Here is a 459675-nt window from a genome sequence, read left to right as displayed (position 1 = left end):
GAACGGCCGCGACGGCTCGCGCGAGGAGCGCGGCGACAAGTCCGAGGACGGCGGCCGGGGCGACGGCGGACGCGGGGACCGCAGCCGCCGCGACGACCGCGACGACGAGGGCGGCCGCAACCGTCGCAACCGCCGCAACCGCAACGAGCGCGGCCGCAACCGCCGTGGCCGCGGCGGCCCCGAGGTCGACGAGACCGAGCTGACCGAGGACGACGTCCTGCAGCCCGTGGCCGGCATCCTCGACGTGCTGGACAACTACGCGTTCGTCCGCACCTCCGGCTACCTGCCGGGCCCGAACGACGTCTACGTCTCCCTGGCCATGGTGAAGAAGTACGGTCTGCGCAAGGGCGACGCCGTCGTCGGCGCCATCCGCGCTCCGCGCGACGGCGAGAAGCAGCAGCACCACGGCGGCGGCTCCCACCGTCAGAAGTTCAACGCCCTGGTGAAGATCTCCTCGGTCAACGGTCAGCCCGCCGTCGAGCACCCGCAGCGCGTCGAGTTCGGCAAGCTCGTGCCGCTGTACCCGCAGGAGCGCCTGCGCCTGGAGACCGATCCCAAGCTGATCGGCCCCCGCGTGATCGATCTGGTCAGCCCCATCGGCAAGGGCCAGCGTGGCCTCATCGTCTCTCCGCCCAAGGCCGGCAAGACGATGATCCTGCAGTCGATCGCCAACGCGATCAAGACGAACAACCCCGAGGTCCACCTCATGATGGTGCTCGTCGACGAGCGCCCCGAGGAGGTCACCGACATGCAGCGGTCGGTGGACGGCGAGGTCATCGCCTCCACGTTCGACCGCCCGGCGGACGACCACACCACCCTCGCCGAGCTGGCCATCGAGCGCGCCAAGCGCCTCGTGGAGATGGGCCGCGACGTCGTCGTGCTGCTCGACTCCATGACCCGCCTGGGCCGCGCCTACAACCTGGCCGCCCCGGCCTCGGGCCGCATCCTCTCCGGCGGTGTGGACTCCTCGGCGCTGTACCCGCCGAAGAAGTTCTTCGGCGCCGCCCGCAACATCGAGAACGGCGGCTCGCTGACCATCCTGGCCACCGCGCTGGTCGAGACCGGCTCGCGCATGGACGAGGTGATCTTCGAGGAGTTCAAGGGCACCGGCAACATGGAGCTGCGCCTGTCCCGCCACCTCGCGGAGCGCCGCATCTTCCCGGCGGTGGACGTCAACGCGTCCGGCACCCGCCGCGAGGAGGCCCTGCTCTCGCAGGAGGAGGTCAAGATCATGTGGAAGCTGCGCCGGGTGCTCTCTGGCCTCGAGCAGCAGCAGGCCCTCGACCTGCTCACCAACAAGATCAAGGACACCGCGTCCAACGCCGAGTTCCTCATGCTGGTCTCCAAGACCACGCTGGGGTCCAAGGGCGACGACTGACCGCCCCGTCGCACGGCCCCGTCCCGCCCGGGGGAGCTCGTCTCCGCCGGACGGGGCGGGGCCGTCCGCGTCGGACAGCCCGGCCCGCTGAGGCCGGAGGAGGAGAGGCACGCACGTGTTCGATTCGGAGCAGCGGCGCGAGGCCGTGGATCGGCTCCTGGCGGAGCATCGCGAGCTGACGGCGCGCCTGTCCGACCCGGCGGTGCACCAGGACCCGGCGCTCGCCCGGCGGCTGAACCGGCGGTTCGCCGAGCTCGGCGCCGTGGTGACGGCGCACCGCGCCTGGTCGGCGGCCGCGGAGGAGCTGGCCGACGCGCGGGAGCTGGCCGCGGCCGGCGACGACGACGCGGCGGCCTTCGCGGCCGAGGTGCCCGGTCTGGAGGCGGCCGAGGCCGAGGCCGCCGAACGGCTGCGCCGGCTGCTGATCCCGCGCGACCCCGACGACGCGCGTGACGTGATCCTCGAGATCAAGGGCGGCGAGGGCGGCGAGGAGGCGGCCCTGTTCGCCGGCGACCTGCTGCGCATGTACCTGCGCTACGCCGAGTCCCGGGGCTGGAAGACGGAGGTCCTCTCCGCCACGCACTCCGACCTGGGCGGCTACAAGGACGTCCACGTGGCGGTGCGGGGGAGCGCGGCCGACCCGGCCGACGGCGTCTACGCCCGGCTCAAGTTCGAGGGCGGCGTGCACCGAGTGCAGCGCGTGCCCGTCACCGAGTCCCAGGGCCGCATCCACACCTCCGCCGCCGGCGTGCTCGTGCTGCCCGAGGTGGACGCCCCGGACGAGGTCCACCTCGATCCGAACGACCTCAAAGTGGACGTCTTCCGCTCCTCCGGGCCGGGCGGCCAGTCCGTCAACACGACCGACTCCGCGGTGCGTCTGACGCATCTGCCCACGGGGATCGTCGTCTCCATGCAGAACGAGAAGTCCCAGATCCAGAACCGCGAGGCCGCGCTGCGCGTGCTGCGGTCGCGGCTGCTCGAGCGGCAGCGGGCGGAGCAGGACGCCGAGAACTCCGCGGCGCGCGCCGCGCAGGTGCGCACCATGGACCGCTCGGAACGCATCCGGACCTACAACTTCCCGGAGAACCGGATCGCGGACCACCGCACCGGCTACAAGGCGCACAACCTCGACGCGGTCCTCGACGGCGACCTCGAGGCCGTGATCGCCTCCTGCCTCGCCCTCGACGAGGAGCGGCGGCTCGCCGCGCTGGGCGGGGACGCGTGAGCGCACCGGCCTGGTCCGCGCTGCTGCGCGACGCCGCCGCCCGCCTGACCGCGGTGGGCATCGACTCGCCGCGTGTGGACGCCGAGCTGCTGCTGGCCCACGTGCTCGGCCTCGACCGCGGCGCGCTGCTGGCCCGGGTGTTCGCCGGGGCCGTGGCCGAGCCCGCGCAGGCGGCGGCCTTCGAGGCGCTCGTCGGGCGCCGCGCCGCCCGCGAGCCCGTCCAGCACCTGACCGGCGTCGCGCACTTCCACGGGCTCGACCTGGCGGTCGGCCCAGGCGTCTTCGTCCCGCGGCCGGAGACCGAGCTGCTCGTGGAGACCGTCGTGGCCGACTTGGCCGCGCGGCCCGCGGCGGGCGCCGTGGTGGACCTGTGCACCGGCTCCGGCGCGATCGCCGCGGCCGTCGCGGCGTGGGGCGAGGCGCGGGGCCGCCCGCTCGCCGTCACCGCCGTCGAGCTCGACCCGACGGCGGCCGACTGGGCCCGGCGGAACCTCGCCCCGCGCGGGGTCGACCTGCGACAAGCCGATGCCCTTGTCGCGTGCCCCAACCTCGAGGGCCGCGTGGACGTCGTCGTGAGCAACCCGCCCTACGTGCCCGAGGCCGAGGTGCCCGCCCAGCCCGAGGCCCGACTGGACCCGGCGCGGGCGCTCTACGGCGGGGACGCGCCCGGGCTGCGGATCCCGCGCGCCATCGCGCACCGGGCGGCGGACCTGCTCGTCCCGGGCGGCCTGTTCGCCATGGAGCACCACGAGACGCAGGGCCCGGCCCTCCTGGCCGCCCTCGGCGCGGACCGGCGGTTCACGGGCGTCCGAGTCCACCAGGACCTCACCGGACGAGACCGGTTCCTCACGGCGCGCCGGTCCTGCGACGCCGTGGCGGGCGCGGAGGTGGAAGAATGACCGACGTGAGTGACTTCATCGACGTCTCGGATCCGGCCGCCCTCGAGGATGCCGTGGCCCGCGCCCGCGAGGTCCTCGCGGACCGCGGCTGCGTGGTCCTGCCCACGGACACCGTCTACGGCATCGGAGCGGACGCGTTCTCCCCGCTGGCCGTGGCCGTGCTGCTGGCCGCCAAGGGCCGTGGCCGCACCATGCCGCCGCCCGTGCTCATCGCGGACCGCCGCGTCATGGCCGGCCTCGCGTACGACGTGCCGGAGGAGGCCGAGGCCCTCGCCGGGCGCTTCTGGCCCGGCGCCCTCACGCTCATCCTCAAGTCCCAGCCCACGCTGACCTGGGACCTCGGCGAGACCCGCGGCACCGTCGCCCTGCGCGTGCCCGACGACGCGGTGGCCCGCGAACTGCTCTACGCCGTCGGCCCCATGGCCGTCTCCAGCGCGAACCGCACCGGCATGGACGCCGCCACCACCGCCGACGCCGCCCGCTCGATGCTGGGGGAGTCCGTGGCCCTCTACCTCGACGCCGGCCCCCGCGAGAGCCGGGATCCCTCGACGATCGTGGACTGCACCGTCACCCCGTTCCGCGTGGCCCGGCAGGGCTCCGTGCCCCTGGAGGAGCTGCGCGCGGTGGTGCCGGACCTGCTCGCCGAGGGCGAGGAGCCGCCGGTCGCCGCCGAGCGGATCGCGGCCGCCGACGACGCCGCCGCGGCGCGCCCCGCCGACCGGGAGGCCTGACCGGCCCCCATGCGCGCGTATCTCGTCCTGGTCATGGTCACGGCCGTCGCCTGCGGGGCCCTGACGCCCCTCATGCGCCGGCTGGGGCTGGGCGCGCGCGTGTTCACCCCGCTGCGCCAGCGGGATGTGCACCGGCACCCCGTGCCGAAGCTGGGCGGCGTGGCCATGGCCGCGGCCGTGCTGGTGGGATTCGCCGTCGGGGGAGTCGTGCCGTTCCTCCAGGGGATCTACGCGGACGACGCCGCGATGCGCGGGCTCCTGGTCGCCGTCGCCGTCGTGCTCGTCGTGGGCATCGCCGACGACATGTGGGACCTGCGCTGGTGGGTGAAGATGGCCGGCCAGGTGCTGGCCGGACTCGCGGTGGCCCTGGGCGGGATCCGCATCGAGGCGATGCCGGTGGGCTGGATCCCGGTGGGGAACGAGACCACGCAGGTCATCCTCACGGTGTTCGCCGTGGTGCTGACGATGAACGCGATCAACTTCGTGGACGGTCTGGACGGCCTGGCGGCGGGCGTCGCGCTGATCGGCGGCTCGGCCTTCTTCGTCTACTCGTATCTGCTGACGCGGACCATCAACCAGTTCGACTACGCCAACCTCGCCACCCTGCTCATGGCCCTGCTCGTCGGCGCGTGCGTGGGCTTCCTGCCGTGGAACCTGTCCCCGGCCCGCATCTTCATGGGCGAGGTGGGGGCCATGCTCATCGGCCTGCTGATGGCCGCGGCCGCGGTCGCCGTGACCGCCGACGTCAACGCCCTGGACGGGATGCGCTTCCGCAACGTCCCCGCCTACACGCCGATCCTGCTGCCCGTCGCCGTCCTCGCCCTGCCGCTCGCGGACCTCGCCCTGGCCGTGCTGCGGCGCACGGCCAAGGGCACCAGCCCCTTCTCGGCGGACCGCGGGCACCTGCACCACAAGCTCGTGGACGGCGGCTACACCCAGGCGCAGGCCGTCGCGCTGCTCTGGCTCTGGGCGTTCCTCGTGGCATGGGGCGCGGTGTCCCTGAACTTCGTGGACCACATGATCGTCCTACCCGTGCTCGCCGTGGCCCTGGCCGGAGCCGGCTACCTCACCCTGCATCCGATCGTGGAGCGCCGTCGCGCGGACCGGCACGACGCCGCGGCCCACCCGGACGAGCGGGGGGACGCGTGACCGGGGCGGGCGGCCGCCGACGCCGGCGCCGCTGGGAGAACCGCCGCGGCTGGTGGGGGATCCTCGGGTGGTCCCTGACCGCGGCGGGGGCTGCCCTGGCGATCACGTGCGCCGCGTGGCTGCTCTCCGTCGGCGGGGAGGCGGCCGGGAGCGCCCTGCTGGGCGGCGGCGCGGTGCTCGCGCTCTCGGCGCTCACCGGGGCGACGACGGCACTCGTGTGGGACCGGGCGCGCGAGGCGGCGCTGCCGGTCAGCGTGGGGCTGTTCGTGCTCAAGATCGCGGTGTTCGCGGTGCTGCTGGGGGTCCTGCCCCGCCCCGGCTGGGTCCGGGCGGACGCGGCGGCGATCGCCGCCCTCGTGACGATCCTCGTCTGGCAGGCCGCGGAGGTCCTCGTCTTCGCGCGGACCCGCCGCGGGATCTACACCGACTGACCCGCCCGAGGGGCGAAGACACCGAGCCGGGGGCCATGTCGTGGGCCCCTTCTGCGGTACGGAGCACGGGTCACCGTTTGGTATCGTTGGCGGCGAACACTTCGACGGCGCCCACCTGCCGCCATCCGTGTCTCGCATCGCACCGGTACCCCCGCAATGTCGCGGCGCCCGCCTGTGGTCCGGGGACGAGGCTGCGGTCCCGTCGACTGCATCACTTCGGAGAGGAACCGCGTGCTGACCCTCGTGCTGGCCAACGCATCATTCGTGCCCCCCACCATCTCTGATGGTCACCTCCCGGAGATCTTCCCCTGGGGTGCGGAGTACGGCACCGGCTTCGGCAAGCAGATGCTGCTCGTCCTGCTCTCCGTAGTGCTCATCACCGCCTTCTTCGCGTGGGCCATGCGCCGTCCCCGGCTCGTGCCCGGCAAGGCCCAGTGGCTCGCCGAGTCCGGCTACTCCTTCGTCCGGAACGACATCGCGAAGGACATCCTGGGCGAGAAGAACTTCAAGCAGTGGGTCCCGCTGCTCTTCTCCATCTTCTTCTTCGTGCTGCTGAACAACCTGTTCGGCGCCATCCCGGTGCTGCAGCTGCCGACCTTCTCCCACGCGGGCGCCGCCTACGGCCTGGCCCTCATCGTCTACGCGATCTGGATCGGCGTCGGCATCAAGCGCCACGGCGTGCGCTACCTGAAGCTGGCCGTCGTGCCCTCGGGTGTGCCCGGCTGGATCCTGCCGCTGCTCGTGCCGCTGGAGATCATCTCCAACTTCATCGTGCGCCCGCTGACCCACTCCCTGCGTCTGATGGCCACCATGCTCTCCGGCCACATGATCGTGATGCTCGCCGGCGCCGGCGCCGCCTACCTGATCACGCAGACCGGCAGCCTGGCCCTGCAGGGCACCGGCATCCTGGTCATCCTCGGCTCGGTGGCCCTGTACTTCCTCGAGCTGCTGATCATGTACCTGCAGGCCTTCGTCTTCACGCTGCTGACCGCGATCTACATCCAGGGCGCGATCGACGCGAACGACCACTGATCTTCCGGGGCCGCCTCGGGCACGACCCAGGCGGCTGCGGTACGGCGGGAGAGCCCGCCACCAGTCTTCCCGGCCCTCCGCAGGAGGACCACCCGGGAGGCCGACCCTCCACAACCCGGCCGGACACCTCGGCCTCGTGAAAGGAACACCATGGAACTGCACGGTTCGCTCAACATGATCGGCTACGGCCTCGCCGCCATCGGCTCCGCCATCGGCGTGGGCCTGATCTTCGCCGCCTACATCAACGGCGTCGCCCGTCAGCCGGAGGCCCAGCGCATCCTGCAGCCGATCGCCCTCCTGGGCTTCGCGCTCGCCGAGGCCCTCGCCATCCTGGGCCTCGTCTTCGCCTTCGTCATCGGCGCCTGACGCGCCGCGTCCACGGAGCGCCCGCACGGTGAGACCGTCGGTGCTCCCTCTCCACAGGACTCTTGACCGAAGGATGGTTGAAACATGATCAGCAACGGACTGATCCTCGCGGCGGCTGAGGGGGCCAACCCCCTGATCCCCAACCCGTGGGAGATCCTCGTCGTCGTGGTGGGCTTCGCCCTGCTCATGTTCATCGTCATCAAGTTCATCGTCCCGACCCTCGAGAAGTCCTACCAGGACCGTGTCGAGGCGATCGAGGGCGGTCTGGCCAAGGCTGAGAAGGCCCAGGCCGAGGCGAACGCGATGATGGCGGACTACGAGTCGCAGCTGGCGGACGCCCGCACCGAGGCGAACCGCATCCGCGAGGATGCCCGCACCGAGGCCGCCGAGATCGTGGCCGAGGCGCGCGAGCGCGCGACCGCCGAGGCGACGCGCATCTCCGAGCAGGCGCAGGCGCAGATCGCCGCCGAGCGTCAGCAGGCCGCCGCGCAGCTCAAGGGCGAGGTCGGCTCGCTGGCCACGACCCTGGCCGGCAAGATCGTGGGCGAGTCCCTCGAGGACGACGCCCGCTCGCAGCGCGTGGTCGACCGCTTCCTGGCTGACCTGGACCGTCACCAGAGCGCAGGTGTCGCCGAATGATGACGGGCGCATCGAGGGACTCCCTGGCCGCCTCCCTGGAGGCCGTCGGTCCGGTGCTGGACGAGGGCGGCGTGGCCCTGGCACGCGAGCTGTTCGGCGCGCTGGACGTGGTGGACGAGCACGGCGCCCTGCGCCGCGCCCTGACCGACCCCGCCTGGACCACCGAGCGCCGTCACGGCCTCGTCGACTCGCTGTTCGGCGCCCGGGTGACCCCCGGTGCACTGCAGGTCCTCAAGGACCTGGCCGGCCGCCGCTGGTCGGCGGAGCGCGATCTCGGGGACGCCCTCGAGACGGTGGCCGCGCACGCGGCCGCCGCTGAGGCCGCACGCGGCGGACACGCGGGCCTGGCCGCCCTCTCGGGCGAGCTGCTGGCCTTCAACCGCACGGTGGAGGACTCGCACGAGGTGCAGCGGGCGCTCACCGACCAGCACGCACCCCTCGAGGCACGGGCCGCTCTGGCCGGTCGCCTCCTGGGCGAGTCGGCCAGCCCGGCCGGCCGACTGCTGGTCGAGCGCGCCGTCTCGGCCCCGCGCGGCCTGAAGCCGTCCGCCGCCGTCCGCAAGGCCGCGGACGTCGTCGCCGAGCGGCAGCGCCAGTGGATCGCCGAGGTGACCGTGGCCCGGCCGCTCGAGGCCGAGCAGCAGGAGCGGCTGGCCCTGGGCCTGCGCCGCGCCTTCGGCCGCGATCTCGTCATGGACGTGACGGTGGACCCCCACGTGGTGGGCGGCATCCGCGTCCAGGTCGGCGACGACGTCGTCGACGGGTCCATGGCCGCGCGCCTCCACGACCTCCAGCGGCGGATGGCCGGCTGACGCCGGCTCCGCCCGCATCCGGAACACCCACGAACGTAAGCATCATCGTCACGTCGATGATCACCAAGCACAGAGAGCAGGGACTGCAGATGGCCGAATTGACCATCAACGCTGACGATGTCCGCAATGCCTTGAACGATTTCGCGGCATCGTACGAACCGTCGGGCACCGATCGCACCGAGGTCGGCCGTGTCATCTCCGCGGCGGACGGCATCGCTCGTGTGGAGGGTCTGCCCTCCGTCATGGCGAACGAGCTGCTGCGCTTCGAGAACGGCATCCAGGGCCTGGCCCAGAACCTCGACACCCGTGAGATCGGTGTCGTCGTCCTCGGCGAGTTCCAGGAGATCCGCGAGGGCATGGAGGTGCAGCGCACCGGCGAGATCCTCTCCGTCCCGGTGGGCGACGCCTTCCTGGGCCGTGTGGTGGACCCGCTGGGCCAGCCCATCGACGACCTGGGCCCGATCGAGGCCGAGGGCCGCCGTGCCCTCGAGCTGCAGGCGCCGACCGTGACCGAGCGCAAGTCGGTCCACGAGCCGCTGCAGACCGGCATGAAGGCCATCGACGCCATGATCCCGATCGGCCGTGGCCAGCGTCAGCTGATCATCGGTGACCGCCAGACCGGCAAGACCGCGATCGCCGTCGACACGATCCTCAACCAGAAGGCCAACTGGGAGTCGGGCGACGTCGAGAAGCAGGTCCGCTGCGTCTACGTGGCCGTGGGCCAGAAGGCCTCCACCATCGCCGGCGTCCGCGCCACGCTGGAGGAGCACGGCGCTCTGGAGTACACCACCATCGTGGCCTCCCCGGCGTCCGACCCGGCCGGCTTCAAGTACCTCGCCCCCTACGCCGGCTCGGCCATCGGCCAGCACTGGATGTACGGCGGCAAGCACGTGCTGATCATCTTCGACAACCTGTCGAAGCAGGCCGAGGCCTACCGCGCCGTCTCCCTGCTGCTGCGCCGCCCGCCGGGCCGCGAGGCCTACCCGGGTGACGTCTTCTACCTGCACTCCCGGCTCCTCGAGCGCTGCGCCAAGCTCTCGGACGAGATGGGCGCGGGCTCGATGACCGGCCTGCCGATCATCGAGACCAAGGCGAACGACGTGTCGGCCTACATCCCGACCAACGTCATCTCCATCACCGACGGCCAGATCTTCCTGCAGTCGGACCTGTTCAACGCCAACCAGCGTCCCGCCGTGGACGTGGGCATCTCGGTGTCCCGCGTGGGCGGCGCCGCCCAGGTCAAGGCCATGAAGAAGGTCTCCGGCACGCTGAAGCTGGACCTGGCGCAGTACCGCGACCAGCAGGCGTTCTCCATGTTCGCCTCCGACCTGGACCCGGCCACCCGCCGCCAGCTCGCCCGCGGTGAGCGCCTCATGGAGCTGCTCAAGCAGCCGCAGTACTCGCCCTACCCGGTCGAGGAGCAGGTCGTGTCCATCTGGGCCGGCTCCAAGGGCCACCTCGACGAGGTGCCGGTGCAGGACGTGCTGCGCTTCGAGCGCGAGTTCATCGACCACCTGCGTCGCCACACCTCCGTCCTGACCGACATCGCCTCCACCGGCAAGCTCGAGGACGGCACCGTGTCCGCGCTCGAGTCGGCCGTCGCCGAGTTCTCCAAGGGCTTCCAGTCCTCCGAGGACGGCGGCGTGCAGGCCGGCCACGAGGAGCACCGCGCGATCGAGCAGGACCAGGTCGCGCAGGAGCAGATCACCAAGCAGAAGCGCTGACCGCCGGTCGGTGAGGGAGCGGTCCGGCGTCGGACCCCACGGGGACGACGCCGGGCCGCCCTCCCGCCAGGGAAAGGACCACCATGGGAGCCCAGATCCGGGTCTACCGTCAGAAGATCGCGTCGACGTCGTCGATGAAGAAGATCTTCAAGGCGATGGAGCTGATCGCCACGTCTCGCATCACCAAGGCACGTGAGCGCGTCAGCGCGTCGCTGCCCTACGCGAACGCGATCACCCGCGCCGTCTCGGCCGTGTCGAGCCAGCACGACATCGATCATGTCCTCACCACGGAGCCCGAGAACCCGACCCGGGCGGCCGTGCTCATCATGTCCTCGGACCGCGGCCTCGCCGGCGCGTACTCCGCGAACGTGCTGCGCAAGGCCGAGCAGCTCCTCACCCGCCTCGGCGAGGAGGGCAAGGACGTGGACGTGTACGTCGTCGGCCGCAAGGCGCAGACGTACTTCGACTTCCGCGGCCGCGGCTACAAGAAGCTGTGGACCGGTCAGACGGACGCCCCCGTCGCCGAGCGCGCCGCCGAGATCGGCGAGGTGCTCGTGGATGCGTTCCTCACGGACACGGCGGACGGCGGCGTGGACGAGATCCACGTCGTGTTCACCGAGTTCGTCTCGCTCGTGAAGCAGAACCCCCACGTGGTGCGCCTGCTGCCCCTCGAGGTCGTCGAGGAGGAGGCCGCCACCGCCGAGGACGTGCTGCCTCTCTACGAGTACGAGCCGGACGCGGAGGAGGTCCTCGACGCGCTGCTGCCCAAGTACATCGAGTCGCGCATCTTCAACGCGATGCTGCAGTCGGCGGCCTCGGAGCTCGCCAACCGTCAGCGCGCCATGAAGTCGGCGGGCGACAACGCCACGAGCCTCATCAAGGACTACACCCTCCTGATGAACAACGCCCGTCAGGCCGAGATCACCCAGGAGCTCACCGAGCTCATCGCGGGCGCGGACGCGCTCAACAACTCCTGAGCCCGTTCGGGACTCACCAGACTCGCCATCCACACACGATAGAAGTGAGAGAGATGACTGCCACCATCACTGACCAGGGCACCGGGACCCCCACCGGCGGTGCCACCGGACGCGTGTCCCGCGTCATCGGCCCCGTGATCGACGCCGAGTTCCCGGCCAACGCGATGCCGGAGATCTACAACGCGCTGACCACCGAGATCGACTTCAACGGCCAGCGCCGCACGGTCACCTTCGAGGTCGCCCAGCACCTCGGCGACAACATGGTCCGCGCCATCTCCCTGCAGTCCACCGACGGCCTGGTGCGCGGCACCGACGTCGTGGACACCGGTGCCCCCATCTCGGTGCCGGTCGGCGACGCCGTGAAGGGCCACATCTTCAACGTGCTCGGCGAGACCCTGGACATGCCGACCTCGCAGCTGCAGGCCGAGGACCGCTGGCCGATCCACCGCCCGGCCCCGAACTTCGCGTCCCTCGAGGGCTCCACCGAGATGCTGGAGACCGGCATCAAGGTCATCGACCTGCTGACCCCCTACATCAAGGGCGGCAAGATCGGCCTGTTCGGCGGCGCCGGCGTGGGCAAGACCGTGCTCATCCAGGAGATGATCACCCGTGTGGCCCGCAACTTCGGCGGCACCTCCGTGTTCGCCGGCGTCGGCGAGCGCACCCGTGAGGGCAACAACCTCTGGGTCGAGATGGACGAGGCGGACGTCCTGAAGGACACCGCCCTCGTGTTCGGCCAGATGGACGAGCCGCCGGGCACGCGTCTGCGTGTGGCCCTGTCCGCGCTGACCATGGCGGAGTACTTCCGCGATGTGCAGAACCAGGACGTGCTGCTGTTCATCGACAACATCTTCCGCTTCTCGCAGGCCGGTTCCGAGGTCTCCACGCTGCTGGGCCGCATGCCCTCCGCCGTGGGCTACCAGCCGAACCTGGCGGACGAGATGGGTGTGCTCCAGGAGCGCATCACCTCGACCCGCGGCCACTCCATCACCTCGATGCAGGCCGTGTACGTCCCCGCGGACAACTACACCGACCCGGCCCCGGCCAACGTGTTCGCGCACCTGGACGCGACCACCAACCTGACCCGTGACCTCGCGTCCCGTGGCCTGTACCCGGCCGTGGACCCGCTGGCCTCGACCTCGCGCATCCTCGACCCGCAGTACGTGGGCCAGGACCACTACGACGTGGCCATCCGCGTGAAGCAGATCCTGCAGAAGAACAAGGAGCTGCAGGACATCATCGCGATCCTCGGTGTGGACGAGCTCTCCGAGGAGGACAAGATCACCGTGGGCCGCGCCCGCAAGATCGAGCAGTTCCTCTCGCAGAACACCTACACCGCCAAGCAGTTCACCGGCGTCGAGGGCTCCACCGTGCCGGTCAAGGACACCGTCGAGGGCTTTAAGGCCATCGCCGACGGCGACCTGGACCACGTCGCGGAGCAGGCCTTCTACAACGTGGGCGGCCTGGACGACGTCGAGCGCGAGTGGGCCAAGATCCAGGCCGAGGGCTGATCGATCATGGCTGAGCTCAACGTCGAGATCGTCTCCGAGGAGCGGTCCATCTGGTCGGGCGCCGCGTCGGCCGTGTCGGCGCGCACCGTCAACGGTGAGATCGGCATCCTCCCGGGCCACACCCCGATGCTCGCCGTCCTCGGCGACGGCGAGGTCGTGGTGCGGACCACGGACGGCGGCACCGTCACCGCGCAGGCCCGCGGCGGCTTCTTCTCCGTGGACCACGACCGTGTCGTGATCGCCGCGACGTCCGCCCGGCTGGGCGACGCCGCGGCGGCCTGACGCGGCGCGGCAGGACCTGACGGTGGAGGGCCCGGTGCTCATCGCCTCGGCGACCGTGGTGGCAGTCATCGTGCTGTCGGCACTCGCCCTGGTGGGGCGGCGCCGGGCCCTCGCCCGTGTCACGGCCGCCTTCCCGGCGGTCCTGGAGCGGGAGGGCCCGGGGCGTGAGCGCGTGATCGGCGTCTACGACGAGTCCCGCCTGCGTCTCACCGGGCGCTGGCGCCTCTCCCGGGAGCGCTGGAGCGCGGACCGGAGCCGCCTGCAGATCGACCGCCTCCCGGCGGACGAGGCCGGTCGGACCGTCCTGGAGCTGAGCGCCGGAGCACGTCCGGTGCGCGTCGTCGTCGACCCCGACGACGCCGGCGCCCTGCGCGCCTGGAGCGAGGCGGGGCCGTCCGCGGCGTCGTCCTTCTGGCGTCGCTGAGCCCGCCCGGCGTCTCAGAACAGGCGGGACTCGGCGTCGTCCACGCCGCGCATGGCGTCGTAGTCGAGGGTGACGCAGCGGATGCCGCGGTCCTCGGCGAGGGTGCGGGCCTGGGGCTTGATCTGCTGGGCCGCGAACACGCCGCGCACGGGCGCCAGGAGCGGGTCCCGGTTCATCAGCTCGAGGTAGCGGGTGAGCTGCTCGACCCCGTCGATGTCCCCGCGGCGCTTGAGCTCGACCGCCACGGTGCCGCCGTCGGCGTCGCGGGCCAGGATGTCGACGGGGCCGATCGCCGTCATGTACTCGCGGCGCACGAGGGTGTGGCCGTCGCCGAGCAGGCTGATCTGCTCGGCCAGCAGACGCTGCAGATCCGCCTCCACGCCGTCCTTGACGAGGCCGGGGTCCACGCCGAGCTCGTGGGAGTCGTCCGCCAGGACCTCCTCGATGAGCACGATGAGCCGGTCGTCGGACTTCTTGGCCTGCACGCGCCAGACCTGCGTCACTCCCTGGTCGGCCTGGTCGGGGGAGGGCTCCTCCACGTGCAGGGTCGCGGGCGGCGACATCCAGTTGAGGGGCTTGTAGGAGCCGCCGTCGGAGTGCACCAGCACCGAGCCGTCCGCCTTCACCATGAGCAGGCGGGTGGCGGTGGGCAGGTGGGCGTTCAGGCGGCCCTCATAGGTCACGGAGCAGCGGGCAATGACGAGTCGCACCGGTCCATCCTAGGCGGACCGCGCCCACCGGCTCGTGTGCCAGCATGGAGGCATGCCCCGTTCGAACCGCCCCCGCCGCTCGTCCGCGCCTCGGCGGAGCGAGCGCGGGGCCTCCGGCGCCTCCCGGCGGTCCCGGCCGTCGCCGGGGCGCGCCGACCCGCTCGAGGAGCTCCTCGGCCTGGACGCGGGCTACTCGCGCCAGTCCGGGTCCGACGGCGGCTGGCACGTCCGGCAGATCCCCGCGTGGCGCGCGGTGAAGGACTACACGTGCCCCGGCTGCGGCCGGGTGATCCGGCAGGGCCAGGCGCACCTCGTGGCCTGGCGCGCCGACTGGATCATGGGGGACGAGGACGCGGGAGCGGACCGGCGGCACTGGCACCCGGTGTGCTGGCGCACCCGCCCGAGCCGCTGACCGCGACGGTCCGGGCCGCGCCGCCGTCGTGGGCCTACCGGGCGTCCTGGCGGGGGATGAAGACCTCGCGGACCAGCAGCAGCAGCGCGGCGGCGAGCGGGATCGCCATGAGGGCGCCGAGGACGCCCAGCAGCGCGCCACCGGCGATCACCGCGATCACGGCCACGGCCGCCGGCACGGACACCGCGCGCGCCATGACACGCGGCGAGATGACGTAGGCCTCGATCTGCAGGTAGACGAAGTAGATGGCCGCGAACACGGCGGCGGTCTGCCACGAGGTCAGCAGGCTCACGAGGGTCAGCAGCGTGCCGCCGATCGCGGCGCCCACCAGCGGGATGAACGCCATGAAGGCGGCGATCGCGGCGAGCAGGACGGCGAAGGGGGCGCCGGCGATGGCCAGCGCCGTGAACGCCACCGCGCCGTTGAGGGCGGCCACGAAGGACTGGCCCATCACGTAGTGGCCGACCGAGGAGGTGATCTGCTCGGACAGCGCCTCGATCCGGGGCCGGCGCGAACGCGGTGCGAGCCGGTAGGCCCAGTACTTCATGTGCGGCAGGGAGGAGAGGAAGTACAGCGTCAGCACGACCACCACGAGCACCGAGAAGACGGCGTTCAGCACGGTCTGGCCGAAGCCGAGGAGCCCGCCGAACAGGTCGGTGACGGCGACGCCGTCGGCGGCGAGGCGCTCGGTCTGGGCGCGGACGGCCTCCTCGAGGTGGAACTCCTCGTCGAGCTGCACGAACCACTCGGCGGTCATCACCCCGTCGATGATGGCCGGCAGGTCCTGGACCAGCTGCGTGGACTGCTCGATCACCGTGGGGACCAGGAGGGCGACGAACGCCCCGGCCACGGCGGCCAGGCCGAGCGCGGCCGTGAGCACGCCGACCCAGCGGGGCGCGCCCCAGGCCTCGACCCGGCGCACCAGCGGGTCCAGGCCCAGGGCGATGAACAGGGCGGCGGCGATCCACACGATCAGCTGCCCGTTCGTGCGCAGCACCGAGACGACGCCGATGGCCAGGGCCACGCCGACCGCGAGCAGGAAGCCGGTCAGCACGGGGGACTCGACGACCACGGCCGCGACCGCCGGATCCTCGGCGCCGTCGACGGGGACCGACTCGGGGTCCACCCGGTCCTCCTCGAGAAAGGGACGGCGCCGCCGCAGGACCGAGCCCAGGCGGGGCAGTCGACGACGCCCGGCGGGCGCCGGCCCGTGCGACCGCGGCGCGGCGGCCACCCCGACCGGCTCCACGGGGACGCCGGCCACGGGCGGCTGCTCGGCGCCCTCGGGCTCGGCCGGGGCGCGGACGTCGGCGACGCCGGTGGCATCCGGGCCGGATGCGGTCTCCTTCTCCTCCACGCGCTCAGCGTACGTCAGGGCCCCGGCCTGACCGCGCCGCGCCCGGGAGGCTACCGTGGGGCCCAGTGACAACGCCCCTCGCCCCGGCGACGGGGCGGCCCCGGACCGGAAGGATCGTGACCGACGTGACCGCCCAGCCCCCCTCCGACGCCCCGTCCCACCTGCGCGGCGCCGTCGACCTGTCCTCGCTCGGCACCCCGGCCCCGGCCGGGCGCACCGCGCCGGGGGCCGACGCCGGCGCCGGCGGCGGCTCGTGGGTGATCGCGGACGCCGACCAGGGTCTGCTGCAGCAGCTGGTCCAGCTCTCCGCCCAGGTGCCGGTGCTGCTGCACCTGCACGTGCCCGGGGATGCGGCGAGCGAGGCGCTCTACCGCCAGTTCGCGGACGCGGCCGACGCCCAGGCGGGACGGCTCGTGCTCGCGCGTCTGGACGTGGCGAAGGAGCCCGCCGTGCTGCAGGCGCTCGGCCTGGGGGCCGGCCCCGCGGTCATGGCCGTGGTGGCGGGGCAGCCGGTGCCGCTGGTCAATCAGGAGGTGCCGGAGGAGACGCTGCGCCAGCTCATGGGGGAGATCCTCGAGGTGGCCCGTCAGAACGGCGTCGCCGGCACCGTGCCCCCCGTCGCCCCGGCGCGCCAGGACGCCGACGCCGCGGCTGCGGAGGCTCCGCCCGTGCCGCCGCTGCACCGGGCCGCCCATGAGGCCCTCGCCGCCGATGACCTGCCCGGGGCCGTCTCGGCGTGGGAGGCGGCGCTGGCCGACAGCCCCGCGGATGCCGTGGCCCAGCAGGGCCTGTCGGCGGCCCGCCTCATGCTGCGCACCCGTGACGCCGACGCCGCGGCGGTGCGCGCGGCCGCCGCGGACGGCCCGGACGACGTCGCCGCCCAGCTCGCCGTCGCGGACCTGGACGTGCTCGGCGGCCACGTGGAGGACGCCTTCGCCCGGCTCGTGCGGTTCATCGCCCTCCACCCCGGCGACGACCGGGAGACGGCGCGCGCCCACCTCGTGGACCTCTACACCGTGGTGGGCACGGACGACCCCCGTGTGCAGGCCTCGCGGCGCCGGCTGGCCGCAGCGCTGTTCTGAGGGGCCCACGGTTCATCCTTGAGGGGGTCGCCGTGGCCGCCTGACGGTGGGTAACGTCCCAGGCATGACTCCGCACGAGCCTGAGCCTGCCCCCGCCCACCTCGCGGCCGCCGCCCGTCGGCGCGCGGCGGACGCCCCCGATCCGGACCTCGCCCTCGTCACACGCGGGCTGACCCAGCGGTTCGGGGACAAGCTGGCGCTGGACGCGCTGGACCTGGACGTCCCGGCCGGGTCGTTCTTCGGGGTGGTCGGGCCCAACGGGGCGGGCAAGACCACCGCCCTGTCGATGGCCACCGGTCTGCTGCGCCCGGACCACGGCCGCGCCTGGATCCACGGTGTCGACATGTGGGAGCAGCCCCTCGAGGCCAAGCGACGGGTCGGCGTGCTCGCCGACGGCGTGCGGACCTTCGACCGCCTCACGGGCGCGCAGCTCGTGACCTACGCCGGGCTGCTGCATGGCCTCGACGCGGACACCGTGGCCGAGCGGACCGCGGACCTGCTGCGGGTGATGGACCTGGCGGACGCCGGCCGCAAGCTCGTCGCCGACTACTCCGCCGGCATGACCAAGAAGGTGTCCCTGGCGGCCGCCATGGTCCACGCCCCGGACCTGCTTGTCCTGGACGAGCCGTTCGAGGCCGTGGACCCGGTCTCCGCCGCGAACATCCGGGACATCCTGCACTCGTACGTGGAGCGGGGCGGCACCGTGATCGTCTCGAGCCACGTGATGGACCTCGTCCAGCGCATGTGCACCCACGTCGCCGTGATCGCGGCCGGGACCCTGCGGGCCGCCGGCACGCTCGAGGAGGTCCGGGACGGGCGCGACCTCGAGGACCGCTTCGTGGACCTCGTCGGCGGCCGCCACGGCTCGGAGGGGCTGGCATGGCTCTGACGCTCGTCCGACTGCGCTGGACGCTGACCCTGAACCAGTGGCGCCGGTCCCCGTTCACCCTGGTGATGAGCGTGCTCGGCGCGCTGTACGTGCTCGGCATGGCCGCCGTGGCGGTGACGCTGCTCGTCACGGGCCTGCCCGCCCTGCCGGACGAGGCCCGCGGCGCCACGACCGTGCTGGCCGCCGCCGTCGTGGTGCTCGCCTGGCTCGTCATCCCGCCGTTCGTCACGGGCGTGGACGCCACCCTCGACCCGCACAGCTTCGTGCTCTTCCCCGTCCCGGCCCGCACCCTCATCGCCGGGCTGGTCCTGAGCGCCTTCACGACGCCGGTCGGGCTCGCCACGCTGGCCGTGCTGGTGGGCCTGGGGGCCAGCTGGTGGAACCGGCCGGCCGCGCTGGCGGCGGGCCTGGCCGGGGGCGCGCTGACCGCGGTGACCGCCGTGGCGATCGGCTCCGGCCTCGCCGGCCTCCTGGCCGCCTACGCGAGCCGGCGTCGGGTGCGGGACGTCGTCTCCGTCCTGCTGTTCATCCCGCTCATGCTCGGCGGCGTCGCCCTCTCGCAGGCCATCGCATCGTTCGAGGACTTCCTGGCGATCGCGCCCCAGGTCGCCCGCGGCGCGGCGTGGACCCCGTTCGGGGCGGGCCCCGCCGCGGCGTGGGCGGCCGCCGAGGGCCGCGGCGCCGCCGTCGCGCTCCACCTCGCGGTGGCGGCGGCCTGGTGCCTGGCCGCCCTGGCCCTGTGGCACCTGGCCGTGCGCCGCACCGTGGAGCCGGTGGCCGTGGGCGGCGGTCGGTCCCGCCGCGTCGCCGCGGGAGCGGACCCGATGCCGCTGCGCTGGCTGGGCCGACGGGCCACGGGCCCGCGCACCGCGATCGCGGCCCGCGCCCAGCGCTACTGGCTGGCCGATCCGCGGTACGCGGCCGGGCTCGTCATCATCCCGCTCATGGCCGTCCTGCTGTGGTTCACCGGGGGCATGGCCGGGGAGGGGGGTCCCGGACTGGGCCTGCTGCTGGTCCTCGGGCCGATCACCGCCTGGTCCCTGGCCTACTCGATCTCCGCGGACATCGCCTACGACCACACGGCGTTCCACCTGCACGTCGTCTCGGGCGTGCGGGGCGTGGACAACCGCTGGGGCCGGGTCCTGGGCCTGGCGGGCTGGGGGGTGCCGATGATCCTGCTCGTGACGACGGCGACGGTGGCGGCGGCGGGGGACTGGTCCCTGCTGGCGCCGATGCTGGGCCTGGCCCTCGGCCTGTTCGGGACAACCGCCGGGCTGTCCGCGTTCGTCTCCGCCCGCTTCGTCTACCCGGTTCCGAAGCCGGGGGACAGCCCGTTCGCGACGCCGCAGGGCGCGGCCATGCGCACGATGCTCGTCCAGGGCGCCGCGATGCTGGTCAGCCTGGCGCTCGCGGTGCCGTTCCTGGTGCCCTTCGTGGTCCGGCTCGTCACCGGGGCCGCCGTGTGGGGGTGGGTGACGGTGGCGCTCGGGCTCGCATGGGGCGTCGTCGCGCTGTGGCTGGGCGTGCGCCTGGGGGCGCGCTGGTACGACCGCGCGCAGGCCGAGACCTACCAGGCCGTGGCCGCCTTCTGAGGGGCGCGGCTAGACTGGCCCGCATGAGTGTGACCGGCGAACCCGACCTGAACGACCCCTTCGCGCCCGCCGGCGGCGGCACGTCCGTCCTCGAGCGTGAGGAGCTGCGCCAGGAGATCGAGCCGGGCGACCACGAGCGCTTCGCCCATTACGTCCGCAAGGAGAAGATCACGGAGTCCGCCGTCACCGGCGCCCCCGTGATCGCCCTGTGCGGCAAGGTGTGGGTGCCGGGCCGGGACCCGAACAAGTTCCCCGTGTGCCCCACGTGCAAGGAGATCTACGAGGGCCTGCGCGAGCCGCAGGACGGCGGCGACGGCGACGGCGGCGGCAAGCGCGGTGGCTGGTTCGGAGGCCGCGGCCGTGGCTGACGGCCGCTCCCTGACGAGCGGCACCCCGGACGGCAGCGTCCAGCACGACCTGTTCCACATCGGCGAGGACCTTCCCCCCGCCATGCCCGAGCGCGCGGCGTGGGGGACGGCCCCCAAGCTGCGCCAGTGGCAGCAGGAGGCGCTGGAGCGCTATCTCGAGACCGCGCCGCAGGACTTCCTGACGGTCGCGACCCCCGGCGCGGGCAAGACCACGTTCGCGTTGCGCGTGGCCAAGATCCTGATGGACTCCGGCGTGGTGCAGCGGCTGACCGTCGTCGCGCCCACGGACCACCTCAAGCGCCAGTGGGCGGACAACGCCGCGCGCGTGGGCATCGCGATCGACCCGAACTTCAAGAACGCGGACGGGCGGCACGGCGCCGAGTACCGTGGGGTGGCCCTGACGTACGCCCAGGTGGCGAACAAGCCCGTCCTGCACCGGAACCGCACCGAGGCTGCCAAGACCCTCGTGATCCTCGACGAGATCCACCACGGAGGCGACGCCCTGAGCTGGGGCGAGGGCATCCGCGAGGCGTTCGAGCCGGCCGCGCGGCGTCTGTCCCTGACCGGCACCCCGTTCCGCTCCGACACCGCCTCCATCCCCTTCGTCCGCTACGAGCTCGGCGCGGACGGCATCGCGCGGTCCAAGGCGGACTACACGTACGGCTACGGCCCGGCGCTGCGGGACCACGTGGTGCGTCCCGTGATCTTCATGGCCTACTCCGGGCAGATGCGCTGGAAGACCTCCACCGGCGAGGTCATGGAGGCCCAGCTCGGCGAGGCGGCCACGAAGGACATCACCGCCTCCGCCTGGCGCACCGCACTCGACCCGGCCGGCGAGTGGATCCCGTCCGTGCTGCGCGCGGCCGACCGGCGGCTCAGCGAGGTGCGCCACAACGTGCCCGACGCCGGTGGCCTCGTGATCGCCACGGACCACCAGGACGCGCGCGCGTACGCCGCGCAGCTCGAGGCGCTGACCGGCCAGCGGCCGGCCGTGATCCTCTCGGACGACAAGGGCGCCTCGGACCGCATCGAGGAGTTCGCCGCGTCGGACGAGCGCTGGATGGTGGCGGTGCGCATGGTGTCCGAGGGCGTGGACGTGCCCCGCCTGTGCGTGGGCGTGTACGCCACGTCCACGTCCACGCCCCTGTTCTTCGCCCAGGCCGTGGGCCGCTTCGTGCGCTCTCGGCGGCGTGGGGAGACCGCGTCGGTGTTCCTGCCGTCCGTGCCCGCGCTCATGCTGCTGGCCAACGAGATGGAGCTCGAGCGGGACCACGCGCTGGACCGCAAGGAGGGCGCCGTCGACGTCGAGGACCTCGAGGACGCCCCCGAGGAAGACCTGATCGCGGAGGCCAACCGGGCCGAGAGCGGCTCGGACGCACTGACGCGGGAGAAGTTCGAGGCCCTCGAGTCCCGGGCCAGCTTCGACAAGGTGCTCTTCGACGGCGGCGAGTTCGGCCTCGGCGGCGCCGTCGGCTCGGAGGAGGAGCAGGACTTCCTCGGCATCCCGGGCCTGCTGGACGCCGAGCAGGTCTCCGCCCTGCTGCGGCAGCGGCAGGCCGAGCAGATCCAGCGCCGGCCGCGCGCGCAGGCGGCCGAGCCCGCCGACGTCGTGGACCACCGGCGGATGAAGGAGCTGCGCTCCGAGCTGTCCAAGACGGTGTCCGCCTGGGCGGCCCGTTCCGGCCAGCCGCACGGGGTGATCCACAACCGCCTGCGGGAGATCTCCGGCGGCCCCGCCGTGGCCCAGGCCTCCCGCGAGCAGCTGGAGAAGCGGCTGAGCACCCTGCGCGGGTGGTTCGTCGGCCGGACCTGAGGTCCAGATTCGAGACTCTAGGGGGCGGGTGTGTCAATCGTAATCGGATCTTTAGGGGGAATATTTTTATGGCTAATTTACCAGGCTATTGGCACTAGATGGCCCGAAGTGTATGCGACAGCTCGGGACTCTCTTGATTTAATGCCAAGAGGAAGCTCGGTAAAGTATCTACTTATATACAGGGGAATACCTACATTTTCCGTGACTGTCCTGGCCCTGAACTTGGCCGTGGAGTCCGGAGGGGACCCGTATTGGACGTCAGCATTCGTATTCTGGACCTATTCGACCTTGGCGGAAATTCGGTCTACTTTCAGCCCAAAGGGCGCATTGAGACAATTGTCTACAGTGAATACTGTCTACCTTTCGGCGTCTGTAGTTGTCACAACGATTTATTGCAGTGTCGCAGTGTTGGTATACCCGCACTTCTCTGTCCTGGTTCCGTCGGTCAGGGAGCTTGTGATTGCACTCTGGACAGCCCTGTTCGCTTCCGTTTTGGCGATATCTTTCCAGCGATTCAACACCCGGTCCGGTCCGGATGTGCAAATGGAAATCGATTACTCCATTAAGGACATCGGACAGAAGACGTGGTCTCAGATCGATTCCATATGTATGCGTGAAAATATCGACCCTTGCCTCATTAAGGCCCTTGCTGCTGCCGAAGCGCAGCAGCGGCCTCGGTGGATCCGGCAGGCGGAGCGCGTGGCGGGGCGACTCTTCGGCGGTGGGACTTTTGGTGTCGGCCAATGGCCGTCATCACGGCCAATTGATGATCTAACGTCTATAGAGTTCCGCGCCAAGCAGTTGGCGCCTGTGGGCTTAACTCCACATGAGTGCGACATTGCTGGGGTCTATGATATCCTTGATATTGACTATTTCATCTATTCATGGAACTCGGATGAGTCATTTGCAGATAGTGCGAGGGTTTTTTACTCTGCATTCAGGAGGGCAAAAATGGTTGAACATGTTGCCGAAAGCGATGCGCGACATGCCATCCCGTCAGCGAGGGGCTCCGCCGACTGGGCCTGAAGGCCCGCACGCGGCGGGCTGAGGCTCGTCTCGCCTGGCTCTAATCCAGCGCGCGGACAGGCTGGAATGGGGGCACGTCGTCAGGAGCCGCCATGCCCGTGTCCGCCCCGTCCCCGTCGACCGCCCCGCCGTCGTCGCCCCCCGCTGTCCTCGGCCTCGCCGCGCGGTACCCGTGGGTGCTGGCGACGCTCGGCGTTGTCGCCCTCACCCTTGGCCTGCACGTGGGGGGCGGAGGATCCGGCGCGCTGGATCGCCTCTGCGTATGCCCTGGTGGTGACCGCGTGGACCTCGGTGGGCATGGTCAGGGACCTCCTGCGCGGGCACTGAGGTGTGGACATCCTCGCCGTCACCGCGATCGTCGCCACGGTGCTGGTGGGGGAGTACCTCGCCGCCGTGCTCGTCTGCTTGATGCTCACCGGCGGGGAGGCCCTCGAGGACTACGCGGCCGGCCGCGCCCGGCGGGATCTGTCTGCCCTGCTGGACCGCGCCCCGCAGCGCGCGCATCGCCTGCGTCCGGACGGCTCCGTGGAGGACGTGCCGGTGGAGCAGGTGCGTGCCGGCGACCGGCTCCTGGTGTGTCCCGCCGAGGTGCTTCCCGTGGACGGCATCATGGCCTCCGCCGAGGACGGCGGTGAGGTCGCCGTGGACCTGGACGAGTCCTCCCTGACCGGCGAGCCCCTGCCCGTCACGCACCGCACCGGCTCGGCCGTGATGTCCGACGCGCTCAACGGCACCCGCGCCTTCGTGCTCGAGGCGACCGCCTCCGCGGCCGACTCGCAGTACGCGGCCATCGTCTCCCTCGTGCAGCAGGCGGCCTAGTCCCGCGCCCCCATGGTGCGCCTGGCCGACCGCTACGCCGTGCCGTTCACCGCCGTCGCCTACCTGATCGCCGGCCTGGCCTGGTCGCTGTCCCAGGACCCGGTCCGCTTCGCCGAGGTGCTCGTGGTGGCCACGCCGTGCCCGCTGCTCATCGCCGCTCCGGTGGCCTTCCTCGGCGGCATGTCCCGCGCCGCCACGTCCGGGGTGATCGTGAAGTCCGGCGGGACCACCGAGGCCCTCGGCTCCGTGCAGACCGTGGGCTTCGACAAGACCGGCACCCTCACCGCCGGCCGCCCCGAGCTGGTCGGCGTGCGACCGGCCGCCGGCTTCGCCCAGGACGAGCTGCTGCGCCTGGCCGCCTCCGCCGAGCAGTACTCCGTGCACGTGCTCGCCGACGCCATCCGCACGGCGGCCGAGGAACGCGGGCTGTCCCTGGCGACCGCGCAGGATGCCACGGAGGAGGCCACCCACGGCGTCGTGGCGGTGCTGGAGGGACGCCGCGTCGTCGTCGGCAAGCGCGTCTACGTCACGCAGGCCGCCCCGGACACCGCCACCGCCGACCTCGCCCCCGGCCAGTCCGCCGTCTACGTGGCCGTGGACGGCGCCTCCGCCGGCGTCCTGCTGCTGGCCGACCGCATCCGCCCCGAGTCCGCCGCCACCGTGCAGGCGCTCCACCGCCTCGGCGCACGACAGGTCCTCATGCTCACGGCGATGCCGAGGCCACCGGACGGCACATCGCCGGGGAGGCGGGCATCGACGAGGTCCACGCGGACCTGCTGCCCGCGGACAAGGTCCGCCTGCTCTCCGAGCGCCCGCAGCGCCCGGTGATGATGGTCGGTGACGGCGTCAATGACGCCCTCGTGCTCGCCGCCGCGGACGTGGGCGTGGCCATGGGCGCCCGCGGCACGACCGCCGCCTCCGAGTCCGCCGACGTCGTGGTGCTCGCCGACGACGTCTCCAAGGTCGCCGTCGCGGTGGCCGCCGGCCAGCGCACCCTGCAGGTGGCGACCCAGTCGATCTGGGTCGGCATCGCGCTCTCCCTGGTCCTCATGGTCATCGCCGCAACGGGCGCCATCCCGGCCCTGGTCGGCGCGCTGTTCCAGGAGCTCGTGGACGTCGTGGCCATCGTCACCGCGCTGCGCGCCATGCAGCCCGGCCCGCACGAGGCCGAGCGGCTCGGCGATCTCGCCGCCGCCCCCGCCCGGGGGCAGCGGCGGGCCGTGGCGGCCTGAGCGCCGGATTCAGCCGTCCCGGGACTGGAAACGCACGAAGGCGCGCAGCTCGTCGCCCTCCACGTCACGGGACTCGCGGAATCCATGGGCCTCGTAGAAGGCGCGCTGGCGCTCCTCGGTGTCCGTGAGCAGCACGTGCTGACGCACGTGGCCGAACCGGGCGAAGACGCGGCGCAGCATCTCGGAGGCGATGCCGCGGCGCTGGTGCCCCGGATCCACGAGGATGTCCTGCAGGTAGGCGATGGTGTGGCCGTCGGAGACCACGCGGGCCAGACCGACCAGACGGCCGCCGTCGAAGGCGGTCACCACCGTGGCCGAGCCCTGCAGCCCGCCCATGAGCGTGTCCATGTCCGCCGTGTAGGCGGACCAGCCCACGGCGTCGTAGAGGGCGCGGACGTCGTCGGCGGCCGGGATCGCTCCGGAGAGGTAGCGGATGCCGTCCCGGTCGGCGGCGATGGGGGAGTCGGTCATGGCTGCTCTCCTCGTCTGCGTCGGGCACCGGGTGTCCCGCCATTCTGCCCCATGACGTGATATCCGCCACAGTGTCGGCCGACGCGTGGAGGAGGGCCGGCGGCACGGGTCTCTGCGCCCTCCGCCTCACAGATGCCGCAGATACCGCTCCGGGCCCGCGAGGAAACGGCGCCAGTGGTCCACGGTCTCCAGGTCCTCCCAGCGGGCCTCGCGCAGGCCGTGCTCGCCGGCCTCGAGAATCCGCGCCCCCGGCAGGGCCGCGAGGACCGGGGAGTGCGTGGAGAGCAGGACCTGACAGCCGGCCTCGAGCCGTTCCAGCAGAAAGGCGGTGAGGGCGAGGCAGTTCTCGAAGGAAAGGGCGGACTCGGGCTCGTCCAGGACCCATAGCCCGCGCACCGAGGCCCGCTCGCGGCAGAACGCGAGGAAGGACTCCCCGTGGCTCATGCGGTGCAGGCTCGGTCCCCTGGACACGCCCTCCAGGTAGGTGAACAGCCCGTGCATGGCCTCGGCCCGCAGGAACACGCCGCCGCGCGGCGCGCCGGCGCCGCGGGTCAGCTGCAGGTGCTCGGCCAGCGCGGACTCGGTGACGCGCGTCGAATGGCGGACGTGGTGGGTGCCGCCCTCCGGGTTCAGCCCGGCGGCCTCCGCGATCGCCTCCACGAGCGTGGACTTGCCCGCACCGTTCGCGCCGACCAGGACGGTGGCCGGTCCGAGGTCCAGTCCGTCGTCCAGCAGCTGCCGGACCGCGGGGACCGTGGCCGGCCAGCCGGAGCGGTCCAGGCGCTCGCCGAGCGCGTGCTCCGTCACCCTGCGGACGGGCAGGGCGGGGCCCAGGCCGGTATCGCCGTCGCCGCCGTCGTGGGGCCGGACGGGGCACCGGCCGCGACCGGGCCGCAAGTCGTCCACGGGGCTCAGGAGGTCGCCAGGATGGCCCCGGCGGCCTCCATCTCGTGGAGCGCGGCCTGGGCGGCCGCCTCGTCGACGCCGGCCACCAGGTCGGTCAGCACCGTGACCTCGTAGCCGGCGTCGAGGGCGTCGAGCACGGTGGCGCGCACGCAGTGATCCGTCGCGATGCCCACCACGGTGATCGCGTCCACGCCCTGCTCACGGAGCCACTCGTCGAGGCCGGGGGCGCCGGACTCGACGGCGGCCGCGGCCACGGCGGTGGCCCCGTACGGGCCGACGGTCCCGGAGGGGCGCTCGCCCGCGGCCCCGGTCGGGACGGCGTCGGGCTCGCCGAGGGCGCCGTCGAAGCCGGAGTAGGCGTCCGTGTGCAGGCCCTTGAGGAACTCGGCGTCGAGGTGCTCGGCGTCCAGGTCGGGATGCAGCTCGGCGCCGGCGGTGCCGGCCACACAGTGCACCGGCCAGGTGGTGCGGAAATCCGGCTCGGCGCCGGTGGCCGCGGCGAAGTGCGTGCCCGGGTCGACGTGCCAGTCGCGCGTGGCGGCCACGGCCGCGTAGGCGTCCGCGTGCTCGGCCAGGTGCTCGCTGACCCCGGCCGCGACGGCGGCGCCGCCGGTCACGCCGAGGGCGCCGCCCTCGCAGAAGTCGTTCTGCACGTCCACGATCACCAGGGCGCGGTTCAGGTTCTCCATGGGTCAGTCCTCCAGGAAGATGGTCGGGATGGCGGGGTCGCCCGGCTGCAGGCGGCCCACCGAGGCGGGCAGCTCGCGCAGGGAGGCGGCGTGCCGCTCGGCGGCGCGGGTCACGGCCTCGGGGCCGGTCCAGCCCTCGGCCAGCTCGCCGGCGTGCACGAAACGGTGCAGCAGGGGACGGTCGTCGGCGTCGGGCGCGGCGCTGCGGTTGACGCCGATCACCTCGGCGGTGGCCCGGCCCCGCGGGTCGCGGCGGCGCGCGGCCTCCTTGCGGCCGCCCCGGCTGGCCTTGCCGGAACTGGCCTTGGCCACGTCCACCCACGTGCCGTCGTCGTCCTGGCGGGCCACGAGCTTGTAGACCATGGAGGCGGTGGGCGCGCCGGACCCGGTGACCAGGCGCGTGCCCACGCCGTACGAGCTGACGGGGGCGGAGCGCAGGGCGGCGATCGCGTACTCGTCCAGGTCCGAGGTGACCATGATCCCGGTCTCGGTGTTGCCCAGCTCGTCGAGCAGCTCGCGCACGCGGTGGGCCTGGATCACGAGGTCGCCGGAGTCGACCCGGACGTTCCGCAGGGCCGGGCCGGCCACCTCGACCGCGGTGCGCACGCCCTGCTCCACGTCATACGTGTCCACGAGGAGGGTGGTGTCCGCTCCGAGCGCGGCGACCTGGGCCTCGAAGGCGGCGCGCTCCGAGTCGTGCAGCAGGGTGAAGGAGTGGGCGGCGGTGCCGACGGTCGGGATGCCGTACCGGCGGCCCGCCTCGAGGTTCGAGGTCGCGGTGAAGCCCGCGATGGCCGCGGCGCGGGCGGCGGCCACGGCGGACTCCTCGTGCGTGCGGCGCGAGCCCATCTCGGCGCACGGGCGGCCGTCCGCGACGGCCGTCATGCGGGAGGCGGCGGAGGCCACGGCGGAGTCGTAGTTGTAGATGGAGAGCAGGTAGGTCTCCAGGATGCACGCCTCGGCGAACGTCGACTCCACCTGCAGGAGGGGGGAGTGCGGGAAGTAGGCCTCGCCCTCGGCGTAGCCCACGATGTCGCCCGTGAACTCGTAGTCGGCGAGCCAGGCCAGCGTGGCGTCGTCGAGGGCGGTGGTGTCCGCGAGGAAGTCGAGCTCGGGCGTGTCGAACCGGAAGCGGGACAGGCCCTCCAGCGCGCGGCCCACGCCGGCCACCACGCCGTAGCGGCGGCCGCTGGGCAGGCGTCGGGTGAACAGCTCGAAGCGGGAGCGGCGGTGCGCGGTGCCGGCCTTCAGCGCGGCCTGGAGCATGGTCAGCTCGTAGTGGTCGGTCATCAGCGCCGTGGGGATCTGCCAGTCGTCGGCGGTCCGCGGGGCGCTGGGCACGGGGTTCTGGCTCACGCGCCCACCCTAGTGGACCGTGGCGGGGCCGGTCCTGGCCCGCCCGCCTCGTACACTGGGGCGCATGTCCGTGCTGACCCGCCACGATCCGTCCGCGCCGCGCGCCGTGCGTCCGGCGCCGGGTGAGTCCGTCCCCGCCGGCGCCACCGACACCGCCCTGCTGGAGCGGCCTCACGAGGACACAACCCGGGACCGGCCGTGGAACGTGGTGGTGTGGAACGACCCGGTGAACCTGATGAGCTACGTTGCCTACGTGTTCCGCACTCACTTCGGCTACTCCGCGGCCAAGGCGCAGCGGCTCATGCTCGAGGTCCACGAGCGGGGCCGGTCCGTGGTGGCGACGGGCACCAAGGAGAAGGCCGAGCTGCACGTGGGCGCGATGCACGGCTACGGGCTGTGGGCCACGCTCGAGCAGGCGGAGGACTGAGGAGGGGCATGGCAGAACGGTTCCGCTGGACGCGGCGGGGGTACACGGCGCAGCTGGAGCTGCCGGAGGTGCGCCTGCTGCGCGGGCTGGTCAGGGACGTCGTCGCCCTGCTCGAGGGCCGACGCGCGGACGTGCGCCCCGCCGAGGCGGACCCCGCCGGGGCCCCGGCCGCCGACGACGGCGTCGACACGCCCGAAGATCTCCCGGCGGCGCCGCCGTCCGTGTCCGCCGCGGAGGACGCGGGCCCCGTGGCCGGGCTGGACGCGTCCGACGCCGCGTTCTGGGGGCTGGTCTCCGGGCTGCACCTGAGCCAGGACCCGGAGCCGCAGCGCTCGGCCCCCGCCGACCCGGCCGTCGCACGCCTCCTGCCGGATGCGATGCCCCAGGCCGGCGCCGCCGAACAGGGCGCCCACCGGGCCCTGACCGAGGACGCCCTGTCGGAGGGGAAGCTCGCGGACGCGCGCCTGGCACTCGAGCTGCTGCGCTCGACGCGCGTGGAGGTCCCGCACGACCAGGCGCCGGCCTTCGGCCGCGCGCTCAACGACGTGCGCCTCGTCCTCGCCGCCCGCCTGGGCGTCGAGACCGAGGAGGACGCCGCCCGCGTGCACGCCGTGGACGACTGGCGCAGCGCGGAGGACGTCGAGTCCACCATGGCCCTGCTCTACAACTTCACCTCGTGGCTGCTGGAGACGCTCATGACGGAGATGCTCAGCGAGCTGCCCGAGGGCTCGGACGAGTCCGCGCCCGGCGCCGGGGACGCGGAGGACGAGCAGTGACCGGCCAGCGCGCCGCCGTGGACGCCGCCGCGCCGATCGGCGTGTTCGACTCGGGCGTGGGCGGGCTGACCGTGGCCCGGGCGATCATGGACCAGCTGCCCCACGAGTCCATCCTCTACGTGGGCGACACGGAGCACTCGCCGTACGGCCCGCGGCCCATCGCCGAGGTGCGGGCCCTCGCCCTGGCGATCATGGACGAGCTCGTCGCGCGCGGCGTCAAGGCGCTCGTGATCGCGTGCAACTCCGCGTCGGCCGCCGTGCTGCGCGACGCCCGCGAGCGCTACACGGGAGGCCACGGCATCCCCGTGATCGAGGTGATCCAGCCCGCCGTGCGCCGCGCCGTGGCCGCCACCCGCACGGGCCGGATCGGCGTGATCGGCACCGAGGCGACCGTCGGGTCCCGCGCCTACGAGGACTCGTTCTCGGCCGCCCCGCACCTCGAGATCACCTCGGTCGCGTGCCCGCGGTTCGTGGAGTTCGTGGAGGCCGGCATCACCACCGGCCCCGAACTGCTGGAGACCGCCCGGGAGTACACGGCCCCGCTGCGCGCGGCGGGCGTGGACACCCTCGTGCTGGGATGCACCCACTACCCGCTGCTGACCGGCGCCCTCTCGCTCGTGATGGGGGAGGACGTCACGCTCGTCTCCTCCGCGGAGGAGACCGCCAAGGACCTCTACCGGGAGCTGGTCCGCCTCGGCCTCGAGCACCCCCACTCGGCCGCGGGCTCCGGCCAGGCCACCCGCCACCGCTTCGCCGCCACCGGCGACCCCGACCACTTCCAGGCCCTCGCGCGCCGCTTCCTCGGACCCGAGGTCGAGTCCGTGCGACGCCTGGAGACGATCGGCGCGCCCCGCCCCGCGGCCGCGCCGGTCCCGACGCGCTCGGCGGCCTTCGTGCGGCTGGGCGCCGAGCAGGAGGGTGTGACGTGAAGCTGACCATCATCGGGGCCTCCGGGTCCTTCCCCGGCCCGGGCTCACCCGCCTCGTGCTACCTCCTCACCGCCGAGGGCGTGGCCGCGGACGGCGTCACCCCGCGCACCTGGCGGATCCTGCTCGACCTCGGCAACGGCGCCCTCGGCGTGCTGCAGCGCTACGTCGAGCTCGAGGACCTGGACGGCATCCTGCTCTCCCACCTGCACCCGGACCACTTCATGGACCTGTGCGGGATGCACGTGGCCATCCGCTGGAACCCGGCCGGCTGGGGACGCGGCCGGCTGCCCGTCTACGGACCCGCCGGCACCGCCGACCGCATCGCCGAGGCGTACGGGATGGACCCCGAGCCGGGGATGCACCAGGACTTCGAGTTCCGGTGCTGGGCCGCCGGCCGCCCCGAACGGCTCGGTCCGTTCCGGTTCACCCCGGTCCCCGTACGCCATCCCATCGACGAGGCCTACGCGATCCGGGTCGAGGTGGACCGCGTCGACGACGACGGCGGCGTCACCACCCGCGTGCTCACCTACTCCGGGGACACCGACGCATGTGAGGGGCTCGTCGAGGCCGCGCGGGACGCGGACGTGTTCCTGTGCGAGGCCGCCTTCCACGAGGGCCGGGACGACGGCATCGACGGCGTCCACCTGACCGGCCGACGGGCCGGCGAGACGGCGGCGCAGGCCGGGGCCCGGAAGCTGCTGCTCACACACCTGCCGGTGTGGAACGATCCGCAGCGCGCCGTCCAGGAGGCCCGCGAGGTGTACGACGGCCCGCTGGCCGTCGCCGTCTCGGGGCTGAGCTACGGCGTCTGAGGGCGTGCCTAGACTGGAGGCCATGAGCTCTCCCGCCCCCACCGCCCCCCGCCCGGACGGCCGCGCCGTCGACGAGCTGCGCCCCATCACCATCACCCGGGGCTGGTCCCGGCAGGCGGAGGGCTCGGCCCTGATCGAGTTCGGGAACACCCGCGTGCTGTGCACCGCCTCCTTCACCGAGGGCGTGCCGCGCTGGCTCAAGGGCGAGGGGACCGGCTGGGTCACCGCCGAGTACGCGATGCTCCCGCGGGCCACCAACGAGCGCAGCCAGCGCGAGTCCGTCAAGGGCCGGATCGGCGGGCGCACCCACGAGATCTCCCGCCTGATCGGCCGGTCCCTGCGCGCCGTCATCGACCTGTCCGCCCTGGGGGAGAACACCATCGTCCTGGACTGCGACGTCCTCGACGCCGACGGCGGCACCCGCACCGCCGCCATCACGGGCGCCTACGTCGCCCTCGCCGAGGCGGTGGCCTGGGCGCGGCGCGAGGGGATCCTCGCGAAGGGCGCCGCCGTCCTCAAGGACTCCGTCGCCGCGGTGTCCGTGGGCATCGTGGACGGGGTGCCCGTCCTCGACCTGCCGTACGTGGAGGACGTGAAGGCGGAGACGGACATGAACGTGGTCGTCACCGGGGCCGGGGAGTTCGTGGAGGTGCAGGGGACCGCCGAGGGCGCGCCGTTCACCCGCGCCGAGCTGGACACCCTGCTGGACCTGGCCCTGATCGGCACGGGCGAGCTGGCCCGCATCCAGGCCGAGACCCTGGCCGCCGCCACGGAGGACCGGGCGTGAGCGTGCCCGCCGCCTCGTCGCCGGGCCTGCCGGAGGGCGCCCGCGTCGTGCTCGCCACGCACAACGCGGGCAAGGTGCGCGAGCTGCGCCAGCTGCTCGCCGGTGCCGTGCCCGGCCTCGACGTGGAGACCGCGGTGGTGGACGCGGGCGCCGTGGGCGCCCCGGACGTCGTCGAGGACGGCGTCACGTTCGCCCAGAACGCGCTGAAGAAGGCCCGCGCCGTGGCCGCGCACACCGGGCTGATCGCCGTCGCGGACGACTCCGGTCTGGCCGTGGACGTGTTGCACGGCGCCCCCGGGATCTTCTCGGCCCGCTGGGCCGGGCGTCACGGGGACGACCGTGCCAACCTCGAGCTGCTGCTGGCCCAGCTGGCCGACGTGCCGGACGAGCATCGGGGTGCCCAGTTCGTGTGCGCCGCCGCGCTCGCGGTCCCCAGCGGCCCGGACGCCGCGGGCGCCCGGGCCATCCACGTTGAGCACGTCGAGCACGGCCGCCTGCCCGGCACGCTGCTGCGCGAGCCCGTGGGGGACGGCGGCTTCGGCTACGACCCGATCCTGCGGCCCGAGGGCCGGGACGTGTCCACCGCGCAGCTGAGCCCCGAGGACAAGAACGCGATCAGCCACCGGGGGCACGCCTTCCGCGCCCTGCTGCCCTACCTGGTGGACGCGCTCGACGCGCGCCCGTGAGCGGCGGGCGGGCCCCCGTGCCGGGGCTGGACTTCACCGCGATCGACTTCGAGACCGCCAACGGCTTCCGCGGCTCCCCGTGTGCCGTGGGCGCCGTCCGGGTGCGGGACGGGGTGATGGTGGACCGTGCCGAGTGGCTGATCCGTCCGCCCGTCGGCTTCGACCGGTTCGATCCCCGCAACGTGCGCATCCACGGCATCACCGAGGACCGCGTCCTGGACGCTCCCCGGTTCGCGCAGGTGTACGACGAGCTCGCGGACTTCGTGGGGACGGACGTGCTCGCGGCGCACAACGCGGGCTTCGACGTCGGCGTCATCGAGTCCGGCCTCGAGGTCTCCGGCCGGGACGTGCCGGGCCTGGAGTTCGTGTGCACCCTGGTGCTGGCGCGCCGCGTCTACAACCTGCCCTCGTACGCCCTGCCCTCCGCGGCGCGCGAGGCCGGCTTCACCCCGGGACGCCACCACGACGCACTGGCCGACGCGGAGGCCTGCGCGGCCATCCTCGTGGACATCGCCTGGCGTGTGCTGGGGGAGCAGCCGGCCGACGCGGACGTGCTGCCGGGGCTGACCGATGTGCCAGGCCGGCCGCGGCGTCGACCGCCTGATGCGGGCCCAGGGGCTGAGCGTCAGCGTCCTCGCCCCCCGGGCGGCGGGATCGGGCGCCGAGTCGAAGGCCACCCGCCAGGCCCGGCGCACCGAGGGCGTCTTCGACGCGCGGGTCCCGCTGCGGGACGAACGCGCCATGCCGGACTTCATGCGCTGGCCGGACGAGGGCGTCAACCCGCCCCCGGACCCGACCGCCGACCCGGGCCACCCCCTGTTCGGCCAGACGGTGGTGTTCACGGGCGGCATCGGCATGTCGCGTCAGAGTGCCAAGACGCGCGCGGCCGCGCACGGTGCGCAGACCGCGAACCGGGTGGGCGCGGCCACCACGATGCTCGTCGTCGGGGACGGCTTCGAGGCCGCGGACCTGCACCGCCCGCGCGCCGAGGACGGGGCGCCGCAGGCCGTGACCACGGCGCTGGCGCACCGCAAGACGCGGGACGCCCTGCGCCGGCGGGACCGGGGGCAGGCCATCGCCCTGGTCTCCGAGGGGGAGTTCCTGCAGATGCTCGACGGGAACTGGCCGGACGCCGCGCGCTGAACCGCTCAGGTGGTCGCGGCGCTCCAGCGCCGGGCGGCCTCCAGGACGACCTCTCGCTCGGCGATCCACCCCGGGACGGAGGCCTCGGCCGCGGTGCGGTCCGCGGGGTCATGCGCGCCGAACACCGCGGTGCCGTGCGCCGCGCCGAGCACCTGCCCTGCCAGCGAGGCCGTGGAGTCGGAGTCGCCGTCGTGGTTCACGCCGATCCGCAGCGCCAGGGCGAGCGCCGCCGCCGGATCGGCCGGGTGTGCCGCCTGCGCGGTGAGCGCGGCATAGAGCGCGATCGCCAGGGCCTCCTCCGCGACCCAGCCCTCGCCGAGCGCGGTGGGGAGGGCGCCGGGGGCGCCGGGGTCGGCGTCGACGGTGCCGGCCAGGACCACCGCCGCGGCGACGGCGGCGCGGGTCTCCTCGGCCTCCTCGCCCAGGCCGTCGAGCCACGCGCGGGCGTGCGCGACCGCGGCGGCCAGGTCCAGGCCGCGCAGCAGGGCCGCGACGACGAGGGCGTACGCGCCCGCCGCGACCCACGCGGTGGGGTGGCCGTGCGTGAGGACGGCCCCCTGGCGGGCGAGGGACACGACGTGCGGGTCCTCGAGCCCCGGCACCATCCCGTACGGGGCCGAGCGCATGACCGTCCCGCAGCCCTTCGAGCCCGGGTTGTGCGGGTCGCCCGCCAGGCCCATCCCCGGTTCGGCGAGCCCGCTCAGGCACGCGGTGCCCGGCGCGCGGCGCACCTTCAGCTCCGCGTGCGCGTCGATCCAGCGGGGCGGGGCCGGGGGAGCGCCCTCGGGCAGCGCGCCGTCCTGCGTGGCGAACCAGCGCAGGCACGCGAGCCACACGCACGCCGCGGGATCGGCCGGGACGCCGTCGTTCTGCCACTCGATCCACTCGAGCAGGCCGTCGAGCACGTACAGCGTCAGCTGCGTGTCGTCGGTGATCGGCAGGGCGTGGGCGCCCTCCTGGGCGAGCAGGTCCGCGGCGTCGGTGACGCCGGCGGGGCCGTGCACCGCCGCGATCCCCGACGCGGGGGTGAACTCGACGACGCCGCCCAGCGCGTCCCCGGCGGCACCGGCCGCGAGGAGGGCCATGACCCGGTCGGCGTGCTCGGGGCCGGGCAGGGGCGTGGACGAGGAGGCGGTGGGCTCGGGCGCGGTGGCGGACATGCCGCCATCGTACGAGCTGCACCGCGTCGTGCTTATCCCGTCCGCACCCTCCCTAGAGTGGGCCGCATGATCCTGCTGCACACCTCGGACTGGCATCTGGGCCGGTCGTTCCACGGCACCGGGCTGCTCGAGGCCCAGGAGGAGGTCCTGGACGCCCTCGTCGCGACCGTGACGGAGCGCGGCGTGGACGCCGTCCTGCTGGCCGGGGACGTGTACGACCGCGCGCTGCCGCCGGCGGACGCCGTCCGGCTGCTGGACCGGACGCTCACCCGGCTGCACGCGGCCGGCGCCCAGGTGGTGCTCACGAGCGGCAACCACGACTCGGCGGTGCGCCTCGGCTTCGGCGGCGGACTCCTGGCGGCCGCGGGCGTGCACGTGCGCGCGGACGCGGTGGAGCTGGACCGCCCCGTGCTGCTCACCGAGCCCGGGGTCGACGGCGGCGCGGGCCAGACCGTGGCCGTCTACGGCATCCCCTACCTCGAACCGCGCCACCAGGGACCGGCCTGGGGCGTGGAGCCCCACCACACGGCCGTGCTGACGGAGGCGGTCCGCCGCGTCCACGCCGATCTGGCCGCCCGCCGCGCCGAGACGCCGGAGCCGGTGGCCGCCGTCGTGCTGGCCCACCTGTTCGCGGCCGGGGGCCACGGCTCCGAGTCCGAACGGGACATCGGCGAGGGCGAGCAAGTCGAGCCGGACGCCCCGCCCGAGATGCTGGTGGGCACGCTGGGGCAGGTGCCGGTCTCCGTGTTCGACGGGCTCGACTACGCGGCCCTGGGCCACCTGCACGGCCGCCAGCGGCTGGCAGAGCACGTGCGGTACTCCGGCTCACCGCTGCCGTACTCCTTCTCCGAGGCGGGCCACCGCAAGGGCGGCTGGCTCGTCCACGTCACGGGCGGGGCCGTCACCGACGTCGAGGCCGTGGACTGGGACGCCGGACGGCGCCTGGCGGTGCTGTCCGGGCCGATCGAGGACCTGCTGGAGTCCCCGGAGTTCGCGTGGGCGGAGCAGTGCTGGGTGCAGGTCACCGTCACCGACGACGACCGCCCCGAGCGGGCCCTGGAGCGTCTGAAGACCCGGTTCCCCTCCGTGCTCGTCTTCCGCCACGAACCGGCCGGCGGGAGGCGGGCCCGGGAGCGGACCTACGCCCAGGTCCTGCGGCAGGCGCCCTCGGACCACGCGCTCGCGGTCGGTTTCGTGGACCACGTCCGGCAGCGGCCGGCCAGCGGGGCCGAGCAGGACCTGCTGCGGGACGCCCTCGAGGCCGCTCGCGCGGCGGAGGTGCGCGCATGAGGATCCACCGGATGCGCGTGGAGGGGCTCGGGCCCTACGCCCAGGCGCAGGACGTCGACTTCGACCGGCTCAACGCGTCCGGCCTGTTCCTGCTGGACGGGCCCACCGGCGCGGGCAAGTCCACGGTGCTGGCCGCGCTGTGCTTCGCCCTCTACGGGACCGTGCCGGGCGGACGGTCGGCCGAGTCGCTCGTGACCACGCTGCGCGAGCCCGGCGCGGTGATCCCCGAGGTGCAGGTCGAGTTCACCGTGCAGGGCCGGCGCTTCGAGGTGGTCCGCTCGCCCAAGCACGAGCGGCCCCGCCGGAGACGCAGCGCGGCGGGAGGCGCCACCGTCACCACGCCGGCCACGGTCTCCCTGCGGGAACGCGTGGCCGGGGAATGGACGGCGCCGCTCACCCGGGCGGACGAGGTCGGCCAGCAGATCGCGGCCGTCCTGCACCTGGACGCCGAGCAGTTCATGCAGGTGGTCCTGCTGCCCCAGGGGCAGTTCGCCCAGTTCCTCACCGCGAAGTCGGATGAGCGCCGCGTCCTGCTGCGGCGGCTCTTCGGCACGCAGCGCTTCGACGGCGTCGAGGAGCACCTGCGCGGCGAGACGGCCCGGCTGGACACCGCGGTGGCCGTGGACGCGGACGTGGCCCGGACTGCGCGGGCGCAGCTGGCCGAGGCGCTCCACGAGGCGCTCGGCCCGGACTGGCATGCGCCGGAGCCGTCACCGGACACGGACGAGCGGCTGCTCGCCCTCGCCGCCGAGCGCGCGGGTCGCGCGCACGAGGACGCACGGGCCGGCCTCGCCACGGCCCGCGCCGCGGAGCAGCGGGCCCGGGTGACGGCGCGTGAGCTGGAGACCCGCGGGCGGGACCTGGCCGCGGCCGAGGCGTGGGGGCGCCGTCGACGCGACCACGACGCCGAGGCCGAGACCGCCGCGGCGCGGCGCCGCGCCGTCGACGCCCATGAGCGCGCCGGGCGGGTGCTCGCGGCCGCGCAGCGGGCCACCGCGGCGGCGGACGCCGCCGGCACCGCGTCGGAGGCGGTGACGGAGGCCCTGGCGCACGTCGAGGACGAGCCGACCGCGGCGGCGTGGCTCGCCGCCGCCCGGGCGGACGGGGCCGCCGACGCGCCCGCCTCCCGCCAGGCGCTGGGGGAGGCCGAGCGCGCCGCGGAGGCGGTGGCACGCGCCGTCCAGGACCGTGCCCGGATGGGCGAGCTGGAGCAGGAGGCGGCCGCCGCGGCGGAGCGGCGGGCCGAGATCGGCCGCGACCGCGCCGCCCTGGTCGAGTCCCGCCCCGAGCGTGAGGCGGCCGTCGCGGCACACCGCGCGGCCGTCGAACGCGGCACCGAGCGTCTCGGCGCCCGGGAGTCCGTGGACCGCGCCGTGTCCGAGGCGGCCGCGCGCCGCACGGCCGCCGAGGCCGCGGCCGCCCGCGCCGTCGAGGCAGAGACCGCGGCCCGGGCCCACCGGGAGGCACAGGAGCGGCGACGCGAGGCCGCCGAACGGCACGTCGGTCTGCTGCGTGCCCGGTACGAGCAGGCCGCCTCCGAACTGGCGGAGCGGCTCGTGCCCGGCGAGCCGTGCGCCGTGTGCGGCTCGCCCGAGCACCCGGCTCCGGCCGCCACCGCGGACACCGCTGTGACCGAGGCGGACGTGCGGGACGCCGAGCAGGCCCGGACCGCGGCCGACCGGGCCGCGACCGACGCCGAGACCGCCCTGCGCGCCGCCGAGCAGACCCTCCGCACGGCGCGCGAGGCCGCCGCCGGGCTCGCACCCGAGGCCGCGCGAGAGGCGCTCGAGCGCGCCGAGGCCGAACGGGCCGCGCTGGACCAGGCGGCGAAGGACCTCGCCGCGGACCGCCGGCGGCTGACCGCCGCCGAGAAGACGCTCGCCGGGGCCGACGAGACCGCCGCCGCGCTCGCGGCCGAGGACGGTCGGCTCGCCGAGGCCGCCGCCCACCGTGCCGCCCGGCTGACCGAGCTGCGGGACGCCGTCGAGGCCGCCCGCGGTGACGCCGAGACCCTCGACGCCCGCCGCGACCAGGTCACCGCCGCACGCCGGGTCCTGGCCGCCCTCGCTGCGGCGCAGGACGAGGACGCGCGCGCCCGGGCGGTCGCCGACGAGACCGACCAGGCGCTCACCGCCGCGCTGGCCGAACAGCACTTCGACGACGTCGACGCGGCGCGCGCGGCCCGCCTCGAGGAGACGGAGGTCGCCGCGCGCACGGCCGCCGTGCAGGAGTGGCACGCCGAACGGGCCCGCCTCGCCGAGCTCGAGGCGAGCGAGCCCGTCCGCCGGGGCCGCGCCCTCGCCGAGGCGGGCGTCGAGCCGCCGACCGAGGAGCAGACCCGCGCCGCCGCCGAGGCGCTCGCCGCGGCCGAGGCCGCGAGCTCGTCCCGGGCGACGGCGGTCGGGCGACTCGATTCACTCGTCGCCACGGTGCGTCGCCAGTCATCCGCCCTGACCGAGGTCCTGGAGCGGTCCGCCGGGCTCATCGCCGAGCACACGCGGGTGCGGGGGCTGCTCGACCTCGTCCGCGGCGGCGGGGAGAACCTGCTCAAGATGCCCCTGACGAGCTACGTCCTCGCCGGGCGGCTCGAGGAGGTCGCCGCCGCGGCCACCGAGCGTCTGCTCGCCATGACGGACCAGCGGTATTCGATCGAGTACTCCGACGCCGTGGGCGGGCGCGGGAACAAGGGCCTCGAACTCGTCATCCGGGACCACTACGTGGACGAGACGCGCCACCCGGCCACGCTCTCGGGCGGCGAGACCTTCATGGCTTCCCTCGCCCTCGCCCTGGGGCTCGCGGACACCGTGCAGGCCGAAGCCGGCGGCATCGAACTGGACACGCTCTTCGTGGACGAGGGCTTCGGCTCGCTCGACGCGGACACCCTCGACGACGTCCTGGACGTCGTGGACACCCTGCGGACCGGTGGCCGGACCGTGGGCCTCGTCTCCCACGTCGAACGGATGAGGCAGGAGATCGGCGTGCGCCTCGAGGTGCGCAAGGACCGGCGCGGCTCGAGCCTCGCGGTGCACGACGGCGCCTGAGCGACGGGGGTGCGCCCCGCCGCCCCGGCCCGCGCCACGCGTGAGGTCAGGCCCGGCGCCACCGCCGGCGGAGGCGCTGCCGGAGTCGGCCGAGGCGTCCGGCGTCGAGCTCGGACGGGGCCGCCCAACGCTCCTCAGCCCGGCGCGCCTGCTCGGCCGCGCGCTCGGCCGCGCGCTCGGCCGCGACGCGCTGCGCCTCCCGCTCGGCCGCGACGCGGCGCTCCTCCTGCAGGCGGCGCTCCCCGCGGACCTCGGTGAGCCGGTACAGCACGGGCACGAGCACGAGCGTGAGCAGGGTGGAGGACACCAGGCCGCCCACCACGGCCACCGCGAGGGGCTGGGAGATGAACCCCGCGTGCCCCGTGATGCCCAGGGCCATCGGGGTCATGGCCAGGATGGTGGCCAGGGCCGTCATCACCACCGGGCGCACGCGGTTGAGCGCGCCCACCTCGATCGCCTCGTCCAAGGTCATGCCGCGGTCGCGGCGGTACTGGTTGATCAGGTCGATCAGCACGATCGCGTTCGTCACCACGATGCCCACCAGCATGAGCAGCCCGATCATCGTGGACAGTCCCAGCGGCGTGCCAGTGGCCAGCAGCGCCAGGAACACGCCCGTGGCGGCGAAGGGGATCGACACGAGCAGCACGAGCGGCTGGCGCAGCGAGTTGAACGTCGCCACCATCACGACGTACACGGTCGCCACGGCGGCCAGCAGCGCCAGCCCGAGGTCCCGGAACGTCTGCGCCTGCTGCTCCGCCGCGCCGCCCACGGCCGCGGTGACGCCCTCGGACAGGTCCAGCTCCGCCACGGCCTGCGTGACCCGGCGTGAGACGGCCCCGAGGTCCTCGTCGTCCGGGGTCACCGTGACGACGGCGGTCCGCTCGCCGTTCGAGGACGTCACCCGGGCGGGCACCGGCACTCGCGAGACCTCGGCGAGGTCCCCCAGCGGCACGGGCCCCTCGGCCGTCTCCACGGGCACCTGGCGCAGGGCGTCGAGGGACTCGACCGGCTCCGGGTCACCCAGCTGCACCGCGAAGCTCTCGAACCCGAAGCGGACGTCGCCCACGGGCACGGCCTGCAGGGCGGCGGCGGCCTGGCCGGCCACCGCCTCCTCGGTCAGGCCGAGCCGGGCGGCGGCGACGGTGTCCACGTCCACCTGGAACGTCGGGCGCAGGTCCGAAGCCGGCGTCGTCACCTCGCGGGCACCCTCGACGGGCCGCAGCGCCTCGGCGACCTGATCGGCGGCCGCGGTGAGGGCCTGCGGGTCGGGGGCGGAGACGGCCACCTCGATGTCCTGGCCGCCGCTCGGCCCCTGCTGCGTGGAGACGGACACGTCGCCCACGCCGTCGAGACCGGTGAGCTCGGCGCGCACCCCGTCCTGGAGAGCCACCTGGTCCGCATCCGGGTCGGTCACCACCGTGAACCGCGCCCGGTCCGCCGAGGAGCCGCCGAAGGCCCCCATCGGACCGGCGGCGGTGCCGGCCGTCCACTGGACGGTCTCGACGCCGTCGGTGTCCAGCAGCACGCGCTCGATGCGCTCGGCGGCGGCGGCCGTCGTCTCCAGCGACGCCCCCGGCTCCTGCTCCGCCGTGACGACGAACGAGTTCTGTCCCGAGTCGCCCAGGAGGTTCGTGGGGATCAGCGGGACCAGCGCGGCCGTGCCGGCCAGCAGCGCCAGGGCGGCGGCGAGGGTGACCACGGTGTGCCGCTGCGTCCAGCGCAGCACCGGGCGGTAGGCCCGGGTGAGCCATCCGCCGGCCGCCACGGGCCGGTCGCCGGGGACGGCGGGCACGGCCGTGGTCTCGGCCCCGCGCCGTGGGGCGCGCAGGAACCACCAGCACAGCACCGGCACGATCGTCAGGGCGACGACGAGGGAGGCCAGCAGGGCGACCGTGGCGGTCACGGCGAAGGGCCGGAACAGCTCGCCGGCCAGGCCGCCCACGAAGGCGATGGGCAGGAACACGGCCACGGAGACGAGGGTGGAGGCGGTGATCGCGGTGGCGACCTCGCGCGTGCCGTCGAGGATCGCGGTGCGCCGGTCGGCGCCCAGGCCGAGGTGCCGGCGGATGTTCTCCACCACCACGATCGCGTCGTCCACGACCCGGCCGATCGAGATCGTCAGCGCCCCGAGCGTCAGCGTGTTGAGGGAGTAGCCGAAGGCCGCGACCCCGATGAGGGCGGCCAGCAGGGACAGCGGAATGGACACGGCGGTGACGAGGGTGGAGCGCACCGAGAGCAGGAACACGGCGATCACCAGCACGGCGAACGCCAGGCCCAGCAGGCCCTCCTGGAACAGCGTGTCGATGGACTGCTGGATGAACGGGGCCTGGTCGAACACCACGGTCAGGTCCGCGCCGCCGCCGACCAGGGACGCCAGCTCCGGCAGGGCGTCGCGCACGGCCTGAGAGACCGCCACGAGGTCGGCGTCCGGGGTCGCGGTCACGGAGACGGACAGCGTCGGCACCCCGTCGGTGCGGGTCAGCGAGGTGGGGGCCGCGGCCACGAGGGTGACGTCGGCGACCTCGTCCAGGGTGCGCGGTTCGCCGTCGCCGGAGGGAGCGACGACGATCCCGCGCAGGCCCTCGAGGTCCTCGACGGCGGCGCCCGCCTGGACGGGATAGGTGGTCGCGCCCTCGGTGACCTGGCCGACGGGGAAGAGGCCGGCGTTCTCCTCGAGCGCGTCGGTGATGTCGGAGGTGGTCAGCCCGGCGGCGGCGAGCGCGGCCGGGTCCGGGACCACGGAGACGTTCTCGTCCGTGCCGCCGAGCACGTCGGCGCCGCGGACGCCGTCGATCTTCTGCAGCCGCGGGGCCAGGACGTCCTCGGCGCGGCGGCGCAGGGTGTTGAGGTCCTCATCCCCGGACAGGGCGAGGAAGACCACCGGGAAGTCGGAGACGGAGCCCGCGAAGGACGAGGTCTCCGCCTCCTCCGGCAGCTGCGGCCCCAGGTTGGCGACCACCCGGTCCACCTGGGACCGGGCCCGGTTCAGGTCTGTGCCGTAGGCGAACTCCAGCTGGACCGCGTTGAAGCCGGACTGCGACGTGGACCGCGAGGATTCGAGCCCCTCCACGGCCTGCAGGGCCGTCTCGAGGGGCTCTCCCACCTGCGCGTCCACGACCTCGGGGGACGCCCCCGGGTAGAGCGTCGACACGGAGATGACGGGCAGCTCGAGCGGGGGGATCAGCTCCCGTTTGAGCTGCCCGGCGGAGAGGACGCCGAACACCGCGATGAACACGGTGACGAGCGCCACGAGCGCCCGCCGGCCGAGTGAGAACCGTGCGAGCGCTCCCATCACGGCGTCAGGCCAGCTTCAGTGCGGCGTCCGTGGCGGTGCGGACCTCGTCCAGCAGCGCCGGGTTGTCGTTGAGCGTGTGGCCCAGGGACGGGATGAGCTCCTTGAGCGTGCCGTCCCAGCCGGCCATCTTCGCGGGGAAGCAGCGCTCGAGCAGCTTCACCATGATGGGGGCCGCGGTGGAGGCACCGGGCGAGGCGCCGAGCAGGCCGCCGAGCGAGCCGTCCGCGTGGGCGACGACCTCGGTGCCGAACTGCAGGACGCCGCCGAAGCGGCCCTTGCGCTTCATCACCTGCACGCGCTGGCCCGCGGTGATCAGCTCCCACTCGCCGCCGTCGGCCTCCGGGTAGAACTCGTGCAGCGCGTCGATCTTCTTGTCCCGGGACTTCAGCACCTCGGTCACGAGGTACTTGGTCAGGTCCATGTTGTCCTTGGCCACGTCCAGCATCGTGCTGAGGTTGTGCGGGCGCACGGACAGCGGCAGGTCCAGGTAGGAACCGGTCTTGAGGAAGTTCGTGGAGAACCCGGCGTAGGGGCCGAACAGCAGGGAGCGCTTGCCGTTGACGAAGCGGGTGTCCAGGTGGGGCACGGACATCGGAGGGGCGCCGACGGCGGCCTGGCCGTACACCTTGGCCATGTGCTGGTTGACCACGGACTCGTCCGTGCAGCGCAGGAACTGGCCGGAGACCGGGAAGCCGCCGAAGCCCTTGGCCTCGGGGATGCCGGACTTCTGCAGCAGGGGCAGGGCGCCGCCGCCGGCACCGACGAAGACGAAGCGGGCGCGGTCCACGAGCTCGGAGCCGGCGGCCTTGTTCTTGACCTTGACCTCCCAGCGGCCGTCCGTGCCGCGGGTGAGGCCGGTGACCTTGTGACCGAAGCGCACCTCGGCGCCGGCGCTGGCCATGGCCGTGATGAGCTGGCGGGTGAGGGAGCCGAAGTCGACGTCGGTGCCGCCGGTGTTGCGGGACGCCGCCAGGCGCTGGCCCGGCTCACGGCCCTCGATCAGCAGCGGGGCCCAGGCACGGATCTGCTCCGGGTCCTCGCTGTGCTCCATGCCGGCGAACAGCGGCTGGGCGGACATGGCCTCATAGCGGGTGCGGAGGTAGTCCGCGTGGTCGTCACCCCACACGAAGGACATGTGCGGCAGCGGGTTGATGAAGGACTTGGGGTCCTTGAGCGTGCCGTCCGCCACCAGGGAGGACCAGAACTGGCGGGTGGTCCAGAACTGCTCGTTGATGCCCAGCGCCTTGGTGACGTCCACCCGTCCGTTCTTGTCCATGGGCGAGTAGTTCAGCTCGCACAGGGCGGCGTGGCCGGTGCCCGCGTTGTTCCACGGGTCGGAGGACTCCAGGCCGGCCTGATCGAGGCTCTCGTACAGGGCGATGGACCAGGTGGGCTCGAGCTTCTGCAGCAGCACGCCCAGGGTGGCGCTCATGATGCCGCCGCCGATCAGGACGACGTCGTGGGTGGCGGTGGACGAGGTGGTGGGCACGGTCAACTCCTGAAGCAGAACGACGGCGGGTGGGCGCAGTGCGACCAGGCCGAGCAGTGGCGGTCGGGCCGGGCGCCGTGATCTCCCACTGTACTACCGGTGCGTTCAGCCTTCGGTCAGCCTGACGCGCGAGAAGGGCTCGTCCAGCTGCGGCGACGTCGGGTAGGAGGCCACGCGCGGGCCGGTGGCCAGGGCCGAGATCGGATAGACCAGCGGCAGCGCCGGCAGGTCGAGGGCCATGGCCCGGACGACGCGGCGGAACAGGGCGCGGCGCGCGTCGTCGTCGGTCTCGGCCGCGGCCGCGTCCACGTCCTCGACGACGCGCGGGTTGCGGTAGCCGGTCTCGGCGCGGCCCGAGCGCGCGAAGGGCTCGAGGAACGCGTGCGGGTCGCGGTAGTCGCCGGTGCGGCCCATCAGGTGCAGGGCTCGGGTGGGTCGGGAGACGACGGCGTGCAGGTAGTCCTGGTCCTCCGGCACGGGCACGGGCACGATGTGCATCCCCACCGCGCCGAGGTCGCGGGCGACCATCGCGTAGACCCGCTCCGGCTCGGGCAGGGAGGGGCGGGCCGTGCCGGCCGGGTAGAGGAACTCCAACGGCTCCCCGTCGTATCCCGCCAGGCCGAGGAACTCGCGGGCCCGGCCCGGGTTGACGTCGTAGCGCCGCGCCTCCTCGTCGCCGACGCCGAGGGAGGGGGGGACGAGGTCGTGGGCCAGGCGGGTGCCCTCGAGGAAGACGTCGCTGCCGGCGATGCGCGGGCGGTCCACCGCGTACGCGATCGCCTGGCGCAGGTACTGCGAGCGCACGCTCGGGTGGTCCAGGTTCATGCCCACGTAGAGCACGCCCAGGGGGTCCCGGGGCAGCACCTGGGTGCCGGCCTCGACGAGGGGGCGCAGCTGGCCGGGGGCGACGACGTCGATCACGTCCGCCGTGCCGCGCCGCAGCTCCCGCAGGCGCACGGAGGCCCGACCCCACGCCTGCACGGCCACCGGGTACGCCGCCGGATCGGAGCCGCGGTGGCGGGCGCTGGGGACCAGGATCGTCGCGCCCGAGGCGCCCGGGTGGGCGCGCGTGAGCTCGGCGGTCTCCGCGGCGTCGGCCCAGCGGTAGGGGCCGGTGCCGGCGGGGGTGGTGACCTCGGAGCCGTCCACGTCGACCGTGCGGTCCCACGAGGCCGGCGAGGAGATCGCGAAGGCCGGCGAGGCCAGCGCGGCCGCGAGGTGACGGCGGGGGGAGTGCAGGCGCAGCCGCACCTCGAGCTCGCCGCGGGCCTCGACGCCGGCGAAGGCGGAGTCCGCGTCCCCGGCGTATCCGCCGAAGGCCGAGACGAACGAGGAGGGCGGGGCGACGGTCCCGTCCACGGGCGCGGGGGCGGCGGCCCACCGCTCGATGTTCGCGACCACGGCGGCGGCGTCGCACGGCTCGCCGTCGTCGAACACCACCCCGGAGACCAGGTGGAACGTGTGGAGGCGGCCGCCGTCGGACTCCTCGTGCCGCTCGGCGAGGCGGGGCGTGGGGGCGCCGGTGTCCGCGTCCACGCCGAGCAGCGTCTCGAAGACCTGGCGGATCAGACGGAAGGACTCGACGTCCAGCGCGCGGGCCGGATCTCGCGTCAGCGCCCGCGCCGGGGCGCCGACCACGAGCAGTCGGCCCGGGCCCGAGGAGGTCGGGGCGGCGGAGGACGGCGCCGCGGGCGACGTCGTGCAGCCGGCCACGCTCAGGCCGAGCAGGCCCAGGCCCCCGCCGAGGAAGGCGCGGCGAGTGGGCTGCATGGCGACCTCCTCTGGCAGGTGACGTCGGGGTCGGGCGGGCCCGGGGAGTGCGGGCGGGGGGACTCGAACCCCCACGTCCAGGACACTGGAACCTAAATCCAGCGCGTCTACCAGTTCCGCCACGCCCGCGCACACCCCGCGCGGGCGGGGCGAGGCCCGATCCTACCGTGCGGTGCCCGGGCGCGGATCAGGCCTCGTCGAGGCCGAGGGTGCGGCGCAGTCGCGCCACGTGGCCGGTCGCCTTCACGTTGTACTGCGCGTGGGTGACCTTCCCGTCCGGGCCGACGACGATCGTGGAGCGGATCAGACCCTCGAAGGTCCGCCCGTAGTTCTTCTTCTCGCCCCAGGCGCCGTAGGCCTCGGCCACCGCGTGGTCCTCGTCCGAGAGCAGGGGGAACGTCAGGCCCTCCTGCTCGGCGAACCGGATGATCCTGCCGATCGGGTCGGGGGAGATCCCCAGGACGACGTAGCCGGCCGCGGTCAGGGAGGCGAGGCTGTCCCGGAAGTCGCAGGCCTGCGTGGTGCAGCCGGGCGTGGACGCGGCCGGGTAGAAGTAGACGATCGTGTGCTTGCCCGCGCTGTCGCGCAGCGAGACGGGCCGGCCCTCCTGGTCCTGGAGGGTGAACGCGGGCGCCGTGTCGCCGGGCTGGAGGCGGTGCTGGGTCGTGTCGGTCATGGGCCCCAGCCTACGGTGGGCCCGGTCGGGGAGCGGGGACGACGAAGGCCCCGTCTCCGTGGAGACGGGGCCTTCGCTCCGGTGGGTGCACCCCCCGGGACTCGAACCCGGAACCTGCTGATTAAGAGTCAGATGCTCTACCGGTTGAGCTAGAGGTGCAGGTGCCGCACCGCCTCTCGGATCTCTCCGGTGCGCCGTGCAACGAGGTGAAACCCTACCAGGGGTTTCAGACGCCGTGCAAATCGGGGGGCGTGACGTCCGTCGCGTCCGTCTCCGGGGTCGCGTAGAGGCGGTCCAGCTCGTCCATGAAGGCGGTCATGAAGGCGTGGAAGTCGGTGGCGTCCTCGGCCTGGTCGAGCTCCGCGGTGCCGTCCTCCGTGAGGTCACCCACCGGCACCCGCGTGTGCTCCGGGACGTCGAACCACGTCCGGAAGCCCGTGACGGTCTCCACCTGATAGCCGCTGCCCGTGTCCGCCACGGTGGCCACGTTGGCCAGCCCCACCTCGACGACGTCGGCGCGGTCCGCGGAGGCCTCGGTCACCGGGCCGTGCGGATCGTCCTCGGCCACGCCCGGCGCGCGGCGGTCGTGGTCGTCCGGGGTGGAGGTGGGGTCGAACGGGCACAGCAGCATCTCGAGCGGCTGGTGGCGGTAGCCGATCACGAGGGGGGAGGAGGAGCCCGAGGGCTGGCCGTAGACGACGTTGTAGTCGCCGTGGTTGAACACGCGCGCATCGAAGACGCGGCGCAGCCGTCTGTGCAGGGTGGGCGTGTCCATGGGCCCAACGTACGCGGACCCGTCCGCGCGTGTCATGCTGCGGCACCCGTCACACGGGGACGTCGCGTCGGCCCGGTGGCGCCGTGCTCACTAGACTCCGCGGCATGGACTCCGCCGCGTCGACTCCCAGCACCCCGTCCGCCGCCCCCGACATCAAGCCGCGCTCGCGCGACGTCACCGACGGGATGGAGCGCACCGCCGCCCGCGGCATGCTCCGCGCGGTCGGCATGGGGGACGAGGACTTCGGCAAGCCGCAGATCGGCATCGCCTCGTCCTGGAACGAGATCACCCCCTGCAACCTCTCCCTGGACCGCCTCGCCCAGGCCTCGAAGGACGGCGTCCACGCCGCCGGTGGATATCCGCTGGAGTTCGGCACGGTCTCCGTCTCGGACGGCATCTCCATGGGCCACGAGGGCATGCACTTCTCCCTCGTCTCCCGCGAGGTGATCGCCGACTCGGTGGAGACCGTGATGATGGCCGAGCGCCTGGACGGCTCCGTCCTGCTCGCCGGCTGCGACAAGTCGCTGCCGGGCATGCTCATGGCCGCCGCCCGCCTGGACCTGGCGTCCGTGTTCGTCTACGCAGGCTCGATCATGCCGGGCGTGGCCCGCCTGACCGACGGCACCGAGAGGCAGGTGACCATCATCGACGCCTTCGAGGCGGTCGGCGCCTGCGCCCGCGGTCTCATGTCCGAGGAGGACCTGCTCCGCATCGAGAAGTCCATCGCCCCGGGCGAGGGCGCCTGCGGCGGCATGTACACCGCCAACACCATGGCCTCCATCGGCGAGGCCCTCGGCATGTCCCTGCCCGGTTCCGCCGCCGCCCCCTCCGCGGACCGCCGCCGTGACGCCTTCGCGCGCCGCTCCGGCGAGGCCGTGGTGAACATGCTCCGCCAGGGCATCACGGCCCGGGACATCATGACCAAGCCCGCGTTCGAGAACGCGATCGCCGTGACCATGGCGTTCGGCGGCTCCACCAACGCCGTGCTGCACCTGCTCGCCATCGCCCGGGAGGCGGGCGTGGACCTGCAGCTGTCCGACTTCAACCGCATCGCCGACCGCACCCCTCACATCGCCGACCTCAAGCCGTTCGGCCAGTACGTCATGACGGACGTGGACCGCATCGGCGGCGTCCCGGTGGTCATGAAGGCCCTGCTGGACGAGGGCCTGCTGCACGGGGACACCCTCACCGTCACCGGCAAGACGCTCGCCGAGAACCTCGCCGCGCTCGATCCGGACCCGGTGGACGGCAAGGTCATCCGCACCATGGATGACGCGCTGCACCCCAACGGCGGCATCGCGATCCTCCACGGCTCGCTGGCCCCGGAGGGCGCCGTCGTGAAGTCCGCCGGCTTCGATGCGGACGTCTTCGAGGGCACTGCGCGCGTCTTCGACCGGGAGCGCGCCGCCATGGACGCCCTCGAGGACGGGACCATCGCCGCCGGCGACGTGGTGGTCATCCGCTATGAGGGACCGAAGGGCGGTCCGGGCATGCGCGAGATGCTCGCGATCACCGGCGCCATCAAGGGGGCGGGCCTGGGCAAGGACGTCCTGCTGATCACCGACGGGCGCTTCTCCGGCGGCACCACCGGCCTGTGCATCGGCCACATCGCCCCCGAGGCCGCCGAGGGAGGGCCGATCGGGCTGGTGCAGGACGGCGACCGCATCCGCGTGGACATCGCCGGACGCACCATGGACCTGCTCGTGGACGAGGCCGAGCTCGCCGCCCGCCGCGAGTCCTGGGAGCCGGTGGAGCCGAAGTTCACCACGGGCGTGCTGGGCAAGTACGCCAAGCTGGTGCACTCCGCCGCCGAGGGCGCCTACCTGGGCTGAGGCCCGGTCGGCCCGCACGCCGAGACGAGCAGAGGATGAGCATGCACGCGATCGACGCCCGGGCCGGGGGACCCGCGCCGCGTCCCGGGCGGGAGGCGCGCTGATGGAGGTCGTCATCCTGCCCGACGCCGCCGCCCTGGGCCGGCACGGCGCGGACGCGGTGGCCGCCCACGTGGCGGCCCGTCCCGAGGCCGTCCTGGGGCTGGCCACCGGCTCCTCGCCCCTGCCCGTCTACGACGAGCTCGCCCGCCGGGTCCGGGACGGGGAGCTGTCCCTGCGCTCCTGCCGCGCGTTCCTGCTGGACGAGTACGTCGGCCTGCCCGCGGGACACCCCGAGTCCTACCGCACCGTGATCGAGCGGGAGTTCGTCGTGCGCACGGACATCGCCCCGGAGGCCGTGCACGGTCCGGACGGCGGTGCGGCGGACGTCCCGGGCGCCTGCGCCGCCTACGAGGAGGCGCTGCGCGAGGCCGGCGGCGTGGACGTGCAGCTGCTCGGCGTGGGCACGGACGGGCACATCGCGTTCAACGAGCCCGGCTCCTCCCTCGCCTCCCGCACGCGCATCAAGGTGCTCGCCGAGCAGACCCGGCGGGACAACGCCCGCTTCTTCGACGGCGACCTCGACCAGGTCCCGACCCACTGCCTCACCCAGGGCGTGGGCACGATCCTCGACGCCCGACACCTGGTCCTGCTGGCCCGGGGCGAGGGCAAGGCCGAGGCGGTGCGGCAGCTCGTGGAGGGCCCCGTGAGCGCGCGCTGGCCGGTCACGGCCCTGCAGCTGCACCCGCATGTGACCGTCCTCGTGGACGAGGCCGCCGCCGGGCGACTCGAGCTCGCGGGGGAGTACCGCCACATGTGGGAGGCCAAGCCGTCCTGGCAGGGCCTCTGAGCGCCCCTCGTCCATCGACCCGCCCACCCCGGAAGGTGCATCCGTGCCCGCCTCGGTCCCTCACCGGCCGCGCGCCGAGCAGGCGCCGCAGGCCGCCGCGTCCCCGTCGGTGCTGTGCGCGGACCGCGTCCATGACGGTGAGCGCCTCGGCGGCCCCGGCTGGATCGCCCTGGCCGAGGGCCGGGTGGTGGCCGTCGGGACCGGGGACCCGCCGCGCACCCACGGCCCCGTCCACGACCTCGGCGACGCCCTCCTCGCTCCCGGCTGCGTGGACGTGCACTGCCACGGCGGCGGCGGACACGCCGTCGAGTCCGGCGCGGCCGCGGCACGCGCGGCGGCCGCGGCCCACGCCCGCGCGGGCACGACCACGGTCGTGGCCTCCCTCGTCACGGACGAGGTCGACGCGCTCGCGGCGCAGCTGACGGCCCTGACGCCCCTGTGCGCGGAGGGGGTGCTGGCCGGCGTGCACCTCGAGGGTCCCTGGCTCTCACCCCGGCACCGCGGCGCGCACCGGGCCGCGTCGCTGCGGGCGCCGGAGCCCGAGGACGTCGCTCGCCTCGTCGAGGTCGGCGCGGGCCACCTGGCGATGGTCACGCTGGCCCCCGAGCTGCCCGGGGCCCTCGACGCGGTGGGCCGGCTGGCGGAGGCGGGCGTCGTCGTCGCGATCGGCCACACGGACGCCTCCTACGAGACCACGCGCGCGGCGATCGATGCGGGGGCGCGGATGGCCACGCACCTGCACAACGCGTGCCGGCCCACCCACCATCGCGAGCCCGGGCCGGCCGTCGCCCTGCTGGAGGACCCGCGCGTGGGGATCGAGACCATCGTGGACGGCGTCCACCTGCATGCGGCCACGGTGCGGCGGGTCGCCCGGGAGGCGGGGGAGCGGTGGATCCTCGTCTCGGACTCCATGGCCGCCGCCGGCTGCGGCGACGGCGAGTTCCCCCTCGGGCCGCTGCGGGTCCGGGTCCACGACGGCGTCGCGCGGGTGGTCGGCGCGGACGGCGCAGCCGGGGCCATCGCCGGGTCCACGGCCACGGTCACCGGCTCGGTGCGCTCCGCCGTCGTCGCCGGGGTCGACCTCGACGCCGCGCTGCGGGCGGCGACGGCCGCGCCCGCGGACGCCCTGGGGCTCCCCGACGTCGGCCGGCTCCGAGTCGGGAGCCGAGCGGACGCCGTCGTCTTCGGCCCGGAGCTCGAGGTGCGCGGGGTGCTCCGTCACGGAACGTGGGTGAAGGCGGCCGCCACCGCGGCGGCTGACTAGGGTGGGCTCAGGCCCGGGATTCGACGCCGACCGCCCGGTCGTCTCACGATGTGACGCTTTATCTCACATTGCGAGACAGGCGGGTGGTCGATGGCGGACGGGGCGCACGGCTGTCGATACTGAGACCACCCCGAAGGACCCGGCGGCCGTGTCCCCACCTCAGACTCCGCCACGCCGGCCCGATCCGTCATCGACGCGGCCACGGTCCCCGACGCCCGACGGATCCGAACGACGACCGTCCGACGCCCCCGCGACGGACACGCAGCGACGAACGCAGTGAGGTGACCCCATGAGCACGACCCCCCGCGACGCCCGCGCGGCGGTCCCGCAGGTCCCGACGCCGGCCTCCCACCCGACGGAGACCGCCCGGGTCCAGGAGCGCCGTCCGGCCCCTCGGCCCGAGATCGTCGAGCCGCGGGTGCCCGGCGAGGGCTCCCGCGTCGAGCCGACCCGGATGACCGGCTCCGAGGGCATCATCCGCTCCCTGGAGGAGCTGGGGGTCACGGACGTGTTCGGGCTGCCCGGCGGCGCCATCCTGCCGACCTACGACCCGCTCATGGACTCCGATCGGATCCGCCACATCCTGGTGCGCCACGAGCAGGGCGCCGGTCACGCGGCGCAGGGCTACCACCTGGCCACCGGCAAGGTCGGCGTGGCCATCGCCACCTCCGGTCCCGGCGCCACCAACCTGGTGACCGCCATCGCGGACGCCCACATGGACTCCCAGGCGGTCGTGTTCATCACCGGCCAGGTCTCCTCCGCCGCGATCGGCACGGACGCCTTCCAGGAGGCGGACATCGTGGGCATCACGATGCCCATCACCAAGCACTCCCGGCTCGTGACCCGGCCCGAGGACGTCCCCCAGGCCCTCGCCGAGGCGTTCCACATCGCCGCCACGGGCCGGCCCGGGCCCGTGCTCGTGGACGTCACCAAGGACGCCCAGCAGGGCGAGTTCGAGTTCGCGTGGCCGCCCCGGATCGACCTGCCCGGCTACCGCCCCGTCCTGCGCGGCCACCCCCGACAGATCCGCGAGGCCGCCCGGCTGATCCGCGAGGCCCGGCGCCCCGTGCTGTATGCGGGCGGCGGCGTGGCCCGCGGCGAGGCCCACGAGGAGCTGCGCGCCCTCGCCGAGCTCACGGGCGCCCCCGTGGTCACCACGCTCACCGCCCGCGGCGTCTTCCCCGACTCGCACCCCCAGCACCTGGGCATGCCGGGCATGCACGGCGGCGTCCCCGCCGTGGCCGCGCTCCAGCAGGCCGACCTGCTGATCACGCTCGGCGCCCGCTTCGACGACCGCGTGACCGGTCACCTGCCCTCGTTCGCCCCCGGCGCCCGCGTGATCCACGCGGACATCGACCCGGCCGAGATCTCCAAGAACCGCACCGCGGACGTGCCGATCGTCGGCCACGTCAAGGAGATCATCCCGGACCTGGTGGCCGAGCTCGCGACGGACCCCGAGGCGCTGCCCGACCTCGCCGACTGGTGGGCGGTGCTGCGGCGCCTGCAGGACACCTACCCGATGGGCTGGACCGAGACCGAGGACGGCCTCCTCGCGCCCCAGGAGGTGATCTCGCGTCTGTCGGCCCTGTCCGGTCCCGAGGCCACCTACGTGGCCGGCGTCGGTCAGCACCAGATGTGGGCCAGCCAGTTCGTCGCCTACGAGCGTCCGCGCCAGTGGCTCAACTCGGCCGGCCTCGGGACGATGGGCTTCGCCGTCCCCGCCGCGATGGGGGCGCAGGTGGGCGAACCCGACCGCGTGGTCTGGGCCATCGACGGCGACGGCTGCTTCCAGATGACCAACCAGGAGCTCGCCACGTGCGTGATCAACCGCATCCCCATCAAGATCGCGGTGATCAACAACTCCTCGCTGGGCATGGTGCGCCAGTGGCAGACCCTCTTCTACGACGGGCGCTACTCGAACACGGACCTGAACACGGGCCACGACACCGCCCGGGTGCCGGACTTCGTCAAGCTCGCCGACGCCTACGGCGCCGCGGGCCTGCGCTGCGACCGCCGGGAGGACCTGGACGACACCATCCGCCAGGCCCTCGCCATCGACGACCGCCCCGTGATCGTGGACTTCGTGGTCTCCCGTGACGCCATGGTCTGGCCGATGGTCCCCGCGGGGGTCAGCAACGACGCGATCCAGGTGGCCCGGGACATGACGCCCGACTGGGACCAGGAAGACTGAGGAGGGCAACCGATGGAACGCCACACCCTGTCCGTGCTCGTCGAGGACGTGCCCGGCACCCTGACCCGCGTGGCCGGCCTCTTCGCCCGGCGCGCGTTCAACATCCACTCGCTGGCCGTGGGCGTCACGGAGGTCGAGGGCCTGTCCCGGATCACCGTGGTCGTCGACGCCGACACGGACCTGCTCGAGCAGGTCACCAAGCAGCTGAACAAGCTGATCAACGTGATCAAGGTCGTCGAGCTCACGCCCGACTCCTCCGTTCAGCGCGACCACCTGCTCGTGAAGGTGCGCGCCGATGCGGCCACCCGCGGCCAGGTCGTCCAGGCGGCCGACCTGTTCCGCGCCCACGTCGTCGACGTGGCCCCGGAGTCCCTGACCCTCGAGGCCACCGGCACCCGTGACAAGCTCGAGGCCTTCCTCGAGATGATGGAGCCCTACGGTGTGCGCGAGCTCGTCCGCTCGGGCACCCTCGCCCTCGCCCGGGGGCCGCGGTCCATGACCGACCGCGCCCTGGCCCGCTGACCGTCCCGATCCACCCATCCCGTGAGGAGAACAGCATGACCGTGAAGAAGTTCTACGACGACGACGCCGACCTGTCGATCATCCAGGGCCGCACCGTGGCCGTCATCGGCTACGGCTCCCAGGGCCACGCCCACGCCCTGTCGCTGCGCGACTCCGGCGTGGACGTGCGCATCGGCCTCGCCGAGGGCTCCAAGTCCCGCGCCAAGGCCGAGGCCGAGGGCCTGCGCGTCGTCGACGTCGCCACCGCCGCCGCCGAGGCCGACCTGATCATGATCCTCACCCCGGACCAGGTCCAGGCCGACGTGTACGACCAGCACATCGCCGGCAACCTGCAGGAGGGTGACGCCCTCTTCTTCGCGCACGGCTTCAACGTGCGCTTCGGCTACATCCAGGCCCCCGAGGGCGTCGACGTCGCCCTGGTCGCCCCCAAGGGCCCGGGCCACGTGGTGCGCCGCGAGTTCGAGGCCGGCCGCGGCGTGCCCGCGCTGATCGCCGTCGAGAAGGACGCCTCCGGCCAGGCCCACGCCCTCGCCCTGTCCTACGCCAAGGCCGTGGGCGGCACCCGCGCCGGCGTCATCGAGACGACCTTCACCGAGGAGACCGAGACCGACCTGTTCGGCGAGCAGGCCGTGCTCTGCGGCGGCGCCTCCCAGCTCGTGCAGTACGGCTTCGAGACCCTCACCGAGGCCGGCTACCAGCCCGAGATCGCCTACTTCGAGGTGCTGCACGAGCTGAAGCTCATCGTCGACCTCATGGTCGAGGGCGGCATCGCCAAGCAGCGCTGGTCCATCTCCGACACCGCGGAGTACGGCGACTACGTCTCCGGCCCCCGCGTCATCACCCCCGACGTGAAGGAGAACATGAAGGCGGTCCTCGCCGACATCCAGTCCGGCGCCTTCGCGCAGCGCTTCATGGACGACCAGAAGGCCGGTGCGCCCGAGTTCAAGGAGCTGCGCGCCCGGGGCGAGGCCCACCCGATCGAGAAGACCGGCCGCGAGCTGCGCCAGATGTTCTCCTGGCTCAAGGACGCGGACGACGACTACACCGAGGGCACGGCGGCCCGCTGAGCCGCCTGAGCCCCCGACGCCGGCCCCGGGCATCGCGCTCCGGGGCCGGCGTCGCATTCCGGCCACGGCCCGTTCGCGCGTCTAGGCTCGGACCGGAGCGCGGGCCGGCCCGCCTCCCATCCCACCGCACCACACCTCCAGGAGCACCCGTGAGCGCAGCCCAGCCCGTCGTCCTGATCGCCGAGGAACTCTCGCCCGCCACCGTCGAGGCCCTCGGCCCCGACTTCGAGATCCGCCGCACGGACGGCGCCGACCGCGCCCGCCTCCTCGAGGACCTGCGCGACGTCGACGCGGTGCTGATCCGCTCGGCCACCCAGATGGACGCCGAGGCGATCGCCGCCGCGCCGCAGCTGAAGGTCATCGCGCGCGCCGGCGTCGGACTGGACAACGTGGACGTGCCCGCCGCCACCGAGGCCGGCGTCATGGTCGTCAACGCGCCGACGTCGAACATCATCTCCGCCGCCGAGCTCACCTGCGGCCACATCCTGGCCGCCGCCCGCAACATCGCGGCCGCCCACGGCTCGCTCAAGGCGGGGGAGTGGAAGCGGTCGAAGTACACGGGCGTCGAGCTGTACGGCAAGCGGCTGGGCGTGATCGGCCTGGGCCGCATCGGCGCGCTCGTGGCCGAGCGCATGAAGGCGTTCGGCATGGAGATCCTCGCCTACGACCCCTACGTGACCACCGCCCGGGCGCAGCAGCTCGGCGCGAGCCTCGTCGAGCTGGACGAGCTGCTCGAGCGCGCCGACGTGGTCACGATCCACATGCCCAAGACCCCCGAGACGGTCGGCATGATCGGCGATGAGCAGTTCGCCCGCATGAAGGACACCGCGATCATCGTGAACGTGGCCCGCGGCGGCCTCGTGGACGAGGACGCCCTCGCCCGCGCGCTCGAGGCCGGGACCATCGGGGGTGCCGGCATCGACGTCTTCAGCTCCGAGCCGGCCACGGACCTGGCGTTCTTCGCCCACGACTCCGCCGTCGTCACCCCCCACCTGGGCGCCTCGACCGCCGAGGCCCAGGAGAAGGCGGGCGTCGCCGTCGCCGGCTCCGTGCGCCTAGCCCTCTCCGGCGAGCTCGTGCCGGACGCCGTGAACGTGGCCGGCGGCGCGATCCACGAGGACGTGCGCCCCGGCCTGCCGCTGGCCGAGAAGCTGGGCCGCGTGCTCACCGCGCTGGTGGGCGAGCAGTCCATCACGGCCGTCGAGGTGGAGATCGCCGGTGAGATCGCCGAGCACGACGTCTCCGCGATGCGCCTGGCCGCCCTGAAGGGCGTGTTCACGGACATCGTCTCGGACCAGGTCTCCTACGTGAACGCCCCCGTGCTGGCCGAGCAGCGCGGCGTCGAGTGCCGCCTCACCACCACCGCGGTGTCCGAGTCCTACCGCAACACCGTCACGGTGCGCGCCGCGACCGCGCAGGGCTCCCAGACGGCCGTCACCGGCACGCTCACCGGCCCGCGCCAGGTGCAGAAGCTCGTCGGTGTGGACCGGCACGAGCTCGAGGTGCCGCTGGCCGACCACCTGCTCGTGTTCGCCTACCAGGACCGCCCGGGCGTGATCGGCGTCCTGGGCCAGGCCCTCGGGGTGCAGGGCGTGAACATCGCCGGCATGGACGTCTCGCGCGACGACGAGGGCGCCGCCCTGGCCGTGCTGACCCTGGACGGGGCGCTGTCCGGAGACACCGCGGCCACGCTGGCCGCGGCCATCGGCGCCGCCCGTGCGGCCGAGGTGGACCTCTCCGTCTGACCCGTCGACGCCCGGGCGGGCACCGCGGGGCCGGCGCGCGTCGCCCTGTGTTGAGATGGTGTCCATGTCGCGTCCAGCCGAGCCCCGCCCCGCACCCGCCCCGACCGCGCGCGCCGCAGCGGCCCGCCCCGCCACGCCTCCGGGCGTGCAGGGCCGCTGGGCCCGGCGCGCGGCGGGCGGGCTGATCGGCGTCAGTGTCCTGCTCGCCGCCTGGTCGTTCGCCCTCCCCTTCGTGTTCGGGCTGGGCCCGCGGCAGGTGCCGTGGTGGCGCGAGGTCTTCGACGTGAACCACGAGGCCAACCTCACGGCGTGGTGGAGCTCGGGCCTGCTCCTGCTGGGGGCCGCGGGCTTCGCCACGGTGGGTCTCGTGCGCCGCGCGCTGGGGGCGGACCGGCGGCGTAGCCTGCTCGCGTGGCTGACCCCCGCGGCCCTGCTGGCGGCCATGAGCCTGGACGAATCGACGCAGATCCACGAGCAGGCCGGCCAGCTGTGGGAGGCCCTGCCGTTCGCGGGGGAGAACCCGCTGCCCGCGTTCCAGTGGCTGATCCTCGGCGCGCCGGCCGCAGCACCCAGGCCTACCACGTCGCGACGCACGCGGAGGAGCTGACCGAGATGATCGGGGCGTCCGTGCTCGTGGTGGCCCCGTGGGCCCACCTCCACCTGCGGCCTGCGCCGGGCCATCTGCAGGTGACCGCCGACGGCGTCCCGGACGTCGGCGCGGACGACGTCGTCCTCGGCGCGGGCCCCGGCCCCGCCGGTAGACTCGACGACTGTGACTGACGCCCGCGCCCCGTACTACCTGACCACGGCCATCTCCTACCCGAACGGCGAGCCGCACATCGGCCACGCCTACGAGTACATCGCCTCGGACGCGATGGCCCGCTTCCAGCGGCTCGACGGGCGGGACGTGCGCTTCCTGACCGGCACGGACGAGCACGGCCAGAAGATGGAGCAGACGGCGCAGCAGCAGGGCGTGAGCGCCCTCGAGCTGGCCACGCGCAACGCCGCCGTCTTCAAGGAGATGGACGACGACGTCCTGGACATCTCCTACGACCGCTTCATCCGCACCACGGACACGGACCACGCCGAGGCCGTCCGCGAGATCTGGCGGCGCATGGAGGCCAACGGGGACATCTACCTCGGCTCCTACGCCGGCTGGTACTCCGTGCGGGACGAACGCTACTTCGGCGAGGACGAGACCGAGGTGGGTCAGGACGGGGTGCGCCGCGCCGTCGAGACCGGCACCGAGGTGACGTGGACGGAGGAGGAGTCCTACTTCTTCCGCCTGTCCAAGTACCAGCAGCCGCTGCTGGACCACTACCGCGAGCACCCGGACTTCGCCGCCCCCCGGTACCGCTTCAACGAGGTCATCCGCTTCGTGGAGGCCGGGCTCGAGGACCTGTCCATCTCCCGGACCTCCTTCCAGTGGGGCATCGACCTGCCGGCGCCCGCGGACCCCGACGCCGCCGACGCCGACCGGCGCGCCGACCACGTCACCTACGTCTGGGTCGACGCGTTGACGAACTACCTCACCGGCGCGGGCTGGCCCGCCGAGGACCCGGAGGCGTTCGCGCGCTACTGGCCGGCGGACCTGCACGTGATCGGCAAGGACATCTCCCGGTTCCACTGCATCTTCTGGCCCGCGTTCCTCATGTCGGCCGGCCTCGAGCTGCCGCGCCGCGTCATGATCCACGGCTTCCTGAACAACAACGGGGCCAAGATGTCCAAGTCCCTGGGCAACGTGGTGCACCCGCGGGAATGGGTGGCCCGGTACGGCCTGGACGCCATCCGCTTCTTCCTGCTGCGCGAGTTCCCGTTCGGCGCGGACGGCTCCTACAGCCACGAGGCCGTGGTGAGCCGCAAGAACGCGGACCTGGCCAACAACCTCGGCAACCTCGCCCAGCGCTCGCTGTCCATGGTGGCCAAGAACTGCGGCGCCGCCGTGCCCGAGCCGGGCGAGTTCACCGAGGCGGACCGCGCCGTCCTGGCCCAGGTCGACGCCCTGCTGGAGCGCTCCCGGTCCGCGTACGCGGTGCAGGACTTCCACGACGCGCTCGAGGAGACCTGGCGCGTGCTCGGCGAGGTCAACGCCTACTTCGCGGACCAGGCCCCGTGGGTGCTGCGCAAGACGGACGAGCCGCGCATGCGCACGGTGCTGTACGTGACGCTGCAGGCCGTGCGCCGGGTGGCCCTGCTCGCGCAGCCGGTGATGCCCGACTCGGCATCGCGGCTGCTGGACCTGCTCGGCGTCCCCGCCGAGGGCGACGCCGGCCGCACCGGCGCGTCCGGCACCGGCCCGCGGTCCTTCGCCGCGTTCCACGAAGACCTGGTCCCCGGCACCCCGCTGCCCGCCCCGCAGCCGGTCTTCCCGCGGCACGAGGAGCCCGCCGAGGACTGAGCCCGTCCGGAGGGTGAGACCGGGTGTCACACGATGTGGTCCTCACGCGGGCCGCGCGTAGCCTGAGGGCCATGACCGAGACCACACGCAGCTCCGCAGACCCTTTGGACATCGCCGTCATCGGCGGCGACGGCATCGGCCCCGAGGTCACCGACCAGGCCGCCGCCGTCCTGCAGGCGGCGCTGCGTGCCGAGGGGCGTCCGGAGGCCCGGCTCACCCCGTATCCGCTGGGTGCGGAGCACTGGCTCGAGACCGGCGAGGCGCTCACGGACGAGGTCCTCGAGTCCCTGCGCCGCCACGACGCGATCCTGTTCGGGGCCGTCGGCGCCGCGCCCGGGGACGAGCGCATCCCGTCCGGGCTGATCGAGCGCGGCATGCTGCTCAAGCTGCGCTTCGCGCTGGACCACGGCGTGAACCTGCGCCCGGCCACCCTGCTGCCCGGCGCCGTCAGCCCCCTGGCCGCGCCCGGCGAGATCGACTTCACCGTGGTGCGCGAGGGCACGGAGGGGCCGTATGTGGGCAACGGCGGTGCGATCCGCGTGGACACGCCGCACGAGATCGCCACTGAGGTCTCCGTGAACACGGCGTTCGGCGTGCGCCGCGTCGTCGAGGACGCCTTCCGTCGCGCCGACGCGGGCGAGCGCAAGCGCCTCACGCTCGTGCACAAGCACAACGTCCTGGTCCACGCCGGCCACCTGTGGCGCCGCACCGTGGAGTCCGTGGCGGCCGACTTCCCCGCGGTCACCTGGGACTACATGCACGTCGACGCCGCCATGATCTTCCTGGCGACGGACCCGGCCCGCTTCGACGTCATCGTGACGGACAACCTGTTCGGGGACATCATCACGGACCTGGCCGCCGCCGTGACCGGCGGCATCGGGCTCGCGGCCTCCGGCAACATCAACGTCGAGGGCACGGCGCCGTCGATGTTCGAGCCGGTCCACGGCTCCGCTCCGGACATCGCGGGCCAGGGGATCGCCGACCCCGTGGCCGCCATCCTCTCCGCCGCCCTGCTGCTCGAGCACGTGGGCGAGACCGGCGCCGCGGCGCGCGTGCGCACCGCGGTGTGGGCGCACCTGAGGGACCGGGTGGAGGGCGCGCGGGGCACCACCGCCGAGGTGGGCGCCGACGTCGTCGCGCGGGTCTGACGCGCGGGCCCGGCGCGTCGACGCCGGGTCTAGGATGGGGCGACGGCCTGTGGCGTGTGCCACGCCCGGCGCCGTGGCCCCCGCGCGTCGTGCCCGGCACCGGAGCCGTCCCCATCCGCCACCCGTCACGAGGAGTGATCCCACCGTGTCCGAGACCGTGTTCACGCGGCAACCGCATCTGTCCCCGATGTCCGATCAGCAGCGCATCGAGATCCTCCAGGACCCCGGTTTCGGCAACGTCTTCACGGACCACATGGTCTCGATCGACTGGACCTGGGACGAGGACGGCGGCGCGTGGCATGACGCCCGCGTGGAGCCCTACGGACCGCTGTCCCTGGACCCCGCGGCCGCGGTGCTGCACTACGGCCAGGAGATCTTCGAGGGGCTGAAGGCCTACCGGCACGAGGACGGGTCGGTGTGGACGTTCCGTCCCGAGGCCAACGCGGCCCGCCTGAACCGCTCCGCCCGCCGCCTGGCCCTGCCGGAGCTGCCCGAGGAGCTGTTCCTCGGCTCGCTGCGGGCCCAGCTCGAGGCGGACCGGGTCTGGGTGCCCACCGGCCCGGGCCAGTCCCTCTACCTGCGCCCCTTCATGTTCGCCTCCGAGGCGTTCCTCGGCGTCCGCCCGGCCCGGCAGGTGCGGTACATGGTGATCGCCTCCCCGGCCGGCAACTACTTCGGCGGCGAGCTCAAGCCGGTGACCATCTGGGTCTCGCGCGAGTACGCCCGCGCCGGCAAGGGCGGCATGGGCGCGGCCAAGACCGGCGGCAACTACGCCGCCTCGCTGCTGCCCCAGCTGCAGGCCGCGGCGAAGGGCGCCGACCAGGTCGTGTTCCTCGACCAGTACAACGACGACGCGATCGAGGAGCTCGGCGGCATGAACGTGTTCTTCGTGCACGCCGACGGCCGCCTCGTCACCCCGGCACTCACCGGCACGATCCTCGAGGGCGTCACCCGCTCCTCGATCCTCCAGCTCGGCCGGGACATGGGCCTGACCGTCGAGGAGCGTCGCGTCACCCTCGCCGAGTGGGCCGAGGGCGTCCGCTCGGGCGAGATCACCGAGGTCTTCGCGTGCGGCACCGCCGCCGTCGTGACCCCGATCGGGCGTCTGCTCGACGGCGACGACGTGATCGAGTCCGCCGGCGGGACCGACGTGACCCTCAGGATCCGCGCCGAGCTCGAGGGCATCCAGACCGGGCGCGTCGAGGACCGCCACGGCTGGCTGCACCGCCTCGTCTGACCCCACCCCACGAACGGAGACCCCCGTGAGCTCGCACCGCTCCTCCGCGCCCGCCGAGGGCGCCCCACGCCCGGCCACGACGCCGGAAGACCTCCCGCCGACCGAGGCCGCCGGCCGGCCCCGCTGGACGCCCGTGAAGATCGCCGTCTGGGTGGCCGTCGCCCTGCTCGGCGGCGTCGCCTGGACCATGCTCGCCCTGCACCGCGGCGAGACGATCAACGCGATCTGGTTCGTGTTCGCCGCCGTGGCGACGTTCGCGATCGGCTACCGCTTCTACTCGAAGTACGTCGAGCGCATGATCGTCCACCCGGACGACACCCGCGCCACCCCGGCCGAGTACCGGGCCGACGGCCGGGACTACGTGGCCACCGACCGCCGCGTGCTCTACGGCCACCACTTCGCGGCCATCGCCAGCGCCGGCCCGCTCGTGGGCCCCGTGCTCGCCGCGCAGATGGGCTATCTGCCCGGCACCATCTGGATCATCGTCGGCGTGATCCTGGCCGGCGCGGTCCAGGACTACCTCGTCCTGTTCTTCTCGATGCGCCGCGGCGGCCGCTCGCTCGGCCAGATGGCCCGGGACGAGCTGGGCCGCGTCGGGGGCACCGCCGCGATCGTCGCGACCCTGCTGATCATGGTGATCATCACGGCCATCCTGGCCCTCGTGGTGGTCAACGCCCTGGGCGAGTCCCCGTGGGGCGTGTTCTCCGTGGCCATGACCATCCCGATCGCGCTCTTCATGGGCGCGTACCTGCGCTGGATCCGCCCGGGCCGCATCACCGAGATCTCCGTGATCGGGTTCGTCCTGCTCCTGGCGGCCATCATCGGCGGCGGCTGGGTCGCCGGGACCGAGTGGGGCGCGGCCCTGTTCACCCTGGACCGCACCACCATCGCCTGGGCCGTGATCATCTACGGGTTCGTCGCGGCCGTGCTGCCCGTGTGGCTGCTGCTCGCGCCGCGCGACTACCTGTCCACCTTCATGAAGATCGGCGTGATCGCGGGTCTCGCGCTGGCCATCGTCGTCGTGCAGCCGCGCATCGGCACCCCCGCGTTCTCCGAGTTCGCCTCGGGCCAGACCGGCCCGGTGTGGCCCGGTTCGCTGTTCCCGTTCCTGTTCGTCACCATCGCGTGCGGTGCGCTCTCCGGCTTCCACGCGCTGATCGCCTCGGGCACGACGCCCAAGATGGTGGAGAAGGAACGGCAGACCCGCTTCATCGGCTACGGCGGCATGCTCATGGAGGCCTTCGTGGCCATCATGGCGCTCGTGGCCGCCGTCTCGCTCGACCGCGGCATCTACTTCGCCATGAACTCCCCGGCCGCCCTCACCGGCGGCACCCCGGAGACCGCCGTCGACTTCGTCATGGGCCTCGGCCTGGCCGGCGTGAACCTCACCCCCGGGGACCTGACCCACCTGGCCGACCTCGTGGGCGAGGAGACCGTGGTCTCCCGCACCGGCGGCGCCCCCACCCTCGCGGTCGGCCTGGCGCACATCATGGGCCAGCTCGTGGGCGGCGACGCGCTCATGGGCTTCTGGTACCACTTCGCGATCATGTTCGAGGCGCTGTTCATCCTCACCGCCGTCGACGCCGGCACCCGCGTGGCCCGGTTCATGCTCCAGGACTCCCTGGGCAACGTGGTCCCGCGCTTCAAGGACACCTCGTGGCGCGTGGGCGCGTGGGTCTGCACGGCCATCATGGTGGCCGCGTGGGGCGCCGTGCTGATCATGGGCGTCACCGATCCGCTGGGCGGCATCAACACGCTGTTCCCGCTGTTCGGCATCGCCAACCAGCTGCTCGCGGCGATCGCGCTCGCCGTCGTCCTGACGATCGTCGCGCGCCGCCGGGACTTCCGGGGCCTGTGGATCGTGGCGCTGCCGCTGGCGTTCATCACCGTGGTCACCACCGTGGCGTCGTTCCAGAAGATCTTCTCCTCCATCCCGGCGGTGGGCTACTGGGCGCAGCATCGCGCGTTCCAGGACGCGCTGGCGGCGGGGAAGACGAGCTTCGGCGCCGCGAAGTCCGTGCCGGCCATGGAGGCCGTGGTCCGCAACACCTTCATCCAGGGCACGCTCTCCGTCGTCTTCCTGGTGTTGGCGCTGATCGTCATCACGACGTCGGTGCTCGCCACGGTGCGCGCCTTCCGCGGTACCGAGGTCATCGATCACCAGGACCCGTACGTGCCCTCGCAGCGCTTCGCCCCGGCCGGGCTGTTCGCCACGGCCGAGGAGAAGGAGCTGCAGCGGCAGTGGGACGCCCTGCCGGCGGACCGGCAGCCGGTGCGGGGTCACTGACGTGGCCGATCCGCGCGCGACGCCGGCCGGGTCCTCCACCGCGGAGGGCCCGGCCGGCCCGTCTCGGTCCGGGGTGTGGGCCCGGGTGCGCTGGTGGGTCCGCCAGCTCTCCGGAGAGGGGAAGTACGACGCGTACGTGGCCCACCACCGGGCCCACCATCCGGAGCGCGCGCCGATGACCGAGCGGGAGTTCTGGCGGGCCGAGTACGCGCGCCAGGAGGCCAATCCGGGCAGCCGCTGCTGCTGAGCGGTCTCGACCCGCCCCGCACCGCGCCGCGCTGAGCCAGACGAATCCGCCCGCGAGCCAGACGAATCGGTCTCCTCAGGCCGTCCGCCGCGGCCGAATCGTCTGGCTCGCGGCGTCAGCGGGGCTGGCGTCGAGTGGGTGTCCGGCGACGGCGCCCGCCGCTCACCCACTACGCTGACCCCCATGCGCATCGCCCGTTTCGTGGACCAGGCCGAACCGACCTACGGCATCGTGGAGGGCCCGGCCGACGCCGACCCCGCCGAGCTGACCGTCACCGCCCTGCAGGGCGACCCGTTCTTCCACGGGATCCAGCCCACCGGCACCACACACCGTCTCGAGGACGTGCGCCTCGTGGCCCCGATCATCCCGCGCTCGAAGATCGTGGGCGTCGGCCGCAACTGGGCCGACCACGCGAAGGAGCTCGGCAACGAGGTCCCCGCCTCGCCGCAGTTCTTCCTCAAGCCGAACACCGCCGTCGTGGGTCCGAACGAGCCCGTGACCCTGCCGAGCTGGTCGGACGAGGTCTCCTACGAGGCCGAGCTCGCCGTCGTCATCGGCACCATCTGCAAGGACGTGCCGGTGAGCCGCGTGGACGACGTCGTGTTCGGCTACACCGTGGGCAACGACCTCACCGCCCGCGACGCCCAGCGCACCGACCTGCAGTGGGCCCGCGCCAAGGGCTTCGACGGCGCCTGCCCGCTGGGCCCGTGGATCGAGACCGAGCTGGACGTGGAGCCGGCCGGCGGCCTGCGCATCACGTCCCGGCTCGACGGCGAGACCCGCCAGGACGGCACGACGGCGGACATGGTCTTCGGCGTCCGCGAGCTCGTGGCCGCGGCCTCGGAGATGTTCACCCTCCTGCCCGGCGACGTGATCCTGACCGGCACCCCGGGCGGGGTCGGGACGGTCCAGGAGGGCCAGCGCGTCGAGGCCGAGGTCGAGGGCATCGGCGTCCTCGCCACCGTCTTCCGCCGCTGACGCAGGCGCCCGACGACGGCGTCCGGGCCCCCGCGTAGACTCGGGACATCATGACTGACGCCACCGCTCCCGTGTCCGAGAACGCCCCCGCCCCCTTCGCCGACGTCCCCCAGGTGGACGCCGAGACCCCCGTGCGCGTGCGCTTCGCCCCCTCGCCCACCGGCACCCCCCACGTGGGGCTGATCCGCACCGTCCTGTTCAACTGGGGCTGGGCGCGGCACACCGGCGGCACCCTCGTGTTCCGCATCGAGGACACGGACGCCAAGCGCGACTCGGAGGAGTCCTACCAGCAGCTGCTCGAGGCGATGCGCTGGCTCGGGATCGACTGGGACGAGGGCGTCGAGGTCGGCGGCCCGCACGAGCCGTACCGTCAGTCCCAGCGCGGGCAGATCTACGCGGACGTGATCGAGAAGCTCAAGGCCGGCGGATACATCTACCCGTCCTACTCGAGCCCCGAGGAGACCGAGGCCCGTCACCGGGCCGCCGGCCGCGACCCCAAGCTCGGCTACGACGGCCACGACCGCGACCTCACGGACGAGCAGATCGCCGCCTTCGAGGCCGAGGGCCGCGCGCCGGTCTGGCGGCTGCGCATGCCGGACGAGGACATCACCTTCACCGACCTGGTGCGCGGGGAGATCACCTTCAAGGCCGGCTCCGTGCCGGACTTCGTGGTGGTGCGCGCGGACGGCTCGCCGCTGTACACCCTCGTGAACCCGGTGGACGACGCGCTCATGGGCATCACCCACGTGCTGCGCGGTGAGGACCTGCTCTCCTCGACTCCGCGCCAGATCGCGCTCTACCGCGCCCTGCACGCGATCGGCGTCGCCCGGTACATGCCGGTGTTCGGCCACCTGCCCTACGTGATGGGCGAGGGCAACAAGAAGCTGTCCAAGCGCGACCCGCAGGCCAACCTGTTCCTGCACCGGGACAACGGCTTCATCCCGGAGGGCCTGCTGAACTACCTCGGCCTGCTGGGCTGGTCCCTCTCCGCGGACGAGGACATCTTCACCCCGCAGCAGTTCGTGGAGCACTTCGACGTGCACAAGGTGCTGGCCAACCCCGCCCGCTTCGACGAGAAGAAGGCGATCGCGATCAACGGCACGCACGTGCGCATGCTCGACGTGGCCGACTTCCGCGACCGTCTCGTGCCCTACCTGCACGCGGCCGGCCTCGTGGGCGAGCACCTGACGGAGCGGGAGATGCAGATCCTCACCGCCGCGGCCCCGCTCGTGCAGGAGCGCGTGCAGCTGCTCGGCGAGGCCGTCGAGATGCTCGCCTTCCTCTTCACGGCGGACCGGGACGTCCGGACGGCCGAGGGCGCCCTCAAGGGCATGCCGGCGGACCTGGGGGCCGCCGTCGCCGCGGCCCGGGAGGCGCTGGCCGCCCTGCCCGAGGACGAGTTCACCACCGAGCGCATCGAGGCGGCGCTGCGGGCCGCCCTCATCGACGGTCTCGGCCTCAAGCCGCGCCAGGCGTTCGGCCCCGTGCGCGTCGCGGTGACCGGCCGCAAGGTGTCCCCGCCGCTCTTCGAGTCGCTCGAGATCCTGGGCCGCGACTCCGCGCTCGCCCGCCTGGACCGCTTCGCCGCGGAGCAGGGCCTGGACCAGGGCCGGCCCACCGACGCATGAGCCGGGACGCCAGCACGACGCCGGCCGGCGGGTCCGCGGGCGCGCCCGCGCCGCCGGCCTGGGACGCCGTCCTCTTCGACCTGGACGACACGCTGCTGGATCTGCGCTCCGCCCAGCACGCCGCGTTCGACGCGACGGTGCGCCGGCAGTGGGCCGGGGCCGCCGACGTCGACCCGGCGGTGCTGGCCGAGGCCACCGACGCCTTCGCGTCCGACGCCGGCGGCCACTACGGGCGCTACGTGGCCGGGGAGCTGACGTTCGAGGAGCAGCGGCTGGCCCGCGTGGCCGACGCCCTGCGCGCGCTCGGCGTGCCCGAGGACGCGGCGACCCCGCTCGACGGCCTGTGGACCACCGACTACGAAGAGGTCGTGCGCGGGCACTGGGCGCTGTTCCCCGCGACCGCCGACGTCCTCGCCGAGGTGCGGGGAACAGGCCGTGGCGTGGGGATCGTCACGAACAACGTGGAGGCCTACCAGCGCGGCAAGGCCGACGCCCTCGGCCTGGAGTGGGTCGAGGTGCTGATCGGCTCGGACACGGCCGGGGCCCCGAAGCCGGACCCGGCCCCCTTCCTGGCCGGCTGCTCCCGCCTGGGCACGGACCCGGGACGCACCCTCATGGTGGGGGACAGTCTGCGTCACGACGTCGAGGGGGCCCGGTCGGCGGGGCTCGTTCCGGTGTGGATGAGCCCCGACGCCCCCGCCCACGGCGGGGCGGAGGAGCCGCTCTGGGACGAGGAGCACGCGTGCTGGCGGATGCGGGCGATCGGCGGGCTGCGGACCTGGCTGGCGGCCTGACCCGCCGATTTTGCACGCGCCGCCCGGAGGGTGTAGAGTTCTTTCTCGTTGCCGGAGAGATCCGGGAACACCGGGCTCATGAATATGATGCACATCGGCCAGGCATGCTTGACCGACAGTGGGGTATGGTGTAATTGGCAACACAACGGTTTCTGGTACCGTCATTCTAGGTTCGAGTCCTGGTACCCCAGCGAGTCTTCGGACTCAGTGGACGCGCACGGGCGGAGACGCTCGGACGTGGCGCACGGCCCCATCGTATAGCGGCCTAGTACGCCGCCCTCTCACGGCGGTAACGCGGGTTCAAATCCCGCTGGGGTCACGCAGTCGCCGCCCGGTCCTCGGACCGGAACGGCACGGGCGGATGAACGCATCCGCCGCCTGAACAGGAGACGCAGGCGCAGAAGAAGGTCTCCACGGCATCGCTTCCGCACACGCGGACAGCGCGCTCGGCCCCATCGTATAGCGGCCTAGTACGCCGCCCTCTCACGGCGGTAACGCGGGTTCAAATCCCGCTGGGGTCACCCGAGTGACAGGAAGCCCGGTCCCTGCGGACCGGGCTTCCGTCGTCTCCGTCCGCCGGGCCGGCGGGATGGGCGGTCGGCGCGCGCCGTGAGACGATGGCCCACGTGCCACACACGGATCAGAACGCCCCAGACCTCGGTGTCGACACGGCCGTCCGCCGCGTGCGCGAGCACCTCGCCGCGCTCGAGCTGCCGTTCGAGACCGTCACTGCGGGGCAGGACCGCGCCGAGCGCGAGCGCACCCTGCACCAGATCGACGACTACGTGCTGCCCCGCCTCGACTCGCTCGACGCGCCGCTGCTGGCCGTCGTCGGCGGCTCCACCGGTGCGGGCAAGTCCACGCTGGTGAACGCGCTCGTCGGCCATGAGGTCTCCCGCTCCTCCGCCCTGCGGCCCACCACGCGGCAGCCTCTGCTGCTGCACAACCCCGCCGACGCCCACTGGTTCACGGGCCCGCGGGTGCTGCCCGACCTCGCCCGCGTCAGCGTGCACCGCGACGCGGCCGCCGGCCCCGTCGAACCCGACCAGTCCGCGATGGACACGGTCGCGCTCGTGGCCGAGCCCGCACTGCCCTCGGGCATCGCCCTCGTGGACGCCCCGGACATCGACTCCGTGGCGGACCAGAACCGCGCGCTGGCCCGGCAGCTCCTCGAAGCCGCCGACCTGTGGATCTTCACGACGACGGCGCACCGCTACGCCGACGCCGTGCCCTGGCAGCTGCTGGACGAGGCCGCCGCCCGCGACATCACCGTGGCCGTCGTGCTCGGCCGCGTGCCCGAGGGCGCGGCGGAGGACATCACCCCGGACCTGCGGCGCATGCTCACCGAGCGCGGCCTCGCCGACGCCCGGATCCACGTGATCCCCGAGACCCGCTTCGACGAGCGCGGCCTGCTCCCGCAGGAGCACGTCGCGGGCCTGCGCGCGTGGCTCGAGACCCTCGCCGCCGACGCCCAGGCGCGCGGCGCCGTCGCCCGCCGGACCGTGGACGGCGTGCTGGGCCAGCTGGCCGCCCGCGTCGCCGACCTGGCCCGCGCCGAGGAGGAGCAGCGGCATGCCGCGGACCTGCTCGCCCGGATCGTGGGGGACTCCACGGACCAGGCCGTCGGCCGGGTCCGTGAGGCCACCTCGGACGGCACGCTGCTGCGCGGCGAGGTGCTCTCCCGCTGGCAGGACTTCGTCGGCACGGGGGAGTTCTTCCGCGGCGTCGAGACCACGATCGGCCGGCTGCGGGACCGCCTCGGCGCCCTGGTGCGCGGGCGCCCGGCAGCGCCCGAGGAGGTCGAGACCGCACTGGAGACCGGCCTGCACGCCGTGATGGTCGAGGCGGCCGCCGCGGCCGCCGAGCAGATCGAGCGGCGCTGGGCGTCCGAGCCGGCGGGCCGGGCCCTCGTGGCCGGGCGCGACCTGGGTGCCCTGACGCCGGACGCATCGGCGCGGGCGGCCGACGTCGTGCGGGACTGGCAGTCGGACGTGCTGGCGCTGATCCAGGAGGAGGGCGCGGGCAAGCGCACGCGCGCCCGCCTGGCGGCCACCGGCGTGAACGGCGCGGCCGTGGCCCTCATGATCATCTCGTTCGCCTCCACCGGCGGACTCGCGGGCATCGAGGTCGGCATCGCCGGCGGCGCCGCCGTCGTCGGGCAGAAGCTGCTCGAGTCGATCTTCGGCGAGGACGCCGTGCGCCGCATGGCCCGGCGGGCCGATGAGCTGCTCGAGCGCCGTGTGCGGGCCTTCCTCGAGACCGTGCTCGCGGACCGCTTCCTGCCGCTGCTCCACCTCGAGCGCGAGCCGCAGGCCACCGAGGAGCTGCGCGCCCTCGTGCCGGTGCTGCGCCGCGGGGTGGCCGCCGGCGTCGACGGCCCGACCGGGCCCGAGCACGCCCCGTCCGCCGCCGAGGCGGGGGAGGAGCCCCGATGAGCCGCCGCGACACCCCCGCCCTGGCCCCCCGCCTGGACGCCCTCGGCGAGGCCGCCGAGCTGGCCGCGGGCCGCCTGCCCGAGGACGTCGTGGCCGGGGCCGAGGCCGTCGTGCGCGCGGCCGGGGAGCGCCAGGCACTCTCCGCGGAGCACACCGTGGTCGGGTTCTTCGGGGCGACGGGCTCCGGCAAGTCCTCCCTGTTCAACGCGCTCACCGGCCGCGACCTGGCCCGCGTGGCCGCCACCCGGCCCACCACGTCCGAGCCGCTCGCCGCGGTCTGGGGCGTGGGCCGGGGACAGGGGCTGGACCCGGACGCGGAGCACGGCGACGGCACCGGCGAGGGCGGCGGCGCGGCCGCCCTGCTCGACTGGCTCGGCGTGCGCCGCCGCCACCTGCTGGACGAGGCGCCCGTGCTCGACGACGGCCGCCCCGGGTTCCTCGGCTTCGGCCGCCGTGACGGCGCCGACGCCACCGGCCTGATCCTGCTGGACCTGCCGGACATCGACTCGGTCGAGCGGGGCAACCGCGAGATCACCTCCCGGCTGGCCGGCCACGTGGACGTGCTGGTGTGGGTCGTGGACCCGGAGAAGTACGCGGACGCCGTGCTGCACCGCGAGTTCTTGGCGACCATGGGCTCGCACGCGGCCGTGACCCTCGTGCTGCTCAACCAGGTGGACCGGCTCTCGGTGCGTGACCGGGACGTCGTGCTGGCCTCGCTGCGCCGGATGCTCTCGGGGCACGGCCTCGGCGACGTCCGGGTGCTGCCCGTGTCCGCGCGCACGGGGGAGGGCCTCGAGGAGGTCGGCCGGCAGGTCGCGGCGATCGTCGCCCAGCGCGGCGCGGCCGCCGAGCGCCTGGGCGCGGACGTCGCGGCCCGTGCCGCGGACCTCGCCGCCGCCTCGGGCGAGGGCGAGCCGGCCGGCGTCGGGCCCGGGGACGAGCAGCGGCTCGGGCGCGAGCTGGCCGTGGCCGGCGGCGTGCCGGCCGTCGTCCGGGCGGTGGAGGGCTCGTACCGGCTGCGCTCGGCCAAGCGCACCAGCTGGCCCGTGCTGCGCTGGATGCACTCCTTCCGCGCGGACCCCCTGCGGCGCCTGCACCTGATGCCCGAGCGCGCCGCCCCCCGCCGCGACCGGGACGAGGTCGCCCGCGACCCCGCGCTGCACCGCACCTCCCTGCCCGAGCGCTCGGGCACCCAGCGGGCCGTCGTCGACGGCGCGGTCCGCACGCTGGCCGCCGCGGCCGGCGCGGGGGCCTCCGAGCCGTGGGCCGCCGCCATCCGCCACGCGGGCCGGGAGCACGCCGAGGAGCTCCCCGGCGCCGTGGACCAGGCGATCGCCGCCACCGACCTCGGTGCCGGCCGGGGCAGCTGGTGGCACCCCGTGCTCGACGTGCTGCAGTGGCTCGCCCTCCTCACCGCCGTCGTCGGCGCCGGCTGGCTGGGCGTGCTCGCCCTGGCCGGGTACCTGCAGTTCCCCCTGCCGCCCGCGCCCACGGTCGAGGGCTTCCCCCTCCCGACGCTGCTGCTCGTCGGCGGCCTCGCGCTCGGCGTGCTGCTGGCCCTGCTGGCGATCCCCCTGACCCGGTGGACCGCCGCGGCGCGGGGACGCCGCGCGCGCCGCCGCCTCGAGGAGGCGACCACCGACGTCGGCCGGCGGCTCGTCGTCGACCCGGTGCGCTCCGAGGTGGACCGCTTCCACGCCTTCCGCGACGCCCTCGCCCGGGCCTCCGGCGTCCCGGTCCGGCGGGGCCGCCGATGACGGTGCGCGACCCCGCGGCTGCGGCGGGGGCGACCGTCGGCGACCTCACGGAGGCCGAGCTGCTGGAGGTCGTCCTGACCGGGCTCGCCCCCGCCGTCCGGGACGGCCACTGGCCCGCCGGCACCGTCGCCCCGGGCGACGACGCCGCCCTCGTGCCCGCGCCCCGCGGTGGGACGCTCATCTCCACGGACGCGATGGGGGAGGGCACGGACTTCCTGCACCGCTGGCCCGCCGGCCCCCGCACCCGCGGCCACGACGCCGGCTGGAAGGCCGTCGCCCAGAACCTCTCGGACGTCAACGCGATGGGCGGGACCGCCTCGGCGCTCGTCACCGCCCTCACCCTGCCGCCGACGACGCCGGTCGCCTGGGTGCGGTCGTTCGCCGCGGGCATCGTGGGCGCGGTGCGTCACCTCGGCGCGCCGGACTGCCGGGTGGCCGGGGGCGACCTGGGCACCGGCGGACGGGTCCACGCCGCGGTGACGGTGCTCGGGGACCCGCACCCCGGCGGAGTGCTGTGCCGCACACCGGCCGCGGCGGACCGGGACCGCGTGCTCGCCGAGGGCGCCGACCTCGTCCATGCCCAGGCGGTGCCGGACGGTCCCCGGGCCGCCGCGCCTTCGGGGCCGGGGTGGGCCGCCGCCGGGCTCACCCTGCTGCTCACCGACCGCGCGGAGCTGGAGCGACGGGCGGACGCCCTCCCCGCCGCCGACCGGCCGTCACCGCGGGAGCTCGCCCGCGCCGTCCGCGCCCAGCTGCGACCCCGCCCGCCGCTGGCCCTCGGGCCCGCCGCGGTGACGGCCGGCCTGCTCACCCTCATGGACGTCTCCGACGGCCTGGGCAAGGACGCGCACCGCATGGCGGTCGCCACCGGCGGGGCCGGCTCGCGCCGGCACCGTGGCTGGACGAGGCCTGGCTGGCGGAGACCGCCGCACCCCTGCGCCGCGTGGCCGCCCTGGCCGGGACCAGTCCGGAGGCGCTCGTGACCGGCGGGGGCGAGGACTACGGTCTCCTGGGGCTGGCGTGGCCCGAGACCGAGCTGCCCCGGGGGTTCACGCGGATCGGCGGGCTCGTGCCGGCCGGGGCCGGCCGCCGACCGGGCACCGGCCCCTGTCCGAGTCCGGCTGGGACCCGTTCGCCGGCTGAACGCCCGGGACGAGGTCCGCGGGCGGGTCAGGCCGCGCGGAGGAGTCGCTCCGGGTCGAAGCGGTGGCCGAGGCCGATGACGTCCCACCCGTGCTCGCGCCACGCGGCGACGTCCAGGACGTTACGCCCGTCGATCAGCAGGCGGGAGGCCACGCGTGCGCCCACGGCGTCCGGATCCATCTCGCGGAACTGGCGCCACTCGGTCAGCAGCAGGGTCAGCTCGGCGCCGTCCACGGCCGCCTCGAGAGAGTCCACGTAGTCGAGCCGCGGGAAGCGGGCGGACGCGTTGGCGTTGCCCTCGGGGTCGTACACCCGGACGTCGGCGCCGGCCGTGTAGAGACGGTTGGCGACGTCGAGGGCGGGGGAGTCCCGGACGTCGTCGGAGTCCGGCTTGAACGTGACGCCCAGCACGGCGATCCGCGTGCCGTTGAGCATCTGCACGCTCGCGGGGGTGGGGGCGGGCCCGGAGACCTCGGCCCGGCGGATCCGGCCGTCGCGAGCCGCGGAGAGCACCTGCACCGCCAGGTCCACCACGCGGTCACGGCGGCGCAGGTTGATGTCGTCCACCTCCGCCAGGAACCGCATGGTCCGGTCCAGGCCCAGCTCGGAGACGCGGGCCTGGAGCGCGCGGATGTCCTTGGGCAGGCAGCCGCCCCCGAAGCCCACGCCCGCGTTGAGGAACCGGCGTCCGATCCGCGCGTCGTGGCCGATCGCGTCCGCGAGGGTGCCGATGTCCCCGCCCACGTTCTCGGTGATCTCCGAGAACGCGTTGATGAACGAGATCTTCGTGGCCAGGAAGGCGTTGGCGGCCACCTTCACCAGCTCGGCCGTCTCGAGGTCCGTGCTGATCCACGGGGTGTCGGCCGCGAGCTGCCGCGCGTAGACGCGGCGCAGGATGCCCTCGGCGCGGGGCCCGTGCGTGCCGATGACGAGGCGGTCCGGGGTGAGCGTGTCCCTCACGGCGAAGCCCTCCCGGAGGAACTCGGGGTTCCAGGCGAGCTCGACCTCGCCCGGCAGTCCGGCCTCCGCGCGCACGGTGCGCACGAGCTCGGCCAGGCGGCGCGCCGTGCCCACGGGCACGGTCGACTTGCCGACGATCAGCGCGTCGCGGTCGATCGCCGCGGCGAGGGAGGCGACGGCGGCGTCCACGTAGCTCAGGTCCGCCGCGGTCTCGCCCACCTTCTGCGGGGTGCCGACGCCGATGAAGTGGACGTCCGCCCAGCGGGCCGCCTCCGCGACGTCGGTGGTGAAGCGCAGCCGCCCGGAGGCGACGTGGGTGCGCAGCAGCTCGGGCAGGCCGGGTTCGTGGAAGGGCACCTCGCCGCGGGCCAGGCGCTCGATCTTGGCCGGGTCCACGTCCACGCCGAGGACCTCGAAGCCCAGCTCGGCCATGCAGGCGGCGTGCGTGGCGCCCAGATAGCCCGTGCCGATCACGGACAGCCGCGGCGCGGCCTCCTGCTCGGCGGGGGCGGCGGGCGCGGTCGTCTCGGTCACGGCGGACTCCTCGGTGGTGCGGGGGGTGGCGGTCGGGGACCTGGTTGACGCTAGGCCCCGCGGGTGAACGCGGGAAGAACGGGGTGCCTCCGCGGCGCGTCCCGTCGGTGGCGCGGGCGGGCCTCAGGCCTCGCCGGCGCGGATGAGCTCGGTGAGCCGCGTCGCGGCGGAGACGACGGCGTCCGCGTGCAGCCGGCCCGGCTGGCGGGAGAGCCGCTCGAGGGGGCCGGAGATCGAGACCGCCGCGATGACGCGGCCGCTGGGGCCGCGCACCGGTGCGGACACCGAGGCGACCCCGGGCTCACGCTCGGCCAGGGACTGGGCCCAGCCGCGCCGCCGCACCGCCGCGAGGACGGTGGGTGTGAAGACGGCGCCGGCCAGCCCCTCGACGAGCCGCTCGTGGTCCTCCCAGGCCAGGAGCACCTGCGCGGCGGAGCCGGCCTTCATGGACATGCGGGCGCCCACGGGGATGGTGTCGCGCAGGCCCCAGGGCCGCTCCGCGCTGGCCACGCACACGCGGGAGTCCGCCTGCCGACGGAACACCTGGGCACTCTCTCCCGAGGCATCACGCAGCCACAGCAGCACCGGGCCGGAGGCCGTCGTGAGCCGGTCCTCGCCGGCAGCGGAGGCGAGCTCGGCCAGGCGGGTGCCCAGCACGTAGCGGCCCTGCAGGTCCTTGCCCACCATGCGGTGGTGCGTGAGGGCGGCCGCGAGCCGGTGCAGCGTGGGCCGCGCGATCCCGGTGGCGGTGACGAGCTGGGCGAGCGTGGCCGGGCCGGACTCGAGCGCGTCGAGGATCGCCACCGACTTGTCCACCACGCCGACGCCGCTGGGATGCCGGTGGAGCGAGGGGCCGATGAGGTCGTCCTCGGTGGGTGGGCGCATGGGCTCGGTGGTCATGGGGTGATCGTAGTCGTCTCACTGCGCGGACGGCCTTGGGTGTCGGCGCGCGTCGTGTGCGACCGGGCCGGCCGCCGCCGATTCCGGAATATGAGACGAAATCTCACGATATGGAATATCGCGCCCCGTGGTCGAGAACGGCCCCGCCGCGCCCCACAGTGGTCCGTGAGCACCGGCGCCCCGCGCCGGGCGACGACCGACAGGTGCGTGAGCAGGAAGGTGCGGCAGATGACGACGGCGACGACGGGACCCAGGACGCTGGCCGAGAAGGTCTGGGACGAACACGTGGTGGTGCGCGGCGAGGGCGAGGGCGCCTCCCGCACCCCCGACCTGCTCTACATCGACCTGCACCTCGTGCACGAGGTGACGAGCCCGCAGGCCTTCGAGGGGCTGCGTCTGGCCGGCCGTCCGGTGCGTCGGCCCGACCTGACCATCGCCACGGAGGACCACAACACCCCGACGCTGGACATCGACCAGCCGATCGCGGATGCCACCTCGCGCACCCAGATCGAGACCCTGCGGGCCAACTGCGCCGAGTTCGGCGTCCGCCTGCACCCGTTGGGGGACGCCGAGCAGGGCATCGTCCACGTCGTCGGCCCCCAGCTGGGCCTGACCCAGCCCGGCCTCACCGTGGTCTGCGGCGACTCCCACACCTCCACCCACGGCGCGTTCGGCGCCCTGGCGTTCGGCATCGGCACCTCCGAGGTCGAGCACGTCCTGGCCACCCAGACCCTGCCGCTGAAGCCCTTCAAGACCATGGCGGTCACCGTGGACGGCACGCTGCGCCCGGGTGTGACGGCCAAGGACATCATCCTCGCGGTCATCGCGAAGATCGGCACGGGCGGGGGCCAGGGCTTCGTGCTCGAGTACCGCGGTGAGGCCATCCGGAACCTCTCCATGGAGGGCCGGATGACCATCTGCAACATGTCCATCGAGGCCGGCGCCCGCGCCGGCATGGTCGCCCCGGACGAGACCACCTTCGCCTACCTGAAGGGGCGGCCCCATGCCCCCGAGGGCGCCGACTGGGACGCCGCCGTCGAGCACTGGCGCACCCTCGCCACGGATGAGGGCGCGGAGTTCGACGCCGAGGTGGTCATCGACGCGGACACGCTGGAGCCGTTCGTCACGTGGGGCACCAACCCGGGGCAAGGTGTGAGCCTGAACGACACCGTCCCCGCGCCCGAGGACTTCGCCGACCCGGTGGCCCAGGAGGCGGCCCGCAAGGCGCTGTCCTACATGGACCTGGCCCCCGGCACCCCGATGAAGCAGGTCGAGGTCGACACCGTGTTCATGGGCTCGTGCACCAACTCCCGCATCGAGGACCTGCGGGCGTTCGCCGAGGTCGTCCGGGGCCGGCGCAAGGCCGAGGGGCTGCGCGTCATGGTCGTGCCGGGCTCGGCGCGCGTGCGTCTGCAGGCCATGGACGAGGGCCTGGACAGGGTGTTCGAGGACTTCGGGGCCGAGTGGCGGTTCGCCGGATGCTCCATGTGCCTGGGCATGAACCCGGACCAGCTCTCCCCGGGGGAGCGTTGCGCGTCCACCTCCAACCGCAACTTCGAGGGCCGGCAGGGCAAGGGCGGGCGCACCCACCTGGTGTCCCCGGTGGTCGCCGCGGCCACCGCCGTGCTGGGCCGCCTCGCCAGCCCGTCCGACCTGCCCGCCCTCACCCCCCAGGAGGCCTGAGCCATGGAGAAGTTCACCACCCACACCGGCGTCGGCGTGCCGCTGCGCGCCTCGAACGTGGACACGGACCAGATCATCCCGGCCGTGTACCTCAAGCGGATCTCCCGCACGGGCTTCGAGGACGCCCTGTTCGCCGGCTGGCGCCAGGACCCCGACTTCATCCTGAACACCGAGCCGTTCAGCGGGGGCACCGTGCTCGTGGCGGGCTCCGACTTCGGCACCGGCTCCTCGCGCGAACATGCCGTGTGGGCGCTCAAGGACTACGGCTTCCGCGCCGTGATCTCCCCGCGCTTCGCGGACATCTTCCGCGGCAACTCCGCCAAGCAGGGGCTCGTCGCGGCCCAGGTGGAGCAGGAGGACGTCGAGCGCATCTGGAAGGAGCTGGAGAACCGTCCCGGGACCCCGGTCACCGTGGACCTCGTCACACGCACCGTCGAGTGCGGGGATGTGACCGCCCCCTTCCAGATCGACGACGACACCCGTCACCGGCTGCTCGAGGGCCTGGACGACATCGCCGTCACCCTGGGGCACCAGGCCGAGATCGACGCCTACGAGGCGGACCGCCCCGCGTACAAGCCCACCACCCTGCCGGCCCGCACGGCCGGCTGACCGGCCGCCGCCGGGGGCGCACCATTGCCGCGCGTGCCCGGCGACGCCCTATGCTGGGAGGCGATTCCGGGACCGCCCGCCGCACACGGCGGGCGGTCCCGTTCAGAGACCTCCCCGCTCCGGCGGAGTGGCCGAGACCGTGGCCCTGCGGCCGCGCTGAGGAAGGACGCGCATGGCGAAGCTCTTGACCATCCATGGCGGCAAGCCGCTGACCGGTGAGGTGACCGTGCGCGGTGCCAAGAACCTGGTGCCCAAGGCCATGGTGGCCGCCCTGCTCGGCAACTCGCCGTCCGTGCTCCGGAACATCCCCGAGATCAAGGACGTGGACGTCGTCAGCTCCCTCCTCGAGATCCACGGCGTGTCCGTGGAGTGGGACAAGGAGACCGGGCGGATCACGATGGACCCGGCCGGGGTGAAGTCGGCCCTGACCGCCGAGATCGACGCCCACGCCGGCGACTCGCGCATCCCGATCCTCTTCTGCGGCCCGCTCATGCACGCGATCGGCGAGGCCTTCATCCCCGACCTCGGCGGCTGCAAGATCGGCGACCGCCCGATCGACTACCACCTGGCCGTGCTGCGCAACTTCGGCGCCGTCGTGGACAAGCGCCCGGGCGGCATCTCCATCTCCGCCCCCAAGGGCCTGCACGGCGCCAAGCTCGAGCTGCCGTACCCCTCCGTCGGAGCCACCGAGCAGGTGCTGCTGACCGCCGTGAAGGCCGAGGGCATCACCGAGCTCAAGGGCGCCGCCGTCGAGCCGGAGATCCACGACCTCATCGCCGTCCTGCAGAAGATGGGCGCGATCATCACCGTGCAGACGGACCGCACCATCCGCATCGAGGGCGTGAGCGAGATGCGCGGCTACAACCACATCGCGCTGCCCGACCGCAACGAGTCCGCCTCGTGGGCCTCCGCCGCCCTGGCCACCCGCGGGGACATCTACGTCCGCGGCGCCGAGCAGCGCGACCTGACGGCGTTCCTGAACACCTACCGCAAGATCGGCGGCGAGTTCGACGTCGTCGACGACGGCATCCGGTTCTGGCACGCCGGCGGCGACCTCAACCCGCTCGTGCTCGAGACGGACGTGCACCCCGGCTTCATGACCGACTGGCAGCAGCCCCTCGTGGTGGCGCTGACCCAGGCCAAGGGGGTCTCCATCGTGCACGAGACCGTGTACGAGAACCGCTTCGGCTTCACCGACGCCCTCGTGCGGATGGGCGCCTCCATCCAGCTGCACCGCGAGTGCCTCGGCTCCGTGCCGTGCCGCTTCGGTCAGCGCAACTTCCTGCACTCGGCCGTGATCTCCGGCCCGACGCCGCTGCACGGCGTCGAGTTCGACATCCCGGACCTGCGCGGCGGCTTCTCCCACCTGATCGCCGCCCTCACCGCTGAGGGCACCTCCACGGCGACGGGCCTGGAGATCATCAACCGCGGCTACGAGCACTTCATGGCGAAGCTCGAGGGCCTCGGCGCCGACGTCGAGCTGACCGAACGCGACCGGTGAGCGGCGTGGACGCGCAGAGCCCTGCCGCCGCGGGGGGTCGTCCGACGCGTGCCGCGCGGGCCCCCTACGTGATCCCGGGGGTGATCGTGCGACCGGCGATGCGTGCCCTCGTCCGCCAGGTGTGGGAGGGGACCGAGCACCTGCCCGAGACCGGCGCGATCCTCGCCGTCAACCACATCTCGGAGGTGGACCCGCTCTCCGTGGCCCACATGGTCTACAACCAGGGCCTGCTGCCGACCTTCCTCGCCAAGGCCGAGCTCTGGAAGGTGCCCGTGCTCAAGCAGGTCCTCGAGGCCACCCGCATGATCCCGGTCGAGCGCACCCGCGACGGCGGTCGCTCGCTCGCCGCCGCCCGCGAGGCCGTCGCCACGGGCCGGGCGATCATCGTGTACCCGGAGGGCACCGTCACCCGCGATCCCGACGGCTGGCCGATGGCCGCGCGCAACGGGGCCGTGCGCCTGGCCTTGCAGACCGGCGCCCCGCTCATCCCCGTCGGTCAGTGGGGCATCCAGGAGCTGCTGCCGTACGGCGGCCGCTCCCTCCGCGTCCTCCCGCGCAAGACCGCCCGGATCCGGGTCGGCGCGCCCGTCGACCTCGCGGACCTGCGGGACCGCCCCGTGACGGCGGCGACCCTGCGTGAGGGCACCGGCCGCATGATGGCCGCGATCACCGACCTGGTCGCCGAGCTGCGCGGAGAACCGGCCCCGGAGGGCCGCTGGGACCCCACGACCGGAGCGCGGGTGACCGGGGCATGAGCGATCCGCGCACCGTCGCCGTCCTCGGGGCCGGCAGCTGGGGGTCGGCCTTCGCCCGCGTCCTGGGCCTGAGCACCAGCCCCGAGTCTGCCCGCGCGTCCGAGATCGTGATGTGGTCCCGGCGGGCCGAGGTCGCCGAGGCCATCACCGAGCGACACGAGAACCCCGAGTACCTGCCCGGCATCACCCTGCCCACCTGCGTGCGCGCCGTCACCGACGCCGCCGAGGCGGTCCGGGGCGCCGGCGTCGTGGTGGTGGCCGTGCCCGCGCAGCACGTGCGCGAGACCCTGCGCACCGTGCGCGCCGACCTGGCCCCGGACGCCGTCGTGGTCTCCCTCGTCAAGGGCCTCGAGCGCGGCACCGACGCGCGGATGTCGCAGGTCTGCGCGGAGGAGCTGGGCCTCAGCCCGGACCGGTTCGCGGTGGTCTCCGGACCCAACCTCGCCCTCGAGATCGCGCGCGGCGAGCCCACCGCCACGGTGGTCGCCTCGGCCTCGCGCGCGACGGCGGAGCGCATCGCCGCCCTCACGGCCGGCCGCACCTTCCGGCCCTACACGAACACGGACGTCGTGGGCGTGGAGATCGGCGGCGTGGTGAAGAACGTCATCGCGCTCGCCGTGGGCATCTGCGACGGGCAGGGGCTGGGGGACAACTCCAAGGCCTCCGTCATCACCCGGGGCCTGGCCGAGACCACCCGGCTGGCCGTCGCGCTCGGCGGCGACCCGGCCACCATGGCCGGGCTCGCCGGCCTGGGCGACCTCGTGGCCACGTGCGCCTCGCCCCTCTCCCGCAACCGCACGGCCGGCCGCCACATCGGCACCGGCCTCAGCGCGGAGGAGGCGGTGGCCGCCATGAGCCAGACGGCCGAGGGCATCAAGTCCGTCTCCGCCATCGTGCACGCCGCCCGCGCCCACGGTGTGGAGATGCCCATCAGCGAGCTGATGGACCGGGTGGTCGCCGGGGACGTGGCCGTGGACCGCCTCGCCGAGCTGCTGCTCGCCCGTGACCTGAAGTCGGAAGGACGCACCGCATGACCGCCACCCCCGCCCCGGAGGCCGCCGCCGGCGCGCGTCCCCGCGTGCTCCTGCTCTTCGGCGGGCGCTCGAGCGAGCACCCCATCAGCTGCGTGACCGCGGCGGGCGTGCTGCACGCGGCCGACCGTCAGCGCTGGGACGTCGTGCCGGTGGGTGTGGCCCGCTCCGGCCTGTGGTCGCACGACGAGCTGGACGTGGCCTCGTTCCGCCTGGGCGGCGACGCCCTGCCGGAGGTGCCGGAGCCCGAGGCCCCGGTGAGCCTGCGCGCCCTGCCGGACGGCACCGTCGAGCTGACCGCGGCCGACGGCTCCTCGCTGGGCCCGGTGGACGTCGTGTTCCCGCTGCTGCACGGCCCCTGGGGTGAGGACGGCACTCTCCAGGGCATGTTCGAGTCGCTGGGTCTGCCCTACGTGGGCTGCGGCGTGCTCGCCTCCGCGGTCGGCATGGACAAGCACTTCATGAAGGTCGCCTTCCAGGCCGCCGGCCTGGAGGTCGGCCCGTGGGAGACCATCACCGCCCGCGACTGGGCGCGCGATCCGGAGGCGGCCCTCGCCCGCGCCGGGGCGCTCGCCTATCCGCTGTTCGTCAAGCCCGCCCGCGCCGGCTCGTCCTTCGGCATCACCCGCGTCGCCGAGCCCGCGGGCCTGCGTGCCGCCGTCGAGGAGGCCCGTCGCTTCGACCCCAAGGTCGTGGTGGAGGCGGGCATCGTCGGCCGCGAGATCGAGTGCGCCGTCCTCGACGGGCACGGCTCCGCCGCCCCGCGCGCCTCGCTGCCGGGGGAGATCGTCGTGGCCCACGACGAGGGTGAGACGCAGTTCTACGACTTCGAGTCGAAGTACCAGGACACCGGCACCACCCAGCTGTCCTGCCCGGCCGAGCTGCCGGAGGAGGAGATCGAGCGGCTGCGGGCCCTGGCGATCCGCGCCTTCGAGGCCGTGGACGGATCCGGCCTGGGCCGCTGCGACTTCTTCTTCACCCCGGACGGGCGCTGGGTGGTCAACGAGATCAACACCATGCCGGGCTTCACGCCCATCAGCATGTACCCGGCCATGTGGGAGCGGACGGGCCTGTCCTACGACGATCTGATCTCGGAGCTGCTGGACCTCGCCCTCGAGCGGGGCGTCGGCCTGCACTGATGCGGCCCGCGGCCGGCCCGCGCCGGTCTCAGCCGACGGGTGTGGCGTCCTGCACGCTGACGCAGCCGCCGCTGGACTCGATCTGCGCGACCGCCGAGGACAGGCCCACCATCACGGTGTCCGAGCTGGCCTGGTCCTTGCCGAACAGCACCTCCACGGCCGGGTCGCGGCCGTAGGTGGTGATCCGCCAGTTCTCGTCCTCGTCCCGGATGACCCAGTCGATCCCGTCCACGGAGATGCAGCGGTCCGTGGTGGGGCCGGGGACCTCGGCGCCGCAGCGCAGGACGACGGCGGCCGGGTCACCCCACACGGCCGTCGCCTGGCTGTCGGTGGGGCGCAGGTCGAGGTCGCCCAGGGCGTCGGGCATGGCCACCATGGCCGGGGCACACGCCGGGTCAGCGGCGTGGGGCGCGGCCTCCACCGTGGCCACCCGTCCGGTGCAGGCCGTGGCGCCGAGGGCGATCGCGGTCAGGAGGGGCACGAGACGACGCAGACGGCGGGATTCCATCCGCCCAGGATACGTGCGGCGCCGGGACCCGCGGGGGCCCGTGCCCTAGCATGGGCGGGACCGTTCCCGTCCCCGCCTCAGGAGCCCACGTGAGCAGCACCGCGGACCCCCGCCCCCGCCCCCCGCAGGAGGACGTCGCCGTCGGGCGGCGCCGTCGTCGTCGCCGCCCGTGGCTGATCGCCCTGGCGGTGGTGCTCGTGGCGCTGCTGGCCGTGGGCATCGCGGCGGCGGTGTACGTCGGCGGGATCGCCCGGATCATCGACCAGGACACCCAGCGCTTCGACGGCGGCGCGTTCCCCGCCGAGTCGGGCCGCCCGGGCGCCGCGGGGGCGTCCGCCCAGCAGCCCACCGCGCCGCCGCCCGGCATGGACGCGGACCAGGCCGCCGAAGGCGCCCAGGGCCCCGTCGCCCCGGACGCGGACGAGAAGGCGGACGAGCAGGCCCTCGACGTGCTGCTCGTCGGCGAGGACGCGGGCGCGGAGGGCCGTGACTCCGCCGGCCGGTCGGACACCCTCATGTGGGTCCACGTGCCCGGGGACCGCAGCGAGATCCAGGTCATGTCCATCATGCGCGACATGTGGGTGCCGATCCCGGGACACGGGGACCACAAGGTCAACGCCGCCTACCAGTACGGCGGCATCCCGCTGACGGTGGCCACCGCGGAGAACATGTTCCAGGCACGCGTGGACCACGTGATCGCCGTGGACCTCGCCGGCTTCAAGGGCCTCGTGGACGCCCTGGGCGGCGTCAGCGTGGACAACCCCAGCGCCTTCGTCTCGACCGGCGGCATCGACTTCCCCGCGGGCACCGTGCAGATGGACGGGGACAAGGCCCTGGCCTACGCGCGGGAGCGGTACAACCTGCCGCGCAGCGACTTCGACCGTGTGGAGAACCAGCAGCGCCTGGTCAAGGCCATCGTGGCCGCGTTCCTCTCCCGCGACACCCTCTCGGACCCGAGCCGCGTGCAGGCCGCCGTCGAGGAGTTCGCCCCCTTCCTGACCCTCGACGACGAGCTCGACTCCGGCACCCTCGCGAACCTGGCGTGGTCCCTGCGCGATGCGCGCGACGCCCCGATCGTGACCAGCACGGTGCCGTCCGTGGGCGTGGGCTACACGGACACCGGCGAGGACGTCGTGTGGCCGGACTGGGAGGCGATCGCCCGCCTGGGCAAGGGCATCCGCACCGGCACCCTGGGGGAGGCCGTCACGCAGTGAGCACGCCGCCCCGGCCGTCGTTGGTACGGCACTGGCTCGCGCTCGCGGAGGAGCTCGTGGGCCGGGCCGCGCCGCGGCTCGACGCCCTGAACCTCTTCCCGGTCCCGGACGCGGACACGGGCACGAACATGCTCGCCACGCTGACGGCGGCCCGCGCCGCGGCCGACGCCTGCCCCGCACAGGACGACGTCGGCGCCGTGCTCGCGCACGCGGGCGCGGCCGCGCTGGACTCGGCCCGAGGCAACTCGGGCATGCTGCTGGCGGTCAGCCTGGCGGGGATGGCCGAGCCCCTGCGCGGCCGGGAGCGCGTCGACGCGTTCGCCCTGGCGGCGGCATTCGGGGCCGCCGACCGGGCCGCCCGGCAGGCCCTGTCGGATCCGCGCGAGGGGACGATCCTCACGGTGCTCTCCGCGGCCGCCCGCAGCCTTGCGCGCTCGTCCACCCAGGCTCCCGACACGCCCGCGGTGGCCGGGGACGCGGACCCGGCCGTGCGCCTCGGCCCGGCCGTGACCGTCATGCTGGCCGACTGCGTGCAGGCCGTGGAGGAGACCGAGTTGTTGCTCGCCCCGCTGACCCGGGCGCACGTCGTGGACGCCGGCGCCGTCGGGCTGCTCTGGGTGTTCGAGGCGCTGCGCTCCGTCGTGACGGGCACGCCCGTGGACGAGGAGCTGGCCACCGCCCTCCCCGGCTACGTCGAGGGCGCCCAGGCCGCGGAGGGCGAGCACGCCGCCGAGGCGGAGGCGCCGATCGAGGGGGCCGTCGAGGTGATGGGCACCCTGACGCTCACCCCGCTCGCCGTGGCCGGGCTGCGCCGACGGCTGGCCGACGTGGGGGACGCCGTGATCCTGGCCCCCCTCGGCACCGCCCGTGACGGGCAGGGCCGGGTCCCGTGGCGGGTCCACGTGCACGTGCCCCGCGCCGAGGACGCGATCGGCCCCCTGCGGGCCGCCGGCGACGTCGAGGGCCTGACCGTCACCGACCTGGCCGGGCCGTCGCACGGCGACGACGCCGCACCGGACGGGTGCCATGGCCGCTGAGGCCCCCGTCACCGACCTGCCCCTGTCCGAGGTGCTGGGCGGGAAGCTGCCCGCCCGCCTGGAGAAGGAGCTCGGGCTGACCACGGTCGGGGACCTGCTGGACCACGTGCCGCGCCGCTGGATCGAGCGCGGCGAGCTCACCCCCATCGCCGCGCTGCCCTACGACGCCGAGGTGACCGTCGTCGCCGTCGTGGAGTCGGTGACCACGCGGCGCATGCACAGCCGGCCCGGGTTCATCGTGGACGTCACCGTCGCGGACCCGTCCGTGGCCGGCGTGCCGGGGGCGAGCCTGTCCATGGCCTTCTTCAACGGCCACGACGCCCGCCGCCGCCTCGCCCCCGGGATGACCGCCATGTTCCAGGGCCGCACGACCGAGTACCGCGGCCGGATCACGCTGAACAACCCGGACTTCGCCCTCCTGGACGACGACGTCGCCCCGGGGGAGGTCGAAGTGCGACCGGTCCCGCTCTACCGGGCCACGGGGAAGCTGCCGTCGTGGACGGTCCGCTCCGCCGTCGCCCGGGTGCTCGAGACCGTCGACCTGGGACGGATCCCCGAGCTGCTCACCGAGCGGATCCGCGCGGAGGCCGCCGCGGCGCTCGACCTGGACGCGCCGCTGCCGGGCACCGCCCAGGCGTACCGGGACCTGCACGCCCCGCACGACATCGCCGCCACCGGCCCGGCGCGGACCGCGCTCGCCCTGCGTGAGGCGTTGCTCGTCCAGGCTGCGCTCGCCTGGCGCCGGGACCGGGAGCGGGCGGTGCCCGCCGTGCCCCGCCCGCCGCGGCCCGGGGGCCTGCTCGAGGCCCTGGACGCCCGACTGCCGTTCGCGCTCACGCCCGGCCAGGTGGCGGTGGGGGAGCAGCTGTCCGCCGAGCTGGCCCGGGAGGCCCCGATGAGCCGGCTGCTGCAGGGGGACGTGGGCGCGGGCAAGACGCTCGTGGCCCTGCGGGCGATGCTGCAGGTCGTGGACGCCGGCGGCCAGGCCGCCCTGGTGGCGCCCACCGAGGTGCTCGCCGCGCAGCACCACCGTGCCCTGCTGCGCCTGATGGGCCCGCTTGCGGAGGCCGGCACCCTCGGGGCCGGCGACGGCCCGGCCACGAGGGTCGTGCTGGTCACCGGCTCGCTCAAGACCGCCGCGCGCCGGGAGGCGCTGCTGGCCCTGGCCTCCGGCGAGGCCGGGATCGCCGTCGGGACGCACGCGCTGCTCTCCGAGAAGGTGGGCTTCGCCGAGCTAGCCCTGGCCGTCGTCGACGAGCAGCACCGCTTCGGCGTGGACCAGCGCGAGGCCCTGCGGCGGGCCAATCCCGGCACGCACCTGCTCGTCATGTCCGCCACGCCCATCCCGCGCTCCGTGGCGATGACGGTGTTCGGCGACCTGGACCTGTCGGTGCTCGAGGGGCTGCCGTCGGGGCGTCAGCCGGTCACCACGCACGTGGCGCGGATGGCCCACGGCCCGCGCGTGATCGGCCGGGTGTGGGAGCTGATCGCCGAGCACGTGGCGGCCGGCCACCAGGCGTTCGTGGTGTGCCCGCGCATCGACCCCGACGACGCCGACCCGGGTCACGCCAACGTGGAGGAGATGACACCCCGGCTGCGGGGTCTCCCGGCGCTGGCGGGGCTGCGGATCGACGCCGTGCACGGGCGCATGGACCAGGCCGAGCAGGACGCGGCGATGCAGGCCTTCGCGCGCGGGGAGACGGACGTGCTCGTGGCGACCACCGTCGTGGAGGTGGGCGTGGACGTGCCCAACGCGACGGTCATGGCGATCCTCGACGCCGACGACTTCGGCCTGTCCACCCTGCACCAGCTGCGCGGCCGCGTGGGCCGCGGGCCCGGGGCGGCGGTCTGCCTGCTGGCCACGCGCCTGCCGGACGGGCACCCGTCGCTGCGCCGGCTCGAGGTCCTGGCCCAGGAGCAGGACGGCATGCGCATCGCGCAGGAGGACCTCGCCCAGCGCGGCGTCGGCGACGTGCTCGGCGCCGCCCAGTCCGGGCTGGCCTCGGGGCTGCACCACGTGGACGTCATCGCCGACGCCCCGCTGATCGCCGTGGCCGCCGACGCCGTCGCGCAGGTCATGGCGGCCGGCCCCGGGCTCTCCGCCCACCCGGCACTCGCCGCCGAGGTGGCCCGCTGGGAGGCCGAGCACCTCACCGCCGCCGACTACCTCGAGAAGGGCTGAGCCATGTCCCGCATCATCGCCGGCGCGGCCGCCGGGCGTCCCCTGACCGCCGTCCCCGGCACCGGCACGCGCCCCACCACGGACCGCACCAAGGAGGCCCTGTTCTCCTGGCTCGAGGCCCGCGACTGGCTGGACGGGACGGCCGTGCTCGACCTCTACGCCGGCTCCGGCGCCCTGGGGTGCGAGGCCGCCAGCCGCGGAGCGGCATCGGTGTTGCTGGTCGAGCGGGACCGGAAGGCCGTGACCGCGTGCCGCGCGAACGCCGCGCTGGTCAACCGGGCGCGCGGGGCCGACGTCGTGCGCGTGCGCGCCGGGAGCGTGGAGCAGGCGCTCTCGGCGGAGGCCGCGCCCGTGGACCTGATCCTGGCCGACCCGCCGTACCCGGTGGCCGGCCCGCCGCTCGAGGCCGTGGTGGAGGCGGCGGCCGAGCGGCTCGCCCCGGGCGGGCTGCTCGTGCTCGAGCGGGCGGCCCGGGACGCGGCGCCGCGCCGGCCGCGCGGCCTCGAGGAGGTCGAGGTGCGCGTCTACGGCGAGACCGCCCTGTACCTCTGGCAGGACGAGCGCTGACCCCGCCCACCCGCTTTCGTTCGGGAAACGGCGGCGTGTCGGCCCGTTTTCGTTCGGGAAACGGCGGCGTCTCGGCCCGTTCCCACTGGGGAGACGGGAGGGCGGAACGGACTGGGCTCAGCACGGAACCGCGAGCACGGCGGCCGCCGTTTCCCGAACGAAAATGCTCCGGAGACCGCCGTTTCCCGAACGAAAATGCTCTGGGGGCCGCCGTTTCGTCAACGATAGCGTCGGGGGTCAGGCCGCGCGCAGCCGCGGGGCCGCCTCGGCCAGGCGGTGCATCGCCTCGTCGACGGCATCGGGGGACTTGCAGAACGCCAGCCGCAGCCACGACCGCAGGTGGCCCCCGTCCGGGCGGCAGAGCGCGCCCACGGGGATGCCGGTGACGCCGGCCTCACGCGTCCACCGCACCGCGGCCTCGGCTGCGTCCGTCACACCCCACGGGGCGAGGTCCACGACGACGAAGTAGCCCGCCGCCGGGACGACCGGGTCCAGGCCCGCCTCCCGCAGGCCCGCCACGAGCCGATCCCGGGCGTCGCGGTACCGCTCGCGCTGGCCGGCGAGGTGCCGTTCGGCGTCGTCGGTGGGCAGGTAGGCACCCAGCGCGCGCTGGAAGGCGGGGCCGGAGGAGTAGGTGAGGAACTGCTTGACGGCGCGCGCGGCCCCGACGAGCTCGGCCGGGCCGGTCAGCCAGCCGACCTTCCACCCGGTGACGGCGAACGCCTTGCCCGCGCTGGAGACCGTCAGGGCGATGTCCTCGGCGCCCGCGACCGAGCGCAGGCTGACGTGCTCGCCCTCGTAGACGAGGTGGTCGTAGACCTCGTCCGAGAGGATCAGCACGCCCCGGGACCGGCACAGGGCCACGAGCTCCTCGAGCAGCTCCCGCGGATAGACCGCACCCGTGGGGTTGTGCGGCGTGTTCACGATGAGCAGGCGCGTGCGGTCGGTCATCGCCGCGGCCACCCGCGCCGGGTCCGGAAGGAAGTCCGGCGCCTCCACCGGCACGCTCACGTGCCTGCCGCTGGCCAGGGCGATCGTGGCGGCGTGCGAGTTGTAGAACGGCTCGACCGTGACGACCTCGTCGCCCGGGCGCACGAACGCCAGGACCGTCGCGGCGATGCCTTCGGTCGCGCCCGTGGTGATCATGACCTGCGTGGCGGGGTCCTCCGTCACGCCCCAGTGGCGCCGGCGGTGCTCCGCGACGGCCTGCCGCAGCGCGGGGTCGCCCGTGCCGGGGGCGTACTGGTTGGGGCCCGCCAGCACGGCGTCGGCCGCCAGCCGCAGCAGAGCGTCGGGGCCGTCGGCGTCGGGGAAGCCCTGGCCGAGGTTCACGGCCCCGTGCTCGACGGCGAGGCCCGTCATCGTCTCGAACACGGTGGGCACGGGGCCGGCGTCGCCGAGCAGGCCCGCGGCCGCCGCCGTGCGACGCCACGGCGCGTCCACGTCGACGTCGTGCCGTGCTGCTCCGGGGGTGGGCTGGGTTCCGTCCATGGCCGCACTGTACCCATCGCCGCGGACCGCACACGGCGGCGCACGCCGCGCCCGGCAGGACCGCGACGCGCCGGAGCCGGACCGGACGGGCGTCCGTCGCCGCCCGGCGCGGCCCCCGCTAGGCTGGCACCCATGCGTCGTGCCGTCTGCCCTGGTTCGTTCGATCCCCTCCACAAGGGGCACGTCGAGGTGATCGCGCGAGCCGCGAACCTCTTCGAGGAGGTGGTGGTCGCCGTGTCCTCCAACCCGGCCAAGACGTACCGCTTCAGCGTGGACGAGCGCATCGCCATGATCGAGGCGACGGTGTCGTCCCTCGCCGGTGTCGCGGTCCGGCCCATGGGCCCGGGCCTGCTGGCCGAGTTCTGCCGACAGATCGGCGCGGACGCGATCGTCAAGGGGCTGCGCGGCGGCGCCGACCTCGAGTTCGAGGCCCCGATGGCCGCGATGAACCGCCACCTCACCGGGGTCGAGACGGTCTACCTCCCGGCCGACGCCCGGTACACCCACGTGTCCTCCTCGCTCATCAAGGAGGTCCACGGACTCGGCGGCGACGTCGCCGAGTTCGTCCCGGCCGCGGTCCTGCGCGGCCTCGACGGCGGGGCCTGACCCCGCCCGGCCCACCCGCGGGCCACCCCTCCGCTCGTCCCACCGCATCCACCGCAGGAGAACCGCCGATGACCGTCCCGCCCCCCTCCCGCCCCCGCACCCGCAAGGCCGTGATCCCGGCCGCCGGCCTGGGCACCCGCTTCCTGCCGGCCACCAAGGCCATGCCGAAGGAGATGCTGCCGGTGGTGGACCGGCCGGCCATCGAGTACGTGGTGACGGAGGCCCGGCGTGCGGGCCTCGCGGACGTGCTGATGATCACGGGCCGGAACAAGCGGGCCCTCGAGGACCACTTCGACCGCCATCCCGCGCTGGAGGCCGCGTTGGAGCGCAAGGGCGACGCCACGCGGCTCGCGCAGATCCACGAGTCGGACCTGGTGGGGGACATCCACTACGTCCGTCAGGGCGAGGCCCTCGGGCTCGGCCACGCGGTGAACTGCGCACGCCGCCACGTCGGCGAGGAGCCGTTCGCGGTCCTGCTGGGCGATGACATCATCGGCGACGGCGAGGCGCTGCTCGAGCGCATGATCGACGTGCAGCAGCGCCTCGGCGGCTCCGTGATCGCCCTCATGGAGGTCCCGGAGGAGGCCGTCTCGGCCTACGGCGTGGCTGCGGTGGAGGCCGTGCCGGGGGAGGGCGACGACGTCGTCCGCGTCACCGACCTCGTGGAGAAGCCGGCCCGCGAGGACGCCCCCTCCACCCTCGCGATCATCGGCCGCTACGTGCTGGCCCCGCAGGTGTTCGACGTGCTGGACGAGACCCCGCCCGGCCGCGGCGGGGAGATCCAGCTCACCGATGCGCTGCAGAGGCTGGCCACGGAGGACGGCGAGGGCCGCGGCGTGCACGCCGTCGTCTTCGACGGCCGCCGCTACGACACGGGGGACAAGCTCGGCTACCTGCAGGCGGTCATCGAGTTCGGCACCCGGCACGAGGACCTCGGGGCCGACCTGCGCGCCTGGCTCCGGGAGTTCACCGCCGGGCTCTGAGCCGGGCCGGCGACGCGCGGGACGCCGCCGGCTTTGGCCGAGGCGGACCCACCCGGTAGGATGGGCTGTCGGTCCGTCGTGGCTGGACCCGTGTCCAGGCCGCATCGCATCCCCGCAGAGGGCGTGCGGACGGGCCGTGTACCCCCGCCGTCCCACCCGCCGAGAGGAGCGACCATGGACAGCATCCAGCACCACGGCGCCGACTCGCCGTGGGTGATCCCCGTGCGCGATCTGACGCGCGGGGCCGGAGTCCAGCGCGAGCTGACGGCCGAGTGGCCCGCCCCCGCGGGCGTCTCCACGCCGCTGCTGGGGATCCCCGAGGGGGACCCCGTCGAACTGGACCTGCGTCTGGAGTCGGTGCACGAGGGCGTCCTCGTCACCGGCACCGCGGACGCGACCCTGAAGGGCGAGTGCGGCCGTTGCCTGCGCCCGCTGCACGAGGGGATCACCGTGGACCTGCAGGAGCTGTACCTCACCGGCACGTCCGAGGACGACGCCGGCGAGCAGCCGCTCGTGGTGCGCGAGACCGTGGACCTCGAACCCGTGTTCCGGGACGCCGTGGTCATCGCCCTCCCGTTCCAGCCGCTGTGCCGGCCGGACTGCGAGGGCCTGTGCGCCGACTGCGGCATCCGCCTCGAGGACGCGCCCGAGGGGCACGCCCACGAGCGCGTGGACCCGCGCTGGGCCGCCCTGGCCCACCTCGCGGGCACCTCAGAGACCTCCATCACCGAGACAGAAGAGAGATAGTCGTGGCAGTCCCGAAGCGGAAGATGTCCCGTGCCAACACCCGTGCCCGCCGGTCGCAGTGGAAGGCCACCGCGCCCGCCCTGGTGAAGTCCGTCGAGAACGGTCGCGTCTCGTACCGCCTGCCCCACCAGGCCGAGCTGAAGACCGACGCCGCCGGCACCCCCCTGTTCTTCGAGTACAAGGGCCGCAAGGTCGCCGACGCCTGAGATGGCGTCCCCGTCGGCTCGCCGCGGGCCTGAGCCCGCGCCCGAGCCAGAAGAGCTGTTCGAGCGTCTCGGTGTGCACATCACCGCCGGGACGCTCGAACGCGCTCTGACGCACCGCTCGTTCGCCTACGAGCAGGGCGGGCTGCCCACCAACGAGCGCCTCGAGTTCCTCGGGGACTCGGTGCTGGGCTACGTGGTCACCGACCACATCTTCACGGTGTACCCGGACCTGGCCGAGGGCGATCTCGCGCGCCGCCGGGCCGCCGTCGTGTCCACGCGTGCCCTGGCGAAGGTGGCGCGCCGGATCGGCATCGGCCCGTTCGTGCGCCTGGGCACGGGGGAGCGCCGCACCGGCGGGGCGGACAAGGACTCGATCCTCGCCGACACCCTCGAGGCGCTCATCGGTGCCGTCTACGTGGACCACGGGGCCGTGGCCGCGGCCGCACTCGTGCACCGTCACGTGGTGCCGCTGCTGGACGAGCCGGACCTGCTGCGCGAGAGCACCGACTGGAAGACGGTCGTGGCCGAGGCCGCCAGCCGCCACGGTCTCGGCGCCGTCCGCTACGCGATCGAGGGTCAGGGCCCCGCGCACGACCCCCGCTACCGGGCCACCCTCGTCGTCGGCGAGCGCGAGTACGGCTCCGCCGTCGCCAGCTCCAAGAAGCAGGCCGAGCGGGACGCCGCGGCCGCCTCCTGGCCCGCCCTCGAGGCGGGCCTGCCGACCGCGGGGCACTGAGGTCGTGCCCGAGCTGCCCGAGGCCGAGGTCGTCCGGCGCGGCCTGGCCCGGTGGGCCACGGACGCCGTCGCCGCGGAGCTCGAGGTCCTCGACCCCCGCTCGCTGCGTCGCAGCCCCGGCGGCGCGGACGCCCTCCGGGAGCGGCTGCGAGGCGCCCGACTGGCCGAGCCGGCTCGCCGCGGCAAGTTCCTCTGGCTGCCCCTGGCCGAGGGCGACGACGCCGTCGTCGTGCACCTGGGCATGAGCGGGCAGATCCTCGTGGACGAACCGGGGGCCGCCGACCAGCGGCACCTGCGCCTGCGCCTGCCCGTCACCGCGGCGGACGGCTCCGCCCGCGAGCTGCGGTTCGTGGACCAGCGGATCTTCGGCGGCTGGTGGCTCGACGCGCTGCGGCCCGACGACGCCGCCGGCGGCGAGCGGATCCCGACCACCGCCGCCCACATCGCCCTGGACCCGCTGCACCCCCTGTTCGACCCCGCGGCCGTGCACGCGCGCCTGGCGCGGCGCCGCTCCACCCTCAAGCGCGCGCTGCTGGACCAGTCGCTGGTCTCCGGGATCGGCAACATCTACGCGGACGAGGCCCTCTGGGGCGCCCGCCTGCACCCCGAGCGCCCGACCGAGCGCATGCGCCGGGCGGACACGCTGCGCCTCATGGCGGCCGTCCAGGACGTGATGCGCCGGGCCCTGGAGGTGGGGGGCACGAGCTTCGACGCGCTCTACGTCAACGTGGACGGGCGATCGGGCTACTTCGCCCGCTCCTTGGCGGCCTACGGGCGCACCGGGCAGCCGTGTCGCCGCTGCGCCGCCGAGGGGGTCGACTCCCGCATCGTCCGCGAGCCGTTCATGAACCGTGCGAGCCACCTGTGCCCGCGCTGCCAGCCCAGGCCGCGCCGTCGCCGGGCCGCGGCGGCCGACGCCTGACGGGGCGTCCGTAGACTGGGCTGACCCCCGACCTCGAGCAGGAGACACGAGTGAGCCATCCCCCGGCCGCGTCCTGGACGCCCGAGCCCCTGCCGCGTCCCGAGTCCCCGCGCGACGACGCCCCGCCGGTCGCGCGGCGCCGCCGACGCTGGCCGTGGGTCGTCGGCGTGCTCGCCGTTCTGCTCGCCGTTCTGCTCGCGGCACTGCTCGGCCTGGGCGCCTGGTACGCGGGCTCGCTCGGGCGCACCTTCGACGACCACCGGCAGACGGTGGACGTGGGGGCGCTCGAGCAGGCGGCCGGGGACGGCCCGCTGAACGTGCTCGTCCTGGGCTCCGACTCCCGCGAGGGCGAGGGCGAGCAGGACATGGGCCAGCGCTCGGACACCATGATGCTCGTGCACATCCCCGCGGACCGACGCCAGGTCTACGTCATGTCCGTGCTGCGGGATTCGTGGGTGACCGTGCCCGGCCACGGCGAGGCGAAGATCAACTCGGCCTTCGACACGGGCGGCTACGCCCTCGCCGTGGACACGGTGGAGCTGCTGCTGGGAGTGCCGATCCACCACGTCCTCGAGGTCGACTTCCAGGGCTTCCGGGGCGTGACGAACGCGCTGGGCGGCGTCGAGGTCTGCAACCCGCAGGCCTTCTCCTCCGGGCAGGCCAACCCCTCGTACTACCCGCGCGGGGACATCCTGCTGCAGGACACCGCCGCCCTGCGCTACGTGCGCGAGCGGCACGCCTTCGACGACGGCGACGTCACCCGCGTGAAGAACCAGCAGCGTTACCTGGCCGGGGCGATGGACCGCTTCCTTAGCCCGCAGATCCTGGGCAACCCCGCCCGCACCACCGAGGTCGTCGCCACATTCTCCGACCACCTCGGTGTGGACGAGGGGCTCACGTCCGGCGTGATCGCCTCGCTCGCGTGGCAGCTGCGCGACGTGCGCGGCGAGGACGTCGAGATGTTCACGGTGCCCCGCAAGGGCTTCGCCACCGGACCGAACGGCGACGCCATCGTCGAGCTCGACGAGGACAAGCTGGCGGACCTGCGCTCCGCCCTCGCCGACGACGACGTCCAGCGCTATGTCGACGAGCACGAGCCCAAGAAGGACAAGAAGGCCCAGGCCGCCGGCGGGCCGGCCCCCGTGCTGACCCTGCTGACCGGCACCACGCCCGCACCCGCCCTCGGGGAGGACCCCTGTGACAACTGAGCCGCGCCGCCCCCGCCTCCTGCTGGTCTCCCACTCCTACCGGCCCGAGCGCACCCCGCCCGCCCGTCGCTGGGGCGCGGTCGTGGCGGCGCTGCGGTCGGCGGGCTGGGACGTCGACGTCGTCGCGCCCGGGGGTGTGCGCCCCTTCGCCGGGCCCGACGGCGAACACGTCCTGCCCACGCCTCGCCTGCCCCTGGGGGAGGCCGGCCGCAACGGCCGCTTCGCCGAGGCGGTGGTGCACGCGCTGCTCGCCATCCCGCGCGGGATGGCCACCCGACGCCCGGACGTGGTGGTGGCCACCGTGCCCGCCCTGCCCGTGGTGGTGCCCGGCGTCGTGCTCTCCCGCCTCTGGCGCCGTCCGCTCGTGCTGGAGATGCGCGACGCCTGGCCGGATCTCGCCCACGAGGCCGGGGTCCACCAGGGCCTGCTGGGCGTCGCGATGGAGCGTGTCGTGACCGGCGGCCAGCGCGCGGCCCGACTCGTGGTGACCGTCACGGACGGCTTCGCGGAGACGCTGCGCGGGCGCGGCGTGCGGGTGGTCCGCACCCTGGGCAACGGTGTGGACCTGGCCCGCCTGGCCGTGGCGCCGCGGCGGGAGCGGGACGCCGGTGAGCTCCACGTGCTGTACCTGGGCAACATGGGCGAGAGCCAGGGGCTCGAGCGGCTCATCGACGCCGCGGCGACGCTGCGTCGCACCCGGCCGGGGGTGCGCGTCCGACTGGTCGGGGAGGGGACCCGGCGTCCGGCGCTGGAGGCCCGCAACGCCGAGCTCGGCTCGCCGGCCGAGATCCTCGGACCCGTCCGCGGCGCCGCCGTCGCCGAGCAGTACGCGTGGGCGGACACGTTGGTGGTGGCCCTGCGTCCCGACTGGCCGAGCTTCCGGCACACCGTGCCCTCCAAGACCTACGAGGTGCTCGCCGTCGGCCGGCACGTCACGGGCCTGGTGACGGGGGAGGCCGCCCGCACCCTCGAGGCAGCCGGCGGCGCCGAGGTCATCGGCCCGGACGTGGACGACCTGGTACGGCACCTGACGGCGCTCGCGGACGACCCGCACCGCACCGACGTCGGCGCGGGCGGACGCGACTGGGTGCGCCGCCACGCCGACCTGCCGGCCGTGGCCCGCCGCTACGAGCGACTGCTGCGCCGCGTCGCCGGTCGCTGAGCCCGACGTCGGCCCTGGAGCGGAGACGTGCTCGGTCACGGTACTCGCGGCGCCGTGGGTCGAGTCCGGTCCCTATACTCGACAAGGCATTACAGGTGGCCCGACGTGCGTTGCGGTCTTCCTGTGCGACCGTTTCGACGAATGAGGACCACCGCATGACGACGCAGATCAAGGACGTGGCCGTGATCGGCCTGGGCTACATCGGACTGCCGACGGCTGCCATCCTGGCGGAGAACGGCGTGCGCGTGCACGGCGTGGACGTCTCGGACCGCACGGTGGACGCCGTGAATGCGGGCACGGTGCCCTTCGTGGAGCCGGACCTGGCCGGGTTCGTCGCGCGCGGCGTCGAGAAGGGCCTGCTCAGCGCCTCGACGACGACACCGGCGGCGGACGCCTACATCGTCGCCGTGCCGACCCCGTTCAAGGACGGGCACTCCCCGGACCTGGGCTACATCGAGGCCGCCGCCCGTGGCCTGGCCCCGCAGCTGACCGGGGACGAGCTCGTCATCCTCGAGTCCACCTCGCCCCCCGGCGCCACCGAGCACATGGCCGAGGTGATCTTCGCCGAGCGTCCTGAGCTGCGCGAGTCCGAGCTGGACTTCGCCCACTGCCCCGAGCGGGTGCTCCCGGGCCGTGTGATGGTCGAGCTCGTGACCAACGACCGGATCGTCGGCGGCTCGACCCGGCGCGCGGCCGAGCGGGCCCGCGACCTCTACCGCACGTTCTGCGAGGGCGAGATCCTGCTGACGGACACCCGCACCGCGGAGATGGCCAAGCTCGTGGAGAACTCCTTCCGCGACGTCAACATCGCCTTCGCCAACGAGCTGTCCGTGATCTGCGCCGAGCAGGGCATCGACGTGTGGGAGCTCATCGAGCTCGCCAACCACCATCCCCGCGTGAACATCCTGCAGCCGGGCCCCGGCGTGGGCGGCCACTGCATCGCCGTGGACCCGTGGTTCATCGTGGACGCCGCCCCGCAGACCGCCCGGCTGATCCGCGCGGCCCGGGAGATCAACGACGGCAAGCCCCAGTGGGTCATCGATCAGGTCAAGGCTGCGGCCTTCGACGTCCAGCAGGCCACCGGCCGCGCTCCGGTCGTCGCCGCCCTCGGCCTGGCCTTCAAGCCGAACATCGACGACCTGCGTGAATCCCCGGCCCTGAACATCGCGGCCGAGCTGGCGGGCCAGTTCTCCGGGTCCGACGTGCTCGTGGTCGAGCCGCACGTGACGGAGCTGCCGGCCGCGCTGCAGGGCAAGGACAACGTGCGCCTGGTCGCGGCCGACGAGGCCCTGGACGCCGCCGACATCGTGGTGCTGCTGGTGGACCACTCCGCCTTCGCCGACCTCGGCGACCGCGTGGCCGACAAGCGCGTGATCGACACGCGCGGCCAGTGGCGCGCAACGCCGGGGTCCTGATCCGTGGGTTCCGCCTCGGCCGTCCCGTGGCGGTCCAACCTCGGCGTGCTCGCGCAGACCGTGGCCGAGCACGCCGTGGACGACCCGATCCTGCTCACGCTGCAGGGCGCCCGGCGGCTGCCTGAACGTCTGAGGGGCACTGCCGCGCGAGGGCTGACGACGTTGGGGACAGCCGCAGGCGGGGTACCGGCCGCGGTGGGTTTTCACATGTTGGGGGCCGCCGAGGACGCTCAGGAACGACTGGCCGCCGCCGACGGGATCCGCTACGCGCCGGCGCGTGCGGACGTGCTCGTGCACCTGTCCGCGTTCGAGGACGCTGCCGCCGTCCTGGAGGCGGTCCCGCCGGCGTCCCGCGGCGCGGCCTGGCACGCTGCGGCCTCACGTCTGGCCCACCACACCGGTGACCTCGACGCCGCCGTGCGGCACGCCCGTGTCCATCGACGGAACCGGGCCCTGGCGCGCCGCATGGCGGGTGAACGCGAGGCGTTGACGGGCGACTGGCCGACCCTGCCGCGCGAAACCGGGTACACACCGCGCCCGGGGCGGGTGCTCCACGTGCTCACCAACTCCCTGCCCCACACCCGCTCCGGATACGCCCAGCGCAGCCACGCGATCCTTCGGGCCCAGGCCGAGGCAGGTCTGCAGGTCAGTGCCGTGACCCGCCCCGGCTACCCCGTGCAGGTGGGTGTGCCGTGGGCGCGTGCGGTGGACGTGGTGGACGGGATCGAGTACCACCGACTGACGCCGTCGCGCCTGGCCCAAGGCCAGGCCGCGCGGGTGCGTCAGCATGCCGCACTGCTGCTCGAGGTGGTCCGCGCCGAACGCCCGGCACTGCTGCACACCACCACCCACTACGTGAACGCGATGGCTGTCCGCGCCGTGGCCGAGGCCTGCGGGATCCCCTGGGTGTATGAAGTCCGCGGTCGCCTCGCCGACACGTGGGCCGCGACCCGGGGACCCGCGGCGACAGCCTCCCCCCGGTACGCCGCCTTCACGGCCCGTGAGGCCCAGGCCGCCCGCGCTGCGGACGCCGTCGTCACCCTCGGGGAGGGCATGCGGCAGACGCTCGTCACCGAGGGCGTCGATCCCGAGCGGATCGTGCTGGCCCCCAACGCGGTGGACGCCCGCTTCGAGGCGCCGCCGCCCTCTCGTGCGACGGCCCGTCAGCACCTCGGCCTGGATCCGGACGGCCGGTACGTGGGCACTGTCTCCTCGATCGTGGACTACGAGGGGCTGGACCTGCTGGTGCGGGCTGCGGCCCGGCTGGCCCCGGAACACCCCCGCCTCCGTCTACGCATCGTCGGCGACGGGGTCGCCCTGCCCGGCCTGCGCGTGCTCGCTCACCGCCTGGGGATCGCCGACATCTGTGAGTTCCCCGGACGGGTGGCCCGCGAGGACGCAGTGTGGCACCATTCGGCCCTGGACGTGTTCTGCGTCCCGCGCCGGGACCTCCCCGTCACCCGCGCCGTCACGCCCATGAAGTCTGTGGAAGCCTCGGCGCTCGGCCGCCCCGTGGTGGCCTCCGATCTGCCCGCACTCGCGGAGCTGGTCGAGGATGGGGTCACCGGCGAGTTGTTCCGTGCCGAGGACCTGGACGCGTTCGTGGCGGCCCTCGGCCGTCTGCTCTCCAGGCCGGAGGAGGCCGAGCGACTCGGCCGAGCGGGACGGGACTGGGCGCTGGCCACTCGCACCTGGTCGAGCAACGTCACCCGCTACCGAGACCTGTACACAGCCCTGGGAGTCACCGATGCCTGAAAAGCCGTTGTCACGCCGGGTCGTCAGCGCCGGTGGCCGCATTCTGCGGGCCACCCGGCGACGCGTCGAACCCAATCTGAGCCCCGAGATGCGCCGTCGCCTGTCCCGCGCGGTTCGTGCGATGCCCGACCCCATGGCCCAGCGGGTCCGAGGTGCCGCCCGCATCACCCCGCGCTCCGCCGTCGTCGGCGGAGGCCGAGGCCGAGGCCGCGGGCGTGGACGCGGACGTCCTGCGCTTGTCATGGATCCTCTCGATCTGCTGGTCGAGGTCCCCGCCGCCGGCGTGCAGATGGCCGGCCGTGCGGCCGCCGCTGTGCGGGACGACGCCGGTGCCGCCGCCCGCCTCGACAGGGCCCTGCACGGGTCCCACCCCCCGGTCAGCCAGGCCGGGGGCGGCCGCCGTGTGGCCGTGCTCGCCCGTCCGGAGATCGAGGAGGCCCTGATCGATGCCGGCCATGCCGTCGAGCCCCTCGTGCCCGGCACTGCACGCGCCGTGATGGCGCGTGTCGAGGTCGCGGTCCTGGATCTCGAGGGGTTCACCGGTGTGTGGGGCGGCGCCTTGGATGCCGAGGGCGTGGGTTTGGCCCGTGAGGTCATGACCGCCGTCGAGGAGGGTGCCCGTCGGGGTGTGACGACCTGGCTGGCGGCCGGCACCGGGCGACGCAGCCACCTGGGTGCTCCGGCCCTCTTGGCCCATCCCAACATCGAGGCGCTGGACGTGCTGAACCCCGCGCCGCCGATCCACTACACCCAGGACCCCACAGACGCCCCGCGCGGTGTGGCCGATGTGGTTCTTGCGGTCCTGCACGACGCCGAGCCCCACGTCCGCCCCCTTGCCCGAGAGACCCACGCATGAGCACCGACCACCTGACCGCCGTCTCCGAGACCACGGACCGCCCCCGTGTGCCGGTCGTCCTGTTGTACGGGGACGTGGACCTCAACGTCCTGGACGGATCCGCTGTCTGGCTGGGGTCCATGGCCGAGACGTGGGTGGCCGCCGGCGCCGAGGTCCACGTGCAGCTGAAGGCGCTCGAGCGCCGTGACGTCCTGACGTCGGACCTACGGGCTCTCGCTGGTGTGACGTTGCACGAGGCCGACCCGGAGCCGGGCACGGACCAGATGGACCGCCCCCGTGCCGTCGAGGTGCTGGAGGATCTCGCAGAGCGGCTTCACCCGGACATCGTCATGGTGCGCGGCATCCACCTGTGTGCGGAGGTCGCCCGCCGGGGGGCCTTCCCCGGTCGGCTCTGGTCCTACGTGACCGAGTTCGGCTACCCGTCCAGTGGTGCGGCCCCGGCGAAGCTGGACGTCATCCGCTCGATCGCCGCCGCCAGCCGCGTGATGCTCGCCCAGACCGAGGACGCCCGCGCCGTTCTGGAGGCTTACGTTCCCGAGGCCGCGGGCCGCACCCTCGTGCTCACCCCGATGATCCCGGATGCCCTCGTGGCCTCGGCCACCCAAGCACGGGCCCACGGTGAGGCAGCGGCGCACTCCGATGCGGGGCGTCCGCTGGAGCTGGTCTACACGGGCAAGTTCGCCCGGAACTGGCGCACTGACCTGATGCCCGCCCTCGTGTCGGCCCTCGCCGGGCACGGCGTCCCGGCGCGCCTGACGATGGTGGGTGACAAGGTCCATAGGGAGAAGACGGACCCCACGTTCTTCGGCCGCATGACGGAGCTGATGCAGACCCCGGACCCGGCGGTGACCTGGACCGGTGGCGTTCCCCGCAGTGCAGCCCTCGACCATACCGCCCGGGCGGACATGGCCCTGAGCTGGAGGTCGCCTGCCCTGGACGTGAGCCTCGAGTTGTCCACCAAGGTCCTCGAGTCCTGCGCCCTCGGCGTGCCTCCGGTCCTCAACCGGACCGCGGCGCACGAACGGCTGCTCGGGGTGGACTGGCCCCTGTTCGTGGAGCCGCACACGGACTCCGTCGAAGGCGTCGCGCAGCTGTTGGCCACGGCCCGCCCGCATCTGGGGGCGCTGGCCGAGCGTGCCGTGGCGGCCGCGGCCCCGTATCGGGTCTCCGCCCGGGCCGAGGTGCTGCGTGGGTATGTGGAGCGGGTGGTGCCCGGATTCTCCCCGCAGGCTCTGCCGGCGCTGCGGTCTGCCGAGACGACAGACAGGAACCCTGCCTCCCCGGGCCGTCCGCTGCGGGTCGTGGTGGCCGGCCACGACCTGAAGTTCGCGGGCGAGCTGCTGGACATGCTGCGCACCCATCCCGGGGTCGAACTGCGGATCGATAGGTGGGCGGGCCTGCACCGGCACGATGCGTCCGTCTCCCGCGGGCACGTTGAGTGGGCGGACGTGGTGCTGTGCGAATGGGCGGGGCCCAATGCGGTGTGGTACGCCCGCCACAAGCGCCCCGGTCAGAAGCTCGTCGTCCGACTCCACATGTTCGAGCTGCGCGGTGCGTGGCTGAGTGACCTCGACCTGGATGCGGTGGACACACTCATCACCGTCTCGGACCATTACCGGGATCTCACGGTGGAGGCACTCGGTGCGGACCCGGGGCGCGTGCGGGTCATCCCCAACGCCGTGTCCGTGGCGGACCTGGCCCGGGAACCCGTGGCAGGCGCCGAGTTCCGCCTGGGGCTGGTCGGCATCGTTCCGCTGCGCAAGCGTCTGGATCGCGCCCTGGACCTGCTGCGCGTGCTGCGCGCCGCAGACGACCGGTTCACCCTGCACGTGCGTGGTCGCATGCCGTGGGAGTACCGCCACGAGTGGCAGGATCCCCTCCAGCGGGAGGGGTACCTGGATCTCTTCGCGAAGTTGGGCGGGGATCCGCTGCACCGGGCGGTGGCGTTCGAACCGTTCGGCGCGGACATGGGCACGTGGTTGCGGCGCATGGGATGGGTGCTCTCACCCAGCTCGGTGGAGAGCTTCCACCTCGCGCCCGCCGAGGGGATGGCGGCCGGATCGCTCCCGGTGATCTGGGACCGCCCGGGTGCGGACGGCGTCTTCGGCGCCGACCTCGTCCACGCGGACACTGAGGCCGCCGCCCGCTGGATCCTGGAGCTCACACAGGACGAGGCACGACGGCAGGAGTGGTCCGCGCGCATGCGGGAACGCGTGCTCGCGTTCGACGAGCGCACCGTGGCCCGTGCCTGGGCGGAGGCCCTGGGCCTGGACTGAGGGTCAGGGCCGGCGCGGGGCGCGCGTGCCGAGGTTCGGGAGCGGTAGAGTCACATCGGGGCGTCATAGCGTCGTCGACCGTGGACCGCCCGGATACCGGCCCGTCACGGGCCCGCCGCCACATGGAAGGACCCTGGTCCAGGATGAAGATCGCCGTCGTCGCCCTCGGGAAGATCGGCCTGCCGCTCGCCGTGCAGTTCGCGAGCAAGGGACACGAAGTGGTGGGCGTGGATGTCAACGCCGCCGTGGTAGACCTCGTCAACGCCGGCACTGAGCCGTTCCCCGGTGAGGCCCACCTGCAAGAGAGGCTCTCCGAGGCCGTCGACGCCGGTCGGCTACGCGCCACCACCGACTACGGGGAGGCGATCCCCGGTGCGGACGCCGTCGTCCTGGTGGTCCCGCTGTTCGTCGACGAGGAGGCCCGGCCGGACTTCGCGTGGCTGGACGGGGCCACCACCTCGCTGGCCCAGCACCTCACCCCCGGCACCCTGGTGTCCTACGAGACCACCCTGCCCGTGGGCACCACCCGCACCCGGTGGAAGCCGATGATCGAGGAGGGCTCCGGCCTGAAGGAAGGGGAGGACTTCCACCTCGTGTTCTCCCCGGAGCGCGTGCTCACCGGCCGCGTGTTCGAGGACCTGCGCCGCTACCCGAAGCTCATCGGTGCCCTGTCCCAGGCCGGCGCGGACCGCGCCCGCGAGTTCTACGAGGCCGTGCTGGACTTCGACGAGCGCCCGGACCTGCCGCGCGCCAACGGCGTCTGGGACCTGGGCTCGGCGGAGGCCTCCGAGATGGCCAAGCTCGCCGAGACCACCTACCGGGACGTCAACATCGGCTTGGCCAACGAGTTCGCCCGCTACGCCGGAGCCAACGGCATCGACATCTACCAGGTGATCGAGGCCTCGAACTCTCAGCCCTACAGCCACATCCACCGGCCCGGCATCGCCGTGGGCGGTCACTGCATCCCCGTGTACCCGCGGCTGTACCTGTGGAACGACCCGGCCGCAGACATCGTGCGCACGGCCCGCGCGGTCAACGCCGGCATGCCCTCCTACGCCGTCCAGCTGCTGGCCGAATCCCACGGGGACCTCGCCGGCCAGCGGGTGGTGGTCCTCGGCGCCGCCTACCGCGGCGGAGTGAAGGAGACCGCGTTCTCCGGAGTGTTCGCCACGGTGCAAGCGCTGACCGAGGCCGGGGCCGACGTCGCCGTCCACGACCCGATGTACGAGGACGCCGAGCTCGCGTCGTTGGGCTTCTCCCCGTACCACCTGGGCGCCGAGGTCGATGCGGCCGTCATCCAGACCGACCACGCCGAGTACCGCACGCTCTCCCCGGCGGACCTGCCGGGGATGCGGACCCTCGTGGACGGCCGCAACATCACCGACGCCGCCGACTGGAAGGGCGTGACCCGCCGGGTCATCGGCCTGCCGCACGAGTCCACCCAGGCCTGAGGGGAGTGGCGATGACGCAACAGCAGGACGTCTTCCTCGCCCCGGGCGCCGACGTCGCAGACACCGCCCGGATCGGGGCCGGGTCGAAGATCTGGCACCTCGCTCAGGTCCGGGAGGACGCGCAGCTGGGGGAGCGGACCATCGTGGGCCGGTCCGCGTACATCGGCACGGGTGTGCGGATGGGCGATGACTGCAAGGTCCAGAACCTCGCCCTGGTGTATGAACCGGCCACCCTGGGGCGTGGCGTGTTCATCGGCCCGGCCGTGGTGTTGACCAACGACGTCTACCCGCGTGCCGTGAATCCGGATCTGTCCCAGAAGTCCGCCTCGGACTGGGACGCGGTGGGCGTGGAGATCGGGGACGGTGCCGCGATCGGCGCCCGCTCGGTGTGTGTCGCCCCGGTGCGCATCGGCGCGTGGGCGCTGGTGGCCGCCGGGTCCGTCGTGACCCGCGACGTGCCAGACTTCGGCCTCGTGGCCGGGGTGCCCGCGCGTCGGATCGGCTGGGTGGGGCGCACGGGCCGCCGGCTCGAGGAGAAGGACGGCGTCTGGGTCTGCCCGGACACATCGGAGACGTTCGTGGAGGCCGACGGCGTGCTGCGCCCGGCCGAGGACCAGGAGGACAGCCGTGGCTGAGTTCATCCCGGCGGCGAAGCCGCTCATCGGCGACGAGGAGCGCGAAGCGGTGGACCACGTCCTCCGCTCCGGCATGGTGGCGCAGGGCCCCGAGGTCGCGGCCTTCGAGGCGGAGTTCGGTGCCGCGATGGTGGACGGCCGGGCCTGCGTGGCCGTCAACTCCGGCACCTCCGGCCTGCACCTGGGCCTGCTGGCCGCGGGCATCGGCCCCGGCGACGAGGTCATCGTGCCCGCCTTCACCTTCGCGGCGACCGGCAACGCCGTCGCCCTCACGGGTGCGACCCCGGTCTTCGCCGACGTGGACCTCCAGACATACACCCTCGACCCCCAGGACGTGCGCGCCAAGGTGACGGAGCGGACCGCCGCCGTCATGCCGGTGCACCTGTACGGCCACCCGGCCCGCATGGACGAGCTCGAGGTGATCTGCCGCGAGCACGGTCTCCAGCTGTTCGAGGATGCGGCGCAGGCGCACGGCGCCCGCTGGAAGGGGCGCCCCGTGGGCACCTTCGGGGCGTGGGGCATGTTCAGCCTCTACCCGACCAAGAACATGACCTCGGGCGAGGGCGGCATGGTCTCCGTGGGGGAGGAGGATGTCGCTCGTCGCCTGCGCCTGCTGCGCAACCAGGGCATGGAGGTTCAGTACCGCAATGAGCTCGTGGGCTTCAACAACCGCATGACGGACATCCACGCGGCCATCGGCCGGGTGCAGCTGACCAAGGTCGGCGCATGGACCCGGCGCCGGCAGGAGATCGCCGCCCGCTTCGACGCCGAGCTGCGCGGGGTCACCGTGCCGACGGTGCTCGAGGGCGCCGAGCACGTGTACCACCAGTACACGGTCCGCCTGCCCGAGGAGCTGGCCGGGAAGCGGGCGGACATGCTCGCCCGCCTGAAGGACGAGTTCGGGGTCGGCACGGGGGTCTACTACCCGGTGCCCACCAATGAGCTGCCCTCCTTCGGCGTCGAGGCGGACCTGCCGAACACCCGCGTGGCCGCGTCCACCGTGTTCTCCATCCCGGTCCACCCGTCCCTGACGGACGCGGACGTCACGCGCGTCGTCGAGGCCGTCAACACCGTGGTGGCGGAGGCCGGCGCATGAGCGTGCTGCGCACCGGACTGATCGGCCTGGGCATGATGGGACGCCACCACGCCCGCGTGATGCGCTCCATCGAGGGCACCGAGCTGGTCGCCGTCGCCGACGCGATGGGTGATCCGCACGGCGTGGCGGGGGACCTGCCCCTCTACGACTCGGTCCAGGGGCTCATCGACCATGGCGTGGACGCGGTCATGTGCGCGGTCCCGACCGGCCTGCACGAAGAGGTCGGCCTGGCCCTGGCCGAGGCCGGCGTGCACGTGATGGTCGAGAAGCCCATCGCGCACAGCACCGAGGCCGGCACCCGCCTGGTCCGCGCCTTCGACGAGGCCGGCCTCGTCGGCGCCGTGGGCCACATCGAGCGGTTCAACCCCGCCCTCCAGGAGATGCGCCGCCGGATCCAGGCCGGTGAGCTGGGCCGGGTCCTGCAGATCACGACCGTGCGCCAGGGCGGCTTCCCCGCCCGCATCGCCGACGTCGGGGTCGTCAAGGACCTCGGCACGCACGACATCGACCTGACCGCGTGGCTGGCGGACAGCCCGTTCACGCGCGTGGCCGCGGAGACCATGACCCACTCCGGCCGCGAGCACGAGGACATGGTGGTCACCAGCGGCCGCCTCGAGTGCGGGGTCATCACGAGCCACGTCGTGAACTGGCTCTCGCCCGTGAAGATCCGCCAGACCGTCGTCACCGGCGAGCTCGGTGCGTTCGTGGCGGACACCGTGCACGCGGACCTGACCTTCCAGGCCAACGGATCGGTCCGCACCCGCTGGGACGCGGTGTCCGCGTTCCGTGGCGTCTCCGAGGGGGACGTCACCCGCCTGGCGATCGAGAAGCCCGAGCCGCTGCACACCGAGCACGAGGCGTTCCGCGACGCGATCCTCGGCGTCCGGCAGGAGCACGTGTCCATGGCGGAGGGGCTCGACACGCTGCGCGTGGCCGAGGCGATGATCGCGTCGGCCCGCACGGGTGAGAGCGTCACGCTGTGAGCGCGGGGGACTGGCGACGCCGCGCCCGCCGGGCCGTCCGCGCGGTGGCCCGACGGGCGCGAGCCCTGCCCGAGCCCGGGCCTCGCGTGCTGCGCGCCGTGTTCGACACCCTCCCACAGGACTCGGACGCCGTGCGTCGGATCCGGTCGATGGCCGCCCCACCCCGCCGGCGCGGCACGCCCCCGCCCCGCTCCGCCGCGCCCGCCCGCGACACCACCCCGGGCTACCGCGGCTACCTCCACCTCGCCGACGTCGGGGACACCTACACCTCGCAAGAGGCAGCGACACTGCTGCAGCTCGAGAACGCCGTGCTCAAGCGGCGCCTGTTCGCGGAGCCGGCGCCCCCGCTGACCCCCACGGGCCACGAGGAGGAGGACCTGGCCGCCGCGCCGAGGCGGGTCGCCGACCACTTCGCACGGGCGGACGCCGCCGCCCAGCTCGGCGACGACGCGCCGCGACACCTGGTCGTGGTGGGCGTGTACCCCACCCTCGAGAACCCCTACGGCAACGGCTTCGTGCACCGCCGGGTCAAGTACTTCCAGGCCGCCGGCGTCCGCGTCGACGTCGCGGTGATCGATCGGTCCGCCGAACCCCGCTCCTACGAGTACGACGGCGTCCACGTGCTGGTGGGCCGGGGAGCGGAGGCCGCGGAGCTGCTGCGCACGCGGCACTACGAGTCCGTGGCGGCCCACTTCCTCGTCCGCTCCCTCTGGGAGCCGATCCAGGACGCGCTGGCGGGGCACCGCTTCTTCGCGTTCATGCACGGTTTCGAGTCGCGCCGGTGGATCCGGACCATGCGCAACCACCGGACCCAGGGGCAGGTGGACGACGCGATCGTCGACACCCTGGAACGCCAGCGCTTCTGGCGCGAGGTGCTCGACCACCCGCACGGCCCCGAGCGGTTCGTGTTCGTCTCCCGCTGGTGGCGCCGAGCGGCTCAGGAGGACATGGAGCTCGTCTTCCCGGCGCAACGCACGGCGATCGTGCACAACGTGATCGACACGGACCTGTTCTGCTTCGTGCCCAAGGACCCCGAGCAGCGCTTCCGTGTGCTGTGGGTCCGCTCCGCGGCGAACCTCAATTACGGCGCGGACCTCGCCGTGCGGGCCCTCGAGCGCCTGCGGGACACGCCCCTGTGGGACCGCATGCAGGTCACCGTGATCGGCGACGGCAAGCACTTCGGCCTCTTCGAGGAGGCCTTCGCGGACGACGCGAACGTCACGGTGGAGCGCCGCTTCGCCGTCCAGGAGGAGATCGCGGCCCTGCACCGGGAGCACGGCGTGTTCCTGGTGCCCACCCGACTCGACTCCCAGGGGGTCTCGCGGGACGAGGCGATGGCCTCCGGGCTCGTGCCCGTGACCAATGACGCCGGCGCCGTCCGGGAGTTCGTGGACAAGGACTGCGCGATGATCGCCGACGCCGAGGACGTGGCCGGGCTGGCCGACGGCCTGCGACGGCTGATGGAGGACCCGGACCTGTTCCTGCGGATGTCCCGGGCCGCGGCAGCCCGGGTCCGCGCGCAGACTTCGCCGGAGCACACCGTGGACCAGGAAATGGCGCTGATGGGTCTGGCGGCAGGCCCGGGCGGGCGAGGGGAGGAGAACGCATGAGCGCCGTGCTGCTGTTGACGGCCGGCACGGGCCCGGCGGAGGGTCTGCTGCTGCAGGACCTGCGCGATAGCGGCCACGTGGTCGACGTCCTCGACGTCGCCTCGCACGCTTGGCTGCGCCGGCGTCCCGGCCTTGCCCCGGCCCCGCTCTACCCGTGGACCGGCACCCACGCCCTGCGCGCTGCCGGCGCCCAGATCGCGCGCGAGATGCGCCGGGTCACGGCCGCGGGCGCCTACGACGCGATCCTCGCCTCCGGGCTCGGCGCCGCGGGCTTCGCCGCCCGGCATGTAGAGGAGGAGTTCATCCCCCTGCTCCGCCGCGGCGACCTGGACTTCTCGGCGGCCCGCAGGCACGCCGAGGAGGACTTCGCGGCCCTGACGCGGGCGGTCGACCGGCTGTTCCTCGAGGACGAATGGGAGTTCGACAAGGCCCTGTCGAAGGGGTCGTGGAGCGCCCACCTCCGCCATCCACGTCGAGCCCTGCCGCCCGAGTTGTTGCCTCCGCTGGCCGAAGAATTCGAGACGCCGAGCGTCGTCGTCCTCCACCCCGAACACGTCGACGCCGACCGCCTCGCGGCACAGATGGAGGCGCTCCAGACCGCGGTGGACACGGTGCCGGGCGCCTCGCTCCGCAGCCTCTCGGCCTCCGCCCTCTACCGCACCCGCGACCTCGTCGCGGGACGCGCGTTCGACGCGGTCGCGGCGACCCGGCTCGGCGGCGCCACGCACGTGGTCCTCGTGGGCTCGTCGCGCGACCACACGGCCGTCGGCGAACTCCTGGTCGGCGCCGGCGTCGCGGAACGGTTGGTGGTGGAGGACACCATCGGCTCGGGCGCGTGGGCCGCGGGCCATCCGGGCGTGCGGACGGGGCGGGGGCTGCGCCTCGTCACGGAGCTCGCCGCGGCCCTGCGCGGGGGGCCCGAGCCTCACTCCGCCGTCGACACCGTCGACGCCGGCACCACCGACCTGCTCGCCGCCTACCGCACGGCGATGACCGGTCGTGTGGACAGGACGTTCGAGGACCTCGCGGTGCTGCGGCACGACGGCCCGTTGGACGTGTTCTTCTCCACCTCGCCGCTCGAGGACCGCACCGACGGGGCCCGTCCCCAGCGGGTGCGCAACATGAACGACGCCCTCTCCGAGCCCGCCGCGGCGCTGCGGCTCTCCTCCGTCCCGGGCGTGTTCGACCGGCGGCTCCGGGTCCTGGACGATGCGCTCGCCGCCGGCCGTCCCCTCGGACTCCTCTACGGCGAGAACTCGACGTCGCCGATCCCGGTCGGCCGGGTGACCGCCGCCCTCGCGGACGTCATGGCCCGCTTCTCGGCCGGCGGCGGCACGAGCGTCTGGTTCGTTCGTGACCTGCACTGGCTGGACGAGATCGACGGGTACCTCGAGGACGCCGACGCGCGGCGCGACGTCCAGGAGCGTGGGCTCGCCGAGTTCGACGCGATGGCGGCGGCCGCGGATCGGCTGGCGGCTCCGTCTGCGGAGTCCGGGGCGGGCTTCGACGCCCTGCTGGCCCGCCATGGCCGCGGGCCCGTGGACTGGCTGCCGCTGCCGCCTGCCGTGTCTCCGGCGAACACCGTTCCCGCCGACGCCCCGGCGATCGGCGAGGAGGGCGTCACCCTGCTGTACGCCGGAGGCGTGGGCGGGATCTACGGTCTGGGCCAGTATCTCACCGCCGTCGGGACGCTCGACCCGCAGGTGCGACTCGACTTCGTCGTGCGCGCGGGGGAGCGTTCTGTGTTGGAGGACATGCTGGCCGAGCACGGCCTGGCGGACCGACCCGGGCTGCGGATCACCACGGTCCCGCTCGAGTGGTACGTCCCCGCGACGAAGACCGTGGTGGGCGTGGTGCTGCTGGGCGGCGAGTACGCCCGGTTCAGCTTCCCCTACAAGACCATGTCCCTGATCGAGCGCGGCTACCCAGTGCTCTGCTTCGCGGACATGGGGATCGCCGACTTCCTCGAGCGCAACCGCGTGGGGCTCGGTGTCGCGCGCTCCTCGGAGGCGATCCGCGCCGGCATCGACGCGCTCGTGCGGGACGGGGCGCCCGGCATGACCGACGCCCAGCGCACGCAGTCCTGGGCCGCCCGTCTGTCGACGGCGCGCGCGGCCGTCGGTCTGGACGCCTGAGCCGGGCCGGGCCAGGTGCCGTCTCGTCCCGGCCCGCCGGCTCACTCGGCCTGCTCGGGCCGCAACAGCTCCTGCAGCCGGCGGCCCACCGCGGCGGGGGCGTGGACCGCGGCATGGTGCTCCCTGGCCTGAGCCGTGCGCTCACGCCACCGCGCGTCGTCCTCGCCCAGCAGGCCCAGCACGACGTCCGTCAGGCCCGATTCGTCCGTCACGACGACGGGCGTGAGCCCGCCCACCGTGCCCTCGAACAGTGCGGGGCCGCCCACGACGGTTGAGCCGGCCGCCCAGGCGTGCTCCGCCGCGGCGGAGGGACCGCCGAGGTGCAGCAGGTCCACGACGACGTCGGTCGGCCACGCCCCGGGGCCCCGGAGGCGGAACCTCCGGGCGCTGGGGGTCTCGACCGGCACGCCGTGGCCCGTGAGGCGCTCCTGGAGGGCCGCCACGGCCTCGCGCTCGGCCGCCGTGCGATCCCCGGGCACGATCAGCACCGAGCGAGGCCCGGAGGCCGGCCGTGTGGCCGCCTCGGAGACCGGGCGGGGCAGCCACCTCAGATCGGGGCCCAGGGCCGCGTCCACCCGGTCGTGGGTGATCCGGACGGCGCCGGCGGGAAGGGCCTCGGTGAAGGGGCGACGAGCCCGCCGCAGATGCCGCTCGATCTTCGCGAACGCCTCGTCGTCGAGCTCCCGCCACGGGTGATCCGGTACGGCGCGGCGTCGCAGACGGGGGTCGGTCAGCGGGACGTCACCGAGGAGCAGGCCCACACCGCGTCCGCGGGCGAGCAGGGAGGCGGCCTCCGCCGCGAGTGTGCCCTCCGCCCGGCCAGCGGCCGGCCCCTGACCCGTATACAGGACGGCGGCGGCCTCGTCGTCGTCACGCAGCCACTCCGTCAGGACCTCCTCCAGGGCCGCCGGGCCACCGGCTAGCAGGTGGGGGTCCTCCGGGGCGGGCACCGCCGCCCGCACCCGGGCCAGTGCTCCGGCCTCCCTCCACGCCTGTGCCACGGCCGAACCGGCGGAGGAGTCTCCGACGACGGTGAGGACCATCGGGGTGGAACGCTCGAGGGAATCGGGCGAGATCACGGACGGCAGCGGCTCCGCCGAGACCGGGGCCAGACGGGTCCAGACCTGGTGGAGGACGCGCTCGGCCGCCTCCCAGCGGTGGGCGTCCTGCACCTCGGGCCGGGCCACTGTGGCGCGCAGCGACTCCAGCTGCGCGAGCGCGTCCCGCACCGCGCGGGCCAGGTCCGCCGCGTCGTCGGGCGCGTGGACGGTGCCCACGCCCTGCCCGAGCACGAATTCGGCCTGCGCCTGCAGATCGGAGACCACCAGCGGCAGCCCCGCCTGGATGTACTCGCGCAGCTTGGTGGCCAGCGCGCTCTCGTGCGCCGGCGTCGGCAGCAGCGGGCTGAGCCCCAGGGTCGCGGACTCCACGTACCAGGTGACCGACGCGGACGGGACGTAGTCGAGCAGGTGGACGCGGTCCCCGACGCCGAGGTCCTCCGCCTCGGTGCGCAGCGCGGCCCGAGGCCCCTCGTCGGCGCTCACCACGAAGGCGGCGTGCACGCCGGGCAGCAGCGGCAACGCCTGGACCACGGTGCGCACGCCACGCACCTCGGCGATCTTGCCCAGGTAGACGAGGAGGGGGACGTCGTCGGCGAGGCCGCACTCCTGGCGGATGGTCCCCCGCGTCCGCGGGTCCAGCGGGGCGCGGGAGCTCCACGGGGCGTTGACCACCGTGCCCGGCAGCTCCGGCAGGCCGTGGTGGTCCTGCAGCCGCCGGGCGAGGTCGTCGGTGACACTCAGGACGGCGTCCGCGTTGTGGATGAGCTCGGCTTCGGCGGCCTTCCACGCGGTGCGCTGCTGCACGGGACCGGGCAACGCCTGCCCGGGCAGCCATTCATGGGCGTCGTAGATCCACGGCACCGGGGTGAGCCCGCGGGCACGCCGCCACCGGGCGTACGCGTCCGCCGCCGGGAGGGGATGCCGATCGTGCACGTGGATGATGTCCGGCTCCAGCTCGACCAGGGCGCGCAGGAACACGTCCTCATAGTCGGCGATCAGCGGCCACGTCCGCCGCCAGCCCTGGTGCCGTGTGGCCCGGAAGTTCTCCACTCCCCGCCGCAGGCGTCCGGTCACGGCGCGCGGAGCGCCCGGCAGAGGCGGGGCGGGCAGCCGCGCGATGCCGGCCTCCACGTTGCGGGCCGTGGACAGCAGCCGGCCGCGCACGGCGTCCGGCGCCGTGTGGGGGGCGGCGCCGCGCACCAGCGCCTGCGCCAGACCCGGGACCGGGCGGTCGTCGGCTGAGGCGGCCGCCATGTGCTCGGCCTCCTCGGCGGGCAGGGAGGCCGCCCAATCGGTCCCCTCCAGGGCGTCGGGGAAGTGCAGCTGGAGCCAGGCACGGTGGCGGGTGGCGAGCAGGGGCACGCGGAGGATCGGCACCGCCCCGTAGCGCCCGAGCTGGAAGGTGCTCCGGTGGGTGTTGCCGACGATCGTCACCCGGTAGCCTGCGCGCATCGCCGAGACGGCGGCCTTCTCCACTCGGGAGTCGCCCACCACGCGGTTGCCCACGAGCATGGCCATGTGGGGACGGTGGTGGTTCGCGGTCTCTGGCTGCTGCACGGGGCTCCTTTGATTCGATGAAGGGGGGCACGTCAGGGTCAGGGACGCGTGCCGAGCACGACGTCGGCCAGGGCGGGCAGGACGAGCTCGGCGGCGTAGGTCCGTGCCACGAACTCCCGGGCCCGGGCGGCGGCATCCGCCCAGGCCTCGGGGTCGGTGGTGGCCGCCCGCACGGAGGCGGCCAGCGCCGCCGTGTCCGGGGCGAGCCAGTCGGCCGGGTAGAGCACGTCTGCGCCGGCCCACGCCAGTGAGCGCGGCAGCCGGCCGTGGGCGGCGCCGTCGGGCAGGGTGAAGTGGAAGGACTCGAAGGCCGAGGTGGAGAGCACGGTGCCCACCGAGGCGTACCAGGCGGACATGTCCGGGCCGTGCGGGTCCCAGGTGACCGCGCCGGTCAGCGCCGGGTCCTGGGTCAGCCGCCGCCGCTGGGCGGCGAAGTACGCCTGCGCCGCGGGACGACTGCGGACCCAGGCGACCTCTTCGGGACGGTGCCCGCGGATGCGCAGCCGGAACCGCCGGTCCTCGGCCCGCAGCAGGGCGAGCACGTCCAGGGCCCGGTCCAGTCCCTTGCGTTCGGGCAGCACGCCCACCAGGCCCAGGGTGAAGCGCTGTGCCGGGTCTGCGGGATGCGCGGAGGCCCAGTCCGGGTCCGGGAGTCGGACCGCGTTCGGGATCCACCGGGTACGGCCTGGGTCCAGGCGCGCATCGCGGATCACCTGCGCCCGCACATGCTCGGCTACGAACACCCAGGTGTCCACGGCCTCCTGGCGCACTCGCTCGGGGAACTCCGTGGCGGCCTCCTGCAGGTGCGTGCGTGCCGTCAGGCGGACCCCCGGGGGCAGCCGGCGCGAATACCACACCAGATTCCCCAGGGACCACTCACAGTGCACGACATCCGCCCACGCCACCAGCGACCGGCTCGCCTCGGCGTCGTGGCGGGCATGTCCGGTCCAGGAATCGATCCGGACCTCGTGGCCGCGGGCCCGCAGCTCGGTGATCAGCCCGTCCGCGAACTTGAGGTCATGGCCGGCGACGACGACGCGCCGCGCCTCCCGAACCACGTGCACGGTGGGGCGTGGCGGGTCCTCCCGCCAGGCGCCCGGCCCTGAGCCCTGCCGGTGGCTGCGCATCAGCTCCAGACGGGCTGCCCGACCACGGCCGGCAAGATCGGCCACGGTGGCCGCGGCGTCCTCGGGGCCCACGACCGCGCGGCCAGCCGCGGCAGCCGCGCGGGACAGGGCCGGGTCGCAGTGTTCTGGCTCGGGCACCAGGACCGCGTCCACGAGGTTCAGGGCGGCCTGCAGCCGGCCGGCTTCGGGGGAGCCCCCCGCCGTCAGGGAGACCGTGGTGACCAGCACTCCGGGGAGCCGGCGGCCTGCGGTGCGGCGCAGGGCCCGAATGAGGGCGTGCTGGCGGCCGGGTGCGGCGAGCGCGACGGAGTGGGGGAACGACCCGCTCGGCGGGCGGGTCCGCGAAGCCACCATCGCGGCCGCGTCCTCAAGCGGCCAGGATCCCGCCGCCACGTCGCCCACCGGCACAAGGAGCACGCCCGGGGCGTCCGCCCGCCGGGGGCCGAGCGGGTTCCAGGCGTCCAGGCCGGGACGGGGGCGGCCCGTCAGCGCCCGCACCAGGGCGGCGGGGGCCGGCAGCGGCACGCTCCTCCCGGGTGGTGCTTCCGGAACTGTCCCGTGCCCGGCGGCAGCCCACACGACCGCCGGAAGGGTGAGGCCCCCGACGGCGCCGCGTGCCCAGCGCGCCACGTGCCGACGCGCGGCCCCGGCGCGCTGCGCTGCGCGGCGACCGAGGACGTCGGCCCGGGCCCACCAGCGGCGGGCGCCAGGCCCGAGACGGGTCACCGCGCGGCCGAACGGGGTCACAGCGGCGTCGTGCCCGTCGGAGCGGTGCCACCGGCCCAGGCGACCCGGCACCGCACCAATTCTGCCTGTTTCTCGGCGAGCAGCTCGCGGCCCTCGTCCTCGCGGCCGTCGGACATCCGACGCGTGTACCGCTTGTAGGTCCTGGCGACCCGGCCGGGGTCTCCGTCCATCGTGAGCACGCCCCGCTCGAGCCAGATGGCCCGTGAGCACATCTCTTGGATCGTGCTGAGGGAGTGGCTCACCAGGAACACACAGCCGGCCTGCTGCCGCAGCTCGTCGAGCCGGGCACGCGTGCGAGCCCGGAACTGCGCATCACCCGTGTTCAGGGCCTCATCGATCACCAGGATGTCGGGGTCCACGGACGTGGCGATGGCGAACTGGAGACGGGAGGCCATGCCCGAGGAATAAGCCTTCAAGGGCATCTGGAGGGCCCTGTCGTCCAGTCCGGAGAGGGCGGCGACGGCGTCTCGCTTCTCCCGGGCCTGTCGCCGGCTCATGCCCATGGCGAGGCAGCCGAGCATGATGTTGTCCTCCCCGGACACCTGCCGCACCAGGGCGGCGTTGACGCCGAGCATCACGGGCGTGCTCGTGGCGTACACCCGGCCGGTGGTGGGCTGCAGCTGACCGGTGACCAGCTTCATCAGCGTGGACTTGCCGGAGCCGTTCGTGCCGATCACGCCGACTGACTCGCCTCGCTCCACGGCGAAGGACAACGGCTTGAGCGCCTCCACCACCGTGGTCTTCACACCGCTGCCGGTGCGTCGACCACCCTGGACGGCGTCGGCCGAGCGGACGGTGTAGGTCATGGATGCCTCGTCCACCACCACGGCGGGATCCGCCACCTCGATAGTGCCCACGTCGTCAGGATGCCCGGTCATCGTTCGTCTCCATAGGACTCCTCGGCGTCCCAGAACACCACCGTGCCCACCACCAGGAGGAGGGCGGTCCAGGCGAGCAGGACGATCCACCGCATCGGGTCGGCATTGGCGCCGTAGAGCAGCGACTGGCGGGCGATGTCCAGCACGCAGTACATCGGGTTCAGGTGCATGGCGGTCACCAGCGCCGGCACGTGTTCGAACCGCTGCACACTGAAGAACACGGCGGAGAGGTACAGCCAGATGCGGGTGCCGAAGGTGATCAGGTTGGCCACGTCAGCCCACCGGGCTACGACGCGGGCCAGCAGCAGGGAAAGCCCCAGATTGAACAGGGTCTGCAGAGCGAGCAACGGCACGAGCAGCAGCCACCGCCAGGTGATGTGCTCGAACGGGGGGATGACCAGGATGAGGACGATCATCACGGCCAGGGTCGGCAGGAAGAGCAGCAGCTCGCGCAGGTTGGAAGCGATCGGCAGCGTGGCTCGGGGGAAGCGGAATGCCCGCACGATGGACAGGTTCGAGGAGATGGACCGTGACCCGTTGGCGATCGCCTGGGACGTGTACCGGAAGAGGAACACGCCGACGATCAGGTAGGCGATGAAGTTCTCGATGCCCCGGCCGGTCTGCAGCAGGACCCCGAAGACCAGGAAATAGGCGGCCCCGTCCAGGATGGGGTTCAGGATCATCCAGATCCGGCCGAGGGCGTTCGTGGACGCGGCGCCGGCGATGCGCGAGCGCGAGTCGAACACGATGAAGGACCGGTAGCTCCACAGCGAGGCGATGTAGCGTCCCAGTCGCGGCCGAGCGCCCACGCGCCCCAGATCGGAACCGTCCACGTGCAGGGTCGCCGCGGCATGTGCCCCGCGCTGCTCGGCCTCGATGGAGTCGGCCATGCGGATCCACCCTCTCTCCATGGGTCAGGGGAACGTCGGCGGCCGGGTTGGTCGCGCCCCGGGAGTCTAGCAAGCCGGCCGGGCGTGGGCGGCGGGTTCGGAGCGAGTGGGCTGTGCGCCTGCGCTCTGCGTAAAGTGAAGAGGAGCCGGGGTCGACGCCCGGCCGGAACCGCGCCCCGGTTCGGACGCGGACCAGGATGCCGAGAATCCAGGAGAGCCCGTGCCCAAGGTCATGCCCATCTACGGAACCCGCCCGGAGGCGATCAAGGTGGCCCCCATCGTCAAGGCGCTGCAGGCCGACGAGCGGTTCGAGTGCGTGGTGACCGTCACGGGGCAGCACCGCGAGATGCTGGACCAGGTCAACGAGCTGTTCGGCATCGTCCCGGACCACGACCTGAACATCATCCAGCCCCGGCAGACCCTCAACGGCGTGTTCGCCCGCACCCTGGACGGGCTCGACGCCGTCCTGGAGCAGGAGCGGCCGGACGCCGTCGTGGTCCAGGGCGACACCACGACCTCGACGGCGGGCGCCGTCGCCGCCTTCAACCGCGGCATCCCCGTGGTCCACGCCGAGGCGGGCCTGCGCAGCTTCGACATCCTCTCCCCGTTCCCGGAGGAGGCCAACCGCAAGATCACCAGCCAGATCTCGGCGCTGCACCTGCCCCCGACCACCGTGAGCCGGGACAACCTGCTGCGTGAGGCCGTGGCCGCGGAGGATATCTACGTCACGGGCAACACCGTGATCGACGCGCTGCTGGAGGCCGTCAGACACCAGGTGCCGTTCGAGGACGAGCGTCTGGCCGAGCTGGAGGCGTCCGGCCGTCGCGTCGTCCTGGTGACCACCCACCGGCGCGAGAACCAGGGCGACGCGATGCGCGGCGTCGGGCGCGCCCTGGCCCGCCTGGCCGCGGACCACTCCGACGTCACCTTCGTCCTGCCGGCGCACCGCAACCCGGTGGTTCGCGAAGCGATCCTTCCCGAGATCGAGGGCCGCGAGAACGTGCTCGTGACCGAGCCCCTGGCCTACGGCGAGTTCACCCACCTGCTGTCCGTGGCCACCGTGGTCCTCACTGACTCCGGCGGCGTCCAGGAGGAGGCCCCGTCCCTGGGCAAGCCCGTCCTCGTGATGCGCGAGAACACCGAGCGTCCCGAGGCGGTGACCGCCGGCACCGTGCGCCTGATCGGCACGGACGAGGAGGTCGTGGTCACCGAGGTCACCCGCCTGCTGACGGATGAGGCCGCGTACACCGCGATGTCCCAGGCCGTGAACCCCTACGGCGACGGCCGCGCGGCGGAGCGCACGGTCTCGGCGATCGCCGAGCTGCTCGGCGTGGGCGAGCGGCTGCCGGCCTTCGACGGGGGGGATCCGGCGTGACCGAGTTCCTCCTCGCCGTCCCGCGTCGGCCCCGCCGGGGTCTCACCCTCGACCTCACCCGGAGCCGCCTGCGCGCGGTCGCTGACGGTTACGCACCGTTCGTGGGCCCGGCCTACGACCAGGAGCCTGTGATCGTGGAGCCCTCCGTCACGACCGTCGCCCTCGTGTTCCAGCGCACTGGTGGCCCCGCGCTTGCCGCTGCCGAGGCGGACCGGTGGGCCGTCACCGGCGGCCATCCCGTGTGGGATGAGCTGATCCGGAATGTCCGCCGGGTCGGCTCCCGTCTCGGGTACGACCGCCCTGTATGGGGTCAGTACGCGGCCGTGATGGTGGAACGCCACGTGGACCGGGTGACCGCGTGGGCCACCGTGCCCGCTTTCGACGGTCTCTACTGGGCACAGGACTCGGAGCACGTGTACGTCTCCAACCGGCCGTTGCTGCCGGCCCTGGCGCTGGCCGGTGGCCGCCGGGCGGGGGTGCGGCGCGACGAGCGATACCTCGCCCACTACCTCTATTCCGGGTACAGCCTCGAGGAGGTCAGTCCGTTCGCGGGGGTGAGCCGCCTGCCCGTCGATCGGTCGTTGGAGATCGTCCAAGGCCGGGCCCGGCTGGGTGACGTCCCGCCGGGGCTCCGATCGACGCTGACCGAGGACCATACGCCGGAGGAGGGTGCCGAGGCGGCGGCCGAAGCGATGCTGGGGGCGATGGATCGGGTGGAGGCCGTACTCGACGGTCGGCCGGTGCAGCTGCGACTGTCCGGGGGCAAGGACTCTCGCACCCTGTTGGCGCTGCTCAAAGGCAGGGACATTGAGGTTCATGCCGTCACCTTCGGCGAGGAGCACGAGCCGGATCCGCTCGTCGCTCGCATGATGACGGGCCGTTTGGGGATGCCACTGACGGTCACCCAGCCCACCCCCATTGATGCGACCGGCGAACGGGAGCGGATCCTGACCACCCTGTTCCAGGCGGGTGGCCAGCCACTGTCAGAGGCCCACACCGCTCGCTATGTGGGATCGAACCCGCGCACCCCGGGGGAGGGCATCATGTTGGGGCAGTGGCCCCTCCTCAAGGGCGGCATGGCCCAGAGGCTTCGCTACACCACGGCCGATGCCCTGCGCCGGGTGCGCGCGCGGTCCAACCCCGACCTGCTGGTGGAGTCGCGCAGACAACCTCTCGAGGAGGCGTTGACGCGCTGGTTCCACGAGGTGCCGGCCCAGGACCGAGCAGAGAAGTTGTATCTCTACGCCCGGCAGTTCCGCTCAGGAGCGTACCTGCACGCCCACATCGCCCACTACGGCCGGGACGCAACGATCGCCTACCCGCTCGGTGACGCCGAGGTGACAGCGGTGGCTGACGCGCTGACCATGGGGGAAAAGGTGTCCCACCGAGCTCTCTTCGGTGCTCTGGCGCGGATCTGGCCTGAGGTGATGGCCGTGCCGCTGGGCAACAATTCCTGGGGCTTCGAGCAGAAGGGCCCGGATCCCACATGGTCGGGACCCTTCTACGCCGAGCGGACCGCTCCGCTGCCGGATCGCGAGCCGGCCCACGGACCGGACCGGCACGAATCGGTGAGTACTCATCCCGCACTCTGGTGGAGCTCAGCCGGATCCTTGCAGAGAGCCCGAACCAGGAGGTCCTGCAGGATCACCTGCCAGAACCATTGCTCTTCGCAGTGGCTGCCACGGCCCTTTCGGGATCCGTCTCCCTGCCGGACGGCATGGATCGGCGGCGCTATGCCAAGAACGTGTGGCGCGTGACTATGGCTGACCTCTGGTATGGCTGGGACTGGATGCCAGCCTGACCCGTCGACGCCACGAGGCCGCCGTCCCCGCGCGGACGGCGGCCTCGTGCGTGCCTCCGACTTCACCCGTCCTCGCGCGGGGTCACCCGGGCGTCCTCCGGGCGGACCAGCGGCAGGGACCCGGTGCGGGGCCCACCGGGCACGATCGGCAGATTGGTCTCCGGAGCACGCCACCACGCGAGCGCGCCGAGCAGGATGACGCCGCCGGTGAGCACGAACGCCCACCCGTAGCCGGCGGTGTCCACCACGAGGCCGGCCAGCAGCGGGCCGGAGATGGCGCCCAGGTCGGCGGACATCTGGGCGGTGGACATCACAGCGCCGGAGCGCCGTCCCTGGCCCACGACGTCGGCGATGGCCGCCTGCTGCGGGGCGTTGAGGGTGCCCGTGCCGGCGCCGGCCAGCAGGCACGCGAGCAGGAAGAGCGCGGGCGAGCTCATCCAGCCGATCACCCCGGTGGTGACGGCCATGACGAGCAGGCCCGCCAGGATCAGCGGACGGCGTCCATGCCGGTCGGACAGCCGCGAGCTGAACGTCACGGCGGTGACGTTGCCGAGCGCGAACACGGACAGGGCCAGGCCCGCCATCATCGCCCCGTCCACCTGCCAGCCCAGCAGCCCCGTGCCGGCGAACGCGGTGGCCGCGAACAGGGGCATCACCGAGTTGCGCACACCGAACGTCGCCCAGCCGTTGGCGAAGAAGGAGACCAGCGCGGCCCGGTAGGACGGGTTGGCCAGGGCCTCCCGGATCGGCATGGCCGGGCGGACGTCGCGGACGGCGCGGTCCGCGAGCCGGGTGTCCTTGAGCAGGAAGAACACGAGGGCCGCCGCCACCACCAGGGAGCTGCCGTAGATGAGGAACGGGGCCCGGTACCCGAACACGGACAGGGCGGAGCCCACGATCGGACCCACGATGTTGCCGATCAGGAACGCGGACGCGTAGGCGCCCGAGATCCGGCCGCGCATCGTGGGCGGGGACTTGCGGGCCAGGAACGCCATCGCGGACACGGTGAAGAGGGTGGAGCCGACGCCGCCGAGCGCCCGGAAGAGGAGCAGCTGCGGGAAGGTCTGCGCGAAGGCGACCAGGAACATGGACGCGGCCACGATCAGCACGCCCGTCATGTACACGGGCGTCTCGCCGAGCCGGTTCGTCAGCTTGCCGGAGACCGGGGCGAACAGGAGGCGGGTCAGCCCGAACACGGACACGACGGCGGCCACCCCGACGGCGGACGCGTCGAACGTCGCCGCGTACTGCGGCAGCAGCGGGGCGATGATGCCGAAGCCGATCGCGATGATGAACGCGGCGGCGACGAGGACCTTGATCTCACGGGGCAGAGGGACCCGCGAGGAGCGGGCGGACGACGACGGCATGACCGCCATCCTCGCACGGCGCCGGGTGGGCGGCCCGGGGCGACGTCCGCCACGCCTCGTGGGACACTGGTGAGATGGACCACCGGTCTTCCTCCGGCCGTCGTCGCCGGATGTTCCGCGTCTGCGCCGGCCTGCTGGCCGCTGCTGTCGGGTTGGCGGGCTGTGCACCTCACCCTGCCGCGGCGCCCGGCGGCGAGTCCGGGGATCCTCCCCAGACAGCTGGCCACCCCATGACCGCCGTCGAGCGCGCAAGCCTCTCTCCGTGTCGAGCCTATGGGCAGCTCCAGAGATTCAACACGGTGGAGACCAATGCGCGGGACGTCTACGGGTGGCGCCAGTTCGATCCCGTCGCGGTGGGTGACGGATCGGGTGACATCGACTGGGATAGAGATCCTTACCAAGACGAAGGCTGGCGTCTGTGGCTGTCTTCCCTCAGGTGGATCGGGCCCAGTATCGAAGCCGGCCGGGAAGGCGACGAGGAGGCCTTCGGTGTCGCGGAGCGCGTCATACGCGATTGGCGGGCTGACCACGAGGGCGGATGGGGCGGCGACCATGATGATGCGGAAGCCAACCATCATCGCATGGGCGTCCTCCTCTGCTTCCGGGAAGTGGTCGCCGACCGCGCAGCACGTTCTGCTGAACTCGCCGAGGACGGCAGTCTGCCGGAGCAGTACGCCTGGCTGGATGACCTGATCGGCCAGCACGCAGCGCAGAACATGGCGCGCTACTCGAAGCGGCACAATCACGGGTCGATGGAGAATCTGGCTCTTCTGGGCGCCGGGTGCGTTCTGGGCCGACCGGACTGGATGGAGCACGCCATGGAGCGCGCCGAAGGAGATATCCCCTTCCAGGTGGACGACCAGGGCCTCAGTAACGAAGCGGCACCGCATTACGCGCAATTCAACTATGTGCTCTTCCAAGCCATCGATGAGACGGCAGCCCGATGCGGGGTCGAATCCGGCGCCTTCGAGGATGGGGTGGAAAAAATGGGTCAAGCCCTTCCTCATATGGTTGATTCGACGGGCTCATACTGGCAATACGGGGACAGTGCAGAGTTCCCTGTCAGGCCATTCGACGGCATGAGCGATGAGCTGCGCTACGCGGCCACCAACGGGGCGGAGGGCGTCGCGCCTGCCGACCGTGTCCGTGCTTTTGACTCCGGTCCCGTATTCGGCCGGTCATCCTGGGGAACTCCCGGAGGCGGTTTCGCGGACGCCGCCGCATGGATGCTGCGCACGGGCACGGGGCGGGAGACGAAGTCCCACCGCGGTGATCTGATGCAGTTCCTGTACACGGCGCGCGGTCGCCAGATCGTCGAAGACGGGGGACATCCCGGCATCGTCGAGGACAGCTGGCGACCGTGGGGTCTGGGACCGACCGCGCACAACGTGATCCACATTCCGACGCTCGACGAGTACCCGGGCGCGGGTCCTGCCGAGCGGGGTGATGTGTGGGTGTCGTCGGATGGCTCTGCCGACGGTGCGACGGCGCGCCAGAATCTGGACGTCGGCGGGGAGCGGGCCCGTTCTGTCCTCGTGCTCACCGACCCGGACGCCGCCGTCATCGTGGATCGCACTCGCATCCTCGACGGCCGGACGGACCATGTGGTCGAGACGCTGTGGAATCTTCCGGCGGAGTTCTCGGCAGAGAGGGTCTCCGAGGACACCGTCCGGGCGGTGGACGCAGGCTCCGGCGAATCGACGACCCTGGTGCAGGTGCGCCTGGACGGTGAGCCGGTGTCGCGTGGCGGTGTCCACCTCCGACGGGGCGAGACCGACGTCGAGGGCGGCCACGCCCACCACGGATGGCACTACCCCGCAGAGCAGGAACGGGAGGAGGCGACGCAGGTCGCGTTCCGTTCGACCGGAGCCGAGTCCGCGATCGTGAGTGTGCTCGTCCCGGCCGCCGCGGGCGACGCCGTGAGGGTGGACAGTGAGAGCGCCCCCGACGGCTCCGTCATCCTCACGGTCCGGAGCGAGGATGGGCACGCCCGAGTCGCGGTGCAGCAGGACGGCACGCTCTCCCGCCTGACGTGAACCGTGCGGCCCGGGGCGGGCGACGGCCCGTGTGACAGACTGGGCCCGTGGAAATCGTGCTCATAGTCTCAGTCGTGGCCGCCCTGCTGCTGGGCGGCGTGCTCGTCGGCCTGCTGGACCGGCGCCCCGCCCCGCCGAAGGGCTCGTACCAGGGAGTGCGGGACGCGGACGACCCGCGCCCGAGTCCGCGGCACGCGGCCCCGTCGGGCTCCACCGCCGTCCTGGAACGCCCCGAGGTCGACGAGGCGCCGCCCGTCGTCGCCGAGCCGGAGCCCGCCGTCGTCGAGGAGGCGGAGACCGCCCCGGCGAAGCCCGAGTACGAGCGGCCCGAGGCCGCCGGCTCGCGCCTGGCCCGCCTGCGGGCCCGCCTGCTCAAGTCCAACAACGTCTTCGGCAAGGGCCTGCTGGCGCTGCTGTCCCAGGACCGCATCGACGACGACGTGTGGGACGAGATCGAGGAGACGCTGCTGATGGCGGACCTCGGCACCGAGCCCACCCTGGAGCTCGTCGACCGCCTCAAGGCCCGTGTCACGGTCGAGGGCACGCGGGACCCGGAGCAGGTGCGCACCCTGCTGCGCGAGGAGCTCGTGGCGATGGTGGACCCCTCGATGGACCGCCGTCTCGCCGCGACCCGCAAGGGCGACCGCCCCGCCGTGACCATGGTCGTGGGCGTCAACGGCGTCGGCAAGACCACCACCGTGGGCAAGCTCGCCCGTGTGCTCGTGGCGGAGGACCGCACCGTCGTGCTCGGCGCCGCGGACACCTTCCGCGCCGCCGCCGCCGAGCAGCTCGCCACGTGGGGCGCCCGCGTGGGCGTCGAGACCGTCCGCTCCGAGAAGGAGGGCGCCGACCCGGCGTCCGTCGCCTTCGAGGCCGTGGAGCGCGGCATCGCCGAGGGCGTCGACGTCGTGCTCGTGGACACCGCGGGCCGTCTGCAGAACAAGGCCAACCTCATGGACGAGCTCGGCAAGATCAAGCGCGTCATCGCGAAGCAGGCCGAGGTGGACGAGGTCCTGCTCGTCCTCGACGCCACCACCGGCCAGAACGGCCTGACCCAGGCGAAGGTGTTCGCCGAGGTCGTGGACGTCACCGGCATCGTGCTGACCAAGCTGGACGGCACCGCCAAGGGCGGCATCGTGATCGCCATCCAGCGCCAGCTCGGCGTGCCCGTCAAGCTGATCGGCCTCGGCGAGGGCCCCGATGACCTCGCGCCGTTCACCGCCGAGGGCTTCGTGGACGCGCTGCTGGCCGACTGACGTCCCGCACCCGGTCCAGGGCCCCTCCCGACGACGTCGGGAGGGGCCCTGTCCTGTCACGGAGACGTCATCGACGTGTGGCGTGGCCCACTCCTCCGATATTGTCCCTCCATCGGTCCCGATCGGGGCCGGGCAGCGACGCCGCGGGACGGGCGTTCGCCCCCGGCTCGCGGCCCGGACCGAAGGAGACCCCCATGGAGGAGTCGAACGTCCTGGACGCAGGGACAGTGTGGATGGTGACGAGCGCGGCGATGGTCCTGCTCATGACACCCGGACTGGCCATCTTCTACGGCGGCATGACCCGCGCGAAGTCCTCGCTCAACATGATCATGATGTCCTTCGTCTCGATGGGCCTCGTCGGAGTCGTCTGGGTCCTGTGGGTCCACGGGATGACCGGCGGCGACGGGTGGGCCGGGGTGGTGGGGAACCCCGCCGGTGACCTCGGGCTGACCGGCACGATGGCCGAGGGCGGGCTCGTCGCCGCGGCCTACGGCGCCACCTTCGCGATCATCGCGGTCGCCCTCATCTCCGGCGCGGTGGCTGACCGGTTCAAGTTCGTCACGTGGTGCGTCTTCGTGCCCGTCTGGACCACCGTCGTCTACGCCCCGCTGGCCTACATGGTGTGGGGCGGCGGGCTCCTCTCCGCGGACGGCGCCATCGGCGCCCGCCTGGGGGAGGCCCTCGACTTCGCCGGCGGGCTCGTGGTGCACATCAGCGCCGGCGTGGCCGCCCTCGTGCTCGCGCTGCTGCTGGGCAAGCGCCACGGCTTCGGCGTGGACCCCGGCCACCGGCCGCACAACGTCCCGTTCACCATGCTCGGCGCGGCCCTGCTGTGGTTCGGCTGGTTCGGGTTCAACGGGGGCGCGGCGGGCAGTGTCGACGAGCTCGGACTGATCTGGGTGGACACCCTCGCCGCCGGCGCCGCCGGCATGCTCGGCTGGGTGTTCGTGGAGTGGCTGCGCCGCGGTCGGCCGACCTCGATCGGCACCGCCTCCGGGATCGTCTCGGGCCTGGTCGCCATCACGCCCGCGTGCGCCTATGTGAGCCCCCTGGGGGCCGTGGTGATCGGCCTGGTCTCCGGTGCGGCCAGCGCGCTCGCGGTCAACCTCAAGTACCGCCTCGGCTTCGACGATTCGCTCGACGTCGTCGGCGTGCACCTCACCGCCGGCATCCTGGGCACCGTGCTGATCGGCTTCTTCGCCCTGCCGGACGAGGGCCGGGCGGGCCTGTTCTACGGCGGAGACGCCGGTCTCCTGGTGGCCCAGACGGTGGCCGTGCTCGTCGCCGTGGTCTTCACCGCCGTGGTGACCACCGCCATCGCCCTGGTCCTGCGCGGGACCATGGGCCTGCGGGTGAGCAAGGAGGACGAGGAGCGGGGCGTCGATCTGACCCTGCACGACGAGTCGGCCTACGACGTCGGCTTCGGCGGGGTGCCCGTCCCCGCCGAGGCGCGGTGAGCCGCCGCGGACGGGTGAGGCCGGTCGGTTGCTAGGCTTGGCGGGCGCCGCGGTGGATGCCGCGGCGCCCGCGACCGACCGCGTCCGGATCAGTCGACCCCGCTTCGAAGGATCACACCCGCCGTGTTCAACTCCCTGTCCGACCGCCTCACAGCCACCTTCCGCAGCCTCAAGGGCAAGGGGCGGCTGAGCGAGGCGGACATCGACGCCACCGCACGCGAGATCCGCCGCGCCCTCCTGGACGCCGACGTCGCCGTGCCCGTGGTCCGCCAGTTCATCGCGCAGATCAAGGAGCGCGCCCTCGGCGCCGAGGTGGCCCAGGCCCTGAACCCGGGCCAGCAGGTCGTGAAGATCGTCAACGAGGAGCTCGTGGGCATCCTCGGCGGCGAGACCCGGCGCATCCAGCACGCCAAGACGGGCACCACCGTCATCATGCTCGTGGGCCTGCAGGGCGCCGGCAAGACGACCCTCGCCGGCAAGCTCGCCCACCTGCTCAAGTCCCAGGGCCACACCCCGCTGCTCGTGGCCTGCGACCTCCAGCGCCCGAACGCCGTGAAGCAGCTGCAGGTCGGCGGCGAGCGCGCCGGCGTCCCGGTCTACGCGCCGCACCCCGGCGTCTCCTCCGAGTTCGAGGCCGCCACCGGCGACCCGGTGCAGGTGGCCCGCGACGGCGTCGCCGAGGCCAACACGAAGTACCACGACGTGGTCATCATCGACACCGCCGGCCGCCTCGGCGTGGACGCCGAGCTCATGCAGCAGGCCGCAGACATCCGCGCCGCCGTGGACCCGGACGAGGTGCTCTTCGTCATCGACGCGATGATCGGCCAGGACGCCGTGGCCACGGCCCAGGCGTTCAACGAAGGCGTCGGCTTCACCGGCGTCGTGCTCACCAAGCTCGACGGCGACGCGCGCGGCGGCGCCGCGCTGTCCGTCCGCCACGTGACCGGCAAGCCGATCATGTTCGCCTCCACGGGCGAGGGCCTGAAGGACTTCGAGGTCTTCCACCCGGACCGCATGGCCTCGCGCATCCTCGACATGGGCGACGTGCTCTCCCTGATCGAGCAGGCCGAGCAGAACTGGGACCGCACCGAGGCCGAGAAGATGGCCCGCAAGTTCGCGGACCAGGAGGACTTCACCCTCGACGACTTCCTCGCCCAGATGCAGCAGCTCAAGAAGATGGGCTCGCTGAAGAAGATGCTCATGATGATGCCGGGCGCCCAGGGCATGCGGCAGCAGCTCGAGCAGTTCGACGAGTCGTCGATCGGCCGCGTCGAGGCGATCATCCACTCGATGACCCCGCACGAGCGCGTGGCCCCCAAGATCATCAACGGCTCGCGCCGTGCCCGCATCGCCCGCGGCTCGGGCGTGAGCGTGTCCGAGGTCAACGGCCTGCTCGAGCGCTTCGCGGAGGCGCAGAAGATGATGAAGCGCATGGCCGCCGGCGGCGGCATCCCGGGCATGCCCGGGATGCCGGGCGGCGCCTCCCGCAAGGCGAAGGGCAAGGGCAAGAACGCCAAGCGCGATCGCGTGAAGTCCGGCAACCCGGCCAAGGCCGCGGCCGAGCGCAAGGCGATCGAGGAGCGGCGCGCCCGCGCCGCCCAGGCGCAGGCCGGAGCCGTGTTCGGCCGCGACGGCGCGGGGATGGACGGCTTCGACCCGTCCACCCTCAACCTGCCGGCGGGCTTCGAGAAGTACCTCAAGGACCGCTGAGTCGCCCGCTGCCCGGTCTCGGCGCGCCGGGTGTGCACCGGCCCGCCCGATCTGGCAGAATGGCACGGTACTGAGCGTGAGCCCGGACGACCCTCTATCCTCCGCTGCGCTCCGTTCCGTGTGCCAGGTCCTCGACGCCCGCTGCCCCCACGCGGCGTCGTGCCCCGGCCCCCAGATCCACTGAAGGAGAACCACACTCGTGGCTGTCAAGATTCGTCTGAAGCGGTTCGGCAAGATCCGCGCCCCGTTCTACCGCGTCGTCGTCATGGACTCGCGCACCCGCCGCGATGGCCGTGCCATCGAGGAGATCGGCAAGTACCACCCCACCGAGGAGCCCTCGTTCATCGAGATCGACTCGGAGCGCGCCCAGTACTGGCTCTCCGTCGGCGCCCAGCCGACCGAGCAGGTCGCCGCGCTGCTGAAGGTCACCGGTGACTGGCAGAAGTTCAAGGGTGAGTCGGGCGCCGAGGGCACCCTGAAGTCCAAGTCCGAGAAGGAGGCCTTCGTGGCCCCCGAGAAGGGCTCGGTCATCCTGCCGGAGGAGCCGAAGCAGGAGGAGGCCCCGGCCGAGTCCGAGCAGGCCGCCGAGGCCCCGGCCGAGGAGGCCGCTGAGGCGTCGGCCGAGGACGCCGAGAAGTCCGAGTGACCATGCTGACCGAGGCCCTCGAGCACCTGGTGCGCGGCATCGTGGACACGCCCGAGGCGGTCCGCGTGGACGCCCGCTCCCAGCGGCGCGGCGACATGCTGGAGGTCCGCGTGGCCCCCGAGGACCTGGGTCGCGTGATCGGCCGCCAGGGTCGCACCGCCACCGCGCTGCGCACCGTGCTGGACGGCCTGGCCGGCCACCCCGTCCGCGTGGACGTGGTGGAGACCGACCGCCGCTCCTGACGGCCCGTGACGCACGGCCCGCCCGCCCCTCACCGGGCCGGCGGGCCGTCGTCGTCTGCGGCCCCGCCCCCTCCCGCCACCGACCGTCCCACCCAGGAGAGCCCATGAGTCCCGCAGCCCAGGACGACCTCGTCCGCGTCGCCCGCATCGGCAAGCCGCACGGCATCCGCGGCGAGGTGACCGTGCAGGTCTTCACCGACGACCCGGACGCCCGCTTCGCCCCCGGCGAGCGACTCGTGGTGCGCGACGGCGCCCCGGGCCTGCCGGCGGAGCTCACCGTCACCCGGGCCCGGTGGAACAAGCAGATCCTCGTGGTCGGCTTCGCGGAGTCGCCGGACCGCAACGTCGCCGAGACCCTGCGCGGCGCCCAGCTGTTCGCCGTTCCCGCCGCGCCCGAGGAGTCCGACGAGTGGTACGAGGAGGACCTCGTGGACCTCGAGGTGCGGGTCGACGGCGAGCGCGTCGGCGTCGTCACGGCCCTGACCACCGGGGCGGTCCAGGATCTGCTGCACGTCGCCGTGGACGGCGTCGAGGAGGAGGCCCTGGTGCCCTTCGTCGAGGAGATCGTCCCGGAGATCGACCCCGAGGCCGGCGTGCTCGTGCTGACCCCGCCGCCGGGGCTGCTCGAGCTCGCCACCGGCGAGGACGAGGACGCCGCAGACGGGCCCGCCGTGGCGCGCCCCGCCGATGCGGATGCGGAGGACTGAGCGGTGCGCTTCGACGTCGTCACGATCTTCCCCGAGTACCTGGCGGTGCTCGACGTCTCGCTGCTGGGCCGTGCCCGCCGCGAGGGCCTCGTGGACGTGCACGTCCACGATCTGCGCGACTTCACCTTCGACCGGCACCGCACCGTGGACGACACCCCCTACGGCGGCGGCGCCGGCATGGTGATGAAACCCGAGCCGTGGGCGCTCGCGCTCGAGCACGTGGCGGCCCAGGGGCCCGCGGCGCCGGCCCCCGCCGATCCGGCCTCGGTCGAGCCGGGGGACCGCCCCGTGCTGCTCGTGCCGACGCCCTCGGGGGAGCGCTTCACCCAGCGGCTCGCCCGCGAACTGGCGAGCCGGGAGCACGTGGCGATCGCGTGCGGCCGCTACGAGGGCATCGACGAACGCGTCTTCGGCTGGGCCGAGGAGCTCTTCGAGGTGCGGCTGGTCTCACTGGGCGACTACGTGCTCAACGGCGGCGAGGTCGCCGCGCTGGCGATGATCGAGGCCGTCGGCCGCCTCGTGCCGGGCGTCGTGGGCAACCCGGCCTCGCTCGTCGAGGAGTCCCACGAGGACGGCCTGCTGGAGTACCCGGTCTACACCAAGCCCGCGGACTGGCGGGGCCGTGCGGTGCCGCCCGTGCTGCTCTCGGGCGACCACGGCAAGGTCGCGGCCTGGCGTCGGGCCCAGCAGGAGGAGCGCACGCGCGAGCGACGTCCGGACCTGTGGGCGGCGTACGGCTCCGAGGCCTGACCCGTCGCGCCCGACGGGCCGGGGGCGTCGCGACGTCGTTGGCTGTGGCATAATGGATCCTCGTGTCCGCCGGACGCCCGACCTGCCACAGGGGGCGCGCGTCAACGGATCGGACCCCGGGACCGCACCCCACGTGCGGAGCCCGGCCCTCGGCTCGGGACCCGGCCCCCTCGTCATGCGGACGTGGACGGGCCGTGCGCCCGCATACCACGCGGTTGACCTGTGGCATCCGCCAGGAGAGACGACATGCACATTCTCGACTCGTTCGACAAGAAGACGCTGCGCGACGACATCCCGGAGTTCGCCCCCGGCGACACCGTCAAGGTGCACGTGAACATCATCGAGGGCAAGACCGCCCGCGTCCAGGTGTTCCAGGGCTACGTCATGGGCCGTCAGGGCTACGGCGTGCGCGAGACCTTCCGCGTCCGCAAGGTGTCCTTCGGCATCGGCGTGGAGCGCGTGTTCCCGGTGCACTCCCCGGTCATCGACAAGATCGAGGTCGTCACCAAGGGCGACGTGCGCCGCGCGAAGCTGTACTACATGCGCGACCGCCACGGCAAGGCCGCCCGCATCCGCGAGAAGCGCGCCGACGCCAAGTGATCATCCCGGTCGGCCCCGCCGACCGGTGATCGACCCATGCGCACCTCGGAGCCCCGTGACCCCCGCCGGTCACGGGGCTCCGTCGCGTCCGGGGCCGGCTCCTCCTCGGGCCCGACGGCGGCCCCCGCCTCCGGCACGAGCCGCTGGTGGGCGCGGCTCGGCCTGACCGTGGTGGCCGCCGTCGTGGTGGCCGCCGTGCTGCGGGCCCTCACCGGCCCCGTCTACCTCATCCCCTCCGGGTCGATGGAGCCGACCCTGCAGCCCGGCGACCGCGTGCGGGTGGACGCCGCCGCGGCCGGTGGGCAGGGCCTGCAGCACGGCGACGTGGTGGTGTTCGACGGCGCCGGCAGCCTGGCGCCGTACCGTTCGGCCGGATCGCTCGAGCGCGGCCTCGAGGACGTCGCCCGGTGGTGGGGTGTCGGCGCGGCCGAGGACGTGTTCGTCAAGCGCGTGCTGGCCCTGCCGGGGGACCGGCTCGAGTGCTGCGCCCCGGACGGCCGGCTGCTGCGCAACGGCGAGCCGCTGGACGAGCCGTATCTCGGCAGGCCCGTGACCGCGGACGACCCGGCCGCGGCGGGGACCTGGTCCTTCGAGGTGCCCGATGGGCGCATGGTCGTCCTGGGGGACCACCGCGCCGCCTCCCGGGACTCCCGCGCACTGCTGGGCGCCCCCGGCGGCGGGCTGATCCCGCTCGAGCGGGTCGAGGGCCGGGCCGCGGAGATCGTGTGGCCCCTGTCCCGCCGCGGGACCGTGGATGCCCCCTCCGGGGACACGCCGTGACGGGGCGCCGCACCGCGCTGATCGCGGCCGCCGTGACCGTACTCGCCTGCGTGCTGGCGTGGGCCTTCCTGGCGCGCATGTACGCCATCCCGTCCTCGTCCATGGAGCCCGGGCTGCGGGCCGGCGACCGCGTGGTCGCCACGCTGCTCACCCCGGATCCGTTCCCGGTGCGCCGCGGTGACGTGGTGGTGTTCGAAGACACGAAGGGCTGGCTGCCCGGGGGCGGCCACGTGATCAAGCGGGCCGTCGGGCTGCCGGGGGACATCGTCTCCTGGACGCCCGGCGAGGAGACGCTGCGCGTGAACGGGGTGCCCGTGGAGGAGCCGTACCTCGCGCCGGGGGAGACGCCCGCGCAGGAGGCGTTCGAGGTGACCGTGCCTGCGGGGCGACTGTGGGTGCTCGGTGACCATCGCTCGGCGTCGGCGGACTCCCGCGCGCACCGCGCCGGGCCCGGGGGCGGGTTCGTGGCCCTCGACGACGTGGTGGGCCGCGCCCGGTTCGTGGTCTGGCCGCTGGACCGGATCGGCGGCGCCGGCACCGACCCCGACGCGTTCGCCACCGTGCCGGACGCGCCCGCGCCGGAGGCTCGCACGTGACCGCCCGCCGGGGCGGCGGCCGGCCGACGGTGCGCGCCGGCCTGGACGTCGAGGCGGGGCTGGCCGCGCCGGCCCTCGCCGCGCGGGGAGCGGACCGGGTGCTGGTGGCGGGCATGGACGAGGTGGGCCGGGGCGCGCTGGCCGGGCCCGTCGTCGTCGGGGCGTGCGCCGCGTGGCTGCCCGCCGCCGGGCAGATCCCTCCGGTGCGCGACTCCAAGGCGCTCACGGACCAACGCCGGCGCGCCCTGGTCCCGCAGATCGAGGACTGGGCGGCCGGGGTGGCGCTCGGGGAGGCCGGCCCCGCGGAGATCGACGCGCTCGGGATCTCGGCGGCCCTCGGCCTCGCCGGGCGCCGGGCGTGGGCGGCGCTGTGCGCCGCGGTGGGGCAGGAGCCGGTCGCCCTCGTGCTCGACGGCCGGGACGACTGGCTGAGCCGCTCCGATCCCGACGCCGGCCCCGCGCCCGCGCCGCGCCCGCTGCCGCCCGTGCCCACGATGCTGGTGCGGGCCGAGGACCGGTGCGCGACGGTGGCGGCCGCGTCGATCGCCGCGAAGGTGGCCCGCGACGACGTCATGATCGCCCTCGACGCGGCGCACCCGGGGTACGGGTGGGCCGGGAACAAGGGGTACGGCTCGGCCGCGCACCGGGCCGCCTTGGCCGAGCGCGGGGCGAGCGAGCAGCACCGGCGCAGCTGGAACCTCGGGCTGCCGGGCGCGCCCGCGCAGGCGCCACCCACGCTGTTCGACTGAGCCCCCGGGGCCGGGCGAGGCCGCCCGTTCGACGTGCGACCCCCGGACGGGGGAGGATGGAGGCCGTGCGTGCCCGGACTGTCGCGGGTGCGCGGGGAACACTGAGGAGGCATGTCATGAGCGCAGACGACGTCGAGGACTTCGAGGCCGAGGCCGAGCTGCTGCTCTACCGCGAGTACCGGGACGTGGTGGGCCTGTTCCGCTACGTCGTGGAGACCGAGCGGCGCTTCTACCTCGCCAACGACGTGCGGCTGACGCCCCGCCAGGCGGACGGGGACGTGTTTTTCGAGATCCTGCTCGAGGACGCGTGGGTGTGGGACGTGTACCGCACGCAGCGGTTCATCAAGCGCGTGAAGGTGCTGACCTTCAAGGACGTGAACATCGAGGAGCTGCCCACCGAGGACCTGACGGTCCCGCCGGACGGCCAGCTGCCGAGCTGACCCACCCCTGATCGGCCCCGAGGGCGGGGCGCCGACGTCCACTCCTGCACAGGCGTCCGGCCCCGCACAATCCCCGCCGCCGACCACCCGGCGGCGCTGCTCGGGACCACCCTGGTGCCCAGGAGGTGGTCGGGATGACGGGGACCGCGGAACGGATCGGGGCGCAGCCGCCCGGAGACAGGCGCGCCAGCCGCGCGCACACGGCACTGGGCCGGTTCGGTGAGGACGCCGCCGCGCGCTGGCTCGCCGAGCGCGGCTACGTGATCGCCGACCGCAACTGGCGGGGCGAGGCCGGAGAGCTGGACATCGTGGCCCACCACGCCGGCTGGTGGGTGGGCGTCGAGGTGAAGACCCGCTCGGGCCTGGCCTTCGGCGACCCGTTCGAGTCGATCGACCGGCGCAAGCTCACCCGGCTGCACCGCCTCACCGCGGCGTGGGTGCGGGCCCACGCCGCGGACCGCCGGGGGACGCCCTGGCGCGTCGACGCCGTCGCCGTGCTGGTGCCGCGCACGGGAGGGATCCGCTTCGACCTGCTGCAGGACGTGCGGCCGTGAGCGGCATCGGACGCACCCGCTCCATCACGCTGGCGGGTCTGCGCGGGGAGGTCGTGCACGTCGAGGCGGACATCGCCCAGTCCCTGCCCGGGTTCACCCTCCTCGGCCTGCCGGACCAGGCGCTGCAGGAGAGCCGGGACCGCATCCGCTCCGCCGCGCGCAACGCCGGGCTGCCCCTGACCCGGCGGCACCTGACCGTGAACCTGCTGCCGGCGGGGGTGCACAAGCGGGGCGCGTGCCACGACTTGGCGATCGTCCTGGCGGCCTATGCCGCGGACGGGCGGGTGCGGAACGTCGAGGGGCCCGTGTTCCTGGCCGAGCTCGGTCTCGACGGCGCCCTGCACCGCTCGCCGGAGACCGTGGCGATGGTGATGGCCGCGGTCGACGCGGGGTGCTCCGAGGTGGTCGTCGCCGAGGACGCGGAGGCCGAGGCCCGACTGGTCCCCGGCGCCGAGGTCCGCGGCTTCGCCCATCTGCACGACGTCATCCGCGCCTTCGGCGGGGAACCGGACGGAGAGGCGCCCCGCCGCCCGACCCGGCGGCAGGTGCCAGCCCCGGAACCGGAGCCGGCCCGTGCGGTGCCCGACCTGGCCGAGGTCGCCGGACAGGCCGAGGCCCGGTTCGCGCTCGAGGTCGCCGCGGCCGGCGCCCACCACCTGCTGCTCATGGGCGCCCCGGGGGCGGGCAAGACCATGCTCGCCGAGCGCCTGCCCGGGATCCTCCCGCCCCTGGACCGGCGCACCGCGCTCGAGTGCGCCGCCCTGCGCTCCCTTCGCGGTGGCGACGCCCGGGTCCGGCGCAGGGGCGGGACGTCCCAGGGGTTCGACGGCGAGATCGACCGGACCCCGCCGTTCGAGGCACCCCATCACTCGGCGTCCCGCTCGGCCCTCGTGGGCGGCGGCAGCGGCCTCGCCCGGCCGGGAGCGGCCTCCCTCGCCCACGGCGGCGTGCTGTTCCTGGACGAGGCCCCCGAGTTCGAACGGCGCACCCTCGAGGCGCTGCGCCAGCCCCTCGAGTCCGGGGAGGTGCTGCTGCACCGGGCCCTCGGCGCCGTCGTCTACCCGGCCCGGTTCCAGCTGGTGCTGGCCGCCAACCCCTGCCCGTGCGGCAAGGGCGGCGGCACGGGCGTCGAATGCCGGTGCAGCGTGCCCGAACGCCGCCGCTACGCCCAGCGGCTCTCCGGGCCGCTGCTGGACCGCGTCGACCTGCAGGTCACCGTACGGCCCGTCGACGCGCGGCAGCTCACGGGGGCGCCCGCCTCCGAGACCACGTCGCAGGTGGCCGTCCGGGTCGCCGCCGCCGCCGACCGGCAGGCCCGGCGCTGGGCCACCGCCGCCGAGCGTGGGCTCGTCCCGCCTGGGCTGCGCCGCAACGCACACGTCCCCGCCGGGGTGCTGCGGCACGGCCCGTACGCCGTGCCCCGGGCGGCCCGCCGACCCGCGGACGACGCCGTCGACCAGGGCCTGCTGAGCGCGCGCGGCCACGCCCGCGTCCTGCGCCTCGCCTGGACCCTGGCAGACCTGCGCGGCGCCGAACGGCCCGCACCCGAGGACACCGACGTGGCACTCACGCTGCGCCACCAGAACGAGGAGGACGCATGACCACCTACGTCACTCCGGCGGCAGACCACGTCGCCGGGCCGCGCCGGCCGGACGCCGCCCGGCTCGCCCGCGCCGCCCTGACCCGGCTGGTCGAGCCCGGGGACGCGCTCGCGGTGCAGACCGTCACGGCGCTGGGGCCGGAGCGGGCGCTCGCCCTGCTCACGGGCCGGGAGACGATCCAGCCCGCCGAGCGCGATCTGCTCGCCGATCTCGCCGGCGCGCCCGACACGCTGTCCCGGCGCTGGGCCGCGGGGCTGGCTCGCTGGGCGCCCCGGGCCGCCCGGCTGGAGCCGGAGCGTGACCTCGTGACTCTGCACCGGCTCGGGGGAGGCCTGCTGATCCCCGAGGACGACGCCTGGCCCGCCGCCCTGGCGGACCTGGGCGAGGAGGCGCCCCTGGGCCTGTGGTTCCGCGGCTCCGGAACGCTGCCTCCCGCGGACCGGATGCTCGCCGTCGTCGGCAGCCGGGAGGCGACCGCGTACGGACGGACCGTGACCGCCCGCTGCGCCGCCCACGCCGTCCAGCAGGGCGCGTGCGTGATCTCCGGCGGCGCGTACGGCATCGACGGCGCCGCCCACCGGGCCGCGCTGCAGGCGCCCGCCGCACCGGAAGACGCGGCGGATCGCGACGGCGTCCCGCCCACGGTGGCGGTGCTGGCCGGCGGCCTCGACCGGTTCTACCCGGCCGGCCACGAGGACCTGCTTCGCGCGGTGATGGCCGCCGGGCTGCTCGTGTCCGAGATGCCGCCCGGTGCGAGTCCCACGCGGTACCGGTTCCTGCAGCGCAACCGGGTCATCGCCGCGCTCGCGGGGGCCGTGCTGGTGGTCGAGGCGCGCTGGCGGTCGGGAGCGCAGAACACGGCGGGCCACGCGTTCGGCCTCGGCCGCGAGGTGGGCGTGGTCCCCGGCCCCGTGACCTCGCCCAGCTCCGCCGGTTGCCACCGTCTGCTGCAGGAGAGCCCCGCCCGTCTCGTGACCACCGAGCAGGAGGCCCTCGCCCTGCTCGGCCAGGGGCCCGCCCGGAGCGGCGGCGCGGGCGGGAGGACCTCCACCCGGGCAGCTCCCGAGTCCGCCGCGCGGCCCACCGACGGGCTCACGATGGAGGAGGCCCTCGTCCACGAGGCGCTGCCCCTGCGCCAGGCGGTGCCCGTCGACCGGATCACCGTCAGCGCCGGGCTCGCGCTGCCCACCGTCCTGGCGTGCCTGTCCCGGCTGCAGCGGGCGGGCCTGGCCGAACGGGTCGAGGACCGGTGGCGGCGGGGATGACCTCCGGCCGCGTGCTCCCGGGCGGCGCCGCCCTGGGGCGGATGGCAGAGTGGGGGGATGACCCCGTCGTCCTCCGTCCGTCCCGTCCCGGTCCCGCGCGCCCCCTCGCCCCGGGACACGGCCTGGCTCGAGGCGTTCGAGGAGCACCTGCGCCACGAGCGGAACCGCAGCCCCCAGACCGTGCGCGCCTACCTCGCCGATCTGCGCGCCCTCATCGACCACGTCGCCGGCACAGCCGGCACCGCGGCGGCGCCCGCCGCGGACGACGACGCCCCCGCCCGCCACGCGCCCAGCGCACCGGACGTCCTCGCCGAGCTGGACATCGAGGACCTGCGCGGCTGGCTGGCGGCCATGAGCGGGGCCGGCCTCGCCCGCGCGACCCTGGCCCGCCGGGTGGCCGCCGTCCGCACCTTCACGGCCTGGCTGCGCCGGGAGGGCCTGCGCTCGGACGACCCTGCCCTGCGGCTGCGCTCGCCCCGACCCGAGGGGACGCTGCCCCACGTGCTCCAGGAGCAGCAGGCGACCCGGCTCCTCGCGGCTGCCCAGGAGCGTGTGGACGCCGCCGCCGCGGGCGACGACCCTGCCGCCCACGCGCTGGCCCTGCGGGACGCCGCCCTGCTCGAGCTGCTCTACGCCACCGGCGCCCGGGTGGCCGAACTCTCCGCCCTGGACGTGGACAACCTCAAGGCCGGCCGCGGCGTCGTCCGGCTGACCGGCAAGGGAGACCGGCAGCGCACCGTCCCCTACGGCGCACCCGCGGGCCGCGCCCTCCAGGAGTGGCAGCGGCTCGGTCGCCCCCGGCTGGCCCGGCCGGACTCCGGTCCCGCCCTCTTCCTCGGCGCGCGCGGTGGCCGGCTGGGGGTGCGCCAGGCGCGCACCGTCGTCGCCCGGGCACTCGAGGGCCTGGGGGACACCGCGGCGCGCGGGCCGCACGCGCTGCGCCACACGGCCGCGACCCACCTCCTCGACGGCGGCGCCGATCTGCGCAGCGTGCAGGAGCTGCTGGGCCATGCGTCCCTGCGCACCACGCAGGTCTACACGCACGTCTCGATCGATCGCCTCCGCGAGGGCTACCGGCAGGCCCACCCACGCGCCTGACGCCGCCCCGCAGCGCCCCCGATCCCTCCACCGTGCCGCCGCGACACGCGCGGCGGCGCACCGCCTCGTTGCCGGCCCAGCATTCCTGGTGCACAATGGCCTCAGGATCCACCGGAGCCGCGACGTGGTCGTAGGGGAAGACGCACCGCATCGCACCCTCGGAGGCATCCATGACCGGCACCCATACCCGCGGCGTGGTCCACATCCTCTCCGCCCCCACCGCCCTCTGCCCCCACGTGGAGTGGGCGCTGAGCTCCGTGCTCGGCCCCGCGACCTCGGTGGAGTGGGAGGGTCAGCCGGTCGCGCCCGGCCAGCACCGCGCCGAGGTGCACTGGACGGCGCCCGCCGGCACCGGTGCGCGTCTGGCCTCCGCCCTGCGTGGCTGGCCGCACCTTCGTTTCGAGATCACGGAGGAGCCGTCCGCCGGGGTCGACGGCTCGCGCTGGTCCCACACCCCGGACCTCGGCATCTTCCACGCCACCACGGACGTCTCCGGCAACATCATGGTCTCCGAGGACCGCATCCGGTACGCCTATGAGGCCGGCGCGGGTGACCCCAGCGTGCTGATGCACGAACTCTCCCTCGCGCTCGGCGAGGCCTGGGACGATGAGCTCGAGCCGTTCCGGCTGGCCGCCGCCCACGCCAACGTGCGCTGGCTGCACCGCGCCGTCTGACCCCTCGTCCGGTCGGCGGCGCTCCGGCTCAGACGCTGCGGAACACGGCCACCGCGTTGTGGCCGCCGAAGCCGAACGAGTTCTTCACGGCCACGCGCGGCCCCTCGGGCAGGCGGGCGGGGGAGCCGGTGACCACGTTCAGCGGGATCTCCGGGTCCTGGTGGTCCAGGTTGATGGTCACGGGCGCCTGGCCGTGGTGCACGGCGAGCACGGACAGGATCGACTCGATCGCGCCTGAGGCGCCCAGCAGGTGGCCGGTCTGGGACTTCGTGGCCGAGACCTGCACCTGGTCCAGGTGGTCGCCGAACACGGCCCGCATGGCCAGGTACTCCGGGGCGTCGCCCTTGGGCGTGGACGTCGCGTGGGCGTTCACGTGGCACACGTCCTCGGGGGTGATGTCGGCCGACCTCAGAGCGGCGCGCATCGCACGGGTCGCGCCCAGGCCCTCGGGCTCGGGCGCGGTGATGTGGTGGGAGTCGGAGCTGACGCCCGCGCCGGCCAGCTCGGCGTACACGCGGGCGCCGCGGGCCTTCGCGTGCTCCTCCGACTCGATCACCATGACGCCGGCGCCCTCGCCGAGGACGAAGCCGTCGCGGTCCACGTCGTAGGGGCGGGACGCGGCCTGCGGGTCGTCGTTGCGCTTGGACAGCGCCTGCATCGCGGCGAACGCGGCCATCGGCAGCGGGTGCACGGCGGCCTCGGCGGCGCCGCAGATCACGACGTCGGCCTGGCCGGAGCGGATGAGCAGCAGCGCGGTCTCGAGCGCCTCGGTGCCGGCGGCGCACGCGGACACCACCGTGCGGGCGCCGGCGCGGGCGCCGAACTCGAGGGAGAGCGCGCCGGCGGCGCCGTTGGGCATGAGCATCGGGACGGTCATGGGCAGCACGCGGCGCGGGCCGCGCTCGCGCAGGGTGTCCCAGCCGTCCAGGAGGGTCCACACGCCGCCGATGCCGGTGCCGAAGGCCACGGCGAGCCGGTCGCCGTCGACCTCCGCGCCCTCGAGGCCGGCGTCCTTCCAGGCCTCGCGCGCGGCGACGGTCGCCATCTGGGTGGCCGGGTCCTGGCGCTTCTGCTCCACCTTGGAGAGGACCTCGGAGGTGGGCACGGCCAGCTCGGCCGCGAAGGTGACCGGCAGCTCGTACTTCTCCACCCAGTCGTGCTCCATGGTGCGCGCACCGGAGACGCCCTGCAGGGCGTGGGACCAGAAGGTGGGCACGTCGCCGCCGATGGGCGTGGTGGCGCCGAGGCCGGTGATCACTGCGGTGCGGGTCATGGGTCTGCTGCCTCTGGGTCTCGAGTGGGGATCGGGCGGAGGGGGAGTCGTCGGCACGACGCGCGGCGCTCGCCGGGGTGCCGGAAGTCGAGGGTGGCGGGGCCGGGGGCGCTCACGCGCCCCCGGCGCTCACCGAGGGGACGGGACGGGCCGGGCCCGCCGCCGTCGTGGGCCGATCAGGCCTGGGCGCCGTCGATGAAGTCGACGGCGTCCTGGACGGTCTTGAGGTTCTTGACCTCCTCGTCCGGGATCTTCACGCCGAACTTGTCCTCGGCGTTGACCACGATGGTCATCATCGAGATCGAGTCGATGTCCAGATCGTCCGTGAAGGACTTCTCCGGCTGCACCTCGGCGGTGTCGAGGCCGGTCTCCTCGTTCACGATCTCGGCGAGGCCGGCGAGGATCTCTTCCTTGGAAGCCATGGGGCGTCTCCTTCGGTAGGGGTGTGGGGTGTACGTGATCAGTGAATCAGACGGCGCCGCCTCAGGGGAGGCGGACCACCTGGGCGCCGTAGACCAGCCCGGCGCCGAAGCCGATCTGCAGGGCCAGGCCGCCGGTGAGCTCGGGGTTCTCCTCCAGCAGACGGTGCATGGCCAGCGGGATGGACGCGGCCGACGTGTTGCCGGCGTCCGCGATGTCCCGGGCCACGACGACGGACTCCGGCAGCTTCAGCTGCTTGGCGAACTCGTCGATGATCCGCATGTTGGCCTGGTGCGGGATGAACGCGGCGAGGTCTTCGGGCTCCACGCCCGCGGCGTCGAGGGCCTCGCGGGCCACCTTCGCCATCGACCACACGGCCCAGCGGAAGACGGAGGGCCCGTCCTGGCGCAGCGTGGGCCAGAGCATCCCCTCCGCGCCGGTGATCGCCGAGGCGTCGCCCGTGGTGCGGGCGTGCTCCACGGCATCGCGGAGCTCCAGCTGCGAGTGCGTCATGGAGATCGTGGACCAGCGCTCCCCGTCCGAGCCCCACACCGAGGGGGAGATGCCCGGCTCGTCCGAGGCCGACACGATCACGGCGCCCGCGCCGTCGCCCAGGAGGAAGGAGATGGAGCGGTCCGTGGGATCCACGACGTCGGAGAGGCGCTCGACGCCGACCACGAGCACGTGCCGCGCGGTGCCGGAACGCACGAGCGCGTCGGCCTGGGCCACGCCGTAGCAGTAGCCGGCGCACGCGGCGGAGACGTCGTAGGCGGGCGCCGGGGTGGCCCCGATCTCGTGCGCCACGAGGGCCGCGGCCGAGGGGGTGGCGTGCGGGAAGGTGACGGTCGAGACGATCACGGCGTCCAGGTCCGAGCCCTGCAGGCCGGCCCGCTCGAGGGCCTCCCGGGCGGCGCCCACGGCCATGACGGGCACGGTCTCCTCCGCCGTGGCGCGCTGGCGCGTGACGATGCCGGTGCGCTGGCGGATCCACTCGTCCGACGAGTCGATAGGGCCGATGAGGTCCTCGTTGGGGACCAGGTTCGCCGGGCGGTAGGCGCCCACGGCCACGATGCGGCTGGCCGCGGGGCGCTCGTGCTGCTTCAGGGTGACGGTCATGGTGCTTCTCTCTGCCGGGCGGTGCGCGGGGTTCAGGCCGAGTGCTCGGCCAGGAACGCCCGCGCGGCGTCCAGGTCCTCGGGGGTCTTCACGGCGAGCTGCGCGGTGCCCTTGAGACCGCGCTTGGCCAGTCCGGTCAGTGTGCCACCGGGCAGCAGCTCCAGGACGCCCGTGACCTGCCGCGTGGCCATGGTCGCCATGCACAGGTCCCAGCGGACCGGGCGGGTGACCTGGTCCACGATCCGGGCGAGCACGTCCGTGCCGGACTCGACGGCCTCGCCGTCCCGGTTGGACAGCAGGGGCAGGCGCGGGTCCGAGGGGGAGAGGCCGGCGACGTGGGCCGCGAGGTTGTCCACGGCGGGGCGCATGTGCTCCGTGTGGAACGCGCCGGCCACCTTGAGCGGGATCACGCGAGCGCGGGCGGGGGCGGACTCGGCGAGCGCGCCGAGGGCCTCCGCGGTGCCGGCGGCGACGATCTGGCCGGCGCCGTTGACATTGGCGGGCGCCAGGCCCGCCGCGTCGATGGCCGCGAGGACCTCGTCCTGGTCCCCGCCCACGACGGCGGCCATGCCCGTGGGCGTGGCCGCGGCGGCCCGGGCCATGCCGGTGGCGCGCACGCGCACCAGGGAGAGGGCCTCGGCGGGGGACAGCACGCCGGTGACGGCGGCCGCGGTGACCTCGCCCACGGAGTGGCCGGCCACGACGGTCGACTTCGGTGCGGCGGCGTCCGCCTCGAGGGCCGCGGCGGCCACCAGGCCGGCCGCCACGATCAGCGGCTGGGCGACGGCGGTGTCCTTGATGGTCTCCTCGTCCGACTCGGTGCCGTGGCGGATCAGGTCCACGCCCGCGGCGTCGGAGAGGGACGCGAGCAGGTCGCGGGTCCCGTCCAGCTCGAGCCAGGGGGCGAGGAAGCCGGGCGTCTGGGACCCCTGTCCGGGGCACACGATGGCAAGCATTCCTCCATCGTGTCAGGATCGGCCGCCATCCCGGACAGATCGCGCCACGAAGCACGGCGAGTCGGTTTGGAGGGTTTCTACAAGTGGGGGGGCGCCGCCCCGGCTCAGTCCGAGCCTGTCCCGGTTGTCGGCCGCGCCCCCGCGAGCCGGCCCAGGGTGATCGCGGTCTGCAGGACGTACGCGTCGCGGGGGACCAGCGGGTCCCAGCCGGTCACCTCGGCCACCCGCTTGAGGCGGTACCGCACCGTGTTCGCGTGGACGAACAGCTCGCGGGCCGTGCCCTCGAGCGAGTGGCCCAGCGCGCCGTACGCGTCCACGGTCTCCAGCAGGGAGGTGCCGGCGTCGGCCAGGGGCGTGAACACCCCGTCCACGAGGGCTTCCCGGGCCGTGGGGTCGCCCAGCAGCGCCCGCTCGGGCAGCAGGTCCTCCGCCGGGGTGGGCCGGCTCGCCCGGGGGTGGGCGGCCGCCGCGCTGAGCCCGGCGAGGGTGTGCCGCGCCGAGACGTGCACCGAGACCAGCGAGTCCACGACGGGTCCCACGATCACCGGTCCCGGCGCGAACCAGGGCGCGAGCGCCTCGCCCACCGCCCGCGCGTCCCGCACCGAGCCGACCACGAGGACGAGCCGTTCGGACTGCACGCCCACGAGCAGGTCGCAGTCGAGCCTCGCCGCGGCCCGCCGCAGGTCCGGGATGAACGCGGGCTTGTCCTGCCCCGGGGCGAGACCGGCCATGACCATCACGTCGTGGTCCCCACGCCAGCCCAGCGCCGTGGCCCGATGCCGGATCTCGTCCGGGTCCTGCCCGCGCAGCACCGCGTCCAGCAGGACCGACTCGAGCCGCGAGTCCATCGCGCCGCGCATCTCCGCGGCCCGGGCGTACACGTCTGCGAGCGCGAACGCGACCTCGCGCGAGTAGTGGAGGATGTGTTCGCGGACGGGCGCCTGGTCGCGCTCGGCCAGCAGCTCCGGCACCCGCGTCTCGACGACGTCCACCATCGTCCGGATGAGCTGGAGGGCCCGCTGCAGCGAGATCGCCCGGGTGAGATCGGTGGGCGCGGGCCCGAAGACGTCCTGCAGGACGTGGCCCGTGGAGGTGGGCCGCTCGAACCACGTGAGGAAGCCCTGCAGGGCGCGCTGGGCCACGAGCCCGAGGGCGCTGCGCTCGTCCGGGGTGAGTCGGCGGTACCAGGGCAGGGTGGCGTCCAGCCGCTGCAGCACCGCCGTGTTCAGTGCCCCCAGGTGGCTCCGGAGGCGGGCCAGCCCGTCGGTGCTCACGGGGCGAGGGGCGGCGGGGCGGGGCTCGGGCATGCGCTCCATCCTAGGCGCGTGTTGTGGGGTTCCTACAGCGACGACGCCGGCCGCCCGCCTCCGTGGCGGAGGCGGGCGGCCGGCGTCGGGTCGGGAGGACGTCGGCCTCCCCGCGGCGTGCGGGTCAGGCGTCGCCGCCTGCGATGCCGGTGGTGCCGGCGTTGACGTCGTCCAGGCGGTACTTCTCGTGCGCCTTCGCGGCCGTGCCCCGCTCGACCTCGCCCTCCTCCTCGAGGAGCTGCAGCGCGCGGACCACCATCGAGTGGGTGTCGATGAGGAAGTACCGACGGGCGGCGGCGCGGGTGTCCGCGAAGCCGAACTCGTCGGCGCCGAGCGCCGAGAAGCGGTTCGGCACGAACGGGCGGATCTGGTTCGTCCACGAGGTGGAGTAGTCCGAGGTGGCCACGATCGGGCCCTCGGCCCCCTGCAGCGCCTGCGTCACGTAGGGCACGCGCGGGGTGGCGGACGGGTCCTTCAGGGCGTCCTTCTCCGCCGCGACGGCGTCGCGGTACAGCTCGTTGTAGGAGGTCACCGACCACACGGAGGCGTTCACGCCCCACTCCTCGGAGAGGATCCGCTGGGCGTCGAGCGCCCACGGCACGGAGACGCCGGAGCCCAGGAGCTGGACCTTCGGGCCGTCGCCCTGGCCCTCGGAGAGACGGTAGATGCCCTTGAGCAGGCCCTCCACGTCGAGGCCCTCGGGCTCCTCGATGTGGGTGATCGGCTCGTTGTACACCGTGAGGTAGTAGATGACGTTGCGGACGTCGTCCCCGCGGTCGTGGTCGCCGTACATGTCCTCCAGGCCCTGGCGCACGATGTGGGCGATCTCGTACGAGTACGCCGGGTCGTAGTGCTTCACGGCCGGGTTCGTGGACGCCAGGACGGGGGAGTGACCGTCCATGTGCTGGGTGCCCTCGCCGGCGAGGGTGGTGCGCCCGGCGGTGGCGCCGATCATGAAGCCGCGCGCGAGCTGGTCGCCTGCGGCCCAGATGTTGTCCGCGGTCCGCTGGAAGCCGAACATCGAGTAGAAGATGTACACCGGGATCATCGGCTCGCCGTGCGTGGAGTACGCCGTGCCGATCGCGTTGAACGCCGCGGTGGCGCCGTCCTCGTTGATGCCGACGTGGTAGATCTTCCCCTGCGGGGACTCCTTGTAGGACAGGAACAGGTCCCGGTCCACGGACAGGTAGTTCTGCCCCTTGGGGTTGTAGATCTTCGCGGTCGGGAAGAACGAGTCCATGCCGAAGGTGCGGGCCTCGTCCGGGATGATCGGCACGAAGCGCGGTCCCATGTTCTTGTCCCGCATCAGGTCCTTGAGCAGGCGCACGAACGCCATGGTCGTGGCGGCCTGCTGCTTGCCCGATCCCTTGCGGGCCTGCTTGTACGCGGACTCCGGGGGCAGCGGGATCGCGTGGTAGTCGCTGCGCCGCTCCGGCACGAAGCCGCCCAGCTCCTTGCGCCGCTCCATCATGTACCTGATCTCCGGGGCGTCGGCACCCGGGTGGTAGTACGGGATGTTGTACGGGTCCTTCTCGATCTGCTCGTCCGAGATCGGGATGCGGTGGCGGTCCCGGAACACCTTGAGGTCGTCCACCGTCAGCTTCTTCATCTGGTGCGTGGCGTTGCGGCCCTCGAAGGACTTGCCCAGGCCGTAGCCCTTGATGGTGTGGGCCAGGATGACGGTGGGCTGGCCCTTGTGCTCCATGGCGGCCTTGTAGGCGGCGTAGACCTTCTTGTAGTCGTGGCCGCCGCGCTTGAGGCCCCAGATCTCGTCGTCGGTCATGTCCGCCACCATCTCCTTGGTGACGGAGGACCGGCCGAAGAAGTGGTCGCGCACGAAGCCGCCGGACTCGGCCTTGTAGGTCTGGTAGTCGCCGTCGAGCGTCTCGTTCATGATGCGCACGAGCTCGCCCTCGTCGTCGACCTCGAGCAGCGGATCCCACTCGCGGCCCCACAGGACCTTGATGACGTTCCAGCCGGCGCCCCGGAAGTAGGACTCCAGCTCCTGGACAATCTTGCCGTTGCCGCGCACCGGCCCGTCGAGACGCTGCAGGTTGCAGTTGATCACGAAGGTGAGGTTGTCGAGCTTGTCGTTGGCCGCGACGTGCAGCTGACCGCGCGACTCGGGCTCGTCCATCTCGCCGTCGCCGAGGAAGGCCCACACGTGCTGGTCGGAGGTGTCCTTGATGCCGTTGTTGTGCAGGTACCGGTTGGTCTGCGCCTGGAAGATGGCGTTCATCGGCCCCAGGCCCATGGACACGGTGGGGTACTGCCAGAAGTGCGGCATCATCCGCGGGTGCGGGTAGGAGGGCAGGGCGTGGCCCTGGCGGGACTTCTCCTGGCGGAAGCCGTCGAGGTCCTCCTCGGTCAGGCGGCCCTCGAGGAACGCGCGGGCGTAGTTGCCGGGCGAGGAGTGTCCCTGGAAGAAGATGTGGTCGCCGCCGCCCGGGTGGTCCTGACCGCGGAAGAAGTGGTTCAGGCCCACCTCGTAGAGGGTCGCCTGGCCCGCGTAGGAGGAGATGTGGCCGCCGACGCCGACGCCGTCGCGCTGGGCGCGCTGCACGAGGGCCATGGCGTTCCACCGCAGGTAGTTGCGGTAGCGGCGCTCGAGCTCCTCGTCGCCCGGGTACTCCGGCTCCTGGTCCGCCGGGATCGTGTTCACGTAGTCCGTGGTGGTCACGTAGGGCAGGGCGACGGACTGGGCGCTCGCGCGCTGCATGAGGGAGCGCATGATGTACTGCGCCCGCTCCGTGCCGCGCTCCTCGATGAGTCCGTCGAGGGACTCGATCCACTCCGACGTCTCCTGGGGATCCTTGTCCGGGAGCTGGTCGGTCAGACCGCTGCGGATCTGCGAGCTCTCTTCGGCTGCGCTCACGGTGCCTCCTGGTTCTCGTGCGGAGGGGTGCTCCGCGGTGGGCTGCGGGCAGACGATCCGGTCCGGGCCCGCGACGCCGAGCCGGGCGCGTCGCCCGGAGAGTGCGTCTGTTCCTCCCCAGAGTAGACCGGAGCCGCCGCGTCCGCCCGGCCGGAGGCCCCGGAACGGCGGCGTCCACGGCGTATGGTGGTCATCATCACCCGCTCGACGGCGCGGGCCGCAGTGCCCGCCACCATCAAGGAGGACCGGACACTATGCAGGCTGGGTCGACGCCGACCTCGACGGACAGCGCCCTGCTGGCGGAGCTCGCCCTCTCGAGGGGCGACCTGGTGCAGGAGTGGGGGTACGACGACGACGTCGACTTCACCTTCCGTGACGCGCTCGAGGACGCGCTCGGCGAGGAGCTGCTGACCGAGGAGGATCAGGAGCCGGCGGATGCCGTCCTCTTCTGGTGGCGCGCGGACGACGGCGACGTCATGGATCTCGCGGACGCCCTCGTGGACGCCCAGCGCTCCCTCGATGCCGGCCCCGTCTGGATCATGACCCCCCGCAAGGGTCGCGCCGGCCACGTCAGCCCGGCGGACGTCGCCGAGGCCGCCTCCACCGCGGGCCTGCACGCCACCACCGGGGCCGGCGCCTCCGAGGACTGGGCCGCTCAGAAGCTCGTCCAGAAGCGCGGTGGCTGAGGCTCCGTCCGGCGGGACGCGGGGCGCCGACGACGTCCCCGCGCTGCGCGACGACCACGGCCAGACGTGGCCGTGGCCGCCGACGCGCGGGCCCGAGGACGCCGCCGGGCCGCGGGGCACGTGGCTCGTCTTCCTGCCCGGGGCGTTCACGCCGGTGTGCACGGACGAGCTCGGCTGGATCGGGGCGCTCGCCGAGGACGTGGCGGTCGACGATGTGGCTGTCCGCGTGGTCTCGTGTGATGCCGCCCCCGTGCTGCGCCGCGTCCGCGAGGAGCTGGCACTGCCGGAGCCGCTCACCCTGCTCTCCGATTTCTGGCCCCACGGCGCGGCCTGCCGTGCCTTCGACGTCTTCGACGTGGAGACCGGGCGGCCCCGCCGCGTCTCCGTGCTGCTCGACGCGGACGGGGTCGAGGCCGCGCGCGTGGTCGCCGCCCCGGGACAGGCACGCACCCGGAGCGAGCACGAGGCGGCGACGCGCGACCTGCTCGCGGACCGGTAGCCTGGACGGACACCGGCACCTGTAGCTCAGTTGGTCAGAGCATCTCGTTTACACCGAGAGGGTCGGGGGTTCGAGTCCCTCCGGGTGCACCGATCGCGGGGCCATGACACGGCGTGACGCCGCGGCTCCGTCATGCCGACCGCCCGTCAGGCGCCTATGAGAGCATGCTCACCATCATGGGCTCCTCGTCAGCGTCCTCGCGCGCCTCCGCTCCGCCCTCGCGGTGGGCCGAGGTGCGCTCCGGCGTCGCCGTGACGTTGGGCGCCGGCCTCGGCCTGTTCCCGCTGGGCGTGGCCTTCGGGATGCTCGTGGTCCAGGCCGGGCTGCCCGCGTGGGTCGCACCCCTGTTCTCCGTGGTCGTGTTCGCCGGGTCCGTCGAGCTGCTGCTCGTCTCGCTGGTGGTGGCGGGCACGCCGCTGCTCACGATCGCCGTGACGGTGTTCCTGGTGAACTTCCGCCACGTGTTCTATGCGTTCAGCTTCCCGCTGCGCGTGGTCCGGGGGCGCCTCGCGCGGATCTACTCGATGGGTGCCCTGATCGACGAGGCCTACGCCATCGCCGCCGCCCGGCCCCGCGGTTGGACGGCGCCCCGGCTGCTGGCCATGCAGGTCGCTTTGCAGGCGTACTGGGTGCTCGGGGGCCTCGCCGGGGTGGCCGTGGCCTGGCTGCTGCCCGGGCCGGTGGAGGGCCTGGAGTTCGCGCTCGTCGCCCTCTTCATCGTGCTCGCCATGGACGCCGCCCGCACACGCGCCCAGCTGCCCCTCGTGCTGGCGGCCGCGGTCGCCGTCGGGGTGGCCCTGCTGCTGGCACCGGCACAGGTGCTCGTCGTCGCGTTCGCCCTCTACGCCGCGGTACTGATCGCGTTCCACGTGCTCGCCGCGCGCGGGACCGCCCTGCCGCTGCCCGAGCCCGTGCCCGTCACCGGACCGGTGCCCGTCGTCGCCGCGGTGGGGGAGCGGGCCGTCACGGATGCCGAGCCCGACGCCGAGGAGGATCCCCGATGACCGGCGCCGCCTACCTGGTGGCCGCGGCCGTCGTCGCGGGCCTCGTGACCTTCTGCCTGCGCGCGGTGCCGTTCGCCCTGCTGCAGCCGCTGCGGGAATCCGTGCTCGCGGCGCGGCTGGCGGTGTGGATGCCCGCCGGCGTGCTGACCATCCTGGCCCTGGTGATGCTGCTCGACGCCGCGGCGCTGGCCCCCGGAGAGCCCGTGGACGGGACGCGGGTGGCCCACGCACTGATCGCGGCGGCGGTGACGGTTGTCGTGCATCTGCTGGCCGGGCGGCGGACCCTGGTCTCGATCGCCGCCGGCACGCTGGCGTACGTGCTGGTGGTCAACCTGGCCTGACCGGCGGCGGGGCGGATTCGCCCAGGCGTTCGGCCCATGCGCGGGTCGCCGCGGCGAGGCGCCGGCCGTAGGCGGTGACCCCGTCTGACAGCGTCCCGGCGTTGTAGAGCGTCCCCGCCCGGGCGATCCCCTCCGCGGAGAGGTCGCCGCGCAGGTGACCGCGCAGGATCTCCAGCCCGAAGGCCAGGTTGTCCTCCGGCTCCCACAGGTGGAGGCCGTGCTCCGCCGCCTGCGCGAAGTACGGCGGCCACGTGATCTGCGCGGGCCCCACGCCGTTGGACTTCTCACCCTGCGCCACCCGGGCCACGAGCTCCTCGTAGCGTTCCCGGGTCACGGGGACGTCCGTCCCGCGCGGGGCGCTGTGCACACCGCCGGCGTCGTGCCCGAAGACGTTCCGGCCGCCGGACTCGAGCTCGGCCAGGGCCGCCGCCACCGCGAGGGGAACGTCCGCCCGGCGTGCGGCGGCCACGATCGCCGCGGCGTTGTCGAGGTGCCGGCCGAGCGTCGCCGTCGGGTCGGACGAGCGGTCGCGGGCGGAGCGGCGGGTGAGGAGGTCGCGGAGCAGGCCCATCGGTCCACCCTCCCGCAACGCGGGTTGAGTTGTCGCGGGTGACGGGCCCGCGCACCCGCGACAACTCAACCCGGGATGCGGGGCAGGGGCCGGGCGGCGGCGCGTCGTCGGCGTCCGGGGCGCACTAGGGTGGAGCGCATGTCCGCGACCCCCCTCGGCTTCTGGAAGCTGCCCGCCCGTCCCGACGGCGCCGCCCGTCACCTCGCCGTCATCACCGGGGGCGAGGCGCAGCAGACCATGCTCTTCCTCCAGGACGGGCAGTGGTCCATCCTCGCCCTCTTCCAGGACGAGCTGGCCGGCAAGGCCGCCGCCCGCACCCTGGACGCGCTCCTGCAGTCCGTCACCTGTCTGCGCATGGGCGGCCGCGACGTCCTCGACGGCGCCGACACCCCGAGGCCCGGTGTCGAGTGGGCCGGCGACGACCGCGAGTTCGAGGAGGCCGACGTGGCCGAGCAGCGCGACGTCGAGCCGCGCGGCCGGATCTGGATCCTCCCGGCCACGGACGGCGCCTCCGTCGGCCTCAAGCTTCCCGGGCACCGCCGGTACGACGACGCCGTCGCCCAGTTCGCCGACGTCGACGCGGCGCGTGCCGCCGTCGCGGCGATCGACGAGCTCCTGGGCGTCGGCCCGCGCGGCTGAGCCGGCCGGCGTTCGTCGGCCCGGGGTCGTGACCGTTCGCCTCCCAGGGTTCACCTGCTGTTCACCCGGCTGCGCTGCCGGGCCCGGCTTCCTCGTCCGCCGCCCACCCATAATGGTGTGAAGAGCACAGGCCGCGGCCCGCCTCCGTCGTACCGAGGAGGGGACGGGCGGGCACGGTGACGCACCCAGTGAAGGAGACGGTCCATGGAGCTGCTGCAGCCCGACGCCCCCCGCGAGAACCTGCGCGAGTTCATCGACAAGCTGCGCGACGGCGGCTACACCGTCTCGGACGGCCACACCAACGATCCCGACCTGATCGATCCGCAGGGCCGTGCCGTGGAGACGTGGAAAGAGGACTACCCGTACGAGACGCGCATGACGCGCGAGGAGTACGAGCTGGAGAAGTACCGCCTGCAGATCGAACTGCTCAAGCTGCAGTACTGGGGCGAGGACACCGGCCAGCGCCACATCATCGTCTTCGAGGGCCGCGACGCCGCCGGCAAGGGCGGCACCATCAAGCGCTTCACCGAGCACATGAACCCCCGCACCGCCCGCGTCGTGGCCCTCAACAAGCCCTCGGACCGCGAGCTCGGCCAGTGGTACTTCCAGCGCTACATCCAGCACTTCCCCACGGCGGGCGAGATCGTGCTGTTCGACCGCTCGTGGTACAACCGCGCCGGCGTCGAGCGCGTGATGGGCTTCGCCACGGACGAGCAGTACCGCCGCTTCATGAACCAGGTGCCGCTGTTCGAGAAGATGCTCGTGGACGACGGCATCCACCTCACCAAGTTCTGGTTCTCCGTGACACAGACCGAGCAGCGCACGCGCTTCGCGATCCGCCAGATCGACCCGGTCCGCCAGTGGAAGCTCTCGCCCATGGACCTCGAGTCCCTGGACCGCTGGGAGGCGTACACGGAGGCCAAGGAGGCCATGTTCCTCCACACGGACACGGACCACGCCCCGTGGATCTCCATCCGCTCCAACGACAAGAAGCGGGCCCGCCTCAACGCGATGCGCTACTTCCTGTCCCAGTTCGAGTACGAGGGCAAGGACCACGAGGTCGTCGGCACCCCGGACCCGCTGATCGTGCGCCGCGGCCGCGACGCCGTGGGGGACTGACCGCGGTCGACGTAGGCTGGGGGCGGGTCCGTGTCCGGCACGGCCCGTCCCACCGTCCGAGCCACAGGAGGCCCCCGCGATGACCGAGCAGACCACCACCGTCCCCGTCGGCGCCGCCGACATCGGCGTCACGGGCCTGGCGGTGATGGGCGCGAACCTCGCGCGCAACTTCGCCCGCCACGGCTACACGGTGGCCCTGCACAACCGCAGCCGGGCCCGCACGGACCAGCTCGTGGCCGAGCACGGTGACGAGGGCGCGTTCGTGGCGACGGAGACGCTCGCCGAGCTCGTGCAGTCCCTCGCCGTGCCGCGCCGGGTGCTCATCATGGTCAAGGCGGGCGCCCCCGTGGACGCCGTCATCGACCAACTCGTCCCCCTGCTGGACGAGGGCGACATCGTCATCGACGCCGGCAACTCCCATTTCGAGGACACCCGCCGCCGCGAGGCGGCCCTCGCCGAGAAGGGCCTGCACTTCGTGGGCGTCGGTGTCTCCGGCGGCGAGGAGGGTGCCCTGCACGGTCCGGCGATCATGCCCGGCGGTCCGGAGAAGTCCTACGAGGCCCTCGGCCCGATGCTCGAGAAGATCGCCGCGCAGTTTGAGGGGGAGCCGTGCTGCGCCTGGGTCGGCACGGACGGCGCCGGCCACTACGTGAAGATGGTCCACAACGGCATCGAGTACGCGGACATGCAGGTCATCGGCGAGGCCTACGACCTGCTGCGCCGTGTGGGCGGCCTCGAGCCCGCCGAGCAGGCCGAGGTGTTCACGGCGTGGAACCAGACCGACCTGGCCTCCTACCTCATCGAGATCACGGCCGAGGTGCTCGCGCAGGTGGACGCGGCCACGGGCCGCCCGCTCGTGGACGTGATCGTGGACGAGGCCGGGCAGAAGGGCACCGGCCGCTGGACCGCGATCTCGGGTCTCGACGTCGGCTCCCCGGTGGCCGCGATCGCCGAGTCCGTCTTCGCCCGCTCGCTGTCCTCTCAGCGCGCGGTGCGCCAGGTCGCCCGTGAGACCCTCGCGGCCGGCGTCGACGAGGAGGCGCAGCGCGCCCCGCAGGACACGGACACGTTCGTGGAGGACGTGCGCCAGGCGCTGTTCGCCTCCAAGCTCGTGGCCTACGCGCAGGGCATGGACATGCTCGCCGCCGCCGCCGAGGAGTACGGCTGGTCGCTGGACCTGGGCACCATCGCCTCGCTGTGGCGGGACGGCTGCATCATCCGCGCCGACCTGCTCGACGTGATCATGCAGGCCTTCGGCGGCCGCGACACCTCCCGCCACCCGGCGCCGGGCACCCGCGCCCCCGGCCAGCCGCTCAACCTGCTCTTCGCCCCCGAGTTCGCCCAGGCGATCGCCGAGGCCCTGCCGGCCTGGCGCCGCGTGGTCGGCACCGCCGTCGCCGCGGGCGTGCCGGTGCCGGTGTTCTCCTCGGCCCTGGCGTACTACGACGGCCTGCGGGCCGACCGCCTGCCGGCCGCCCTCGTGCAGGGCCAGCGCGACTACTTCGGCGCCCACACCTACCTGCGCGTCGATCGCGAAGGTTCCTTCCACACGCTGTGGTCCGGCGACCGCACCGAGGTGGACGGCGAGGGCGTGCCCGTCGTCATGCCGCAGCCGACCGAGGGCGACCCCACGCAGGACTGACCCGGCGTGGACCCGGCCCTCAGATCCAGAGGGCCGGGTCCACGTACTCCGCGGGGTCCACGAGCGGCTTGCCCTCGGACGGGCCCTTGCGCGGTCGGATGGTGGCCGGCACGCCGGTGGCGATCGCGTCGGCGGGGGTGTCCTTCACGACGACGGCGTTGGCGCCCACCGCCGTTCCCTCCCCGATCTCGACGGGTCCGAGGATCTTGGCGCCGGCCCCCACCACGACGCCGTCGCGCAGCGTGGGGTGCCGCTTCACCTTGGCCAGGGAGCGGCCGCCGAGGGTGACCCCGTGGTACAGCATCACGTCGTCGCCGATCTCCGCGGTCTCGCCGATCACGACGCCCATGCCGTGGTCGATGAAGAACCGACGACCGATCGACGCGCCGGGGTGGATCTCGATGCCCGTGGCCGCCCGCGTGACCTGCGAGAGCACGCGGGCGGGCATCTTCAGCCGGTCATGCCGCCACATCCGGTGCGCGACGCGGTGCGCCCACACGGCGTGCAGACCCGAGTAGACGAGGGCCACCTCGAGGTCACCGCGCGCCGCTGGGTCATGGCTGCGGACGGTCGCGATGTCTTCCTTGATGCGGGAGAACAGTCCCACGGGCGGCCCCTTCGGGTCGGTGCGGTCGGTGAGCGGGCGGCGGTCAGCCGCGGATGTCCTCGAAGAGGGCGGTGGAGATGTAGCGCTCGCCGAAGTCACACACGATGGCGACGATCAGCTTGCCCTCGGACTCGGGCTTGGCGGCCTCCTTGAGGGCGGCCGAGATGATCGCGCCGGTGGAGATGCCGCCCAGGATGCCCTCCTCGGTCCCGAGCCGACGGGCGGTCTCGATGGACTCCTCGAAGGTGGCCGGGTAGACCTCGTCGTAGAGGTCGGTGTCCAGGATCTCCGGCACGAAGTTCGCGCCGATGCCCTGGATCTTGTGCGGGCCGGCCTGGCCGCCGGAGAGGATGGGGGAGTCGGCCGGCTCGACGGCGATGAGCTTCACGTCCGGCTTCTGCTCGCGCAGGTACCGGCCCGCGCCCGTGATGGTGCCGCCGGTGCCGACGCCGGCGATGAACACGTCCACGGCACCCTCGGACGCGTCCCAGATCTCCGGGCCGGTGCCCGTGTAGTGGGCCTGGATGTTGGCCTGGTTCGCGAACTGCTGGGCCCAGATGGAGTTCGGGGTGCTGCGGACGATCTCCTGGGCGCGCTCGAGGGCCCCGCGCATGCCGTCTGCACCGGGGGTCAGCACGATCTCGGCGCCGAACGCCTTGAGCATCACGCGGCGCTCGGTGGACATGGTCTCGGGCATGGTCAGGATCACGCGGTAGCCGCGTGCCGCGCCGACCATGGCCAGGGCGATGCCGGTGTTGCCGGAGGTGCCCTCCACGATGGTGCCGCCGGGGGTCAGCTCGCCGGCCGCCTCCGCGGCGTCGACGATGGCGGTGCCGATGCGGTCCTTCACCGAGTTGGCCGGGTTGTAGAACTCGACCTTCACGGCGACGTCGCCGGGCAGGTCCTTCGCGAGGCGGTTCAGCCGGACCAGGGGCGTGTTGCCGACCGCCTGGGTGATGTCGTCAAGGATGCGGGCCATGGTGATACCTCCGGTGGTGGTGCGCCTCGGGGCGCGGGCGATCTAGTGGGTGTTCCTGCGTCAGGCTATCGAGCCGCGGCGGCGCTCAGGCGTCCACGAGCCACGCGGAGTAGTTCCGGCGCACCTTCGCGAGCTTCGGATCGATGACCACACGGCAGTATCCGTTGGAACGGCGCCGCGCATAGAAGTCCTGGTGGATGTCTTCGGCCGGGTGCCACGCGGACGCCGGCTCGACGCGTGTGACGATGGGGCTGTCATAGTTCGCCTGTGCCCGGGCGATCTCGTCCGCGAAGAACCGGGCCTCGGCCTCGTCGTGGGCGAAGACGGCCGATCGGTACTGGGTGCCGACGTCGGCCCCCTGGCGGTTCAACGACGTGGGGTCGTGGCCGGTGAAGAACAGGTCCATGATCACCTCGGGCGGCACGACGGCGGCGTCGAAGCGCACGCGGACCGCTTCGGCATGGCCGGTGGTCCCGGTGCACACGGACTCGTAGCTCGGGGCGGGGTCGTCGCCTCCGGTGTAGCCGGACTCGACGGCGAGCACGCCCCGCACGCGACGGTAGACGGCGTCGAGGCACCAGAAGCAGCCGCCGGCGAGCGTCAGCTCGCGGACGTCGGCGGGCGCGTCGGAGGCGCCGAGGGGCTCGGTACGGGGGGAGTCGGTCATGGCAGGCACAGCAACGCGGCCCGCGCTTTTCATTCCCGACGACGCCGCCCCGTGGCCTCACCCAGGGCCGCCGGGGCGTGCGCGCCCGGGCCGGGTGGGCCATCATGGCCGGTATGACCGTGTCCCGCCCCGCCGTCCCCGCCTCGCCGGTGCATGCCCTGGCCCCGCCGACGCTCGGGCAGGTCCTCGAGGTCGTCCAGGGGCTGTGGCCGCGGGAGCTGGCGGAGCCGTGGGACGCCGTCGGGCCGGTGGCCGGGCGCCCGGAGTCGCCGGTGCGGACCGTCCTGTGGGCGCTGGATCCCGTGCAGGCCGTGGCCGACGAGGCCGTCGCCCGCGGGGCCGACCTCGTGGTCACCCACCACCCGCTCCTGCTGCGCGGGACCTCGTCCGTCGCCGCCGTCGGACACGCCGCCGCCGCGAAGGGCCGCCTGCTGCACACCCTGATCGAGCACCGCATCGCCCTGCTCGCCGCGCACACCAACGCCGACGCCGTCGTGGACGGCGTCTCGGACGTGCTGGCCCGTGCCGTCGGCGTCACCGGGGCGCTCTCGCCCCTGACGACCTCTGCCGCCGGCACCGGGGCCGAAGGCATCGGCCGGGTGGGCGACCTGCCCGAGGAGACCGACCTGGCCGCCTTCGCCCGGGCCGTGCACGCGGCGTTGCCCGCCACGGCCGGCGGCGTGCGCGTGGCGGGCGATCCCGCCCAGCGCATCCGCCGCGTCGCCGTGTGCGGCGGTGCCGGAGACAGCCTCTTCGACGCGGTCCGCGCGTCCGGCGCGGACGTCTACGTCACCGCCGATCTGCGCCACCACCCGGCCTCGGAGGCCCGGGAGACGGCCGCGCCGGGGGAGGGACGTCCCGCGCTCGTGGACGTCTCGCACTGGGCGAGCGAGTCCCTATGGCTCGAGCACGGCGCCCGCGCCCTGGAGGCCGCCCTGGCGGAGCGGGGACTGGGCGTCACCACCCTGTTCTCAGATCACCGCAGCGACCCCTGGGACTTCCTGGTCGGGGGAGAGCGGGCCGACGAGGGGAGTCACGCATGAGTGAGGTCACCGCACCGCCGGCCGTCCAGGCCCGGCTGCTGGAGCTGCAGGAGCTCGACACGGCCCTGGACCAGGCCCGCGCCGCCGTCCGTCGGCTCAAGGCAGACCCGGAGCACGCCCGGCTGCGCGCCCGCGCGCTGGAACTCGAGGAGGCGTTGCCCGGCCTCGAGGATGCCGCCCGCACCGCCGACCGGGCGGGGGCCGAGGCCACCGAGAAGGCCGCCGCCACCCGCGCCCGTCGGGACCGGACCCGGGAGCGGCTCGAAGCGGGCCAGGGCGGGTCCAAGGAGCTGCAGGCCATGCAGCACGAGGACGACACGCTCACCGCACTGCTCGATGACCACGAGGCCGCGGCGCTCGAGGCCATGGAGGCCGCCGACGCCGCCGAGTCCCGGCTCGCGAAGGGCCACGCCGCTCTGGAGCAGGCACGGGCCGAGGTCGAGGCCCGCGCGGCGGAGGTGCGCCGCGAGGGGCAGGCCGTGACCCAGCGTGGCCGGGACCTCACCCAGCGCCGGGCGGCGTTGGCCGCGGAGTTCCCCGCGTCGTTGCTGGCCCTGTACGAGCAGGCGCGGGAGCGCAACGGCGGCATCGGCGCGGCCCGGCTCGTCGGGAACCGGTCCGCGGCCGCGGGCACGGAGCTGTCACCGGCGGAGGTCGCGCGCATCCGGGCCCTCCCGCCGGCCGCCGTCGCCCGCTGCCCCGAGTCCGGCGCCATCCTCATCCGGGACTGACCCCGGGCCCCGCCCCCGGCGCGGTCAGTAGAGTGGGGGGCCGCGTCGGACGGCGCGACCACGGACACGAGGAGGCGCACGGTGAGCGGACGAGTCCTGCAGGTGGAGGCCGACGGCGGGTCGCGGGGCAACCCCGGCGTCGCCGGCTACGGCGCCCTGGTGCGCGACCCGGCCACAGGCGAGATCCTCCGGACCGACGCCGCTCCGCTGGGGAAGGCGTCCAACAACGTGGCCGAGTACTCCGGGCTCGTGGCCGGGCTGCGGATGGCCCGGGACCTCGACCCGGAGGCCCGGGTGCACGTGCTGATGGACTCCAAGCTCGTGGTGGAGCAGATGTCCGGGCGGTGGAAGATCAAGCACGACGACATGCGGCGCCTCGCGGCCGAGGCCCGGGCCGTGCTGCCCCCCGAGCGCGTCAGCTACGAGTGGATCCCGCGCAACCGGAACAAGGACGCCGACCGCCTCTCCAACGAGGCCATGGACGCCGGCGCGCGGGGCGGCCAATGGGACGCGGGCGCGTCCGAGGTGCCGGTCGCGGCCCCCGCGGCCGCGGGGTCGACCGCCGCGGAGGCGTCCACGACCTCCGCGTCGGCGGTGGCCGGGTCCGGCCTCGAGGCCGACGCGGACGTCCGGGCCGCGGAGGCGGACGGGCCCGACGCCGTCGCCTCGCCGGAGGATGCGACCCCGGTGCCCGCGCCCACGGGACGGCTGCATCACGTGGAGATCTGGGTCGCCGACCTCGCGGCGGCCGAGGCGAGCCTCGGCTGGCTGTTCGGCGAGCTCGGCTACGTGCCCGGCGAGGGGTGGGCCGAGGGCCGGACGTACCAGGGGGCGGGGGAGTACCTCGTGCTCGAGGCCGGGCCCGACGTCGCCGCGGGCGCCCACGAGCGCACCCGCCCGGGACTGAACCACCTGGCCTTCCGGGCCGGATCGCGCACCCGCGTGGACGAGCTCACCGCCGCCGCGCGCGGCCGGGGGTTCCGTCTGCTCTTCGAGGACCGCCACCCGCACGCCGGGGGAGCGGACCACTACGCCGCCTACCTCGAGACCGCGGACGGCTTCGAGGTGGAGCTGGTGGCCGTCGAGGACTGAGGCCGCGTCCGGGCAGACCGCGCCTCGCCCGGGATCATCCCTCGGGCAGGATCACCCGCAGCGCGCCGGGCTTGCCGCCGGACGGCCGGGCCAGCTCGACCTCCCAGCCGGGGCCGTCCCCGGCCCGCGCGACCACGTCCGCGACGCGGTCCAGCGTCGAGGTCTCCCGCGCCCCCGCCTCCAGGAGCGCGCGGGCCACGAGGCCGCGGGTGTGCTTGGCGAAGTGCGAGACGACGGTCCGCTCGCCGTCGCGCAGCTGGAACACGTCGACCGCGAGGGTCCGCTCCGCCGGTGCCCGCCACTGGGCCGCGTAGCCTCCGGAGCGGCAGTCGACGACGGGCCCGCCGTCCCGTGCGGCGAGCGCGTCGAGGGCGGGGGTCAGGACGGGGCGCCAGTGCGCGGCCAGCCCGGGCAGCCCGGGCAGCTTCGCGCTGACGGGCAGCCGGAAGGCGGGGATCCGGTCCGCCAGCGCGGTGGCGCCGAACAGCGCGGAGAAGACCAGCACGGACAAGCGGGCGCGGCGCTTCGCCGCCGCCGACAGCGAGGCGTGGTCGAGCGCGTCGAAGAGCACGCCCGTGAACACCCGGTGACCGGGCGCGGCGGGGGCGACGGCCAGGCGCGTGTTCGCCTCGACCTCGCCGGCGAGCGACGCTCCGACGCCGAGGGTTGTCAGGGCATCCGGGGCGGCCGAGACCGCGGCGAGCCGCGTGAGCAGGTCCGCGCGGGCGCCCGTCACCGCGGCGTCGTCGGCCAGGGCGAGGGAGTCGAGGTCGAGCGGGGCCCCGGAGCAGGGTGCGGTCTTGCCCTCGGAGGGCGGCAGCAGGATCAGCACCGGGCCAGCCTAGCCAGGCGCCCCCGGACCGACGCGCGGACGGGCCGGGCCGACGTCGTCGTCCGGACCTGGCACAGTGGTGGGGTCCGCACAGCCGCCCCGCATCCCAGGAGTCGCCCGATGACCGCCATGAACGTGTTCGGTGTGGTGTACCCGTTCGTCCTGCTCGTGATCGCGGCCGCCGTGTGGCTCGGGGTCCGCTCCAGCGGGCGGGAGCGCACGCACGCCTCCGCTCTGGAGCACCGCCTGCGGGAGCGCACCTTCACGGGGCAGGACCGCGTGACGCTCGAATGGCCCCGGGACCGGCGACGCCCGAGCCTGGCGAAGGTCGTCTCGATCGGCGAGTCGTACGGGTACCGGCTGCTGGACAAGCGGGAGCGCGAGCACGTGGTGGAGCTCGAGTTCGAGCGGATCCTCGACGACGAGGGGTTCTGACCCCAGCCGGGGGCCGTGAGGCGGGACGGACCGGCTGTAAGCCGGGTTCTGTGCCTCGCGCGCGTTGCCCCGCGCGAGGTGACGGCCATCCATCTGGGCCCGCCATCGCTGACGGGCTCGAGCGGCCAACCCGGACGCTGGGGCGAGCAGCCCTCGTGACGCGTCCTGTTCGGCCTTGCACCGGATGGGGTTTACCGAGCCGGCCCCGTCACCGGGGCCGCTGGTGGTCTCTTACACCACCCTTTCACCCTTACCGCCGCGCACACGGCGCGGAGGCGGTCTTCTCTCTGTGGCACTGGCCCGCGGGTCGCCCCGGGTGGATGTTGTCCACCATCCTGCTCTGCGGTGCCCGGACTTTCCTCGCACCCCCGCAGGGGCACGCGGCCGTCCGCCGATCCGTCCCGACCGACCAGTCTACGCCCCGCCGAGGCCGCGGGGCCGCTGCGGACGCGTCCTCGCCTAGAATGGAGGCGCCCGCCGACAACGAGGTCGGGGGATGGGGCCTGCCCAGGACGGCCCCGCCAGGTTTCAAGGAAGGACTCCCGTGGCAGACACCGCCTCGACCCAGACCCCCGAGTGGAACACGCAGCAGAAGCTCGCGGAGAAGATGGTCCCCCTGCTGGGCACCCTGTACCGCGAGCACAACGTGGTCACCTCGATCTACGGGCGCTCCCTCGTGAACCGCGGCGTGATCGACATCATCAAGGCCCACCGCTACGCCCGCCGCGTGCAGCAGGCTCCGCTGAGCGTCGAGTCCACCTACCCGCTGGTCGAGGCCATGGCTGCGATGGACCTGGGCGCCGCCACCATCGACCTGGCCGAGCTGGCCGCCAAGCAGAAGGCCTCGGGCCAGGACGTCCAGGCCTTCCTGGACGCCGAGCTCGCCGAGGTCAAGGGCAAGGCCGGTGAGGGCCTGGGCGAGACCCAGGACGTCGTGCTCTACGGCTTCGGTCGCATCGGCCGCCTGCTGGCCCGCATCCTCCTCGACCACGCCGGCGGTGGCTCCAAGCTGCGCCTGCGTGCCGTCGTCGTGCGCAAGAACTCGGAGGACGACCTGATCAAGCGCGCCTCCCTGCTGCGCCGCGACTCGATCCACGGCCCGTTCGACGGGACGATCGTGGTGGACGAGGACCGCGGCGTGATCACCGCCAACGGCACCGAGATCCAGGTCATCTACTCGAACGACCCGACCACGGTGGACTACACCTCCTACGGCATCAAGGACGCGCTGGTCGTCGACAACACCGGACGCTGGCGCGACGACGAGGGCCTGTCCCAGCACCTGCAGGCCAAGGGCGCCGCGAAGGTCCTGCTCACCGCCCCGGGCAAGGGCGAGATGAAGAACATCGTGTTCGGCGTGAACTCGGACGACATCACGCCCGAGGACACCATCATCTCGGCGGCCTCCTGCACCACCAACGGCATCACCCCGGTGCTCAAGGTCATCCAGGACGACTACGGCATCGACCACGGCCACGTGGAGACCGTGCACGCCTACACCAACGACCAGAACCTCGTGGACAACTTCCACAAGGGCGCCCGTCGTGGCCGTGCCGCCGGCATGAACATGGTGCTCACCGAGACCGGCGCCGCCAAGGCCGTGGCCAAGGCCCTGCCCGAGCTCAAGGGCAAGCTCTCCGGCAACGCCATCCGCGTCCCCACCCCGGACGTGTCCATGGCCATCCTGAACCTGGAACTGACCACGCCCACCTCGGTGGAGGAGCTCAACGCCCGCCTGAAGCAGGAGTCCCTCACCGGCCCCCTGCGCGGCCAGGTCGGCTACGTGGACTCCCCGGAGGTCGTGTCCACCGACTTCGTCGGCTCGGACCGCGCCGGCGTCGTGGACGGCCTGGCGACCCTCGTGAACAACGACGGCAAGAACGCCATTCTCTACGTCTGGTACGACAACGAGTATGGCTACTCGCACCAGGTGATCCGCGTGGTGGAGAAGATGGCGGGCCAGCAGATTCCCGCCTTCCCGCAGGCCTGACCCGCCGATGACCGACGGCCCGTCCCCGCAGAGGGGACGGGCCGTCGTCGTGTGCCGACCGGGCCGGACGTCGGGCCGAGGCTCAGGCCTCGTCGTCCCCGTGCTCGCCGTCAGGGCCGTGTTCGTGGTTGTCGGCGTCGTGGCCGAAGGGGTCCTCGTCCGTGCCGGGCAGCCACGTCACACCGGGCACGTTCAGACGCTCGGCCCGCTGCGCGCGCTTCCAGCGCCGCTGCCACTTGCCCTCGAGCCGGTTGACGTAGAGGGTGCCGTTGAGGTGGTCGTACTCGTGCTGCATGATGCGCGCGAACCAGCCCTCGGCCTCGAACTCGAACATCTCGCCGTCCACGCGCTGGCCGGACAGGCGCACGCGGGTCGGGCGCTGCAGGGGGAAGCCGAGCCCGGGCACCGAGAGGCAGCCCTCGGTGTGCTCGTCCGGGTGAGGCTCCTCCCGCGGCGCCTTGTCCAGGTGCGTCAGCACGGGGTTGATCACGTGGCCCACGTTCGGCGCGTCGCCGGAGTCCGGGAACGTCCACGTGAAGATCCGCAGCCCGACCCCGACCTGCGGGGCGGCCAGGCCCACGCCGTGCGCGGCGTCCTGCGTCACGTACATGTCCTCGATCAGCTCGCGGATCTCGTCGTCGATCACCTCCACCTCGGCCGCGCGCCGGTGCAGCACGGGCTCGCCGTAGACGGTGATGGGACGGATGGAGGCCATGGCACTGCGCTTCCCGGCCCGGGCTGCGGGCCTGCGTGGGTGGGGGGACGGGGGAGTCCCCAGCCTACCGCCGGGGACACCACGACGACGGCCGTCATTCCGCGGCGAGGGCCTCCAGCGCCTCCGGGTCCAGCAGCGCCACCCGCGGGCCCGCCATGGCGATCAGGCCGTCGTCGGCGAGGCGGCGCAGCCCGCGGCTGAACGCCTCGGGGGTGGTGCCCAGCAGCGAGGCGACGTCCTTCTTCGGCGCGGCCAGCACCACGACGAGGTCGGCCTCGTCCCGGAGGGCCGGCAGGCCGAGCAGATGTCCGGCGATCCGTGCGGTGACAGGCTGACGCTCCCGGGCCAGCCGTTGTTCAGCCTCGGCCAGGCGGACGGCCAGCGTCCGCATCACGCGTCCCCCGATGCCCGGATGCTCGGCCAGGAGTCGGGCGACCTCGGCGTGGGAGAAGGTGCACAGGCGGGTCGCGGCCACGGCGCGCGCCCCGTGCCGGGCCGGCTCGCCCGTGAGGAACTCGTGCTCGCCCACGGAGTCCCCGGGCTCGACCATCCGCACCACGCGTTCCCGGCCGGTCGCTGAGCCGAGCGTCAGCGCCAGGCGGCCGCTGTGCACGACGCACAGGCGGTCCGTGCGGTCACCGGCCAGGTGCAGGGCATCGCCGGCCTCGAGCACGAGCGGCCGCGCCAGGGCGGAGACCCGGCGCAGCTGCTCCAGATCCAGCCCGGTGAACAGCGGGACCCGGGCCGCGCACGGCTCTGGTTCATCCACGGGGATGAGGGGCAGGTCGATACGCACGCCATCAGCCTCCCACACGGCGGCTTGACCGCGGTCAAGGCGGGCCCGCCGTCCCCTTCGTAGCGTCAGTGACATCCCCGGAGGCCGGGGATCGGACCGGGCACCCGCCCGTCCGCTCAGCCTCATCGGCGGCCGCGCCGGTGACGACCCACAGGAGTGACCATGACCCCCACCACGCACACCCTGCTCCGCGCCGAGGGCTTCAGCTGCCCCTCGTGCGTCCGGAAGATCGAGAAGGCCCTCGACGCCCTGCCCGGCGTGACCGGCGCGCAGGTCCACTTCGAGACCCAGCGCATCGAGGTCGACCACGACCCGCAGACCACCACTGCCCAGGACCTCGTCGAGGCCGTCGCCAAGGTCGGCTACACCGCCCGGCCGTCGGCCTTCTGACACCGCCCCGCCCCCGACGAACGGAGCCCGCCATGCCCACCCCCGCCGTCACACGTCCGGGCCGCACCCGTGCCCGGCTCACGTTGTCCCGCCGCTGGCGGCGCCCCGTGGTGGCCGGCCTGCTGATCGCCGTCTCACTCGTGCTGGCGCCCGAGCAGCTGGCCCACGGGACCGGACACCTCGTGGCGGCGGGCCTGATGCTCGCCGCCGCCGTCGTGGCCGGCCTGCCGATCGCGCGCGACGCGATCGCCGCCCTGCGGGTGAAGACCGTCGGCATCGACCTGCTCGTCGCCACCGCCGCGATCGGCGCGTCACTGCTCGGCAATTTCTGGGAGGCCGCCGCCGTGACCTTCCTCTTCGCCCTCGGCCACGGCCTCGAGGACGCGACCCTGTCTCAGACTCGCTCGGCGCTCGCGGACCTCGTGTCCACGGCGCCCGAGACCGCCGTCGTCGTGGACGCAGACGGGACGCAGCGCACCGTGCCCGCCCACGAGGTGGCCCCCGGCGCGACCGTCCTCGTCAAGGCCGGCGCCCGGGTGCCGGTGGACGGCGTGGTGCTCACCGGGGTCGGCGCCGTGGACGAGGCATCCATCACGGGCGAGTCCATCCCGGCGGAGAAGACCGACGGCGACGCCGTGTACGCGGGCACCGTGGCCACGGCAGGCCTGCTGCAGGTGGAGGCGCGGGGCGTGGGCGCCGACACCACGCTGGCGCGCATCATCCACCGCGTCGAGGCGGCGCAGGAGGCCCGCGCTCGGACCCAGCGGTTCATGGACCGCTTCTCCCGCTGGTACACCCCGGCGATCATGGTGCTGGCCTTCGCGACCGGTCTGATCACGCGGGACGTCCCCCTGGCCCTGACCCTGCTGGTCATCGGCTGCCCGGGCGCCCTCGTGATCTCCATCCCGGTCGCGATCGTGGCGGGGATCGGCCGCGGCGCCAAGGACGGCGTGCTCATCAAGGGAGGGGAGTTCCTCGAGCGCTCCGCGAAGGTCGACGCCGTCGCCGTCGACAAGACCGGCACACTCACCTCGGGCACCCCCGAGCTGACAGACGTCGTCGCGTTCGAGCCCGGGGCCGAGGACGAGGTGCTGCGCTGGGCCGCACGGCTCGAGGCGGCCTCGGACCACCCGTTGGCCGCGCCGGTCGTCGCGGCGGGCCGGGACCGCGGCCTGCTGGACGGCCCGCTGGCCACCGATGTGGACGTCGTCCTCGGCCGCGGGCTCACCGGAGAGGTGGACGGCCGTGTCGTCGCCGTGGGCAACGTGGCGCTGCTGCGCGAGCGCGGCGTGGATCCGGCCGCGACCGACCGGGTCGAGACCGTCGCGGCCGAGCTCGCGGAGGCGGGCCGGACCCCGGTGGCGGTCGTCGTCGACGGCATCCCGCTCGGCGTCCTCGCCATCGCAGACACCCTCCGGTCCGAGGCCGCGGGCATGATCCGGGCGCTGCACGGGATCGGCGTCCGCGAGGTTGTGATGCTGACCGGCGACCAGCCCGGCGTCGCGCAGGCCGTGGCCCGGCAGGTGGGCGTCGACGACGTACGGGCGGGCCTGCTGCCTCAGGACAAGCTCGAGGCGATCGAGGCCCTGCAGGCCGAGGGCCGCGTCGTCGCGATGGTCGGTGACGGCGTCAACGACGCCCCGGCCCTGGCGACGGCGGACATCGGCGTGGCCATGGGCGCGGCCGGCTCCGGTGTGGCCATCGAGACCGCGGACATCGCCCTGATGGGCGACCGGCTCGAGCGGCTGCCGCAGGCGCTCGATCTGGCCCGGCGCACGGTGCGGGTGATGCGGCAGAACACCGCGATCTCCCTCGTGACCGTCGTGGCCCTGCTGGCCGGCGTCTTCGCCGGCGGCGTCACGATGGCCGTCGGCATGCTCGTGCACGAGGCGTCCGTGCTGCTGGTCATCGTGAACGCGATGCGCCTGCTGCGGCGCCCGGGTCAGCCCAGGTCCACGACCTCGAACTCGAGCAGGTCGGCGCCCGTGGCGACCGGCGCCGGGCGGCCGCCCTGCTCGGCGGCGTGAGCGGCGGGCATGCGCCCGTCCCGCCAGCGCTGGAAGTCCTCCTCCGACGCCCACGTCGTGACCACGAAGTAGCGGTCCTCGCCCGCGGTGGGCCGGAGCAGCTGGAAGCCCTCGAAGCCCGGCTCCTGGTCCACCGCGTGCTTGCGGGCAGCGAACCGCTTCTCGAGTTCCGGGCCGGCGCCCTCGGGGACGCTGATGGCGTTGATCTTCACGACGGACATGGGCAGGCCTCCTCGTCGGTGTGGGTGCGGCGTCGGGTCGACGCCCTCACCGGCCGACTCTACGCCCGGCGGCGGACCGGGGATCCGTCGAACGGTTGACGCCCGGCGGCGTCAGCCCTGTGAAGCTGAGCCGTGGAACCGGCCGCGGGGGACCCCGGGCGGCCCTGCTCGAGGCAGCCTCCTCGCGGCGGGCGCCTCGAGCGGGGGCATGCTGATTGGGGCCCGGGCCGTCCAGGCCGCGGGCGCGTTCCTCTCGGGCGCCGTGGCCCGTCACCTGGCGGCTCGGTTCAGCGCCCCGGGCACCATGCTGATCGGGCGGGGCCTGGAAGTGGCCGGGGTCGTGGTGCTCGCCCTGCTCCTGGGCCCGGACACCTCAGGTTGGCTCGGCCCTGGGCACCGCGTTCGCCGGGGCCACCCTGTCCATCGCCCTCGCCGCCGCGCTCCCCGCGGCCCTGGACGACGCCGGCCTCACCGGTCCGGCGGCCGACTCGCTCGCCTCAGCCACGCGGGGCTCGGCCGGCACCACGATCCCGCAGCTGCGGGCGCAGGGCGAGCGCGGCCCGCTCGAGGAGCACACGGGGCCGCCGTCGACGCGCTCACGGCCGGCTTCGCCGACGCGGCGCGCTGGGCACTGCTCATCGCGGCCGTGTTCCTCGTGCTCGGATTCATCGGCGCGCTGCGGCTGCGGCGGGCGTCCGGGAACCCCTGAGCACACGAAGAAGCCCCCGGAATCCGCATGATTCCGGGGGCTTCGAGTGGGATGAGGGACGAGGATTGAACCCGGCTGGACACGCCCCGGCCTGGCTGAATCATGCGGGACGGTGGGCCACGCGCCCCGGTTTGAACAGGTCGTGTTCGGTGGACGGGGGCTACCAGGGTTGCATTCGGGAGAGGTGACGGGGGTTCCCGCGCGTGGAGCCGGAATCGAAGCCGCCCCACCACCAGGGGAGGTGGCGGGAGCGGGAGCCGCAGCGGTCACGGGATTGGCCGCGGCAGGCGGCGGCCGCACGAAGGGGATGGCGGGCGGCGCCGAGGCCCAGCGTAGCCCGGGCGGGACGGCACGGTTACGGGTAAATCCGCGACACGGAAGGCCAGCTTCTCCCTATGCTGAAGCAGTGCACCTCGCCCTGCTGACTGCGTCCGCAATTTCCTCGCTCCCCATCTGGGCGCAGTGGATTTCCGCCCTCGCGCCCGTGGGAACCGCCACCGCCGTCATCGTTGCCTTCCTCGCCTACCTCCAGAAGAAGCGCTCTGACGACCGTGCGGACTGGTGGGCCCGCGCCGTGAAGGCCATGGAACTGATGACGGCCGAAGAGACCACCTCCGTGAACGCCGGCATGGCCCTGGCCAGCCACATCATCGACAGCGAGACGGCCTCCGACAAAGACCGGGCCATGTTCGCGGAGGTTGTCGACAGGATCGTCGACGACATCATCCAGGACAGCGTGCAGGTGGAGAGACGGGTGGCCAAGGAGAAACGGCTGCACCGCCAATCGCGCAGCGGTGGCTTCCTCAACAACGTGCGCACCGGATGTCCCTGGCTCCGCGGTCACACCCAGTAGCCTCTAGTTGTTACATCCACACCGGCTCTACACTCGTCTTCAACACCCGGAGGTGACCACCATGACTGCCCAGCTCTCGTCGAACGCGCCCCGCCCCCGCGACTCGAGCGCCTACGTGACCGTTCATAGCCGCGGCGGGCAGAAGGTCTTCGTCCGCGACGCCGCTAAGCGAGAGACCCTCCGGCGCGCTGACGCGCTCCTGGTGAAGCTGGCCTCCTCCAAGACTGGCGAGACCACCGAGACACGGCGCGGCCGCCGCTCGGCCTGACCCAGACGCACGAGAGCGCCCCCGCACTCCCTTGAAGGGAGGACGGGGGCGCTTCGTCGTGGGGCCGGTCAGTCGGTGACGCGATGGCGAGGGCTGCGGCCGAGTTCGCGCACGAACGAGCCTTCGGCCACCTAGTCGTTCGGGAGCCAGCGCCGACGTCGGAGCCCTCGCGGATCTCGACGACGTCGCCCACCGGCACGGTCGCGTTCTGGGCCGCCCAGCGAAGGCCAGGCTGGACCATGCCGACGACGGAGAGGCCGACAGCGATGGAGAACGCCGCCCAGTCGGGTAGGTCAGCGAGGATGGCCGCGCCGGCCACCTGTCCGTTCGTGACCACATGGTGCTGCAGCTGTGGGGCCGCGCGTGACCGGGCCGCTGAGCACCTGGTCAGGTTGCGGGGGACGGCGCTGGCGATGTGCGTGGCCACGCTCTCCGAGGACCCCGTGGCGACCGCCGCCTACCCTGTGGTCACGCGGCGTGCGGGGGGCAGACCCGCGGGCGCGCGGTGCGGGCGGCCTCGCGGCGGTAGCCGGCCAGGGTGCCCTCGCTGCAGTGAACGGCGCGGGCCAAGACGTAGCGGTCGAGGCACTGGGCGAGCGTGGGTACGTCCTCGGTGCCGTCGGCGTGGGCCTCGAGCGGGCGACGTCCGGGCCCTGGGCGGGGTCCTCGATGATCGCCTTGATGCGGAGCGCCCCCGTCTCGGAGAGCATGGCTGGCATCTGCCGGAAGCGGCCGCGCTCGTAGTAGCCCACCCGGAAGGTGGTCACGCCCTTCTTCGACGTGCGCGTGCTGATGGTTGCCATGACTCGCTCTCCTCGGTCCCGTCGCTCACGCGGAGGCCGCTCCGGCCCCGCGGGGTGCCGAACACAACCATGGACGCAACCACGAACACGATGAGGGAACGAGAAAGCCCCCGGAACCAGTAAGGATTCCGGGGGCTTCGGGTGGGGTGAGCGACGGGGATTGAACCCGCGACCTTCTGGACCACAACCAGACGCTCTGCCGACTGAGCTACGCCCACCATGCCTGCTTCACACGGACGGATCCGCGCGGCGCAGCGGGGTCCACAGTACACGAGATCCCGCGCAGCGCCGAATCGGGGCACTAGGGCCGGGAGTGCCTGCTCAGGCCTGCGCCCCGGACACCACCTCCGCGATGGCGCGGGCCTCCTCCGTGGTGGGGCCGGGGGCGGGGGCCATGACGGCGGCCCGGTAGTAGCGCAGCTCGGTGATGGAGTCCTTGATGTCCCCGAGGGCGCGGTGGCCGCCGGTCTTGGCGGGGGCCTGGTAGTAGGCGCGCGGGTACCAGCGGCGGGCCAGCTCCTTCACGGTGGACACGTCCACGATCCGGTAGTGCAGGTGGTCGACGACGGCGGGCATGTAGCGGGCGAGGAACAGCTTGTCCTGGCCCACCGTGTTGCCGGCCAGCAGGCCCTTGCCGGCGGGCACGCGGGCGGCGATGTACTCGAGCACGCGCGCGGCGGCGTCGTCGAGCTCGAGGCCCTCCGCCAGCTCCGACAGCAGGCCGGAGGTGGTGTGCATGTCCCGGACGAACGGGTCCATCTGCTCGAGGGCCGCCTCGGAGGGACGGATCACCAGGTCGATGCCCTCGTCCAGGATGTTCAACTCGGCGTCCGTGATGAGCACCGCCACCTCGACGAGCTCGTCGACCTGGGGGTGCAGGCCGGTCATCTCGCAGTCGATCCAGACCAGGGGGGCGCTCTCCGGCGTGGGGGTGCTCGTCTCGCTCATGCCCCCAGGCTACTCGCGTGTCACGATGGTAGATTCGAGCGAGCCGCGCCCTCGCGCGCCCTCGCAGGACCGCACGGAAGGACCCGTCGCATGAGCGTGTCGACCCCGCGTCCGTCCGGGTCCACGGCCCACCGGCCGGAGTACGTCGGCGTCGGCGGCCTCCGCACGGACCCCCAGGTCGCCGGTGCGGACTGGTGGCCCATCCTCGTGGGGACCCTCGGCTCCCTCCTCCTGGTGGCGGGCTCGTACTCCGTCGGCTGGCTGGCCTCGGCCTCCCCGATCAACCGCTGGCAGTGGCTGATTCCGTGGCGCACCCAGGAGACCGGCGTGCTGGCCGGCACGGTGCTCCTCACCCTTGGCTGCTGGGTGATGTTCTGGGCCTGGCTGCGGCTGGGCCAGACGATCCGCCCCTTCGGCCGCGGCGCCCTGCGCACGGTCAACCTCGCCACCGTCCTGTGGTGCCTGCCCCAGGTTGTGGCCCTGCCGATCTTCAGCCGGGACATCTTCGCCTACGTGGGACAGGGCCGTCTCATGGAGGCGGGGCAGGACCCCTACGTGGACACGATCTCCTCGCTGTCCAACTGGTTCCAGCTCGGAGCGGACGCCACCTGGGCGGACTCCGAGACCCCGTACGGTCCGATCTTCCTGTGGATCGAGCAGGCCGTCGTCGCGATCTCGGGGGACATGAACCCGGACCTGGCGATCTTCCTGTTCCGCCTGGTGGCGGTGGCCGGCGTCGCGCTGATCATGGTCTTCGTGCCGCTGCTCGCCCGCAGGATGGGCGTCAACGATGCGTGGGCGCAGTGGATCAGCGTCGCCAACCCGCTCTTCACCATCAGCTTCGTCGCGTCCGGGCACAACGACGCCCTCATGGTCGGCCTCGCCCTGGCCGGCACGTGGTGCGCGCTGCGCGCCGGGCATCCGCTCCGCCCCCAGCGGCCCGGGCAGTCCGTCGCGTGGGGGGTGGCCGGCGTCGTGCTGGTCACCCTATCCCTGGGCATCAAGCCCATCACCCTCGTGCTGCTCCCGTTCATCGGCCTGCTGTGGGCCGGCCCGACGGCCCGATGGCCGCGCCGGTTCGCCTTCTGGGCCCTCACCGCCGGGATCTCCTTCGGCCTCATGGCCCTGGTGGGTGTGCTCAACGGCTTCGGCTTCGGCTGGGTGGCCGTCATGGTCGGCACGGGCACGGGCACCGTGCCGTGGGGGCCGATCGGCATGCTGTCCCTCATCACGGTGGGGGCGAGCGAGCTCCTCGGACAGGGGGCGGACGTGCAGGCCGTCGAGGGCGTGTACAAGACCGCCGGACGCGCGCTCTCGGTGCTCATCGTGCTGGCCCTGATGTTCCTCGGCCGCCAGGACCGCGTGATGACGCGCATGACCTGGGCGTTCACCGCGCTGGTGATCCTCTCGCCGATCATCCAGCCCTGGTACCTGCTGTGGCTGCTGCCGTTCTTCGCCGTGATCGGCATTCGGGACAACTGGCAGATCAAGTGGGTCGTGTTCACGGTCGGCTACTTCCTGGCGTTCGGCGCGTCGGACCAGCTCTTCACCTGGCAGTTCCTGGACATCGCGGACCAGGTCAAGGCCGTGTCCCTGATCGTCTCCGCCGTGTGTCTGCTGTGGATCCTCGTCGTGGACCGCCGCACCAGCCGGTTCGTGAAGGACCACTGGCACGTGCGCCCCGCCGTGCGCGCCGGCCTGGCCCGGCTCCGTGGCGCCCCTCGACCCGTGGAGCCGGGGGAGTGAGGCCCGCCGCCCCCGCGACGACCGACGCCCGACGGCCCCGTCCGAGCCGCGCGGCGGCGCAGCCCGAGCCGGAGGCGGCCGTCCGCCGGGGCACGTGGGCGTCCGTGCTCATCACGGCGGGCTCCTGGGGTGTGGGATGGCTGCCGATGACGCCCGACTCGGTGTTCTCCGGCACCACCCTGCTCAACCCGCTGCGGGTCTACCTGCCCGGCGTGCTGCTCAGCACCGTGCTGCTGGCCGCCGGCTCGCTGCTCCTCGTCCGATCCTGGCTCGAGCTGGGCCGCGCGCTGCGGGGCCGCTGGGAGGAGCACGGCCGGCTGGTGGCCCACGCCGCCTGGTGGTGGTCCGCCCCGCTGATGCTCGCGCTGCCGATCTTCTCCCGCGATGTGTTCTCCTACCTCCAGCAGGGCCGGCTCCTCGCGTCGGGTCTCGACCCGTACTCCCAGGGCGTGTCCGCTCTGCCCGGCTGGTTCATGCAGGGGGCAGACTCCATCTGGGCCGAGTCCCCGTCCCCCTACGGGCCGCTGTTCCTGCTGTTCGCCGAGACGACGTGGCGGGCCACGGGCGGCACCATCGAACTGTCCGTCACGGCGTTCCGCCTCCTCGCCCTGGCGGGCCTGGCACTGTGCCTGTGGGCGGTGCCGCGGCTGGCCGCCGTCGCGGGCCGCTGCGGGCCGTGGGCCACGTGGGTGGCCGTGACGAACCCGTTGTTCCTGCTCTACATGATCGCCGGCGCGCACAACGACGCGCTGATGTCGGGGCTGATGCTCGCGGGCATCCTGCTCATGGTCCGCCCGCCCCGCCGCCGCGTGCATGCGCTGTGGGGGATCGTGCTGATCGCCCTGTCCGTCGCGATCAAGCCCCTGACAGCCCTCGTGCTGCCCTTCGTGGCCCTGCTCCTGCCCACCGGCTGGGCCCGGTTCCGTGCGGCCGATCCGCGCCTGCGCCGGCGGGACCGGCTCGGCCCCTGGTTCACGACGGCGGTGATCTCCCTGGCCGTCCTCACGATCCTCGGCGCCGGCTCCGGCCTCTGGTTCGGCTGGGTGCCGGCCATGCTCACGAGCGGGGACGCGGCGTTCCCGTATGCCCCCGTGGGCCTGCTCGGCCTGCTGCTCGGCGCGATCGTCGAAGCCGTGACGCCCCTGGGGGCGCGCGACGTGGCCGCGGCCTTCTACACCGCGATGACGGTGGCAGCCCTCGGCTTCACGGCCTGGCTGGCCCTGCGCCGCCGGCCCCTGGACCCGGTGTTCAGCGCGGCGGCCGTGCTCGTGGTGGCCGTCGCCACCGCCCCGATCATCCAGCCGTGGTACCTGCTCTGGGTCCTGCCGCTGATGGCGTGCGCCCTCCGCCCGCTGCCGTGGGGCGCAGACCATCCCCGCTGGCTCGGGTGGGTCACCGCGCTCGCGGTGCTGCTGCTCACCGGCGTCGGCGTGGTGGACCAGCTCTCCGTGGCGCAGTGGCTGCCCGTCCTGGCCGTCCGCGTGTTCACCCTCGTCCTGATGCTCGCGGGGATCGGATGGATCATCCACCGCGATCCCGTCACCGCGCCCCTGTTCCCCGGGCGGCGGCGTCCTCCCCTGGAGGTGGTCGAGCCGCGGGCCACGGCGGCATCGCAGACGCCTCCGGAGGCAGGCGTGCCGCCGGACGCACCGCCCGACGGGCCGCCGTCGACCGCCGCGCACCCCGCCTCCTCGTCCACCCGCATCCCCCAGGAGAGACCGTGACCTCCCACCCCCGCAGCCCCGCCCCGACCCGCCCGAGCGCCCGCTGGGTCGGCCTGCTCGTCGCCCTGACCGTGGTGGCCGCCGCCGTCGGCGTGCTGACCAAGCAGTGGTGCCGCGTGAACGGCTGGGCGGCCCCCGGCGTGCACGCGCACATGTGCTATTCGGACTTCGCCCAGCTGTTCCCCACGCGCGGCCTCTCCGACGGCCACTTCCCCTTCTACACGCCGCTGCCGCCCGAGCAGTGGATGGAGTACCCGGCGTTGCTGGCCGTGATCGCGGGCGTGACCATGTGGCTCGTGCCCGCCTCCGGCGACCTGCACGAGCGCACCGTGACCTACTTCGACGTGAACGCGATCGGCGTGGTGCTCTGCTGGATCGTGCTGGTCGTCGCGACCGCGTACACCGCCCGCGGTCGCTCCCGGGACGCCCTGCTCGTGGCCCTGGCCCCGGGGATCATCCTGACCTCGATGCTCAACTGGGACCTGTGGGCCGTGATGCTGGCCGCCCTGGCCCTGTGGGCGTGGACGGCGGGCCGTCCGACACTCGCCGGCCTGCTCATCGGGCTCGGCACCGCCACGAAGCTCTACCCGCTGTTCTTCTTCGGCGCGATCTTCGTGCTGGCGCTGCGCACGGGCCGCTGGGCCGGGTTCGTGAAGGCGGCCCTGGCCGGGGCCGCGGCCTGGCTCGCGGTGAACCTCCCGTTCATGCTGACGGCGTTCGACCAGTGGTCGCGCTTCTACACGTTCTCGGGGGACCGCGCGGTCTCCTTCTCCTCGACCTGGCTGGCGCTAGCCTGGACAGGATGGTCCGGGGAGACGTTCACGACGCTTCAGAACGGCCTGTTCCTGGTGTGCTGCGCGGGGATCGCCTACCTCGCCCTCGCGGCGCGGCACCGTCCGCGCATGGCCCAGCTGTGCTTCCTGATCGTGGCGTCCTTCATCCTGTGGGGGAAGGTGTACTCGCCGCAGTTCGTGATGTGGCTGATCCCGCTCGTGGTCCTCGCGACGCCGCGGTGGCGCGCGTTCTGGGTCTGGCAGGCCGTGGAGGTCTACCACTGGGGCGGGGTGTGGATGGAGTCGGCGCGCATCACCTCCGACGGGGCGTTCGCCGGCGGCGCCTGGTGGATCACCGCCTGGTATGCCTCGGGCATCGTGGCGCACATCGTCGCCCTCGTGTGGCTCATGACCACGGTGGTCAAGGACATCCTGGACCCCGTCCGCGACCCGGTGCGCCGCACCGCCCTCGACCAGGGGGCCCCCGAGATCGCCCCGGGGGTGGCGGAGGACCCGCACGCCGGCGTCTTCACCGGTGCCCGTGACCGACTGCTCCTGCCCCCGGCCGGACGCGGCCTGCAGCCACTCGGCGAGTCCGCGGGCCGCTGACGGCGGAGCGGGTCCGCCGGCGCCGTGGGGCGCCGCTCAGCGGTGCTCGAGGTACGTCGTGCAGGTGGGCGAGACCGCGCGGTCCGGCTGGTGCAGGACGACGACGTCGCGCGCGGACCAGACCCGCTCGAAGCCCAGCCGCTCGGCGCGGGCCAGCGCCTGCTCCGGGGTGAGGGGGTCCCAGCCGCCGAGCTCGGGCACCGAGGTGTCCACGATCATCCACGTGGCCAGCTCGTCGCCGATGTCCCCGTGCAGTCCCACATAGGTGCGGGCCGTCAGGTGCGGCACGGCGTTGTCGGCGGCCTCGACGCACACCCCGTCCGGGATCAGCCCGACCGCGTGGTCGAGGTCGCGGGCGTGCTGCGTCGTCGTCATGTCGCCGACGATCGTGCGGTGCAGCGGGTACACCTGCGGGAAGAACGCGGTGCCGATCAGACCGGCGGCCAGTGCCGCTGAGACGAGGACGGCGGGCAGCCGGCGCAGCGCGTCCCGGCGTCCGGCCAGCCGGTGGGCCGCCTCGAGCGCGGCCATGAGCAGCAGCGGGGCGAGGATCGCGTCGTACTGGTACACGGGGGCCCACACGTTGAGGCGGTCGTTGAACAGCCGCGAGAGCAGGATCGGCAGGGCCATCAGCGTGAGCGGGCTCAGGACCGGCAGGAACAGCAGCGGGACGAAGTGCAGGAGCCAGAGGGCCACCTTCAACGGGTGGTCGAACAGCACCGCGACGGCGTTCCACGGCTGGGTCAGCAGGAACAGGACCGAACTGCGCATGTCCGGGCCCAGGGCGGTGAACTGCCAGTAGCCGAACGCGCCGGTGGGGGAGTAGTGGGGGATCACCACGGACGTGGCGAACCAGTAGCCGAGCACGCCCAGGACGGCGGTGACCGCGGCCTGCGGCCAGAAGCGACGGATCGCCATCACCAGGGCCACGGCCAGCAGGGTCACGCCCATGTCCTCTCGGACCGTGAGCAGCAGCGCCGACAGGCCGGTGGCGAGCCACGCCCGCTGCCCGTCCAGGGCCCACACGAGCCAGGCGAGGATCGGCACGCCGAGGGTGACCTCGTGGAAGTCCCAGTTCACCATCGCCTGGAAGGGCCAGGAGAGCAGCAGGGCGGCGACGGCGGCCAGGGCCACCCCGTGTCCCGTGCGACGACGGGCGAACAGGTACACCGGCACGGCGGACGCGGTGAGGGCCAGGGCCATGATCACGCCGAGCATGCGGGGGTCCGGCCATACCCAGTAGAAGGGCGCCAGCAGCGCGAGGATCGGGTGGAAGTGGTCGCCGAGGATGTTGAAGTCCACGCCCTTGACGGAGCTGAGGGGGGCGTTGAACAGCGCGTACTGCCGCACCACCTGGTCGAAGATGCCCAGGTCGTAGCCCTTGGCCTCGTAGGTGGCGTACCGCAGGAAGGAGTGCGTCACGTACAGGACTGCGGCCGCGACGAGCAGGGCGGCCAGCTGGACGCCCTCGCGACGGGTCACACGGACCTCGAGGACGGCGGGTCGCGGGGCACGGAGCCAGGAGCGCAGACGGTTCAGGACGGTCTCCTTCGGGCGGGCGTCGGGCGTGCTCGGACGGCTCCGCCCCTGGTCTGGGTGCCCCAGGAGGGATTCGAACCCCCGACCGGCGGATTAGAAGGCCGCTGCTCTGTCCAGCTGAGCTACTGGGGCTGGGCCGTGTCAGTCTAACGGCCCCCGGCCGCGGCGCCGTCGGCTCCTGCACAGTCGCCCGGGGACCGCCGCGCGCCCCCAGACCGGCCCCGATCCTGCCGGGGTGCCCCGCGGTGGGGTTGTCTGGCCATGGCGGATCAGCCGATGCGCCGACGACCCGCCCCGGCGCCCACCGGGGCCCAGCCCAGGAGGCACACCATGCAGGACCTCATCACCGTGCGCGGCTTCGTGGCCACGGACCCCGCCACCCGCCACACCGCATCGGGGGCCGCCGTGACCGGCTTCCGCCTGGCCACCACCGAGCGGCGCTTCGACCGCGAGACCGCCGAGTGGGTGGACGCCCACACCAACTGGTACAGCATCTCGGCGTTCGGCCAGCTCGGCTCGAACACCGCCCAGTCCGTGAAGAAGGGCAACCCCGTGATCGTCACCGGTCGACTCCGGGTCCGCGACTGGTCCTCGGGCGAGCGCTCCGGCACGTCCGTGGACGTGGTGGCGGACGCCGTCGGGCTGGACCTGGGCTTCGGCTCGGCGGCGTTCCAGCGCAGCCAGCGCGCGGCCGTGCCGCGCCCCGAGTCGGCCCCGCGCGACGACGACGCGTCGGGCGGGCGGGCCGGCGCGGTCGGCGACGGGTTCAGCGCGGGCCTGCCGGACGGGTTCCAGGGTGGCGACGCCCCGGCCTCGCCCGGCCCGGACGAGTCGGACGCGGGCGCCCCCGGGCGCGAACCGGCGGCGGCCGGCGTCGCCTGACCACGGGGCGGCACGGAGCACGGAGGGGGAGCGGGCTCGGTGGTCGCGGGATCGGCACGATGAGTGGAATCCCGCGGCCACCGACTAGCCTGGGCCGCATGGCGGAATTCATCTACACGATGGTCAAGGCCCGCAAGAAGGTGGGCGACAAACTGATCCTGGACGACGTCACCATGTCGTTCTACCCCGGGGCGAAGATCGGCATGGTCGGCCCCAACGGCGCCGGCAAGTCGACGATCCTGAAGATCATGGCCGGGCTGGACGAGCCCTCGAACGGCGAGGCGCGGCTCTCTCCCGGCTACTCGGTGGGCATCCTGATGCAGGAGCCCAAGCTGGACGAGTCCAAGACCGTGCTCGAGAACGTCCAGGAGGGCGTCGGCGAGATCTACGGCAAGATCCAGCGCTACAACCAGATCTCCGAGGAGATGGCGAACCCGGACGCGGACTTCGACGCCCTCATGGAGGAGATGGGCGAGCTGCAGTCCGCCATCGACGCCGCGGACGCGTGGGACATCGACTCCCAGCTCGAGCAGGCGATGGACGCCCTGCGCACGCCTCCGGCCGACGAGCCGGTCACGAACCTCTCCGGCGGCGAGAAGCGCCGCGTCGCGCTGTGCAAGCTGCTGCTGGAGAAGCCCGACCTGCTCCTGCTCGACGAGCCCACCAACCACCTGGACGCCGAGTCCGTGCTGTGGCTCGAGCAGCACCTGGCCTCCTACCCGGGCGCCGTCATCGCCGTCACCCACGACCGGTACTTCCTCGACCACGTCGCGGAGTGGATCGCGGAGGTCGACCGCGGCCGCCTCTACCCGTACGAGGGCAACTACTCCACCTACCTGGAGACCAAGCGCGCCCGCCTCGAGGTGCAGGGCAAGAAGGACGCCAAGCTCGCCAAGCGCCTGGCCGAGGAGCTCGACTGGGTCCGCTCCAACACGAAGGGCCGTCAGGCGAAGTCCAAGGCCCGCCTGGCCCGCTACGAGGAGATGGCGGCCGAGGCCGAGAAGACCCGCAAGCTGGACTTCGAGGAGATCCAGATCCCGCCGGGCCCGCGCCTGGGCACCGTCGTGATCGAGGCCAAGGACCTGAAGAAGGGCTTCGGGGACCGCGTCCTCATCGACGGCCTGTCCTTCTCCCTGCCCCGCAACGGCATCGTCGGCGTGATCGGCCCGAACGGCGTCGGCAAGACCACCCTGTTCAAGACCATCGTCGGCCTCGAGCCCCTGGACGGCGGCGAGCTGAAGATCGGCGAGACCGTGAAGATCTCGTACGTGGACCAGTCCCGCTCCAACATCGACCCCGAGAAGTCGCTGTGGGAGGTCGTCTCGGACGGCCTGGACTACATCAAGGTCGGCAACGTCGAGATGCCCTCGCGCGCCTACGTGTCCGCGTTCGGCTTCAAGGGCCCGGACCAGCAGAAGAAGGCCGGCGTGCTCTCCGGCGGTGAGCGCAACCGCCTGAACCTGGCCCTGACCCTCAAGGAGGGCGGCAACCTGCTGCTCCTCGACGAGCCCACCAACGACCTCGACGTGGAGACCCTGACCTCCCTCGAGAACGCGCTGCTCGAGTTCCCGGGCTGTGCGGTGGTCGTCTCCCACAACCGCTGGTTCCTGGACCGCGTGGCCACCCACATGCTGGCCTACGAGGGCACCGCGGAGGACCCGGCCAACTGGTACTGGTACGAGGGCAACTTCGAGTCCTACGAGGCCAACAAGGTCGATCGGCTCGGCCCCGAGGCCGCCCGCCCGCACCGGATGACGCACCGCAAGCTCACGCGCGACTGAGCCGACGCGCCCCCGGGCGCCGCGCCGACGACGGCCCGCCGCGATCACGTGATCGCGACGGGCCGTCGTCGTGTCGGGGCGGGGTCCACGTCGACCACGACGAACGGTGCGCGCGGCGCGGACGGCGAGCCGCCTCACCCATGGCAGGGCCCGATCGGCAGTCTCACCCCCTGCGAACCCGCCGGGTCAGCGCCGCCAGCTGCGGCGCAGCACCGTCCGCAGGGCCATGCGCTGGGCCGCGCCCCGGGCCCGTGCCCGCCGGGCGGCGGCCCCCTCGGGCAGGCGGATCATGCCCTCCTGGGCGACCGTGGCCACGAGCGTCCCGTCCTCGGTGAACACGGCGCCCGTGCCGAGGCCGCGCGCGCCCTGGGCGCTGGGGGAGTCCTGGACGTAGAGCAGCCACTGGTCGACGCGGGCGGGCCGGTGGAACCACATCGCGTGGTCGAGGGAGGCCACGGACATGCCGGGCTGGATCCAGGCGACGCCGTGCTGCCGCAGGATCGGCTCGAGGAGCGTGTAGTCCGAGGCGTAGGTGAGCGCCGCCAGGTGCAGCGCGGGGTCGTCCGCCAGGGGCGTGAAGGTCTTCATCCACACCATGTTGCAGTTCTCGGTCTCGGCGGCCGGCTCCACATAGATGGCCGGGGTGACATGGCGGATGTCGAACGGCCGGGACCAGGCCCACTCCTGGGCCACGGGGTGGTTGATGGCGCCCAGCACGTCCGCCGTCGTGGGCAGGTCCTCGGGCCGGGGCACTCCCTCCGGCATGGCCACCTGGTGGTCCAGCGCGCTGCCGGCGGGCTCCTGGAAGGAGCAGGTCAGGGCGAGGATGGCCTTCTCGTTCTGGGAGGCCAGCACCCGGCGGACGGAGAAGGAGCGGCCGTCCCGCAGCGTCTCGACGGTGAACGTGATGGGCTGCAGCGCGTCCCCGGGGCGGATGAAGTAGCCGTGGAGCGAGTGGGCGGAACGGGCGGCCGGCACCGTGCGGGAGGCGGCCGCCAGCGCCTGGGCGAGCACCTGGCCGCCGAACACCCGGCCGTGCGTCTGCCGGGGGGTCGTGCCCGTGAAGCGGACCTGACCCGTCACCGGGTCCGGCGCGGCCGGCGTCAGCTCCAGGATCCCCCGCAGCGTTTCGGTGGGGTCCTTCGGGGCCGAGGCCGGGCGGACCGGTGCGTGACCGGGGCGGGGACGGGGATGGCGCTGCGGCACGAACGGCTCTCCTTCGACATGGATGGACCCGCGACGGCGGGGCGGCCCGGGACGCGACGGACCTGGGACAATGCTTGCATGACCGAGCACCCCGCCGCCGCCCCCGTCCTCCGCTTCGTCGACGACCGCGCTGTGCGGGACCTCGAGCAGCTGGCCAGCCGCGCCCGGCGCGTCGCCGACACGGGCATGCGTTTGCACGTCGTGCCTGAGGCGGGGCGCTCCCGCACCCCGATGCTCGCCCAGTGGGTCTCCGTGCTGCAGCCGGCCGGGCTCGGAGACGGGGTGCCCGTCGTCCTGGGGCTGCGCACCGTGCCCCTGGCGACCGCCCACGGCGTGGCGGACCTGGACGCCGTCGTCGCCTTGGGCTCCGTCACCGAGCGCACCGCGCGGATGCGCGGCCAGGACCCCGTCGACCTGGCATTCGCCGTGCCGCCGGGCCGCGAGCACGTCACCTGGACCGCGCTGACCCCGCCCCGCGGCGGCTGGACGCCCGTGGCCGAGGTCGCCGATGAGGAGCTGGCCGAGGTGGCCACGCGCGGCGCCGACGCCGTGCGGGACGCCCTGCCCGAGAACCCGGGGGAGGCGCTGGTCCGCAGGGTCCGGGCGCAGATGTGGGGACCCCTGCTCGGGGGCGAGGCGCTGCAGTTCCCGGCCGGCATGGCCTTCGGCGCGCACGCGCTGGGCTTCCTGCGGCCCGGCGGCCGCGCCCGGCTCAGCACGGCGGGGTCGTGGACGCGCCTGGACACCCCCGGCGGCTTCGTGCTGGGCCGCCCCGCCATGGCGGTGTGAGCCCGCGCCCGGCGCGTCGAAATCGCAGCCGGGCGGCCGGTCAGGCCGAGTTCTGCAGGGAGTGGGCGGCCCGCTCCAGATAGTCCCAGAGTTCGGCCTCGTGCAGCGGGGACAGGCCCAGCGTGTCGACGGCGGCGCGCATGTGCCGCAGCCATGCGTCGCGCGCGGCCGGGTCGATCCGGTACGGGGCGTGGCGCATGCGCAGGCGGGGGTGGCCGCGCTCCTCGGAGTACGTCCGCGGTCCGCCCCAGTACTGCTCCAGGAACATGAGCAGCCGACGCTGGGCGCCCTCGAAGTCGTCCTGCGGATACATCGGGGCGAGGATCTCGTCCTCACGCACGCGGGCGTAGAACTCGGCGGTCAACCGGTCGAACGTCGGGCGGCCGCCGACGGCGTCGTAGAAGCTGGTGGCCTGACCGGGCGCGGCCGGGGCTGCCGGGGTCGCGCCGGCGGGGCCCGCCGTGGCGTCGCGGGCGCGCACCTGGTCCACCGGGGCGGGGGTGCCCTCGTGCATCACCGGCTCGACCTCGGTGGGCCGCTCCGCCAGGCCCGTCACACGGGACGGGCCCTTGGCGACGCGCGGCCGCAGCACCGCCAGGGGGGCGCCCAGGCGCGCGGAGTGGTCCGGCAGCGTCGGCGTGCCGGTGGGCGGGGCCTCGGGGCGGGCCGGCTCGACGGCGACCGGGGCCGAGAGCGAGTTCGCGATGAAGCACAGCCGGTGCGCCTCGGCGTGGAGGGCCTCGGCCCGCTCCCGGTCGGCCTCGTCCTGCAGCGTGACCTCGGGCCGCAGCGTGATCGCGGTGAACCGACCGGCGCCGTCGCCGTCCACCTCGAGCTCGCCCTCGACCCCGCACGTCATCCCCGTGACCACGACCCCGGAGGTCGCCGCGACATGGAGGTACGAGAGCACGTGACACTCGGCGAGCGCGCCGAGCAGGAGGGTCTCCGGGTTCCACTTCGAGTCGTCGCCGCGGAAGGGGCGGGCGGCCGAGGCCTGGATCTCGCCGACAGCGGCGTCCTGGATCACCACGGAGCGGTCGTAGTCGCGGACGCCGGAGGTGCCCGAGCCGCGGTCGCCCGTCCACTCGGTGCGCAGGGAGAAGGTGTGCTTCATGGGTTCCAGCCTAGCCAGCCCGCGCCCCGACAGCGGCCGGGGAGGTGCTGGAGGGCATCTTCCGTGGAATACCCACCAGCAGCACCGCCCCGCAAGCGCCGGCAGAGGCGTCAGCCGCCGTCCGGCTCAGGCCCCGGCGTGGACCTGATGCACGTGCGCCGTCGCGTGCTCGCGCGCGGCCAGGGCGCGGACAGTCTCGTCCCGGCCCTCGGCGAGGACGCGGGACAGCCCCGCGCGGGTGCCGGCCAGCCGCTCGGACAGGGCGGTGGCGCGGTCGGCGATCTCCCGGGTGACCTGGGCGGTCGGGTAGCCCAGCGTCGCGGCGGTCTCGGCCATCTCGTGAGAACGGGAGTCCCACATCGCCTCGACGCCCTCGAAGTAGGAGTCCGCGAAGGGCGCGATCAGCGCGGCGTCGTGGACCCGCGCGAACCCGATCAGGGCCTGGCGCTGCTCCGTGTTGGACAGCTCGCCGGCCATCACCCGCTCCCAGGCCGCGCGCTTCGCCTCGGCCGTCGGCACGGCGGCCCGGGCCTGGATCGCGGCGAGCGCGCCCGTGGCGGTCGCGTCGGCGCGCTCGGCCTCGGCGATCTCGGCCTCCCCGGCGCGGCCGGCCGCCACCAGCGCGGTGAGCAGCTCCCAGCGCAGGTCCGTGGTGAGGTCCAGCCCGGGCACGGTGCGGGTGCCGTCCACGAGGGCGGCCAGGCGGTCCAGCTGCGCCGTGGTGCGCGCGTGCAGGGCGAACGCCTTGACGAACTGCAGCTGGTTGTCCGAGCCGTCCTCGGCCTCCGCGACCAGGCCCCACAGACGGTCGGCCGCCGCGACCCGCACGGCCTCGGCCTGGTCCTCGGGCAGGTACAGGCCGATCGCCGTCGCGAGCTGGCGCAGCAGCGTCTGCACCACGGAGGAGTCCCGCTCGTGGCCGACGTTGGCGAGGACGAGGTCGACGAACCAGGCGGCGGAGGCCTCGCCGTCGCGCACGGTGTCCCAGGCCGCCCCCCACAGCAGCGTGCGCGCCAGGGAGCCGTCCACATCCTTCAGACGCGTGGACGCGGCCTCCCACGAGGCGTCGTCGAGGCGCAGCTTGGCGTAGGCCAGGTCGTCGTCGTTGGGCAGGATCACGGCGGGACGACGGCGGCCGGCGGCCTCGACGACCTCGGTCACCTCCCCGGCCACGTCGAGCTCGAAGCGCTCGGTGCGGATCAGGCGGCCGGTGGCCTCGTCCACGTCGTAGAAGCCCACGGCCAGACGGTGGGGGCGGAGCACGTCGTCGCCGGGCGCCGACGGTGAGCCGTCCGGGGCGCTCTGGCGCAGACGCAGCGCGGTGATGGTGCCGGCCTCATCCGTCTCCACCTCGGTGCGCAGCGTGTTCACGCCCGAGGTCTCGAGCCACACGCGGGTCCATTCGGACAGGTCGCGGCCGGACGCGGCCTCGAGCTCGGTCATGAGGTCCGGCAGCTCGGTGTTGCCCCACGCGTGCTGGGCGATGTACGCGCGGACGCCGGCCATGAAGTTCTCCTGGCCCACCCAGGCCACGAGCTGGCGCAGCACGGAGGCGCCCTTGGCGTAGGTGATGCCGTCGAAGTTGACGAGCACGTCGTCGAGGTCGCGGATCCGGGCCTTGATGGGGTGCGTGGAGGAGAGCTGGTCCTGACGGTAGGCCCAGTTCTTCTCCATGGAGGAGAAGGTGGTCCAGGCGCCGGTGTACTGCGTGTTCTCAGCGGCGGCGAGCGTGGACATGAACTCGGCGAAGGACTCGTTGAGCCACAGGTTGTTCCACCAGCGCATGGTGACCAGGTCGCCGAACCACATGTGGGCGAGCTCGTGGAGGATCGTGATGGCGCGGCGCTCGATCAGCGCCTCCGGCACGGTCCCGCGGAAGACGTACGACTCGAGGAAGGTCACACAGCCGGCGTTCTCCATCGCGCCGGCGTTGAACTCGGGCACGAACAGCTGGTCGTACTTCTCGAACGGGTAGGCGTGGCCGTACTGGGCCTCGAAGAACTCGAATCCCTGGCGGGTGAGCTCGAAGACGTTCTCCGCGTCCAGGTGCTCCACCAGCGACGCGCGGCAGTAGACGCCGAGGGGGATCGTGCGGCCGTCGGCGCTGGTCAGCTCCGAGTGCACGGAGGCGTACGGGCCGGCGACGAGCGCGGTGATGTAGGAGGAGATGCGCGGGGTGGGCTTGAACTCCCAGACCGCGGCGTCCACCCCCTGCGGGTTCTCCTCGTTCGCCACGACGCCGAGGGTGCGGCGGGAGGCTTCCGGCTGGTTAGACACCACGGCCCAGTGCGCCGGCGCGATCACCTTGAAGCGGAACGCGGCCTTGAGGTCGGGCTGCTCGAACACCGCGAACATGCGGCGGGAGTCCGGCACCTCGAACTGGGTGTAGAGGTAGACCTCCTGGTCCACGGGGTCCACGAACCGGTGCAGGCCCTCGCCGGTGTTGCTGTAGTCCCCGAGCCCGTCGACCACGAGGGTGTTCTGCGCCGCCAGCGGGCCGATCCGCAGTCGGGCGCCGTCGAAGTCCGCCACGTCCAGCGCCTCGCCGTTGAGGGTCACCGTGGGAGCCTGCTCCGCCACGAAGTCGATCCACGTGTGGGTGCCCACCGCGTCCTGCGTGGCCGCGAACGTCACGGTGGTGGCCGTGTGGAAGTGCTCCGCTCCGCGGGTGAGGTCCAGGCTCACTTCGTACGCGTCCACGGTGAGGGCGGCCGCGCGCGCGGCGGCCTCTTCGCGGGTGATGTTCATGGCGGCGGCGGTGGTCACGGTCGGACTCCTCCTGGGGTCGGGTGGATGCGGCACGGCCGGGCGCCTGTGATGGGGGCCATGGCACGGTGCTCCCCAGTGTGCCACCTGGCCCGGGCGTCGTGGACGGCCGCGTCAGGGCGGGCCGGCCGGCGTGCTCAGCCCCCGATCTCGGCCAGTCGGGTCGCCGCCGCACGCAGCACCTCAGCCACCTCGGGCACGCGTGCCGGTGGCATCCGCTGCTCGGCCGCCGAGGCCGTGAGGGACACCTGGGGGATGCTTCCCATCCGCGCCGGGACGCCACAGGCGACTCCGGCCACCCCGGGCACGACCGGCACACCGCCGCACCACCCCTGCTCGTCCATCTGACGCAGCAGGGTGTCCAGCAGGTCGTGCAGGGCCCCGTCATCCGTCAGGTTCCAGCGGCGGGGAGGCCGGGCGACGACCGCGTCCACCTCCGCTCGCCGGCGCTCGGGCGGCAGGGCGGCCAGGAGCGCGATGCCGGCGTACCCGGCGGCAAGCCTCTTGACCTCGCCGACCTCCACGGTGAAGACGCGCACGGGGGAGTCGCCGTCGCATCGCAGGAGGTAGGCCACTCCGCCCGCAGCCCGTGCCGCCAGGTAGACCGTGTCCCCCAGCTCGTCCGCGGCGGCCTGGACCACGGCCCGGCTGGCCTCGCGTTCGATCAGGCACCGCGGCGTCACCGGTTCGAACCCGACCGGGCCCCACCGATCACCGAGCGCATAGGCGGCCCCGCGCCGGGTCACGGCACCCTGCTCCGCCAGGTCGGCCAGCAGTCGATGGGCGGTGGGCTGGGGCAGACCCGTCCGCTGGACGAGCTGGCTCAGCCGCAGGCCGGCGGGTCCGGCCTCGTGCAGCAGGCGCATCACGAGGGCGGCACGGGGCAGGACGCCGGTGGGTGGGGTCATAGGGGTCACCGGTCCATCGTGCCGCAGCTCCGGCGTCGGAGCCAGTTCCATCTGATGGACTCAATGATTGCCGCCACCGCTTGCATTCTGAGAAATACACGCGCCATGATGGGGAATGTAGGGCGCGTCACATCGCAGGTGTCGGGCCCCATAGTCCACATATCGGTTTCAAGAAGGAGCCCCATGCCACTGACCGCATCGACCGTCACGCGCACCGTCAGCGTGGACGGTGCCTCCGTCACCTGCCACGACTCGGTGACACCCGGGGAGCTCGACCGGCCTCTCGTGCTGGTCCACGGCACGGGTGGGACAACCGCCTCGCACTTCGGCCACCTGTTCCCGATGATGGCCACGCGGACGCGCGTCATCGCCGTCGACTGGGCACCGCCGGCCGACCCCGCCGCGGACCTGACCGTCGACCTGCTGGTCGGCCAGGTGCGGGCCGCCGTCGACGAGCTCCTCGGCCCCGACGCCGCGTTCGACCTGCTGGGCTACTCGCTCGGCGCCGTCGTGGCCGGGCAGCTGGCCGCCGACCTCGGTCGCCGTGTGGAGAACCTCGTGCTCGTGGCCGGCTGGGCGACGACGGATGTCCACCAGCGCCTGCGCAACGAGGTCTGGCGGCACCTGTACGCCACGAGCCCTGATGCCCTGGCCCGTTACACGGCCTTCTGCGGCCTGTCCCCGCTGGCCCTGCGCTCCCTGACCCCGGCCATGCTCGACGGGGCGCTCGCCTCCCTGACCGCGGACGAGTTCACCGCCCGGCAGATGGACCTGAACGCCCGCGTGGACGTCGCCGACCGTCTCTCCGCCGTCACCGCGCGGACACTGATCGTCTCCTGTGCCGAGGACATCATGGTCCCGCCCCATCACCAGTACGAGCTGCTCGGCATCATCGACGACGCGCGGCTGACGACCATGACGAGCGGCCACGCCTTCTTCCTCGAGCGCCCGGCCGAACTCATGCAGATCGTCGACCTGCACCTGCGCGAGCCCGACCGCCATCCGGCCGGCGCGATCATCCCCGAGACCCACGCCTGAGAGAGGGGCCAGCCATGACCACCACCACAACCACCACCACCGACGTGCGCCCCGCACCGCGCGACGAGTCCGCCGAGATCCTCATCATCGGCTCCGGATTCGCCGGCCTCGGCATGGGCGCCCAGCTGCGGCGTCACGGCCGCGAGGACTTCCTCATCCTGGACCGTGCCCAGCAGGTCGGCGGGACCTGGAGGGACAACACCTACCCGGGCGCCGCGTGCGACGTCCCGAGCCACCTCTACAGCTTCTCCTTCGCGCCGAACCCGCAGTGGTCGGGCTTCTACACACCGGGCCCGGAGATCCAGGACTACCTCGTGCGCTTCTCCGAGGACGAAGGCCTCACTCCGCACCTGCGTCTCGGGGCGGACATGCTCGAAGCGCACTGGGACCCCGAGACGGAGCGGTGGACGGTGCGGACTCCGCGCGGGGCCTACACGGGACGCTGGCTGATCACGGGCACCGGGCACCTCGCCGACCCCCGCCTGCCGGACGTTCCCGGTCTCGACGCCTTCGAGGGCGAGGTCATCCACTCCGCCCGCTGGGACCACACGGTGGACCTGACGGGCAAGCGTGTCGCCGTCGTCGGCACCGGCGCCTCCGCGATCCAGGTCATCCCCGAGCTGGCGGCGACGGCGGCCGAGCTCGTCGTCTTCCAGCGCACCCCCGCGTGGGTCACCCCCCGTGTGGTCAAGCCGTACTCCGCGGCCGTGCGGCGCATGTTCGAGCGCGCCCCGCACACCATGCAGCGCGAGCGCGACGACATCTTCTGGTTCGCCGAGTCGAGCTATGCCCAGCGCCGCGGTGTGCCGACCGCGCTGGACCATGTCCGGTCGCAGGCCCTCGGGCACCTGGCCGCCGCGGTCTCGGACCCCGAGCTCCGTGAGCGCCTCACGCCGCGGTACCTGCCGGGCTGCAAGCGTGTGCTCGTCTCCAACGACTACTACCCGGCCATGGCCCGGGACAACGTCACTTTGGAGGACAGCGCGCTGGACCGCGTCGAGGGGAGCCGGCTGTTCGGCGTGAGCGGTCAGGGGTACGAGGTCGACGTCGTCGTCCTCTGCACCGGCTTCGAGGCGGCCCAGCCGCCGTTCGCCGACCGCGTCCACGACGGTGAGGGCCGTTCCCTGGCCGATCACTGGAGCAGCGGCATGGCGGCGTTCGACTCCACGGCCGTGGCGGGATTCCCGAATCTGTTCGCCATCAACGGGCCGAACACCTCGCTGGGGCACAACTCGATCGTCTACATCATCGAGTCGCAGATCGCGTACATCTTGGAGGCCCTGGACCGGGCGGAGCACGAGGGGATCCGGACGATGGTCCCCGAGACACTCGCCCAGGAGGAGTACGTGGACCGTCTCCAGGAGCGGGCCGCCACCTCGGTGTGGCTCGTGGACGGCGGCTGCCACTCCTGGTACGTGGACCCCCGCTCGGGCAAGTTGACGCTGATCTGGCCCGACTACGCCTACGACTTCCGCGCCCGCAACGGCCACTTCACCGGGGAGGGCTTCCTCTCCTCGGCGAGCGGGGAGCCCGAGCCCATGCCGGTGCGCGAGCCCGAGCGATCGGTCGCGCTGATCTCGCCGGCCCGCCCCGCGGCAGGGGGTCGGGTGGGGCCGTCAGTAGACTGACCCCACCCGACCGTCGTCCTTCTGGAGGAGTCTGCGCATGCGCGTCCACATCGCCACCGACCACGCCGGCATGGAGCTGTCCGCCCACCTGGTGGAGCACCTCACCGCCGCCGGCTACGAGATGGTGGACCACGGACCCACCGAGTACGACGCGCAGGACGACTACCCGGGCTTCTGCATCAACGCCGCCCGCGCCGTCGTCGCCGACCGCGAGCAGGGGCTGGACTCGCTCGGCATCGTGCTGGGCGGCTCCGGCAACGGCGAGCAGATCGCCGCCAACAAGGTGGCCGGCGTCCGCGCCGCCCTGGCCTGGAACCTGGACACGGCGCGGCTGGCCCGCGAGCACAACGACGCGAACGTCGTGGCTGTCGGCGGTCGGCAGCACTCGCTCGAGGAGGCCACCGAGCTCATCGAGGCGTTCTTGGCCGAACCGTTCTCCCAGGACGAGCGCCACGTGCGCCGCATCGGGAAGATCGCGCACTACGAGACCACCGGAGAGGTGCTGATGTGAGTGCCTGAGGGCCACTCCGTCCACCGTCTCGCGCGCCAGTTCACCGACGTCTTCGGCGGCCGCCGGATCCGCGCCACGAGTCCGCAGGGCCGGTTCGCCGAGGGGGCCGCCCTGCTCGACGGCCAGGTCCTCGAGCGCGCCCGGGCCCACGGCAAGCACTTCTTCGCCGACGTCTCCGGCGGCCACGTGCTCCACGTCCACCTGGGCATGTACGGGGCGTGGACCTTCGGCGGGGATCAGGACTTCGCGGCCGCGTCCTCGATCGGTGCACCCCGCCGGATCGGCGAGCGGGAGGTCCACGACGACGGCGCCCCGGCCGCCGAGCCCGCCCGCGACGCCGACGGCTGGGTCCAGCCCCCGCCGCCGGCCTCCACGGTCCGCCTGCGCCTGCGCAGCGAGCACGGCTGGGCCGACCTGATCGGCGCGAGCCGGTGCCGCGCACTCACCCCGGCCGAGGCCGCCGATGTCGTCGCCGGTCTCGGTCCGGATCCGCTCAACGACGACGATCCCGCGCCGTTCTACGACCTCGCCCGGCGGACACGGCGGCCGATCGGCGTCGTGCTGATGGACCAGGCGGCCGTCAGCGGGATCGGCAACATCTTCCGGGCCGAGGCGCTGTTCCGGGCCGGCATCGACCCGTGGCGGCCGGCCCGGGAGGTCTCTGCACCTGACTTGGAATCCCTCTGGGCGGACAACGCCGCGCTCATGCGGGAGGGCGTGCGGCTCGGGCGGATCGTCACCACGCGGCCCGAGCACCGGCCGGGGATCCCTGCCGAAGCGGCCTGGCCCAAGCACGCGAACTACGTGTACCAGCGGCAGGGCCTGGCCTGCCTGGTGTGCGGGCGCGAGACGATCGTGGTGGAGGAGATGGCGGCCCGGAAGCTCTACCGGTGCCTCACCTGTCAGAGTTGAGGGGCCTGTGGCCGGCCCTGATCAGGCGACGGTGAGCAGCAGCGAGGCCAGGGCCGCGATGATCATCGAGTTGAACAGGAATCCGACCAGCGCGTGCTCACGGACCGCCGTGCGGGCGGCGCGACCGGAGAACTCGACGTCCTGGGCGCCCATCATGGTGGACAGCGTCAAGGACAGCGCCACGTAGTCCGAGAAGACCGGAGCGTCGGAGCCGCGGAAGCGGATCGGGGGAGCGGGGGACTCGCCCTCCGACCGAGATCTCTCCGGATCGTGCTGTGCCGTCAGCCGGGCGTAGCGCAACGCCTGGGCCAGGACGATGCTCGCCCAGGACGCGAGGACCGTGGCCACGGCCAGCAGGCGCATGGTGGGCACGGACCGGACCTCCGGCATCCACATCGAGATGACCACCACGAGCATCGCCATCACCGAGAAGGTGACGGTGTTGGCCAGCGTGCTCGACGCTCCCAGCATCAGGGCCCTCCAGCCGACCGGATGGACGGACTCCTTCGGGCCGCGGGAGCGCGTGCGCAGCAGCGCGTGCAGGTCTGTTGAGTCGCGGCGGCCGAGCCACCGGTGCAGCACCACCGTGTCCAGGGCGGAGTAGATCGACCACATCAGGCACAGCGTCATCAGTGCGGTCATCCAGGAGGCGCGCCGGGCTGTGCCGACGCCCAGCGCGTCGCCGAGGGGAGTGGTGATCACCAGGGTGCTCAAGCCGATCGCGACGGCGGCCGCCAGCATGGACAGGACGGTCATGCGCAGTGTGTCGTTCTCGACGATGCGGTGCCACCAGGGCCTCCCACGGACCTCGGTGGACGCCCCTCGATGCGTCTGCGCGGTGTTCTGCATGGGTCCATCCTGCAGATGGCCGGCACAGCGGTAAAGGAACCGGTGCGGACGACGACGCACCCGAGAAAGTCATGAGCCGGGCCATCGTGCGCACACGACGACCCGGCTCAGGGAATCTGGAGGGGATGACGGGAATCGAACCCGCGTAGCCAGTTTGGAAGACTGGGGCTCTACCATTGAGCTACATCCCCGCGGGGCCGCGCTCGGCGCGGACCAGCGGCTGACACCGTATCACGGCGGGCCCGCGTCGGCCGTGGGGGAAGAGGCATGATGCACGGCTCCCGTCCCGCCCTCCGCAGAACCGCGGCCGCCCTCGCCGGCCGTCATCCCCTGTCCCTGCGGGGCGCGACCGTCCTCGTGACAGGCGGCGCGTCCGGCATCGGACGACTGATCGCCCTGGGGGCCGCGCGCCGCGGCGCGGGCCGCGTCGACGTCTGGGACCTCGACCTGCAGGGGGCTGAAGCCGTCGCCGCCGAGATCCGGTCTCAGGGCACGGACGCCCGGGCCGAGCGCGTGGACGTGACGGACGCGGCCGCCGTCGAGGCCGCCGCCGCCCGCGCCGGAGAGGTGGACGTCGCCGTGAACAATGCGGGCGTGGTGACGGGCGCGCGCCTCGAGGACGCCACGGAGGAGGGCATCCGCCGCACCTTCGAGGTGAACGCGCTCGCGCCGTACTGGCTGACCCGGGCGGTCCTGCCCGGAATGCGGGCCCGGGACCGCGGGGCCGTGGTCACGGTGGCCTCGGCCGCGGGATTGGTCGGCGTCGCACGCCAGACGGACTATTCCGCCACCAAGCACGCCGCGGTCGGGTTCGCCGAGTCCCTCGCCGCGGAGCTCCGCAAGGACGGCAGCCGCGTCACCTCCCTGGCCGTCTGCCCCTTCTACATCGACACCGGGATGTTCGCGGGCGTGCGCAGCCGGGTGCCCTGGCTGCTGCCCGTGCTGGATCCGCACCACGTGGCGCAGGAGGTGCTGGACGCCGTCGAGGCCGGCCGCACCCGCCTGCTGCTCCCGCGCGCCGTCGGCCTGATCGCGCCCCTGCGCGCCCTGCCGGCGCCCGTCTTCGACCGCACGATGGACGTCCTCGGGGTCAACGCCACGATGGACGGCTTCACGGGCCGGCGATCGCGGCTTTTCGCGGGGCGCGAGACGGCGCGCTAGGATTCCACAGTCTGCCCTCGGGCAGTCCCTCGGGTGCCCGGCGAGCCTCCACCGCGTGAGCCCGCCGGCGTCGGGGACGACGGCGGGGTGTAGCTCAGCTTGGTAGAGCGCGCGCTTTGGGAGCGTGAGGCCGCAGGTTCAAATCCTGTCACCCCGACTCGACGTCAAGACCATCCACCACCACCAACAGGAGTCATCCGTGGTCAAGTCCACCGCAGAGAACCTCAGCCCGACCCGCGTCAAGCTGACCGTCGAGGTGCCGTTCGAGGAGGTGAAGCCCGCCCTGGACAAGGCGTTCAAGGACATCGCCAACCAGGTGCAGATCCCGGGCTTCCGCAAGGGCAAGATCCCGGCGCGTCTGATCGAGCAGCGCTTCGGCCGCGAGATCGTCGTGGACCAGGCCGTCAACGAGGGCCTGAACACCTGGTTCTCCGCCGCCATCGCCGAGGCCGAGCTCACCCCGATCTCCCGCCCCGAGGTCGACGTGACCACCACCCCGGACGCGGAGAACGCCGAGGGCCCGGTGGCCTTCACCGCGGAGTTCGACGTGCGCCCGACCATCGAGCTGCCCGACTACAAGGGCCTCAAGGTGACGGTGGAGCCCGCCCAGGCCACCGAGGAGGACGAGCAGAAGGCCCTCGACGCCCTGCGCTCGCGCTTCGGCTCCCTCAAGGACGTGGACCGCCCGGCCGCGCAGGACAACTTCGTCACGATGAACCTGACCGCCACGGTCGACGGCGAGCAGGTCGACCAGGCCGAGGGCCTGTCCTACCAGGTGGGCGCCGGCACCATGCTCGAGGGCATCGACGAGGCCCTCGACGGCCTGTCCGCCGGCGAGGACGCCACCTTCGAGACCACGCTCAACGGCGGCGAGCACGACGGCGAGACCGCCGTGGTCAAGCTGGAGCTGACGGCCGTCAAGGAGCGCGAGCTGCCCGAGGCCGACGACGAGTTCGCCCAGCTGGCCTCCGAGTTCGACACCATCGCCGAGCTCAAGGAGGACCTGAAGAAGCAGGCCGCCGAGGAGGCCGTGAACCGCCAGGGCGTCGAGGCCCGCGACAAGGTCCTCGAGGAGCTGGCCAAGCTCGTCGAGGTCCCGGTGCCGGACGGCGTCATCGCCGAGCAGGTCGAGCAGCACTTCTCCGCCGGCGGCCACACCGCGGGCGACGACCACGACACCGCCGAGCACCGTGCCGAGCTCGAGCAGAACACCCGCGAGGCGTTCGCCAACGAGGTCATCCTGGACGAGGTCGCCGAGGCCGAGGAGGTCACGGTCGACCAGGGTGAGCTGATCGAGTACATCATCGCCACCTCCTCCGAGTACGGCATGGACCCGAACCAGTTCGCCATGATGCTCGACCAGGGCGGGCAGATCCCGATGATCATGGGCGAGGTCCGCCGCCGCAAGGCCCTGGCCAAGGTCCTCGAGTACGCCGAGGTCACCGACACCGACGGCAAGGCCGTGGACCTCACGGCGTTCGTGACCCCGGGCGGCCAGGAGGCCCTCGACGCCGAGTCGACCGAGGCCGACGACGCCGAGGCGGCCGAGCAGGCCTGATATCGGCCGGCGGGGGCACACCCCCGCCGAGCCGCGACGACGGCGCCCCCGCCCACGCCGGCGGGGGCGCCGTCGTCGTCCCGAGGTCACGGTGGGCGGCCCCGGGCGGGGGCCGCGACAACCTGCGCCAACAGCGAAACGCCGACGGCGTCCCGCGCGCTGGCCCGGACGCCCGGCTAGTGTCGGACTCAATCAGGGACCCGTCCGTCCGCGCGAGCGGCCGCCGTTCGGGAGGCCCGTGGACATCTCGACAGGAAGGCGGAAGTGATGACCGACATCACCCCCAGCATGCGTTCGGTGGACCCGGCGCAGCGCGAGGATTTCCTCTACACCCAGCTGCTGAAGTCGCGCATCGTCTGGCTGGGCGAGGACGTCCGTGACGACAACGCCAACGCGATCTGCTCCCAGCTGCTCCTGCTCTCGGCCGAGGACCCGGAGAAGGACATCTACCTGTACATCAACTCCCCGGGCGGCTCCGTCACCGCGGGCATGGCGATCTACGACACCATGCAGTACATCCCCAACGACGTCGTGACGGTGGCCACCGGCCTCGCCGCGTCCATGGGCCAGTTCCTGCTCGCCTCGGGCACCAAGGGCAAGCGCTACGCCACCCCCCACGCCCGCGTGCTGATGCACCAGCCCTCCGGCGGCATCGGCGGCACCGAGTCGGACATCCGCATCCAGGCCCAGCTGATCCTGCACATGAAGCAGGTGATGGCGGAGCTGACCGCCGAGCAGACGGGCCAGTCCGTGGAGACCATCCTCGAGGACAACGCGCGTGACAAGTGGTTCACCGCGCAGGAGGCCCTCGAGTACGGCTTCATCGACCACATCGCCGACCGTGCCGCGTCCGTGACCGGCGGCGGCGGCGTCCGGGGCTGAGCCCTGCCCGGACCGTCCCGACCCTCTCCAGGAGACCAAGAATGACCCAGTTCCCCGCCGGGCTCCCCACCGGGATGCCCTCCCTGCCCACGCCGGACGCGCGCTACATCCTCCCGCAGTTCGAGGAGCGCACCCCCTACGGCTTCAAGCGTCAGGACCCCTACGCCAAGCTCTTCGAGGACCGCATCGTCTTCCTCGGCGCGCAGGTGGACGACGCGTCGGCCGACGACGTGATGGCCCAGCTGCTCGTGCTCGAGGCGATGGACTCCGAGCGTGACATCACCCTGTACATCAACTCGCCGGGCGGCTCGTTCACGGCCATGACGGCGATCTACGACACCATGCAGTTCATCCGCCCCGAGGTGCAGACCGTGTGCCTGGGCCAGGCCGCCTCCGCCGCGGCCGTGCTGCTGGCCGCGGGCGCCCCCGGCAAGCGTCTGGCGCTGCCCAACGCGCGCGTGCTGATCCACCAGCCGGCGATGCAGGGCGACCGCGGCACCGCCACGGACCTGGAGATCCACGCCCAGGAGATCAACCGGATGCGCGTGTGGATGGAGGAGACGCTGGCCTCCCTCACCAACCGCACGCCCGAGGAGGTCTCGCAGGACATCGACCGGGACAAGTTCCTCTCGGCCGAGCAGGCCCTCGAGTACGGCCTTGTGGACGAGGTCCTCGCCTCCCGCAAGATCACCCGTCCGTCCGCCTGACCGACGGCGCCCGTCGAGGGGCCCGGCCGCGCGGCCGGGCCCCTCGATGCCGACCGGGGACCCGGTCCCTTAACGTGTCCGTCCACGGTCGTATGCTGGACGGAATCTGACAGCGACGCCGCCCGCGCGGGGCGGACGTCTCCGCCCGGCCCTCGAGGAGTACCACCATGGCGCGTATCGGAGAGAGCGCTGACCTGCTGAAATGCTCGTTCTGCGGGAAGAGCCAGAAGCAGGTGCGCAAGCTCATCGCCGGCCCGGGTGTCTACATCTGCGACGAGTGCATCGAGCTGTGCAACGAGATCATCGAGGAGGAGCTCGGCGAGGCGGCGGAGGCGGACGAGACCGTCCTGCCCACCCCGCAGGAGATCTTCGACCACCTCGAGAGCTTCGTGATCGGCCAGGAGGCGGCCAAGCGTTCCCTCGCCGTCGCCGTGTACAACCACTACAAGCGCGTGCGCGGGCCGCAGGCGCGGGGCGGTGACCTGGCCGACCGCCTCACCGAGCGGGACGACCTCGCGGACGTCGAGGTCGGCAAGTCGAACATCCTCATGGTCGGCCCCACCGGCTCCGGCAAGACGTATCTCGCGCAGACCCTCGCCCGGCGGCTCAACGTCCCGTTCGCGGTCGCGGACGCCACCAGCCTCACCGAGGCCGGCTATGTGGGCGAGGACGTGGAGAACATCCTCCTCAAGCTCATCCAGGCTGCGGACTACGACGTGAAGAAGGCCGAGCAGGGCATCATCTACATCGACGAGATCGACAAGATCTCACGGAAGTCCGAGAACCCCTCCATCACCCGGGACGTCTCCGGCGAGGGCGTGCAGCAGGCCCTGCTGAAGATCCTCGAGGGCGCGGTGGCGTCGGTGCCGCCGCAGGGCGGGCGCAAGCACCCCCACCAGGAGTTCCTGCAGATCGACACGTCCAACGTGCTGTTCATCGTGGCGGGCGCGTTCGCGGGCCTGGACGAGATCATCGGTTCCCGTGCCGGACGCAAGGGCATCGGGTTCGGCGCGCCCCTGAACCACCTGGGCGCGGGGGACGTCACCTACGCGGACGTGCGGCCGGAGGACCTGCTGAAGTTCGGCCTCATCCCCGAGTTCATCGGCCGCCTGCCCGTGATCACCACTGTCGAGGACCTCACGCACGAACAGCTCGTGCGGGTGCTGACCGAACCGAGGAACGCCCTGCTCAAGCAGTACCAGAAGATGTTCCTCATGGACGGCGTGGAGCTCGAGTTCGAGCAGGACGCCCTGGACGCCGTCGTCGCCCAGGCCGAGGCCCGCGGCACCGGCGCCCGCGGCCTGCGCTCCATCATGGAGAACGTCCTCAAGCCCGTGATGTTCGAGCTGCCCTCCCGTTCGGATGTGGGCACGGTCGTCATCTCCGGGGACGTGGTGCGCGGCGAGGCCGAGCCCACGCTCATCCCGGCCGAGGTGGAACGACGTCGACGCGGCCGGAGCGCCTGACCGCCGTCGCCCAGCAGGACCGACCGGAGCCGAGACGGCTCCCTGACCGCAAGGAGCACAGCATGACCGACACCACGCAGCAGCCCACCGTCGACTTCTACTTCGACGCCACGTGCCCGTTCGCCTGGATCACCTCCCGGTGGATCCTGGAGGTCCAGAAGGTGCGCGACGTGCGGGTGGTCTTCAAGATCATGTCGCTCGCCGTCCTGAACGAGGGCCGCGACCTGGACCCCGACTACCTGGCCCGCCTCGAGAAGGCCTGGCTGCCGGCCCGCGCCGCCGTGCAGGTGCGCGAGCGGCACGGTGCCGAGGCGCTCGGCCCGTGGTACACCGCGGTCGGCACCCGCATCCACGAGCAGGGCCGCACGGACTACGAGGCCGTGGTGGCCGAGGCCCTCGAGGAGCTGGGCCACGACGCGGACATCCTGGACGCCGCCCGCACCGACGTGGCCGACGAGCAGCTGCGCGCCAGCCAGAAGGAGGCGGAGGACCTCGTGGGCAACGACGTCGGCACGCCCGTCGTGGCGTTCAACGGCACGGCCTTCTTCGGTCCCGTGATGACCCGCATCCCGCGCGGCGAGGAGGCGGGCCGCATCTTCGACGGCGCCGTCGCCCTGGCCGACTTCCCGTACTTCTACGAGATCAAGCGGGCCCGCACCACGGATCCGCAGTTCGACTGAGCCCCCGGCTCGCACGAGACCGGCCCCACACCTTCAGCGCGAAGGTGTGGGGCCGGCGTCGTCGGGGTGCGGGGCGGCGGGGGTCAGCTGCGCGCCACTCTGCCGGCCGCGCGGATCAGGGGGACCTGCAGGGGCAGCCGCCCGAGGGAGACCAGTTGCGCCGGCCAGGGCCGGCGTCGCCACCGCCAGGCCATCCACGCATTGCCGGGCCACACGCCGAGGAAGAGCGCCTGCGCGGCGCGTCCGCCCGCGCGCCGGGTGCGCGGGACGGCCAGCAGACCCGCCACGGCCAGCTCGGCCACGCCGGAGCCGTGGGTCCACGCGCGGGCCGAGCCGGGCAGGAACGGCGGGATCAGCCCGTCGAAGGGCTCGGGTCGGACGAAGTGGAGCACGCCCATGGCGGCGAGGGCGGCGGACATCCGCCGGGCGGAGGAGTCGCAGGCGCGGCGGCCGGCCGGGGCGGGATCGGGTGTCGGTCTCATCCTCTCAGTGTCCACCCCTGCCGCGGTGACCGCACTGCGACATGCGGCAGGAGCACGACCGGGAGGTGCACCACGACACCCCCGGGAGGGCCGCCTCCCGACGAACTCCGATCCGGCGGCGGACTGTCCGACGCGTGCTGTGCCCTACCGGATCCGGGCCACGAACATCCCACGCTGACGGGCAGACTCGGGCCCGCGGCACGGACGCGACGACGGCCCCGCCGCCCGTGATGGGCGACGGGGCCGTCGTCGTGCCGCGTGTGCTCCCGAGACACCGTCCGGGAGCGCGCGGCGGGGATCAGTCGTCCTCGGCCGGTGCGAGCTGCACGTCGGAGACGGTCAGCGGCGCGGACTCGCCGGCCTCGCCCTGCGTGAGGGACAGGTCCGCGATGTTGCCGGCCGCCTTGAGGTCCGCCAGGCCGCCGCGCAGCTTCTCGAGCCAGTCGGCCGGCCCGGTCACCACGGCGGAGCGCACCTCGGTCCGCTGCTTCACCTTGGCCTCGGACTTCGCCTTGCGGACGCCGCCCAGGACCTGCGCCACGGTGGGCAGGACCTCGGCGTCGCCGCCGGAGGCGGCGAAGGACAGGGCCGCCACCTCGTCCGCGGCGCCCGGCCACGCGGCGGTGTGCACGGAGCCGGCGCGCCACCAGCTCCACACCTCCTCGGTGGCGAACGGCTGGAACGGGGCCAGCAGACGCAGCAGGGCGTCCAGGGTGGTGGCCAGCGTGGTCACCACAGAGGCCTGCTCGGCCTCGCCGTGGCCGCCGTAGGCACGGTCCTTCACGAGCTCCACGTAGTCGTCCGTGAAGGCCCAGAAGAACTGCTCGGTCACGTTGAGAGCCCGTGCGTAGTCGTAGGCCTCGAACGCGCGGGTCGCCTGCTCCACGGTGGCCGCGAGGCGCGCCAGCAGGGAGGCGTCCAGCGGGTTGGTGACGGCCGCGGCGTCGTCGGCCGTGCGGATGACGGCGTCCTGCGTGGCGCCCAGGTTCAGCACGAACTTGGCGGCGTTGAGCAGCTTGATGGCCAGGCGGCGGCCGATCTTCATCTGCGCCACCTCGTAGGCGGTGTCCGCGCCGAGGCGGGCCGAGGCGGCCCAGTAGCGGACGGCGTCCGAGCCGAACTGGTCCAGGATGTCGGTCGGGACCACCACGTTGCCCTTGGACTTGGACATCTTCTTGCGGTCCGGGTCGAGGATCCAGCCGGAGAGCGCGGTGTCCGTCCACGGCACGGAGCCGTTGAGGGCGTGGGCGCGCACCACGGTGGAGAACAGCCAGGTGCGGATGATGTCGTGGCCCTGCGGGCGCAGGTCGAACGGGAAGACGTTGTTGAAGAACGCCTCGTCACGGGACCAGCGGCCCACGATCTGCGGGGTCAGCGAGGAGGTGGCCCAGGTGTCCAGGACGTCCGGGTCGCCGGTGAAGCCGCCGGGGACGTCGCGCTGGTCCTCGGAGTAGCCCGGGGCGGCCTCGGCGGCCGGGTCCACGGGGAGCTGCTCGTCGGCCGGGAGGATCGGGTTCTCATAGTCGGGCTCACCCTCCGCGTCCAGCGGGTACCAGACCGGGATCGGCACCCCGAAGAAGCGCTGGCGGGAGACGAGCCAGTCACCGTTGAGGCCCTCGACCCAGTTCTCGTAGCGGTGGCGCATGTGCTCCGGGTGCCAGGAGAGCTCGCGGCCGCGCTCGATCAGCTCCGCGCGGCGGTCGGCGTCGCGGCCGCCGTTGCGGATGTACCACTGGCGGGAGGTGACGACCTCGAGCGGCTTGTCGCCCTTCTCGTAGAAGTTCACGGCGTGCATGATCTTCTTCGGCTCTCCGTCCAGCAGGCCGGCCGCGGTGAGGGCGTCCACCACACCCTGCTTGGCGGAGAACACGGTCTTGCCGGCCACGGTGTCCGCATAGGCCTGTCGGCCGGCGTCCGTGGTGATCCACTCGGGGGTGTCGGCGGCGAAGCGGCCGTCACGGCCGATCAGGGTGCGGGTCGGCAGCTGCAGCTCGCGCCACCAGGTGACGTCGTTGAGGTCGCCGAAGGTGCAGACCATGGCGATGCCGGAGCCCTTGTCCGGCTTGGCCAGCGGGTGCGGGAAGACCTCGACCTCCACGCCGTACAGCGGGGAGGTGACGGTCGTGCCGAACAGGTGCTGGTAGCGCTCGTCGTCCGGGTGGGCGACCAGGCCGGAGCAGGAGGCCAGCAGCTCGGGGCGGGTGGTCTCGATGAAGACCTGCTCGCCGTCCGCAGCGGTGAAGGCGTAGCGGTGGTAGGCGCCGGGGACCTCGCGGTCCTCGAGCTCGGCCTGGGCCACGGCGGTGCGGAAGGTCACGTCCCACATGGTGGGGGCCTCGGCCAGGTAGGCGTCGCCCGAGGCGATGCCGGCCAGGAAGGCGCGCTGGGAGACGGCGCGGGAGACGTCGTCGATGGTCCGGTAGGTCATGTCCCAGTCGACGGACAGGCCGAGACGGGTGAAGAGGTCCTCGAAGACCTTCTCGTCCTCGACGGCGAGCTCCTCGCAGAGCTCGATGAAGTTCTTGCGGGAGATCACGTCCCAGTCGCGCTGGTTCTTCGCCGGCTTCTCCGGCGGGCGGTAGCCCTCCACGTACGGCTTGGCGGGGTCGCAGCGGACGCCGTAGTAGTTCTGCACGCGGCGCTCGGTGGGCAGGCCGTTGTCGTCCCAGCCCATCGGGTAGAACACGTTCTTGCCGTTCATGCGCTGGTAGCGGGCGAGCACGTCGGTCTGCGTGTAGGAGAAGACGTGGCCCACGTGCAGCGAGCCGGAGGCGGTCGGCGGGGGAGTGTCGATCGAGTAGACCTGCTTGCGGGTGGTCTGCGTGTCGAACGCGTAGGTGCGCTCGTCGGCCCAGCGGGCGGTCAGCTTCTCCTCGAGGCCCTCGAGGGCCGGCTTGTCCGGCACGGCCACGGCGCCGGCGGCGGGGGTGGACGGGGTCGATGCGTCGATGGGCGTGTCTGTGCCCTGCGTGTTCTCAGCCATGCCCGCCATCCTCCCATGACCGGGGCGGCGGGCCGGGCCTGCGACGACGCCCGGGACGTCCCGCCCTTTCAGTCGCTCGACCTGGCGGAGGTGATCCGGGCGGTGCTCCGAACGGCGCGGCTCGGCTACGGTCGGAGGCGTGAGCCACACCCATGAACCTGCGAAGAACCCCGCCCGCGCCGCCGTCGTGACGGGGGCCACGAGCGGCATCGGCCGCGCCACGGCCCTCGAGCTCGCCCGCCGCGGCTGGCGCGTGTACGCGGTCGGCCGCCGGGCCGAGCGCCTCGAGACCCTCGCTGCCGACGCCCGGGCCGAGGGCGTGAGCGGCGACGTCGTCCCCGCCGCCCTGGACGTCACGGACGAGGCCGCCGTCGCCGCGCTGGCCTCGCGCGTCGAGGCCGACGGCGGCGCCGACACCCTCGTCAACATCGCCGGCGGCGCGCTCGGCACGGACGCGGTGGGCGACGGCGACCGCGCCGACTGGGAGTGGATGTACCGCGTCAACGTGCTCGGCACCCTTACGATGTGCCAGGCGTTCCTGCCCATGCTCCGCGCCCACGGCGAGGGCACCGTGCTCAACCTGACCTCGACCGCCGCCGTCACCGCCTACGAGGGCGGCGCCGGCTACAACGCCGCGAAGATGGGCCAGCACGGGCTCACCGGCGCGCTGCGCCTGGAGGAGGCCGAGCACAACGTGCGGGTGATCGAGGTGCTGCCGGGCATGGTCCACACCGAGGAGTTCTCCCGCAACCGCCTGGGCGGCGACCAGTCCGCCGCGGACGCCGTGTATGCGGGCGTGGAGAAGCCGCTCACCGCCGAGGACGTCGCCGAGGTGTGCGTCCACGCCGTCGAGCTGCCCCACCACGTGAACCTGGATCAGATCGTGATGCGGCCGGTCGCCCAGGCCGCCCAGCACAAGGTGATCCGCCGGTGAGCGGCGGGCCGCAGAACGTGTGGGCCGACGCGGTGGGCTCGGCATGAGCGCGCCCGTGCTGCACGTGATCGCCTGCGCCCACGGCACGCACGACGCGGCCGGCCGCGACGTGATCGACGGCCTCCGTGCCGACCTGGCGGCCCTCCTGGCCGCCGAGGGGCCGGGCGCCCAGGTCCACGAGGCCTACGTGGACGTGCAGAGCCCCTCCCTCGACGAGGTCGTGGCGGCCCTGCCCCCGGGGGAGCCGGCCGTGATCGTGCCGCTGCTGCTGTCCCTGGGCCATCACGTCCACCACGACATCCACCACGCCGCAGCCGCCCGACCCGGCACGATCGCCGCCGCACCGCTGGCCGGGGCCGGGGACGACGTCGAGCCGCGCCTGGTGACCGTTCTGGCCGAGCGGGTGGCCCGGGCGGTGCCGGCCGGTGAGGCCGCGACATCGGACGTCATCCTGGCGGCGGCCGGCACCCGCGCCGCGGACGGCCAGGCCCAGGTGCACGCCCTGGCCGGGGCCCTGGCCCGGGCCACGGGACTGCCCGTGACCGCGGCGTTCGGGGCGGCGGCGACCCCCCGTGTGCCCGACGCCGTCGCCCGGGTGCACGCCGCCGGCCGTCGCGCCGTGGTGGCCGCCCACCTGCTGGCCCCCGGGTACTTCCACGACCGGCTCGGCGAGGCCGGCGCGGACGCGGTCACCGACCCCCTGCTGCCGCATCCGCTGGTGGCGCGGATCGCCCTGGACCGGCTGCGGTCCGCCCTCGTAGAGGCCCCGAGGGGAGCCGCCGGAGGCCGCTGAGCCGTCCGTCACACGACCGGGGCCGGACCGGGTCCCCGCCGCGGCCCGGCCCCGGGAACGTGACGAACCGCGTCGACGATCTTGGGGCCGGCATGCCGGGTTCCTAGCGTGGCGGCCATGACCCAGGTGAACGAGACGTCGAGGCCGGCGCGCACTCCGCGCCGTCCCTCCGCCAAGCCGCACGGCCAGTGGAAGGTGGACGGGACCGCCCCCCTGAACCACAACGAGGAGTTCAAGCAGCAGGACGACGGCCTGAACGTCCGCGAGCGCATCGAGCAGGTCTACGCCCACGAGGGCTTCGACTCGATCCCCTCGGACGACCTGCACGGCCGCTTCCGCTGGTGGGCCTGTACACCCAGCGTCGGCAGGGGATCGACGGCGGCAAGACCGCCACCCTGGAGCCCCACGAACTCGAGGACCGCTACTTCATGCTGCGCGTGCGCATCGACGGCGGCGACCTCACCACCGAGCAGCTGCGCGTGATCGGCGGGATCTCCACCGACTTCGGCCGTGACACCGCGGACATCACCGACCGGCAGAACGTCCAGCTGCACTGGATCCGCGTCGAGGACGTCCCCGAGATCTGGCGGCGCCTGGAGTCCGTGGGCCTGTCCACCACCGAGGCCTGCGGCGACGTGCCGCGCGTGATCCTCGGCTCACCGGTGGCCGGGATCGCCGCGGACGAGATCATCGACCCCACGCCCGTGATCCGGGAGATCGCGGACCGCTGGATCGGCGACCTCGAGATCTCCAACCTGCCCCGCAAGTTCAAGACCGCCATCACCGGACACCCCTCCCAGGACGTGGTCCACGAGATCAACGACGTCTCCCTGATCGGCGTGGTGCACCCCGAGCTGGGCCCCGGTTACGACCTGTGGGTCGGCGGCGGCCTGTCCACGAAGGCCCGCCTGGCCGACCGGATCGGTGCCTTCGTCTCGGCCGAGCGCGCCCCCGAGGTGTGGCACGCCGTCGTGAGCATCTTCCGTGACTACGGCTACCGGCGCCTGCGCAACAAGGCCCGCATGAAGTACCTGCTCGAGGACTGGGGGCCGGAGAGGTTCCGCACCGTGCTGGAGGAGGAGTACCTCGGCTACGCCCTGCCCGACGGACCCGCCCCGGCCCCGCCCACCCGTCCCGGCGACCACGTGGGGGTCCACGAGCAGAAGGACGGCCGCTTCTACATCGGCGCCGCCCCCGTCGTCGGACGCTCCAGCGGCACCACCCTCACCGCCCTCGCGGACCTGCTCGAGGCCCACGGCTCCACGCGGCTGCGCACCACCCCCCACCAGAAGATCGTGGTGCTGGACGTGGAGCGGGACCGGGTGGACGCCGTCGTGGCCGGCTTGAAGGAGCTGGGACTGGACCCGGAGCCGTCCGTATTCCGCCGCTCCACCATCGCCTGCACGGGCCTGGAGTTCTGCAAGCTCGCCATCGTGGACACGAAGGACACCGCCACCGCCGCGATCGCCCAGCTCGAGGAGCGCCTGGCCGACCTCGCCGACCGCCTCCCCGAGCGGCTGAGCCTGCATGTGAACGGCTGCCCCAACTCCTGCGCCCGCATCCAGACCGCGGACATCGGCCTGAAGGGCCAGCTGCTCCCGGACGACGACGGCGGCCAGACGCCCGGCTTCCAGGTTCACCTGGGCGGCGGGCTGGCCTCCGTGGACCGCGCCGAGGCCGGCCTCGGACGCAGCGTCCGCGGCTTGAAGGTCCGCGCGGACGGGCTGGTCGACTACGTCGAGCGCGTCGTCCGCCGGTACGACGAGCAGCGTGAGCCGGGCGAGACCTTCGCCCGGTGGGCGCACCGAGTCGACGAGGAGGCCCTCCGATGAGCACCGTTCCCCCCACCCGTCCGACCGAGGACCTCGAGCGCCTGCAGGCGCTCGCGGAGTCCGGCGCCGCCGAGCTCGGCTGGGACGCCCCCGCCGAGGCGGTGGTCGACTGGGCCGCCCGCCATGTGGACCTCCGCCGGGCGGCCGTGGCCTGCTCCATGGCCGACGCCGTCCTGCCGCACCTGGTGGCGCAGCGGATGCCCGGCGTGGACGTCCTCTTCCTGGACACCGGCTACCACTTCACCGAGACGCTCGCGACGCGCGACGAGGTGGCCCGCCGCCTCGCCGTCACCGTGGTGGACGTGCTCCCGGAGCTGACCGTGGCCGAGCAGGACGAGCGCCACGGCAAGGACCTGTTCGCCCGCGACCCGGGGCTGTGCTGCGCGATGCGCAAGGTCGAGCCCCTCAACCGGGCGCTGGCCGGATACAACCTGTGGTTCACCGGCGTCCGCCGGGACGAGGCGCCGACGCGCACGAACACCCCGCTGGTGGGCTGGGACGAGGCCCACGGCATGGTCAAGGTCAACCCCGTCGCCCCGTGGAGCTTCGACGACCTGGTCGGCTACGCCACGGACCACGACGTGCCCGTGAACCTGCTCCTGCAGAACGGCTACCCCTCGATCGGCTGCCGCCCCTGCACCCGCCCCGTCGCCCCCGGGGAGGACCCCCGTGCCGGGCGCTGGGCCGGGACCGCGAAGACCGAGTGCGGCATCCACGTCTGAGCGCCGCACCCGAGACAGACCAAGGAGACACGATGACCCTCACCCATGCCCCCGACCCGGGGACCGTGAGCCCCGCCGGGCCCGACGTCCAGGACGCCCTGGAGGCCGAGGCGATCCACATCATCCGCGAGGTGGTGGCCGAGTTCGAGCGCCCCGCCATGCTCTTCTCGGGCGGCAAGGACTCCGTGGTGATGCTCCACCTGGCCGCGAAGGCCTTCTGGCCGGGGAGGATCCCCTTCCCGGTGGTCCACGTGGACACCGGCCACAACTTCCCCGAGGTCCTCGAGTTCCGCGACCGCACGGTGGAGCGGCTCGGCCTGCGGCTCGTGGTGGGCTCCGTGCAGGAGTACATCGACCGCGGCGAGCTGCGTGAGCGCGCCGACGGCACCCGCAACACCCTGCAGACCACCCCCCTGCTGGACACGATCCGGACCAACCGGTTCGACGCCGTCTTCGGGGGAGGCCGCCGTGACGAGGACAAGGCGCGGGCCAAGGAGCGGATCATCAGCCTGCGGGACGCGTTCGGCCAGTGGGACCCGCGCAACCAGCGCCCCGAGCTGTGGAACCTCTACAACGGCCGTCACACCCCCGGCCAGCACGTCCGCGCGTTCCCCATCAGCAACTGGACCGAGCTGGACGTGTGGCGGTACATCGCCCGCGAGGGCATCGAGCTGCCCTCCATCTACTACGCGCACGAGCGGGAGGTCTTCCGCCGCGACGGCATGTGGCGCGCCGTGGGGGAGCACTCCCGCCCGGCCGAGGGCGAGGAGGTCACCACGCGGACGGTGCGCTACCGCACGGTGGGCGACATGTCCTGCACCGGCGCCGTCCTCTCGGAGGCCGCCACCGTCGAGGACGTCGTGCTCGAGGTCGCCGCCTCCACCCTGACCGAACGCGGGGCCACCCGCGCCGACGACCGCATCTCCGAGGCGGCCATGGAAGATCGCAAGAAGGACGGGTACTTCTGATGAGCACCGCACTGCTGGACCGGCACGCCCCCGCCGGGACCCTGTTCCGCCTGGCCACGGCCGGCTCGGTCGACGACGGCAAGTCCACCCTCGTGGGCCGCCTCCTGCACGACTCCAAGGCCGTCCTGGCCGACCAGCTCGAGGCCGTGGCCCGCACCTCCGCCGAGCGCGGCTTCGGCGGTGCCGAGGGCGGGCTGGACCTGGCGCTGCTGACCGACGGCCTGCGCGCCGAGCGGGAGCAGGGGATCACGATCGACGTCGCGTACCGGTACTTCGCCACGGACCGGCGCACCTTCGTGCTGGCCGACTGCCCCGGGCACGTGCAGTACACCCGGAACACCGTCACGGGCGCCTCGACGGCCGATGCGGTCGTGCTGCTCGTGGACGCCCGCAAGGGCGTGGTGGAGCAGACCCGGCGCCACCTCAGCGTGGTGGCCCTGCTGCGGGTGCCGCACGTGATCGTCGCCGTCAACAAGATCGATCTCGTGGACTACGCCGAGGAGGTCTTCACCGCGATCGCCGAGGACGTCCGGCGCGTGGCCCGGGAGCTCGGCCTCTCCGACGCGGTGAGCGTCCCGGTGTCCGCCCTGCAGGGCGACAACGTGGTCACCCGCTCCGAGCGGACGGACTGGTACACCGGCCCCACGCTCATGGAGCTGCTCGAGTCCCTGCCCGGGGCGGACGCCGAGGACGACGCCGCCGCCTCCTTCCGCTTCCCGGTGCAGCTCGTGGTGCGCCCCCAGGGCGCCCTGGCCCCCGGCCTCGACCCCGAGGTGTTCCGCGACTACCGCGGCTACGCCGGGCAGGTGGTCGCGGGCACCGTCCGGCCCGGGGACGCCGTCGCCGTCCTCACCCCGGGGCAGCCGGCGCGCACCACCACCGTGGTGGGCGTGGACGCCGCCGGGGAATCCCTCGAGGAGGCCTCCTCCCCGCAGTCGGTGGTCCTGCGCCTGGCCGACGAGGTGGACGTGGCCCGCGGGGACACGATCGCCGCCGCGGACACCGCCCCGCGCCCCACCGCGGAGGTGGCCGCCGCGCTGTGCTGGCTCTCCGCCGCACCGCTGCGCGTCGGGCAGCAGGTCCTCGTCAAGCACGGCACCGCCGTCGTCCGGGCGCTCGTCCAGGAGGTGGCCGGTCGGCTCGACCTCGACACCCTGCGGCTCGACCCGGCCGAGACCCTCGGGCTCAACGACATCGGACAGGTGCGCCTGCACCTGGCCGCGCCGCTGCCCGTGGAGCCCTACGCCGTGCATCGGCGCACCGGGGCGTTCCTCGTGATCGACCCCCACGACGGGGCCACGCTCGCCGCCGGCATGGTGCGCGGCGGCGACGAGGCCTGATCCGGATGACGACGGCGCGACGGGAGCGGTCATGACGGTGGTGATGGAGGACGTGGGCAAGAGCTTCGGCGGGCCCACGCCCGTGCTGGAGGACGTCTCCGTGCGGATCGAGCCGGGCGAGTTCGTCTGCCTGCTCGGTGCGTCCGGGTGCGGCAAGTCCACCCTGCTGAACCTCGTCGCCCGGCTCGAGGCGCCCACCGCGGGCGTCGTCAAGACCCCCCGGGAGGGGGCCGCGTTCATGTTCCAGGACGCCGCCCTCTTCCCGTGGCTCACCGCCCGCGGCAACATCGAGCTCGCCCTCCGCTTCGCCGGTGTGGCCGCGGGGGAGCGTCGGGAGCGTGCCGGGGAGCTGCTGCGCCTCGTCCACCTCGACGACGCCGCCGACCTGCGACCCCACCAGCTCTCCGGCGGCATGCGCCAGCGCGTCGCCCTGGCCCGGGCCCTCGCCCAGGACCGCCCCCTGCTGCTCATGGACGAGCCGTTCGCGGCCTTGGACGCGATCACCCGCGACCTGCTGCATGGGGAGCTCGAGCGCGTGTGGCGGCAGACCGGTCGGACGGTCGTGTTCGTCACCCACAACGTGGCCGAGGCCGTCCGCCTCGGCCAGCGGGTGCTGCTGCTGTCCTCACGTCCGGGTCGCGTCGTCGCCGAATGGGACGTGCCCGCGGCCGCCCGCCACGACGCGCCCGCCGCGGCCGCCCTCACGGCCGCCATCACCGCCCGACTCGGTCAGGAGATCCGTCGCCATGCGCACTGACACCCCCACCCTCGACGCCCCCGGCCGCGCGCCGGGGGCCGCCACCGACGACGAGCTGCGCGAGCTCGACAGCGGCCTCGACGCGCTCCAGGCCGTCGACTCGACCCGTCGGACGGGTCTGGCCGGGTGGGACTGGAGCCGGGTCCTGCTCCCGGTGGCCGCCGTCGTCCTGCTCGTGGCGATCTGGCAGGCCTTCGCGTGGCTGGCCGGTGCGCGCGGTGAGCCGATCACCGGTCCCGGCGACGTCGTCGGGGCCTTCGGGACGCTGTGGGCCCAGGGCCTCGTCCAGCAGGCAGTGGCGACGTCGGTGGGCCGCGCCGTCGTCGGCTTCGCACTCGCCGTGGTCGTCGGCGTCGGGCTGGGCCTGGTGCTCGGACAGGTCAGCGTCCTGCGGCGGGCGTTCGGCCCGCTGCTCACGGCCCTGATGGTGCTGCCGAACGTGGCCTGGGTGCCGCTCGCGGTGCTGTGGTTCGGCCTCAGCGACGCCACCGCGTACTTCGTGATGCTCACCGGCGCCGTCCCCGCCGTGGTCGCCGGCCTCACCACCGGCACGGACCAGGTGCCGCCGCAGCTGCGTCGCGCGGCCCGGGTGCTGGGCGCCTCGCGTCTCGAGACCGCCCTGCTGGTGGTCCTCCCGGCCGCCCTGCCCGCCTTCGTCTCCGGCCTGCGCCAGGGCTGGGCCTTCGCGTGGCGAGGCCTCATGGCCGCCGAGATCATCGCCGTCGGCGGGCCCATGGGCGTGGGACTCGGGACCCTGCTCCACGAGGGACGTGCCGCGTCCGACCTCGCCGTCGTCCTCTGCGCCGTCCTGACCATCCTGGCCGTCGGCGTCCTCGTCGAACTGGCCGTATTCGGCCCCGTCGAGCGGCGCATGCTGCGCCGCCGGGGGCTGCTGGAAGGGAGCACGCGATGACCGCGTCCGATCTGTACCCCACCTCCCTGCGTCTGCTCGGCCGGCCCGTCCTGATGGTGGGCGGCGGGCGCGTGGCCGGCCGCCGCATGGGCGCCCTCCTCGACGCCGGCGCGCTCGTCACCGTGGTGGCCCCGGAGCCGGGGGAGGAGGTGGAGCGGCTCGCGGCGTCCGGCCTGATCACCCTGCACCGCCGCCCCTACCGCCCGTCCGACCTCGACGGGGTCTGGTTCGCCCAGACCGCCACCGGCGACCGGGCCGTGGACGGGGCCGTGGCCTCCGACGCCGAGGCCCGCCGCGTCTGGTGCGTCGACGCCTCCGATGCCGAGTCCTCCGCCGCCTGGACGCCCGCCGTCGTCCGGGCCGGGGACGTGACCGTGGCCGTCAACGCCGGGGGAGACCCTCGCCGCGCCCGCGCCCTGAAGGATGCGATCACCCTCGCCCTGTCGACGGGGCGGCTGCCGCTGCGCCGGCGGCGCGCGTCCGCCGAGCCCGGCCGCGTGGCCCTCGTCGGCGGCGGCCCCGGCGACTCCGGGCTCATCACCGTGCGCGGCCGACAGCTGCTCGCGGAGGCCGACGTGGTGGTCGCCGACCGGCTGGGCCCGCGCGCCCTCCTGGCCGAGCTGGACCCGGCGGTGCCCGTGATCGAGGTCGGCAAGGCCCCCGGGAACCACCTGGCCACGCAGGACGAGATCAACGCCGTCCTGGTCCGGGAGGCCCGGGCCGGCCGCCTCGTCGTCCGGCTCAAGGGCGGCGACCCGTACGTGCTCGGCCGCGGCGGCGAGGAGGCAGCGCACTGCCGCGCCCATGGCGTCGACGTCGAGGTGGTCCCCGGTGTCACGAGCGCCGTCTCGGTGCCCGCCGCCGCGGGGATCCCGGTCACCCATCGCGGCGTCGCCACCGGCTTGACGCTGGTGACCGGCCACGAAGAGCTGGCCGAAGTGCCCACCCGGGCCGACCACACGCTCGTCCTGCTGATGGGCGTGCGCCGGCTCGCGGACACCGCGCGCCGACTGACGGAGCGCGGCCTCGACGGCGCGACGCCCGTGGCGATCATCGAGCGCGGCTGGATGCCGGACCAGCGGGTCACCGTGGGCACGGTGGAGACCATCGCCGCGCAGGCGGCCGCCGTCGGTGTGGAGAACCCCGCCGTGATCGTCGTGGGCGACGTCGTGCGCCTGAGCCCCTACGCCACCGGCGCGCCTGCAGCCGGTGTCCCTGCCCCGATCTTGACCCTGAACCCGACCTCCGAAGGAGCACGAGCATGACCCTGACCCCCTCGAGGCCTGACCGCCCGTTGCGCATCGCCATCATCGGTGCCGGACCCGCCGGGGTGTACACGGCGGACATCCTGACCAAGGAGGAACGGGACTTCCGTGTCAGCATCGACCTGTTCGACCGGTACCCGGCCCCGTTCGGCCTGATCCGCTACGGGGTGGCCCCGGACCATCCGCGCATCAAGGGCATCGTCACCGCGCTGCACAAGGTCATGGACCGCGGGGACATCCGTTTCCTGGGGAATGTGGACTACGGCACGGACCTGAGCCTGGCGGATCTGCGTCGGCATTACGACGCGATCGTGTTCTCCACCGGTGCGGTGCGGGACGCTGCCCTGGACGTGCCGGGGGTGGAGTTGGCCGGCTCGTTCGGTGGCGCGGACTTCGCGTCCTGGTATGACGGGCACCCGGATGTGCCGCGGCATTGGCCGTTGGAGGCCACGCAGGTGGCGGTGATCGGCAACGGGAACGTGGCCCTGGATGTGGCCCGGATCCTGTCCAAGCATGCCGAGGACCTGTTGCCCACCGAGATCCCGGACAACGTGTACCGGGATCTGGCCGCTTCCCCGGTCACGGATGTGCACGTGTTCGGCCGGCGTGGGCCGGCGCAGGTGAAGTTCACCCCGTTGGAGCTGCGGGAGCTGGCGCATTCCCGGGATGTGGACATCGTGTTGTACGAGGAGGACTTCGACTTCGATGAGGCCTCGGAGAAGGCGATCGAGGAGAACAATCAGGTCCGCACCATGGTGGGCACGTTGACGAACTGGCTCATGGAGCAGGAGGACCGTCAGCAGAGCGCCTCGCGTCGGCTGCACCTGCATTTCCTCCAGGCCCCGGAGGAGTTCCTGGACGAGGACGGCGACGGCCGGGTGGACGGCCTGCGGATGCGCCGGATGGAGTTGGACGGTTCCGGTGGGGTCCGTCCGACGGGGGAGACCGTGGACTACCCGGTGCAGGCGGTGTACCGGGCGGTGGGGTATTTCGGTTCGCCCGTGGAGGGGGTGGAGTTCGATGAGGTGCGCGGTGTGATCCCGAACGCGCAGGGCCGCGTGCTCGACGCGGACGGCGCCCCCGTCCCCGGCCTGTATGCCTCCGGCTGGATCAAGCGCGGCCCCGTGGGGTTGATCGGGCACACCAAGGGTGACTCCCTGGAGACGATCAAGCATCTGATCGAGGACGAGCCGGGGCTGTGGACGGCCCAGGAGCCCTCCGAGGAGTCGGTGATCGAGCTGCTCGAGTCCCGTGAGGTCCCGTACACCACGTGGGCCGGTTGGCATGCTCTGGATGACCATGAGAAGTCCCTGGGTGCGCAGGCGACGCAGGCCGGTCCGGTGGCGCGGGAGCGGGTGAAGGTCGTGGACCGGGAGGAGATGACCCGCATCTCCCGGGAGAGCGTCCTCCTCGGCGCCGGAGGCTGAGTCCTCCCGTCGGGCGGATTCGCGGCCGCGGCGCGGCCCACCCCTCGCCCGCGCCGCGGCCCGCTCCCTACCGTGGTGCCCATGACCACCTTCGCCGCAGCCGAACGCGCCCGTCTCGCTGACCTCCTGCTCGAGAAGGGCCCCCACGCGCCCACCCTGTGCGGCGGCTGGAGCACCCGCGACCTCGCCGCCCACCTCTGGCTGCGGGAGAGCCGGCCCGACGCCTTCGCCGCCCTGTTCATCCCGCCGCTGTCCCGCCACCTCGACCGCCTGACCGCGGACACCAAGCGCCGCGACTACGCCGAGGTCGTGCGGGAGTGGGCCGCGGGCCCGTCGGCGCTGAACCCTATGCGGGCGGCGGACAGGCACGTGAACGCGGCCGAGCACTTCATCCACCTCGAGGACGTCCGGCGCGGCGAGTCCGCGACCGGCGACTCGCTGCCCGCCCCGCGCCCGTTCTCCCCGGACGAGGAGGACGCCCTCTACCGCTCGCTGCGTCGCATGGCCCCGCTGTTCCTGCGCACGTCCACGGCGCCGGTGGTCCTCCAGGGCCCGGGTCGCGCCCCGGTCACCGTCACCCGTGGGGCCGTGGCGCTGCGGGCGCCCGTCACGGTGACCGGCGAGGTCGGGGAGCTCCTCCTCTGGGCCTCGGGCCGGGACGCCGTGCACGTGGAGGTCGACGGCGACGCGTCGGCGGCCGTGCGCACCGCCCTCTGACGCGCTCCGGCCCCGCGGCCACGGGCCGGCGCAGCGTCCACTACACTGGCGGGCACAGGCGTCGACCCGGCCATCACCGGCGAGCCTCCGGAAGAACGGGCCGCATGGCCCCAGTAGAACCGGACGGGTAAGCCCGTCACAGCAGTCATCAAGCGGCCGGCACCCCGGGGACCTCCCGACGCCGGCAAGCAAGGTGGTACCGCGTCCGCGGCCGGCCGGAGGGTCGGGCCCTTGGGCGTCCTTGCACGGAACCGACGCCCCGGACGCAAAGGACCCCCGTGTACCCCCTCGCCTCCTCCGCCCCTGACGGCCGCACCCCCGCCTCCCCGCGCTTCCCGGAGATCGAGCGCCGCATCCTGGCGTACTGGGACGAGGACGGCACCTTCCAGGCCTCAATCGACCAGCGTCCCGCCCGGAACGAGGACGGCTCGCAGAACGAGTTCGTCTTCTACGACGGCCCGCCCTTCGCCAACGGCCTGCCGCACTACGGCCACCTGCTCACCGGGTACGTCAAGGACCTCGTGGCCCGCTACCAGACGCAGCAGGGCCGCCGCGTGGAGCGCCGCTTCGGCTGGGACACCCACGGCCTGCCCGCCGAGCTCGAGGCGATGAAGCAGCTGGGCATGACGGACAAGTCCGAGATCGAGGCCATGGGCATCGACACGTTCAACGACGCCTGCCGCTCCTCGGTCCTGAAGTACACGGACCAGTGGCAGGACTACGTGACCCGCCAGGCCCGCTGGGTCGACTTCGAGAACGACTACAAGACCCTCACCCCGGACTTCATGGAGTCCGTGATCTGGGCCTTCTCCGAGCTGCACCGCAAGGGCCTGACCTACCGCGGCTTCCGCGTCCTGCCCTACTGCTGGAACGACGAGACCCCGCTGTCCAACCACGAGCTGCGCATGGACGACGACGTCTACAAGATGCGCCAGGACCCCTCGGTCACCGTCACGTTCCCGATCACCGGCCTCCCGGCGGACCCCGCCCTCGTGCCCGACGGCGGCGCCGACGCGGCGCTCGCCGCGCACCTGGCCGGCGTCCACGTCCTGGCCTGGACCACCACGCCCTGGACGCTGCCGACCAACGCGGCCCTCGCCGTCGGCCCCCAGATCCAGTACGCCGTGGTGCCGGCCGGCCCCGAGGGCGCGACCGCGGACGGGGACCGCTTCCTCCTGGCCGTGGACCTGGTGGGCGCCCACGCCAGGGAGCTCGGCTACGCCGATGCCGACGCCGCCCGCGCCGCGGTCACCGAGACGATCCCCGGCGCCCGCCTCGGCGGCCTGGCCTATGCGCCGCTGTTCACGGACGTGTTCGACGCCCACCGCGGGGAGACCTTCACCGTCAACGGCCGTGACCTCGGCGTCGAGGGCGCCCACCGCATCCTCGTGGACGACTACGTCTCCACCGAGGACGGCACCGGCGTGGTCCACCAGGCGCCGGCCTACGGTGAGGACGATCAGCGCGTGTGCGAGGCCAACGGCATCCCCGTGCTGCTCTCCGTGGACTCCGGTGCCCGGTTCCTGCCGCTGTTCGCCCGCGAGGACGTCGGGCGCGGCGACCTGCGCGAGATCGCCGGCGTGCAGGTCTTCGAGGCCAACCGCACGATCATCCGCGCCCTGCGCGCCCTGGGCCGCGTGGCCCGCGAAGCCTCCTACGAGCACTCCTACCCGCACTGCTGGCGGTGCCGCACGCCCCTGATCTACCGCGCGGTGACGTCCTGGTACGTCAAGGTCACCCAGATCAAGGAGCGCATGCTCGAGCTGAACGAGGAGATCACCTGGATCCCCGGCAACGTGAAGCACGGGCAGTTCGGCACGTGGGTCGCCAACGCGCGCGACTGGTCCATCTCCCGCAACCGGTACTGGGGCTCGCCCATCCCGGTGTGGGAGTCCGACCACCCCGACTTCCCCCGCCAGGAGGTCTACGGCTCGCTCGCGGAGATCGAGGAGGCCTTCGGCCGCCTGCCGCGCAACGCCGAGGGCGAGGTGGACCTGCACCGCCCGTGGGTGGACGACCTCACCCGCCCCCACCCGGACCCCGAGGCCGCCGCGGCCGGTGCGGTCATGCGCCGGGTCGAGGACGTGCTGGACGTCTGGTTCGACTCCGGCTCCATGCCGTACGCCCAGGTGCACTACCCGTTCGAGCGCGCGGACTGGTTCCCCACGCACAACCCGGCGGACTTCATCGTGGAGTACATCGGCCAGACGCGCGGCTGGTTCTACACCATGCACATCCTGGCGACCGCCCTGTTCGACCGGCCGGCGTTCTCCCACGTGATCTCGCATGGCATCGTGCTCGGCTCGGACGGGCAGAAGATGTCCAAGTCGCTGCGCAACTACCCGGACGTCACGGAGGTCCTGGACCGCGACGGCGCGGACGCCATGCGCTGGTTCCTCATGGCCAGCCCCATCCTGCGCGGCGGCAACCTGATCGTCACGGAGGAGGGCATCCGTGAGGGCGTCCGCCAGGTGCTGCTGCCGGCGTGGAACGCGTACCACTTCTTCACCCTGTACGCGAACACCGCGCACGACGGCGGCGCCCGCCCCGAGGGGTACCGCGCGCAGGAGCGGCACACCGCCGAGGATCCCCTGGACCAGTACATCCTGGCCGCCACGGGCCGCATGCTGCGGGAGGTCAAGGCCGGCCTGGACGCCTATGAGGTCTCGGACGCCACGGACGCACTGCGCGGCTTCATGGACACGCTGACCAACTGGTACATCCGCCGGTCCCGTGAGCGGTTCTTCGACGAGGACACCGTCGCCTTCGATGTCCTCTACACCGTCCTGGAGGCCTTCACCCGGGCCGCCGCGCCGCTGATGCCGCTGATCGCCGAGGAGATCTGGCGCGGTCTCACGGGCGGCCGCTCGGTCCACCTGACCGACTACCCGGACGCCGACCTGTTCCCCCACGGGCCCGAGGCGGACTCCCTCGTGGCCCGCATGGACGCGGTGCGCCGCATCAGCTCGGCCGGCTCGGCCCTGCGCAAGGGGGCCGGGCGCCGGGTGCGCCTGCCGCTGCCCCGCCTGTCCGTCGTCGTCCCGGACGCGGCGGGCCTCGAGGGCACCTACGCCCGCATCGTGGCGGACGAGCTGAACCTCAAGGACGTCGAGCTCACCGAGCTCTCGGAGGAGGCGATCGCCCGCTACGGCATCGGCACGGAGCTGAAGCTGAACTTCCGCGAGCTCGGCAAGGCGTTCGGCAGGCAGGTGCCGCTCGTGAAGCGGGCGGTCGACGCCGGCGCGTACGAGGAGACGGCCGAGGGCCTGGCGGTCACGCTCGCCGACGGCGAGACCGTGACCCTGGCCCCCGCGCTCTACGAGCTGCGCACCGTCTCCACCGGTGCCCCCGAGGGGACCGCGGTGGGCGTGCTGCCCGGCCCCGCCGGCTTCCTCGTGCTGGACACCGAGGTCTCCGCGGAGCTGGCCGCCGAGGGCACCGCCCGGGATGTGGTCCGCGCCGTCCAGGCGGCCCGCAAGGACGCCGGCCTGGACGTCTCCGACCGCGTGCGCACGCGGATCGAGGGCCCCACCGCCGTCGTGGCGGCGCTCGAGGCCCACCGCGGCCTCGTCGCGGAGGAGACCCTCACGGTGGACCTGGAGCTCGTGGACTCCGGCGCGGCCGACCCGCGCAAGGACCCGGCCGACGACGCCATGAAGACCGTGGCCGTCACCGTCGCGAAGGCGGACGCGTGATGCGCGGGGACGCCCCGGGCACGGTCGAGGAGGTCTACCGGGACCTGCTCGCCCGCGCCCCGGAGAACGCGATGCAGCCGCGGCTCGAGCCGATGCGGCGCGTGCTCGCGCTGCTCGGCGACCCGCAGCACGCGGCCCCGGTGATCCACCTGACCGGCACCAACGGCAAGACGTCCACGGCACGGATGGTCGAGGCCGTCCTGCGCGCGTACGGGCTGCGCACCGGGCGCTACACCTCGCCGCATCTGCAGCGCGTCACGGAGCGGATCAGCATCGACGGCGCCCCGGTGGCCGACGAGACCTTCGTGCGCGTGTGGGGGGAGATCCTCCCGATCGTGCAGACCGTGGACGCGGAGCTCGAGGCCGCGGGCGAGGTCCCGCTGACGTACTTCGAGGCGGTCACCACGCTGGGCTTCGCGGTGTTCGCGGACGAGCCCGTGGAGGTCGTCGTCCTCGAGGTGGGCCTCGGGGGCGTGACGGACGCGACCAACTTCGCGGACGCCGTCGTCTCCGTGGTCACCCCCATCTCCCTGGACCACACGGACCTGCTGGGGGAGACCGAGGCCGAGATCGCCGAGGAGAAGGCCGGCATCATCAAGCCCGGCGGCGCCCTCGTCTCCGCCGCCCAGGAGCGCGACGCCGCCCAGGTGCTGCTCGAGGCCGCGCAGGCGGCCGACGTGCCGTTCCGCTTCGAGGGCGTCGAGTTCGGCGTGCTCGAGCGCTCCCTGGCCGTGGGCGGCCAGCAGGTGTCCGTGCGTGGCCTCGCGGCCGAGTACCGGGACCTGTTCCTGCCGCTGCTCGGGGAGCACCAGGCGCAGAACCTCGCGGTGGCCGTGGCGGCCCTGGAGATGTTCCTGGGCGGCGGCGAGCGACCGCTGGACGAGGAGCTGCTGCGCGAGGGGCTGTCCCAGGTCACCTCGCCCGGCCGGCTCGAGGTGCTGCGCACCGCCCCCACGCTCATCGTGGACGCCGCCCACAACCCGGACGGCGTGCGGGCCACGGCCCGCGCGGTGCAGGAGGCGTTCGGCTTCACCCGCCTCTCGCTGGTCGTCGGGGTCCTCCAGGAGAAGGACGCGCCGGGCATGCTCGCGGCGCTCTACCGGGCGTTCGGCGACGACGTGGAGGACCTCGCGGTGACGCAGTCCTCCTCGGCCCGCGCCATCCCGGCCGGGGAGCTGGCCCGCATGGCCGTCGACGCCGGCTGGCCCGAGGACGACGTGTACGCCACCGAGTCCGTGCCGGACGCCCTCGAGTGGGCGGTCGGCCGCGCGGAGGCCCTCGAGACGAGCGCGGACGAACTGGCCTCCGGCACCGGCGGCGGTGTGCTCGTGCTCGGCTCGATCACCCTGGCCGCCGAGGTCCGCACCCTCGTGGGCGAGCCCCGCCATGCCGGCCCCGTCACCGTGGCCGCCCGCGGCCTCGACCCCGCCGACCTGCTCGACGCCGTCGGGCTGGCGGACGCCGACGAGGACGACCTGGACCCGGAGATCCTCGAGCTGCTCGAGGACCGCGACGACGCCGGCGCCCGCCGCCGGACGGAGGAGGACCGATGAGCCCCGACCAGCCGGAGACCGGAGGCGCCCCGGAGCAGGGGCGCTTCGGCGACGAGTCCTGGCGCCCCGAGCGCGAGACGCGAGCCCAGCGGCAGTGGCGCCCCGGCACTCGTCGGCGCCGCCGCTCCGTGCGCGCCCTGTTCACCTCCACGATCCTCATGCTCGAGGCGGTGCTCATCTTCTTCCTCGGACTCATGCTGTTCGGCATGCACCGGGACGAGCCGGGCGCCTGGTGGTTCGTGGCGGGCTACTCCGCGCTGGCCGTCGTCGCGGTGCTGACCTGCGCCCTGGTGCGCAAGCCCGTCGGCATCGCGATCGGCTGGGCGATCCAGGCCGTCCTGCTGGCCTCCGGCTTCTGGGAGTACTCGATGTTCGTGGTGGGGGCCCTCTTCGCGCTGACGTGGGCGTACGCCGTGATCAAGGGCGGTGCCATGGACGTCGAGAACGCCCAGCGCGACCGCCTCGAGGCCGCCTGGGAGGCCGAGCACGGACGCTGAGTCCCGGGCCCCACTAGGGTGGAGCGGGAACCGGGCCGCGCTCGCGGCCGTCCGACGACGCTAGGAGCACACCCCATGACGCACCACACCGAAGAGACCCTCGTCCTCATCAAGCCGGACGGGGTGGCCCGCAACCTGGTCGGCGAGATCCTCGCGCGCATCGAGCGCAAGGGCTACGTGATCGCCGACCTGAAGATGCTCACGCCCACCCGCGCCATGTTGGAGCGCCACTACGAGGAGCACCAGGGCAAGCCGTTCTTCGAGCCGCTGGTGGCGTTCATGGCCTCCGGCCCCGTGGTGGCCGCGCGCGTCACGGGCGATTCGGTGATTGAGGGGTTCCGCTCGCTGGCCGGCAAGACCGACCCCACCGTGGCCGCCCCGGGCACCATCCGCGGCGACCTGGGCCGGGACTGGGGCGAGGCCGTCCAGAAGAACCTCGTCCACGGTTCGGACTCGACCCTTTCGGCCGAGCGCGAGCTCGCGATCTGGTTCGGCTGAGCCCGGTCCGGGTCACCGACGACGGCGGCCGGTCACCCTGGTGGGGTGGCCGGCCGCCGTCGTCGTGTCCGGTGGGGGAGCTTAGGCTCAGTCGATCCCGACGACCCCGAGGCCCAGTTCCAGCAGGATCGAGGCGAACACCAGGACGTAGAGGAGCACGATCACGGGCCAGGCCAGCTCCCGGGCGAGGCGGACGAGACCGGCCGGGGCCGGCAGCGTGCCGGTCTGCAGGTTCCGGGACGTCACGAGCACGAGCTGGGCGATGACCATGGCCCACACGACCATGCAGTAGAGGCAGAGCGTGCCGATGCTGTAGACGGCCGAGTACCAGAGCCACACGCAGAACGCGAAGCCCGCCAGGATCCCCGCGTTCATCAGCAGCCAGTACCAGCGGGCGAAGCGGGCGCCGGCGAGCAGGGACATCCCCACGGTGATGAGCACGGAGAACGCGACCACGCCGATGTACGTGTTCGGGAAGCCGAAGGTGTGGGCCTGCCACGACTGCATCACCTGGCCGCAGGACACCCACGGGTTGAGGTCGCAGGACGTGCGGTGCGTCGGGTCCGCGGTGAGGAGGGCGCGCTCGACGATGATGATGATCGTCGCCGTCAGCGCCACGAGCGAGGTGATCAGCAGCAGCGCCGCCGTGCCCGCGGGCCGGGCGTACCAGGTGAGCCGAGCCTCCTCGGCGGGGATGTCGTCGGCAGGGGCGAGGCGGATGTCGTCCGTCGGCGGGGTCGCAGGCATGGACACGATTCTAGGCGCGTGCCCGGGGCGGATGTGAGAGAATCGGCCCTGGCCGTCCCGTGGCCACACCGCGGGGCAGCCCGCTGCGCGCCCGACGTCGGGCCGCCGCCGAGGCGCCCCCGCGTCGAGCATCGTGCGGGAGGTGGACGCCGGGCCTCGCCCGCGTGCGTCCGTGCGCCGGCCGGCGGACGGCACACGACGCCCAGGCCCCGATCTCGAGGGCGCAGCGGTTCCGCGCCGGGCCCTGACGGTCGACGCGGTCCACCCGATGACTTCTCGGAGTCCGCCTCCCGGCGCACCCGTGGCGCACGGCGCCCGGGGCAACGCGGCCGGCGGCGGACGCGGACACGCCGGGCGGCGGCGAGTGTGGCGTCGTCGGTCGGCGGGAGGTGCTGCCATGGCGGCCAACAACGAGGACACGACCCGCGCAGACGAACGCGTGGAGGAGACGGCCGAGCAGGCCGTGACGCAGACCGCGGCGGACACCGTCGCCGGGGCGGAGCCGGAGCAGACCGCCGCGTCCGACGACGCCGCGGGCCCGGCCGAGGAGCCGAGCGCGCCGACCCTACAGGTCGACCCGACCGACCCGTTCGCCGTGCCGGCGAACCTGATCGAGGTCCTGCGCACCGAGACCACGTCCCGGCAGCGCTCCGAGGACGAGGACGACCCGGAGACCTCCGGGCGTTCGCGCCGTCGGCGCCGCCCCTCGCGCGAGGACGACCGCGCGGAGGAGGGCGCCGCAGACGCGTCGGCGGACGCCGAGGACCGGGAGGACGCTTCGGAATCCGAGGATCGGGCCGAGGGCGCCGTGGTCTCCCGTCGGCGCCGCCGACGTCGCCGCGGCGAGGTGGACATGGAGCTCGACGGCGGCGAGGCCGGCGATCCCGAGCACACCGTCACCCGCGTGCGCGCGCCGCGCCAGGCCGTCGGCACCGCCTCGGACACCGTCCAGAGCGTCAAGGGCTCCACCCGGCTCGAGGCGAAGCGCCAGCGCCGCCGCGACTCCCGCTCGGGCGGGCGTCGCCGCACCGTGATCACCGAGGCCGAGTTCCTGGCCCGCCGCGAGGCCGTGGACCGCAAGATGCTGGTGCGCCAGCGCGACCAGCGCATCCAGATCGCCGTGCTCGAGGACGGCGTGCTGGCCGAGCACTTCGTCTCGCACACCACGCAGGACTCGATGATCGGCAACGTGTACCTGGGCAAGGTCCAGAACGTGCTGCCGTCCATGGAGGCCGCGTTCGTGGACATCGGGCGCGGCCGCAACGCCGTGCTCTACGCGGGCGAGGTCAACTGGGACGCCGCCCAGCTGGACGGCAAGCCGAGGAAGATCGAGAACGCGCTCAAGTCCGGCGACACCGTGCTCGTCCAGGTCACCAAGGACCCGGTGGGCCACAAGGGCGCCCGCCTGACCAGCCAGGTCTCCCTGCCCGGCCGCTACCTCGTGTACGTGCCCGGAGGCTCGATGACCGGCATCTCCCGCAAGCTGCCGGACGTGGAGCGCTCGCGTCTGAAGAAGATCCTCAAGGACCACCTGCCGCAGGACGCCGGCGTGATCGTGCGCACCGCGGCCGAGGGCACCTCCGAGCAGGAGCTGCAGAACGACATCAACCGTCTGCGCGCCCAGTGGGAGGGCATCCAGGAGAAGGCGTCCGGCACCAAGGTGCTCGCCCCCGAGCTGCTCTACGCCGAGCCGGACCTGACCATCAAGACGGTCCGCGACGTCTTCAACGAGGACTTCTCCGCCATGCTCGTCCAGGGCGAGGCCACGTGGGACAACATCGAGGCCTACGTGACCTACGTGGCCCCGCACCTGCTGGACCGGCTCCACCACTGGGTGCCGGAGGACCACGACGGCGAGGACCTGTACGCCACCCACCGCGTGGACGAGCAGCTCCACAAGGCGCTCGAGCGCAAGGTGTACCTGCCCTCCGGCGGCTCGCTCGTGATCGACCGCACCGAGGCCATGACCGTGGTGGACGTGAACACCGGGAAGTTCACGGGCTCCGGCGGCAACCTCGAGGAGACTGTCACCAAGAACAACCTCGAGGCCGCCGAGGAGATCGTCCGGCAGCTGCGCCTGCGGGACATCGGCGGCATCATCGTCATCGACTTCATCGACATGGTGCTCGAGGCCAACCGGGACCTCGTGCTGCGCCGTCTCGTGGAGTGCCTGGGCCGGGACCGCACGAAGCACCAGGTCGCCGAGGTGACCTCGCTCGGTCTGGTCCAGATGACGCGCAAGCGCATGGGGACCGGGCTCGTGGAGGTGTTCTCGGAGACCTGCGAGCACTGTGGCGGCCGCGGCATCCTCATCCAGGACACCCCCGTCGAGCGGGGCCGCTCCGGCGGTGAGCAGCGCGGCGAGGCGGAGGGCCGCCGTCGTCGCCGGCGTCGGGGCGACGGCGAGGGCGAGCACGCCCACGCCGCCGCGGCCACGACGACGGGCGCCGAGCCCACCGACTCCGAGGACGAGCGGCAGCTCCGTGAGCGGGCCGAGGCCGCCCGTGTCGCCCTGCACTCGATCGCGAAGGCCTCCGGCAAGGTGGCCGAGGACGAGACCCCCGCCCAGGAGTCCGCCCCCGCCGAGCAGGCGGCGGACGTCGCCGAGGACCAGGCGGCCGAGGCCGTCGAGGCCGCGTCGGCCGGGCCCGCGGAGGCCGGGCAGCCGGCCGGGGCGGACGAGGAGGAGACGCCGCGTCGCCGGCGCCGTCGGGGCCGCCGCCGCAGCCGGGGCCGCGCCGAGGAGTCGGGGGACACCGGCGCCGAGGATGCGGGCTCCGAGGATGCCGCGCGGTCGCACGACGACGAGCTCGCCGAGTCCGCCGAGCAGCCCCGTCAGACTGAGGAGGGGGCCGCCGAGCCGGCCGCCTCCGAGGTCCTCGAGCACCAGGACCCGGTCGCGCAGGCCGAGGAGGCCGTGGCCGCCGTCGCCGAGGCCGAGTCCCCGGAGGACGCGGACGCGCAGGACGACCGTCCCCGCCGGTCCCGGCGTCGCCGGGGTGGCCGCGGGCGGTCTCGCCGAGGCGGCGAGGCGGCCTCGACCGAGGCCGACGCCGACGCCGAGGACCACGGTGCGGAGCGCGCGACGCCGTCGCGGCACGACGCCGCGGACGCCGAGTCCTCGGTGGCCGTGTCCTCCGAGGTCGCATCGGAGCCTGTGCCTGCCGAGGATGCCCCGGCGCCCGTGCCCGCCGAGGATGCCCCGGCGCCCCGGCGCCGCCGGTCCCGCCGGGCCTCGAGCGACGGCGTCGTCCGTCCGGCCGCCGGTGCGGACGCGTCCGCCGAGCGGGCGGCCGACCGCACGGACGCGGCTCCGGTGGAGACCACCGAGCCCTCGCCGGAGGAGTCCACGGACGCCACCGAGGTCCACGCGCAGCCCGCCGCCCCGGCCGCCGTCGAGGAGGCCGTGATGGTGGAGCCTGCGGCGACCGAGCCGACGGCGGAGCCCGCGGCGGACGTGGAGCAGGCGTCCGTCGCGGACGCCCAGGCGGCCCCGACCGCCCCGGCGTCCGGATCGCCACGCCGGCGCTCGCGTCGTGCCGTGTCGTCCGACGGCGTCCACGTCCAGGTCCAGGCCGCGCCCGGCGGCGCCCGGGGCGGCCGCTTCACGGCGGCCGTGGCCGAGGCGTCCACCCCCGCCGAGCCGCAGGGTGCCGCCCCGGTGATGCTCGGCGTCGGCGTGAAGGCCGCCGACCTGGCCCGTCGCGGCCGCTGACCGTCGTCGGTGCCGCCGCCCCGGGCCTGCCCCGGGCGGCGGCGACGCGCCGACACGCCTCTGTTTGGTCCGGATGCCCGGCAGCGAGTATGCTGGACCATCGGTGTTCACCGCCCGCACGCTCCCGCATGTCCCGGTGAGGGACCGCCGGACCCGGACGCAGCCGCGGTCGAGGTGCGGGCGAGCAGAACCCGATCTGATCCATTGAAACGTCGAGAGAAGTGAGTCCCAAGTGGTGTACGCGATTGTCCGCGCTGGCGGCCGCCAGGAGAAGGTTTCCGTCGGAGACCTCGTTACCCTTGACCGCGTTCCCGCTGAGACCGGTGGCTCCGTCGAGCTGCCCGCTCTGATGCTGGTGGACGGGGACGAGGTCAAGGCTGGCGCCGATGCCGCCGGTGTGAAGGTGACCGCCGAGGTCGTCTCCCACTCCCGTGGCAAGAAGGTCGTCATCATGAAGTACAAGAACAAGACCGGCTACAAGAAGCGCCAGGGCCACCGCTCTGAGCTGTCCACGGTCAAGATCACCGGGATCGCCTGAGCCGTCACCGGCACCGGCGAAACCGAGCATCCGAGAGGTTAGGCAACAGCAATGGCACATAAGAAGGCCGGCAGTTCCTCGAAGAACGGCCGCGATTCGAACCCGCAGTACCTCGGCGTCAAGCGCTACGGCGGCGAGGACGTCAACGCCGGCGAGATCATCGTCCGCCAGCGTGGCACCAAGTTCCACCCGGGCCGCAACGTCGGCCGGGGCAAGGACGACACCCTCTTCGCGCTGTCCGCGGGCTCCGTGGCCTTCGGCCAGCGCCGCGGCCGCAAGGTCGTGGACATCGTCCCCGCCGCGGAGTGATCTGACACTCGTGCGGTCTGCGTGCGGACCCTCGCCCGGCGAGGACACCCGCACCCCCTGACGCCCCGGCGGGGGCGGGCCCGGCATCCACCGGACCCGCCCCCGCCGTCGGCGTCTCCGGCCCCTGGGCCGTCTGAGTCCGATCCCTCCAGCCCCTAGGAGCACTCCCATGGCAGCCTTCGTGGACCGCGTGGTCCTCCACCTCACCGCCGGCAACGGCGGGCACGGGTGCGTCTCCGTGCATCGCGAGAAGTTCAAGCCCCTGGGTGGCCCCGACGGCGGCGACGGGGGCGACGGCGGCGACATCACCCTCGTGGTGGACTCGCAGACCACCACGCTGCTGGACTATCACCACGCCCCGCATCGGTCCGCCGAGAACGGCCAGCCGGGCATGGGCGACCACCGCGAGGGCAAGAACGGCCAGTCGCTCGTGCTCCCCGTGCCGGACGGCACGGTGGTCAAGGACGAGCAGGGCAACATCGTGGCCGATCTCGTGGGGGAGGGCGCGACCTACGTCGCCGCCGCCGGCGGTCAGGGCGGCCTCGGCAACGCTGCTCTGGCCTCCGTGAAGCGCAAGGCGCCCGGCTTCGCGCTGCTCGGCCTGCCGGGGGAGAGCCGGGACCTGACGCTCGAGATCAAGACCGTGGCGGACGTCGCGCTGGTGGGCTTCCCCTCGGCCGGCAAGTCCTCCCTCATCGCGGCCCTGTCTGCGGCCCGTCCCAAGATCGCGGACTACCCCTTCACCACCCTCGTGCCCAACCTCGGGGTCGTGCAGGCCGGCGACGTGCGCTTCACCGTGGCCGACGTCCCGGGCCTGATCCCCGGTGCCTCGGAGGGCCGCGGCCTCGGCCTGGAGTTCCTGCGCCACGTGGAGCGCTGCGCCGCGCTCGTGCACGTCCTCGACTGCGGCAGCCTCGAGTCCGACCGCGACCCGATCGCCGACTTCGAGGCCATCGAGGCCGAGCTCGAGGCCTACGCGGTGGAGCCCGTCTTCTCCCAGGGCGGGGAGGGCGTCGTGCCGCTGAACGAGCGGCCCCGCCTCATCGCCCTGAACAAGACCGACCTGCCCGACGGCGCCGCGATGGCGGACATGGTCCGCGACGAGCTCGAGGGCCGCGGCCTGCGGGTCTTCGACATCTCCGCGCTGGCCCGCGAGGGCCTGGACGCGCTCAAGTACGCCATGGCCGAGCTCGTGGCCGAGGCCCGTTCCCGGGTGGTCGAGCCCGTGCCGGCCGCGCCCGTCGAGGTGCCGCGCCGGCATCGCCGCCGTGGCGAGCGGGCCGAATTCACGATCCGCCGCGAGGAGCGCAATCTCGAGCCGCTGTTCCGCGTGCGCGGCGAGAAGCCTGAGCGGTGGGTCGCCCAGACGGACTTCCAGAACGACGAGGCGATCGGCTACCTTGCGGACCGGCTCCAGCGGGCCGGCGTCGAGGACGGCCTGTTCAAGGCCGGTGCGAGGCCGGGCGACGCCGTCGTGATCGGCGACGACATCACGGGCGTCGTCTTCGACTGGGAGCCCACGCTGTCCGCGGGAGCCGAGCTGCTCGCCGGGCCCCGGGGCACCGACCTGCGGCTCGACGAGCGCACCCGCGCGACCCGCGCGGAGAAGCGCGCCGAGCAGGATGCCCGGCGCGCCGCCCGTGCGGCGACCCGGGCCGAGATGGAGGCCGAGCGACGCTCCGGCCTGTGGAACGACACCGACGATCGAGAGGGATGATCCATGTCCGTGCGGCGCACCGTCGTCACCCGCTATCCGACCCCCGCCACGCGCGGCTCCGAGGACCCGCGGGCCAACCCCGTGACCTCGCGGGAGACGATGCAGGCCGCACGCCGGGTGGTCGTGAAGATCGGATCGTCCTCGTTGACCACCCCGGACGGCCTGGACGTGGAGGCCATCGACCGGCTCGTGGACGTCCTCGCCGCCGAGCGGCAGAAGGGCACCCAGGTGGTGCTCGTGTCCTCCGGTGCCGTCGCGGCCGGATTCCCCCACCTCGGGCTGGGCCGACGCCCCAAGGACACCGCCACCCAGCAGGCCTCGGCGGCGGTCGGCCAGAGCAAGCTCATGGCGCACTACACCACGAGCTTCGGCCGGCACGACACCGAGGTGGCCCAGGTGCTGCTGACCGCCGAGGAGCTCATGCGGCGCACCCAGTACACGAACGCGCACCGCGCCCTGTCGCGGCTGCTCACGCTCGACGTGATGCCGATCGTGAACGAGAACGACGCCGTGGCCACGCGCGAGATCCGCTTCGGCGACAACGACCGCCTCGCGGCCCTCACCGCCAACCTCTGCAAGGCGGACCTGCTGGTCCTGCTCTCGGACGTGGACGCCCTCTACACGGGCCACCCCTCGAACCCGGACGCGCGGCGCATCCCGGAGGTCACCTCGGACGACGATCTGGCCGGCGTCGACGTGCGTGTGCCCGGTTCCGCGGGCGTGGGCACGGGCGGCATGGTGACCAAGGTGGACGCGGCCGGCATCGCGGCCACCACCGGCATCCCGACCCTGCTCACCTCGGCCGCGAACGCGGGCGCCGCGTTCGCGGGGGAGGACGTGGGCACGTGGTTCTCCGCCACCGGCCGCCGCCGGTCCGCGCGCGCGGCGTGGCTCGGCCTCACGGCGGAGGTCCGGGGCCGGCTCGTCATCGACGACGGCGCGGTGGCCGGGGCGATCGACCGCGGCCGCTCCCTGCTGGCCGCGGGCATCACCGGCTGCACGGGCGACTTCACGCCGGGCGACGTCGTCGAGATCGTGGACGCACACGGCCGGGTGCGGGCGCGCGGCCTCGTGCAGTACTCCTCGTCGCAGCTGCCCGCCATGCTCGGACGGACGACCGCCGACCTCCGCGAGGACCTCGGCGCGGGCTACGACGGCGTCGTCGTGCACGCCGACGACTGGGTGCGCCTGGCTCCGCCGCAGCGCTGACCGGCACGGGCCGCGGCCGCGGCGTCGGACCGGGGCCTCGTGCCTCGTCCGGGGCGCTCGATAGGCTGGAGGCATGCAGACCACCGAGAGCACCGCACCCCAGGACCAGTCCGGCCGCCAGGACGCCGAGGCGCCGACGCCCGAGGTCGAGGAGGCCGTCCGCCAACGGGCCGAGTCGGCGCGACAGGCCGTGCCCGAGCTGGCCACCGCAGGCCGCGCCCGCAAGGACGCCGTCCTGCGCCACATGGCCGAGGCCCTGCGCGCCAACACGGCCGCGATCATCACGGCCAACCGCGAGGACCGCAGCCGCGGCCGCGAAGCCGGCACCTCGGCGGCCATGCTGGACCGCCTCAAGCTGGACGAGGCGCGCGTCGAGGCGCTGGCCCTCGCCCTGGAGACCCTGGCCGGCCTGCCGGACCCCGTGGGCACCGTGGTCCGCGGCGGCCCGCTGCCCAACGGCGTGCGGATGAGCCAGGTGCGGGTGCCCCTGGGCGTCGTGGGCGCCGTGTACGAGGCCCGTCCGAACGTCACGGTGGACATCGCCGGCATCGCCCTGAAGTCGGGCAACGGCGTGATCCTGCGCGGCGGCTCGGCCGCGGAGTCCACCAACGCGGTCCTGATCCAGGTGCTGCGGGAGGCGCTCGTGGACCAGGGCTTCGACCCCAACATCATCCAGGGCATCGACGACCTCGGACGTCCCGGCGTCGCCGCCCTGATGGCCGCCCGTGGCACGGTGGACGTCCTCGTCCCGCGTGGCGGCCGTGAGCTGATCCAGCGCGTGGTCCGTGAGGCCCGGGTGCCCGTGATCGAGACGGGTGAGGGCAACGTGCATCTGTATGTGGACGCCTCCGCACCCAAGCAGATGGCGGTGGACATCGCGCTGAACTCGAAGACCCACCGCACCTCCGTGTGCAATGCGGCCGAGACCCTGCTGCTCCACCGGGACGCGGAGGAGGCGGGCCGCGAAGTGCTGCGCGCCCTCACCCGTGCCGGCGTGCTGCTGCACGTGGACGAGGCCGCGCGGGCCTGGCTGCCCACGCTCGCCGACCGCGGCGACCACGCCCGGGACGCCGTGGACGCCACGGAGGAGGACTGGGGCACCGAGTACCTGGACATGGAGATGGCCGTGCGCGTCGTGGACTCCCTCGACCAGGCGATCGAGCACATCGGCCGGTGGTCCACGGGCCACACCGAGGCCATCGTCACGAACGACCTGGCCGCGGCCGAGCGGTTCATCACCGAGGTGGACGCCGCGGCCGTCATCGTGAACGCGTCCACGCGCTTCACCGACGGCGGCGAGCTCGGCCTCGGCGCCGAAGTGGGCATCTCCACCCAGAAGATGCACGCCCGCGGGCCCATGGGCCTGGAGGAGCTCACGACCACCAAGTGGATCCTGTGCGGCGACGGGCAGATCCGCCGCTGAGCCGGGCTACGATGGACACCAGGACCCCTTCGGCCCGGCCCCGGCCCGGCCGTCTGACCCGCTGCACCGAGGAGCATCCATGCTGAACACCTCCCTGATCCTGGCCGCCGCCGAGGGCCACCACGTCGTCAACGAGCTGCCGATGGACCCCATCTGGTACGGCCTGCTCGTCTTCGCGCTGCTGATGGCCGCCCTGGCCGCCACCATGTCCATGCGCTCCCGCGCGCTGCGCCTGCCCGAGCCCACCACCGCGGTCCAGCACCACGGCACCGGCCGCGGCTCGCACACCTCCGGTCACTGACGTCTCACCGGCCCGCCGCGTCGCCGCCTCCGCCGGGGGCGACGCGGCGGGCCGTCCGTTCGTCTCCTGAGCGCATGACCGTCGCCTCCCGCACCCCCGTCCCCGCGCCCACCGCCGGGGGCGCGCGCCGTCGTCGCCTCGGCATCATGGGCGGCACCTTCGACCCGATCCACCACGGGCACCTCGTGGCCGCCTCCGAGGTGGCCGCCGAGTTCGAGCTGGACGAGGTCGTCTTCGTCCCCACGGGCCAGCCGTGGCAGAAGTCGGACCGGCAGGTCTCCCCGGCCGAGGACCGCTACCTCATGACCGTGGTGGCCACCGCCTCCAACCCCCGGTTCACCGTCTCCCGCGTGGACATCGACCGCCCCGGCGCCACCTACACCGTGGACACGCTGCGGGACCTGCGCCGCCTGCACCCGGACGCCGAGCTGTTCTTCATCACCGGCGCGGACGCCATGGGCCAGATCCTCACGTGGAAGGACGTGGACGAACTCTGGGGCCTGGCGCACTTCGTCGGTGTCACCCGTCCCGGCCACAACCTCTCGGACATGGGCCTGGGGGATGACGTGTCCCTGATGGAGATCCCCGCCATGGCGATCTCCTCCACGGACTGCCGGGAGCGCGTCCGCCGGGGCCGGCCCGTCTGGTATCTCGTCCCGGACGGCGTCGTCCAGTACATCGCCAAGCACCACCTCTACGTCTCGGAAGAGGAGACCTCGTGACCGTTCCCCAGACCACCCTGGACGCCCTCACCACCGCCGCGGCCGCCGCCGCGGACAAGCTCGGCACGCACATCGTCGCGTTCGACGTCGCCGAGCGGCTCGGCCTGACCGACGCCTTCCTGATCGCCTCCGGCGCCTCGGAGCGTCAGGTCAACGCGATCGTCGACGGCGTCGAGGAGGCGCTGCTGAAGGACGAGCAGCTCAAGCCGCTGCGTCGCGAGGGCCGGTCTGACGGCCACTGGGTGCTGCTCGACTACGGGCACTTCGTGGTGCACGTCCAGCATCGCGAGGACCGCGAGTTCTACGCGCTGGACCGCCTGTGGAAGGACACCCCGGCGATCGACCTCGGCCTGCCGGAGGAGAGCACCCGCCCGGACGCGGCCACCCAGGACGACGGCGCCTCCGCCTCGCACGCCTCCTGAGCGCGGCCGCGAGATGCGCCTGATCCTGCTGCGACACGGTGAGACCGACTGGAACGCCCTGGACCGCTACCAGGGGCACACGGACATCGAGCTGAACGCCGAGGGGGAGCGCCAGGCCCGCCGCGCCGCCGGTGGGCCCGTGGGCGACCTGATCGAGGACGCGGAGGAGCTCGTGGCCGTGTGCTCCCCGCTGGCCCGGGCGCGCCGCACGGCCGAGATCGTCCTCCAGGCCCGCGTCGGCGCGGCGCCCGTGGCCGTCGACCCGGAGCTGATGGAGCTGGCCGGGGGACAGTGGGAGGGCCTGGAGCTCAGTGCCATCGCGGAACGTTGGCCGGACGAGCACCGCCTCTGGCGGGCCGAGCCGGTGCTCGACGCCGGTCCCGTCGGCGGGGAGACCCTGCGCGGGGGCGGCGAGCGGGCCCTGCGTGCGCTGCGCGGACACGTGCCTCCGCACTGGGCGGACACCCCGCGCGACGGGGGCGCCCAGACTCTGCTCGCCGTGGCCCACGGTGCTCTGATTCGTGCGGCCACGGGGCTGCTCCTGCGTCACGAGGGCGAGGCCTTCGCGGCGATGGAGCGGATCGGCAACGCCCGCGCCGCCGTGCTGCAGGGCGCGTTCGCCCCCGCGCCGGAGGGCTGGGGCGACTGGACCCTCGAGGGCTACAACATCTGAGGGCGCCGCGGCCCGGACGCGGATTTGGCGCCCGCGCGGGGACCGTGTACGCTGGTCGAGTTGCCAGCGAGGCGAACGGGCCGGAAACGGCGCGTGAACATCGCGGGTGATGCCCATATCTGGGGGTATGGCGCAGTTGGTAGCGCGTCTGCATGGCATGCAGAAGGTCAGGGGTTCGAATCCCCTTACCTCCACCAGTCAGAAGGCCCGGTCCATGCGGACCGGGCCTTCGTCGTCGTCGGGTTCCTGTGCGGGCCCGGGACACGACCGCCGCCCTGCGACATCACCGCGGTTCTGCACTGCGGTGATGTCGCTCCGCCGCGGTCGGTGCGGGGGACACGCCGGGGTACGCTGCGCGCTCCGCCGCCGTGAGTGCGGGTTCCACCGCACGGCCCTCCCGCGCCGAGGCGACGGCGGCCTCGAGCACCGCCATCACGGCGACGGCCTGGTCGGGGGTGGCGGCGTCGCTGCTCGCGCGGCCCAGGATCGCGTCGCGCACGCCCGCGTAGGACCGCTGCTGGGCTCCGATCGGCGCGGGGACGCGCTCGGTGTTCCCCTCCCCGTCGTGCAGGAGGATCGGGTCCGGATCGACGCCCCAGCCCTCGGCGCCGGGGAGCAGACCAGCGCGCAGCTGAACCTCCTGCCGATCCGGCAGTTCCTTCACCGCGGAGCCACGCGTGCCGTGGACCGCGAAGCGCGGGCTGCCGCCGGCCACGAGCATCGACGCCTGCAGGACCACGCGCCGGCCCGGGTACTGCAGCACGCAGTGCGCCCAGTCCTCGACCGGGGCGCCCGGACGCAGGGCCGCGAGGTCGGCGTCTACGCGTTCGGGGACACCGAAGAGCAGGAGCGCCTGGTCGACCAGGTGCGGTCCGAGGTCGAACCAGATGCCGCCCCCGGGCACCGCGGCTTCCCGCCAGCGGTCCCGGACGGTCGGGCGGAAGCGGTCGATCCGGGACTCGAGGTGGACGACGTCCCCGAGCCGGCCGGAGCGCACGAGCTCGGCGATGCCCAGGAAGTCGCTGTCGAAGCGGCGGTTCTGGAACACCCGCAGCACCCGCCCCGTCTCGGCCGCGAGGTCGCGCAGCTCCCGCGCCTCGGCGAGACTCAGCGTGAACGGCTTGTCCACCACCACGTGCCTGCCCGCCCTGAGGGCGGCGCGCGCGAGCGGCGTGTGCTGGTCGTTCGGGGCGGCGATCACCACGAGGTCCACGTCGTGCCACGCCAGGAGCGCGTCCACGTCGGGCACCACGACGACGTCCGGCAGATCCGCGTGCACCGCGTCCGGGCGGCTCGAGACGACATGGGTGAGAGCGAGTCCCTCCGTGGCGTGGAGCAGGGGGACGTGGAACGTCTTCCCGGCGAACCCATAGCCGATCAGGGCGGTGCGGATCGGTGCGTCAGTGCGGGACATGCAGGACCTCCTGGGCTGGCGGGGGGGGCATGGGGGCGTCTCCTGCACGCTAGGCCGTGGCGTCGCGGCGGTCCATCGACGCCGCCCGGCCGGTTTGCGCGGTTGCCGCAGGCCGGGTATTCTGTTCAGGTGCTCCGGCCGGTCCGCCGGAAACGGAGTCACCACCCACCTGGGGGTATGGCGCAGTTGGTAGCGCGTCTGCATGGCATGCAGAAGGTCAGGGGTTCGAATCCCCTTACCTCCACCAGTCAGAAGGCCCGGTCCGTGCGGACCGGGCCTTCGTCGTCGTGACGGCCGGTTCGCCGTCGTGACCCCTCTGCGCTCCGCGCCCGCACAGCACCCCCGCCGGTCACGGCCGGGTTGCGGTCCAGCGTCGATCACGCATCGACGTCGCACAGCTCTTTCACGGCAGGCTCTCGGCGGACAGACTCGAGGCGTCCCCACCCGTGGAGCCCGGACCACCGGTGCTGCAGAGGCGGGGGCCGCCGGCCCTGTCCGGCCGACTCAGTGAGGAGCTGCCATGTCCGTCATCCGTACCCGTCGTCCCTCCCTCCGTCACCTGCCCGCCGCCGTCGCCGCCGCCGGCCTCATCACCACCGTCGCCCTCGCCGGCCCCGCCGCCGCCTGGGACGACGCCCATGGTCCCCAGGCCGGCTACTTCCAGGCCGTCGACCACGAGAACGTCACCGCGGCCTTCTTCCAGACCTACGACGGTTACGATCCGGAGGACCTCACGCTCACGCTCACCCCGGTGGCCGAGGACGGCACCCGCCTGGAGGGCGGCCAGGAGGTCGAGTTCACCGCCCTGGACGTCATCGACGGCGGCGCCGTGGACGTCCTCGAGACCCGCCGCGCGCTCGGCGCGGCCGGTGAAGGCCTCGTGCGCTACGACGTCGTGGCCGACGGGCAGATGCTGAACATGGGCATCACGCTCCAGGCGGACGCCGACCTCGCCGACGATCAGGGGGCGGCCGTGCACTCCGTCGACGGCCCGCAGATGGCCCACCTCGGGGACCGGCCCCTGGCCTGGGACTCGGCCATGCAGTTGGCACCCGGGGTGGAGGGCGCCGAGATCGTCCACCTGGTCGCCGCGCCGACGATGGAGAACACCTACGCGGCGGTCGTGGCCGAGCCGGACCACGGTGAGGTCTTCGCGTTCCGTGACTCGGAGCACTCCCAGCTCCGTGCCTGGTACATCCCCGAGGAGGGCTTCGTCGGCACGGACACCTTCACCGTCGACTTCCACAGCGACCACGTCGCCCACGTCCAGACCGTCACCGTGCAGGTCGGCGAGGAGATCCCCGCCGCGTACGACGGCTTCCTCGATGCCGAGGACGGCGTCCTCAACGGGAAGCCGCTCGACCTGACCGACCCGGACACCGCTGCGGCGCTCGCCGCGTTCCGGGGCGACGAGGCCGCCCCGGCTCCGGAGGATGAGGAGGAGCAGACCACTCCGGTCGAGGGCGACGCCGACGAGCCGCACACAACCCCGGACACCGTCGAGACGGGGCAGTCCACCGGCTGGTGGCTGGCCGGCCTCGGCGCCGCCGCCGCGGGGGTGCTGGTCGCGGCCCGCCGTCGTCTGGGTCTGACCGGCTGACAGCCCGCCGCGCACAGATCCGTCGACGCGCCGCCCCTCTCACGCGGAGGGGCGGTGCGTCCGTGTCGGCCTGACACGCGGCCGGCAGCCCGCGGGTCAGTCGTCGAGGCCCGCCAGCAGCAGGTCCAGTCCCTCCTCGAAGGGTGCGTCCGCGTACGGGTTCCGCGCCCCCATCGCGCGTGTGCCCCCGCCTGCCCGGAACGCCTCGGCCGCCGCGCCGAATGCGGGCAGCCGCTCCTGCGCCCCCGCCACCTCGAAGATGTCGGCCGGGGCGTCGACGTCGAACGCGGAACCGTAGATGAACGACTCGAGCGCGATCACCCGGGTCAGCACCTGCCCCGGCGCCAGACCGGTCCGGGCCAGCACCGCGCACACCGTCTCGTAGACGCGCTGCGTCGACGGGGCGCCCTCGATCGGCAGGGTGGCGATGAGCGGGATCAGCGGCGGATGGGCCGCGAACACGTCCCGGTAGGAGCGCGCCCACGCCCGCAGGGCGGCGACGACGGGCGCCTCGCCCCGGATCGCGGCCTCCAGCTCGACGAGCGAGACCTCGCCCATCACGGCGTCCTGCAGCAGGACGAGCAGCTCATGCTTGCCGCTGATGTGGTTGTAGAGCGCGCTCGGCGCCACATCCAGGCGACGGCCGACCGCCGCCATGGTGAGCCCTTCGTATCCCTCGGTGCGGGCGACCGCGAGCGCCGCGTCCGCGATCGCTGCGCGGTTGAGAGCGGGGGAGAGAGGTTGTCCGCGGCGGCGGCGCGTCCGGGGCGGTTCAGGGGTCTCGTCCATCCGGCCATTCTGACCCGTCGGACGAGTGGGAGGTGTCAGGCCGGCCACGGATCGGCCTTCCCTTCCCAGCGCGCGGCCCGTACAGTGAGCGCCGACACTCTAAATGAACGGCATTCACCCGGGCCCTGCCCGATGCCCCGTCCCCGCCAGAGGAGCACCCCCATGACCACCGCCCCCGCCACCGCCGGCCGCGAGCGCCGGACAAGCGACGTCGTCGTGATCGGCGCCGGCCCGGCCGGCCTCATGGCCGCCCGCACCGCGAAGGCTCAGGGCCTGTCCGTCACCGTCCTCGAGGCGCGCCGGCGCGTCGGCGGCCGCACCTGGAACGGCCTGGTCGAGGGCACGGACGGCAAGGACCACTTCATCGAGATCGGCGGCCAGTGGATCTCCCCGGACCAGACCCGCCTCATCTCCCTGGTGGAGGAGCTCGGCCTGCCCACGTTCTCCCGCTTCCGCGACGGTCGCAACGTCTATGTGGACCCGCGCGGAGAACGCCACGTCTACGACGGCCTCGACTTCCCGGTGGCCGAGAAGACGCACCGGGAGATGGATCGCCTGATCGCCAAGATCGACGAACTGACCGCCGAGATCGACGCCGCCGCCCCGTGGGAGCACCCGCGGGGCGCCGAGCTGGACACGATCTCCTTCCGCCACTGGCTGGAACAGGAGTCGGACGACCCGGAGGCCATCGACAACGTCTCCATCTACATCGCCTCCGGCATGCTGACCAAGCCCTCCCACACCTTCTCCATGCTCCAGGCGCTGCTCATGGCCGCCTCGGCCGGGTCGTTCCGCAATCTGGTGGACGAGGACTTCATCCTGGACCAGCGCGTCGAGGGCGGCATGCAGTCCGTGTCCCTGGCCATGGCCGCCGAGCTGGGCGACGACGTCGTCCTCGGCCAGCCGGTGCGCACCCTGCGCTGGGCCGAGCCGGACCCGTCCACCGCGGACGAAAAGAACGGGGTGGCCGCGGACGTGCGCAACGGCGTGGCGCACGACGGCGCCGCCGGCGACGTCGTGGCACTCACCGACGACTACGAGGTGCACGCCCGCTACGCGGTCCTGGCCGTCCCGCCGAACCTCTACAGCCGCATCTCCTTCGAGCCGCCGATGCCGCGCGAGCAGCAGATCGCGCACCAGCACATCTCCATGGGCCTGGTCATCAAGGTGCACGCCGTGTACGAGACCCCGTTCTGGCGCGAGGAGGGCCTGTCCGGCACGTGCTTCGGCGGGGGCCGTCTCGTCCAGGAGATCTATGACAACACCAACCGCGGCGAGAACCTGGCCGGCGGCGCCCCGGGCGAGGAGGACCCGCACGGCACCCTCGTCGGCTTCGTCTCCGACGTGTACGCGGAGCAGATGTGGGCGCTGCCGGAGGAGGAGCGCAAGGCCGCGATCCTCGGCGCCATGGCCGAGTACCTCGGCCCCCGGACTCTCGAGCCGATCGCGTTCTTCCTCTCGGACATGGCGGCCGAGGAGTGGACCCGAGGCGCCTACGCCACCAGCTACGACCTCGGCGGGCTCTCCCGCTGGGGCCACCTCCAGAACCGCCCGACCGGTCCCATCCACTACGCGTGCTCGGACATCGCCGCCGAGGGCTACCAGCACGTGGACGGTGCGATCCGGATGGGCGAGGCCGCCGCCCTGGCCATCGCCGAGCGGGACGCCACCGACGCGGGGCAGCCCACCGGCTGACCGGCCCGACGGACAAGGACATCCTGATGAGCGCATCCACCCCACGACGCCGCGTCGTCGACAGCGAGGGGCACGAGCACGTGTACCCGACCACCTCCGCCATGGAGCAGGTCAACCTGCTCAACCCGGGCGGGGTGAGCAACAAGGGGCTCCAGGCCGGCAAGGTCGGCCTCCTCGGGGCGGTGGTGATCGGCGTCTCAGTCGTCGCCCCCGCCTACACGTTGACCTCGGGCCTCGGGCCGACCATCAGCACCGTCGGCACCCACGTGCCCGCGATCCTGCTGCTCGGCTTCATCCCGATGCTCCTGGTGGCCCTCGGCTACCGGGCGCTGAACACGCAGGTGCCGGACTCCGGCACGTCCTTCACCTGGGCCACGCACGCCTTCGGGCCGTATGTCGGGTGGATGGGCGGCTGGGGGCTCATCGCCGCCTCCGTGATCGTGCTGTCCAACCTGGCAGCCGTCGCCGTCGACTTCACGTTCCTGCTGCTCGCCCAGATCACCGGGAGCCAGGCCATCGCGGACCTGGCCGGCAACCTGTGGGTCAACATCCCCCTGACCCTGGTGTACCTGGCCCTGGCCGGATGGATCTCGCACCGCGGCATGGAGACCACCAAGCACCTGCAGTACATCCTGGTGGCCTTCCAGATCCTGGCCCTCGGGGCGTTCGCCGTCGCCGCCCTGACGCAGTCCTCCCGGGGTGCAGGCTTCGACCCCACTCCGGTGCAGCTGGACTGGTTCAACCCGTTCACCGCGGGCGACTTCAGTGTGGTCGCGGCCGGCGTCTCCCTGTCCATCTTCCTGTTCTGGGGCTGGGACGTGACCCTCACGATGAACGAGGAGACCAAGGACCCCGAGCGCACCCCCGGCCGGGCCGCCGCCGTCACCGTGTTCGTCATCATCGCCGTCTACATCCTGTCCGCCCTGGCTGTGATCTCCTGGGCGGGCATCGGCTCCGAGGGCCTGGGCGCGGGCAATCCGGACAACCAGGAGTCGATCTTCGCGGTCCTCGCGGGCCCGATCCTCGGCCCCTTCGCCGTGATCATGTCCAGCGCGATCCTCGTCAGCTCCCTGGCCTCCCTGCAGTCGACCATGGTCTCCCCGGCCCGCACCCTGCTGGCGATGGGCTTCTACCGGGCCGTGCCCGCGCGCTTCGCCGAGCTGAGCCCTCGGTTCAACAGCCCGGCCTTCGCGACCTGGGTGTGCGCGGGTTTCGCCGGCCTCTTCTACGTCGTCACGCGGCTGCTCTCCGAGAACGCCCTGTGGGACACCATCACCGCCCTGGGCCTGATGATCTGCTTCTACTACGGCATCACCGCCCTGGCCTGCGTCTGGTACTTCCGCCGCGAGTGGTTCACCTCCATGGGCAACGCCCTCACCACCTTCCTGTTCCCGCTGATCGGCGGCCTCGTGCTGCTGGTGATGTTCTGCGTGACCGCGCTGGACTCCACCGACCCCGGCTACGGCTCCGGCTCCTCCGTGTTCGGCGTCGGCACGGTGTTCATCCTGGGCACGGGCGTGCTGGCCATCGGCGTGGTACTCATGATGTGGACGCGGTTGCGCCACCCGGCCTACTTCCGTGGCGAGACCCTGCCGCAGACGGACTCGACCCGACCCATCCCGATCATCCGTCCGGACGACGACGGCACTGCCGTGGTCCGGGACCCCAACGAGAGGACCCACTCATGAGCACCCCCACCGGCTATCGCGTGCAGGACCCCAGCACCGACCAGGTCGTGGAGACGTTCCCCGCCCTCGCCGACGGTGAGGTCGACCAGGTGCTGGCCGCCGCCGAGACCGCCCAGCGCGCATGGGCCGCCCGCCCCATCGAGGAGCGCGCCCCCATCGTGCAGAAGGTGGCGGACCTCTTCGAGGAGCGCAAGGACGAGCTCGCGCAGATCATCGCCACCGAGATGGGCAAGCGCGTGACCGAGGGCGTCGAGGAGGCGGAGTTCAGCTCGGCCATCTTCGGCTACTTCGCGGACAAGGGCCCCACCCTCGCCGCGGACCGCCCCATCGAGACCTTCGAGGGCGGCCGCGCCATGATCCGCCACCTGCCCCTGGGTGTGCTGCTGGGCGTCATGCCGTGGAACTTCCCGTACTACCAGATCGCCCGTTTCGCCGCGCCGAACCTCATGCTCGGCAACGCGATCGTGCTCAAGCACGCCGAGATCTGCCCGCGCTCGGCCCTGGCCGTGCAGCAGATCATGGACGACGCCGGCGTGCCGGCCGGCGTGTACACCAACGTGTTCGCCACGCACGACCAGATCGCCGAGTTCATCGCCGACCCGCGCGTGGCCGGCGTCTCCCTGACCGGCTCCGAGCGGGCCGGCTTCGTGATCGGCGCGCTCGCGGGCCAGCACCTCAAGAAGGCCGTCCTCGAGCTCGGCGGCTCGGACCCGTACATCGTGCTCGACGCCGAGGACCCGGTCGAGGCCGCCCGCACCGCGTGGGCGACCCGCATGTACAACATGGGCCAGGCCTGCAACTCCAACAAGCGCATGATCGTCTCGGCGGACATCCATGACGCCTTCGTGGCCGAGCTGGTGTCCCTGGCCGAGGCCATGAAGCCCGGTGAGGCCACCGACGAGGACCCGACGGTCTTCACCCCGCTGTCCTCGCGCGGTGCCGCCGAGGGACTGGCCGAGCAGGTGGAGCGGGCCCGTCAGCAGGGGGCGACCGTCCACGTCGGCGGGACCGTCACGGACGAGGCGGGCGCTCGCTTCGCCCCGGCCGTGATCACGGGCGTCACCTCCGAGATGGACGCCTACCGCGAGGAGCTCTTCGGCCCCGTCGCCGTCGTCTACAAGGTGGAGTCCGCGGACGAGGCGCTCGCCCTCGCCAACGACTCCCAGTACGGCCTGGGCGGCGCCGTGTTCTCCCAGGACGTGGCCCAGGCCGAGCGGATCGCCCGACAGCTCGAGGTCGGCATGGCCAACGTCAACACGCCGGCGGGCGAAGGGGCGGAGATCCCGTTCGGCGGCGTCAAGCGATCCGGCTTCGGCCGCGAGCTCGGCCCGCTCGGCATGGACGAGTTCGTCAACAAGCAGATGTACTTCGTCCAGGACTGACACCCCCACGACGACGGGCCCGCCTCCGGTGACCGGAGGCGGGCCCGTCCGCGTCCCGCCGACGTGGCGGGAGCGATGGGTCAGCGACGCGCCAGACGTTCCAGCAGACGTTCTTCTGCGTCCTCGCCCGGGGTGATCCCGCGCGGGATGCGGAAGAGGAAGACGAAGCCGAGCAGCCACCACAGGCCGAAGAAGGCATAGGCCATCGGGGCGATGGAGGCGGGCATCCCCGGGATGTAGAGGCTGAGCAGCCCCGCTGTGAGGATCACACCGGTCACCCCCAGCACGCGTCCGGCGGTCGCGCCGCCCGCGCGGAAGGGGCGGTCCATCTCCGGCTCGCGGCGGCGCAGGAGCAGGAACACGACGCAGACCATCATGTAGGTGAACACGATGGACGGGGAGCCGGAGTCCACGAACCAGCCCAGGGCGCCCGCGCCGAAGAACGGCGCCGCGATGGAGAGCACGCCGATGAACAGCACCGCGTTCGACGGGGTCCGGTACTTCGGGTGGATGTATCCGAACCAGCGGGGCAGCATGCCCGAGACGCCCATTGCGTAGAGCAGGCGGGCCGCGCCCATGAGCAGGGCGATCCAGGAGGTGAGGATGCCGGCCATGCCTCCCACGAGCAGCACGTTGGCCATGGCCGGGCTGTGGAACAGGGCCGCCATGGCGTCAGCCGTCACGAGGTCGGCGTTCACGAGCTGCTCACGGGGCATCGAGGACGCGTTCGTCAGGATCACCATGATGTACCAGAGGGTCGCGGCGGCCACCGAGACGATGATCATCACGCCCATGCGGCGAGGGGGCATGTTGAGCTCCTCGGCCGACTGGGGGATGACGTCGAAGCCCACGAAGAGGAACGGCACGACGATCATCACCGTGAACAGGCCCCGGGCGTCCGTGAAGAGCGGCTCGAAGTTCGCGACGGAGCCACCCGTTCCGGCCCCGAACACCAGGAGGGCGCCGATGACGAGCAGCGTCGCGACCACGATCGTCTGCACGATGCCGGCCAGTTTGACGCCGATGTAGTTGATCCAGGTGATGACCACGGCAGCCCCGGCGCCGACCAGCGCCCAGACGAGGTAGACGTCCGAGCCGAAGGCATTCCACAGCGGGATCGACTTGATCTCGGGCCAGATGTATGCGGCGGTGCGGGGGAGGGCGACGGCCTCGAACGCGACGATCGAGATGTAGCCGCCCGTGATGCCCCACGAGCCGAGGAAGCTCCACCGCGCGCCCATGCCACGCAGCAGGAAATGGTGCTCGCCGCCGGCCTTCGGGATCGCTGCGACGAGCTCGGCGTACACCAGCGCGACGACGGTCATGATCAGGCCGCCGGAGACGATCGCGATGATCGAGCCCAAGGTGCCGGCGTCCTTGAGCCAGCCGCCCACGAGGACGACCCAGCCGAAGCCGATCATGGCGCCGAAGCCCATGGCGTAGGCGTCGAGCGACGAGAGGGTCTTCTTGAGACCCGGCCCTGACACGGGCGGGGAGGAGGTCACGTGGCTCATGGAGCCCCCTTTCTCGGGGATGGGGAAGTGATGACCGCCATATTCTCCCCGATCGTCGGCCAGGGTCGTCTCCGTCAGCGACGAGCATGTCGCACAGCGGGTTCTAGGCTGGCGCGCCCTTGTCCCTTCATCCGGGGCGTGGCCATCATGGACCGGATCCCCGTCGAGAACTGCAGAATCGAGAATGTCTGATGTACCCCACCCCGATGACCTTCGACGTGGCGCGCGCCGGCCGCGCTCTCGCCCAGGTCAGTGTCCGCACCCTGGCCACCGCGGCCGGTCTCGAGAAGGAGCAGCTGCGCCGCTTCGAGAAGGGGCTGGCCGACCTGCGGGTGGACGAGCGTCTGCGTCTGGAGAAGGCCCTGCTGAAGTACGGCGTCGGGCTGGTCCCGGAGGACGAGTTCGGCGGCACGGGGGTCCGCCGGATCTTCACCGCCGAGAAGTCCCGGCGCATCGAGGCCATGGAGAACGAAGGCGGCCCCGCGTACGAGGACGACATCTGAGTCCTCCGCCGACAGGCGGACGGCCCCGCATCCCGGGCAGGGATGCGGGGCCGTCGTCGTCGGTTCGCCGGTGGCGGGGCTCAGGCGGACTGCAGCGCCTTCGTGACCTCGCTCAGGCCCTCCTTGAGGAGGTCTTCACCGATGGTCAGCGGCGGCAGGAAGCGGACGACGTTGCCGTAGGTGCCGCAGGTGAGCAGGATGACGCCGGTGGCGCGCACGGCCGCGGCCACGGTGGCGGTCAGCGTCGCGTCCGGCTCGCCGGTGGCGGGGTCCACGAACTCGATCGCCATCATCGCGCCGCGGCCGCGGACCTCGGCGATGCGGTCGTCGGCGTTCTGCGCGAAGTGCTCGCGGATGACCTGCTCGATCCGGCGGGCCTTCTCCAGGAGACCGTCCTCCTCGACGGCCTCGAACACGGCGAGCGCCGCCGCCGTGGCGACGGGGTTGCCGCCGTAGGTGCCCCCGAGGCCGCCCGGGTGCACGGAGTCCATCACCTCGGCGCGGCCGGTGACGCCGGAGAGCGGCATGCCGCCGGCGATGCCCTTGGCGGTCGCCATCAGGTCCGGCTCGATGTCCTTGGTCTCGGAGGCGAACCAGGCGCCGGTGCGGGCGATGCCGGACTGGACCTCGTCCGCGATGAACAGGACGTCGTTGGCCTTGCACCACTCGACCACGGCCGGCAGGAAGCCCTCGGCCGGGACGATGAAGCCGCCCTCGCCCTGGATCGGCTCCATGATCACGGCGGCCAGGTTGTCGGCACCGATCTGCTTCTCCAGCGCGGAGATGGCGCGCTGCGCGGCCTCGGCGCCGGACAGGCCGTCCCGCAGCGGGTAGGAGCCGGGCACGCGGTAGATCTCGGGGGCGAACGGTCCGAAGCTGTGCTTGTAGGGCATGGACTTGGCGGTCAGCGCCATCGTCAGGGTGGTGCGGCCATGGTAGGCGTGGTCGAACGCGGCCACGGCCTGCCTGCCGGTGTAGGCGCGGGCCACCTTGACAGCGTTCTCCACGGCCTCGGCGCCGGAGTTGAACAGGGCGGTGCGGGTCTCGCCGGGGATCGGGCAGGTGCGGTCCAGCTGCTCGGCCACGGCCACGTAGCCCTCGTAGGGGGTGATCATGAACGAGGTGTGGGTGAACTGCGCGACCTGCTCCTGGACGGCGGCCACGACGCGCGGGTGGGAGGCGCCCACGGAGGTGACGGCGATGCCGGAGGCCAGGTCGATCAGGCGGTTGCCGTCCACGTCCTCGAGGATGCCGCCCTCGGCGCGGGCCGCGTACACCGGCATGGTGGTGGCCACTCCGGCCGGGACGGCGCGCTTCTGGCGCTCGGCGAGCTCACGGGAGCGAGGGCCGGGCAGCTCGGTGGCCAGATGGCGGGTCTGCTCGAGGTCAGGGGTGGCGGTCATGGGGATGCCTCCTGGGGACGGCTCACGGGGAGCGGGGACGACGGGTGGGCGCGACGACGACGCGTCGGGCCGCGTCCTCTCATGGTGGGGCGTCGAGTCCATGCCGTCCAGTGATGATCTGGCATGGCGGCTATGCTCATCCGGCATGGAGGAGAAACTGCTCCGGGCCTTCGTCACGGTGGCCGAGGTCGGCACGGTCTCGGGGGCCGCGATCCGCCTGGATCTCGTGCAGTCCGCGCTCAGTCGGCAGCTGCAGCGGCTTCAGCGTGAGCTGCGCCTGCCCCTGTTCGCCCGGGTCGGCGGCCGGCTCGAGCTGACGACGGCCGGCGAGGCGTTCCTCCCGGTGGCGCGCGAGGTCCTCGTCGCCCATCGCCGGGCGGAGCAGGCGGCCCGCACGCTCGCCTCCGGTCGGCTCACGGACGTGGCCGTGGCCGCACCGGGCACCACCCTCATCGACGTCGTGCTGCCGTTCGTGGCCACCTTCGGCGAGGAGGACCCGCGCCCGCGCGTCGCGGAGACCCAGCTGGACAACTCGCTGCTCGACGCCGTCGCGCGGCACAACCTCGTGGTGATGCCGACGGTGCCGCCGCCCTCCGTCGCGTCGCTGCCGCTGATGGACCTGCCGGTCTGGGCGTACGTCGCCCCGGGTCACCCCTGGGCGGGCCGGACGCGGGTGTCCCTCGATGACCTCGTGGCCCAGCCGGTCGTCGCGCCCGCCCGCACCTTCATGGCGCGGCGCGTCCTCGACGGCGCCGTGGCCGTGGCGGGCCTCACGCCACCGGCCCTCACCGAGGCGAACTCCGGGCGGGTGGCCCAGGCCCTGGTCGCGACGGGGGCGGGTGTCACCGTCGTCACTGAGGACCCGGCCTTCGGGCTGACGCCGGTGCGGGTCATCGCGCAGGGGCGGGCGCTCGCGGTGCGACTGCACGCGGCGTGGCGGGAGGATCACTTCGCCGCCGAGACGCTGGAGGCGATCGCCCGCCGGCTGCAGGCCTTCGTCTGGGACCGCTATGCGGAGCCCGTGGATGCGGCGTCTCACATGAAGAGTGAGTGAATTCTGCGGCTGTGGCCAGGTGGCGCTCAACAAATGCACATGTGGCAGATAGGGTCGAGGTGTCCGTGACCCGCGTCACCTGCATCCACCCCGGGTGGCGCGACGCCCGCACCGCCGAACCGGAGGACCCCATGTCCCTGCAGTTCCCCGCCCGCCTGTCCGCCGCCGCCCTCGGTGCCGCCGTCCTCGTCGGCGTCGCCGCCGCCCCGGCCCACGCCGCCACCTGGACGCCCGAGCACGGCACCCCGTCCGGCACGTTCGTCAGTGCCGACGACAACCTGATGGAGTTCGTCCTCTACGACAACTTCGCGACCGAGGACATCCGTGCCGTCGTCGTCACCGCGTCGGGGGAGGAAACCGAGATCCAGGTCGACTTCATCACCGAGGACGACATGGGCGCCGTGTTCATGCACGACATCGAGCAGGTCCTCGGCGGCGACCTGGCGCAGCCCTACGAGGTGCACGTCTACGGCGCCGGCCAGCTCGCCTTCGGCGCGGCCTTCGCCGCCGACGGCACCATGACCCCGATCGAGGCCGAGGAGTTCATCCCGTTCGAGGACTGGGCCGAGGTCGCCACGTGGCGCGTCTACACGGACCAGAACGCGACCGTCGTCGAGTCCCTCGTGACCGAGGACGGCGGCGTGCCGAGCCCGATCGACGCCGAGCTCACCGTGGCGCCGAAGCACGGGACCGTCGAGATCGGCGGGACCTCCTTCGGCTACACCCCGGAGAAGGACTTCCTCGGGACCGACACCTTCACCGTGGTGATGACCGCGAACGGCGTCACCCGTACGGTCGAGTTCACCGTGGAGGTGCTCGACCTGCCGGGCGACTCCACGCCCACCCCGATCGACCCGGCGCCCGCCCCCGAGCCGCAGCCGGAGCCGGAGCCGGCTCCGGAACCCGAGCCCGCCCCCGAGCCGGCTCCGGAACCCGAGCCCGCCCCGGAGGGGCCGGCCGATCCCGCCCCGGCACCCGAGGAGCCCGCCGAGCCCGAGGAGCCCGCCGAGCCGGTCGTCGACGAGGACGAGCCCGCCGCCCCGGCCCCCGAAGAGCCGGCCGAGGACGGGCACACCGTCCCGGACACGGTCGAGACCGGCAACGGTTCCGCGTGGGGCCTGGCCGCCATCGGAGCCCTGGCCGCCGGCGTTCTGGTGCGCCTGCGCCGCACCTTCAGCCTGGCCTGACCCGCGCCGAGGCGGCCGGGACGCACCCGCGTCCCGGCCGCCTCGGCCGTCCCGAACGGACGACGCGCCGGGCTGAGGCCGGAGCGCATGAGACCATGCCGTCGTCGGACGCGGCCCAGGCGGGTCTGGCCGATACACACGAGGGGAGAACCCGGATGAACACCACCGTCCGACGCGCCCTGTGGGTGGTCCTGGTGCTGCTGTGCCTGGGACTCGTGTTCCTCGCGCTGCGCGGGATGCTGGCGGTCGGCGCCGTGCCGATCAGCGCTGCCCCCACCCTCAGCGCCACGGCGTCCGAGACCCCGTCGCCGTCGTCGTCGTCAGCACGCCCCACGCCCAGCCCCGCACCGACGGCGACGCCGAGCCCGTCCTCGGCGGCACCCACGCGGGAGGCGGCGGTCCCCGTCGAGACCCAGGAGCCCGCCGACACACCCGCGCCGTCCGAGGAGTCGACGCCCACCGGGGAGTCGACGCCCACCGAGGAGCCGACGACCACCGAGGAGTCGACGCCCACCGAGGAGCCGACGCCCACCGAGGAGCCGGCCCCTGCTGCGGCCGCCCACCTCTCCGGCCCCGCCGCCCCGTGGGACGAGATCACGGCGACGCCCGTGCACGTGGACGTCCACCAGGACGGCGAGCAGATCGTCGGAGCGGGGATCGACCTGACGCAGTTGGACGAGGGCGGCGACCTGGACCCGGAGCCGCAGACGGTCGGCTGGTACGGTCCGCCGCAGTGGGGCACCACGCCGGGGGAGCGTTCCCAGTACGCGGGGGTACTGGCCGGGCACGTCGTCTACTACGGCGTGCGGGACGTGTTCTGGAACCTGGGCGACGTGCGGGCGGGCGCCGTCGTCGTGGTGACGTACGACGACGGCACGCAGGCCGCCTTCGAGGCGGATGCGGACGCGGTCTCGGTGGAGAAGGAGCAACTCACCCAGGATCCGGCGCACCGCTGGGCATGGGAGCCCGGGGGCGACGACGCGAAGGTCACGCTGATCACGTGCGACCTCGTGCCGGGCACCGGGATGGCCGGGAACGCCTTCAACAACTGGGTGGTGCAGGCCACCCGCGTCGCCTGAGGCCGCGGCGACCCCGGGGCCGGCAGGCCGGAGGGGTACCCTGGGGAGGCCGGGGCGGCCGACCGCGTCGGACCGCCATTGACCCCGTGACCGGGTGACGACCGCCGAGAGGACCTGCGCCCATGAGCCGAGCCGACATCGCCCCCGCCCGCGTGCGCCCCCGCCGCTGGAGCGTGGCCGTCGGAGGGGCGCTCCTGAGCATCACCCTGGCCACCGGCGGCTGCAGCGTCGCCGAGGAGCCCGGACAGACCGGTGGCACGGAGGCGGGGAACACCTACCTGGAGGGCGTGCTGGCCAGCCCCAGCCAGACGTCCGCCGACCCGCTCGCGGCGGACATCCAGTTCGCGGGTCTGCTGCTGCGCAACCACCGCGACGCGATCCAGCAGTCCGATGAGGTGCTGGGCAAGGACGGCGTGGACCAGGAGATCCGGGCCACCGCCGAACGGATGAAGTCCGAGCACGAGGAGCGGGCGCGCCGGCTCGAGTCGATGCTCGAGGGCTGGGGCGTCCCCTCGGATGACGTGCGCGGTGCGGGTGCCGAGTCGACCCCGTCTGCGCAGCCCGAGTCCACGGAGGACGCGGAGCCGACCCAGATCGTGGGCGACGAGTTGCGCGCCGGACTCCTGTCCGACCGGGAGAAGAACGTGCTGGCCGCCGCCGAGCCGGAGGAGGCAGGACGGATCTACCTGCTCCAGATGCGCCGCCTCTATCAGGGCGCGCTGACGATCTCCGCCACGGAGGCGGAGGACGGCTCGGACGACGCGGCGAAGGAGCTGGCCTCCAGCGTGGTCGAGGGCCATCGCAAGGAGCTGGAGAGTTTGGCCGCGACGCTCGGGGAGATGGGCGTGATCGGGTCGAGCGGGGCGCGCACGGCGGAACCGTCCGGGTTCACCGGCCCCATCAAGATCGAGGGCACCGGCGCCGACGGCGGCTCCGTCCCCTCGGACTTCGTCCCGGAGTCGGTGCAGGAGGTGCGCAACTTCCGCGCCACCCAGAAGCCGGTGCTGCCGTCGTCGAGCTCGCCCAGTTCCTCCGGCGCGTCGGGCTCCGCCAGCGCCTCCGGCCGGGACGCCGAGGACCAGCGGGGGCGGGACGCCGCGTCGGCGAGCCCGTCGCCCAGCCCGGCCGACACGGCGCAGGCCACCCCGCGCCCCTCCTCCGGGGCGAGCCCCTCGCCCAGCGCGTCCCGCTGACGCGCGGCGCCGGCCGGCCCGATCCGCATCGCGCGTCGCCGTGACCGAGTCGATAGCGCTTCGTCACCGGACAGTGACCCGCCTCACGTCCGCGCGGCGTAGATTCGTGCCGAAGCGGCGAGTGCGGCATCCGGTCGACCTCGGGCGTCCGAGCCGGAGAACCCTTCGGCCCGTCGCAGCACCGCACCCCTGGAGGAGCACGATGCGCACCGCCCGACCGACCCGCCTTGCCGCCGCCCTGGGCGCCGGCGTCCTTCTCACCGGCCTGGGGGCGACCCCCGCCCTCGCCTCACCCGCCCACCCCGCTGGATGGACCGCCGAGCACGACCTGCCCGGCGGATCCTTCCTCGTGGCCAGCGCGGAGGGTGAGACCGGTGCCTCCTTCGGCACCGAGTTCGAGGTGGACGAGTCCGACGTCCGCCTGACGGTGGCTCCGGCGCTGGAGGGGGAGGCCCGCGGCGCCGAGACCGAGGTCCCGTTCACGTACGACGACGAGTTGGAGCGCGGTGACTTCGACGTCGCCGCGGCCCGGCGGAGCCTGGGCGAGTCGGGGACCGGTCCCGTCGTCTACACCCTCTACGTCCTGGGCGGCGAGGTGGCCGCCCTCACCTACGGTCCGGACGCCGACCTCACCGACGCTGACCCGGGCGAGCCGCTGCGCGCCGACCAGCGTCATGAGCTCGGCTTCCACATGCTCCCCACCGCCTGGGACACCACCCTGCTCGCGGCGCCGGGGGAGCGACACGTGTTCATCTCCTCGTACACGGGCGATGAGGCGGCGCCGCTGACGCTCGTCGCGGGCCCGGCCGAGGGCCGGGTTGTCGAGGTGACGGAGGAGGAGACCGGCGGGCCGCGCGGCTACGTGTACCAGGCGCCCGAGGGCTTCACCGGATCCGACATTGTCACCCTGCGGGCCACGAGGGACGGCGTGACGACGACGCGGACGGTGACCGTGCGGTTCGGCGACCCCCGCGTGGACCTCTACGACTGGGAGAACGGGCGGATCCCGGGGTTCGTGACCTTCCCCGTGGCCGGTCTGTTCGACGACGCTCCGGCTCCGGGTCAGCCTGCCGATCCCGACACTCCCACCTCGCCGGCGGAGCCCGAGACCCCCGCGGAGCCTGCGGAGCCCGAGACCCCCGCGGAGCCTGCGGATCCCGAGACCCCCGCGGAGCCGGCCGAGGGCGAGCACACGGTGCCGGACGCGGTCGAGACCGGGCGTGGTCCGGCGGCGTGGCCCGTCGCCGTCGCGGTGCTGGCCGCGGGCGTCCTGGCCGTGGTGCGCCGGCACCGCGTCGCGGCCTGACCGCGCCGGTCAGCGGGGCGCGAGCAGCGCGCTCTTCTCCGGGTGCTCGTCGAACCACTGGGCGACGTACCAGCACATCGGCACGATGCGGCGGCCCCCTGCGGGGCCGCCGTTCGTCGCGATGTCCTCGACGGCGCCCGCGGTCAGCGCGGCGGCGTGGCCCCGGCCGCGGTGCACCGGGATGGTGAACGCGCGGTTCAGGGAGACGGCCGCGCCGTTGTCCCGGAAGTCGAGGACGGCGAGCAGTGTGCCGCCGTCGTGGAGCTCGTAGCGGGACTCGGCGTCATTGCGGGTGACGGTGGGGGAGGTGCTCATGCCGGGGCAACCCCCGGTGGTCACGGGGTATTCCGACGCCGGCCGGCGGCGGGCTCCTACATGTAGTGGTCCGCGGGGGTCGGACACGCCGCTCGCAGACGTGGCGAACTCGACTTTCCGGCTGTGGGGACCCGGCCCCGAGACCTCCACCGGCTGTGGACAGTCGACCTCGGTCCCGGCGTGTCCCGCATGTCCGCGCGGATCGTCTCGCACAGCAGGGTGTGGACAGGATGGGCAGAGGGTGGGGATACGTAACTACAGCGGTGTGACTACTACATGTAGGGATGGTTCCCGGCCGTGATCACTAGATGTAGTATCGACGCAGATGTTCGGCACGCCCCGCGATGCACCTCGCGAGCGCCGCGCCGACACCCGCAGACCACCAGAGACCACGAAAGAACAGGGATCGCCATGACCGTCACCGTGTACACCAAGCCGGCCTGCGTGCAGTGCAACGCCACCTACCGTGCACTGGACAAGAAGGGCATCGCCTACGAGGTCGTGGACATGTCCCAGGACCCCGCCGCCCTCGAGCGCGTCCGTGCCCTCGGCTTCATGCAGGCCCCCGTCGTCGTCACCGAGACCGACTCCTGGTCCGGCTTCCGCCCGGACAAGATCGCCGAGCTCGCCGAGTCCGCCGCGGCATCGGTGGCCTGACCGGAGCCGACATGACCGTCGCCGCGGACCCGAGCCACATCCGCTCGGCCGAGGCGCAGGGGCTCGTCCCCACCGACGCGGGACTGATCTACTTCTCCTCCGCCTCCAACTACACGCACCGCTTCGTCGAGAAGCTCGAGCTGCCCGAGGACCGGGTGGCTCGACTGCCGTTGATCACCCGGGAGCCCACCCTCGGGGCCACCGCCCCGTACGTCCTGATGACCCCCACCTACGGCGGGGGCAGCGGGCCGGGCGCGGTCCCGAAGCAGGTGATCAAGTTCCTCAACGTCCCGGAGAACCGTCACTGGATTCGGGGCGTGATCGCGTCCGGGAACACCAACTTCCATGAGGGCTACTGCCTGGCCGGCTACATCATCTCCCGCAAGTGCCAGGTGCCCCTCATGTACAAATTCGAGCTGATGGGCACGCCCGACGACGTCGAACGCGTCCGCGGCGGCCTGGAAGGACTGTGGACATGACCACCACCGCACCCACCGAGGCGGACCTCATCCGCCAGGCGAAGAACATGCCCGCCGAGTGGCAGAACCTCGGCTATCACGAGCTCAACGCCATGCTGAACCTCTACGGCGCCGACGGTCGCATCCAGTTCGAGGCCGACCACGCGGCCGCGCGCCAGTACTTCCTGCAGCACGTCAACACCAACACGGTGTTCTTCCACGACCTGGAGGAGAAGCTCGACTACCTGCAGAAGAACGACTACTACGAGACCGAGACGTTCGAGCAGTATCCCTTCGAGTTCATCCGGGGCCTGTTCGATCGTGCCTACAAGGCCAAGTTCCGCTTCCCGACCTTCCTCGGCGCGTTCAAGTTCTACACCTCGTACGCCCTGAAGACCTTCGACGGCAAGCGCTACCTCGAGCGCTACGAGGACCGCGTCGCCGTCGTCGCCCTCCACCTGGCCCGGGGCGACCAGGAGCTGGCCACCCACCTGGTGGACGAGATGATCGCCGGCCGCTTCCAGCCGGCCACCCCCACGTTCCTCAACTCGGGCAAGAAGCAGCGCGGTGAGCTCGTCTCCTGCTTCCTGCTGCGCATCGAGGACAACATGGAGTCGATCGCCCGCGGCATCAACTCCGCCCTGCAGCTGTCCAAGCGCGGCGGCGGGGTGGCGCTGTCGCTGACCAACATCCGCGAGCACGGCGCGCCCATCAAGCAGATCGAGAACCAGTCCTCCGGCGTCATCCCCGTGATGAAGCTCCTCGAGGACTCCTTCTCCTACGCCAACCAGCTCGGCGCGCGCCAGGGCGCCGGCGCGGTGTACCTCAACGCGCACCACCCGGACATCCACCGCTTCCTCGACACCAAGCGCGAGAACGCGGACGAGAAGATCCGCATCAAGACCCTCTCCCTCGGCGTCGTGATCCCGGACATCACGTTCCAGCTGGCGAAGAGGAACGAGGACATGTACCTGTTCTCGCCGTACGACGTCGAGCGTGTCTACGGGGTGCCGTTCTCCGAGATCTCCGTGACCGAGAAGTACTACGAGATGGTCGACGACGCGCGGATCAAGAAGACCAAGATCAACGCGCGCGAGTTCTTCCAGACCATCGCCGAGATCCAGTTCGAGTCCGGCTACCCGTACGTCGTGTTCGAGGACACCGTGAACGCCGCGAACCCGATCAAGGGCCGCATCACCATGTCCAACCTGTGCTCCGAGATCCTGCAGGTCTCCGAGGCCTCCGAGTACAACGAGGACCTGAGCTACGCCCACGTGGGCCAGGACATCTCCTGCAACCTCGGCTCGATGAACATCGCCAAGACCATGGACTCACCGGACTTCGGCCGGTCCGTGGAGACCGCGATCCGTGCGCTGACGGCCGTGTCGGTCATGTCCGACATCCAGTCGGTGCCGTCCATCGCCAAGGGGAACGCGGCCTCCCACGCCATCGGCCTGGGCCAGATGAACCTCCACGGCTACCTGGCGCGCGAGCGCGTCCACTACGGCTCGGAGGAGGGCATCGACTTCACGAACATGTACTTCTACGCGGTGCTGTTCCACGCGGTGCGGGCCTCGAACCGGATCGCGATCGAGACCGGCCAGCGGTTCGGCGGGTTCGAGGACTCGAAGTACGCCTCGGGGGAGTTCTTCGACAAGTACACGGACCAGGAGTGGGCGCCCGCCACCGAGCGCGTCGCCGAGCTGTTCGCGGACGCCGGCATCGCCCTGCCCACGCAGGACGACTGGCGTGAGCTGAAGGCCTCCGTCATGGAGCACGGCATCTTCAACCGCAACCTGCAGGCCGTCCCGCCGACGGGCTCGATCTCCTACATCAACAACTCGACCTCCTCGATCCACCCGGTGGCCTCGAAGATCGAGATCCGCAAGGAGGGCAAGCTCGGCCGCGTGTACTACCCGGCGCCGTACCTGACGAACGAGAACCTCGAGTACTACGAGGACGCGTACGAGATCGGCTACGAGAAGATCATCGACACGTACGCCGCCGCCACGCAGCACGTGGACCAGGGCCTGTCCCTGACGCTGTTCTTCAAGGACACGGCCACCACCCGTGACCTGAACCGCGCGCAGATCTACGCGTGGACGAAGGGCATCAAGACGATCTACTACATCCGCCTGCGCCAGCTCGCGCTGGAGGGCACCGAGGTCGAGGGCTGCGTGAGCTGCATGCTCTGACAGCCGGCCCTTCGTGGCGGGAAATCCCGCGTATTCCGCGCTTCTGAGCGCGGGTGCGCTCGATTTCCCGCCGCGAAGTGGAGCGGCGCGCCTGGCCGGGCGGGGCGGGCAGGCCTGGGCGGCCCCCGCCCCGTATCCTCCTGGCATGAGCACGGTGACCAAGCAGATCGCCCGGCACATGGCGCCCGGGGCCGCTCCGCGGATCCGCGACTGGGTGCGCGCGGGGCAGGACGTCATGCTCGGCTTCGACGGCTACCTCGGCTCCGGGCTGGTGCGCCTGGAGCGGGACTCGCACGTGTGGCACATGGTGTACCGGTTCGCCGACGACGCCACGTGCCGCGCGTGGGAGGAGTCGCCTGAGCGGGCGGCCTGGGCGGCGCAGATGGCCGGCCAGGTGGTGTCCGAGCAGGTCAGTGCGCGGACCGGGCTCGAGGCCTGGTTCGACCCGGCGGAGCTCGCCGACCCCGTCACCCCGCCCCGGTGGAAGCAGATGATCGTGATCTTCTCCGGGTTCTTCCCCATGAGCCTGCTCGGCCAGTGGCTGCTGTCCCACGTCCTGCCGGCAGAGGTGCCCCTGCCGCTGCGGGTGCTCGCGAACGTCGTGCTGGTGATGCCGTTCATGGTCTACCTCGTGCTGCCCGCCCTCACCCGCTGGGCCGACCCCTGGCTGCGCCGCGGCCTCAAGCGCACGAACTGACGGGAGGCTCGGCGCTCAGGGTCCGGTGCAGGCCAGAATGGTGATCATGAGCAGTCCAACACAGTCCTGGGCCCGCCGGAAGCGCGGGGCACAGCATGCAACGGATGATGACGTCGCGCCCGGCGACTTCACGACCCGAGCCTTCGCCACCATTCTCGGCACCCTCACGGAGCGCACGCCGATCGCGCAGGACTACGAGGATCGTCACGGGCAGCGACGGAACGTCTGGTACTCGTCGCAGCGGCAGCACATGGTCCGGTGGTTCAGCACGCAGTCGACCAACGGATCCGGCGCGTACACCCGTGGGACGCCCAACACCTCCGCGCGGCGGGCGTACAACCGGCTCCTGTGCAGCGAGGCGATCCTCTGGATCGCCGAGGCCCTGGGAGCAGACGAGGCCACGGTGAGGGAAGCCGCCGACGCGGCCGCAGCGGAGTCTGACCACCGACGCCGGTGCGGCAAGATCCGCGCCGTCTTGCCGTGGGACATGATCGTCGGCCTGGCCGCGCAGCCGGAGGGCTGGCGCCGCTGAACCGCTGAGCCGCCAATAAGCCGGCCACCCGGTGAGACACCCCCGCGAGCCGCATTCCACTCCCCGGTGGCCCCGGGTCACAATGGTCCGCATGACCATCTCGACGCCGGACGCCGCATCCTCGACCGACCCCTCCTCCATGGGCCAGGCGGACTCCGGGGGTGAGTCCCGCGTCGGTTTCGACGAGGTGCTTGATCGTCTCTGGCTCTCAGAGCTCTCCCGCCAGGAACAGGGCCGTCGCTTCGAACGGCTGGCCAAGCGATTCCTCGAGGTGGAGCCGAAGTTCGCGGACCAGTTCTCGGACGTGTGGCTGTGGAATGAATGGCCCGGTCGGGAGAATAGGCCGGACAACGGCATCGACATCGTCGCGAAGGATCGCTACACCGGTGAACTCACCGGCGTCCAGGTGAAGTTCTTCGATCCGGAGAAGAAGCTGCAGAAGGGCAGCATTGACTCCTTCTTCACCGAGCTGGGAAAGGTGGACTTCGCCCACGGCATGGTGATCGACACGGCGCTCGAGTGGTCCTCGTCAGCGGAAGCAGCGCGGGCGGGCCAGTCCAAGGACGTCACCAGGGTGGGGATCCAGACGCTGGTGGACTCGACCGTGGACTGGTCCGAGTTCACCTTCGACCGCCCGGAGGAGCTGACCCAGCGCCCACGCAAGGAGCCCCGTCGGTACCAGCGGGAGGCGATCGACGACGTCGTGGCCGGGTTCGAGACCAAGGACCGTGGCCGCCTGATCATGGCCTGCGGCACGGGCAAGACGTTCACGTCGCTGAAGCTGGTGGAGCGGATGGTGCCGGTGGGCGGCACGGTGCTGTTCCTGGTGCCGTCGATCGCGTTGCTGCAGCAGACGCTGAATGAGTGGACGGCCAATGCGGCCGTACCGCTGCGCCCGTTCGCCGTGTGTTCAGACGCTTCTGTGGGGCGGCGCCGGGCCAGTGAGGACATCGCTGCCTCGGACCTGGGTTTCCCGGCCAGCACGGACCCGGCGAAGCTCGCGGCCCGCGCGGCCGTCTCCACCGGGGACGAGGCCGTGACGGTGGTCTTCTCCACGTACCAGTCCATCGACGTGGTCCGGCAGGCCCAGGACCTCGGCCTCGCTGAGTTCGACCTGGTCATCTGCGATGAAGCCCACCGCACCACGGGCGTCACCGAGCAGGGCCAGGACGGCTCGGCGTTCACGATGGTCCACGACGCCGCGAAGATCCGGGCGGCCAAGCGCCTGTACATGACGGCCACCCCGCGCATTTACGTGCAGGAGGCCAAGGCGAAGGCCGCGCAGGACCAGGTCACGGTCTACTCGATGGACGATGAGTCCATCTACGGCCCGGAGTTCCACCGGCTGGGGTTCGGCAAGGCGGTGGAGCAAGGCCACCTGACGGACTACAAGGTGCTGATCCTCGCGGTGGACACCAACGCGATCGGCGCCTCCTTCCAGCAGATGCTCGCGGACACCGAAGGCCTGGACCTGGACGACGCCGCGCGGATCGTGGGCTGTTGGAATGGGCTGGCCAAGCGCGGGGTGGACGGCGGCCGGCTGGACGAGGTGGATGCCGCGCCGATGCGCCGCGCGGTGGCGTTCGCCCGGAACATCAAAGAGTCGAAGCAGCTGGCCCTCCAGTTCGAACAGGTGAGCCGTCAGCTGGCCACCTCCACGGACCCCATGACCCCGGACCTGCGGGTGGAGGCCTCCCACGTGGACGGCACCTTCCCCGTGGCGCAGCGGGTGCGTGAGCTGGACTGGCTGAAGCAGCCGGCGGGGGAGAACACGGTGCGGGTGCTCTCCAACGCCAAGTGCCTCTCGGAGGGCGTGGACGTCCCCACCCTGGACGCCGTGCTGTTCCTCAGTCCGCGCAACTCGCAGGTGGACGTGGTGCAGTCGGTCGGCCGGGTGATGCGGCGGGCGGAGGGCAAGAAGACCGGCTACATCATCCTGCCCATCGCGGTGGACGCGTCCGCGGACCCGGAGTCCGCGCTGAATGATTCGAAGGCGTACAAGGTGGTGTGGGACGTGCTCCAGGCGCTGCGCGCCCACGATGACCGCTTCGAAGCGATGGTCAACCAGATCGCGCTGGGCCGGTCTGTGGAGGACCGGGTGCAGGTGATCGGCATCGGTTCGGGGGACACGGCGGAGGACGACGGCGCACCCGGCTCGGGCGAGGACAAGTCCATTCGGGGCACGCGTCAGGCGCTGTTCGCCATGCAGGACGCTCAGCAGTGGAAGGACGCCATCTACGCGCGTCTGGTGCGCAAGGTGGGGGACCGGCGGTACTGGGAGGACTGGGCCAAGGACGTCAAGGACATCGCGGACCGGCACATCACCCGTATCCGCGGCATCCTGAACGGCCCTGACCGTGAACCTCGCCGGAAGTTCGCACTGTTCCTCGAGGGCCTGCGCGGCAACCTCAACGACGCGATCACGGAGCAGGACGCGATCGAGATGCTCTCCCAGCACCTGATCACCAAGCCGGTGTTCGAGGCGCTGTTCGAGGACTACTCCTTCGCCGCGCACAACCCCGTGTCCCAGGTGATGGACGCCATGGCGCAGGTGCTGGACTCGTACAACCTGGAGACCGAGGTGGACTCCTTGGAGGACTTCTACCGGGGCGTGCGGGTGCGCGCCGAGGGCATCGAGACGGCCGAGGGCAAGCAGAAAATCATCACCGAGCTCTACGAGCGGTTCTTCAAGCTGGCCTTCCCGCGGACAGCGGAGTCCCTGGGGATCGTGTACACGCCGGTGCAGGTGGTGGACTTCATCCTCCGTGCGGTGGACGAGGCCCTGCGGGAGAACTTCGGTGTGGGCGTCACGGATGAGGGCGTGCACGTGCTGGATCCCTTCACCGGCACCGGCACGTTCATCGTGCGCCTGCTGCAGTCGGGGCTCATCCGGCCGGAGGACCTGTTGCGCAAGTACACGCAGGAGCTGCACGCGAACGAGCTGCTGCTCATGGCGTACTACATCGCCGCGATCAACATCGAGGCCACGCTGCACGGCCTGCTGGTGGAACAGGCGGAGCTGAACGGCGACGACGGTGCTTCCGTTGGTTACGAGCCCTTCGACGGCATCGTGCTGACGGACACCTTCCAGATGACGGAGGACGGCGACAAGCTCGACGAGGTAGTGTTCCGTTCCAACAACGCCCGCGTCCAGGCGCAGAATGACCTGGACATCCGGGTGATCATCGGCAACCCGCCGTACTCGGTGGGGCAGACGAACACCAACGACGACAACGCGAACCTGTCCTACCCGACCCTGGACGCCTCGATTCGTGACACGTACGCGAAACGGTCGCAAGCGGGGCTGCTGAAGTCCATCTACGACTCCTACATCCGCGCGATCCGCTGGGGCTCGAACCGCCTGCTGAACTCGGACCAGGGCGGCGTGCTCTGCTACGTCTCCAACGGTGGGTACATCGACGGCAACTCCGCCGACGGGCTGCGGAAGTCGCTGTACTCAGAATTCCACGAGATCTACGTGTACAATCTGCGCGGCAACCAGCGCACGGCGGGGGAGCAGAGCCGCAAGGAGGGCGGCAAGGTCTTCGACTCCGGCAGCCGCAACACCGTGGCGGTCCTGCTGCTCGTGAAGCGCCCGGGCGAGGTCGAGCAGTGCAGGCTCCACTACAAGGACATCGGCGACTACCTGACCCGGCAGGAGAAGCTCGAGCTCGTGGAGCAGGCCACGCTCTCCAGCTTGGACTGGACCGAGATCACCCCGAACGCCGAGGGCGACTGGGTCAACCAGCGCGACGACCGGTTCCACGAGTTTCAGCCGATCGGATCCAGCAATGATGGCAACGCAATCTTTGCAGTCGACGCTAGGGGACTCGTCACGGCTCGGGACGCTTGGATCTACAATTCTTCGGCTGCGACAGTCCGCTCGAATATGGCCAGTTTCGTCGTCGAGTACAACGCCAACCTCGGGGTTGCTGACGTACGAAGAGACTCAACGCGAATCAGCTGGTCGGCGAATCTGCTCAGACGAGCACGGCGTGAAGAGCGGATCGAGCCCGAAAGCGAGACGATTCGCCCGGTGGCGTACCGTCCGTTCAACAAGGTGCATGGATACATAGATCCCAAGTTGATCGAACGCCCTGGTAAATACACACAAATAATGCCATCGGCCTCCACTGAGAACACAGTCATCATGTTGACGGCACCGTCGTCGCACTATCCGGAATTCTCGGTGCTGATGACGGATGCTCTACCGGACCTGCACTTGCACGATTCCGGCCAGTTCTTCCCCCGCTACACCTACGTCGAGTCGGGCGGTGACCTGTTCTCCCAGGGTGACGGGCCGTCGTTGTCGGATGACCGGTACACGCGGGTGGACAACATCACGGATGCGACGCTGGCGTCCTACCGGGCGAAGTACGGGGCGGCGGTCACCAAGGACGACGTGTTCTTCTACGTCTACGGGCTGCTGCACTCGCCGGACTACCGGGAGCGGTTCGCGGCGGACCTGAAGAAGATGCTGCCGCGCATCCCGCAGGTGCCGTCCGTGGAGGACTTCCGGGCATTTTCGGATGCCGGCCGGGCACTGTCGGAGCTGCACATCGGGTATGAGACGGTCGAACCGTTTGCACTGCAGGAACAGTGGGCTGCGACCGCCGACGGCCTGGACGAGTACGAGCGATTCCGTGTGACCAAGATGAAGTACGGCGGCAAGTCCGGTGCCTGGGACAAGACCACCGTGAAGTACAACGGCTGGCTGACGCTCACAGGCATTCCGGAGGAGGCGCAGCGGTACATGCTGGGCTCACGGTCCGCGCTGGACTGGATCCTCGAGCGGTATCAGGTGAAGACGGACAAGGCGTCGGGCATCGAGAACAACCCCAACGACTGGTCCCGCGAACACGAGCAGCCCCGCTACATCCGCGACCTCATCGGCCGGATCGTGACGGTGAGCCTGGAGACCATGAAGATCGTGGACAGCCTGCCGAAATTGGAGGTGGAGTGACGGCTGCCAATGCGTCTCCGCGACCAAGCTGGGCCTTGAGGCAGACGGTTCGGAACCGAGACGTGGGTGCACCGGTAGTCGAGATATCCGAATCGAAAGTTCATCCGCATTCTCCGAACGCTGCCCGCCTCCACGCCGGTGACGGACACCTACGAGAAGCTCCATGGTCAAAAGCGCGGTGTCTGGCACCAGACTCAGCACGAGCACATGATCGGCTGGTTCAAAGGTCAGGCCACTCGAGGATCTGGGGCATACACCCCTACGACGCCCAATTTCGATGTCCGGCTGAAGTGCAACAGACTCCAGTGCTGGGAGATGTTTTTGTGGATTGGCGAGACGCTTGGGGCTGACCATCCACTGGTATCTGTAGCGGCTGCGGCCGAGACCGACCACCGACGCCGCTGTGGGATCATCCGACACCACCTGTCATGGGCCGCGGTAGTCGCGCCACTTGTCCTCGACCGGCTGAAGAGCCTCTGAAGTTTGAGTTTCAACTCCGCGCTGTGGGTCGTGACCTGCGGCAAACTGAGGACATGCACGTGAACGCCCAGCCCATGAAGGCCGCCGAGATTAACCTCGGGAAGCTCTTCACGAACGACTTCGATTTCGTCATCCCGGAGTATCAGCGCCCCTACGCATGGGGACAGGAGGAGGCCCTCCAGCTGCTGGCCGATTTCGAAGGAGCGCTCGAGCGTGACACGGAGGAACCGTACTTCCTCGGTTCGGTCGTGCTCGTGAAGGACGCAGCGTCGTCGCACTCGGAGGTCATCGACGGGCAGCAGCGGCTCACGACCCTCACCATCCTGTTGAGTGTGCTGCGCGACCTTGTGGATGATCCGGCTTTCCGCTCCGCGGTGCACGGGTTCGTGGAGGAGCCCGCCGTCGAGTGGGACGACCTTCCAGCCCGTCCTCGCTTGACGCTGCGTCCACGGGACCGGGAGTTCTTCAGAAAGCACGTCCAGAAGGACGGCGCCACCGCAGCGCTGGTGGACATCAGCGACAACCAGACCAGCACGGATTCCCAGCGTGGAATTCGGGACAATGCCAAGGTGTTGCGGGAAAAGCTGGTGGCATGGGGAGAGTCAAGGCTCAAAGAGCTGTTCAAGATGCTCGCCAAGCGCACCTTCGTGGTGACCGTGAGCACCCCGGACCTCAACAGTGCCTACCGGATCTTCTCCGTCATGAACGCCCGGGGACTGGCGCTGGCCCCCTCTGACATCTTCAAGTCGCAGGTGATCGGGGCCATCCCGGAGCAGTCCCGTCAGCATTACGCGGACCTCTGGTAAAGCCTCGAAGAGAATCTGGGGCGTGACGAGTTTGCGAACCTGTTCTTGTACATTCGCATGGTGGTCTCGCGCAAACGAGCTGTGAAATCCCTGCTCCAGGAATTTCCTGAACAAGTCTTGGATCCCTACCTGCGAGCCAATGACGGCATCGCGTTCATCAGGGATGTGCTCGAACCCTATGCGAAAGCAGACATGCGCCTGGTCGCCCAGGATTTTTCGGGCGGTGCCGAGTGGGAAAAGGTCAACGCGTGGTTGAAACGGCTCGTTGAACTCGACAACGACGACTGGCGGCCTCTGGCGCTGTGGGCGCTTCGAGCCCACCCGGATGACCCAGCCTTCCTCTCGGACTACTTGGAGAAGCTCGAGCGCCTCGCGGCCAGCATGCTTCTGCGGCGTGAATACCGCACGCCGAGGATGCAGCGCTACCACGTCCTCCTCGACCAGCTTGCCGAGGGGCGGGGCCTCGACGCGGCGGCCTTCGCGCTCAGTGATGCGGAGAAGGCGGCGACCCTCGAACAGCTCACCGGGGACATCTACTTGACGCGACCGGTGCGGCGCTATGTGCTGTTGCGCCTGGACTCGATGCTTGCGGACAACCCAGGCGCATCGTATGACCATTCCGTCATCACTGTGGAACACGTGCTGCCTCAGAGTCCCGCTGTCGACAGTCAATGGCGCCAGGACTTCACTGATGAGGAAGCCGAGCGCTGGGTGCACCGCCTCGGTAACCTCCTCCTGCTCAATCGGAGGAAGAACAGCCAAGCTCAGAACTACGACTTCGACAAGAAGAAGAGCGTGTACTTCACCTCGACAAAAGGGGTGGCAATGTTTGCACTCACCACGCAGGTTATCAATACCGATTCTTGGACCCCGGCCATAGTGGGCGAACGGCATGAGCGGCTTGTCGGCCTTCTAGCTGACGCGTGGGGACTACGGTAAGCGTGGCCGACCACACCCTCGCCTCCATGGCCCCAGCGGCGCCCAAGGCCTAGACTGTCCCGAACCCGCGCCCCGATGACCGTGCTCTCGAGAGCCCCCGGAATCCGCGGATTCTCAACGAATTCTTCTGAAGGATGTGCCCTGCCGTGACCGAGACCCAGCAGTCCCACCTCGTCGAGGCGATCAACTGGAACCGCATTCAGGACGAGAAGGACGTGGAGGTGTGGAACCGCCTCGTCAACAACTTCTGGCTGCCGGAGAAGGTGCCGCTGTCCAACGACGTCCAGTCCTGGTCCCATCTCACGGATGAGGAGCGACTGCTCTCCATGCGCGTGTTCACGGGCCTGACGCTGCTGGACACGATCCAGGGCACCGTGGGCGCCGTCTCCCTCATCCCGGACGCCATGACCCCGCACGAGGAGGCCGTCCTCACGAACATCGCGTTCATGGAGTCGGTGCACGCGAAGTCGTACTCCTCGATCTTCTCCACGCTGGCCTCCACCCCGGAGATCGACGAGGCGTTCCGCTGGTCCCGTGAGAACCGGAACCTGCAGGCCAAGGCCCGCCTGATCGTGGAGCGCTATGACGGCCAGGACCCGTACAAGAAGAAGATCGCCTCCACCCTGCTCGAGTCCTTCCTCTTCTACTCGGGCTTCTACTGGCCCATGTACCTCTCCGCGCACGCCCGCCTCACCAACACCGCCGACCTGATCCGCCTGATCATCCGGGACGAGGCCGTGCACGGGTACTACATCGGCTACAAGTACCAGCGGAGCATCGAGACCCTGCCGGAGGAGAAGCGGGAGGAGCTCAAGGCGTTCACCTTCGAGCTGCTGTTCGAGCTGTACGAGAACGAGGTCGAGTACACCCATGACCTCTACGACGCCGTCGGCCTGGCCGAGGACGTGAAGAAGTTCCTGCACTACAACGCGAACAAGGCGCTGATGAACCTGGGCTACGAGCCCATGTTCCCGGCCGAGACCACGAACGTGAACCCCGCCATCCTCTCCGCGCTCTCCCCGAACTCGGACGAGAACCACGACTTCTTCTCCGGCTCCGGCTCCTCCTACGTGATCGGCAAGGCCGAGAACACCGAGGACGAGGACTGGGACTTCTGATCCCGTCCGCCTGAGCCCCGTCCCGACGACGGCCGGTCGCCTCCCCGCGGAGGCGCCCGGCCGTCGTCGTCTCGCGGGGGCATCACACGTCGACACCCGGGCCCGCAGTATGACGCTGCGCGTCACCGCCCTGCCCGATGGAGCGCACACGCTGCGATACGCTTGGGCCCAGCTTCAGGAGAAGCGGCTGTGGACCCCGCCTCGGCGGGTCCACGTGGTCCCACGACGAGCCGCTCGCCAACCCCATGTTCACGGGTGGCAACGGACCGAGAAGCGGCCTGCCTCCGCTGCGTGCAGACCCCTCGAGGGGAGCCCGCGGTGACTGGGGGACGGGCAAGAGCAGCGTTCGAAAGGATCCCGGCCTCCGGCTCGGGGCGTCTCTCGCCCCCCGCCCGCCGTGCTGTGCCCCGCGGGGAATCACCCACCGCACGGCCCACCCCGCACCGTTCCGCACCCGCCGTGCCCACCCGCGCCGGCGACGTCGCACCGTCCTCCAAGGAGAACCCCATGACAACCCCCTCGAACATCTCCCGCCGCTCCTTCGCCGGCCTGTCCCTGGCCGCCGTCGGCGCGTTCGCCCTGACCGCCTGCAACTCGCAGGCCGAGGAGAAGAGCGACGACGGCGCCCAGACCGTGCGCATCGGCGTCGTGTCCGAGAACGAGTCGCACCGCGCCCTGGTGAAGCTCGCGAAGGAGAAGCACGGCATCGACGTCGAGATCCGCAACTTCACCGAGTACACGCAGCCGAACCCGGCGCTGGACAACGGCGACATCGACATGAACTGGTTCCAGCACATCGCCTACTTGGCCGACTACAACCAGGCCTCCGGCAAGGACCTGACGATGATCGGGACCACCGAGATCATCCCGCTGCCCCTGTACTCCAAGAAGTACACGGACGTCTCCGAGTTCAAGAAGGGCGACACCGTCGCCATCCCGAACGACACCGTGAATCAGGCCCGTGCCATCAATGTGCTCGTCGCCGCCGGCCTGTTGAAGCTGTCCAATGAGACCATCCGCCCGGAGGTCCGCGACATCGACGAGGCCGCCTCCACCGTGACGGTGCAGCCCGTGGCCGCGCAGCAGACCGTGAACGCGCTCGAGTCCGTGCAGGGCGCGGTCATCAACAACACCTTCTCGGCGGACGCCGGCATCGACACGAACACCGCCCTGTTCAAGGACGACCCCGAGGACGACTCCGCCAAGCCGTACGTCAACGGCTTCGCCGTGCGTCGCGAGGACCGCGACAACGAGACCTACAAGAAGATCGCGGCCCTGTACCACGAGCAGCCCGTGCTGGATGAGTCCGCGAAGCTCTCCTCCGGCACGAGCGTGCCGGTGCAGCTCGACACCGCCCAGATCGACGAGACCCTGAAGCAGTACCAGGACGCGATCGCGAAGCAGGGCGCCTGATCCATGGCAGGTTCCCATACGTCCGACCGTGACGCGGTCACCCCGGGGCGCCCCTCCGCGGGCGCCCCGGGGGAGCCGGTCATCGTCTTCGACCACGTCAGCCGCGTCTACGCCACCAAGAAGGGTGCCGGTGTGAAGGCCGTGGACGACGTCTCGCTCGCCGTGAACCGCGGCGAGGTCTTCGGCGTCATCGGCTTCTCCGGCGCCGGCAAGTCCACCCTGATCCGCATGATCAACGGGCTGGAGAAGCCGACGTCGGGCACCGTCACGGTGCTGGGCCAGCAGGTCTCCCATCTCTCCGAAGCGAAGCTGCGTCCGCTGCGCACCCGCATCGGCATGGTGTTCCAGCAGTTCAACCTGCTGACCTCCCGCACGGTGGCCGGGAACATCGAGTTCGCTCTGGACACGGCCGGCTGGCCGCGGTCCAAACGCCGCGCTCGCGTGGCGGAGCTGCTCGAGTTCGTCGGCCTGGCGGACAAGGCCAAGCACTACCCGGAGCAGCTCTCGGGCGGCCAGAAGCAGCGCGTCGGCATCGCCCGCGCCCTGGCCGCCGAGCCGGAGATCCTGCTCGCAGACGAGGCCACCAGCGCCCTGGATCCCTCGACGACGCACGAGGTGCTCTCCGTGCTGCGCCGCGTCAACGAGGAGCTCGGGGTCACGATCGTGGCCATCACCCACGAGATGGAGGTCATCCGCTCGATCGCCGACCGCGTCGCCGTGATGGACAGCGGCCGCGTGGTGGAGTCCGGCAAGGTCTACAACCTCTTCTCTCGGCCCGCCCACTCCGCCGACGCCGCGTCCTTCGTGGCCACGGCGCTCAAGGACCGGCCGAATGCCGAGGAGGTGGCCCGCATCCGGGCGCGCACCGAGGGTCGGCTGATCATGGTCTCGCTCAAGGACTCCGCCGCGGTCTCGGCGGTGCTCGGCACCGCATCGACGCGCGGCGTGGGCTTCGAGATCGTCCACGGCGGCATGTCCGCCACCAAGGACTCCGCGTACGGCCTGCTCACCGTGGCGCTCACGGGCGAGGCCGCCGCGGTGGACGCGTTTGTCGCGGACCTGGCCGGCGCCGGAGACGTGCAGGAGGTGCACCAGTGATCGACCGATTCCAGAACCTCGACTGGGGGTACTACGGCCCCGAGCTGATGACCGCCGTGGGGGACACCCTCTACATGGTCGGCTGGTCCTTCATCCTCGGCGGCATCCTCGGCCTGCTGGTCGGGCTCGTCCTCTACACCACGCGTCCGGGTGGCATCTTCGCCAACCGTGCCGTCTACGTCGTCACGAACTTCATCGTGAACCTCATCCGGCCCATCCCGTTCGTCATCCTCATCGCTGCCCTGCAGCCGCTGACCATCGCGACGCTCGGCACCGGCATCGGCAACACCGCCGTGGTGTTCTGCATGATCTGGGCGTCCACGTTCGGCATCGCCCGCATCGTGGAGCAGAACCTCGTCTCGCTGGACCCCGGCGTCATCGAGGCCGCCCGTGCGATGGGGGCCTCCCGCATGCGGATCGTGCGCACCGTGGTGCTGCCCGAGGCCCTCGGCCCGCTGATCCTCGGCTTCACGTTCGTGATCATCTCGCTCGTGGACATGTCCGCCATGGCGGGCATCATCGGCGGCGGCGGCGTCGGCAACTTCGCCATCGTGGAGGGCTACAACCGGTTCCGTCCGGAGGTCACCTGGCTGGCCGTCGTCGTGGTGATCGTGTTCGTCCAGGCGCTGCAGCTGATCGGCAACGGCATCGCCCGCAAGGTCATGCGCCGCTGAACCCCGGCTGGGCCCACGCCGTGACGGCCGGTGACATCCCCGCGGGGACGTCACCGGCCGTCGTCGTCGTTCTGGCAGACTTCGGCCCATGACCGACATCACCTCCACCCCCGCGACCTCCGTCGCCGACGATCCCCTGGCCTTCTACGTCCGTCTCGGCGAGCCCACCGTGGACGCCGACGGCGTCCGCACCTCCCGCGTGCGCTCCACCGTGCACGCCCAGGGCGCGTGGCGGGAGGAGGAGATGCACATGGCCGCCGTCTCGGGCCTGCTGCTGCACGAGGTGGCCGCGCACGAGACCACCCCCGGGCTGCGGGTGGGACGGCTCTCCTACGACATCCTGGGCACGCTCTGGTCGGGCGAGCTCGAGGTGGTCACGCGCACCCTGCGTCCGGGCCGGACCATCGAGCTCGTCGAGTCCGTGCTCCACGCCCGGGGCCGCACCGTGCTGACCCTGCGGGCCTGGCTGCTGTCCACCTCGGACACCTCCGCCGTCGCCCAGCTGCCGGACGAGCCCCTCCCGCCGCGCTCGCAGGCGCAGTCGCACAACGCGCTCCACGGATGGGGAGGCGGGTACATCGCCTCCCTCGACGGCGTCGTCCTGCCCGGCCATAGGCCGGGCCACGGCCGGGTGTGGCTCACCACGGACCGCGAGATGGTGGCGGGGGAGAGCACGAGCGACCTGGTGCGCCTGATCAGCCTCACCGATGCGGCCAACGGGATCGCCCCGGCCCTGCCGGCGAAGCCGGGCGGGTGGTTCTTCCCCAACGTGGACCTGCAGATCCACCTGTACCGCGAGCCCACCGGCCACTGGCTCGGCCTCGCGGGGCAGGTCACGGTGGGCCCGGACGGCGTGGGCCTGACCAGCACCGTCCTCCACGACGACGACGGCCCCTTCGCCCACGTCGAGCAGACCCTCACCCTGCGCTCCTGGCCGGTCGAGGGCGGCCTGTGAGCGTAGCCCCCCGCCTGCGCTGGGCCGTGCAGGAGCGGACCCTCGGGGCCGCTGACGACCTCGACTGGGCCATGGACGAGCTGGCCGTCTTCCGCGCCGCCGCGGCCGAGGGAAGGGCCCTCGACGACCTGATCCGCGTCTACGTGCCCGAACCGACGGTCGCGTTCGGCCAGCGCGACGCGCGGCTGCCCGGCTTCGCGGCCGCGGCCGCAGCGACCCGGACCCACGGCTTCGAGCCGGCGGTGCGCCGGGCCGGCGGACGGGCGGCGGCCTACCACCACGGCTGCCTGGTAGTGGACCACCTGAGCCAGCAGGAGGACGCGGCACTCACGCAGCAGGCCCGGTTCGCCGAGTTCGCCGACCTGTTCGTGCGGGCGTTCGCGCGCATGGACGTGCCCGCCTCCGTGGGCGAGATCCCGGGGGAGTACTGCCCGGGCGAGTTCTCCGTGCAGGGTCCTGCGCCGACGTACCCGGTGAAGCTGGCCGGCTCCGCGCAGCGCGTGGTGAAGGGGGCGTTCCTGTTCTCCACCCACGTGGTGGTGTCCGACCCCGCTCCGCTGCGGGCCGTGCTCGTCGACGTCTACCGGGAGCTCGGCCTGGACATGGACCCCCGCACGGCGGGCGCGGCCGAGGACGTGCGCCCCGGGGTGAGCGTCCCCGCGTTCGCCGCGGCCCTGCGGGAGGAGTACACGGCGTGGGCCGCCGCCGCCGGGCTCGAGGTGGTAGACGAGCAGCTCGCCGTCCTCGCTGCGGGCACCTCCGGCTGAGGGCACGGGCGGCCAGACTGCGGGCGGGCCGTCAGGCCGTGAGATCCGCGATTATCTCCCGCTTGCGCCGCGGGGTGAAGCCGGCCGCCACGGCCGCCGCCCGGCGCGCCGCGTCCGTCCGGTACAGGGACCAGCCCCGCTGCACGAGGAACGGCACCGGCTTGCGGCGTTCGGCGACGTCGCGCACGAACCGGCGGGCCGCCGTCGTGGTCCGCGCCTGGTCGATGTACCAGGCCGCGTAGCGGACCCTGGCCCGGTCCAGGGCGGCGGGCATGCGCTCAGCGAAGATGCCCTCCGCCACGATCACCCCGCCCGGCTCGAGCGCGACGGTGCTGTGCCCGCGGACGGAGGACGTGGAGATGTCGTAGTCGGGCACGCGCGTGGCGCCCTCCTCGAGCAGTTCGACGACGGCGTCCACGGCCGCCTGCTCATCCCACGTTCCGGGGTGGTCCCAGTCGATCTCACCGTAGGGGGTGCGCGGGAACACGGGGCCGGGCCCGCCCGCGGCGCCGTCGTCGGACTGCGGACGGTAGAACGCATCGAGCGAGAGGTGGGGCCGGCCGTGCCGCCGGGCCAGGTAGGACTTGCCGGAGCCCGACGCGCCGCCGAGCAGGATCACGGAGGGAGGGGGCGAGGCGGGGAGGATGGTCACGGGGGACCATTCTTCCCCACCTCGGCGCGTCCTCAGTGGCCGCGGTCGATCCACTCCTGCAGGTGCGGCTTCTCCGTGCCGATTGTGGTGGAGTCGCCGTGGCCGGTGTGGACCACGGTGGCCTCCGGCAGCGAGAGCAGGCGCTCGCGGATGGACTCGATGATCGTGTCGAAGTCCGAGTACGAGCGGCCGGTGGCGCCGGGCCCGCCCTGGAACAGGGTGTCGCCGGAGAACACGACGCCGGTCGGGGCGCCGTCGTCGCCGGCCTCGCCCAGGGCGGGGGCGTACAGGCAGACCGAGCCGGGGGAGTGGCCGGGGGTGTGCAGCACCCGAAGCTCGACGCCGGCCACGCGCAGGACGTCGCCCTCGGCGAGCGCGCCGTCGGGCTCCTCGTCGGGGAAGACGTCGTCCCAGAGCATGCGGTCGGCGGGGTGGAGCAGCACGGGGGCGTCCACCATCTGGCGGAACTCCTGGACCTGGCGGATGTGGTCGTCGTGGCCGTGGGTGAGGACGATGGCCAGCACCTGGCGGCCGTTCACCTTCTTCCAGACGGCCGAGGCATCATGGGCCGGGTCGATGACGACGCACTGCTCCGCGCCGCCGACGATCCACACGTTGTTGTCCACGTCGAACGTCTCCCCGTCCAGGGAGAACGTGCCGGAGGTGACCAGGTGATCGATGCGCGCCATCAGAGCACCACCACCGAGCGCAGGACGTCGCCGGACTTCATCGTCTCGAAGGCCTCGTTCACCTCATCGAGGGCGATGGTCTCCGTGACGAACTCGTCCAGCGGCAGGCGGCCCAGGCGGTACTGGTCCACGAGCATCGGGAAGTCGCGCTCCGGCAGGCAGTCGCCGTACCACGAGGACTTCAGCGCGCCGCCGCGGCCGAACACCTCCGGCAGGGGCAGCTTCAGCTCCATGCCGGGGGTGGGCACGCCCACCAGGACGACGCGGCCGGCCAGGTCCCGGGCGTAGAACGCCTGCTCGTAGGTCTCCGGGCGGCCGACGGCCTCGATGACCACGTCGGCACCGAAGCCGCCGGTCGCCGCGCGGATGGCCTCCACGGGGTCCTCGTCCTTCGAGTTCACGGTGTGGGTGGCGCCGAGCTCCTTGGCCTTGGCGAGCTTCTTGGCGTCGATGTCCACCGCGATGATCGTGGTGGCGCCGGCGAGCTTCGCCCCGGCGATCGAGGCCACGCCGACGCCGCCGCAGCCGATCACGGCCACGGACTCGCCGCGCTTGACCTCGCCGGTGTTGATGGCCGCGCCGATGCCGGCCATGATCCCGCAGCCGAGCAGGCCGACCGCGGCCTGTTCCTCGGGCGTGTCGACGCCGTCGACCTGGGTGCACTGCTTGGCGTGGACGAGCGTCTTGTCCGCGAACGCCCCGATGCCCAGGGCCGAGGACAGCTCCGTGCCGTCCTCGAGGGTCATCTTCTGGGTCGCGTTGTGGGTGTTGAAGCAGTACTTCGGCTCGCCCTTCCGGCACGCGCGGCACTCGCCGCACACGGCGCGCCAGTTGAGGATCACGGTGTCGCCGACCTGGACGTGGTCGACGCCCTCGCCGATCGCGGAGACCACACCCGTGGCCTCGTGGCCGAGCAGGTACGGGTACTCGTCCCCGATCCCGCCCTGCTGGTAGTGCAGATCCGTGTGGCAGACGCCGCAGGTCTTGATGTCGACGACGGCCTCGCCGGGTCCCGGATCGGGGATGACGATGGTCTCGATGGTGACGGGGGCGTCCTTCGCCATGGCGACGACGCCGCGGACCTTCTGGGACACGCTGTTCCTCCTGGTGGTGGGGATCTGCCCGATGCCGCGCATGCGTCGGGCGGCGCGGCGTGCGGGCTCGTTCTGCCCATCCCATCACAGGACCCTGTGCGACGCATCGGTGAGCAGCCGGGGGGGCCTGGTGTGTGGCGTCACCACGGCGGCCGGGGGAGACTGCAACCGGACCCGCAGCATCGATGTGAACGGAGGGGCGAACCGTGGCACGACATGGCAGAGACGAGGACGAGGCGCACGAGGCTCCAGCCGGGGCTCCGGCCGGTGCCCGGAACGGCACCAGGGCGCTCGCTCAGTGGCGCATCCCACTGGTGGGGCTGCTGATCGGCGTCGGCCTGGGCGTGGTGTTCGGACTGGGCACCGAGAGGCCCTGGGGCACCGTGATCGGCTGCGCGATGATGGGCTTCGCCCTCGGCATCGCGTGGATGTATGTCGAGCGCGGCCGGGACGGGAGGGACCGCTGACATGTGCGGCCGCTACGTGATGGCCCGCGCCACGAGCGACCTGGTGGCCCTGGGCGATGCCGAGACGAATGAGGAGCTGGTGCTGCGCCAGAGCTGGAACGTGGCGCCGACAGCCGAGGTGCCGATCCTCGTGGCGCATGCGGACGACGTCGGCGCCGGAGTGACCCGGCGGATCCACGTGGCACGCTGGGGCCTGGTGCCGCCGTGGGCGAAGGAGCTGTCCGTGGGGTCCCGTGCGTTCAACGCGCGCTCGGAGACCGTGGCCTCCAAGACGACGTTCCGGGCCGCCGTCCGCGCCCGCCGCTGCGCCGTGCCGGCGGAGGGCTACTACGAGTGGAAGACGCCGGAGCCTGGCGCCAAGGGTCCCGACGGGCGGGCCGCGAAGAAGCAGCCCTACTACGTGCACCCGGCCGGGGCCGGGGACGGCGAGGGGCCGGTCATCTGGTTCGCCGGCCTGTACGAGTGGTGGCAGGACCCCGAGGCCAAGGCCGCGGGGGAGGACGCCTGGGTCCTCTCGACGACGGTCCTCACCATGGCCGCGCCCGACGCGGACGACGACGAGCCGGTGCTCGCCGCGCTCGGCCAGCTGCACGACCGGCTACCCGTGCCCATGGGCGCCGAGACGATGGACCGGTGGCTCGCTCCGGACACGCTCGGGTCCGCCGAAGAAGCCGACGCCCTCGTGGGCCAGGTGTGCGCCGGCGCGTACGACGTCGCGGCGGGCTGGTCGCTGCGGCCCGTGGGGGGCGCCGTGGGGAACGTCCGGAACAACGGGCCGGAGCTGATCCAGGAGATGAGAGAGCAGCAGGGCACGCTGCTCTGAGAGACGGGGCGACGACGGTGATCGGCCCGTGAGACGCGGGAGCGCGGTGCCGCGGCATCGTGACCGGATCGAGACGGATCCGAGACCGTTCTGAACTCCCCCTGAGAATGGGCTCTGCGTAGCGTGGGTGTCACCGGGCCGGTATGAGCGCCGCATCTTTTGGAGGGGTGCCACGGTGAGGCCGGTGAACCGCAGTCCGTCACCCGAGCCCGCGTGGCCATTCACCAGGAGCGTCCTGCCATGATGTCGTCCCCGTCCTCGTTCAAGGTGTCCACCCGCCCGTTCGTCCCGACCACCCGCCCCGCCCGTCTCGCCGCCGCCGCGATCCTGACCGTGAGTCTCTTCGCCGGGGCCGCGCCCGCCGTCGCCGTGGAAGAGGCGGGACCCACCGTCTCCGAGGGGGTGTGTGACTGCGCGTGGGGCCCGGAGCCGGCGCCCGGCCCGGGCTTCGAGCTGCCTGACCTGGCCTCCCGCTGGACTCCCGAGCAGGGCATCCGTTCCGGCACGTTCCGCCAGATGGTGCCGGGCCTCGTCGTCATGGAGGGCTTCTTCGACCTGCGTCAGGACCAGATCGCGCTCACCGTCGCCCCGTACAGCATGGAGACCGGCCACGGTGACCAGGTGGCCGTCCCGTTGGTGTACGACGACGTCTACTCAGACCTCGGTGCGGTGCGCGTGGCGGATGCGCGGGCGCTGCTCGGCGAGGCCGGAGACGGTCATCTCCTGTTCACCCTGTCCGTGGACGGTACCCCGGTGGCCGCCGCCCTCTATGACGAGGCCGCCGGCACTCCGGAGGGCGACATAGGCCCTTCTGCCGGGCTCGTCTTCGCGTGGGGCGAGCACAGCCTGGCCGACCCCGTGTTCGGGGACTACCCCGAGCGGTTCCTCACGCTGCAGCACGCCGAGCCGGGCGTGCTGCTGCCGTTCCGGTCCGAAGGCCTGGGCGACGACGCGGCGGTCGCGGAACTCTCGTGGGGTCCGCGCTGGGGTGCCCTCTGGCGCGACACCACGTTGGGCTTCTTCACCGGGTTTCACTACCTCGCCGACGCGACATACCCGACCGACGATCGCCTCGTCCTCGACTGGTCGCTGGACGGGGTGACTAAGAGTGAGGACGTCATCATCACCCAGGACGCGGAGCGGTCCGACGTCTTCGCGCTCGTCGAGTTGCTCGCGGACGGGCAGAAGCCCCGGGCCCTGAACGTGCCGGCGGAGGAGGACGCCCCGTCTCCCGGTGAGGCGGACCCGGTGCCGCCCGCCGAGCAGGAGCCCGTCGACACTCCGGCCCCCGTGGCCGGGGAGGAACCGGGGGAGGGAACGGGCGGGGAGGAGGCCCACACGACCCCGGACACGGTCGAGACCGGGCGTGAAGTTCCGGCGGGCGCGCTCGGAGCGCTCGCGGCCCTCGGCGCGGGACTCGTGCTCATGGCCCGGGGGCGGGTGCGCCAGGTCTGACACACCCGGCCGACGAGTGGGCCGCGGGGCGGTGGACGGGAGACCGTCGGCCGCCCCGCGGTCTGTGCTCAGCCGGCCGGAGCGGATTCGATGGGGCCGGTGCAGCCCCAGGCTGAGGAGTCGACGCTGCAGTCATCGGCGACATTGCGGGTGATGGTGCGCCAGATGTTCGCGGTGACAGGGGCCGAGTCGAGGCTGATGGTGCCCGGGATGAGCACCCACTCGCCCCCGGCCTCCCGGTATTCGCCGATGTACACGGTGGTGAGGCGGACCGTGTACTGCCCGGTGTCCTCGTACACGTGGCTCGTGGGGGTGGGGACGTTGAACTCCGGCTGGCTCTGGCCTGCGACCGAGGTGGTCTTGGTGGGGGACCCGTCCCCGTAATCCCAGTGGAAGCTCACCGGCGTGGCGCGGAGTTCGACCTCGACCCCGTTGAGGGTGGTGACGAGCGTGCGCGTCTCGGCGTCTGCGTAGAAGTTGGTCTCCGCATTGCGGATCCCGCGTCCGCCGTTGTCCGACCGGATCTCAGGCTCCAGCACGAGGAGCGTGCGGACCTCGTCGATGGAGACGGGCGGGGCGCCGTCTGCTGCTGGGGCTGGCGAACCCGCAGTAACGCATTCCGGCCGGCTGTAATAGGGATCCCTATCTGGGCGAGTTGTGTCGACGAACTGCTCACGTACCCATGCCCCTTCTGGGCAAAAGGCCTCGGTCTGTTCGCGACACGTCCCAAAATCGGAATTATTCTCTTGATTCGGAAAACAGGCGTCTACAGTGCGCTGCTCGATTGCCGGCTTTTCTCTGGCTCTTGGAGCGGCAACTTCTGATACCGGTTCGGAGGCCGGCTGAGGGGGCTGTGTTCGCGACTGTTTCTTGCACTGCGTTCGAATCCTAAATTCGACGTCTTCTCGCTTGCCACTAATGGGAACATCGGTGCAGGGCTTCGCGCGCTGTGCGTGTGCCGATGGCGCTTGAATCAGCGTTAGGGCAATGCAAGCAGTTACTATCGCAATCAAAATACGCGGGATGGAAGGCATTATTGAGCATCCTGGTGATTTTGCATCTCATCGATCACCCAGTGGCCCTTGGAGGGTTCGTAGACTACGTCGGCCAGCCAGGTCTCGTCGTGAGTTTCCACCCCACTGGCAGAGTCGTCTCTAACGCCCTGCGAGTCGAAGACCTCTACAGCGGATGCGTCACGAACAAGAGTAGCGGTGTAGCCAAACTCTGACGGGGTGAGAGTCAACGATTTGATCGAGGTGCGCTCTCCCGTCGACCAGCCACCTTCTTTGTAGTGTTGGGCAGTTGAGTCGGATACGGCTTGGCAAAGCTCGCAGTATTCGCTGTATGTCGAATCAAAATCAGCAGTTTCTCCGGTCTGGTCAGTGTAGTAAATGGCCTCCCAGAAATAGCGAATCGCCGCCTCGGCGCCCTCCTTGGTCTCTTCCTTCATGGCGGCGGGCATCTCCGGCTTGGGCACGTTCTGAGCGGGACCGTCGGCAGATGCGGGCACGTATTCGCCGGACCTGCTCTCCGTGGCCGTGGGGGATGAGCTGACGCCCGCGGTCTCGCTCGTGCTCGCGGGCGCGGACGTCTCGACGGCGGGCTTGGCGGACGAGGGTGACGTCGTCGACGACTCGGCGGGCTCGGACTGCCCGCCACAGGCGGTCAGTGCGAGCGCCAAGGCCACGCTGAGCGTGCCGGCCTGGGCGAATCGGTGGCGGCGCAGGGCGCGCCCGGGTGCGGTGAGAGACATTTCCCCTCCAACTGGACGTCCGTCGTGTGTCCGCGCCTCCCGCGCTGATCCCGCAGCGCGGTGCCCGTGGCATGCGAGGCCCGGTTGGTTCGGAGTATACGCAGGCGGATTGTGGTCCTGCTCGCATTGTCCACAGGACCGTGCCGGCGCACTTCTTCCGGCCCAAGAGACGATTTTCTCGTGCGTGTGCGCCCCAAGGTCGGGTTTGAGGCCTACGGCCAGGACTCGGCCAGCCGGCCTCACGAAAAGGGCGTTCCCGGCCTCGCCCGTCTCGGGGCGATGCGTCCTTAACGTGTCCGGCGGGCGCCCTACCTTCGCACACATCGCATTCGAACACGTGTTCGAGTACGATCGGGGGTGCGGCCCCACCTTCCCACTTCTTCCCCGCGTCCGGTCCGCCGGACGGGCCGCGCTCCCATCGCCCGACGGCACCCCGTCGTCGGTCCGGTCAGCAGTGCACAGGGAGAGAAGCAGAATGGGAGTCCTCACACAGTCGGTGGCGGTGGAGTGCGGGGCAGACGGTACCCCGCAGGGGCTGCGCTGGAACGGGCGGGACTACGTCCTCGCAGAGCGCCCCGTGCGCTGGTTCGAGCGGCGCCGCTGGTGGGCGGAGGAGGTCCGCGCGGAGAAGGGCCGCGGCGCCGGTCTCGTCGACCACGAGATGTGGCGGCTGCAGGTCCGCCTGGCCCGGGCCGGCGCCGCGCCCCTGCAGACCCTCGACGTCGCCCACCACCTGGACTCCGGCCGGTGGCGGCTCGTGCGCGTCCATGAGCACGCCCAGGACCTGAGGCGGTCGGCATGAGCCAGGCCGCCGCGGCCGGACGCACCGCCGCACCCTTCGCCCACCTGCACGTCGCCTCCGCGTTCAGTGCCCACTACGGGGCCAGCTGGCCCGAGGACCTCGTGGCCGCCGCCGCGGCCGCGGACATGGACCTGCTGGCCTGCACCGACCGGGACGGGCTCTACGGCATGGCCAAGCACGTGGGCGCCTGCCTGCGCCACGGCATCACCCCGATCGTGGGCGTGGACCTGGCCGTCCGGTGGAGCGAGGACGAGGACGCCGGCCGCGTGGTCGTGCTCGCCCGAGGCGGCTGTCATGGCTCCGGCTACCGCTCCCTGTGCGAGCTAGTCTCCGCCGCCCACGCCCGCACCACCGGGGGAGCGGCGGGCGGCAGCCCCTGGGCCAGCGTCGCCGAGCTCGCCGCCGCGGCGGCCGGCCGGGTCCCCACCGCCGCCAACCGGGACAACCCGCCCACCCCCGGGCTGTTCGTCCTCCTCGGCCCGGACTCGGACGTCGGCCGCCACCTGGCCCGCCGCCGGTACGCGGCCGGCCTCGCCGCCCTGCGCCGCTGGAAGGCGGCCCTGCCCGCAGGCAGCCCCCACGCCGACGTCGTCACCCACCTCTCCGCCCCCGGCCGCCGCCTCGACACCGGGCACGCCGTGAAGACCCTCCGCGCCGCCCGCCAGGCCCGCATCCCCGCCGTCCTGACCAACGCCGTGCGCTACGCGGCCCCGGACGGCGCCGCCACCGCGGACGTCCTCGACGCCGTCCGCGCCCTCAGCTCCCTCGACGCCCTCCACAACCTGCAGCCCAACGGGCAGGGCTGGCTCAAGTCCACCGCCGCCATGCACCGCATCGCCCACGAGGTCGCCTCCGCCGCCGACGACCGCCCCGCCCCCCTGCTCGAGGCCACCCGCCGCCTCGCCGAGGCCTGCGCGCTCGACCCCGAGACCGACCTCGGCTGGGGCGTGCCCCGCGTCCCCGAGGCCGCCGTCATCGGCATCGACGGCCCCCCGGAGCACGTGCTGCGCGAGCGCACCCGCACCGGCCTCCTCGCCCGCTACCCCCACCTCCACACCGGGGGAGGCCTCCCCGGCACCAGCCAGGCGGCCCGGGATCTGCAGGACCGCGCCGAACACGAGCTCGGCATCATCACCCGACTCGGCTTCTCCTCCTACTTCCTCACCGTGGCCGCCGTCGTCGACCTCATCGAGGGCATGGGCATCCGCGTGGCCGCCCGCGGCTCCGGCGCCTCCTCCCTCGTCAACCACGCCCTGCGGATCTCCCATGTCGACCCCATGGCCAACGGCCTGATCATGGAGCGCTTCCTCTCCACCGACCGCTCCACCCTCCCGGACATCGACATCGACGTGGAGTCCGCCCGCCGCCACGAGATCTACCACGCCGTCGTCGAGCGCTTCGGCGCCGAGCGCACCACCCTCATGAGCATGCAGAACGCCTACCGGGCCCGCGGCGCCGTCCGCGACGCCGGCCTCGCCCTCGGCATGCCCGAACCCGAGGTGGACGCCATCGCCAAGCAGCTCTGGCGCTTCTCCGCCTCGAACTTCCGCGAGGCACTCCAGCGCATGCCCGAACTCGGCGGCCTCTCCCGCCGCATCGAGTCCGGCCGCGCCGAGGGCGACCGCCAGCTGGACCTGCTCGTCGACCTCACCGAACGCCTCGACCGCCTGCCCCGCCACATCTCCATGCACCCCTGCGGCGTCATCCTCGGCGACGCCACCCTGCTGCACCGCACCCCCGTCCAGCCCTCCGGCATGGGCCTGCCCATGAGCCAGTTCGACAAGCACGACATGGACCCCATGGGCTTCCTCAAGCTCGACATCCTCGGCGTGCGCATGCAGTCCGCCATCGCCTACACGATCGCCGAGGTCGAACGCACCACGGGCGAGCGCATCGACCTCGAACAGGTGCCCCTCGACGACCCCGCCACCTACGCGATGATCCGCACCACCCACACCCTCGGCTGCTTCCAGATCGAGTCCCCGGGCCAGCGCGAACTCGTCGGCAAACTCGCCCCCCGCGAGTTCAACGACCTCACCGTGGACATCTCCCTCTTCCGCCCCGGCCCCATGCAGTCCGACATGGTCCGACCCTTCCTTGAACAGCGGCACGGCTGGGCACCCGCCCACTACCCGCACCCCGACCTGCGGCCCGTCCTCGCCGAGACCCACGGGGTCACCGTCTTCCACGAACAGGTCCTGCGCACCATGGACGTCATGACCGGCTGCGGACTGGCCCGCGCCGACGAGCACCGCCGCCTCCTCGGCGGCCCGCAGGAACACCTCGTCGAAGAGGCCTTCCGCACCGGCGCCCTCGCCCGCGGCTACTCCCTCGAAGTCATCGACGAGGTCTGGGCCACCCTCTCCGCCTTCGGCTCCTTCGGCTTCTGCAAGGCCCACGGCGCCGCCTTCGCCGTCCCCACCTACCACTCCGCCTGGCTCAAGACCCACCACCCCGCCGCCTTCATGGCCGCCATCCTCGAACACGACCCCGGCATGTACCCCGCCCGCCTCATGGTCGCCGAGGCCCGCCGCATGGGCATCCCCGTCCTCCCCGTGGACGTCAACGCCTCCTCCCGCCACGTCCACGTCGAGTGGGTCCCCGCCCACCCCGAGATCGACGACGGCGCCCCCGGCCGCTGGGGCATCCGCCTGCCCCTCACCAGCCTCTCCGGACTCAGCGAAGCCGAGACCGACCGCCTCGACGCCGGCCGTCCCTACCGCTCCCTCGCCGACGTCCGCGACCGCGCCCGCCCCACCGCCCGCAACCTCGAACGCCTCGCCCAGCTCGGCGCCCTCGACTGCCTCCTCCCACCCGGCGGCGCCTCCCGCACCGACCTCGTCCACCACCTCGAACTCCAGCACTCCACCACCCGCGGCACCGCCCCCGGCCGCACCGCCCCGCGCTCGCGGTCCGCCCGTCCACGGCAGGTGGAGGGCCAGCTGGCCCTGGACCTGCCGGACACCGAGCTCACCGCCCTCGCCCCGCTCTTCCCGGACCCGGCCCCGACCGCCCGGGTCCGCACCGAGCTGGAGCTCACCGCCCTGGACGTCACCGCCCACCTCATGGACTCCCACGCCCCGTACCTGGACGCGCTCGGCGTCACCCGGGCGAAGGACCTGCTCGGGCTGCGCACGCAGTCCCGGGTGCTCGTGGCCGGGGTGCGCGTGGCCACCCAGACCCCGCCCATGCGCAGCGGCAAGCGGGTGGTGTTCCTCTCCGTGGACGACGGCACCGGCTGCGTGGACGCCTCCTTCTTCACCGAGGCCCAGCACGCCTCGGGGGAGATGCTCTTCTCCGCCCGCCTCCTGCTGATCGAGGGCACCGTCCGGCGCACCGGCGACCGGGCCGTGTCCGTCCAGGCCGTGCGCGCCTGGGACCTGCACCGGCCCGAGACGCTCCCGGACCCCGACTACCTGGACGCCACCCGGCAGCAGTGGCGGGACTGGCTCGCGGCGGACCGCCGAGCCGCCGCCGCGCGCCGCAGCGGCCGGGCGGGCACCGGGGCGCAGCCCCTGCCGGACATCCCGCACCACGGCACGGGCGGCTGGCCCGTGAAGGTGCGCACCGACGTCGGGCCGGGCGGCGGGGCCCGCCCCGGCCGCACGGCACACGATCGGCCCGCTCCGGAGCACACCCCGATCCCGGTGCCCCACCCGGAGACGTGGGAGCTGCTGCCCACCCCGGACAGATGAGACCGTCCGCCTCCGTGCCCCGCCGTCCGGCCGCGCCCCTAGAATGGGACGCGGCCGACGGTGGCCCCCGTACGCCACCGATCCCGAAGCCAGACCTCGAAGGAGCACCGTGTCGGAGCCGAAGAACATCCTGCTGACCGTGGACGGAGAGCTGCGGGAGGTGACGCACGGCACCACCGGCCTCGACCTCTTCCGCGAGAAGCCGACCACCGCCGTGATGCGGGTGGACGGCCTGCTCTGGGACCTGGCCCGGGAGATCCCCGCCGGCGCGTCCGTCGAGTCGGTGGACATCACGGAGCCCGAGGGCCTCGAGGTGCTGCGGCACTCCACCGCCCACGTGATGGCCCAGGCCGTGCAGCAGCTGCGCCCGGGCGCCAAGCTCGGCATCGGCCCGTACATCACGGACGGCTTCTACTTCGACTTCGACGTCGACGAGCCCTTCACCCCCGAGGACCTCAAGCAGATCTCCTCGCTCATGCAGAAGATCGTGAAGTCCGGCCAGACCTTCCGCCGCCGCGTCGTGGACGAGGAGACCGCCCGCGCCGAGATGGCGGAGGAGCCCTACAAGCTCGAGCTGCTCGGCAAGAAGGACGCCGCGGACACCGCCGGCGAGGGCGCCTCCGTGGAGGTCGGGGCCGGGGAGATCACCATCTACGACAACGTGGACCGCAAGACCGGCGACGCCGTGTGGTGCGACCTCTGCCGCGGCCCGCACCTGCCCTCCACCAAGCTCATCGGCAACGGCTTCGCGCTCACCCGCTCCGCCGCCGCCTACTGGCTCGGCAACGAGAAGAACAAGCAGCTGCAGCGCATCTACGGCACCGCCTGGGCCAGCAAGGACGACCTCAAGGCCTACCAGGAGCGCCTCGCCGAGGCCGAGCGCCGCGACCACCGCAAGCTCGGCGCCGAGCTGGACCTGTTCTCCTTCCCGGACGAGCTCGGCTCCGGTCTGCCCGTGTTCCACCCGCGCGGCGGCATCATCCGCAAGGAGATGGAGGACTACTCCCGTCGGCGCCACACCGAGGCCGGCTACGAGTTCGTCTACACCCCGCACATCACCAAGCAGCACCTCTACGAGGTGTCCGGCCACCTCGACTGGTACGCGGACGGCATGTTCCCGCCCATGCACATCGACGAGGTCCGTGATCCCGAGACCGGCGAGATCACCCGCCAGGGGCAGAACTACTACCTCAAGCCGATGAACTGCCCCATGCACAACCTGATCTACCGCTCCCGCGGCCGGTCCTACCGTGAGCTGCCGCTGCGGCTGTTCGAGTTCGGCTCCGTGTACCGGTACGAGAAGTCCGGCGTGGTCCACGGGCTCACGCGCGTGCGCGGCATGACCCAGGACGACGCCCACATCTACTGCACCCGCGAGCAGATGAAGGAGGAGCTGACCACCACGCTCAACTTCGTCCTCGACCTGCTCAAGGACTACGGCCTCAACGACTTCTACCTCGAGCTCTCCACCAAGGACCCGGAGAAGTTCGTCGGCTCCGGCGAGATCTGGGAGGAGGCCACCCGCACCCTCGCCGAGGTCGCGGAGGCCTCCGGTCTGCAGCTCGTCCCGGACCCGGGCGGCGCCGCGTTCTACGGCCCGAAGATCTCGGTCCAGGCCCGGGACGCCATCGGCCGCACGTGGCAGATGTCCACCATCCAGCTGGACTTCAACCTGCCCGAGCGCTTCGACCTCGAGTACCAGGCCGCCGACGGCACCCGTCAGCGCCCCGTGATGATCCACCGCGCCCTCTTCGGCTCCATCGAGCGCTTCCTGGGCGTCCTCACCGAGCACTACGCCGGTGCGTTCCCGGCCTGGCTCGCCCCGGAGCAGGTCGTGGCCATCCCCGTGGCCGAGGCATTCAACGACTACCTGGACGACGTCGTCGCGAAGCTGCGGGCCGAGGGGATCCGGGCGCGCCTGGACGACTCCTCGGACCGCTTCCCGAAGAAGATCCGCACCGCGGCCAAGGAGAAGGCGCCGTTCGTGCTGATCGCCGGCGGCGAGGACAGGGAGGCGGGCGCCGTGTCCTTCCGCTTCCGCGACGGCACCCAGGACAACGGCGTGCCGGTGGAGGAGGCGATCGAACGCATCGTGAAGGCGGTGCGCGAGCGCGAGGTCACCCCATGACCAGCCCCGGCACCGGCGGATCCGACGCGCGGGCGCAGGCCCGCGCGTCGGCGGACGCCGCCGCCACGGACGGCTTCGAGCTGCCCGGCGCCCCGGACGCCTTCGAGCGGTTCTGGAACGCCCACCGCATGGCGTACGTGTCCAAGGGGACGGGCCAGGTCAAGGACGAGCACACCTGCCCGTTCTGCGCGGCCCCGCAGCGCGACGATGAGGACTCCCTCATCGTCCACCGCGGCCGCACCGCCTACGTGGTGCTGAACCTGTACCCGTACAACCCCGGTCACCTGCTCGTCTGCCCCTACCGCCACGTGCCCCTGTACACGGACACCACCACGGAGGAGGCCGCCGAGATGGCGGAGCTGACCCAGACGGCGATGCTCGCCCTCGGCCAGGCCGCCGGCGCGTCCGGCTACAACCTCGGCATGAACCAGGGGGCGGTGGCCGGCGCCGGGATCGCGGCCCATCTGCACCAGCACGTGGTGCCGCGGTGGACCGGCGACGGCAACTTCCTGCCGATCATCGCCCGGACCAAGAACATGTCGCAGACCCTGGGGGAGACCCGTCAGATCCTCGCGGACGTCTGGGACCGGGCCGCCCAGGACCACGCCGCGCGCCAGGCGGCCAACGCCCGTGCCGCGGGCGAGCACCCTCGCCCGGGGGCCGGAGGCCCCGCCTGATGCTGGACCGTCACGCGCGCGACCTCACCACCCGTCTGTTCACCCCGGTGGCCCATACGCTCCTGCGGGCCGGGGTCAGTCCGGACACCGTGACAGTCGTCGGCACGCTCGGCGTGAGCCTGGGCGCGCTCGTGCTCTTCCCCCTGGGGCACCTGTTCTGGGGCACGCTCTTCATCACCGCGTTCGTGTTCTCGGACCTGGTGGATGGGATCATGGCGCGCGAGGCCGGGTCCACCGGCCGCTGGGGCGCGTTCCTCGACTCCACCCTGGACCGTGTGCAGGACGCGGCCGTGTTCCTCGGGCTGTGCCTGTGGGGCTTCGGCGTCGGCGCCGCACCCGCGGTCGGCGCGCTCTCCGGGGCCTGCCTCGCCCTGGGCATGCTCGTCTCCTACGTGCGTGCCAAGGCGGAGGCCCTCGGCTGGAGCGCACACGTGGGCATCGCCGAGCGCGCCGAACGGCTCGTGGCCGCCCTCGTGGTCGCCGGCCTCACCGGCCTCGGTCTGCCCCCGGTCGTCCTGGCCGTCACCTTGGGGCTGCTCGCCGCCGCGTCCCTGGTCACCGTCGGCCAGCGCATGGCCGCGGTGCGCCGCCAGGCGCGCGACGACGCCTGACCGGCCCAGCCGCAGGACCCGCCCGTCAGCCCGCCGCGATCTCCGCGACGACGGCGTCCGTCACCCGCACGAGGTCGGTGGGGGCGATCTCCACATCCAGGCCGCGTTGCCCGCCGGAGACGTACATGAGCTCCGCGTCGAGGGCGGAGGAATCCAGGACGACGGGGTGGGGCCGGCGCTGGCCCAGGGGCGAGACGCCGCCCCGCACGTAGCCGGTCCGGCGTTCGACGACGGCCAGATCGGCCAGGGCGAGCCGCTTGACGCCCAGCACCGCGGCGGCGGCCCGCAGGTCCAGCTGACCGGACACGGGCACCACGCACGCCGCGAGCGCACCGTCGGGGTCCGCCACCATCAGCGTCTTGAACAGTCGGTCGGCGGGCACGCTGAGCGCCCGGGCGACCTGGACGCCGAACCGCTCGCCGCCGGCGTCGAGGGCCACGTCGAAGGTGTGCAGCCGGTACGGGACCCCGGCGGCCTCGAGAGCGGCGACGGCCGGCGTGGCCGCCCCGTGCCGGGCGCCGCGATCCTTCTTGCGCTGGCCCACGGCGGACTCAGGCGATCCCGGCCTGCTCGCGGACGTTGCGCTTGATGCGGCCGAGCATGGCGGACATGCCGCGCAGGCGCAGGGGGGTGAGGGCCTGGGCCAGGCCGAGGCGGGTGGGGATGTCCTCGGGCACGTCCAGGACATCGAGGGCGCTCAGCCCGTCCAGGCCCTGGGTGAGCACGGAGGCGAAGCCGCGCGTGGTGGGCGCCTCCGGGGGAGCGGTGATGAAGAGGCGGACCGGGGCCTGCGGGCCGGGCTCACCCTCGAGTTCGACGGCCAGGAACAGCGGGGTCTGACACTCCACGACCTGCTCCATCTCGGCCTCGTGGCCGTCGTAGCGCTCCGGCAGCGCCGGCAGCTCGTCCGAGAACTCCAGCAGCAGCTCGAGCTTCTCGGGATCGGGCACCCCGGCGAAGTCGTCGATGATCTCGGCCAGGGCGGCGGGCACGGCGTGGTTCTCGGTCATGGTGTCCCAGTCTAGTGATCCACGCCGTGCCGGGGGCTCAGCGCGCGGGGGCCTCGCCCGGCTCTTCGCCGACGGCGATCGGCAGGCGCACGGCGTTGCCCCACTCGGTCCAGGAGCCGTCGTAGTTGCGGACGTCCTCGTGGCCGAGCAGGTACTTGAGCACGAACCAGGTGTGGGAGGACCGCTCGCCGATGCGGCAGTAGGCGATCACGTCGTCGCCCTCCTGCAGCCCGGCGCCGGCGCGATAGACCTGCTCCAGCTCGGCGCGGGACTTGAAGGTGCCGTCCTCGTTGGCCGCGGACGCCCACGGCACGGACGCCGCCGTGGGGATGTGGCCGCCGCGCAGGGTGCCCTCCTGCGGGTAGCCGGCCATGTGCGTGGTCTCGCCCGTGTACTCGGGACGGGAGCGGACGTCGATCAGCGGGGTGGTCCCGATGGCCTTGAGGACGTCCTCGCGGGCGGCGCGCTCGGTGTGGTCGTCGCGCTCGATCACCGGGTACTCGGCGCGGGCCACGGTCGGGACCTCGCGGGTGGTCTCGCGTCCCTCCGCGATCCACTTGTCACGGCCGCCGTCCATCAGGCGCAGGTCCTCATGGCCGTAGAGGGTGAACACCCACAGGGCGTAGGCGGCCCACCAGTTGGACTTGTCGCCGTAGAACACCACGGTGGTGTCCCGGGAGATCCCCTTGGAGGCGGCGAACTCGGCGAAGGCCTCGGGGCCGACGAAGTCGCGGGTGACGGGGTCGTTGAGCTCGGTGTGCCAGTCGACGCGCTGGGCGCCGGGGATGTGGCCGGTGGAGTAGAGGAGAGCGTCCTCGTTGGACTCGAGGACCACGACGTCCTCGTCGCCGACATGGTCGGCGACCCACTGCGTGGACACCAGCTTCTCGGGGTGGGCGTACTCGGAGAACTTCGCGGCGGTATCGGTCATGGCACTGCCTTCCTTCGCGTCGGGCGGGCCCGCACGGGCCCGGGGCGGGCGGCACGACGACGGCGGGTTCCGTGTCCGTGCCCTGCACGCCAGATTACGGCACATCGGTGTCACGTAAGAGGGTAGGGGCCCCTCAGTCCGGGACACGCGAGGTCACATGGGTCGGGTCCGCGGCCCGATAGCATGGCCCGGAATCCCCGTCGTCGACCCTGGGAGTGTCCCGTGGCTCAGATCGTCCACCTCGCCGACCGTTCGCCGCAGGTCACCCCGGACCAGCTGCTGGCCGGCTTCCACCCGTCGTACCGCTTCGGCACGGTGTCCTTCGACACCTACATCCCGGACCCCGCGCACCCCTCGCAGGCACAGGCCGTGGAGCGGCTGCGCCGGTTCGCGGCAGACCTCGGCCGGGGCGGCTCGGGCGGCGGGTTCCTCGGCGGCCTGTTCGGCGGGAAGAAGCGGGCGGCGGGGCCGGCCGGCATCTACCTCGACGGCGGCTTCGGTGTCGGCAAGACCCACCTGCTGGCCTCGACGTGGCACGCGGCCCCCGGGCCCAAGGCGTTCGGCACGTTCGTGGAGTACACCAACCTCGTGGGCGCCCTGTCCTTCCGCAAGGCGGTGGACGAGCTCAAGGAGTACACCCTCGTGTGCATCGACGAGTTCGAGCTCGACGACCCGGGGGACACCGTGCTGATGTCCCGCCTCATGCGCGAGCTGGCCGACGCCGGCGTGCGCCTGGTGGCGACCTCCAACACCCTGCCGGGCTCGCTCGGCGAGGGGCGCTTCGCGGCGCAGGACTTCAAGCGCGAGATCCAGGTCCTGGCCGAGCAGTTCGAGGTCATCCGCGTGGACGGCGAGGACTACCGCCACCGCGGACTGACCGCCGCGCCGGACCCGCTGCCGGACAACCAGGTGGTCGCGACGGCGGAGCAGAACTTCCCCGACGCGGGCGTGCTCGCCGTGGACGACTTCGCGGACCTCACCGCGATGCTCTCCCGCGTGCATCCCTCCCGCTACCGCGAGCTCGTCAAGGACGTGGACGTGCTCGCCCTCCACGACGTGCACACCATCACGGAGCAGGCCACGGCCCTGCGCTTCGTGGTGTTCGCGGACCGCCTGTACGACAAGGACGTGCCCGTCCTCGCCTCCGGTGTGCCCTTCGACGCCCTGTTCACGCAGGAGATGATGCACGGCGGCTACATGAAGAAGTACTTCCGCACGGTCTCCCGCATGACCGCCCTGGCCCGGGAGGGCCAGACGGGCGTGGCCGAGCACAAGTGAGCCGGCCCGGTCGCCACCCGGGGCCGGGCGGGATGTGACGTCCTGCCCGGCCCCTCGTCGCCGAGGCGGGCCTCGCCCACCCGGGCGGGTGGACGCCCCGGAACGACGAAGGGCCCCTCCGCCAGGAGGGGCCCTTCGTGTGGGAGCGGATGACGAGATTCGAACTCGCGACCTCCACCTTGGCAAGGTGGCGCTCTAGCCAACTGAGCTACATCCGCCTGAGTCGATCCTCACGGATCGTCTCCGTGCGCGATACTGGGTTCGAACCAGTGACCTCTTCCGTGTCAGGGAAGCGCGCTACCGCTGCGCCAATCGCGCTCGTCCACCTCCGAGGAGGTGGTGAACATGCCGCCACTCCCGGTCGGAGAAGGCTGCGAGGTCGGGACGGGATTCGAACCCGCGTATACGGCTTTGCAGGCCGCTGCCTCGCCTCTCGGCCACCCGACCAGGGGTGAAGGTTGAGCGAGCGGATGACGAGATTCGAACTCGCGACCTCCACCTTGGCAAGGTGGCGCTCTAGCCAACTGAGCTACATCCGCGTGTCGGTGCCGCCGGGATCCGCTCGTCCGAGCCGCTCACCTGCGTTTTCCAACGAGAAAGAACTCTAGGCCATCTCCGCCCGGATGCAAAATCGGCGTCGGCAGGCGTGTCGGGCCACCCCGTCGGGGGTCCGCGGACCCTGCCAGAATGGCTGACCATGACCCAGCCACGCCTCGCGCATCAGACCCCCCACGGGCGCATGTACGCGCGCTCCCTCTCGGGCCTGCCCGAGGTCCCGTCCATCACCACCGTGATCGGCATGGAGAAGACGGACCTGGACGGCTGGGTCGGGTGGATGGCGGCCCAGTCCGTGACCCAGGATCCGCGCCTGGCGGAATCCGTGGGCTCCGCGGCGCGCCTGAAGCAGGTGGCCCGGCAGTCCGCCGACGCCGCCGCCCGCTACCGGGACGCCGCGGCCGAGCGCGGGGACCGCGTGCACGACTACGCCGAGCAGGTGGCCCAGCGCGCCCTCGGCCGCCCCCACACCATGGCGGAGGCCCGGGCCCGGCTGATCGAGCACGGCGAGGGCGCCTACGCGGACCGCTTCGACGAGTGGTGGGACCTCTACGACGTCCGGCCGATCGCGGCCGAGATCACCGTCTGGAACCACACGGTGGGCTACGCGGGCACGCTGGACCTCGTCGCCCGGATCGGCGGCCTGCTGTGCCTGATCGACTACAAGACGAAGGGCACGGGGCGGGACGGACGGGTCAAGGCGCTCGATCCCAAGGTGGTCATGCAGCTGACCGCCGGCCTGAAGGCGGAGGAGTCCCTGGTGGACCCCGAGGCCGGCACCTGGGAAGAGTGGCGGCACGGCCAGGCCGAGATGCTGCTCGGCGTCGCCCTGGGGGAGACCGAGGTCGCCGTGCACCAGGCCAACCCCGGTGTGCTGCCCCGCCACTGGCACAAGTTCTGGGCCCTGCGCCAGGTCTGGAAGCACGCGCAGGCCGTGGACGACGCCGGCCCCGCGCTCCGCGTCATCGGCCCGCCTCCGCCGTCGGTCCCGGCGTCGGCGGCCACCGGTCTGCAGGCCGTGCGTGCCGCGGCGTTCGGCGGCGGCTCCCATGCCGCCCCGGACGTGGCGCCCGACGGGTCGTCGTCGCGCCCGGCGTCCGCCGCCGAGGGCGGCGATAGGGTGACGGCGTGACCGTCCTGCCCGTCCGCACCGTCCCCGACCCCGTCCTGCGCACCGCCGCGTCGCCCGTGCCCGCGGGCGCGGACGTGCGCGCCCTCGTGGCGGACATGATCGCGACGATGCACGCCGTCGGGGGCGTGGGCCTGGCCGCACCCCAGGTGGGCGTGGGTCTGCGCGTCTTCGTGTTCGACGTCGCCGGCGTCGCCGGGCACGTGGTCAATCCCGTGCTCGAGACCGCCGGGCAGGCGCTGCGGGAGCCGGGCGAGGGGTGTCTGTCCGTGCCCGGGCTGCGCTACCACCCGACGCGCGCCGCCGAGGCCGTCGTCCGCGGCACCGACGTCGACGGGAACCCGGTGGAGCACCAGGGGACCGGCCTGCTCGCCCGCTGCCTCCAGCACGAGACCGACCACCTCGACGGGATCCTCTACGTCGACCGCCTCGACGGCGACGAACGCCGTGAGGCCCGCCGCCGCATGCGCGCCGGCGAAGTGGACCGCGCCGCTCGCCGCATCGGGGCCGCGCGCGCGGCCGCCGTCAGCTCGGTCTTCGGCGCCCCCGCCGTCCCCGCCGCCGGAACAGGAGCCGCCCGATGACCGCCCCGACGCCCCTGCGCGTGCTCTACGCCGGCACGCCCGAGACCGCCGTGCCCGTGCTGCGCGCCCTGCTCGACTCGCCCCACGAGGTCGTCGGCGTGCTCACCCGGCCGGACGCCCCGGTCGGGCGCCGACGGGTGCTGACCCCGTCGCCGGTCGCAGTCGTGGCCGAGGAGGCCGGCCTGCCCGTGCTCAAGGCCGACCGACTCCGCGGACCCGAGGGCGCCGATGCCCTCCAGGCGATCCGCGCGCTCGAGGCGGACGTGGCCGTCGTCGTCGCCTACGGGGCGCTCGTGCCCGCCGAGGCCCTGCAGATCCCGCGCCACGGCTGGCTCAACCTGCACTTCTCCGCGCTGCCGGCCTACCGCGGCGCCGCCCCCGTCCAGCGCGCCGTGATGGCCGGGGAGACCGAGATCGCCGCCGACGTGTTCCAGCTCGAAGAGGGCCTGGACACCGGCCCCGTCTTCGCCCGGCTCACCCGCCCCGTCGCGGCCGACGAGACCGCCGGGGCCGTGCTCACCGACCTCGCCGAGCGCGGCGGCCCGCTCGTGATCGACGTGCTCGACCGCCTGGCGGACGGCACCGCGACCGCCACGCCCCAGCGCGGCGAACCCACCCACGCGCCGAAGCTCACGGCCGCAGACGGCCTGGTGGACCCCGCCCGCCCGGCGGCCGAGGTGGCCGCCCGGATCAACGGCGTCACCCCCGAGCCCGGCGCCTGGGGCTGGCTGACCGCCGACGACGGCGCCGCCCCGGCCCGTTTCAAGCTCGACGGCGTCGCCCCGGTCAGCGCCGGCGACGACGGCTGGCCCTCCGCCCTCGATGCCGCGGCTCCCGGGCAGATCCTGGTGGCCGCGAAGGCCGCCTGGCTGCGCACCGCCGGCGGGGCCGTCCGGCTCTCCCGAGTCCAGCCGGCGGGCAGGAAGCTGATGCCGGCCGCCGACTGGGCGCGCGGCGCCGCCGCCGGGGCCGCGCTGCTGGCCGGGGAGGCGCTCGCCCACCACGAAGAACAGGCCCGCCGGGAGGCCGCCGCCCGGGCCGCGGCACGCGAGGCCGCGCGGAACGCCACGGCACAGGACGAGGAGGCGCGCGCATGAGCCGCGAGAGACAGCCAGGACAGGGCCGGGGCGAGCGAGGGGCCCGCGGAGAACGCGGCCGCGCACCCCGGCCAGACCCCCAGGACCGCCGGGATGCGCAGGGGCGCACCCGCAACCGGGGTCGCTCCGGCGCCGGGCGGAAGTACTCGGCGCAGGCGCCGTCGCAGCGCTCCCGCACCGCCGACCCGGCGCGCCGCGTCGCGTTCGGGGTGGTCCGCTCCGTCCACGCCGAGGACGCGTACGCGAACCTGGTCCTCCCGGCGCGCATCCGCCAGGCCCGCCTCGACCGGCGCGACGCCGGCTTCGCCACCGAACTCGCCTACGGCACCCTGCGCGGGCTCGGCCTGTACGACGCGATCCTGACCCGCTGCGTGGACCGCCCGCTCGAGAAGATCGACCCACCCGTGCTCGACGCCCTGCGGCTCGGCGCCCACCAGCTGCTGGGCATGCGCGTGCCCGCCCACGCCGCCCTCGACGCCACCGTCTCCCTCGTGCGCGCCGAGATCGGGGCCGGCGCCTCCGGGTTCGTGAACGCGGTGCTGCGTCGGGTTGCCGAACGCCCCCTCGAGGAGTGGCTGGCCGACGTCGCCCCCGCCGACGGCGGCGACGCCGCCCTGGCCGTCCGTGCCTCGCACCCGGTGTGGATCGTCCGCGCGCTGCGCCAGGCCCTGGCCGCCCACCGCGGCACCCGCCACATCGCCGACCGCGACGCCGAGCTGGCCGCCCTGCTCGAGGCGGACAACGCCCCGCCCGTGGTCAACCTCGTCGCCCTGCCCGTGGCCGGTGGGGCCGAGGCGCTCGCCGCGGCCCTCGACGACGGCGCCGAACCCGGGCCGCTGGCCCCGGACTCCGCCCTGCACTCCGGCGGCGACGCCGGCCGCCTGCCCGGGGTGCGCGAGGGCGTGCTCCGCGTCCAGGACGCCGGCTCCCAGCTCACCGCCCGGGCCCTGGCCCAGGCACCCGTCCCCGCGGCCGAGGGGCGGGCCGAGCGCTGGCTCGACCTGTGCGCCGGCCCCGGCGGCAAGGCGGCCCTGCTGGCCGCCCTCGCCGCGGAGCGGGGTGCGACGCTCGTGGCCAACGAGGTCGCCCCGCACCGCGCCGACCTCGTCCGGCAGGCACTCGCCGCCGTGCCCGCCGACGCCTGGACCGTCCGGGTCGGGGACGGTCGCACGATCGCCGACGCCCCCGAGGCGGCCTCGACGTTCGATCGCGTCCTCGTGGACGCCCCCTGCACCGGCCTCGGTGCGCTGCGCCGTCGTCCCGAGTCGCGCTGGCGCCGCACCCCGGCCGACCTCGCCGAGCTCACCGGCCTGCAGGCCGAGCTGCTCGACGCGGCGGTCGCCGTCCTGGCCCCCGGCGGGGTGCTCGCCTACGTGACCTGCTCCCCGCACGTCGCGGAGACCGTCGTCCAGGTCCAGGACCTCGTGCGCCGCCACCCCGAGCTGGAGCTGCTCGACGCCGGCACCGCCCTCGACGCCGTCGCGCTCGACAACCTGCGCCTGGACGAGGCCGAACCCGCCGGCGGGCCGGAGCCGGGCGACGTGGTCGCCCATACGGCCCAACTCTGGCCGCACCGGCACGGCACCGACGCCATGTTCCTGGCCCTGCTGCGCGCCCCCGAGGCCTGACCGAGAGGACCCGACCATGACCGCCCGCGCCCCGCGCCTGCACCCCTCGATCCTGTCCGCGGACTTCGCCCGCCTCGCCGACGAGCTGGCCCGCATCCCCAGCGCAGACGCGGTGCACGTGGACGTCATGGACAACCACTTCGTCCCGAACCTCACCCTCGGCCTGCCCGTGGTCGAGGCGATCCGACGCGCCACGGACCTGCCGCTGGACATTCACCTGATGATCGAGGACGCCGACCGCTGGGCGCCGGGCTACGCGGAAGCGGGGGCCGAGTCCGTCACCTTCCACGCCGAGGCGTCGGCGGCGCCCGTCCGACTGGCCCGCGAGCTGCGCGCGGCCGGAGCGAAGGCCGGCATGGCGCTGCGGCCGACGACCGCGGTCGAGCCCTACCTGGACATGCTCCCGGAGCTGGACATGCTCCTGCTGATGACCGTGGAGCCCGGCTTCGGGGGGCAGGCGTTCCTCGACGTCGTGCTGCCGAAGATCCGCCGGGCCCGCCGCGCCCTCGACGGCGGGCCCGCCCCGCTGGCCCTCCAGGTCGACGGCGGCGTGAACCGGGAGACCATCGAACGCGCGGCCGAGGCCGGGGCCGACGTGTTCGTGGCCGGCTCCGCGGTGTTCGGCGCCGAGGACCCCGACGCCGCGCTCGTCGGCCTGCGCACCGCCGCCGCCCGCGCCTGCCACTGAGCCCGGCGACGCGGTCGCCCGGCCGCCGCGCCGGACGTCGTCCGGCGTCGTCCGTCGTGCGCGGCCGGCCGGGCGTGCGATACTGCTGGACAGCAACGTGCTCCGAGATGCGGTGGAAGTCCGCACCGGCGGTGACAGCCCGCTAACCGCGCGGCCCGTCCTCATCCGAGGCGGTGCCGGGCGGCCTGACCGGTGGAATTCCGGTGCCGACCGTACAGTCGGGATGGGAGAGGCACGCGGCGGAGCCGTTTCGCGCCCTGCGCGGGAGGGCTGCGGAGCGCACCCCTCGGAGTCCCGATCCGAGGAGGTGGCGTCACGGTCATGGACTGGCTGGTGGACGCGTTCAACTGGACCATCCCGGTCGCCGGCGGCGGCCTGCTCATGCGCGAGGTGCTGGGCAACGTCTTCGGCCTCGCCTCCGCCCTGGGCGGCATGGCGCGCAGGGTCTGGGCCTGGCCCGTGGGCATCCTCGGCAACCTCATCCTGCTGACGGTCTTCCTCGCCTCCCTGTTCACGGGGGCCGATCACGCCACCCTGCTCGGCCAGGCCGGCCGACAGGTCATGTTCATCGCCGTCTCCGTCTACGGCTGGGCGCGCTGGCGTCAGGCCCGCCGGGGCCACGCCGAGGACGCTCCCGCCATCACCCCGGAGTGGGCCGGCTGGCGCGGGCGCGTGTTCCTCGTGACGGCCATGGCGGTCGGCACCGTCGCCCTCACCCCCGTGTTCCGCGCCCTGGGTTCGTGGGAGCCGGTGTGGGCGGACGCCTGGACGTTCGTGGGATCGCTGCTGGCGACCTACGGCATGGCGCGCGGCTGGGTGGAGTTCTGGCTGATCTGGGTGGCCGTGGACGTCGTCGGCGTGCCCCTGCTGTGGAGCACCGGCTACTACGCCTCGGCCGTGATGTACGCCTTCTACGGCGCCTTCACCCTGATCGGCTTCTTCGTGTGGCTGCGCGCCACAGACCGGGACAAGCCCGCCGTGGAGACGCTGCTGCCGGACGGCCCCGAGGGGGACGTCGCCCGATGAGCGCCGCCGAGACCCCGTCCGCCGACCCCATGGACCTCGCCGTCCGCGCCGCGCTGCGCGGTGTGCGCGGCGCCAACCCCCTCGTCGGGGCCGTCCTGACCGACGAGGCCGGCCGCGTCCTGGCCGTCGGCCACCACCGCGGACGGGGGACTGCCCACGCCGAGGTCGACGCCCTGACCCGCTGGCGGGCCGCCCGCGCCGCGGATCCGGCCCTGGCCGCCCTCGACCCCGCCGGCCTGACGCTGCACGTCACCCTCGAGCCCTGTGACCACACCGGCAGCACCGGCCCCTGCTCGCAGGCCGTCCTGGACGCGGGGATCGGCGCACTGCGCTACGCCGTCGCGGACCCCACCGGTCACGACGGCGGCGGCGCGGCCCGCCTCGCCGCGCACGGGGTGCACGTCACCGGCCCCACCGGCGAGGCGGCCGCCCTCACGCTCACCGCCCGCTGGCGCGAGGTCCGCGACGCAGGCCGTCCGTGGGTGACCGGGCACCTCGCTCAGTCCCTCGACGGCCACGCCGCGGCCGCCGACGGCACGAGCCAGTGGATCACCGGCCCGGACTCCCGCGTCCACGCCCACGAGGTGCGCTCCCGCGTCGACGCCATCGTCGTCGGCACGGGGACCGTGCTGGCCGACGACCCCCGCCTCACCGCCCGTGACGCCGTCGGCGCCGAACTCGCGCACCAGCCCGTGCCCGTCGTCCAGGGTCACCGGCCCGTGCCCGACGGCGCCGCCCTGCGCACCCACCCGGTGGTGCTGGAGGTCCTCGACCACAACCCGCACGCCGTCCTGGCCGCGCTCGCGGCCCACCCCGGGCCCTGGCCCCACGGCCGCCGTGCCGAGCACGTGCTCATCGAGGGCGGGCCCCGCGTGCTCGGCGCGTGGCTGCGCGCCGGCCTCGTGGACGAGCTCATGGTCTACACCGCGCCCCTGCTGCTCGGCCCGGGCCGCGCCGCCGTCGCCGGCCTGGACGTCGCCACGCTGTCCGAGGGACTGCGCTGGCACCCCGACCCCGCGGAGGGCGGCCCCGTCCGTGCCCTCGGCGTCGACGTCTGGACCCACCTGAGCCCGGTGCCGGCCCCGCGCCTGCCCACCGCCCCCGCCCCGACCCGTTTCCAGGAGGACTGAGTGTTCACCGGCATCGTCACCCATCTCGGCACCGTCGTCGCCCTCGAGCACGACGCGGCCGCCGACACCGCCCTGCTGACCCTCGACGCCGGCGGCGCCCTCGACGGGCTGCCCGCCGGCGGCTCGCTCGCCGTCGACGGCGTGTGCCTCACGGCCCTCGACGAGCCCACGGAGCGCCCCGGCGTGTTCCGTGCCGACCTCATGGGCCAGACGCTGCGCATGACCAGCCTCGGCGACCGCGCCCCGGGGGACCGGGTCAACCTCGAGCGCTGCCTGCGCCCCACCGACCACCTGGACGGGCACGTGGTCCAGGGCCACGTGGACGGGACCGGCGAGGTCCTCGCGGTCACCCCGCACGGGGCCTGGACCACCCTGCGCATCGGCCTGCCCGCCCGCCTGGCCCGCTACGTCCCCGCGCAGGGGGCCATCGCCCTGCAGGGCGTCTCCCTCACCGTCACCGCCGTCTCCGACCCGGGCGCGGCCGCGCACTGGTTCGAGATCGGCATCATCCCGGCCACGCTCGAGGCCACCACCCTGGGCGCCCTGCGGCCGGGCGACCGCGTCAACCTCGAGACCGACGTGCTCGCCCGGTACGCCGAGCGTCTCGCGCTCATCCCGTCCGCCCCCGCCGCACCCACCGAGGAGGCCCGCCCGTGAGCGATCACATCCGTCTGGACCCCGTCCCCGCGGCGATCGCCGCGATCGCCGCCGGCCGGCCCGTCGTCGTCGTGGACGACGCCGACCGCGAGAACGAGGGCGACCTGATCTACGCCGCCGCCCTGGCCACCGACGAGGTCACCGCCTTCACCGTCCGCCACACCTCGGGCGTCATCTGCGCGCCCCTGCCGGCCGGCCTGGCCGACCGCCTGGCCCTGCCGCCCATGACCACCGTCAACGAGGACCCCAAGGGCACCGCCTACACCGTGAGCGTGGACGCCGCCGCCGGCGTCACCACCGGCATCTCCGCCGCCGACCGCACCCGCACCCTCCGCGTGCTCGCCGACCCCGGTGCCGCCCCCGGTGACCTGACCCGGCCCGGTCACGTGTTCCCTCTGCGCGCCGTCCCCGGCGGCGTCCGGGCCCGCCGCGGCCACACCGAGGCCGGCGTCGAGCTGTGCCGCCTGGCCGGCGTCGCGCCCGTGGCCGCCATCGCCGAGCTCGTCCACGACGACGGCACCATGATGCGCCTGCCCGCCCTGCGGGAGTTCTCCGACGAGCACGGCCTCGTGCTGATCTCCATCGAGGACCTCGTGGCCCACCTGGAGGAGACGACGCCGACCCTGACCGCCGTCCCCGCCGAGGCCACCCTGCCGACCCGGCACGGCCTGTTCCGCGTGAGCGTGCACGTGGACGCCGAGACCGGGGCCGAGCACCTGCTGCTCGTGGCGGGGGAGACCGACCCGGAGCGTCCCCTCACCGTCCGCGTGCACTCGGAGTGCCTCACCGGCGACGTGCTCGGCTCCCTGCGCTGCGACTGCGGCCCCCAGCTCGAGGACGCCCTCGCCCGCGCGGCGGCCGAGGGCGGCGCCGTCCTCTACCTCCGGGGCCACGAAGGACGCGGCATCGGCCTGGCCAACAAGATCCGCGCCTACCGGCTCCAGGAGGAGGGGATGGACACCGTCGAGGCCAACCTCGCCCTCGGTCTGCCTGCCGAGGCGCGCGACTGGGCCGGGGCCGCCGCCGTCCTCACGGCCGCCGGCCATCGGCGCATCCGCCTGGTCACCAACAACCCCGCGAAGGTCGCGGGGCTGCGGGCGGCCGGCATCGACGTCGTCGAGCGTGTCCCGGCCCCCACGCCCGTCACCGAGCACAACGTCGTCTACCTGCGCACCAAGCGGGACCGCATGGCCCACGCCCTGGCGGACCGCGTGCTCGAACCGCCGACGGCCACCGGCGGCCCCGCCACGCCGGCCGATGACCCGACCACCGACCCGACCCACCCCACCCACCAGGAGGACACCCCATGAGCGGCGCCGGAGCCCCGACCTTCACCCCTGACCCCGCCGCTGCGAGCGGCCTGAACGTGGCGATCGTCGCCGCCCAGTGGCACACGGAGATCATGGACGGGCTGATCGCCGGGGCGCAGGCCGCCGCGGCCGACCTGGGCCTGGAGCCCGTGCTTGTGCGCGTGCCCGGCACCGTCGAGCTCACCGTCGCTGCGGCGCGGCTGGCGGAGCGCTTCGACGTCGTCGTGGTCCTCGGCGTCGTGGTGCGCGGGGACACCCCGCACTTCGACTACGTGTGCCAGTCCGTGACCCAGGGCGTGACGGAGGTCTCGGTGCGCACAGGCGTTCCCGTGGGCTTCGGCGTGCTCACCGTGGACACCGAGCAGCAGGCCCGCGACCGGGCGGGCCTGCCCGGATCCCGCGAGGACAAGGGCCGCGAGGCCCTCGAGGCGGCGGTGCTCACCGAGCTCGCGCTGCGCTCGGTCACGCCACGGGACTGAGGGTGGCCGGGCGGGACTGCCTGCTGGGTCGGCTGCTCTCGACGTGGACCCTGTCCCCGGGGCCGGTGGGGTGATCACAGGCCGGTCAACCGGGCCCGTCCGGAACGACGGCAGCCCCGCGCCGTCATGGATGGGGTCGGCCGGAGGGCGCGGGGACCCGACGATAGAGGCGGAGACGAGACGCCCCCGCCCTTCGTCTCGCTCGCGGCATCCACAGCTCGTCGTCCACTGCCCCGACCGTCAGGGCGGGCCGTTGACCCCCAACGCGTTCACCGCCGCAGACGGGTGATCTATGCGGCCCGCCCCGCCTCGGACGACTGCGTCGGGGTGCACGGAGCCTGCCGCAGCGTGGCCGCGTTCAAACAGTCCATGGCCCTGCTGGGAGCTGCGCGAGACCGGGCTGCTGCTCACCCCCCTGGTGCCGGCCCGCTCCATCGTCCCCGGTGCACGTCTGGCCTGCGACTGGCTGGGCCACTATGAGAAGCGCGAACCCGTCGCCTCCGCCTACGCCGACCTGGCCGGCCTCATCTTCGAAAGGATCACCGCATGAACGAGAAGCAGCTTGAGCCCGACCTGAGTCTGCGAGCACAGCGACGCAAGCCCACCCCGGCCCCCCAGACCCCGGCTCCCGGAGCGGTGATCCCCGCAGAACCGGCAACAACCTCGGACCCGGCCGGTGGGTATGCGCCCCTGGCGCGGCGTGGGGCGCCGACCGTGGCCCTGAACGTGCGAGTGCCCGAAGCGATCCGCGACGCGGTGCGTCGAGAGGCCGCCACGAACCCGGCAACGCCCAGCCAGGCCGCGGTCATCGAAGCCCTAGTTGTAGGAGGGCATGACGTTGTTGACTCGGGTCGGTGCCAGTGAGGCCGGAGGGGCGTCTCCGCAGGAGGTATGAGGCCGATGATAGTTGTAGTGGTTCGCCCACACCTGAAGGGCCTCACGCCGAGCTTGCTCTGAGGTGTAGGGGCGGGCGTAGAGGACCTCGTCCACCATCAGCCGGTTGTAGCGTTCGACCTTCCCGTTGTGACGCGGGGTGTAGGGGCGGATCCGGTGGTGCCGGCCCCCGAGCGAGACCACCTTCCGGGTGAAGTCCACGGCCCGGTAGTTGTTGCCGTTGTCCGTGATCACCCTGTCGATCCGGATCCCGTGGGCGGCGAAGAACGCCCTCGCCCGGCAGTAGAAGCTCACGGTCGTGGCCGCCCGCTCGTCCTCCAACGCCTCGGTGTACGCCAGGCGGGTGAACCCGTCGATCGCCGAGTGCAGGTAGGTGTACCCGACCCGTCGGCCAGGCCCGCGTTTGGCCGCTCGCGCGTTCTCGGAGTCCCGGCCGTGAGCACGCCAGCCGCCCCCCTCGGGGATGCGCCCGATTTTCTTCACGTCCAGGTGCACCATGTGCCCCGGGCCGCGGGCGGTGATCTTCTGTGGTCGTTGGCGCAGGTCCTCACCCGTGGGCGCGAGGTCTGGCAACCGGGAGATGCCCAGCCGGTGCATCCACCCCCCACGGTGCGCAGGCACAGCTGGTGGCCTTCGGAGGCGAGGTGGTGATGGATGCGCCGTGCGGACCACTTGCGCTCCCGCCGCAGGGCGTGGATCTGGGCGACCAGGACCGGATCGAGCTGGGCAGGTGAACGGTGCGGCCGGCTGGGCAGGTCCTGAAGGCCGGCTTCTCCCTGGGCGCGGTAGCGGGCGACCCAGGTGGCCACCGTGGGCCGGCTCACCCGGAACTCGGCGGCCACGTGTGCCTGCGGGATGCCGTCGTGCAGGTGGCGGTGGACCATCCTGAGACGGCCGGTCGGGGTCAGGGGTGCGTTAGCGTGAGTCATGAGTGGGTCTTTTCGGGCAGGTGGGTTGTTGAGGAACTTCCATCCTGCGGGAGAGGCCCGCTCGTCTCATCTCAGCCCGTACCCCGTGGCAAGAACCTCATGACCCACAACACCTAGGGCATGTCTGACAATCGTTTGGACCATGCGATCACAGCATTCAGCACCACAGCGGCCCTGTAGATGATCGCGTACTTGTCATACCGGGTCGCCAGACCCCGCCACTGCTTCAGGTGAGCGTACTGACGCTCGATGACGTTGCGGCCCTTGTAGGCGTCCGCGTCGAGGCCAATGGGGCGCCCGCCGCGGGCACCGCGCCGTCTGCGGTGGCCCTGCTGGTCGGCCGGTTCGGGGATGACCGCTTTGATCCCACGGGCGCGTAGGTGGGTGCGGATCGCCCGGGAGGAGTACGCCTTATCGCCCAGCACCGCCGCAGGGCGGGTCCGGGGCCGCCCTACTGGCCGGGTCACGCGCAGCTGCTCCAGAAGAGGAAGCGGCATCGGGGAGTCCCCTGCCTGGCCGGGGGTGATCAGGCTGACCAGCGGCAGCCCGGTCCCATCGACGAGCTGATGGATCTTCGTGCTCAGCCCGCCACGGGAGCGCCCGATGCCGTGATCGGCCGGCTCCTCACGCGGATTCTTGTAGTTCGATCCATCCCCCTGTGTGGCGGGTGATGTTCGTCGCGTGCTGGTGGGCGCGGGCGATCGTGGAGTCCACCGAGACCGACCAATCGATCAGGCCTTCGGCGTCAGCGGCGGCGGTCAGCGTGGCCAGCACCGTGTCCCAGGTGCCTTCTTCGGCCAAGCGCCGATGCCAGGTCCACACGGTCTGCCAGGGCCCGTAGACCTCGGGCAGATCCCTCCAAGCGATTCCGCACCGGTACCGGTAGATGATCGCCTCCACCATGGTGCGGGCGTCGGCGAACGGCCTGCCGGCGCGGCCGGTCCGGGTCGGGAGCATCGGGGCGATCAACTCCCATTGGGCGTCGGAGAGCATCTGGAACCGGGACATGTCCCCAGGGTCTCAGCTGACTCGTGCATCTATTCTCAGACACGCCCTAGGTCGCGGGCGAGTACCGCCGGGTAGCTCGGGCCCTCGAGGAGTGTCATGAGGATGCGGGAGCGGGTCGGGTCGGCCATCGCCCGGCCCAGCCGGTTCATCACGTCCAGCCGCGAAGCAATAGTCAGCATGCGCTGACCATACAGAACCTGCTGACCTCTCGTGTGTGGCTCCCGCTGCTGATATCTGCATAGGTGTATGGTCGTGGCATGAGTGTGACGCCGTTGGATTCGTGTCAGGTCACCGCCGTCCATCCGGAGAAGGTGGCGCTGACCCGGGAGAGGATCCCCGACGAGCGCGAGGCCGGCAGGTTGGCCGGGCTGTTCAAGCTCCTGGGGGACCCGCGCCGTGCCCGGGCGCTGTATGCGTTGCTGGAGGCCGGCGAGCTGTGCGTGTGTGACCTGGCGGCGTCGGTCGATGTCGCGGAGGCGTCGGTGTCCCAGGTGCTGCGGGTGCTGCGTACCGCTGGGGTGGTCGAGAACCGCCGGGAGGGGCGGATGGTGTACTACCGCCTCGCTGACGGGCATGTGCGGATGCTGCTGGACGTCTCCCGTGAGCACGCCCGCCACGAGGGGCAGGGCTGATGGGGGCGGGACACAGCCATGCCCCGGCGACCGGGCGTGCCGGTGGCCGCTACCGTCGGCGGCTGGCGGGGGCGTTCGCCCTGACGGCGGGCTTCTTCCTGATCGAGCTGGTCGCGGGGCTGGTGTCGGGGTCGTTGGCGCTGCTGTCGGATGCCGGGCACATGGCTGCCGATGTGGTGGTGCTGGGTGCGGCGCTGCTGGCGACGCGCATCGCGAGCCGGCCGGACTCCACGGGGCGACGCACCTATGGCTCCTACCGGGCCGAGGTGTTCGCCTCGGCGTTGGCGGTGCTGGCGATGCTCGCGGTCGGGGTGTACGTGGTGGTCGAGGCCATCAGCCGGCTGGGCGACGCGCCGGAGGTGGCCTCCGGCGCCATGCTCGCGGTCGGCTTCGCCGGCCTGGTGATCAACATCATCTCCATGCTGCTGCTGCGCAGCGGGGCCAAGGACAGCCTGAACGTCAAGGGCGCCTACTACGAGGTGATCGCCGACGCCGCCGGGTCGGTGGGTGTCATGGTCGCCGGCGTGCTGATCATTCTCACCGGCCAGCCGATCTGGGACGTCGTGGTCGCGGCGCTCATCGCGGTCTTCGTCATCATCCGGGCGGTGGTTCTGGGCAGGCAGGTGATCGCGGTGCTGGGCCAGCACGCCCCGGAAGGGGTGGACCCGGAGGACGTCGCCGGTGACCTGGACGCGGTCGAGGGGGTGGAGGAGGTCCACGACCTGCACCTGTGGACCCTGACGTCGGGGATGAACGTGGCCACGGCCCACCTGGTCGCTGACCAGGGCGCGGACCACGGCGCCGTGCTTGCCGGCGCGCGCCGGGTGCTGCGCGACCGTTACGGTATCGCCCATGCCACCTTGCAGGTGGAGGGCGCCGGCAGCGACGGCTGTCACAACCTGAGCTGGTAGCACTCGGCACGGAAGCCCGCTCGCGAGAGCCGCACATGCTTGAGCAACGTCTTAGGAGCGCGCGATGGCCGCGAAGCACGGCAAGGGCCCCGGGCCGGACGAGGGCCAGCGGCCGGCCCGGCGCGGGGTGGTGCTCACCCTGCTGGGGATCGGTCTGGTCGCCGCGGCTTACGTGGTGACGATCGTGGTCATGGTGGTGCGGTGACGCGGCCCAAACGGACCGCGGCCTCATGGCGGCGCCGCAAGGCGGTCATCGCGTCGTCCAGTGCTGTCCTCGTCGGGTCGAGCACGTAGAGGTCGTGAAGACGTCCAGATATAGGCCTGGGACGGGAGTTCTTGCATCGACTGAACTCCCCGGTGGTTGCAGGTCCGATACGCAGGGGTGCCAGTAAGTAGGGCTGATCGGCGCCCATTTTCTTGTCTCGCGCCCCGGGGCGAGGCGGTCCCCTATCGGTGTCCCTGTGTGCGGGGCAGGTTCACGCCGCGCAGCAGGAGAGCTTGGCGATGTCGGTGGTGAAGGCCTGCGCGGTGAGCTTGAGGCCTTCGGCCATGGTCAGGTAGGGGCTCCAGAGGTTGGCGACCTGGCTGGTGGTCATGCCGGCCTCGAGCATGTAGACCCCGGCGGCGGCGAGGTCGCCGGCGTCCTGGGCCAGGGCGGTAATGCCGATGATGCGGCCGGTGTCGGCGTCGGTGACCATCTTGATGAACCCGCGGGTGTCGCGGTTGACGATCGCGCGTGGGACGTGCGCGAGTGACAGGACACGGCTGTCGTAGCGGATCCCGGCAGCGGAGGCCTGCCGTTCGGTCATCCCGACGGCGGCCAGGGCGGGGCTGGTGAACATGACCCGGGGCAGGTGGCGGTAGTCGACCTCGAGGCCGGCGCCGGTGAGGGCGTTGTCGGCGACGAGGGCGCCGTGGGCCGCGGCGACGTACACGAACTGACGGTGGGCGGTGACGTCACCGGCAGCCCAGACGCGCGGGTTGGTGCTGCGCAGATGGCTGTCGACGACCACCTCGCCGTGGTCGCCGGTGCGCACGTCGACGGTGTCGAGACCGAGCGTGGCGGTGACCGGGCGGCGCCCGGTGGCGACGAGTACCTCGGCCGCCCGGAGTTCCTGTGAGCCGTCAGTGGTGGTGGCAGTGACCGTGACCTCGCCGGTGGCCGGGTCGCGGCGGACCGCGCTGGGCACCGCGCCGCGGATGATCTGGATGCCTTCGTCCGTGAAGATCTCATCCAGGGCGGTGGACGCCTCGGGTTCTTCCTGGGACGCCAGCCGTGAGCGGACCAGCATGGTGACCCGGACGCCGAGCCGAGCGAAGAGCTGGGCCTGCTCCATCGCGACGTAGCCGCCGCCGATGACCAGCAGCGACTCCGGGACGTGGTCCAGTTCCATCGCGGTGGTCGAGGTCAGGTAACCGGCCTCCTGCAGGCCGGGGACCGGCGGCGCCCAGGGCCTGGAGCCGGTGGCGATGAGGTAGTGCGCGGCCCGGACCGTCTCCACCGTGCCGTCAGGGCCGGTGACGCGCAGTGCCGGCTCGCTGGGTGTGCCGACGAACGTGGCGTCCCCGGGGTGGAGATCCCATCCGTACTCGGTGGCCAGGTCCAGGTACTTCTCGCCACGCAGTGACCCGACGAGCCGATCCTTGCCGGCGATCAAGGCGGGCATGTCGACCGGCCGGACTTCGGGGAGCGGCAGGCCGGGGAACCGGGAGGCGTCGAGTGTGACGTGGCGGGCCTCGGCGGTCGCGAGCAAGGCCTTGGAGGGCACGCACCCGGTGTTCACGCAGGTACCGCCGACGGTGCCACGCTCGATCATCACCACCCGTCTGCCGAGGTTGGTGGCGCGGATCGCGGCCGCGAACGCCGCCCCACCGAACCCGATCATTGCCAGGTCATACGACCTGCTGTTAGCCGTTGCCGTCATGAACTCCTCCTTCATCGCCCTCAGGATCGACCTTCCAGTGCACTGGAAGGTCAAGGGGGAGAATGAGTGGCATGCGGATCGGTGAGGTGGCTCGGGCGTCGGGCACGACGAGCAAGACCCTGCGGTACTACGAGGAGGTCGGGCTGCTACCCGCCGCGGACCGCACCCCGGCGGGCTACCGGGACTACGGCGCCGAGGTGCTCGACCGGCTGGACTTCATCCGCCGGGGGCAAGCGGCCGGGCTGACCCTGGCCCAGATCGGTCAGGTGCTGGACATCCGCGACCGGGGGCAGGCCCCCTGCCGGCACGTCACCGACCTGCTCGACACCCGCCTTGATGTGATCGACCGGCAACTCGCCGAGCTCGCGCAGCTACGCACCACGATCGCCGACCTGCGCGAGGACGCCGCCGCCGGCGACCCGGCCACGTGCTCCCCGGAGGATGTCTGCCGCTACCTGTGACACCGAAGTTCACGGGCCCGTGGCAGCGCATGGCGGCCCACTCTGTTGCGTTGGGGTGTTAGACCTTTCGCAACGGTTCTGTTGCGCGGGGTGCACCCTATCGCGACGCCTATTCCTCCGGCCTGCCGTCGGCCGCTGTCCCGGTGAAGGATCGGCTTGCGGAACGTGAGCCTCACTCGCAGCGCCCTCTTGCCCGCGTGCTTGGAGGCCGCCACTGAGCTCCGACAGAACCCCGCCATATAGCGGCGCAAGCCACACATGACACCGGGCGGCACACCGAGCAGCCGCCACAAACGACCGATTTAGCCGTTACACGCCCGTGAGTCGGAGCATGACTGAGCCCATTGAGGCCGGAATGGGGGGCGAGGCCACTGTGCCGATTCTGATTCTTTGTCCACACCACCGCGGGGGCCGTTTCAGCGGCCCCCGCGGTGGTGTTGCCGAGGTGTGGACTCAAGCCGCGCGGGGCAACACTCCGCGCAAGACGTCGGTGAGGGTGACGACCCCAGTGAACCGGTTGTCCTGGGTTACTGCGGCCAGCTGGCGGCTGTTGCGGCGCATGGAGGCAAGTGCTTCGTGCAACGGTGTGGTGGAGGGCAGCGTCAGAGCCTGCTGGATAAGCGGCTGGATTGGCGCAGAAGGCTCCATCGTGAGGGTGTCCCGCACGTGGACGACGCCCGGAACGCTCTCAGGGGTATGGTCCGGCTGGACCAGGATACGCAAGTGCCCTGAGCACGCAGCGGCATTCTGGACCGCCTCGACGTCGGCGTCGGGGGCGACCTTGACCGGGTGCTGACCCTGGGGGAGGAGGTCCCCGAGAGTGAGGGTCTGAAGGTCCAGGGCACCGGCCAAGGCTTCATGGTTCTGCCGGTCCAGGGTGCCGGCGGCGGCGGAGTGCTCAACCAGCTGACGAATGGCCGCTGCGTCGTAGCCGCCCACGGCGGCTTGGTCCACGGGGGTGACGCCGCTGAGGGTCACCAGGCGGTTGGCCAGCCGGTTGGCCAGCAGCAGCAGGGGGCGAACGGTCCAGACGAAGGCGCGTGCGGGCACGGCCACGGCTTTGGCTGCGGTCTCGGGGTGGGCAATGGCCCAGGACTTGGGGGCCATCTCCCCGATGACCAGGTGAAGGAAGGTCACGGCCAGCAAGGACAGGACGAAGGAGGCGGTTCCGGCTGCCGCTGCGGGGATGCCCCAGTCCTCCAGGACGGGGCCGAGCCATGCGTCGACGGCCGGCTTGGTGATCGCCCCCAGGGCGAAGGTGCACAAGGTGATGCCCAACTGGGCTGCGGCGAGCATGAGGGTCAGCTCGTCGACTCCCTTGAGAGCGGCCCGCGCGGCGCGGCTGCGTCCTGCCTCGGCCTCTAGCCGGTGCCGGCGGGCGCCCAGCAGGGAGAACTCCATGATGACGAAGATCGCGCTGAGCACGATCAGCGCTGTGGTCACGAGCATGACGATCAGTGGACCGTGCATCATCGCTCCTCGTCCGTGGTGGCGTCGGGCTGGGCCTCGTGGGCGGCATGGCTGCCGGCGGTGTCAGAGCGGGGCACCTCGATGAGGTGGATCCGCAGTCGAGCCGGGACCCTGCGTTGGATGGAGAGGACCTCGACCTGCAGGTGGCGGTCGTAGACCTCCTCAGCCCCGAAGTCTCGTGGGTCCTCGGGCAGGTCGATCGTGATGACCTCGCCTTCCCGGGGCAGACGGCCCAGAGCGTCGATGGTCAGACCGGCGGCGGACTCGGCCTCGGTCACGGGCAGGGGGTGCCCGACGAGGCGCTCGAGCTCGTCCAGGTGGGCCTCTGCGCTCAGGACCCAGGAGTGCAGGCCTGTGGCGGTGATCTCCTCCTGGGGGTGCAGGTCGTGCTCGTCCGTGAGCTCGCCCACGAGCTCCTCCGCGAGGTCTTCCACTGTGAGCACGCCGACGAAGCCGCCGAACTCGTCCACGATGCACGCCATCTGCTGCCCTGAGCCGTCGAGCTCCCGGGCTGCGTCGGGCAGGGACATCATCGTGGGCAGCACCAGTGCAGGGCGCATCAGGGCGGACACGGGGGTGTCCGGGGCCATCCGGGTCTCACCGAGCAGGTCGGTGAGGTGGACTACCCCGAGCGGTTCGTGTTCGTTCGAGATCACCGGGTAGCGGGTGTGGCCGGTGGCCATCAGGTCGCGCACCTGAGCCAGGGAGGTCTGGGGCTGAACCTCGTCCACACGCGAGCGGGGCACCATCGCGTGCTGCACGTCCTGGTCTGGGAAGTCCAGCACCCGGTCGATCAGGACGGAGACCTCCGCGGGCAAGGATCCGGAAGCTCTGGAGTCCAGGGCAATGCGGTCCAGGTCCTCGGCGGAGGCGGTGCTGTCGACGTCGTGCACTGGCTCGATGCGCAGGAGCTTGAGCAGCACCTCGGCCGCCTTGTCGAAGACCCAGATGAGCCAGCCGAACAGGCCGAGGTAGATCTGTGTGGGCCGGGCCAGAGCGCGGGCCAGGGGCTCGGGGTTGGCGATGGCCAAATTCTTGGGGTACAGCTCGCCGATGATCATCTGCACCAGGGTGGCCACCACCAGTACGCCCAGCGTGGAGATGGCGATGACCACTTCAGAAGGCAGTGCGGTGCCGCCGAGCAACTCGGTCAGGGCCGCACCCACCATCGGCTCTGCCACGTAGCCCACCATGAGGCCTGTGACCGTGATCCCCAGCTGCGCGCCGGAGAGCATGAAGGAGGTGCGGCGAGTGACCTGCAGTGCGCGGGCGGCGGCGCGGTCGCCGGCCTTGGCGGCGGTCTGCAGGCGGACGCGGTCTACAGACATGTACGCGAATTCCTGGGCCACGAAGAAGCCGTTGGCGGCGATGATCGCCAGGATGATGAGGGATCCGAGGATCAGTGTCAGGACTGGATCCATGCCTGAGTCACCTCCCCACGAGGTGCAGGCGACCCCGCCAGCTGCGGGGTGGGGTGGGGGTGACGCTCGGACTGTCACCAGGGCAGGCGGCTGGGCCGTCGCTCATGTATTCAGGGGCTCCATAAGGGGTCGAATGAATAATGGCGGTACGCTACCACCGGTAATCGGTCTCAGGGCAAGATGGGGGTGTGGCCTCGCAGCCGGCATCCCGCCTCTGCCCGCCACGATGTCCCATCGGGTGTACCCGTGCGAGGCAATCGAAGGCGATTGCTGAGATGGGTATCTCAACGGCCGAGATGGCGCACAGGTTCGATGTCAGCCAGAAGATACCTTACCTGGCTTTTAATTAATCCTCGGGCGCATAGACTTAAAGTTGCATGAGAAATGTCCGCCAAATCTACTCGGCGTTTATCAAATGTTATTGACTCACATCGCCTGAATAGTTTGCCCGCTTGGTCAGGCCCATCGACCACTGGGGTATGCCGACGACCCGCGGTGGTGTGGATCTCCATCCGAGCGTTTCCATCCGTTGTTGATTCGGACGCTTTTCGAGGAAGCCGCGCGATCGGTCGTCAACCACTTGACCAGACCTTGGTTCATCCCATCATCCTCACTTGGGAAAATCGCAGAAATTGAAGAGAGGGTAATTTATTCTGCGTAAAAAGCGACATGGATTGTTGATGCAGCGGGGGGCTTTTCAGAACTCCGACAGTGATGTGGGCGTCTCGGCCTGCAAGACGGTTCCCCTGGAATCTGACTCTCGTGGAAGAAGGATGCATCCAGGTGCAGCGCGTGGCGAAGACCCCGCCGTCCCGTCCGTCACAATGACCGACTGCGGTCCGGGCTGGACTGGTCGGGTCGCTAGGTGTAGGAGGTCATGACGTTGTTGACTCGGGCCGGGGCCAACGAGGCCGGCGGGGCGTTCCCGCAGGAGGTATGAGGCCGATGGTAGTTGTAGTGGTTCACCCACACGGCCAGCGCCTCACGCCGAGCTGTCTCTGAGGTATACGGGCGGGCGTAGAGGACCTCATCGACCATCAGCCGGTTGTACCGTTCGACCTTCCCGTTATGGCGCGGGGTGTAGGGGCGGATCCGGTGGTGCCGGCCCCCGAGCGAGACCACCTTGGCGGTGAAGTCCGCAGCCCGATAGTTGTTCCCGTTGTCCGTGATCACCCGGTCCACGGTGATGCCGTGGGCGGCGAAGAACGCCCGCGCCCGGCAGTAGAAGCTCACGGTCGTGGCCGCCCGCTCGTCCTCCAACGCCTCGGTGTAGGCCAGGCGGGTGTACCCGTCGATCGCCGAGTGCAGGTAGGTGTAGCCGACCCGTCGGCCAGGCCCGCGTTTGGCTGCTCGCGCGTTCTCGGAGTCCCGTCCGTGAGCACGCCAGCCTCCCCCCTCGGGGATGCGTCCGATTTTCTTCACGTCCAGGTGCACCATGTGCCCCGGGCCGCGGGCGGTGATCTTCTGTGGTCGTTGGCGCAGGTCCTCACCCGTGGGCGCGAGGTCTCGCAACCGGGAGATGCCCAGCCGGTGCATCCACCTCCCCACGGTGCGCAAGCACAGCTGGTGGCCTTCGGAGACGAGGTGGTGATGGATGCGCCGGGCGGACCACTTCTCGGCCCGGCGCAGGGCCTCCAGCTCGGCCACGATCGCGGGGTCGAGCCGGGCAGGTGAGCGATGGGGCCGGCTCGACCGGTCTTGCAGTCCTGCCTCGCCTTCGGCGCGGTAGCGGGCGACCCAGGTGGCCACCGTGGGCCGACTGACGCGGAACTCGGCGGCCACGTGTGCCTGCGGGATCCCGTCGTGCAGGTGGCGGTGGACCATCCTGAGACGGCCGGTGGGGGTCAGGGGTGCGTTAGCGTGAGTCATGAGTGGGTCTTTTCGGGCAGGTGGGTGGTGTAGGAACTTCCATCCTGCGGCAGGGGCCCGCTCGTCTCATCTCAGCCCGTACCCCGTGGCAAGAACCTCATGACCCACAACAGCTAGGGTGGTCCCGTGAAGACCTTCGACGAGCTGTACGCGGAACTGACGCGCAAGGTGCAGGAGCGCCCCGAGGGCTCCGGCACCGTGGCCCAGATCGACGCCGGCGTCCATGCGATCGGCAAGAAGGTCGTCGAGGAGGCGGCCGAGGTCTGGATGGCGGCCGAGTACGAGTCGGATGAGGCCGCCGCCGAGGAGATCTCGCAGCTGCTGTACCACGTGCAGACCATGATGATCGCCCGCGGCATCAGCCTCGAGGACGTCTACCGCCACCTCTGAGGCCGCCGGCCCCGTTCCCCGCCCGCCCCACCGCACCCCGAGGAGACCGACGCGTGCTGCGCATCGCCGTGCCCAACAAGGGCGCCCTGTCCGAGTCCGCCCGTGAGATCCTGCAGGAGGCCGGCTACCGGCAACGCCGGGACTCCCGCGAGCTCGTCCTCGTGGACCCCGAGAACAACGTCGAGTTCTTCTACCTGCGTCCCCGGGACATCGCCGTCTACGTCGGCCAGGGCACCCTCGACGTCGGCCTGACCGGCCGCGACCTGTTCTGCGACGCGCAGGTGGGGGACACCGCCGAGGAGATCATGGGGCTCGGCTTCGGCCGCTCCGTGTTCCGTCTCGCCGCCCCCGTCGGCTCCTTCACCTCCGCCGAGCAGCTCGCCGGCAAGCGCATCGCCACGAGCTACGACGGCCTGCTCTCCGACTACCTGGCCCGCACCGGCCTGGACGCCACGGTGGTGCACCTCGACGGCGCCGTGGAGTCCTCCGTCAAGCTCGGCGTGGCGGACGCGATCGCCGACGTCGTGGAGACCGGCAGCACCCTGCGCGCCGCCGGCATGGAGGTCTTCGGCGAGCCCATCCTCGACTCGGAGGCCGTGCTGATCGGCCGCGCGGGGGAGCGCCCCGAGGGCCTCGACGTGCTGCTGCGCCGCCTCAAGGGCGTGCTCGTGGCCCGCCGGTGGGTCATGATCGACTACGACATCCGCCGTGACCTGCTGGAGGCGGCCACCGCGGTCACCCCGGGGCTGGAGTCACCGACGGTCTCCCCGCTGCGGGACGAGACGATGGTCGCCGTGCGCTCCATGGTCCGCAAGCCGGACGCCAACCGCGTCATGGACGAGCTGTACGCCCTGGGCGCCCGCGGCATCCTGATCTCCGCGATCCACGCGATCCGCCTCTGACGGCCCGCGCCGTCCCGCCCGAGCCCCCCGAGACGAAGGAGCCGACGTGAGCCTCGCCGTGCGTGTCATCCCCTGCCTGGACGTGGACGCCGGGCGCGTGGTCAAGGGCGTGAACTTCGAGAACCTGCGCGACGCGGGCGACCCGGTCGAGCTCGCCCGCCGCTACAACGCCGCCGGCGCCGACGAGATCACGTTCCTCGACGTCACCGCCTCCACCTCGGACCGCGCCACGACCTACGACGTCGTGACCCGCACGGCCGAGGAGGTCTTCATCCCGCTGACCGTGGGCGGCGGCGTGCGCACCGTCGAGGACGTGGACCGCCTGCTGCGCACGGGGGCGGACAAGGTCTCCGTCAACACGGCGGCCGTGGCCCGGCCCGAGGTGATCACGGAGATCACCCGCCGCTTCGGGTCCCAGGTCCTCGTGCTCTCCCTCGACGCCCGGCGCACGGAGGACCCGGGCTGCGCCTCCGGCTATGAGGTCACCACCCACGGCGGCCGCCAGGGCACCGGCATCGACGCCGTCGCCTGGTGCCGGGAGGCCTCCGAGCGCGGGGTGGGGGAGATCCTGCTCAACTCGATCGACGCGGACGGCACCCGCGAGGGCTTCGACCTGGAGATGATCCGGGACGTGCGCGCCGTGACGCGCGTGCCGCTGATCGCCTCCGGCGGCGCCGGCGAGCCCGAGCACTTCCCGCCCGCCGTCGCGGCCGGTGCGGACGCGGTGCTCGCCGCCTCCCTGTTCCACTTCGGCCCGGACGACATGCTCGCCCGCGTCAAGGAAGCCCTGCGGCAGGCGGGGCACACCGTCCGCTGACCCCGTCGGCCACGCCCATCTCCGGCTCCCTAGACTGGACCTCCATGAGCCTCTCCCCGCCCGACGACCTCGTGGCCTCCGTGACCTTCGACAACCGGGGCCTGGTGCCCGCCATCGCCCAGCAGGAGGGCACCGGCGAGGTGCTCATGATGGCGTGGATGAACGCGGAGTCCCTGCGCGCGACGCTCGAGACCGGCTGGGCCACCTACTGGTCCCGCTCGCGCGGCGCGCTGTGGCGCAAGGGGGAGACCTCGGGCCACCTGCAGCGGGTGCGCGCGGTCCACGCGGACTGCGACGGCGACACCCTGCTGCTCACCGTGGACCAGACCGGCCCCGCCTGCCACACGGGCACCCGCACCTGCTTCACCGGCCGCGAGCTCGTCATGCCGCCGGCCGCCGTCGACCCCGAGGAGGCCGCCCGATGACCGCCGCCACCACTCCCTCCCGTGCGCAGTTCCTGCGCCTGGCGGACACCGCCCGCGTGATCCCCGTGGTCCGCACGGTGCTGGCGGACGGCCTCACACCGCTGGCGATCCACCGGCGCCTGGCCGGCTCCCGCCCCGGCACCTTCCTGATGGAGTCCGCCACCCCGGGCGCGGCATGGTCCCGGTACAGCTTCATCGGGGCCGGCTCCGCCGTCACCCTGACCTCGCGGGACGGCGAGGCACACTGGCAGGGCACCCCACCCGAGGGGCTGCCCACGCAGGGCCGCGCCCTGGACGTGCTCGCCGCGTGCCTGCGCCTGCTGCGCACGGACGTGCGCGCCGAGGTCGGAGGCGCTCTGCCGCACCTCGTCTCCGGCATGGCCGGCTTCCTGGGGTGGAACACGGTCCGAGCGTGGGAGCGCCTGCCGCACCCGCCCGAGGACCACCTCGGCCTGCCCGACCTCGCGATGAACCTCGTCACCGACCTGGCCGTGCACGATGCCCTGGACGGCACCGTGACGCTGATCGCCAACGCGGTGAACGGCAACGGCCTGGCCACCGGCGCGGACCGCGCCTACGACGACGCGCTCGCCCGTCTGGACGCCATGGTCGAGCGCCTGGCCGCCCCGGCCGCGGACCCGGTCAGCGACGTCCCGCGCCGCTGGCTCGAGGCGGACGCGGACGAGGTCGCCGCCCAGGCCGAGGACCGGTGGGGCGCCGAAGGCTTCCGGGAGGCCGTCGGGAAGGCCCAGCGGGCGATCCGCGACGGCGAGGTGTTCCAGGCCGTCGTCTCCCGCCGCTTCTCGGTCACCACGGACGCGACCGGTCTGGACGTGTACCGCGTCCTGCGCACGGTGAACCCGAGCCCCTACATGTACCTCTTCTCCTTCGAGACCCCGGACGGGGAGCCGTACGAGATCGTGGGCTCCTCGCCCGAGGCGCTCGTCACCGTGCGGGACCGCCGCGTGGTCACCCATCCGATCGCCGGCTCACGGCGGCGCGGGGCCACCGAGGAGGACGACCGCCTCCTCGGCAAGGACCTGCTGGAGGACGAGAAGGAGCGGGCCGAACACCTCATGCTCGTGGACCTCTCCCGCAACAACCTCTCGCGCGTGTGCCGCCCCGGCACCGTCGAGATCACCCAGTTCATGGAGCTCGAGGCGTTCAGCCACATCCTCCACCTGGTCTCCCACGTGGAGGGCCGCATGCGCGACGATGTCGACGCGCTCGACGTCCTCCGCGCCGCCTTCCCCGCCGGCACGCTGTCCGGCGCCCCGAAGCCCCGCGCCCTGCAGCTGCTGGACGAGTGGGAGCCGACCGAGCGCGGGCCCTACGGCGGCGTCGTCGGCTACTTCGACCTGGCGGGCAACATGGACATGGCGATCAACATCCGCTCGGCCACGCTGCACCGCGGCCAGGCGCACGTGCAGGCCGGCGCCGGCATCGTCGCGGACTCCGATCCCGACGCCGAGACCGCCGAGACCGTCACCAAGGCGACGGCGCCGCTGCGGTCCGTGCTGACCGCGGGCGAGCTGGGGCAGGCGTGATGCGCCGCCGCACCGTGGTCCTCGCCGCGCTGGCCGCCGGCGCGCTCGTCCTGCTCACGGCGGGCCGCACCTGGGTGACCGCCACGGGCCTGTCCGGCGGGATCGCCTCCGAGGCGACGACGTCGGGCGGCGCCGCCGCGCCCGTCACCACCGCCATGGCCCTGGTCGTGATGGCCGGTGCCCTCGCCCTGACCACCGCCCGGCGCCTCGGCGCCGTGATCGTCGGCGTGCTCATGGCGCTGGCCGGGGTCGTGATCGCCTCGACCTCGGTCACCGCCGCCCTGGACCCGGCGACGACGGCGGCCGCCGCGGTCGCCGACGCGACCGGGACCACTGCGCTCGCGCAGGACTACGCCGTGACGGCGTGGCCGTGGGTCGCGGCGGCCGGCGGCGTCCTCGCGGCGCTGTGCGGCGTCGTGGCGGCACTGGCGGGCCGTGGCTGGCGTTCGTCCCGGCGCTACGAGAAGGCGCCTGCGGCCTCCGAGCCCGGCCCGGCCGCCGCCGGGGAGCAGCCCGCGCAGTCCGCCCGCGAGGCGGCCCAGCGCCGGCGCGTGGACCAGATGGACGCGTGGGACGAGCTGTCCCGCGGCAACGACCCCACGTGAGTGCCCGTCTCTCGGACCGCCCCGCACCGCCCGGGTCGTCCCGGGTCACGCGGGCCCGGCCCCGTGCCCGCATGGCACAATGAGGGACAGTCGTCATGTACACCACGCACCAGTGAGGGACAGCCATGAGCCACACCGCGAACACCGCGCACACCGAGCCCACCACCCGTCGCGCCGCCCGCCGCGGCGCCGTCGAGGACGTCGTCGTCACCGAGGATGGCCGGGTGCTCAACGACCCGACCCACCTCGAGCTGCCGGGCCACGGCAACTCGCCCGGCGCGTGGGCCATGGTGGCGCTCGTGCTCGTCGGCTTCGTGGCCGGCTGCGTCGGCCTGCTCGCCGACTGGAGCGTCGTCGTGTGGATCGGCCTGGCCCTGATGGCCGTGGGGGTCGTCGTGGGCATCGTCGCCGGCAAGGCCGGCGCGGGTCGCGGCCAGCACGGTCACTGATCCGCGTGTCCGTCCTCCAGGAGATCATCGACGGCGTCCGCGAGGACCTCGAGCCTCGTCGCCGTGCCGTGCCCGAGGCGCGCCTGGCCGAGCTGGTGGCCGCCGCCCCCGCGCCGCGCGACGCCCACGCGGCCCTGCACGGCGGACGCACCGACCCGGCGGGGATCCGGGTGATCTCCGAGGTGAAGCGGGCGAGCCCCTCCAAGGGCGCGCTCGCCGAGATCCCCGAGCCGGCCACCCTGGCCCGGGCGTACGAGCGCGGCGGCGCCAGCGCCGTCTCCGTGCTCACCGAGGCCCGCCGCTTCGACGGCAGCCTGGCCGACCTGGACGCCGTGCGTGCCGCCGTCGATCTGCCGGTCCTGCGCAAGGACTTCACCGTCACCGAGTACCAGATCCACGAGGCCCGCGCCCACGGGGCCGACCTGGTCCTGCTGATCGTGGCCGCCCTCGACGACGCCGAGCTGGCCGGCTTCCTGCAGCTCACCGAGTCCCTGGGCATGCACGCCCTCGTGGAGGCCCACACGCCCGAGGAGATCGAGCGCGGCGTCGCCGCCGGCGCCCGCATCCTCGGCGTCAATGTGCGCAACCTCAAGACCCTCGACGTCGACCCGGCCCGCTACGCCGCGCTGGCCGACGGGCTGCCCGAGGACGTCGTCCGGGTCGCCGAGTCGGGCGTCGAGTCCGAGGAGCAGATCAAGGCCTACGCCGCCGCGGGCGCCGACGTCGTGCTCGTGGGCGAGGCCCTCGTGCGCCACGGCGCCCCCGAGGAGGCGCTGCGCGCGTTCCGCGCCGCGTCCCTCACCGTCCGCTGACCGAACCAGACCCGAGGAGCGTGGTCGTCATGAGCGCCGACCGTCCGAGCACCGAGCCCGCGATCGAGTTCGAGGGGCCCTATCAGGGTCAGGCCGGGCCCTACTTCGGCGACTACGGCGGGCAGTGGATGCCCGAGTCCCTCATGGCCGCGCTGCAGGAGCTCACCCGCACCTACGAGGAGGCGCGGCAGGACCCCGCCTTCGAGGCCGAGCTGCGGACCCTTTTCCGGGACTACGTGAACCGGCCCTCTCTGTTGAGCGAGGTGCCGCGGTTCGCCGCGGACACCCCCGGCGTGCGCATCTTCCTCAAGCGCGAGGACCTCAACCACACCGGCTCGCACAAGATCAACAACGTGATCGGCCAGGCGCTGCTCGCCCGCCGCATGGGCAAGACGCGCCTGATCGCGGAGACCGGCGCCGGCCAGCACGGCGTGGCCACCGCGACGGCGGCCGCGCTGTTCGGCATGGAGTGCACCGTGTACATGGGGGAGGAGGACACCCGCCGCCAGGCCCTGAACGTGGCGCGCATGCAGATGCTCGGCGCCGAGGTGGTCCCCGTGGCGATCGGCGCCCGCACCCTGAAGGACGCGATCAACGAGGCCCTGCGGGACTGGGTCGCCTCCGTGGACACCACGCATTACCTGATGGGCACGGTCACGGGCCCGCACCCGTTCCCCGCCATGGTGCGCTACTTCCACTCCGTGATCGGCGAAGAGGCCCGCGAGCAGATCCTGGCCCAGGCCGGCCGCCTGCCCGACGCCGTCGCGGCGTGCGTGGGCGGCGGGTCCAACGCGATGGGCCTGTTCCACGGCTTCCTCGACAACCCTGAGGTGGAGCTCTACGGCTTCGAGGCCGGCGGCGAGGGCCTCGAGACCGGCCGCCACGCCGCGTCCATCACGCTCGGACGCACCGGCGTGCTGCACGGCGCCCGCACGTACCTGATGCAGGACGAGGACGGGCAGACGATCGACTCCCACTCGATCTCTGCCGGCCTGGACTACCCGGCCGTCGGCCCGGAGCACGCCTTCCTGCACGACACGGGCCGCGCCGTCTACGAGCCGGTCTCGGACACCGAGTGCATGGACGCCTTCCTCCGGCTCACGCGCACCGAGGGCATCACGCCCGCCATCGAGTCGGCCCACGCCCTGGCCGGCGCGCTGCGCCTGGCCCGCCGCTGGGCGGACGAGGGCCTCGTGGGGCCGGACGCCCCGGAGGGGGAGGAGCGGATCATCATCGTGAACCTCTCCGGCCGCGGGGACAAGGACGTCGCCACCGCGGCGGCCTGGTTCGGCCTCGGCACGGCCACGGAGGAGAAGGACCCGCTCGAGGAGATGACCCCCGGAGAGGAGCAGTGACCGGCATGACCGTACACTCCAAGACCGCCGCGGCCCTGGATGCCGCGAAGGCGGCCGGCCGCACCGGCCTCGTCGCCTACCTGCCCGCGGGCTACCCGAGCGTCGACGAGTGCGTGGAGGCCGTCGTCGTCGCCGCCGAGAACGGCGCGGACGTGATCGAGCTCGGCCTGCCCTACACCGACCCGGTGATGGACGGCCCCGTGATCCAGGCCGCCACCCAGGCCTCGCTGCGGGCCGGCTTCCGCGTGGCGGACGTGTTCGAGATCATCCGGCGCGTCACGCAGCGCGTGGACGCCGCCGTGCTGGTGATGACGTACTGGAACCTGGTGGACCGCATGGGCGTCGACGAGTTCGCGCGCCGTCTCGCCGAGGCCGGGGGCGCCGGTCTCGTCACCCCTGACCTCGTGCCCGAGGAGGCCGGTGCCTGGATGGAGGCCGCGGACCGCCACGGCCTGGACCGCGTGTTCCTCACCGCGCCCTCGTCCACGGACGAGCGGGTGCGCCTCACCGTCGAGTCCTCCCGCGGCTTCGTGTACGCCGTGTCGGTCATGGGCGTCACCGGCGCCCGCGACGCGGTGTCCACCGCGGCCGAGACCGTGGTGCGCCGCGCCAAGGAGGCCGGTGCCGAGCACGTGTGCGTCGGGCTGGGCGTCTCCCAGGCGGCCCACGTGCGAGAGATCGGCGCGTACGCCGACGGCGCCATCGTGGGCACCGCCCTGGTCCGCGCCCTCGGCGAGGGCGGCCCGCAGGCCGTCGGCGCCCTCGCCCGCGAGCTGGCCGCCGGCGCCGTCCGGGAGGGCTGAGCATGACCGCCCTGGCCTCCCTGGCGTCCCCCGCCGCCCTCGCACCCCTGGCCGCGTTCCCCGCCCCCACCTGGGACGGCTTCGAGATCGGCCCGGTGAAGATCCACGCGTACGCGCTGAGCATCATCCTGGGCATCGTCCTGGCGCTGTGGCTGGCCGAGCGCCGCTGGAAGGCCCGGGGCGGCCCCGAGGGGCGCGTCCTGGACGTGGCCCTGTGGGCCATCCCGTTCGGCTTCGTCGGCGGGCGGCTCTACCACGTGTTCTCCTCGCCGGACCGGTACTTCGGCCCCGGCTTCGACGGCACGGGCGACCCGATCCAGATCCTGTACGTGTGGAACGGCGGCCTGGGCATCTGGGGCGCGATCGCCCTCGGGGCGGTGGGCGCGTGGATCGCGTGCCGGCGCTACGGGGTGCGGCTGAGCGCGTTCGCCGACGTCGTCGCCCCGGGCATCCTGCTGGCCCAGGCCGTGGGCCGGTGGGGCAACTGGTTCAACCAGGAGCTCTTCGGCGGCCCGACGACGGCCCCGTGGGGCCTGCGCGTGGACGCCGACCACCCGAACTTCCCCGCGGGCGTGCCCGCGGACACCCTGTTCCACCCCACGTTCCTCTACGAGTCGCTCTGGAACCTGCTGGGCGTCGCCGTCCTGCTGCTGGTGGACCGGCGGTGGCGGCTGCGGCACGGCGCCATGGTCTGGGCCTACGTCGCCTGGTACACGGCCGGTCGCGTGTGGATCGAGATGCTGCGCATCGACGACGCGGAGCTGGTCACGCTCTTCGGCGTGACCCAGCGCCTGAACGTGTGGACCTCGATCGTGATGCTCCTGCTGGCGCTCGTGATGCTCGCCGTCATCCTGGTCAAGCACGGCCCGGCCGCCGCCGGCCCGCGCTCGGACGACTCCGTGTGGCTGCCCGGCCGCGGCCCCGCCCTCGAGGCCGGCGCGGGCGCGCCCGTCGACGCGGCGGTCGCGGGGCAGGGCCCCGACGACGGCGCCGGATCCACGGCCGCGGGGGTCCGCGAGGACCGCTGAGCGTCCAGCATTCGGACATCCGCGTCTGAGAATGTGGCGCAGGTCGCCTTCCTCGCTACACTCGTGCGCAACGCGACCCGCCGGGCGATCCCCGAGGCAGGGTCCGCTCACCATCGCAGGGGCCAGCGTCGTCTCCTCCTCACCCCGGCCCTCCGGCCGGCCACAGGAGAAGGACGCGCCATGCAGCACCCATCGAAGACCCTGCACGCCGACCCGTTCCGCGCGTTCGCCGCCCAGCCGGAGGCGGCGGGTCTCTACGACCCGGAGCAGGAGAAGGACGCGTGCGGCCTCGCCGCCGTGGCCACCCTGCGCGGCCCGGCCACCCACAAGATCGTCCAGGACGCGCTGACCGCCCTGCGGGCGCTCGAGCACCGCGGCGCCGTGGGAGCGGACGAGGGCACCGGCGACGGCGCGGGCATCATCACCCAGGTCCCCGACGCCCTGCTGCGCGCCACCGTCTCCTTCGAGCTGCCCGCGGCGGGGGAGTACGCCGTCGGCACCGCCTTCCTGCCCCAGGACGAGGCCGCCCGCGCCGCCGCGCAGGAGGCGATCGCCGAGGCCGCCGTCGTCGAGGGCCTCGACCTGCTCGGCTGGCGTCCCGTCCCCACCGACGAGTCCGTGCTCGGCCCGGGCTCGCGCGCTGTCATGCCGGTCTTCGAGCAGCTCTTCCTGGCCGTCCCCGCCGGCGAGGACGTCGAGGCCCCCGGCCATTCGCTGGACGCCCGCGCCTGGCGCCTGCGCCGCCGCGCCCAGCGCAGCGGCGTCTACTTCCCCTCCCTGTCCTCGCGCACCCTCGTCTACAAGGGCATGCTCTCGACGGCGCAGGTCGAGCCGTTCTACCCGGACCTCTCGGACGAGCGGTACGTGACCCGCCTGGCCGTGGTCCACTCCCGCTTCTCCACGAACACGTTCCCCTCGTGGCCGCTGGCCCAGCCCTTCCGCACGATCGCGCACAACGGCGAGATCAACACCGTCAAGGGCAACCGCAACTGGATGCGGGCCCGCCAGGGCGAGCTGCGCCACCCGCTGCTCGGCGAGGTGCCCGAGGAGATGTTCCCCATCGTGAGCGCCTCCGGCTCGGACTCGGCCTCGTTCGACGAGGTGGCCGAGCTGATCCACCTGGCCGGCCGCCCGCTCTCGCACGCGATCATGATGATGGTCCCGGAGGCGTGGGAGAACCACACCACCATGGACGAGGACCGGCGCGCGTTCTACCAGTACCACTCGATGCTCATGGAGCCGTGGGACGGTCCCGCCGCGATCGCCTTCACCGACGGCGTGCAGCTCGGCTCGGTGCTGGACCGCAACGGCCTGCGCCCCGCCCGCTACTGGGAGACCCGGGACGGGCTCGTGGTGCTCGCGTCCGAGGTCGGCGTCCTGGACATCGACCCGGCCACCGTGGTCCGTAAGGGCCGGGTCAAGCCCGGGCGGATGTTCCTGCTGGACACCGAGCAGGGCCGCATCATCGAGGACGAGGAGGTCAAGGCCGAGATCGCCGCCTCCGCCCCGTGGAAGGACTGGGTGGCCGACTCGCTGCGGCGGATCGAGGACCTGCCCGAGCGCGAGCCCGTCCGCTACCACGGCGACTCCGTCCGCCTGCGCCAGCGCCTGTTCGGCTACACGGACGAGGAGGTGCGCACGATCATCGAGCCCATGGCGCGGCACGGCGCCGAGCCCCTCGGGGCGATGGGCACGGACACCCCGATCGCGGCGCTCTCCCCGCGCCCGCGCCTGCTCTTCGACTACTTCACGCAGAACTTCGCGCAGGTGACCAACCCGCCGCTGGACTCCATCCGCGAGGAGCAGGTCACCTCGATGCGCACGTGCATCGGACCCCAGGCGAGCCTGCTCGCCGCGGGCAAGGTGACGACGGACGCCGTCGAGATCCCCTTCCCGGTGCTGGACAACGAGCAGCTCGCCCGCATCGCCGCGGTGCGCGCCGAGGACGGCACGCGCCGCGCCCTCAAGGTCAAGGGGCTCTACCTCGTGGCCGGCGGCGCCGAGGAGATGCGCTCCCGCCTCAAGGAGATCTGCGAGCAGGTCTCCGCGGCCGTCCAGCGCGGCGTGCAGTACGTGGTCCTCTCGGACCGGGACGCCAACGCGCAGTGGGCGCCCATCCCGTCCCTGCTGCTCACCTCGGCCGTGCACCACCACCTGCTGGCGAGCGCCTCGCGCACCCGCACCTCCCTGCTCGTGGAGGCCGGCGACGTGCGCGAGGTCCACCACGTGGCCGTGCTGATCGGCTACGGCGCCTCCGCCGTCAACCCGTACCTGTCCATGGAGACGGCCGAGGAGCTCGTGCGCACCGGCACGCTCACCGGCGTCACCGAGCAGGAGGCCACCCGGAACCTCATCCACGGGCTCGGTAAGGGCGTGCAGAAGATCATGTCCAAGATGGGCATCTCCACGGTGGCCTCGTACTGCGGCGCCCAGACGTTCGAGGCGCTCGGCCTCTCCCGGTCCTTCGTGGACCGCTACTTCACGGGCACCCGCTCGCCGATGGACGGGGTGGGGCTGGACGTGATCGCGGCCGAGTCCGCGGCCCGCCACGCCACGGCGTTCCCCGTGGACGGCTCCTCCGCCTCCACCGTGGGCCCGCGCGGCACCTCGGGCCTGCCCGTGGGCGGCGAGTACAAGTGGCGCCGGGAGGGGCCGCCGCACCTGTTCAACCCCGAGACCGTGTTCCGCCTGCAGCACGCCACCCGCGAGCGGCGCTACGACATCTTCAAGGACTACACGCGGCGCGTGGACGAGCAGTCCGCGGACCTGATGACCCTGCGCGGCCTGCTCGGGCTCGCCACGAAGGGGCGCGAGCGCGTGCCGGTCTCCGAGGTCGAGTCCGTCGAGTCGATCGTGAAGCGGTTCTCCACCGGCGCCATGTCCTACGGCTCGATCTCCCAGGAGGCCCACGAGACGCTCGCGGTGGCCATGAACCGCCTCGGCGCGCGCTCGAACTCGGGCGAGGGCGGCGAGGACCCCGAGCGCCTGCTCGACCCGGAGCGCAACTCGCGCGTCAAGCAGATCGCCTCGGGCCGGTTCGGCGTCACGAGCCTGTACCTGTCCACCGCCACGGACCTGCAGATCAAGATGGCCCAGGGCGCCAAGCCCGGCGAGGGCGGCCAGCTCATGGGCGCCAAGGTCTACCCGTGGGTGGCGCGCACGCGGCACTCGACGCCGGGCGTCTCCCTCGTCTCCCCGCCGCCGCACCACGACATCTACTCGATCGAGGACCTCGCCCAGCTGATCCACGACCTCAAGCGAGCCAACCCGCAGGCCCGCGTGCACGTCAAGCTGGTCTCCGAGACCGGCGTGGGCACGGTGGCGGCCGGCGTGACCAAGGCGAAGGCCGATGTCGTGCTCATCTCGGGGCACGACGGCGGCACCGGGGCCTCCCCGCTGAACTCGCTCAAGCACGCCGGCACCCCGTGGGAGCTGGGGCTGAGCGAGGTCCAGCAGACGCTGCGGCTCAACGGGCTGCGCGACCGCGTGACCGTGCAGGTGGACGGCCAGCTCAAGACCGGCCGGGACGTGGTGATCGCGGCCCTGCTCGGCGCCGAGGAGTTCGGCTTCGCGACGGCGCCGCTCGTGGTCTCGGGCTGCATCATGATGCGCGTGTGTCACCTGGACACCTGCCCCGTGGGCGTGGCCACGCAGAACCCCGAGCTGCGCGCCCGCTTCACCGGCCGGCCGGAGTTCGTGGTGACGTTCTTCGAGTACATCGCCCAGGAGGTGCGCGAGCTGCTCGCCGAGCTCGGCCTGCGCTCCCTGGACGAGGCGATCGGCCGCCAGGACCTGCTGCACAAGGACGCGGCGATCGGGCACTTCAAGACCGAGGGCCTGGACCTGTCCGGCGTGCTCTCGGACGCCGGGGTGCCCGAGGAGGCCCCGCGCCGCCGGCTCACGGAGCAGGACCACCGGCTCCAGGACCAGGCGGACCAGCGCTGGCTGGACCAGGTGGCGGACGCCGTGGTCACCGAGACGCCCGTGACCGTCACGGACCGCCTCGTGAACACCGACCGCTCCGTGGGCACCCTGCTGGGCCACCGCGTCACCGCGGCCCGGCTCGACGACGAGCTGCCCCGGGACACCATCCGCATCGAGCTGACCGGCGAGGCCGGGCAGTCCCTCGGCGCCTTCCTGCCGGCCGGCGTGAGCATCACCCTGTCCGGGGACGCCAACAACTACGTGGGCAAGGGCCTCTCCGGCGGCACGGTGGCCCTGCGACCCGCCCCCGAGGCCCCCTTCGCGGCCGAGGAGAACATGATCGCCGGCAACGTGGTGGGCTACGGCGCCACCTCGGGGCGGCTGTTCCTCAACGGCCGCGTGGGGGAGCGGTTCCTGGTCCGGAACTCGGGGGCGGTCGCCGTCGTCGAGGGCATCGGCGACCACGGCCTCGAGTACATGACGGGCGGCACCGCCCTCGTGCTGGGGAACACCGGCCGCAACCTCGCGGCCGGCATGTCCGGCGGCGTCGGGTTCTTCCTGGACCTGGACCCCGCCCAGCTCAACCCGCTCGCCGTCAAGGAGGACGAGCTGCTGCTCCGCCGCCCCGAGGGCGCGGACCGCGCGCTCATCCGCAAGCTGCTCGAGGAGCACCGGGCCGCCACCGGCTCGGACCTGGCCGCGCGCCTGCTCGCCGAGCTGGACGGCCCCGCCGAGGCCGCCGAGGCGCTCTGGGAGCGCTTCACCACCGTCCTGCCGCGCCGCTACGCGGCCGTGCAGGAGATCCGAACTGAGAGCCGGGACGCCGGCACCGACCCCGACGGCGACGCCGCCTGGGCCCGAATCCTGGAGGTGACCCGTGGCTGACCCGCGCGGATTCCTGAAGCATCGCGAGCGCGTCCCGCGCCCCTCGCGCCCCGTCCCCGTCCGCATCATGGACTTCAAGGACGTCCACGTGCGCCAGGACGAGGCGATCGTGCGCACGGAGGCCTCCCGCTGCATGGACTGCGGCGTGCCCTTCTGCCACGCCGGCTGCCCCCTGGGCAACCTCATCCCCGAGTTCAACGACCTCGTGTACCGGGACGACTGGGACGAGGCCGGCGCCCGCCTCGAGGCCACGAACAACTTCCCCGAGTTCACCGGCCGGATCTGCCCCGCCCCGTGCGAGGCCTCGTGCGTGCTCGGCATCAACCAGCCGGCCGTGTCCATCAAGCAGGTGGAGCAGTCGATCGCGGACCACCTCTTCGACGCGCCCTCCCTCACCCCGCACCCGCCGCAGCGGCAGAACGGGCTGACCGTCGCCGTCGTCGGCTCGGGCCCGGCGGGCCTGGCCGCCGCCCAGCAGCTGACCCGCTCCGGCTACACCGTGGTGGTCTACGAGAAGGACGAGGCGCTCGGCGGGCTGCTGCGGTTCGGCATCCCGGACTTCAAGCTGGAGAAGCATCTGATCGACCGCCGCATCGCCCAGATGACCGAGGAGGGCACCCGGTTCCGCACCGGCGTGCGGATCGGCACGGACATGAGCTGGGAGGCGCTGCAGCGCCGCTACGACGCCGTGGTGCTGGCCACCGGCGCCCCCGTCGGCCGGGAGCTGCCCCTGCCGGGCCGCGGCCTGGACGGCATCCACCTGGCCATGGACTACCTCGTGCCCGTCAACCGGCGGGTCGCCGGCGGCGAGCTCGAGCCGATCAGTGCCCAGGGCCTGGCACGTCGTGATCCTCGGCGGCGGCGACACGGGCGCGGACTGCATCGGCACCGCCCACCGCCAGGGGGCCGCCTCGGTCACCACGCTGGCGATCGGCAGGCGGCCGCCGGAGCAGCGCCCCGAGCACCAGCCCTGGCCCACCGTGCCCACCCTGTTCGAGGTCGCCTCCGCGCACGCCGAAGGCGGCGAGCGCACCTACCTGGCCTCCACCGTCGAGTTCCTCGGCGACGCGGAGGGCCGGGTGCGCGCCCTCAAGGTGGCCGAGACCGAGATCCGGGCCGACGGCACCCGCGGCCCGCGGGCCGGCACCGAGCACGAGATCCCGGCTGACCTCGTACTGCTGGCCCTCGGCTTCACGGGAGCGGACCTGGACGAGCTCGTGGACCGCTCCGCCGTGTCCCTCGAGCGCGGCCTCGTGGTCCGCGACGAGACGTACGCCACGCAGGCCCCGGGCGTGTTCGCGTGCGGCGACGTCTCGCGCGGCGCCTCGCTCGTGGTGTGGGCGATCGCCGAGGGCCGCGCCGTCGCGGCCGAGGTGGACCGGTTCCTCTCGGGGGACACCATGCTCCCGGCGCCGGTCCGGCCCTCCGACCACGGCTTCGTCCTGAGGTGAACGGCGGGGCGCGCCCCTCGGACAGGGAGCGCGCCCGCGCCTAGAGTGGACCCATGCGACACGCGAAGATCATCGCCACCTTCGGGCCCGCCACCGACTCCGACGAGACCACCCGCGCCATCATCCGTGCGGGGGCGGATGTCGTCCGCCTCAACATGAGCCACGGCGACCACGCGGTGCATGAGACGTCCTACGAGCGGGTGCGTCGGCTGAGCGTGGAGGAGCGGCGCCCGGTCGCGATCTTCGCGGACCTCCAGGGCCCCAAGATCCGCCTCGGCCGCTTCACCGACGGCCCGCATCTGCTCGAGAGGGGCGATCGGATCACCATCACCACCCGGGACGTGCCCGGGACCCGCGAGCTGGTCGGCACCACCCACAAGGGTCTGCCCGGGGACGTCGCCCCCGGTGACGTGCTCCTGGTGGACGACGGCAAGGTGCGCCTGCGCGCCGTCGAGGTCACGGACACGGACGTGGTGGCCGAGGTCGAGGTGCCGGGCATGGTCTCGGACAACAAGGGGATCAACCTGCCCGGCGTGGCGGTGAACGTGCCGGCCCTGTCCGAGAAGGACGAGCGGGACCTGCGCTGGGCGCTGCGCACCGGCGTGGACATGGTGGCGCTGTCCTTCGTGCGGGACGCCGCGGACGTGGACCGGGTGCACGAGATCATGGACGAGGAGGAGCGCCGGGTCCCGGTCATCGCCAAGATCGAGAAGCCCCAGGCGGTGGAGAACCTCGAGGCCATCGTGGACGCGTTCGACGCCATCATGGTGGCCCGCGGCGACCTCGGCGTGGAGCTGCCGCTCGAGGACGTGCCCGTGGTGCAGAAGCGCGCAGTGGACCTCGCCCGCCGCTGGGCGAAGCCGGTCATCGTGGCCACGCAGGTGCTCGAGTCGATGATCGACAGCCCGCGCCCGACGCGCGCCGAGGCCTCGGACTGCGCCAACGCCGTGCTCGACGGCGCGGACGCCGTCATGCTCTCGGGCGAGACCTCGGTGGGCGCATATCCGGTCGAGACGGTCCAGACGATGGCCCGGATCATCGAGTCCACCGAGACCCACGGCCTGGAGCTCATCCACCCGCTCGGCTCGCGTCCCCGCACGCGCGGCGGCGCGATCACCCGGGCCGCCGTCGAGGTCGCGAACCAGCTCGAGATCCCGTTCCTCGCCACGTTCACCGAGTCCGGCGACTCGGCCCGTCGGCTCAGCCGCCTGCGGCCGCGTCAGCCGATCTACGCGTTCACCCACCACGAGCACACGCACAACATCCTGTGCCTGACGTGGGGCGTCTACCCGAAGATGGTCCCGTTCCAGGACTCCACGGACAAGATGACCCTCCAGGTGGAGCAGTCGCTCACATCGGAGGGCATCGCCCAGCACGGCGACCTCGTGGTCATCGCCGCCGGGTCCCCTCCCGGGGCCGTGGGCTCCACGAACACGCTGCGCGTGCACCGCGTGGGCGACGACGCCGCGGGCGGCTCGTCCGCCGCCTCGCCGCAGACGCGCGAGCCGGTCGGCTTCTGGCCGGCCCGCTCCCCGCTCTGACGAGCGCGCGGGCGCCGCTCAGCCGACCTGGTCGATGACGGCCTGCGCGACCTCCCGCATGGTCAGGCGCCGGTCCATGGAGGTCGTCTGGATCCAGCGGAAGGACTCGGCCTCGGTCAGGCGCATCCGCTCCTGGAGCAGCGCCTTGGCCCGGTCCACGATCTTGCGGGTCTCCAGGCGGTCGCCCAGGTCCCGCACCTCGGCCTCGAGGCTGCGCAGCTCGTCGAAGCGGGCCACGGCCAGTTCGATGGCGGGGACCAGGTCGGCCTCGGTGAAGGGCTTGACCACGTAGGCCATGGCCCCGGCGGTCCGGGCGCGCTCCACCAGCTCGCGCTGGCTGAAGGCGGTCAGCATCACCACGGGGGCGAGCCGTTTCCCGGCGATCTCGCCCGCGGCCGCGATGCCGTCCATCACGGGCATCTTCACGTCCATCACCACGATGTCCGGGCGGTGCTCGCGCACGGCCTCGACGGCGGCGCGGCCGTCGCCGGCCTCGGCGACCACCCGGTAGCCCGCCCCGGTGAGCACCTCCACCAGGTCGAGGCGGATCAGGGTCTCGTCCTCGGCGACGACGGCCCGCAGGCCGGTCTCCTCGGGAGGCGTCAGCGTGGACACGGCAGCTCCTTCGTGCGGGCCGGGACGGCGTCGGTGCGGCGCCGCTGGTGGTCCACCAGGCTACCGTGCGCGATGGGCGCGGCGCGGGCGCGGCGGCGGGGACCCTCGCCGGAAGGCCGAGGACGCCGGGTCGGGGCGCTGATAGGGTGATCGAGTCCCGCCTCCGGGCGGCACTGCCCGAATGGTGGAATCGGTAGACACGCCGCACTCAAAATGCGGTGCCGAGAGGCGTGTGGGTTCGAGTCCCACTTCGGGCACCGTCGGCGCGCGGCCACCCGCCGTGTGCGCCGTGTCCGTGATCGATCGACCCGAGCTGAGTGGTGTCCTGTGCTCCTGACCAGCCTCCTGCTGACCCTCCTCTCGGTGGTGGCGGCCGTCCCGGCCTCCCGCGCGCTGGGCAGGGACGCGGGCTGGGTCCTGGCCGTACCCCTGCTCGCCGCGGCCGGCGTGCTGATGGCGGCGTGGACGGGCGACGTCCGGACGGAGCACCATCCGTGGATCCCCGCGGTCGGGGTGGACCTCGACCTCCGGCTGAACGGCCTGGCCCTGGTGTTCGCCATGATCGTCCTCGTCATCGGCGCGGCGATCCTCGCCTACTCCAGCCGGTACCTCAGCCGGGACCGCGCGGAGAGCCGCCCCGGCTCCTTCTACCTGCTGATGACCGCGTTCGCGGCGTCGATGCTGCTGCTGGTGCTCGCCGACAACATCGTGGTCCTCTTCGTCGCGTGGGAGTTCACCTCCTTCACCTCCTTCTTCCTCATCGGGCGCTCGGGGGACCACGCCCGCGACCCCGCGATCCGGACCCTGCTCGTGACCGTGGGCGGCGGCCTCGCGCTGCTGGCCGCCGTCGCCATCATGATGGTCACCGCCGGGACGGCCTCGCTCAGCGGCGTCCTGGCCTCGGATATCTGGCAGGACCCCGCCACCAGCACCGTGCTGGCCATCCTGCTGGCCCTGGCCGCCTTCACGAAGTCCGCGCAGTTCCCGTTCCAGGCCTGGCTGCCGGACTCCATGGTCGCCATCTCCCCGGTCTCCGCGTACCTGCACGCCGCGGCGATGGTGAAGGCCGGCGTGTTCCTGCTGCTCGTGTTCAGCCCCGTGCTGTCCGGCCACGCCGTGTGGTCCACGCTGCTGATCGCATGCGGGCTTATCACGGCGCTGTTCGGCGCGGTCACGGCCCTGCGTCAGCACAACCTGAAGGGCCTGCTCGCCTACTCGACCATGAGCCAGCTCGGCCTGCTGACCGCCGCCATCGGCATCGGCACGACGGCGGCGCTGACGGCCGCGGTCGTGCACACGGTCGCGCACGCGCTGTTCAAGAGCGCCCTGTTCATGCTGATCGGCATCGTGGACCACGAGGCCGGCACCCGGGACCTGCGCATGCTCGCGGGCAGGCACGTGCGCATGCCGGTCACGGGCACGGCCCTGACGCTCGCCGCCGTCTCCATGGCCGGCGTGCCGCCCCTGCTCGGCTTCGTCTCGAAGGAGGGTCTGCTCGACGCCGCCCTCGGCACCCCGGGCCCAGCCTGGGCCGCCCCGGTGGTCACGGGCGCGATCGCGCTGGCCTCCGTCTTCACCGTCGCCTACTCGGGCCGACTGGTCCTCGGCGCGCTCGGCACGTGGGGCGCGAGCCCGGCCGGCACCGCCCAGCCGTGGGAGTCCGCCCGCGGCGAGGAGGTCCACGAGGCGGGCCCGGCCTTCTGGACCATGCCCGTGCTGGCCGCCGTGGCCGGCGTCGTGCTCGGCCTCGCCCCGCAGGCGCTGGACGCCCCCGTCTCCGCCGCCGCCCAGGCCGTGGCAGGCGCGCAGGCGCACGCGCACCTGGCCCTGTGGCACGGTGTGACCCCGGCGCTGCTCCTCTCCGCCGCCGTGATCGCCACGGGCCTCGTCCTGGTGCTGCTGCGCCGCCCCGTGGAGCGGGTCGCCGCGCGCACGGGCCTGCCCTTCTCGGCCCTGGACATCGTGGACGACATCCGCTTCGGCCTGGTGCGGCTGGGCGAGGTCGTCGGGCGGCACTCCGGCGGCATGGCGCCCCGGGCGCACCTGCTCATCCCGTCCGTCATGCTCGGCGTCCTCGCGGTCGTCGGGGTCCTGCTCGTGGACGAGCTGCCGGACGTGGTCGGTCAGACCGCGCGCTGGCACGACTGGGCGCTCGTCGTCCTCGTGGCCGTGGGCGTCGCCGCGACCCTGCGCGCCCGCACCCGCATCGCCGCGATGGTGGTGGTGGGCACCGTCGGCTTCGGCGTGACGCTGTGGTTCTTCACCCTCGGCGCCGTGGACGTGGCCCTGACCCAGATGCTCGTCGAGGTCCTCACCGTGTGCGTGATGGTGCTGCTGCTGCGCCGCCTGCCGCGCCGCTTCCGGCGCGACCCCGCACCGCGCCGCGCCGGCGCCCTCGTGGCCGCGACGATCGCCGGCGTCGCCTCCACCGTCGGCGTCCTGGCCTTCACCGGTCGGCGCGACATGTCCGAGATCGCGCGCTACTACCTCACCGAGACCTACGAGCAGGCCGGCGGCGTGAACGTCGTCAACGTGATCCTCGTGGACTTCCGCGCGCTCGACACCCTGGGCGAGATGACGGTGCTCGGCGTGACCGGACTGACCGTCGCGGCGCTGCTGATGAACCGCGCCCCCGTCCGGGCGCTGCGCAGCATCGTCGACGAGCGTTCCCCGCTCGCGCACGTGCACGAGAACCTCGTCTACGCGCGCACCTTCGGCCGCGGTCTCGGGCCCGTGATCATCGCGATGTCCGCCCTGCTGCTGCTGCGCGGCCACTACGAGCCGGGCGGCGGCTTCATCGCGGCCCTCGTGGCCGGTGCGGGCTACGCCCTCATGTACCTGTCGGCCGACACCGACCGCGACCGGCGCCTGCGGTGGCCCTACCTCACGCTCATCGGCAGCGGCGTGGCCCTGGGCACCGCCGCCGGTCTGACCGGCTACCTCACGGGCGAGGGCTTCCTGGCCGCCTCCGGGGTCAAGGTCCTCGGCTACGGACTGTCCACCACCCTGGTCTTCGACATGGGCGTGTACCTGTGCGTGCTCGGCCTCGTGGTCGCCGCGTTCACCCTCCTGGGCCCGGACACGGTCGAAGAGGCGCCCGACGACGGCGACGCACCCGAGAAGGCCGCACCCGGCGCGGCCACGACGCGAGAGGAGGCGACCCGATGACCGTCGCGATCACCGTGGGCCTGCTGATGTTCGGCGCGGTCTACCTGTTCTCCAAGCGCGAGCTGCTGCGCGTGATCCTCGGCATGGTGCTGCTGGGCCACGCCGGCAACCTCGCCATCCTCGCCGCCGGCGGCACCGACCGGCGCGCCCTGCCGTTCATCGGGAACGGGGACGTGGCCGCGCAGGCCGACCCGCTGCCCCAGGCGTTCGTGCTGACGGCGATCGTCATCTCCTTCGCCGTCACCGTGCTGCTGCTCGTGCTCGCCGTGACGGGCCGGTCCGACGACCAGGTGGCCGACCCCTCCGAGGACGCCGACCCGCACGAGCTCGCCGCCGCGGACGCCCGCTTCCCGCGCGCCGAGCTGGGCGCCGCCGTGCGCCACCTCGCCACGCAGCCCCAGCCCGTGCTGCACGGCAGCCACCGCCATGACAACCGGGAGGAGCGCGGATGAGCCTCGACGTCCTGGGCCTGGCCCTGCCGCTGTTCGTGGCCGTCCCCCTGCTGGCCGGCGGCCTGCTCGTGATCGCGGGGGAGCGTCCGGGGCTGCACCGCCGGGCCCTGCTCTGGCTGCTCGGGCTGAGCTCGCTCAGCGGCGCCGGGCTCATCCTGCTGAGCCTGGACGGCACCGTGGTGGCCGGGGGCGTGGGCGGCTGGCCGGACGGCATCGCCATCGCGTTCGCCGCCGACACGTTCACCGGCCTGATGCTCACCCTCACCGCCGGGCTCTCGTGGGTGGGCGCCCTGTTCGCCTACGGCTCCCGCGTGACGAACTCCGTCTACTTCGCGCCGCTGCTGCTCGTCCTCACGGCCGGGGTGAACGGCGCCCTGCTGACGGCGGACCTGTTCAACCTCTTCGTGTTCATCGAGGTCATGCTGCTGCCGTCCTACGGCCTGTTCGTCCTCTCCGCCAACCGGCGCGAGCCCCTGCGCCGCGTGGACGGCGCCCGCCTCTACGTCACGCTGAACCTGTTCACCTCCACGATCCTCGTGGTCGGCGTCGGCTTCATCTACGGCATCACGGGCAGCGTCAACCTCGCCGTGCTGGCCGGCGCGGCGGCACGGGACGAACGGGTCGCCGTCGCCGGGTTCATGGTGCTGTTCGCCCTGTCCATCAAGGCGTCCGTGGTGCCCCTGCACGGCTGGCTGTCCAAGGCGTACCCCTCGACGTCGCCGGCGGTCACCGCGATCTTCTCCGCCCTGCACACCAAGGTGGGCGTCTACGCGATCTACCGCATCTACTCCGTGCTCTACGACGGCGAGCCACGCTACCTGTGGGCCATCCTGGTCCTGTGCTCGCTCACGCTCGTGATCGGCGCGGTCGCCTCCCTCGGGGAGCAGAGCACCCGTGCGATCCTCTCGTGGCAGATGGTCAGCGGCATCGGCGGCATCCTGGTCGGCGTCGGCCTGTCCACGCAGCTCGGCCTGGCCGCCGGCATCTTCTACATGATCCACCACATGGTCGTCATGACCTCCCTGTTCACCGCGACGGGCGCCGTCGAGGTCCGGTACGGCTCCGGCTGGCTGGCGGATCTGCAGGGTCTGGCCCGGCGTGAGCCGCTGATCGCCGCCGCGTACTTCGCGGGCCTGCTCTCCCTGGTGGGGATCCCGCCGTTCTCCGGGTTCGCGGGCAAGCTCATGCTCGTGGTCGCCGGCGTGGAGGCGGGCCAGACCGCCGTCGTGGCCGTCGTGCTCGTCGCGTCGCTGCTGAGCCTGTGGGGGCTGCTGCGCATCTGGAACGGCTGGTTCTGGGGCGAGCCCGAGATGCCCCGCCACCACCGGGAGCGCCTCGAGACGGCCGCCCTGCCGATCGTGGAGGCCCACGCGGACGGCGCGGCCGCCCCGGCCGGCACCCCCGACGGCCCCGCGGCCGTCCACACCCCCACGGGTGTGCTGCCCGTGGTCTTCAGCCGGGACGAGGACCTCACCCGCTCCCGGATCCCCTTCTCGCTGGCCCTGCCGACGGTCCTCACCGCGGCCCTGTCCCTCGCGCTCGGCCTGGGCGCGCAGGGCCTGTGGCTGGTCTCGGACACGGCCGCCCAGGGGCTGACGGACACGCATGCGTATGTGGAGGCGGTGATCGGCCGATGAGCCAGGCACACCAGTACGACGACGGCACGCAGGACTTCCGCGACGGCACGGCCAGCGTGTGGTCGTGGCCGCTGCGCCTGGCCGGATTCGTGCTCTGGTACCTGTGGGCCCTCGTCACGTCCTCGGGCGCGGTCTTGCACAACCTGATCACCCCCGGCGACGACGCCCGCTCGGGCATCGCCCGGGTGCGCACCAGCTGCCGCACGGACCTGGAGGTCACCGTCCTGTCCTCGCTCATCACCCTCACCCCGGGCACCCTCACCCTCGGCACCCGCCGGGCGGGCGCCGTCGGCGACGAGCCGGGCGATCCGGAGGCGCGCCGGCTGCTCTACGTGCACGGCCTGTACTTCGACGACGCGGACGGCCTGCGCGCGGACATCCACGACATGGAGCGGCGCATGCTCCATGCGCTGCGTCGGACGGGGGTGGCCGCGTGAGCCTGACCGACCTGCACTACAACTGGTCCCTGCTCGGGATCGACGTGGGCATCGCCCTGCTGCTCGTCGCCGCCGTCGTCTCCGCCTACCGGATCCTCGTGGGGCCCCTGGACGCCGACCGGGCCGTCTCCGGCGACCTGCTCACGTTCAGCGTCACCGGCATGGTCACGCTGTTCGGCGTCCGGGCGGCCAACGCCTTCACGTTCGACCTGGTGCTCATCGCCGCGATCACCGGGTTCCTGACCGGCATGTCCCTGGCCCGCGCGCTGACGCGCGGGCGACGCTGAGGAGGCCATCCCATGGACACCGCGATGAACGTCATCGGCTCGCTCATGATCGTGCTGGGCGCGCTCGTCTTCCTCGGCGCCGCCCTGGGCCTCGTGCGCTTCCCGGACCCCTACACGCGGATCTCCGCCACCGGCACGGCCGGCGGCGTCGGCATGATCCTGCTCGTGGTCGGGGCCCTGCTCCACATGCCCTCGGTGGCCAACGTGGTCAAGGTCGTGCTGATCGTGGTGCTGCAGCTGGGCTCGGCCTCGGTGGCCACCATGGCCCTGGGCCGCTCGGCCTACCTCACTGGGGTGCCCATGAATCCGGGGCACTACGACGAGCTCGCCGAGGATACCCCGGGGCGCGAGCACGGCGAGCCCGCTCCCCGCGCGCCGGACGAGGTCTGAGACCGCTCGCACGCGGCGTCGGACCGGCCCGTCCCGTCTCCCGGGGCGGGCCGTGCCGCCTCAGGGGCGCGGCGCCAGGACCAGGTTAGTGATGCGGGCGGTCGAGAGCCGCCGGCCCTGCTCGTCCGTCATCACCACCTCATGGGTGACGAGGGTGCCGCCCAGGTGGACGGCGGTCGCGGTGCCGGTCACGAGGCCCGAGCGGACGGCCCGGTGGTGCGTGGCGCTGATCTCGACCCCGACGACGTTGCGGTCCGGCCCGGCGTGGATCTTCGCGGCCATCGAGCCCAGGGACTCGGCGAGCACGAGGTGGGCGCCGCCGTGCAGCAGCCCGACGGGCTGCTCGTTGCCCGCCACGGGCAGGGTGGCGACGGCGCGCTCGGCCGTGAGCTCGAGGAAGCGCAGACCCATCTTCTGGGCCAGGGGGCTGATCGCCGCGCCGCCGAGGGCGGCGACGAGCTCGGGCGTCAGACCGGCCTCGGCGCAGGCCGCCTCCAGCTCGGCGGGGCTCAGCTCGGGGGTGACGCCGGGGCGGTACACGCGCTCGGAGGCGGCGGGGGTGGTCTCGGTGTGCTCACTCATGAGCACTAGGCTGGCACACGCGACCGGCGCGCCCCGCGCCGCGCGCCGAGAGGAGACGTGAGCACCCATGGCGGCAGATCCGACCCCAGAGGCCCCGCAGCGGCTGCTGGTCCTGGACGGGCACTCGATGGCGTTCCGCGCGTTCTACGCGCTGCCCGCCGAGAACTTCGCCACGGACACGGGCCAGCACACGAACGCCGTGTACGGCTTCACCGCCATGCTCCTGACCATGATCCGGCAGCAGCGGCCCACGCACGTGGCCGTGGCGTTCGACCTCTCCGGGCCCACGTTCCGCTCCGAGGAGTACGGTGAGTACAAGGCCGGCCGCTCCGAGACGCCCGCGGAGTTCGCGGGCCAGATCGAGCTGACCGTGAAGGTCATGGAGGCCCTGGGCATCCCCACGCTCACGCTGGAGGGCTACGAGGCCGACGACATCGTGGCCACTCTGTCCGCGCGCGCCGAGGAGGCGGGGTGGGAGGCCGTCGTCGTCTCCGGTGACCGGGACGCGTTCCAGCTCATCTCCGAGCGCACCACCGTGCTCTACCCCAAGAAGGGCGTCTCCGACATCCCGCCGATGGACGCGGACGCCGTCATGGCCAAGTACGGGGTCGCCCCCGCCCAGTACCCCGAACTCGCGGCCCTCGTCGGCGAGGCCGCGGACAACCTGCCCGGCGTGCCCGGCGTCGGTCCCGGGTTCGCCGCGAAATGGCTGAAGCAGTACGGGGACCTCGACGGCGTGCTCGCACACGCGCACGAGATCACGGGCAAGAAGGGGGAGGCGCTGCGCGAGCATCTCGAGGACGTGCGCCGCAACCGCCGCCTCAACGCCCTCGTGCGCGACCTCGACCTGCCGATCGGGCTCGAGGCGATGCGGCTCGAGATGCCCGAGCGCGAGCCCGTGGAGGAGCTGTTCGACGCGCTGCAGTTCAACCGCATCCGGGAGCGCGTGTTCGAGGTGTTCGGCGAGCGGGTGGGCGAGGACGCGCCGCCCCCCGAGGTCGAGGCCGCCCCGGAGTTCGCCGAGGCGACGACGGCCGAGGACGTGCGTGCGTTCCTGGCCGCAGAGGCCGGCAACCTGCTCGGCGTCCATGTGGACGTCGAGGGCCCGGCCCTGCTGCCCCGCCGCAAGGTGCCCGTGCCCGGCACGTTCGGCACGCCCGTCGGCGTCGCGCTGGTGGGCGAGCACGCGGGCCTGCACGTCACCCTCGACGGCGACGCCCCGGACCCGGCGCTGGTGGCCGCCGTGCGCGAGGCCCTGGGCGAGGGCGGGCTGGCCAAGGCCGTGCACGACCTCAAGCGCACGCTCAAGGCGCTGGCCGCGCCTACCGAGGGCGACGGGCTCGGCCCGGACGCGGCCCTGGACGGCGTGGTGGACGACGTGCTGCTCTCGGCCTACCTGATCCAGCCGGACCGGCGGGACACCTCGCTCGAGGCGCTGGCGGAGGCGCATCTGCACACCCCCCTCACCGCCCCGCGCGAGCCCGCGCAGCAGCGGGCGCAGGGGACGTTCGACCTCGACGGCGGGCAGGCCGCCGCCGAACGCGCGGACCGCGCCGCGGACGCCGTGCGGGCCGCCTGGGTGGTGCGCCGTCTCTCCACCCAGTTCACGCCCCAGGTGCTCGACCGCGGGGCCCAGCGGCTGCTGCAGGAGCTCGAGATCCCGCTCTCGCGGCTGCTCGCCCGGATGGAGCTGACCGGCATCGCCGTCGACGTCGACGCCCTGACCGGCCTGCGCGAGGACTTCACCGCCGCCGCCGACGCCGCCAAGGAGTCCGCGTGGGCGTCCGTCGCGGAGGAGACCGGCGGGATGCAGGTCAACCTCGGCTCGCCCAAGCAGCTGCAGGAGGTGCTGTTCGAGCGGCTCAACATGCCGCGCACGCGCAAGACGAAGACCGGCTACTCCACGGACGTGGACTCGCTGCAGGACCTGCTCGAGCAGACCCGGCACCCGTTCCTCGAGAACCTCATGGCCCACCGTGACGCCACGAAGCTCCGGCAGACCGTGGAGGGGCTGCTCGAGACCGTCGCCCCGGACAACCGCATCCACACCACCTACTCGCAGACCGCCGCCGCCACGGGCCGACTGTCCTCGCTGCACCCGAACCTCCAGAACATCCCGGTGCGCACCGAGGCGGGCCGCCGCATCCGTGAGGTGTTCGTGGCGGACGAGGTGGCCGGGGAGCAGGCCGTGCTGCTCTCGGCCGACTACTCCCAGATCGAGATGCGCATCATGGCGCACCTGTCCGAGGACGAGGGGCTGATCCAGGCCTTCCGCGAGGGCGAGGACCTGCACTCGTTCGTCGGCTCGCAGGTGTTCGGGGTGGACCCGGACGACGTCACCGCCGAGCAGCGCGCCAAGGTGAAGGCGATGAGCTACGGCCTGGCCTACGGGCTGTCCTCCTTCGGGCTGTCCAAGCAGCTGAAGATCTCGGTGGACGAGGCGCGCGGCCTCATGAAGGGCTACTTCGACCGCTTCGGCGGCGTGCGCGACTACCTGCGCGACGTCGTCGCACAGGCCCGGCAGGACGGGTACACCTCGACGATCGAGGGGCGCCGTCGCTACCTGCCGGACCTCAGCTCGGACAACCGTCAGCTGCGGGACATGGCCGAGCGCGCCGCGCTGAACGCCCCCATCCAGGGCTCGGCCGCGGACATCATCAAGCGCGCGATGCTCGACGTGCAGGCCGGCCTCGAGGAGCACGGGCTGGCCTCGCGCCTGCTGCTGCAGGTCCACGACGAGCTCATCCTCGAGGTCCCGGCCGCCGAGCTCGAGAAGGCCACGGCGCTCCTGAAGGAGCGGATGGGCCGGGCCGCCGAGCTCTCCGTGCCGCTCGACGTGCACGTGGGCCGGGGAAGGAGCTGGCATGACGCCGCGCACTGACGCGCCGGAGGGTCCGTCGCTGCGGCGGCTGGCCGACGCCGCCGAGGCCCGGCTCGGCGAGCACGGCCTCGCGCTGCGCGACCTCGGGGTCCTCGGGCCCGAGGACCCCGCCGCATCGCACTTCGTGGCCGCGGTCGAACGGGGCTTCTACGAGACGGTGCCCACGGGCGCCGCGCTCCGCCAGCAGCTCGAGGCCCACGCGGCCGACGGACAGCGCCGGCTCGGCGTCTACGCGCCGGGGGACGACCCGGCGGCCCGCCGCCCCGCCGCCACCTTCGAGGACTTCGTGCAGCCGCTGACCACGTGGCCCGGCCGCACCGTCGACGCGTGGCTGATCACCGACGTGACCGTCTCGCCGGACGCCCGCCGGCGCGGCGTGCTGCGGGCCATGATGCTCAGGTCCCTCGCGGACGCCCGCGACGCCGGCCTGTGCGCGGCCGCCCTGACCGCGACCGAGGCCGCCATCTACGGCCGCTTCGGCTTCGGGGCCGCCACCCGGTGGCACGCCGTGCGGATCGACGTCTCGGGCGCCCCCGCGTTCACGGGCGCCCCGGCCGGCGGGCGGGTCACGGTCGAGGAGCCGCGCGAGATCCCCGGCCTCGTGGACGAGCTGTACGGGCGGGTGCTGCCGGCCACCCCGGGCTCGGTCCAGCGGACCTCGTTCAGCGTGCATCGCTGGGAGGACCGCGAGGCGAGTCGGAACGAGGGGCGCGGCTCGGGGCTGTACGCGGCGGTCCACCGCGACGACGACGGGCGGGTCCAGGGCGTCGCGCTGTATCGGTTCGAGGGCTGGGAGAAGGAGCCGCCCACGATCACCGTCACCGCGTTCCTCGCGGCGACCGCCGACGCGCGGCGCGGGCTCGTCCACCACCTGGCCCGACTGGACCTGGTCGAGCGGATCGAGTGGGGCCGCGCGCCCGAGCCCGGTTGGCTCGAGGCGCTCTTCGTCGACGAGCGGCGGGTGAGTCGGCACCGCGGCTCCGACGACCTGTACCTGCGGGTCCTGAACCTGCCCGCCGCCATGGCGGCCCGTGGCTGGGCGGGCGACGGGGAGGTTGTCGTCGCCGTCGAGGACGCGCTCGGCGCGATCGACGGGACGTGGCGGCTCACCGTCCGCCAGGGGCGCGGCGCCGCCGAGCGGTTGGGCCCCGCGGCCGACGCCGTGGGCCTGGGCGCGGGACTCCGGCTCGACGCGGCCCGGTTCTCCGCGCTCTGGCTCGGCGGGCACTCCCGCGGGGCCGGCGCCGCGGTGCTGGCGGAGGCCGGTGTCGTGGCGGAGCTGCGGGCCGGCGCGGCGGAGGCGTTCGACGGGCTTGTGCGACCCAGCCGACCCCTGCACACCCTCGTCGGCTTCTGATACGCTGGACGAGCACATTCGTGCGCGTTTGATACATGTCCATCACGACCCACGCCGGGTGGGGCCCCTCTGGTGCCCGGATGCCGCCCACCGGCGGCATCGATCCCGACGTGACCCCCGATCCCAACGGAGTCCCTCCTACATGACCACCACTTCCAACGCCCCGCAGGTCGCCATCAACGACATCGGCTCTGCCGAGGACCTGCTCGCCGCCATCGACGCGACCATCAAGTACTTCAACGATGGCGACCTCGTCGAGGGCACCGTCGTCAAGGTGGACCGCGACGAGGTCCTGCTCGACATCGGCTACAAGACCGAGGGCGTCATCCCGTCCCGCGAGCTGTCCATCAAGCACGACGTGGACCCGGACGAGGTCGTGGCCGTGGGCGACACCGTCGAGGCCCTGGTCCTCACCAAGGAGGACAAGGAGGGTCGCCTGATCCTCTCGAAGAAGCGCGCCCAGTACGAGCGCGCCTGGGGCGACATCGAGAAGATCAAGGAGGAGGACGGCGTCGTCGAGGGCACCGTCATCGAGGTGGTCAAGGGCGGCCTCATCCTCGACATCGGCCTGCGCGGCTTCCTCCCGGCCTCCCTCGTGGAGATGCGCCGCGTGCGCGACCTGGCCCCCTACATCGGCCAGAAGCTCGAGGCGAAGATCATCGAGCTGGACAAGAACCGCAACAACGTGGTCCTGTCCCGCCGCGCCTGGCTCGAGCAGACCCAGTCCGAGGTCCGCTCCAACTTCCTCCACAAGCTGGAGAAGGGCCAGGTCCGCAACGGCACCGTGTCCTCCATCGTCAACTTCGGCGCCTTCGTGGACCTGGGCGGCGTGGACGGCCTCGTGCACGTCTCCGAGCTGTCCTGGAAGCACATCGACCACCCGTCCGAGGTCGTCGAGGTGGGCCAGGAGGTCACCGTCGAGGTCCTCGAGGTGGACATGGACCGCGAGCGTGTCTCCCTGTCGCTGAAGGCGACCCAGGAGGACCCGTGGCAGCTCTTCGCCCGCACCCACGCCCTCGGCCAGGTCGTGCCGGGCAAGGTCACCAAGCTCGTGCCGTTCGGTGCGTTCGTCCGCGTGGAGGACGGCATCGAGGGCCTCGTGCACATCTCGGAGCTGGCCTCGCGCCACATCGACACCGCCGAGCAGGTCGTGTCGGTCAACGACGAGCTGTTCGTCAAGGTCATCGACATCGACCTCGAGCGTCGCCGCATCTCCCTGTCCCTCAAGCAGGCCAACGAGGGCGTGGACCCCGAGGGCACCGAGTTCGACCCGGCGCTCTACGGCATGGCCGCGGAGTACGACGAGGAGGGCAACTACAAGTACCCCGAGGGCTTCGACGTCGAGACCAACGAGTGGATGGAGGGCTTCGAGACCGAGCGCGCCGCCTGGGAGCAGCAGTACGCCGACGCTCAGGCCCGCTGGGAGGCCCACAAGGAGCAGGTGCGCCGCTCCCTCCAGGAGGAGGCCACCGCCGGCGCCGACGCCGGTGCGGGCCTGGGCGGCTCGTCCTACTCCTCCGAGGCCCCGTCCTCGGACGGAGGCACCCTGGCCTCCGACGAGGCCCTCGCCGCCCTGCGCGAGAAGCTCACCGGCAACTGATCGCCGCGGTGCGTGACCGTCCCTGACGGCCCGCGCCGAGCACCCGACGCCCCGTCCCTCCCTCCGGAGGGGCGGGGCGTCGTCGCGTCCCGGGGGGCTGGCCGTGGGGGAGCGGACGGGACCCGACGGCCGCGCTCAGCGGCGCTCGGAGACCGTCACGGTGAACGTGCGGTCGCGCGCCGTCTGCCGGGTCGGCCCGACGAGGTCCTCCAGCACCGGCCGGTACCGCAGGTGCGAGTTCCAGACGCACCACAGCCGGCCGCCCGGCTCCAGCACCCGCGCCGCGGCCGCCACCAGCCGGTGGGCCACGGAGGGGTCCACGGCGTTGCCGTCGTGGAACGGGGGATTCAGGAGCACGCACTCCTCCGTCCCGTCCGGCCACGTGGTCAGGGCGTCGTCGCGCACGGCCCGGACGCGGTCCGCCACGCGGTTCGCGCGGGCCGTGGCGAGCGTCGAGGCGACCGCCACGGCGGACTGGTCGGTGGCCAGCACGGTGACGTGCGGCCACAGCCGCGCCGCCCCGACCGAGAGCAGCCCGTTGCCGCACCCCAGGTCCACGAGGCGCCCCGGCGGGCGCGGGTTGTCGGCGAGCGAGGTGAGCAGCAGACGGGAGCCCGGGTCGGCGGCGGCTCCGCCGAAGGTGCCGGCGTGGGCCACCAGGTGCAGGCGCCCCACGCCGGGGACGTCGCGGTCGGCCTCCTCCGGCGGCCGGGGGGTCACGCCGGGACGCGGGCCCCGGGCCGTGAGCACGCGCGCCTTGCGGCGTCCCCGTCCGGCGACGACGTCCTCGAACGCCGCGCCGAGCACCGCGTTCATGCGCGGACTCATGTGCTTGTCGCGGCCGCCGGCCAGCAGGACCACGCCGGGGTCGGCCACGGCTGCGACGATCCGGGACAGCCGGTCGAGCTCGTCGAGCGAGCGGGGCAGCGGCAGCAGGACCGTCCGGGCGCCCCGGGCCGCCTCCTCAGGCGTGGCCGTTCGCTCGAGCTCGCCCGTCTCCCCGCCGAGGCGACCGGCGGCGCGCCACGCGGCGAGGTTCGCGTCCAGCGAGCGCTCGGCGGAGGCGTCGTCCTGGTGGATCCGCACGTCGTGGCCGGCCGTGAGCAGGGGCAGGGTCAGCGCGCCGTGCCGGTCCTCCAGGACGGCCACCGGGCCGGGGACGTGCCCGCTCGCGATCCACCCGGCCAGGGTGTCGAGCAGGAGCAGGTCCGCCGCGTCGTGGGCCTGGCGGTCGGGCTCGGTCGGCAGCGGCCACCGATCCAGCGCCGCGAAGTCCACGCCCGCGGTGAGGTCGTCCGGCAGCCCGCCACGGGCGACATCGGGGGTGACCCCCCGGGGCAGCGGTTCACTCATGGTCCACCCAGTCCTCTCCGATCCGCTCCGCATGCCCCGCGCCGGCCGTGACGTCCGCGAGCCGCGCCGCGAACGCCGCGCGGGCCTCCTCGGTGTCCGGCACGCCGACCGTCAGGCGGACCCCCGCGGCGCCGTAGCTCGCCTCCAGCACGGACACGCCCGCCGCGCGCAGCTCGTTCTCCCACCGGCCGGCGTCGGTGTGGGGCGCCTCCACCGCGAGCAGGGCCAGCCGGGAGCGGGTGCGCAGCGGGGCGGCGTCGAGTGCCCCGGACACCGAGTCCGAGTAGGCGCGCACCAGGCCCCCGGCGCCCAGCTTGATCCCCCCGAACCAGCGCACGACGACGGCGCACACGTCCGTCAGGTCGGTCCGGCCCGGCGCGGTCTCGCGCTGGAGGACGGCCTCGAGCATGGGGACGCCGGCCGTGCCGGCGGGCTCGCCGTCGTCGCTGGAGCGCATCCGGTCCCGGGCGGGGCCGAGGACGAACGCGCTGCACACGTGCCGCGCGTCGTGGTGCCGGCGCCGCAGGACGGCGACCATCTCGCGCGCCTGCGCCTCGTCCTCGACGCGCCCGAGGTAGGTGAGGAAGCGGCTGCGGCGGATCTCCACCTCCCGTTCCAGCCAGCCGTCGGGGTCGCGGGCGGACGCCGGCAGGACCGTGCAGCGCGCGGTCGGGGCGGGGGCGGGATCGGGCATGACCCCACCCTAGGGGCTGGCCGAGGACGGGCACGCCGTCGAGCCCCGACGTGAGCTTCGGTACAGTGGAAGACCGTGCCACCCGGCACCGGCCCACCGGTGAGCGAGCACGCGTGCCGCCGCGGGCCTCCCATGACCCTGTCCCGGGAGACTCATGACTTCCCCGCTCACTCGCCTGCACGACACGTTGGGGCTCCGCACGAGTCCGGCGATCTTCTTCGGCTCGGCCGCCGCGGTCGTGCTCTTCACCGCCGCGATGGGCCTGTTCCCTGGCCCGGTCCAGGCGGCCTTCGGCGTGGTCTCGAGCTGGCTGCGCTACGACGTCGGCTGGATCTACACCCTCAGCCTGACCCTGCTGGTGGCGTTCCTGTTCATCCTCGCCGTGACCCGGTACGGCCGGGTCAAGCTCGGCGACGACGACGCGGTGCCGGAGTACTCCGGCCTGACCTGGTTCGGCATGATGTTCGCCGCCGGCGTCGGCGCGGTGCTGATGTTCTGGGGCATCGCGGAGCCGATGAACCACTACGCCAACCCGCCCATGGCGGGGACGGAGCCGTTCTCCGACCGCGCGGCCTCGGAGGCCATGGCGATCGCGAACTTCCACTTCGGCATCCACATGTGGGCGATCCTGCTCGTCCCGGGCCTGTGCTTCGGCTACTTCACGTACAAGCGCAAGCTGCCCCCGCGCGTGTCCTCCGCCTTCCAGCCCCTCCTCGGCGATCGCATCCACGGCCCCATCGGCAAGACGATCGACATCATCGCCGTGGTCTCCACCGTGTTCGGCCTCGGCGTGTCCGTGGGCCTGGGCGCCCTGCAGATCAACGCGGGCATGAACTACGTGCTGGGCACCCCCGTGGCCGGCTGGGTCCAGGCGCTCATCCTGGCCGTCGTCACCGCCGTGGGCACGGCCTCCGTGCTGGTCGGCATGGACAAGGGCGTCAAGCGGCTGTCCTACGCCAACATCCTGCTGGCGATCGCCCTGCTCGTGTACGTCCTGATGTGGGCCGTCTCCAGCATGGACGTCATCCGCGGCACCGTGCAGGCGATCGGCGAGTACGCCTCCATGCTGCCCGTGCTCTCCACCTACAACGACACGTACAACTCGGGCCAGTGGTCCGGTGACTGGACCGTTTTCTACTGGGCCTGGACCGTGACGTGGGCGCCCTTCGTGGGGATGTTCTTCGCCCGCATCTCACGCGGCCGCACCATCCGCTCCTTCATCATGGCCGGCCTCGGCCTGCCCACGGCGTTCGTCATCATCTGGATGGGCATCTACGGCTACTCCGCGTTCCAGTCGGACCGCGCCACCGCGCCGGCGCCGGGCCAGGGCGGTGACCTCACGCAGACGATCGTCACCGACGGCAACGTCCAGGCCGCCCTGTTCCAGCACCTGCAGGGCACGCCGCTCTACACGGTGGCCGCGGTCGTGGCGCTCGTGGTCATCACGCTGTTCTTCATCACCTCGATCGACTCGGGCGCGCTCGTGATGGACGCGATGGCCAATGGCCACGAGGATGCCGCGCCCCGCCGCCAGTCCGTGTTCTGGGCCGTGTCCATCGGCGCGGTCTGCGCGGCCATCATCCTCACCGCGGGCGAGAACGGCCTGGCGGCGCTGCAGGAGGTCATCATCGTGATCGGCCTGCCCATCCTGCTCATCACCGTCACGCAGGCCGCACTGCTGCTGCAGGCCCTGCGCGAGGACGCGGGTGCCGCGCGGCCCATGCGGACCCGCCAGTGGAAGCAGGTGCTGCCGGTCGAGGAGTACCGCCGCCGCGCCACCGAGGACGGCGTGGACGTCTCGGACTTCGTGATCCGCCCCGAGTTCGAGGTCGGCACCGAGCCGGAGAACGACACGCACACCCCGAAGACGTGGCACCAGCAGCGCATCGACGCGGCCAAGGCCCTCGTCACCGTCGGCCTGACCGGCGGCATCGCCTCGGGCCGCACCGAGGTCGGCGCGGAGCTCGAGCGGCTGGGGGCCGTCGTCGTGGAGTTCGATGACCTGATGGGGGAGATCCTCGTGCCCGGCAGCCCCGTGCTCGAGGAGCTCCGCTCGGTCTTCGGCGAGGACATCGTCCGCGCGGACGGCACCCTGGACGCGCGCACCCTCAACCGGCTCACCACCGAGAGCTCGACCGCCCGGACGCGCATGTACGAGATCGTCTCCCCGGCGGTGCGCGACGAGGCGAACCGCCGGGCCCGCGAGATCGGCGAGGACTCCGTGCTGGTGGTCGACCTGGCCCTGCTGGCCGAGACCGGCTCCGGACAGGACTTCGACCAGGTGCTGGCCGTCTCCGCTCCCGCCGAGGTGCGCGTCGCCCGGCTCATGGAGTCCCACGACATGACCCGCGAGCGGGCCTGGGCCTTCATCGACGAGGAGGCGGCGGACGAGGAGCGGGCCGAGATCGCGGACACCGTGATCGAGAACGACGGCTCGCTCGAGGACCTGCAGGAGGCCGTCCGGGCATACTGGGAGGCCAAGATCCAGCCTCAGCTCGAGGCCGCCCGAGGAGAGCGCGTATGACCGAGACCGACCCGGTGGCCGAACGGCCGCGCGTCCATGTGGGCCTGACCGGCGGGATCGCCGCCGGCAAGTCCGCGGTGGCCCGTGTCCTGCAGGAGCGTGGCGCGCTCCTGGTGGACTCGGACGCCCTCGCCCGGCTGGTCCTCGAGAAGGGCACCGACGGGCTGGCCGCCGTCCAGGACGAGTTCGGGGACCGCGTCATCACCGCGGACGGTGAGCTCGACCGCGTCGAGATGGCCCGCATCGTCTTCGGGGACGAGGGCGCCCGACAGCGCCTGAACCGCATCGTGCACCCCCGGATCCGGGCTGCGGCCCGGCGCATCGTCGCCGAGGCCGGGCCGGACGCCGTCGTGGTCCAGGACGTGCCGCTGCTGGTGGAGACCGGGCAGGCGGACGCGTTCGACCTCGTGATCGTGGTGGAGGCCCCGCTCGAGGAGCGCCTGCGCCGGATGGTGGAGGACCGCGGCATGAGCCGCGCGGACGCCGAGGCGCGGATCGCGGCCCAGGCCACGGACGAGCAGCGGCGCGCCGTCGCGGACGTGGTCATCGTCAACGACGCCGACCTCGAGCGGCTCGCGTCCGTGGCGAACCAGGTGTGGGACCGGTTCCTCGCCCCCGGCGCGGCTGAGCCCTCGGCGGACTGACCGCCGGGGTGTCCGGGGCGCGACGTAGGGTTCTGCCATGAGCCTGGCCCAGAAGATCAACCGCGTCGTCGCCCCGTTCGAGGTCATCTCCCCGTACCAGCCCTCCGGTGACCAGCCGAAGGCCATCGCCGAGCTCGCCGAGCGCGTGGAGGCGGGGGAGAAGGACGTCGTCCTGATGGGCGCCACCGGCACGGGCAAGTCGGCGACGACGGCGTGGCTCGTCGAGCGCCTCCAGCGGCCCACGCTGGTGATGGTGCAGAACAAGACGCTCGCCGCGCAGCTGGCCAACGAGTTCCGCGAGCTGCTGCCCCACAACGCGGTCGAGTACTTCGTCTCCTACTACGACTATTACCAGCCCGAGGCGTACGTCCCCCAGACGGACACCTTCATCGAGAAGGACTCCTCCATCAACGAGGAGGTCGAGCGGCTGCGCCACTCGGCCACGAACGCGCTGCTGACCCGGCGGGACGTGATCGTGGTGGCCACGGTCTCCTGCATCTACGGCCTCGGCACGCCCGAGGAGTACATCGACCAGATGGTCACCCTGCGCCGCGGTGCGGAGATGGACCGGGACGCGCTCCTGCGGCGGTTCGTGCAGATGCAGTACGTGCGCAACGACGTCGACTTCCACCGCGGCACCTTCCGGGTGCGGGGGGACACCGTGGAGATCATCCCCATGTACGAGGAGCTCGCGGTGCGCATCGAGTTCTTCGGGGACGAGATCGAGTCCATCCAGACCCTGCACCCGCTCACCGGCCAGGTGGTGCGCGAGGAGGAGGAGATGTACATCTTCCCGGCTTCGCACTACGTGGCCGGCGACGAGCGCATGGGCCGGGCGATCACCAGCATCGAGGACGAGCTGCGGGAGCGGCTGCAGGAGCTGGAGTCCCAGGACAGGCTGCTCGAGGCGCAGCGGCTGCGCATGCGCACCACGTACGACCTCGAGATGATGCAGCAGATGGGCTACTGCAACGGCATCGAGAACTACTCGCGCCACATCGACGGCCGTCCCGCCGGCTCCGCCCCGCACTGCCTGCTGGACTACTTCCCGGACGACTTCCTGCTCGTGGTGGACGAGTCCCATGTGACCATCCCGCAGATCGGCGCGATGTACGAGGGGGACATGTCCCGCAAGCGCACCCTCGTGGAACACGGCTTCCGCCTGCCCTCGGCCATGGACAACCGCCCGCTGAAGTGGGACGAGTTCCTCGAGCGGATCGGGCAGACCGTGTACCTCTCCGCGACGCCGGGCGCCTACGAGCTCGGCCAGGCGGACGGCTACGTCGAGCAGATCATCCGGCCCACCGGCCTCGTGGACCCGCAGGTGGTGGTCAAGCCGACCGAGGGCCAGATCGACGACCTGCTCGAGCAGATCCGCGTGCGCACGGCCAAGGACGAGCGCGTCCTGGTGACCACGCTGACCAAGCGCATGGCCGAGGACCTCACGGACTATCTGCTCGAGGCGGGGGTGAAGGTCGAGTACCTCCACTCGGATGTGGACACGCTGCGCCGCGTGGAGCTGCTGCGGGAGCTGCGCAAGGGCACCTTCGACGTGCTGGTGGGCATCAACCTGCTGCGCGAGGGCCTGGACCTGCCCGAGGTCTCGCTCGTGGCGATCCTGGACGCGGACAAGGAGGGCTTCCTGCGCTCCACCACCTCCCTCATCCAGACCATCGGCCGCGCCGCCCGCAACGTGTCCGGCGAGGTCCACATGTACGCGGACAACGTCACCGACTCCATGCGCCGGGCGATCGAGGAGACCGAGCGGCGCCGGGCCGTGCAGATCGCCTACAACGAGGAGCACGGGATCGACCCCCAGCCGCTGCGCAAGCGCATCGCGGACATCACGGATCAGCTGGCCCGGGAGGACGCGGACACCGCCGACTTCCTCAAGGGCATGGGCGGCGTGAAGTCCGGGTTCGACTTCGGCATGGGCCACCGCGGCCTCAGCTCGCTGGACCGGGACGCGACCACAGGGGAGGGCACCGAGGCCCCGGCGGTGGACCCGGCGTCGCTGCCCGCGAAGGACCTGGCCGATCTGATCGAGCAGATGTCGAAGCAGATGCACCAGGCGGCGGCGGACCTGCAGTTCGAGCTCGCCGCCCGCCTGCGCGACGAGGTGGGCGAGCTGAAGAAGGAGCTGCGGCAGATGAAGCGGGAGCAGTGACCACCCGGCATGATGCCGACCCAGGGTGTTATGAAAACACTGATGAATGTCGTCATATCAGTGATAGTGTGACGCCATGAGCGCAGCACCCCCGGTCGCGGCCGTGATCGCGGACATCGTCGGCTCCCGCGCCCTCCCGGACCGGGAGCGCGCGCAGGAGCAGATCCTGGCCGCCTTCGCGGCCGCGGAACAGGACGTCCCGCCGCTGCGCCCCGCCTGGGCCAGCGTCGGCGACGAGTTCCAGGCGCTGCACCGCACCTGGCCGGACGCGCTCCGGCTGACCGTCCGCGTCACGCTCGCCCTGCCCCCGGGCCTCGACCTGCGCTTCGGGATCGGCCTGGGGCAGCGGCGGGCCCTGGACGCCGGCGGAGACGGCATCGAGGACGGCACGGCCTGGTATCGGGCCCGCGAGGCCGTCGAGCACGCGCACGAGCGGGCCGCCGGCGCCGCGACCGCCTTCCGTGCCGCGGACCCGTCCCTCACCGCCGCCGTGGACGGGCTCGCCCTGCTGCGCGACCACGTCCTCGGCCGGCTCAAGGCCCGCGAACGCCGGATCGCCGCAGCCCTGCTGGGCGGGGCGACCCAGGCGGAGGCCGCACGGGCGGAGCGGATCACGCAGTCCGCGGTGTCGCAGACCGTCGCGCGGTCCGGGATCGGCCGGCTGCTCGAGCTGGACGCCGAGCTCGCCGCCGCGGCGACGGAGGTCGCGCCGTGACCGCCCTCGCACTGCTCGCCCTGGGGCTGCACGACCTGCTCGACGCCGTCCTGCCCGGCGCCTGGCCCGCCCCCCGGCGGCGGTGGCTCGCCCGGGCCGGCGCGGCCGTGGCCGCCGTCCTCGCCGCGGTGCTGGTGGCCGTGCTGGCGCCGACCGGCGTGGCCGTCGCGGTGGGCGGCGGCCTGGTGTCCCTCGGCCTACTGATGGGCTGGACGTGGCTGCACCCGGACCGGCCGCTCGGGGTGGTCGCGGTGGTGGCCACGGTCGGCCTGGTGGCCGTGCTCGAGTCGACCCTGGCGCCCGCGGGCCTGCGCTCCGCGCCACCGGCCCTCACGCTGCCGGCGGTGGCGGTGGCGCTGACCGAGACCGGCAACCGGGTCACCCGCGCGGTCCTCGCCCTGGCGGGCCGGTCCGCCGACGGGGGCGACGAGGAGGCGGAGGACCCCGCGGCGGAGCCCACGACCGTGCCGTCCGCCGCGCCCACGGACCCCGCGGCCGACGGCCTGCGCGGCGGTCGCTACATCGGGCCCATGGAGCGACTGCTCATGGTCGTCCTGGGGCTCGCGCAGGCCTATCCGGTGATCGCGGCCCTGATGGCGGCCAAGGGCATCGTGCGCTTCCCGGAGATCTCGGCGGACCGCGGAGCCGGCTCGCGCGCGGAGGAGTTCCTCATCGGCTCCCTCGCCAGCTGGGGCCTGGCCGCCGCCGGCGCCGTCGTCGTCTGGCTCGCCCTCGGCTTGACCGCCCCCGGCGCAGCCTGAGACCGGGCCCACCCGCATCCGCGCGCGGGACCGCACCCGTCTAGACTGGCGCGGCCCCCACGAGCCCTCCATGAAGGAGGCCGGCCTGTGGATCGGGTTCTACGTGGCGCTGGCGCTGGTCTTCGCGGGGCTGCTCTTCGCGGGGCTGCTCTTCGCCCTGGGCGATGCGCAGCACGGCACCGAGTTCCTCGCCGGCTGGGTCACCGAGTACAGCCTCAGCGTGGACAACCTGTTCGTGTTCCTCATCATCATGGCCAAGTTCCAGGTGCCCCGCCGCTACCAGCAGGAGGTGCTGATGGTGGGCATCATCATCGCGCTGATCGCCCGCGCGGTGTTCATCGCGGTCGGCGCCGTCGCCATCGAGCACCTGACGTGGGAGTTCTACATCTTCGGCGCCTTCCTGCTCTGGACCGCCTGGCAGCAGCTCACGGACGACGGCGGGGACGAGGAGTCCGAGCCGGGCGTCGTGGCCCGCCTGACCCGCCGCCTCAACGTGGCGCCGGACTACGACGGCAACCGACTGCGCACCACCGTGGACGGCCGGCGCATGTTCACCCCCATGGTGGTCGTGTTCATCACGATCGGCCTGACGGACGTGATGTTCGCGGTGGACTCCATCCCGGCGATCTTCGGCCTCACCCAGAACTGGTTCATCGTCCTGACCGCCAATATCTTCGCCCTCATGGGCCTGCGCCAGCGGGCCCGACGACGCCCCGCTCCGCCCGCCGCGGGTCGGGGCGTCGTCGTGCGACCGGGTAGACTGACCGGCGACGTAGGGGAGTATCCCGAACACTGTGGACGTCAGCACGCCGCGGCCGCCGAGAGCGCGCCGTCGGCCGGACACAGGGGCCCGGGCCGCGGTCGCGGCGGGCGGAGAGACTTGCGGCACCGTCCCGACCCCTGACGCCGAGAGGTGACCCGTGGAAATCAACGGCCTGACCTGGGGCCTGACGATCGCGCTGATCGTCGGCCTCCTCGCATTCGACTACTTCGCCCATGTCCGCAAGGCGCACACGCCGACGATCCGGGAGGCCGCGATCTGGTCCGGCGTCTACGTCGGCCTCGCGCTCATCTTCGGCCTCGTGTTCTTCGCCTTCGGCGACACCCAGCACGCGGTCGAGTACTACACCGGCTACCTGCTGGAGAAGGCGCTCAGCGTCGACAACCTGTTCGTCTTCCTGGTCATCATGGCCAGCTTCCGCGTGCCCCGCGACTACCAGCAGAAGGTGCTGCTGTTCGGCATCACGTTCGCGCTGATCTCGCGCACCTTGTTCATCCTGCTGGGCGCCGCCGTCATCGCCGCGTGGTCGGACGTGTTCTACCTCTTCGGCCTGTTCCTGCTGATCATCGCCGGCGGCCAGCTCAAGGGCGAGATGTCCGGCGACGCCGAGGGCGCCCAGGACGAGGCGGACAACGTGATGGTCCGCCTCGTCAAGCGGTTCCTGCCCGCCTCCGAGCAGTTCGACGGCGACCGCCTCTTCACGACGGTGGACGGCAAGCGCCTCATGACGCCGATGCTCCTCGTGATGATCGCGATCGGCGCCACGGACATCCTCTTCGCCTTCGACTCCATCCCCGCGATCTTCGGCGTGACCCAGGAGGCGTACATCGTCTTCACCGCCACGGCGTTCTCGCTCATGGGCCTGCGCCAGCTGTACTTCCTGATCGACGGCCTGCTCGACCGCCTCGTCTACCTGGCCTACGGGCTCTCCGCGCTGCTGGCGTTCATCGGCGTGAAGCTGATCCTGCACGCCCTGCACGAGAACAACCTGCCGTTCATCAACGGCGGCGAGAACGTGCCCGTCGTCGAGATCCCCACGACGCTGTCCCTCGTGGTCGTCGTCGTGATCCTGGCGATCACCGTGGCGATCTCCCTGGCCTCGCCGAAGGGCCAGGCCCTGCGGGCGCTGCAGAACGCCGAGAAGTACTCGTATCGGTACTCGAAGCTGGCCGAGGACGCCGACCCGGCCGAGCGCGAGCGCGCCGCCGCCCTGATGGACCGCTGGACGGCCCGGGCCGAGGCCCTGGACCAGCGCTGGCGCGACCAGTTGCTCGAGCACAAGGACGCGTGGTCGGCCATCATCCGCACGGCCCACGAGACCCGGCTCGCCGATCCCCGTGACGACGACGCGCGCGGGGTCTCCGAGCAGATCGTGCGACAGGACGGGCCCACCGTCTGAGCCGATCACGGCACCGGGGGAGTGCTCCGCCGGCGCCCGGGCCCCCGGGCCGGTCAGCCGGCCGGGTCGGGGGCCGTCGTCGTCTCCGGGTCCGCCGCGGTCATCGCCAGGAGCCGGTCGAGGATCGCCGGCCCGTCGTCGGCGATGCCGTCGTGGTGGAAGGCGTCGGTCTCCCACACCTGCAGGCCGCGGACGCGCCGCGCCGTCTCGAGCGAGAGGTCCCGGTCCACGTACACGTCGTCGGCGTAGACCGCGGCGGCCACGGGGACGGTGTTCTGCGCCAGGGCAGCCACGTCGTAGAGCGGGCCCCACTGCGTGCGCTCGGCGAGCAGCCGCGCCGTGCCGGCCAGGGGCCGCAGCCGGGGGTCGACCTCGACGGACCAGGGCATGACGTGCTCGCCCGTGGGCAGCGGGACCGCGGTCGCCTCCGGGTCGAAGTCCGGGTGCTCGGCGAGCATCCGGGACGCCGACCAGCCGGTGTCCGCCCGGCCGCCGGCCAGGTCCGCCGGCTGCGCGTAGATCGCCTCGTGCAGCACGGTGTAGAGCGGGTTGACGAGGCGGTCGTCCTGGTCGGCGACGGCGGCCAGGAACGTCTCGGACAGGCGCGGTGCGGGTCCGGTGCGGTCCACGGCCTCGGCGAGGACCCAGTGCAGGCGGTCCACGCGGGTGTTGCCGCCCAGCAGCATGCCCAGGGCCTGGGCCCGTCCCACGGTGAGCGGTCCGCCGCCGGGCAGGGGGATCGGGGCGCCCGCGGCCTCGGCGGCACGGATCAGCCCCACGGCCTCCGCCCACGCGTCGCGGTCGGCCGGGTGCCGGTCGAAGAACTCCTCGGCGCGGGCGCGCATCCGGGCGTAGGTGGCCCGGTAGACCCGGTCGGCGTGGCCGGTGAGCGGGGCAAGGCCACCGGTCACCAGGCTGCGCTGCAGGCCCTCCGGGTGGAAGGAGAGGTAGCTCAGCGTGCAGAACCCGCCGAAGCTCTGGCCCAGCGTGGTCCACGGCCCGGCGCCGAGGGCGAGGCGCAGCATCTCGGCGTCCCGCACGATCGAGGGCGCCCGCAGGTGCACCAGGTGCTCGGCGCGCGCCTCGTCCGTGGCGAAGGCGCCCGGGGCGGTCAGGGTCGCCACGGTGGCCGGGGTCGAGCGCCCCGTGCCGCGCTGGTCCAGCAGCAGCACGCGGTGGCTCTCGGCCAGCGCGCCGAGCCAGCCGCCCAGGCGCGCCGGGCGGGGCCCGGCACTGCCGGGGCCACCCTGAAGGTACAGGGCCCAGGGGCGCTCGCCCTCGGGGTCGTCCTTCGCCCGGATCTCGCGGGCGAAGACGGTCAGCGTGCCGCGCCCGTGCGGCCCGACGCCGGTGCCCGCCGCGTCCTGCGCCTCGGCCTCGGCGAGGCCCAGCGCGTGGTCGATCGGCACCGTGAACCAGTGGTCCACCGTGACGGTGCCGTCGTAGAGCTCGGTGCGCTCGCCCACGCGGTGGCGGGCCGGCTCGAGGGGAGAGAAGCCGCGCGGGTCACCCGCCACGGGCCGTCCTGCCGCCCGGGCGTCCCCGGCGCTCACAGGCCCCACCCGGACTCGGGCGCGCCCACGGAGACCACCCGGATCACGGGGTGGCCGGCCTCGTCGGAGGCGTCCAGGTCGACCACGGCGTTGATCCCGTGGTCCAGGTCCCCGTCCGGGTCCTTCAGGACCTGCCGCACCGCCCACCAGCGCGGGCCGGCCAGCTCCAGCGGGGCGGCGACGTCGGGGGCCGCGGCCACGCGGAACAGCTCGGGGCCACGCGCGGCGGGGCCGTCGTCGATGTCGTCGTGGTCGTCGAAGTAGGCGTCGAGCGCGTCGGCCCAGTCGTCGGCGGACAGGTCACCGGACAGGCGCGCGAGCGCCTCGTCCCGCTCGTCGCCGAACAGGCGCACCCGCTGGAACATCGCGTTGCGGACCATCACCCGGAACACGGGCTCGTTGTCCGTCAGGCGAGGCGGGGCCGGCGGCTCGAGCGCCTCCATGTCCCGGCGCAGCTCGTCGATGTCCCCGGCCACCAGGTCCTCCCACTCCTCCAGGAGGGACGAGTCGGTCTGCTTCACCATCTCGTCCAGCCAGTCCAGCAGCACCTGGAGATCCTCGGTGCGGGCCGCCTCGGGCACCGTGTGGCGCAGCGCCTTGACCGCGTCCGTGAGGTAGCGCAGCAGCACGCCCTCGGACCGGGCGATCCCGTAGAACCGCACGTAGTCGCCGAAGCCCATGGCCCGCTCGAACATGTCGCGCACCACGGACTTGGGGGTCAGCTCGAACTCCGCGAGCCACGGGGCGTCCTGCCGGTAGAGCTCGAACTGCTGCTCGAGGAGCTCGGCCAGCGGCCGCGGGTGGGTGATCTCGTCGAGGGCCCGCATGCGGTCGTTGTAGTCCATGCCCTCGGCCTTCATGGCGGCCACGGCCTCGCTCTTGGCGTGCTTGACCTGGGCCGAGAGCACCTGGCGCGGCGGGTCGAGGGTCGCCTCGATCACGGAGACGACGTCGAGCGCGTGGTCGGGATCGGCCGGGTCCAGCAGGTCGAGCGCGGCGAGGGCGAAGGGGGAGAGCGGCTGGTTGAGCGCGAAGTCCGGCTGCAGGTCCACCGTGAGGTCCACGGTGCGGCCCTCGGCGTCCGGCTCGGGCAGACGCTCGACGACGCCCGTGGCCAGCAGCTCCCGGAAGATCCCGAGCGCGCGGCGCATGAGCACCGCCTGGCGGGCCGGGGTCTCGTGGGTGCCGCGCAGCAGGCGCCGGACCGCGATGACCGGGTCGCCGGGCCGGTCGAGGATGTTCAGCAGCATCGAGTGCGTGATCCGCATGCGGGAGACCAGCGGCTCCGGCTCGGCGGAGACGAGGCGCTCGAACGTCGCCGGCCCCCACGAGACGAAGCCGGCCGGCGGGGTCTTGCGCTTGCCGGACTTCACGGACTGCTTCATGCGCTTGGCCCGCTCGGCCTCGTCCTTGACGTTCGCGAACTTCGCCGCGGCCTTGCGCTCGGCCGCCTTGTTCTCGATCACGTGCTCGGGGGCCTGGACCACCACGGTGCCGGAGGTGTCGAAGCCGGCCCGGCCCGCCCGGCCGGCGATCTGGTGGAACTCGCGGGCCTGGAGCAGGCGGGTCTTCTCCCCGTCGAACTTGGACAGCGCGGTGAGCAGCACGGTGCGGATCGGCACGTTGATCCCGACGCCGAGCGTGTCCGTGCCGCAGATGACCTTGAGCAGCCCGTCCTGGGCCAGCTTCTCCACGAGGCGGCGGTACTTGGGCAGCATGCCCGCGTGGTGCACGCCGATGCCCGCCCGGACGAGGCGGTTCAGGGTGTGCCCGAAGCCCGCGGAGAAGCGGAAGCCGGCGATCCGCGCGGCGATCGCCTCCTTCTCCTCCCTGGACGTCACCGAGATCGAGGACAGACCCTGGGCCGTCTCCACGGCGTCCAGCTGCGAGAAGTGCACGATGTACACCGGTGCCTGGTGGGTGCTCACGAGCTCCTCGACCTTCTCCTGCAGCGGCACCTCGGACCACTCGAACGTCAGCGGGATGGGGCGCTCCGCGTGGGCGACGACGGCGACTTCGCGTCCGGTGCGCTCGGTCAGGTCCGCCTCGAGGCGGGCGGTGTCGCCGAGGGTGGCCGACATCAGCAGGAACCGGGCCTGCGGCAGCTCGAGGAGGGGGACCTGCCAGGCCCAGCCGCGGGAGGGGTCCGCGTAGTAGTGGAACTCGTCCATCACCACGGTGCCGATCTCCATGCCCGAGCCCTCGCGCAGCGCGCGGTTGGCGAGGATCTCGGCGGTGCAGCAGATGATGGGCGCGTCACCGTTGACGGTGGAGTCGCCCGTGACCATGCCGACGTTCTCCGCGCCGAACACGTCCACCAGCGCGAAGAACTTCTCCGAGACGAGCGCCTTGATCGGCGCCGTGTAATAGGAGACGGCATCGTGGGCGAGCGCGTCGGCGTGCGCGGCCAGCGCCACCAGGGACTTGCCGGAGCCGGTGGGCGTCGCCAGGATCACGTGCCAGGCCCTGGACCAGCTCGAGGGCGGCCTCCTCCTGGGCGGGGTAGAGCGAGATCCCGCGGTCCTCGGTCCAGGCCGCGAAGGCCCCGAAGACGTCGTCGGCGTCCGGGGTGGGCGGGAGGGCGTCGATGCGGTCGGTCAGCGAGGGCGGGTTCGTGGCGGCAGAAGTCATCGCCCCCAGGGTATCGGCCGCTCCGCGCGATACGGTGCCGCCATGAGTCAGATCGCGCCCGAGAGCCCGCACCCGGACACCGACGCCGTCGTGGGGGACGTGACCGGCCGACAGGGCGGGGGGTTCACCTGGGATCCCGCGCAGTACGAGGGCTTCGCCGAACACCGCGCCCGCCCCTTCCACAACCTGGTGGGGCGCGTGCGCGCCGAGGCCCCGCGCGTCGTGGTGGACCTGGGCTGCGGCCCGGGGACCCTGACCCGGACGCTGGCCGAGCGCTGGCCGGACGCCGAGGTGATCGGTCTGGACAACTCGCCCGCCATGCTGGAGCGGGCCCGGGAGCAGGCGGCCCGCACGGGTGCCCCCGCCAACCTGCGCTTCGAGGCGGTCGACGCCTCGCAGTGGCGCCCGTCGGGGGCGACGGACGTCGTGGTGTCCAACGCGATGCTCCAGTGGATCCCGACGCACCGTCGCCTGATCCGGCGCTGGCTCGGGGACCTCACGCCGAGGGCGTGGTTCGCGGCGCAGATCCCGCGGCCCTACGAGCAGCCCTCCCACGCGGCGATCGTGGCGCTGGCGGAGGACCCGGCCTTCTCCGAGCCGCTGCACGGGGTGGCGACGACCCGCACCGTGGCGCCGCCCGAGGAGTACACGCGGCTGTTCCTCGAGGCGGGGTGGTCCCCGGTCGTCTGGGAGACGGAGTACCAGCAGGTGCTGACGGGCGAGGACCCGGTGTTCCGGTGGACCTCCGGCGCGGCCTTGCGACCGAGCCTGCAGGCCCTGGCCCGCTGGGACGCCGAGGAGGGCGCCGCCGAGGGCGCCGGGCTGCTCGAGGCGTTCGTGGACCGGTACCGCGCCGCCATGCGCGAGGCGTACCCGCCGGTGCCCGGCATCACGGCCGACGACGGCGGCCCGGTCACGATCTTCCCGGCCCGGCGCCTGTTCATGGCGGGGCAGAAGCCGGCCTGACGCCGGGCCCGGGACCGCCCGGGCGCACCGTCACCAGCCGCGCTCGGCCCACTCCGGCAGGTGGGGGCGCTCGGCGCCCAGGGTCGTGGAGGCGCCGTGGCCGGGGTGGACCACCACGTCGTCGTCGAACGCGTCGAAGACCCGTTCCGTGACGTCCGTGAACAGCTGGCGGAACCGGCCGTCGTCGCCCTCGGTGTTGCCCACCCCGCCCGGGAAGAGGGAGTCGCCGGTGAAGAGCACGGCCGGCTCGTCCGCCTCGGGGCGGCACACCAGCGCGATGGACCCGGGCGTGTGGCCGCGCAGGGCCACCACCTCGAGCCGGAGCCCGTCCGCCCCCACGGTGTCCCCGTGGCGCAGGCGCACGTCGGGGGCGACCCCCGTGGCCTCGGCGATCGCGTCGGCGTCGTCCTCGCCGGCCGCCGTGCGGGCCCCGGTCAGGGAGGCCAGCGCCGGCAGCGCCCGCACGTGGTCCCAGTGCCGGTGCGTGGTGACGATCATCTCGAGGCGCGGCTCGCACGGGGTGTCGTCCGCGGCCGAGGCGATGAGGTCGCGGATGGCCTCGGCCTCGGCGGCGGCGTCGATCAGCACCTGCGCCCCCATGGTCTTGGAGGTGAGCAGGTACACGTTGTTGTCCATTTCCGACACGGAGCAGGTGCGCACCGTGACGGCGGGCAGATCGTGCAGGAGGCGGTTCCGGGCGGTCTCGGGCATGCGCAACAGTGTACGGACGGGGCGGCGACGCGCCAGGGCGGGCCGGGCCGGCGGTCGGTTCGCCCACAGGCGAGACCCCGGTGTCGTGTCCGTGCCCGCCCCTATGCTGGCCGCGTGCCCAAGAACTCCTCCACCACCGTCTCCTCCGCCGTCGAGACCCACCCCGGCGGCCTCGCCTCCGGCCCCGGCGGCGCGCGCTCGGGCGAGCGGGACCGCATCGTCGTCCAGGGCGCCCGCGAGCACAACCTGAAGGACGTGGACGTCAGCTTCCCGCGGGACGCCATGGTCGTGTTCACGGGTCTGTCCGGCTCGGGCAAGTCCTCCCTGGCCTTCGACACGATCTTCGCCGAGGGCCAGCGACGCTACGTCGAGTCGCTCTCCTCCTACGCCCGCATGTTCCTGGGCCGGGTGGACAAGCCGGACGTGGACTTCATCGAGGGCCTGTCCCCGGCCGTGTCCATCGACCAGAAGTCCACCAACCGCAACCCGCGCTCCACGGTGGGGACCATCACCGAGATCTACGACTACATGCGCCTGCTCTGGGCGCGCGTCGGGGTGCCGCACTGCCCGCAGTGCGGAGAGCCGGTGAGCCTGGCAGACCCCGCAGCAGATCGTGGACCAGCTCGAGGAGCTGCCCGAGCGCACCCGCTTCCAGGTGCTCGCGCCCGTCGTCCGCGGCCGCAAGGGCGAGTTCGTGGACCTGTTCAAGGACCTGTCCACGCAGGGCTTCGCCCGCGCCGTCGTGGACGGGGAGACCGTCCAGCTCTCGGACCCACCCGTGCTGAAGAAGCAGGTCAAGCACACCATCGCCGTCGTCGTGGACCGCCTTGCCATGAAGGAGGGCATCCGCCAGCGCCTCACCGACTCGGTGGAGACCGCCCTGAAGCTGGCGGACGGCCTCGTCGTGGCCGAGTTCGTGGACGTGGAGCCGGTCGCCGAGAAGGGCAAGAAGAACACCGCGGAGTTCGGCGGGCGGGACGCCGAGGGCAACCCCCGGTACCGCTCGTTCTCCGAGAAGCTCTCCTGCCCCAACGGGCACGAGCAGACCGTGGACGAGATCGAGCCGCGCTCGTTCTCCTTCAACAACCCGTTCGGCGCGTGCCCCGAGTGCACCGGCATCGGCTCCCGCCTGCAGGTGGACCCGGACCTCGTCGTCGCCAACGACGAGCTGTCCCTGCGCGAGGGCGCCGTCGTGCCGTGGTCGCTCGGCAAGTCCACCTCGGACTACTGGCTGCGCGTGCTCGGCGGGCTGGGCAAGGAGATGGGCTTCTCCCTGGACACCCCGTGGAAGGACCTGACGGAGGCGGAGCGCGACGCCGTCCTGAACGGCAAGGACTTCAAGGTGGAGGTGACGTTCCGCAACCGGTTCGGCCGCGAGCGCCGCTACACCACGGGCTTCGAGGGCGTCATCCCCTATGTGATGCGCAAGCACGGGGAGACCGAGTCGGACGGCGCCCGCGAGCGCTACGAGTCGTTCATGCGGGAGATCCCGTGCCCGGCGTGCCACGGGGCCCGCCTCAACCCCACGGTCCTGAACGTGCTCGTGGGCGGCCTGTCCATCGCGGACGCCACCCGCCTGCCCATGCGGGAGGCCATGGAGTTCTTCTCGGGGCTGCGGCTGACGGACCGGGAGCGGCAGATCGCGGACCAGGTGCTCAAGGAGATCCTGGCCCGGCTGGCGTTCCTGCTGGACGTCGGCCTGGAGTACCTCAACCTGGAGCGGCCGGCCGGCACCCTCTCCGGAGGCGAGGCCCAGCGCATCCGCCTGGCCACGCAGATCGGCTCCGGGCTGGTCGGCGTCCTCTACGTGCTCGACGAGCCGTCCATCGGCCTGCACCAGCGGGACAACCGCCGCCTCATCGAGACCCTCCTGCGCCTGCGGGACCTCGGCAACACCCTCATCGTCGTCGAGCACGACGAGGACACGATCGCCGAGGCGGACTGGATCGTGGACATCGGTCCTCGCGCGGGCGAGCACGGCGGCGAGGTCGTGCACTCGGGCTCCCTGGCGGATCTCAAGGCGAACACGCGGTCCGTCACCGGCGACTACCTCTCCGGGCGCCGCTCCATCGCGGTGCCGGAGCGGCGTCGCGTCCCGGAGAAGGGGCGCGTGCTGACGGTCCGCGGCGCCCAGGAGAACAACCTGAAGGACGTCTCGGTGGAGGTCCCGCTCGGGGTCCTCACGGCCGTGACGGGCGTGTCCGGCTCGGGCAAGTCCACGCTGATCAACGAGATCCTCTACAAGGTCCTGGCCAACCGGCTCAACGGCGCCAAGCTCGTGCCCGGCCGGCACCGGTCCGTGGAGGGGCTCGAGCACCTGGACAAGGTGGTCCACGTGGACCAGAGCCCCATCGGGCGCACGCCGCGCTCCAACCCCGCCACCTACACGGGCGTGTTCGACGCGATCCGCAAGCTCTTCGCGGAGACCCCCGAGGCGAAGGTCCGGGGCTACCAGCAGGGCCGGTTCTCCTTCAACATCAAGGGCGGGCGCTGCGAGGCGTGCGCGGGGGACGGCACGCTGAAGATCGAGATGAACTTCCTGCCGGACGTCTACGTGCCGTGCGAGGTGTGCCACGGGGCCCGGTACAACCGGGAGACGCTCGAGGTCACCTACAAGGGCAAGAACATCGCCGAGGTCCTCGACATGCCGATCGAGGAGGCCGCGGACTTCTTCAGCGCGTACACCCGCATCTCGCGGTACCTGGACACGCTCGTCGACGTCGGTCTGGGCTACGTCCGCCTGGGCCAGCCCGCCACCACGCTCTCGGGCGGCGAGGCCCAGCGCGTGAAGCTGGCGGCCGAGCTCCAGAAGCGCTCCAACGGCCGCACCATCTACGTGCTGGACGAGCCGACCACGGGGCTGCACTTCGACGACATCCGCAAGCTCCTGCACGTGCTCCAGTCCCTCGTGGACAAGGGCAACACGGTGCTCACCATCGAGCACAACCTCGACGTGATCAAGAGCGCCGACCACGTGATCGACCTCGGCCCCGAGGGCGGCTCCGGGGGCGGCACGATCGTGGCCGCGGGCACGCCGGAGGAGGTCGCACACGTCGCGGAGAGCCACACGGGCCGGTTCCTCGCGGAACTGCTCGCGTAGCATGGACCCCGCCCACGCAGGACGCGGACGAAGGAGAGCCATGGCGACGTCGGAGCCCGTGCGCAGGAGCGCCGCCGCGCTCCTGCGGCTCACCTGCCGCCCCGAGGTCGTCGGCATGGAGCACGTCCCTGCGCGGGGCCCCTTCGTCATGGCCTCCAACCACCTGTCCTTCGTCGACTCGGTGATCCTCCAGGCCCTCGCCCCCCGCCCGGTCCACTTCTTCGCCAAGGAGGAGTACTTCACGGGCACGGGCCTGCGGGGCCGCGTCCGGCGGCGGTTCTTCGAGTCCGTGGGCTCCGTCCCCGTCCGCCGGGGCGAGCAGGCCGCCTCCGTGGCCGCGCTCGAGTCCCTCGTGGGCCTGCTCGAGTCCGGCCAGGGCGTCGGCATCTACCCGGAGGGCACCCGCAGCCGCGACGGCCGCCTCTACCGCGGCCGCACCGGTGCGGCCTGGCTGGCCCTGGCCACCGGCGCACCCGTCGTGCCCGTGGGCCTCGTCGGCACGCAGCACCTCCAGCCGCCTGACACCAACGGCTTCCGTCCCCACCGGTTCTCCGTGCGCGTGGGCGCGCCCCTGGACTTCGGCCACCCCGGGCGTCGACACACCCTGCCGCAGCGCCGCGACGCGACGGCGGCGATCATGGACGCCATCGGCGCGCTCTCGGGGCAGGAGCGCGTGGACGCGTACAACGCCGCCCCGGGTGCCCGTGGCTGATCCGGCCTTCTACCGCCCGGCTCCGGGCGAGATCTCCACGTCCCCCGGCGTCTACCGCTTCCGCGACGCGGACGGACGCGTCGTCTACGTCGGCAAGGCGAAGAACCTGCGCGCCCGCCTGAGCTCCTATTTCCAGGACCCGGCTCGGCTGGCCACCAAGACCCGGACCATGGTGTTCACGGCGGCCGCGGTCGAGTGGACCGTCGTCGGCTCCGAGCTGGAGGCGCTCCAGCTCGAGTACACGTGGATCAAGGAGTACCGCCCCCGGTTCAACATCATGTACCGGGACGACAAGTCGTACCCGTACCTGGCCGTGACCATGAACGAGCAGTTCCCGCGCGTCCAGGTGATGCGCGGCGACCGGAAGCCCGGCGTGAAGTACTTCGGCCCGTTCCACCCGGCCAAGGCGATCCGGGAGACCGTGGACCTGATGCTGCGCGTCTTCCCGGTCCGCACGTGCTCGGCGGGCGTGTTCAAGCGGGCCCGCGCCCAGGACCGGCCGTGCCTGCTCGGCTACATCGGCAAGTGCTCGGCGCCCTGCGTGGGCCGGATCAGCCCGGCGGACCATCGCGCGCTGGCCCAGGACTTCTGCGACTTCATGGCCGGGGACGCGAACCGGTTCATCCGCGAGCTGGAGAAGGCCATGGCCCGTGCCGTCGAGGAGCTGCGCTACGAGGACGCGGCCCGGCTGAGGGACGACATCGCCGCGCTGCGCCGCGTGTTCGAGCGCAACGCCGTGGTGCTGCCGGAGAACACGGAGGCGGACATCTTCGCCCTGCACGCGGACGAGCTGGAGGTCGCGGTGCAGGTGTTCCACGTCCGGCAGGGACGCATCCGCGGCCAGCGCGGCTGGGTCATGGAGCGCGTGGAGGACGTCGCCGAGCCGGAGATGGTCGCGCACCTGCTCCAGCAGGTCTACGGCGACCTCGAGGGGCCGGAGCGCATCCCGCACGAGATCCTCGTCCCGGTCGAGCCCGACGACGCCGCACAGCTCACCGAGTGGCTCTCGGGCCTGCGCGGGTCCCGGGTCGCCGTGCGCGTGCCCCGGCGGGGCTCGAAGGCGGACCTCATGGAGACCGTCCGGGAGAACGCGGAGATGGCCCTCAAGCTGCACAAGTCGCGGCGGTCCGGGGACCTCACCACCCGCTCCGCCGCCCTGCGGGAGCTGCAGGAGGCCCTGGAGATCACCGAGCCCCTGCTGCGCATCGAGTGCTACGACATCTCCCACTCCCAGGGCACCAACGTGGTCGGCTCGATGGTCGTCATGGAGGACGGGCTGCCGAAGAAGAAGGACTACCGCCGCTTCAACGTCACGGGGGAGGCCGCCCGGGACGACACGGCGTCCCTGCGCGACGTCCTGCGGCGGCGTTTCGCCCGCCTGGCCAAGGAGCGCGCGGAGGGCGCCCCGCTGTCCGGTCAGGTCGAGGGGGACGATCAGGAGGCGGGGCGCCGCTTCGCGTACCCGCCCTCGCTCGTGGTGGTCGACGGCGGCCCGCCCCAGGTGGCCGCGGCCGCGGCGGTCCTCGAGGAGCTGGGCCTGGACAACCTGCCCGTGGTCGGGCTGGCCAAGCGGCTCGAGGAGGTGTGGCTGCCAGGCGACGAGTTCCCGGTGGTCCTGCCGCGCACCTCGGAGGGCCTGTACCTGCTCCAGCGCATCCGTGACGAGTCGCACCGGTTCGCGATCGCGGGCCACCGCAGCCGGCGGTCCAAGGCGATGACCGTCTCCGCCCTGGACGGGATCCCGGGTCTGGGCCCGGCCAAGCGCACCGCGCTGCTGAACCACTTCGGCTCCGTCGCCGAGATCCGGGCCGCCGGCGTGGACCGGCTGACCGAGGTCGCCGGCATCGGGCCGCGGCTGGCCGAGGCCGTCCACACGGCGCTCACGGCCGACACGCCCGCGGATACAGTGGAGTCATGATCGAGGAGACCCTCCAGCCGGAGAAGCCGCCGACATCCGAGGTGCTCGTGATCGCCGGGATGTCCGGCGCCGGACGGACCACCGCCGCGCACGCGCTCGAGGACCACGGCTGGGACGTGGTGGAGAACATGCCGCCGGCCCTGTTCGGCACGCTGGCCGAGCTCATCGCCCGCTCGCCGGAGGCGTTCCCGCGCCTGGCGATCGTGGTGGACGTGCGCTCGCGCTCCTACTTCGAGGAGCTGTACGCCGCCCTGCAGCACCTGGCCAACAGTGGGGTGGAGTACCGCACGGTGTTCCTCGATGCGGACGATCACGTGCTCCTCCGGCGCTTCGAGGCCGGCCGCCGCCCCCACCCGATGCAGGGCAACGCCCGGCTGCTGGACGGCATCCGCGCGGAGCGGGACGTCGTCGAGCCGCTCAAGGCGCGTGCCGACGTCGTGGTGGACACCACCGAGCTGAACGTGCACGGCCTGGCCACGGAGATCACCGAGCTGTTCTCGGAGTCCGGCCCCGTCACGCTGCGCCTGACCATCATGAGCTTCGGGTTCAAGTACGGCGTCCCGGCGGACGCGAACTTCGTGGCGGACATGCGCTTCATCCCCAACCCCCACTGGGTGCCGGCGCTGCGTCCGCACACGGGCACGGAGGCCGCGGTCGCGGACTACGTGCTCTCCCGCCCCGGTGTCGAGGACTTCCTGCGCGCGTACGTCGCCATGCTGGGGCCGGTGTTCGAGGGCTACCGGCGGGAGAACAAGCACTACGCCACGCTCGCCATCGGCTGCACGGGCGGCAAGCACCGCTCCGTGGCCGTCGCCGAGGAGCTGGCCCGGCGCCTGGCCCAGGTGCCCCACGTCACGGTGCACGTCCAGCACCGGGACATGGGGCGCGAATGACGTCCCCGCTCACCGGCCAGCTGCCCCTGCCGCCCGGGATGGGTTCGGAAGGGCGCGGGGTGGGCGCCGGCATGTCCCGCCCCACGGCCCGGGTCACCGCCCTCGGCGGCGGCCACGGCCTCTCCGCGTCCCTCGCGGCCCTGCGGCACGTGGCCGGGCACCTCACGGCCGTCGTCACGGTGGCGGACGACGGCGGCTCCTCCGGCACCATCCGCCGGGAGATGGCGGTGCTGCCGCCCGGCGACCTCCGCATGGCGCTGGCCGCCCTGTGCGACGACACCGACTGGGGTCGGACCTGGGCCCACGTCATGCAGCACCGCTTCCGCTCCACCGAGGTGCCCGCCGACCAGGCCACCCTGGACAACCACGCGCTCGGGAACCTCCTGATCGTCGCCCTCTGGGAGCTGCTGGGCGACCCGGTGGACGGGCTGCGCTGGGCCGGCGCCCTGCTGCGGGCGCACGGCGAGGTCCTGCCGGTCTCGCGGGTGCCGCTGACCATCGGCGGGGACGTGCTCAGCGCCGGCCCGGACGGCCGCCTGCGCACCCGATGCGTGGAGGGCCAGGTGGCCCTCGCGGTCGCCGCGTTCGAGGGGCGCGTCACCGACGTCCGCCTGAGCCCGTCCGACGCCCCCGCCACCCCGGAGGCGCTCTCGGCGATCGAGCTGGCCGACTGGGTGGTGCTCGGACCCGGCTCGCTGTACACGTCGGTGCTGCCGCACCTGCTGATGCCGGACGTGCGCGCGGCCCTCGCCGCCACCACCGCCCGGCGCCTCATGGTGCTGAACCTGCGCACGGGAGACCAGGAGACCACCGGCCTCACCCACGCCGACCACCTCAAGGTGCTGCGCTCCTATGCGCCGGACCTTCGGCTGGACGTGGTGATCGCCGACGTGGACGCGGTCACCGACCGGGCGGCGGTGGAGGCCGAGGCGGCCCGGATGGGCGCGCGCGTGGCGTTCAGTAGAGTGAGCAGTGCCCAGGATCCCCAGGTCCACGACCCGCTGCGCCTGGCCGTCGCGATCGACGAGGCGATGACCCACTGACGCGCGCACCTCGCCGAGAAGGAGCACGAGCATGGCGCTGACCATGACCCTCAAGGAGGAGCTGGCCCGTGTGCCGGTCGCCGCGACCCCGGAGCGGCGGGCGGAGACCGCGGCGATGCTGCGGTTCGCCGGGGGGTTGCACCTCGTGGCCGGCCGCGTCGTCGTGGAGGCGGAGCTGGACCACGGCGCCAGTGCGCGCCGCCTGCGCGCCGCCATCACCGACCTGTACGGCCTGGCCCCGGAGATCGTGGTGGTCTCCGGCGGCAACCTGCGCCGTGGTCAGCGGTACGTGCTCCGGGTCGTGCGCGGGGGAGAGGACCTCGCCCGGCAGACCGGGCTCATCGACCAGCGGGGACGGCCCGTGCGTGGCCTCGCGCCGGTCCTCGTCAGCGGGACGACGGCGGCCACCGCCGCCGTGTGGCGCGGGGCCCTGCTGGCCCACGGCTCCCTCACCGAGCCCGGCCGCTCGGCGGCCCTCGAGGTGACCACGCCGGGCCCGGAGGCCGCGCTCGCGCTGGTGGGGGCCGCGCGTCGGCTCCGCGTGGCGGCGAAGGCGCGCGAGGTGCGTCAGTCGGACCGCGTCGTGGTCCGCGACGGCGAGGCGATCGCCACGCTGCTCGCCGCCGTCGGCGCGGAGCAGACCGCGACCCTCTGGCGCGAGCGGCGCGAGCGCAAAGAGGTCCGGGCCACCGCCAACCGCCTGGCGAACTTCGACGACGCCAACCTGCGCCGTTCCGCCCAGGCCGCTGTCACGGCCGGGGCGAAGGTGGAGCGGGCCCTCGAGATCCTCGGGGACGAGGTGCCCGACCACCTTCGCTACGCGGGACGGCTGCGCCTCGAGCACAAGCAGGCCTCCCTCGACGAGCTCGGCCGCCTCGCGGACCCGCCGATGACCAAGGACGCCGTCGCCGGGCGCATCCGCCGGCTACTGGCCATGGCGGACAAGCGGGCCGCCGAGCGGGGCATCCCCGGGACGGACGCGGCCTCCGAGGGCTGAGCGCGGGATCACCGTCGACGGGATCTGGCCCCGGCGCTCCGCCCCCGATCACAATGGAGACGGACGGAATACGCCGCCGAGACGCGAGGTTGCCCGAGGTGGAGGCCGAGGGCGTCCTGCCCGCAGCCTCGCCTGACCAAGGAGGAAGCATGACCGAATACACCCTTCCGGAGCTGGACTACGACTACGCCGCGCTGGAGCCGCACATCTCGGCCCGCATCATGGAGCTGCACCACTCCAAGCACCACGCCACGTACGTCAGGGGCGCGAACACCGCCCTGGAGAAGCTGGCCGCCGCGCGTGAGGCCGGCGACTTCGGCTCCGTGAACCAGCTGTCGAAGGACCTCGCCTTCAACCTGGGCGGGCACACGAACCACTCGATCTTCTGGAAGAACCTCTCGCCGGAGGGCGGCGACAAGCCGACCGGCGAGCTGGCCGCCGCCATCGACGAGTACTTCGGCTCGTTCGACCAGTTCCAGGCCCACTTCACCGCCGCCGCCCTCGGCATCCAGGGCTCCGGCTGGGCCGTGCTGGCCTACGAGCCCATCGGCGGCAACCTGGTGATCGAGCAGTTCTACGACCAGCAGAACGGCGTGCCGGTCGCCACCATCCCGCTGTTCCAGCTGGACATGTGGGAGCACGCCTTCTACCTCGACTACCAGAACGTCAAGGCGGACTACGTCAAGGCGATCTGGAACATCGTGAACTGGGCCGACGTGCAGGCCCGCTTCGAGGCCGCCCGCGCCGGCGCCTCCGGCCTGATCCTCCCGGCCTGATCCACACCGCGCACCGGGGCGCTGATGTCGTGGCCCCACGACGTCAGCGCCCCGATGCGGGGAGGGGCTCGGCGCTCCGGCCCTGTCCCCACCGCGCGCCCGGACCGGGCGCGACCGCTCGACCGTACCGCCCCGGACCCACCGCCACGGGGACCACGCAACGCGAACTAACGAGAGAGACCACCATGACCAAGATCGCCATCAACGGCTACGGCCGCATCGGACGCAACATCGTGCGCGTGCTCAGGGACCGCGGCCACGAGGGCCTCGAGCTGGTCGCCGTGAACGACCTCGCCGACCCCGAGGACCTGTTCTGGCTCACCAAGTACGACACCATCCTGGGCCGCTACCCGGGCGAGCTGGAGCGGACCGAGAAGGGGTTCCGCATCGACGGCCGCGACGTCGCGTTCTTCCAGGAGGCCGACCCGACGAAGCTGCCGTGGGGTGAGCTCGGCGTGGACCTGGTCATCGAGTGCACCGGCATCTTCACGACCGGCCCCAAGGCGCAGGCCCACCTCGACGCCGGGGCCAAGAAGGTCCTCATCTCCGCTCCCGCCAAGGAGGTCGACGGCACCTTCGTGATGGGTGTGAACGAGCACACCTACGACGCGGAGTCGATGCACATCGTCTCGAACGCCTCGTGCACCACGAACTGCCTGGCCCCGATGGCGAAGGTCCTCAACGACGAGTTCGGCATCGTGGACGGCATCATGACCACGATCCACGCGTACACCGGCGACCAGAACCTGCACGACAACGTGCACAAGAAGGATCGCCGTCGGGCGCGCGCCGCGGCCCAGAACATGGTGCCCACCTCCACGGGCGCGGCCAAGGCCATCGGCGAGGTCATCCCGGAGCTGAAGGGCAAGCTCGACGGCTTCGCCATGCGGGTGCCCACCATCACCGGCTCGGCCACCGACCTGACCGTGGAGCTGACGCGCCACGTGGAGGTCGAGGAGATCAACGCGGCGTTCAAGAAGGCCGCGGAGTCCGGTCCGCTGCAGGGCCGCCTGGTCTACTCGGAGGACCCGATCGTGTCCTCGGACATCATCACCTCCCCGGCGGCGTGCACCTTCGACGCCCCGCTGACCAAGTCCATCGGCCAGACCGTGAAGATCATCGGCTGGTACGACAACGAGTACGGCTACACCTCCCAGCTCATGGACTTCGCAGACCTCATCGGCTCGAAGCTCTGAGCCCGCACGGCGCCCGACGGCCCGGGCCGACGGTTCCTCCGTCGGCCCGGGCCGTCCGCCTAGACTGCACCGTGAACCGACCCCGCTCCGGCACCCCAGGAGGCATCATGCCCGCACCGACCCTCACCGATCTGCTCAAGGCCGGCGTCGCCGGCCGCACCGTGCTCATCCGGTCCGACCTGAACGTCCCGCTGGACGGGGACACCGTCACCGACGACGGCCGCATCCGTGCCTCGCTGCCCGCGATCCGGGACCTGGCCGAGGCCGGTGCGCGCGTGATCGTCATGGCCCACCTGGGCCGCCCCAAGGGTGAGCCGGACCCCGCGTACTCCCTCCGCCCCGTCGCCGCGCGCATGGCCGAGCTGCTGGGCACCGACGTCGCCCTCGCCGCGGACGTGACCGGGGACGACGCGCGCGCGAAGGCCGCCGCCCTGCAGGACGGCCAGGTGCTGCTGCTGGAGAACGTGCGCTTCGACGCCCGCGAGACCTCCAAGGACGATGCCGAGCGCGCCGCACTGGCCGGCGAGATGGCGGCGCTGGCCGGCGACGACGGCGCCTACGTGGGCGACGCCTTCGGCGCGGTCCACCGCAAGCACGCCTCCGTGTTCGACGTCGCGGCACAGCTGCCGGCCTACCAGGGTCCGCTGGTCGCCGCCGAGCTCGAGGTGCTCACCCGTCTGACCGAGTCCCCGGAGCGGCCTTACGTCGTCGTGCTGGGCGGGTCGAAGGTCTCGGACAAGCTGGCCGTGATCGACAACCTGCTGGACAAGGCCGACACGCTGCTGATCGGCGGCGGCATGCTCTTCACGTTCCTCAAGGCGCAGGGCCACGAGGTGGGCACCTCCCTGCTCGAGGAGGACCAGCTCGACACCGTCCGCGAGTACCTGCGCCGCTCCGAGGCCGGGGCCGCCCGCATCGTGCTCCCCACGGACATCGTCATGGCCTCCGGCTTCGCGGCCGACGCCGAGCACGAGGTCCTGGCCGTGGACGCCCTCACCTCGGGCGCGCACGGCGCGTCCGCCATGGGCTTGGACATCGGCCCCGAGACGGCCCGGGCGTTCGCGGAGCAGATCCGCGGCGCCCAGACCGTGTTCTGGAACGGCCCCATGGGCGTGTTCGAGTTCCCGGCCTTCGCGGAGGGCACCCGGGCGGTGGCCCGGGCCCTCACCGAGGCCTCCGCGGCCGGCGGCCTGTCGGTGGTCGGCGGCGGCGACTCCGCGGCGGCCGTGCGCACGCTCGGCTTCGCCGACGACGCGTTCGGCCACATCTCCACCGGCGGCGGCGCCTCCCTCGAATACCTCGAGGGCAAGGAGCTCCCGGGCGTCACCGCCCTGGCCGGCGAGGGGCGGGCGTGAGCATGGCGGAGCAGACCACACGCGTGCCGCTGATCGCGGGCAACTGGAAGATGAACCTGGACCACCTCGAGGCCGTCACCCTGGTGCAGCGCCTCACGTGGCTCCTCACGGACGCGGACCATGACCAGGAGGCCGTGGAGGTCGCGGTGTTCCCGCCCTTCACGGGCCTGCGGGCCGTGCAGACGCTCGTCACCGGCGACCGCCTGGACCTCGCCTACGGCGCGCAGGACCTCTCGCCCGAGGACGCCGGCGCCTACACGGGCGACGTCTCCGGCGCGTTCCTGGCCGCGCTGGGGTGCCGCTACGCGATCGTGGGCCACTCCGAGCGTCGCACCCTCCACGGGGAGGACGACGCGCTCGTCGCGCGCAAGGCCGCCGCGGCCCTGCGCCACGGCCTCACCCCGGTGATCTGCGTGGGCGAGGGCCTGGAGGTGCGCCAGGCCGGCCGGCACGTCGAGCACACGCTCGCCCAGCTGGAGGGCTCGATCGCGGGCCTGTCGGCGCAGGACGTGGCCGGCGTCGTCGTCGCCTACGAGCCCGTATGGGCGATCGGCACGGGCGAGGTCGCCGGCCCCGAGGACGCGCAGCAGATGTGCGCGGCCCTGCGCGCCCGCGTGGCCGCACTGCACGGCGACGACGTCGCCGCCGGACTGCGGATCCTCTACGGCGGCTCCGTGAAGTCCTCCAGCGCGCCGGCGCTGCTGGCGCAGCCGGACGTGGACGGCGCCCTCGTGGGCGGCGCCAGCCTCGACGCGGACGAGTTTGCTAAGATCGTCCGGTTCGACCAGGCCTGATCCGTCCGGCCCGACCGACCGCATTCTCCGTGACGGCCCCGGCGCGCGCCGGGGCCGCACCTCGACCCGAGGAGCCCTCCCGTGGACGTCCTGACCCTGGCCCTGCAGATCCTCGTGGTCGTGCTCAGCGTGGTCATCGTGCTGCTCATCCTGCTGCACAAGGGCCGCGGCGGCGGCGTCTCGGACATGTTCGGCGGCGGCGTGACCAGCTCGATGAGCTCCTCGGGCTCCGCCCAGCGTCTGCTCACCCGCCTGACCGTCGGCTCCGTGGTCGCCTGGGGTGTCGTGATCGCCCTGCTCGGCGTCCTGCCGCGTCTGACCATGGAGTCCTGAGGCCGCCCCGCCGGGCCCCGACGCGAACGCCCCGCACGGAAGATCCGTGCGGGGCGTTCGCGCGTCCCGGACCGGTGGGGCGCCGGGGGCCCCTCAGCGTTCGGAGGCCTGCACGGGGGAGAGGTCCGTGCGCGGCAGGCCCTGGTGGAGCACGGCGCCGAAGACCTCGTCCGGGTCCAGGCGGCGCAGCTCCTCGGCCAGGCAGTCCTGGATCGTCCGGCGTGGCAGGGAGATGCGCTGCACCGGCCGGCCCTGCTGATAGAGCCGGGCCACCTGCGACTGCGAGCGGGAGAGCACCACGTCCCCGTCCGTGCACCGCAGGCGCACCGCACGGATCCCGTGGCCGACCTTCGAGTGCGCGATCGTCACGGGCACCTTCAGGGTCAGGGTGAGCCACGCCGCGAGCAGCATGGTGCTGGGGGAGTCCGGCGCCCCGTCCACCGTCACCGAGCGCAGGGTGGCCACGTCGAGCGTGTCGAAGATCCCGGCCACCTGGATCCGCCACAGCGTCAGGCGCGTCCAGGCCAGGTCGGTGTCCCCCTCATGGTGGCCCGCGCGCAGAGCCCACAGGGCGGGCTCGGCCGCGGACGCCGAGGCCGTGTCCGTGATCCGGCGGTGGGCCAGGCGACCGAGCGCCGTCGCCGAGGGGACCCCGGGTGGCACCCCGGGCCACCACACGACGATGGGCGCATCGGGCAGGAGCAGCCCGGAGACGAGCGACTCGTCGGCGTGGGCGTTCTCCCCGGCGCACCACAGCACCACGACGTCGGAGGCGCCGGCGTCGCCCCCGACCCGGATCTCGGCGTCCAGGCGGGTGGGGGCCGCGGGGTCGCCCAGGGCCAGGACGACGATGCGGCACGGGTGTTCGAGCGAGGCCGCGTTGGCGGCCTGGACGGCGGACTCGATGCCGGCGTCGTCCGTGCTGATCACGAGCGTGAGGACGCGGCCGAGGGCCACGACCCCGCTCTTCTCGCGCAGCTGCGTGATGCGCTTGGCCACCTGGGAGGTGGTGGTGTCGTGCATGCGGATCTTCACGGGCGCCTCCAGCTTCGTCCGTCGCGGGCCATGAGGGCGTCGGCCGAGGGCGGTCCCCACGTGCCCGGGGCGTAGGGCTCGGGCTGGGTGCCCAGGCTCGCCCAGTGCTCCTCGAACGGGTCCACGATCCGCCAGGACAGCTCCACCTCGGCCTGGCGCGGGAACAGCGGCGGCTCCCCGAGGAGCACGTCGAGGATGAGACGCTCGTACGCCTCGGGGGAGTCCTCGGTGAAGGCGTGGCCGTAGCCGAAGTCCATCGTGACGTCGCGGATCTCGGTCTGCGTGCCGGGCACCTTGGACGCGAAGCGGATGGTGACGCCCTCGTCCGGCTGCACCCGGATGACGATGATGTTCTGCCCGAACTCGTCCCCGTCGTGGACGGGGAACAGCAGGTGCGGGGGCTTCTTGAAGACGACGGCGATCTCCGTCACCCGCCGGCCGAGGCGTTTGCCGGCCCGCAGGTAGAACGGCACGCCCTGCCAGCGCCGCGTGCGGATGCCCACCTTGAGCGCGGCGTACGTCTCCGTGACGGACGCCGGGTTGAAGCCCTCCTCGTCGAGGAATCCCGTGACCCGCTCGCCGCCCTGCCAGCCGGAGGTGTACTGGCCGCGGGCGGAGGCCGCCGCGAGTCCCTCGGGCGTGTCCGGGACGGTCACGGCCTCGAGGACCTTCTCCTTCTCCGCGCGCAGATGGTCCGCGTCGAACGAGATCGGCTCCTCCATCGCGGTGAACGCGAGCAGCTGCAGGAGGTGGTTCTGGATGACGTCGCGCGCCGCGCCCACGCCGTCGTAGTAGCTCGCCCGTCCACCGATGCCGATGTCCTCGGCCATCGTGATCTGGACGTGGTCCACGTGCTCCGCGTTCCAGAGCGGCTCGAACATCCGGTTGGCGAACCGGAACGCGAGGATGTTCTGCACCGTCTCCTTGCCGAGGTAGTGGTCGATGCGGAACACCGCGTCCGAGGGGAAGACGCGCTCGATCACAGCATTGAGCTCCTGCGCGCTGGCCAGGTCGTGGCCGAAGGGCTTCTCGATGACCACGCGGCGCCACGGGCCCTCGGCCGGCTGCGACCGGTCGGCCAGGCCCTGGTCGGCCAGGTGGCGGGAGACGGCCTCGAACCAGTCCGGCGGGATGGAGAGGTAGAACGCGGTGTTCCCCCGCGTGCCGCGTGAGGTCTCGAGCTCGGCGAGCACCTCGTCGAGACGGACGTAGGCAGCCTCGTCGTCGAACGCGCCGGAGACGAAGCGCAGACCGCCCTGGAACTGGTCCCACACGGTCTCGTCGAACGTGGTCCGGGAGGAGGCCTCGACGGCGGCGCGCACGTAGTCGGCGAACTCCTCGTCGGACCAGCTGCGGCGACCGAAGCCGACGAGGGAGAACGCCGGCGGCAGCAGGCCGCGTTGGGCCAGGTCGTACATGGCCGGCAGGAGCTTCTTCTTCGCCAGGTCGCCCGTCACGCCGAACAGCACGAGCGCCGACGGGCCCGCGATGCGGGTCAGGCGCCGGTCACGGGGGTCGCGCAGCGGGTTGCGGGGGGCGGTCCGGGACTCACCGGCCACGGACGGCGCTCCTCAGGGCCTCGATGCCCGCGTCGCGGCGGCGCAGGTGCAGGGTGACCACGGGGCGGCCGAGATCGCCCAGCACCCGGGCGTCGCCCGCTGCCTGCGCGGCGATGAGCCTGCCCAGGGAGAACGGGCGGCCGGGCACCTCGAGGTCCAGGCCGGCGTCGCCGGTGATCTGCAGGAACACGCCGACGGCCGGGCCGCCCTTGTGGAACTGTCCGGTGGAGTGCAGGAACCGCGGACCCCAGCCGAACGTGACCGGGCGGCCGACCAGGTCCGCCAGGTCCGCGCGCAGCTCCTCGAGCTCGGCGTCGTCATGACGGGAGAGGTAGGCGTGGACCGCCAGGTAGCCGCCCTCGGGCACCAGTGCCGCCGTGGCGCGCAGCACGCCGGCCAGGTCCGGGGCAGAGGTCACGGACGCCGGGCCGGAGACCTCGACGCCCTCCACCTCACCGTCGGCCGTCCGCTCGGCGGCGGGGCTGTCCAGCAGGGTGCGCGCGGCGGCCTTGGCGGCCTCCACGTCCGGCTGGTCGAAGGGGTTGATCCCGAGCAGGCGGCCGGCCACCGCGGTGGCCACCTCCCACAGCAGCAGCTGGGCGCCGAGCGAGCCGGCGACCTGCACGCCGTGGCCCGGGGCCGCGACGTCGTCCTCGCCGACGAGCTGCACCTGCAGCAGGTCGGGGGCGTCCCACGCGGTCTCGGGGTCGCCGGGGGCGACGATGACGGGCAGCAGCCCGGTGCCGTCCTTGCCCGTGGACTCGGCGATCAGCTGCTCGATCCAGGCCGGCAGTCCGGCGATGCCGGACCCGTGGTCGGCGAAGACGAGCTTGTCGCGCAGCGGCTGCGTGCCGCCCAGGGCCGCGCCGAGCTGCAGGCCCGGGTTGTCCTCGTCGTCGGCCGTCAGCAGGTCGAGCACGGCCTCCGCGTCGTCCAGCAGGGCCGCGACGTCCACCCCGGCCAGGCCGGTGGGGACCAGGCCGAACGCGGTGAGGGCCGAGAAGCGCCCGCCCACGGTCGGGTCCGCGGTGAAGACGGCGCGCCAGCCGGCGGACTCGCACGCGGCGTGCAGCGGTGAGCCCGGGTCCGTGACGGCGACCAGGCGGGTGCGGGGGTCGATCCCCGCGTCGCGGAACGCGGCCTCGACGACGCGACGCTGCGAGTCGGTCTCCACGGTGGAGCCGGACTTGGAGGAGACCACCAGCACGGTCCGCTCGAGGTCGCGCTCGAGGGCACGGGAGACCTGCAGCGGGTCCGTGGAGTCCAGGACCTCGAGCTCGACGCCGGCCGTCGCCGCGATCACCTCGGGGGCCAGGGACGAGCCGCCCATGCCCGCCAGGACCACGCGGTCCACGCCCTCGGCGCGCAGCTCCCGGGTCAGCTGGGCGATGTCTGGGACGAGGGCGCGGGAGTCCTCGAACAGGTCGATCCAGCCGAGCCGCTTGGCGGCCTCGTCGCGGGCCGGCGCCCCCCACAGGTCGGCGTCCTGCGCCCCGAGGCGGGAGGCGACGCGGTCCTGGAGGAGGGCGGGCAGATGGCGGTCGATCGCCTCGAGGGCGGCTCCGGTGGCGGTGAGGCCGAGGGTGCTCATGGGGGGTCCTTCCGTGCGCGTGGCGAGCGGGCGGCGGGGTCGGGGGGCGGGTGCGGTCAGCGATGGGCGTCGAGCCCGGAGCGGACCGAGCCGAGCAGCTCGTCCCACGCGGCCTCGAACTTCTCCAGGCCCTCAGTCTCCAGCACGTCCACGACGTCCTGGTAGGACACGCCTGCCGCGCCGACCGCGTCGAGCAGGGCATCGGCCTCGGCGTAGGCGCCCGTGACGGTGTCCGCCGCAATCACCCCGTGGTCGGCGACCGCCTCGAGGGTCTTCTCCGGCAGGGTGGTCACGGTGTGCGGTGCCACGAGTTCGGTGACGTACAGCGTGTCCGGCAGGGCGGGGTCCTTGACGCCGGTGGAGGCCCACAGGGGCCGCTGCACGGGGGCGCCGGCCGCCTCGAGCAGGCGCCAGCGCTCCGAGTCCAGGGCCTGCTCGAAGGCTCGGTAGGCCAGGCGCGCGTTGGCGACGGCGGCCCGGCCGGTCAGCGCCTCGGCCTCGGGGGTGCCGATCGCGCGCAGCCGCGCGTCGACCTCCGTGTCCACACGGGAGACGAAGAAGGAGGCCACCGAGTGGAGGCGGCGGACGTCGTGCCCGTTCGCCCGGGCCTTCTCCAGGCCGGTGAGCCAGGCGTTGAGCACCCGGCGGTAGCGGGGCAGGGAGAAGATCAGGGTCACGTTCACGCTGATGCCCGCGCCGAGCACGTCCGCGATGGCGGACAGGCCCTCCACGGTCGCGGGGATCTTCACCATGAGGTTGGGACGGTCGACGGCCGCCGCCAGCTCGCGGGCCTGCGCCACGGTGCCGGCGGCGTCGCGGGCCAGGCGCGGATCGACCTCAAGGGAGACGAAGCCGTCCGCCCCGCCGGTGCGCTCGTGGACGGGCGCGAGCACGTCGGCGGCGCGGCGCACGTCCTCGGTCGTCAGGGCGACGACGGCCTCGTCCACCGAGGCGCCGGCCGCGGCGAGGTCGCGCAGCTGTCCCTGGTAGGCGCCCGCGTCCGCGAGGGCGACCGCGAAGATGGACGGGTTCGTGGTGACGCCGGTGACCGAGCGGGTGGCGATCAGCTCTTCGAGCGTGCCCTCGTCCAGCCGCGTGCGGGAGAGGTCGTCGAGCCAGATCGACACACCGGCCTGGGCCAGCGCGGCGGTGTTCGGGTTCTGCGGGGTGCTCATGGTCTGCGGGTGCCTTCCCTTCGGGGTGGACGTGCTCGGGGCGCCGTGGGCGCCGGGCCTCAGAGGAGGCCGCGGGTCACCTCGGCGACGTGCTCGCCAGTGAATCCGTACTTCTCCATCAGGCGGGCGCCGTCGGCCGACTCGCCGTAGTGCTCGAGGCTCACGCGGGCGCCCGGGGAGGAGGCCGTCACCGTGTGCTCGAACCACGGCATCGCGATGCCGGCCTCGACGGAGACGCGGACCGGGGCGTCGGGGCCGTCGGGCAGGACCTCGGCCCGGTAGGCCTCGTCCTGCTCGGCGAACCACTCGAGGCAGGGGGCGGAGACGACGCGGGTCGGGACGCCGTCGGCCTGCAGCAGCGCGCGGGCCCGCACGGCCACGGAGACCTCGGAGCCGGTCGCGATCAGCAGCGCGCGGGCCGGCGTCGGCGCGCCGTCGGCATCCGTGGCGTCGATGAGGACGTAGGCGCCGCGGGCCACGCCCGAGGCGGGGGCGAAGCCGTCCGTGTCCCGGGGGAGCACGGGCAGGCTCTGCCGGGACAGGACGAGCCCGGCCGGGCGGTCCCGGTGCTCGAGCACCGTCCGCCACGCCCACGCGGTCTCGTTGGCGTCGGCCGGGCGGACGACGTCGAGCCCGGGGATGGCCCGCAGGGCGGCCAGGTGCTCCACCGGCTGGTGCGTGGGGCCGTCCTCGCCGAGGCCGATGGAGTCGTGCGTCCACACGTACGTGCTCGGGGTGCCCATGAGGGCGGCCAGGCGGACGGCGGGGCGCATGTAGTCGGAGAACGTCAGGAACGTGCCCACGTACGCGCGGGTCAGGCCGCCGATCGTGATGCCGTTGACGATCGCCCCGGCCGCGAACTCGCGGACGCCGAAGTGCAGGGTGCGGCCGTACTCGTGGCCCTGCCACGTGGCGGTGGAGCGGCGGGCCGGGATGAAGGAGGGCTCGCCCTTCATGGTGGTGTTGTTCGACCCGGCGAGGTCGGCCGAGCCGCCCCAGAGCTCGGGCATGACCGGCGCGAGGGCCGTGAGCACCTCTCCGGAGGCCGCGCGCGTGGCCAGGCCCTTCTCGTCCGCGTCCCAGGACGGGAACGCGTCCGCGAAGCCAGCGGGCAGCTCTCGTCCGGCCAGTCGGTCGTACAGCCGCGCGTTCTCCGGGTTCGCCTCGCGCCAGGCCTGGAACGCCACCTCCCAGCCGCGGCGGTACTCTGCCGAGCGCTCGGCGATGGACCGGGCGCGGGCCAGGAGCTCGGGGTCGACGTCGAAGGTCTTGGTCGGGTCCAGCCCGAGGCTCTCCTTGAGGCCGGCGACCTCGTCCGTGCCGAGCTTGGAGCCGTGGATGCCGCCGGTGTTCTGCTTCGTGGGGGAGGGCCAGCCGATCACGGTGCGCAGCTTGATCAGCGAGGGCCGGCCGGTCTCGGCCTTGGCCGCGACGAGGGCGTCGTACAGGGCCTCCACGTCCTCCGTGTACTCGGTCACGGCGTGGCCCTGGGCGCCGTTGGTCCAGTCGACCTCCTGCACGTGCCAGCCGTAGGCCTCGTAGCGGCGGACCACGTCCTCGGTGAACGCGATGTCCGTGTCGTCCTCGATCGAGATGCGGTTCGCGTCGTAGACGACGACCAGGTTCCCGAGCTCCTGGTGCCCGGCCAGCGAGGAGGCCTCGGCGGCGACGCCCTCCTGGATGTCCCCGTCGGAGGCGAGCACGAACACGTGGTGGTCGAACGGGGAGGTGCCGGGGGCGGCGTCGGGGTCCATCAGCCCGCGCACGCGGCGCTGCTCGTACGCGAAGCCGACACCCATCGCCAGGCCCTGGCCCAGCGGACCCGTGGTCACCTCGACGCCGTGGGTGTGGCCGTACTCCGGGTGGCCCGGGGTCCTGGATCCCTCGGTGCGCAGCCCCTGGATGTCCTCGATCTCGAGCCCGGCGCCCGCGGCGAACAACTGCAGGTACTGGATGAGCGAGGCGTGGCCCGCGGAGAGGATGAAGCGATCCCGGCCCTCCCAGCGGTCGTCCGTGGGGTCCAGGTGCATGACGTTCTGGTACAGCTGCCACGCCACGGGGGCCAGCGAGATCGCGGTGCCGGGGTGGCCGTGCCCGGCCTTCTCCACGGCGTCCGCCGAGAGCGCCTTGAGCGTGTCCACCATCCGGCGGTCCTGCTCCGAGTAGACGAACCCGCGGGCCGGGGCCACCCGGTCCAGGGTCGGGGGGGTGGACGGCTGCGCGGCGTCGGTCACGGGTTCTCTCCTGGCGGATCGGGAGCGTCGGGGTGCGGCCCCGGCCGACGCCGGGGCGTCGCGGCGCGGGGCCGTCGTCCCAGCCTAGCCGCGCGACGGCGGGGCGGGCCCGACCGGGCGCCTCATGACATGCTTCGCCCCCGGGCGAACAGCCGTTGACACGAGTAGACTGGGTCAAGGCCTGACCGCAGGCGGACCGCCCGAGTGGCCGATCCGAACCCCGGGACGGGCACGCCCACCGTCCCCTCACCGTGAGAAGCAGATGTCATCCTCCCTGGAGTCGCCGTCCGCCGCCCGCGTCGCCGCCGCCGAGCCCGGCGTCGTCGACCGGTCCCCGCTGCCCCTGCGCCGCAAGGTCCGGGCGTACGTCGAGCTGACGAAGCCCCGGGTGATCGAGCTGCTGCTGGTGACCACGCTGCCGACCATGATCTTCGCGCAGCGCGGCTTCCCGGACGTGCTCACCATGATCGCCACGCTCGTCGGCGGTGCGCTCGCCGCCGGCGCCTCCGGCACCTTCAACTGCTACATCGACCGCGACATCGACCGGGTCATGAAGCGCACCGAGAACCGGCCGCTCGTCACCGGCGAGGTCACCCCCCGCGAGGCCCTCGTGTTCGCGTGGGTGCAGACGGTCGTGTCCATCCTGATCCTCGGGTTCGGCGCCAACTGGCTGGCGGCCGGCCTGGGTGTGGCCGCCATCTTCTTCTACGTGGTCGTGTACTCGCTCGTGCTCAAGCGCCGCACGGAGCAGAACATCGTGTGGGGCGGCATCGCCGGCTGCTTCCCCGTGCTGATCGGCTGGGCGGCCGTGCGCGGGACCGTCGAGTGGCCGGCCATCGTGCTGTTCCTCGTGGTCTTCCTGTGGACGCCCCCGCACTACTGGCCGCTGTCCATGAAGTACAAGCGCGACTACCAGCAGGCCGACGTGCCGATGCTCGGCGCCATCGCCTCCGCGCGCCACGTCTCCAACCAGGTCGTGCTCTACGCGTGGGCCACCGTGGCCTGCTCCCTCCTGCTCGTGCCGATGGGCTGGGCCGGCATCGTCTACACCGCGGTCGCGCTCGTCGTCGGCGGCTGGTTCATCTGGGAGTCCCACGTGCTGCAGGTGCAGGCCCAGCGCGAGGACTTCGAGGACCGCAAGGCCATGAAGGTCTTCCACCTCTCCATCACCTACCTGACGCTGCTGTTCATCGCCCTGGCCGTGGACCCGTTCGTGGGTGCGCCGCTGATGCACTTCGGCGCCTGAGCGCCGGTCCGCCCCCAGCGCTCCCCGGGACGCCGACGACGACGGCCCCGCACCAGCCGGTGCGGGGCCGTTCGCGTGCGCGGGGCGTCAGCCCGCGGCGACGGTGCGCGCGGGCGTGGCGGTCTCGACCGCGGCACCGGGTCCGGCCGTGACGTAGCGGGCGACCTGCCGGTCCCAGGCCTCCGTCGCCGACGCCACGAGCAGTGCCGAGCCGAGCATGTGCAGCAGGACCACACCGATCGGCAGGCCCGTGAAGTGCTGGGTGTAGCCCACGGCGGCCTGGAACACGAGGGCGAGCAGGAGCCGCAGCACGGCGGCGCGCTGCAGGCGGGAGGCGCCGGCCGCGCGGCGCACCGTGAAGAACAGGACCAGGGCGGCCGCCAGGAGCAGGTACACCGGGATCACGTGGATCCGGGTGACCAGCAGCGGGTCGAACTCGTGGCGCGGCGAGCCGGGGTCGCCGGAGTGCGGGCCCGTGCCGGTCACCACGGTGCCCAGGTACACGGCGGCCCACGTCAGCGCGAACGCCGCCCAGGCGGCGGCACGGGACCGGACGGTGGTGGCGCCGTCCACGAGGGGCACGCCCGCCCGGCCGGCGCGGCGCTCGGCGGCGATGCGCACCACGAGCAGGGTCGCCACGGCGACCATGATCGAGGACACGATGAAGTGACCGGCCACCCACCACGGGTTCAGATTCGTCAGGACCACGACGCCGCCCACGAGGGCCTGCGCGGGGATGCCGGCCAGCAGGCCCACGGAGAGCCAGAAGGGGCTCCGGTGGGTGCCGCGCAGGTTCCACAGGGACAGGAACATGGCGGCGGCGATGACCACCAGGACGAACGTCAGCGTCCGGTTGCCGAATTCGATGTAGCCGTGGATGCCCATCTCTGGGGTGTTGGTGAGGGACTCGGGTGAGCACTTGGGCCACGTGGGGCAGCCCAGGCCGGAGCCGGTGAGGCGCACGGCGCCGCCGGTGACGATGATGCCGATCTCGGACGCCAGGGACGCCACGGCGAGGGCCATGGTGGCCTTCGTGAGGCGCTGCGGCAGGCGGGCGGCGAGCCCGGCCGGGGCGGTCCCGGCCGCGGGGGTGGTGGTGGACACGGTGTCCTTCCGATCGTTCGATGCAGGGGGACGGGGAACGGCTCAGGGCCGCCAGCGGAACCAGCGGAGCGCGGCCGCGACGGCCACGGCGCCCCACAGGGTGAGCACGAGCAGGGGGACGGGCGACCAGGCCCCGTCCAGGAGGGCGGCCCGCAGGGCCGTGCCCAGCGCGCCGGAGGGGAGCAGGTCCACGCCGGGCACCCGCGCGGGGAACACCGTGCCGCCGACGGCGCCGAACAGCACCCACAGCAGGTTGGCGACGGCGAGGGTCGCCTCCGGCCGGGCCGTGCCGGCGAGCAGCAGCCCGAGGGCCGTGAAGGCGGCGGCCCCCAGCGCGAGGGCGACGAGGGCCGGCAGGATCCCCTCGGGGTCCGGACGCCAGCCGAGCGCCAGGCCGACGCCGCCGATCACGCTCACCTGCACCAGCAGGAGGGCCACCACCGCCAGGGCCTTGCCGGCGACGAGGCCGAGCGTGCCCAGCGGGGTGGTGGCCAGGGCGGCGAGCACGTCGTAGCGACGCTCGAAGCCCGTGGCGATCGCGGTGGCCGTGAACGCGGAGCTGATCACGGCCAGGGCGAGCACGCCGGGCACGGCCACGTCCAGGCCCGAGCGGCCGGGGGCGTCCAGCAGGCCGGTGACGTGCACGCCCACGAGCGCGAGCAGGGGCAGCACCACGGTGACGAGCAGCTGCTCGCCGTTGCGCAGCGCGGTGCCGGTCTCGTCGCCGGCCTGACGCAGGACGCGGGCGGCCAGCGGGGCGGCGCCGGCGTGGGCTCCGGTGCCGGCCGGGGCGCGGTGGTCGACGACGGGCGTGCTCATGCGGCGGTCTCCCGGAGGATCTGCTCGAGGCGCAGTCCGGCGCGCTCGAATCGGGTGGGCATCAGGGCGTGCTCCCGCCAGCTCGCGGCGAGGACGGCCAGGTTGTCCGGGCCGCGGACGCCGGCCACGCGCAGGCGGGCGGACTCGTCGAGGCCGGCCGCGCGCAGCGGCGCGGGCAGGGTGTCGGCCCAGGCGCGGACGGCGTCGGGGGAGGCGTCGCCGAAGTCCACGTCGACGACGTCGCCCTCGGCCACGCGCGTGAGCTCGGCCAGCGAGCCGGAGCGCACCACGCGGCCGGCGCGCAGGATGGCGACGTCGTCCGCGAGCCGCTCGGCGTCGTCGAGCAGGTGCGTGGTCAGCAGCACGGCGGCGCCGCGGTCGGTCTGTTCCCGCACGACGTCGTGCACGACGGGCCGGGTCTCCGGGTCGAGGCCCGCGGTGGGCTCGTCGAGGAACAGCATGTCCGGCCGGCCGACGAGGGCGGCCGCGAGCGCGACGCGCTGGCGCTGGCCACCGGAGAGGCGGCGCAGGGGGCGGCCGGCGACCTCGGCGATCAGCAGGCGCTCCAGCAGCGGCTCGACGGGCAGCGGGTCGCGGTACAGGGACGCCACGTGGCCGACGAAGCGGCGGGCGGGGATCGCGGGCGGCAGGCCGCCCTCCTGCCACATCACGCCGATGCGGGCGCGCAGGTCGGCGGAGGCCCGCCACGGGTCTGCGCCGAACACGCGCACGGTGCCGGCGTCGGGCCGGTCCATGCCGTGGCAGAGGCCGAGGGTGGTGGACTTGCCGGCCCCGTTGGGGCCGAGCAGCACCGTGACGGCGCCGGCACGGGCAGTGAGGTCGACGCCCCGCAGGACGGGGGTGCGGGACCGGCCGCGGCCGAGGCTCCGGTGGACGTCGCTCAGGCGCAGGACGGGCTCGTCGCGCGGCACGGGATCCGGGGTCAGGGGAGGTCGGGGCACTGTGCCAGTCTAGTCCTCGGGCCCTGCGACCCCGGCTCGTGGGGCCGGGGGTGCCCGGGCCTGCGGCGGGTTCCGCCGTGGGCGTCATCAAGCCAGGTGAGCCTCACTTGAACCGTTCCAGATCAATAGGTCATGATGGCGTGGTGTATTCGGATCAGTCTGCGTCGCCCCCCGCTCCGGCCCCGGCCGAGGGCACGCGCGAGCGTGTGCTGCAGCTGGTCCTGACGCGTGGACCCGTGAGCGCGGCCGAGATCGGCCGCGAGCTGGAGCTGACCGCGGCCGCCGTGCGCCGCCATCTGGACGCGCTCGAGGAGGACTCGCTCGTCGAGGTCAAGCGGGTCACCGCGGCCCGCGGCGCGGGACGGCCCTCCCGCCGCTACGTGGTCACCTCGCACGCGCAGGAGCACCTGCCCAAGGACCACCTCGCCGTCGCCCTGGACACCCTGGCCCGCCTCGAGGAGCTCGGCGGGGAGGAGGAGGTGCGCCGCACCGCGCGCCACGCCTTCCGCGAGATCGAGGAGCGCTTCACGGCCGCCGTCGACGGCCGGGAGACCGCGCTGCAGGACCGCACCCGGATCCTCGCGCGGGTCCTCGACGAGGCCGGCTGACGCCGGCACGCTGCGCCACTTCGGCGCGGGCCTGGCGCCCACCCTCCGCGCGGACCAGGTCTGCCAGGGGCACTGCCCGTTCCAGGGAATTCCCGCGCGCCATCCGGAGTTCTGTGAAGAGGAGACCGCGCTGTTCGCCCGCCTGCTCGAGGTGGACGTGCGCCGGCTCTCGACCCTCGCCGCCGGCGCCCACGTGTGCACCACACATGTGCCGCTGGGCCGCGACTGAGCCGCGCGGGCCTCGCCCCGGCTCCCGCCGACCACCCGACCGACCCCGACCGCAGTGACTAGTGAGAGAGGCTGAGATGACCGACCAGATCGTCCAGCGGGACTCCGCGGAGACCGCCGACCCCGGCGTGATCCAGGAGATCCTCGACAAGAACCCCGAGCTCAACGCCATCGGCGCCTACCAGTACGGCTGGGCCGACTCCGACGCGGCCGGCGAGAAGGCCGTCCGCGGTCTGAACGAGGACGTCGTGCGCGACATCTCCGGCAAGAAGGACGAGCCGGAGTGGATGCGTGACCTGCGCCTCAAGGCCCTCAAGTACTTCGAGCGCAAGCCGATGCCGGCGTGGGGCCCGGACCTGTCCGGCATCGACTTCGACAACATCAAGTACTTCGTGCGCTCCACCGAGGGCCAGGCCAAGACCTGGGAGGACCTGCCCGAGGACATCCGCAACACCTACGAGCGCCTGGGCATCCCCGAGGCCGAGCGCGAGCGTCTCGTGGCCGGCGTCGCCGCCCAGTACGAGTCCGAGGTCGTCTACCACCAGATCCGCGAGGACCTGGAGGAGCAGGGCGTCGTGTTCCTCGACACCGACACCGCGCTCAAGGAGCACCCGGAGATCTTCGAGGAGTACTTCGGCAGCGTGATCCCGGTCGGCGACAACAAGTTCGCCTCCCTGAACACGGCCGTGTGGTCCGGCGGCTCCTTCGTGTACGTGCCCAAGGGCGTGCACGTGGAGATCCCGCTGCAGGCCTACTTCCGCATCAACACGGAGAACATGGGCCAGTTCGAGCGGACGCTGATCATCGCGGACGAGGACTCGTACGTGCACTACATCGAGGGCTGCACCGCCCCGATCTACCAGTCCGACTCGCTGCACTCTGCCGTCGTCGAGATCGTGGTGAAGAAGAACGCCCGCGTGCGCTACACCACCATCCAGAACTGGTCCACGAACGTGTACAACCTCGTGACCAAGCGCGCCGTGGTCGAGGCCGGCGGCACCATGGAGTGGATCGACGGCAACATCGGCTCCAAGGTGACCATGAAGTACCCGGCCGTGTACCTGACCGGCGAGCACGCCACCGGCGAGACCCTCTCCGTCGCGTTCGCGGGCAAGGACCAGCACCAGGACACCGGCTCCAAGATGGTGCACATGGCCCCGCACACGAACTCCTCGATCGTGTCCAAGTCCGTGGCCCGCAGCGGCGGCCGCGCCGCCTACCGCGGCCTGGTGCAGATCGCCGAGGGCGCGAACGGCTCCGCCAACTCGGTGGTGTGCGACGCCCTGCTCGTCGACACGGTCTCCCGCTCCGACACGTACCCGTACATCGACATCCGCGAGGACGACGTGACCCTCGGCCACGAGGCGACCGTCTCGAAGGTGTCCGAGGAGCAGCTCTTCTACCTCATGAGCCGTGGCATGTCCGAGGACGAGGCCATGGCCATGATCGTGCGCGGCTTCATCGAGCCGATCGCCCGCGAGCTGCCCATGGAGTACGCGCTCGAGCTCAACAAGCTGATCGAACTGCAGATGGAAGGATCGGTGGGCTGACATGACCGACACCGTGGAGAACACCCAGCGGACCATGATCCCGGGCATGGGCGAGGAGGGCGAGAAGCTCACTGCCGCGCAGAACCCGGCCGCCCGGGCCGGGGGCCGGGAGCGCAACGCCGCGGGCTCGCGCGCCGATCGCCTCAGCTCCTTCGAGCTGTCCGACTTCCCCGTGCTCACGGGGCGCGAGGAGGACTGGCGCTTCACCCCGCTCAAGCGCCTGGGCGGGCTGCACCTGCCCGAGGGCGACGACGCGCGCCTGACCGGTGCCGCGCCCGCCGTGACCGTGGCCGAGCAGGCCGGCGTCACGGTGGAGACCGTGGCCCGCGACGACGCCCGCGTCGGCTCCGTCCTGACCCCGGACGACCGCGTGTCCGCCGCGGCCTGGAACTCGGTCTCCGAGGCCACCGTCGTGACGATCTCCGGCGAGGTCGCCGAGCCGGTGCGCATCGACGTCGTCGGCTCCTCCGCCGACCCGGCCGCGATGCACCTGACCGTGCTCGTGGAGGAGAACGCGCAGGCCGACGTCGTGATCGCCCACCGCGGCACCGCCGTGCTGGCCCAGAACGTCGAGTTCGACGTGCGCCGCGACGCCCGCCTGAACGTGGTCGCGCTGCAGGCCTGGGAGGCCGACGCCGTGCACGTCTCGGCCCAGCAGGCCTCGGTCGCCACGAACGCGCACTTCAAGCACGTGGCCGTGTCCTACGGCGGCGGCGTGGTGCGGCTGACCCCGACCGCGCGGTTCGCCGCCGAGCGCGGCGAGGCCGAGATGTACGGCCTGTACTTCGCCGACGCCGGTCAGCACCTCGAGAACCGCCTGTTCGTGGACCACAACCAGCCGGACTGCGTCTCGAACGTGCTCTACAAGGGCGCCCTGCAGGGCACGGACGCGCGCACCGTGTGGGTGGGCGACGTGCTGATCCGCAAGGAGGCCGAGGGCACGGACACGTACGAGAAGAACCAGAACCTGCTGCTCTCCGACGGGGCGCGCGCGGACTCGGTGCCGAACCTGGAGATCGAGACCGGCGTGATCGAGGGGGCGGGCCACGCGTCCGCGACCGGCCGCTTCGACGAGACCCAGCTGTTCTACCTGATGGCCCGCGGCATCTCCGAGACCGAGGCCCGCCGCCTGATCGTGCGCGGCTTCCTCAACGAGATCATCCAGAAGATCGGCATCGGCGACGTCGAGGACGAGCTGACCGCCGTCATGGAGGACGAGCTGCGCATCGCGCAGCTCTGACCGACGCCCCGCAGACCCCACCGCCTTCCACCCGAGGAGAACCACCATGGCAACCCTGCAGATCACCGACCTGCACGTGCAGATCGAGACCGAGAACGGCCCCAAGGAGATCCTGAAGGGCCTCTCCCTGACCATCGAGACGGGCGAGACCCACGCGATCATGGGCCCGAACGGCTCCGGCAAGTCCACCCTGGCCTCGACCATCGCCGGCCACCCGCGCTACGAGGTCACCTCCGGCTCCATCACCCTCGACGGCGAGGATGTGCTGGAGATGAGCGTCGACGAGCGCGCGCAGGCCGGCCTCTTCCTGGCCATGCAGTACCCCGTGGAGATCCCGGGCGTCACCATGACCAACTTCCTGCGCACCGCCAAGACCGCGCTCGACGGCCAGGCCCCCTCGCTGCGCACCTGGACCAAGGACGTCAAGGGCGCCTTCGAGGCCCTGCAGATCGACCCGGCGTTCATGAACCGCAACGTCAACGAGGGCTTCTCCGGCGGCGAGAAGAAGCGCGCCGAGATCCTCCAGCTCGAGCTGTTCAAGCCCAAGTTCGCGATCCTCGACGAGACCGACTCCGGCCTCGACGTCGACGCGCTGCGCATCGTCTCCGAGGGCGTCAACCGCGCCCAGGCGCAGAACGAGATGGGCACCCTGCTGATCACCCACTACACGCGGATCCTCAACTACATCAAGCCGGACCACGTGCACGTGCTGGTGGACGGCCGCGTCGCCGAGTCCGGCGGCCCGGAGCTCGCCGAGCAGCTCGAGGCCGAGGGCTACGCCCGCTTCGAGAAGGCCGCGGCGGGGGCCTGAGATGACGGAGACCACGAACCAGGCGCCCACGGAGGACATCCGTGAGGCCCTCAAGGACGTGATCGACCCGGAGCTGGGCGTCAACGTCGTGGACCTGGGCCTGCTCTACGGGCTGCACTACGCCGACGACGGCGCGCTGCTCGTGGACATGACCCTGACCACCGCGGCCTGCCCGCTCACGGACGAAATCGAGGACCAGGTCTCCCGCGCGATCGGCACCATGGTGGACGAGTGGCGGCTGAACTGGGTCTGGATGCCCCCGTGGGGCCCCGAGCGGATCACCGAGGACGGCCGCGACCAGATGCGCGCCCTCGGCTTCAACATCTGATCCGGTCCGGACGACGACGGCGGCCCGTCACCTTCGCGCAGAAGGTGACGGGCCGCCGTCGTGGTGGGGGAGTGCGGACGGGCCGGCAGGCGCCCCGGCGCTCCCGGCTCAGATGTCCAGGGAGGAGGCCCGGAACGTGTCGCACTGGCGGATGTCGGGCTCCTGCTGGGAGCTCTGGTAGCCGCGCATGAACCAGGCCATGCGCTGCTCCGAGGTGCCGTGCGTGAACGCCTCGGGGTCCACCCGGCCGGTGTGGGTGGACTGGATGCGGTCATCGCCCACGGCGGAGGCCGCGTCGATGGCCTGGCGCAGCTGGTCCTGCGAGATCGGCTTCAGGAACGGCGCGCCGGACTCGGGGTCCACGGTGGAGGCGGCGTGCCCGGCCCACATGCCGGCGAAGCAGTCGGCCTGCAGCTCTGCGCGCACGGCGCCGGAGGTGGGGCCGGTGGTCCCGTCCTTGGAGTGCTGCAGGTAGCCGGTCACCTGCTGAACGTGGTGGCCGTACTCGTGCGCCACGATGTACTCCTCCGCCAGCGGTCCGCCCTCGGCGCCGAAATCGGTCTGCAGCGTCTCGAAGAACGCGGTGTCGAAGTACATGGACTCGTCCGCCGGGCAGTAGAACGGGCCCGTGGCCGAGGAGGCGCTGCCGCAGCCGGTGCTCACGCCGCCCTGGAACAGGGTCAGCTGCGGCTGGCGCCACTGGATGTCCGAGAACTGCGCGAGGTACTCGCCCCAGAACTCGTCCGCGGCCTCGGTGGTCGCGATGACGCGGCAGTCCGTGTTCTGGTTGGCGTCCGCACCGCTGGCGCACTCCTCGTCCGAGAGGGGCTGGCTCTGGCCGCCCGAGCCCGTCTGCTGCTGGTACTGGCTCTGGCCGACGGACCCGCCGCCCGTGTCGATCCCGAGCTGCTCGGCCAGCCCGGGGGCGAAGATCGCGAGCAGCAACGCGAGCAGGCCGCCGCCACCGCCGATGGCGATGCCCCGGCCCCCCAGCCCGCCGCCACCGCCCGATCGGGCCCGGCCGGCGTCGATCTGCACGTTCTCGTTGAAGCTCATGGGGCCAGAGTGTAGACGGACTAGACTGGCCCGGCACCGCACTGGCCCCCGCCCGTCGAGATCGGCCGGCCCCGCCGGTGCACCCCTGTCCTTCCCTCGACCCCTGGAGTCTGACACCCCCATGCTGACCGTCACCGATGTCGAACTGCGCGTGGGCGCCCGTCTCCTCATGGACGAGGTGAACTTCCGCGTGGACAAGGGGGACAAGGTCGGCCTCGTGGGGCGCAACGGCGCCGGCAAGACGACGCTGACCAAGGTCCTGGCCGGCGGCGGGCAGCCCACGGCGGGCACGGTGACCCGGACCGGGCGCATCGGCTACCTGCCCCAGGACCCCAAGGTCGAGGACATGGACCAGTCCGGCCGCGACCGCATCCTCTCCGCCCGCGACCTGGACCAGACGATCCGCCGCATGCGTGAGGCCGAGGCCGGGATGGCCGCCGTCGACGACGCCGAGCGGGAGCGGGCGATGAACCGCTACTCCCGTCTGGAGGCGGAGTTCGAGGCCCGCGGCGGCTACGCGGCCGAGTCCGAGGCCGCCCGGATCACGTCCAACCTCGGCCTGCCGGACCGCGTCCTGGACCAGCCGCTGCACACCCTCTCCGGCGGCCAGCGCCGCCGCGTGGAGCTCGCCCGCATCCTCTTCTCCGACGCGGACATCATGCTGCTGGACGAGCCCACCAACCACCTCGACCACGACTCGATCGTGTGGCTGCGCGACTACCTGAAGACCTACTCCGGCGGCCTCCTGATGATCTCGCACGACGTGGAGCTCATGGAGATGACCGTGAACAAGGTCCTCTACCTGGACGCGAACCGGCAGACCATGGACGTCTACAACATGACGTGGAAGAACTACCTCGCCCAGCGCCAGCAGGACGAGGCGCGCCGCCGCCGGGAGTTCGCCAACGCGGAGAAGAAGGCCTCGGCCCTCATGGCCCAGGCCGAGAAGATGCGTGCCAAGGCGACCAAGGCCACCGCCGCGCAGAACATGATCAAGCGCGCCGAGCGGCTCATGCGCGGCGTCGAGGGCGAGCGCGCGGTCGACCGCGTGGCCGCGATCCGCTTCCCCACCCCGCAGGCCTCCGGCAAGACGCCGCTGCGCGCCGAGAACCTCTCCAAGTCCTACGGCTCGCTCGAGATCTTCACGGGAGTGGACCTGGCGATCGACCGCGGCTCGCGCGTGGTGATCCTGGGCTACAACGGCGCCGGCAAGACGACGCTGCTGCGCATGCTCGCCGGGGAGGAGACCCCGGACACCGGCGAGGTCCAGGCGGGCCACGGGCTCAAGCTGGGCTACTTCGCCCAGGAGCACGACACCCTGGACCAGGACGCGTCGGTCCTGGACAACATGCGCCACGCCGCCCCGCAGCTCGGCGACACCCAGGCGCGCACGCTGCTCGGATCGTTCCTCTTCCAGGGCGACGACGTCGACAAGCCCGCCCGCGTCCTCTCCGGTGGCGAGAAGACCCGCCTGGCGCTGGCCACGCTCGTGGCCTCGAGCGCGAACGTGCTGCTGCTGGACGAGCCCACGAACAACCTCGACCCCGCCAGCCGTGAGGAGATCCTCCATGCGCTGCGCCAGTACGAGGGTGCCGTGGTGCTCGTGACCCACGACGAGGGCGCCGTCGAGGCGCTCGACCCCGAGCGCGTGGTGCTGCTGCCGGACGGGGTCGAGGACCTCTGGAACGACGACTACAGGGACCTCATCACCCTCGCCTGAGTGCGCGGGCCGCCGAGGCGGAGGGCGGGCTCAGTCGAAGAGCGCGTCCTCGGCCTCCTCGTCCGTAAGCCGCCCGTCGCGCCGCCGCCGGGCCGGCTTGGCGCGGGGGACCCGGTGCGCGGAGAGCAGCCCGTCGTCCGCGGCGTCGTCGAGGGCGTCGGCCCGGTCGTTGCGGGCGCGCATCCACGCGGAGTACCCCCACACCCCGAAGCCCATGGCCGCGAACAGGTACCACTGGATCGCGTAGGACAGGTGCGGGCCCTCGTCCAGGGTGGGCTCGACGAGCTTCTGCGGCATCGACTCCACCGCCGGGTCCTCCGTGACCATGATCCCGTAGGCCGTCCCGGCCACGGGCCCGCCCACGGTGTCGGCGATCTCGGCGAGGTCGATCGAGGGCACCTGGCCGTCCGGGGCGTCGCGGTCCAGGGCCGGCTCCCCGGGCTTGACCCGCACCACGACCTCGGCGTGGCCGGCGGGCGGGGCCGGCACGGCGTCCGGCTGACCCGGGCTGTTGCCCACCGGGAGCCAGCCGCGGTCCACCACGACGACGGGGCCCTCGTCCGTCCGGAACGGCACGAGCACCTCGTAGCCGGGCTGGCCGGCGCGGGGACGGTTGCGGACGATGAGCGTCTCGTCGACGAGGTACTCGCCGGTCAGTGTCACAGGCGTCCACTCGTCCTCGGTCTGGAACGCGGTGAACAGCCGGGAGGCCTCGGCGAACGGGACCGGGTCGTCGTCGTAGTTCTCCAGGACGCGGTTGACGCGGTGCTGGACCTCCACGCGGCGGTCCCACTGCCACTGGGCGAGCGCATGGCACAGGAACGCGAAGAGGATGCACAGCACGAAGCCGAGGATCCACGGGCCGGTGGCGAGGAAGCCGAAGCGCAGGGGAGGCAGGCGTTCGGCGTCGCGGGCGGTCGGGGCCGACATGGGTGCGGGGGTGCTCATGGGCGCGGGGGCTCCTGCGGGGTCTCGGGCGTCTCGACCTCGGGCGCCTCCGTGGCGGGCGGGTCGAGTGGGCGGGAGCGCCGCAGGAAGCCGCGGGCGCTCAGGAAGTCGTCCAGGAAGGGTCGATGGTCCGCGCAGGCCAGCCAGGTCTTCACGCGGTCCGGGGCGTGGACGCGCGGGTTGTTCCACTCCAGGGCCCAGGTCGCCTCCGCGGTGCACCCGCGGCGCGAGCAGACCGGCCGCTCGGGCCCGTCCGCTGCGGCGTGCGGGGATCGGGCGGCGGAGGCACCGGCGGCGGGGTCGAGGCGGCCGGACGCGAGGGCGCCCAGCAGGTCCATGCCCGGCTCACCCGGGCCCGCCCCGATCACGCGGCGCCCCGTCCGGGCAGGCCGGGACCGCCGGCGGACGAGGACCCTCGGCCCAGCGCCCGGGGCGCACGGTCGCGCGGGTTGTCCACGAGGTCGCCGGTGAGCACGACCGGCTTGGGCGCCGCCGTGTCGTCGGGGCGGGGGGCCAGGGCGGGTCCCTGGGCGGGCACGGCGCGCAGGGTGCCGGCCTGCTGCGGGCCGGTGTTGTTCACGCGCACGACGGCGACGTAGGGCAGCACGACCGCGCCGAGGATGAACCCGAGCTGCCACCAGCCGTGGGTGAAGAGCGCGGCGACGAAGCAGGCGGTGCGGAGCAGCATCTGGACCAGGTAGACCTTCATGCGCGCCTCCCGGTCCGCGCTGCGGCCGGCGGCGGCGGTGGTGACCCCCTGGACCTCCGGTGTCGTCCCGCGCCCGGCGCGGGCGGGACGGCCGGCTGGGAGCCGGCGGCGGAGCTGGTCATGGCGCATCCTCCTGGCACGTCGCGCCCTGCGGAGGGCCCCCGCGTGGCCGCGGACGTAGAGTGGTGGTTCACATGCCGGCGCGTCCGCCCTCGGCGGCGTCCCGCAGGACGGCGTCGACGGCGCCGCGCCGGTGCTTCAGTCTAGTCCCGTCCCGTCCGGAAGGTGTTCCCATGGCCGATCAGACCACCACGCCCGCAGCGGACGCGCAGGCCGCCGGCCGCAGCGTCCTCGTCACGGGGGGCAATCGCGGCATCGGCCTGGCCATCGCCCGGGCGTTCGCCGCGCACGGCGACCGGGTGGCCATCACCTCCCGCTCGGGGGAGGGGCCGGAGGGGGTCCTCGCGGTCCGGGCCGACGTGACGGACGCGGCCTCCGTGGACGCGGCCTTCCGCGAGGTCGAGGAGGTCCACGGCCCGGTCGAGGTGCTCGTGGCCAACGCCGGCATTACCCACGACCAGCTGCTGCTGCGCATGTCCGAGGACGACTTCACCTCGGTGATCGACACGAACCTCACCGGCGCCTTCCGCGTGGTGCAGCGCGCCACCAAGGGCATGATGCGCCTGAAGCGCGGACGCATCGTCCTGGTCTCCTCCGTGGTGGGCCTGCTCGGCTCGCCCGGCCAGGTCAACTACGCCGCCTCCAAGTCCGGCCTCGTCGGGATGGCCCGCTCGATCACGCGCGAGCTCGGCGCGCGCGGCGTGACCGCGAACGTCGTGGCCCCCGGCTACATCGACACCGAGATGACGCAGTCCCTCGACGACGAGCTCAAGGCCCAGTACAAGACGTCCATCCCGGCCGGCCGCTTCGCCGCCCCGGAGGAGGTGGCCGGCGTCGTGCGCTGGCTGGCCTCGGACGAGGCCGCGTACATCTCCGGGGCCGTGATCCCCGTGGACGGCGGCCTGGGCATGGGCCACTGACGACCACCGACCGCTGAGCAGACAGGAAGCACAGAACATGACCGAGCAGGACCTGGCCGGACGCGGCGTCGTCGTCACCGGCTCCTCCCGCGGCATCGGAGCCGCCACCGCCGAGCTGCTGGCCGCCCGCGGCGCGGGCGTCGTGGTGAACTACCGCCAGAAGGCGCCGCGCGCGAACAAGGTGGTGCAGAGGATCGAGGACGCCGGCGGCCGCGCCGTGGCCGTGGGCGGCGACGTGACCGTCGCCGAGGATCGGGCCGCGCTGCTGGACGCCGCCGTGGAGCACTTCGGCTCGCTCGACGTGCTCGTGCTCAACGCCTCGGGCGGCATGGAGTCCCAGTTCGGCGAGGACTACGCCCTGAAGCTCAACCGTGACGCCCAGGCCGCGCTGGCCGACGCCGCGCTCGAGCGCATGGGTGCCGGCGGGCAGATCGTGTTCGTGACCTCCCACCAGGCGCACTTCATCGACGAGGTCGCCACGATGGACTCCTACGAGCCCGTGGCCCGCTCCAAGCGCGCCGGCGAGGACGCCCTGCGCGAGCGCATCCCCGCGTTCGCAGAGAAGGGCGTGGGCTTCGTGGTGGTCTCCGGCGACATGATCGAGGGCACCATCACCGCCACCCTGCTCGACCGCGCCGAGCCCGGTGCCATCGAGGCCCGCCGCGAGGCCGCCGGCAAGCTCTACTCCGTGGAGGAGTTCGCCGCCGAGATCGCCTCCCTCGTGGGCCGCGACGACCTCGAGGTCGGCCACACCGAGCTCGTGGGCGGCGCCGAGGACTTCCTCGGGCAGGACTGAACCGCACCACACCCCTGACGACGTGGGCCGGATCCGTGGGATCCGGCCCTCGTGACCTCCGGGCGCGGGCGCCTCAGAGACCCAGGAGCCACCGCAGGGGGGTGAAGGAGGGCACGTCGACGACGACGTCCGCGTGCTCCCGGAGGATCGGCTTTGCGCACAGCGCCACGCCGCAGCCGGCCGCCTCGAGCAGGTCGATGTCGTTGGCGCCGTCGCCCACGCCGACGGCCTGCTCGGGGGTGAGCCCTGCGTCCTCGGCCCAGGCGCGCAGCATGGCGGCCTTCGCCGCGCGGTCCACGACGTCGCCGAGCACCCTCCCGGTCAAGTGCCCGTCCCGCACCTCGAGCTCGTTGGCGCAGTAGGCGTGCACGCCCCACGCCTCGGCCAGCGGGGCGAGCACCTGGGTGAAGCCACCGGAGACCGCGCACACCCGGCCGCCGGCCGCGGTGACGGCCTCGATCAGCGCGAGGGCTCCGTCGGTGGGCCGGATGGCCCGCACCACATCCGCCACGACGCCCACGGGCAGCCCCGCGAGCGCCTCGACGCGCGCGTGCAGCGAGGCGGCGAAGTCGAGCTCACCGCGCATCGCCCGCTCCGTCACCTCGGCGACCTCGGCCTCGCGGCCGGCGTGGGCGGCGAGCAGCTCGATGACCTCCTGCCGGATCAGCGTGGAGTCCACGTCCGTCACCACGAGGGGCACCGGCGCGGCGGCGACCGCCGCCGGCAGCGTGAGCACGTCCCACCCGGAGCTCGGCTCCGGGGCCGCCGCCCACTCGTCCGCGGCGAAGCGCCAGCCCAGCAGGCCGTCGTCGATGAGCCGTTCGGCGTCGTCCGGCACGCCGACCGGGGGCGCGTCCGTGACGAGGAGGGCGGGGTCGGCGGTGACGACGAGGCGACGCAGGGTGCTCATGCGCGGCATCCTAGGCGGGGGTGTGGGCGCGGCCGGGCGTGCGTCGCATCGGCGACGCACCGGCCGGCCGGACTAGGCTGGCCCCCATGACCACCCCCGCGCCTCCCGACGACTGGTTCCTCCCGGATGAGGACGCCGTGCTGCAGATGCGCCGCGTGCGCGTGCGCCGCGGCACCACCGACATCCTCGGCCCCCTGGACTGGACGGTCCGCGCGGGGCAGCGGTGGATCGTGATGGGCCCGAACGGCGCGGGCAAGTCGACGCTGCTCCAGCTGGCCGCGGCCCGCCTGCACCCGACCGCCGGCGACGTCGGCGTGCTGGACGAGGTGCTCGGCGCCGTCGACGTGTTCGAGCTGCGCCCGCGCATCGGCCTCTCCTCCGCCCAGCTCGCCGCCCAGGTGCCCGCGAACGAGACCGTGCAGGACGCCGTCGTCACCGCCTCCTACGGGATCACCGGCACGTGGCGCGAGCGGTACGAGACGGAGGATCGCGCCCGCGCGCTCGGCCTCGTGGCGACCTGGGGGCTCTCCCGCCTCGCGCACCGCGCGTTCGGCACCCTCTCCGAGGGCGAGCGCAAGCGCGTGCTCATCGCCCGCGCCCTGATGACCGACCCCGAGCTGCTCCTGCTGGACGAGCCCGCCGCGGGCCTGGACCTCGCCGGGCGGGAGGACCTCGTGCGCCAGCTGACGGCGCTCGCCACGGACGAGGACGCGCCCGCGCTGGTCCTCGTCACGCACCACCTCGAGGAGGTGCCCCCGGGCTTCACGCATGCCCTGCTGCTGCGGGACGGCGGCGTCGTGGCGGCCGGGCCCATCGAGTCGACGCTCACCGAGGAGCACCTCTCCGCGGCGTTCGGCACGGACCTGAAGGTGACCCGCACCGGCGGTCGGTACACCGCCGTGGCCCGGTGACGGGGCTGCTGACCGCGCAGCTGCTGGGCATGGACCTGTGGCAGGTCCTGCTCGTGCTGCTCGCGGGGTTCTGGGCCGGCACGATCAACTCGGTGATCGGCTCGGGCACGCTCGTCACCTTCCCGACGCTCGTGGCGGTCGGGTTCCCGCCCGTGACGGCCCAGGTCTCCAACGCGATGGGCCTGGTGGCCTCGGGCTTCTCCGGCACGTACGGGTACCGCCGCGAGCTGGCCCAGTCCCGGGTGCTCCTGCCGAAGCTGACCGTCGCGTCGCTGCTCGGCGGGGTCATCGGCGCCGCCCTGCTCACCACGCTGCCCGCGGCCGTGTTCGGCTACGTCGCGCCGGTGCTGCTCGTGGTGGCCCTGACGGTCGTCGTGCTGCAGCCGCGCATCCAGCGGTGGGTCCGGCGTCGGGCGGAGGACCAGGGGCCGACTCCCGGCGCGGACTCTCCCGTGCCGGTGGGCCCCGTGACCCCGACGCTGTGGACGCTCGTGTTCCTGACCGGCATCTACGGCGGCTACTTCGTGGCCGCCCAGGGCGTCATGCTCATGGCGATCTTCGGCGTGCTGCTGGTGGGCGGCACCCTCGTGCACGCCAACGCGGTGAAGACGTGGCTGTCGCTGGTGGTCAACCTCACCGCCGCCGCGTTCTACCTGGTCTTCGCCTTCGACCGCATCGACTGGCGGGCCGTCCTGTTGATCGCGCTCTCCTCGCTCGTGGGCGGGCTCGTAGGCGCGCGGATCGGGCGGCGCATCTCGCCGACGGCGCTGCGCGTCACCATCGTGATCGTGGGCCTGGCCGGGCTGGTGGTCATGGTGATGCGGCAGGTCTCGGGTGGGTGAGGGCGGGACCCGCGAGGTGCGCCTGGAGCGGATCGAGGACCTCGCCGACCCCCGCCTGGCCCCCTACACGACCATGACGGACGCGGCCCTGCGCCGTCGCGTCGACGCGGAGCACGGCGTCTTCCTCGCCGAGTCCTCCCAGGTGGTCCGCCGCGCGCTGCACGCCGGACACACCCCGCGCTCCTTCCTGCTGGGGGACCGCTATCGTGGGTCCTTCGCGGACGTGCTCGCCGCCCATCCGGACGTCCCGGTCTTCACCGGACCCGACGACGTGCTCGAGGCCCTCACCGGGTTCCACCTGCACCGCGGCGCCCTGGCCGCGATGGACCGCCCCGCACCTCGGCCGCTCGCCGACGTCCTCGCGGGCGCCCGGCGCGTGCTCATCGCTGAGGACGTCGTGGACCACACGAACGTGGAGTGTTCCAAACCACCGCAGGCTGGCGAACGTTCCTCGGATATAAGCCGACCTTGGCAGCCCAAGGTAGCAAAAAGCGAGGTCGACGATTCGTTCGAGCTCAACTCTCGCGTGTTCAGTGGTGAGGAGCGGCGTAGGACGGGAGTTCTTGGCGAGAGTCCAGGGGGCCGACACGATCGTTCTGTCTTGAGTACGAAGCGCCGCTCGCGGATCGCCGTGCTTGAGGGCTTGGTGGATCATACGAACGTTGGGGCATGTTTTAGATCAGCTGCGGCACTGGGTGTCGACGCGATCCTGGTGACGCCGACGTGTGCTGATCCGTTGTACCGGCGGTCTGTCCGTGTGTCGATGGGCACGGTCTTCCAAGTGCCGTGGACTCGCATCGATGACTGGCCTGCCAGCATCCAGGTGCTTAAGGACGCTGGATATGTCGTGGCGGGCATGACACTGGGGGAGGGCGCAATCACGCTCGATGAGTTGGTCGCCGAGGACCACGACAATCTCGCACTCGTCTTCGGCAGTGAGGGGCATGGGCTGACGCCGAAGGCCGACAGACTACTTGATCGGCGCGTGACGATTCCGATGATGCATGGCGTGGACTCGCTGAACGTTGCGGCGAGCTCAGCGGTGACGTTCTACGCGACAAAGTAGTTCAAGGATTCAGCTATCCGATCCAGCCGACGTTCTGCGTGCCTTCATGGCATGGTCGGGTGGCGCTCACTTAGTCTGGTGGCTGTTAGATGCGCGCAAAGGAGACAGCATGGCCCGCCGGAAAATGAATGCTCAATCTACGACCCTGTACAGATTGAGGCATACCGCCAAGCTCGAGCATGCTGTCAAGAAGAAGTACCGCGATGAACGCTCCGTAGTCACCGAGCCCTGCAAGGTGGCGGATCGTGATGCCCTCCTCGTATATGGCCATGTAGGGGCCGATGGCCCCGTGAACTGGGCAAGTCGCGTCCACCAACTCACTGGCGTGACAGTGGAAGCAACCAACACAACGGCAGCAGGCGTTCTCTTGCTTCGCGCGAATGATGAAGCTGACACGCCTACCTGGGGATTGTGTTGGGGTATGGGATGGCTGCTTTTGGATCAGAGCCACGTCGACGGCGCGTTCGGACAGAGACTCGCGCTGAGATCCGTTGATCCGGACCTGCTGAGCTCCGTGACTCGGACAGTTCTTGACGAGAGGGCCAAGATCGATCGGTCGTCCATTCCCGCAGGTGCAGGACTGACTGGATTCGGCATCGGTGGTTTCGGTGAGCTGGTCACTCGAGTCGTTGGAAAGGCCGAGATCAAGGGTCTTACCATCGACAAGCCGTTTCGCGTGAGAGGGGCGGACGCCCTCTCGGTGCCACTCGGACTCACCCCCACAGAGCTAGTTGCGGATCTTAAGGTGCTCGAGGCCCTGCTCTCTCAGAAGCCTCGCGCAGAGCTGCAAGTGCTTGAGCAGCTCGTACCGATTAAGAAGAAAACCTCGTTACATGACAAGCTGGAAGAGCACCTTCGAGCCGAGCTAAAGAAGTCCCTCGACGTATCTAAGATCGCCGTTACATGGCCCCATGAACACCTAAGCGAGAATAAGCCGCCCGAAGCGTTCCGAGTAAAACGAGGCGGAGGCACCGCTCCGCGCGTCGGCCTACCTACTGCGGCACTGATCATCGACTTGATGAAGGACCGCGAAATTTCGTCCATGGATACGATTAAGATCCAGCTGTTCGGTGACGCGGACGGCGAGGAGCCCGTAAGTAGTGAAATCCCGCTTCGAAAGTGGGTGGCCTTTGAGAAGGAAGAGTCTGGGCGTCGCTACTTCCTGCATAACGGGCAGTGGTATGCGATGGACCTTGACTACGCGAAGCAGCTCGACGACCACGTAAGGAACATTTTTGCGAAACAGGCTGGCGTGACCATGCCAGCTTGGTATGCGCCAGATGACGAGGAGGCTTATAATCGTAAGGCTGCGCAGGCGCTCGGCGCGGTGTTGATGGATCGGAAGCTCGTGCAGACAACTCAGAATAAGCGGGGCTTCGAGCCGAGTGACCTCATTACGACGAACGATGTGTACGTGCACGTAAAGTCGGCTTCCTCCTCCGCGCCGCTGAGTCACCTCTTCGCACAAGGCGGCAACTCCGCCCATGCACTGCAGTACGACGAAGAGGCACGCAAGCAACTGCGCAGCCGGGTCCAGCAGCGCGGCGGCAATGAGGACCTGATTGGCACGAAACCGCGCAAGGTCGTGTACGCCATTCGCTCGAAAGGCATAGGAAAATCACTTACAGCGGACGACCTCTTCAGCTTTAGTAAGGTCTCACTGGTCAGAGTATTCGACGAGCTGGAAGCCCGCGGCATCGAAGTGCGGATCGTGAGTATTGACTACCTGCCAGAAGAATAGTCAATTACGCATGGGGGTTGTGGAATCTGCGTTCAGGCTCGTCGACTTGTGAAAACGGTCGCGATGGTCGTGGGGTGTCGAATTAAAGAATTAGCCGGACTTTCCTAGCCAAGTATGTGTAGTACCACGGCCCCATCGGCATGACGCGCCGTTCGCTTTAGACCTTTCCGCATCTCTGGCAGCCCCATGACGTGACACGATGCGCCGGTCCCGACCGATGAACCCGGAGGGTGAGCAAGGGGGCGTATCGAGACACACTCGGGATCTGCCCCCAGTTATCATCGGCTTGACTTGCATTCAGACGGTTCGGAGCTTAGTAGTACCCTCGGATATATCCGAGGGCCTTCTCGAAGACGTCGTTGTCGCGGATCTTGAACTGGACGTAGAGGGTCTTCCGAAGCGCTTGTCGGACCTCTTGGTCACCGCGGATTGTGGACTGCCATCCCTCGAAGCGGACCCCGCGGACGACCTCGTCGATCCTGTTGACGACGTTCTCGACGATGATCGGGGTTTGATCGCCCTTGAGGGCGTCGAACAGCTCAGTCAGGGCCGCCTTGCCCTGCTCTTCGCGGGGCATCTCGTCGGCTGCCTTCTCGGCAGCAACAGTGTCGCGGGCGAGTTCGAGAAGCTCGCGGAGGAAGTCGAGGCTGGACTGTTGGATGTCGGCGTAGCGCTCGCGCAGGTCGTTAAGGCGCTGGCCGAGTTCGACGAAGACGGGGTTGTGTAGGTGCCGGGCGATGCGTGCGGTGATCTGACGCTCAATCTCTTCGGTGGGGATGTCGGTGCGCCGACCGGTCATGAGGTCTTCGATCGTCTGAGCGTCGAGCACGATCGTCTCGGTGTTCTGCGGGATCTCGACGGCGACGTGCTCGTTGATCAGGTCGATTGTCTTGGCTCCGAGCGCGTGCCACACGAGCCGCCCCGTGATGTCTGAGGGGCGCACCGACTCGTAGACATCCGTGAGCCAGCGGTAGTCGTCGCGATGCTCGCCCAGCATGGGGTCAGGACTGAGTGCCTCCCATAGTTGTGACACCACGCTGTAGGCGGCTCCGAAGGCGTCCTTCGTGACGTCGTCGGCGATCGCGGATTGCGCCTGGACGAGGCCTTCGTACCCGCCGACCGTGCGGTCGACACCGGGGAAGAACGCGAGTGCGGCAGCCATCGCGGGCGCGAGCTGAGCCTTCAGCTCCTCGATGTTGGAGACGACCTCCCGGACAGCCTGCTCGTCGAAGGAGAGGGATCGGGCCACGTCGTCGAAGATGCCGAGGTAGTCGACGATCAGGCCGTGGGTCTTGTCCGGCGGGTACACGCGGTTGGTGCGAGTGATCGCTTGGAGCAGAGTGTGCTCCTTCAGCGGCTTATCGAGGTACTGGCAGTAGAGGATCGGAGCGTCGAACCCGGTCAGCAGCTTCGCCGTCACGATGATGATCTTGAGCGGGTCGGTCGGGTCGTTGAACCGCGCGACAACCTGCTCCAGCTCCTCGGCACCTGGGGTCCACTTTGCCCAGTCGGGAGAGTCACCTCGGGTCTTCGACATGACGATGGTGGATGCCTCGGGTCCGAGGTGCTTGTCGAGCTCGTTCTTGTACGCGACGCAGGAGGCCTTGTCGTACGCAACGACCTGCGCCTTGAAACCCTGCGGCTCCACCTTGGTCTGGAAGTGGGCGGCGATGTCGGCAGCGATCTTCGCGATGCGCGAGGGCGTCTTGATCAGCACCTCGATCGAAGCCGCCTTCTTCGAGAGGGTGATCTTGTCGCTCTCGGACAGATCGCGATCCGTGGCAAGTTCCTCGAACGCCGCGTCGATCGCCTCCTGGTCGATGTGGATTTCTGAGAGTCGTGGTTCGAAGTGCAACGGAAGGGTTGCGCCGTCGCGGATGGAGTCATGGAATGAGTACCGTGACAGGTACCCGCCCTCGTCCTCGGGTGCGCCGAACCACTTGAAGGTGTTGCGGTCGCGCCGGTTGATCGGCGTGCCCGTCAGACCGAAGAGGTAAGCGTTGGGCAGGGCTTCACGCATCTTCTGCCCGTAGTCGCCCTCCTGCGAGCGATGAGCCTCGTCGACCATCGCGATGATGTTCTGCCGAGCGTCGAGGACGCCAGGAGCCTCACCGAACTTGTGGATCGTGGTGATGATGATTTTCCGCGCGCCCTGGCTGAGTAGCGTCTGGAGCTGCGCTCTCGAGTCCGTCGACACCAAGCCCGGGACGTCCGAGGCGTTGAAGGTGCCCGTGATCTGGGTGTCCAGGTCGATGCGGTCGACCACGATCAGGATCGTCGGGTTCGTGAGCTCGGCCATCGCGCGCAGTTTGAGCGCAGTGAAGACCATGAGCAGTGACTTGCCCGAACCCTGAAAGTGCCAGATCAGGCCCTGCTTGACCTTGCCGAGCAGGACCCGGTCGACGATCAAATTCGTCGCCTGGAACTGCTGGAACCGCGCGATTACCTTGATCTTGCGGTGGTTCTTGTCAGTCGCGTAAAGGGTGAAGAACCGCAGAAATTCCAGGACCGCACGGGGAGTGAGTACTCCTTCGACGGCCTCTTGGACCGCGACGAGACCGATCTTCACCGGCGCATCCTCATCGGTGGGGTCCTCGCGCCAAGGACCCCAGAGCTCGACCGGCATGCCGATGGTGCCGTAACGGAAGTCCTTGCCCTCGGTCGCGAAGGAGAACACGTTGGACACGAAGAACTGCGGGACGCTCTGCTCGTAGTCATCGTGGATCTGTGCAGCGCCATCGATCCAGGTGTACGCCGGCCGGATCGGCGTCTTCGCCTCACCGACCACCAGCGGCAAACCGTTGCACCACAGCACGAGATCGAATCGCTTCTCCAGCCGGCCCTGCTTGAAGGTCACCTCGGTCGAGACGATCCACTGGTTCGACGAGTCATCGTCGAGGTGGTCGAAGTTGATCAGCCGGACCGTGGTGTGTTCGCCGTTCGGCCCGAACGGCATCGACTTCTGCCCTGTCAGCCACGCCATGAACTCCTCGTTGGCGACCACTGGATGCGGGCTGTTGCGGGCGGCGATCAGGATGGCGCGGAGGTTATAGATGACCTCATCCGCCTTAGCAGGGTCCGCCTCGATCTCTGGGTTGAGGCGGAGCAGTGCGCCCGTAAGCACACCTTCCAGCAACACCTCGTCGGTACGACGCGGCAGTTCGTTGCCCGGCACGAACTGGACGTCGTTGGACTTCACCAGGTCGCGGATGAAGTCGCGGACAGAATTTGCTTCATTGAACTGTGACACCATTAGTCTCCGAAAATCTCGGCGAGCAACGCGGAAACCAGCACGCGAAGAGAGAGCGCCTCTTGGGTGATCGCCGTGACCGTCTCTCGCCTCCGCCGCACAAGTTGGCTTATAAAGAGGCGATCCTCCGGCCAAGGCACCTCGACCTTCATAAGGTCACTCTTGTTCAACTTCCTGACGATGGTGGTCGTTTCCCGGGCCTCTAATGCCAGCCGGCCCAGCGGGTGAGCGAGGAGTGACTGCATCAAGTAAGCATCCTCACTGGCGAGACCCACAATGGAGGTGATCTGCTGGTTAGAAATGCCCGGCTCGCGAATGACCGTAGATTTACCCATGTCTCCGCCGATACAGGCAACGGCCACCGCGAACTCCGGCAGTAATCTCCCCGCGCTCGCGCCGGCCTGGCTAACCCACTGGCGTGGCGCGCCCATGGTTTCGCCGTCGATCTCCGACGGCGTGTAGAAGGGGACATCACTACTGTTCCAGTAGGCTTCGTTCGACTTCGAAGGCGTTGAGCCGGTTACGCAATCCGCGACGTCCCCGATTGCGCGTTTGCCTGTCTCTGATTCCCAGAGTGCTCGCAAATACACGTCGACGGCCTCCATAACGGACCTGACAGACGTTGCCAACTGGAGTCGATGACGCTCGACAGCCCAGAGGAGATCGGCGATGCGCTTCTGCTCGTCAAGGGGTGGGAGATCGAACTCGAACTCCTTCAGGTTACGCCAGTTAGTGCGCGGCGACAGCGACCCTGCCGACGTACCGAGAGCATGCTCGAAGAAGCCGTTCGACTGCACGAGGAACGGGAGCAACTTACCAAGGAGCTGCGTCTCAGCGGCCTCGAACGTGTAGATGTCGCCGGAGCAGATCGCATCGAACTCGGCGTAGGCGACTTTCCTCTGGTAAGCGCGACGTTTGCCGAAGAGCGTCTGTCCGGGCTTCACGCGTCGCGTGAAGGTGGTGTCGTCCTCTGTGGAACCCCACCGGCTCACGTTCAGCTCGCCGGGGTCCACGTGCTCCATCGCGATGATTCGGTCGATGCCAACCGCTTTGAGATCTCGGACGGTCTCATTGACGTTGCGGACCACGTCGCCGAAGGCGACCCGCTTCCAGTGCGATTTGTCGAGGTTGAGGTTCACGCGGTCACCTCCGTTCGCAACAGCGAGAGAACGTCAGCGATTGCCTCGTCCGACTCCTGCGCGGCAGTTCGCCACTGCGCCACGGCATCGATGACATCGATGTGCTCGCCGACTTCCTTCGCCTTGTCGCCGGCGACGTACAACGGAATCGCGAGACTATGGCCTTTCTTAGCGATCTGGTCGAGGGTGGCAACTGCAGCGAAGCCGCTCTGTGGCTCGAAGGCGCGATACGCGTCCAGGATCCTGTGCTGGTGTGACTCGCGGAGGAACGACTGCCCTTGTTCGCGGGCGACCTCGTTCACGGCGTTGATGAACAGCACCTTGCCGTTGTGCTCGGCGGGCTTGATAGCGCGGAGTGTGACGACCACGGCCTCCATGGGGCTGTTGTAGAATAGCCCTGCGCCGAGCCCGAGAACACATTCGATCAGGTCGGACTTCACCAGTGCTTCCCGCAGGGCTGCCTCTTCTTGGCGGAAGAGCACGCCGTGGGGGAACAGGATGGCCGCTCGTCCGGTCTTGGGGTCGAGACTCTTGGCGATGTGCTGGAAGAACGCGTAGTCTGCGCGTCCCTGAGGCGGCACTCCCCACACGTTCCGACCGTACGGGTCCTTGGCGAACGCAGCGCGGTTCCATGCCTTGATGGAGTAGGGCGGGTTTGCCAGCACGACGTCGAACGTCTGCAGATGGCCCTTGCCGTCGAGGAACGCCGGTCGGCTGAGGGTGTCGCCGTGGGCGATGTGGCCGTCAGTGATGCCGTGGAGGAACAGGTTCATCCGCGCAATGGCAGATGTCCCGTAGTTGAGCTCTTGTCCGTAGAGGCGCAGGTTGCGCCACTCCTTGCCCTGCCGCTTGAGCTCGGCGGCGGTGGAGATGAGCATACCGCCGGTGCCGCAAGTGGGGTCGTAGACCGACTCGCTGGGGTGCGGCTCGAGTATCATCGTCATTAAGTGCACGAGCGTACGGTTGGTGTAGAACTCTTGCGCCGTGTGACCGGAGTCGTCAGCGAACTTCTTGATTAGGTACTCGTACCCATTGCCGAGCTCGTCCTCAGGCAGGTTTGCGATCGAGAGCGTCTTGGTGGAGAAGTGCTCGATGAGGTCGGCCAGCGTCGAGTCCGGGAGCAGGTCCTTGTTGCCCCAGTCGCCGTCGCCGAAGACTCCGGGCAAGGTGTCGAGGTTGGCCTTCTCAATGGAGCGCATGGCGTGCAGGAGAGTCGCTCCGATGTTCTGGGTGACGTCGCGGATGTCGTCCCAGTGGCAGCCGTCGGGGATGGCGAAGCGGTGGTTCTCTGGGAGGTCGGCGAGCTCCTCGTCGTTGTACACCTCCATCGCGGCGGCGTACTCCTCGTCGTAGACATCGGAGATCCGCTTCAGGAAGACCAGCGGGAAGATGTACTGCTTGTAGTCGCCCGCGTCGATCAGTCCACGGAGCACGATCGCCGCGCCCCACAGGTAGTTCTCTAGCTCGCGCTGCGCGATCCTGGTGCTCATACAGACAGCCCCCAGTTCGCCAGCTCGGCCTCCAGCGCGGCACGCGTCTTGGCAGCCTCGGCATGCGCTGTTTCGAGATTAGCGAGAGCGTCCGCGAGCGTGAGCTTCTCACCGGTGTCGGGTGGGGCCATGTAGAGCGGGATGTTCAGGTTGTAGTCGTTGCCCTCGATCTCGGCCAAGTCGACGACACGGGAGCGGCCCTCGATGTCGGAGTAGAGGTCATAGGCATCGAGGATCTGTTGGGCGTGCTCGGGTTCGAGGGTGTTCTGGTTGCGTCCGCGTTTGAAGAGGTCTTCACCGTTGATGAAGAGCACCTTGCCCTTCTCGTCTGGCTGCTTCTCCTGTCGAAGGATCAGCACACAGGCGGCGAGGGCCGTGCCGTAGAACAGGTTGGGAGCCAACCCGATGACCGCGTCGACGAGGTCTGACTTGAGCACGTGGGTGCGGATCCGCGCCTCAGCGCCCTGCCGGAAGAGCGCCCCCTGGGGCAGGACGACGGCGACGCGTCCAGTCTTCGGTTTCGCGGAGGTGAGCATGTGCTGGACCCACGCCCAGTCGGCGTACCCCTTCGGCGGGACACCACCAAGTGCGTTTCGGCCCCACTTGTCGGACGCCCACTCCGGCTCGCCCCAGTTCTTGAGCGAGAACGGCGGATTGGCGACAACGCAATCGAACTGCGCGAGGGTGTTTCCCGAGTAGAAGGCGGGGTTGCGCAGCGTGTCCTCGCGGACGATCTTGAAGTCTTCGACGCCGTGGAGCAGCAGGTTCATCCGTGCGATCGCAGAGGTGGCGAGCACCTTCTCCTGGCCGTAGAGCTTGCCCCACAGGGTTTTAGGGCTGCCGCCGGAATCTTTCACGTGCTCGATGACCTCGATCAGCATGCCGCCGGTGCCGCAGGCCGGGTCATAGACCGTCTCGCCCTCGGTGGGATCGAGCATGTTGACGAGCAGACCGACCACCGAGCGCGGCGTGTAGTATTCACCGGCCTTCTTGTTCGACTGGTCGGCGAACCGCTTGATTAGGTACTCGTACGCGTTGCCGAATACGTCGGGCGGCACAGCGGCGTTGGTCAGTGCCTTACTCGAGAAGTGCTCTATGAGATCGGCGAGCTTCCGATGGGGCAGCTTGTCCTTGTTGGTCCAGCTGGCGTTGCCGAAGATGCCGTACAGCGTCTCGGGGTTCGCCTTTTCGATCTCACGGAACGCAGTCTGCAAGGCGGTGCCGATGTTCGCTGTGTTGGTGCGCACGTCGTCCCAGAGGCTTCCGGGTGGGATCACGAAGCGGTGGTTCTCCGCGAACAGGGCGAACTCGTGGTCGCCCCCGGACTCGTCCAGCGCTTGGGCGTACTCCTCGAGGTATACGTCGCTGATTCGCTTGAAGAACATCAGCGGGAAGATGTACGCCTTGAAGTCGGCCTGGTCGATGCTGCCCCGCAGCAGGTCAGCCGCTCCGGCAAGGTACTGCTCAAGCTCCGCCAGCGTCAGCGGATCGCTCCCGTCGTGGGGAAGCAATGCACGCGCTGCCGCGCGTGCCTCATCCTCGGTCATCCGTCTCCTAGTTATTGCTGCACCGCGCGACAAAGGAGCTACCGACTCAGCTTTCCGCCGAGGGGACAACGTGCCCTGACGGGGCGCGTGTCGCGCCAGCACGCGGTGGGCGGTTCCGATCGACACGCCAGCACCTCCGGCGATGCTGCGCAACGTCTCGCCTTGATCTCTCCGCATCCTAATCTCGCGCTGCGTCTCGTCACTAATGGTGCGTGGTCGACCGTGGCTGACTCCGTGTTCCCGCGCTGCTTGGATGCCGGCCCGGACGCGGGAGCTTTGGAGCTCTCGGCGGCGCCGGGTGAGCTCGCGGACGTCATCGAGGAACTCCGAGTCTCCGGTGTGCTCTCCCGCGGCGAGGCCCTTGAGGACTTTCACGGCAACTCCTCGGTCAACGAGGTCCAGCAGTGTCTCGAGCCCGTCGACCATGCTCGTGCTCAGGCTTCGTGCGTGGGTCACGGTGAGCGCATCGCCGTCGCCCACCTCCGCCACAGCAGCGAGGAGCCCGGGGCGGTTCTTGATCAGGCGTCGACGCGATGCTGTCTCCTCGACGAGACGTGAGCAGATCGGCTTGAGTGCTTGCCGTTGCAACCTCGCGTCCTGAGGGTCTGTCCCGACCCGAATGAGTCCGATGAGCGCCATCAGCCCAGGCTCAGGTCGCCGCTGCGCAGTCCCAGCATGGCAGTGTGTGGGGGCATAGGGTTTATTGAACACTCCTAGCCGGCCCACGATGACGACCGAGCGGCCGTATTTGCCTTCTGACCTGCGGAAACGCAATGCTCAGTTCATCGGTGTGTCGACCGGAAGGAACCGAGTTCACGGGTCCGAGATGCTTCAGAACGCGTCGTGACCGCTTTCAACCTGGGCGCCGTGGTGCGCTCCGCCGTCGCCCTCGGCTGGGACGCGCTGCTGCTCACCCCGCAGGCCGCCGACCCGCTGTACCGGCGCGCCATCCGCGTCTCGATGGGCACGGTGTTCCGCCTGCCGTGGGCGCGCCTGCCCGGCCCGGTCGCCGCGTCGCTGCCCGCGCTGCGGGCGGCCGGGTTCGCGGTGGCCGCCCTCGAGGTGACGGACCGCGCCGTGGGCCTGGACTCGCCGGAGATCGAGCCGCTGCGGACCGCCGAGCGCCTGGCCCTCGTCCTCGGCCAGGAGGGGCCGGGGGTCCGGCCCGAGACCCTCGCCCAGACCGACGCCGACGTCGTCATCCCCATGCCCGACGGCGTCGACTCACTGAACGTGGCCGCGGCCGCGGCGGTCGCGCTGTGGGAGCTGCGCGCACGCTGACCGGCCCGGGTGCGGTAGAGTGGGCGGCTGGCCCGCCGTCCGGCGGACCCCCTGACCACACCTCTCGCGCCCCTGGTCCCAATCAGGCGGCTGAAACGAAGGATGCACCATGAAGTCTGAGATCCACCCGGATTACCGCTACGTCATCTTCAACAACCTCGCCTCCGGTGAGAAGATCCTCACCCGCAGCACCGCGAACTCCGAGAAGACCGCGGAGTGGACCGATGGCAACACCTACCCGGTGATCGACGTCGAGATCTCGGCCGCCTCGCACCCGTTCTACACGGGCAAGCAGCGCATCATGGACACCGCCGGCCGCGTCGAGCGCTTCAACGCCCGCTTCAAGGGCTTCGGCGGCAAGAAGTGACCGCGGCGGCCTGAGCCGCGCGCCCACCACGACGACGGGCCCCGCGCCCCCGGAGCGATCCGGGCGGTGCGGGGCCCGTCGCGTCGCCCGTAGGCTGGCGGGCATGACGACTCTCCACGGTGAATACAAGGTGATCGGCGGCAAGCTGGTCGCGGCGGACCTGAGCCTCGCGGACGGCCGGATCGCGACCGCCAGCATCAACGGTGACTTCTTCCTCGAGCCGGACGAGGCGCTCGAGGACCTCAACGCGGCGGTGACCGGGCTGTCCGCGGACGCCGAGCATCGCGTCATCCGGGAGGCCGTCGAGCGGGGTCTGCGACCCGAGGCCGAGCTGTTCGGCGTGGACGCCTTCGCGGTCGCCTCGGCCGTGCGTCGCGCCCTCGGCAAGGCGACCACGTGGGAGGACCACGAGTGGGAGGTCATCGGGCCGGAGCCGATGCCGATCGCGCTGACCTTGGCCCTGGACGAGGTGCTCACCCGACAGGTGGCCGAGGGACGTCGCAAGCCGACCATGCGCCTGTGGCAGTGGAACGAGCCGGCCGTGGTGATCGGCGCCTTCCAGTCGCTCGCCAACGAGGTGGACCCCGAGGGGGCGCGGCGGCACGGCATCAACGTGGTGCGGCGGATCTCCGGCGGCGGCGCGATGTTCATGGAGGCGGACAACTGCGTCACGTACTCGATGCACGTCCCGTCGTCGCTGGTCGACGGGCTGGAGACGGCGGAGTCCTACCCGTTCCTGGACGAGTGGACCATGGACGCGCTCTCCCGACTCGGCGTGCATGCGTTCTACCAGCCGCTCAACGACATCGCCACGGACCAGGGGAAGATCGGCGGCGCCGCGCAGAAGCGGGTGGGCACGGCCGGGCTGCTGCACCACGTGACGATGAGCTACGACATCGACGCGGACAAGATGCTCGAGGTGCTGCGCATCGGCCGGGAGAAGCTGCGCGGCAAGGGCGTGACCTCGGCGAAGAAGCGCGTGGACCCGCTCCGGCGCCAGACCGGCGTCTCCCGCGCCGAGATCTGGGAGACCATGATGACCACCTTCGAGGAGCGCTACGGCGCCCGCCGCGTCGAGCTGGACGAGGCCACCCGTGAGGAGGCCGAGCAGCTGGCCCGCACCAAGTTCGCGACCCCGGAGTGGACCGCGCGGGTGCCCTGAGCCGCCTGACGGCGTCCCGGCACCGTCCGGCACGCTTCCGTCCGGGGGCGGTTTGCGGTGGTATTCGACGTGAATACCGCCCGAAACCGCCCCCGACGCGTCGAGGTGTGGCGGGGCGGCTCTGTCAGGATCGGACCATGACCCCCGACGACGACGCCCCCGTCCGCCTGATCGCCCGCTCCGACGCCCCGGGGCGCCCACGGTCGACCGTGGACGTCCACTGCGCCCTCGAGCTGGAGCTGGCCTCCGGCCGCCGCGTGCCTCTGCTCACGGACCGCGGCTGGACGAGCCGGGCGGCGGCCGCACGCCTGCCCAGGAGGAGACGCGACACTGGGACGCGCTGGCAGCGGTCGCGGCCGAGGCCGGGGTGCCGGTGGGGGCCGCAACGTTGCGCGAGCTGCCGCTCGTGGGGGAGACCTCGCCCGAGCTGGCCGCCCTCGTGGACCGGGCGCACCGCGAGGCCCGCGCCCTGAACCGGCTGCTCGGCGTCCACCCGCTGGCCCTCGGCACGCTCGCGCCGGCCGACGTGCTGGGCGCCGACGCGACCGCCGCGCTGCGGACCGGACTGGCCGCGGGACTCGGCGTCGCGCCGACGGCGTGGGAGGACCCGGGCGTCGTGCTCGCGCCCGCCGCGGACGCCGACCCGGAGCTGCTGCACGTGGTCCTGCTCCACACGACCGCGGTGGTCGCCGGGCCACCCGCACTCGTGGCCCGCCTCGCGGACGCCGACGTCTCCGACCTGCTCGACGACGCCTCCCTCGGCGCGCACCTGCGCGGCCCGGTGGAGGACGTGTCGGCGGCCTGGCTCCACGCGGCCGACCGGCAGGCGCTGTCTCTCGACCCGGACGGCGGGGCCGCGCACGTGGCGCGCCACGCCGAACTGACGGCCGTGCTGGAGACGCGGCCCGTCGTCGTCGAGCGGGTGGGGATGCGCGACCGGGACGCCCAGCGCGCCGCCGACGCCGTGGGCCTGCGCCGGGTGGGCCGGGAACGCGTGCTCCGCGTCGCCGCGCCCTGAGCTGGAATGGTCACGACACGCCGTCTCGCCCGAGGGGAGGCGGCGTGTCGTGACCACTCTGCGCGGGAGGACTTACCGCTCAGCCCGCCGGCTGCACCGCCTGCACGCGCAGGGACCGCCGCAGGGCGTCCGTGTGCTCCACGACCAGGCGCCGCAGGGCCCCCGGGGCGTCGGGGTGCTCGTCCAGCCAGCGCTGGGCCGCGGCCAGCGTCGGGTGCGACTCCTGCGCGTCCGCGTCGCCGGCCACCGCGTCCCGGCGGCCCGGGAACAGCCCGCCGATCGCGCGCGAGGCCAGCCCGTTGGATCGTGAGGCCCACACCGAGGTCAGGCGCGGCCAGAAGCCGGACTCGTAGGGGGCGAGGAGCTCGACCTCGCCCGCGGCGAAGCCGGCCGCCGTGGCCGAGAGCAGGTCGTTGGACAGCTCCGTGCCAGTGGCCGTGCGACCGGACATGACCGCCTCCCACGCCGCGGCCTTGACCTCGGCATCGGGGCGGGCGGCTGCGGCGAGCCGGTGCCACGTGACGGTCTGCGCCGTGCGGCCGGCCTCGAGCTCCGCGTCCAGGCGGTCCTGGTCGGCCCGGCCGGTCGCGGCGAGGGCCTGGAGCACGAGCCAGCGCAGCTCCGCGTCGATCGCCAGGCCCGGCGCCGACGTCGCCGCGTCCTCGCCGAGCAGGGCGGCCTCGAGGGCCGCGGCCATCCCGACGTCGGCCCGCGCCAGCGTCGCCCACGTGCGGGCCGCGGTGCGCTGGCGGTCGGAGCCGGCCTTGAGCGTCCGGGTCTGTTCGGCCAGCACCTCGCCCACCAGGGCGCGCAGCGCGTCCCGGTCCTCGGCGCGGGCGTACTGGCCCACGGCCGCGGCGGCCTGCGCCAGCACCTGCGCGTGCACGCCCACGGTCGCGATCCGCGCGGACAGCGTCGCCACCGCGTCGAGGAACCGGGCGACCGGCAGCTCGCCGTCGCGGGTCATCGACCACAGGGCGGCCCACACGGTGGCCTCCGCGAGCGGGTCCGCGATGGGGTGGGTCAGGGCCGCGCGCAGCGACCCCGCATCGAGCGCGACGGCGGCGTAGGTGAGGTCCTCGTCGTTGGGCAGCACGAGGCGGACGCCCCCGGGGACCTCGAGGTCCGGCAGGGGCACGGCCGCGCCCTCCGCCCCGCCCGGCACGTCGGCGGTGACCTGGGCGGTGCGGCGCAGGACGCCGTCCTGCCCGGGCGTGAAGACGCCGACCTTCAGCACGTGCGGGCGGAGGATCGGCCCGCCCGTGACCGGGTCCGCGCCCTCCTGGCGCAGCACCGGGGCGTCGCCGTCGACGTCGACCCGCAGCCGGGGCACGCCGGAGGTGTGCAGCCACGCGTCCGCCCACGCGCGCATGTCCCGCCCCGAGGCGGCCTCGAGGACCGCCATGAAGTCGGCGAGGGAGGCGTTGCCCCACGCGTGGGCGGCGAAGTAGCGATGTGCGGCGTCGAGGAACGCGTCACGGCCCACGTAGGCGGCCAGCTGCTTGAGCACGGAGGCGCCCTTGGCGTAGGTGATGCCGTCGAAGTTCTGACGGGCGGCCTCGAGGTCGACGATGTCCGCGACGATGGGGTGCGTCGTCGGCATCTGGTCCTGCACGTACGCCCAGGCCTTGCGGCGGGACGCGAAGGTCACCCACGCGGTCCGGAAGTCGGTGGCCTCGTCCACGCCGAGGGCGCCCATGTAGTCCGCGAACGACTCCTTGAGCCACAGGTCGTCCCACCAGTGCATCGTCACGAGGTCGCCGAACCACATGTGCGCCATCTCGTGCAGGATCACGTTGGCCCGGCCCTCGTACTGGACCGCGGTGGCCCGCGAGGTGAACACGAAGTCCTCGGTGAAGGTCACGAGGCCCGGGTTCTCCATGGCGCCGAGGTTGTACTCGGGCACGAACGCCTGGTCGTACTTGCCCCACGGGTACGCGACGCCGAAGAGGTCGTGGAAGAACGTCAGCCCCCGCTTCGTCACGTCGAACACGGCCTCGGGGTCGAACGCGTCGGCCATCGTGCGCCGGGTGAACAGCCGCAGCGGCACGGCCTGCGCACCGCTGGCCGGGTGACCGTCCCAGGCGTCCTCCCACTGCGCATAGGGGCCGGCGAGCAGCGTCGTGATGTAGGTGGACTGGGGGAGCGTCGGGGCGAACTCCGCCCGGACGACGCCGTCCCCGGCCCGCGTCCGGGACACCTCGGGCCGGTTCGAGGCCAGCACCCAGTCCTCGGGTCCGGTGAGGGAGAAGGTGAAGGCGGCCTTGAGGTCCGGCTGCTCGAAGTCCGGGAACACGCGGCGCGCGTCGGCGGGCTCGTACTGGGTGTAGAGGTAGACCTCGCCGTCGGCGGGGTCCGTGAAGCGGTGCAGGCCCTCGCCCGACCGGGAGTACACGGACCGGCCGACCAGCTCGACCACGTTCTGCGCCGCCAGGTCGGGCAGCAGCACCCGGGCCCCGCCCACGACCTCGGCCACGTCCAGCGCCGTGCCGTTGAGGGTCACCGACTCCACGCCCCCGTGGATCCAGTCCAGGTGGGTCTGCGCGCCCGGCTCGGCGCACGCGAAGCGGATCACGGTGCGGACCGGATAGGTGTCGGTCGCGGCGTCCCGGGCGTCGGAGAGGTCCACGTCCACGGCGTAGTCCTGCACCGTGAGCAGGCGGGAGCGTTCCGCGGCCTCAGCGCGGGTGACGTCGGTGGCGTCGAGGTCGGGGGTGGTGTCGGTCAAGGCGAGCCTCCGGTCGGGGATCCAGCGGGGACGGCGACGCGCGGACACACCGGGGCGTGCCCGCGCGTCGGCGGTGGTCCGGGACCGGCGGCCCGGGGCCGCGTCAGTGCGGCTTCGGGACGGGCTGGCCCTTGGAGAGCACCGTCAGGCCGGATTCTGTCACGGTGTAGCCGTTCGCCTCGTCCTCCGCCCGGTCGAAGCCGATGCGCGCGCCCGGGGGCACGACCACGTTCTTGTCCAGGATCGCGTTGCGCACGTGGGCCCCCTCGCCGATCACGACGGAGTCCAGCAGCACCGACTGCTCCACCCACGCCTCGTTGTGCACGCGCACGTCCGTGGAGAGCACGGACTGGGCCACGGTGCCGCCGGAGATGACCACGCCCTGGGAGAGGATCGAGTCGTTCGCCGAGCCGGGGCGGCGGGTGGACGAGCGCACGAGCTTGGCGGGCGGGGAGACGGACTGGCGGGTGTAGAGCGGCCACTCGCGGTTGTAGAGGTTGAACTCCGGCCACGGCTGCACCAGGTCCATGTGCGCGTCGTAGTAGGAGTCCAGGGTGCCGACGTCCCGCCAGTAGTGCTTGCCGGCCGTGCCGCCGGGCACCTCGTTGGAGGTGAAGTCGTACACCCCGGCCTCGCCGCGCTCCACGAACAGCGGGATGATGTCCCCGCCCATGTCGTTGTTCGACTCGGGGTTCTCCTCGTCCTGGTTCAGCGCCGCCACGAGGGCGTCCGTGTCGAACACGTAGTTGCCCATCGAGGCCAGGAACTGCGTGGGGTCGTCCGGCAGGCCGGGGGTCGTCTCCGGCTTCTCCACGAACGCCGAGATCCGCGTCCTGTCCTGCGGGTCCGTCTCGATCACCCCGAACGAGGAGGCCAGCTCGAGGGGCTGGCGCACCGCGGCCACGGTCGCCTTGGCACCCGAGGCGATGTGCTGGTCCACCATCTGCTGGAAGTCCATGTGGTAGACGTGGTCCGCGCCGATGACGACGACGATGTCCGGCCGTGCGTCGTGGATCAGGTTCATGGACTGGTAGATGGCGTTCGCGCTGCCCGTGAACCAGTCCTTGCCCCGGCGCTGCTGCGCCGGCACGGAGGCCACGTAGTTGTTCAGCAGCGTGGACATCCGCCACGTCTCGGAGATGTGGCGGTCCAGCGAGTGCGACTTGTACTGCGTCAGCACGACGATCTCGCGGTACCGGCTGTTGACCAGGTTGGACAGCGCGAAGTCGATGAGGCGGTACGTGCCGCCGAACGGGACGGCCGGCTTGGCACGGTCGGCCGTCAGCGGCATCAGACGCTTGCCCTCACCGCCCGCCAGCACGACCGAGAGGACCTTCTTCTGCACCATCTGCGTCACTCCTCATGAGCCGGGTCGTCGCGACCCGCACGCGTGCTCTGGGCGTGCGGGGCATCCGTGCCGCCAGACTATCGACCCCCGCCGGGCTGAACTAGGTTGGGGGCGTGCGCATCGACATCGTGAGCAAAGAGTTCCCCCCGTCCATCTACGGCGGTGCCGGCGTCCACGTCGCCGAGCTGACCCGCGTCCTCGCCTCCCGCGTCGACGTCCGCGTCCATGCCTTCGGCGAGCCGCGCGACCCGGACTACCACGGGGCCCGCGTCCTGACGTACCCGAACCCGCCCGGGTTCGACGCCGCCAACGGGGCCGTGCAGACCCTGGCCACCGACCTCACGATCCTCGGGGACCTCGAGGGCGCCGACGTCATCCACTCCCACACCTGGTACGCCAACATGGCCGGCCATCTCGGCAAGCTCCTGCACGAGGTTCCCCACGTCCTCTCCGCGCACTCCCTCGAGCCGCTGCGCCCCTGGAAGGCGGAGCAGCTCGGCGGCGGCTACGCCCTGTCCAGCTGGGCCGAGCGCACGGCCTACCTCGGGGCGGACGCGGTCATCGCGGTCTCGGACGGCATGCGTCGGGACATCCTGGCCTGCTACCCGGACGTGGACCCGGCGAAGGTGCACACGGTCCACAACGGCATCGACACGCAGGTCTGGACCCCGCAGACCGGCACCGCCGCACTGGAGAAGTACGGAATCGACCCGGACAAGCCCTCCGTCGCGTTCGTCGGCCGCATCACGCGCCAGAAGGGCGTGCCCCACCTGCTCCGTGCGGCCCTGCGGCTGCCGGAGGACGTCCAGCTCGTGCTGTGCGTGGGCGCCCCGGACACCGCGGAGCTGGCGCACGAGGTGAACGAGTTGATCTCCGAGCTGCGGCGCACCCGCCAGGGCGTCGTCGTGATCGAGGGGATGATCCCGCGCCACGAGGTGATGGAGATCCTCACGGCCGCCACCGTGTTCGCCTGCCCCTCGGTCTACGAGCCGCTGGGCATCGTCAACCTCGAGGCGATGGCGTGCGGCACCGCCGTCGTCGCCTCCGCCGTGGGCGGCATCCCGGAGGTCGTGCAGGACGGCGAGACCGGCCTGCTCGTCCCCTTCGAGCAGGTCGACGACGGCACGGGGGCGCCCGTGGACGAGGAGGGGTTCGCCGCCGACTTCGCGGCCGCGCTCACCCGCGTCGTGGAGGACCCGGAGCGCGCCCGCGCGATGGGTGAGGCCGGCCGGGCCCGCGCGATCGAGCACTTCTCGTGGGAGACCATCGCGGAGCGCACGATCGAGGTCTACGAGGCCGTGCTGCGCTGAGCCCGCCCGGCCGACCACGCAGACGGGCCCCCGCCACCGCGAGGTGACGGGGGCCCGGTGCGTCCGGGGACGGACGCGGTCAGCCGCGGCGACCCCGCGCCGCCTTCTCGCGGGCGCGCACGGCCTTCTCGTCCTCCGGCTCCTCGCCGGCGGCCCGGCGGGCCGTGAACCAGGCGTGGGCCTCCTCCTGGCGCTGGGTCTCGGCGTCCGTGGCCACCGCCATGCGCAGGTGCTCGGGCTCGAGGCCGAACGCCTCGACGAGCTCGAGGGCGAAGGGGCGCAGCCGCTCAGCCAGCCGGTTGACGTAGCCGCGCAGGGCCCGGGCGCGCTGGCTCGAGACGCGGCCGTGGGCCACGAACCAGCCGAGGTCGTCCTCGATGAGGCGCAGCGCGAAGAGGTCGCGCAACCACGTCAGGACGGTCTTCGTGGTCTCATCCGTGATGCCCTCCAGGGCGCGGGTGAAGGCCTCCCACTGCAGCAGCTCGCCGTGGTTGCGGGCGGCCTCGATGAGCTCGTGCTGGCGCGTGTTGAACGCCTCCGCCTGCGCCGCCTGGCCCTTGCCCCGGGCCCCCGAGAGGGTGCCGGCGACGTCGGCGGTCTTGGCGCGGACGCGCTCGGTGAGCAGCTCATGCTGGACGGCGGGGTCCTTGAACCAGTTCGCCGAGCGGCGCTCGGACCCGCCGTCGGCCACGGACTGGACGGCCTTGTGCAGGCCCGCACGGTGGAGGGCGTCCGAGGCCTGGTGGACCACGTAGCGGGAGAGGGCGCCCACACTGAGACGTCCGAACTCCTTCGAGTAGTCGGTCAGCAGGCGCTTGCCCACCAGCTGCAGGAGCACCGTGTTGTCACCCTCGAACGTGACGTACACGTCCAGGTCGGCGCGCATCTGGGCCACCCGGTTCTCAGCGAGGAACCCGGCGCCGCCGCACGCCTCGCGGGCCTCCTGCAGGGTGTCCAGGGCGTGCCACGTGGTCAGCGGCTTCACGGCCGCGGCGAGCGTCTCGAGCTCCTGCCGGTCCACGTCCGTGTCGGAGCGGCCGGAGAAGACGTCGTCGAACTTCTCCACGAGCTCGTTGGAGGAGAAGGCGTCCGCGTAGGCGCGGGCCAGGCGGTCGATGAGGCGGCGCTGGTGGTTCTGGTAGTCCAGCAGCACCTCCTCCCGCTGCGGGTCGGAGGCCTTGAACTGGCGGCGCTGCTCCGCGTAGGCCAGCGCACCGTGCAGGCCGAGGAAGGAGGCCGTGGTGGCGGCGAGGGACAGGGAGACGCGGCCCTGGACGAGCGTGCCGAGCATCGTGAAGAAGCGACGCCCGGGGGAGGCGATGGGCGAGGAGTAGGTGCCGTCCTCGGCCACGTCGCCGTAGCGGTTGAGGAGGTTGGTGCGCGGGATGCGGACCTGGGTGAAATGCAGACGGCCGTTGTCGATGCCGTTCAGTCCGCCCTTGAGGCCGTCGTCCTCGCCGCCCACGCCGGGCAGGAAGGCGCCCTCCTCGTCCCGGATGGGGACGTAGAAGCAGTGCACGCCGTGGTTGACGCCCCGGGTGATCAGCTGCGCGAAGACCGTGGCCGCCCTGCCGTGCAGCGCGGCGTTGCCGAGGTAGTCCTTCCAGGCGCCCTTGAACGGGGTGTGGATGACGAACTCCTGGGTCGCCTCGTCGTACGTGGCGGTTGTCGCGATCGAGGCGACGTCCGAGCCGTGCCCGATCTCGGTCATGGCGAAGGCGCCCGGGACGCTCAGGTCCATCGCGCCCGGCAGCCACCGGCGGTGGTGCTCCGCGGTGCCCAGGTGCAGGATCGCCGAGCTGAACAGGCCCCACTGCACACCGGCCTTGATCTGCAGGGAGGGGTCGGCGAGCACGAGGTCACCGAAGGCGGCGAGGTTGCCGCCGTGGTTGTCCTCGCCGCCGAACTCGCGCGGGAAGGCGCGGTGGACCGCGTTGCGCTCCACGAGGACGCCCAGCTGCCGCAGGACGCGGGCGCGGTGCTCGTCCATGCCGAGCAGCGGGTCGCGCCACAGGGCGGGGTCCTTGGCGAGTTCGCGGGATTCGCGGCGCTCCGCGGCCCAGCGGCCGAGGAGGGCCTCCTCGAGGGCCGCGGCGTCGAGGGAGCCGGGCGTCGGCCGCTCGGGCGCGATCTCGGCGACGTCGGAGGGAACCTCGGTGCTGTGCGTCGAGGACTGGGGGGCGAGCTTCTCGTGGACGGTCATGACGATGCTCCTGTTCGTGAGTGGGGGCGGGCGCGGTCGGCGTCCGCCGCCGCGGGTTCGAGGGAGGCGCCGGGCGCGGCGCCGATGAGGCCGGTGAGCAGCCAGTCGGCGATGGCGCGGGCCATCGCCTCGACCGGGATGCGACCGGCGGCCGGGGTCCGCAGCCAGGTCTCGGCGGCGGCCCGGACGAGGCCGACGGCGGCGCGCGGCCACAGGGCGAGCGGGTCCGCCGGCGCCGGGGCGTGGCCCCGCGCGGCCATCCCGCGCGCCAGGCCCGACTCGAGCACGGCGTAGACGCGCTCGAGGAACGGGCCCAGCACAGGGGCCTCGGCCGCGGCGGGGGGCGGGGCGACGGCGAACGCGTACACCTCGGGCGACGTCGCCGCGACCGTGAGGTACACCTCGACCATGCGACGCAGCGCCTCGGGTTCGGAGACCGGTTCGTCCGCGACCTCGAGCAGGCGGCGCTCCATGTGGGCGGTGACCCGCTCGGACACCGCCAGGCGCAGGCCCTCGCGGTCGCCGAAATAGCGGTAGTAGACGGTCTTGGAGGTGCCCGCGTGGGACGCGATCTCCTCCATCGAGGCGTGTGCGCCCAGGGCGTGCACGGCCGACCGGGCGGCCCGGACCAGTTCCAGACGGCGCTCGGCGCGGTGCCGGTCCCAGCGGACGCTGCGACCGTCCCGGGCGGTGGACGTAACGGGGTTCACGAAACCGAGCGTATCAGGTACTGTGGGTCACAGTCGCCCACCCCGCCGATGTCCGTATCGTCCGGGGTGGAAACGCCCCCGCCGCGTCGGCGGTGGGCCCGCCGTCGAGAGGACCGTCATGACCCACCACGAGACCCCCGCGTCCGAGACCGCCTCCCGCCCCGCCGTCGCCGGTGGAGCGCTGCGCCCCGCCGTCATCCTGGGCGGCAACCGCATCCCCTTCGCCCGTGCCAACACCGCCTACGCCGAGGCCGGGAACCAGGAGATGCTCACGGCCACGCTCGACGGCCTCGTCGCGCGGTTCGGGCTCCAGGGCGAGCGCATCGGCCAGGTCACCGCCGGCGCCGTCCTCAAGCACCCGCGCAACTTCAACCTCACCCGCGAGGCCGTCCTGGGCTCCGCGCTCTCCGCCGCCACCCCGGCCGCCGACGTCCAGGTGGCCTGCGCCACCGGCATGGAGGCCCTGGGCACCCTCGCCAACAAGATCCGGCTCGGCCAGCTCGACTCCGCCATCGGCGGCGGCGTGGACTCGATCTCGGACGCGCCCGTCTCGCTCTCGGACGGCGCGCGCCGCGTGCTGCTGCAGCTCAACACCGCCAAGACCACGAAGGACCGCCTGCGCGCCCTCGCCCAGCTGCGCCCCGGGCAGCTCGTGCCCGAGCCGGCCGGCGCGGGCGAGCCGCGCACCGGCATGTCCATGGGCGAGCACCAGGCCCTGACCACCCACAAGTGGGGCATCACCCGTCAGGCCCAGGACGAGCTCGCCGCGGCCTCCCACCGGAACCTCGGCGCCGCCTACGCCGCCGGGTACATGGACGATCTGGTGACCCCGTTCCACGGCCTGGCCCGCGACAACAACCTCCGCCCCGACTCCACGCCGGAGAAGCTGGCCGGCCTGAAGCCCGCGTTCGGCCGCCAGCTGGGGGACGAGGCGACCATGACGGCCGGCAACTCCACCCCGCTCACCGACGGCGCCTCCGCGGTGCTGCTCTCCTCCGAGGAGTGGGCCGCCGAGCGCGGACTGCCCGTGCTCGCCGAGTTCGTGGACATGGAGAACGCCGCCGTGGACTTCGTCGACGGACACGAGGGCCTGCTCATGGCCCCCGCCTACGCCGTCCCGCGCCTGCTGGCCCGGCACGGGCTCACCCTCGACGACCTCGACTTCGTGGAGATCCACGAGGCGTTCGCCGGCACCGTCCTGTCCACGCTCGCCGCCTGGGAGGACGAGGAGTACTGCCGCGAGCGCCTCGGGCTGCCGGGTGCGCTGGGCTCGGTGGACCGCGCCCGGCTCAACGTGCACGGCTCCTCGTTGGCGGCCGGCCACCCCTTCGCCGCGACCGGCGGCCGCATCGTCGCTCTGCTGGCCAAGATGCTGCATGAGAAGGGGGAGGGCTCCCTCGGCCTCATCTCCGTCTGTGCCGCCGGCGGCCAGGGCATCGTCGCCCTGCTCCGCGGCCGCTGAGCCCCGACCGACCCGACCCGAGAGGACCGACCATGACCGACCGTTACGGCACCTTCGTCGCCTCGCCCCTGGGCCGCCGCCTCACCGGCGCCCTGGGCCTGCCTCAACCCGTCGAGCTGCGCCGGCACACCCCCGGCGACCCCGTGCTGCCCGGCTCCGTGCTCGTCCTGGGCACGACCCCCGCAGCCGCGGACGCCCGCACCCTCTTGGCCTCGTGGGGCCTCGAGGTCGCCGACGCCCCCCGTGAGGGCGCCCGCCACGCGGCGATCGTCGCGTGCTTCGACGGGGTCGCCACGCCCGCGGACCTCGGCGCGGTGGCGCTGGAGATCGGCGGCGCGCTGCGCTCGCTGGGCTCCTCCTCGCGCGTGGTGACGGTGTTCGATGACCCCGAGGCCGCCACGGACCCGACCCTGCGCGCCGCCCGCCAGGGCGTCACGGGCCTGACCCGCTCCATCGCGCACGAGATGCGCCGCGGCGGCACGGCCAACGGCCTTGTCCTGGGCGAGGGCGTGCCGCTCACCGCCCCCGGTGCGGCCGGCGCGCTGGCGTTCCTGCTCTCCGGTCGCGCGGCGTACGTCTCCGGCCAGTTCGTGCCCGTCGCCACTGCCGACGGCGCGGTCCCCGCCGACGCCGCGCGCCCGCTGGCCGGCAAGGTCGCCGTGGTCACGGGCGCCGCCCGCGGCATCGGCGCAGCCATCGTGCGGACGCTCGCCCGCGACGGGGCCGTCGTCGTCGGCGTGGACGTCCCGGCGGCGGGCGAGGCGCTGGCCGAGGTCGTGAACGAGGTGGGCGGCACCGCGCTCGCCCTGGACATCACGGCGCCGGACGCGGGCGCTCGCATCCTCGAGCACTGCCGCACCCGGCACGGCCGGATGGACGTGGTGGTGCACAACGCCGGGATCACCCGGGACCGGATGCTGGCCAACATGGACGCCGCACGCTGGGACTCCGTCCTCGCCGTGAACACCACGGCCCAGCTGGCCATGAACGAGGCGTTCCTCGCCGAGGACGCCCGGGACGTGGCGGGCCACGGGCTGCGCATCGTGGGCCTGGCCTCCATCTCCGGCATCGCGGGCAACCGCGGCCAGACGAACTACGCGGCCTCGAAGGCCGGGGTCATCGGCCTGACCGCGGCGTCCGCCCCGGTCCTCGCGGCCCGCGGGGGCACGATCAACGCGGTGGCCCCGGGCTTCATCGAGACCGAGATGACCGCGAAGATCCCGCTCGCCACGCGCGAGGTGGGCCGGCGGCTCAACGCGCTGCAGCAGGGCGGCCTGCCGCAGGACGTGGCCGAGACGGTGGCCTGGCTCGCCTCGGACGCCGCGGGCGGCACCAACGGGGCCACGCTGCGGGTCTGCGGCCAGTCGAAGCTGGGGGCGTGAGGATGCAGACCACGCAGCTGTCCGCCCCGCCCTCCCTCGGCCGGCTCTACGTCCGGGCCGCCGGGCGGGCCGCCACGGACGCCGTCGTCCGTCGGCGCCGTCCCCGCGAGCTCCCGGACCGTCAGGTGGTCGTGACCGGCCACCGCATCCCGGCCGAGGCCGTGACCGCGTGGCGTGGGGCCGTCGGGTCCGCGGATCCGGCGGACCTGCCCTCGGTCCTGGTGCACACCCAGGTGTTCGGCGCGGCCATGGAGCTGATGGCCGACCCCGAGTTCCCGCTGCCCCTGCCCGGGCTGGTGCACCTGAGCAACACCGTCCTGCACCACCGGCCCGTCCCGGCGGAGACCGCCCTGCGCGTCACCGCGCGTGCGGTGGGTCTCGTCCCGCACCACGCGGGCACCGCCGTGGACGTCGTCGTGACCGTCGAGGGGCCCGGCGACGACGGCGAGGAGACACTGCTGTGGGAGGGCGTCTCCCGGTACCTCGCCAAGGGCGTCCACCTCTCCGGCCTGCGTCCCGAGCGGCCCGCCCGCCCGGACTTCGTGCCCCCGACGCCGACCGCCCAGTGGCGCTTCGGGACGGGGGCCGGGCGCCGGTACGCGGGCGTCTCCGGCGACTGGAACCCGATCCACCTGACGGGCGTCTCGGCCCGACTGTTCGGCATGAAGGGCGCGATCGCCCACGGGATGTTCCTGGCCGCCCGGATGCTCGAGGGCCGTGAGCCGGCCAGCGCCGGGTTCCGCTGGCACATCGACTTCGAGGCGCCCGTCGTGCTGCCGACCACTGTGGCCGTCCGCTACGAGCCCGGGCCCGACGGCGGCACGCGCGTGTGCGGCTGGGATGCGCGGCGCCGGCGCCCGCACTTCTCCGGGGAGATCACTCCGCTCGAGTCCTGACGGCCATCGGACCCGCGCACCGGCCCGCCGAGACTCCCTGTCTCTGCGGGCCGGTGCGTTCGGGCGGTCAGGCGTCCAGCCCGGGCGACCGCCGCGTCACGGCGGCGACGGCCTCGAGCAGCCCGTCCGCGTAGGCCTCCCACGAGTGGCCGGCGGCGTGGCGCACGGCGCCGGGCCCCAGTGCGGCCCAGGCGTCACGATCCGCCAGGATCTCGGCCAGGGCATCGGCCCACGCCTCGGGGGTGCCCGCCGTCACGTGGCGGCCGGACACGCCGTCGAGGACCGCGTAGACCAGTCCGCCGACCCGGTGCGCCAGCACGGGCGTGCCGCAGGCCTGTGCCTCGAGGGCGACCAGGCCGTAGGTCTCGGACGCGCTCGGCATCGCCACGACGTCCGCCGCCCGGAACTGGGCGGCGAGGGCGGGCGCGGGCACCGGCCCGGAGAACGTCACCAGGTCGGTGACCCCCTCCCGCGCGGCCAGGCCCGCCAGGTCCAATCCTTCGTCCCCCGAGGCGGCCCCGTTCACGTGCAGGCGCACGCCCGGGTCGGCGCCCGCGCCACCGGCCCGCTCGCGCAGCACCCCGAGGGCGGCCACGAGCAGGTGCGGGCCCTTGTGCCGCTGCACGCGGCCGGCGAACAGGACGCGCAGGGCCCCGTCGTCGTCCGGGGCGCCCGGCCACTGCGCGGCGCCCTCCGGCGTGAACCTCTCGAGGTCGGCCCCGGGGGGCAGCACCCGGGTGCGGGCGCGGGGCACGTCCAGCAGCTCGCGCAGGTCGGCGACCTCGGCGGCGGAGTTGACCACGAGCAGGTCGGCCCGCTCGACGACCTCGCGCTCGGCCTCGATCCGCGCGGCCGGCTCGCGCAGCTCGGGGTCCTCGAGCATCTTCGCCGCCGCCGTGGTGTGCATGGTCTGCAGGTACGGGGCGTGCGCCGCCCGCGCCAGGGCCGCGGCGGTGGACCCGGAGAGCCAGTAGTGGCCGTGCACGAACGCGACCGGCGGGGCGTCCGCGCCGCCGAGGACGGGACCGCCCGGCACGGCGTCCGAGGCGAGCCAGTCCAGGGCCGCGCGGGTGAACTCGTCGCGGAGGCCCGCCAGATCCGCCTTGGCCACGGGAGCGGACGGCCCGGCCGCGAGGTCCACGACCGTGACCGGCGGGGCCTGCCCGCCGACGTCCAGCGTCCGGACCCGTGCGCCGTCCGGTCCCACCGGCTCCTCCGCCCGGGTCAGCAGGATCATCCGCACGCCCCGGCGGGCCAGGGCGACGGCGGCCTGCCGCACGTAGACGTTCAAGCCGCCGGCGTCGCCGCGGCCGGGCTGGGCCAGAGGGGAGGTGTGCAGGCTGACCCCGATCCCCACCGGCACGGACGCCCGCAGTTCGGCGTCCACGGCGTCGAACAGCCGGGCCGCCGACGCCGAGTCCGCCAGGTCCTCGACGGAGACCATCCGTCCGGCGCCGTCGCCGAGCGGCACGGTCCAGTTCGGGTACTGGTCCTGGAGGGTGCCGGGCTGGTTCTGGATGCGCCGCTCGCCCACAGCGTCCACGAGCGCCACGCTGTGCAGGGCCGAGGGCGCCTGCGCCAGCAGGCGGTGCAGGGCCACGATCTGGCGTTCGCGCACCTCGGGGCCGGCGTCGGGGACGTCCACCTCCGCCTCGGCGAGCAGCCCGCGCCGGGCCGCGGCGGCAAGGAACGCGCGCACCTCCTCCGCCGACCGGCGGCGTTCCTGGGCGACGTCCACGGTGTAGAGGCCCAGCCGTTCGCGCAGGTCCACCTGGACGCCCTCGAGGTAGCCGGCCGTGGGCGGCAGGTCGTGCGTGTTCACCGCCGCCATGGCCAGCCGCCGGTAGCGCTCCGGCGGGGTGGGCTCGCCGTCCTCCTGCTCGAACCAGAGGATCGACGTGCCGAGCACGCCGGCCTCGGCCAGGCGGCGCTGCACCCACGGCTCGAAGGTGCCGAGGTCCTCGCCCACCACGACGACGCCGGCCCGCTCGGCCTCGAGCGTGAGCACGGCGAGCATCGCCTCGTGGTCGTACTCGACGTACGCGCCCTGGGTGGCGCCGGCGCCCTCCGGGATCCACCACAGGCGGAACAGCCCCAGGACGTGGTCCATGCGGATGCCGCCCGCGCCGCGCAGCACGGTGCGCAGCATGTCCCGGAACGCGGCGTAGCCGGTCTCGGCCAGACGGCGCGGATGCCAGGGATGCTGCGACCAGTCCTGGCCCAGCTGGTTGAACAGCTCCGGCGGCGCGCCGACGGACATGGTCGGCACCAGCACGTCCCCGAGCATCCACGCGTCCGCGGTCTCGCGGGTCGCCCCGACCGCCAGGTCCACCATGACGCCCATGCGCATGCCGGCCGACCGGGCCCGCTCCTGCACGCCGGCGAGCTGCTCGGCGGCGATCCACTGCACCCAGCGGTGCAGGTCGACGTCGGTCGCGCGTTCGACGCGGACCCGCTCGGCCTCGACCCCGCCCGGCGCCCAGGCCGGGTCGGCGAGATCGGGCCCGGTGCCGTCGCCGTCCAGGCGCAGGACGGACCAGAGGGCGAAGTCGTCCAGGCCCGGGCCGGCCTCGGCGCGGAACCGCGCGTAGGCGGCCTCGCGCTCGGGGGAGCGGGGCACCTCGTGCACGCGGCGCAGCGCGGGCCACAGGACGGCGGCGACGGCGGCCCGGTCGATCCGGCCGGTGCGCTCCAGCTCCGCCTGGACGCGGGCGCCGGCCGACCGCAGCTCCGCCTGCTCCGCGGCGGGCAGGTCGGCGAACTCGGGGATCGAGGGCACGTGCACGACCAGCGCCGAGAGGAACCGACGGGAGACGGGGGAGTAGGGCGAGTCCGCCGGATGGGGGCCGGGCTCGACCGCGTGCAGGGGGTGCAGCAGCAGGAAGTCGGCGCCGTGCCGGGCGACGATCTCGGCCAGGGACGCCATGTCCGCCGCGTCGCCGATGCCCCACGAATCCGCCGAGGTCACCGAGTAGCCCTGCGCGGCCGCGCCCCAGCCGCGGCGCTCGAGGAAGGGACGCGCCGTGCTCAGCCGGGACGGGGCGCAGACCAGGACCGCGGAGGCGGTGGAGCCGGAGCCGCTGGTCACCTCCAGCCGGTGCCAGCCCGGGGCGAGGTCGGCGGGGATCTGCACGTGGACGCGCTCGCGCTCGACGCCGTCGACCAGGCGGACCTCGGACACCGGCTCGCTCACGCTCACCTCGAGGGTCCGCCCGTCCTCCGTGTGCACGCGGGCCACGACCGGCTCGCCCGCGGCCACGTGGCACGGCACGGACAGGCGGTGACCGGACCGGGCGGCCACGGTGGGCGGGAGCACGTCCCGCCAGGGGGCCGTCTCCGCCTCCTCCACCGCCTCGGCCAGGGCGGCGACGCCGTCCGGACGGACCGACACGCCGAGGGCGGCGAGCACCTTCACGAGGGCCTCGTCCGGCACGGTCTGGGCCGAGCCGTCCTGCCCGACGTACTCGGGCTGCACCCCGTGGGCTCGCGCGAGCCGGTGCAGCAGTGCGGGGGCTTCCAGGGCCATCGGGTCCTCCATGCCGTCGTGCGGTTCCACCGACGGCGCCTGCCGTCGCACGGACACCACTCTAGAGGGGACCCCGGACGGGGAACACGCAGGGCCCCGGTCATGACGACCGGGGCCCTGCTGCTCGACGAGCGGTGCGCGAGGGGGGACTTGAACCCCCACGTCCTTGCGGACACAGCGACCTCAACGCTGCGCGTCTACCAATTCCGCCACTCGCGCTCATCGGTGGAGCCCTGGGAGAGGCTCCGTCGCCCACCGCGTTCCGGTCCTGTCCGGTCCGTCCCGCTCCGGGCAACTCGAGAAAGATAGCACGGGTTCGGGCTAGGCTCAAAACCATGGTCGAGAACATCGTGAACCCCGCCCGCTCGCGCCCCGAGGACCGCGTCGTGGAGATCTGCCGCGACCTCATCCGGATCGACACGACCAACCGCGGGGGCAACGTCTCCGTCGGTGAGCCCGAGGCCGCGGAGTACTGCGCCCGGCTCATGGCCGAGGCGGGGATGACCCCCCGCTTCTTCGAGTCGGCGCCGGGCCGGGTGTCCGTCGTCGGGCACCTGCCGGGCTGGGATCCGGAGGCGCCGGGGCTCGTCATCCACGGGCACACGGACGTGGTCCCCGCCGAGGCGGACGAGTGGAGCGTGGACCCGTTCGGCGCCGAGCTCAAGGACGGCATGATCTGGGGGCGCGGCGCCGTGGACATGAAGGGCATGGACGCCATGGTGCTCGCGGTGCTGCTGCACCTGGCCCGCACGGGCCGCCGGCCGCGGCGCCCCCTGACGGTCGCGTTCTTCGCCGACGAGGAGGCCGGCGGCGTCTACGGCGCACGCTGGGTCGTGGACCACCACCCCGAGGTGTTCGACGGGTGCACCGAGGCGATCTCCGAGGTGGGCGGCTTCTCCACCGAGGTGCACGGCTCGCGCGCCTACCTCGTGCAGACCGCGGAGAAGGGGCTCGCCTGGCTGAACCTCACCGCGGAGGGCGCCCCCGGGCACGGCTCGGCCCCGCACCCGGACAACGCGGTCACCCGGCTGGCCGGCGCCATGACCCGCATCGGCGGGCACGAGTGGCCGCTCGTGTACACCAAGACCACGCGCGCGCTGCTCGAACAGGTGGCCGAGATCATGGGCGTGGACTTCGATGAGACGGACCCGACGCCGCAGCTCGACGCGCTCGGGCAGGCCCGGTCCTGGGTGGCCGGCACCCTGCGCACCTCGTCCAACCCGACGGGGCTGACCGCCGGCTACAAGCACAACGTCATCCCGTCCTCGGCCACCGGCACCGTGGACGTCCGCCTGATCCCCGGGGAGGAGGAGTCCGCCCTCGCCACGATCGCCGAGCTCGCCGGCCCCGAGGTGACCATCGCGCCCGAGCACCGGGACGTCGCCCTGGAGACCCCCTTCTCCGGGGACCTGGTGGAGCTGATGATCGCCGCGCTGCAGGCGGAGGACCCCGAGGCCCAGGTGCTGCCGTTCATGCTCGGCGGGGGCACGGACAACAAGTCCCTCTCCCGGCTGGGCATCACCGGCTACGGCTTTGCGCCCATGCGCCTGCCCGCCGACCTGGCCTTCACGTCCCTGTTCCACGGCATCGACGAGCGGGTGCCCGTGGACGCGCTCGAGTTCGGCTGCCGGGTGCTCGAGCGGATGCTGGAGCCGCGCTGATCCGGGCCGCGGGCGGCGACGACGGCCGGGGCGGCGTCGTCGCGCCCGCGCCTCAGAGGGTCTGCAGGGTCGAGGCCACGCGCATCACGCGGCGGCGCATCCAGTAGCGGCGCGCCCCGTCACGGTAGTGCACGGAGCGCTGCAGCTCCCATTGGCCGTACTCCGCGTGCTCCACGAGGCGCCGCCGGGCGTCGGCGAGGGACTCGTGGGGGGCGACCGTCATCACCAGGTACTCCCACTTCTGTCCGCGAGAGATCGCGTCGAGGGTCGAGGACATCAGCTGTTCACGCACCCGCCCATCCTGGCAGACGGCGTCGGGTCCGGCGGCCGGTCCCGTACGGCCCACCCCTGGCCGCGTCACCGGCCACCGGGTTACCGTTCACCCATGAGCTCTGACGCCCGCATGGCCCTCGAGGCCCTCACCACCGCCCTGAACGAACACCTCGTGGCCGCGCAGAACAAGCGGGGCGAGGACGACCCCGCCGTCGAAGCCGCCTTCTTCGCCGTGGCCGACGCCTTCGAGGCCTACGAGGACGCCCTGTACGCGGACACCGAGGAGGTCACCCCGCTCGACCTCTTCGACGACGAGGACGACGACGACTGACCGTCCTGCTCGTGACGGATCGCACGGCCCCGGGTTCCCACCCGGGGCCGTGGCGTACAGTGACCCTCCGTGACGTGGATCGAAGCCATCATCCTGGGCCTGGTGCAGGGCCTCACGGAGTTCCTGCCCATCTCCTCCTCCGCCCACATCCGCATCGTGGGCGAGTTCCTGCCCTCCGCGACCGACCCGGGGGCGGCCTTCACGGCCATCACGCAGCTCGGCACGGAGCTGGCGGTCCTCATCTACTTCTGGCGCGACATCACCCGCATCATCGGCCGGTGGTGCGCCGCGGTCACGGGGCGGATCCCGCACTCGGACCCCGATGCGCGCATGGGCTGGCTGATCATCGTGGGCTCGATCCCGATCGCGGTCCTGGGCCTGCTGCTGGAGGACTGGATCGACACGGAGTTCCGGTCGCTGTGGATCACGGCGACCATGCTCATCGTGTTCGGCGTCCTGCTCGCCCTGGCGGACCGGCTCGGCCGTCAGACCAAGCCGCTCGAGAAGCTCACCGTGCGGGACGGCGTCCTCTACGGCCTGGCCCAGGCCCTCGCGCTGATCCCGGGCGTCTCGCGCTCCGGCGGCACCATCGCGGCCGGCCTGGCCATGGGCTACACCCGGCCCGCCGCCACCCGCTACGCGTTCCTGCTGGCGGTGCCCGCCGTGTTCGCCTCCGGCCTGTACAAGCTGTACACCTCGCTCACCGATCCCGGCACGCAGGGCCCGTACGGCATGGGGGAGACGCTGGTCGCGACCGCGATCGCCTTCGTGGTGGCCTACGCGGTCATCGCCTGGCTCATGCGCTTCATCAGCACCAACTCGTACCTGCCGTTCGTCTGGTACCGCATCCTCCTGGGCGGCGTCCTGTTCGCCCTGCTGGGCGCGGGCGTCATCAGCGCCTGAGCCCGCTCCCGCCGCCGGGCATGGCGGCCCGGCACCGCCGAACCACCCCGATCTGAGGAGTCCCGTGAAGTCCTGGAGCACCCCCGCCCCGCCCGCCGTGCCGAGCCGCCCCGACCGGCTGCGGCTGCACGACACCGCCACGGGACGGACTCGGCATCCGGGCAACGACGCGCAGCGCGCCTCGCTGTACGTCTGCGGGATCACCCCGTACGACGCGACGCATCTCGGCCACGCGAGCACCTATGTGGCCTTCGACCTGCTGCACCGCTACTGGCGCGCGGCCGGTCTTGAGGTCGCCTACGTCCAGAACGTGACCGACGTGGACGACCCCCTGCTCGAGCGGGCCGAGGCGACCGGCGTCGACTGGCGCGCGCTCGCCGAGGAGCAGACCGACCTGTTCCGTGCGGACATGGCCGCCCTCGAGGTGCTCGCCCCGGACCACTACGTCGGCGCGACCGAGGCGGTGGGCCTGGTGGTGGACGCCGTCGAGACGATGCTGGCGGCGGGCCGGGCATACCGCGTGCCGGGCGGCGACGGCGAACCCGACGGGGACGTCTACTTCGACGTCCGCGCGGCCCAGTCCGCGACCGACTGGCGCCTCGGACAGGTCTCCGCGATGGGCCTGGACGAGATGGCCGCGGTGTTCCCGGAGCGGGGAGGCGATCCCGACCGCCCCGGCAAGCGCGACCCGCTGGACCCGCTGCTGTGGCGCGTGCACCGCGAGGGCGAGCCTGCCTGGGACGGTCGGTCGCTCGGCTCCGGCCGGCCCGGCTGGCACATCGAGTGCTCCGTGATCTCCCGGGCCCACCTGCCGGCGCCGTTCACGGTGCAGGGCGGCGGCTCCGACCTGCGGTTCCCGCACCACGAGTTCTCCGCCGCGCACGCCACCGCCGTCGACGGCCTGCCGCTCGCGCACACCTACGCGCACACCGGCATGGTGGCCCTGGACGGCGAGAAGATGTCCAAGTCCCTCGGCAACCTCGAACTCGTCTCCCGCCTGCGGGCGCGGGGCGTCGAGCCGGTGGCCGTCCGCGCGGCGATCCTCGCGCACCACTACCGGTCGGACTGGGAGTGGTCCGAGCAGGTGCTGGCCGACGCCCAGGCGCGGGTGGCCCGCTGGCGCGCCGCCCTGGACGGACCGCATGCCGCCGCCGGCGTCGCCGTGCTGGACGCGGTCCACGCGGCGCTCTCGGACGACCTCGACGCCCCCCTTGCGCTGGAGGCCCTCGACGCATGGGCGGCCGGTACCCTGCCGGGCCTGGCCGAGGCCGCCGCCGATCCGGTGCCGGTGGTCGACGTCGTGGCGGCGCTGCTGGGTCTGCGCCTGCGCTGACCCCGCCGGGCGGGGCCGGGCGTCAGCGTCCGCCGCGCCCGCGCAGATAGCGCTCGAACTCCCGCGCGATCGACTCGCCCGAGGCCTCCGGCAGCTGCTGGGTGTCCTGGGCCTCCTCGAGCTGCCGGACGTAGGCGGCGACGTCGGGGTCCTCGGCGGCCAGCTCGTCCACGCCGCGCTGCCAGGCCCTCGCGTCGTCCTCGAGCCCGCGCGTGGACACGCTCACGTGCAGCAGGTCCTCGACCGCCTCGACCAGCCCGAGCAGCGTCTTGGGGGAGGGCGCCTGGGCCACGTAGTGGGGCACCGTCCCCCACAGCGAGAGGCTCGGCAGGCCGCGGCGCGCGGCCTCGTCCGCGATGACGCCGATGATCCCGGTGGGCCCCTCGTAGACCGGACGGTCCGCGCCGACGGCCACCCGCACGTCCACGAGCGGCGAGGTCGGGCGGGCGCGCAGGGGCCGGGTGTGGGGCACGTCCGCCAGCAGCGCGCCCAGCGTCACGACGGCGTCCACGTCACGCGCGTCGGCCGCCGTGAACAGCTCCTCGAGGAACGCGCGCCACCGCACGTTCGGCTCCACGCCGACGGCGAGGAGCACACGCACCCCGTCCGGCGGGGCAGCCTCGCCCGCGACGGGCCGACCCTCACGGTCCAGGAGCGCCTCGTGCAGGGTGACCGCCGGCCAGTCCAGCGTCCCCAGCCCGTCGGCGTCGCGCCGGACCAGGGGTCGAGTGACCTGGTAGTCGTAGAACTCGCCGTCGCACACCCGTCCCGCGTCCGCCGCGTCCCACTGCTCCCGCAGCGCGCCCAGGGCCCCGGTCGCGGCCTCCCCGGCGTCGTTCCACCCCTCGAAGGCCAGCAACAGGACCGTGGGGGCCCGCCGCCCGGCCTCGAGCTCGTCCACGGTCGCCGTCAGGTGGGTCCGCAGCGGGCCCAGGACGTCGTCCGGCTGGTCCTCGGAGGTAGCGTCGGTCATGGCGGCCAGCCTAGACACGGCCCGACGACGGGGCCACGGCCCGCGACCCGCCCCGCACACCCCGGCGGCGGCGCTCGATAGGATGCACTCCATGCCCCGCCACCCCGCGCCCGCCCCGGACGACCGTGCCCGCCGCCTGCCGCGCGCCGTCCTGTGGGACATGGACGGCACCCTCGTGGACACCGAGCCCCTGTGGAACGCCGTCCAGCGTCGGCTGGTGGTCGAGCACGGCGGCACCTGGTCGGAGGACCTGGCCGCCTCCCTCGTGGGACGCCCCCTCGACGAGGGAGCGCGCCGTCTGCAGGAGGCCGGGCTGGACCTGCCCGTGCAGCGGATCATCGACCTGACGATGCACGAGGTCGTCCAGGGGGTCGTCAGCGGGGTGCCGTGGCGGCCGGGCGCCCGGGAGCTGCTCGTCGCGCTCGCCGAGGCCGGCGTGCCGGGCGCCCTCGTGACGATGTCCCACGCCCCGCTGGCCCGCGCGCTGGCCGAGCGGGCGCCGGCGGGCACGCTGGACGTCGTCGTCTCGGGGGACATGGTCTCCCGGGGCAAGCCCGACCCGGAGGCGTACCGGCTGGGCCTGCAGCTGCTGGCCGAGCGGACACCGGGGCTGACGGCCGCCGACTGTGTGGCGGTCGAGGACTCCCCGGTGGGCGTCGGCGCGGCCGTGGCCGCGGGCCTGCCCACGGTCGGCGTGCCCAGCGTGCTGCCGCTGCCGGCAGGGCTCGCGACCGTCGAGTGGACGACGCTCGCCGGCCGCACGCCGGCCGACCTCGCCGCGGTCCGCCGGATCGCCGCCGCGCGCGGGCCCGGGGCGGACGGGGCCGGATGAGCGGGCCCGCCTCCGTCCGGCTGGGCACGATCGCCGGCGCGCCGGTGCGCCTGTCCTGGTCCTGGCTCCTGATCGCCGCGGCCATCACCCTCGCGTTCGGCCCGCAGATCCAGCGCGCGCTGCCCGCGATCGGCAGCGTCGCCTACGGGGTCGCCCTGGGGTACGCCGTGCTCCTGGCCCTCTCCGTCCTGGTCCACGAGGCCGCCCACGCCCTCACCGGCCGCGCCTTCGGCCAGCGCACCGAGGAGATCGCGCTCACCCTGTGGGGCGGGCACACCCAGTTCCGCAGCCCGTCCGCCCGACCGCTGGACACGGTCCTCACCGCCATGGCCGGCCCCGCCGCGAACCTCGTGCTCGCGGGCCTCGCCCACCTGGCGGCCCGCGCCGTGCCCGGCCCGTCCGTCCCCGCCCTGCTGCTCGAGGTCACGGTGTGGGCCAACCTCCTCCTGGCCGCGTTCAACGCACTGCCGGGCACCCCGCTCGACGGCGGCCGCATGGTCGAGTCCGCCGTCTGGGCCGCCACCGGCTCCCGGGCCCGCGGCGTCGAGGCGGCCGGCTGGGCCGGCCGCGTCGTCGCGGTGGGCGTCCTCGCGGCCGTGCTCGGCCCCCCGACCCTCGCGGGCCGCGCGCCGGACCTGTTCGTCGTCGTCCTGGCGGCCTGGGTCGCCCTCACGCTGTGGCGGGGCGCCGACGACGCCGTGCGCCACGGGCGCTGGAGCCGCCGGCTGGAGACCCTGCGGCTCGAGCAGGTCGAGGCGCCCGCCATCGCCCTGCCCGAGCACCTCAGCGTCGCCGAGGCCCTGGCCCAGGCGGACGGCGGCCGCCGCGCCGTCGTGGCCGTGGACGGGGCCGGTCGGCCCCGCGGCGTGCTGGACCTCACGGCCGCGGCGGGCCTGACCCCGGCGCGCCGCACGACCACCGCCCTGGCCGCGGTCGCCGTCGCGCTGGCCCCGGAGGCCGTCCTCGTCCGCGACGACGTCCCCGCCGCCGGTCCCGACCTGGCCGCCCGCCTGGCCGACCCCCAGACCCCCGTGTGGGTGCTGACCGACGCGCACGGCCTCGTGCGCTCCGTGGTGCCCCGCGAGACGATCCTCGCCGCCGTCGACGCGACGCGGCGTCCCTGAACCGAAGGAGCCCCCCATGACCGAACCCACCGGCGTGAGCGCGCGCCGCGGCCCCCTGCGGGCCGGCCAGCGCGTGCAGATCAAGGACGCGAAGGGCCGCCTCAACACGATCACCCTGCTGCCCGGCGGGGAGTTCCACAGCTACCAGGGCGTGCTGCGGCACGACAACCTGATCGGCGGCTTCGAGGGCGTCGTGGTCGAGAACTCGGCCGGCCAGCCGTACCAGGTGCTGCGCCCCCTGCTGAACGACTTCGTCCTGTCCATGCCCCGCGGCGCCACGGTGGTCTACCCGAAGGACGCGGCGCAGATCGTGCAGCAGGCGGACATCTTCCCGGGCGCCGTCGTGGTCGAGGCCGGCGTGGGCTCCGGCGCCCTGTCCATGTCCCTGCTGCGCGCCGTGGGCGACCACGGTCGCCTGCACTCCTACGAGCGCCGCCCGGAGTTCGCGGACGTCGCCCGGGCCAATGTGGAGGCCTTCTTCGGCGCCGAGCACCCCGCCTGGTCGGTGCACCTCGGCGACGCGCAGGAGGAGATGCCCAAGGTCCACGAGCCGGGCTCCGTGGACCGGGTGGTCCTGGACATGCTGGCCCCCTGGGAATGCCTCGACGCCGTCGCCGAGGTCCTGGCCCCCGGCGGTGTGTGGCTGAACTACGTGGCCACCGCCACCCAGCTCTCCCGCGTGGCCGAGGCCATCCGGGACTCGGGCCGCTTCACGCAGGTCGAGGCCAACGAGACCCTCGTGCGCGGCTGGCACCTGGACGGGCTCGCCGTGCGCCCCGACCACCGCATGGTCGCGCACACCGGCTTCCTCCTCACGGCCCGCCGCCTGGCCTCGGGCGAGGAGGCGCTGCGCCTGAAGAAGCGCTCCAAGGTCTCCGAGTTCAGGGCCGAGGACGTCGAGGCCTGGCAGCCGGCCGACGAGGCCCGGTGGACGCCCGAGGCCCTCGGCGAACGGCCGGTCACGGACAAGAAGGCGCGCAAGGCGGCGAAGGAGGCCCGCCTCATGGCCGCGCGGTCACGCGCCGCCGAGCAGGGTGTGGACGCGTACGGTGGGAGGACCCCGACCGGGGAGCAGGACTGAGTGGACGGAGCACCGGTGGACCACCACGCGCAATCAGGCACGGAGCACGCCGAGCAGCGCCTCGCCGAGGCGCGGGAGCTGCTGCGGCAGTCCCAGGCCGAGGCCGAACGGCTGCGGCACCAGCTGCAGTCCGCCCAGCGGCACGCCGCCGGCCTGAGCGAACGCCGCCGGGCCGCCGAGGCCCAGACGCAGACGGCCGCCCGCAACAACCGGCGCATGGTCGAGCTGCTCGAGGCCACGCGCGCCGAGATCACCACGCTCAAGGAGAACCTGGACGCCGTCACGCATCCGCCGTTCACCTTCGCCACCCTCGAGGCCGTCCACGCCCCGCGCGAGCCCGAGGAGGGCGTGGAGACCGGCGCCGTGGTGCGCGGGGGAGCGGACGTCGTGCAGAACGGCCGGCGGCTGCGCGTGACGGTCTCCCCGCTGCTCGACGCCGCCCGCCTCACCCCCGGCGCCCAGGTGCTGCTGGACGAGTCCAGCTCGATCGTCGGCGTCGCCCCGGGCACGGGGTCGGGTCAGCTGCTGCGCGTCAAGGAGGCGCTGCCCGACGGCGGCCTCGTCCTGGCCGGCACGGCGGACGAGGAGCGCGTGGTGCGGCGCGCGCCGGCGCTGGAGGGTGTCGAGCTGCGCCACGGGGACGCCGTCACCGTGGACGCCCGCGTCGAATGGGCGCTGCGGCGGGTCGAGCTGTCCGAGGTGGACGAGGTGCTGCTCGAAGAGGTCCCGGACGTCTCGTTCGAGGACATCGGCGGCCTCGGCCCACAGATCGACCGGATCCGCGAGGCCGTCGAGATCCCGTTCCTGCACCCCGAGGTCTACCGTGAGCACGGCCTGCGCGCCCCCAAGGGGATCATGCTGTACGGCCCGCCCGGCACCGGCAAGACCATGCTCGCCAAGGCCGTGGCCAACGCCCTCTCGGCCCGCAGCGCGGACGGCGAGCGCTCGTTCTTCCTCAACGTCAAGGGGCCCGAGCTGCTGAACAAGTACGTGGGCGAGACGGAGCGGCAGATCCGCGTCATCTTCGACCGGGCCCGCGAGAAGGCCGACGCCGGCTTCCCCGTGGTCATCTTCTTCGACGAGATGGAGTCGCTGTTCCGCACGCGCGGCTCCGGCGTCTCCTCGGACGTGGAGACCACGATCGTCCCGCAGCTGCTCACCGAGATCGACGGCGTCGAGGCCCTCGAGAACGTGATCGTCATCGGCGCCTCCAACCGCGAGGACATGATCGACCCGGCCGTGCTCCGCCCCGGCCGACTGGACGTGAAGATCCGCGTGGACCGTCCCGACGCCGCCGGTGCCGCGGAGATCATGGCCAAGCACCTCACCGCGGACGTGCCCCTGCACGCCGACGACGTCGCGGCCGCCGGCTCCGCGGACGCGGCCCGCGCGACGCTCATCGCCCGGACGGTCGCCGCCCTCTATGACCGCGGCGCGGACACCGCGCTGGCGGAGCTGACGGACGTGTCCGGCACGACCCACGCCCTGCACCTGGCCGACCTCGTCTCGGGTGCCGTGGTGGCCGACGTCGTGGACCGGGCCAAGCGGCACGCGGTGCGCGACTACCTGGCCGCCGGCCAGGCCCCGGCCGCGCTCGGCGTCCGCGAGGGCCACCTGCGCGAGGCCGTGGCCGCGGTGCTGGAGGACCAGACGGACCTGCTGGCCACGGTCGCGCCCGCCGAGTGGGCGCGCACCTCCGGCTGGCGCGGTCCTCGGCTGCGCTCGCTGCGCATGGTCCGGGGGGTCGGGGCATGAGCGCGTTCGGCCGCGGGGCCGCGGACGGCTTCGCCCGGGCCGTCGACGTCGGCCCGACCCCCGCCTTCGAGGGCCAGCGCCGGCTGTTCCACGGCGCGGCCGTTCCCCCGAACGGGCGGGACGCCGCCGGCTGGGGCGTGCACCGGGTGATGGGCACGGAGACCGAGTTCGGCATCCACGCGCCGGCCAACCCGGGGGCGCACCACAGCGTGCTCTCGGTGGAGCTCGTGAACGCGTACGCGGACCTGGCGACCCGGTCCGGCTCGGCGGTGGCCGGCACGGAGTGGGACTACACGGGGGAGTCGCCGCTCGTGGACGCCCGCGGCTGGCGGCTGCCGCGTTCGGCGGCGCACCCCTCGCAGCTGACCGACGAGGCGCTCGTGGGCCCGGACGGGGAGCCCGTGCACCTGCTGCTGTCCACCGTGCTGGCCAACGGCGCGCGCTGGTACGTGGACCACGCCCACCCGGAGTACTCGTCGCCGGAGACGACCACCCCGCGGGACGCCATGGTGTGGGACGCCGCCGGGGACCTGGTCGCCCAGGCGGCGGCCGAGCACATCGGCCAGGCCGAGGGCGCCCCGGAGGTGCTGGTCTACAAGAACAACGTGGACGGCAAGGGCCAGTCCTACGGCGCGCACGAGAACTACCTCGTGGCCCGGTCCCTCGACTTCGAGGAGCTCACCGCCGTCCTGCTGCCGTTCTTCGCGGCGCGGCAGGTGCTCGTGGGCGCGGGCCGCGTGGGCCTCGGCCCGGCGGGGGAGCGGCCGGGCTTCCAGCTGTCCCAGCGGGCCGACTACTTCGAGGAGCCCGTGGGCCTGGAGACCACGATCCACCGGCCGATCGTCAACACGCGGGACGAGCCGCACGCCCGCCCCGAGGCCTACCGCCGACTCCACGTGATCATCGGCGACGCGACGCTGAGCCAGCACGCCACGTGGCTGCGGATGGGCATGACCGCGCTCGTCCTCGCGATGGCCGAGGCCGGGACGGCGCCCCGGCTCACCCTGGACGACCCGGTGGCCGCGTTGCAGACGATCAGCCACGACCCGGGCCTGCGGGCCACGGTGCCCCTGCTCGAACGCATCGCGGACGGCCCCGTGCGCCGGCACTGGACCGGGCTGCAGATCCTGCGGTCCTACCTGGACGCGGCCCGCGCCCACTGCGCCGCCTTCGGGGTGACGGATCCGCAGACGCGCGAAGTGCTGGACGCCTGGGCCGTCGACCTCGACGACGCCACCGCGGATCCGCTGTCCCTGAGCGACCGCGCCGACTGGGCGGCCAAGCTGCGCGTCCTCGAGGGCCTGCGGGCCCGCACGGGCGCGGACTGGACCGACCCCCGCCTCGCGATGGTGGACCTGCAGTACGCCGACCTCCGCCCGGCCCGCTCCCTGCACCGCCGCCTCGTGGCCGCCGGCGCCCTCCGGACGCTCGCCGACGAGGCGGAGATCCGTGCCGCCGTCGGCATGCCGCCGCGGGCCACCCGCGCGTGGACCCGCGGCAACCTCGTGGGCCGCCACGGTGACCGCGTGGCCGGCGCCGCGTGGGAGACGCTGCTGCTGCGCGGGGCGGGGGAGCGGGTGCACCGGCTGCACCTGGCCGAGCCGCTGGTCGGCGCCGCCGTCGACCTGCCCGGCTGGTGGGAGGACGCCGCCGCGCCCCGGCCCGACGACGAGGCGCTCGTGGCCACGCTGCCGCCGCTGTTCGGCGCGCGGGCCTGAGGCGAGGGCGGGCGCTCAGCCCGCGACGGCCGCGCGCACGCGGCCCAGCAGGGCGTCCGCCCGCGCGACGAGACGGTCCGCCCGGTCGACGTCGGTGCGCAGGACGCCCTCCAGGCCCTCGTCGCGGAGGGGGCCCAGGTTGGTCTCGAGGGTGACCGCGGCGGCGGTGAGGCCGCCCCGGACGCAGCCGAGCGCCGCACCGACGTCGGAGAGCACGTTCGGGTTCGCCGCGTCCAGCACACGCTCGGCCAGGTCCAGCGCACGCTCGGCGACGTCGACGATCCCGCGGGGCGGCTGGACGGCCTCGGCCAGGGCGGCCTGGATCGCGGCCGAGCGCCGGGCCCGGTCCTCCGGGGTGTCGCGGGGCAGCCCGAACGCCTCGGCCACGGCGCCGAAGCCCCGCTCGTCGCCGTCGGCGAGGCCGAGGCACGCCGCGATCAGGCCCTCCGATGCCCGGGCGTCCTCCTCGGCCGCGCTGAACCGGGCCGCCATGGCCAGCAGTCCGGCGCCCTCGGCGACCGCGAGCGCGCCCGTCGCGCCGCCGCCGGGGGTGGGCTCGCCGGAGGCGAGGCGCCCCAGATAGCTCTCGATGCTCTCGTCGCGGATCATGCGCCCACCGTGCCAGACCGGGCCCGACCGCGGCCCGCCCTCAGGCGCGCTCCCAGGAGGCGACCGGCCCCGGGACGATCGTGAACAGCGGGTGCACGTCGGGGACGGGCGTGTCCGACCACCGTTCGAGCCAGGCGGGGCTGCGCGCGGCCAGCTTGGCGCACAGGTGACGCCACTCCAGGTCGCGCTGGCCCGTGGTGGCCGGGATCGGTGCGAGACCGGCGGGCGGGATGCACACCGCGCCGTCGGGGGCGGGGCACGGCCGGTCGATCCGGGAGTGGTCGAAGCGATAGCCGCGCGCCGTGGCCTCGGCCTCGAGGCCGGAGAGGAACGCGCCGACGGCGCCGGACGGGTCCGGGTGCTCCCGGAACCTCAGCAGCTGCGGGTGGTCCCGATACCCGCGCGTGCGGCCGGCCAGGACGGCCTGCGCGAGCAGGGCCTCGCGCCAGGCGCCCGTCAGGCCCTGACGGTCGAGGTGGCGGGGGTGAAGGGTCCACAGGCGCATGCCCCCATCCTGCCAGCGCGGGGCAACCCGGGGACGTGGGGCTGAAACGTGGCCCGCGCGTGGGGCAGGATGGGTGGACGCGGACGGAGCACACCGACCCGCGTCGACGCACGAGGAGGCCACCATGTCCCAGGAGCAGATCCGCCCACGCCCGTCCGGCGGCGACGACGAGACCGGCGCCGCGGCGGGCCAGGCGCACGTGAAGCCCGCGGCCCAGGACCAGGGCCTGGACAGCCTGCTGGACGAGATCGACTCGGTGCTGGAGTCCAACGCCGAGGAGTTCGTCAAGGGCTTCGTCCAGAAGGGCGGCCAGTGACCGACGCGGACCGCGCCCGCCGGATCTTCGGGCTGGAGACGGAGTACGGCGTCCAGCACTGGAACCCGCAGGGGCGCCCGCTGAGCCCCGAAGAGGTCGTCCGCTACCTCTTCCGGCCCGTCGTCGAGTGGGGGAGGTCCTCGAACGTGTTCGTGGCCAACGGCTCCCGGCTCTATCTCGACGTCGGCTCCCACCCCGAGTACGCGACCGCCGAGTGCTCGACGCTCGACGAGCTCATCGCCTCGGACGGGGCGGGGGAACTGCTGCTGCACGACCTCGTGGTCCAGGCCGAGGAGCGCATGGCCGCGGACGGGGTCGGCGGCCGGATCCACCTCTACCGCAACAACGCCGACTCCTCGGGCAGCTCCTACGGCTCCCACGAGAACTACCTGCTGCGCCGGCGCACCGAGTACCGGCGGCTCACCGAGGCGCTCGTCCCGTTCCTCGTCTCCCGGCAGATCCTCGTGGGCGCGGGCCGCGTCGTGCCCGCCGGCACGTGGCCCGAGGGCGAGGGCCCGGCCCACTTCGCGTTCTCCCAGCGCGCCGACTTCGTGCAGGACGGCGTGTCCTCCTCCACCACGCGGTCCCGGCCGATCATCAACACGCGGGACGAGCCGCACGCGGACGCCTCCGAGTACCGACGCCTCCACGTGATCGTGGGGGACACGAACCTCTCCGAGCACACCCACCTGCTGCGCTTCGGCGCCACCGACCTGCTGCTGCGGATGATCGAGGCGGGCTTCCCGCTCGGGGACCGCGTCGTCGCCCACCCCACCCGCGCGGTGCGGCAGATCTCCCACGACCTCACCGGCACGGCCCGCATCGCGCTCCGGGAGGGGGAGGCCTCCGCCCTCGAGCTGCAGGAGCACTACCTCGAGCGGGCCCGCGCCTTCGTCGCCGCGGAGGGTGCCCACCACGACCGGGTGGGGGAGATCCTCACCCTGTGGGGCGAGGTGCTCGACGCCGTCCGCACCGGTGACCGGTCCCGCATCGAGGACCGCATCGACTGGGCGATCAAGCTGCGCATGCTGGAGGACTACCGGGCCCGCCACGACCTGGACTGGGGCTCACCCCGCCTCGCCCAGCTGGACCTGGCCTTCCACGACATCGACCCCGACCGGGGGCTGTTCCGCCTGCTGCTGCGGCGCGGCGCCGTCGCGCGCCTGCTGCCCGAGGACGCCGCCCGGTCCGCCGTGGAGACCGCCCCGCCCACCACCCGGGCCCGCGTGCGCGCGGACTTCGTGGCCCGCGCCCGGGAGCACGGCCTGGACTACGCCGTCGACTGGACGACCCTGAAGCTCACCGACCATCCGCTGCACGCGATCGTGACGAAGGACCCGTTCGACACGTCGTCGGCCGCCGTCGACCGGCTGTTCGGGCGAATCGCCTGACAGCGCACGCCCAGGACGCGCCGTTAGGGTGACCCGCATGAGTTCGTTCGAGACCCCCCAGCCCCCGACGGCCCGCCGCCGTCGCCGCCTGCTGCCGCTGCTGTCCCTCGGCGCCGCGGGCCTGATGCTGGCCACCGCCTGCGCCACCGGCGACGACGGCGCGGACCAGCCCCACAGCGACACCGCGTCGGCCTCCACGTCGGCCGCCCCCGAGCGGGCGGCCGTCGGCGAGGGCCAGGGGGAGCCGGACGCCCTGACGGGTGTCACCTTCACGGAGGGCGACGGCGGGGCGCCGACGGTCGAGATCGACGGGGAGATCGACACCGACCAGCCCACCACGCGGGTGCTGACCGCCGGCGAGGGGGAGCAGGTGCAGGAGGGCGACGTCCTGAAGATGTCGATCGCCGTCGTCGATCCGGCCAGCGGCGAGGTGGTCGCCGAGAACTTCAGCGGCGAACCGGAGGCCGTGCCCGTGGACGACCAGCTCAAGTCCATGAACCCGGAGATCCACGAGATGCTGGTGGGCAGCGGTGCCGGCACGATCGTCGCCGCGTACAGCCCCCAGTACGACGTCTCCGTCCCGCAGACCGAGAGCGCGTCGCCGAGTGCCTCCCCCTCCACCCAGACGCAGCCCGCCCAGCTGTTCGTCTACAAGATCGACGCCATCCTGCCGAAGCAGGCCGAGGGTGAGGAGGTGACCGAGCGGGACGAACGCCTGCCCGACGTCACCGTGGACGAGCAGAGCGGCCGGCCGAGCATCGCGAAGCCCGACGGCGAGGCGCCCCAGGAGCTGGTGGTCCAGCCGCTGATCCAGGGCGAGGGCCGCGAGGTCGGTGCGGACGACACCGTGACCGTGCAGTACGAGGGCGTGACGTGGTCCGACGGAGAGGTCTTCGACTCGTCCTGGGAGACGGGCCAGGCGATCACGTTCTCCCTCAATCAGGTCATCGAGGGCTGGAAGGAGGGTCTGGCCGGCCAGAAGGTGGGCTCGCGCGTCCTCCTGTCGATCCCGGCCGAGAAGGCCTACGGTGAGCAGGGCAGCCCGCCGGACATCGGCGAGAACGAGCCCCTGCTGTTCGTGGTGGACATCCTGGACGCCCAGGCGCCCGCCACCGAGTCGGCGAACTGACCCCGTCCACGAGAACCCCAGAGGAGAGCACCGTGTCCTTCGGACAGCGCGACTACGACCGCACCAAGCCCGAGATCGACTTCCCGGGCGAGACCCCGCCCACCGAGCTCGTGGTGGAGGACCTGATCGAGGGCTCCGGCCCGGCCGTCGAGGCCGGATCCCGCGTGCAGGTCCACTACGTGGGCGTGGCCTGGTCCACCGGCGAGGAGTTCGACGCCTCGTGGAACCGCGGCACCCCGCTGCCCCTGACCGTCGGCGTCGGCCAGGTCATCGCCGGCTGGGACCAGGGCCTGCTCGGCATGAAGGTCGGCGGCCGCCGCCGCCTCGAGATCCCGCCGCACCTGGGCTACGGCGCCCGCGGCGCCGGTTCCGCGATCGGGCCGAACGAGACGCTCATCTTCGTCTGCGACCTCGTCTCGGTCGACTGACCCCGGGCCCCGTGACCCCACCCACCCCGCGGCGCGCCGGCGACGAGGCCGCCGAGCGCATCATCTCGCTACTGTGGCTGCTGCTCTCGGCGCCGCATGGCCTCGAGCGTGACCGGATCCGACGGCAGGTCGTCGGCTATGAGGGGCTCACGGACACCGCCTTCGAGAAGCTCTTCCAGCGGGACCGCCGCGTGCTGCGCGCCGTGGGGGTCCCGCTGGAGACGCTCGAACCCGCGGGCTTCGACGAGGGCGAGGCGGGGGTGCGGCACCGCGTCGTCCGCGATGCGCTGCTGCTGCGCGACCTCGACCTGACCGTGGACGAGCGCCGCGCCCTCGTGCGGGCGCGGCGCCTGTGGGGCGACTCGCCGCTGCGCGCCGACGTCGTCCGCGCCGTGGGCCTGCTGTTCCAGCCGGCCACCGACCTCACGGGCGATGACGAGCTGGCCGGGTACCACACCCTCATGCCCCGGGCCGACCCCCGGCTCGAGGCCCTCACCCAGGCCGTGGCCGACGAGGCCGTGCTGCGCTTCCCCTACCGCGACGCGCGGGGGCGGGCCACCCGGCGCACCGTGCGGGCCTGGTTCCTCACCCTCGTGCGCGGCCGCTGGTACCTCACCGGCTGGGACCTCGACCGCGGCGCCGAGCGCAGCTTCCGGCTCACCCGGATGGAGGGGGAGCCGCGCCGCGTCGAGCGGGCGACGGACGCCCCCGGCCGTCCCGAGGACCACGACCACGCCGGCCTCGTGGCGCGCCTGGCCGGGCAGGCCGACGCCGAGCGGGTCCGGGTGTGGCTCGCGCCCGGCCGGGGTCAGGGCGTCCGCGCGGTCGGTGAGCCGGCCGAGCCCCGCGTCGAGGACGGCGCCGCACCGGGACCCGACTGGGAGCTCTGGGAGGCCCCCGCCGGGCCGCGCGAGGACGGCCTCGCCGCGGAGATCGGCGGCCTGCTGGGCCGGGCCGTGCCCTCGGCCGCGCACCCGGACCTGACCGACCGCGTCCGCGCGGGCCTGGCCGCCGCGGCGGAGACCCACGCCGGTCCCGCCGACCCGGCCCTGCTCGAGGTGGCGCTCGCCGCGCCCGTCCGGCGCCGCGCCCGCGACTCGAGCGAGGACCTCGTGGGCCGCCTGCTGGACATCGTGGGGCTGGCCAACCGGGCCGGTGGGGTGGACCGGGCGGAGCTGCGCGCGCGTCTCGGGGTCACCGACGAGCGCCTCGACGCCGACCTCGAGACGCTGCGCTACTGCGGCATGCCCGAGCGCGACTTCCCCGGCTTCCAGTTCGAGGTGGCGGAGGTGGCCGGCCGCGTCCACGTGGAGCGCGCCGCCGACCTGGCCGGTCCCGTGCGGCTGACGCGCCCCGAGGCGCACAGCCTCGTCGCCGCCCTGCAGACGGTCGCGGACCTGCCGGTGTTGGACGAGGCCGACCGCGAGGCCGCCCGCTCCGCCCAGCGCCGGATCCGCGCCGCCGTCCTGGACGCGGGGGCCCCGGACGCGGACGACGCGGACGACGCCGCCCTCCGGGAGGCCGAGGCGCACACCGCCGGCGAGCCCCCGGTCGCCGTCGCCGCCCACTGGGACGTGGCCGTGGACCCCGCGACGGTGCGCACCCTGCTGGCCGCCGTGGCGGAGCGGGCCGTCGTGCACCTGACCTACCGCTCCGTGCATGCCGACGCCCTCACCGAGCGGGACGTGGAGCCGCTGGCCCTGGTACAGGACGGGGCGCGTCTCTACCTGCAGGCGTGGTGCCGTCGCGCCGAGGACCACCGGGTGTTCCGGGTGGACCGGATCAGCGCGCCCGCACCCACGGGGGAGACGTTCGCCGCCCGGGCAAGGCCCGCGCGCTGGCGGGTCCATCCCGACGACGCCGCGGGGGTGCCCGTGCTGCTGCGCTGGGCCCATCCCGTCCGCGACGCGGCCGCCGGCTACCGCCCGGACGCCCAGGCCGATCTGCCCGACGGCGACCGGCTCACCCGGGTGCATCTGACCGACGCCGGCGTGGCCGCCGCGCTGGTCGGACGCCACGGCGGAGCCGTCCAGGTGCTGGCCCCCGCCGACCTCCGGGCATCCGTGGCGGACGCGCTGGGCGATGCCCTCGCGGCCCTGCCGGCGCGGTAGCCTGGACCCCGGAACCCCATCGAAAGGACCCTTCATCATGGCTGGACTCCAGGGCTGGCAGCTCGTCATCATCATCCTGCTCGCGATCCTGCTCTTCGCGGCGCCGAAGCTGCCCGCGATGGCCCGCAACCTCGGCCAGTCCATGCGCATCTTCTCCTCCGAGGTGAAGCAGATGCGCACCGAGGGCAAGGGCACCACGGACGAGCGCTCCGGCGCCGGCTCCACCGCCGCGGACGAGCCGGTCGAGGGCCGCGTCGTCGAGCGTGACGAGACCGACCCGCGCGACCCGCGCTGAGCCGGAAGGACCCCCACCCGATGACCGAGGTCGACGAGGTCGCCCGCCGCACCCGGCGCCGCCGGAAGCGGCGGGACAACCCCACCGGCGAGATGCCGCTGCGCGAGCACCTCACGGAGCTGCGCAACCGACTGCTGAAGTCGGGACTCGCCGTCGCGGTCGGCATGGTGGTCGGCTTCCTCGTCTACCAGCCGGTCATGGCGGAGCTGTTCCGCCCGGTCAAGGAGATCGCCAGCCAGGGGCACACGGCGGCCGTCGCCTATGACACGGTGGCCTCGCCGTTCGACCTCATGCTCAAGGTCAGCATGTTCATCGGGCTCATCCTGTCCAGCCCGGTCTGGCTCTACCAGATCTGGGCGTTCATCGTGCCGGGTCTGAAGAAGGCCGAGAAGAAGTACGCCCTGGGCTTCATCGCCGCGGCCGTGCCCCTGTTCATCTTCGGCATCGCGCTGGGGTGGCTCGTGATGCCGCAGGCCGTCCAGTTCTTCGTGGGCTTCACTCCCGAGGGCGGCGCGAATCTCCCGACGGCGTCGGTGTACATCAGCTTCGTCACGCGTCTCTACCTCGCGTTCGGCGTGGCCATGGTCCTGCCGGTGCTGCTGGTGGGACTGAACATGCTCGGCATCCTGCCGGGCCGCACGATCGTCCACCACTGGCGCATCACCGTCTTCGTGATCATGCTGATCGCCGCGATCGCCGCCCCCGGTGCGGACGCCATCTCCATGTTCTACATGGCGATCCCGCTCGTCGTCCTCTTCGGCGTGGCCATCGTCCTGTGCCTGTGGGGGGACCGTCGTCGTGACCGCCGCTCGGGGCAGCGCGAGGTGGACGTCGAGGCGGAGCTCGCCGAAGGCCCGAAGCCGCTCGATCAGATCTGAGCGGCGCCCGCCGCAGCCCTCCCGCCCGGACGCACGACCACGACGGCGTCCGGACCCGCCAGTAGGGTGGGGCCATGGCCCACCATCCCGCGTCCGCGACCCCGCACGACGAACCCGAGCTGAGCCCGGCGGAGCGCTACGCCCGTGCCCGGGCGGCCCGGCACCATGCCGGCTCCGAGCTCGGCCGGTTCGCCGCACGCGTGGGCTTCCCCCTCGACGACTTCCAGCGCCGCGCGTGCGCCGAGGTCGAGGACGGCCACGGCGTCCTCGTCGCGGCGCCCACCGGTGCCGGCAAGACGGTGGTCGGCGAGTTCGCCGTCCACCTGGCCCTGGCCCGCGGCACGAAGGCGTTCTACACCACCCCCATCAAGGCCCTCAGCAACCAGAAGCACGCGGACCTCGCCCGCGTGCACGGCGCGGAGAACGTCGGCCTGCTCACGGGGGACACCTCCGTCAATCCGGACGCGCCCGTCGTCGTGATGACCACCGAGGTGCTGCGCAACATGCTGTACGCGCAGTCGGACACCCTCATCGACCTCGGCTTCGTCGTCATGGACGAGGTCCACTACCTCGCCGACCGGTTCCGGGGACCGGTGTGGGAGGAGGTCATCATCCACCTGCCCGAGCACGTGCAGCTGATCTCCCTGTCCGCCACGGTGTCCAACGCCGAGGAGTTCGGCGCCTGGCTCGACACGGTCCGGGGCGCCACCACCGTGATCGTCTCGGAACACCGGCCGGTGCCGCTGTGGCAGCACATCATGGCCGGGGGCCGGCTCTACAACCTGTTCGCCGAGGACATCGCCTTCGAGGACGCCGCGGACCGGGACGGGGAGGCCCTGCTCAACCCCGAGCTCAAGCGCCTGGGGGAGGAGGCCGAGCGCCGGTTCCAGCGCGCCGACTGGGGGCGCCCCGGGCGGCAGCAGCACCGCGACGGGCGCGGGGGCGGCACGAAGGGGCGGGCCAGGGGCGGCCGGCACACGGGTCGCGACGGCGGCCGGGGCCGGACCGGCTCGTCCGCACTGGACCGGGAGCGGCCGGTCTCCGGTCGGCCGGGCGGTCACGACGGCGGCCCGCGGCGCGGACCGCGGCTGTCCACGTCGCGTCCGGAGATGATCCGGGTCCTCGACCGCGACGGGCTGCTGCCATGCATCACCTTCATCTTCTCGCGGACCGGCTGCGACGCCGCCGTGGAGCAGTGCCTGCGGGCCGGGCTCGACCTCACCACGGCGCGGGAGAAGGCGCTCGTGGCCGAGCGGGTCGAGGAGGCGGCGCGCCTGCTGCCCGTCGAGGACCTGGAGATCCTCGGGTTCTGGGCGTGGCGGGACGGCCTGTCCCGGGGCTTCGCGGCCCACCACGCCGGCATGCTGCCCCCGTTCAAGGAGGCCGTCGAGGACCTGTTCGCCGCCGGCGCGCTCAAGGCCGTGTTCGCCACGGAGACCCTCGCCCTCGGCATCAACATGCCAGGCCCGCTCCGTGGTGATCGAGAAGCTGGTCAAGTTCAACGGCGAGAACCACGTCGACATCACGCCGGGGGAGTACACCCAGCTGACGGGCCGGGCGGGCCGCCGCGGCATCGACGTCGAGGGCCACGCCGTGGTGATGTGGCGTCCCGGGCTGGACCCGGCCGCCGTCGCGGGCCTGGCCTCGCGCCGCACCTACCCGCTGCGCTCCTCGTTCCGGCCCACCTACAACATGTCCGCGAACCTGCTGGCACAGGTCGGGGCGGAGCGGGCACGGGGCATCCTCGAGTCCTCGTTCGCCCAGTTCCAGGCGGACCGCTCCGTGGTGGGGCTGGCCCGCGAGGTCCGCTCGAAGCAGGCCAGCCTCGAGAAGTACGAGGAGGCAATGCAATGTCACCTCGGCGACTTCGCCGAGTACCTCACCCTGCGCAAGGAGCTCGCGGCCGCGGAGAAGTCCGGCTCGCAGGGGCGCCGTCGGGCCCACCTGGCCGCCGTGAAGGACTCGCTCGCGAACCTCGCGGTCGGGGACGTCGTCGAGCTCGACGCCGGCCGCGCGCTCGGCCGGGCCGTCGTCGTGTTCCCCGCCGGCAACCTCCAGAACCCGCGCGTCGGCGTCGTGACGGACAAGGCGCAGCTGCGCCGCATCACGGTGGACGACGTCGCCGGGCCGGTCGAGCCGGTGGCCGGCGCCGCCCTGCCCCAGGTGGTGCAGGTGAAGACGCCCGCGCAGCGCAAGGACGTCGCCGCGCTCATGCGCGAGGCCGTGCGCACGGGCCGCCCGCCCGCCGGAGGCCGCCGCACGGCGGGCTTCCGCCTCCGGGAGGACCCGGCCGCGCCCCGGGTCGAGGAGCTGCGCCGGGCACTGCGCCGCCACCCGTGCCACGGCTGCCAGGACCGCGAGGAGCACGCCCGCTGGGGCGACCGCTGGTGGGCCATGCGGCGGGAGGTCTCCGTCCTGCGGGAGCGCATCGCGGGCCGCACCAACACCATCGCCCGCACGTTCGACCGCGTCGTCGGTCTGCTGCGCGCCTACGGCTACGTCCAGGAGGACGCGTCCTCGCCCCGCGCGGCGCTCACGGAGCGCGGCGAGGCCCTGCGCCGGATCTACGGCGAGCGGGACCTGTTCACCTCGCTGGTGCTGCAGGATCCGGCCACGGACGGCTTGACGCCGGAGGAGTGGGCCGCCGTCGCCGCGCTGCTCGTGTACCAGGGCAGGGGGGAGGCCGAGCCCGGACTGGTCCCGATGCCGACCCCGCGGCTCGCGCGCGTCGCGGAGGCCGCCGAGCGCATCGAGGAGCGCCTGCGCACGGACGAGGCCCAGGCACGGCTCGAGCCCACGCCCCGGACGGACCCCGGGCTGGTGGCGCCCATGCATCGCTGGGTGCGGGGGGCCACCCTGCGCCGCACCCTCGAGGGCGCGGACCTCGCCGCGGGCGACTTCGTCCGCTGGGCGCGGCAGGTCATCGACGTGCTGGACCAGCTGGCCAACGTCCCCGGGGACGCCCGTCGCAGCCGTGCCTGCCGCCGGGCCGCGGACCTCGTCTCCCGCGGCGTCGTGGCCACCTCGCTGCCGGCGGCCTCGGCCCCGCGCGCGGACGAGGACTGACACGGGCTAGGGTGGGCGGGTGAGCGCACACCTGTTGACCCACGGCATCATCCACTCGACGACGGACCCGTACGCACAGGCGCTGCTGGTCCGGGACGGGGTGATCGCCTGGCTCGGCGCGGACGACTCCGCGGACCGCGTGGCCGACCCGGGTGACGAACGGCGGGACCTCGACGGCGCCGTCGTCGTGCCGGTGTTCGTCGAGCCGCTGGCCCGGCCCGCGGACGCGCGGGACGCGTTGAGCCGCGGCACCGCCGTCGTGACGATCCTGGCCGGGCCCGAGGACACGGGCGCCGGGCCCGCCGACGAGGACGTCCAGACGGTCGTCTATCGGCACGCCGACCGCGTGGACGCCGAGGCGGCCGGGGTGTGGCTGCCCGTCGGGACCGGCACCGACCCCGCCACGCTCGCCGGTCTCCTGACGGCCTCGACCCAGGCGGGGGAGCAGGCCTACCTCGTCCCCGACGGCGGTGCGGACGCCGGGCCCGCCGCCCAGGACGTGGCCCTGACCGCCCTGCGCTCGGTCGCGGAGGAACTCGGCACCGCCGCCCTGGGCCGCGTGCGCCATCGGCTCGTGGTCACCCACTCGGTCACCGCCGAGGACCGCGCCTTCCTGGCCGCCGCCGGGGTCAGCGCCACCGTCGTCCCCGACGCGGACGGCGTGCTGCACGCCCCCGTGGCGAGCCTGCTGGCCGACGCCGTCTCCGTGTGCCTGGGCGCCGGCCCGGCCGGGGACCCGTGGGCCGCCGTCCGGTCGGCGCTGTCCCACCCCGACCCGGACGAGCGCATCTCCGCCCGCTCCGCCTTCGCCGCCGCGACCCGCACCCCGCTGCGCGCGCTGCCCGACGCTCCGGCGGCCGGCCTGTCCGTCGCCCCGCGCCTGAGCGTGTCGGCCCCGGCCGTGTTCGGCGTCTGGGACGCGGACGCGGTGGCTGTGCAGTCGCCGGACGGCCGGGTGGCGGCGTGGAGCACGGACACCCGAGCCGGCACGCCGCTGCTGCCGGCCCTCGACGCCGAGACCGCCCTGCCCCGCTGGCGGGCCACCTGGGTGGACGGCCGGATCGCCGCGGAGGACGTGGCCCGCGACGCGCGCGATGGCGCGACGCCGGCCTGAGACCTCCGCTTCCTATACTCGAACGGATGCGATGGCCCGTCCGACCGGCGGGCCGCCCCCACGACCCCGGCCGGAAGGCGAGAACCGCACATGCGCGTGCTGACCATCATCCCCACGTACAACGAGATCGAGTCGCTGCCGCTGACCCTCGGCCGACTCCGTGACGCCGTCCCGGAGTCCGACGTTCTCGTGGTGGACGACGCCTCCCCGGACGGCACCGGCGACTGGGCCGACACCCGCGCCGCCGAGGACCCCTCCGTGCACGTGCTGCACCGCACCACCAAGGACGGCCTGGGCGGCGCCTACATCGCCGGGTTCCGCTGGGGCCTGGAGCGCGGCTACGACGTCCTGGTCGAGATGGACGCGGACGGCTCGCACCAGCCCGAGCAGCTGCCGCGCCTGCTGGAGGCCGTCCGCACCGCGGACCTGGTGATCGGCTCGCGCCGCGTGCCGGGCGGCAAGATGGTGAACTGGCCGACCTCCCGCAAGATGATCTCGTGGGCCGGCTCCCTGTACCCGCGGATCATGCTCGGCCTCAACCTGACGGACATCACGGCGGGCTACCGCGCCTACCGGGCCGACACGCTCCGTGCGATCGACCTGGACGCGATCGAGTCCAAGGGCTACGGGTTCCAGGTGGACATGACCTTCCGCACGGCCCGGCTCGGCAAGCGGATCGTCGAGGTCCCGATCACGTTCGTGGAGCGTGAGCTCGGCGAGTCCAAGATGAGCGGCGGCATCATCGGCGAGGCCGTGGTCAACGTGACCCGCTGGGGCCTGGCTGCGCGCTGGGAGGGCCTGCGCGCCCGCCTCGGCCTCTGAGGCGCACAGCCCCCGAACGACGACGGGGCCGGATCCATGGCGGATCCGGCCCCGTCGTGCATGGGGGAGCGGCGGGTCAGGCGTCGACGTCCTCGCCGCGGCTGGCGCGCAGCTTGTTGAGCTGGATCTTGTAGGTCTCCTCCAGCTCCTCGAGGCTGCGGCGCTCGCGCAGCATGTCCCAGTGGGTGCGCACGGGCTTGCCCTCGGTCTCAGCCGGCTTCTCGCCGCTGACGAGGAACGCCTCCTTGCCGGTCTTCGAGGTCCAGGTGGCCGGCACGTCTGCCTCCACGGAGAAGGTCACGAACACCTGCTCGCCGTCCTCCGTGCGGTACTCCACCCGCTGCCGGGCGGCGGGCTCGACACCGGCCTCGGACTCCAGGGACTGCGCGCCCAGGCGCATGCCCCGCAGGCTGCGATCGCTCACGTTTCCTCCTCGTCAGGCCGCGCCGAGGCCCGCGCGGGGGCGCGGGCCGATCGAGGCGCGGCGGGTCGTCCTCACTGATGGAACCATTCAGTGTCCCACAGCATTCCCGTCGGCCTCGCCGGCCGGGCGGGTGCCGGGGGTGCGGCCGGCCGACGGGTCGGGCTCAATCTCCTGCGGCGTGGCCAGGGCCTCGTCGAGCGAGGTCTGCGGCATGTCCTCCGCCGTCACCGCGCCGGCGGTCATCGCGTCCATGACGCCGCTGGCGCGCAGGGCGTCCGCGGTGGTGGGGCGGGACCCACGCGGCCGACGCGCGCGCTCCGGGGTGACGCCGACGTGCTCGGCGCCCGGCTCGCCCGCGCGGTCCCCGGAGTCCCGACGCCGGGGTGCGCGCTCCGGGGTGGGGCGGTCGCCGTCGCCGGGGGCGAACGCCTCACCGAGGCCCTGCAGGGCGCGGGTGAGCTCGGCGGGGACCACGAACATGGTGGTGGCCTGGCCGTCGGCGATCTTGGGCAGGGACTGCAGGTACTGGTAGGCCAGGACCTCGGAGTCGGCGCCGCCGGAGTGGATGGCGTCGAAGACCACCTCGATCGCCTCGGCCTCGGCGTTGGCGCGCAGCACGCGTGCCTGAGCCTCGCCCTCGGCGGAGAGGATCTGGGACTGGCGCTCGCCCTCGGCCGTGAGGATGGCGGCCTGCTTCGTGCCCTCGGCGGTGAGGATGGCGGCGCGGCGGTCGCGCTCGGCGCGCATCTGCTTCTCCATCGAGTCCTGGATGGACATGGGCGGGTCGATGGCCTTGAGCTCCACCCGCGAGACCCGCAGGCCCCAGCGCGTGGTGGCGTCGTCCAGCACGCCGCGCAGCTGGGAGTTGATGGAGTCGCGAGAGGTCAGCGCCTCCTCGAGGTTCATGCCGCCCACGACGTTGCGCAGGGTGGTGGTGGTGAGCTGCTCCACCGCGTGGATGTAGTTGGCGATCTCATAGGTCGCGGCCTTGGCGTCCGTGACCTGGAAGTAGACGACCGTGTCGATGGAGACGACGAGGTTGTCCTCGGTGATCACCGGCTGGGGCGGGAAGGAGACGACCTGCTCGCGCATGTCCACCATCGGGAGCATGCGGTCCACGAACGGGATGATCAGGGTCAGCCCGGCGCCGGCCGTGCGGTTGTACTTGCCGAGGCGTTCGATGTTGGCCGTCCGCGCCTGCGGGATGATCTTGACCGAGGAGGCCACGATCACCGCCGCGAGGACGGCGAGGACGACGAGGACGATGAGGGTTTCCATCGGGGTCCCTTCTTCTGGGGTCGGTGCGGTCGGAACGAGGACGTGGGGCGGCTCAGGCGCCGTCCGCCTCCCAGTCGATGCGGGGGAGCGGGCGGACCACCAGGGTGGCCCCGTCGATGCGCAGGACGGTCACCTCGTCGCCGGGGGCGACGTCGGGCGCCCCGGGCTCGACGCGGGCGGACCAGGTGTCGCCGTCGACGGCGAGCGTGCCGGCGTCGCCGGTGATCGCGCCCTGGGCCGCGACGCGACGCCCCGGGAGCGTGTCCAGGTAGGAGGCGCCGGCGCCGGTGTCCTTGCGCAGGTGGCGCAGGGCGACGGGGCGCACGGCGGCGAGCATCAGCAGGGCGACGGCGGCGAACGCCGCGAGCTGGAGCGCCAGCGGGCCGCCCACGAGCGCGACCACCCCCGCCGCGCCGGCCCCGGCGGCGATCATCAGGAAGACGAGGTCGAGGGTCAGCAGCTCGACGCCGGCCAGGCCGGCGGCCAGCACCAGCCACAGCCAGCCCGCGTTCGCCTCGATCCACTCCATGCGTGCGCTCCCCTCCGTGTCGGGTGCGCGGACGGGTCTGCCGCGCGTCGACGTGTGATCCCCATCCTGCCCTACGCAGTGGCGTTGGACACAGCGTGTCCCCAGGCGGTCCTGGAAGTCGGGAGCTACCGCCCGGTAATGTGAGCTGCATGACATCTTCACCCGTCGCGGTCTCGCCCCTGCTCCAGCCGATCACCCTGGGCCCCCTCACGCTGCCCAACCGGGTGGTCATGGCCTCGATGCACATGGGACTGGAGGATCGGCACGACAACCTGCCGCAGCTGGCGGCGTTCTACGCGGAGCGGGCACGCGGCGGCGTCGGACTCATCGTCACCGGCGGCCTGGGCGTCGTCCCCGAGGGCACGGTGACGCTGGGCGGGGGGATGCTCGCCAGCGAGGAGGACGCGCGCGCCCATCGCGTCGTCACGGACGCCGTCCACGCCGCCGGGGGCAGGATCCTCGCCCAGCTGCTGCACGCGGGACGCTACGCCCCCAGCCCCGACCTGGTCTCGGCCTCCGCGGTGCGAGCGCCGATCTCGCGGCACACGCCCCGGGAGATGACGGCCGCGGACATCGAGCGGACCGTGAACGCGTTCGCACGCGCGGCCACGTTGGCCCTGGAGGCCGGATACGACGGCGTGGAGATCATGGCCTCGGAGGGCTACCTCCTCAACCAGTTCCTCGCCCCGGCGACGAACCGACGCGCGGACGAGTACGGGGGCGACGCCGAGCGCCGACGCCGGTTCCCGGCGGCGGTGGTCGCGGCCGTGCGCGAGGCGCTGGGGGAGCGCGGCGTGCTCTCGGTGCGCACCTCGGCGGCGGACCTGGTCCCCGACGGGCAGACGCGCGCGGAGATCGCGGACACCGCCCGGGCCTTCGAGGCCGCCGGAGCGGACGTCCTGATGACCGGCATCGGGTGGCACGAGTCGCGTGTGCCGACCATCGTGACCTCCGTGCCGCGCGCCGCGTTCCTCGCCGCCTCGGCTGACCTGACCGCCGCCGTCGACATCCCCGTGATCGCCTCCAACCGGCTCACCACCCCCGCCGAGGCGGAGGAGGCGCTGACGTCCGGGGCCGCCGCGCTCGTCGGGCTGGCCCGGCCCCTGCTGGCGGACCCCGAGTGGATGGCCGCGATCAGCGACCCGCGCGCTCGGACCCTGACCCCGTGCATCGCCTGCAACCAGGCCTGCCTCGACCACGTGTTCACCGGGGCCAAGGTCTCGTGCCTGATGAACCCCCGCGCCGGGCGGGAGACGGAGCCGGAGTACGCCGCGCCCGTCCCGGTGGCCCTCGGCCGCCGGCGCCGGATCGCCGTGGTCGGTGCCGGGCCGGCGGGCCTCACGGCCGCGGAGCGTGCGGCCCGGTTCGGGCACGAGGTCACCCTGTTCGACCGGCACGCCGAGCCCGGCGGGCAGTTCCGGCTCGCCCGCCGCATTCCCGGCAAGGAGGAGTTCGGTCCCGCGCTGGAGCACCTGGCGGCCCGCGCGGCGGCATCCGGGGTGACGCTCGTGACCGGGGAGGAGGTGTCCGCACAGACACTCCTCACGGACGATGGGCGGCCAGGCTACGACGAGGTGCTCCTCACCACCGGCGTGCGGCCCCGGCCCGTCGCTCTGCCCGGGGCGGGGGAGCCGGGTGCGCCCGCCGTCCATGCGTACGACGACGTGGTCCTGGGCCACGTCGACGTCGGTCCGCGCGTCGCGGTGATCGGCGCCGGCGGCGTGGGCGTGGATGTCGCCGAGGCCCTGGCGGCCGGCACGGAACGGCCGGACGGGACGCCCGAGACGCAGGAGCACTGGCGGGCCCGCTGGGGCGTGGCCCTGACCGCGGAGACGCCGGGCCAGCTGGCGAAGCCGGCCGCGGCCCACCCCGGACGCGAGGTCCACCTGCTCCAGCGCAGCCCCGGACCGATCGGCGTCCGACTGCGCCCCACCACCGGCTGGGTGCACCGCGCCGAGCTGCGGCGGCACGGGGTCCACCTGCACTCCGGTGTGACCTACGAGGGCCTCGGCCCCGACGGCCTGCGCGTGACCGCGCCGTCCCCGGAGGACCCCGAGGCCCGCGTGGCGCTGACCCTGGACGTGACGGACGTCGTCGTGTGCGCCGGGCAGGAGTCCGAGACGGATCTCGTCGAGGACCTGGTGGCCGCGGGCTACGCGCCGGAGTCGGTGCGTCTGATCGGCGGAGCCGCCGAAGCCCGCGAGCTCGACGCCTACCGGGCCATGGACCACGCCGTGCGGGCCGTGCAGGGCTGAGCCGCGCCGCCGGCCGGCGGGCCCTCGCGGGCGAGCGACGTCGGGGCTACGGTCGGGGCATGGCTCTCATCTACACCGCACGCCTGGACCCGGACAAGCCCGAATGGATCCGCCGCCGCCTCGTGGCGCACGGACTGCCCGAGGACGTGACCGCCGAGAAGGTCGGCTCGTACCGGCTCGACGATCCCGCCGGCGAGATCGGCGTCGAGTCGATGGTCGTGCGCGTGGGCGACCGGCTCTACCAGACCCCGTTCGCCTACCGAGGCGACGCACCCGCCGAGGGAGACGTCGTGGCCGAGGTGGAGCACTCCGTCCTGGGACACCGCTGGGTCGTGGACGCCGCCACCGACCCGGACGCGCGCCGTATCCTCGCAGCCGCCGTGCGCGGCGAGATCCCGCAGGCCCGGCTCGAGATGCACGACGAGTCCGGGACCTACCTCGAGACGCGCGCCCCGGATCTCACCCTCCGCGTGATCGGCGCCGATGCGACGGGGGAGCTCGAGGTGCCGGTCGAGCTGTCCGAGACGGACGAGGCGGACGTCGACGGCCCGCGATGCCTGGTCGCCGAGGGAGACGGTGTGCGGGCCGTCGTCGCGCGCCTGTCCTGAGGGGCGGTCCGCGCGGTCAGAGGCCGCGCGGACCCCAGGGCCGCAGCCGGCGATGGCTGGTGAGTGACATGTACAGCGCGATGCACCAGCCGAGGACGGTCCACCCCGTGAGCAGGTTCACCCAGAACACCGCCCACACGTTGGAACGGCCGCGGACGGCGGCAATGGCCCACGGAGCCAGGTAGCCCGCCGTGGCGATGGCCAGGACGACGGCGATCGTCGCGTGCAGGGGGCGGTCGCGCTGGTCGGTCATGATCGTCATGGGTCCAGGCTACGCGCGAGACCCGCCGCGCGGGCGTCCCTGTCCGCCGTTCTGCGTTGCGCCGATAATGTACATTATGTCAACTAGCCTGTTCTTCGCCTCCCCTTCGGAGGCCGCCTGCACGGCACGCGCCGCGTCGTGAACTGGCCCAGGTGGCCGCGCCGGGCGGCACCGACACCGCGTGCCGGGGTTCACTCCCCCGGGTCTGCGGACAGCCGCTCCAGCAACGGCAGGACAGCCGCCACCGCCGTCCGGCTCTCGTGCCAGAGCCCGTGTCGCAACCGGGAATGGACGGCCTGCTGGCTGATCCCGAGTTCGGCCGCCGCCTCTCGCTGACTGGCGCCGGCTTCGACCAGCCGTCCCGCCGCGTGCTGATCAGCGGACCGGCGCCGTTCCACCGCGGCGACCAGCTGCAGGGTGGCCTCCGCACAGCGCAGATCAGCCTCTCGGCCGGCATCCGAGGCGCGGTCCGCGCGACCTCCGCCCGGCAGCACGAGTCGGCCCGGTGCCCGCCGGGCCCGCCGCCGCTCGGCTGTTGTCAGGTACGACAATGATGAATCCTTGTCGAGGGCATCCTCGGGATCCAACAGCACCGCCCAGGACCCGGTCCGCACGGCCCACAGCGCCAAGCCGACCGCGGCCGCCATGCCGTCGACGACGACGGCCAGCTCGCCGTCGTGCGACGCCGCATCGGTGCCCGGGCCGGATTCGTCGAGAAGCCACGCCGCCGCGGTCACAGCCGCGTCCGGGCGAGGATCGTCGAGCAGCGCGGCTGCCAGACGCCGCGCGTCGTCAGCGGTGGCGGCGGTCGGTCGGATGGGCACCAGATGCACGGACACCATGCAGTGAGCCTACCTCTGACAAAGGCGCTGTCTTGTTGTGGGGCCCGTCTGCCGAGCCGTCCTCGGCCGGACGCTCCGTCCGGACGTCTCGGTGCGCCAGACTGGATGCATGACGTCCTCCCCCACCGCCCGTCGTGTCGTGCCCGCCGAGCATCGCGCCCCGCGCGGCGCCCTGCCTGCGCTTGCCGTCGACCTCCTGCTCACCGTCCTCTTCGTGGCTCTGGGTCAGGGGCAGCACTCCACGGAGCGCGGGCTGCTGGGTCTGCTGGTCGCGGCGGCGCCGTTCCTGGCAGGCCTCCTGCTCATGACCGGGGTGACCGCCGGACACCGGACGTGGGCCCGCGTGTGGCCCCACGGTGTGATCGTCTGGCTGGGGACCGTGGCGGTCGGGATGGTCCTGCGCGTGGCCTTCGGTCTCGGTGGTGCGCCGGTGTCCTTCGTGCTCGTGGCGCTCGGGGTGCTGGGCGTCCTGCTCCTGGGCCGCCGGGCAGTGACCGCCTGGCTGGTGCGCCGCACCCGGAGGTGAGGGCCCGGCGCGCAGCTAGGATCGTCGGGGACACCGGACCCGCAGCATCGAGGAAATGAGGACCGCCCGTGGTCACCGCCATCGTCTTGATCAAGACCGACAAATCCAGCATCCCGGAGACCGCCGAGACTCTCGCCGCGCTCGAGGGGGTCGGGTCGGTCTACTCCGTGACCGGCGCGTGGGACCTGGTGGCGATGGTCAAGGTGCGCCGCTACGAGGACCTCGCCGACGTGATCGCCGACCACCTCTCCAAGGTCGACGGGATCCAGGAGACCGAGACCATGCTGGCCTTCCGGACCTACTCGTCTGAGGACCTCGGCGAGGGATGGGCGCTCGGCTTCGACTCCTGAGCGTCCTCTCCACGACGGGCCCCATCTCGCCGGGGAGGGCCCGTCGTCGCACCATCAGGACCGGGAGAAGGCGACCCAGCGGTCCAGGACGTCACGCGCGGCGCCGGAGTCGATCGACTCGGCGGCCCGCGTCATGTTGGCCGCCAGTCGCTCCATCAGCGGCGCGTCCGCGTCGCGGTCCCAGGCCGTCAGGCCCGCGGCCGCGTTGAGGAGGACGGCGTCGCGGATCGGACCCTTCTCCCCCGCCAGCAGAGCGCGGACGAGGGTCGCGTTGTAGGCGCCGTCCCGCCCGGCCAGGGCCTGAACGGGGGCCAGGTCGATGCCCAGCTCGCGGGGATCGAGCTCGTGGGTGCGCACACCGTCCCGGACCTCCATGACGGTCGACGGCCCCGACGTCGTGATCTTGTCCCGGCCGTCCGCCCCGCGGAAGACGAAGCCGCGCACCCCTCGGTCCGCGAGCACCTGGGCGAGCAGCGGGACCATGGCCTCACTCGAGCAGCCCAGGGCCTGGGCGGTGACCTGGGCCGGATTGCTCAGGGGGCCGAGGAAGTTGAACACGGTGGGCACGCCGAGCTGCTTGCGCACCGGGGCCACATACTTCATGGACGGGTGGTAGTTCTGGGCGAAGAGGAACGTGATGCCCACGGCCTCGGCGCACTCCTCGGCCTTCCGGGCCGGCATGGACAGGTCCACGCCGAGGGCCTCGATCACGTCGGCCGCGCCGGCGGTGGACGAGGCGCCGCGGTTCCCGTGCTTGACGATCCGCGCGCCCGCACCGGCGGCCACGAGCGAGGACATCGTGGAGAGGTTCACGGTTCCCAGGCGGTCACCGCCCGTGCCCACGACGTCGAGGGTCTCCCCCGGCACGTGCACCGGGTTCGCCGCCTGCACCATCGCCTCGGTCAGGCCGCGCAGCTCCGGCACCGTCACCCCCTTGGCGGCCAGGGCGAGGAGGAATCCCCCCACCTGCCCCTCGGTGGCATCGCCGGCCATCATCTCCCCCATGGCCCACGCGGCGACGTCGTCGCTGAGGTCCTCACCGAGGGTGAGGGCGCGGAAGACCTCCGGCCAGGAGGTCCCCAGGACTGCTGCGGTGTTCTCGGGGGTGCTCACGCACTGAGCCTAGCGGCCCGGCCGCACCCGGGACCGCGCCATGTCATGCGCCGCACGCCCCGAACCTGAACATCCCCTGGACGCCACCCCCCGACTGCCACTGAAACCCCCCCGACGGTGCTGACGACCTGTCCTGCGACACGGTAGGTTCGATTTACCGCCCGGGCGGTGTTTGGGGCCATAATGGCTGGGTGACCACAGCTAACCCCACTCTCCATCAGCCCACCACGGGGCTCCCGAGCCGGCCGAACATGGTGCAGGTCGGGACCATGGTGTGGCTTGCCAGCGAGCTCATGTTCTTCGGTGGGCTCTTCGCCATGTACTTCACCCTTCGCTCCACGTCTCCGGAGCTCTGGGCCGAGCACACCGCGATCCTCAACGTCCCGCTCGCCGCGGTGAACACGACGATCCTGGTGCTCTCCTCCGTCACCGCCCAGTTCGGCGTCCTCGCCGCCGAGCGCCTTCAGCCCCGCCGCACCGGCGGCTTCCTGCAGTTCGGGAAGTGGGGCATGGTCGAGTGGTTCATCCTGACCTTCATCATGGGCTCGATCTTCGTGGCGGTGCAGTCCTACGAGTACGCGGTCCTCGTCTCCGAGGGTGTGACCGTCGCGGCGAACGCGTACGGCTCGGCGTTCTACATCACCACCGGCTTCCACGCCATCCACGTGACCGGCGGCCTGATCGCGTTCCTCTTCATCATCGGCCGCGCCTACATGGCCCGCCGCTTCGGCCACCACGAGGCCACGTCCGCGATCGTCGTGTCCTACTACTGGCACTTCGTGGACGTCGTCTGGATCGCCCTGTTCTTCATCGTCTACTTCCTGAAGTAAGACGACCCCCCACTCACCGCACCGACTTCAGGCCCGGGCCGGCAGCATGAGCGGCCCGCCCCGGAAGAGAACGATAGGAAACCCCCGTGAAGGCACTTTCGCAGAACCGACGCCATCCCCTGATGGGGCTGGCGCTCCTCCTGCTGGGACTCCTGGTGACCGGCGGACTGTACTCCGTCGCGAGCACCGTGAACCAGGCGCAGGCGGCCACGCAGGTCACCGCGGCCGCCTCGGCTGATGACATCTCCGAGGGCGAGAAGCTCTTCAACGCGAACTGCGCCTCGTGCCACGGCACGGGTGCCGCGGGGGGCCCCTCCGGCCCGTCCCTGATCGGTGTCGGCGCCGCCTCCGTCGACTTCCAGGTGGGCACCGGCCGCATGCCGATGCAGATGAACGGCCCGCAGGCCCAGGTCAAGCCGAACCAGTTCAACGACGAGCAGACGGCCCAGCTCGCCGCCTATGTCGCCTCGCTGGGTGCCGGCCCCGCCGTCCCCGAGGACGAGTACCTGGATGTGAACCACGAGGACGTGGACATCACCCGCGGCGGCGACCTGTTCCGCATCAACTGCGCCATGTGCCACAACGCGGCCGCGGCCGGCGGTGCGCTCACCCGCGGCAAGTACGCCCCCTCTCTGCAGGGCGTGGAGGAGAAGCACATCTACGAGGCCATGGAGACCGGCCCGCAGAACATGCCGGTGTTCTCCGACTCGAACATCAAGCCCGAGGACAAGCGCGACATCATCGCCTACCTGAAGACCATCGAGAACCAGGGCTCCCCCGGCGGCCTCGCCCTCGGCTCGCTCGGCCCCGTCTCCGAGGGCCTGTTCATCTGGACCGCTGGCCTGGCGCTGATCATCGGCTTCATGGTCTGGCTCACCAGCCGGTCCTCCTGATCCCGTCGGCGCAGGCGCGCCGACCACCCGTCATCGACATTCATCACTCGAGTAAAGGAAACAGGACATATGGGCGAGAAAGGCTTTGAAGGGACCGAGCACCGCTCGGATTCCCTCGAGCACGCCGGCGAGGACGCGCCCCGGTACGCGATCGACAACCCGGGCCTGCCTCCGCACCGTCCGCGCCTGGCCGATGAGGATCCGAAGGCTGCGAAGCGCGCCGAGCGTCAGGTCTCGGTCATGTTCCTCATCTCCATCGTGGGCACGGTGCTCTTCTTCATCGGCTACTTCGGTGTGGGGCAGATCGGCAACGGCGAGGCGTTCAGCAAGATCTACCTGCAGAACCTGCTGCTCGGCCTGGGCACCGCCCTCGCCATGTTCGGCATCGGCATCGGCGTGGTGCACTGGGCCAAGACCCTGATGCCCGACCACGAGACCGTGGAGGACCGTCACGAGATCCGCTCGGAGGACGACCGCGTGGCCGCCACCGGGATGATCTCCGAGATCCTGGACGAGTCGCAGATCAAGCGCCGCCCCCTGCTGCGCAACACCCTGATCGGTGCCGCCCTGCTGGCCCCCCTGCCGTTCATCGCCGTGTTCCGCGATCTGGACGACTCGGACAACTTCTCGGATGAGGAGATCCACAACTTCGGTCCGGAGCGTCTGCGTCACACCATGTGGGCCGAGGGCGTGCGCCTCGTGCGCGACCCCACCGGCTCCCCCATCAAGGCCTCGGACGTCACGCTCGGCTCCGCCGTGCACGTCATCCCCGACGGCCTGAACAACCTGGGCCCTGACAAGCTCAACCAGAAGGCCAAGGCCGTCGTCCTGCTCATGCGCCTCGACCCGGCCAAGGTGAAGATCACCCCGGGTCGCGAGGACTGGAACGTGGACGGGATCTTCGCCTACTCCAAGGTCTGCACGCACGTGGGCTGCCCGATCGCCCTGTACGAGCAGCACACCCACCACCTGCTCTGCCCCTGCCACCAGTCGACCTTCGACCTGACGCAGGAGTGCAAGGTCATCTTCGGCCCGGCCAGCCACGCGCTGCCGCAGCTGCCGATCACCGTGGACGATGAGGGCTACCTCGTGGCCCAGAGCGATTTCCATGAGCCCGTCGGGCCTGTCTACTGGGAGCGTGGCTGACACCTATGAGCACCACCGTGAATGAGTTCCAGCCGGCGACCACGACCGGCCGCATCGCCAACTTCGTCGACACTCGCATGGGCATGTCGCCGATCGTGAAGTTCTTCGGCCGCAAGATCTTCCCGGACCACTGGACGTTCATGTTCGGCGAGGTCGCCCTGTACAGCTTCGTCATCCTGCTGCTGTCCGGCGCGTTCCTCACCCTCTTCTTCGACCCCTCCATGTCGGAGGTCGTCTACGACGGGGCCTACGCCCCGCTGCGCGGCATCGAGATGTCCGCGGCCTACGCCTCGACCCTGGACATCTCGTTCGACGTGCGCGGCGGCCTGTTCATGCGCCAGCTGCACCACTGGGCGGCGCTGATGTTCGTGGCGGCCATGTCCGTCCACATGCTGCGCGTGTTCTTCACCGGCGCGTTCCGTCGCCCGCGTGAGCTGAACTGGCTGGTCGGCTGCTTCCTGCTGATGGCCGGCTGGGCCGCCGGCTTCACCGGCTACTCCCTGCCCGACGAGGTGCTCTCCGGCAACGGCCTGCGCATCATCGACGGCATCCTGAAGTCGCTGCCGCTGGTGGGCACGTACCTCTCCGCCTTCTTCTTCGGCGGCGAGTTCCCCGGCCACTCGGTCATCGGCCGCCTGTACGCCCTGCACATCATGATCGTGCCGGCCGCCATCCTGCTGCTGATCGGCATCCACCTGTTCATGGTCGTCGTGCACAAGCACACCCAGTACCCGGGCCCGGGCCGCACCGAGGACAACGTGGTCGGCTACCCGGTGGGCCCCGTGTACGCGGCCAAGGCCGGCGGCTTCTTCTTCATCGTGTTCGGTGTGCTCGCGCTCATCGCCTCCACGGTGACGATCAACGCCAACTGGAACTACGGCCCGTACGATCCGTCCCCGGTGCAGGCCGGCACCCAGCCCGACTGGTACATCGGCGTGTTCGACGGCGCCCTGCGCCTCATGCCGGGCATGATCGGCGACTACTCCTTCCTCTGGAACATCCCGATGCCGTGGGGCTCCTCGGTGTCCCTGCCCATGGGCGTGCTCGTGCCGCTGATCCCGGTCGGCGTCCTGCTCGTCGGCATGTGCACCTGGCCCTGGATCGAGCGGTGGATCACCAAGGACAACACTGAGCACCACCTGCTCGACCGTCCGCGCAACGCCCCGGCCCGCACGGGCATCGGCGTGGCCGCCGTCGTCTGGTACTGCGTCATGTGGGCGGCCGCGTCCTCGGACCTCATCGCCACCCACTTCCACCTCTCCCTGAACGACGTGCTGTACGTGCTGCGCGCGCTGTTCTTCCTCGGCCCGGTGATCGCCTTCATCGTGACCCGCCGCATCTGCCTGTCCCTGCAGCGCAAGGACCGTGAGCTGGTGCTCCACGGCCACGAGGCCGGCGTCATCGAGATGTCCCCCGAGGGCGGCTTCCACGAGCGTCACCGCCAGCTCACCGACTACGAGCTGTACCGCCTGGTGTCCTTCGAGGACCGCCGCCCGGTGCCGGCGATGCCCGGCCGCAACGGCAAGGTGGGCGCGCTGGAGAAGGCCCGTGCCGGCCTGAACCGCATGTTCTACCAGGATCGCGTCGCCCCGGTCTCCCGCGAGGAGCTGGTGGAGGCCCGCACCCACGGCCAGCACGGCCACGAGGAGTCCGCGGTCGAGCTCGAGCACGGCTCGCACGCCCCTCACCTGGATCGCTGATCCCGAGCGGCTGATTCCCTGACGAAGGGCCCCACGCACCATGGTGCGTGGGGCCCTTCGACGTTCCCAGGGTGACCTCGAGGACGCGCTGCCCTGAGCAGCCCCGACGCCGCGGCGCGCATCGGCCCGCATGGACGGCGAAGGGTTCAGGCCCGCCGGTCCCGGGCCACCCCCGTGGGCCTGCCCAGCGTTTCCCGCCAGCCTGGGACGTGCCCGGCCCCTGCTGACGGCCACGTGCCCGGTTCCGGACTCCCAGGTGCCGCGGGCCCGTGCCCGACGGTGTGTCCTGGCGGCGGGGGCTGTCCCGGCAGGGTGGCCATCCGCCACCCCTGGGCCCCGAGATGGACGACGGCCCGGATGCAGGCCACGGCGTCACGGTCAACATGGTGGGCACCGGTGCAGAGCCAAGCCGTACTCCGCTGCACCGATGCACCGATGCACCGATGGTGATGATGAGGCCCATCGCCGCAACCACCGGCCAGCCCTTTCTTCCTGACCGAGGAGCTGTCGACAGTGCGTGGCAGGTGCCCGTGCGGACGCGGCCACGGGCTCTCCGGAGGCCGGGCCGGCCCCGCCCCCTCGGACGGTGCAGAGGGGGCGGAGGGGGCCTCGTCCGGCGCCCACCGAAAGTGTCACCCTCACCTCGCCACGTGGACCGTCACAAGCGACGGCCCTGCTGGCCTGCACCCCGTGCGACTCCCCTGCCCGGTCTCTACGTGACGAGGCTCGTTCCGGCCGCTGAGAGCGGCGTAGGAGTCGCGGGCACGGGCATCAACGGGACGCGCGACGGGACGGCCCATTCAAGTGCCGCCGCGGCACGCAGACGTCGTCATGGGCAGCGCGGTGAGGCGCTCCTGGCGCGCCGCTGACTCTGCGCGGCGGTCGATGCCCGGGCCTACGGAGACCACGAGACAGCGGGACGGGCCACCAGGCGAACCCTTCACCCGGGCACCACGCTTGGCCCCCGAGCGGCGAGTAGGCCGGTCGCCGTGACCGGCCCCGCGGCGCAGGGGCTGGCCGCCGCGACGGCGGGCTGGCCGTACTCAGCTCCCAGGGAAACGCCGCAGGCCGGACCCCCGAGGGGTCCGGCCTGCGGCGTTCGACGACGGCCAGGTCAGTGGGCGTACTTGCCCCGAGAGAACTCGTAGACCCACCCGAAGGTGAAGTAGGCGGCGGCGACGATGCCGATGATGAAGACCCACCAGCCGACGGCCAGGCCGGTCACGATGATCGCGCAGCCCAGGCCGAGGCCCAGCGGCCACCAGCTCCAGGGAGCGAAGGTGCCGTAGGTGCCGGCGTACTCGACGATCTGACCGTCCTCGTCATCTGCAGGGCCGACGCCGTATTTGTGCTCGGCGGCCCGCAGGTACCAGGCGATCATCCAGGACATCGCGCTCAGGGCGTAGAGGGCCGGGATGCCAGCCCACTCAGTCCACTCGATCCAGAATCCGTACAGGGTGCCTGCGGCCACGAAGAACAGGCCGATCACCCAGAAGATGTTCGCTGCGACCTTCACCGGGACACCTTCTCTCCGAAGGCCTCAGACGTGTTCTGAGGCGAGTGCGGGAAGAGCTCCGGGTGGTGCAGATCCAGCGCCGGACGCTCGGAGCGGATGCGCGGCAGGGAGTGGAAGTTGTGCCGCGGCGGCGGGCACGAAGTGGTCCACTCGAGCGAGGCGCCGAAGCCCCACGGGTCGTCCACGGTGACCTTCTTGCCATAGCGCGAGGTGATGTAGACGTTCCAGAAGAACGGGATCAGCGACGCGCCGAGAACGAAGGAGAAGACCGAGGAGAACGCGTTCATCGCCTGGAAGCTGTCCTCCACCATGTAGTCCGCATAGCGGCGGGGCATGCCGATGACGCCGAGCCAGTGCTGGATCAGGAACGTGCCGTGGAAGCCCACGAACAGCAGCCAGAACTGGATCTTGCCGAGACGCTCGTTCAGCATCTTGCCGGTGAACTTGGGCCACCAGAAGAAGAAGCCGGCGAACATCGCGAACACCACGGTGCCGAAGATGACGTAGTGGAAGTGCGCCACGACGAAGTAGGTGTCGGACACCTGGAAGTCCAGGGGCGGCGACGCCAGGATGACGCCGGTCAGGCCACCGAACAGGAAGGTGACCATGAAGCCGAGCGTCCACAGCATCGGGGTCTCGAAGGTGATCGAACCGCGCCACATGGTGCCGATCCAGTTCACGAACTTCACGCCGGTCGGGACCGCGATGAGCATGGTCATCACGGAGAAGAACGGCAGGAGCACGGCGCCGGTCACGTACATGTGGTGCGCCCACACCGTCACGGAGAGCGCGGCGATCGCCGTCGTCGCGAACACGATGGACTTGTAGCCGAAGATCGGCTTGCGGGAGAACACCGGGATGATCTCCGACACGACGCCGAAGAACGGCAGGGCGATG

General features: G+C 72.8%; 394 protein-coding genes, 18 tRNA genes, 1 other RNA gene and 11 pseudogenes (2 of these 424 cut by a window edge). 305 read left to right on the top strand and 119 right to left on the bottom strand.

What is annotated here, in order from left to right; translation table 11 throughout:
• The 15 genes from rho to SOY78_RS08520 form a co-directional block, all read left to right on the top strand.
• A protein-coding gene (gene rho / locus SOY78_RS08590) for a transcription termination factor Rho (RefSeq protein ID WP_036382193.1) crosses the window boundary here: on the top strand, positions 1 to 1378 show its 3' portion. 716 nt of this gene lie to the left of the window's left edge; 1378 of the gene's 2094 nt are visible here — the last part of the coding sequence; its start codon lies off the left edge, out of view; it ends in the stop codon at positions 1376 to 1378.
• A gap of 115 nt (positions 1379 to 1493) precedes the next feature.
• Positions 1494 to 2603, top strand: a complete 1110-nt coding sequence (prfA, locus tag SOY78_RS08585; protein ID WP_036382191.1) for a peptide chain release factor 1 — start codon at positions 1494 to 1496, stop codon at positions 2601 to 2603.
• Complete coding sequence (prmC, locus tag SOY78_RS08580; protein ID WP_036382189.1) at positions 2600 to 3502, top strand: peptide chain release factor N(5)-glutamine methyltransferase; 903 nt, start codon at positions 2600 to 2602, stop codon at positions 3500 to 3502. Before prfA ends, prmC begins: the two co-directional genes overlap by 4 nt.
• Positions 3499 to 4233 carry an L-threonylcarbamoyladenylate synthase gene (locus SOY78_RS08575; protein WP_036313064.1) on the top strand — a complete coding sequence of 245 codons (735 nt, stop codon included), beginning with the start codon at positions 3499 to 3501 and terminating at the stop codon, positions 4231 to 4233. Before prmC ends, SOY78_RS08575 begins: the two co-directional genes overlap by 4 nt.
• Before the next feature lie 9 nt (positions 4234 to 4242).
• Positions 4243 to 5382, top strand: coding sequence for an MraY family glycosyltransferase (locus SOY78_RS08570; protein ID WP_041103236.1), 1140 nt, complete (start codon positions 4243 to 4245; stop codon positions 5380 to 5382).
• A complete protein-coding gene (locus tag SOY78_RS08565) occupies positions 5379 to 5813 on the top strand; it encodes a hypothetical protein (protein WP_036382185.1) in 435 nt (144 codons plus the stop codon). The genes SOY78_RS08570 and SOY78_RS08565 overlap by 4 nt, the downstream gene beginning before the upstream one ends.
• A gap of 231 nt (positions 5814 to 6044) precedes the next feature.
• Positions 6045 to 6845, top strand: a complete 801-nt coding sequence (atpB, locus tag SOY78_RS08560) for a F0F1 ATP synthase subunit A (protein WP_036382182.1) — start codon at positions 6045 to 6047, stop codon at positions 6843 to 6845.
• Positions 6846 to 6995: 150 nt separating this feature from the next.
• Positions 6996 to 7211: an ATP synthase subunit C gene (locus SOY78_RS08555; RefSeq protein WP_002857264.1), complete on the top strand. Its 216-nt coding sequence runs from the start codon at positions 6996 to 6998 to the stop codon at positions 7209 to 7211.
• An 84-nt stretch (positions 7212 to 7295) separates the two neighbouring features.
• The gene (locus tag SOY78_RS08550) at positions 7296 to 7850 is read left to right on the top strand and encodes a F0F1 ATP synthase subunit B (RefSeq protein WP_002857262.1); all 555 of its coding nucleotides are present in this window, start codon (positions 7296 to 7298) and stop codon (positions 7848 to 7850) included.
• The gene (locus SOY78_RS08545) at positions 7847 to 8662 is read left to right on the top strand and encodes a F0F1 ATP synthase subunit delta (protein ID WP_049145267.1); all 816 of its coding nucleotides are present in this window, start codon (positions 7847 to 7849) and stop codon (positions 8660 to 8662) included. The genes SOY78_RS08550 and SOY78_RS08545 overlap by 4 nt, the downstream gene beginning before the upstream one ends.
• A gap of 89 nt (positions 8663 to 8751) precedes the next feature.
• Positions 8752 to 10386, top strand: a complete 1635-nt coding sequence (gene atpA / locus SOY78_RS08540) for a F0F1 ATP synthase subunit alpha (protein ID WP_324701932.1) — start codon at positions 8752 to 8754, stop codon at positions 10384 to 10386.
• A gap of 83 nt (positions 10387 to 10469) precedes the next feature.
• Positions 10470 to 11363, top strand: coding sequence for a F0F1 ATP synthase subunit gamma (locus tag SOY78_RS08535; protein WP_041103232.1), 894 nt, complete (start codon positions 10470 to 10472; stop codon positions 11361 to 11363).
• Positions 11364 to 11416: 53 nt separating this feature from the next.
• Positions 11417 to 12874 (top strand): F0F1 ATP synthase subunit beta, encoded by a 1458-nt coding sequence (gene atpD / locus SOY78_RS08530; protein WP_324701436.1) that lies wholly within the window; start codon positions 11417 to 11419, stop codon positions 12872 to 12874.
• A 6-nt stretch (positions 12875 to 12880) separates the two neighbouring features.
• Positions 12881 to 13156 carry a F0F1 ATP synthase subunit epsilon gene (locus tag SOY78_RS08525; protein WP_036313044.1) on the top strand — a complete coding sequence of 92 codons (276 nt, stop codon included), beginning with the start codon at positions 12881 to 12883 and terminating at the stop codon, positions 13154 to 13156.
• Positions 13157 to 13178: 22 nt separating this feature from the next.
• Positions 13179 to 13580, top strand: coding sequence for a DUF2550 domain-containing protein (locus SOY78_RS08520; RefSeq protein ID WP_324701435.1), 402 nt, complete (start codon positions 13179 to 13181; stop codon positions 13578 to 13580).
• A 14-nt stretch (positions 13581 to 13594) separates the two neighbouring features.
• Here the strand turns inward: SOY78_RS08520 and nucS are convergent, their stop codons facing one another.
• A complete protein-coding gene (gene nucS / locus SOY78_RS08515; protein ID WP_002857250.1) occupies positions 13595 to 14290 on the bottom strand; it encodes an endonuclease NucS in 696 nt (231 codons plus the stop codon).
• Positions 14291 to 14342: 52 nt separating this feature from the next.
• Here nucS and SOY78_RS08510 point away from each other — a divergent pair, with 52 nt between their 5' ends.
• Positions 14343 to 14702 (top strand): hypothetical protein, encoded by a 360-nt coding sequence (locus SOY78_RS08510; RefSeq protein ID WP_049145255.1) that lies wholly within the window; start codon positions 14343 to 14345, stop codon positions 14700 to 14702.
• Between the two features lie 34 nt (positions 14703 to 14736).
• Here the strand turns inward: SOY78_RS08510 and SOY78_RS08505 are convergent, their stop codons facing one another.
• On the bottom strand, positions 14737 to 16059 hold the full coding sequence (locus SOY78_RS08505; protein WP_134416593.1) for an AI-2E family transporter: 1323 nt from the start codon (positions 16057 to 16059) through the stop codon (positions 14737 to 14739).
• Between the two features lie 125 nt (positions 16060 to 16184).
• Here SOY78_RS08505 and SOY78_RS08500 point away from each other — a divergent pair, with 125 nt between their 5' ends.
• From SOY78_RS08500 to SOY78_RS08470, 7 genes and pseudogenes are all read left to right on the top strand, one after another.
• Complete coding sequence (locus SOY78_RS08500) at positions 16185 to 17141, top strand: co-chaperone YbbN (protein ID WP_223247526.1); 957 nt, start codon at positions 16185 to 16187, stop codon at positions 17139 to 17141.
• Positions 17142 to 17205: 64 nt separating this feature from the next.
• Positions 17206 to 18030: an ABC transporter ATP-binding protein gene (locus tag SOY78_RS08495; protein WP_144819973.1), complete on the top strand. Its 825-nt coding sequence runs from the start codon at positions 17206 to 17208 to the stop codon at positions 18028 to 18030.
• A complete protein-coding gene (locus SOY78_RS08490; RefSeq protein ID WP_324701434.1) occupies positions 18021 to 19622 on the top strand; it encodes a Tat (twin-arginine translocation) pathway signal sequence in 1602 nt (533 codons plus the stop codon). The genes SOY78_RS08495 and SOY78_RS08490 overlap by 10 nt, the downstream gene beginning before the upstream one ends.
• A gap of 23 nt (positions 19623 to 19645) precedes the next feature.
• The gene (locus SOY78_RS08485; protein WP_010079007.1) at positions 19646 to 19990 is read left to right on the top strand and encodes a DUF3039 domain-containing protein; all 345 of its coding nucleotides are present in this window, start codon (positions 19646 to 19648) and stop codon (positions 19988 to 19990) included.
• A complete protein-coding gene (locus SOY78_RS08480) occupies positions 19983 to 21803 on the top strand; it encodes a DEAD/DEAH box helicase (RefSeq protein WP_080695957.1) in 1821 nt (606 codons plus the stop codon). The genes SOY78_RS08485 and SOY78_RS08480 overlap by 8 nt, the downstream gene beginning before the upstream one ends.
• 543 nt (positions 21804 to 22346) lie before the next feature.
• Positions 22347 to 22829 (top strand): hypothetical protein, encoded by a 483-nt coding sequence (locus SOY78_RS08475; protein WP_141842634.1) that lies wholly within the window; start codon positions 22347 to 22349, stop codon positions 22827 to 22829.
• Between the two features lie 92 nt (positions 22830 to 22921).
• Positions 22922 to 24880: pseudogene (locus SOY78_RS08470) on the top strand (heavy metal translocating P-type ATPase).
• Between the two features lie 9 nt (positions 24881 to 24889).
• Here SOY78_RS08470 and SOY78_RS08465 read toward each other — a convergent pair.
• The 4 genes from SOY78_RS08465 to SOY78_RS08450 all read right to left on the bottom strand — a co-directional run bounded on the left by SOY78_RS08465 (position 24890) and on the right by SOY78_RS08450 (position 28302).
• Positions 24890 to 25351 carry a GNAT family N-acetyltransferase gene (locus SOY78_RS08465; RefSeq protein WP_036382162.1) on the bottom strand — a complete coding sequence of 154 codons (462 nt, stop codon included), beginning with the start codon at positions 25349 to 25351 and terminating at the stop codon, positions 24890 to 24892.
• A 126-nt stretch (positions 25352 to 25477) separates the two neighbouring features.
• Complete coding sequence (locus SOY78_RS08460) at positions 25478 to 26158, bottom strand: ATP-binding cassette domain-containing protein (protein ID WP_223246448.1); 681 nt, start codon at positions 26156 to 26158, stop codon at positions 25478 to 25480.
• Between the two features lie 104 nt (positions 26159 to 26262).
• Complete coding sequence (locus tag SOY78_RS08455) at positions 26263 to 26946, bottom strand: isochorismatase family protein (protein WP_036382159.1); 684 nt, start codon at positions 26944 to 26946, stop codon at positions 26263 to 26265.
• Between the two features lie 3 nt (positions 26947 to 26949).
• Entirely contained in the window at positions 26950 to 28302 is a 1353-nt protein-coding gene (locus SOY78_RS08450; protein ID WP_010079001.1) for a nicotinate phosphoribosyltransferase, read from the bottom strand.
• A 64-nt stretch (positions 28303 to 28366) separates the two neighbouring features.
• Here SOY78_RS08450 and clpS point away from each other — a divergent pair, with 64 nt between their 5' ends.
• The 7 genes and pseudogenes from clpS (at position 28367) to SOY78_RS08415 (ending at position 33862) form a co-directional block, all read left to right on the top strand.
• Entirely contained in the window at positions 28367 to 28729 is a 363-nt protein-coding gene (gene clpS, locus SOY78_RS08445; protein WP_036382156.1) for an ATP-dependent Clp protease adapter ClpS, read from the top strand.
• An 8-nt stretch (positions 28730 to 28737) separates the two neighbouring features.
• Positions 28738 to 29505: a DUF2017 family protein gene (locus tag SOY78_RS08440; RefSeq protein WP_036382154.1), complete on the top strand. Its 768-nt coding sequence runs from the start codon at positions 28738 to 28740 to the stop codon at positions 29503 to 29505.
• Positions 29502 to 30434 carry a glutamate racemase gene (gene murI / locus SOY78_RS08435; protein ID WP_036382151.1) on the top strand — a complete coding sequence of 311 codons (933 nt, stop codon included), beginning with the start codon at positions 29502 to 29504 and terminating at the stop codon, positions 30432 to 30434. The genes SOY78_RS08440 and murI overlap by 4 nt, the downstream gene beginning before the upstream one ends.
• A complete protein-coding gene (locus SOY78_RS08430) occupies positions 30431 to 31246 on the top strand; it encodes an MBL fold metallo-hydrolase (RefSeq protein ID WP_324701433.1) in 816 nt (271 codons plus the stop codon). The genes murI and SOY78_RS08430 overlap by 4 nt, the downstream gene beginning before the upstream one ends.
• 22 nt (positions 31247 to 31268) lie before the next feature.
• Positions 31269 to 32033 carry a ribonuclease PH gene (gene rph, locus SOY78_RS08425; protein ID WP_036382145.1) on the top strand — a complete coding sequence of 255 codons (765 nt, stop codon included), beginning with the start codon at positions 31269 to 31271 and terminating at the stop codon, positions 32031 to 32033.
• Entirely contained in the window at positions 32030 to 32719 is a 690-nt protein-coding gene (locus SOY78_RS08420; RefSeq protein ID WP_141842636.1) for a non-canonical purine NTP pyrophosphatase, read from the top strand. Before rph ends, SOY78_RS08420 begins: the two co-directional genes overlap by 4 nt.
• Positions 32716 to 33862: pseudogene (locus SOY78_RS08415) on the top strand (exonuclease domain-containing protein). Before SOY78_RS08420 ends, SOY78_RS08415 begins: the two are co-directional and overlap by 4 nt.
• A 5-nt stretch (positions 33863 to 33867) precedes the next feature.
• On the opposite strand, the gene SOY78_RS08410 reads toward SOY78_RS08415, so the two are convergent.
• On the bottom strand, positions 33868 to 35022 hold the full coding sequence (locus SOY78_RS08410) for an ADP-ribosylglycohydrolase family protein (protein ID WP_141842640.1): 1155 nt from the start codon (positions 35020 to 35022) through the stop codon (positions 33868 to 33870).
• Positions 35023 to 35088: 66 nt separating this feature from the next.
• Between SOY78_RS08410 and SOY78_RS08405 the strand changes: the two genes are divergently transcribed.
• Positions 35089 to 36312 carry an exonuclease SbcCD subunit D gene (locus SOY78_RS08405; protein ID WP_141842642.1) on the top strand — a complete coding sequence of 408 codons (1224 nt, stop codon included), beginning with the start codon at positions 35089 to 35091 and terminating at the stop codon, positions 36310 to 36312.
• Positions 36309 to 39353, top strand: a complete 3045-nt coding sequence (locus tag SOY78_RS08400) for an SMC family ATPase (protein WP_317676796.1) — start codon at positions 36309 to 36311, stop codon at positions 39351 to 39353. The genes SOY78_RS08405 and SOY78_RS08400 overlap by 4 nt, the downstream gene beginning before the upstream one ends.
• 46 nt (positions 39354 to 39399) lie before the next feature.
• Here SOY78_RS08400 and SOY78_RS08395 read toward each other — a convergent pair whose 3' ends face one another.
• From SOY78_RS08395 to SOY78_RS08365, 7 genes are all read right to left on the bottom strand, one after another.
• Positions 39400 to 42645, bottom strand: a complete 3246-nt coding sequence (locus SOY78_RS08395; RefSeq protein WP_141842651.1) for an efflux RND transporter permease subunit — start codon at positions 42643 to 42645, stop codon at positions 39400 to 39402.
• Positions 42646 to 42652: 7 nt separating this feature from the next.
• A complete protein-coding gene (locus tag SOY78_RS08390) occupies positions 42653 to 44137 on the bottom strand; it encodes a malate:quinone oxidoreductase (protein ID WP_324701432.1) in 1485 nt (494 codons plus the stop codon).
• A gap of 105 nt (positions 44138 to 44242) precedes the next feature.
• A complete protein-coding gene (locus SOY78_RS08385) occupies positions 44243 to 45907 on the bottom strand; it encodes an ABC transporter substrate-binding protein (RefSeq protein ID WP_036382125.1) in 1665 nt (554 codons plus the stop codon).
• Between the two features lie 48 nt (positions 45908 to 45955).
• Positions 45956 to 46036: transfer RNA gene (locus SOY78_RS08380), tRNA-Leu, on the bottom strand.
• A 58-nt stretch (positions 46037 to 46094) separates the two neighbouring features.
• The gene (bcp, locus tag SOY78_RS08375; protein WP_036382122.1) at positions 46095 to 46583 is read right to left on the bottom strand and encodes a thioredoxin-dependent thiol peroxidase; all 489 of its coding nucleotides are present in this window, start codon (positions 46581 to 46583) and stop codon (positions 46095 to 46097) included.
• Positions 46584 to 46669: 86 nt separating this feature from the next.
• Positions 46670 to 46742: transfer RNA gene (locus tag SOY78_RS08370), tRNA-Lys, on the bottom strand.
• Positions 46743 to 46809: 67 nt separating this feature from the next.
• The gene (locus SOY78_RS08365) at positions 46810 to 47358 is read right to left on the bottom strand and encodes a hypothetical protein (protein ID WP_036312973.1); all 549 of its coding nucleotides are present in this window, start codon (positions 47356 to 47358) and stop codon (positions 46810 to 46812) included.
• Positions 47359 to 47462: 104 nt separating this feature from the next.
• Here SOY78_RS08365 and ilvD point away from each other — a divergent pair, with 104 nt between their 5' ends.
• The 23 genes from ilvD (at position 47463) to SOY78_RS08250 (ending at position 72760) form a co-directional block, all read left to right on the top strand.
• On the top strand, positions 47463 to 49190 hold the full coding sequence (gene ilvD / locus SOY78_RS08360; RefSeq protein WP_036382119.1) for a dihydroxy-acid dehydratase: 1728 nt from the start codon (positions 47463 to 47465) through the stop codon (positions 49188 to 49190).
• A 103-nt stretch (positions 49191 to 49293) separates the two neighbouring features.
• A complete protein-coding gene (nagB, locus tag SOY78_RS08355) occupies positions 49294 to 50079 on the top strand; it encodes a glucosamine-6-phosphate deaminase (protein ID WP_036382115.1) in 786 nt (261 codons plus the stop codon).
• 43 nt (positions 50080 to 50122) lie between these two features.
• A complete protein-coding gene (locus tag SOY78_RS08350; RefSeq protein WP_036382111.1) occupies positions 50123 to 51343 on the top strand; it encodes an N-acetylglucosamine-6-phosphate deacetylase in 1221 nt (406 codons plus the stop codon).
• Between the two features lie 289 nt (positions 51344 to 51632).
• Positions 51633 to 53534, top strand: a complete 1902-nt coding sequence (locus tag SOY78_RS08345) for an acetolactate synthase large subunit (protein ID WP_036382109.1) — start codon at positions 51633 to 51635, stop codon at positions 53532 to 53534.
• Between the two features lie 12 nt (positions 53535 to 53546).
• A complete protein-coding gene (gene ilvN, locus SOY78_RS08340) occupies positions 53547 to 54056 on the top strand; it encodes an acetolactate synthase small subunit (RefSeq protein WP_002854209.1) in 510 nt (169 codons plus the stop codon).
• Between the two features lie 35 nt (positions 54057 to 54091).
• Positions 54092 to 55123: a ketol-acid reductoisomerase gene (gene ilvC, locus SOY78_RS08335; protein WP_010078979.1), complete on the top strand. Its 1032-nt coding sequence runs from the start codon at positions 54092 to 54094 to the stop codon at positions 55121 to 55123.
• Between the two features lie 149 nt (positions 55124 to 55272).
• A complete protein-coding gene (gene serA, locus SOY78_RS08330; protein WP_002854199.1) occupies positions 55273 to 56868 on the top strand; it encodes a phosphoglycerate dehydrogenase in 1596 nt (531 codons plus the stop codon).
• 64 nt (positions 56869 to 56932) lie between these two features.
• A complete protein-coding gene (locus SOY78_RS08325; RefSeq protein ID WP_250161899.1) occupies positions 56933 to 57475 on the top strand; it encodes a hypothetical protein in 543 nt (180 codons plus the stop codon).
• 5 nt (positions 57476 to 57480) lie between these two features.
• Positions 57481 to 57648, top strand: coding sequence for a hypothetical protein (locus SOY78_RS08320; protein ID WP_242821226.1), 168 nt, complete (start codon positions 57481 to 57483; stop codon positions 57646 to 57648).
• The gene (metG, locus tag SOY78_RS08315; protein WP_036382100.1) at positions 57641 to 59266 is read left to right on the top strand and encodes a methionine--tRNA ligase; all 1626 of its coding nucleotides are present in this window, start codon (positions 57641 to 57643) and stop codon (positions 59264 to 59266) included. The genes SOY78_RS08320 and metG overlap by 8 nt, the downstream gene beginning before the upstream one ends.
• A gap of 71 nt (positions 59267 to 59337) precedes the next feature.
• Positions 59338 to 60414 (top strand): 3-isopropylmalate dehydrogenase, encoded by a 1077-nt coding sequence (locus tag SOY78_RS08310; RefSeq protein ID WP_134416619.1) that lies wholly within the window; start codon positions 59338 to 59340, stop codon positions 60412 to 60414.
• Positions 60415 to 60601: 187 nt separating this feature from the next.
• Positions 60602 to 61651 carry a branched-chain amino acid aminotransferase gene (locus SOY78_RS08305; protein WP_052006992.1) on the top strand — a complete coding sequence of 350 codons (1050 nt, stop codon included), beginning with the start codon at positions 60602 to 60604 and terminating at the stop codon, positions 61649 to 61651.
• 25 nt (positions 61652 to 61676) lie between these two features.
• Complete coding sequence (locus SOY78_RS08300) at positions 61677 to 63938, top strand: carbon starvation CstA family protein (RefSeq protein ID WP_324701431.1); 2262 nt, start codon at positions 61677 to 61679, stop codon at positions 63936 to 63938.
• A 1-nt stretch (position 63939) separates the two neighbouring features.
• Positions 63940 to 64185: a YbdD/YjiX family protein gene (locus SOY78_RS08295; protein ID WP_036382088.1), complete on the top strand. Its 246-nt coding sequence runs from the start codon at positions 63940 to 63942 to the stop codon at positions 64183 to 64185.
• Positions 64186 to 64368: 183 nt separating this feature from the next.
• Positions 64369 to 65163 (top strand): fumarylacetoacetate hydrolase family protein, encoded by a 795-nt coding sequence (locus tag SOY78_RS08290; protein WP_036312940.1) that lies wholly within the window; start codon positions 64369 to 64371, stop codon positions 65161 to 65163.
• Positions 65164 to 65213: 50 nt separating this feature from the next.
• The gene (gene gltX, locus SOY78_RS08285) at positions 65214 to 66791 is read left to right on the top strand and encodes a glutamate--tRNA ligase (protein WP_036382085.1); all 1578 of its coding nucleotides are present in this window, start codon (positions 65214 to 65216) and stop codon (positions 66789 to 66791) included.
• Positions 66788 to 67585: an HAD family hydrolase gene (locus SOY78_RS08280; protein ID WP_036382082.1), complete on the top strand. Its 798-nt coding sequence runs from the start codon at positions 66788 to 66790 to the stop codon at positions 67583 to 67585. Before gltX ends, SOY78_RS08280 begins: the two co-directional genes overlap by 4 nt.
• Positions 67586 to 67704: 119 nt before the next feature.
• A tRNA-Gln gene (locus SOY78_RS08275) sits at positions 67705 to 67776 on the top strand.
• Positions 67777 to 67831: 55 nt separating this feature from the next.
• A tRNA-Glu gene (locus SOY78_RS08270) sits at positions 67832 to 67904 on the top strand.
• A gap of 129 nt (positions 67905 to 68033) precedes the next feature.
• Positions 68034 to 68106, top strand: a tRNA-Glu gene (locus SOY78_RS08265).
• Positions 68107 to 68211: 105 nt separating this feature from the next.
• On the top strand, positions 68212 to 70020 hold the full coding sequence (locus SOY78_RS08260; protein ID WP_141843521.1) for a dynamin family protein: 1809 nt from the start codon (positions 68212 to 68214) through the stop codon (positions 70018 to 70020).
• The gene (locus SOY78_RS08255; protein WP_141843522.1) at positions 70017 to 71777 is read left to right on the top strand and encodes a GTPase; all 1761 of its coding nucleotides are present in this window, start codon (positions 70017 to 70019) and stop codon (positions 71775 to 71777) included. Before SOY78_RS08260 ends, SOY78_RS08255 begins: the two co-directional genes overlap by 4 nt.
• Entirely contained in the window at positions 71774 to 72760 is a 987-nt protein-coding gene (locus tag SOY78_RS08250; RefSeq protein WP_324701430.1) for a thiamine-phosphate kinase, read from the top strand. Before SOY78_RS08255 ends, SOY78_RS08250 begins: the two co-directional genes overlap by 4 nt.
• A gap of 187 nt (positions 72761 to 72947) precedes the next feature.
• Here the strand turns inward: SOY78_RS08250 and SOY78_RS08245 are convergent, their stop codons facing one another.
• Both SOY78_RS08245 and SOY78_RS08240 read right to left on the bottom strand, forming a co-directional pair.
• On the bottom strand, positions 72948 to 74414 hold the full coding sequence (locus tag SOY78_RS08245; RefSeq protein ID WP_141843525.1) for a UDP-glucose dehydrogenase family protein: 1467 nt from the start codon (positions 74412 to 74414) through the stop codon (positions 72948 to 72950).
• 123 nt (positions 74415 to 74537) lie between these two features.
• The gene (locus SOY78_RS08240; RefSeq protein ID WP_141843536.1) at positions 74538 to 75299 is read right to left on the bottom strand and encodes an IclR family transcriptional regulator; all 762 of its coding nucleotides are present in this window, start codon (positions 75297 to 75299) and stop codon (positions 74538 to 74540) included.
• Between the two features lie 243 nt (positions 75300 to 75542).
• Between SOY78_RS08240 and leuC the strand changes: the two genes are divergently transcribed.
• From leuC to SOY78_RS08210, 6 genes are all read left to right on the top strand, one after another.
• Positions 75543 to 76997: a 3-isopropylmalate dehydratase large subunit gene (gene leuC, locus SOY78_RS08235; protein ID WP_141843537.1), complete on the top strand. Its 1455-nt coding sequence runs from the start codon at positions 75543 to 75545 to the stop codon at positions 76995 to 76997.
• 3 nt (positions 76998 to 77000) lie between these two features.
• Positions 77001 to 77606, top strand: coding sequence for a 3-isopropylmalate dehydratase small subunit (gene leuD / locus SOY78_RS08230; protein WP_036338085.1), 606 nt, complete (start codon positions 77001 to 77003; stop codon positions 77604 to 77606).
• Positions 77607 to 77778: 172 nt separating this feature from the next.
• Entirely contained in the window at positions 77779 to 79107 is a 1329-nt protein-coding gene (murA, locus tag SOY78_RS08225) for a UDP-N-acetylglucosamine 1-carboxyvinyltransferase (protein WP_002856412.1), read from the top strand.
• A gap of 98 nt (positions 79108 to 79205) precedes the next feature.
• The gene (locus SOY78_RS08220; protein WP_231862131.1) at positions 79206 to 79862 is read left to right on the top strand and encodes a lysophospholipid acyltransferase family protein; all 657 of its coding nucleotides are present in this window, start codon (positions 79206 to 79208) and stop codon (positions 79860 to 79862) included.
• Entirely contained in the window at positions 79859 to 80896 is a 1038-nt protein-coding gene (locus tag SOY78_RS08215; RefSeq protein WP_036382068.1) for an NAD(P)H-dependent glycerol-3-phosphate dehydrogenase, read from the top strand. The genes SOY78_RS08220 and SOY78_RS08215 overlap by 4 nt, the downstream gene beginning before the upstream one ends.
• On the top strand, positions 80893 to 82032 hold the full coding sequence (locus SOY78_RS08210; RefSeq protein ID WP_324701429.1) for a D-alanine--D-alanine ligase family protein: 1140 nt from the start codon (positions 80893 to 80895) through the stop codon (positions 82030 to 82032). Before SOY78_RS08215 ends, SOY78_RS08210 begins: the two co-directional genes overlap by 4 nt.
• A 28-nt stretch (positions 82033 to 82060) precedes the next feature.
• Here SOY78_RS08210 and SOY78_RS08205 read toward each other — a convergent pair whose 3' ends face one another.
• Positions 82061 to 82540, bottom strand: coding sequence for a DUF3515 family protein (locus SOY78_RS08205; RefSeq protein WP_036312910.1), 480 nt, complete (start codon positions 82538 to 82540; stop codon positions 82061 to 82063).
• Positions 82541 to 82629: 89 nt separating this feature from the next.
• Here SOY78_RS08205 and SOY78_RS08200 point away from each other — a divergent pair, with 89 nt between their 5' ends.
• Genes SOY78_RS08200 through rsmD form a run of 4 tightly spaced genes read left to right on the top strand, consistent with a single transcriptional unit; the run spans position 82630 to position 87540 of the window.
• Positions 82630 to 83754, top strand: coding sequence for an LCP family protein (locus SOY78_RS08200; protein ID WP_061867859.1), 1125 nt, complete (start codon positions 82630 to 82632; stop codon positions 83752 to 83754).
• The gene (locus SOY78_RS08195; protein ID WP_324701428.1) at positions 83751 to 84791 is read left to right on the top strand and encodes a DAK2 domain-containing protein; all 1041 of its coding nucleotides are present in this window, start codon (positions 83751 to 83753) and stop codon (positions 84789 to 84791) included. The genes SOY78_RS08200 and SOY78_RS08195 overlap by 4 nt, the downstream gene beginning before the upstream one ends.
• A complete protein-coding gene (locus SOY78_RS08190; protein WP_061867857.1) occupies positions 84781 to 86973 on the top strand; it encodes an ATP-dependent DNA helicase RecG in 2193 nt (730 codons plus the stop codon). Before SOY78_RS08195 ends, SOY78_RS08190 begins: the two co-directional genes overlap by 11 nt.
• A 3-nt stretch (positions 86974 to 86976) precedes the next feature.
• Positions 86977 to 87540, top strand: coding sequence for a 16S rRNA (guanine(966)-N(2))-methyltransferase RsmD (gene rsmD, locus SOY78_RS08185; protein ID WP_324701427.1), 564 nt, complete (start codon positions 86977 to 86979; stop codon positions 87538 to 87540).
• Between the two features lie 237 nt (positions 87541 to 87777).
• On the opposite strand, the gene SOY78_RS08180 is transcribed toward rsmD, so the two are convergent.
• On the bottom strand, positions 87778 to 89031 hold the full coding sequence (locus SOY78_RS08180) for an aminotransferase class I/II-fold pyridoxal phosphate-dependent enzyme (RefSeq protein WP_324701426.1): 1254 nt from the start codon (positions 89029 to 89031) through the stop codon (positions 87778 to 87780).
• A 132-nt stretch (positions 89032 to 89163) separates the two neighbouring features.
• Here SOY78_RS08180 and coaD point away from each other — a divergent pair, with 132 nt between their 5' ends.
• The 18 genes from coaD (at position 89164) to SOY78_RS08090 (ending at position 109813) form a co-directional block, all read left to right on the top strand.
• Entirely contained in the window at positions 89164 to 89637 is a 474-nt protein-coding gene (gene coaD, locus SOY78_RS08175; RefSeq protein ID WP_036338106.1) for a pantetheine-phosphate adenylyltransferase, read from the top strand.
• Positions 89638 to 89705: 68 nt separating this feature from the next.
• Entirely contained in the window at positions 89706 to 90620 is a 915-nt protein-coding gene (gene galU / locus SOY78_RS08170; RefSeq protein WP_324701425.1) for a UTP--glucose-1-phosphate uridylyltransferase GalU, read from the top strand.
• Positions 90621 to 90794: 174 nt separating this feature from the next.
• A complete protein-coding gene (locus tag SOY78_RS08165; RefSeq protein ID WP_002856392.1) occupies positions 90795 to 91367 on the top strand; it encodes a YceD family protein in 573 nt (190 codons plus the stop codon).
• Positions 91368 to 91369: 2 nt separating this feature from the next.
• Complete coding sequence (gene rpmF / locus SOY78_RS08160) at positions 91370 to 91573, top strand: 50S ribosomal protein L32 (protein ID WP_002856390.1); 204 nt, start codon at positions 91370 to 91372, stop codon at positions 91571 to 91573.
• 73 nt (positions 91574 to 91646) lie between these two features.
• Positions 91647 to 92309, top strand: coding sequence for a ribonuclease III (rnc, locus tag SOY78_RS08155; protein WP_036312892.1), 663 nt, complete (start codon positions 91647 to 91649; stop codon positions 92307 to 92309).
• Positions 92310 to 92313: 4 nt separating this feature from the next.
• Positions 92314 to 93231 carry a bifunctional DNA-formamidopyrimidine glycosylase/DNA-(apurinic or apyrimidinic site) lyase gene (mutM, locus tag SOY78_RS08150; protein WP_251649602.1) on the top strand — a complete coding sequence of 306 codons (918 nt, stop codon included), beginning with the start codon at positions 92314 to 92316 and terminating at the stop codon, positions 93229 to 93231.
• Positions 93232 to 93281: 50 nt separating this feature from the next.
• Positions 93282 to 94439, top strand: coding sequence for an LCP family protein (locus tag SOY78_RS08145; RefSeq protein WP_324701424.1), 1158 nt, complete (start codon positions 93282 to 93284; stop codon positions 94437 to 94439).
• Positions 94429 to 95601: a glycosyltransferase family 4 protein gene (locus SOY78_RS08140; RefSeq protein ID WP_222959142.1), complete on the top strand. Its 1173-nt coding sequence runs from the start codon at positions 94429 to 94431 to the stop codon at positions 95599 to 95601. Before SOY78_RS08145 ends, SOY78_RS08140 begins: the two co-directional genes overlap by 11 nt.
• Before the next feature lie 155 nt (positions 95602 to 95756).
• The gene (gene wecC / locus SOY78_RS08135; RefSeq protein ID WP_036381206.1) at positions 95757 to 97016 is read left to right on the top strand and encodes a UDP-N-acetyl-D-mannosamine dehydrogenase; all 1260 of its coding nucleotides are present in this window, start codon (positions 95757 to 95759) and stop codon (positions 97014 to 97016) included.
• Between the two features lie 3 nt (positions 97017 to 97019).
• Positions 97020 to 98771 (top strand): glycosyltransferase family 4 protein, encoded by a 1752-nt coding sequence (locus SOY78_RS08130; RefSeq protein WP_324701423.1) that lies wholly within the window; start codon positions 97020 to 97022, stop codon positions 98769 to 98771.
• Between the two features lie 241 nt (positions 98772 to 99012).
• Entirely contained in the window at positions 99013 to 99627 is a 615-nt protein-coding gene (locus SOY78_RS08125) for a hypothetical protein (protein WP_324701422.1), read from the top strand.
• A complete protein-coding gene (locus SOY78_RS08120) occupies positions 99624 to 101903 on the top strand; it encodes a glycosyltransferase (RefSeq protein WP_324701421.1) in 2280 nt (759 codons plus the stop codon). The genes SOY78_RS08125 and SOY78_RS08120 overlap by 4 nt, the downstream gene beginning before the upstream one ends.
• Before the next feature lie 143 nt (positions 101904 to 102046).
• Positions 102047 to 103354 (top strand): nucleotide sugar dehydrogenase, encoded by a 1308-nt coding sequence (locus SOY78_RS08115; protein ID WP_324701420.1) that lies wholly within the window; start codon positions 102047 to 102049, stop codon positions 103352 to 103354.
• Positions 103355 to 103365: 11 nt separating this feature from the next.
• Entirely contained in the window at positions 103366 to 103989 is a 624-nt protein-coding gene (locus tag SOY78_RS08110; protein WP_170079901.1) for an acyltransferase, read from the top strand.
• Positions 103982 to 105085 carry a DegT/DnrJ/EryC1/StrS family aminotransferase gene (locus SOY78_RS08105; protein ID WP_324701419.1) on the top strand — a complete coding sequence of 368 codons (1104 nt, stop codon included), beginning with the start codon at positions 103982 to 103984 and terminating at the stop codon, positions 105083 to 105085. The genes SOY78_RS08110 and SOY78_RS08105 overlap by 8 nt, the downstream gene beginning before the upstream one ends.
• Positions 105082 to 106068: a Gfo/Idh/MocA family protein gene (locus tag SOY78_RS08100; RefSeq protein ID WP_010078937.1), complete on the top strand. Its 987-nt coding sequence runs from the start codon at positions 105082 to 105084 to the stop codon at positions 106066 to 106068. The genes SOY78_RS08105 and SOY78_RS08100 overlap by 4 nt, the downstream gene beginning before the upstream one ends.
• A complete protein-coding gene (locus SOY78_RS08095; protein WP_324701418.1) occupies positions 106065 to 107678 on the top strand; it encodes a glycosyltransferase family 4 protein in 1614 nt (537 codons plus the stop codon). Before SOY78_RS08100 ends, SOY78_RS08095 begins: the two co-directional genes overlap by 4 nt.
• Entirely contained in the window at positions 107675 to 109813 is a 2139-nt protein-coding gene (locus SOY78_RS08090; RefSeq protein WP_324701417.1) for a hypothetical protein, read from the top strand. Before SOY78_RS08095 ends, SOY78_RS08090 begins: the two co-directional genes overlap by 4 nt.
• Before the next feature lie 41 nt (positions 109814 to 109854).
• Here the strand turns inward: SOY78_RS08090 and SOY78_RS08085 are convergent, their stop codons facing one another.
• The 4 genes from SOY78_RS08085 to SOY78_RS08070 form a co-directional block, all read right to left on the bottom strand.
• A complete protein-coding gene (locus SOY78_RS08085) occupies positions 109855 to 112431 on the bottom strand; it encodes a glycosyltransferase (RefSeq protein ID WP_324701416.1) in 2577 nt (858 codons plus the stop codon).
• Positions 112432 to 112469: 38 nt separating this feature from the next.
• Positions 112470 to 114083: a hypothetical protein gene (locus tag SOY78_RS08080; protein ID WP_324701415.1), complete on the bottom strand. Its 1614-nt coding sequence runs from the start codon at positions 114081 to 114083 to the stop codon at positions 112470 to 112472.
• A gap of 218 nt (positions 114084 to 114301) precedes the next feature.
• The gene (locus SOY78_RS08075; RefSeq protein ID WP_324701414.1) at positions 114302 to 115183 is read right to left on the bottom strand and encodes an ABC transporter ATP-binding protein; all 882 of its coding nucleotides are present in this window, start codon (positions 115181 to 115183) and stop codon (positions 114302 to 114304) included.
• Positions 115180 to 116073 (bottom strand): ABC transporter permease, encoded by an 894-nt coding sequence (locus SOY78_RS08070; protein ID WP_036381217.1) that lies wholly within the window; start codon positions 116071 to 116073, stop codon positions 115180 to 115182. Before SOY78_RS08070 ends, SOY78_RS08075 begins: the two co-directional genes overlap by 4 nt.
• A 220-nt stretch (positions 116074 to 116293) precedes the next feature.
• On the opposite strand from SOY78_RS08070, the gene wecB reads away from it, so the two are divergent.
• Positions 116294 to 117448 (top strand): non-hydrolyzing UDP-N-acetylglucosamine 2-epimerase, encoded by a 1155-nt coding sequence (wecB, locus tag SOY78_RS08065; RefSeq protein ID WP_170079906.1) that lies wholly within the window; start codon positions 116294 to 116296, stop codon positions 117446 to 117448.
• Complete coding sequence (locus SOY78_RS08060) at positions 117445 to 119205, top strand: hypothetical protein (RefSeq protein WP_324701413.1); 1761 nt, start codon at positions 117445 to 117447, stop codon at positions 119203 to 119205. Before wecB ends, SOY78_RS08060 begins: the two co-directional genes overlap by 4 nt.
• Positions 119206 to 119311: 106 nt before the next feature.
• Here SOY78_RS08060 and SOY78_RS08055 read toward each other — a convergent pair whose 3' ends face one another.
• Positions 119312 to 120616, bottom strand: a complete 1305-nt coding sequence (locus SOY78_RS08055; protein WP_324701412.1) for an MFS transporter — start codon at positions 120614 to 120616, stop codon at positions 119312 to 119314.
• A gap of 230 nt (positions 120617 to 120846) precedes the next feature.
• Here SOY78_RS08055 and SOY78_RS08050 point away from each other — a divergent pair, with 230 nt between their 5' ends.
• From SOY78_RS08050 to SOY78_RS07965, 18 genes are all read left to right on the top strand, one after another.
• Entirely contained in the window at positions 120847 to 122652 is a 1806-nt protein-coding gene (locus SOY78_RS08050; RefSeq protein WP_161972202.1) for an alginate lyase family protein, read from the top strand.
• A gap of 47 nt (positions 122653 to 122699) precedes the next feature.
• Positions 122700 to 123908 (top strand): signal recognition particle-docking protein FtsY, encoded by a 1209-nt coding sequence (ftsY, locus tag SOY78_RS08045; protein WP_186303265.1) that lies wholly within the window; start codon positions 122700 to 122702, stop codon positions 123906 to 123908.
• A 194-nt stretch (positions 123909 to 124102) separates the two neighbouring features.
• Positions 124103 to 125365 carry an ammonium transporter gene (locus SOY78_RS08040; RefSeq protein WP_324701411.1) on the top strand — a complete coding sequence of 421 codons (1263 nt, stop codon included), beginning with the start codon at positions 124103 to 124105 and terminating at the stop codon, positions 125363 to 125365.
• Positions 125366 to 125488: 123 nt separating this feature from the next.
• Positions 125489 to 127075 carry a signal recognition particle protein gene (gene ffh, locus SOY78_RS08035; protein ID WP_036381237.1) on the top strand — a complete coding sequence of 529 codons (1587 nt, stop codon included), beginning with the start codon at positions 125489 to 125491 and terminating at the stop codon, positions 127073 to 127075.
• A gap of 199 nt (positions 127076 to 127274) precedes the next feature.
• Positions 127275 to 127721, top strand: coding sequence for a 30S ribosomal protein S16 (rpsP, locus tag SOY78_RS08030; RefSeq protein WP_141843057.1), 447 nt, complete (start codon positions 127275 to 127277; stop codon positions 127719 to 127721).
• 2 nt (positions 127722 to 127723) lie between these two features.
• Positions 127724 to 127963 carry an RNA-binding protein gene (locus SOY78_RS08025; protein ID WP_029248213.1) on the top strand — a complete coding sequence of 80 codons (240 nt, stop codon included), beginning with the start codon at positions 127724 to 127726 and terminating at the stop codon, positions 127961 to 127963.
• 104 nt (positions 127964 to 128067) lie between these two features.
• Positions 128068 to 128670, top strand: a complete 603-nt coding sequence (rimM, locus tag SOY78_RS08020; protein WP_324701410.1) for a ribosome maturation factor RimM — start codon at positions 128068 to 128070, stop codon at positions 128668 to 128670.
• A gap of 3 nt (positions 128671 to 128673) precedes the next feature.
• Positions 128674 to 129420: a tRNA (guanosine(37)-N1)-methyltransferase TrmD gene (gene trmD, locus SOY78_RS08015; protein ID WP_324701409.1), complete on the top strand. Its 747-nt coding sequence runs from the start codon at positions 128674 to 128676 to the stop codon at positions 129418 to 129420.
• 246 nt (positions 129421 to 129666) lie between these two features.
• Complete coding sequence (gene rplS / locus SOY78_RS08010) at positions 129667 to 130020, top strand: 50S ribosomal protein L19 (RefSeq protein WP_002853821.1); 354 nt, start codon at positions 129667 to 129669, stop codon at positions 130018 to 130020.
• 36 nt (positions 130021 to 130056) lie between these two features.
• Positions 130057 to 130800, top strand: coding sequence for a signal peptidase I (lepB, locus tag SOY78_RS08005; protein ID WP_135040252.1), 744 nt, complete (start codon positions 130057 to 130059; stop codon positions 130798 to 130800).
• On the top strand, positions 130797 to 131396 hold the full coding sequence (gene lepB / locus SOY78_RS08000) for a signal peptidase I (protein WP_036312832.1): 600 nt from the start codon (positions 130797 to 130799) through the stop codon (positions 131394 to 131396). The genes lepB (SOY78_RS08005) and lepB (SOY78_RS08000) overlap by 4 nt, the downstream gene beginning before the upstream one ends.
• Positions 131393 to 132145, top strand: coding sequence for a ribonuclease HII (locus SOY78_RS07995; RefSeq protein WP_324701408.1), 753 nt, complete (start codon positions 131393 to 131395; stop codon positions 132143 to 132145). Before lepB (SOY78_RS08000) ends, SOY78_RS07995 begins: the two co-directional genes overlap by 4 nt.
• A 116-nt stretch (positions 132146 to 132261) precedes the next feature.
• Positions 132262 to 132585: a DUF2469 domain-containing protein gene (locus SOY78_RS07990; protein WP_002853817.1), complete on the top strand. Its 324-nt coding sequence runs from the start codon at positions 132262 to 132264 to the stop codon at positions 132583 to 132585.
• A gap of 134 nt (positions 132586 to 132719) precedes the next feature.
• Positions 132720 to 133139, top strand: coding sequence for a YraN family protein (locus tag SOY78_RS07985; RefSeq protein WP_002853815.1), 420 nt, complete (start codon positions 132720 to 132722; stop codon positions 133137 to 133139).
• The gene (locus SOY78_RS07980) at positions 133136 to 134740 is read left to right on the top strand and encodes a YifB family Mg chelatase-like AAA ATPase (RefSeq protein WP_036381256.1); all 1605 of its coding nucleotides are present in this window, start codon (positions 133136 to 133138) and stop codon (positions 134738 to 134740) included. The genes SOY78_RS07985 and SOY78_RS07980 overlap by 4 nt, the downstream gene beginning before the upstream one ends.
• Positions 134737 to 136005: a DNA-processing protein DprA gene (locus SOY78_RS07975; RefSeq protein WP_080695940.1), complete on the top strand. Its 1269-nt coding sequence runs from the start codon at positions 134737 to 134739 to the stop codon at positions 136003 to 136005. The genes SOY78_RS07980 and SOY78_RS07975 overlap by 4 nt, the downstream gene beginning before the upstream one ends.
• A gap of 57 nt (positions 136006 to 136062) precedes the next feature.
• Positions 136063 to 137103, top strand: a complete 1041-nt coding sequence (locus SOY78_RS07970) for a tyrosine recombinase XerC (protein WP_324701407.1) — start codon at positions 136063 to 136065, stop codon at positions 137101 to 137103.
• A 170-nt stretch (positions 137104 to 137273) separates the two neighbouring features.
• Positions 137274 to 137777 (top strand): DUF3145 domain-containing protein, encoded by a 504-nt coding sequence (locus tag SOY78_RS07965; RefSeq protein WP_036381262.1) that lies wholly within the window; start codon positions 137274 to 137276, stop codon positions 137775 to 137777.
• Between the two features lie 28 nt (positions 137778 to 137805).
• Here SOY78_RS07965 and fabF read toward each other — a convergent pair whose 3' ends face one another.
• The 6 genes from fabF to aceE form a co-directional block, all read right to left on the bottom strand.
• Positions 137806 to 139050, bottom strand: a complete 1245-nt coding sequence (gene fabF, locus SOY78_RS07960; RefSeq protein WP_036340148.1) for a beta-ketoacyl-ACP synthase II — start codon at positions 139048 to 139050, stop codon at positions 137806 to 137808.
• Between the two features lie 176 nt (positions 139051 to 139226).
• Positions 139227 to 139472, bottom strand: coding sequence for an acyl carrier protein (locus SOY78_RS07955; protein WP_010078906.1), 246 nt, complete (start codon positions 139470 to 139472; stop codon positions 139227 to 139229).
• A 61-nt stretch (positions 139473 to 139533) separates the two neighbouring features.
• Complete coding sequence (locus tag SOY78_RS07950) at positions 139534 to 140586, bottom strand: beta-ketoacyl-ACP synthase III (RefSeq protein WP_020624511.1); 1053 nt, start codon at positions 140584 to 140586, stop codon at positions 139534 to 139536.
• 32 nt (positions 140587 to 140618) lie between these two features.
• The gene (locus tag SOY78_RS07945; RefSeq protein ID WP_324701406.1) at positions 140619 to 141542 is read right to left on the bottom strand and encodes an ACP S-malonyltransferase; all 924 of its coding nucleotides are present in this window, start codon (positions 141540 to 141542) and stop codon (positions 140619 to 140621) included.
• 104 nt (positions 141543 to 141646) lie between these two features.
• Positions 141647 to 142849, bottom strand: a complete 1203-nt coding sequence (locus tag SOY78_RS07940) for a PucR family transcriptional regulator (RefSeq protein WP_036312800.1) — start codon at positions 142847 to 142849, stop codon at positions 141647 to 141649.
• 124 nt (positions 142850 to 142973) lie between these two features.
• A complete protein-coding gene (gene aceE / locus SOY78_RS07935) occupies positions 142974 to 145724 on the bottom strand; it encodes a pyruvate dehydrogenase (acetyl-transferring), homodimeric type (protein WP_324701405.1) in 2751 nt (916 codons plus the stop codon).
• 254 nt (positions 145725 to 145978) lie between these two features.
• On the opposite strand from aceE, the gene SOY78_RS07930 reads away from it, so the two are divergent.
• The 5 genes from SOY78_RS07930 to SOY78_RS07910 all read left to right on the top strand — a co-directional run bounded on the left by SOY78_RS07930 (position 145979) and on the right by SOY78_RS07910 (position 148254).
• Positions 145979 to 146410 carry a DUF3052 domain-containing protein gene (locus tag SOY78_RS07930; RefSeq protein ID WP_036381274.1) on the top strand — a complete coding sequence of 144 codons (432 nt, stop codon included), beginning with the start codon at positions 145979 to 145981 and terminating at the stop codon, positions 146408 to 146410.
• Positions 146403 to 146909: a redoxin domain-containing protein gene (locus tag SOY78_RS07925; RefSeq protein ID WP_324701404.1), complete on the top strand. Its 507-nt coding sequence runs from the start codon at positions 146403 to 146405 to the stop codon at positions 146907 to 146909. The genes SOY78_RS07930 and SOY78_RS07925 overlap by 8 nt, the downstream gene beginning before the upstream one ends.
• 15 nt (positions 146910 to 146924) lie before the next feature.
• Positions 146925 to 146998, top strand: a tRNA-Val gene (locus SOY78_RS07920).
• A gap of 75 nt (positions 146999 to 147073) precedes the next feature.
• Positions 147074 to 147913 (top strand): AzlC family ABC transporter permease, encoded by an 840-nt coding sequence (locus SOY78_RS07915; RefSeq protein ID WP_145951560.1) that lies wholly within the window; start codon positions 147074 to 147076, stop codon positions 147911 to 147913.
• Complete coding sequence (locus SOY78_RS07910; RefSeq protein ID WP_324701403.1) at positions 147910 to 148254, top strand: AzlD domain-containing protein; 345 nt, start codon at positions 147910 to 147912, stop codon at positions 148252 to 148254. The genes SOY78_RS07915 and SOY78_RS07910 overlap by 4 nt, the downstream gene beginning before the upstream one ends.
• Here SOY78_RS07910 and SOY78_RS07905 read toward each other — a convergent pair.
• Positions 148241 to 148825: a hypothetical protein gene (locus SOY78_RS07905; protein WP_250161890.1), complete on the bottom strand. Its 585-nt coding sequence runs from the start codon at positions 148823 to 148825 to the stop codon at positions 148241 to 148243. The two genes, SOY78_RS07910 and SOY78_RS07905, sit on opposite strands and share 14 nt — an antisense overlap.
• A 138-nt stretch (positions 148826 to 148963) precedes the next feature.
• Here SOY78_RS07905 and SOY78_RS07900 point away from each other — a divergent pair, with 138 nt between their 5' ends.
• The 3 genes from SOY78_RS07900 (at position 148964) to gndA (ending at position 152225) form a co-directional block, all read left to right on the top strand.
• Positions 148964 to 149464 carry a hypothetical protein gene (locus tag SOY78_RS07900; protein ID WP_324701402.1) on the top strand — a complete coding sequence of 167 codons (501 nt, stop codon included), beginning with the start codon at positions 148964 to 148966 and terminating at the stop codon, positions 149462 to 149464.
• A gap of 204 nt (positions 149465 to 149668) precedes the next feature.
• Entirely contained in the window at positions 149669 to 150583 is a 915-nt protein-coding gene (gene ppk2, locus SOY78_RS07895; RefSeq protein WP_036340172.1) for a polyphosphate kinase 2, read from the top strand.
• 79 nt (positions 150584 to 150662) lie between these two features.
• On the top strand, positions 150663 to 152225 hold the full coding sequence (gene gndA / locus SOY78_RS07890) for an NADP-dependent phosphogluconate dehydrogenase (protein WP_324701401.1): 1563 nt from the start codon (positions 150663 to 150665) through the stop codon (positions 152223 to 152225).
• 19 nt (positions 152226 to 152244) lie between these two features.
• Here gndA and epsC read toward each other — a convergent pair whose 3' ends face one another.
• The 3 genes from epsC to msrA all read right to left on the bottom strand — a co-directional run bounded on the left by epsC (position 152245) and on the right by msrA (position 154478).
• The gene (gene epsC / locus SOY78_RS07885; protein ID WP_145951556.1) at positions 152245 to 152832 is read right to left on the bottom strand and encodes a serine O-acetyltransferase EpsC; all 588 of its coding nucleotides are present in this window, start codon (positions 152830 to 152832) and stop codon (positions 152245 to 152247) included.
• A 43-nt stretch (positions 152833 to 152875) separates the two neighbouring features.
• Positions 152876 to 153811 carry a cysteine synthase A gene (cysK, locus tag SOY78_RS07880; RefSeq protein ID WP_002856838.1) on the bottom strand — a complete coding sequence of 312 codons (936 nt, stop codon included), beginning with the start codon at positions 153809 to 153811 and terminating at the stop codon, positions 152876 to 152878.
• An 85-nt stretch (positions 153812 to 153896) separates the two neighbouring features.
• Positions 153897 to 154478, bottom strand: a complete 582-nt coding sequence (gene msrA / locus SOY78_RS07875; protein WP_036312770.1) for a peptide-methionine (S)-S-oxide reductase MsrA — start codon at positions 154476 to 154478, stop codon at positions 153897 to 153899.
• A 113-nt stretch (positions 154479 to 154591) separates the two neighbouring features.
• Between msrA and SOY78_RS07870 the strand changes: the two genes are divergently transcribed.
• From SOY78_RS07870 to SOY78_RS07860, 3 genes are all read left to right on the top strand, one after another.
• Positions 154592 to 155521 carry a Nif3-like dinuclear metal center hexameric protein gene (locus SOY78_RS07870; protein ID WP_036381326.1) on the top strand — a complete coding sequence of 310 codons (930 nt, stop codon included), beginning with the start codon at positions 154592 to 154594 and terminating at the stop codon, positions 155519 to 155521.
• Positions 155518 to 156252 carry a zinc ribbon domain-containing protein gene (locus SOY78_RS07865; RefSeq protein ID WP_036381299.1) on the top strand — a complete coding sequence of 245 codons (735 nt, stop codon included), beginning with the start codon at positions 155518 to 155520 and terminating at the stop codon, positions 156250 to 156252. Before SOY78_RS07870 ends, SOY78_RS07865 begins: the two co-directional genes overlap by 4 nt.
• A gap of 81 nt (positions 156253 to 156333) precedes the next feature.
• On the top strand, positions 156334 to 157344 hold the full coding sequence (locus tag SOY78_RS07860) for a reverse transcriptase-like protein (protein WP_036381302.1): 1011 nt from the start codon (positions 156334 to 156336) through the stop codon (positions 157342 to 157344).
• Between the two features lie 34 nt (positions 157345 to 157378).
• Here SOY78_RS07860 and SOY78_RS07855 read toward each other — a convergent pair whose 3' ends face one another.
• Complete coding sequence (locus SOY78_RS07855; RefSeq protein ID WP_036381305.1) at positions 157379 to 158176, bottom strand: YaaA family protein; 798 nt, start codon at positions 158174 to 158176, stop codon at positions 157379 to 157381.
• Positions 158177 to 158296: 120 nt separating this feature from the next.
• Between SOY78_RS07855 and SOY78_RS07850 the strand changes: the two genes are divergently transcribed.
• Positions 158297 to 158611 (top strand): hypothetical protein, encoded by a 315-nt coding sequence (locus SOY78_RS07850; protein ID WP_036381307.1) that lies wholly within the window; start codon positions 158297 to 158299, stop codon positions 158609 to 158611.
• Between the two features lie 21 nt (positions 158612 to 158632).
• Here the strand turns inward: SOY78_RS07850 and rnpB are convergent.
• Positions 158633 to 159011: RNase P RNA component class A (gene rnpB / locus SOY78_RS07845), an RNA gene on the bottom strand.
• A gap of 144 nt (positions 159012 to 159155) precedes the next feature.
• Between rnpB and SOY78_RS07840 the strand changes: the two genes are divergently transcribed.
• Positions 159156 to 160601, top strand: a complete 1446-nt coding sequence (locus tag SOY78_RS07840) for a glyceraldehyde-3-phosphate dehydrogenase (protein ID WP_036381309.1) — start codon at positions 159156 to 159158, stop codon at positions 160599 to 160601.
• Between the two features lie 82 nt (positions 160602 to 160683).
• Here SOY78_RS07840 and def (SOY78_RS07835) read toward each other — a convergent pair whose 3' ends face one another.
• Both def (SOY78_RS07835) and SOY78_RS07830 read right to left on the bottom strand, forming a co-directional pair.
• A complete protein-coding gene (def, locus tag SOY78_RS07835; protein ID WP_324701400.1) occupies positions 160684 to 161316 on the bottom strand; it encodes a peptide deformylase in 633 nt (210 codons plus the stop codon).
• A gap of 94 nt (positions 161317 to 161410) precedes the next feature.
• Positions 161411 to 162112 (bottom strand): Crp/Fnr family transcriptional regulator, encoded by a 702-nt coding sequence (locus SOY78_RS07830; protein ID WP_235186465.1) that lies wholly within the window; start codon positions 162110 to 162112, stop codon positions 161411 to 161413.
• 162 nt (positions 162113 to 162274) lie between these two features.
• On the opposite strand from SOY78_RS07830, the gene SOY78_RS07825 reads away from it, so the two are divergent.
• Positions 162275 to 162502, top strand: coding sequence for a heavy-metal-associated domain-containing protein (locus tag SOY78_RS07825; RefSeq protein WP_036381311.1), 228 nt, complete (start codon positions 162275 to 162277; stop codon positions 162500 to 162502).
• A 32-nt stretch (positions 162503 to 162534) separates the two neighbouring features.
• The gene (locus SOY78_RS07820) at positions 162535 to 164529 is read left to right on the top strand and encodes a heavy metal translocating P-type ATPase (protein ID WP_268738490.1); all 1995 of its coding nucleotides are present in this window, start codon (positions 162535 to 162537) and stop codon (positions 164527 to 164529) included.
• Here SOY78_RS07820 and SOY78_RS07815 read toward each other — a convergent pair.
• Complete coding sequence (locus SOY78_RS07815; protein ID WP_010078879.1) at positions 164445 to 164750, bottom strand: antibiotic biosynthesis monooxygenase family protein; 306 nt, start codon at positions 164748 to 164750, stop codon at positions 164445 to 164447. The two genes, SOY78_RS07820 and SOY78_RS07815, sit on opposite strands and share 85 nt — an antisense overlap.
• Before the next feature lie 208 nt (positions 164751 to 164958).
• Between SOY78_RS07815 and SOY78_RS07810 the strand changes: the two genes are divergently transcribed.
• The 4 genes from SOY78_RS07810 (at position 164959) to SOY78_RS11780 (ending at position 167506) form a co-directional block, all read left to right on the top strand.
• Positions 164959 to 165459 (top strand): hypothetical protein, encoded by a 501-nt coding sequence (locus tag SOY78_RS07810; protein ID WP_052007140.1) that lies wholly within the window; start codon positions 164959 to 164961, stop codon positions 165457 to 165459.
• Positions 165460 to 165865: 406 nt separating this feature from the next.
• On the top strand, positions 165866 to 166312 hold the full coding sequence (locus tag SOY78_RS07805) for a hypothetical protein (protein ID WP_036384865.1): 447 nt from the start codon (positions 165866 to 165868) through the stop codon (positions 166310 to 166312).
• 61 nt (positions 166313 to 166373) lie between these two features.
• Positions 166374 to 166580, top strand: a complete 207-nt coding sequence (locus SOY78_RS07800) for a hypothetical protein (RefSeq protein WP_036384866.1) — start codon at positions 166374 to 166376, stop codon at positions 166578 to 166580.
• An 83-nt stretch (positions 166581 to 166663) separates the two neighbouring features.
• Positions 166664 to 167506 (top strand): DUF3263 domain-containing protein, encoded by an 843-nt coding sequence (locus tag SOY78_RS11780; protein WP_396824291.1) that lies wholly within the window; start codon positions 166664 to 166666, stop codon positions 167504 to 167506.
• Between the two features lie 19 nt (positions 167507 to 167525).
• Here SOY78_RS11780 and SOY78_RS07795 read toward each other — a convergent pair.
• Both SOY78_RS07795 and orn read right to left on the bottom strand, forming a co-directional pair.
• Positions 167526 to 167601, bottom strand: a tRNA-His gene (locus SOY78_RS07795).
• Between the two features lie 103 nt (positions 167602 to 167704).
• The gene (orn, locus tag SOY78_RS07790; RefSeq protein WP_036384868.1) at positions 167705 to 168331 is read right to left on the bottom strand and encodes an oligoribonuclease; all 627 of its coding nucleotides are present in this window, start codon (positions 168329 to 168331) and stop codon (positions 167705 to 167707) included.
• A 90-nt stretch (positions 168332 to 168421) separates the two neighbouring features.
• Between orn and mptB (SOY78_RS07785) the strand changes: the two genes are divergently transcribed.
• The 3 genes from mptB (SOY78_RS07785) (at position 168422) to SOY78_RS07775 (ending at position 173183) form a co-directional block, all read left to right on the top strand.
• Positions 168422 to 170077 (top strand): polyprenol phosphomannose-dependent alpha 1,6 mannosyltransferase MptB, encoded by a 1656-nt coding sequence (gene mptB / locus SOY78_RS07785; RefSeq protein WP_036384881.1) that lies wholly within the window; start codon positions 168422 to 168424, stop codon positions 170075 to 170077.
• A 146-nt stretch (positions 170078 to 170223) separates the two neighbouring features.
• On the top strand, positions 170224 to 171801 hold the full coding sequence (gene mptB / locus SOY78_RS07780; protein WP_324701399.1) for a polyprenol phosphomannose-dependent alpha 1,6 mannosyltransferase MptB: 1578 nt from the start codon (positions 170224 to 170226) through the stop codon (positions 171799 to 171801).
• On the top strand, positions 171798 to 173183 hold the full coding sequence (locus SOY78_RS07775; protein ID WP_324701398.1) for a glycosyltransferase family 87 protein: 1386 nt from the start codon (positions 171798 to 171800) through the stop codon (positions 173181 to 173183). The genes mptB (SOY78_RS07780) and SOY78_RS07775 overlap by 4 nt, the downstream gene beginning before the upstream one ends.
• Positions 173184 to 173219: 36 nt before the next feature.
• Here the strand turns inward: SOY78_RS07775 and SOY78_RS07770 are convergent, their stop codons facing one another.
• Positions 173220 to 174665: a DUF2079 domain-containing protein gene (locus SOY78_RS07770; RefSeq protein ID WP_145950764.1), complete on the bottom strand. Its 1446-nt coding sequence runs from the start codon at positions 174663 to 174665 to the stop codon at positions 173220 to 173222.
• Positions 174666 to 174780: 115 nt separating this feature from the next.
• Positions 174781 to 174854: transfer RNA gene (locus SOY78_RS07765), tRNA-Arg, on the bottom strand.
• Positions 174855 to 175052: 198 nt separating this feature from the next.
• Here SOY78_RS07765 and SOY78_RS07760 point away from each other — a divergent pair.
• The gene (locus SOY78_RS07760) at positions 175053 to 175604 is read left to right on the top strand and encodes a single-stranded DNA-binding protein (RefSeq protein WP_036381125.1); all 552 of its coding nucleotides are present in this window, start codon (positions 175053 to 175055) and stop codon (positions 175602 to 175604) included.
• Positions 175605 to 175702: 98 nt separating this feature from the next.
• Positions 175703 to 177385, top strand: a complete 1683-nt coding sequence (gene ettA, locus SOY78_RS07755; RefSeq protein ID WP_324701397.1) for an energy-dependent translational throttle protein EttA — start codon at positions 175703 to 175705, stop codon at positions 177383 to 177385.
• 186 nt (positions 177386 to 177571) lie between these two features.
• Here ettA and SOY78_RS07750 read toward each other — a convergent pair whose 3' ends face one another.
• Complete coding sequence (locus SOY78_RS07750; RefSeq protein WP_036341631.1) at positions 177572 to 178591, bottom strand: acyl-CoA thioesterase; 1020 nt, start codon at positions 178589 to 178591, stop codon at positions 177572 to 177574.
• Positions 178592 to 178669: 78 nt separating this feature from the next.
• Between SOY78_RS07750 and SOY78_RS07745 the strand changes: the two genes are divergently transcribed.
• Positions 178670 to 179380 carry a hypothetical protein gene (locus tag SOY78_RS07745; protein ID WP_036381128.1) on the top strand — a complete coding sequence of 237 codons (711 nt, stop codon included), beginning with the start codon at positions 178670 to 178672 and terminating at the stop codon, positions 179378 to 179380.
• A 40-nt stretch (positions 179381 to 179420) separates the two neighbouring features.
• On the opposite strand, the gene SOY78_RS07740 is transcribed toward SOY78_RS07745, so the two are convergent.
• The 4 genes and pseudogenes from SOY78_RS07740 to SOY78_RS07725 form a co-directional block, all read right to left on the bottom strand.
• The gene (locus SOY78_RS07740) at positions 179421 to 179894 is read right to left on the bottom strand and encodes a globin (protein WP_167754995.1); all 474 of its coding nucleotides are present in this window, start codon (positions 179892 to 179894) and stop codon (positions 179421 to 179423) included.
• 216 nt (positions 179895 to 180110) lie between these two features.
• Positions 180111 to 180494 (bottom strand): annotated as a pseudogene (locus SOY78_RS07735) (OsmC family protein); the annotation flags it as partial.
• A 126-nt stretch (positions 180495 to 180620) separates the two neighbouring features.
• Positions 180621 to 183242, bottom strand: coding sequence for an aminopeptidase N (gene pepN / locus SOY78_RS07730; RefSeq protein ID WP_416383419.1), 2622 nt, complete (start codon positions 183240 to 183242; stop codon positions 180621 to 180623).
• 155 nt (positions 183243 to 183397) lie between these two features.
• On the bottom strand, positions 183398 to 184168 hold the full coding sequence (locus SOY78_RS07725; protein WP_250162096.1) for an IclR family transcriptional regulator: 771 nt from the start codon (positions 184166 to 184168) through the stop codon (positions 183398 to 183400).
• A gap of 183 nt (positions 184169 to 184351) precedes the next feature.
• Between SOY78_RS07725 and SOY78_RS07720 the strand changes: the two genes are divergently transcribed.
• Genes SOY78_RS07720 through SOY78_RS07705 form a run of 4 tightly spaced genes read left to right on the top strand, consistent with a single transcriptional unit; the run spans position 184352 to position 188257 of the window.
• The gene (locus SOY78_RS07720; RefSeq protein WP_181816363.1) at positions 184352 to 185206 is read left to right on the top strand and encodes an alpha/beta fold hydrolase; all 855 of its coding nucleotides are present in this window, start codon (positions 184352 to 184354) and stop codon (positions 185204 to 185206) included.
• A gap of 14 nt (positions 185207 to 185220) precedes the next feature.
• The gene (locus SOY78_RS07715; RefSeq protein WP_324701395.1) at positions 185221 to 186834 is read left to right on the top strand and encodes a flavin-containing monooxygenase; all 1614 of its coding nucleotides are present in this window, start codon (positions 185221 to 185223) and stop codon (positions 186832 to 186834) included.
• A gap of 37 nt (positions 186835 to 186871) precedes the next feature.
• Entirely contained in the window at positions 186872 to 187345 is a 474-nt protein-coding gene (locus SOY78_RS07710; protein WP_250161882.1) for a ribose-5-phosphate isomerase, read from the top strand.
• Entirely contained in the window at positions 187346 to 188257 is a 912-nt protein-coding gene (locus SOY78_RS07705) for an Fpg/Nei family DNA glycosylase (RefSeq protein ID WP_250161881.1), read from the top strand.
• A gap of 21 nt (positions 188258 to 188278) precedes the next feature.
• Here the strand turns inward: SOY78_RS07705 and SOY78_RS07700 are convergent, their stop codons facing one another.
• Both SOY78_RS07700 and SOY78_RS07695 read right to left on the bottom strand, forming a co-directional pair.
• Positions 188279 to 189106 carry a DUF1345 domain-containing protein gene (locus tag SOY78_RS07700; RefSeq protein ID WP_250161880.1) on the bottom strand — a complete coding sequence of 276 codons (828 nt, stop codon included), beginning with the start codon at positions 189104 to 189106 and terminating at the stop codon, positions 188279 to 188281.
• 117 nt (positions 189107 to 189223) lie between these two features.
• Positions 189224 to 189297: transfer RNA gene (locus tag SOY78_RS07695), tRNA-Gly, on the bottom strand.
• Between the two features lie 76 nt (positions 189298 to 189373).
• On the opposite strand from SOY78_RS07695, the gene SOY78_RS07690 reads away from it, so the two are divergent.
• From SOY78_RS07690 to SOY78_RS07660, 7 genes are all read left to right on the top strand, one after another.
• Positions 189374 to 190267, top strand: coding sequence for an SDR family oxidoreductase (locus tag SOY78_RS07690; RefSeq protein ID WP_250161879.1), 894 nt, complete (start codon positions 189374 to 189376; stop codon positions 190265 to 190267).
• Positions 190268 to 190350: 83 nt separating this feature from the next.
• Positions 190351 to 190424, top strand: a tRNA-Pro gene (locus SOY78_RS07685).
• 42 nt (positions 190425 to 190466) lie between these two features.
• On the top strand, positions 190467 to 191825 hold the full coding sequence (tig, locus tag SOY78_RS07680; protein ID WP_324701394.1) for a trigger factor: 1359 nt from the start codon (positions 190467 to 190469) through the stop codon (positions 191823 to 191825).
• Between the two features lie 267 nt (positions 191826 to 192092).
• Positions 192093 to 192707: a ClpP family protease gene (locus SOY78_RS07675; protein ID WP_169577765.1), complete on the top strand. Its 615-nt coding sequence runs from the start codon at positions 192093 to 192095 to the stop codon at positions 192705 to 192707.
• Positions 192708 to 192748: 41 nt separating this feature from the next.
• Positions 192749 to 193414 (top strand): ATP-dependent Clp protease proteolytic subunit, encoded by a 666-nt coding sequence (locus SOY78_RS07670; RefSeq protein WP_002855988.1) that lies wholly within the window; start codon positions 192749 to 192751, stop codon positions 193412 to 193414.
• A gap of 167 nt (positions 193415 to 193581) precedes the next feature.
• The gene (gene clpX / locus SOY78_RS07665) at positions 193582 to 194880 is read left to right on the top strand and encodes an ATP-dependent Clp protease ATP-binding subunit ClpX (RefSeq protein ID WP_324701393.1); all 1299 of its coding nucleotides are present in this window, start codon (positions 193582 to 193584) and stop codon (positions 194878 to 194880) included.
• Positions 194881 to 194942: 62 nt separating this feature from the next.
• Positions 194943 to 195560, top strand: a complete 618-nt coding sequence (locus tag SOY78_RS07660) for a DsbA family protein (RefSeq protein WP_036316880.1) — start codon at positions 194943 to 194945, stop codon at positions 195558 to 195560.
• Positions 195561 to 195643: 83 nt separating this feature from the next.
• On the opposite strand, the gene SOY78_RS07655 is transcribed toward SOY78_RS07660, so the two are convergent.
• Both SOY78_RS07655 and valS read right to left on the bottom strand, forming a co-directional pair.
• Positions 195644 to 195979, bottom strand: coding sequence for a membrane protein (locus tag SOY78_RS07655; protein ID WP_036316984.1), 336 nt, complete (start codon positions 195977 to 195979; stop codon positions 195644 to 195646).
• Between the two features lie 361 nt (positions 195980 to 196340).
• Entirely contained in the window at positions 196341 to 199025 is a 2685-nt protein-coding gene (gene valS / locus SOY78_RS07650) for a valine--tRNA ligase (RefSeq protein WP_324701392.1), read from the bottom strand.
• Positions 199026 to 199164: 139 nt separating this feature from the next.
• On the opposite strand from valS, the gene SOY78_RS07645 reads away from it, so the two are divergent.
• The 15 genes and pseudogenes from SOY78_RS07645 to ndk all read left to right on the top strand — a co-directional run bounded on the left by SOY78_RS07645 (position 199165) and on the right by ndk (position 216936).
• Entirely contained in the window at positions 199165 to 199959 is a 795-nt protein-coding gene (locus SOY78_RS07645) for an SDR family oxidoreductase (protein WP_036316887.1), read from the top strand.
• Between the two features lie 43 nt (positions 199960 to 200002).
• Entirely contained in the window at positions 200003 to 200752 is a 750-nt protein-coding gene (locus SOY78_RS07640) for a sirohydrochlorin chelatase (protein WP_036316890.1), read from the top strand.
• Positions 200753 to 200869: 117 nt separating this feature from the next.
• Positions 200870 to 202584: pseudogene (locus SOY78_RS07635) on the top strand (nitrite/sulfite reductase).
• Positions 202581 to 203306 (top strand): phosphoadenylyl-sulfate reductase, encoded by a 726-nt coding sequence (locus SOY78_RS07630; RefSeq protein ID WP_324701391.1) that lies wholly within the window; start codon positions 202581 to 202583, stop codon positions 203304 to 203306. The pseudogene SOY78_RS07635 and the gene SOY78_RS07630 overlap by 4 nt, the downstream one beginning before the upstream one ends.
• A gap of 32 nt (positions 203307 to 203338) precedes the next feature.
• On the top strand, positions 203339 to 204274 hold the full coding sequence (gene cysD / locus SOY78_RS07625; RefSeq protein WP_002855962.1) for a sulfate adenylyltransferase subunit CysD: 936 nt from the start codon (positions 203339 to 203341) through the stop codon (positions 204272 to 204274).
• Positions 204274 to 205614, top strand: a complete 1341-nt coding sequence (locus SOY78_RS07620; RefSeq protein WP_036316896.1) for a sulfate adenylyltransferase subunit 1 — start codon at positions 204274 to 204276, stop codon at positions 205612 to 205614. The genes cysD and SOY78_RS07620 overlap by 1 nt, the downstream gene beginning before the upstream one ends.
• A gap of 31 nt (positions 205615 to 205645) precedes the next feature.
• Complete coding sequence (locus tag SOY78_RS07615) at positions 205646 to 206371, top strand: ABC transporter ATP-binding protein (protein ID WP_036316899.1); 726 nt, start codon at positions 205646 to 205648, stop codon at positions 206369 to 206371.
• On the top strand, positions 206361 to 207284 hold the full coding sequence (locus tag SOY78_RS07610; protein WP_041104780.1) for an ABC transporter permease: 924 nt from the start codon (positions 206361 to 206363) through the stop codon (positions 207282 to 207284). The genes SOY78_RS07615 and SOY78_RS07610 overlap by 11 nt, the downstream gene beginning before the upstream one ends.
• Complete coding sequence (cobA, locus tag SOY78_RS07605) at positions 207281 to 208549, top strand: uroporphyrinogen-III C-methyltransferase (protein ID WP_324701390.1); 1269 nt, start codon at positions 207281 to 207283, stop codon at positions 208547 to 208549. The genes SOY78_RS07610 and cobA overlap by 4 nt, the downstream gene beginning before the upstream one ends.
• Positions 208546 to 209976, top strand: a complete 1431-nt coding sequence (locus SOY78_RS07600; protein ID WP_123244141.1) for an FAD-dependent oxidoreductase — start codon at positions 208546 to 208548, stop codon at positions 209974 to 209976. The genes cobA and SOY78_RS07600 overlap by 4 nt, the downstream gene beginning before the upstream one ends.
• A gap of 81 nt (positions 209977 to 210057) precedes the next feature.
• Entirely contained in the window at positions 210058 to 210693 is a 636-nt protein-coding gene (locus SOY78_RS07595) for a TIGR03085 family metal-binding protein (RefSeq protein WP_324701389.1), read from the top strand.
• A gap of 278 nt (positions 210694 to 210971) precedes the next feature.
• On the top strand, positions 210972 to 214388 hold the full coding sequence (gene ileS, locus SOY78_RS07590; protein WP_324701388.1) for an isoleucine--tRNA ligase: 3417 nt from the start codon (positions 210972 to 210974) through the stop codon (positions 214386 to 214388).
• The gene (locus tag SOY78_RS07585; RefSeq protein WP_324701387.1) at positions 214388 to 215941 is read left to right on the top strand and encodes a bifunctional folylpolyglutamate synthase/dihydrofolate synthase; all 1554 of its coding nucleotides are present in this window, start codon (positions 214388 to 214390) and stop codon (positions 215939 to 215941) included. Before ileS ends, SOY78_RS07585 begins: the two co-directional genes overlap by 1 nt.
• Positions 215938 to 216438: a DUF4233 domain-containing protein gene (locus SOY78_RS07580; RefSeq protein WP_073115421.1), complete on the top strand. Its 501-nt coding sequence runs from the start codon at positions 215938 to 215940 to the stop codon at positions 216436 to 216438. Before SOY78_RS07585 ends, SOY78_RS07580 begins: the two co-directional genes overlap by 4 nt.
• Before the next feature lie 75 nt (positions 216439 to 216513).
• Positions 216514 to 216936 (top strand): nucleoside-diphosphate kinase, encoded by a 423-nt coding sequence (ndk, locus tag SOY78_RS07575; RefSeq protein ID WP_012750845.1) that lies wholly within the window; start codon positions 216514 to 216516, stop codon positions 216934 to 216936.
• 87 nt (positions 216937 to 217023) lie between these two features.
• On the opposite strand, the gene SOY78_RS07570 is transcribed toward ndk, so the two are convergent.
• Positions 217024 to 217683, bottom strand: coding sequence for a vitamin K epoxide reductase family protein (locus SOY78_RS07570; protein WP_324701386.1), 660 nt, complete (start codon positions 217681 to 217683; stop codon positions 217024 to 217026).
• A gap of 397 nt (positions 217684 to 218080) precedes the next feature.
• Here SOY78_RS07570 and SOY78_RS07565 point away from each other — a divergent pair, with 397 nt between their 5' ends.
• The 11 genes from SOY78_RS07565 (at position 218081) to SOY78_RS07515 (ending at position 228909) form a co-directional block, all read left to right on the top strand.
• Positions 218081 to 221398 carry an Rne/Rng family ribonuclease gene (locus tag SOY78_RS07565; RefSeq protein ID WP_324701385.1) on the top strand — a complete coding sequence of 1106 codons (3318 nt, stop codon included), beginning with the start codon at positions 218081 to 218083 and terminating at the stop codon, positions 221396 to 221398.
• A 232-nt stretch (positions 221399 to 221630) separates the two neighbouring features.
• On the top strand, positions 221631 to 221936 hold the full coding sequence (rplU, locus tag SOY78_RS07560) for a 50S ribosomal protein L21 (RefSeq protein WP_002853919.1): 306 nt from the start codon (positions 221631 to 221633) through the stop codon (positions 221934 to 221936).
• 51 nt (positions 221937 to 221987) lie between these two features.
• Positions 221988 to 222245 carry a 50S ribosomal protein L27 gene (gene rpmA, locus SOY78_RS07555; protein ID WP_002853915.1) on the top strand — a complete coding sequence of 86 codons (258 nt, stop codon included), beginning with the start codon at positions 221988 to 221990 and terminating at the stop codon, positions 222243 to 222245.
• Between the two features lie 169 nt (positions 222246 to 222414).
• Positions 222415 to 223962 (top strand): GTPase ObgE, encoded by a 1548-nt coding sequence (obgE, locus tag SOY78_RS07550; protein ID WP_324701384.1) that lies wholly within the window; start codon positions 222415 to 222417, stop codon positions 223960 to 223962.
• A gap of 3 nt (positions 223963 to 223965) precedes the next feature.
• Positions 223966 to 225171, top strand: coding sequence for a glutamate 5-kinase (gene proB / locus SOY78_RS07545; RefSeq protein ID WP_036316929.1), 1206 nt, complete (start codon positions 223966 to 223968; stop codon positions 225169 to 225171).
• Positions 225172 to 225244: 73 nt separating this feature from the next.
• On the top strand, positions 225245 to 226594 hold the full coding sequence (locus SOY78_RS07540) for a glutamate-5-semialdehyde dehydrogenase (RefSeq protein ID WP_145951375.1): 1350 nt from the start codon (positions 225245 to 225247) through the stop codon (positions 226592 to 226594).
• A gap of 79 nt (positions 226595 to 226673) precedes the next feature.
• Positions 226674 to 226895 carry a hypothetical protein gene (locus tag SOY78_RS07535; protein ID WP_010078833.1) on the top strand — a complete coding sequence of 74 codons (222 nt, stop codon included), beginning with the start codon at positions 226674 to 226676 and terminating at the stop codon, positions 226893 to 226895.
• A 74-nt stretch (positions 226896 to 226969) separates the two neighbouring features.
• Entirely contained in the window at positions 226970 to 227617 is a 648-nt protein-coding gene (gene nadD / locus SOY78_RS07530) for a nicotinate-nucleotide adenylyltransferase (protein WP_324701383.1), read from the top strand.
• Positions 227614 to 228039, top strand: coding sequence for a ribosome silencing factor (gene rsfS, locus SOY78_RS07525; RefSeq protein ID WP_036316941.1), 426 nt, complete (start codon positions 227614 to 227616; stop codon positions 228037 to 228039). Before nadD ends, rsfS begins: the two co-directional genes overlap by 4 nt.
• Positions 228040 to 228052: 13 nt before the next feature.
• Positions 228053 to 228712 (top strand): histidine phosphatase family protein, encoded by a 660-nt coding sequence (locus SOY78_RS07520; protein WP_324701382.1) that lies wholly within the window; start codon positions 228053 to 228055, stop codon positions 228710 to 228712.
• A gap of 121 nt (positions 228713 to 228833) precedes the next feature.
• Positions 228834 to 228909: transfer RNA gene (locus tag SOY78_RS07515), tRNA-Ala, on the top strand.
• Positions 228910 to 228995: 86 nt separating this feature from the next.
• On the opposite strand, the gene SOY78_RS07510 is transcribed toward SOY78_RS07515, so the two are convergent.
• Positions 228996 to 230126 (bottom strand): oxidoreductase, encoded by a 1131-nt coding sequence (locus SOY78_RS07510; RefSeq protein WP_141842805.1) that lies wholly within the window; start codon positions 230124 to 230126, stop codon positions 228996 to 228998.
• 171 nt (positions 230127 to 230297) lie between these two features.
• On the opposite strand from SOY78_RS07510, the gene SOY78_RS07505 reads away from it, so the two are divergent.
• Both SOY78_RS07505 and SOY78_RS07500 read left to right on the top strand, forming a co-directional pair.
• Positions 230298 to 230373, top strand: a tRNA-Ala gene (locus SOY78_RS07505).
• 273 nt (positions 230374 to 230646) lie between these two features.
• The gene (locus SOY78_RS07500; protein ID WP_324701381.1) at positions 230647 to 231726 is read left to right on the top strand and encodes a hypothetical protein; all 1080 of its coding nucleotides are present in this window, start codon (positions 230647 to 230649) and stop codon (positions 231724 to 231726) included.
• A gap of 96 nt (positions 231727 to 231822) precedes the next feature.
• Here SOY78_RS07500 and SOY78_RS07495 read toward each other — a convergent pair whose 3' ends face one another.
• Complete coding sequence (locus tag SOY78_RS07495; RefSeq protein ID WP_324701380.1) at positions 231823 to 232515, bottom strand: TetR/AcrR family transcriptional regulator; 693 nt, start codon at positions 232513 to 232515, stop codon at positions 231823 to 231825.
• A 162-nt stretch (positions 232516 to 232677) separates the two neighbouring features.
• On the opposite strand from SOY78_RS07495, the gene SOY78_RS07490 reads away from it, so the two are divergent.
• From SOY78_RS07490 to SOY78_RS07480, 3 genes are read left to right on the top strand one after another with little or no spacing between them, the layout of a single operon-like run.
• Complete coding sequence (locus SOY78_RS07490) at positions 232678 to 234210, top strand: flavin monoamine oxidase family protein (protein ID WP_324701379.1); 1533 nt, start codon at positions 232678 to 232680, stop codon at positions 234208 to 234210.
• 26 nt (positions 234211 to 234236) lie between these two features.
• Positions 234237 to 235898, top strand: a complete 1662-nt coding sequence (locus tag SOY78_RS07485) for an APC family permease (protein ID WP_324701378.1) — start codon at positions 234237 to 234239, stop codon at positions 235896 to 235898.
• Positions 235895 to 237280, top strand: a complete 1386-nt coding sequence (locus tag SOY78_RS07480; protein ID WP_324701377.1) for an NAD-dependent succinate-semialdehyde dehydrogenase — start codon at positions 235895 to 235897, stop codon at positions 237278 to 237280. The genes SOY78_RS07485 and SOY78_RS07480 overlap by 4 nt, the downstream gene beginning before the upstream one ends.
• A gap of 80 nt (positions 237281 to 237360) precedes the next feature.
• Here SOY78_RS07480 and SOY78_RS07475 read toward each other — a convergent pair whose 3' ends face one another.
• Positions 237361 to 238794 (bottom strand): APC family permease, encoded by a 1434-nt coding sequence (locus SOY78_RS07475; RefSeq protein ID WP_324701376.1) that lies wholly within the window; start codon positions 238792 to 238794, stop codon positions 237361 to 237363.
• Positions 238795 to 238985: 191 nt separating this feature from the next.
• On the opposite strand from SOY78_RS07475, the gene SOY78_RS07470 reads away from it, so the two are divergent.
• Positions 238986 to 239297, top strand: coding sequence for a hypothetical protein (locus SOY78_RS07470; RefSeq protein WP_063189604.1), 312 nt, complete (start codon positions 238986 to 238988; stop codon positions 239295 to 239297).
• Between the two features lie 80 nt (positions 239298 to 239377).
• On the opposite strand, the gene gabT is transcribed toward SOY78_RS07470, so the two are convergent.
• The gene (gene gabT / locus SOY78_RS07465) at positions 239378 to 240700 is read right to left on the bottom strand and encodes a 4-aminobutyrate--2-oxoglutarate transaminase (RefSeq protein ID WP_324701375.1); all 1323 of its coding nucleotides are present in this window, start codon (positions 240698 to 240700) and stop codon (positions 239378 to 239380) included.
• 145 nt (positions 240701 to 240845) lie between these two features.
• On the opposite strand from gabT, the gene SOY78_RS07460 reads away from it, so the two are divergent.
• The 5 genes from SOY78_RS07460 (at position 240846) to SOY78_RS07440 (ending at position 246519) form a co-directional block, all read left to right on the top strand.
• Complete coding sequence (locus SOY78_RS07460) at positions 240846 to 241754, top strand: LysR family transcriptional regulator (RefSeq protein WP_324701374.1); 909 nt, start codon at positions 240846 to 240848, stop codon at positions 241752 to 241754.
• 65 nt (positions 241755 to 241819) lie between these two features.
• Positions 241820 to 242941 (top strand): Ig-like domain-containing protein, encoded by a 1122-nt coding sequence (locus tag SOY78_RS07455; protein WP_324701373.1) that lies wholly within the window; start codon positions 241820 to 241822, stop codon positions 242939 to 242941.
• A gap of 155 nt (positions 242942 to 243096) precedes the next feature.
• On the top strand, positions 243097 to 244020 hold the full coding sequence (locus SOY78_RS07450; RefSeq protein WP_036381619.1) for a class F sortase: 924 nt from the start codon (positions 243097 to 243099) through the stop codon (positions 244018 to 244020).
• A 122-nt stretch (positions 244021 to 244142) separates the two neighbouring features.
• Positions 244143 to 245213: a DUF305 domain-containing protein gene (locus SOY78_RS07445; protein ID WP_036381622.1), complete on the top strand. Its 1071-nt coding sequence runs from the start codon at positions 244143 to 244145 to the stop codon at positions 245211 to 245213.
• A 202-nt stretch (positions 245214 to 245415) separates the two neighbouring features.
• The gene (locus tag SOY78_RS07440; protein WP_144825541.1) at positions 245416 to 246519 is read left to right on the top strand and encodes a hypothetical protein; all 1104 of its coding nucleotides are present in this window, start codon (positions 245416 to 245418) and stop codon (positions 246517 to 246519) included.
• Positions 246520 to 246528: 9 nt separating this feature from the next.
• Here the strand turns inward: SOY78_RS07440 and SOY78_RS07435 are convergent, their stop codons facing one another.
• Positions 246529 to 246834, bottom strand: coding sequence for a GNAT family N-acetyltransferase (locus tag SOY78_RS07435; RefSeq protein WP_036338933.1), 306 nt, complete (start codon positions 246832 to 246834; stop codon positions 246529 to 246531).
• Positions 246835 to 247245: 411 nt separating this feature from the next.
• Between SOY78_RS07435 and nrdH the strand changes: the two genes are divergently transcribed.
• The 14 genes from nrdH to SOY78_RS07365 all read left to right on the top strand — a co-directional run bounded on the left by nrdH (position 247246) and on the right by SOY78_RS07365 (position 264586).
• Positions 247246 to 247491, top strand: coding sequence for a glutaredoxin-like protein NrdH (nrdH, locus tag SOY78_RS07430; protein ID WP_036313172.1), 246 nt, complete (start codon positions 247246 to 247248; stop codon positions 247489 to 247491).
• Between the two features lie 11 nt (positions 247492 to 247502).
• On the top strand, positions 247503 to 247970 hold the full coding sequence (nrdI, locus tag SOY78_RS07425) for a class Ib ribonucleoside-diphosphate reductase assembly flavoprotein NrdI (RefSeq protein ID WP_004167610.1): 468 nt from the start codon (positions 247503 to 247505) through the stop codon (positions 247968 to 247970).
• 47 nt (positions 247971 to 248017) lie between these two features.
• Positions 248018 to 250144 carry a class 1b ribonucleoside-diphosphate reductase subunit alpha gene (gene nrdE / locus SOY78_RS07420; RefSeq protein ID WP_416383418.1) on the top strand — a complete coding sequence of 709 codons (2127 nt, stop codon included), beginning with the start codon at positions 248018 to 248020 and terminating at the stop codon, positions 250142 to 250144.
• A gap of 145 nt (positions 250145 to 250289) precedes the next feature.
• Positions 250290 to 250841, top strand: a complete 552-nt coding sequence (locus tag SOY78_RS07415; protein ID WP_324701371.1) for an antibiotic biosynthesis monooxygenase — start codon at positions 250290 to 250292, stop codon at positions 250839 to 250841.
• A gap of 46 nt (positions 250842 to 250887) precedes the next feature.
• Positions 250888 to 251373, top strand: a complete 486-nt coding sequence (locus tag SOY78_RS07410; protein WP_101967806.1) for a hypothetical protein — start codon at positions 250888 to 250890, stop codon at positions 251371 to 251373.
• A gap of 91 nt (positions 251374 to 251464) precedes the next feature.
• Positions 251465 to 256336, top strand: coding sequence for a DEAD/DEAH box helicase (locus tag SOY78_RS07405; RefSeq protein WP_324701370.1), 4872 nt, complete (start codon positions 251465 to 251467; stop codon positions 256334 to 256336).
• Positions 256337 to 256869: 533 nt separating this feature from the next.
• Positions 256870 to 257622 carry a DUF262 domain-containing protein gene (locus SOY78_RS07400; protein WP_324701369.1) on the top strand — a complete coding sequence of 251 codons (753 nt, stop codon included), beginning with the start codon at positions 256870 to 256872 and terminating at the stop codon, positions 257620 to 257622.
• Positions 257623 to 257703: 81 nt separating this feature from the next.
• Positions 257704 to 258561: an HNH endonuclease family protein gene (locus SOY78_RS07395; RefSeq protein ID WP_324701368.1), complete on the top strand. Its 858-nt coding sequence runs from the start codon at positions 257704 to 257706 to the stop codon at positions 258559 to 258561.
• Positions 258562 to 258695: 134 nt separating this feature from the next.
• On the top strand, positions 258696 to 259679 hold the full coding sequence (nrdF, locus tag SOY78_RS07390; protein ID WP_205812506.1) for a class 1b ribonucleoside-diphosphate reductase subunit beta: 984 nt from the start codon (positions 258696 to 258698) through the stop codon (positions 259677 to 259679).
• A gap of 507 nt (positions 259680 to 260186) precedes the next feature.
• The gene (locus tag SOY78_RS07385) at positions 260187 to 261092 is read left to right on the top strand and encodes a MetQ/NlpA family ABC transporter substrate-binding protein (RefSeq protein ID WP_073115374.1); all 906 of its coding nucleotides are present in this window, start codon (positions 260187 to 260189) and stop codon (positions 261090 to 261092) included.
• 3 nt (positions 261093 to 261095) lie between these two features.
• Positions 261096 to 262190, top strand: a complete 1095-nt coding sequence (locus tag SOY78_RS07380; protein ID WP_324701367.1) for a methionine ABC transporter ATP-binding protein — start codon at positions 261096 to 261098, stop codon at positions 262188 to 262190.
• A complete protein-coding gene (locus SOY78_RS07375; protein ID WP_324701366.1) occupies positions 262187 to 262864 on the top strand; it encodes a methionine ABC transporter permease in 678 nt (225 codons plus the stop codon). The genes SOY78_RS07380 and SOY78_RS07375 overlap by 4 nt, the downstream gene beginning before the upstream one ends.
• Positions 262865 to 262952: 88 nt before the next feature.
• Positions 262953 to 263819: a thioesterase family protein gene (locus SOY78_RS07370; RefSeq protein WP_324701365.1), complete on the top strand. Its 867-nt coding sequence runs from the start codon at positions 262953 to 262955 to the stop codon at positions 263817 to 263819.
• Positions 263816 to 264586, top strand: coding sequence for a lipoate--protein ligase family protein (locus SOY78_RS07365; RefSeq protein WP_324701364.1), 771 nt, complete (start codon positions 263816 to 263818; stop codon positions 264584 to 264586). Before SOY78_RS07370 ends, SOY78_RS07365 begins: the two co-directional genes overlap by 4 nt.
• A 31-nt stretch (positions 264587 to 264617) precedes the next feature.
• On the opposite strand, the gene SOY78_RS07360 is transcribed toward SOY78_RS07365, so the two are convergent.
• Genes SOY78_RS07360 through SOY78_RS07350 form a run of 3 tightly spaced genes read right to left on the bottom strand, consistent with a single transcriptional unit; the run spans position 264618 to position 267021 of the window.
• Complete coding sequence (locus tag SOY78_RS07360; RefSeq protein WP_020628074.1) at positions 264618 to 265238, bottom strand: uridine kinase family protein; 621 nt, start codon at positions 265236 to 265238, stop codon at positions 264618 to 264620.
• 32 nt (positions 265239 to 265270) lie between these two features.
• Positions 265271 to 265927 (bottom strand): MBL fold metallo-hydrolase, encoded by a 657-nt coding sequence (locus tag SOY78_RS07355; RefSeq protein ID WP_115261184.1) that lies wholly within the window; start codon positions 265925 to 265927, stop codon positions 265271 to 265273.
• Positions 265927 to 267021, bottom strand: a complete 1095-nt coding sequence (locus tag SOY78_RS07350; protein ID WP_282963509.1) for an S-(hydroxymethyl)mycothiol dehydrogenase — start codon at positions 267019 to 267021, stop codon at positions 265927 to 265929. The genes SOY78_RS07355 and SOY78_RS07350 overlap by 1 nt, the downstream gene beginning before the upstream one ends.
• 314 nt (positions 267022 to 267335) lie before the next feature.
• Between SOY78_RS07350 and SOY78_RS07345 the strand changes: the two genes are divergently transcribed.
• The 3 genes from SOY78_RS07345 (at position 267336) to SOY78_RS07335 (ending at position 269766) form a co-directional block, all read left to right on the top strand.
• Positions 267336 to 267488 carry a hypothetical protein gene (locus tag SOY78_RS07345; RefSeq protein WP_282963510.1) on the top strand — a complete coding sequence of 51 codons (153 nt, stop codon included), beginning with the start codon at positions 267336 to 267338 and terminating at the stop codon, positions 267486 to 267488.
• Position 267489: 1 nt separating this feature from the next.
• Positions 267490 to 268311 carry an SOS response-associated peptidase gene (locus SOY78_RS07340; protein WP_282963511.1) on the top strand — a complete coding sequence of 274 codons (822 nt, stop codon included), beginning with the start codon at positions 267490 to 267492 and terminating at the stop codon, positions 268309 to 268311.
• Between the two features lie 240 nt (positions 268312 to 268551).
• Positions 268552 to 269766, top strand: a complete 1215-nt coding sequence (locus tag SOY78_RS07335; protein ID WP_324701363.1) for a hypothetical protein — start codon at positions 268552 to 268554, stop codon at positions 269764 to 269766.
• A gap of 68 nt (positions 269767 to 269834) precedes the next feature.
• Here the strand turns inward: SOY78_RS07335 and SOY78_RS07330 are convergent, their stop codons facing one another.
• Positions 269835 to 270305: a PKD domain-containing protein gene (locus SOY78_RS07330; RefSeq protein ID WP_004167595.1), complete on the bottom strand. Its 471-nt coding sequence runs from the start codon at positions 270303 to 270305 to the stop codon at positions 269835 to 269837.
• Positions 270306 to 270799: 494 nt separating this feature from the next.
• Complete coding sequence (locus tag SOY78_RS07325) at positions 270800 to 271519, bottom strand: DUF6318 family protein (protein ID WP_237069535.1); 720 nt, start codon at positions 271517 to 271519, stop codon at positions 270800 to 270802.
• 475 nt (positions 271520 to 271994) lie between these two features.
• On the opposite strand from SOY78_RS07325, the gene SOY78_RS07320 reads away from it, so the two are divergent.
• From SOY78_RS07320 to pgsA, 5 genes are all read left to right on the top strand, one after another.
• Positions 271995 to 272321, top strand: a complete 327-nt coding sequence (locus SOY78_RS07320; RefSeq protein WP_036338972.1) for a DUF6504 family protein — start codon at positions 271995 to 271997, stop codon at positions 272319 to 272321.
• Positions 272318 to 276016: a DNA polymerase III subunit alpha gene (locus SOY78_RS07315; RefSeq protein ID WP_324701362.1), complete on the top strand. Its 3699-nt coding sequence runs from the start codon at positions 272318 to 272320 to the stop codon at positions 276014 to 276016. Before SOY78_RS07320 ends, SOY78_RS07315 begins: the two co-directional genes overlap by 4 nt.
• Before the next feature lie 109 nt (positions 276017 to 276125).
• A complete protein-coding gene (gene thrS / locus SOY78_RS07310; RefSeq protein WP_270618427.1) occupies positions 276126 to 278144 on the top strand; it encodes a threonine--tRNA ligase in 2019 nt (672 codons plus the stop codon).
• Entirely contained in the window at positions 278141 to 278821 is a 681-nt protein-coding gene (locus SOY78_RS07305; RefSeq protein ID WP_078026252.1) for an HIT family protein, read from the top strand. Before thrS ends, SOY78_RS07305 begins: the two co-directional genes overlap by 4 nt.
• Positions 278821 to 279432: a phosphatidylinositol phosphate synthase gene (gene pgsA / locus SOY78_RS07300; RefSeq protein ID WP_078026253.1), complete on the top strand. Its 612-nt coding sequence runs from the start codon at positions 278821 to 278823 to the stop codon at positions 279430 to 279432. Before SOY78_RS07305 ends, pgsA begins: the two co-directional genes overlap by 1 nt.
• A gap of 25 nt (positions 279433 to 279457) precedes the next feature.
• Here pgsA and ybaK read toward each other — a convergent pair whose 3' ends face one another.
• The 3 genes from ybaK to SOY78_RS07285 are packed head-to-tail and all read right to left on the bottom strand — an operon-like array spanning position 279458 to position 281373.
• Positions 279458 to 279976 carry a Cys-tRNA(Pro) deacylase gene (gene ybaK, locus SOY78_RS07295; protein ID WP_282963514.1) on the bottom strand — a complete coding sequence of 173 codons (519 nt, stop codon included), beginning with the start codon at positions 279974 to 279976 and terminating at the stop codon, positions 279458 to 279460.
• A 7-nt stretch (positions 279977 to 279983) separates the two neighbouring features.
• Positions 279984 to 280442: a SufE family protein gene (locus tag SOY78_RS07290; RefSeq protein WP_255845047.1), complete on the bottom strand. Its 459-nt coding sequence runs from the start codon at positions 280440 to 280442 to the stop codon at positions 279984 to 279986.
• 37 nt (positions 280443 to 280479) lie between these two features.
• Positions 280480 to 281373, bottom strand: coding sequence for a sulfurtransferase (locus SOY78_RS07285; protein ID WP_036313219.1), 894 nt, complete (start codon positions 281371 to 281373; stop codon positions 280480 to 280482).
• A gap of 222 nt (positions 281374 to 281595) precedes the next feature.
• Between SOY78_RS07285 and zapE the strand changes: the two genes are divergently transcribed.
• A complete protein-coding gene (gene zapE / locus SOY78_RS07280) occupies positions 281596 to 282651 on the top strand; it encodes a cell division protein ZapE (protein WP_324701361.1) in 1056 nt (351 codons plus the stop codon).
• 144 nt (positions 282652 to 282795) lie between these two features.
• Here zapE and SOY78_RS07275 read toward each other — a convergent pair.
• The 4 genes from SOY78_RS07275 to SOY78_RS07260 form a co-directional block, all read right to left on the bottom strand.
• Positions 282796 to 282869 (bottom strand) — tRNA-Gly (locus SOY78_RS07275).
• Positions 282870 to 282897: 28 nt separating this feature from the next.
• Positions 282898 to 282969 (bottom strand) — tRNA-Val (locus SOY78_RS07270).
• A gap of 58 nt (positions 282970 to 283027) precedes the next feature.
• Positions 283028 to 283098, bottom strand: a tRNA-Cys gene (locus SOY78_RS07265).
• 18 nt (positions 283099 to 283116) lie between these two features.
• Positions 283117 to 283190: transfer RNA gene (locus SOY78_RS07260), tRNA-Gly, on the bottom strand.
• 158 nt (positions 283191 to 283348) lie between these two features.
• On the opposite strand from SOY78_RS07260, the gene SOY78_RS07255 reads away from it, so the two are divergent.
• From SOY78_RS07255 to SOY78_RS07205, 11 genes are all read left to right on the top strand, one after another.
• Positions 283349 to 284338, top strand: coding sequence for a cytochrome (locus SOY78_RS07255; RefSeq protein ID WP_282963515.1), 990 nt, complete (start codon positions 283349 to 283351; stop codon positions 284336 to 284338).
• Complete coding sequence (gene def, locus SOY78_RS07250) at positions 284335 to 284919, top strand: peptide deformylase (protein WP_282963516.1); 585 nt, start codon at positions 284335 to 284337, stop codon at positions 284917 to 284919. Before SOY78_RS07255 ends, def (SOY78_RS07250) begins: the two co-directional genes overlap by 4 nt.
• Positions 284916 to 286016: a methionyl-tRNA formyltransferase gene (locus SOY78_RS07245; RefSeq protein ID WP_282963517.1), complete on the top strand. Its 1101-nt coding sequence runs from the start codon at positions 284916 to 284918 to the stop codon at positions 286014 to 286016. Before def (SOY78_RS07250) ends, SOY78_RS07245 begins: the two co-directional genes overlap by 4 nt.
• Positions 286013 to 287644, top strand: a complete 1632-nt coding sequence (locus SOY78_RS07240) for an RsmB/NOP family class I SAM-dependent RNA methyltransferase (RefSeq protein ID WP_324701360.1) — start codon at positions 286013 to 286015, stop codon at positions 287642 to 287644. Before SOY78_RS07245 ends, SOY78_RS07240 begins: the two co-directional genes overlap by 4 nt.
• Before the next feature lie 16 nt (positions 287645 to 287660).
• The gene (gene rpe / locus SOY78_RS07235) at positions 287661 to 288332 is read left to right on the top strand and encodes a ribulose-phosphate 3-epimerase (RefSeq protein ID WP_170747838.1); all 672 of its coding nucleotides are present in this window, start codon (positions 287661 to 287663) and stop codon (positions 288330 to 288332) included.
• Between the two features lie 321 nt (positions 288333 to 288653).
• Positions 288654 to 289358 (top strand): nicotinamide riboside transporter PnuC, encoded by a 705-nt coding sequence (gene pnuC, locus SOY78_RS07230; RefSeq protein ID WP_004167571.1) that lies wholly within the window; start codon positions 288654 to 288656, stop codon positions 289356 to 289358.
• Positions 289355 to 290488 (top strand): bifunctional diaminohydroxyphosphoribosylaminopyrimidine deaminase/5-amino-6-(5-phosphoribosylamino)uracil reductase RibD, encoded by a 1134-nt coding sequence (ribD, locus tag SOY78_RS07225; RefSeq protein WP_324701359.1) that lies wholly within the window; start codon positions 289355 to 289357, stop codon positions 290486 to 290488. Before pnuC ends, ribD begins: the two co-directional genes overlap by 4 nt.
• Positions 290489 to 291145 (top strand): riboflavin synthase, encoded by a 657-nt coding sequence (locus SOY78_RS07220; protein ID WP_020624534.1) that lies wholly within the window; start codon positions 290489 to 290491, stop codon positions 291143 to 291145.
• Positions 291142 to 292455: a 3,4-dihydroxy-2-butanone-4-phosphate synthase gene (gene ribB / locus SOY78_RS07215; protein ID WP_282963520.1), complete on the top strand. Its 1314-nt coding sequence runs from the start codon at positions 291142 to 291144 to the stop codon at positions 292453 to 292455. Before SOY78_RS07220 ends, ribB begins: the two co-directional genes overlap by 4 nt.
• A complete protein-coding gene (gene ribH / locus SOY78_RS07210) occupies positions 292452 to 292934 on the top strand; it encodes a 6,7-dimethyl-8-ribityllumazine synthase (RefSeq protein WP_020624532.1) in 483 nt (160 codons plus the stop codon). The genes ribB and ribH overlap by 4 nt, the downstream gene beginning before the upstream one ends.
• A gap of 418 nt (positions 292935 to 293352) precedes the next feature.
• Positions 293353 to 293484 carry a hypothetical protein gene (locus SOY78_RS07205; protein WP_020624531.1) on the top strand — a complete coding sequence of 44 codons (132 nt, stop codon included), beginning with the start codon at positions 293353 to 293355 and terminating at the stop codon, positions 293482 to 293484.
• Positions 293485 to 293750: 266 nt separating this feature from the next.
• Here SOY78_RS07205 and SOY78_RS07200 read toward each other — a convergent pair.
• The 3 genes and pseudogenes from SOY78_RS07200 to SOY78_RS07190 form a co-directional block, all read right to left on the bottom strand.
• Positions 293751 to 294757 (bottom strand): annotated as a pseudogene (locus SOY78_RS07200) (IS481 family transposase).
• A gap of 113 nt (positions 294758 to 294870) precedes the next feature.
• Positions 294871 to 295765, bottom strand: a protein-coding gene (locus tag SOY78_RS07195) for an IS5 family transposase (protein WP_324701358.1) whose coding sequence is annotated in 2 segments (ribosomal slippage) — positions 294871 to 295407 and positions 295409 to 295765 — 894 coding nt in all. Because the reading frame shifts where the segments join, the coding sequence is not laid out codon by codon here.
• 44 nt (positions 295766 to 295809) lie between these two features.
• Positions 295810 to 295944, bottom strand: a pseudogene (locus SOY78_RS07190) (ArsR family transcriptional regulator); the annotation flags it as partial.
• Positions 295945 to 296022: 78 nt separating this feature from the next.
• On the opposite strand from SOY78_RS07190, the gene SOY78_RS07185 reads away from it, so the two are divergent.
• The 3 genes from SOY78_RS07185 (at position 296023) to SOY78_RS07175 (ending at position 297513) form a co-directional block, all read left to right on the top strand.
• Positions 296023 to 296397 carry an ArsR/SmtB family transcription factor gene (locus SOY78_RS07185; protein WP_044659923.1) on the top strand — a complete coding sequence of 125 codons (375 nt, stop codon included), beginning with the start codon at positions 296023 to 296025 and terminating at the stop codon, positions 296395 to 296397.
• Positions 296397 to 297308 (top strand): cation diffusion facilitator family transporter, encoded by a 912-nt coding sequence (locus SOY78_RS07180; protein ID WP_324701357.1) that lies wholly within the window; start codon positions 296397 to 296399, stop codon positions 297306 to 297308. Before SOY78_RS07185 ends, SOY78_RS07180 begins: the two co-directional genes overlap by 1 nt.
• Positions 297309 to 297372: 64 nt before the next feature.
• Positions 297373 to 297513: a hypothetical protein gene (locus tag SOY78_RS07175; protein WP_165381393.1), complete on the top strand. Its 141-nt coding sequence runs from the start codon at positions 297373 to 297375 to the stop codon at positions 297511 to 297513.
• A gap of 271 nt (positions 297514 to 297784) precedes the next feature.
• On the opposite strand, the gene merA is transcribed toward SOY78_RS07175, so the two are convergent.
• Positions 297785 to 299248, bottom strand: coding sequence for a mercury(II) reductase (gene merA, locus SOY78_RS07170; RefSeq protein ID WP_271437660.1), 1464 nt, complete (start codon positions 299246 to 299248; stop codon positions 297785 to 297787).
• Positions 299249 to 299304: 56 nt separating this feature from the next.
• On the opposite strand from merA, the gene SOY78_RS07165 reads away from it, so the two are divergent.
• On the top strand, positions 299305 to 299694 hold the full coding sequence (locus SOY78_RS07165; protein WP_036382791.1) for a heavy metal-responsive transcriptional regulator: 390 nt from the start codon (positions 299305 to 299307) through the stop codon (positions 299692 to 299694).
• A gap of 453 nt (positions 299695 to 300147) precedes the next feature.
• Here the strand turns inward: SOY78_RS07165 and SOY78_RS07160 are convergent, their stop codons facing one another.
• From SOY78_RS07160 to SOY78_RS07150, 3 genes are all read right to left on the bottom strand, one after another.
• Positions 300148 to 301164: a CNNM domain-containing protein gene (locus SOY78_RS07160; protein WP_036337237.1), complete on the bottom strand. Its 1017-nt coding sequence runs from the start codon at positions 301162 to 301164 to the stop codon at positions 300148 to 300150.
• Complete coding sequence (locus tag SOY78_RS07155; RefSeq protein ID WP_036337238.1) at positions 301164 to 302585, bottom strand: hemolysin family protein; 1422 nt, start codon at positions 302583 to 302585, stop codon at positions 301164 to 301166. The genes SOY78_RS07160 and SOY78_RS07155 overlap by 1 nt, the downstream gene beginning before the upstream one ends.
• An 861-nt stretch (positions 302586 to 303446) precedes the next feature.
• On the bottom strand, positions 303447 to 304454 hold the full coding sequence (locus SOY78_RS07150) for an IS481 family transposase (protein ID WP_203552523.1): 1008 nt from the start codon (positions 304452 to 304454) through the stop codon (positions 303447 to 303449).
• Between the two features lie 126 nt (positions 304455 to 304580).
• Here SOY78_RS07150 and SOY78_RS07145 point away from each other — a divergent pair, with 126 nt between their 5' ends.
• The 14 genes and pseudogenes from SOY78_RS07145 to pyk all read left to right on the top strand — a co-directional run bounded on the left by SOY78_RS07145 (position 304581) and on the right by pyk (position 321388).
• Complete coding sequence (locus SOY78_RS07145; protein ID WP_010078767.1) at positions 304581 to 304844, top strand: phosphoribosyl-ATP diphosphatase; 264 nt, start codon at positions 304581 to 304583, stop codon at positions 304842 to 304844.
• 53 nt (positions 304845 to 304897) lie between these two features.
• Positions 304898 to 305746, top strand: a complete 849-nt coding sequence (gene hisG / locus SOY78_RS07140; RefSeq protein WP_141842737.1) for an ATP phosphoribosyltransferase — start codon at positions 304898 to 304900, stop codon at positions 305744 to 305746.
• A gap of 46 nt (positions 305747 to 305792) precedes the next feature.
• A complete protein-coding gene (hisF, locus tag SOY78_RS07135) occupies positions 305793 to 306563 on the top strand; it encodes an imidazole glycerol phosphate synthase subunit HisF (RefSeq protein ID WP_141842739.1) in 771 nt (256 codons plus the stop codon).
• A 44-nt stretch (positions 306564 to 306607) separates the two neighbouring features.
• Positions 306608 to 306988 (top strand): phosphoribosyl-AMP cyclohydrolase, encoded by a 381-nt coding sequence (gene hisI / locus SOY78_RS07130; RefSeq protein ID WP_324701356.1) that lies wholly within the window; start codon positions 306608 to 306610, stop codon positions 306986 to 306988.
• Complete coding sequence (locus SOY78_RS07125; protein ID WP_324701355.1) at positions 306985 to 308535, top strand: anthranilate synthase component I; 1551 nt, start codon at positions 306985 to 306987, stop codon at positions 308533 to 308535. Before hisI ends, SOY78_RS07125 begins: the two co-directional genes overlap by 4 nt.
• The gene (locus SOY78_RS07120; RefSeq protein ID WP_141842744.1) at positions 308535 to 309140 is read left to right on the top strand and encodes a Trp biosynthesis-associated membrane protein; all 606 of its coding nucleotides are present in this window, start codon (positions 308535 to 308537) and stop codon (positions 309138 to 309140) included. Before SOY78_RS07125 ends, SOY78_RS07120 begins: the two co-directional genes overlap by 1 nt.
• 125 nt (positions 309141 to 309265) lie before the next feature.
• On the top strand, positions 309266 to 309589 hold the full coding sequence (locus SOY78_RS07115) for an HGxxPAAW family protein (RefSeq protein ID WP_061867935.1): 324 nt from the start codon (positions 309266 to 309268) through the stop codon (positions 309587 to 309589).
• Positions 309590 to 309594: 5 nt separating this feature from the next.
• On the top strand, positions 309595 to 310401 hold the full coding sequence (trpC, locus tag SOY78_RS07110) for an indole-3-glycerol phosphate synthase TrpC (protein ID WP_061867936.1): 807 nt from the start codon (positions 309595 to 309597) through the stop codon (positions 310399 to 310401).
• A gap of 29 nt (positions 310402 to 310430) precedes the next feature.
• On the top strand, positions 310431 to 311756 hold the full coding sequence (gene trpB / locus SOY78_RS07105; protein WP_324701354.1) for a tryptophan synthase subunit beta: 1326 nt from the start codon (positions 310431 to 310433) through the stop codon (positions 311754 to 311756).
• Positions 311753 to 312559, top strand: coding sequence for a tryptophan synthase subunit alpha (gene trpA, locus SOY78_RS07100; protein WP_061867938.1), 807 nt, complete (start codon positions 311753 to 311755; stop codon positions 312557 to 312559). Before trpB ends, trpA begins: the two co-directional genes overlap by 4 nt.
• A gap of 2 nt (positions 312560 to 312561) precedes the next feature.
• Positions 312562 to 313587: a prolipoprotein diacylglyceryl transferase gene (gene lgt, locus SOY78_RS07095; RefSeq protein WP_036382770.1), complete on the top strand. Its 1026-nt coding sequence runs from the start codon at positions 312562 to 312564 to the stop codon at positions 313585 to 313587.
• A gap of 180 nt (positions 313588 to 313767) precedes the next feature.
• Entirely contained in the window at positions 313768 to 318396 is a 4629-nt protein-coding gene (gltB, locus tag SOY78_RS07090) for a glutamate synthase large subunit (protein ID WP_324701353.1), read from the top strand.
• A pseudogene (locus tag SOY78_RS07085) lies at positions 318389 to 319847 on the top strand (glutamate synthase subunit beta). Before gltB ends, SOY78_RS07085 begins: the two are co-directional and overlap by 8 nt.
• A 53-nt stretch (positions 319848 to 319900) precedes the next feature.
• Positions 319901 to 321388 carry a pyruvate kinase gene (gene pyk / locus SOY78_RS07080; protein WP_036382766.1) on the top strand — a complete coding sequence of 496 codons (1488 nt, stop codon included), beginning with the start codon at positions 319901 to 319903 and terminating at the stop codon, positions 321386 to 321388.
• Positions 321389 to 321406: 18 nt separating this feature from the next.
• Here pyk and SOY78_RS07075 read toward each other — a convergent pair whose 3' ends face one another.
• Positions 321407 to 322003, bottom strand: coding sequence for an ANTAR domain-containing response regulator (locus SOY78_RS07075; RefSeq protein WP_036382764.1), 597 nt, complete (start codon positions 322001 to 322003; stop codon positions 321407 to 321409).
• A 175-nt stretch (positions 322004 to 322178) separates the two neighbouring features.
• On the opposite strand from SOY78_RS07075, the gene SOY78_RS07070 reads away from it, so the two are divergent.
• The 7 genes from SOY78_RS07070 to mnhG all read left to right on the top strand — a co-directional run bounded on the left by SOY78_RS07070 (position 322179) and on the right by mnhG (position 328374).
• Positions 322179 to 322260: transfer RNA gene (locus SOY78_RS07070), tRNA-Leu, on the top strand.
• 70 nt (positions 322261 to 322330) lie between these two features.
• Complete coding sequence (locus SOY78_RS07065; RefSeq protein WP_324701352.1) at positions 322331 to 325171, top strand: DUF4040 family protein; 2841 nt, start codon at positions 322331 to 322333, stop codon at positions 325169 to 325171.
• Positions 325168 to 325623, top strand: a complete 456-nt coding sequence (locus tag SOY78_RS07060) for a sodium:proton antiporter (protein WP_324701351.1) — start codon at positions 325168 to 325170, stop codon at positions 325621 to 325623. The genes SOY78_RS07065 and SOY78_RS07060 overlap by 4 nt, the downstream gene beginning before the upstream one ends.
• A complete protein-coding gene (locus tag SOY78_RS07055) occupies positions 325620 to 327260 on the top strand; it encodes a monovalent cation/H+ antiporter subunit D family protein (protein WP_036382759.1) in 1641 nt (546 codons plus the stop codon). Before SOY78_RS07060 ends, SOY78_RS07055 begins: the two co-directional genes overlap by 4 nt.
• Entirely contained in the window at positions 327257 to 327697 is a 441-nt protein-coding gene (locus SOY78_RS07050; protein ID WP_324701350.1) for a Na+/H+ antiporter subunit E, read from the top strand. The genes SOY78_RS07055 and SOY78_RS07050 overlap by 4 nt, the downstream gene beginning before the upstream one ends.
• Positions 327694 to 327984: a monovalent cation/H+ antiporter complex subunit F gene (locus SOY78_RS07045; protein ID WP_324701349.1), complete on the top strand. Its 291-nt coding sequence runs from the start codon at positions 327694 to 327696 to the stop codon at positions 327982 to 327984. Before SOY78_RS07050 ends, SOY78_RS07045 begins: the two co-directional genes overlap by 4 nt.
• A gap of 12 nt (positions 327985 to 327996) precedes the next feature.
• Positions 327997 to 328374, top strand: a complete 378-nt coding sequence (gene mnhG / locus SOY78_RS07040; RefSeq protein WP_135039517.1) for a monovalent cation/H(+) antiporter subunit G — start codon at positions 327997 to 327999, stop codon at positions 328372 to 328374.
• A 60-nt stretch (positions 328375 to 328434) separates the two neighbouring features.
• Here the strand turns inward: mnhG and SOY78_RS07035 are convergent, their stop codons facing one another.
• Entirely contained in the window at positions 328435 to 328956 is a 522-nt protein-coding gene (locus tag SOY78_RS07035; protein WP_036315345.1) for a PaaI family thioesterase, read from the bottom strand.
• A 67-nt stretch (positions 328957 to 329023) separates the two neighbouring features.
• Here SOY78_RS07035 and polA point away from each other — a divergent pair, with 67 nt between their 5' ends.
• The 3 genes from polA to rpsA all read left to right on the top strand — a co-directional run bounded on the left by polA (position 329024) and on the right by rpsA (position 334794).
• Positions 329024 to 331837 (top strand): DNA polymerase I, encoded by a 2814-nt coding sequence (gene polA, locus SOY78_RS07030; protein ID WP_324701348.1) that lies wholly within the window; start codon positions 329024 to 329026, stop codon positions 331835 to 331837.
• Positions 331821 to 333194 carry a GNAT family N-acetyltransferase gene (locus SOY78_RS07025; protein ID WP_324701347.1) on the top strand — a complete coding sequence of 458 codons (1374 nt, stop codon included), beginning with the start codon at positions 331821 to 331823 and terminating at the stop codon, positions 333192 to 333194. The genes polA and SOY78_RS07025 overlap by 17 nt, the downstream gene beginning before the upstream one ends.
• A gap of 142 nt (positions 333195 to 333336) precedes the next feature.
• Positions 333337 to 334794 carry a 30S ribosomal protein S1 gene (gene rpsA, locus SOY78_RS07020; protein WP_036315338.1) on the top strand — a complete coding sequence of 486 codons (1458 nt, stop codon included), beginning with the start codon at positions 333337 to 333339 and terminating at the stop codon, positions 334792 to 334794.
• A gap of 135 nt (positions 334795 to 334929) precedes the next feature.
• On the opposite strand, the gene SOY78_RS07015 is transcribed toward rpsA, so the two are convergent.
• Positions 334930 to 336147 carry a class I SAM-dependent methyltransferase gene (locus SOY78_RS07015; RefSeq protein ID WP_324701346.1) on the bottom strand — a complete coding sequence of 406 codons (1218 nt, stop codon included), beginning with the start codon at positions 336145 to 336147 and terminating at the stop codon, positions 334930 to 334932.
• Entirely contained in the window at positions 336140 to 336841 is a 702-nt protein-coding gene (locus tag SOY78_RS07010) for an IMPACT family protein (RefSeq protein WP_036315334.1), read from the bottom strand. Before SOY78_RS07010 ends, SOY78_RS07015 begins: the two co-directional genes overlap by 8 nt.
• 154 nt (positions 336842 to 336995) lie before the next feature.
• On the opposite strand from SOY78_RS07010, the gene coaE (SOY78_RS07005) reads away from it, so the two are divergent.
• From coaE (SOY78_RS07005) to SOY78_RS06975, 7 genes and pseudogenes are all read left to right on the top strand, one after another.
• On the top strand, positions 336996 to 339365 hold the full coding sequence (coaE, locus tag SOY78_RS07005; RefSeq protein WP_069941454.1) for a dephospho-CoA kinase: 2370 nt from the start codon (positions 336996 to 336998) through the stop codon (positions 339363 to 339365).
• A complete protein-coding gene (gene coaE, locus SOY78_RS07000; RefSeq protein WP_036315330.1) occupies positions 339362 to 340009 on the top strand; it encodes a dephospho-CoA kinase in 648 nt (215 codons plus the stop codon). The genes coaE (SOY78_RS07005) and coaE (SOY78_RS07000) overlap by 4 nt, the downstream gene beginning before the upstream one ends.
• A 37-nt stretch (positions 340010 to 340046) precedes the next feature.
• Positions 340047 to 342176 carry an excinuclease ABC subunit UvrB gene (gene uvrB, locus SOY78_RS06995; RefSeq protein ID WP_182488684.1) on the top strand — a complete coding sequence of 710 codons (2130 nt, stop codon included), beginning with the start codon at positions 340047 to 340049 and terminating at the stop codon, positions 342174 to 342176.
• Between the two features lie 76 nt (positions 342177 to 342252).
• Entirely contained in the window at positions 342253 to 342891 is a 639-nt protein-coding gene (locus SOY78_RS06990; RefSeq protein ID WP_044658956.1) for a SatD family protein, read from the top strand.
• On the top strand, positions 342888 to 343652 hold the full coding sequence (locus SOY78_RS06985; RefSeq protein ID WP_061867947.1) for a hypothetical protein: 765 nt from the start codon (positions 342888 to 342890) through the stop codon (positions 343650 to 343652). Before SOY78_RS06990 ends, SOY78_RS06985 begins: the two co-directional genes overlap by 4 nt.
• A 49-nt stretch (positions 343653 to 343701) precedes the next feature.
• Positions 343702 to 344556 (top strand): annotated as a pseudogene (locus SOY78_RS06980) (TerC/Alx family metal homeostasis membrane protein); the annotation flags it as partial.
• Between the two features lie 16 nt (positions 344557 to 344572).
• On the top strand, positions 344573 to 345832 hold the full coding sequence (locus tag SOY78_RS06975) for a TerC family protein (protein ID WP_041102710.1): 1260 nt from the start codon (positions 344573 to 344575) through the stop codon (positions 345830 to 345832).
• A 53-nt stretch (positions 345833 to 345885) separates the two neighbouring features.
• Here the strand turns inward: SOY78_RS06975 and SOY78_RS06970 are convergent, their stop codons facing one another.
• On the bottom strand, positions 345886 to 347349 hold the full coding sequence (locus SOY78_RS06970) for an alpha/beta fold hydrolase (protein ID WP_267713904.1): 1464 nt from the start codon (positions 347347 to 347349) through the stop codon (positions 345886 to 345888).
• Between the two features lie 32 nt (positions 347350 to 347381).
• A pseudogene (locus SOY78_RS06965) lies at positions 347382 to 350016 on the bottom strand (DEAD/DEAH box helicase).
• Between the two features lie 42 nt (positions 350017 to 350058).
• On the opposite strand from SOY78_RS06965, the gene SOY78_RS06960 reads away from it, so the two are divergent.
• The gene (locus SOY78_RS06960; protein ID WP_324701345.1) at positions 350059 to 350982 is read left to right on the top strand and encodes a methyltransferase domain-containing protein; all 924 of its coding nucleotides are present in this window, start codon (positions 350059 to 350061) and stop codon (positions 350980 to 350982) included.
• Positions 350983 to 351012: 30 nt separating this feature from the next.
• On the opposite strand, the gene SOY78_RS06955 is transcribed toward SOY78_RS06960, so the two are convergent.
• Positions 351013 to 351693 (bottom strand): MBL fold metallo-hydrolase, encoded by a 681-nt coding sequence (locus SOY78_RS06955; protein ID WP_324701344.1) that lies wholly within the window; start codon positions 351691 to 351693, stop codon positions 351013 to 351015.
• 613 nt (positions 351694 to 352306) lie between these two features.
• Here SOY78_RS06955 and uvrA point away from each other — a divergent pair.
• The 11 genes from uvrA (at position 352307) to secG (ending at position 364810) form a co-directional block, all read left to right on the top strand.
• The gene (gene uvrA, locus SOY78_RS06950; RefSeq protein WP_416383411.1) at positions 352307 to 354793 is read left to right on the top strand and encodes an excinuclease ABC subunit UvrA; all 2487 of its coding nucleotides are present in this window, start codon (positions 352307 to 352309) and stop codon (positions 354791 to 354793) included.
• Between the two features lie 40 nt (positions 354794 to 354833).
• Positions 354834 to 355505 carry a lysophospholipid acyltransferase family protein gene (locus SOY78_RS06945; protein ID WP_036315306.1) on the top strand — a complete coding sequence of 224 codons (672 nt, stop codon included), beginning with the start codon at positions 354834 to 354836 and terminating at the stop codon, positions 355503 to 355505.
• On the top strand, positions 355498 to 357423 hold the full coding sequence (uvrC, locus tag SOY78_RS06940; protein ID WP_324701343.1) for an excinuclease ABC subunit UvrC: 1926 nt from the start codon (positions 355498 to 355500) through the stop codon (positions 357421 to 357423). The genes SOY78_RS06945 and uvrC overlap by 8 nt, the downstream gene beginning before the upstream one ends.
• Entirely contained in the window at positions 357420 to 358316 is an 897-nt protein-coding gene (rapZ, locus tag SOY78_RS06935) for an RNase adapter RapZ (protein WP_119217298.1), read from the top strand. Before uvrC ends, rapZ begins: the two co-directional genes overlap by 4 nt.
• On the top strand, positions 358313 to 359359 hold the full coding sequence (locus SOY78_RS06930) for a gluconeogenesis factor YvcK family protein (RefSeq protein WP_049147872.1): 1047 nt from the start codon (positions 358313 to 358315) through the stop codon (positions 359357 to 359359). Before rapZ ends, SOY78_RS06930 begins: the two co-directional genes overlap by 4 nt.
• A 31-nt stretch (positions 359360 to 359390) precedes the next feature.
• On the top strand, positions 359391 to 360356 hold the full coding sequence (gene whiA / locus SOY78_RS06925) for a DNA-binding protein WhiA (protein ID WP_145951128.1): 966 nt from the start codon (positions 359391 to 359393) through the stop codon (positions 360354 to 360356).
• A 149-nt stretch (positions 360357 to 360505) separates the two neighbouring features.
• The gene (locus SOY78_RS06920) at positions 360506 to 361132 is read left to right on the top strand and encodes a superoxide dismutase (protein ID WP_145951127.1); all 627 of its coding nucleotides are present in this window, start codon (positions 360506 to 360508) and stop codon (positions 361130 to 361132) included.
• A gap of 185 nt (positions 361133 to 361317) precedes the next feature.
• Complete coding sequence (gene gap, locus SOY78_RS06915) at positions 361318 to 362328, top strand: type I glyceraldehyde-3-phosphate dehydrogenase (RefSeq protein WP_044658949.1); 1011 nt, start codon at positions 361318 to 361320, stop codon at positions 362326 to 362328.
• Positions 362329 to 362435: 107 nt separating this feature from the next.
• On the top strand, positions 362436 to 363683 hold the full coding sequence (locus SOY78_RS06910; RefSeq protein ID WP_324701342.1) for a phosphoglycerate kinase: 1248 nt from the start codon (positions 362436 to 362438) through the stop codon (positions 363681 to 363683).
• Between the two features lie 2 nt (positions 363684 to 363685).
• Positions 363686 to 364477: a triose-phosphate isomerase gene (gene tpiA, locus SOY78_RS06905; RefSeq protein WP_036315288.1), complete on the top strand. Its 792-nt coding sequence runs from the start codon at positions 363686 to 363688 to the stop codon at positions 364475 to 364477.
• Between the two features lie 81 nt (positions 364478 to 364558).
• A complete protein-coding gene (gene secG / locus SOY78_RS06900; protein ID WP_036315286.1) occupies positions 364559 to 364810 on the top strand; it encodes a preprotein translocase subunit SecG in 252 nt (83 codons plus the stop codon).
• A gap of 93 nt (positions 364811 to 364903) precedes the next feature.
• Here secG and SOY78_RS06895 read toward each other — a convergent pair whose 3' ends face one another.
• From SOY78_RS06895 to tkt, 5 genes are read right to left on the bottom strand one after another with little or no spacing between them, the layout of a single operon-like run.
• Positions 364904 to 365845, bottom strand: coding sequence for a glucose-6-phosphate dehydrogenase assembly protein OpcA (locus tag SOY78_RS06895; protein ID WP_036315284.1), 942 nt, complete (start codon positions 365843 to 365845; stop codon positions 364904 to 364906).
• Positions 365842 to 367404, bottom strand: coding sequence for a glucose-6-phosphate dehydrogenase (gene zwf / locus SOY78_RS06890; RefSeq protein WP_036315281.1), 1563 nt, complete (start codon positions 367402 to 367404; stop codon positions 365842 to 365844). The genes SOY78_RS06895 and zwf overlap by 4 nt, the downstream gene beginning before the upstream one ends.
• Positions 367394 to 368995: a glucose-6-phosphate isomerase gene (locus tag SOY78_RS06885; protein ID WP_145951125.1), complete on the bottom strand. Its 1602-nt coding sequence runs from the start codon at positions 368993 to 368995 to the stop codon at positions 367394 to 367396. Before SOY78_RS06885 ends, zwf begins: the two co-directional genes overlap by 11 nt.
• 56 nt (positions 368996 to 369051) lie before the next feature.
• Positions 369052 to 370170 carry a transaldolase gene (gene tal / locus SOY78_RS06880; protein ID WP_063189246.1) on the bottom strand — a complete coding sequence of 373 codons (1119 nt, stop codon included), beginning with the start codon at positions 370168 to 370170 and terminating at the stop codon, positions 369052 to 369054.
• A gap of 59 nt (positions 370171 to 370229) precedes the next feature.
• Complete coding sequence (gene tkt, locus SOY78_RS06875) at positions 370230 to 372404, bottom strand: transketolase (RefSeq protein WP_036315272.1); 2175 nt, start codon at positions 372402 to 372404, stop codon at positions 370230 to 370232.
• 262 nt (positions 372405 to 372666) lie between these two features.
• Between tkt and SOY78_RS06870 the strand changes: the two genes are divergently transcribed.
• Positions 372667 to 373650 carry a heme o synthase gene (locus SOY78_RS06870; RefSeq protein WP_036315269.1) on the top strand — a complete coding sequence of 328 codons (984 nt, stop codon included), beginning with the start codon at positions 372667 to 372669 and terminating at the stop codon, positions 373648 to 373650.
• An 87-nt stretch (positions 373651 to 373737) separates the two neighbouring features.
• Here SOY78_RS06870 and SOY78_RS06865 read toward each other — a convergent pair whose 3' ends face one another.
• From SOY78_RS06865 to SOY78_RS06855, 3 genes are read right to left on the bottom strand one after another with little or no spacing between them, the layout of a single operon-like run.
• Positions 373738 to 374754, bottom strand: coding sequence for a COX15/CtaA family protein (locus tag SOY78_RS06865; RefSeq protein WP_069941296.1), 1017 nt, complete (start codon positions 374752 to 374754; stop codon positions 373738 to 373740).
• Positions 374755 to 374796: 42 nt separating this feature from the next.
• Positions 374797 to 375573, bottom strand: coding sequence for an ABC transporter permease (locus tag SOY78_RS06860; protein WP_324701341.1), 777 nt, complete (start codon positions 375571 to 375573; stop codon positions 374797 to 374799).
• A complete protein-coding gene (locus SOY78_RS06855; RefSeq protein ID WP_324701340.1) occupies positions 375570 to 376535 on the bottom strand; it encodes an ABC transporter ATP-binding protein in 966 nt (321 codons plus the stop codon). Before SOY78_RS06855 ends, SOY78_RS06860 begins: the two co-directional genes overlap by 4 nt.
• Positions 376536 to 376771: 236 nt before the next feature.
• On the opposite strand from SOY78_RS06855, the gene SOY78_RS06850 reads away from it, so the two are divergent.
• The 5 genes from SOY78_RS06850 to SOY78_RS06830 all read left to right on the top strand — a co-directional run bounded on the left by SOY78_RS06850 (position 376772) and on the right by SOY78_RS06830 (position 381300).
• Positions 376772 to 377143 (top strand): hypothetical protein, encoded by a 372-nt coding sequence (locus tag SOY78_RS06850; RefSeq protein WP_324701339.1) that lies wholly within the window; start codon positions 376772 to 376774, stop codon positions 377141 to 377143.
• Between the two features lie 305 nt (positions 377144 to 377448).
• Positions 377449 to 378921: a Fe-S cluster assembly protein SufB gene (gene sufB / locus SOY78_RS06845; protein WP_063189240.1), complete on the top strand. Its 1473-nt coding sequence runs from the start codon at positions 377449 to 377451 to the stop codon at positions 378919 to 378921.
• Position 378922: 1 nt separating this feature from the next.
• Positions 378923 to 380161: a Fe-S cluster assembly protein SufD gene (gene sufD / locus SOY78_RS06840; protein ID WP_036382717.1), complete on the top strand. Its 1239-nt coding sequence runs from the start codon at positions 378923 to 378925 to the stop codon at positions 380159 to 380161.
• A 46-nt stretch (positions 380162 to 380207) separates the two neighbouring features.
• Entirely contained in the window at positions 380208 to 380972 is a 765-nt protein-coding gene (gene sufC, locus SOY78_RS06835; RefSeq protein ID WP_069941297.1) for a Fe-S cluster assembly ATPase SufC, read from the top strand.
• 1 nt (position 380973) lies between these two features.
• On the top strand, positions 380974 to 381300 hold the full coding sequence (locus SOY78_RS06830) for a metal-sulfur cluster assembly factor (protein ID WP_002855327.1): 327 nt from the start codon (positions 380974 to 380976) through the stop codon (positions 381298 to 381300).
• Between the two features lie 108 nt (positions 381301 to 381408).
• Here the strand turns inward: SOY78_RS06830 and SOY78_RS06825 are convergent, their stop codons facing one another.
• Positions 381409 to 382356, bottom strand: a complete 948-nt coding sequence (locus SOY78_RS06825; protein WP_069941298.1) for a neutral zinc metallopeptidase — start codon at positions 382354 to 382356, stop codon at positions 381409 to 381411.
• Between the two features lie 121 nt (positions 382357 to 382477).
• Here SOY78_RS06825 and abc-f point away from each other — a divergent pair, with 121 nt between their 5' ends.
• The gene (gene abc-f, locus SOY78_RS06820; RefSeq protein WP_036315246.1) at positions 382478 to 384076 is read left to right on the top strand and encodes a ribosomal protection-like ABC-F family protein; all 1599 of its coding nucleotides are present in this window, start codon (positions 382478 to 382480) and stop codon (positions 384074 to 384076) included.
• 30 nt (positions 384077 to 384106) lie between these two features.
• On the opposite strand, the gene SOY78_RS06815 is transcribed toward abc-f, so the two are convergent.
• The 3 genes from SOY78_RS06815 to SOY78_RS06805 are packed head-to-tail and all read right to left on the bottom strand — an operon-like array spanning position 384107 to position 385862.
• Positions 384107 to 385024, bottom strand: a complete 918-nt coding sequence (locus SOY78_RS06815) for an SURF1 family protein (protein WP_036315243.1) — start codon at positions 385022 to 385024, stop codon at positions 384107 to 384109.
• Positions 385021 to 385362, bottom strand: a complete 342-nt coding sequence (locus SOY78_RS06810) for a hypothetical protein (RefSeq protein WP_152743496.1) — start codon at positions 385360 to 385362, stop codon at positions 385021 to 385023. Before SOY78_RS06810 ends, SOY78_RS06815 begins: the two co-directional genes overlap by 4 nt.
• A 26-nt stretch (positions 385363 to 385388) precedes the next feature.
• Complete coding sequence (locus SOY78_RS06805) at positions 385389 to 385862, bottom strand: DUF3099 domain-containing protein (protein ID WP_324701338.1); 474 nt, start codon at positions 385860 to 385862, stop codon at positions 385389 to 385391.
• Positions 385863 to 386026: 164 nt separating this feature from the next.
• Between SOY78_RS06805 and SOY78_RS06800 the strand changes: the two genes are divergently transcribed.
• Both SOY78_RS06800 and SOY78_RS06795 read left to right on the top strand, forming a co-directional pair.
• Positions 386027 to 386773, top strand: a complete 747-nt coding sequence (locus SOY78_RS06800; RefSeq protein ID WP_036315234.1) for a beta-ketoacyl-ACP reductase — start codon at positions 386027 to 386029, stop codon at positions 386771 to 386773.
• Between the two features lie 37 nt (positions 386774 to 386810).
• Positions 386811 to 387569 (top strand): SDR family oxidoreductase, encoded by a 759-nt coding sequence (locus tag SOY78_RS06795; protein ID WP_123243847.1) that lies wholly within the window; start codon positions 386811 to 386813, stop codon positions 387567 to 387569.
• A gap of 73 nt (positions 387570 to 387642) precedes the next feature.
• Here SOY78_RS06795 and serB read toward each other — a convergent pair whose 3' ends face one another.
• Positions 387643 to 388479, bottom strand: a complete 837-nt coding sequence (serB, locus tag SOY78_RS06790; protein WP_061867251.1) for a phosphoserine phosphatase SerB — start codon at positions 388477 to 388479, stop codon at positions 387643 to 387645.
• Positions 388480 to 388565: 86 nt separating this feature from the next.
• Between serB and SOY78_RS06785 the strand changes: the two genes are divergently transcribed.
• The 4 genes from SOY78_RS06785 to SOY78_RS06770 all read left to right on the top strand — a co-directional run bounded on the left by SOY78_RS06785 (position 388566) and on the right by SOY78_RS06770 (position 393039).
• Positions 388566 to 389390, top strand: a complete 825-nt coding sequence (locus SOY78_RS06785; protein ID WP_115261110.1) for an ABC transporter ATP-binding protein — start codon at positions 388566 to 388568, stop codon at positions 389388 to 389390.
• Positions 389387 to 390232 (top strand): sulfite exporter TauE/SafE family protein, encoded by an 846-nt coding sequence (locus SOY78_RS06780; protein ID WP_324701337.1) that lies wholly within the window; start codon positions 389387 to 389389, stop codon positions 390230 to 390232. The genes SOY78_RS06785 and SOY78_RS06780 overlap by 4 nt, the downstream gene beginning before the upstream one ends.
• Positions 390233 to 390248: 16 nt before the next feature.
• Positions 390249 to 391298 (top strand): TrmH family RNA methyltransferase, encoded by a 1050-nt coding sequence (locus tag SOY78_RS06775; RefSeq protein WP_324701336.1) that lies wholly within the window; start codon positions 390249 to 390251, stop codon positions 391296 to 391298.
• 109 nt (positions 391299 to 391407) lie between these two features.
• Positions 391408 to 393039, top strand: coding sequence for a DUF6119 family protein (locus SOY78_RS06770; protein ID WP_324701335.1), 1632 nt, complete (start codon positions 391408 to 391410; stop codon positions 393037 to 393039).
• Positions 393040 to 393352: 313 nt separating this feature from the next.
• Here the strand turns inward: SOY78_RS06770 and SOY78_RS06765 are convergent, their stop codons facing one another.
• From SOY78_RS06765 to SOY78_RS11775, 5 genes and pseudogenes are all read right to left on the bottom strand, one after another.
• Positions 393353 to 396238, bottom strand: coding sequence for a type I restriction endonuclease subunit R (locus SOY78_RS06765; protein ID WP_324701334.1), 2886 nt, complete (start codon positions 396236 to 396238; stop codon positions 393353 to 393355).
• A 53-nt stretch (positions 396239 to 396291) separates the two neighbouring features.
• Positions 396292 to 397428, bottom strand: a complete 1137-nt coding sequence (locus SOY78_RS06760) for a restriction endonuclease subunit S (protein WP_324701333.1) — start codon at positions 397426 to 397428, stop codon at positions 396292 to 396294.
• Positions 397425 to 398918, bottom strand: coding sequence for a type I restriction-modification system subunit M (locus SOY78_RS06755; protein WP_324701332.1), 1494 nt, complete (start codon positions 398916 to 398918; stop codon positions 397425 to 397427). The genes SOY78_RS06760 and SOY78_RS06755 overlap by 4 nt, the downstream gene beginning before the upstream one ends.
• Entirely contained in the window at positions 398915 to 400465 is a 1551-nt protein-coding gene (locus tag SOY78_RS06750; protein ID WP_324701331.1) for a type I restriction-modification system subunit M, read from the bottom strand. The genes SOY78_RS06755 and SOY78_RS06750 overlap by 4 nt, the downstream gene beginning before the upstream one ends.
• A gap of 288 nt (positions 400466 to 400753) precedes the next feature.
• A pseudogene (locus SOY78_RS11775) lies at positions 400754 to 401104 on the bottom strand (recombinase family protein); the annotation flags it as partial.
• Positions 401105 to 401308: 204 nt separating this feature from the next.
• Here SOY78_RS11775 and SOY78_RS06740 point away from each other — a divergent pair.
• From SOY78_RS06740 to SOY78_RS06725, 4 genes are all read left to right on the top strand, one after another.
• Positions 401309 to 401746, top strand: coding sequence for a TrmH family RNA methyltransferase (locus SOY78_RS06740; protein WP_255354991.1), 438 nt, complete (start codon positions 401309 to 401311; stop codon positions 401744 to 401746).
• A 109-nt stretch (positions 401747 to 401855) separates the two neighbouring features.
• A complete protein-coding gene (locus SOY78_RS06735) occupies positions 401856 to 402113 on the top strand; it encodes a type B 50S ribosomal protein L31 (protein WP_324701330.1) in 258 nt (85 codons plus the stop codon).
• A 103-nt stretch (positions 402114 to 402216) separates the two neighbouring features.
• Complete coding sequence (locus tag SOY78_RS06730; RefSeq protein WP_148408277.1) at positions 402217 to 403275, top strand: lipoate--protein ligase family protein; 1059 nt, start codon at positions 402217 to 402219, stop codon at positions 403273 to 403275.
• 388 nt (positions 403276 to 403663) lie between these two features.
• The gene (locus SOY78_RS06725; protein WP_257997774.1) at positions 403664 to 404293 is read left to right on the top strand and encodes a hypothetical protein; all 630 of its coding nucleotides are present in this window, start codon (positions 403664 to 403666) and stop codon (positions 404291 to 404293) included.
• A gap of 79 nt (positions 404294 to 404372) precedes the next feature.
• On the opposite strand, the gene pepN (SOY78_RS06720) is transcribed toward SOY78_RS06725, so the two are convergent.
• Together pepN (SOY78_RS06720) and glgC are read right to left on the bottom strand one after the other, a co-directional pair.
• Positions 404373 to 407021, bottom strand: a complete 2649-nt coding sequence (gene pepN / locus SOY78_RS06720) for an aminopeptidase N (protein ID WP_324701329.1) — start codon at positions 407019 to 407021, stop codon at positions 404373 to 404375.
• 103 nt (positions 407022 to 407124) lie between these two features.
• Complete coding sequence (gene glgC / locus SOY78_RS06715) at positions 407125 to 408369, bottom strand: glucose-1-phosphate adenylyltransferase (protein ID WP_185194733.1); 1245 nt, start codon at positions 408367 to 408369, stop codon at positions 407125 to 407127.
• A gap of 113 nt (positions 408370 to 408482) precedes the next feature.
• On the opposite strand from glgC, the gene glgA reads away from it, so the two are divergent.
• Positions 408483 to 409679, top strand: a complete 1197-nt coding sequence (gene glgA / locus SOY78_RS06710) for a glycogen synthase (protein ID WP_324701328.1) — start codon at positions 408483 to 408485, stop codon at positions 409677 to 409679.
• A gap of 79 nt (positions 409680 to 409758) precedes the next feature.
• Here the strand turns inward: glgA and SOY78_RS06705 are convergent, their stop codons facing one another.
• Together SOY78_RS06705 and SOY78_RS06700 are read right to left on the bottom strand one after the other, a co-directional pair.
• Positions 409759 to 411882 carry an acyl-CoA dehydrogenase gene (locus SOY78_RS06705; RefSeq protein ID WP_324701327.1) on the bottom strand — a complete coding sequence of 708 codons (2124 nt, stop codon included), beginning with the start codon at positions 411880 to 411882 and terminating at the stop codon, positions 409759 to 409761.
• Positions 411879 to 412592, bottom strand: coding sequence for a TetR/AcrR family transcriptional regulator (locus tag SOY78_RS06700; RefSeq protein ID WP_036383382.1), 714 nt, complete (start codon positions 412590 to 412592; stop codon positions 411879 to 411881). The genes SOY78_RS06705 and SOY78_RS06700 overlap by 4 nt, the downstream gene beginning before the upstream one ends.
• 118 nt (positions 412593 to 412710) lie before the next feature.
• Here SOY78_RS06700 and SOY78_RS06695 point away from each other — a divergent pair, with 118 nt between their 5' ends.
• From SOY78_RS06695 to SOY78_RS06685, 3 genes are read left to right on the top strand one after another with little or no spacing between them, the layout of a single operon-like run.
• Complete coding sequence (locus SOY78_RS06695) at positions 412711 to 414054, top strand: acetyl-CoA C-acetyltransferase (protein ID WP_061867265.1); 1344 nt, start codon at positions 412711 to 412713, stop codon at positions 414052 to 414054.
• Between the two features lie 32 nt (positions 414055 to 414086).
• The gene (locus SOY78_RS06690) at positions 414087 to 415436 is read left to right on the top strand and encodes a 3-oxoacyl-ACP reductase (protein ID WP_251649138.1); all 1350 of its coding nucleotides are present in this window, start codon (positions 414087 to 414089) and stop codon (positions 415434 to 415436) included.
• A gap of 2 nt (positions 415437 to 415438) precedes the next feature.
• Complete coding sequence (locus SOY78_RS06685) at positions 415439 to 416332, top strand: MaoC family dehydratase (protein ID WP_248100615.1); 894 nt, start codon at positions 415439 to 415441, stop codon at positions 416330 to 416332.
• A gap of 67 nt (positions 416333 to 416399) precedes the next feature.
• Here SOY78_RS06685 and malQ read toward each other — a convergent pair whose 3' ends face one another.
• Together malQ and SOY78_RS06675 are read right to left on the bottom strand one after the other, a co-directional pair.
• Entirely contained in the window at positions 416400 to 419909 is a 3510-nt protein-coding gene (gene malQ, locus SOY78_RS06680; protein WP_416383410.1) for a 4-alpha-glucanotransferase, read from the bottom strand.
• An 84-nt stretch (positions 419910 to 419993) separates the two neighbouring features.
• A tRNA-Leu gene (locus SOY78_RS06675) sits at positions 419994 to 420077 on the bottom strand.
• A gap of 116 nt (positions 420078 to 420193) precedes the next feature.
• Here SOY78_RS06675 and SOY78_RS06670 point away from each other — a divergent pair.
• On the top strand, positions 420194 to 421519 hold the full coding sequence (locus SOY78_RS06670; RefSeq protein ID WP_126860685.1) for a M20/M25/M40 family metallo-hydrolase: 1326 nt from the start codon (positions 420194 to 420196) through the stop codon (positions 421517 to 421519).
• 52 nt (positions 421520 to 421571) lie between these two features.
• Here the strand turns inward: SOY78_RS06670 and SOY78_RS06665 are convergent, their stop codons facing one another.
• On the bottom strand, positions 421572 to 421811 hold the full coding sequence (locus tag SOY78_RS06665; RefSeq protein WP_010078677.1) for a DUF5703 family protein: 240 nt from the start codon (positions 421809 to 421811) through the stop codon (positions 421572 to 421574).
• A gap of 93 nt (positions 421812 to 421904) precedes the next feature.
• Between SOY78_RS06665 and SOY78_RS06660 the strand changes: the two genes are divergently transcribed.
• The 3 genes from SOY78_RS06660 to mshC all read left to right on the top strand — a co-directional run bounded on the left by SOY78_RS06660 (position 421905) and on the right by mshC (position 424359).
• Positions 421905 to 422123: a hypothetical protein gene (locus SOY78_RS06660; protein ID WP_036315190.1), complete on the top strand. Its 219-nt coding sequence runs from the start codon at positions 421905 to 421907 to the stop codon at positions 422121 to 422123.
• Positions 422124 to 422192: 69 nt separating this feature from the next.
• Positions 422193 to 423026, top strand: a complete 834-nt coding sequence (locus SOY78_RS06655) for an undecaprenyl-diphosphate phosphatase (RefSeq protein WP_036315183.1) — start codon at positions 422193 to 422195, stop codon at positions 423024 to 423026.
• Between the two features lie 64 nt (positions 423027 to 423090).
• Positions 423091 to 424359, top strand: coding sequence for a cysteine--1-D-myo-inosityl 2-amino-2-deoxy-alpha-D-glucopyranoside ligase (mshC, locus tag SOY78_RS06650; protein ID WP_141842903.1), 1269 nt, complete (start codon positions 423091 to 423093; stop codon positions 424357 to 424359).
• 22 nt (positions 424360 to 424381) lie between these two features.
• On the opposite strand, the gene SOY78_RS06645 is transcribed toward mshC, so the two are convergent.
• Entirely contained in the window at positions 424382 to 425332 is a 951-nt protein-coding gene (locus SOY78_RS06645; protein WP_036315178.1) for a proteasome assembly chaperone family protein, read from the bottom strand.
• Positions 425333 to 425423: 91 nt separating this feature from the next.
• Between SOY78_RS06645 and SOY78_RS06640 the strand changes: the two genes are divergently transcribed.
• Genes SOY78_RS06640 through dop form a run of 5 tightly spaced genes read left to right on the top strand, consistent with a single transcriptional unit; the run spans position 425424 to position 431842 of the window.
• On the top strand, positions 425424 to 426164 hold the full coding sequence (locus SOY78_RS06640; protein WP_324701325.1) for an HAD family hydrolase: 741 nt from the start codon (positions 425424 to 425426) through the stop codon (positions 426162 to 426164).
• Entirely contained in the window at positions 426161 to 427288 is a 1128-nt protein-coding gene (locus tag SOY78_RS06635) for a site-2 protease family protein (protein ID WP_324701324.1), read from the top strand. The genes SOY78_RS06640 and SOY78_RS06635 overlap by 4 nt, the downstream gene beginning before the upstream one ends.
• Before the next feature lie 16 nt (positions 427289 to 427304).
• Positions 427305 to 428369 (top strand): tRNA (adenine-N1)-methyltransferase, encoded by a 1065-nt coding sequence (locus tag SOY78_RS06630; protein ID WP_324701323.1) that lies wholly within the window; start codon positions 427305 to 427307, stop codon positions 428367 to 428369.
• Complete coding sequence (gene arc, locus SOY78_RS06625; RefSeq protein WP_324701322.1) at positions 428370 to 430124, top strand: proteasome ATPase; 1755 nt, start codon at positions 428370 to 428372, stop codon at positions 430122 to 430124. It abuts the gene before it with no gap.
• Positions 430121 to 431842 (top strand): depupylase/deamidase Dop, encoded by a 1722-nt coding sequence (dop, locus tag SOY78_RS06620; RefSeq protein WP_230282633.1) that lies wholly within the window; start codon positions 430121 to 430123, stop codon positions 431840 to 431842. Before arc ends, dop begins: the two co-directional genes overlap by 4 nt.
• Positions 431843 to 431857: 15 nt before the next feature.
• On the opposite strand, the gene SOY78_RS06615 is transcribed toward dop, so the two are convergent.
• Both SOY78_RS06615 and SOY78_RS06610 read right to left on the bottom strand, forming a co-directional pair.
• Positions 431858 to 432451 (bottom strand): cyclodeaminase/cyclohydrolase family protein, encoded by a 594-nt coding sequence (locus SOY78_RS06615; RefSeq protein ID WP_073116889.1) that lies wholly within the window; start codon positions 432449 to 432451, stop codon positions 431858 to 431860.
• 40 nt (positions 432452 to 432491) lie between these two features.
• The gene (locus SOY78_RS06610; RefSeq protein ID WP_098092764.1) at positions 432492 to 432956 is read right to left on the bottom strand and encodes a pyrimidine dimer DNA glycosylase/endonuclease V; all 465 of its coding nucleotides are present in this window, start codon (positions 432954 to 432956) and stop codon (positions 432492 to 432494) included.
• A gap of 124 nt (positions 432957 to 433080) precedes the next feature.
• Between SOY78_RS06610 and SOY78_RS06605 the strand changes: the two genes are divergently transcribed.
• The 10 genes and pseudogenes from SOY78_RS06605 to SOY78_RS06560 all read left to right on the top strand — a co-directional run bounded on the left by SOY78_RS06605 (position 433081) and on the right by SOY78_RS06560 (position 444506).
• Positions 433081 to 433272: a ubiquitin-like protein Pup gene (locus tag SOY78_RS06605; protein ID WP_017488237.1), complete on the top strand. Its 192-nt coding sequence runs from the start codon at positions 433081 to 433083 to the stop codon at positions 433270 to 433272.
• Positions 433269 to 434663: a Pup--protein ligase gene (pafA, locus tag SOY78_RS06600; protein ID WP_324701321.1), complete on the top strand. Its 1395-nt coding sequence runs from the start codon at positions 433269 to 433271 to the stop codon at positions 434661 to 434663. Before SOY78_RS06605 ends, pafA begins: the two co-directional genes overlap by 4 nt.
• A gap of 37 nt (positions 434664 to 434700) precedes the next feature.
• The gene (locus SOY78_RS06595) at positions 434701 to 435792 is read left to right on the top strand and encodes an FKBP-type peptidyl-prolyl cis-trans isomerase (protein WP_324701320.1); all 1092 of its coding nucleotides are present in this window, start codon (positions 434701 to 434703) and stop codon (positions 435790 to 435792) included.
• 32 nt (positions 435793 to 435824) lie between these two features.
• Positions 435825 to 436220: an FKBP-type peptidyl-prolyl cis-trans isomerase gene (locus SOY78_RS06590; RefSeq protein WP_010078659.1), complete on the top strand. Its 396-nt coding sequence runs from the start codon at positions 435825 to 435827 to the stop codon at positions 436218 to 436220.
• 11 nt (positions 436221 to 436231) lie between these two features.
• Positions 436232 to 438331, top strand: coding sequence for a helix-turn-helix transcriptional regulator (locus SOY78_RS06585; RefSeq protein ID WP_216880046.1), 2100 nt, complete (start codon positions 436232 to 436234; stop codon positions 438329 to 438331).
• 37 nt (positions 438332 to 438368) lie between these two features.
• Entirely contained in the window at positions 438369 to 438626 is a 258-nt protein-coding gene (locus SOY78_RS06580; protein WP_002855080.1) for a twin-arginine translocase TatA/TatE family subunit, read from the top strand.
• Positions 438627 to 438646: 20 nt separating this feature from the next.
• Positions 438647 to 439504 carry a twin-arginine translocase subunit TatC gene (gene tatC / locus SOY78_RS06575; RefSeq protein WP_020627219.1) on the top strand — a complete coding sequence of 286 codons (858 nt, stop codon included), beginning with the start codon at positions 438647 to 438649 and terminating at the stop codon, positions 439502 to 439504.
• A 74-nt stretch (positions 439505 to 439578) separates the two neighbouring features.
• Positions 439579 to 442570: pseudogene (locus SOY78_RS06570) on the top strand (DEAD/DEAH box helicase).
• A gap of 19 nt (positions 442571 to 442589) precedes the next feature.
• Positions 442590 to 443684, top strand: a complete 1095-nt coding sequence (locus SOY78_RS06565) for a hypothetical protein (RefSeq protein ID WP_141842885.1) — start codon at positions 442590 to 442592, stop codon at positions 443682 to 443684.
• A gap of 90 nt (positions 443685 to 443774) precedes the next feature.
• On the top strand, positions 443775 to 444506 hold the full coding sequence (locus SOY78_RS06560; RefSeq protein ID WP_141842883.1) for a polyprenol monophosphomannose synthase: 732 nt from the start codon (positions 443775 to 443777) through the stop codon (positions 444504 to 444506).
• Positions 444507 to 444582: 76 nt separating this feature from the next.
• Here the strand turns inward: SOY78_RS06560 and SOY78_RS06555 are convergent, their stop codons facing one another.
• The 3 genes from SOY78_RS06555 to SOY78_RS06545 all read right to left on the bottom strand — a co-directional run bounded on the left by SOY78_RS06555 (position 444583) and on the right by SOY78_RS06545 (position 446737).
• Positions 444583 to 444930: an RNA polymerase-binding protein RbpA gene (locus tag SOY78_RS06555; RefSeq protein ID WP_012750883.1), complete on the bottom strand. Its 348-nt coding sequence runs from the start codon at positions 444928 to 444930 to the stop codon at positions 444583 to 444585.
• Between the two features lie 87 nt (positions 444931 to 445017).
• Complete coding sequence (locus SOY78_RS06550) at positions 445018 to 446208, bottom strand: SPFH domain-containing protein (RefSeq protein WP_036315078.1); 1191 nt, start codon at positions 446206 to 446208, stop codon at positions 445018 to 445020.
• Positions 446209 to 446260: 52 nt separating this feature from the next.
• The gene (locus SOY78_RS06545; RefSeq protein ID WP_061867282.1) at positions 446261 to 446737 is read right to left on the bottom strand and encodes an NfeD family protein; all 477 of its coding nucleotides are present in this window, start codon (positions 446735 to 446737) and stop codon (positions 446261 to 446263) included.
• A gap of 149 nt (positions 446738 to 446886) precedes the next feature.
• Here SOY78_RS06545 and SOY78_RS06540 point away from each other — a divergent pair, with 149 nt between their 5' ends.
• Positions 446887 to 448992 (top strand): NADPH-dependent 2,4-dienoyl-CoA reductase, encoded by a 2106-nt coding sequence (locus SOY78_RS06540; RefSeq protein ID WP_324701319.1) that lies wholly within the window; start codon positions 446887 to 446889, stop codon positions 448990 to 448992.
• Between the two features lie 59 nt (positions 448993 to 449051).
• A complete protein-coding gene (locus SOY78_RS06535; protein ID WP_073116899.1) occupies positions 449052 to 449600 on the top strand; it encodes a maltokinase N-terminal cap-like domain-containing protein in 549 nt (182 codons plus the stop codon).
• A gap of 16 nt (positions 449601 to 449616) precedes the next feature.
• On the opposite strand, the gene SOY78_RS06530 is transcribed toward SOY78_RS06535, so the two are convergent.
• Positions 449617 to 449862 (bottom strand): superinfection immunity protein, encoded by a 246-nt coding sequence (locus SOY78_RS06530; RefSeq protein WP_020624801.1) that lies wholly within the window; start codon positions 449860 to 449862, stop codon positions 449617 to 449619.
• A 191-nt stretch (positions 449863 to 450053) separates the two neighbouring features.
• Positions 450054 to 450704 carry a hypothetical protein gene (locus SOY78_RS06525; RefSeq protein ID WP_141842875.1) on the bottom strand — a complete coding sequence of 217 codons (651 nt, stop codon included), beginning with the start codon at positions 450702 to 450704 and terminating at the stop codon, positions 450054 to 450056.
• 109 nt (positions 450705 to 450813) lie between these two features.
• Here SOY78_RS06525 and SOY78_RS06520 point away from each other — a divergent pair, with 109 nt between their 5' ends.
• Both SOY78_RS06520 and SOY78_RS06515 read left to right on the top strand, forming a co-directional pair.
• Positions 450814 to 451230: a DUF3054 domain-containing protein gene (locus SOY78_RS06520; RefSeq protein WP_134416996.1), complete on the top strand. Its 417-nt coding sequence runs from the start codon at positions 450814 to 450816 to the stop codon at positions 451228 to 451230.
• 68 nt (positions 451231 to 451298) lie between these two features.
• Positions 451299 to 451580, top strand: coding sequence for an Lrp/AsnC family transcriptional regulator (locus SOY78_RS06515; RefSeq protein ID WP_134416997.1), 282 nt, complete (start codon positions 451299 to 451301; stop codon positions 451578 to 451580).
• 54 nt (positions 451581 to 451634) lie between these two features.
• Here the strand turns inward: SOY78_RS06515 and trpD are convergent, their stop codons facing one another.
• Positions 451635 to 452693 carry an anthranilate phosphoribosyltransferase gene (trpD, locus tag SOY78_RS06510; RefSeq protein ID WP_002854528.1) on the bottom strand — a complete coding sequence of 353 codons (1059 nt, stop codon included), beginning with the start codon at positions 452691 to 452693 and terminating at the stop codon, positions 451635 to 451637.
• A gap of 251 nt (positions 452694 to 452944) precedes the next feature.
• On the opposite strand from trpD, the gene SOY78_RS06505 reads away from it, so the two are divergent.
• From SOY78_RS06505 to SOY78_RS06490, 4 genes are all read left to right on the top strand, one after another.
• On the top strand, positions 452945 to 453523 hold the full coding sequence (locus tag SOY78_RS06505) for a cytochrome c oxidase subunit 3 (protein WP_020625607.1): 579 nt from the start codon (positions 452945 to 452947) through the stop codon (positions 453521 to 453523).
• 86 nt (positions 453524 to 453609) lie between these two features.
• Positions 453610 to 454416 carry a cytochrome c gene (locus SOY78_RS06500; RefSeq protein WP_036315101.1) on the top strand — a complete coding sequence of 269 codons (807 nt, stop codon included), beginning with the start codon at positions 453610 to 453612 and terminating at the stop codon, positions 454414 to 454416.
• 69 nt (positions 454417 to 454485) lie between these two features.
• Positions 454486 to 455562 carry a ubiquinol-cytochrome c reductase iron-sulfur subunit gene (locus SOY78_RS06495; RefSeq protein ID WP_324701318.1) on the top strand — a complete coding sequence of 359 codons (1077 nt, stop codon included), beginning with the start codon at positions 454486 to 454488 and terminating at the stop codon, positions 455560 to 455562.
• A 5-nt stretch (positions 455563 to 455567) separates the two neighbouring features.
• Entirely contained in the window at positions 455568 to 457262 is a 1695-nt protein-coding gene (locus SOY78_RS06490) for a cytochrome b (RefSeq protein ID WP_036384751.1), read from the top strand.
• Between the two features lie 1114 nt (positions 457263 to 458376).
• Here the strand turns inward: SOY78_RS06490 and SOY78_RS06485 are convergent.
• Together SOY78_RS06485 and ctaD are read right to left on the bottom strand one after the other, a co-directional pair.
• Complete coding sequence (locus SOY78_RS06485; RefSeq protein ID WP_036384748.1) at positions 458377 to 458778, bottom strand: cytochrome c oxidase subunit 4; 402 nt, start codon at positions 458776 to 458778, stop codon at positions 458377 to 458379.
• On the bottom strand, positions 458775 to 459675 hold the 3' portion of the coding sequence (gene ctaD, locus SOY78_RS06480) for a cytochrome c oxidase subunit I (protein WP_052007134.1). It continues 809 nt past the right edge of the window; 901 of the gene's 1710 nt are visible here — the last part of the coding sequence; the start codon falls outside the window, past its right edge; the stop codon is at positions 458775 to 458777. The genes SOY78_RS06485 and ctaD overlap by 4 nt, the downstream gene beginning before the upstream one ends.

The sequence above is a fragment of the Micrococcus sp. HOU01 genome (genome assembly GCF_035609305.1).
Lineage (GTDB): Bacteria > Actinomycetota > Actinomycetes > Actinomycetales > Micrococcaceae > Micrococcus > Micrococcus luteus.
This window is presented reverse-complemented; position numbering and strand designations above follow the sequence as displayed.

Bases quoted from the DNA above. Each gene is read 5' to 3' on its own strand.
- SOY78_RS08575 (WP_036313064.1), top strand. From the start codon at position 3,499: ATGACCGACGTGAGTGACTTCATCGACGTCTCGGATCCGGCCGCCCTC.
- SOY78_RS08570 (WP_041103236.1), top strand. From the start codon at position 4,243: ATGCGCGCGTATCTCGTCCTGGTCATGGTCACGGCCGTCGCCTGCGGG.
- SOY78_RS08555 (WP_002857264.1), top strand. From the start codon at position 6,996: ATGGAACTGCACGGTTCGCTCAACATGATCGGCTACGGCCTCGCCGCC.
- SOY78_RS08550 (WP_002857262.1), top strand. From the start codon at position 7,296: ATGATCAGCAACGGACTGATCCTCGCGGCGGCTGAGGGGGCCAACCCC.
- SOY78_RS08545 (WP_049145267.1), top strand. From the start codon at position 7,847: ATGATGACGGGCGCATCGAGGGACTCCCTGGCCGCCTCCCTGGAGGCC.
- atpA (WP_324701932.1), top strand. From the start codon at position 8,752: ATGGCCGAATTGACCATCAACGCTGACGATGTCCGCAATGCCTTGAAC.
- SOY78_RS08535 (WP_041103232.1), top strand. From the start codon at position 10,470: ATGGGAGCCCAGATCCGGGTCTACCGTCAGAAGATCGCGTCGACGTCG.
- atpD (WP_324701436.1), top strand. From the start codon at position 11,417: ATGACTGCCACCATCACTGACCAGGGCACCGGGACCCCCACCGGCGGT.
- SOY78_RS08525 (WP_036313044.1), top strand. From the start codon at position 12,881: ATGGCTGAGCTCAACGTCGAGATCGTCTCCGAGGAGCGGTCCATCTGG.
- SOY78_RS08510 (WP_049145255.1), top strand. From the start codon at position 14,343: ATGCCCCGTTCGAACCGCCCCCGCCGCTCGTCCGCGCCTCGGCGGAGC.
- SOY78_RS08495 (WP_144819973.1), top strand. From the start codon at position 17,206: ATGACTCCGCACGAGCCTGAGCCTGCCCCCGCCCACCTCGCGGCCGCC.
- SOY78_RS08490 (WP_324701434.1), top strand. From the start codon at position 18,021: ATGGCTCTGACGCTCGTCCGACTGCGCTGGACGCTGACCCTGAACCAG.
- SOY78_RS08485 (WP_010079007.1), top strand. From the start codon at position 19,646: ATGAGTGTGACCGGCGAACCCGACCTGAACGACCCCTTCGCGCCCGCC.
- SOY78_RS08475 (WP_141842634.1), top strand. From the start codon at position 22,347: ATGGAAATCGATTACTCCATTAAGGACATCGGACAGAAGACGTGGTCT.
- SOY78_RS08465 (WP_036382162.1), bottom strand. From the start codon at position 25,351: ATGACCGACTCCCCCATCGCCGCCGACCGGGACGGCATCCGCTACCTC.
- SOY78_RS08455 (WP_036382159.1), bottom strand. From the start codon at position 26,946: ATGGAGAACCTGAACCGCGCCCTGGTGATCGTGGACGTGCAGAACGAC.
- clpS (WP_036382156.1), top strand. From the start codon at position 28,367: ATGTCCGTGCTGACCCGCCACGATCCGTCCGCGCCGCGCGCCGTGCGT.
- SOY78_RS08440 (WP_036382154.1), top strand. From the start codon at position 28,738: ATGGCAGAACGGTTCCGCTGGACGCGGCGGGGGTACACGGCGCAGCTG.
- rph (WP_036382145.1), top strand. From the start codon at position 31,269: ATGAGCTCTCCCGCCCCCACCGCCCCCCGCCCGGACGGCCGCGCCGTC.
- SOY78_RS08410 (WP_141842640.1), bottom strand. From the start codon at position 35,022: ATGTCCGCCACCGCGCCCGAGCCCACCGCCTCCTCGTCCACGCCCCTG.
- SOY78_RS08405 (WP_141842642.1), top strand. From the start codon at position 35,089: ATGATCCTGCTGCACACCTCGGACTGGCATCTGGGCCGGTCGTTCCAC.
- SOY78_RS08400 (WP_317676796.1), top strand. From the start codon at position 36,309: ATGAGGATCCACCGGATGCGCGTGGAGGGGCTCGGGCCCTACGCCCAG.
- SOY78_RS08395 (WP_141842651.1), bottom strand. From the start codon at position 42,645: ATGGGAGCGCTCGCACGGTTCTCACTCGGCCGGCGGGCGCTCGTGGCG.
- SOY78_RS08385 (WP_036382125.1), bottom strand. From the start codon at position 45,907: ATGCAGCCCACTCGCCGCGCCTTCCTCGGCGGGGGCCTGGGCCTGCTC.
- bcp (WP_036382122.1), bottom strand. From the start codon at position 46,583: ATGACCGACACGACCCAGCACCGCCTCCAGCCCGGCGACACGGCGCCC.
- SOY78_RS08365 (WP_036312973.1), bottom strand. From the start codon at position 47,358: ATGGACACGCCCACCCTGCACAGACGGCTGCGCCGCGTCTTCGATGCG.
- ilvD (WP_036382119.1), top strand. From the start codon at position 47,463: ATGGACTCCGCCGCGTCGACTCCCAGCACCCCGTCCGCCGCCCCCGAC.
- nagB (WP_036382115.1), top strand. From the start codon at position 49,294: ATGGAGGTCGTCATCCTGCCCGACGCCGCCGCCCTGGGCCGGCACGGC.
- SOY78_RS08345 (WP_036382109.1), top strand. From the start codon at position 51,633: ATGAGCACGACCCCCCGCGACGCCCGCGCGGCGGTCCCGCAGGTCCCG.
- ilvN (WP_002854209.1), top strand. From the start codon at position 53,547: ATGGAACGCCACACCCTGTCCGTGCTCGTCGAGGACGTGCCCGGCACC.
- ilvC (WP_010078979.1), top strand. From the start codon at position 54,092: ATGACCGTGAAGAAGTTCTACGACGACGACGCCGACCTGTCGATCATC.
- SOY78_RS08325 (WP_250161899.1), top strand. From the start codon at position 56,933: ATGTCGCGTCCAGCCGAGCCCCGCCCCGCACCCGCCCCGACCGCGCGC.
- SOY78_RS08320 (WP_242821226.1), top strand. From the start codon at position 57,481: ATGATCGGGGCGTCCGTGCTCGTGGTGGCCCCGTGGGCCCACCTCCAC.
- SOY78_RS08310 (WP_134416619.1), top strand. From the start codon at position 59,338: ATGACCGAGACCACACGCAGCTCCGCAGACCCTTTGGACATCGCCGTC.
- SOY78_RS08305 (WP_052006992.1), top strand. From the start codon at position 60,602: ATGTCCGATCAGCAGCGCATCGAGATCCTCCAGGACCCCGGTTTCGGC.
- SOY78_RS08290 (WP_036312940.1), top strand. From the start codon at position 64,369: ATGCGCATCGCCCGTTTCGTGGACCAGGCCGAACCGACCTACGGCATC.
- gltX (WP_036382085.1), top strand. From the start codon at position 65,214: ATGACTGACGCCACCGCTCCCGTGTCCGAGAACGCCCCCGCCCCCTTC.
- SOY78_RS08280 (WP_036382082.1), top strand. From the start codon at position 66,788: ATGAGCCGGGACGCCAGCACGACGCCGGCCGGCGGGTCCGCGGGCGCG.
- SOY78_RS08255 (WP_141843522.1), top strand. From the start codon at position 70,017: ATGAGCCGCCGCGACACCCCCGCCCTGGCCCCCCGCCTGGACGCCCTC.
- SOY78_RS08250 (WP_324701430.1), top strand. From the start codon at position 71,774: ATGACGGTGCGCGACCCCGCGGCTGCGGCGGGGGCGACCGTCGGCGAC.
- SOY78_RS08240 (WP_141843536.1), bottom strand. From the start codon at position 75,299: ATGCGCCCACCCACCGAGGACGACCTCATCGGCCCCTCGCTCCACCGG.
- leuC (WP_141843537.1), top strand. From the start codon at position 75,543: ATGACGACGGCGACGACGGGACCCAGGACGCTGGCCGAGAAGGTCTGG.
- leuD (WP_036338085.1), top strand. From the start codon at position 77,001: ATGGAGAAGTTCACCACCCACACCGGCGTCGGCGTGCCGCTGCGCGCC.
- murA (WP_002856412.1), top strand. From the start codon at position 77,779: ATGGCGAAGCTCTTGACCATCCATGGCGGCAAGCCGCTGACCGGTGAG.
- SOY78_RS08220 (WP_231862131.1), top strand. From the start codon at position 79,206: ATGCGTGCCCTCGTCCGCCAGGTGTGGGAGGGGACCGAGCACCTGCCC.
- SOY78_RS08215 (WP_036382068.1), top strand. From the start codon at position 79,859: ATGAGCGATCCGCGCACCGTCGCCGTCCTCGGGGCCGGCAGCTGGGGG.
- SOY78_RS08210 (WP_324701429.1), top strand. From the start codon at position 80,893: ATGACCGCCACCCCCGCCCCGGAGGCCGCCGCCGGCGCGCGTCCCCGC.
- SOY78_RS08205 (WP_036312910.1), bottom strand. From the start codon at position 82,540: ATGGAATCCCGCCGTCTGCGTCGTCTCGTGCCCCTCCTGACCGCGATC.
- SOY78_RS08190 (WP_061867857.1), top strand. From the start codon at position 84,781: ATGGCCGCTGAGGCCCCCGTCACCGACCTGCCCCTGTCCGAGGTGCTG.
- rsmD (WP_324701427.1), top strand. From the start codon at position 86,977: ATGTCCCGCATCATCGCCGGCGCGGCCGCCGGGCGTCCCCTGACCGCC.
- SOY78_RS08180 (WP_324701426.1), bottom strand. From the start codon at position 89,031: ATGGACGGAACCCAGCCCACCCCCGGAGCAGCACGGCACGACGTCGAC.
- coaD (WP_036338106.1), top strand. From the start codon at position 89,164: ATGCGTCGTGCCGTCTGCCCTGGTTCGTTCGATCCCCTCCACAAGGGG.
- galU (WP_324701425.1), top strand. From the start codon at position 89,706: ATGACCGTCCCGCCCCCCTCCCGCCCCCGCACCCGCAAGGCCGTGATC.
- SOY78_RS08165 (WP_002856392.1), top strand. From the start codon at position 90,795: ATGGACAGCATCCAGCACCACGGCGCCGACTCGCCGTGGGTGATCCCC.
- wecC (WP_036381206.1), top strand. From the start codon at position 95,757: ATGACGACGCAGATCAAGGACGTGGCCGTGATCGGCCTGGGCTACATC.
- SOY78_RS08125 (WP_324701422.1), top strand. From the start codon at position 99,013: ATGGATCCTCTCGATCTGCTGGTCGAGGTCCCCGCCGCCGGCGTGCAG.
- SOY78_RS08120 (WP_324701421.1), top strand. From the start codon at position 99,624: ATGAGCACCGACCACCTGACCGCCGTCTCCGAGACCACGGACCGCCCC.
- SOY78_RS08115 (WP_324701420.1), top strand. From the start codon at position 102,047: ATGAAGATCGCCGTCGTCGCCCTCGGGAAGATCGGCCTGCCGCTCGCC.
- SOY78_RS08110 (WP_170079901.1), top strand. From the start codon at position 103,366: ATGACGCAACAGCAGGACGTCTTCCTCGCCCCGGGCGCCGACGTCGCA.
- SOY78_RS08100 (WP_010078937.1), top strand. From the start codon at position 105,082: ATGAGCGTGCTGCGCACCGGACTGATCGGCCTGGGCATGATGGGACGC.
- SOY78_RS08090 (WP_324701417.1), top strand. From the start codon at position 107,675: ATGAGCGCCGTGCTGCTGTTGACGGCCGGCACGGGCCCGGCGGAGGGT.
- SOY78_RS08075 (WP_324701414.1), bottom strand. From the start codon at position 115,183: ATGACCGGGCATCCTGACGACGTGGGCACTATCGAGGTGGCGGATCCC.
- SOY78_RS08070 (WP_036381217.1), bottom strand. From the start codon at position 116,073: ATGGCCGACTCCATCGAGGCCGAGCAGCGCGGGGCACATGCCGCGGCG.
- SOY78_RS08055 (WP_324701412.1), bottom strand. From the start codon at position 120,616: ATGCCGTCGTCGTCCGCCCGCTCCTCGCGGGTCCCTCTGCCCCGTGAG.
- SOY78_RS08050 (WP_161972202.1), top strand. From the start codon at position 120,847: ATGACCGCCGTCGAGCGCGCAAGCCTCTCTCCGTGTCGAGCCTATGGG.
- SOY78_RS08040 (WP_324701411.1), top strand. From the start codon at position 124,103: ATGGAGGAGTCGAACGTCCTGGACGCAGGGACAGTGTGGATGGTGACG.
- SOY78_RS08025 (WP_029248213.1), top strand. From the start codon at position 127,724: ATGCTGACCGAGGCCCTCGAGCACCTGGTGCGCGGCATCGTGGACACG.
- rimM (WP_324701410.1), top strand. From the start codon at position 128,068: ATGAGTCCCGCAGCCCAGGACGACCTCGTCCGCGTCGCCCGCATCGGC.
- rplS (WP_002853821.1), top strand. From the start codon at position 129,667: ATGCACATTCTCGACTCGTTCGACAAGAAGACGCTGCGCGACGACATC.
- lepB (WP_135040252.1), top strand. From the start codon at position 130,057: ATGCGCACCTCGGAGCCCCGTGACCCCCGCCGGTCACGGGGCTCCGTC.
- SOY78_RS07990 (WP_002853817.1), top strand. From the start codon at position 132,262: ATGAGCGCAGACGACGTCGAGGACTTCGAGGCCGAGGCCGAGCTGCTG.
- SOY78_RS07985 (WP_002853815.1), top strand. From the start codon at position 132,720: ATGACGGGGACCGCGGAACGGATCGGGGCGCAGCCGCCCGGAGACAGG.
- SOY78_RS07975 (WP_080695940.1), top strand. From the start codon at position 134,737: ATGACCACCTACGTCACTCCGGCGGCAGACCACGTCGCCGGGCCGCGC.
- SOY78_RS07970 (WP_324701407.1), top strand. From the start codon at position 136,063: ATGACCCCGTCGTCCTCCGTCCGTCCCGTCCCGGTCCCGCGCGCCCCC.
- SOY78_RS07965 (WP_036381262.1), top strand. From the start codon at position 137,274: ATGACCGGCACCCATACCCGCGGCGTGGTCCACATCCTCTCCGCCCCC.
- fabF (WP_036340148.1), bottom strand. From the start codon at position 139,050: ATGACCCGCACCGCAGTGATCACCGGCCTCGGCGCCACCACGCCCATC.
- SOY78_RS07955 (WP_010078906.1), bottom strand. From the start codon at position 139,472: ATGGCTTCCAAGGAAGAGATCCTCGCCGGCCTCGCCGAGATCGTGAAC.
- SOY78_RS07950 (WP_020624511.1), bottom strand. From the start codon at position 140,586: ATGACCGTCACCCTGAAGCAGCACGAGCGCCCCGCGGCCAGCCGCATC.
- SOY78_RS07945 (WP_324701406.1), bottom strand. From the start codon at position 141,542: ATGCTTGCCATCGTGTGCCCCGGACAGGGGTCCCAGACGCCCGGCTTC.
- SOY78_RS07940 (WP_036312800.1), bottom strand. From the start codon at position 142,849: ATGCCCGAGCCCCGCCCCGCCGCCCCTCGCCCCGTGAGCACCGACGGG.
- SOY78_RS07930 (WP_036381274.1), top strand. From the start codon at position 145,979: ATGCAGGCTGGGTCGACGCCGACCTCGACGGACAGCGCCCTGCTGGCG.
- SOY78_RS07915 (WP_145951560.1), top strand. From the start codon at position 147,074: ATGCTCACCATCATGGGCTCCTCGTCAGCGTCCTCGCGCGCCTCCGCT.
- SOY78_RS07910 (WP_324701403.1), top strand. From the start codon at position 147,910: ATGACCGGCGCCGCCTACCTGGTGGCCGCGGCCGTCGTCGCGGGCCTC.
- SOY78_RS07905 (WP_250161890.1), bottom strand. From the start codon at position 148,825: ATGGGCCTGCTCCGCGACCTCCTCACCCGCCGCTCCGCCCGCGACCGC.
- SOY78_RS07900 (WP_324701402.1), top strand. From the start codon at position 148,964: ATGTCCGCGACCCCCCTCGGCTTCTGGAAGCTGCCCGCCCGTCCCGAC.
- ppk2 (WP_036340172.1), top strand. From the start codon at position 149,669: ATGGAGCTGCTGCAGCCCGACGCCCCCCGCGAGAACCTGCGCGAGTTC.
- gndA (WP_324701401.1), top strand. From the start codon at position 150,663: ATGACCGAGCAGACCACCACCGTCCCCGTCGGCGCCGCCGACATCGGC.
- cysK (WP_002856838.1), bottom strand. From the start codon at position 153,811: ATGGCCCGCATCCTTGACGACATCACCCAGGCGGTCGGCAACACGCCC.
- msrA (WP_036312770.1), bottom strand. From the start codon at position 154,478: ATGACCGACTCCCCCCGTACCGAGCCCCTCGGCGCCTCCGACGCGCCC.
- SOY78_RS07870 (WP_036381326.1), top strand. From the start codon at position 154,592: ATGACCGTGTCCCGCCCCGCCGTCCCCGCCTCGCCGGTGCATGCCCTG.
- SOY78_RS07865 (WP_036381299.1), top strand. From the start codon at position 155,518: ATGAGTGAGGTCACCGCACCGCCGGCCGTCCAGGCCCGGCTGCTGGAG.
- SOY78_RS07850 (WP_036381307.1), top strand. From the start codon at position 158,297: ATGACCGCCATGAACGTGTTCGGTGTGGTGTACCCGTTCGTCCTGCTC.
- def (WP_324701400.1), bottom strand. From the start codon at position 161,316: ATGGCCTCCATCCGTCCCATCACCGTCTACGGCGAGCCCGTGCTGCAC.
- SOY78_RS07825 (WP_036381311.1), top strand. From the start codon at position 162,275: ATGACCCCCACCACGCACACCCTGCTCCGCGCCGAGGGCTTCAGCTGC.
- SOY78_RS07820 (WP_268738490.1), top strand. From the start codon at position 162,535: ATGCCCACCCCCGCCGTCACACGTCCGGGCCGCACCCGTGCCCGGCTC.
- SOY78_RS07815 (WP_010078879.1), bottom strand. From the start codon at position 164,750: ATGTCCGTCGTGAAGATCAACGCCATCAGCGTCCCCGAGGGCGCCGGC.
- SOY78_RS07810 (WP_052007140.1), top strand. From the start codon at position 164,959: ATGCTGATTGGGGCCCGGGCCGTCCAGGCCGCGGGCGCGTTCCTCTCG.
- SOY78_RS07800 (WP_036384866.1), top strand. From the start codon at position 166,374: ATGACTGCCCAGCTCTCGTCGAACGCGCCCCGCCCCCGCGACTCGAGC.
- SOY78_RS11780 (WP_396824291.1), top strand. From the start codon at position 166,664: ATGGCGAGGGCTGCGGCCGAGTTCGCGCACGAACGAGCCTTCGGCCAC.
- orn (WP_036384868.1), bottom strand. From the start codon at position 168,331: ATGAGCGAGACGAGCACCCCCACGCCGGAGAGCGCCCCCCTGGTCTGG.
- mptB (WP_036384881.1), top strand. From the start codon at position 168,422: ATGAGCGTGTCGACCCCGCGTCCGTCCGGGTCCACGGCCCACCGGCCG.
- mptB (WP_324701399.1), top strand. From the start codon at position 170,224: ATGACGCCCGACTCGGTGTTCTCCGGCACCACCCTGCTCAACCCGCTG.
- SOY78_RS07760 (WP_036381125.1), top strand. From the start codon at position 175,053: ATGCAGGACCTCATCACCGTGCGCGGCTTCGTGGCCACGGACCCCGCC.
- ettA (WP_324701397.1), top strand. From the start codon at position 175,703: ATGGCGGAATTCATCTACACGATGGTCAAGGCCCGCAAGAAGGTGGGC.
- SOY78_RS07745 (WP_036381128.1), top strand. From the start codon at position 178,670: ATGACCGAGCACCCCGCCGCCGCCCCCGTCCTCCGCTTCGTCGACGAC.
- SOY78_RS07740 (WP_167754995.1), bottom strand. From the start codon at position 179,894: ATGCACGAGGGCACCCCCGCCCCGGTGGACCAGGTGCGCGCCCGCGAC.
- pepN (WP_416383419.1), bottom strand. From the start codon at position 183,242: ATGAACATCACCCGCGAAGAGGCCGCCGCGCGCGCGGCCGCCCTCACC.
- SOY78_RS07725 (WP_250162096.1), bottom strand. From the start codon at position 184,168: ATGACCCCACCCACCGGCGTCCTGCCCCGTGCCGCCCTCGTGATGCGC.
- SOY78_RS07720 (WP_181816363.1), top strand. From the start codon at position 184,352: ATGCCACTGACCGCATCGACCGTCACGCGCACCGTCAGCGTGGACGGT.
- SOY78_RS07715 (WP_324701395.1), top strand. From the start codon at position 185,221: ATGACCACCACCACAACCACCACCACCGACGTGCGCCCCGCACCGCGC.
- SOY78_RS07710 (WP_250161882.1), top strand. From the start codon at position 186,872: ATGCGCGTCCACATCGCCACCGACCACGCCGGCATGGAGCTGTCCGCC.
- SOY78_RS07700 (WP_250161880.1), bottom strand. From the start codon at position 189,106: ATGCAGAACACCGCGCAGACGCATCGAGGGGCGTCCACCGAGGTCCGT.
- SOY78_RS07690 (WP_250161879.1), top strand. From the start codon at position 189,374: ATGATGCACGGCTCCCGTCCCGCCCTCCGCAGAACCGCGGCCGCCCTC.
- SOY78_RS07675 (WP_169577765.1), top strand. From the start codon at position 192,093: ATGACCGACATCACCCCCAGCATGCGTTCGGTGGACCCGGCGCAGCGC.
- SOY78_RS07670 (WP_002855988.1), top strand. From the start codon at position 192,749: ATGACCCAGTTCCCCGCCGGGCTCCCCACCGGGATGCCCTCCCTGCCC.
- clpX (WP_324701393.1), top strand. From the start codon at position 193,582: ATGGCGCGTATCGGAGAGAGCGCTGACCTGCTGAAATGCTCGTTCTGC.
- SOY78_RS07660 (WP_036316880.1), top strand. From the start codon at position 194,943: ATGACCGACACCACGCAGCAGCCCACCGTCGACTTCTACTTCGACGCC.
- SOY78_RS07655 (WP_036316984.1), bottom strand. From the start codon at position 195,979: ATGTCCGCCGCCCTCGCCGCCATGGGCGTGCTCCACTTCGTCCGACCC.
- valS (WP_324701392.1), bottom strand. From the start codon at position 199,025: ATGGCTGAGAACACGCAGGGCACAGACACGCCCATCGACGCATCGACC.
- SOY78_RS07640 (WP_036316890.1), top strand. From the start codon at position 200,003: ATGAGCGCGCCCGTGCTGCACGTGATCGCCTGCGCCCACGGCACGCAC.
- SOY78_RS07630 (WP_324701391.1), top strand. From the start codon at position 202,581: ATGAGCACCGTTCCCCCCACCCGTCCGACCGAGGACCTCGAGCGCCTG.
- cysD (WP_002855962.1), top strand. From the start codon at position 203,339: ATGACCCTCACCCATGCCCCCGACCCGGGGACCGTGAGCCCCGCCGGG.
- SOY78_RS07620 (WP_036316896.1), top strand. From the start codon at position 204,274: ATGAGCACCGCACTGCTGGACCGGCACGCCCCCGCCGGGACCCTGTTC.
- SOY78_RS07615 (WP_036316899.1), top strand. From the start codon at position 205,646: ATGACGGTGGTGATGGAGGACGTGGGCAAGAGCTTCGGCGGGCCCACG.
- SOY78_RS07610 (WP_041104780.1), top strand. From the start codon at position 206,361: ATGCGCACTGACACCCCCACCCTCGACGCCCCCGGCCGCGCGCCGGGG.
- cobA (WP_324701390.1), top strand. From the start codon at position 207,281: ATGACCGCGTCCGATCTGTACCCCACCTCCCTGCGTCTGCTCGGCCGG.
- SOY78_RS07600 (WP_123244141.1), top strand. From the start codon at position 208,546: ATGACCCTGACCCCCTCGAGGCCTGACCGCCCGTTGCGCATCGCCATC.
- SOY78_RS07595 (WP_324701389.1), top strand. From the start codon at position 210,058: ATGACCACCTTCGCCGCAGCCGAACGCGCCCGTCTCGCTGACCTCCTG.
- SOY78_RS07585 (WP_324701387.1), top strand. From the start codon at position 214,388: ATGCGCGGGGACGCCCCGGGCACGGTCGAGGAGGTCTACCGGGACCTG.
- SOY78_RS07580 (WP_073115421.1), top strand. From the start codon at position 215,938: ATGAGCCCCGACCAGCCGGAGACCGGAGGCGCCCCGGAGCAGGGGCGC.
- ndk (WP_012750845.1), top strand. From the start codon at position 216,514: ATGACGCACCACACCGAAGAGACCCTCGTCCTCATCAAGCCGGACGGG.
- SOY78_RS07570 (WP_324701386.1), bottom strand. From the start codon at position 217,683: ATGCCTGCGACCCCGCCGACGGACGACATCCGCCTCGCCCCTGCCGAC.
- SOY78_RS07565 (WP_324701385.1), top strand. From the start codon at position 218,081: ATGGCGGCCAACAACGAGGACACGACCCGCGCAGACGAACGCGTGGAG.
- rpmA (WP_002853915.1), top strand. From the start codon at position 221,988: ATGGCACATAAGAAGGCCGGCAGTTCCTCGAAGAACGGCCGCGATTCG.
- obgE (WP_324701384.1), top strand. From the start codon at position 222,415: ATGGCAGCCTTCGTGGACCGCGTGGTCCTCCACCTCACCGCCGGCAAC.
- proB (WP_036316929.1), top strand. From the start codon at position 223,966: ATGTCCGTGCGGCGCACCGTCGTCACCCGCTATCCGACCCCCGCCACG.
- SOY78_RS07540 (WP_145951375.1), top strand. From the start codon at position 225,245: ATGCAGACCACCGAGAGCACCGCACCCCAGGACCAGTCCGGCCGCCAG.
- SOY78_RS07535 (WP_010078833.1), top strand. From the start codon at position 226,674: ATGCTGAACACCTCCCTGATCCTGGCCGCCGCCGAGGGCCACCACGTC.
- nadD (WP_324701383.1), top strand. From the start codon at position 226,970: ATGACCGTCGCCTCCCGCACCCCCGTCCCCGCGCCCACCGCCGGGGGC.
- SOY78_RS07520 (WP_324701382.1), top strand. From the start codon at position 228,053: ATGCGCCTGATCCTGCTGCGACACGGTGAGACCGACTGGAACGCCCTG.
- SOY78_RS07510 (WP_141842805.1), bottom strand. From the start codon at position 230,126: ATGTCCCGCACTGACGCACCGATCCGCACCGCCCTGATCGGCTATGGG.
- SOY78_RS07500 (WP_324701381.1), top strand. From the start codon at position 230,647: ATGTCCGTCATCCGTACCCGTCGTCCCTCCCTCCGTCACCTGCCCGCC.
- SOY78_RS07495 (WP_324701380.1), bottom strand. From the start codon at position 232,515: ATGGACGAGACCCCTGAACCGCCCCGGACGCGCCGCCGCCGCGGACAA.
- SOY78_RS07490 (WP_324701379.1), top strand. From the start codon at position 232,678: ATGACCACCGCCCCCGCCACCGCCGGCCGCGAGCGCCGGACAAGCGAC.
- SOY78_RS07485 (WP_324701378.1), top strand. From the start codon at position 234,237: ATGAGCGCATCCACCCCACGACGCCGCGTCGTCGACAGCGAGGGGCAC.
- SOY78_RS07480 (WP_324701377.1), top strand. From the start codon at position 235,895: ATGAGCACCCCCACCGGCTATCGCGTGCAGGACCCCAGCACCGACCAG.
- SOY78_RS07475 (WP_324701376.1), bottom strand. From the start codon at position 238,794: ATGAGCCACGTGACCTCCTCCCCGCCCGTGTCAGGGCCGGGTCTCAAG.
- SOY78_RS07470 (WP_063189604.1), top strand. From the start codon at position 238,986: ATGTACCCCACCCCGATGACCTTCGACGTGGCGCGCGCCGGCCGCGCT.
- gabT (WP_324701375.1), bottom strand. From the start codon at position 240,700: ATGACCGCCACCCCTGACCTCGAGCAGACCCGCCATCTGGCCACCGAG.
- SOY78_RS07460 (WP_324701374.1), top strand. From the start codon at position 240,846: ATGGAGGAGAAACTGCTCCGGGCCTTCGTCACGGTGGCCGAGGTCGGC.
- SOY78_RS07450 (WP_036381619.1), top strand. From the start codon at position 243,097: ATGAACACCACCGTCCGACGCGCCCTGTGGGTGGTCCTGGTGCTGCTG.
- SOY78_RS07445 (WP_036381622.1), top strand. From the start codon at position 244,143: ATGAGCCGAGCCGACATCGCCCCCGCCCGCGTGCGCCCCCGCCGCTGG.
- SOY78_RS07440 (WP_144825541.1), top strand. From the start codon at position 245,416: ATGCGCACCGCCCGACCGACCCGCCTTGCCGCCGCCCTGGGCGCCGGC.
- SOY78_RS07435 (WP_036338933.1), bottom strand. From the start codon at position 246,834: ATGAGCACCTCCCCCACCGTCACCCGCAATGACGCCGAGTCCCGCTAC.
- nrdH (WP_036313172.1), top strand. From the start codon at position 247,246: ATGACCGTCACCGTGTACACCAAGCCGGCCTGCGTGCAGTGCAACGCC.
- nrdI (WP_004167610.1), top strand. From the start codon at position 247,503: ATGACCGTCGCCGCGGACCCGAGCCACATCCGCTCGGCCGAGGCGCAG.
- nrdE (WP_416383418.1), top strand. From the start codon at position 248,018: ATGCCCGCCGAGTGGCAGAACCTCGGCTATCACGAGCTCAACGCCATG.
- SOY78_RS07415 (WP_324701371.1), top strand. From the start codon at position 250,290: ATGAGCACGGTGACCAAGCAGATCGCCCGGCACATGGCGCCCGGGGCC.
- SOY78_RS07410 (WP_101967806.1), top strand. From the start codon at position 250,888: ATGAGCAGTCCAACACAGTCCTGGGCCCGCCGGAAGCGCGGGGCACAG.
- SOY78_RS07405 (WP_324701370.1), top strand. From the start codon at position 251,465: ATGACCATCTCGACGCCGGACGCCGCATCCTCGACCGACCCCTCCTCC.
- SOY78_RS07400 (WP_324701369.1), top strand. From the start codon at position 256,870: ATGCACGTGAACGCCCAGCCCATGAAGGCCGCCGAGATTAACCTCGGG.
- nrdF (WP_205812506.1), top strand. From the start codon at position 258,696: ATGTGCCCTGCCGTGACCGAGACCCAGCAGTCCCACCTCGTCGAGGCG.
- SOY78_RS07385 (WP_073115374.1), top strand. From the start codon at position 260,187: ATGACAACCCCCTCGAACATCTCCCGCCGCTCCTTCGCCGGCCTGTCC.
- SOY78_RS07380 (WP_324701367.1), top strand. From the start codon at position 261,096: ATGGCAGGTTCCCATACGTCCGACCGTGACGCGGTCACCCCGGGGCGC.
- SOY78_RS07370 (WP_324701365.1), top strand. From the start codon at position 262,953: ATGACCGACATCACCTCCACCCCCGCGACCTCCGTCGCCGACGATCCC.
- SOY78_RS07355 (WP_115261184.1), bottom strand. From the start codon at position 265,927: ATGGCGCGCATCGATCACCTGGTCACCTCCGGCACGTTCTCCCTGGAC.
- SOY78_RS07340 (WP_282963511.1), top strand. From the start codon at position 267,490: ATGTGCGGCCGCTACGTGATGGCCCGCGCCACGAGCGACCTGGTGGCC.
- SOY78_RS07335 (WP_324701363.1), top strand. From the start codon at position 268,552: ATGATGTCGTCCCCGTCCTCGTTCAAGGTGTCCACCCGCCCGTTCGTC.
- SOY78_RS07325 (WP_237069535.1), bottom strand. From the start codon at position 271,519: ATGTCTCTCACCGCACCCGGGCGCGCCCTGCGCCGCCACCGATTCGCC.
- SOY78_RS07320 (WP_036338972.1), top strand. From the start codon at position 271,995: ATGGGAGTCCTCACACAGTCGGTGGCGGTGGAGTGCGGGGCAGACGGT.
- SOY78_RS07315 (WP_324701362.1), top strand. From the start codon at position 272,318: ATGAGCCAGGCCGCCGCGGCCGGACGCACCGCCGCACCCTTCGCCCAC.
- SOY78_RS07305 (WP_078026252.1), top strand. From the start codon at position 278,141: ATGACCAGCCCCGGCACCGGCGGATCCGACGCGCGGGCGCAGGCCCGC.
- pgsA (WP_078026253.1), top strand. From the start codon at position 278,821: ATGCTGGACCGTCACGCGCGCGACCTCACCACCCGTCTGTTCACCCCG.
- SOY78_RS07290 (WP_255845047.1), bottom strand. From the start codon at position 280,442: ATGACCGAGAACCACGCCGTGCCCGCCGCCCTGGCCGAGATCATCGAC.
- SOY78_RS07285 (WP_036313219.1), bottom strand. From the start codon at position 281,373: ATGACCGATACCGCCGCGAAGTTCTCCGAGTACGCCCACCCCGAGAAG.
- SOY78_RS07255 (WP_282963515.1), top strand. From the start codon at position 283,349: ATGACCCAGCCACGCCTCGCGCATCAGACCCCCCACGGGCGCATGTAC.
- SOY78_RS07245 (WP_282963517.1), top strand. From the start codon at position 284,916: ATGACCGCCCCGACGCCCCTGCGCGTGCTCTACGCCGGCACGCCCGAG.
- SOY78_RS07240 (WP_324701360.1), top strand. From the start codon at position 286,013: ATGAGCCGCGAGAGACAGCCAGGACAGGGCCGGGGCGAGCGAGGGGCC.
- rpe (WP_170747838.1), top strand. From the start codon at position 287,661: ATGACCGCCCGCGCCCCGCGCCTGCACCCCTCGATCCTGTCCGCGGAC.
- pnuC (WP_004167571.1), top strand. From the start codon at position 288,654: ATGGACTGGCTGGTGGACGCGTTCAACTGGACCATCCCGGTCGCCGGC.
- ribD (WP_324701359.1), top strand. From the start codon at position 289,355: ATGAGCGCCGCCGAGACCCCGTCCGCCGACCCCATGGACCTCGCCGTC.
- ribH (WP_020624532.1), top strand. From the start codon at position 292,452: ATGAGCGGCGCCGGAGCCCCGACCTTCACCCCTGACCCCGCCGCTGCG.
- SOY78_RS07185 (WP_044659923.1), top strand. From the start codon at position 296,023: ATGAGTGTGACGCCGTTGGATTCGTGTCAGGTCACCGCCGTCCATCCG.
- SOY78_RS07180 (WP_324701357.1), top strand. From the start codon at position 296,397: ATGGGGGCGGGACACAGCCATGCCCCGGCGACCGGGCGTGCCGGTGGC.
- SOY78_RS07175 (WP_165381393.1), top strand. From the start codon at position 297,373: ATGGCCGCGAAGCACGGCAAGGGCCCCGGGCCGGACGAGGGCCAGCGG.
- merA (WP_271437660.1), bottom strand. From the start codon at position 299,248: ATGAAGGAGGAGTTCATGACGGCAACGGCTAACAGCAGGTCGTATGAC.
- SOY78_RS07165 (WP_036382791.1), top strand. From the start codon at position 299,305: ATGCGGATCGGTGAGGTGGCTCGGGCGTCGGGCACGACGAGCAAGACC.
- SOY78_RS07160 (WP_036337237.1), bottom strand. From the start codon at position 301,164: ATGCACGGTCCACTGATCGTCATGCTCGTGACCACAGCGCTGATCGTG.
- SOY78_RS07155 (WP_036337238.1), bottom strand. From the start codon at position 302,585: ATGGATCCAGTCCTGACACTGATCCTCGGATCCCTCATCATCCTGGCG.
- SOY78_RS07150 (WP_203552523.1), bottom strand. From the start codon at position 304,454: ATGACTCACGCTAACGCACCCCTGACCCCCACCGGCCGTCTCAGGATG.
- hisI (WP_324701356.1), top strand. From the start codon at position 306,608: ATGAGCCTCTCCCCGCCCGACGACCTCGTGGCCTCCGTGACCTTCGAC.
- SOY78_RS07125 (WP_324701355.1), top strand. From the start codon at position 306,985: ATGACCGCCGCCACCACTCCCTCCCGTGCGCAGTTCCTGCGCCTGGCG.
- SOY78_RS07120 (WP_141842744.1), top strand. From the start codon at position 308,535: ATGCGCCGCCGCACCGTGGTCCTCGCCGCGCTGGCCGCCGGCGCGCTC.
- SOY78_RS07115 (WP_061867935.1), top strand. From the start codon at position 309,266: ATGAGCCACACCGCGAACACCGCGCACACCGAGCCCACCACCCGTCGC.
- trpB (WP_324701354.1), top strand. From the start codon at position 310,431: ATGAGCGCCGACCGTCCGAGCACCGAGCCCGCGATCGAGTTCGAGGGG.
- lgt (WP_036382770.1), top strand. From the start codon at position 312,562: ATGACCGCCCTGGCCTCCCTGGCGTCCCCCGCCGCCCTCGCACCCCTG.
- gltB (WP_324701353.1), top strand. From the start codon at position 313,768: ATGCAGCACCCATCGAAGACCCTGCACGCCGACCCGTTCCGCGCGTTC.
- pyk (WP_036382766.1), top strand. From the start codon at position 319,901: ATGCGACACGCGAAGATCATCGCCACCTTCGGGCCCGCCACCGACTCC.
- SOY78_RS07060 (WP_324701351.1), top strand. From the start codon at position 325,168: ATGACCGTCGCGATCACCGTGGGCCTGCTGATGTTCGGCGCGGTCTAC.
- SOY78_RS07055 (WP_036382759.1), top strand. From the start codon at position 325,620: ATGAGCCTCGACGTCCTGGGCCTGGCCCTGCCGCTGTTCGTGGCCGTC.
- SOY78_RS07050 (WP_324701350.1), top strand. From the start codon at position 327,257: ATGAGCCAGGCACACCAGTACGACGACGGCACGCAGGACTTCCGCGAC.
- mnhG (WP_135039517.1), top strand. From the start codon at position 327,997: ATGGACACCGCGATGAACGTCATCGGCTCGCTCATGATCGTGCTGGGC.
- SOY78_RS07035 (WP_036315345.1), bottom strand. From the start codon at position 328,956: ATGAGTGAGCACACCGAGACCACCCCCGCCGCCTCCGAGCGCGTGTAC.
- polA (WP_324701348.1), top strand. From the start codon at position 329,024: ATGGCGGCAGATCCGACCCCAGAGGCCCCGCAGCGGCTGCTGGTCCTG.
- SOY78_RS07025 (WP_324701347.1), top strand. From the start codon at position 331,821: ATGACGCCGCGCACTGACGCGCCGGAGGGTCCGTCGCTGCGGCGGCTG.
- rpsA (WP_036315338.1), top strand. From the start codon at position 333,337: ATGACCACCACTTCCAACGCCCCGCAGGTCGCCATCAACGACATCGGC.
- SOY78_RS07015 (WP_324701346.1), bottom strand. From the start codon at position 336,147: ATGAGTGAACCGCTGCCCCGGGGGGTCACCCCCGATGTCGCCCGTGGC.
- SOY78_RS07010 (WP_036315334.1), bottom strand. From the start codon at position 336,841: ATGCCCGATCCCGCCCCCGCCCCGACCGCGCGCTGCACGGTCCTGCCG.
- coaE (WP_069941454.1), top strand. From the start codon at position 336,996: ATGACTTCCCCGCTCACTCGCCTGCACGACACGTTGGGGCTCCGCACG.
- coaE (WP_036315330.1), top strand. From the start codon at position 339,362: ATGACCGAGACCGACCCGGTGGCCGAACGGCCGCGCGTCCATGTGGGC.
- uvrB (WP_182488684.1), top strand. From the start codon at position 340,047: ATGAGCCTGGCCCAGAAGATCAACCGCGTCGTCGCCCCGTTCGAGGTC.
- SOY78_RS06990 (WP_044658956.1), top strand. From the start codon at position 342,253: ATGAGCGCAGCACCCCCGGTCGCGGCCGTGATCGCGGACATCGTCGGC.
- SOY78_RS06960 (WP_324701345.1), top strand. From the start codon at position 350,059: ATGAGTCAGATCGCGCCCGAGAGCCCGCACCCGGACACCGACGCCGTC.
- SOY78_RS06955 (WP_324701344.1), bottom strand. From the start codon at position 351,693: ATGCCCGAGACCGCCCGGAACCGCCTCCTGCACGATCTGCCCGCCGTC.
- SOY78_RS06945 (WP_036315306.1), top strand. From the start codon at position 354,834: ATGGCGACGTCGGAGCCCGTGCGCAGGAGCGCCGCCGCGCTCCTGCGG.
- rapZ (WP_119217298.1), top strand. From the start codon at position 357,420: ATGATCGAGGAGACCCTCCAGCCGGAGAAGCCGCCGACATCCGAGGTG.
- SOY78_RS06930 (WP_049147872.1), top strand. From the start codon at position 358,313: ATGACGTCCCCGCTCACCGGCCAGCTGCCCCTGCCGCCCGGGATGGGT.
- whiA (WP_145951128.1), top strand. From the start codon at position 359,391: ATGGCGCTGACCATGACCCTCAAGGAGGAGCTGGCCCGTGTGCCGGTC.
- SOY78_RS06920 (WP_145951127.1), top strand. From the start codon at position 360,506: ATGACCGAATACACCCTTCCGGAGCTGGACTACGACTACGCCGCGCTG.
- gap (WP_044658949.1), top strand. From the start codon at position 361,318: ATGACCAAGATCGCCATCAACGGCTACGGCCGCATCGGACGCAACATC.
- SOY78_RS06910 (WP_324701342.1), top strand. From the start codon at position 362,436: ATGCCCGCACCGACCCTCACCGATCTGCTCAAGGCCGGCGTCGCCGGC.
- tpiA (WP_036315288.1), top strand. From the start codon at position 363,686: ATGGCGGAGCAGACCACACGCGTGCCGCTGATCGCGGGCAACTGGAAG.
- SOY78_RS06885 (WP_145951125.1), bottom strand. From the start codon at position 368,995: ATGAGCACCCTCGGCCTCACCGCCACCGGAGCCGCCCTCGAGGCGATC.
- tal (WP_063189246.1), bottom strand. From the start codon at position 370,170: ATGAGCACCCCGCAGAACCCGAACACCGCCGCGCTGGCCCAGGCCGGT.
- SOY78_RS06870 (WP_036315269.1), top strand. From the start codon at position 372,667: ATGTCATCCTCCCTGGAGTCGCCGTCCGCCGCCCGCGTCGCCGCCGCC.
- SOY78_RS06860 (WP_324701341.1), bottom strand. From the start codon at position 375,573: ATGAGCACGCCCGTCGTCGACCACCGCGCCCCGGCCGGCACCGGAGCC.
- sufB (WP_063189240.1), top strand. From the start codon at position 377,449: ATGACCGACCAGATCGTCCAGCGGGACTCCGCGGAGACCGCCGACCCC.
- sufD (WP_036382717.1), top strand. From the start codon at position 378,923: ATGACCGACACCGTGGAGAACACCCAGCGGACCATGATCCCGGGCATG.
- sufC (WP_069941297.1), top strand. From the start codon at position 380,208: ATGGCAACCCTGCAGATCACCGACCTGCACGTGCAGATCGAGACCGAG.
- SOY78_RS06830 (WP_002855327.1), top strand. From the start codon at position 380,974: ATGACGGAGACCACGAACCAGGCGCCCACGGAGGACATCCGTGAGGCC.
- SOY78_RS06825 (WP_069941298.1), bottom strand. From the start codon at position 382,356: ATGAGCTTCAACGAGAACGTGCAGATCGACGCCGGCCGGGCCCGATCG.
- abc-f (WP_036315246.1), top strand. From the start codon at position 382,478: ATGCTGACCGTCACCGATGTCGAACTGCGCGTGGGCGCCCGTCTCCTC.
- SOY78_RS06815 (WP_036315243.1), bottom strand. From the start codon at position 385,024: ATGAGCACCCCCGCACCCATGTCGGCCCCGACCGCCCGCGACGCCGAA.
- SOY78_RS06810 (WP_152743496.1), bottom strand. From the start codon at position 385,362: ATGGACCTGCTGGGCGCCCTCGCGTCCGGCCGCCTCGACCCCGCCGCC.
- SOY78_RS06805 (WP_324701338.1), bottom strand. From the start codon at position 385,862: ATGCGCCATGACCAGCTCCGCCGCCGGCTCCCAGCCGGCCGTCCCGCC.
- SOY78_RS06800 (WP_036315234.1), top strand. From the start codon at position 386,027: ATGGCCGATCAGACCACCACGCCCGCAGCGGACGCGCAGGCCGCCGGC.
- SOY78_RS06795 (WP_123243847.1), top strand. From the start codon at position 386,811: ATGACCGAGCAGGACCTGGCCGGACGCGGCGTCGTCGTCACCGGCTCC.
- serB (WP_061867251.1), bottom strand. From the start codon at position 388,479: ATGAGCACCCTGCGTCGCCTCGTCGTCACCGCCGACCCCGCCCTCCTC.
- SOY78_RS06785 (WP_115261110.1), top strand. From the start codon at position 388,566: ATGACCACCCCCGCGCCTCCCGACGACTGGTTCCTCCCGGATGAGGAC.
- SOY78_RS06770 (WP_324701335.1), top strand. From the start codon at position 391,408: ATGGCCCGCCGGAAAATGAATGCTCAATCTACGACCCTGTACAGATTG.
- SOY78_RS06755 (WP_324701332.1), bottom strand. From the start codon at position 398,918: ATGAGCACCAGGATCGCGCAGCGCGAGCTAGAGAACTACCTGTGGGGC.
- SOY78_RS06750 (WP_324701331.1), bottom strand. From the start codon at position 400,465: ATGACCGAGGATGAGGCACGCGCGGCAGCGCGTGCATTGCTTCCCCAC.
- SOY78_RS06735 (WP_324701330.1), top strand. From the start codon at position 401,856: ATGAAGTCTGAGATCCACCCGGATTACCGCTACGTCATCTTCAACAAC.
- SOY78_RS06730 (WP_148408277.1), top strand. From the start codon at position 402,217: ATGACGACTCTCCACGGTGAATACAAGGTGATCGGCGGCAAGCTGGTC.
- glgC (WP_185194733.1), bottom strand. From the start codon at position 408,369: ATGGTGCAGAAGAAGGTCCTCTCGGTCGTGCTGGCGGGCGGTGAGGGC.
- SOY78_RS06705 (WP_324701327.1), bottom strand. From the start codon at position 411,882: ATGACCGTCCACGAGAAGCTCGCCCCCCAGTCCTCGACGCACAGCACC.
- SOY78_RS06695 (WP_061867265.1), top strand. From the start codon at position 412,711: ATGACCCACCACGAGACCCCCGCGTCCGAGACCGCCTCCCGCCCCGCC.
- SOY78_RS06690 (WP_251649138.1), top strand. From the start codon at position 414,087: ATGACCGACCGTTACGGCACCTTCGTCGCCTCGCCCCTGGGCCGCCGC.
- SOY78_RS06685 (WP_248100615.1), top strand. From the start codon at position 415,439: ATGCAGACCACGCAGCTGTCCGCCCCGCCCTCCCTCGGCCGGCTCTAC.
- SOY78_RS06670 (WP_126860685.1), top strand. From the start codon at position 420,194: ATGGTCGAGAACATCGTGAACCCCGCCCGCTCGCGCCCCGAGGACCGC.
- SOY78_RS06660 (WP_036315190.1), top strand. From the start codon at position 421,905: ATGAGCTCTGACGCCCGCATGGCCCTCGAGGCCCTCACCACCGCCCTG.
- SOY78_RS06645 (WP_036315178.1), bottom strand. From the start codon at position 425,332: ATGACCGACGCTACCTCCGAGGACCAGCCGGACGACGTCCTGGGCCCG.
- SOY78_RS06640 (WP_324701325.1), top strand. From the start codon at position 425,424: ATGCCCCGCCACCCCGCGCCCGCCCCGGACGACCGTGCCCGCCGCCTG.
- SOY78_RS06635 (WP_324701324.1), top strand. From the start codon at position 426,161: ATGAGCGGGCCCGCCTCCGTCCGGCTGGGCACGATCGCCGGCGCGCCG.
- SOY78_RS06630 (WP_324701323.1), top strand. From the start codon at position 427,305: ATGACCGAACCCACCGGCGTGAGCGCGCGCCGCGGCCCCCTGCGGGCC.
- dop (WP_230282633.1), top strand. From the start codon at position 430,121: ATGAGCGCGTTCGGCCGCGGGGCCGCGGACGGCTTCGCCCGGGCCGTC.
- SOY78_RS06615 (WP_073116889.1), bottom strand. From the start codon at position 432,451: ATGATCCGCGACGAGAGCATCGAGAGCTATCTGGGGCGCCTCGCCTCC.
- SOY78_RS06610 (WP_098092764.1), bottom strand. From the start codon at position 432,956: ATGCGCCTGTGGACCCTTCACCCCCGCCACCTCGACCGTCAGGGCCTG.
- SOY78_RS06605 (WP_017488237.1), top strand. From the start codon at position 433,081: ATGTCCCAGGAGCAGATCCGCCCACGCCCGTCCGGCGGCGACGACGAG.
- SOY78_RS06595 (WP_324701320.1), top strand. From the start codon at position 434,701: ATGAGTTCGTTCGAGACCCCCCAGCCCCCGACGGCCCGCCGCCGTCGC.
- SOY78_RS06580 (WP_002855080.1), top strand. From the start codon at position 438,369: ATGGCTGGACTCCAGGGCTGGCAGCTCGTCATCATCATCCTGCTCGCG.
- tatC (WP_020627219.1), top strand. From the start codon at position 438,647: ATGACCGAGGTCGACGAGGTCGCCCGCCGCACCCGGCGCCGCCGGAAG.
- SOY78_RS06560 (WP_141842883.1), top strand. From the start codon at position 443,775: ATGCGCGTGCTGACCATCATCCCCACGTACAACGAGATCGAGTCGCTG.
- SOY78_RS06550 (WP_036315078.1), bottom strand. From the start codon at position 446,208: ATGGAAACCCTCATCGTCCTCGTCGTCCTCGCCGTCCTCGCGGCGGTG.
- SOY78_RS06545 (WP_061867282.1), bottom strand. From the start codon at position 446,737: ATGGAGTGGATCGAGGCGAACGCGGGCTGGCTGTGGCTGGTGCTGGCC.
- SOY78_RS06540 (WP_324701319.1), top strand. From the start codon at position 446,887: ATGACATCTTCACCCGTCGCGGTCTCGCCCCTGCTCCAGCCGATCACC.
- SOY78_RS06535 (WP_073116899.1), top strand. From the start codon at position 449,052: ATGGCTCTCATCTACACCGCACGCCTGGACCCGGACAAGCCCGAATGG.
- SOY78_RS06530 (WP_020624801.1), bottom strand. From the start codon at position 449,862: ATGACGATCATGACCGACCAGCGCGACCGCCCCCTGCACGCGACGATC.
- SOY78_RS06525 (WP_141842875.1), bottom strand. From the start codon at position 450,704: ATGGTGTCCGTGCATCTGGTGCCCATCCGACCGACCGCCGCCACCGCT.
- SOY78_RS06520 (WP_134416996.1), top strand. From the start codon at position 450,814: ATGACGTCCTCCCCCACCGCCCGTCGTGTCGTGCCCGCCGAGCATCGC.
- SOY78_RS06505 (WP_020625607.1), top strand. From the start codon at position 452,945: ATGGTGCAGGTCGGGACCATGGTGTGGCTTGCCAGCGAGCTCATGTTC.
- SOY78_RS06495 (WP_324701318.1), top strand. From the start codon at position 454,486: ATGGGCGAGAAAGGCTTTGAAGGGACCGAGCACCGCTCGGATTCCCTC.
- SOY78_RS06490 (WP_036384751.1), top strand. From the start codon at position 455,568: ATGAGCACCACCGTGAATGAGTTCCAGCCGGCGACCACGACCGGCCGC.